Genomic DNA, 453,648 nt, shown 5'->3' with positions numbered 1-453,648 from the left:
CCCATGCAGAACGGGACGACGTACATCGTGCGGCCGCGCATGGAGCCGCGGAAGATGCCCCGCTCACCCGTGAAGCTGTTTCCTTCTTCCCCGGTGAAGATGGCCCGCATCTCGGCGGGGGCCTTCCAGTGGTTCGTCGGGCCCGCGTCCTCCTCCTTCTCGGAGCAGATGAACGTACGGTCCTCGACGCGCGCGACGTCGCTCGGGTCGGACGCGGCGTAGTAGGAGTTCGGGCGCTTGGTCTCGTCCAGCTTCGTGAACGTGCCCTTGGCCACGAGTTCCCCGCACAGGCGCTCGTACTCGGCCTCGGAGCCGTCGCACCAGACCACCTGGGCCGGCTCGGTGATGGCTGCGATCTCGTTCACCCAGGAGATGAGCTCCTGGTGATGGGTGGGGGCAGTGAGGGGAGCCGCGATGTCGCGCGCCACGATCGCTCCTTGAAGAGGGTGTCTGTTTGGTAGTTGCCCCGTGGGGGCTGCGACCCGGACGCTTCGACCCCTTCGAATCTCGTTGGCGCTCATCCGGTGCCGACCGCACTCATTTGATCATCCGACCGATTCACCCATATGTCCAGGGGAGCGCACACGTGAGCATCGCCACTCGTGGCTCGTACCTACGGTGGCGTAGGTACGATGCGGGAATGACTGCTGCCGTCGCGCCCGAGCCGGCCGGGCTGGAAACAGCCGAGTCCGACACCGTCCCGGTGAAGCCCCGAATGCGTGGCTGGCTGCACGCCGGAATGTTCCCCGCCGTGATCGTCGCGGGGATCGTGCTGGTCGCGCTGACGGACAGCGTCCGCGGCCGGATCGCCTGCGGCATCTACGTCCTGACCGCGTGCCTGCTGTTCGGTGTGAGCGCGCTCTACCACCGCGGCACCTGGGGGCCGCGCGGCGAGGCGGTGCTCCGCAGGCTCGATCACGCCAATATTTTCCTGATCATCGCGGGCACCTACACCCCGCTGACGCTGCTCCTGCTCCCCGAGGCGACCGGGACGCCGCTCCTGTGGGCGGTCTGGGCGGCGGCGGCCGCGGGCATCGCCTTCCGGGTGTTCTGGGTCGGCGCCCCGCGCTGGCTCTACACGCCCTGCTACCTGGCGATGGGCTGGGCGGCGGTCTTCTTCCTGCCGGACTTCATGCGGACCGGCGGGGTCGCGGTGCTGGTGCTGATCGTCGTCGGCGGGCTGCTCTACAGCGCCGGCGGCGTCATCTACGGCATCAAGCGGCCCAATCCGTCACCGCGGTGGTTCGGCTTCCACGAGGTCTTCCACTCGCTGACCCTGGCCGCCTTCGTCGTGCACTACGTCGGCATCTCACTGGTGGCCTACAACCACCCCTGAGCACCCTCCGCCCCCCTCTCCCGCAATGGCCGTGGCTTGAAAGCCGCAGCCATTCGTCATGCCAGGCCCCCGGCACCCCAGAAACATTGACACTCACCACCTTTTGAGAGTTACTTTCACTTGACTGTGAGTACGGCAGACGGGCAGCGCTCTCGGGATCGCGCTGCTGGGAAGCCTGCTCGCCGGTGCGTACAGCGGCCGGCTCGACACCACCGGCGTTCCTGACGAGCCTCCCCGCCCCGTCGCAGGAGCGGACGGAGATGGCCCCGGCGCCCGTCGATGGCTGACAATGGCAATCATGGCCGCCACCTCTCGTACCCCTTCCGTTTCCGCCCCCGGGACGCAGCCCCAGCTGGGGCTGCGCGAACGGAAGAAGCTCAGGACCAGGATCGCGATCCGCCGGGCGACATACCGGCTGATCTCCGAGCAGGGGTACGACGCGACGACGATCGAGCAGATCGCGGAGGCGGCCGAGGTGTCCCCGAGCACCGTCTTCCGATACTTCGCGACCAAGGAGGACATCGTCCTCACCGACGAGTACGACCCGGTCATGGAGGCCGAGCTGCGGAACCGGCCGGCCGACGAACCGCCGCTGGAGTCGCTGCGGTTCCTCATGACCAAGGCGCTGACGGCGTTTCTCGCGGCCGAGGAGGAGGAGCTGCGGCAGCGCACCCGGCTGATGGTGGAGGTCCCCGCCATCCGGGCGCGGATGACGGAGACCATGTCGGACACGGCGAAGATTCTGGCCCGGGCGCTCGCCGACCGCAGCGGCCGCAGCCCCGACGACCTGGAGATCCGGGTGTTCATCGCGGCGGTGCTGGGGGCGCTGCGCGAGGTGACGCTGTACTGGGGCGAGCACGGTCAGGAGGGCGACCTGATCGCACTGATCGGCCAGGCGCTGGACACGCTCGAAGGCGGTCTGACGCTGTAGGAGGGGGCCCTCCGCCCTCGGCCCCGCACGGCCCGTCCCTCGGCCCCGCACGGCTCGTCCCTCGGCCCCGTACGGCACCGCCCTCGGTCCCCGTACAGCTCCGTCCTCAGTCCCCGGACAGGCCCGATCCGAGACTCCGCGCCAGTTCCTGCGGATCCGTCGTCGGCGCATCGCACACGAAGTGCCTGCACACATACGCCGTCGGCGCCCCGCCCAGCATCGGCCGGTCCGCCAGCAGCGGGAACTCCGTCCCTGCCGTCTCCCCCGCAGCCACCACCGCACCGGGCGCCCGTCCCAGCAGCGCCGTACGGTGCAGTTCGCCGCCGACCGGTCCGGCGACCGCGACCTCGCGCGGCCCGTCGAGCAGTGCCTCGGCGACGGCGAGCCCCCAGCCGATGAACCGGGGAACCCGCGGGCCGAGCGCCTTCACCACGCCCAACGCCCCCTCCGCTGCGGCGCGATGGGCCTCGGAGCCGGTGTACGCGGCGTACGAGAGCAGCGCACCGGCCGCCGCCGTCCAGCCCGCCGGGGTGGCGCTGTCGGTGGGGTCCTGCGGGCGGCGGATGAGCTGCTCGGCGTCGTCCGCCGTGTCGTACAGCTGCCCGCCCTCGCCGGTGAAGTGCTGGAGCACGATGTCGAGCAGGAAGCCCGCGAACTCCAGCCAGACGCCCTCGCCGGTGACCGCGGCCAGGGTGAGAAAACCCTCCGCGACATCGCCGTAGTCCTCCAGGACCCCGGCGTGCCCGCCGGTCCGCCCGTCCTTCGACGTACGGGCCAGCCGGGCGACGTCGCCCATGTGCACCCGTACCAGCAGATCCGCCGCCTCGGTGGCGCGCTCGATCAGGTCGGGCCGGTCGAAGTACGCTCCGGTCTCGGCGAGCGCTGCGACGGCCAGGCCGTTCCAGGCGGCGACCACCTTGTCGTCCCGCCCGGGACGCGGGCGCAGCTCACGCGCGGCCAGCAGCCTGGCCCGTACATCGGCGGCCCGTTCCGCGTCCGCCGCGGTGCCCGTCCGCGCGAGCCGGAGAACCGAGGCGCCCTCCTCGAACGTGCCCTCCTCCGTCACCCCGAAGTACTCGGCGGCGAAGGCGGCGTCCCGGTCGCCGAGGACCTCCCGCAGCTGTTCGGGCGTCCATACGTAGTACGCGCCCTCGACATGCCGGCCGTCCCCGTCCTCGCTGTCGGCGTCGAGCGCGGAGGCGAAACCGCCCTCCGCCGTGCGCAGCTCGCGCACCATGAAGTCGGCGGTCTCCAGGGCGACCCGGCGGGCCGGTTCCGAGCCCGTCGACCGCCACAGGTGTGCGTACACCCGGCAGAGCAGCGCATTATCATAAAGCATCTTCTCGAAGTGCGGAACGACCCACTCCCGGTCCACCGAGTAGCGGGCGAAACCCCCGCCGAGCTGGTCGTACATCCCGCCCCTGGCCATCGCGTCGCAGGTGTCGGCGGCCATCTGGAGGGCGCCTTGCGCCCCGGTGCGGGCATGGTGACGCAGCAGGAACTCGATGGTCATGGACGGCGGGAACTTGGGCGCGCCGCCGAACCCGCCGCGTTTGTCGTCGTACTCGCGGGTGAGCCCGAGCAGCGCCTGCGCCAGCTCCGCCTCGCCGGGCAACCCCTCGCCACCGCGTGCGAGGGAGCGCTGGGTGAGGTCGTGGACGATGCCTGCGGCCACCTCGGCGACCTCGTCGGGCCGGTCGGTCCAGGCAGCCGCGACACCTTCGAGTACCTGGCGGAAGGACGGCATGCCATGGCGAGCCTCGGGCGGGAAGTAGGTGCCGAAGTAGAAGGGTTCGGCGTCGGCGGTCAGGAAGACGGTCATCGGCCAGCCGCCCTGCCCGGTGGCGGCTTGCACAGCCTCCATGTACACGGCGTCCACGTCGGGACGCTCTTCACGGTCCACCTTGACGCAGACGAAGTGCTCGTTCATGTACGCGGCGGTGTCGTCGTCCTCGAAGGACTCCTGCGCCATGACGTGGCACCAGTGGCAACTGGAGTACCCCACGCTCAGCAGTACGGGCACCCCGCGCCCCCGGGCCTCGTCGAAGGCCTCCTTCGCCCAGGGCCACCAGTGGACCGGGTTGTCGGCGTGCTGGAGGAGATAGGGGGAGGTCTCGTCGGCAAGGCGGTTCGGCATACGTCCATAGTCGCGTACTGGGGCGGTGGGATCCGCCTGCGGCACGGCACAGCCGCCCCTGGGCGGCCCGGGGAACGGGCCGCCCTGAATCCGCGGCACCGCGGAAGCTCGACCTGGCGGAGGCGATCGCCCTCTGCGACCCGGACGGGCGCCGTGGCTCGACCGGATTGTCGGCATGCCGGAGGAGGTACGGGGAAGTCTCACGGTCCAGGCGATTCGGCATACCTCCGTCCTCTCGCAGGCCCGGTTGATCGCATCGCTCTCTCGCGCTGACGCGCCGTACCCAGCACACTGGGCGGCGATGGCAGCGGGGGCAGTTGCATTCGTCGTATCCGGAGGGGGACGCATATGCGGGACAGCCATCGGGCGGAAGCCGAACGGCTGTTGGTACGCGCCGTCGAGGAAGAGGTACGGCGGTCGGGTGGCCGGGCGGATGCCGGTGCGCTGATGGCGCGCGGGCGGGCCGCGCTCGACTCCCTGGCGGCCGGCGCGGCGGACGAGTACGCCGCGTATCTCCAGGCGCTGGACGCGGCGGAGGCCGGACAGCGTCCGCTGTCACGGCGGTTCAGCCGATCGGCCATCGGAACTCCACTGCTGGTCACGGGAGTTGCCGCGGTCGCCGCCTTCGGTGCGGATGTCGCGTTCGGTACGGCGGCGGGGACGGCCCTCGGCGCGGGCGCCGTGGTCGCGGTCGCGGGGGCCGCGACGACCGTCGCCAAGGTCACCGCATCGCACTGGCCCGCCGCCCACCGGCGTGCGGGTGCGCTCGGGCAGCCCGGCGGCGCCGAACAGCTGCGGCTGCAGTGGCTGGCGGCGCTGGAGGTACGGGGCATCCGCCCGTACCTCGACCAGCAGCGGATGCTCGCAGCCTCGTCGCGCACACCGGCGAAGAAGGTCTCCGCGCAGGCGGGGACCGCCCCGTCACTGCGTGGCGGGGACCGCAGCGCAGCGGCCCGTATGCGCGCGATCCTCGATCAGTCGTTCGGTCATCTGCCCGCGTCCGATGGGCCGTTCGCCGGGCGGCGGGCCGAGCTGGCGCAGATCGCGCGGTGGGTGCGGGAGGGCCGCGCGTCGACGGAGACCGAGCCGACCGTCGTCGTCCTGCACGGTGCGCCCGGCTCCGGGCGCACCGCGCTCGCGGTACGGGCGGCGCACAGCCTGAAGGATCAGTTCCGGGGCGCCTGCGTGGTGGACCTGCGCGGCGGTGTGGCCGGGGAGGCGCCGCTGCCGACACGTGACGCGCTGCTGCATCTGCTGAACCGGCTGGGCGCGCCCCGCGAGCAGCTGCTGTTCCGGGACGGGGGCGCCGCCGGGCGTGCGGAGCCGGGGGCTCGGAGCGGCGCCCTTGCCGAGCAGCAGGCACGGCGGCTGAGCGAGCTGTACCACCGGCATCTGACCGGCACCCCCGTGACGATCGTGCTGGACGACGCCGGCGACGCGGCCCAGGTCCGCACGCTGGTCCCGGAGCGTTCCGACAGCCTCGTCCTCGTCACCGCCCGCGAGCCCCTGGAGCTGCCCGCCGACATCCCGGCCCGGGTCCATCAGCTGCCGGTCGGCGCGCTGGACGCGGCGGGCGCGGAGGAGCTGCTGCGTGAGGCGGCCGAGGCGCAGGAGCAGGGGCCGTACGACTCCCAGTCGACGGACACGGTCACCGAACTGTGCGGCGGGCTGCCGCTGGCGCTGCGTCTGGCGGGCTCCTCGCTCGGTCCACGTACCCGGAGCGCGCTCGCCGCCGATCTCGCCGCGTACGGTCCGGTCGGGCCGGTCGAGCGGGCGCTGTGGCTGCGCTACACCGACCAGTCCGAGCAGGCGCGGCGGCTGCTGCGCCGGCTCGCGCTGGCCGGGCGGGCCAGCCTGGGCGCCGCGGCGGCGGCCGCGCTGCTCTCGACCGACGAGCAGGAGGCCGAGCGGCTGCTGACGGCACTGGCCGGGGCCGGGCTCCTGGACCATGTGCGGGGCTCGCGCTACCGGCTGCACGATCTCGTACGGGGCTTCGCCCTGGCCCGGCTGCGGGACGAGGAGGAAGCGGCGGACCGTACCGCGGCCCAGGGGCGGCTGATCCAGAACTACGCGGAGCTGGCCGGTGCCGTGATCCGCATGGTGGACGGCAAGATGTCCACCCGGGCCGGGCAGTTCGGCTCACACGGGTTCGGTTCGCTGGACGCGGCGCTGCGCTGGCTGGACGACGAGTCGAGCTTCATCACGTCGGCGCTGCGGCACGCGGAGGGCGTCGACCAGGGGGCCGTGCTGGATCTCCTGGGCGCGCTGTGCGACTACTGCCTGCTGCGCGGCGATCTCTACCGGCTGGGCGAGATCAGCGAGTTGACGCAGGCCGTGGACAAGGGGCTGCTGGAGCGGTCCGTGCAGTGGCGTACCGGCATCGCGGCGCGTCAGCTCGGCGAGCTGGACAAGGCGCGCACCACGCTGTCGTCGGTCGTCGGGCTGTACCGGGAGGCGCAGCACGAGGCGGGTACGGCGCTGGCGCTGTGCTCGCTCGGCATCACCCTGCACCACCAGGGCAATCTGACCGAGGCGTCGGCGCGGCTGCGGGAGGCGATCGAGCTGCAGTCCTCCGACGAGCAGGCCGAGGACCGGGCCTGGTCGCTGCACGCCCTGGCCGCCGTCGAGCGCGACCGGGGCCATCTGGCCCGGGCGCTGGCCCTCCTGGACACCGCGCTGGCCCTGCACCGGGAGGGCGAGTCGCTGCACGGCGAGGCGTGGACGCAGTTCCAGCTGGGCCAGACCCTGCTGCGGATGGGCGATGTGGGGCGGGCAAAGGACGCGCTGCGTACGGCCCTGGAGCTGTACAGCCGCACCCGTGACGAGCGCGGCGAGGCGTGGGCACTGACCCAGCTGGCCCGCGCCCGGCTGCTGGACGGCGACCCGGCCCCGGCGGCCGAGGAGCTGAACCTGGCCCTGGCCCGCCACCGCGACAACGAGGACGCGCGCGGCGAGGCGTGGACGCTGTACTACCTGGGCCAGGCCCTGGAGGAGAGCGGTGACACCGACCAGGCGGTGCGGCAGCTGGAGCGGGCCCGCACGATGTTCTCCCGGATGCGGGACGCGTACGGGCTGGCGTGCGCCCGGCACCACTCCGGCCGGGTCACCCGTGACCAGCGGGCCGCCCAGACCGGGAACCTCCGCAACTCCGGCTTCGCCCGCCAGCTCCTGATCGACGCCCGGGCCGACTTCCGGCGCATCAAAGTCGCCCACGGCGAGGCCTGGACGTGCCTGGAGCTGGCCCTGATCGACGCGGGCAACAACCGCGCCCCGCAGGCGCTGGAGCTGTGCGGCGAGGCCGCGGAGCTGTTCGGCTCCTACGGCGACACACGGGGCGCGGACTGGGCCCGCTTCCTGCGCTGCACGCTGCTGCCGTACGCGTCACCGGGCGGCAGCGAGGTGGGCACGGTGGTGGCCCAGCAGGAACTGGCCGACCTGCTCCTGGCCGGCCACCCGACGCGCGACAGCAAGCTGGCGGACTTCGCGGAGGCGTTCACCGTGGTGCTGAACCGCGGCGTGGACCTGGAGGACGGCTGGCAGGCGTGGCGCCTGGGCATGACGCCCACACGCCACGCACGGGAGGTCATGGGCGTGCAGCTGCGGCCATGACCAGCCCGTCCGGCGATCGGGGGCGTCTTACGGCCTCACCCATGACTGGAAGGACGAGGCGGCCACCGGACGCCCCGGTACCGCCCCGCGCCTACTTCCGCTTCGTGGATCCCGCACCCGCGGCAACCGCGTCACCGGACGCCGCCTCCGGGTCCGGGGCCTCCTCGAAGTCGACCTTGCCCATGTGGCGGTTCATGGACTTCATCAGCAGCCACACGCCCCCGGCGAGCGCCGCGAAGACGAGGAAGCCGAGAACGCCGGGAGTCACCTTGTCCGGGTCGAGGTCCTCGGCGAGAGGGACGAGATGGGTCAGTGCCTGAGTCGCGTACATATCAGGCATTGTCGCGGATGCCCGCGAAGAGGTCGCTCTCGGGGAGGGAAGTAGCGACGAGAGACTTCGCCAGCTCGTACTCCTCGGTCGGCCAGACTTCCTTCTGGATGTCCATCGGGACGCGGAACCAGCCGCCGTCGGGGTCGATCTGCGTCGCGTGCGCGATCAGCGCCTTGTCGCGGATCTCGAAGAAGTCCGCGCACGGAACATGCGTGGTCAGCGTGCGTTCCTCGCGCTCGAACTCCTTCCAGCGCTTCAGCCACTCGCCGTACGGGGACTCCAGGCCACGGGCCAGCAGCGCCTCGTGGAGCGCCACCGTGCGCGGACGGTTGAAGCCCTGGTTGTAGTAGAGCTTCTGCGGCTGCCAGGCCGGACCGAACTCCGACTCGGGGAACGTCTCGGTGTCCGCCGCACCGTCGAACGCGATCATCGTGACCTTGTGGGTCATGATGTGGTCGGGGTGCGGGTACCCGCCGTTCTCGTCGTACGTCGTGACGACCTGCGGCCGGAACGCACGGATGCTGCGGACGAGACGCCCCGCGGCCTTCTCCTCGTCCTCCAGCGCGAAGCAGCCCTCGGGCAGCGGCGGCAGCGGGTCGCCCTCGGGCAGACCCGAATCGACGAAGCCGAGCCACTCCTGCTTGACGCCCAGGATCTCCCTGGCCTCGTCCATCTCCTTCTTGCGCACCTCGTGGATGTTCTCCTCGATGTACGCGTCGCCCTGGAGCTTCGGGTTGAGGATGGAGCCGCGCTCGCCTCCCGTGCAGGTCACGACCAGCACGTCCACCCCCTCGGACACATACTTGGCCATGGTGGCCGCACCCTTGCTCGACTCGTCGTCGGGGTGGGCGTGAACGGCCATCAGTCGCAGCTGCTCAGTCAAGACTCGATCCTCGTTGATTGGCCGCCGTCGAGAGGTGTCGTCCGAAGGGACGTCAGCGTGGGGTGGCGGTCGGGTGGCGGATGGCGGGCTTCTATAGTGACCGAACCGGGGGGCGGAAAATTCCTGGATCCCCGGTACGGGAGGAACGATCATGACTGCGGTGCGCGAGGCGCTTCCGGAGAACCGCTACGGCCGCTCCGCGGACCAGCGCGCCGACCGCAAGCTCAAGATCATCGGTTCGGTGCTGGGCGTCGCTTTTCTCGGCATGATCGGCTGGATCGGTTACGACTACATCGCCGGGCAGGGCATCAGGGCCGAGGTGATCAAGTTCAAGGTCGTCTCGGACGAGCGGGTCGAAGTGCACCTGGAGGTACGCAAGGACACGGACGCCAAGGGCTACTGCACGCTCCGCTCGCAGCACGAGGACGGCAGCGACGTGGCCCGCAAGGACTTCCGCTTCGACGAGCAAACGGACCGTATCGACCGCGTCCTGTCCATGCGTACGACATCCCGGGCGACCAGCGTCGAGCTGCTGGGCTGTACCGAGGACGGCGGGGCGGCACATTGACCGCCGCACGCCGGGGCTGAACCGCGCATATAGGCGCTGACCTGCCCATACGCAGTCCTGACGGCTTACCTCCTCCCCCTTTTCCTGTGGAATTGTTAGGCTCGTGGTTTCGCCCACCCGTGGAGGCACATGCTTACGGGTAGGGCGATGCTTTGTATTCCCAGTACCGACGAGGAGCACCTGTGACCCAGACCAGCGAAAACGTCACCTGGCTCACGCAGGAGGCGTACAACCAGCTCAAGGCCGAGCTGGAGTACCTGTCTGGTCCCGCGCGCACGGAAATCTCCGTAAAGATCGCGGCGGCCCGTGAGGAGGGTGACCTCCGGGAAAATGGCGGGTATCACGCGGCCAAGGAGGAGCAGGGCAAGATGGAGTTGCGGGTGCGCCAGCTCACCCAGCTCCTGGAGCACGCGAAGGTCGGCGAGTCACCTGCCGACGACGGCGTGGTCGAGCCCGGCATGGTGGTGACGATCGCCTTCGACGGCGACCCGGAGGACACGCTGACGTTCCTGCTCGCCTCGCGCGAGTACGCGAGCTCGAACATCGAGACGTACTCCCCGCAGTCGCCGCTCGGCACCGGCGTGAACGGCAAGAAGATGGGCGAGGACGCCGAGTACGAACTGCCGAACGGCAAGACGGCCACCGTGAAGATCCTCGCGGCGAAGCCCTACACGGGCTGATCCCGCACCACTGACGCGGGGAGCCTCCGGCCCGTCGGGCCGGAGGCTCCCCGCGTGTGCGGCCGCGTCGGCGAGGCTGAACCGCTCCAGAGCGCCATAACGCGATACATCGCGCAACCTGAGGGTCAGCTCATCACCAGATAGCCCGCCTCGCGCAGCGCCGCCGAGACCTCCTCGCAGTGCTCCGGCCCCTTCGTCTCCAGCTGCAGCTCCACCTCGACCTCGGTGAGCCCGAGCCGGGGATCGGTCCGCACATGGCCGATGTCAAGAACGTTGGCATCGAGCACCGAGAGGACGGCCAGCAGCGTCGCCAGCGCGCCGGGGCGGTCGGTCAGCCGCAGCCGCAGACTCAGATAGCGGCCGGCCGCCACCATGCCGTGGGTCAGGATGCGCTGCATCAGCAACGGGTCCACATTGCCGCCCGACAGCAGCGCGACCACCGGGCCGTGGAACGATTCCGGGTTGCTCAGCAGCGCCGCCACCGGGCTCGCACCGGCCGGTTCCACCACCAGCTTCGCCCGCTCCAGACAGAGCAGCAGCGCGCTGGACAGCTCGTCCTCGGAGACCGTACGAACCTCGTCGACCAGCTCTCTGACCAGCTCGAACGGCACATCGCCGGGGCGCCCCACCTTGATGCCGTCCGCCATCGTGTTCAGCGAGCCGATCGACACCGGGTGCCCCGCGGCCAGCGACGGCGGATAGCAGGCCGCGCCCGCCGCCTGCACGCCGACGATCCGCACATCGGGCCGGACCGCCTTGACCGCCACCGCGATGCCCGCGGCGAGACCGCCACCGCCGATCCCGACGACGATGGTGCGCACCTCGGGGCACTGTTCAAGGATCTCCAGGCCCACCGTGCCCTGTCCGGCGATGATGTCCGGGTGGTCGAAAGGGTGGATGAAGACCGCACCGGTCTCCTGCGCGTACTCCTGGGCGGCGGCCAGCGTCTCGTCGACGACATGGCCGTGCAGCCGGACCTGTGCCCCGTACTCGCGGGTGGCCGTCACCTTCGGCAGCGGCGCCCCGACCGGCATGAAGACCGTCGACCGCACACCGAGCAACGCAGAGGCGAGTGCCACACCCTGCGCATGGTTTCCGGCGCTCGCGGCGACGACTCCGGCCGCCCGCTCCACCGGGGACAGGCCCGCGATCCGCACATATGCGCCACGCAGTTTGAACGAACCGGTCCGCTGCAGGTTCTCGCACTTGAAGTGGACCGGCGCGCCCACCAGTTCGGTCAGGTGGCGGCTGCCTTCCATGGCGGTCACTCTGGCGACGCCGGAGAGCATCTTCTGCGCCCCGCGTATGTCGTCGAGGATCAGCAGGGGGAAACGGCCGGGCGCGCGGAAGTTCATACCGCAAGTCTCGCAGCTCGGCAGTGTACCGGGCGTTGCGGCTCGGCAGTGTGCCGGATGCTTTGTGCGGTCCCCTCCTGCGCCGTTGTCCACAGGTTTGTGCGGCACTGGTACGCGTTGCCCCGAGGCCGCGTACTCTGTCCCCCACCCACCCGACACCGTACGAAGAGAGCCCCCGGCCATGCCCCCTCAGGACATGACGACAGCTGCGTCTCCTTCCGGGGGCGCCACCCCCGAACCCACGGCTTCCGACCACGTCCTCGATGCGCTGCAGCACCAGGTCGCGGTATTCGCCCGCCGTGCCGAGCAGACCCGCCTCGGCGGCCTCGGCCAGGTGCGCAATTCCATGGACCGGGCCGCCTATCTGCTGCTCAACCGGCTGGACCGGGAAGGGCCGATGGGCGTCAAAGCACTGGCCGCGGGCATGGGGATCGACTCCTCGACCGTGACCCGGCAGGTCGCACCCCTCGTCGACACCGGTCTGGTCAAGCGCGCCTCGCACCCGGAGGACGGCCGGGCCGTCGTGCTCCAACTGTCGCCGCGCGGCCAGGCACGGCTCGAAGAGGTCCGCGAATCCCGGCGCGAACTCATGACTCAAGTGACGGACGACTGGACGGCCGAGGAGCGCGAGACGTTCTGCACGCTGCTCACCCGGTTCAATCTGGCACTGGCCGCCCGCCAGACCTCTCCCCAGGCGCCCCGGCCGGGTAACGGAAGCGGCAACGCCTGACGACGCTGCGCAGGTTGCCGGGCGCACGCCTCTTGACCAGGAGCCCCGCAACGGCTCGGATGAGGACTGTGCGAGAACGCCAGGCGGGCCGGGAGCGGCGCCGCGCCCAGGAGTTCAAGACCTTCGTGACGGGCGCGGCCGGCCGACTGCTGCACACAGCCACGCTGCTCACCGCCGAACCCATGCAGCCGCCCGGAGCGAACCCCCGGGCCCAGCGGATGCTCACGGCCGCGCTGGCACGAACGTACGCACAGTGGGGACGGCTGCGCGGCGAGGACCCGTACGACCGCACCCGGAGGGAGCTGGTCACCCGGTTCTCCCATGAGGTCTGGCGGCACCACCGGCCGCGCGGCGGGCTGCTGGACCGGCTGACACCGCAGGAGCGCCTCGTTCTCGTGCTGCGACTGTACGAGGGCGTCGCGGAGGAGCAGGCCGCGGCGCTGCTCGGGCTACCGGTGGAGCGGATCCGGGCGATCTGCAACCGTTCGGTGGCCACGATGCGCGGCACCCGCCGGCCCACGGCGCGGTGGGGGTGGCAGCGGCCCCTGGAGGTCGCGCGATGAGCCGTGGCAGCAGCCGGGAGGACGAGGTCCGGCGCATGCTGGACGGTCCGCATCCGCAGGTGCCCACCGATCTGGCACAGCAAGCGGCGGAACGCGGCGGCCGACTGCTGCGCCGGCGCCGTTTCACCCGCTGGCCGGTGATGCTGATGGCGTTCGCCGCGGTGGTGGCCTTCACGGTGTGGGCGGTGGCGGCGGAGCCGTGGCAGCTGCCTCCTGCCGAGACGACACCGCCGCTGGACGGCTGGTGAGGGCGGGCGGGCGGGCTTCAGTGATCAAGCCCGCCCGCGCGCCTTCATCCGCACCGCTCCTTCCCCCGCCCCCCGTTTGCCGGTCGGTCTCAGCCGAGCGCCTGCGTCAGATCGGCGATCAGGTCGTCGGCGGACTCGATGCCGACGGAAAGCCGGACGAGGTCGGCCGGCACCTCCAGCGGGGAGCCGGCCGCCGAGGCGTGCGTCATGCGACCCGGGTGCTCCACGAGGGACTCGACGCCGCCCAGCGACTCACCGAGCGTGAACAGCTTCGCCCGGTTGCAGACGTGGACCGCCGCGTCCTCGCCACCCTTGACACGGAAGGACACCATGCCGCCGAACGCCTTCATCTGCTTGGCGGCGACCTCGTGGCCCGGGTGCCCGGGCAGCCCCGGGTAGAGGACCTGGGTGACCTTGGGGTGCCGGGTCAGCAGATCGGCGATCTTCGTGGCGTTCTCGCAGTGCCGGTCCATGCGGACCGCGAGGGTCTTGATGCCGCGCAGTACCAGCCAGGCATCGAAGGGTCCGGCGACCGCGCCCATCGCGTTCTGGTGGTACGCCAACTCCTCAGCCAGACCAGGGTCGTTGACGATCAGCGCGCCGCCGACGACGTCCGAGTGGCCGCCCATGTACTTCGTGGTGGAGTGCACCACGACGTCCGCGCCCAGGGCGAGGGGCTGCTGGAGGTAGGGGCTGGCGAAGGTGTTGTCGACGACCAGTCGCGCACCCGCCGCGCGGGCCACATCGGCGATCGCGGCGATGTCGGTGATGCCGAGCAGCGGGTTGGACGGGGTCTCCACCCAGATCGCCTTGGTGCGCGGGGTGATCGCCGCCCGTACCGCCGCCACGTCCGAGGTGTCGGCGACCGAGAAGTCCACGCCCCACCGCGAGACGACCTTCGCGAACAGCCGGAACGTGCCGCCGTAGGCGTCGTTCGGGATGACCACATGGTCGCCGGGGGTGAGCAGCGTACGGAGCAGGCAGTCCTCGGCGGCGAGGCCGGAGGCGAAGGCGAGTCCGCGGCGGCCGCCCTCCAGAGCCGCGAGGTTGTCCTCCAGGGCGGTACGGGTCGGGTTGGCGCTGCGGCTGTACTCGTAGCCGCCGCGCAGTCCGCCCACGCCGTCCTGCTTGTACGTGGACACCTGGTAGATGGGCGGGACGACGGCGCCGGTGAGGGGATCGGCGGTGTTTCCCGCGTGGATCGCGAGGGTTTCGAAGCTGTGCTGGTCGCTCATGGGGCCAGAGCGTAGTTCGTCGCGAGGCCCCCCACCCCGCTTCCCGGCCGTCCGGTGACAATGGGGGCATGGAGATTCTCTGGTTCCTGATCGCAATGTGCATGCTCGCCGCGATCGTCGGCCCCTTCGTACTGCGCCGCCGCGGCGGTATCCGTCAGGTCGCACCCGGTTCACCGGACGCCGCCGACCCGGATGCCTATGGCTTCGCACGCCAGGAAGAGCTGGACGTCCGGCTGCCGGGCCCGGACCAGGATCTTCTCGATGTGCTCGATGTCGTGCAGCGTTCCCAGGACTGGCGGGCGGCTTCGCAGTTGCTGGCCGGTACGCCCAAGGAGGGCGAGGTGCGGTGGCAGCGGGTGCAGGCGTTCGCCGGTGCCGCCTCGCTGGAGCTGGCGCAGCAGCCCGGTGTCGGTGGTTCGTGGCTGCGCAAGTGGCGGGCGGATGCGCCGAAGGACGCGGGCGGTGCGGCGGTGCACGCCGAATTCCTGGTGCAGCAGGCATGGCGTTCGTCGACCGCGGGGACGGACGACTTCCGGATCATCCTGGAGGAGGCCCGTACGGTCTGCGGCGAGGCGGCGCTGCTGGCGCCCGGCGACCCGGTCCCGTACCTCGTCGAGCTGGCGGTCGCCCGTGGACTCGGTTACTCGCACGAGCAGTTCGACCAGCTCTGGGCCAAGGTGATCGACCGGGCCCCGGCCCACATGGGCGCGCACCTCGCCGCGCTGCACTACTGGTGCGAGAAGTGGCACGGCTCCCTCGATGACGCCGACCGCTTCGCCACCACGGCCGCCGCCCGCGCCCCGCAGGGCTCACTGCTGGCCGCGCTGCCGCTCTTCGCGGTGTACGAGCATCTGCCCGAGGTCAATCTCGTCCAGGGCTTCTACCGGAGCGCGGTGGTGACCAAGGCGGTCGAGGGCGCACTGTTCGCGGTGCACGCGGCCCGTCCCGACGACCCGATGCTCGCGCACGTCCGCCATCTGCTGGTGCTGTTCCTGGTCCGGATGGAACGCTGGTCGGAGGCGATGAACCAGCTCGTCCGCATCGACGGCCATGTGGGCGCGCTGCCGTGGACCCAGAGCCCCGACCCGGCCGCCGAGTACACGGTCTACCGGGCACTGGCGGTCGCGGGCTACGAGGCGAACGGCGGCAGCCCGGCGACGCTGCCCCGGTAGTCGCGAGCCCCGGTGGCGGACGGGTGCCCGCCAGGCAGACCGGTGACACAACCGGGACGGGATGGCGGTGACACCACCGGGGCAGCGGCCCGGCACCCGTTCCCCGGGCACTGGACCGGGCGGGTGGCGCGGAACCCGTTCCCCGGGCGATGGCCAGGGTGACGCGGCCCCGGTCCCCAGCTGCCCCGTTATCGCGTTGCCGCTATCGCGTTGCCGCGCCCGCCCACGGGACGACATACTCCGATTCCCCACGCACACCACAATTACCACCGGAACCACCACCGCCAACTCCCGTTCCCGTGGGGGAATCCGTCCGATGGCCCCAACTCTGCGCGCTTTACGCGCCGTTGCCCTGCTCGCCGGTTTCTACCTGCTGGGCATCCTCCTGCTCGCCATCCTCTCCGTCGCCAACTGGGCCGTGTTCCGTTGGGCGTGGCTTCCCGTCGCCGTGATATTCCTCGTCCGCACCTCTGTGCAGGCGCTCTCGATCGTGCGCACCATGTCCCTGCCGCACACGCCGGACCACGACGACGTACGCGGACTGCGCGTCGACAACACCCAGCAGCCCCGCCTCTGGGCCCTGGTACGCGACCTCGCCGACCAGGCCGGCACCCGCGCGCCCGACGACATCGTGCTCACCGACCAGGTGAATGCCTCGGCCGTCGAGCACACCAGACTCCTCGGCCTGGTCGCCGGTCGACGCCGGCTCTTCGTCGGGATACCACTGTTGGCCGGAATGTCCGAGGCCCAGCTGCGCTTCGTGCTCGCGTACGAGATGAGCCGCTACGCCCATTCCGACACCCGCCTCGCCGCGATCACCGCACTCGGCCAAGAACAGAGCGCCCGCGCCGTCGCCCTCTTCCGGGAACAGGCGGAGAAGGCCGTCGCCAGGGAGCGGGTACGCCAGGAGCAGAAGGCCGCGAAGGCACGTACCAAGGGCAGGAAGACCAAGAAGATCGACCCGGGCCACGCCGGTGCCTCGTACCGCTTGCTGGCAGGGCGGTACCGGAGGTACGAGCGCTTCTGCACACGCGTCACGATGTCCGACACCGACCGCGCGGAGTCCGCGGCCGATGTCGCCGCGGCGCGGATCGCGGGCCGCGACGTGAGCGCGAGCGCGCTGCGCGAGATCCAGGTCCTCGACTACACGCACGAGGGGTACATGGATGGGTACGCCCTGCTCGGTGTGAAGGCCGGAATGCTGCCCCCGCCCGGCCAGGTCCTCGGTGGTCTCCGGCATGTGCTGGCCGCGCGCAGGGGCCTGCTGGACGAGTCGCGCGACTCCCTGCCGTCCGACGTGGACGCCCCCTACGCAAGTCCGTTGTTCACGGAACGCATCGCCCGGATCGAGGCGCTGCCGGACGACGGGCGCGCGCCGGCGCCCGTGGAACCGGCCCTGGGCCTGCTCGTCGACACCGAGCGCACGCTGGCCGCTGTCGAGGAGCAGGTGCTGACACCGGAGCTGCTGCGACTGCGCAGGGTCGACTGGCCGGACCTGGTGCACGAGTCGACGACTGTGTACGAGGCGCTGGAGGCACGGTCCATGGGGAGGGTGGTCGCCGCGGTGACCGGCGGCGACGGCTCGGTGACCGACGCCCTCGACGCGATCGACGCGGGCGCACAGTGGCAGATCGCCGGCCGGCTCCACAAGACCGCCCAGGCCCGGGAGGCGACCGGTCGCGTGGCCCGCGAGTTCGCCAGGCCCGGACTCCGCTCCGGGCTGCGGAAACTGGCCGAGGCCGAGTACGTACGGCAGGGGCGCGCCCGCTGGCGGCTGCCCTGGACCGTCGACGAGGCGTCCCTGGAGCTGCCGCCGGGCCACGCGGAGTTGCTCGCGCCGGCGCTGGACGCGGCGGTGGCGGACATCCCGGACACGAAGCCGCTGCGCGCCCTGCTCAACCCTGACCCCCGCCCCCTTCCCCGCACCGAACCGGAGCCCTCCACAACGACACCTCGGCTGCTCCCGTCGGTCACCTCTCTGCGCGAGTCCCTCCAGACTCGCGAGTACCTCTGGACGAAGGTCCGGAAGAAGGCACGGAAAACGCCGCCGTGGACCGCCACCGAGACCACCCCCGGCCTGCGCGACAGAAGAATCCACGACCAGGAATTTCACGACCAGGAAATTCGCGACGAGGAGATCCGCACCGCCCTCCGCTCCGGCGACTGGCGGGCGGGCGCCGGCTTCCTCCGCAAAGCCGGCCGGGACCGGCAAGAGCGTTTCCGGCGCGCCGCCGTCCTCCAGGACGAGGCCGCGGCCGACGACACCTGGCTGCTGGCCTGGCGCGCCGAACGCCCCAGGGACGCGGGCGCGGCCCTTGTGCACGCCGGCGCGTTGATCGGTGTCGCGGCGCAGGTGCACGGTACGCGTCCGACGCAGCACCCCACATGGGAGCAGTCCTCCGTCTTCCGCCAGGTAATGGCCAGGGCCCGCGAGGCATGTCACGAGGCCCAGTCGCTGGCGGGCGACGACCCGTGCCCGTACATCGCCGAGATCCCCTGCGCCCTCGCCCTCGGCTACGACCAGGCCGACTGCCGTGCCCTGTGGGCGAAGATCGTCGTGCGGGGCGGACCCCACCTCGCGGCCCACGACACGGCGCTCCGGTACTGGTGCCACCGCTGGGCCGGCTCGTACCGGCCGGCCGGATACCTCGCACGCGAGGCGGCTCGGCGGAACAGTCCCGGCCGGCTGCTCTCGCTGCTCCCGCTGTACGCCGCGCTCAAGGAGGAGCGGAGCAACTCGAGAACGGACCCGGACGTGTACTACAAGAGCCCGGAGCTGATCGCCGCGGCCGACGTCTGCCTGGCCGACGTGGCAGCCGCCGTGGCGGCCGACCCCGGAGACCGGCGGATCGTCCGGGGCCGCCACCTGCTCGCCTGGACGCTGTACTGGCAGGACCGGTACGAGGAGGCGATGGAACAGTTCCGCGTGATCGACTGCCCCGCCGACGACAACACCCCGTACCCGTACGCCCCGTGGTCGTACTACAGGTATCCGAGGAGTTTCTTCACCAAATGCCATGAGTACAGCGAGCTGAAAGTCGCGAAGGACGACTGACCGCCGGAATCTCCGGCGCCCCCGGCGCGTTGTACGGACCGGAAACCCCAGCCCCCGGAGGAGCCCCGAATGTTCCTGCACCGCCGCACTCCGCAGCTCCCCACCCCCGAGGAGGCCTTGAAGGGCCGCCCCGAGTCCGCATTCGCCGTCCCGTCCAGCCACACGGTCCTCGGCAACCCATTGCTGGGCCCGTACCCGGAGGGCCTGGAGGTCGCGGACTTCGCGCTGGGCTGTTTCTGGGGCGCCGAGCGCAAGTTCTGGCAGACGGACGGCGTCTGGACGACGCTCGTCGGCTACCAGGGCGGCTACACGGAGAACCCCACGTACGAAGAGGTGTGCTCGGGCCTGACCGGCCACACCGAGGCCGTCCGCGTCGTCTTCGACCCGAAGACCGTCTCGTACGCCGAGTTGCTGAGGCTGTTCTGGGAGTCCCACGACCCGACCCAGGGCTTCCGCCAGGGCAATGACGTCGGTACGCAGTACCGCTCGGCGATCTACACCCACTCCCCCGAGCAGGCGGCAGCGGTGGCGGCCTCCCGCGAGGCGTACCAGAAGGTCCTCACGGGCTCCGGCTACGGCGAGATCACCACGGAGATCCTCCCGGCCGAGGGCCGCACGTTCTGGCCCGCCGAGGCGTACCACCAGCAGTACCTGGACAAGAACCCGGCGGGCTACTGCGGGATCGGCGGCACGGGCGTGGCCTGCCCGGTAGGGATCGCTCCGGCTGGAGAGTGACAGACTGCCCGCCCGCCGAGTGCCCCTGCTTGCTTTTGGCCGGCGGGCACGTCTGCACTGATTCAACCGTGCGCGTTGTGGCGTGCTCCGATGTGGCAGTCCCCACCGAGCCACCGGAACGGGATACTCCGGTTGGCTGACAGAAGCCGACTTCGACCTCGCGGCCCGGATCGACCAGATTGCCGACGCGCACGGGGCCCAGCCACTCGACGACTGACCCTCTCGCCCGCTTCCTGACCGGCCATCGGCCCGGCCCGGCGGGCGGCCGGGCCGATGGCGTCGCCGGACTGCTTGGGTCAGATGAGCCCCTGCGCCAGCATCGCGTCCGCGACCAGTTCGAAGCCGGCGATGTTGGCGCCGACCACGTAGTTGCCGGGGCTGCCGTAGCGCTCGGCGGTTTCGTAGCAGGAGTCGTGGATGTGGCGCATGATCTGTGCGAGGCGTTCCTCGGTGTGGGCGAAGGTCCAGGAGTCGCGCGAGGCGTTCTGCTGCATTTCCAGGGCGCTGGTGGCCACCCCGCCCGCGTTGGCAGCCTTGCCGGGGGCGAAGGCGACGCCCGCCTCCTGGAGGACGCGTACGGCCTCCGGTGTGGTGGGCATGTTGGCGCCCTCGGCGACCGCCTTCACACCGTTGCGGACGAGGGCCAGGGCGTCGGCCTCGTGCAGTTCGTTCTGGGTGGCGCAGGGCAGGGCCACGTCGCAGGGGACGTTCCAGACGCCGGTGCCGGGGACGTACGTGACGTGCTCGCCGCGGCGCGCGGCGTACTCGGAGATCCGGCCGCGGCCGGCCTCCTTGATCTCCTTGAGCAGGGCGAGGTCGATGCCCTTGTCGTCCACGACGTAGCCGTTGGAGTCGGAGCAGGTCACGACGGTCGCGCCGAGCTGCTGGGCCTTCTCGACGGCGTAGATCGCGACGTTGCCGGAGCCGGAGACGACGATGCGCTGTCCGTCGAGGGACTCGCCGCGGCTGCGCAGCATCTCGGCAGTGAAGAGCACGCAGCCGTAGCCGGTCGCCTCGGTGCGGGCCTGGGAGCCGCCCCAGCCGAGGCCCTTTCCGGTGAGGACTCCGGACTCGTAGCGGTTGGTGATCCGCTTGTACTGGCCGAACAGGTAGCCGATCTCACGGCCGCCGACGCCGATGTCACCTGCGGGGACATCGGTGTACTCACCGAGGTGTCGGTGGAGTTCGGTCATGAACGACTGGCAGAACCGCATGATCTCGGCGTCGGAGCGGCCCTTCGGGTCGAAGTCCGCGCCGCCCTTGCCGCCGCCGATGGGCATGCCGGTGAGCGCGTTCTTGAAGATCTGCTCGAAGCCGAGGAACTTCACGATGCCGAGGTTGACCGAGGGGTGGAAACGCAGCCCGCCCTTGTACGGGCCGAGCGAACTGTTGAACTCGACGCGGAAGCCGCGGTTGACGTGGATGTCCCCGGAGTCGTCCGACCACGGCACGCGGAAGATGAGCTGACGCTCCGGTTCGCAGACGCGCTCGATGATCCGGGCGTCCACGAACTCCGGCCGCTTGGCGAGGACGGGGCCGAGGGTCTCCAGGACCTCCCGTACCGCCTGATGGAACTCCTTCTCGCCCTGGTTGCGGCGGAGTATCTCCGCGTACAGCGGCTCGATGACGCGGCTCTCGGTGGCGTGCGGGCTTACGTGTTCAGGGGTGGTCTGCATCTGATCAAGACCTTCCATGGGTCGGCATCGCGCGCGAAGGTTGCCCCGTCGTGGAGGCACCTGCGGTCCCCCTCCCCATTGAGGTCGTCGCCCAGACATCGCACGCTCTGCGGCTCACGAAAGCGACGTACAGAACCGTTGTGGCGTGTCGATTCTCCCAGGGGCTCCGGAACATCTTCCATAGCATCCACATATTGGGCCGGTTCCCCGGGTGCGTGGCAAGGTCACCGGGCCTGCCGCTCGCCCGGTCCGCCCAAGGAATTCGGTGGATCGGACGACCGGGAGCGGCGCGCCCCGGCCGTGTCGAAGCTCACGTGTCGGCCGGGCGGCGCAGCATCCACAGCCCCGCTCCCGACGCGAGCACGACCACGCCGGAGACAACGCTCAGCACGATCTGCAGGCCGCTGTCCTTCACGCCCAGATTGAAGAAGAGGTTCGCGGCGGTCGCGGCGACGAGCACGGTCCAGAGCAGCGGTTTCATGGGGTTCCTTCATGGTTGGTGATGAATGCATTCTCTCGGCACGTATCCGCCGTCACGAGGGACCGGTCTCCCGGAAGCATGGTGTAGCCAGCTGCACCACGGTTCCGGGGCACAAGGAGTGCGCTGTGGCCGGTCCAAGCAGCGGCCGCGCCCCGGCGGATGACGAACTCTCCTCTTGCGCAAGGGAAGTCGACCCGGTCGTGCCACTGGTGCAACCGCCCTTATTTGCGTATCGACGCAATAAGCGGCTACCGGCAGCAGCTCGCAACCCCTCGCAACTGCCCTACGACGCGGCGCGCAGCCTGCTGCGCATGTTCGTCGCGCTGGCCGCCGCGACCGTCTTCACCTTCGCGTACGCCTATGCGGCGGCCAAGAGCCGCAGGCTGGAGCGGATCCTGATCCCGGCGCTGGACATCTTGCAGTCGGTGCCGGTGCTGGGCTTTCTGACCGTGGCGGTGACCGGGTTCATCGCTCCGTTTCCCGGCTCGATGCTGGGCCTGGAGTGCGCGTCGATCTTCGCGATCTTCACCTCGCAGGCGTGGAACATGACGTTCGGCTTCTATCACTCGCTGATCTCGCTGCCGCGTGAACTCGACGAGCTCTCCCGCTCGTTCCGCTTCACCCGGTGGATGCGGTTCTGGAAGGTGGAGCTGCCGTCCGGAGCGATCGGCCTGGTGTGGAACGGCATGATGAGTTTCGGCGGCGGCTGGTTCTTCCTGGTGGCGTCCGAGGCGATCAGCATCAACGACAAGGACTACGCACTGCCCGGCGTCGGGTCGTACGCCGGTGCCGCGATCGCCGACGGTGACCTGATCAGGGTCGGCTGGGCGATCGCCACCATGGCGGTCATGGTCGTCGGTGTGAACTTCCTGTTCTGGCGCCCGCTGACCGCGTGGGCCGAGCGGTTCAAGAACGAGCAGTCCGAAGCCACCGAGGTGCAGCGCTCCGTCGTACTGGACTTCCTGCGCCGTTCCAGCTGGCCGCAGTTGCTGGGGCGTGTGCTGCGCCCGGCCGGGCAGGTCATCAACCGTATGGGCCGGATCTTCGGTATGGACGACCGGCCGCTGGTCTTCGACTCGGCACGGCGGCGCACCGGCGACCTCGTCTTCACGCTGTCGGCGGGCGGACTGATCGCATGGGGCCTGTTCGATCTCGGCCGCTATATCCACGACAGGACGGGGCTGGGGGTCTTCGGTGAGCCGCTGCTGCTGGGCGTTGCCACCCTCGCCCGGGTCATCGTCCTCGTGGTGGTCGCGACGGTGATCTGGGTGCCGGTCGGGGTGCGGATCGGCTTCTCACCGAAGCTGACGCGTATCGCCCAGCCGGTCGTTCAGGTCCTGGCCAGTTTTCCCGCCAACTTCCTCTTCCCGCTCGCGGTCTGGTTCTTCCTCAGGACGGGGGGCGGAGAACCTGCGCGGCGAACTGATGGAACTGTGGGAGTCGGGCCAGTTCCCGACCCGCGCCATCGTGTTGGTCACCCACAACATCGAAGAAGCGGTCCTGATGGCCGACCGGATCGTCGTACTCGGCTCCCGCCCCTACGGCACCATCCGGGAGACCTTCGAGGTCGGCCTGGCCCGCCCGCGCGACCGCGACTCCGAGGCCTTCGACGATCTCATCGACCGCGTCTACCGCACGATGACCGGACGGCCCAAGGAGACCCGGCTGCCCGGCCGCCCCGAAGGCATCGGGCCGGACAAGCGCACGGCCGCCAACACCCCCCCTGCCCACAGCCGGCGGCAGAACCCCGACGGCACCCTGCGCGCCGGATTCTTCCGTGACGTACTCGCCCACCACTTCACCAGCGAACAGGTCACCCAGCAGCTGGAGGTGGCCACCGACTGGGGCCGCTACGCCGAGCTGTACTCCTACGACGCCGAACCGCAGGAATACCACCTCGACCAGGACACCCCGCACGCCGACGGCGTCCTCCCGTTCCGGAAGGAGTAGCCATGGACCGCATGGAACCGGCAGTCGTCTCCGCGTCCTGGCGACAGATGGCGTAGGCCGTGTCCGGACCGCCCTACCGCCCGGCCACCGGCCGGAGCCGGGCAGGCATGGGACGGACGCGGGCCGGCTGCTCCTGCGCAGTCGCGACCGTCGCCGCCTGCGAGCCCTCGGAGTCGGCCGCACGCTCGGCTTCGTCCACCACCAGCGACGCCTCCTCCAACAGCCCCCGGACGTGCGCCCCGGCCGCCCGGTAGAAGATACGGGTGCCCTCGCGCCGGGAAGTGACCAGACCGGCCGCCCGCAGCCTTGCCAGATGCTGGGAGGTCGCGGCGACGTGCGCGCCCAGCATGTTCGCGAGCGTGCTCACCGGCAGCTCCCGCTGGCTCAACGTCCACAGCAGCCGGTAGCGCGTCGGATCGGCCACCGCCTTCAGCACCGCCACCGCCCGTTCGGCTCCGGCTGCGTCCCACGGCGTAACTTGCGTTTCCATGCAAATATCGTAACCGCTGGTCCCACAGACTGCCGGACGCCTCTGCGAACGCCGAAGGCGGCGGCGCCGCGGATCCGAGGGGATCCGGGTGCCGCCGCCTTCGTGCGGAACTCGGGACTGCGGGACGGGAGGTGCGTGCGGATCAGGCCTGGGAGCCCGCCGTCCACTCCGCCCAGCTCATGTTCCAGCCGTTGAGGCCGTTGTCGGGGGTGATGGTCTTGTCCGGGGAGTTCTTGACGATGACCACGTCGCCGACCATGGAGTTGTCGTAGAACCAGGCGGCGGGCTGGTTGGGGTCGCCCGCGCCCTTCACGTCGGCGAGGCCGACGCAGCCGTGGCTGGTGTTGGCGCTGCCGAAGATCGACCGCGCGCCCCAGTAGTTGCCGTGGAGGAAGGTGCCCGAGGTGGACAGCCGCATGGCGTGCGGCACGTCCTTGATGTCGTACTCGCCCTTGCCGTCGGCGTCGGTGAAACCGACCGTCGCACCGTTCATCCGGGTCTCCTTGAACTTCTCGGAGATCACCATCTGCCCGTTGTACGTGGGGTTGTCGGGGGAGCCGGCAGATATCGGAATGGTCTTGATCGTCTTGCCGTCCCGGGTGACGGTCATCATCTTCGTGGCGGCGTCGACCGTCGAGACCTGGTTGCGGCCGACCTTGAAGTTGACCGTCTTCTGCTGCACTCCGAAGACGCCGTCCGCGCCCTCGACGCCGTCCAGCGCGAGCTTCAGCGTGACGTCGGAGCCGCTCTTCCAGTACTCCTCGGGACGCAGGTCGAGACGCTGGGAGTTGAACCAGTGGCCGACGACTTCCTGACCGCTGCTGGACGTCACGGTGATTGCGTCCTGGACGGCCTTCTTGTTCGTGATCGGCTTGTTGAAGTTGATCGAGACCGGCATGCCGACGCCGACCGTGGAGCCGTCCTCGGGCGTGAAGTTGCCTATGAAGCTGTTGGCGGGCGACACGGTGGTGAACGAGGAGTTCTCGTGCGCCTCGCGGCCCTTGGAGTCCTTGGCCGTCGCACTGATCTTGTACGTGGTCGAGCGCTCCAGCTGGACGTCCGGCTTCCAGCTCTTGCCGTCGGCGGCGAGCGTGCCCTTGACGGCCGCGCCGGCCGACGTGGTCATGGCGACCTGGGACAGCGTGCCCTTGGCGACGGTGACCTTGGCGTCGTTGTTGATGCTCGCGTTGGTCGCACCGTTCTTCGGCGAGATCGTGATCTGCGCTTCCGACGCGTCCTGGGCAGCGGCCCTGTCCGCCTCGGCCGCCTGCGACTGCTTCGAGTTCCCGGCGCTCGCGCCGCCGTCGTTGCAGGCAGTGAGCACCAGAACACCACCGAGCAGTGCGGACGCGGCCATCAGACCCTTGCGCCGCTTACTGACCGTCATCACACGCTTCTCCATCGTTGCCTAATCCCCAAAAACCCCGAACAGAGCCGCCGGCGACCGGCGTAACCCGTCAATGTTCCAAGAACCCATGGAAAGGGTCCTCCGTTCCACATCCACGAGAGATGTGGGGAACAACACTCATCGACGCATCCGCGTCGCTGGTGGTTCCCGATGCCGGTCGCGTACAGGCGACCGGTACGCACGACGGCCCCGGCCCGCCGAAAGCGGGCCGGGGCCGTGGCTCACTTGCTAGACCGGCCGCTCCGCACCGCCGCTCACGCCGCTGTGCTCGCCGCCGTCCTCACCATTGTGCGGCATGTCGCCGTCGCCTCCCTCGTCGTCCACTTCGTGCTCGTCGTCGTCGAGGTCCCAGGCGTCCAGGTCGTCCGGGTCGTAGTCGACGGTCTCACTGCTCCAGGACGCCTGGGCGAGCTCGACCCCCGGCACCTCACTGACCAGGTCGAACGGGTCGATGAGGGAGGCGAGGGCCTCCGCGTCGTCCTCCCGTACGGCCGCCTCGGCCTGCATGCGTTCCGCGGCGGACTGGCCGCCCGGCTCTCCGTACTCGGCGGCGATGGACTCCAGCGCGGTACCGCTGAGGGCGGCGGGGTCCGTGATCTCCAGCACCATTTCGACCTGAAGTCGAACAAACCGTGATGTCTCAGAAGTGCTCATGTGCCGGAGCGTAAGCTCCCCGCCCTCTCGACTTTCCTGCGACCCGCTGCTTTCACTAGCATCGGTGCACAGGCCTGACTCACGGCTGTGACAAGGGAGATCGATTCCGTGGCCGCTGCTCGCCGCCCGCTTCTGACCGCCACCGCCGCGGGCACTCTGCTGGCCGCCCTGTGGTTCGTACCGTCCGCCAACGCGACGGACGAGTCGGCCGACGCACCGGCCGCACGGAGCCAACAGATCACCACCACCGTGGACACCGCGAGCGGCCCGAGGCTCGCCGACACCGGGACCGGGGTCGACACCACCCCGTATCTGATCGGCGGCACGGCGTTCCTGGGCATCGGCGCAGCGTTCGTCACCTACTCGGTACGCCGCGCCGGCGCCCTGTCCGCCTGAACAGGCCAGGATTTTCAGTTCTAGGCCAGCGGTCCGGTCACCGGCTCGACCGCCGCGACCAGCTTGCCCGCACGTACGAACGCGTCCGCCGCGGCCAGGTCCGGTGACAGGAAGCGGTCCGGTCCCGGCCCCTCGACACCTGCCGCACGCAGCGCGTCGATGGCGGCCTGTGAGGCGGGCGCGGGGGTGAGGCCCTGGGCGGCGCGCAGTTCGATGGCACGGGTCGCAGCGTACAGCTCGACGGCGACGATCCGGGCGAGGTTGTCGACGGCCGTACGGAGCTTGCGCGCCGCCGACCAGCCCATGGAGACGTGGTCCTCCTGCATCGCGGAGGACGGGATGGAGTCGGCCGACGCAGGGGCGGCGAGCCGCTTCATCTCGCTGACCAGGGCGGCCTGGGTGTACTGGGCGATCATCAGGCCCGAGTCCACACCGGCGTCTTCGGCGAGGAACGGCGGCAGTCCGTGCGAACGGTTCTTGTCCAGCAGCCGGTCGGTACGGCGCTCGGTGATCGAACCCAGGTCGGCCGCGACGATCGCCAGGAAGTCGAGCACGTAGGCGACGGGGGCGCCGTGGAAGTTCCCGTTGGACTCGACCCGGCCGTCGGGCAGCACGACGGGGTTGTCCACGGCGGAGGCCAGCTCGCGGCCCGCGACGATCGCGGCGTAGTCGAGGGTGTCGCGTCCGGCGCCGTTGACCTGGGGCGCGCAGCGCACGGAGTAGGCGTCCTGCACTCGGGGCGCGTCGTCCTGATGGTGGCCGGTGAGGCCTGAACCGGCCAGGACCCGCAGCATGTTGTCGGCGCTGACGCCCTGGCCCGGGTGCGGGCGGATGGCGTGCAGTTCCGGGGCGAGCACCTTGTCCGTGCCGAGCAGCGCCTCCAGGGAGAGGGCGGCGGTGATGTCGGCGCAGGTGTAGAGGTTCTTCAGGTCGGCCAGGGCCATGACGAGCATGCCGAGCATGCCGTCGGTGCCGTTGAGGAGGGCAAGGCCCTCCTTCTCGCGCAGCTCGACCGGGGTGATGCCATGGGCGGCGAGCAGCTCGCCGGCGGGACGCACGGTGCCGTCGGGGCCCTCCGCGTCGCCCTCGCCCATCAGCGTCAGGGCGCAGTGGGAGAGCGGGGCCAGGTCGCCGGAGCAGCCGAGCGAGCCGTACTCGTGGACGACGGGTGTGATGCCCGCGTTGAGGACGTCGGCCATGGTCTGCGCGACCTCGGGCCGTACGCCGGTGCGCCCGGAGGCGACCGTCTTCAGCCGCAGGAACATCAGGGCGCGGACGACCTCGCGCTCGACCCGCGGGCCCATGCCGGCGGCGTGCGAGCGGACGATGTTGCGCTGGAGCTGTGCGCGGAGATCCTGGCTGATGTGCCGTGTGGCCAGCGCCCCGAAGCCGGTGGAGACGCCGTAGACCGGCTCGGGCTTGGCGGCGAGCGCGTCCACGATCTCGCGGGCGGCGGCGAGTGCGCTCACGGCGGCCGCGGAGAGCTCGACGCGAGCGTTGCCGCGGGCCACGGCGATGACGTCCTGGGCGGTGGTACCGGACGTCCCCACCACGACTGTATGCATATCCATATTCAGAAGCGTACGGATTGAATCCGTTCATGTCACTAGTGGTTGAGCGGTTGGCCCCTTACCGATTCGGTCGCACGGTCAGGGGCGGCTGCCGCGCAGGTGGCGGCGGTCGTGCGGGGACTTCGGCGGCGCGTCGGCCAGCCGGATCACCTCGCCGTCGCGCCCCGCCACCACCGGCTTCGCGGACCGGGCCGCCTTGGCCCGGTACTGGGCCGCGTCCGCCAGCCGGAACAGCCGCCGCGCCGAGACCACCGGGCCGATCGGATCACCGGTCGACGCGATCCCGCACGCCACCCCGTCACCGAGCTCCAACCCGGTCGACCGTTCGCAGAGTTCGGTGGCCACCCGGATCACGTCGTCCACCTCGGGGCCCACCGAGAGGAGGCAGAACTCGTCGCCGCCGAGCCGGGCCGCGAGCGCACCGGGCAGCATGGCACCGCAGCGGGACAGCACCGAGCCGAAACGTTCCAGCAGACGGTCGCCGACCGCATGGCCGAGGGTGTCGTTGACCCGCTTCAGACCGTTGAGGTCGCAGACGACCAGGCTGACCACCGAGCCTTCCGTCCGGTGCCGCTCCACCGCCTCGTCGAGCCGCACGTCGACGGCGCGGCGGTTGGCCAGCCCGGTAAGCGGATCGGTGAAGGCGAGCTTGCGGACCTCTTCGAGCCGCTCGGTCTGGGAGATCCCGGCGGCGACGACCGAGGCCAGCACGGTCGCGAAGTCCGCGTCCTCGCGCCCGAACACCGGCATCCCCACCGGGCGGGCCACATAGAGCTCGCCCCAGGCCCGCCCGTGCAGCACGATCGGCGCGACCACACAGCAGCCGCGCCCGCGCCGACGCAGGGCAGCCACCCGCTGCCGGTAGTACCGAGCCCCGTACCCCCGTGCCCCCGGCAACCCGTCCGCCGGGTCGTCAGCGGCCTGCACCCAGGCGTCCGGCTCACCGCCGCCGGCCCACCGTTCGTGCAGGAACTCGGTGATCTCCGGGAACTGGTGCACCGGATACGTCTCCTCATCGGGGAACTCCTCCTCCCCCTCGGCCCGTTCGCCCGCGTTCACCAGCACGCGCAGCCGCCCGCGCTCGCGCTCCCACACGGAGAGCGCGGCGAAACTGCCGCCCAACGCCTCGCACGCCCCCAGCGCAGCCGCTCGCCACGACCCCCGCGGGGTGTGCGCCGCCGCCATCGTCTGCGCAAGCGAAACCACGGCCCTCAGCCGCGCATCATCACCACCCATCGCTACAGCTTATGTAGTTTTGTGGTGATTTGATCAGCTTGAGACATCGACGATGCCCGCTGCGTGTCCCTTGGTCGCGGCACTAGGTCACTCACCGGGCCAGTTCGGCTTCCTCTTCTCGTTGAACGCGGCCACCCCCTCGGCCCGGTCACCGGAGAAGGCCACCGAACGCCAGGCGGCGTCCTCGACTTCGAGTCCGGTCCGCAGATCGACGCCCTGCCCGAGCCGCAGCGCACGCTTGGCGGCCCGCAGCCCCACCGGGGAGTTGGCGGCGATCCGGCCCGCGAGCGCCAGCGCGGCCTCGCGGTCCCGCCCCGCCTCCACCAGCTCGTCCACCAGCCCCGCATCACGGGCCTCGGCCGCCTCCACCCGCCGGGCCGTGAAGACCAGCTCGGCGGCGCGTGCCGCACCGATCCGCCGCGGCAGCAACTGCGTACCGCCGCCGCCCGGGATGACACCGACCGACACCTCGGGCAGGCCCACCACGGCCGTGCGGTCGGCGACGATCAGATCGCAGGACAGCGCCAGCTCGAATCCGCCGCCGAGCGCGAAGCCGTGCACGGCCGCGATCGTCGGCATCGGCAGTTCGAGCACGCCGGTGTAGGCGGCGCGGGCGGTGGGTCGCTGACGCAGCAGCTCGGCGTCGGTGAAGGAATTGCGCTCCTTCAGGTCCGCACCCACACAGAAGGCCCGCTCATGGCTGGAAGTGAGGACGGTGACCCGTACGCCCGGGTCGGCGGCGAGCGCGGCGCAGGCCGCGTTGATCGAGCGGGCCATGTCCGTGGACACGGCGTTCATCGCCTTGGGCCGGTCGAGGACCAGCTCGGCGACGTGTTCCTGCCCCTCGTGGACCCGTACGACGACGAATTCCCCGAACCGCTGCTCGGATGTGACGGTCATGACTTCACCCCTCCGGTTACGACCTCGCCCACGATTGTCAGCGGCGTCGCGGTGCCAGTCGCGGGGGAGGTCGTCAACGATCGTTACCGGAGGGATCCTATGGGTCGCCCCGGACAGCGGTCCCGGGTGAGTTCAGGCCTCGTGGATCAGGACGTACCCCGGCGCGCCAGCAGCCAGGGCTCCACGACGCCGAGTCCGCGCACCGGGCGCTGCCACATCGGTTGCAGCCCGTAGCGGTACCGCGGCACGGCCGCCGGCTCCACGCCCTCCCGGCGCTCCCTCTCGGCCGCCGCGGCCGCCTCCGCGGCCTGCGCCTCGGAGGCCGGGGCGTCGCCGGTACGGGTCAGCTCCTGGGCGAACGCCCCGTCCACCAGCACGGCGTCCTTCGGCGCTATCGAGGTCAGCCGGCTGGCGAGGTTCACCGTCGTACCGAAGACATCGCCCATTCGGGTGGTGACCGTGCCGAATGCGATGCCGACACGCAGCGCGGGCATGGTCTCGTCCTGGGTCATCGCCTCGATCAGGCGCAGCGCGATCTCGGCCGCGGTGCCCGCGTCGTCGGCGGCGTAGAGGACCTCGTCACCGAGGGTCTTGATGAGCCGGCCGCCGTGGGCGGCGACCAGGTCGGCGCAGGTGGTCTCGAACGCCTCGACCAGCTCGCCGAGTTCCTCCTCCTCCAGCCGCCGGGTCAGCCGGGTGAACCCGACGAGGTCGGCGAAGCCGACGGCCAGGCGCCGGTCGACCATCTCCTCGTCGTCGGCGGCCTGCACGACCCGGCCGGTGGCGGCGGCCAGCTGGCGCCGCCACACGTAGATCAGGAACTCCTCCAGCTCCGGGAGGAGCAGCTCGACCAGCGGGTACGTGACCTCGGTCCGGGTCATTCCGGGCTCGGGCGGCTCGGTCAGCCCCTCCAGGAAGGAATCGATCTGCCACTCCGCCAGCCGGGCAGTGGTCTGCCCGGTGGACCGGGCCACCTGGATCGCCATCGGCTCGCTCAGCAGCCCTGCCTCGACGAGACCGGCGAGCCGGCGCAGCGCCAGCACATCGGCCTCGGTGAGGGCCCTGGCCTGCCCGATGTCGGCGAAGCCCATGGCCCGCCAGAACCGGGAGGCCAGGTCCATCGAGACACCGGCGGTACGGGCCGCCTGGAACGGCGTGTAGCGACGGTCGGCGCCCAGGATCAGCTGTTCCAGCCGGATCGCGAGGGGATCGTCGGTCGGTTCCGCCGTATGGTCGACTTCGTGATGCGGTGTCGGGTGGACCGAGGGGTCCGACGAGGGCTCCTCGCCCGCACCGGAGGTCGTGTCGTCGACGGTCACCAGCCGCCTCCTGCCCGTTCCCTGCGCACTGCCCTGCCGATCTGTCGGTGGATCGCCTCAACGATACGGCAGGTGTGCCGTGGCTCACGTCCCTCAGTCTTCCGGGAATGTTCGCGGGGACGGTCGCGCGCACGACGCCGCCGTCTCAGACCGGGCCGCCCCCGACGCCTCGCAGGTGCACGATGTCGCCCGCCGATACGGGTTCCTGGAGGCCGTCGTCGGTGGACAGGATCAGCCGGCCGTCACCGTCGATCGCCACGGCCTCGCCGGTGAGCGTGCGGCCGCCCGGCAGCTGGGCCCGTACCCTCCGGCCGAGTGTCGCGCAGCCCGCCGCGTACGCCTCCTGCAGGCCGCTCGCCGCCGCGTCGCCGTCCGCCGCGCGCCACTGGACGTACCAGTGGTCCAGCGAGCGCAGTACACCCCGCAGCAGCGTCTCGCGGTCGGTGGAGACCGCTCCGGCCAGGGCCAGCGAGGCTGCCGTGGGTACGGGGAGCTCATCGGCGCGCAGGGAGACGTTGAGGCCGATACCCACGACGACTCCATTCCCGGCGCGCTCGGCCAGGATGCCGCCCGCCTTGCGTTCCTCGCCCAGTGGGGTCTGGCCCGGGCGGAGCTTGCCGGAGTCCTCGGGGACGGTCACGAGGAGGTCGTTGGGCCACTTCAGCGCCGTGTCCACGCCTGCCGCGCGGGCCAGGCCCGTCGCCGTCGCGACGCCCGCGAGCAGCGGCAGCCAGCCCCACCGCTGGACAGGGACGTCGCCCGGTGTCAGAAAGACGGAGAAGAACAGGCCCGAGCGGGCCGGAGCCGTCCAGGTGCGGTCGAGACGGCCGCGGCCCGCGGTCTGTTCCTCGGCGACCAGCACGGCGCCTTCGGCGAGCCCCGCCGCCGCGCGCCGGGCGAGATCGGAGTTGGTGGACCCGGTGGTCTCCACGACGTCGAGCGAGGTCCACAGTCCGCCCGGTCGCAGCAGCCCGCGGCGCAGCGCGGCGACGTTCAGGGGCGGACGGTCCAGGTCCGACCAGCGGCTGTGAAACGCATCCGAAGGTGTCATGCAAGCCAGACTAGGTGTGGCAAACGACGCACTGCCGAACCGTATGCACGCCGATACGCTACGGACCAGTAGGTGTTCAGTACCTGACCAGCAGCAAAGTCGTCCCCGTGACCAGGCAGGGAGCCGCCACCCGATGTCCGAGCCGGAAGAGATCGACATCCACACCACCGCGGGCAAGATCGCGGACCTGCAGCGCCGTATCGACGAGGCAACGCACGCGGGCTCCGAGCGTGCGGTCGAGAAGCAGCATGCAAAGGGCAAGTTGACCGCCCGCGAGCGGATCGACCTGCTGCTCGACGAGGGTTCCTTCGTGGAGCTCGACGAATTCGCCCGGCACCGCTCCACCAGCTTCGGCATCGAGAAGAACCGCCCGTACGGAGACGGCGTCGTCACCGGCTACGGCACGGTCGACGGCCGTCCCGTCTGCGTGTACTCGCAGGACTTCACCATCTTCGGCGGATCGCTCGGCGAGGTCTACGGTGAGAAGATCGTCAAGGTGATGGACTTCGCGCTGAAGACCGGCTGCCCGGTCATCGGCATCAACGACGGCGGCGGCGCCCGCATCCAGGAAGGTGTGGCCGCGCTCGGTCTGTTCGCGGAGATCTTCCGCCGCAATGTGCACGCCTCGGGCGTCGTCCCGCAGATCTCGCTGATCGTCGGACCGTGCGCGGGCGGCGCGGTCTACTCCCCCGCGATCACCGACTTCACGGTCATGGTCGACCAGACCTCGCACATGTTCATCACGGGCCCCGACGTCATCAAGACCGTCACCGGCGAGGACGTCGGCTTCGAGGAACTCGGCGGCGCCCGCACCCACAACACCACCTCCGGTGTGGCACATCACATGGCGGGCGACGAGAAGGACGTCATCGAGTACGTCAAGTCGCTGCTGTCGTACCTTCCTTCGAACAACCTTTCCGAAGCACCGGCCTTCCCGGAGGAGGCGGACCTCGCCACCACCGACGAGGACCGCGAGCTCGACACCCTCGTCCCGGACTCGGCGAACCAGCCGTACGACATGCACACCGCCATCGAGCACGTGCTGGACGACGGCGAGTTCCTGGAGACCCAGGCCCTGTTCGCGCCGAACATCATCACCGGCTTCGGGCGCGTCGAGGGCTACCCGGTCGGCATCGTCGCCAACCAGCCGATGCAGTTCGCCGGCTGTCTGGACATCAACGCGAGCGAGAAGGCGGCACGGTTCGTCCGCACCTGCGACGCCTTCAACGTGCCCGTCCTGACCTTCGTCGACGTCCCCGGCTTCCTGCCCGGCGTCGACCAGGAGTACGGCGGCATCATCCGCCGCGGCGCCAAGCTGATCTACGCCTACGCGGAAGCGACCGTCCCGCTGATCACGGTGATCACCCGCAAGGCCTTCGGCGGCGCGTACGACGTCATGGGCTCCAAGCATCTGGGCGCCGACATCAACGTCGCCTGGCCGACCGCGCAGATCGCCGTGATGGGCGCGCAGGGCGCCGTGAACATCCTGCACCGCCGCACGATCGCCGCCGTCACGGACCCCGACGAGGCGGAAGCCACCCGCGCCAGACTGATCGCCGACTACGAGGACGCGCTGCTCAACCCGTACGTGGCGGCCGAACGCGGCTACGTCGATGCCGTGATCATGCCGTCCGACACCCGCGCCCACATCGTGAAGGGGCTGCGTCAGCTGCGTACGAAGCGGGAGTCGCTGCCCCCGAAGAAGCACGGCAACATCCCCCTCTAGAAAGGGCCCTGACCATGATCAAGGTCGTACGGGGCAACCCGACCCCGGAGGAGCTGGCTGCCGCACTGGCGGTGGTCCGGGCGCGCGCCGCGGCGACGGCCGATGAGTCGTCCGGCACACCGGCGCTGCCCGGCCAGTGGTCCGACCCAGCGCGTATCGCCCGGCGCGAACGCCGTCTGCCGGGGCCGCGGGCCTGGGCGCGGACGTACTGGCCCGGGTAGTCAGGAGTTACCTGTTCGCGCACGTTTTCGGAGGTCCGGGCCGCTTCGGGGTCCGGACCTCCGGTGTATCTCGACGACAACGCGGCAGATGCGCGTGCCCAACCTTGCGACGCCGCCCCTCATTTGCCGGTCGGTCTGAGTACCTGTACTCAGGCGCGGCATCCGCCCCCCGCAGCAATATCGGTCCCATGCTGTGGTCCGACCCGGAGAACAAGCCGCCGAAGGAACTGCGCGACGCCCAGGACATGATGCGACGCGCGGGGCTGGTGCTTGCGCTCGCGATGGTGGTCGCGATGTTCGTGCTCGGGACGCGGTGAGGGGTGGGGCGGGGCGCGGGGTGGGGCGGGCCGCTGCCCCGGGCCTCGGCCTCACATGCCGGACGGGCCGATTCGTCACCCAGGACGCACTGCGTGGTCGGCCCGGAAGCGGCGATTTACGACCCGGGCGGGTCGGACACCGGCCCGGCCCTTCTACGATGGCGCGTATGACTGATCAGCGCCGTCTCGTGCTCGCCTCCGCCTCCCCCGCCCGTCTCGGCCTTCTGCGGCAGGCCGGATTCGCGCCCGAGGTGGTCGTCAGCGGGGTGGACGAGGACGCGCTGAGCGCCCCGACGCCGGCTGGGCTGGCGCTCGTTCTCGCCGAGGCCAAGGCCGCCGCTGTGGCCGGGCGGCCGGAGGTGGCGGGTGCCCTGGTCATCGGGTGCGACTCGGTACTCGAACTCGACGGCGAGGCGCTCGGCAAGCCGGCCGAAAGCGAGGAGGCCATCGCCCGCTGGAAGTCCATGCGCGGCCGGGCCGGTGTGCTGCAGACCGGCCACAGCGTGATCGACACCGCGACCGGACGTACGGCCTCGGCGACCGCCTCCACGACCGTCCGCTTCGGCGAACCGACGGACGCCGAGATCGCCGCCTACGTGGCCTCGGGCGAGCCGCTCCATGTGGCGGGCGCCTTCACGCTGGACGGCCGCTCGGCGCCGTTCGTCGACTCCATCGAGGGCGACCACGGCAATGTCATCGGGCTCTCGCTGCCGCTGCTGCGCCGGCTGCTGGGCGAGCTGGGTATCTCCGTCACCGAGCTGTGGGTCTGAGACCGGCCGGGTCGCGGGTCTGAGACCGACCGGCAGATGGGGGCGGCCCGAACCGGCCCCATCTGCGTCAGGCCGTAGCAGGAGCGCTGGGTTCGACGTCGTCCACAGGCCGGTCCGCGTCTTTCTCGGGGCCGTACGCCACCAGCGTCAGCACGATCAGCCCGAGCACCACCGTCAGAAACGCGAACGCGGCCCAGCCGACCAGCCCCACCGTCAGCGCGCCCAGCACCCCGTGCACCACGGCACAGATGATGAGGGCGATGCGGCCGACACGGCCGGGGGCCCGGTCGCGGATGCCGGCCAGCAGGAGGACCAGCCCGCACAGCGCCAGATACAGGCCGAAGACGCCGCCCATCGCCCATGTGCCGTTGAACATGGCGGCGGGTTCCAGCCCGGCCAGTGACATGTCCTGGTTCTTGACGACCGTCGCCAGGATGCCGTTGATGACCACGATGCCCACGGCCTCCACGAACAGCACGATCGCGGTCACGAACGCCACCGGTCTGCGCACCACGATGCCCACCCCCTGTTACCTGCAGTACGTGCGATAGCGCGGACCCTACAGGGGGCACCCCCTGCTCCTTAAGAGCTTGGGGGAGGGTAACGCTCCGGACAAGGGCCCGGCGATCTCCGCTCCCGTCCCGTGCCGACGACACGCGCTCGCGCGCTTTCCCCGCACCCCGGTGTCGCACCCCTCGTGCGTCGGGCAAAGAATCGTTCGCCCGTTAGTGGAAACTCCACAAAGAAACACCGGGCACGGCTGCTTGCACTAACAGAGATCTGGACCACACCTCGTGGCTACTGTGCGGTTACGAATCCCGGCGTACCGTGGTGCCACAAGGGATTTCGCGACTTGAGCAAGCCTCGAATCACACTCCGTGTGGGCAAGCTCACCAATGGGGACGGGTCGTAGGGCCGTGTCGGTAGTCCCTAAACTCAGCTTGTTTCAAGGAGGGAGCCATCGTGCGCAAGGTGCTCATCGCCAACCGTGGCGAAATCGCTGTCCGTGTTGCTCGGGCATGCCGGGATGCCGGGATCGGGAGCGTGGCCGTCTACGCCGACCCGGACCGCGACGCTCTGCATGTACGTGCGGCCGACGAGGCATTCGCCCTGGGCGGTGACACCCCGGCCGCCAGCTACCTGGACATGGCCAAGGTGCTCCAGGCTGCCAAGGACTCCGGGGCGGACGCGATCCACCCGGGATACGGCTTCCTGTCGGAGAACGCCGAATTCGCCCAGGCCGTCATCGACGCGGGTCTGACCTGGATCGGCCCGCCGCCGCAGGCCATCCGGGACCTCGGTGACAAGGTCGCCGCCCGTCACATCGCGCAGCGCGCCGGTGCCCCGCTGGTGGCCGGCACGCCCGACCCGGTCGAGGGATCCGCCGAGGTCGTGGCGTTCGCGAAGCAGCACGGGCTGCCGATCGCGATCAAGGCCGCCTTCGGTGGTGGCGGTCGCGGTCTGAAGGTGGCGCGCACGCTGGAGGAGATCCCGGAGCTGTACGACTCCGCGGTCCGTGAGGCCGTTGCGGCGTTCGGCCGCGGGGAGTGCTTCGTGGAGCGCTACCTCGACAAGCCGCGCCACGTCGAGACGCAGTGCCTGGCCGACAGCCACGGCAACGTCGTCGTCGTCTCCACCCGTGACTGCTCGCTCCAGCGCCGCCACCAGAAGCTGGTCGAGGAGGCCCCCGCGCCGTTCCTCTCCGAGGCGCAGAACGCGGAGCTGTACGCGGCGTCGAAGGCCATCCTCAAGGAGGCCGGTTACGTCGGTGCCGGCACCGTGGAGTTCCTCGTCGGCGCGGACGGCACGATCTCGTTCCTGGAGGTCAACACCCGCCTCCAGGTCGAGCACCCGGTCACCGAGGAGGTCACCGGCCTCGACCTCGTGCGCGAGATGTTCCGCATCGCCGACGGCGAGGAGCTCGGCTACGACGACCCGGCCGTGCGCGGGCACTCCTTCGAGTTCCGTATCAACGGCGAGGACCCCGGCCGCGGCTTCCTGCCCGCCCCGGGCACGGTGACCACCTTCGCCCCGCCGAGTGGCCCCGGTGTCCGCCTCGACGCGGGCGTGGAGTCCGGTTCCGTCATCGGCCCCGCCTGGGACTCGCTGCTGGCAAAGCTCATCGTCACCGGCGCGACCCGCGAGCAGGCACTGCAGCGGGCGGCACGTGCGCTGGCCGAGTTCAATGTCGAGGGCATGGCCACCGCCATTCCGTTCCACCGTGCGGTTGTCGCCGACCCGGCGTTCACCAGCGACCCGTTCCGGATCCACACCCGCTGGATCGAGACCGAGTTCGTCAATGACATCAAGCCCTTCACCGCCACCGCCGACGTGGAGGCGGAGGAAGAGGTCGGCCGCGAGACCGTGGTCGTCGAGGTCGGCGGCAAGCGTCTCGAGGTCTCGCTGCCCTCGTCGCTGGGCATGAGCCTGGCCCGTACCGGCCTCGCGGCGGGCGCCAAGCCCAAGCGCCGCGCGGCGAAGAAGAGCGGCTCGGCGGTCTCCGGCGACACCCTGGCGTCCCCGATGCAGGGCACCATCGTCAAGATCGCCGTCGAGGAGGGCCAGCAGGTCGAGGAGGGCGATCTCATCGTCGTCCTGGAGGCCATGAAGATGGAGCAGCCGCTGAACGCGCACCGGGCCGGCACCATCAAGGGACTCGCCGCCGAGGTCGGCAGCTCGGTCTCCTCCGGCGCCGTGATCTGCGAGATCAAGGACTGATAGAGCGGTACCCGACGTTCTGCCGGGGCCCCTGCGGAGTCGTACGGCTCCGCAGGGGCCTTTTGGTGCCGCGACCGGCACTGGTGACCTCCGAAACCATGCGGAGGCATGCGCAGAATGCCCAATGGCATGCTGGACCCTGGGGCGGAAAAGGGAGGACTGCGCAATGGCGATGAGCACGGCACAGACGCCGGCCCGGCCCATGCGTGCCGACGCGCGCCGCAATTACGACCGGCTGCTGAGTGAGGCCCGTACCGCCTTCGCGGAGCACGGAACCGATGCGTCCCTGGAGGACATCGCGCGACATGCGGGCGTGGGGATCGGCACGCTGTACCGGCACTTCCCGAACCGGCACGCGCTGATGAACGCCGTTTTCCAGGAGGCTCTCACCACCCTGATCACCCGTTCCCGTGAACTCGCGGGGGCGGAGCAGCCGTGCGGGAGCCTGGTGGAGTGGCTGGGCGCCATCATCACCCATGCGGGTGAGTACCGCGGAATCGCCCAGGCACTTATATCGACGTCACGGGACGAGACTTCGGCGCTTTCGCAGTGCAATGTGCCGCTGCGCGAGGCGGGGGCGGTGCTGCTGGCGCGGGCGCAAGCGAGCGGGGCCGTGCGGGCGGATGTGTCCATCGACGACCTGATGCAGCTGACGAATGCGATCGCGCTGGCCGCGGAGCAGTCGCCGGATGATCCGGAGTTGGCGGGGCGCCTGCTGATGCTGACCCTGCAGGGGCTGAAGGGGCCGAACGCGGCAGCGGGTTGAGGGAGCGGGGGTGGCCCGGGTGGGGCCACGGAGAAAGAACTTCCGCCTTCCCTACCGGCGCCGCAGATCCGCCACCCGCGCCCGGTCCCCCTGCCCCTGATCCGCCAGTGTCGCGGCGCTCCGCAGCGGCTGCGGGCCGGGCCCGCCGGGGCCACCCCCGCGCGTACGGCGCTGCGCGGGCAGTGGCATGTCCCGGCGGGTCTGGCGGCCCGGCGGGAGCGTCTCGGCCGGCGCGGGGCCGCTTCCGGCGCCCGCCACCGCGATCTGCACCCCCTGGTCGGCCAGGGCCTGCAGCTCGGTGGCGGCACGGTCGTCGTGGCCGGGCGGTTCGTCCGTCACCAGACGGGTGATGAGATCCGTCGGCACCGTCTGGAACATGGTGTCGGAGCCGAGCTTGGTGTGGTCCGCCAGGACCACCACCTCCGCCGCGGCCTGCACCAGGGCCCGGTCCACGCTCGCGGAAAGCATGTTGGACGTGGAGAGGCCGCGCTCCGCGGTGAGCCCGCTCCCGGAGAGGAACGCCCGCGAGACCCGCAGCCCCTGGAGGGACTGCTCGGCCCCGCTGCCCACCAGGGCGTAGTTGGAGCCGCGCAGGGTGCCACCGGTCATCACCACTTCCACCCGGTTGGCATGGGCCAACGCCTGGGCGACCAGCAGCGAGTTGGTGACGACGGTCAGACCGGGGATCCGCGCGAGCCGACGGGCCAGCTCCTGCGTGGTCGTACCGGCACCGACGACGATGGCCTCGCCCTCTTCGACGAGACCGGCGGCCAGGTCGGCGATGGCCGTCTTCTCGGCGGTGGCGAGATGGGATTTCTGCGGAAAGCCGGACTCCCGCGTAAAACCGCCCGGCAAAACCGCACCGCCGTGCCGGCGGTCGAGGAGTCCTTCTGCCTCCAGCGCCCGCACGTCCCGCCGTACGGTCACTTCGGAGGTCTGGACGACGCGGGCGAGCTCACGGAGCGATACAGCCCCGTTGGCACGCACCATTTCGAGGATTAACTGACGACGTTCTGCAGCGAACACGGAACTGACAGTAACGTGACCGCCCGGGTGTTTTCAGCGGTTTGCACCGAATAGCAGAAGTTGCACACACAAGGGGCCGTCAAGTGGTATAAGCGGCCCCGTTGTTGTTCCGTACTGATCGCCAGACGGTCACCCGAGTTGCCGGGAGTTGACGGGGATTGACGGATTCCCGCAGGCGCTTACGCCTCGCCGGTGAGCTTACGGGTGTGCAACTGACGGGCCACTTCCGCGATCGACCCCGACAGAGACGGATACACAGTGAACGCGTTTGCGATCTGTTCCACGGTCAGGTTGTTGTCGACCGCGATCGAGATGGGGTGGATCAGCTCGCTCGCCCGCGGCGCCACGACGCAGCCGCCGACCACGATTCCGGTGCCGGGCCGGCAGAAGATCTTGACGAAGCCGTCGCGGATGCCCTGCATCTTGGCGCGCGGGTTGCGCAGCAGCGGCAGCTTGACCACCCGGGCGTCGATCTTGCCGGAGTCGACGTCGGCCTGGCTGTAGCCGACGGTGGCGATCTCGGGGTCGGTGAAGACGTTCGAGGAGACCGTCTTCAGATTCAGCGGGGCCACCGCGTCACCGAGGAAGTGGTACATCGCTATCCGGCCCTGCATGGCGGCGACCGAGGCGAGGGCGAAGATCCCGGTGACGTCACCGGCCGCGTACACGCCGGGGGCGCTGGTGCGGGAGACCTTGTCGGTCCAGATGTGGCCGGACTCCTTGAGCCTGACTCCGGCCTCCTCCAGGCCCATGCCCGCACTGTTCGGGATCGCGCCGACCGCCATGAGGCAGTGCGAACCGGAGATGACCCGGCCGTCGGCGAGGGTGACCTCGACCCGGTCGCCGACGCGCTTCGCCGCCTGGGCGCGGGAGCGGGCCATGACGTTCATGCCGCGGCGCCGGAAGACATCCTCCAGGACGGCGGCCGCGTCCGGGTCCTCACCCGGCAGCACCCGGTCGCGGGACGAGACGAGGGTGACGCGCGAGCCGAGCGCCTGGTAGGCGCCCGCGAACTCGGCGCCCGTCACGCCGGAGCCGACCACGATGAGCTCCTCGGGAAGCTCGTCGAGGTCGTAGACCTGGGTCCAGTTCAGAATGCGCTCGCCGTCGGGGAGCGCATCCGGTATCTCCCTCGGGTGGCCACCGGTCGCTATCAGGACGGCGTCGGCGGTGAGCGTCTCCTCCGTGCCGTCGGCGGCGGTCACGACGACCGTGCGGGAGCCGTCGGCTGCCTGGAGGCCGTCGAGGCGGCCGCGGCCGCGCATCACGCGCGCCCCCGCACGGGTGACGGAGGCGGTGATGTCGTGGGACTGGGCGAGCGCCAGGCGCTTCACTCGTCGGTTGACCTTGCCGAGATCGACGCCGACGACGCGGGCCGCCTGCTCGATGTGCGGCGTGTCGTCGGCGACGATGATGCCCAATTCCTGGTACGAGGAATCGAAGGTGGTCATCACCTCTGCCGTCGCGATCAGAGTCTTCGAGGGCACGCAGTCGGTGAGCACCGACGCGCCGCCGAGGCCGTCGCAGTCGACGACGGTCACCTCCGCGCCGAGCTGGGCTCCCACCAATGCCGCCTCGTACCCGCCGGGTCCGCCGCCGATGATCACGATCCGGGTCACGAAAAGTCCGCCTCGCGTGTGTCATCCCGCGGCCGTCTGCTGCCCCGGCCGGGGGTCCGGGGGTCGCCCCGGGGAATGCAGTACGTACTTCATTGTCCCGCACGCGGCAAGGTGCTTCGCCCCGGGGCCCTCCATAGGTGCGCCGGGGCGTACCCGGCGGGTTCGCAAACGGTGAGAGGGACCCCGTACGAAACCTCGGACGCTGTTGGTATCCGAAACCTCGTAAGGGGGCTTCCTCGCAGGAATCGACGTTCCGCCCGCCACCTCCCGTACCCTCGACCCCATGTCGCTCTACGCCGCGTACGCCGGCAACCTCGACGCGCGGCTGATGACGCGCCGCGCACCGCATTCCCCGCTGCGCGGCACCGGCTGGCTCAACGGCTGGCGGCTGACCTTCGGCGGGGAGCAGATGGGCTGGGAAGGCGCGCTCGCCACGGTGGTGGAGGCCCCCCGTTCCCAGGTCTTCGTGGCGCTGTACGACCTGGCGCCGATGGATGAGGACTCCATGGACCGGTGGGAGGGCGTCGGCCTCGACGTCTACCGGCGGATGCGGGTGCGTGTGCACACCCTGGACGGCGATGAGCCGGCCTGGATGTATGTGCTGAACGGGTACGAGGGCGGGCTGCCGTCCGCCCGCTATCTGGGCGAGATCGCGGACGCCGCCGAGTCCGCGGGCGCGCCGCACGACTATGTGATGGAACTGCGCAAGCGCCCCTGCTGACCGGCGGACCAGCGCTTTTGTGTGAATGCACGAGGAAGCGTGTGGAGACTCTGCGCATGGGCATCTACGCGCGTAGGGAATCACCGGTTACCCTCATCGGCGTGAACGCATCACTTATTCCGGACAACATCCAGGGCGACCCGCACACCGCCGCCGCCGACGCCGCCGCCCGCCTGCGCGAGCTGACCGGTGCCGAGACCCACGACGTCGCGCTCGTGATGGGTTCCGGCTGGGCACCTGCGGGCGATGCGCTCGGCACTCCGGAGGCCGAGTTCCCGGTGACCGACCTGCCCGGCTTCCCGGCGCCCGCCGTGCAGGGGCACGGCGGCACGATCCGCTCGTACCGGATCGGCGAGAAGCGTGCCCTTGTCTTCCTCGGCCGCACGCACTTCTACGAGGGCCGCGGCGTCGCCGCCGTCGCGCACGGGGTCCGTACCGCCGTCGCCGCCGGCTGCAAGACCGTCGTTCTGACGAACGGCTGCGGCGGCCTGCGCGAGGGCATGCGCCCCGGGCAGCCGGTCCTGATCAGCGACCACATCAACCTGACCGCGGCGTCCCCCATCGTCGGCGCCAACTTCGTCGACCTGACCGACCTGTACTCGCCGCGGCTGCGCGCGCTGTGCAAAGAGGTCGACAAGACCCTCGAAGAGGGTGTGTACGTGCAGTTCCCCGGCCCGCACTACGAGACCCCGGCCGAGATCAACATGGTCCGTGTCATGGGCGGCGACCTGGTCGGCATGTCCACCGTGCTGGAGGCGATCGCCGCACGGGAGGCGGGGGCCGAGGTGCTGGGCATTTCGCTGGTCACGAACCTGGCGGCGGGACTGAGCGGGGAGCCGCTCAACCATGAAGAGGTGCTGCAGGCGGGGCGGGATTCCGCTACGCGGATGGGGGCATTGCTGGCGCAGGTGCTCGAGCGGATCTGAGACCGGCCGGCACATGGGGGGGTGGGATCGAGCCCGAGCGGCCCACCCGCTCGCACATGCCTGGCCCCCGGGCCCCCGCCCACACTCCACTCCCCACCCACCGCAGAAAGCCCGCAGAAAGGCGGACACCGTGCAGCAGGAGCTCATCGCGCAGGCCAGGACGTGGCTCGCGGAGGACCCCGACCCCGAGACCCGCGACGAGCTCGCCAAGCTCATCGCAGCCGAGGACCTCGACGAGCTCGCCGCCCGGTTCGCCGGCACGCTGCAGTTCGGCACGGCCGGGCTCCGCGGTGAGCTGGGGGCCGGGCCGATGCGGATGAACCGCACCGTCGTCATCCGCGCCGCCGCCGGGCTCGCCGCGTATCTCACGGCCCAGGGGCAGGCCGGCAAGCTCGTCGTCATCGGGTACGACGCCCGCTACAAGTCCGCCGACTTCGCCCGCGACACCGCGGCCGTGATGACCGGCGCGGGCCTGCGCGCCGCGGTACTCCCCCGCCCGCTCCCCACCCCTGTGCTGGCGTACGCCATAAGGCACCTGGGCGCCGTCGCGGGCGTCGAGGTGACCGCCAGCCACAATCCGCCGCGCGACAACGGCTACAAGGTCTATCTCGGCGACGGCTCGCAGATCGTCCCCCCGGCGGACGACGGGATCGCCGCCGCCATCGCCGCGGTCGGCCCGCTCGACGGCGTGGCCCGCCCCGACGACGGCTGGGAGATCCTCGGCGAGGAGGTCCTGGACGCCTACCTCGCGCGTACGGACGCCGTGCTCGCCACCGGATCGCCGCGTACCGCCCGGACCGTGTACACCGCGATGCACGGCGTCGGCACCTCCGTGCTGACCGCCGCGTTCGCGCGGGCCGGGTTCCCGGAGCCCGTGCTCGTCGCCGAGCAGGCGGAGCCCGACCCGGCGTTCCCCACCGTCGCCTTCCCCAATCCGGAAGAGCCCGGCGCGATGGATCTCGCCTTCGCCACCGCACGCCGTACGGAACCCGACCTCGTCATCGCCAACGACCCGGACGCCGACCGCTGCGCCGTCGCCGTCCCGGACCCCGCCGCCGACGGCGGCTGGCGGATGCTGAGCGGTGACGAGGTCGGCGCGCTGCTCGCCGCCCATCTGGTCGCCCGCGGTGTGAGCGGTGTCTTCGCCGAGTCGATCGTGTCGTCCTCATTGCTCGGCCGGATCGCCGGACAGGCGGGGCTCGGTCACGAGGAGACGCTGACCGGCTTCAAGTGGATCGCCCGCGTGGACGGCCTGCGCTACGGGTACGAGGAGGCGCTCGGTTACTGCGTCGACCCGGACGGCGTACGCGACAAGGACGGCATCACGGCCGCCCTGCTCGTCGCCGAGCTCGCCTCCGTGCTCAAGGAGCAGGGGCGTACGCTCCTCGATCTCCTCGACGACATCGCGGTCGAGCACGGACTGCACGCCACCGGTCAGCTGTCGGTCCGGGTGGACGACCTGTCGGTCATCGCGGACGCCATGCGGCGGTTGCGCGAGCAGCCCCCGACCGCACTCGCCGGCCTTGCCGTCATCTCGGCCGAGGACCTGTCGGAGGGCACCGAACAGCTGCCGCCCACCGACGGACTGCGCTACCGCCTGCGGGGCGCCCGGGTGATCGTCCGCCCGAGCGGCACCGAGCCGAAGCTCAAGTGCTACCTGGAGGTCGTGGTTCCGGTCGGCTCGGCGGACGAGCTGCCGGCGGCCCGAGCGAAGGGTGCGGAGCTGCTCGACGAAATCAAGCGGGACCTGGCTGCGGCGGCCGGGATCTGACCGACCGGTCGTGGGCATCGGCTTCACATGCGCGTCAGGCAGGTGAGGCCGGTGTCCGGGCTGGACTGGAGTGTCAGGCACGTGAGGCCGGTGTCCGGGAGCCGATGACCGGCACCGCCCGGCGACTGTTCGAGCAACAGCGGCATGACACTCAGTGACTCCCTGGCGGTTCCGCTATCCGGCCGCGGCCGGACGCCTCGCGGCCCAGTAACGGTGGACAGCCCAGCCGGCACCGAGCACAGCGGCCGTCCAGACCATGACCTCGGCGAGAACCATTGTCGGGGTCACGGTGAGGTGCGGTCGGGGCGGCAGCACTACCATCTGCACGGCAGCACCCACCGGAACCGTCAACGCCGCGAGCAGGCCGGTCACTCCAGGTTGCCTGATGGCTGCACCCACCGCACCCAGGATCAGCCCGAGCGGCAGACCGGCCGCCCACCACCTGACCATATCCGTTTCGGCCCCCGCGACGAAGGCGTCCGTCACGTAGTACGCCCCCGTGGCCGCGAACAGCGCCAGGGCCCCGACCAGCGCGCCTCGGACCCGTTCCCCGGCCAGCCAGCCCACCGCCACCGCCAGCGCTGCCCAAGCCCAGCCTGCGTCCAACAGCAGGCTCAGCACTTTGGCGGCACTGGCCCAGACAGTGCCCGTGAGCGGCTCACCCAGCTCCGCATACGGCGACGAAAGCGCGTTGACGAGCGAGGTCGCCGCCCCGAAGCCCACCCCAGCCGCAAGGCCCACCAGCATGATCTTCATACCGGGAGGTTACCCAGCGCGTTGCGACGCCCTTCGGTGCAGCAGACCGCGCGGCGCCGCGCGGTGCTGCGGGCCGACCCCCATGAGTTCCGGAGCGTTTTCCTGCAGCTGATGCTGATCCCCTCCGCGAACAATGTCGCCCGCCTCCTGGCCCGCTGGGACTCCGGCAGCCAGGCGGCCTTCGCCAGGAAGATGCAGCGCAATTAAGATCAAGCGAACTCAACCGAAGGGGGGGTGGGCTGGGTGATCTGTGCGTACAAGTTCCTCATGCGGCCCACCGTGGGCCAGCAGGTCGCGCTCGGAGAGATGCTGCGTGATCACTGCTCGCTCTACAACGGCGCGTTGCAGGAACGCCGTGACGCCTACAGGCACATTTCGAAGACGAGCGTCAAGTACGGGCAGCAGTCAGCGCAGCTCAAGGACATCCGGGCCTTCGACCCTGAGCGTCAGGGCCGCTGGTCCTTCTCCTCCCAGCAGGCGACGCTTCGTCGTCTCGACAAGGCGTTCGCCGCGTTCTTCCGGAGGGCCAAGGCCGGCGAGACGCCGGGCTATCCGCGCTTCCGTGGGGTCAACTGGTTCGACACGGTGGACTTTCCCAAGGACGGCGACGGATGCCGCTGGGATGCGACCCCGTACGACCCCGTCACCCGCGTCCGCTTCCAAGGTGTCGGGAACGTCAAGGTCAACCAGCACCGGCCCGTGGTCGGCAAGGTCAAGACCGTCTCCGTCAAGCGCGAGGGCAAGCGCTGGTACGTCATCCTGACCGTCGAGCAGGCGCAGCCCGAGCCGCTGCCGGCAACCGGGTCCGTGACCGGCATCGACATGGGCATCGCGTCATTCCTCACCACGTCCAACGGCGAGCACGTCCCCAGCCCGCGCCACAGCCGGAAGGCCGCCGCGAAGCTGAAGGCTGCGCAACAGGCACTTGCCCGGTTCCCCCGCGTCCGCCGGGACAAGCGCACAAAGAATCACCGCCGGGCGGTCGAGAGGGTCGCCACGCTGCATCGCAAGGTCCGACGCCAGCGGCTCGACCACGCACACAAGACAGCGCTTGACCTCGTACGCGAACACAACTTCATCGCGCATGAGGACCTCAAGATCCGCAACATGAGCAACGCTCCCGCCCCCAAGCCGGACCCCGAGCAGCCAGGCAGCTTCCTGCCCAACGGGGCCGCCGCGAAGGCCGGGCTGAACCGTTCGATCTCAGATGCCGGATGGGGGGTGTTCCTGACGATCCTCACCGCCAAGGCTGAAAGCGCCGGACGGGAAGTGATCGCCGTGGACCCCCGCAACACCTCTCGGCGGTGCCTCTACGGGCCGGGCTGGTCCGTCGCGAAGCCGCACCGGTATAGCGAGAAGCCCCCTCATCCATGAGGGGGAGGAGTCACTGCCGTACACCCGGAGTGAGAAAGAGGAGCGAGTCCCATGCGCATCGTGATCAGTGAGTTCATGAGCTTGGACGGCGTCGTACAGGCGCCGGGCGGACCCGACGAGGACATCGACGGCGGCTTTGTCCACGGTGGCTGGTCGCACGCGTTCTTCGACCCGGAGGTGGTGGGCGGCGCCCTCGACGATGCGCTGTCCAAGGCCGAGGCGCTGCTGTTCGGGCGCCGCACATGGCAGACGATGGCCGCGGCGTGGCCCGAGCGGGCCGGAAACGACCCGTTCGCCGACCGGATGAATGCCATCCCGAAGTACGTCGTGTCCGACACCCTGGGCGACTTTGAGCTGTCCTGGGACAACACCACGCGCATCCCCGGCGGCAAGGCCATGGCCCGCATCCGGGAGATGCGCGCGTCCGAGGGCGGCGATCTGCTGGTCATGGGGAGCCCCACGCTCGTACGTGCTCTGCTCGGCGAGGGCCTGGTCGACGAGCTCCGGCTCGTGATCATGCCGGTGCTCCTCGGCGGCGGTAAGTCGATCTTCCCCGACGACGGCGCGCTGCGCGCGCTCGAGCTGGTCTCGACAGTCACCAGCGGCACGGGGGTCAACGTATGCACCTACCGGCCGGTCGCCGAGGGGTAGGCGGGGGGCGGCGCCGGGGCTTCCCCTCGGACGTCCGCGGCCGCGGGCCGGTACTCCCGGCCCGCCTCAGAGACTGTCGGGTGACCTCTGATCGGGCGGTCGCCCGACAGCCTCTCAGCCGGTCGCGGACAGCACCGCCAGCAGCACCGCACCCACCACGGCCGGTGCGATCACCTCGTACGCCCAGCGCACGGAGACCGAAGATGCCGAGGACGCCGAAGTCGCCGAAGATTCGGCGGACTTCCCCGCCCCCGCCTTCGCCCGCTCCGCCAACTCCCGCAGGTCCGCCATGGTCTGGTCGGCCGTCGCCATCCGGGCCTTGGCGTCACGGACGTCCGCATGCACGGAAGTGCGGTCGTACGGGTCGTCCAGCGAACGCCGGGACTGCTGCCGGGCCGCCTTCTTCCGCTGCCGCAGCGACACCGGTACCGCCCACAGCTGGTACTTGGCGCCGCCCTCGGTGAACAGCTCGCTCGAATACCCGGCCCGCAGATCCGCGACCGCCGTCCACGGCATGGTGATCGTCCGGAACGGGTTACGGATCTCGATGCGCTGCTCATTGGCGAGGACGACGGGCCGCAGCGTGAACGCGATGACGATCGGCACCACGGTCAGCAGCCCGGCCAGCGCCAGCCACGGAACCCGGCCCTCGCCCCGGAACACGGCGTCCCCGCCGATCCAGCAGGTGAGGAGAAGCAGCAGGACACCCCCGGCGATCCCGGCGGGCGACCGGAAGGTCCGGTCGGCGTAGGTCGGCTCGGCGGGCGGTGTGGGGCTCGTCATGGGCCCGATTCTGCCTGACGTGTGCAAGGGGGCGAAGGGGTGGCGGCCCCGGTACTGTGCGACGCACGGACGGACAGGCCCCCTGTACAGGTCGCTACGCGCGTAGATATGCTCGTCTGGTGACCATGCCCACCACCACATTCTCCGACGCGACCGCGTCCGACGGTGCGCTGCGCCGCTTCCTGCACGGGCTGCCCGGCGTCGACGCCGTCGGCCTCGAAGCGCGCGCCGCATCCCTCGGAACCCGTTCGATCAAGACGACGGCCAAGGCGTACGCCATCGACCTGGCCATCTCGATGATCGACCTGACGACGCTGGAAGGCGCGGACACCCCGGGCAAGGTCCGGGCTCTCGCCGCGAAGGCCGTCAATCCCGACCCGACCGACCGCACGACCCCGCGCACCGCGGCGGTCTGCGTCTACCCCGACATGGCGGCGACCGCCGTCGCCGCGCTGGCCGGTTCCGGCGTGAAGGTGGCATCCGTCGCGACGGCCTTCCCCGCCGGCCGCGCCGCGCTCGACGTCAAGCTCGCGGATGTCCGCGACGCCGTGGCCGCCGGGGCCGATGAGATCGACATGGTGATCGACCGGGGCGCCTTCCTCTCCGGCCGGTACCTCAAGGTGTACGAGGAGATCCTCGCCGTGAAGGCGGAGTGCGGCTCCGCCCGGCTGAAGGTGATCTTCGAGACCGGCGAGCTGTCCACGTACGACAACATCCGCCGCGCCTCCTGGCTCGGCATGCTGGCGGGCGCCGACTTCATCAAGACGTCGACCGGCAAGGTCGCCACCAACGCCACACCCGCGAACACCCTGCTGATGCTGGAGGCCGTGCGCGACTTCCGGGCGCAGACCGGCGTACAGATCGGTGTGAAGCCGGCCGGCGGCATCCGTACGTCCAAGGACGCGATCAAGTTCCTGGTGCTGGTGAACGAGACCGCGGGCGAGGACTGGCTGGACAACCACTGGTTCCGCTTCGGTGCCTCCAGCCTGCTGAACGATCTGCTGATGCAGCGTCAGAAGCTCAGCACCGGCCGTTACTCCGGCCCCGATTACGTGACGGTGGACTGATCCCCATGGCATCTGCATTCGATTACGCCCCCGCCCCCGAGTCGCGCTCAGTCGTCGACATCGCACCCTCGTACGGCCTGTTCATCGACGGTGAGTTCACCGACGCGGCCGACGGCAAGGTCTTCAAGACGGTCTCTCCGAGCAGTGAAGAGGCGCTCTCCGAGGTCGCGCAGGCCGGCGCCGCGGACGTCGACCGGGCCGTGAAGGCGGCTCGCAAGGCGTTCGAGAAGTGGTCGGCGCTGCCGGGCTCCGAGCGCGCCAAGTACCTGTTCCGGATCGCCCGGATCATTCAGGAGCGCAGCCGCGAGCTCGCCGTTCTCGAAACCCTCGACAACGGCAAGCCGATCAAGGAGACACGCGACGCGGATCTCCCCCTGGTCGCGGCGCACTTCTTCTACTACGCGGGCTGGGCCGACAAGCTGGACCACGCCGGCTACGGCGCGAACCCGCGCCCCCTCGGCGTCGCGGGCCAGATCATCCCGTGGAACTTCCCGCTGCTGATGCTGGCCTGGAAGATCGCCCCGGCGCTCGCCACCGGCAACACGGTGGTCCTCAAGCCCGCCGAGACGACCCCGCTCTCCGCACTCTTCTTCGCGGACATCTGCCGCCAGGCGGGCCTGCCGAAGGGTGTCGTGAACATCCTGACCGGGTACGGGGACGCGGGCGCCGCCCTCGTCGAGCACCGGGACGTCGACAAGGTCGCCTTCACCGGCTCGACCGCGGTCGGCAAGGCCATCGCCCGCCAGGTCGCCGGTACGGACAAGAAGGTCACCCTGGAACTGGGCGGCAAGGGAGCCAACATCGTCTTCGACGACGCCCCGATCGACCAGGCCGTCGAGGGCATCGTCACCGGCATCTTCTTCAACCAGGGCCAGGTCTGCTGCGCGGGCTCGCGCCTGCTCGTACAGGAGTCGATCCAGGACGAGCTGCTGGACGCCCTGAAGCGCCGGCTGTCCACGCTCCGGCTCGGCGACCCGCTGGACAAGAACACCGACATCGGCGCGATCAACTCCGCGGAGCAGCTCGCCCGGATCACCGCGCTCGTCGAGACGGGCGAGGCGGAGGGCGCCGAACGCTGGTCCGCCCCCTGCGAACTCCCCTCCTCCGGCTACTGGTTCGCCCCGACGCTGTTCACGAACGTCACCCAGGCGCACACCATCGCCCGCGACGAGATCTTCGGCCCGGTGCTGTCGGTGCTGTCGTTCCGTACGCCCGACGAGGCCGTAGCCAAGGCCAACAACAGCCAGTACGGCCTCTCGGCAGGCATCTGGACGGAGAAGGGCTCCCGCATCCTCGCGGTGGCGAACAAGCTCCGGGCGGGCGTCGTCTGGGCCAACACGTTCAACAAGTTCGACCCGACCTCGCCGTTCGGCGGCTACAAGGAGTCGGGCTTCGGCCGCGAAGGCGGCCGTCACGGTCTGGAGGCCTACCTCGATGTCTGACAGCCGACTGACCGTCTTCAAGACCTACAAGCTGTACGTCGGGGGCAAGTTCCCCCGCTCCGAGAGCGGCCGGGTGTACGAGGTGACGGCAAAGACATCAGCCGCTGACGCGGCGGGCAAGGGCAAGTGGCTGGCGAACGCCCCCCAGTCCTCCCGCAAGGACGCGCGTGACGCGGTCGTGGCCGCCCGCAAGGCGTTCGGCGGCTGGTCGGGCGCGACAGCGTACAACCGCGGCCAGATCCTCTACCGCATCGCGGAGATGCTGGAGGGCCGCAAGAACCAGTTCGTACGGGAAGTGGCGGACGCCGAGGGCCTGTCGAAGTCGAAGGCGGCGGCCGTCGTGGACGCCGCGATCGACCGCTGGGTCTGGTACGCGGGCTGGACCGACAAGATCGGCCAGGTCGTGGGCGGGGCCAACCCGGTCGCGGGCCCCTTCTTCAACCTGTCCACGCCCGAACCGACCGGTGTGGTCGCGGTCCTGGCACCCCAGGAGTCGTCGTTCCTGGGCCTGGTCTCGGTGATCGCCCCGGTCATCGCGACCGGCAACACGGCGGTCGTCATCGCGTCCGCCGACGCCCCGCTGCCGGCGCTGTCCCTGGGCGAGGTGCTGGCCACCTCCGACCTGCCGGGCGGCGTGGTGAACATCCTGTCCGGGAGGACGGCGGAGATCGCGGCACCGCTCGCGTCCCACCAGGACGTGAATGCCATCGACCTCACGGGCGCGGACGCCGCTCTGGCGAAGGAGCTGGAGATCGCGGCGGCGGACAACCTGAAGCGGGTTCTCCGCGGCGACGGCGACGGCGCGTTCGACTGGTCGGCCGATCCCGGCACCCACCGCCTGACCGCCTTCCTGGAGACGAAGACGGTCTGGCACCCGACGGGCGCGCTGGGCGCCTCGGGGTCCTCGTACTGACCCATGTGAGGACGTACTGACCGCGTGACGACGGCTCGCCCCTCCGGAATCCCCGGAGGGGCGGGCCGTGTCCGCGTCAGCCGTGCACCGCTCCTGCCACGCACATCGAGCCGATCGAGTAATCAACCGGGTGCACAGAGTAGTTGAGGTGTGATGCTCGATACCACCACGGCCTCCGGGGGATCCCCTGTGCGGGTCGATGCCGCACACTCGTGTCCTGTGAATTCCCAACCGATCCCGACCCGCGTCGTGTTGCTCGCGGGACCTTCCGGCTCCGGCAAGTCCTCCCTCGCCGCCCGCACAGACCTGCCGGTGCTGCGCCTGGACGACTTCTACAAGGAGGGCGACGACCCCACCCTGCCGCTCGTCCCCGGCAGCACGGACATCGACTGGGACTCCGCGCAGTCCTGGGACGCCGATGCGGCGGTCGCCGCGATCGTGGAACTGTGCCGCACGGGGCGTACGGACGTCCCGGTGTACGACATCGCCACGAGCTCCCGGGTCGACCGGGAGGCCTTCCACATCGAGCGCACACCGCTGTTCGTGGCCGAGGGAATCTTCGCGGCGGACATAGTCGAACGGTGCCAGGAACTGGGCGTGCTGGCCGACGCGCTGTGCCTGCGCGGCCGTCCGACGACGACGTTCCGCCGTCGGCTGCTACGGGATCTCCGGGAGGGACGGAAGACGGTGCCGTTCCTGCTGCGGCGAGGGTGGAGGCTGATGCGGGCCGAACGACGCATCGTGGCCCGGCAGACGGCACTGGGCGCGTATCCGTGCGGCAAGGAGGAGGCACTGGGACGGCTGGCCGCGGCGGCGGCCGGGCGATACCGACGGGCGCCGGTGGGAGCGCCGGTCCCGGAGTAGGGGAATGCTGCGGGGCCGGACCGGACCCCCCGGCCCGTCCGACCCCGCAGCACCCCCCGTGCACCGCCGCCTCCCCCGAAGCAGCGGCCCTGCTCTCCCCCGTACCCCCCGTTCCCTCAGGCCACCAGCTCGCCGAAGGACTCCTCCTGGTCACGGCCGAAGCTGAGGACCTCGTCCTCGCGCAGCCGGCGGAGCGACCGCCAGATGCTGGACTTCACCGTGCCGACACTGATGTCGAGGATGGCCGCGATCTCCGGGTCGGTGCGGCCCTCGTAGTAGCGCAGGACCAGCATCGTGCGCTGGAGTTCTGGCAGCCGCGCCAGCGCCTGCCAGAGCACGGCGCGCAGTTCCGTGCCGCGCATCGCGTCCGTGTCGCCCGCCGTCTCCGGCAGCTCCTCGGTCGGGTACTCGTTGAGCTTGCGCCTGCGCCAGGCGCTGATGTGCAGATTGGTCATGGTGCGGCGCAGATAGCCACCGACCGCCGCCTTGTCGCTGATCCGGTCCCACGCCCGGTACGTCGAGAAGAGGGCGCTCTGCAGCAGATCCTCGGCCTCGAACCGGTCTCCGGTCAGGTGGTAGGCGGTTGCGTACAAGGAGGCGCGGCGCTCCCGGACGTAGGCCGTGAACGCCGTTTCGGCGTCGTCGGCCTGCGCCGGGGACTTCCGCTCCCCCATGGCCTCCCCGTACGCAACTCCCCCGTTGCTTCCCCCGCCGTTCCCCCCGTTGCTTCCCCCGTTGGCCCCCCCGAGCGCGTCAACCACCGTCATGTACGACGTGTGCTGACGCCCGGCGCCACGAACGCACCCCCGCACGATCGCGGCCCCGGACCTCTCGGTGCTCCGGCCGACATCGTGGAGACGCGTGGCAACCGCGCTAGCGGTGGTGCTGTGAGTTGCGTTCATCTCGCGCCCCCCATCGGTGGAGTCCGTCCGTTCCTTGTGCCAATGAGCTTGCCGGGGCAGTTTCATCGCACTGTCCCCCGACTGTCACAGCCCTGTCACAGGGCCTGTCGTCGGCGCGTCGCCGGTGTGCCGGATGTATGAGTCGCGCCAACTGTCGAACCGGGGCTCCACCATGGGCCAGAATGACCAGCGTGCCTTTCCTGTTGCTGATCGAGGACGACGACGCCATCCGCACGGCCCTCGAACTCTCGCTGTCACGCCAGGGCCACCGTGTGGCCACCGCGGCGACGGGAGAGGACGGCCTGAAACTGCTGCGTGAGCAGCGGCCGGATCTGATCGTGCTGGATGTGATGCTGCCCGGCATCGACGGTTTCGAGGTGTGCCGGCGCATCCGGCGCACCGACCAGCTGCCGATCATTCTGCTGACCGCGCGCAGCGACGACATCGACGTCGTGGTCGGACTTGAGTCCGGTGCCGACGACTATGTAGTGAAGCCCGTGCAGGGCCGGGTGCTCGACGCCCGTATCCGGGCGGTGCTGCGCCGCGGTGAGCGCGAGTCCACCGACTCCGCGTCCTTCGGGAACGTGGTGATCGACCGCTCCGCGATGACCGTGACCAAGAACGGCGATGATCTGCAGCTCACACCGACCGAGTTGCGGCTCCTGCTGGAGCTGAGCCGCCGGCCGGGCCAGGCCCTGTCGCGGCAGCAGCTGCTGCGACTGGTCTGGGAACACGACTACCTCGGTGACTCCCGGCTCGTGGACGCCTGTGTACAGCGGCTGCGCGCCAAGGTGGAGGACGTACCGTCCTCGCCGACCCTGATCCGCACCGTTCGAGGTGTGGGCTACCGGCTGGACTCGCCTCAGTGAGCGATACCGCCGAACGGAGCCTGCTCCACGGGCTTCGCTGGACCAGTCTGCGACTGCGTCTCGTCGTCGTGTTCGCGCTGGTGGCGCTGACCGCCGCGGTGTCCGCCTCGGGGATCGCGTACTGGCTGAACCGCGAGGCCGTACTGACACGTACCCAGGACGCCGCGCTCGGGGACTTCCGCCAGGAGATGCAGAACCGGGCCGCCTCGCTGCCACCGCGTCCCACCAAGGACGATCTGCAGAACGCCGCCGTGCAGATGGCGAGCAGCTCGCCGGGCTACAGCGTGCTGCTGGTCGACGAGCGCGACACCGGCAAGCCGATCGTCGGCAACTCCGATCTGGACATCTTCACGCTCGACAACGTGCCGCTGTCGCTGCAGAAGGCGGTCAACAAGAAGCAGCGGGTGGAGGCGGGCAACAAGTACGAGTACCACCTGTTCTGGCAGCGGGTCAGCATCCGCGGTACGCCGTATCTGGTGGGCGGCACGAAGATCATCGGCGGTGGCCCGACCGGCTACATGCTGAAGTCGCTCGAGCAGGAGCGGCAGGATCTGAACTCCCTCGCCTGGTCGCTGGGGATCGCCACCGGGCTCGCCCTGATCGGCTCGGCACTGCTCGCGCAGGCCGCCGCGACGACCGTGCTGCGGCCCGTGCAGCGGCTCGGTGACGCCGCGCGCAAGCTCGGCGAGGGCAAGCTCGACACCCGTCTCGCGGTGTCCGGAACCGATGAACTCGCCGACCTCTCCCGTACGTTCAACAGGACCGCGAGTTCACTGGAGAAGAAGGTCGCGGACATGAGCGCGCGGGAAGAGGCGAGCCGGCGGTTCGTCGCCGACATGTCCCACGAACTGCGCACCCCGCTCACCGCGTTGACCGCCGTCACCGAGGTGCTGGAGGACGAGGCGGACAGCCTGGACCCGATGATCGCGCCCGCGGTGCATCTCGTGGTGAGCGAGACCCGGCGCCTCAACAACCTGGTCGAGAACCTGATGGAGGTCACCCGCTTCGACGCGGGTACGGCCCGGCTCGTCCTCGACACGGTCGATGTCGCCGACCAGGTCACCGCCTGCATCGACGCCCGTGCCTGGCTGGACGCGGTGGATCTGGACGCCGAGCGCGGCATGATGGTCCGCCTCGACCCGCGCCGGCTCGATGTGATCCTGGCGAATCTGATCGGCAACGCGCTCAAGCACGGCGGTTCGCCGGTACGGGTCGCGGTGAGGACCGAGGGCGACGAACTCGTCATCGGGGTCCGCGACCACGGCCCCGGCATCCCCGAGGACGTCCTTCCGCATGTCTTCGACCGGTTCTACAAGGCCAGCGCCTCCCGCCCGCGCTCCGAGGGCAGTGGTCTCGGTCTGTCGATCGCCATGGAGAACGCACACATCCACGGCGGTGACATCGCGGCCACGAACTCACCGGACGGCGACGGCGCGGTGTTCGTACTGCGGCTGCCGCGCGACGCCGAGCCGCTCACCCGTTCCGCCGGAGATCGCGACGCGGAGGTCCAGAACGAGAAGGGCGACGCGACGTGATGAGCAGCAACCTCCGGGCACACCGTTCGGCCGTGGCGCTGGCCGGTGCCGTGATCACGGCCTTGCTGACCGCGGGCTGCGGGATCAGGACCACCACCGTGCCGGTGGACGCCGGGGCCGCACCGTCCCAGGTGCCGTGCTCGATGTCCGCGGAGAACGTCGCCACCCAGGCCCTCCAGGGCATCCCCGTACAGATCTATCTGGTCTGCTCCTCGCAGCTGGTCACGGTGGACCGTACGGTGCAGGTCGGCGACACGAAGTCGGACCCGGTCCGGATCGCGCAGGCGCTCCTGGACGAGCTGGAGCAGGAGCCGGACGTCGATGAGCGGCAGGCCGGGTTCTCCACGACCGTCCCGGCGAACCTGCGGATCAGCGCGGCCCGCAGCGGCGACCCGCAGGGCACGCTGCGGCTCAGCGAGCAGCCGGAGGACCTGCCGTCCGAGGCTCTGGCACAGATCGTGTGTACGTACGCGGAGAGCGAGGCGCTCGCTTCGCACGGCACGGTGATACTGGGCGGGCCGGGGAACTACGCGCCGCGTGGATATCTGTGCACCTCGGAGACGAAGGCCAGGCCGCAGGCGACGCAGACACTGGGGGCGGGGACGGGGGCCTGAACGGGGGCCGGGGCGTCCGGCTGCCGGTCCTTCTGCCTCAAGCGCCGGACGGGCCGGGTTCTTCTGTCCTCAAGCGCCGATCCGGGTCCGTCGGGCCGAGCGGAACCGATCCTGCCGCTCGACGCGTCTTGGGGGGCGTGCGTCAAGGTTCGGGCAGTCAAGCTGTCATCCACTTCCGCGCGACCGGTGTCGCCCTCCTCCTCGCGCATCTGCTGCTTGTCGGCTGGCTGACGCTGCGTCCACTCAATGTGCCGTGGGTGACCGCCTCGAATCTTCAACCGTTCGCCGGCATCAGAGCGGACCTGTCCCTCGGTCCGGTCGAGGCCGCTCGCCGGATCGGTGAGGGGCTGCTGCTGCTCGCCCCGCTCGGCGTGCTGCTGCCGATGGCCGGAGGCCGGCTGTTCGTCTCCCCATGGGCCTCACTGGCCCGTACCGTCGCGGCGGGGTCGCTGATCTCGCTGGCCATCGAACTGGCGCAGACCGGGGTGCCGGGGCAGGTCGTCGACGTCGACTCGCTGCTGCTGAACACCACCGGTGTGGCACTCGCCCATCTGCTGGTCGTACCGATGTGCCGGGCGCGGCTGCGCCGCAGGAAGCAGCAGCAGATCCGGGTGGCGCCCCGCCCCAAGGACGAGGCGGCTCAGGGGCCGACCCCGACGATTCCCAGGGTCGGTATCGCACCGTAGAGCGACGCTCACCCCCCGTTCGCCGGGCGACCATGGATCCATCGGGAGCACAACGGAGCTGCTCCCTGAGCAACGGTTCGCGAAGGAGCCCACCATGGCAGCACTTGCCCGCCCTCGTGACGGACGCATGATCGGCGGAGTGTGCGCAGCGCTGGCAAGGCGCTTCGGCACCTCCGCGGGAACCATGCGCATCATCTTCCTGGTCTCCTGTCTGCTGCCGGGGCCGCAGTTCCTGCTCTACCTGGCGCTGTGGGTGCTGTTCCCGTCCGAGAAGACGTCGTCCGTCGCCTGGTGACCCGCGTACGCAAACACGCCTGTGGGGCGGACACCCGGTTCGGGTGTCCGCCCCACAGGCGTGTGTACGGGGATCAGCCGCCGAGCGGGAGGCTGTTGGACGACAGACCGTTGGTGCTCAGGCTGCCTGCGGGCAGCCCGCCGATCAGGCCCTTGACCGGGGCGGTGGTGTTGCCGGCAAGCTCCTGCCGGTCGGTGCCGACGAGCTTGGTGGCCGTGTCCTGGACCGGCACGGACCGGGTCGCGGTCCCCAGCGCCGAGTCGGCGACCGGCAGGGGAGCGGCCGCGGCATTGGCCGGCAGCACGGAGGCGGATGCGGTCCCCGCGGCGGCGGCGAAAGCGGCACCGAGAGCGGCGACGCCGAGAATCCTGACAGCAGACTGCTTCATGGGAAATTCATCCTTGGGGAGGGGGATGTGAGCGACTCTGAAACGTAGTCAGCCCACTGCCCGTCCCGCAAACATGCCGACACACGGAAAACGGCCGGGATTTCCCTGCCCCGGCCGCTGTCCGCAGAAATGCGAATCAACCCGCGGAAGCGGAAGGCACGCTGGTCGCGGCCGTCTGCTCGAAGAGCCACTCGGACTTCAGCTCGGCATATCCGGGCTTGATCACGTCATTGATCATGGCCAGACGTTCATCAAAAGGAATGAAGGCCGACTTCATCGCATTGACGGTAAACCATTGCATGTCGTCGAGCGTGTATCCGAAAGTCTCGGCCAGCTTCTCGAATTCGCGGCTCATGCTCGTACCGCTCATCAGCCGGTTGTCCGTATTTACGGTGGCCCGGAAATGCAGCTTCCGCAGCAGCCCGATGGGGTGCTCGGCGTACGAGGCGGCGGCGCCCGTCTGGAGGTTGGAGGTCGGGCACAGCTCCAGCGGGATGCGCTTGTCCCGCACGTAGGAGGCGAGGCGGCCGAGCTTCACACCGCCGTCCTCGGCGACCTCGATGTCGTCGATGATGCGGACGCCGTGGCCGAGCCGGTCGGCGCCGCACCACTGGAGGGCCTGCCAGATCGACGGCAGGCCGAAGGCCTCGCCCGCGTGGATGGTGAAGTGGTTGTTCTCGCGCTTGAGGTACTCGAAGGCGTCGAGGTGCCGGGTTGGCGGGAAGCCCGCCTCCGCGCCCGCGATGTCGAAGCCGGCGACGCCCTGGTCGCGGTAGCGGTTGGCAAGCTCGGCGATCTCCAGGGAGCGCGCGGCGTGCCGCATCGCGGTGAGGAGGGCGCCCACACGGATGCGGTTGCCGTCCAGGCGGGCCCTCCGTTCGCCCTCACGGAAGCCCTCGTTGACCGCCTCGACGACCTCTTCGAGGGTCAGTCCGGCTTCCAGGTGCTGCTCGGGGGCGTACCGCACCTCGGCGTACACCACACCGTCCGCGGCCAGGTCCTCGGCGCATTCGGCGGCCACCCGGACCAGTGCGTCGCGGGTCTGCATGACGGCGCAGGTGTGGGCGAACGTCTCCAGGTAACGCTCCAGCGATCCGGAGTCGGCCGCCTCGCGGAACCAGACGCCGAGCTTGTCGGGCTCGGTCTCGGGAAGTCCGTCGTATCCGCTCGCGAGGGCGAGGTCGACGATCGTTCCCGGGCGCAGGCCGCCGTCGAGATGGTCATGGAGAAGAACCTTGGGGGCGCGCCGGATCTGATCCTGGGCGGGCACTTGGAGGGTCGGGCTCATCATCTGGGCACTCTAGCCCCTACGCGCGTAGATTGTCCCTTGCCGATGCATAACAGTGACCGCGAATACGGGTGGAGTACACCTGCCTTTCTGACACTGTTCTGTCATGGCACAGCGCGCACTCCCCCTGCCTGCTGCGAGGCTGGGACGGGCCGTCGGAACGGCCGGAACACCAACTGCGGTCAGCGGCGTGGTTCTGCTGCTCCCGGACGGCGAGGCCGACTCGCACCGCCGTCCCTCCCCTCTCTCGTACGCCCTCCAGCTGCCGCTGGCCCGCACCCTGGCCCGCGCGGGCCAGGAGGACGGGCTCGCCGTGCATGTCGTGCGCTACCGCTGCCGCGGCTGGAACGCGACCGACGCGCAGCTCGCGGCGGACGCCCGATGGGCGGTGGACGAGGTCGTACGACGCTACGGCGACGTCCCCGTCTGCCTGGCCGGCCACGGCATGGGCGGCCGGGCCGCACTCCGGGCGGGCGGCCACGATGCAGTCAACTCCGTTCTGGCGATGGCCCCTTGGCTGCCCGACAGCGCGACGGACGAGCCGGAACCGGTAAAACATCTACTCGGCCGCCAGGTCCTGCTCGTCCACGGCACGAACGACGCCCGCACCGACCCCGAACTCTCCTTCCGCCTCGCCGAACGCGCCAAGAAGACCAACCGCGACACCTGCCGTTTCGAGGTCCACTCCGACGGCCACAGCCTGCGTCAGCACCGGGCCGAAGTAGTGGCCCTGGCAACGGACTTCGTCCGCGGCTCACTCTTCGGCCGGGCATACGCGCGCCCGGTCGCCGACGCCCTGGCGGCACCGCCGCCGCTGGGGTTGCGGATGCCTCTGGCCGCGGGGTTCGGAAAGTCGTTGCGAGGGTGAGGGCGTTGGGCGGGGGCGCAGAGAATGTAGGCACTGGACGCGCGGGCGCAAGAAGCGGTGCCCCGGCGTATCGGCATCCCCGTCTGCCCGCAGTCCGCAAGTAGTTCAACTACAGAGCCGCGCCAGCCCCAGTGGACGACCGGCTTGAGAGTTTTGGCATGTTCGTCGCGGGCGACCATCTTCTGATACATCAGCAGAAGCACGTGGGACACTACGTCAGTTTTGCCGGGATCGGTGAAAGCTAGGGAAAACCACGTCATCCCGCGATAAAGTCCCGGGTAACTTACTCTGCTCCCCGCACGTGCGGGGATGTTCCCAGCGAACAGGGCTTCACCTTCCGGACCCACGACTGCTCCCCGCACGTGCGGGGATGGCCCCTGCGGGGTCGAAACGATGCTCGCCTCCAGGAGGTCTGCTCCCGCCCACGCGGGCTGATCCCAGCATTATCTCGTGCAGCCCCACTACCTGGACCTGGTCCCCGCAACCGCTCAGCTCGCCCGCTTCAGCAAGGCGCCGAGTGTCCAAGATTCGGGGGCAAGGCCCGCGACTGTCGAGGGAGGACGCGTCGGTGCCGGAGACGGTGGCCGCGGGGGTTCGCCGAGGTGGAGCGGGCGGCGCGGGTATTGGCAACGATCTCGGGCGGAGTTCGTGCGGACTTGGTGAGACCGTGCCTTCGGATGCAACCAGTGTGTCTTGAAGGATCATCCTTCTTCTCAGTTCGCTCTTAGATTTTTTGATGGGGGAAGAAGGAAGTTCATGCGCACTCGTGCCCGTACCCGCATAGCCGCTGCCGGCGCACTCGTTGCACTGTCCGCGCTCGCGCTCACCGGCTGCAACAGCGACGACGAGGCTGACGCCGCCGCCGGTTCGTCGGCCTCGACCGCGGCTTCGCCCGAGGCGTCGTCCGGAAGCAGCTCGAACGGTGGCAGCAGCTCGAACGGTGGCAGCAGCTCGAACGGTGGCAGCAGCTCGAACGGTGGCAGCAGCTCGTCCGGTGGCGGCGTCACCGCGGCCTGCACCACCCAGAACACCTCGGCACAGTTCCGCCAGAGCGCGAACCACGCCAGCGAGTCGCAGGCGGCCGCCGGTTCGCTCAGGATCACCAACTCCTCCGGCGCCGCCTGCACCATCGTCGGTCCCACGGTCGTGACCGTCACCGATGAGGCGAAGGGCAGCGGGCCGGTCTCCGCGGACAACTCCGAGGAAGGCTCGGATGCGGTCGACATCCCGGCGGGCGGCACGGCGACGGCCGACGTGATGTACAACGACGTGAACACCGAGGGCACCGCGCGCCTCTCCTGCAGGACGGAATCATCCACGGTCAAGGTCGCGCTGCCGAAGGACGCGGGCACCACGGTGAACGTGATGAAGGCGGACGGCTCGCCGGGCGGTGTCTTCAGCCTCTGCGCCGACTCCTTCAAGCTCGGCGCCTTCTCGGTCGGCTAGGCAGTTTCGTTTGGATCAGTTGGTCGCTGGTCCGGGTGTGCCGTTGGCTGATGCGCAGTGGGCGCGAATCGAGCCGTTGCTCCCGGACCGCACGCCGAAGCGGGGTGGCCGCTGGCGTGATCACCGGGAGGTGATCGACGCGATCGCCTTCAAGTTCCAGACCGGTACCCAGTGGGTGCACCTGTCGGAGAAGTACGGCAACTGGCGGGGCGTCTACAACCGGCTGCGGATGTGGGCCGTCGACGGCACATGGGAGCGGGTGTTCACCGCCCTGGTGGCCCAGGCCGACGCGGACGAAGACGTCAGCTGGGCCGTGTCCGTGGACTCCACCATCGTGCGCGCTCACCAGCACGCTGCCGGAGCCCGCAAAAAGGGGCCCCGGCCGGTGAGCCGGACGATCACGCCATCGGACGGTCCCGCGGCGGACTGACCACGAAGATCCACCTCGCGGCAGACGGCCGGTGCAGGCCGCTGGTGTTCGTCCTCACCGCCGGACAGGCCGGCGACGCACCCGCCTTCACGGACGTCATGGCCCGCCTGCGTGTTCCCCTCCCTTCTGGACGGCCCCGCACCAGACCGGACCTGGTCCTGGCCGACAAGGCGTACTCCTCCCGCGCGACCCGCAACCACCTGCGCAGACGCGGCATCCGCACGGTGATTCCGGAACGGGCCGACCAGCAGGCCAACCGGCGGCAGCGCGGACAGGCGGGCGGCAGACCGCTGGAACACCCCGGAAACTATCGTGGACGCCTTCCAGACCGCAGTCCGGAACGGGCAGCCGTTCAGCACCGCTCCCGGGAAGCCGAGGAAGGGATGAACCAACAAATGACGGCCAACGAGGCCCATACGCAAGCTGCGGAAATCGTCGCGGAGAAATGGAAGGCTATCCTCGACTTCGAGGACGACTTGATCAATCCTGCCATGCCCCGGGCAGCGTATGCGGACCCTCGCCTTCGAGAACTATTCCCACTGGTCAGCCACGGCGCCCTGTACCTCAGCCGATGCACCCGCTTCCCATGGGACCAGGACGTGGGCACCCTGTTTCCACGCGCCGGTGGCGGATTTATGGTGATCCGTCAGTCCGACGGCACCATCCTCGGGGAGCCCGAAACGGTGGAGGAGGCGGTGGCCCTGATTGTCGCCAACCTTCCCGAGGGGTGCGGACCCGCTATCGACGGAACGGCGGACGACCTGTGACCGTGGATGTGCGCCGCGCAATGGTGGCCTCGGATACGGTTCGCACACACGCTCTGCCGCAGCTGAGACCGTGCCGCTCGTGGTGAGTCGCCCGTAGCAGCGGAGGACGGCAGCCGGGCCGAGAGTCTCGCCGCCCCGCCCCGCTCAGTCCGGCAGCAGGTGTCCCCGCCTCGACAGCAGGAAGCGTTTGAAGGCGGCCACCGGCGGGGTGTCCGGGTGGCCGTCCAGCCAGGCGACGCCGATCTCGCGGGCTGCCCTCGGGGCTGTGACGGTGAGTTCGACGACGCCGGGGCGGGCCACCGCGGGTGGTGGCAGCAGGGCCACGCCCAGGCCGGCCGCGACCAGGCCGCGCAGGGTCTCCGCTTCCTCGCCCTCGAAGGCGACACGTGGCTTGAAGCCCGCCTGCGCGCACAGGTCGTCGGTGATCCGCCGCAGGCCGTACCCGGGTTCGAGGGTGACGAACTTTTCGTCGGCGGCCTCCGCCAGGCGGATGCGGCGGCGTGAGGCGAGGCGGTGGTCCTCGGGGACGACGAGGCGCAGCCGCTGTTCGTCGAGGCGGCGGGCGACCAGATCGGGGGCGTCCGGGACGGGTGAGGTGAGGCAGAGGTCGAGGCCGCCGGCCCGGAGGCGTTCGATCATCGCCTCGCCGTAGTTCTGCACGAGCTGGAAGCGGACCCGGGGGTGGTCGGCGCGGAAGGCGCGGAGCAGGGCGGGTACGGTCTCGGAGCCCATGGTGTGCAGAAAGCCGAAGGCGACCTTGCCGGTGGCCGGGTCGGCGTCGGCCCGTACCGAGTCGGCGGCCTTCTCGACCTCGGCGAGGGCCCGCTCGGCGGAGCCCAGGAAGGTGCGGCCCGCGGGGGTGAGGGAGACGGTTCGGCCCTTGCGGGCGAACAGGGCGACTCCCAGGTCCTGTTCGAGCCTGACCATCGACCGCGAGAGCGTCGACTGCGGGACGCCGAGTTCGTGCGCGGCGCGGGTGACGTGCTCGTGGCGGGCCACCGCCTCGAAGTGGGCCAGCCTCGGCGCGAGGACGGCGCGAATGTCTTCTTCGTAACTACTGGGTGACAGCCGGGGCTGTGAGCTGCGTTCATGCGCCATGGGATTGATTATCGCGAATGCGCGCATTGGACGCATAAAACCTGGCGGCCTACTTTCGAACCATGCCTCCTGCCAGTACCGGGGCGTCCACCCTCACCGTGGCCGCCTCGCCCCAGCCGTCCCCCGTCGCCGCCGCTGCCGCCACCGCCGACCCCGCCGAACCTGCCGAACCGGACCGTCTCGAACCGGGCCGCCCCGGCTACCGCCGGATGAGCTTCGCGCTCTTCGCCGCGGGTGTCGCGACCTTCGCTCTCCTCTACTCCACCCAGGCCCTGCTGCCCGCCGTCTCCGCCGCCTTCGGCGCCACGGCCGGACAGGCCAGCTGGACGGTCTCCGCCGCGACGGGCGCACTGGCGCTGTGTGTGCTGCCGATGAGCGCGCTCTCCGAGCGGTTCGGGCGGCGGCAGATGATGACCGCTTCGCTGACGGTCGCCGTACTGGTCGGGCTGCTCGTGCCGTTCGCGCCCTCGCTGGGCTGGCTGATCGCGCTGCGCGCCGTCCAGGGTGCGGCGCTGGCCGGACTGCCCGCCTCCGCGATGGCGTATCTGGCGGAGGAGGTGCGGCCGAAGGCGCTGGTCGGCGCCATCGGACTGTTCGTGGCGGGCAACAGCATCGGCGGCATGAGCGGTCGTATCCTCACCGGCTGGGTCGCCCAGCTGTGGGGCTGGCGGGCGGCGCTCGGCGCGGTCGGGCTGCTGGCCGTGGCCTGCGCCGTCGTCTTCCACTTCATGATCCCCAGGGCCCGGCACTTCACCCCCGGTTCGCTGAACCCGCAGGCTCTCGCGAAGACCGTGGGCGGGCACCTCGCCGATCCGTTGCTGCGCAGGCTGTACGCGATCGGTGCGCTGTTCATGACGGTGTTCGGCGCGGTCTACACCGTGATCGGCTACCGGCTGGTGGAGGAGCCGTTCAACCTCCCGCAGGGCGTCGTCGGCTCGATCTTCCTGGTCTATCTCGTCGGTACGGTCTCCTCCGCCGCGGCCGGCAAGCTGGTCGCCCGGCTCGGCCGGCGGGGCGCGCTGTACCTGGCCGTCTCCACCACGGCCGCCGGTCTGCTGCTCTCGCTCGCCGACCAGCTGGCCGCCGTACTCCTCGGCCTGGTCCTGATCACGGCCGGCTTCTTCGCCGGGCACGCGGTCGCCTCCTCGTCCGTGAGCCGTACGGCGACGAAGGGCCGCGCCCAGGCGTCGGCGCTCTACCAGTCCGCGTACTACCTGGGCTCCAGCGCGGGCGGCACGCTCGGCGCGGTCGCCTTCCACGCGGGGGGCTGGGCCGGGACCGTAGCGCTGGGGCTGCTCGCGGTCCTCGGTGTCGTCTCGGTCACGTTGTACGGCTCGCGGGCCGCTCGCGCGGAGCGGCGCAGGCTCGTACCGATGGCGTCTGTACCGAACTGAGACATACGACGCACAACCATCCACTCCCCGACGCGCGTCTAGCAGGCGGAATCACTTCACCACGCGCGAAAGGGGAGCTGGCTTACATGAAAGCCGCAGGGAACATACGGGGGGTACGGGCGCGGCGCGCACTCGCGCTGTCCGTCGCCGGTCTGACGGCGGCGCCCGCCCTGGTCCTCGGTACCGGCGGATCCGCGCAGGCGGCGTCGTCCTGCACGACGTCCACCGGGCCGTACCAGAAGCAGGTCGAGAAGTATCTGCACCGGCCGGTCGACGGCAGGCAGTCGGCCGCCGACTGCAAGGCGATCCAGTCGTTCCAGCGCACCTACGGGGTCACCCCGGACATCGGTTACGCGGGGCCGGTCACCTGGCGCACGATGAAGACGCTCACGGCCCAGAAGGCGGCCGGCAAGGACCCGAACAAGGCCAAGAAGTGCCCCACCAACAAGGGGCGCATCGCGTGTGTGGACCTGACCCGGCAGCTGAGCTGGATCCAGGACGGCAGCAAGCTGAAGTTCGGTCCCGTGCCGGTACGGACCGGGCGGGACAAGTACGAGACCCGCACCGGGTCCACGAAGATCTACATGCGGCACATCAAGCACTGGTCGACGCTCTACAAGGTGTGGATGCCGTACTCCCAGTTCTTCGACGGGGGGCAGGCGTTCCACTCGGTGGGCCTGAAGATGTGGAACCCGCCGGGGTCGCACGGTTGCGTCAACATGCGGGACGCCGACGCGAAGGCGTACTGGAATCTGCTGAGGAACGGCGACGACGTGTACGTGTACGGGCGCAAGCCCGGTACGTGACCTGGATGTGTGCCGCGTCGGCACTTCCCGCCCCTGTTGTCAGTGACCTGCTTGTCAGTGCCCTGCAGTGGCTTCCGAAGTGCCGACGTGAGCGGCGTCACAGCGCAACAGAGGTTGCGAGCTGTGACGCGGCCGGTGACGACGAGAACGATCGGGGTCATGGCTTCCACATCAGGGAGACCGGAGCGGCGGCCGAAAATCATCGCTGACCGCTTCCGCGCCTTCCCGGCGCCTTGGCCCGGTGCGCGCCCCGTACCCGCCCAGTAGCTGCTCCATCCCGCCCCTCACCCGTCCCTCGGCCACCGGGCGGCACGGGCGACAACCGATCAACTTCCGTCAACTCCAGCCTCGTGCACGGTTTCTGTGAACCCTTGCGATCAATTTCCCCTCTAGGTACGTGAACCGGTCGGCACCGGCGACCCATTCGGTGCCGACTGACCAGTGGCCCCTCAGGGGCCGCCTGATTCTCCAGGGGGAGAGTTGCGCAAACACGTGAGAAACGCGTGTGTTTCGACCATCGCCACCGCGGCCGCCGTAGCGCTCGCAGCCGGGATGACCACCCCGGCGATGGCCCAGCCCGATGTCGCCGCAGCGGCGAGCGCCGAGCCCATGGCCCAGCACCAGCTGACGCTCATCACCGGCGACCGGGTCTCGGTGGACGCCAAGGGCCGGGTGCTGGACTTCCGGCCTGCCAAGGGCCGCGAACACATACCCGTGCAGCGGCAGATACGTGACGGGCACACCCTGCTCGTCCCGGCCGACGCGAGCCGGCTCATCAGCTCCGGAAAGCTGGACAGCCGGCTGTTCGACGTCACCGAGCTGAACCGTGCGGAGAACCGCAAGGCCCAGAAGGCGGGCCTGAAGCTGATCGTCGCCTACCGGGGCGCCCATGCGGCGGCCGCGAAGGCGGAGGTCCGTGACGCGGGCGCCACTCGGGTCGACCGGACCCTGAAGTCGCTGAACGCCGAGTCGGTGAGCACGCCGGAGCGCGATGCCCAGGACATCTGGCAGGCGCTCACCAGTAGGCCCTCGCAGGGGGCCCAGCGCACCACGGCCGCCGGTATCGACCGGGTCTGGCTGAACGGCGTACGCAAGGCGAGCCTCGACAAGAGCGTGTCGCAGATCGGTACGCCGGCCGCCTGGGAGGCCGGCTACACCGGAAAGGGCGTCAAGATCGCTGTCCTGGACACCGGTGTGGACGCCACCCACCCCGACCTCCAGGGCCAGATCCTCGACACGAAGAACTTCACCTCGTCGCCCGACACCAAGGACCGGGTCGGGCACGGTACGCATGTGTCCTCGATCGCGGCCGGTACGGGCGCCAAGTCGGGCGGGAAGTTCAAGGGCGTGGCCCCGGAGGCCAAGCTGCTCGAGGGCAAGGTTCTCGACGACGACGGCTTCGGCGACGACGCCGGCATCCTGGCCGGTATGGAGTGGGCGGTCGCGCAGGGCGCCGACGTCATCAACCTGAGCCTCGGCGGTGCCGACAGCCCCGAGATCGACCCGCTCGAAGCGGCGGTCAACAAGATGTCGGCCGACACGGGCGTCCTGTTCGCCATCGCGGCGGGCAACGAGGGCGACGACGCCGGCACGGTCGGCTCCCCGGGCAGTGCGGACGCCGCACTGACCGTCGGCGCGGTCGACGACAACGACAAGTTGGCCGACTTCTCCAGCCGCGGCCCGCGCCTCGGCGACGGCGCGATCAAGCCCGATGTCACCGCCCCCGGCGTGGACATCACGGCGGCGGCCGCACCCGGCTCCGCCATCGACCAGGAGGTCGGGCAGAACCCGCCGGGATATCTGTCGATCTCCGGTACGTCGATGGCGACCCCGCACGTCGCGGGCGCCGCGGCGCTCCTCAAGCAGCAGCACCCCGAGTGGAAGTACGCCGAGCTCAAGGGCGCGCTCACGGCCTCGACCAAGCCTGGCGCGTACACGCCGTTCGAGCAGGGCTCGGGCCGGATCGCCGTCGACCGGGCGATCGAGCAGACCGTCGTCGCCGAGCCGGTCTCGATGAGCTTCGGTGTGCAGCAGTGGCCGCACACCGATGACACCCCGGTCAGCAAGAAGCTGACGTACCGCAACCTCGGTACGACGGACGTCACCCTCGACCTCTCGGTCACGGCCACCGGCCCGAAGGGCCAGCCGGCTCCGGCGGGCTTCTTCACCCTCGGCGCCGACAAGGTGACCGTCCCCGCGGGCGGCACCGCCGACGTACCGCTGACCGTGAACACCAAGCTCGGCGGCACGGCCGACGGCTCCTACTCCGCGTACGTCGTCGGGACCGGCGGCGGCCAGACCGTCCGCACCGCGGCCGCGGTCGAGCGCGAGGTCGAGTCGTACGACCTCACGATCAAGACCATCGGACGCGATGGCAAGCCCGCCAAGTTCCACGAGTCCCAGCTCTACGGCCTCTCCGGCTCGGCGAGCGGCGTGTGGCTGGCCCCGACGGCCACCGACGGAACGGCGAAGGTCCGTGTTCCCAAGGGCGGTTACGCGCTGAACTCGGCCGTCTACGTCGACCCGGAGAACGGCGCCAAGGGCACCGACTGGCTCACCCAGCCGAAGCTGGACGTCACCAAGAACGTCACCGTGACGTTCGACGCGCGCAAGACGAAGCCGGTGCAGTTCACCCTGCCGACCACTGGCGCGAAGGCCCAACTGGCCAGTACCGAAATCCAGTTCGACGGCAAGGACGGCGGCTACGGCTACGGCTGGATCCTCAACTCGTTCCAGGGGTTCCGCACTGCGCACGTCGGCCCGAAAATGCCCGCCGGCACGTTCTCCCAGCAGTGGCTCGGCAGCTGGACCAAGGGTTCCTCGACCCGGTACGACATCGCGCTCGGCGGTCCGGTGACCCAGGCGGCGACCGGTTACAGCCGGAAGTTCACCGCCGGCCAGATGGCCAAGGTCAGCACCGCTCTCGGCGCGTCCGTCAAGGGCAAGACCGGCGAGATCGCGGTATGGGGCTCGATTCCCGGTGCGAACAGCGGCTGGAGCTCCTGGTCCGGTCAGTCGCTCCCCGGGGTCAACACCGCCTATGTCTCCACCGCCGACAAGGTGAAGTGGAACTTCGACTTCACCCAGGACGACGGAGTCGACGAGGACGGCTTCCCGATCTCCGAGGCGCAGTACTCCCTCAGTGGCCCGAAGACCTTCAAGGCGGGCAAGACCTACACGCAGAAGATCAACACCGCGGTGTTCGGCCCCGCGCTCGGTTCCAAGTACGGGATCTTCCGCGAGGGCAACGAAATCGTCGGGTCGCTTCCGCTGGTGGCCGACGGAAGCGGCAACGCCGGCTTCTCCACGTACAGTTCGGCCAAGACCGTCCTGTACCGCAACGGCGTCAAGTTCGCCCAGAACACGGACCCGCTGGAGGGCTGGACCCCGTTCACCGTGCCGTCCGGTGCCGCGGACTACAAGCTGACGACCTCGATGCAGCGCAGCTCCAAGGTCTCGGCCGTCTCCACCCGGATCGACGCGAGCTGGACCTTCAAGTCCAAGAAGGTCTCTTCCGCGAAGCTCCCGGCCTCCATGGTCCGCTTCACGCCCAATGTGACGCTGGACGGCAAGGTGACGGCGGGCAAGACCGCTTCGGTGCCGGTGACGGTGCAGGGTTCGGCCGCCGGAAAGAACCTCAAGTCGCTGACGGTGTACGTCAGTTACGACGCCGGTAAGACCTGGAAGAAGTCCACGGTCAAGTCCGGCAAGATCTCCGTGAAGAACCCGGCCAAGGGCAAGTCCATCTCCTACAAGGCCGATGTCACGGACAAGCAGGGCAACAAGTCGTCGGTGACGATCTACAACGCGTACTTCGGCAAGTAGGCATTCACCGGTGAGCCGGTAGGCGCACCACTCGCACGAGAGCGGCCCGCCGGGGCGGATCACCCCTCCGTCCCGGCGGGCCGCTCGCGCCCCGACGAGACCGGCGCGGCGTCGCTTCTCAGCTGACCGGAAAGACCCCGGTGTCCAGAACCAGCGCGAATGGCTCCGGAAGCGTCAGCTTCTCCCCGTACTCGACCGCGTCCAGAACCCGGTACGTGCCCTCGGCGGGCTCCCCGTACAGGGTGGCGGTGGGGCGGCCGGAGTGCCAGGGGTCGAGGAGCAGGAAGAGCTCGACACCGGCCTTCGCATATCCGTGCGCCTTGCCGAGGCGGTCGTGGTTGGCGTTGGCCCGCGAGGTGATCTCGACGACGAGCCGGGCCTCTTCCGCCGGTACGCGGTTGCCCGGTCCGGTCGCCACGGCACGCGGCACGACCACGAGATCGGGGATGTAGAGCCCGGCCCGGCCCGGCACGGCGACACCGAGGGTCTGGAAGATCTCCCAGTCCTCCGGAATCACAGAGTAGAGCCTGCGCTGCAGCAGAGCCGCAGTGAGATTGTGGCCCTTGGACGGCGGTGGCGACACGGTGACGATCCCCTCGATGATCTCCACCTTGCAGCCCTCGGGTGCGTCCGTCTCCTCCCAGATCCGGACGAGGTCGTCCCAGTCCTGGCCGTGGCCCGGCACGGGATCGACGGTGAGTGCGCTCATGGCGGTCTCCTCTATCTGTGCGTCACCAAGTCCAGCATGCCGAACGGGACCGGCGGCAGTCCACCGGTCCCGTTCACCCGCACGGGTAAGCCGCAGGTCAGGCGATACGTTCCCGCACCACGGGGGTGGCCGTGAAGTCCGTACCGGCCGGGGCGATGTCGTACGAGGAGGGCAGGGCCTTCAGCGCGTAGTCGAACTTCTCGGGGGTGTCGGTGTGCAGCGTCAGCAGCGGCTGTCCGGCCGTGACCGTGTCACCGGGCTTGGCGTGCAGTTCGATGCCGGCGCCCGCCTGCACCGGGTCCTCCTTGCGGGCCCGGCCCGCGCCGAGGCGCCAGGCGGCGACGCCGATGTCGTACGCGTCCAGGCGGGTCAGTACGCCGGTGGACGGGGCCGTCACGACATGCTGCTCGCGGGCGACGGGGAGCGCGGCGTCCGGGTCGCCGCCCTGGGCGGAGATCATCCGGCGCCACACGTCCATCGCGGAGCCGTCGGCGAGGGCCTTCTCCGGGTCGGCGTCCTTGAGTCCGGCCGCGTCCAGCATCTCGCGGGCGAGGGCCAGGGTGAGGTCGACGACGTCCTTCGGGCCGCCGCCGGCCAGCACCTCGACCGACTCGCGTACCTCCAGGGCGTTGCCCGCGGTCAGGCCGAGCGGGGTGGTCATGTCGGTGAGCAGTGCGACGGTCCGCACTCCGCTGTCGGTGCCCAGCGCGACCATGGTGGAGGCCAGTTCGCGGGCGTCCTCGATGGTCTTCATGAAGGCGCCCGAGCCGACCTTGACGTCCAGGACGAGCGCGCCGGTGCCCTCGGCGATCTTCTTGGACATGATCGAGCTGGCGATGAGCGGGATGGCCTCGACGGTGCCGGTGACGTCGCGGAGCGCGTACAGCTTCTTGTCGGCGGGGGCGAGTCCGTCACCGGCGGCGCAGATCACCGCGCCGGTGGTGTCCAGGACGCGCAGCATCTCCTCGTTCGAGAGGTGGGCACGCCAGCCGGGGACGGACTCCAGCTTGTCGAGCGTGCCGCCGGTGTGGCCGAGCCCGCGGCCGCTGAGCTGCGGCACGGCGGCGCCGCAGGCGGCGACCAGCGGGGCGAGCGGCAGGGTGATCTTGTCGCCGACGCCGCCGGTGGAGTGCTTGTCGGTGGTGGGCCGGGAGAGCGACCGGAAGTCCATGCGCTCGCCGGAGGCGATCATCGCGGCGGTCCAGCGGGTGATCTCGGTGCGGTTCATGCCGTTCAGCAGGATCGCCATGGCCAGCGCGGACATCTGCTCGTCGGCGACCTCGCCGCGGGTGTACGCGTCGATGACCCAGTCGATCTGCTCGGGGGTCAGCTCGCCTCGGTCCCGCTTGGTGCGGATGACGGAGATGGCGTCCATGTCCTGGGAGTCCTTCCGGCCGGTACGTACGTAGGCAAGAGTCCTGAATGACTCTACGCGCATAGAGGACGGATATGGGTGTGGCCCTCCCAACGGATGGGAGGGCCACAGCAGTTCTACTTCAGATGGTCCGGTCCGAACGCCTGCGGCAGCATCTCGTCGAGCGTGCGCAGGCCGTCCGGCGTCTCCAGGATCAGCTCCGGGCCGCCGAACTCGTACAGCAGCTGCCTGCACCTGCCGCACGGCACCAGGATCTCGCCCGACCCGTCCACACAGGTGAAGTGGGTCAGCCGCCCGCCACCGGTGGCGTGGAGCTGGGAGACCAGGCCGCACTCGGCGCACAGCCCGATGCCGTACGAGGCGTTCTCGACGTTGCAGCCGGACACCGTACGGCCGTCGTCGACGCGTGCCGCGGCGCCGACCGGATAGTGCGAGTAGGGAACGTACGCACGTGTCATGACGGACCGTGCGGCGCTCCGCAGCGCCGCCCAGTCGACCTCCGCGGCGGCCGTCACTTGCCCTGGCCCTTGCGGTAGCGCATGCCGTCCGCCTTCGGCATCCGCAGCCGCTGGGCGGAGAGCGAGAGGACGAGCAGCGTGACGATGTACGGGGTGGCGCTCACGAACTCGGTGGGCACCGTGTCCGTGGCGAGGTACCAGACCAGCACCGCGGCGGCGATGACCGCACTGACCGCGCCCTGGACGAAGCTCTTGCGGTAGAGCTTCCAGGCGGCGAGCACGGCCAGCACGACCACGAGCAGCAGGAGCAGTGCGTGGACGGACTCGCCGCCGTTGCGCAGCTGGAGGGCGTCGGCGAAGCCGAACAGGCCTGCGCCGGTGGCGAGTCCGCCGGGCCGCCAGTTGCCGAAGATCATCGCGGCGAGGCCGATGTATCCGCGGCCTCCGGTCTGGCCCTCGTTGTAGATGTGCGAGGTGACGAGCGAGAGGAAGGCACCGCCGAGACCGGCCATGCCGCCGGAGACGATCACCGCGATGTACTTGTAGCGGTAGACGTTCACACCGAGCGATTCGGCGGCGATCGGGTTTTCGCCGCAGGAGCGCAGCCGCAGCCCGAACGAGGTCTTCCACAGCACGAAGAACGTGAGGACGAAGAGGAGCACGGCCAGGATCGTCAGCAGCGACACATTGGTGACCAGGCCGCCGATGACGCCGGCCAGGTCGGAGACGAAGAACCAGTGGTGCATCTCGATGGAGTGCAGCCAGTCGGACAGGCCCGGGATCGTCACCGAGGTGATGTCGTCGGACGGCGGGGACTGTTTCGGGCTGCCGCCCTTGGCCGCCGCCTCGCCCGAGTTGAACCAGAGCTTGGCGAAGTAGGTGGTGAAGCCGAGCGCCAGGATGTTGATGGCGATACCGGAGATGATGTGGTCGACGCCGAAGGTGACGGTCGCGATGGCGTGCAGCAGCCCGCCGAGCATGCCGCCGATGACACCGGCCAGTACGCCGAGCCACGGGTCTGTCTGCCAGCCGGCCCAGGCGCCGAAGAAGGTGCCCAGGATCATCATGCCTTCGAGACCGATGTTGACCACACCGGCCCGTTCGGCCCAGAGGCCGCCGAGCCCGGCGAGCCCGATAGGCACGGCCATCGCGAGCGCCGCACTGATCTGACCGGCCGAGGTGATGTCCTGGGCGCCGGTGACGGTGCGTACGGCGGACAGCGCGAGCAGGGCCCCCGCGACGATGAGCAGTACGACGGGGAGGGAGAGGCGGGTGCGGCCGCCCTTGCCGCCGGAGACCTTGGGGGCCGCGGCGGGCGGGGTGGAAGTCGCCGTGACGGTCACGCCGACACCTCCTGCTGGTCGGAGTTACGGGCGGCCTGCTGGTCGGAGCCGCGGGAGGCGGCCTGTGCGGCGAGTTCCGCGCCGACCTTGCTCTGCTGCCGCTTGAGACCGTAGCGGCGGACGACCTCGTAGGCGATGACGACGCACAGGACGATGACGCCCTGGATCACGCCGACGATCTCCTTGTCGTACCCCTCGAATTCGAGCTTGCCGGTGCCGCGCTCCAGGAAGCCCCAGAGCAGTGCGCCGAGCGCGATGCCGATGGGGTGGTTGCGGCCGAGGAGGGCGATGGCGATACCGGTGAAGCCGATGCCGACGGGGAAGTCGCCGCTGTACTCGTAGCTGTCGTTGAGGAGGGTCGGCATGCCGACCAGACCGGCCATGGCACCGGAGATCAGCATCGAGGTGACGACCATCTTCTTGACGTCGACACCGCTGGCCTCGGCCGCGGAGCCGGACTGGCCGACGGTGCGCAGGTCGAAGCCGAACCGGGTGCGCGAGAGCGCGAACCAGTAGGCGATGCCCGCGACGACCGCGACCACGATGAAGCCCCAGACGGGCGACGGGGTGGTCGGGAACTCGAAGAAGTGCGCGGACTCGGGGAGCGGCTTGGTGGAGATCTTCGTGCCGGCCTCGTCGAGGTGGCCGAGGCGGCCCTCCTGGAGCAGATAGCCGATGATCGCCGTCGCGATGGCATTCAGCATGATCGTCGAGACGACCTCGCTGACGCCCCGGGTGACCTTGAGGACACCGGCGATACCGGCCCACATCGCGCCGACGATCATCGCGGTGAGGATGATCAGCGGGATCTGCAGGGCGCCGGGCAGGGTCAGCGCGCCGCCGACCGCGGCGGCGAAGAAGGCGGCGAGGCGGTACTGGCCGTCGACGCCGATGTTGAAGAGGTTCATCCGGAAGCCGATGGCCACCGCGAGACCCGCGAGGTAGTACGTCGTCGCCTTGTTCAGGATGTAGACCTGGCTGTCCGACTTCATCCCGTAGTCGAACATGATGCCGAAGGCGCTGAACGGCTCCTTGCCGGTGGCGGCCAGCACGAGTGCGGTCACCAGGAAGGCGACCACGATCGCGAGTACGGGGGCCGCGATCCCCAGGAGCAGCCGCTCCTTGTCGATCTTCTTCATCGGTCCTCTCCCCCGTTCCGGGGGTCGGTGTCGGTGCTTTCGGCACCGGAGTCGTCCGGCGCGGGCGTCTCGTCCGCTGCTTCGAGGTGGCCGGTGACCGCGCCCGTCATCGCCGAGCCGAGCTCCTCGGGGGTGATGGTCGCCGGGTCGGCATCCGCGACCAGCCGGCCGCGGTACATGACGCGCAGCGTGTCGGAGAGCCCGATCAGCTCGTCCAGGTCGGCGGAGATCAGCAGCACCGCCAGTCCTTCGCGGCGTGCCTCGCGGATCTGGTCCCAGATCTGCGCCTGTGCGCCGACGTCCACGCCCCGGGTGGGGTGCGCGGCGATCAGCAGCTTCGGGTTGTGGCTCATCTCGCGGCCGACGATCAGCTTCTGCTGGTTGCCACCGGAGAGGGAGGCGGCGGTGACCTCGATGCCCGGGGTGCGGACGTCGTACTCGCGCACGATCCGCTCGGTGTCGGCGCGGGCGCCCTTGATGTCGAGGAACGCGCCCTTGCTGTTGGGGCGCTCGGTGACATGGCCGAGGATGCGGTTCTCCCAGAGCGGGGCCTCCAGCAGCAGTCCGTGCCGGTGGCGGTCCTCGGGGACGACGGCTATCCCGTCCTCGCGGCGCCTGCGGGTCGGCGTGCGGGAGATGTCGGCGCCGTCCAGGGTGAGTACGCCTGCGTCGAGGTGGCGCATGCCCATGATCGCGTCGACCAGTTCGGACTGGCCGTTGCCCTCGACGCCCGCGATGCCGAGGACCTCGCCCTTGTGGATGGTGAAGTCGATGCCGTCGAGCACCGATCGCACCACGCCGTCCGGGTCGGTGGCGCTCAGCCGCAGCCCCTCGACGGTCAGCATCGGGACGTCGGTGACGGTCGACTCGCGGGTCTCCGGGGACGGGAGCTCGCTGCCGACCATCAGTTCGGCGAGCTGCTTGGGCGTGGTGCTCTTCGGGTCGGCGGTGCCCACCGTCGTACCGCGCCGGATGACGGTGATGTCGTCGGCGACCGACAGGACCTCGCCCAGCTTGTGCGAGATGAAGATGACGGTCAGGCCCTCGGCCTTGAGCTCGCGCAGGTTGTCGAAGAGCGCGTCGACCTCCTGCGGCACGAGGACGGCGGTGGGCTCGTCGAGGATCAGGGTGCGGGCGCCGCGGTAGAGGACCTTGAGGATCTCCACGCGCTGCCGGTCGGCGACCCCGAGGTCCTCGACCATGGCGTCCGGGCGGACACCGAGACCGTAGGTGTCGGAGATCTCCTTGATCTTCGCGCGGGCCCGGTCACCGATCCCGTACAGCTTCTCGGAGCCGAGGACGACGTTCTCCAGGACGGTGAGGTAGTCGGCGAGCATGAAGTGCTGGTGCACCATGCCGATACCGCGTGCGATGGCGTCGCCGGGGTTGTGGAACGAGACCTGCTCGCCGTCCACCGCGATGGTGCCCTCGTCCGGCTTCTGCATGCCGTACAGGATCTTCATCAGAGTGGACTTGCCGGCACCGTTCTCGCCGACGAGAGCGTGGACGGTGCCGCGGCGCACGGTGATGTCGATGTCGTGGTTGGCCACGACCCCGGGGAACCGCTTGGTGATGCCGCGGATCTCCACGGCATGGGGACTGCTGGACGCGTTGATGGCGCACTCTCCTTGACAGGAGCGGAGGGCGGAGGCGGTGGGACGGAGACGACGGGACGGGGGCGGTGGGAGCGAGAAAAGGTACCTCGCCCGGCGGACGCTACGCGCGTAGCGTCGCCGAATCGTTGACCATCCCGCAAGAGGTGGCGGACGGTGTGCGCACGGCTACGCGGATCGCCCCGAAGCCGTACGTGCAGCGGGGCCCGCACGAGCTGCCGAAGCGGCTCGCCGGGCCCCGGTCCACGGTCCGGGTCAGAGCGTGGACTTGACCTTGATGGAGCCGTCGACGATCTTCTTCTTCGCCTCGTCGAGCTGGGGCTGGATGTCCTTGAGGTGGTCACCCGTGGTGGTCAGGCCTATTCCGCCCTTGGCCAGGGAGTACGCCTGCGTGCCGGTCAGCGGCTTGCCGTCCTTGACGGACTTGATCAGGTCGTAGACACCGCCGTCGACGTTCTTGACGACGGAGGTGAGGATCGTGTCCTTGTACTTCGCCAGCGACGGGTCGAGGGCCTGGTCGGAGTCGACGCCGATGGACCAGGCACCCTTCTTGCCCGCGACGGCCTCGATCGAACCGGCACCCGAGCCGCCCGCGGCGGCGAAGATGACGTCCGCGCCCTTGTCGAGCATGCCCTTGGCGGCGGCGGCGCCCTTGTCGGGGCTGCCGAAGCCGGACAGGTCCGAGCCGGTGGTCAGGAACTGGATCTGCACCTTGGCCTTCGGGTTGGTGTCCAGGACACCCTGCTGGAAGCCCGCGGCGAACTTCTTGATCAGCGGCAGGTCCACGCCGCCGATGAAGCCGACGTGGTCGTCCTTCGACTTCAGCGCGGCCGCGACACCGGCGAGGTACGAGCCCTCCTCCTCGGCGAAGACGATGCTGTCGACGTTCTTCGCGGTGGCGACCGAGTCGACCAGACCGAAGTTGACCTTCGGGTACTTGGGGGCGATCTTGTCGATCGCGTCCTTGTACGCGAAGCCGACCGCGATGACCGGGTTGTAGCCGCCCTCGGCGAGCGACTCCAGGCGCTGCTCACGGTCGGCGGGGGTCTCACCGGTCTTGGCGGTGAGCTCCTTCGTCTCGGCACCGAACTCGGCCTTGGCCTTGTCCAGACCGCGCGCTGCGGAGTCGTTGAACGAGTTGTCACCACGGCCGCCCACGTCGTAGGCCATGCCGACCTTCATCTTGCCCTTGTCGGAGCCGGAGCTCTCGGTGGACGACTCGCCACAGGCGGTGGCGGTGAGCGCGAGGGCCGCGGTGACAGCACACGCAGCAGTGATCTTGGATACCCGGCGCAAGGGAAGGCTCCTTCAAACCTGACCGAAGCGCCTCTTCCGGCGCTGGTTTCGCGGCGATCGTAACGCGCGTAGATGTCAGATAAAGACCTGTACGGAAGCCGTTATCGGATCGTCGCGAACGGGAGGTGAAGCGGCCGGTTACAGATGGTTGCCGCAGATCAACGCGGAGGCAGTGAAGAGCTCCACGGCGACGGCGATCGCCTCCTCGTCGGCGTCGAAATCGCCACGATGCAGGTCGAGCCGGGCGGTGTCGCCGGGGGTGCGGACCCCGAGCCGGGCCATGGCTCCGGGGACGTGCTCCAGGTACCAGGAGAAGTCCTCGCCGCCGAGGCTCTGCTCGGTGTCCTCGATCGCACACGATCCGCGGCGCGCGGTCATCGCTCCGGCGAGCAGATCGATCACGGCGGCGTCGTTCACGACGGGCGGGACGCCGCGGACGTAGTTGATCACCGTCTTGGCGCCGTGCATCCCGGCCACCTCGTCGATCGCCGCGTGCACCAGGTCCGGCGCCTCCCGCCAGGCCGCCAGGTCCAGGCAGCGGACGGTGCCCGACAGCTCGGCGCGCTGCGGGATCACATTGCAGGCGTGCCCGGTCTCCAGCCGCCCCCAGGTGACGGCAAGTCCGGCACGGGCGTCGACCCGGCGGGCCAGCAGCGCGGGCACCTCGGTGGCCACCTTGGCGGCGGCGGTGACCAGGTCGGTGGTCAGGTGCGGGCGGGCCGTGTGGCCGCCCGGCCCGTCGAGGGACACCTCCAGCCGGTCGCAGGCCGAGGTGATCGCCCCGACCCGCAGGCCGATCCGCCCCACGTCCACCTTCGGGTCGCAGTGCACCCCGATGATCCGCCCGACGCCCTCCAGCACCCCGGACGCGATCGTGTCGGGTGCCCCGCCGGGCAGCACCTCCTCGGCCGGCTGGAAGATCAGCCGCACGGGGTTCGGCAGCAGCCCCTGCCGGTCGAGGTCGGCGAGCACCAGCCCGGCACCGAGGACCGAGGTGGTGTGGATGTCGTGCCCGCAGGCGTGCGCCCGGTCGGGGACGGTGGACCGGTACGGCACACCGTCCTTGGTGTCCGGGATCGGCAGTGCGTCGATGTCCGCGCGCAGGGCGAGCATGGGCCGGGTGGAGCCGTCCCGCGTACCCACGTCACACATGAGCCCGGTTCCGGTGGAGAGCACCTCGGGCCGCAGCCCGGCCTTCTCCAGGCGGGCCTTGATGGCCGCGGTGGTACGGAACTCCTGGTTGCCCAGCTCGGGGTGCATGTGCAGGTCGCGCCGGAAGGCGATCAGCTCGGCGCGGAGGGCTTCGGGCAGCGTGCCGGGGAGCGGTTCGGTGTGGGAGGACGGCTCGGCATCGGTATCGCGGGACATCAACTGGTTCACCTGGTGAAGCGTAAGCCTCTTCCCTGTTCAACTGACCATGAAACAAGAAAAGTTCAGCCACATAGACGAATAAATGACCGCGTCGAGACGTGTGGTGCGAGGTGGAGGTGGGTAGACTCAACCATTTTTGCCATCTCGTCCGCTTTGCCGTGGCAGAGGGCGCCAGCTTCCCAAAAGAAATTTTGCAAAAACTCTTTTGGAGAACCCCCGTGCGGCCCTACGCTCCCGCCATGGTCAGCGAAGAGCGCAAGCGAGTACTCGACCCAGAACACGACGCAGCAGCCCTGAAGGCCCTCACGCATCCCTTGCGTATCCGGCTGCTCGGACTGCTGCGGCAGAACGGTCCGGCCACCGCAAGCGAACTCGCCGCCGTCACCGGGGAGTCATCCGCTTCCACCAGCTACCACCTGCGGGTTCTGGCGAAGTACGCGTTCGTCGCCGAGGCCGAGCACCGTGATGGGCGAGAGCGCCGCTGGAAGGCAGTGCACGCCGTGACTTCCTGGGACAACAAGGCCATGGAAGCCTCACCGGCCAGCCGCGCCTTCGTCAGCCTCTCGCGCAGGCGCCAGATCGAACACCTGGAGGCGTCACTCGCCCGGCACGAGGCGGACATCACCGAGGGGCGGCTGGGCCAGGAGTGGGTGGAGCCTTCCGGTATCGGCGACTTGATGCCCCGTCTGACGCCGGAGTCGCTGACCGAGCTCTGGGAGGTACTCGACCGGAAGCTGGAGGAACTGACCGCCCGTGATGCGGGGAATCCGCGTGCCGCACAGGTCGTGCTCCTCACCGCTGGACTGCCCCTGGCACCGCGTGACTTCGGTGCGGAGCCGGACACTTCCGCCCCCGGGGAGACAGCTGCCGGGGACGCATCGTGACCGGTCCGCTGGACATACGCACCGCACGCCGCCGCTACGTCACGATCTGCGTTCTCTTCTGGCTGCCGCTGGGGCTGACCATCGCGCCCCTGGTCCTGCTGTTCACCGAGCGCGGCATGGCCATGGCAGCCATCGCCGGCTTCTTCGCCGCGCACTCCCTCACCGCCGCCGTCCTGGAGCTGCCCACCGGAGGACTGTCCGATGTTCTCGGACGCCGAACCGTCCTGGCCGCCGCCGGTCTGCTGAACCTGACCGCCTTGACTCTCCAGGCCCTTGGCACCACGCCCTGGCAGCTGGGCCTCGGCACGGCACTGATGGGCGCGGCCCGCGCCCTGTCCAGCGGCCCTGCCGAAGCCTGGTACGTCGACACCGTCCAGGCACACTCCGGCCCCGGCGCCGAACTGCGCACCGGACTGGCCCGCGGCAGCTCCGCGACATCCGCTGCGCTCGCCACAGGCACCCTGCTCGGCGGCGCCCTTCCCTGGCTGCTCGGACTCGGGCCCGACATCGGCGCCCGCCTGAGCGAAGCGACCTCCGGGCTGGTGTTGCCCCTTTCTGTCCCGCCGCTGCTGGGCGCGGCCGTTGAGATCGCGTTCGTGCTGTACGTCCTGACCGCTCTGCGCGAACCGCCCCGGCCGAAAACCACCTTGCGGGAAGTGCTCCGAGGCATCCCGGTCACCGTTGCGAGCGGACTGCGGCTGGGCGGACGCGATGCGCTGGTCCGCCGCGTAATCCTCAGCGCGGGAGCCGCCGGGAGCGCCCTGGCCGCGATCGAACTGCTCGCTCCGGGTCGCGCCGCGTCCCTCACCGGCGCATCGGAGTCGGGCGCGGTGCTCTTCGCCGCCCTGGCCTGCGCCGGTTTCATCTGCGCCGGTATCGGCAGCCACCTCGCACCGTTCACCGCCCGGCTCGCTGGCAGCGGCGAGCGCGCGGTCCTGGTGAGCCTTGGCACCAGCGCGAGCGGCCTGCTCCTGCTCGGCGTCACGGCAGCGTCCGCAGGTGCGGTCTCCGTGGTCCTCGCGGCCACCGGCTACGGCCTCGTCTACCTCGGGCTGGGCGCGGCGGGGCCGAGCGAGAACGACCTCCTGCACCACCGGGTCACGAGCTCGGGCCGCGCCACCGCGCTGTCCGTGCAGTCCCTCGCCCAGCAACTGGTCGGTGCTCTCACGGGCTTGGTCGTCGGCGTCCTGCCGCCGGGCCCGCTGCCCTGGCTGCTGGGAGGCACCGTGCTGCTGGCAGGAGCCCTCCTGTGGGTGCGCAGCGGCAAGCACCCGTCGCCGGCCGTCGCCGCGGCGCCTTGCGCTGCCGTCCCGGGTCGGTCCGGGGCCGACGCGTGATCGCCCGGATGGTCGCGCGGGTACTTGGCGTGGCGGGCGCCTGTCGTCAGCAGGGCGTGCCTCCGGACCACGGGGTAAACTTAGTCAAGTGGTTAGTCCACCTATCGACCCGTCCCTGCGAGGCAGCCGTGGAAGCAGCTCGTCAGTACAACGTCCATGAGGCCAAGACCCACCTCTCGCGCATCCTGGAGCAGGTGGCCACCGGTGAGGAAGTGGTCATCTCCAAAGCGGGAGAACCGGTGGCCAAGGTTGTGCCGCTCCGTCCCCAGGTGAAGCGGACCGGGCGCGGCTCGCTCAAAGGGCAGATCCACATCAAGGACGACTTCGACGACCTGCCGGACGACCTGGCCGACGCCTTCGGGATGCACTGATGAAGATGCTGCTCGACACACACGTCGTCCTGTGGTGGCTCGACGACTCCCCCGAGCTCACCGACGAGATCAAACACCTGCTGGACACGGAGCCCTCGGTGTTCGTCAGCGCGGTCACCCCGTGGGAGATCGCAATCAAGCAATCCCTCGGAAAGCTCGAGGGTCCGGATGATCTGGCGGAAAGGGTGCGCGACAGCCAGTTCACCTCACTCCCGATCACCGCGGGACACGGAGTACGGGCGGGCAGGCTGCCTGCCCATCACCCGGACCCCTTCGACCGGATACTGATCGCGCAGGCCCAGACCGAGGGAATGACGATTCTGACCCGCGACAAGTGGATTCCCTCCTACGACGTCCAGGTCATGACCGTCTGACGGCTCTGCGCCCTTCACTTCGGCGCCGGCCAGAGCGAGGGGCGGCGACCCCGACGACCCACCCGCCGCAGCCGTCGTCCGCTGACGTTGCCGTCAGACGGCGTCTACTGCCGGGAGAGCCCAACCGGATCGATTGCAAACGGGAACGGAGCGTCCAGGTGGGTGGTCGCGCCCGCGAGTGCCGTGGTCCGCTCCACGTAGCGACCGCCATTCAGTTCGCAGACGACGAGCATGGGGGCTGGGTCGAGCTCGAGTCGCCAGAAATGCAGGATGGCGGCCTCCGCGTACATCACATCATCTGGTGACGGGCGTCGGGGCTCACCCGGACGCGGGCTCCGCCGCACCTCGCAACCGCTCCCCACGGCTCACCGCCACCCGCACGGCGTCCCGCAGCGCCTCCGTCAACCGGGCTGCGAGGTAACGGACCTGGGCCGCCTCCGCCCCCGGATCCGCGAGCAGATCCTCCGCATGCCCGATCAGTTCCACTCCCATACCGAGTTGCACGGCCTCGACCTGATCGGCGACCCGGGACACACCACCGCATGTGTCCCGATCCGTGATCAGCAGGCAGGTCCGACCATCGGGACCGGTCCAGGGCAGCAAACGGGTTACGGGGGTCGGCATGGCATGGCCTGCTTTCGTCGATACGTCCTCGTTCAGCGGTGGCGCAACATTAGGTCCGGCTCCACTACGACGACAGGGACGCCCCGTGCGAATCCGCCTCACCGGTAGGACGTGCCGTCCTAGTGCCGCGACCGGCAAGGTTTGCTCGTGCCGAGGCTCGTGCGTCGGCGATCAACCGCGGTAGAACCAGGCCGATTTCGCCCATGCGGCCCTCGCGCCGGATGCGCTCGGTGGAGCGGAGCGCCGCCCGTAACTGGGCGAGTGTGGGCGGGTCCTCGGGATCAGGTTCCTCGCCCAGGACGCTCTCGACGGGCGAGACCGCCTGCCGGAGAGCCAGCACGGACGGCTGTTCCTGCTCGGTCCGTACCTCGAACGTGGCCGGCTGCCCGACGAGCACGGACGTCTCCACGTCCAGCGCCCGGGCGAGGGAGTTGAGGGTGGTGAGCCGTGCGGTGCTCCGAACGCCCTGCTCCAGCTTGCGCACGACATCGACTGCGACTCCCGCCCGCTCGGCCAGCCCCTCCTGTGTGAGCTTTCGCCGTCGGCGCAGCCGGGCCATGCGGTCGCCGATGCCGGATTCCTCGTGGAACCGCATGGTCAGTCACCCCCAGATCAGGTCCGACTGACCACGCTACGCCCGCTTTTGGGCTGCGGCGCAACCCTCGGTGTGCGTGCCGCTCGGCAACTTCAGGCGCCGGGCGGAACCTCGGTCGGGAGACCGAACAAGGCGCCAGCGATAGAGGCGATCTGACTGCTGTTCAACGCTCCTTGAAAGACCCAGACATCGTCGATCGTTCCGGCGAAGTACTCACCCGCGGTGTCCGACATCGCACGTCCCACCTGCAGGGGCCCGTCAGCCTTGAACATCTGCACGTCGTCCGCCCAGGCAACCTCGTCCTGGCACGTGCTGTCGTCCGGCCGACCGTCTCCGTCGTCGTCGGCGCACCTGAATTCCTGGAGTATGCCGTTGACGTAGAGCCGGGCCTGTTTGGCGAGGCTGTCGTAAACCACCGCCAGGTGGTTCCAGTCACGGACGTCGTCGAATTCCGTACTGGTTACCTGCCTGGTCACAGCCCCTGCGCTGTCCGCGTCGGGCAGCGTCAACTCCCAGCGTCCAAACCCTTCGGGATCACCGGGAGCGGACTTGAAACGCAGCTCAAAGGCGCTGCGCGTGTTTCCCGCAGCATTGATCACGGTCATCGGATGGTCCGGCAGCGCGGACGCCTGAGCCCATGAGGTCACCGTGAAACTCGAACTCGTGTCGACCGGCACGGCCGGGACCTCGGCATAGGAATCGGCGCCGTTCAGCTGGAGACCGCCGTTATCGATCCACCCCGGCCCGATCTGCGCTTCCCTGTACAGGTTCATCGGCGGGGACTGCTCCGCGGCGTCCGGAGTGCTCGCGGGTGTCCCGGGAGTCGTCTCCTCGAACTGCCAGCGCCCCTTGACCGCCTGGTCCTGCTGGGCCATCTGCGGCAGGTCGGCCGTGAGGCTCGAACCGGAGGGCTTCGACGGAGCCCCCGCCGGACTCCACGGAGCGACGGCCTCTTTGGCGCCCCCGGTGTCGCTGCCGACCGGGCCCGCCGCTGTCGCCTGCGGCGTCAGCACTCCTACCGCGATAAGGCCCAACGCTGCGGCGGCCACCGCCCCGGCCCCTCTTCGACCGCACGAACGTCTCGACATAAACCCCACCCCGGCTGCGAGAAGATGAAGATTCCCCGAAGAAAGGAATCCCGCAGAACTCTATGCAGCGGTCATGCGTCCAGCCAGTGGGATTTTCTTCACCTATTACGCCTCCGTCACCGCCGTCGCCCGCCAGGGGGCCAGGCGCTGGACGTCGCGGGCTGTTTCCGTGACGCCGCTCAGGAACCCCTGGGCGCGCGGGGACGCCGTGTCGCGGAGCCATTCCGGGGCTATGTCGCAGACCGCGACCTTGACCTCGGTGCCGGCCAGGGCCAGCGGCAGGGTGTGGACGACCGTGGAGGGGAAGCTCAGGACCGTACGGCCGATGGGACCGCGCCGGGCGATGAGTTCCAGGGGGAGGTCGGGGCGGACGATCTCCAGGCCCGTGGCGGCTTCCAGGGCGTGGAGCTTGTCCGTGGACTCCCGGCGGTGGGCGAAGTAGCGGGTGGCGTGGTGGGCGCGGGCCAGGGCCGCGACGGCCTCCAGGTACTGGGCCTGGTCGACGACGCCCGTCTCGACCAGCGAGGTGCCGACGAGGTTCGCGCCCTTGGTGAGCAGCGGCGGGCCGAAGCGGGCGCGGGTCCAGGCGAAGGTGTTGGGGGTGACGGTGACGCCGGGCGGAGCCTCGACCGGCATGGCCGTGAAGACCTCGACCGTACGGGTCGCGGACGGGATGAAGCGGCTGCGGGCGCAGGCCGTGACCGGGGCCAGGACCAGTTCGCGCGGGCCCGAGCTGCCCTTGCGGTGCCAGCGCACCAGCCGTTCGCCGCGCGTGAGTTGGGCGACGAACTCCATGGTGGCCGTGCCGTCGTCGACCACCGTGAGGCGGCGGGCGCGGACCAGGGTGAGCAGCAGCTGGACGTAGCGGGAGAACGGGTCGCCGATGACGATGCGCTCCGCCCTGCGCAGAAGTCCGGTCAGTGACCGCAGGGTCTTCAGGGGCGCGCCGGCGCCGCCGCGTGCCTCCTGCCAGCGGACGTTGATGCCCTCGTCGCGGGCCAGCTCCGCCATCCGGCGCAGCTGGCCGCGCGACATCGGGTCGACCGGGGGGAGGACGACGACCGTGATGTCCGTGAGGACGTGGTCGTCGCCTCCCTCTGTGTAGGCCCACTCCAGGACGTTCAGGAGCTGGACCGGGCTCTCGACGAAGGCGAGGTTCACCGGTCGGCCCGTCAGACCGCGACCGGCTCGGCGGCCGGGGCCGCCTCGGCGCTCTCGGCGACGACGCCCGCGACCCGGCGGAGCTTCTTCATGGGGCCGAGCTCGGACTCGTACACCTTCTTGATGCCGTCGCCGAGCGAGGCCTCGATGGTGCGGATGTCGCGGACGAGGCGGGTGAGGCCCTGCGGCTCGACGGAAGCGGCCTGGTCGGAGCCCCACATGGCGCGGTCGAGGGTGATGTGGCGCTCGACGAACGCGGCGCCGAGGGCGACGGCCGCGAGGGTGGTCTGGAGGCCGGTCTCGTGGCCGCTGTAGCCGATCGGGACGTTGGGGTACTCCTGCTGGAGGGTGTTGATGACCCGCAGGTTCAGCTCCTCGGCCTTGGCCGGGTACGTCGAAGTGGCGTGGCAGAGAAGGATGTTGTCCGATCCCAGGACCTCCACCGCGTGGCGGATCTGGCGCGGGGTCGACATGCCGGTGGAGAGGATGATCGTGCGGCCGGTCGCCCTCAGTGCGCGCAGCAGTTCGTCGTCGGTGAGGGAGGCCGAGGCCACCTTGTGCGCGGGGACGTCGAACTTCTCCAGGAAGGCGACGGCCTCGGTGTCCCACGGGGAGGCGAACCAGTCGATGCCGCGCCTGGCGCAGTGGTCGGAGATGGCCTGGTACTCGGTCTCGCCGAACTCGACGCGGTGGCGGTAGTCGATGTACGTCATCCGCCCCCAGGGGGTGTCGCGCTCGATGTCCCACTGGTCGCGCGGGGTGCAGATCTCCGGGGTGCGCTTCTGGAACTTGACGGCGTCGCAGCCCGCGTCGGCCGCCACGTCGATCAGCGCGAGGGCGTTTTCGAGGTCGCCGTTGTGGTTGATGCCGATCTCGCCGGTGACGTAGACGGGCCGGCCCGGACCGGCGGTGCGGGTGCCGAGGGTGCGCAGACGGGAGGTGCTCATGAGGTGCGTTCCTTACTTGGGACTTGGGACTTGGGGGTGTGGATGGGGGTTGGGTTACTCGGGGGGCTGGGGCGGAGCTGTGGTCGTGAGGGTGGGGCCGAGCAGCCAGGCCGCGATTTCGCGGATGGCGCCGAAGCCGCCCGGCGTGGTCGTGACGGCGCGCGCCGCGGCCCGTACCGAGTCATGGGCGCTCGCGACCGCGACGGGCCAGCCGGCCAGTGCGAAGCACGGCAGGTCGTTGACGTCGTTGCCGACGTAGAGGACGCGTTCCGGAGCGATGGACTGTTCGTCGCACCACTGCTTGAGCGCCAGGTCCTTGCGGTCGATGCCGTGCAGGACCGGGATGCGGAGCTTGTGGGCGCGGGCCGCGACGACCGGGTTCTGTTCCGTGGAGAGGATCAGCAGCAGCATTCCGGCCTTGCGCAGGGCCGCGATGCCCAGGCCGTCGCCGCGGTGGACGGCGACGGTCTCGCGCCCGTCGGCGTCGATGAGGACCCGGTCGTCGGTCTGCGTGCCGTCGAAGTCGAGGACGACCGCGTCGATGTCGTCACGGGTGGGCAGCGGTGAGGGGTCCAGGAGCGGTGCGAGGGCGCGGGCGCGGGCCAGGTCGTGCGGGTCGTCGATCTCCAGGACCCGGGCGGCGTCGGTGCGCACCAGGGCCGTGTGGCCGAAGAAGCGGTGGCGGTGGGTGCGGAAGCCCGCGGCGTTCATGGCGTACGCGGTGCCGGTCTCCAGCAGGTCCTCCGGGCGGTCCTGGCGCATCTGCCGGACGGACTTGTCGTGGTTGACGCCGTGGTTGTCCTCCGACGGCGCACAGCCGTCGCGCCAGAGGAAGCCGTGGAAGGGGGCGACCGTGACCGCCGTGTCGGCGCCGTCGTGGGCGACGGCCGCGGCGACGCCGTCGATGTCCTCCCGTACGACGAAGGGGCTGGTGCACTGGACCAGCAGCACCACGTCGGCCGTCCGGTCGTGCATCGCCTCGTACGCGTCCAGGGCGTGCAGCACCGCGTCCTCGCTGCTCGCCTTGTCCCCGGCGATGGCAGCGGGGCGCTGGACGATGTGCACCCGCTCCGGGGCCCCCAGCGCCTCGCCCGCGGCGCGGGCGGCGTCGGCGATGGCCGCGTCGTCGGTCGTCACGACGACGTCCGTGACCTCGCGGGAAGCCAGGCAGGCGCGTACGGCGCGGGCGACCAGCGGTACGCCGCCGACCTGGGCGATGTTCTTGGCCGGGACGCCCTTGGATCCGCCGCGGGCGGGGATCACGGCGAGCACGGTCGGGGTCGGGGTCATCTCTGCTCCTGAAGTGGTGGTCACAGTTCGCCCATCCGTCGGATCACCGGGGCGACCCGCTGGACGCCCTGCCGGTACGCGCCCCGCGCCGCCTCCCGTACCGCGTCGCGGACCGCGCCGCGCACCCCGCCGGTCTCGCGCGGCCGGTCCGTGCCCGGCAGCGGGTGGCCGTCGGGGGCCAGGTGGTGGCGGGCGAGAATGCCGGGGAGGTAGCCGGTCGCGGTGGCCGGTGTGTAGTACGGGGCGAGGTCGGGCAGGCGGGTCGCGGCGAGCAGGGCGGCCACGCGGGCGCGGGCGTTGTCGTAGGCCGTGGCGTACGTGCCGTCGGCGGCGACGCCCTGGCCCGCCAGCCATTTCGGGTCGGGCTCCGGGCGGTGGCCGTCGTCGAGGTGGTCCCAGGAGGTGAGCAGGCCGGAGCCGATGAAGTGGTGGTTGCCGAGGGCCTCGCGGACGCCGAGGTCGGTGAGGACCGCGGTCGGGATGCGCCGGTGCAGGGACTCCAGCGCGGCGGTGGAGGAGACCGTGACCAGCAGGTCGGTGCGGTCCAGGACCTCGCCCATGTGCCCGTACACCAGACGGAAGTTGGGCGGCGGTTGGCCGGGCAGTTTCTCCGCGAGCCGCTGGTACGGGAGTTCCTCGATGTGTGTGGTGTGCTCGCCGGGCTTGGAGCGCAGCTTCAGCAGCACCTCGCGGTTCGGGTGCAGCCTGGCGTGCTCGACGAGCCTGCGCAGCAGATACGTACGGTCGGCGCGGGAGGCCGGTACGGAGGGCTGGGCGGCGAAGACGACCGTGTCGCGGCCCTGCCGCGGCTGGTGCGGCTCGCCACCGAGGAACGGCAGCGCGGCCTCCGTGACGGCCGAGGCATCGGCGCCCACTCCTTCGTACACGGCGCGGAAACGCTCCGCGTCGTGGCGGGAGTTGGCGAGGACGACGTCCGCGCCGTGCCGCAGCAGCAGCCCGTCGGCGAGCTTCTCGTAGACGACGCCGACATAGCCGGTGACGACGACCGGCCTGGCGGGCAGCCGCAGTGCGGCGAGGCCGTGCAGCATGGCCTGGACGGCTCCCCCGACGAGGGCGAGCACCACGACGTCGTATCCCTCGTTCCGCACCGTGTGCAGGAATTCGACGGCCGTCACCTCGCGCACCCGGCCGGCGTCGATACCGACGTCGCCGACCTCGGCGAGCTGGCGCGGGGTCGGGGTGGCCCTCCCGCGCAGCAGGAGTCCGCTGATCTCGACGCGCTGCGCCGGCCCCGCGAAAGCACCGGCGGTGAGGCGGCGCGCGGTGAGCGCGCCCCATTTCCACCGGGTGTCGGAATCGGCGAGTACGGCTACCCGGAGGGCGGTCGTCTTATCGGTACGTGGGGGCACGTCCCAGAACTTAGGAAGGCATTTCGATTCGCGGCCCAACGTGACGGCAACAGATGGTTAACAGCCTGCCGACGCTTGGCGAATCGCCTTCACAAAGGGGACGCATTCGCCCGTGATTCAACCCGGTTCATCATTCCGACATTCGCCGTTCACCCGACGTCCCTCTTGGGGCCAAGGCAAATGACGGGCTCCCGCCTAGCGTGAGACGGGTGGTTAAGCTCTCGGTCATCGTGCCGTTCTACAACGTGCAGACATACGCCCCCGACACCTTGAGAAGCCTGCGGGCCAACGCCCGCGAGGACTTCGAATTCATCCTCGTCGACGACTGTTCGACCGACGGGACCGCGGACATACTGCGCCGCGCCGAGGACGAGATTCCGGGGGTGGTCGTACGCAGACGCAAGCAGAACGGCGGACTGGCCACCGCCCGTAACACCGGCCTGGAGGCGGCGCGCGGCGAATACCTCGCCTTCCTGGACGGCGACGACTGGCTCTCGCCCGGGTACTTCGCCGACATCCTGGCCCGGACGCAGGCGCTGGGCTGCGACTTCGTCCGTACCGACCATGTCCAGGTCGAGGGCAGGAACCGTACGGTGCACCGCGTCCCGCACGGCAGGCGTGGCGAGGTGCTGGATCCGCGGGACGCGATACTGCCCGCCGAGCGGTCGACCTCGGTCGACTATCCGTACGCCTGGGCCGGGCTGTACCACCGGCGTCTCCTGGACCGCGGACTGCTGCATTTCACGGACGGTCTGCGCACCGCGGAGGACCGTCCGTGGATCTGGCGGCTGCACCGCGAGGCCGATTCTTTTGCGGTGCTGGGGCTTCTCGGAATCTTTTACCGGCGCGGGGTCACCACTTCGCTCACGCAGATCGGTGACGTACGCCAGCTCGATTTCATTCGCTCGTTCGACCAGGTCATCCGGGAAACAGCGAAGGATCGCGACGCACAGGCACTGCTGCCGAAAGCGGTCCGTACCTATTGCGCGATCATTTCCCACCATATGAGCTCGATCGAAAGGTTCGAACCCGCGGTGGCCCGCACACTGAAGTCGATGAGTGGAGCCGCGCTCGGGCGAATGCCGCAGCAGGTGCTCGACGACGCCCTGGACTCGATGGACGTACAGCGCGCCACACTGCTGCGCCGGCTGCGGCGCCGCCCGGCCGCCGCGGGTGCCAGGGAGGTGGCGGCCGCGTGAACGGCGCCCGGTCCCGCACCACGCAGATCTTCTTCGCCTCCACCCTCTACGGCACCGCCACGCTCGCCGCCGCGCTCGACGCGGGCTGCTTCCCGGACGCGGACCGCCGCATCCTGCTCGTCTCGAACAATGCGGCCGTCCCGGAGACGACGCCCGCCGTCGACGCGATGCCGGGGTTCGACGCGCTGCGCGGCCGTTTCGACGACGTGGTGTCGTGGAACGCGACGATCGCACCCTTCCATCCCAGCGGCTGGGCGCCTCGCCCGGACGACGTGCCGCTGTGGGAGCGGTATCTGCGCCTGGCCTGGCGGCTCGGGGACGACGACATCGAGCTCGCGGTCGAGTCGATCCAGGTCAACCCCGCGATGGCCATCGCCCAGATCTTCACCGGCGCACCGGTCGATGTGTACGCGGACGGGTTGATGAGCTACGGCCCCACTCGCAACAAGATCGATCCGCTGGTCGGTACGCGGGTGCGCCGGCTGCTCCATCTCGATCTGGTGCCGGGGCTGAAGCCGCTGCTGCTGACAGAGTTCCGGGTGGCGCCGCAGATCGTGCCGACCGAGGCGTTCCTCAAGGTGCTCGGTGAGCTGGGGGACGCGCCCGAGGTCCAGGGCGGCGTGCCGTCCGTGGAAGCGCCCGCCCTGCTGCTCGGCCAGTACCTCTCCGCGCTCGGCCTGATCAGCGCGGCCGAGGAGGAGAACCTGCATCTGCGGATGATGCGCGGCGCGGTCGCCCTCGGTCACACCCGCATCGTCTTCAAACCGCACCCCACGGCCCCGGCGCAGTGGTCGCGGGCGATGGGTACGGAGGCCGAGAAGCTCGGCGCCGAACTGACGGTGCTGGACGCGGGCGTGCTCACCGCCCCGGTCCTCGCCGAGGTGCTCTACCAGCGGATGCGGCCCGCGCTGGTCGTCGGCTGCTTCTCGACGGCGCTGCTCACCGCGTCGGCGTTCTACGGGCTGCCGGTGGCCCGGGTCGGTACGGAGACGCTGCTGGATCGGCTCACCCCGTACGAGAACAGCAACCGCGTCCCGGTCACGCTCGTCGACGCGCTGGTGCCGGAGGTGACGGACCGGGCGGCCGTCGAGAGAGCGGGAGCGGCGGATCCGGCGGACGTGGCGGATCTGACCGGCCTGGTCACGGCGGTCGGGTTCGCGATGCAGCCGAGGATCCTCCCCGGGCTGAGACCGGCCGCCGAGCAGTATCTCTCCGCGCACCTGGACGCCGGAACGTGGCGGTACTTCAAGCGCAAGCGGCTCACATCGCTGGCGCTGCCGGGGGCGGTCCCGGCACAGCTCGCGTTCCTGCCGCGCAACGCGGTGGTGCGAAGGGTGGCACGGTCGGTGCGGCGCCGCGTGGCGCGGCAGTAGTGCCGTGACCGGCGGCCGGACGGGCTTGAACTCAGGCCCGTCCGGCTGTCGAGGGCTGCTCCGTGCCCGGCGCTCTCAGATGCGCCCGGCGCTCTCAGATGCGCACGCCGCCCTGGATCACTCGCAGGTCCGCCGCGTTGGCCTCGGTGACCTTCCACAGTTCCTGCTGCCGGCCGTGCACATCGGCGACCGCCGCCGCGTGGTCGTCCAGCAGTCCGGCCGCCCGCTCGGCGAGCCGGGCGCCGAGGTGGCGGTCGTGGACCGAGATGCCCCACTCCGGACGGTCGATGTCGGCGAGGAAGTAGGCCATCTTCGGGTGCGAGATCAGGCTGATGACCGGCGTACCGCAGCCGAACGGGATCATGCCCGCGTGCCCGCGCATCCCGATGACCAGCTTCGTACGGGCATATGTGTCGCGGATCTCGTCGTTGCCGAAGTCGTACATCGGGATCACCGGCAGCGCGATCCCGTGCTCGCGCCGCAGGTCGAACGCGATCCGCTCGTCGTCCAGCGAGTGGGCGACGCAACTCACCTCGGCCCGCTTGCCGAGCTCCCGCACCGCGGTGGCCATCTCGCCCAGGAAGTGCCCGTAGTCATGGCCGAATCGGAGCCCGGCCCGGTCGTACGCGGCATTGATCAGCACGGTGTTCTCGCGCTGCGCCGGGTCCGTCCAGCCGTCCACCAGCTGCCTGGTCACCGTCGTCGGGCAGGGCTGGAAGCGCACCTTGCCGTGGAGCGAGGCGGGCAGCAGCTCACGGACCTTCTCGATGGAACCGTGGTTGCGCAGCCCGAAGAACGAGGCCCGCTCCACGAGTTTGCGCAGGCTGGAGAGGAACCGCTGCCGCCCGTGCCCGTAGGCCTGGCCGTCGAAGGCGTTGAAGCCGACCGCGTACACCATGACGGGTACGTCGATCCGGTCGAGGAGTTCGTCCGGGACATTCCACTGCCAGCCGCTGTTGCCGTTGGGTGCGGTGTCCGGGATGAAGAGGCCGCCGCCGCCGATGACCAGTCCGCGGCGCTCGTTCACCCGTTCCAGCGCGGCCTCGTCGAAGAGCCGGTGGGCGTGGATCGAGTGCCAGCGCCGGGGGCCGGTGTCCTGGCCGAAGGCCAGCCGTACGCTCTCGGGCAGCAGCTTGTCCCCGGCGTTGCCCTGCCGCTCCATGTAGAAGGCCACATGGGCGAGTTGGCCGGATGCCGGGCCCTCCACGGGTGCGGGCACGTCCGTGGTGCGCTTGTACATCAGCCGGTTCGCGCGGTGGGTGGGGTCGACTCCGAGGCCCTTGAGGGCGTACTGGGCCGCCGCGTCGTCGTCGCCATGGATCCAGGCGATCTGGGCGAGGCGCCCGAAGGCGGTCGCGGCCCTGTTGGGCGCCGCGGTGGCGAGCAGGAGCCGGGCGCGGGCCTCCTCGTAGCGGGAGACGCTCATCAGGGCGTGGCCGAACACCTCGTGCGGCCAGGCCGCGTCGACGGGTATCCGCACCCGGCCCAGCAGATCGGCCGCCTCCTGGTACTCGCCCGCCGCGATGTGGGCGGCGGCGACCTTGCGGGCAGCCTCCGGGGAGCCGGTGCGCAGCACGTGCCCGGTGCCGTAGTGGACCAGCAGGTCGTGGTGCTTGGCCCCGGGCAGCGCCAGGTACGCGGAGTGGAACTCGGCGTCGGACAGCTCGAATTCGCGCCAGCGGTCCTCGGCCTGGCCGTAGCCCGACTCGCCGCCCTGCCAGGGCTTGTGCCGCCCGGTGAAGTGCAGGATCGCGGTGGAGTCGGGGACCGGGAGGTCGCCGGAGAGCCGCCGCTTGACGAAGTTGTAGCGGGAGTCGAGCTGCACGAAGTCACCGTCGAGCACGGCGTTGAGGATGCCCTGGTCGTGCTTGTCGAGCTCGTACGTACCGGCCCGCCCGACCTCGTCGAGCTTCGCGCAGAACGCGTCGCTCAGATACTCGCGCTGGATCACCAGCAGCCCGCTGTTGAGCTTGTGCTGCCCGTAGAAGAACTGCGGTACGGCGGCCAGTCCGTCGCGCAGCTTCAGCAGTTCACCGAGATCGCCGAGGACCACCATGTCGGTGTCCAGAGTGATCACGGTGTCGTAGTCGCGCACCCGGAACACGTCGAGGATGAAGTAGGCCTTGCGCACCAGGTAGTTGTCCTGGTCGCCCTTGGCATACGAGTCGTAGTGCCCGGCGTCGACGCGGCGGAAGTCGATGCGCGGGTGCAGCGCCCGGATCTGCGCGACGGAGGCGGGGCGCAGTCCGTCGTGCAGGACGAGGAAGTCCTCGCAGACGTTCGGGTTGGAGAGGGCGAGGCTGCGCAGCAGGGCGAGGAAGCCGGGCAGGTAGTTCTCGTCGACGAAGCTCGCGAAGGCGACCCGGCGCTTGCCGGTGAGGGCGTTCGCGGGGGCGGGCGACACGGGCGGAGCCGTAGCGGCAGCGGGTATGACAGTCGTCGTCATCGCAGTCGTCGTCATCGCAGTCGGATCCTCATGTCGGTGACGCTCTGGGCGCGTTCCATGACCCACGCCTTTTCGCTGGTGTACTCGTGCACGGAGGTGATGGGCATCCGCATCGCGTCGGGCAGGCGGTAGGCGCCGCTCTCGTAGAAGTCGAAGCCGATCAGGTCGAGCCGGCTGCTGACGTCCAGGTGGTCGAGGAGCCACAGCATGTTGAACCCGGTGGTGGGGATGGCCGGCCAGACGTCGGCGCCGACGCGCCCGATGTCCCGCAGCGGCCAGCGCAGCGACTCGTCGCCCAGGTACTGCTGGGCGCCCGGGACGAGGCGGTTGCGCAGGGAGTACTTCCAGTCGCCCGAGATCCCGCCGAAGACCAGCCGGGTGTGCACCTTCTGGTCCCAGTTGAAGCCGTGCTTGTGGATGGTGGCGTGGATGTCGGTGCGCCGTCCGGTCGCCGCCGGGTCGATCCGGTACGAGTTGAAGCGGACGACCAGGTCGTAGCCGTCGATCTCGGCTCCCATCGAACTTTCCCCGACGCGCCGGGAGTTGGCGATGAGGCAGATCGACTTGCCGGCTATCCGGTTGCGGAACTCGCCGACCGTGGTCCACTCGACGCCGCCGAAGGTGGGGTCCTCGACCGGGCCCCGCATGCGGCTTCTGCGCTGCTCGGCGTAGAGCTCGATGAGTCCGGCGAGTCCGGCCATGGCGCCCGGTTCCGCTCCGGCCGTCTCCATGGCCAGGTCGAGGTACTGGGAGGTGGCGTCCTGGAGTTCCGTCACCGGGGCGCCGCCGCGCTCCTGCGCGAGCAGGGCGCCGGCCAGCCGGGGCCTCGCCCGGTCCCAGTCGCCGCGCGCCTGGAGCGCCAGGCCCTCGGCCCAGGACTCGGTGACGGGCCGGGCGGCGAACTCCGCGGCGGCCGGGCAGTCGCGCTCCAGCCTCCGCAGCAGCTCGTCCTGCCGGTCCCCGCCCAGCCGCAGGCCGACGACCTTGGCCGCGACACCGAAGCCGTCGTCGTCGGTGAACTCCAGATAGCGCTCGTAGGCCTGGATGGCGGCGTCCTCCGCGCCCATCGCCTCCAACGTCCTGGCCCGCAGCCGCCAGCCGGCCCGCGAACGTCTGCGCTGGGTCAGCACGGTGTCCCCGATGAGGACCGCGAGCTTCAGCTCGTCCTCGTAACCGCAGTCCAGCGCCTTGTTGCCGACCGCGAGCAGCGGGTCGAGCAGCTCGCCGGCAAGGGCACTCGCGGTGCCCGCCTGGGCCTTGCCGGGGCGCCGGATCAGCGCGATCGGGGACGCGGCGGGTGCGGGCTGCGCGGACTGTGCCGCGGCGTGCACGGCCAGCAGGTGCCGCAGCGCCTCCGCGAGTGCCGTACGACGCCGGTCGAGCCCTGCCACCAGCTTGGCGCTGTGCGCGGCGCAGGCGCGCAGGCACACGTCCAGGTCGGTCGGAGTGACGTCGGCGAGCTGCGTCGTGACACCCTCGGGCGGGGCCGTGTCACGCTGCCGTGGCCAACGGGTGCGGGCTTCTCTCATGGCGCTCCAAGCGTCTGGTGCCCGTGGGGGGAGGGGGCGTATCCGGGTGTGCGGTACCGGAGCACGCCGGAGGAAGTGCCCCGCCCCTCGGGGGGTGCGGATGCACGGCGCGCGCGCTCGGTTTCACGGCACGCTAAGAAACCTGTACGGCCGCCGGGTGAACTCGCCCTTTCGGAACGGGAAATTGCGCACTGCCCCCGCTGGACGTCGCCGCGGTCACACGCTGCTGAGCGAGAGCTTCGCCGCGAATCCCAGGAACAGCAGACCGGCCGCCGAAGTGGCCCCCGCCGACAGCCGGATTCTGGGGAAGCCGGGGATTGCTATTAGGCGTAGGTCCTCATGCGTAGGCCCTTACCAGGAGGGTTCCTGTGCCCTTTCCTTCTGGGGGAGAGACGATCTCGGCTTTGATGTCGGAGAATCCGGCAGAGGTTAGAGAGGTCGACCACTCCTCTGGGGTGTAGTCCCACCTGATTACCGCCTTGGCCTCCCTGAGAGTGCCTACCGGCTCCATGCCTTCGGCCGGGGGCTTGTGAGAGAAGGCCAGTACGCCACCAGGGGAAAGCCTCTTACGGATCAGGGGGAGAAGCTGTTCAGGGTCCGTGAACCAGACGGGGCCGAAGATGGACAGGGCCACGTCGAAAGGCCCGGCCATGCCGGCCAGGTAGTCGGTCACCTCTGCCGTGTGGAAGGTGACTCCGGGAAGGTGGCCCCATCGGGCTACGGCCTTCTCGTGCTGGCTGGGTGCGATATCCACGCCGGTACAGGTCGCCCCGAGAGTGGACAGGTGGGCCAGGTTGCAGCCTGTACCGCAGCCCAGTTCCAGGACGGTACGGCCCTGGAGGTCTCCGAGGATCGATTCATCAGGGCCGTGGTCGGGGTACTGAGTCCAGTTCAGCCACGTGCGAGCACCGGAAGCGTTGGTCTCTCTCCGTGGCGTCCGTCCCTGGGCGTATCGCTCCCAGGCATCAACGACCTCCATGTAGAACCTCTTCTCATGGGGACAACTCCCCTCGTTCCCGAGGGGAGTTGTCGCTGTCAGCGCTGTGCTACTTCTTCCCGCCATTGGGGCTGTCGGTGCACCCGGCGTGGCACTGGGAGCACTCGGCCGCGCCCTTCATAGTCCACAGCTCCGGGTCAATCTCGAATCCGGACGCCTGGATGGTCTTGACCGTGTCCCGCAGGGCGGGGGGCTCCTCGGCTCCCTCTCCGGGCAGGTGTGGAACGTGATGGATGTAGCGTCCCGCGTGCTCGTCGCAGAACGCCATGTAGTTGATCGAGTCGAGCACGAACGAGTGAACACCCAGGTCCACGGCCTGAGAGGGCCCCATGCGGACCTCGGAGTACTCGGCGGAGGTCACCAGGTAGGCGACGGCCTGACCGAAGATGCGCTCTGCCAGGTCACGCCCCATGGCGTGGTCCCGCATGATGAGTCGGACTTCTCGGTCCCACACCTGGGGAGAGACGCAGGCTCGGGGGTCTCGGACCTGTACCGCTGTTGCCATCAGTGGCTCCCTTCGCGTTGTCGTGCTCGGGTGATGGAACCCCGCCCCGGCCACTCGAATGTGCCTGGGTGATCAGGGCGGGGGTCTCAGTGGGTCACGCGCCGTCTCAGCTTCGCCAACGTCCGTGCCTGCTGGTGGTGACGAGCTAAGGCAGCAAGCTGGATCAGATCCCTGTCGTTGGCGTTGCGTACGGACACGGCGCGCGTCTGCCAGCGGAGACCGGAGGGGCGAATAAGGATCAGCATGGGGCCCCGGCGTGCCTGAACGACGCCGACCAACTGACTGGCGTTGTCGAACACGGCCGTACCGGGCTCGCACACGGTTCCCTGCCTCATACCTCCGCCTTTCGCTGGTGACTGCATCTAGTCAACGGCGATAGTGAGTGGGGAACTTGCACACAAGTTGCACAGGGCTCTGCACACTCCCAGTGGTGAGGAGTGAAGGAACCTGCTGCGGTTACTGATAAGGCTTGCGACGATGGCTCTAGCGACCGTCTTCCTGAGTAGGACTGAACACATGGGCAAGACCACGGAACTGGCACCGGGCGCGAACCTTGCTGCGCTGCGGAAGGAACGTGGGCTCACTCAGGGCCAGCTAGCGAGGCTGGCCAACATCAGCGTTTCCCTGCTGTCCAAGATCGAAGTGGGGGACCGAACCTTGACCCCGGCCGTTGCTGCCGACCTGGGTAAGCCCATGGGGTTGAGCATGGCTGAGGTGCTGGGCAAAGCCTCTGTTGCCAGGAACAACGAAGAGCGCTTGTCGGCTCTCCGCTCGGCCGTCCGGGACTACGACCTACCGGGACGCCAAGAGGTCCAGGAAGACGCTCTCAGGGCCTCTGTGAAGGCCGCTGGACAGCACAGGGACAAGGCGGAAGTAGACCGGCTCCTAGCGGTGCTCCCTGGTCTTCTGAGAGACGCCACGACGTATGCCCAAGCCGCCAACACGCTGGATAGTTGGATGGCCCTGTCTGAGGTCTACAGCAGCGTCTATTGGCTTGCCGCCCGGCACAGGTGGATGGACATGGCGGAACTCGCCGTGACTCGCCAGAGGTGGGCCGTCGAGCAGAAGACCAACCCCCTGGGCATGGCCATTGCTGCCAGGGACAGGGCAGGGACCTACCTGAATGGTGGGGACTTCGAAGGCGGCCTCATGGTGGTGGACCGAGCCATCAGCCAGGCACAGGCCAGCCTGTCAGGTCAGGAAAGAGCCTTTGCGGTCGGACTCCTGAACCTGCGGGGGATGACCTTGGCCGGACGCTTCAAGGACAAGAAGGAAGGTAAGAAGGAGGCGGAACGGCACATCAAATCGGCCTGGGAAGCCTCCGAGTGGTTCCAGAGGGATTGGAACCGTCACAGCATGATCTTTGGGCCCCAGAACACGACCACACACGTTCTGGCTACTCGGCTGGACCTGGGACGGCCCCGTGAGGCTCTGAGGGTGGCAGAAGACCTTGACGCGGCCCTGGAGGGCTTGCCTGCTACTCGCGTGGCTCCGTCCCGTATGAACCTGGCCAGGGCCCGGCTGGATGTGGGAGACCGTGATGGGGCCCTGGAGTCCCTGTCGGATGCGTGGGAGGCCGCCCCCCAGATGGCACGGATTCACCCCATGGCGCGGGAGGTGTTCCGGGTCCTGTCGTCTCTGCACCGCCGCAGCAACCCGGAGTTGCTACGACTGTCCAAGCTGTCTGGTATCCCCGTGTGAAGAAACCGAACTTACTGAACTAACCAGCGCTGTTGGAGCTGGTGTCTACCTTGATGGTGATGGGCCGACGCTTACGCCTGCTGGGAGTGCCGACCAGGGAAGAGAACGGGGTCACCTTGGCGGGCCCCGGGAGGCTCTCCTGGGGCCTCTCAGGCAGGCCCCAGGGCTCCTAACGCCTGTCGCTGCTCCTGCGGGCTCATGCGGGCGAACAGAGCCACTGCCTGGTGGAGGTCAGACACGGCAACCCCCTACGCGCTTGCCAGGGACAGCTTCACCGCGAACCCGAGGAACAACGCCCCGGCTACAGAGGTGGCACCAGCACTGAGCGTCTTGCGGCGACGGAAGGCCGCCGCGAGGCGGGACCCCGTGAAGATCAGCAAGCTCAGGTAGAGGAAGCTGGCGATCTGGAGCAAGGTGCCCAGCACTAGGAAGCCCAGCGCCGGGTTGGATTCCGACACGAACTGCACGAAGAACGAGATCAGGAACAGGATCGCCTTGGGGTTGAAGAGGCTGACCACCAGCGCCCGCCGGTACGGCCGCTCCATCGCCCCGGCGGCCTCGGGTCCGGCGGTCTCCTCGGTCAGCTCCGCCACCCGCCGGTGCCGCTCGCGCCACATGGCCACCGCGGCCCGCAGCATGCCGATCGCCAGCCAGGTCAGATAGCCCGCACCGGCGAACTTGACGACGGCGAACAGCACCGGCGTCGTCCGCAGCAGCGACGAGGCCCCCAGCGCGGACAACGTCATCAGCACGGTGTCCCCGGTCCACACCCCGGCCGCCGCCACATAACCGGCCCGCACACCGCGCCGGGCGGCGACGGACAGCACGTACAACGAATTCGGCCCCGGCAGAAGGACGATCAGCACCAGGCCGGCGAGATAGGTCGGAAGGTCGGTGACACCCAGCATGAAACGGAGTGTCGCACGCGGGTACGACACTCCGTTCGGGGGGTTCGGGAAAGTCCGGTCAGTCCTCGTCGCCGTCGAGGAGGCGGTCCACGGAGAGCTTCATCTCCATACCGACCACGTCCGGCACGGTGAACGACGCCCCACGCTTGTGGGGCACCTTGTTCTTGTACTCGCCGCCCCGCGGGTCACTGCAGAGCAGCACCTGGTCATGCTTGCGATCGGCCACGATGTAAACCGGAATGCCCGCCTGGGCGTAGTCCTCGACCTTGGGGCCGAGGTCGTCGGCCCAGTTGGTCGACGTCACCTCCACCACCATGCGGAAGGCGTGGGCGGCGTAGCAGTTCTTCATGACGTGGGCGTCCTTGATAGCGGCCTCGACGACCGACAGATCGGGAATCGCGTAGTCCTCCGGCCCGGAAGGCAACCACAACCCGACCCCCTGGACGAGTCTGAGCCCCACCGTGCGCGCCTGGGCGCCGAATTCCTCGCTGAGCCAGGACAGCGCCAGCGCATGCGTTCCGTCCGCCGGTGGTGTCGCAGTGAGCCTCCCCTGGAGAATCTCCACGCGATACCCAGTCAGCGAGCGTGCGAGCTGCTCGGCTGCCTCGCCGAGCGTCAACTCGGGCCGTTCCTGCTCCCGCACCTGCTCCTCGTGCTGTATTGCAGCCACGGCATCCTCCTTTCGGGGACCACTGTTCACGAGCTCATCCGTGGCCGCGGACATTCGGCGAGACATCACCCTCACGGTTAAGCGGTCGCCTCAGAACGCGTCCGAGGGCACATGAGTCCCCCACACCTCCCGCAGCGCATCGCACACCTCGCCCACCGTCGCCCGGGCCTTGAGTGCGTCCTTCATCGGGTACAGGACGTTGTCCGTGCCCTCGGCCGCCTTCCGTAGCTGTGCCAGTGCCGCGTCCACCGCGCCCTGGTCGCGCTCGGCCCGCAGTTTCGCCAGCCGGGCCGCCTGTTGGGCCTCGATCGCGGGGTCGACACGCAGGGGCTCGTACGGCTCCTCCTCGTCGAGCTGGAAGCGGTTGACGCCGACCACGACACGCTCGGCGCTGTCGGTCTCCAGGGCGATGCGGTAGGCGCTGCGCTCGATCTCGTTCTTCTGGAAGCCGCGCTCGATCGCGTTGACCGCCCCGCCCATGTCCTCGACCTTGAGCATCAGCTCCAGGGCAGCGGCTTCCACATCGTCGGTCATCTTCTCGACGACATACGAACCCGCGAACGGGTCCACGGTCGCGGTGACGTCCGTCTCGTACGCCAGGACCTGCTGGGTACGGAGGGCGAGGCGGGCGGACTTGTCGGTCGGGAGGGCGATCGCCTCGTCGAAGGAGTTGGTGTGCAGCGACTGCGTGCCGCCGAGGACCGCGGCCAGGCCCTGGACGGCGACGCGTACCAGGTTGACCTCGGGCTGCTGGGCGGTGAGCTGGACGCCCGCGGTCTGGGTGTGGAAGCGCAGCATCAGCGACTTGGGGTCCTTCGCGCCGAACTCCTCCTTCATCACCCTCGCCCAGATCCGGCGTGCGGCGCGGAACTTGGCGACCTCTTCGAGGATCGTGGTGCGGGCGACGAAGAAGAAGGAGAGGCGGGGGGCGAAGTCGTCGACGTCCATGCCGCCCGCGACTGCGGTACGGACGTACTCGATGCCGTCCGCGAGGGTGAACGCGATCTCCTGCGCGGGCGAGGCCCCGGCCTCCGCCATGTGGTAGCCGGAGATCGAGATGGTGTTCCACTTCGGGATCTCGGCCCGGCAGTACTTGAAGATGTCGGCGATCAGACGGAGCGAGGGCCCCGGCGGGAAGATGTACGTGCCGCGGGCGATGTACTCCTTGAGGACATCGTTCTGGATGGTGCCGGTGAGCTTGTCCGCCGTGACGCCCTGTTCCTCTCCGACCAGCTGGTACAGCAGGAGGAGCAGCGCGGCCGGGGCGTTGATCGTCATGGACGTGGAGACCTTGTCCAGCGGAATCCCGCCGAACAGGACCCGCATGTCGTCGATCGAGTCGATCGCCACCCCGACCTTGCCGACCTCGCCGGACGCGATCGCCGCGTCGGAGTCGTAGCCCATCTGGGTGGGCAGGTCGAAGGCGACGGAGAGGCCCATCGTGCCGTTGGCGATCAGCTGCTTGTAGCGGGCGTTGGACTCCGTGGCCGTACCGAAACCCGCGTACTGGCGCATCGTCCACGGCCGGCCGGTGTACATCGTCGGGTAGACACCGCGCGTGAAGGGGTAGGCGCCCGGCTCTCCCAGCTTGTCGTCGGGGTCCCACCCGTCGAGCGCGTCCGGCCCGTACACCGGCTCGATGGGCAGTCCCGACTCCGACTCGCGCGTCATCTGCTGTGCCTCCCGCTGAAGCTGTCCAGTAAAGCTACTCGCCGGTAACCACGGATTCCCGCGACGGACTGTAGCGGCGGGCGCGAGACCGGTGGAGGTGCACGGGCTGGGACCTTGCTCACAGCCCTTCCCCACGGCCCTCGCCGCCGCTCTCCCCATCATGCGCGGGCTTTGGCAACCGGGCAGAGCGGGAATCCGTCCCATGGGACACCGGAGAAACCTGAAGAATCAGGGGGACGAGATGATCCGCAGCATCACCGGAAGCACGTCACGACACTGGGGACGGGGCTGGGCGGGGACCACGACCACCGCGGCACTCGCCGTTCTCGCCATGACCGCCGCGACCGCAGGCTGCAAGGCGCAGCCCGCCGACAGCGCGTCCGCGGCGCAGTCGTCGCCACCCCGGGCCACGACGGCCGACGACGCCAAGCCCGCAGAGTCGCAGTCGGCATCGCCGGACACATCGCCATCCTCCCCGACGCCCACCGCGTCACCGTCCCCGAAGACCACCGCGACACCCGCGCCGAAGCCGGACCCGCAGGGCACAACGCTGATGGCGAGCGGTTCCGAGGGCAGGCAGGTACGGGAACTGCAGGCCCGGCTGCGGCAGATCGGCCACTTCGACCGCTCCCCCACCGGCTACTACGGCGCCGTCACGGTCGCCGCCGTCCAGTCCTTCCAGGGCAAGCGTGGCCTCTCCCGTACTGGCAGGACGGACACCGTCACCTGGCAGAAGCTGCTGGGCATGACGCACGAGCCGACGGCCGCCGAGCTGAATCCGCCGACCACCCTGCCCGTCACCAAGCCGGACAAGCGCTGCATGACGGGCCGGGTGCTCTGCATCAGCAAGAACAGCCGGACGCTGTCATGGATGATCGACGGCCGCGTCGTCTCGTCGATGGACGTCCGCTTCGGCTCCCAGTACACGCCGACCCGCGAAGGCGTCTTCTCCGTCTACTGGAAGTCGCGGCACCATGTGTCGACGATCTACCACTCGGCCATGCCGTACGCGATGTTCTTCAGCGGCGGCCAAGCGGTGCACTACTCGGCGGACTTCGCGGCCCGTGGTTACAACGGCGCCTCGCACGGCTGCGTCAATGTCCGCGACGAGGGAAAGATCGCCTCGCTCTTCGCCCAGGTGAGAACGGGCGACAAGGTCGTCGTCTACGGGTAGGCCTTAGGCCTGTCCGGCCGGAAGAAAAGGGGCGCGGACGGGACCGGGGGAACGTGTCCCGCCCGCGCCAGTGCGCTGAGCCGTAGGTACGGGGGGAACCCCGGCTCTGTGCGCTGCCGATGACCAGTCGGCTCACCCTGTACTGCGCCGTGGTCTCGAAAAATGTCACACCTCATGGTGAGCGGCTTGAAAAAGACTGGCGCGCACGGCTCAGCGGGCTGATCCGACCGCGCCGACGGACGCCCGGTCCGCCCCCGGCGAGAAGAGCGTGGCCAAGGGCGGGGCGGTGAGCCGGATCGCCGGGAGCGCGTGGGAGCCGCCTCTGTCCCCGTTCGAATCGCCGTCGTCGTCCTGCTCGCCGTCGCTGCCATTGCCGTGGCCCGGGCTGTTCTGACCGTTGTCGCCCTTGTCGATCAGGTGGTCGCAGAACCGGTCCAGATTGCGGGCGCCCTTCGCCAGCGCTTCGAGATACCGTCTGGTGTCCTCGTCCAGCCTGCCGTTGCGGTAGTCCTGACAGGCCTTGAGCGTCTTGGCGTACCAGCCGCCGGAGGTGCCGTTCCCGGAGCCGTCGGGCCGCTTGCCGTTCTCGGCGCCCTTGGAGGATCCGCTCGCGGTGCCGTCGGGCTTCCGGTCGCCGTCGCCCTTGCTGTCGCCCTTGTCGTCGCCCTTGTTGTTGCCCTTGCCGTCGCCCTTGTCATCGCCCTTGCCGGTTCTGTCGCTGTCCCGGTCACCGGTGGGTGCGGAGGGATCCGCCGGAGACGTGGAGCGCTCCGTCCGCGGGGATGCGGACCGCTGTGCGGACGGACTCTCGCCGGTGACCTCCCCCGAGCCGAGTTCCTCGGGCGTCGCCGCGGCCGAGACGGAGCTCGCCGGCACGGGGGTGCGCTCGCCGAACGGTCCGGGGAGCATCCCGGTGCTCGCGGCGACGGCCACCCCGCCGAGCGCGCAACCCGCGAAGGAGGCGACCAGGCCGAAGCGAATGGGCCGGCTCCAGCCCAGGGAACGGGTACGGGTACGGGTACGGCCGGAGGCCGCGGAGGAAGCGGAGCCGTCCGGGGCGAAGCCGCCGGAGGCGGGCCGCATGCGCACCGGTCCGAGTACGTCGTCCGATGCCGGTTCGCCCGTCTCGGCGTACCCCTTCTCCTGCGGGTTCGCCGCCCGCGTCCTTGCGCCCGCGGAGTGCGCGGCCGAGCGGAAGGCGGCCAGCGCCGCGGCCTCGCCCGGCAGTTCGCCGGTGGCCGGACGGACGGCCCGTGCGGCGGCGTCCAGTGCTGCCGCGAGCCTCTCCGCTTCCGTACACGAGTGGCCGGCGACGGGATCGACCGGTTCGCCGCGGAGCAATTTCTCCGCCGCGTCCTCGTCAAGCCATTCGTAGTGCTCGTCGGCCATCACATGTCCTTCTGCGTCCACAGATGCGAATGCGTCACACCGGCCGGCGCCGCCCTACCGCTTCGGGAGGGGCGCTGGGAGGGCACGGCGCCGAGTTCCGCCGTCCGGTCTGCCGCGCCTCCGTGAGGGGCCGCCAGATCCGCCGGATCGCCCGCGCGAACACGGTCCGCGGCGATGCCCGCGCCGCCTTCGACACGGCCGTCGCCACTCTTGCCGTCCCCGCCCTTGCCGTCCCCGCCCCCGGGCCGGCCGCCGGAATTGTCCCCACCGTCCGTACGCAGCAATTCGGCCAGCCGCTTCAGTCCCCGGTGCGCCGCGGTACGTACCGCCCCCGGCCGCTTGCCCAGCGTCTGGGCCGCGCTCTTCGCGTCCAGGCCGACGACCACCCGCAGCACCACGGCCTCGGCCTGGTCCTGCGGCAGCTGGGCGATGAGCGACATCGTGCGGCCGGTGGCCACGGCCTCCATCGCCTCGTCGGCGGTGTCGGACTCGGCCGCCCTCTCCGACAGCTCCGACTCGTCGCCGCCGACCGCGGGGCGCCTGCCACGCATCCGCAGATGATCCAAGGCACGGTTACGGGCTATCCGCGCCGCCCAGCCACGGAAGCGGTCGGCGTCGCCGCTGAACCGGTCGAGGTCTCGCGCTATCTGCAGCCACGACTCGGACGCCACGTCCTCGGCGTCCGGATCACCCACCAATGTCCTTATGTAGCTCAGCAGTCGCGGCTGTACAGCGCGGTACACAGTACGGAAGGCGTCTTCGTCCCCGTCCTGTGCCGCGAGCACCGCGGCAGTGAGCTCCGCGTCGTCCCCCAGCACTCCCTCAACCTGTCCTGCTGTCCCGAATCGCAGCTGGTCATCGCTGCCACGCCCCCTGCGCGACTTCGCACGCTACGTCCTTCGCGGGGGCCGCGTCCACGACTTGTACAAGCTGCAACATCCTTCGGGTACGGGGCGGTGTGACAGAAAACGCTGTGACGGCGCTGAGAAGAGTACGGGGTCGTCCTACGGCCCCGTGGAAGACGACCGGGGCCTCTCCTGTGGGGGGTGGCGGCCCCGGTCGTCCTCGTATTCCCCCGCTCCGGCCGGAGCAATACCCAGGGCGCGGAGCCCCTGCATGACCAACCCGCGACCAACGCATCCGGGCGTTCACCCGATCCTCCCCAGACCGATACGCTGCGCCGTTCCCGAGGCCGGCTTCCAGGCCCCCGCCACTCGGCGCTTACAGTATCGGGAGCTGATCGGCGCCCTGGCGTACGAGGTCGACGACCAGGTGGTCCGGGAGTACCGGCAGCTCCTCCAGGCCCGCCGTCAGCCCGTCTGAAGTTCCTTCACCACTCGCTCCGCCGTCTCCCAGGCGGCCCCCAGCCGGGGGTCGTCCGGGTCGGCGTAGGGCCCGAGGATCTTCGCGGCGACGAACAGCGTCATCAGCTTGCCGTCCCGGGTATCCAGATCGTCACGCCGCTCGCTGCGGACACGGTCGGCCAGAGCCGGGACGGCGAGAGAGGCGCCCCATAGATTCGCCGCGTCCAGGCCGCACGAGGCCATGCCCCAGTCCTCCCAGTCGAACACGCAGAACACCGGCGCCGTCATATTCGCCCAGTTGAAGTCCGCATGAGCCGAACGCCATTCGACCACGGCCGTATCGACGCCGGGGAAGACGCTGTGGATCGTTCCCGTGACGAGTTCCTGCGTGAGGGTCTCGGTATCCGGTGTCGCGATCCGGTTGGTGTTCTGCGCGGCGAGGGCATCCAGAGAGGCGTTCAGCACGGCCCACCACTCCTCGGACAGCCGCGGATCCTCCGCCACCACTGCGCTGCCCACCGGCGCCCCCGGCAGCAGCTCCGTGCCATCCCCACCCTGGACCCCGATCCGGTCGAGTCCTCGCCTCTCGATACGTACCCACGTATCACGGTCCGTCCGCGTGCCAATCGAGCGGCGCTTGCGTACTACGGTGTCCCGATTCAGGCGTGTCTGAAGCGATCGCTCCACACGATCGAGAACCTCATCAACCGGTTCAACCCGCAAATCGACGGCACGAGTTGGATAAGCCGAGAGCGTCATAGGCGTGACCGTAGCAGCGTGCCAGTCCGTAGAGGCTCATCTTGCGTCACAGCGGCGAGACTTCCCGCAGAGCTCCAGCCCGGCGGCTGATGCTGACGCTGAGTCCCAGCGTTGGGCTCGCCCTCAAGAGTCAGCTCGACCATGTAGCCGCCCAGGTCGCGGACCGCGTCGGCGTCCCACTTGGCGCGGTCCAGCAGGTGCTGCATGCCGTCCGGGGTGGCGTCCCCGGCCCATTCGGCGATGGTCCAGCAGTTCTTGCGTGGCAGGTCCGAGAGCAGTCCGAGCACCAACCGCCGTATCCGGCGACGGGGTGCGACCCGGGCGAACCGGCCTGCGATCCGGCCCATCAGGACCTCGAATACCTCCTGCCAACGGGCAGGGTCCACGCTGTGACTTGCGGCCACTGCGTGATCGTTTGTCTTCACACGTCGGTGATCAACAGTGGCCGCACCCATGTCCGCACCGGCCCCCGCCGGCGAGATCACGATCTGCCGCTGGGGTGGGCGTGCATGCCGTTGAGGTAGTGGAGCAGGTGCTCGTAGTTCAGGATACTTGGTCCTTCTTCACGATCGTGTCGCAGTTAGAGCACCTCAACTGGTTGGTGGTGTACGGCTGAAGCGTATTCTTTTCACAGTTCGGACACTTGTGACCCTTCGCCACAGTATTTCCTTTCGCTGGGTGCGCTCGCCCCAGAAGCGAGCAGCCGGCGCCTCAGGGTGGTCGAATCTTTTGATTGCGTCAATACGGTGGCTCTGACCTGCAATTTCAGACCTAATGACTGGACGGGGCGGAATCAGAGGGCCCGCCATCGACCGCCGCCGTGAGGGACGGGCCGTCCTCGGGCATGAGTTCGCCGCGCTGGCCGGGCTGCTGGCCTGCAAGGTGATCCCGCCCCCGCGACCCGGAGGCCAAGGGCCTGGTCGAGCGGGCCAACGGCTACCTGGAAACGTACGGCCTGGTCCAATACCGGCTGCCGTCGGCCACTCCCTACGCGCCCGGTTCGAAGACCGGCCGCTCTTGGAGTCAGCTGCTGTAGAGGGTGTGCAGATCGACCAGGAGAAGGTCGTCACGACGGGTGGCCAGGTCGACCAGGTCGGGGTAGAAGCCGTGCAGAGAGTACAGGGCCAGAGTGGTGGCAGTGGTGTCGTACCCCTGATCTGCGAGCAGGGCACGGATACGTTCCAGGCGCTCCAGGTCACCGGTCCCGCCGCGGGCGGCGGTCGCCTTGGCCTCGCCCAGCAGCGCGATCCTCGCGCGGGGAGCCTGCGGGCGCTCGCCGGCAGCCAGGGCGATGACATCGACCTCGTGCTTCGTCCGGGCGGCCTGGTCGGCGACCTCGGTGGTACCGACCGGGCCGGGCAGCCCACCGGGCAACAGGGTGTAGGCGTAACGACGGGTGAAGTCGCGGGCCAAGTCCTCGAAGTGAGGCCCGAGGATCTTGGAGTTGAAAGTCGGAGCGGCCTGCTGCCACACCTGCTCGGCGAAGCCCTGCTCCACGGCGGCGGCCTGCGGAAGGGTGATGAGCTGGTTGAAGCGGATAACGGGGTCGGCGAGCGTGATGACGGGATGCCTGGAGCGGAGGATGTCCTGTTCCCGCCGAATGTAGCCGGTGGATTCCAGCACTCCGAGCGGGTGAGCGACAGCGTTGCGCGGGCGCTCCAGGGCGGCACCGATCTTGCTGGGAGTGGTGGCGCCTTGCGCGATCGCGGTGAGGATGTCGTAGTACAGCGTGTGCTGCGTAATCCTCGGGTCCTCGCGAAGCAGGTACTCGGTCTCGGTACGTGAGTACACCGCCCGCCCCGGGTCGAGCAGTGTCCGGGTGAGCCAAGTGTCGAAGCCGTCGTCCGGATGCGGCCGGGCAGCCACCGGCCGGTAGCCCGGGGCCCCGCCCATGACCGCGTGCACCTTCAGCGCGGTCAGCGGGTCGGCGATCTGCCAAAAGGCCCGGCTGTCACGGTAGTCGAAGGCACCCAGCCGCAGATCGACCACGGCACGTCCCCGCAGCGGCTTGGTCCCCGACAGCAGTTCGTGCATGACGCTCATCGCGGAGCCGCACAGGATCAGCCGCGGACCCGGCCCGGCGTCGGCGCGGGCGCCCCGCTGGCGCTCGTCGTAGAGCTGTTGCAGCAGCCCCGGGATTTCAGGCGAATGTTGGAGCAGATATGGCAACTCGTCGATCACCAGGAGCGGGTGCGACGAACGGGCGGTCACATCAAGGGCACTGGACAGGACGTCACGCCAGTCGGTCAGACGCAGACTCCCTGGCCGCAGGCCGGCGTGGGCAGCGACCGCGTCACTGAACCGCTGGATCGCGGGCAGCCGCCCCTCCTCCCGGACCGCTGTGACGTACAGGCCGCCGACCTGCTCGGACAGGGCCCGCAGAAGGTACGACTTCCCATGCCGCCACCGCCCCGACACGATGCCGAGCCGCATCGCCGGATCCGGGTCGGTGAGGAACTCCGCGAGCAGATCCCACTCTCGCTCCCGATCCACCACGTCGTCCGGCTTGGCCAGCGGGCTCTTCTTCACTCGCCCTCCTACACATCGACTGCGCGGAATGCGTCTAAGTGTACTTCGACAGAATACGTCGCACTGGAATTGACCGCCGAGTCCCGACGGGCAAGCTCAGGGGCGGCTCCTCACCGGAGCGACACCGCAGAGGGCGCCAATCCGCCCGCTCCTCATGCCGTGGAGGCGGACGCCCCGCCCATCGCGGCCACGGCTGCGAAGCGTTCTCGCCACGGGAGGGGGCCGGGCTGGGCCGCGACCTCATCGCGCAAGGCGGCCCGGACGGCGTGCGTCTCCTCCCGCACACACGGCCCGCAGTGCGTCTCACCACCCACGGACCGGAACACATGCTCATCCCCCGGCCCCGCACACGGGATGAGCTCCGCCACCGGATCCGGCGGACCGAACTCCGCATACGGGGCCGCCTCGGGCAGCTTGTGTACGAGACGGTGGCGCAAGAAGCCCACCGCCGACCGCACCCCACCCTCCGGCAACCCACTCACCAACGCCCGCCGCAGATCAGCGGCCGAGACACCCCGCCGCAACCACTCAGCCGCGGCCTCCGCAAGCCCCCGAGCCTCCCGCACGCCCAAATGCAACTCCCGCCGTTCGTGCCGCAACGACAACAACACCCTTTCCCCCTGCACCACTTCGGGACTCGGCTCGCCGCCAGGCCCGGAACCCGCTCCGGCTCCGGCTCCGGTTCCCGCTCCGGCTTCGGCTTCGGCTTCGGGAGGGGGGTGGGGTGACTTCTTATCAAGTTCTTCATCTACCGGTGGTAAGCCGCCGACCGCCCGACCACTCGGCTCGCCGACCGCCGGAAACCGCGCACCCGGCGACGGCTCGCCACGCAGCCCAGCCACGTCCTCACTCGTCAGCGGAACGTTCGAGCACACCTGCACCGTGACCCACCGGCCACGCCCCACAGGCTCCTTCAGGTCATGCACGAACCCATGCGTCACCAACTGCTTCTTCGCGGTCTTGTACGCGGACCCTGTGATCCCGACCTTCCGCGCGTGATCACTCAGCGCCTTCCCGGTCTGATCCTCGGGAAGCCCCTGTACGTACAGGAGCAGAATCTTCGCGTCACTGTTCAGACGCGGATGACGCACGATGTCATGCGAGGCTTTCGTGTAGCGCCCAAGGGGCGCGATAGCATGCCGAAGCATCCCGGTGGACTCCGTATCCACTCGTGGTGAAGGTCCTCGGCTGGTGCGGCTAACACCTCCGGGGACCGCCCCATGCGCAGACGCACACAGAGCGTAATGACCCGATCACCGTACCGCACTCTGCGGGCAGCCGCACCGACGTCACGAACGAAAGCCCGGCACTTCATCGGCTTCACGTCCATCGCAGCGACGCTCATCCGCTTCCGGCACCTGAGCGTCAACACCGACCGCTAGCCTCGGCCGGATGACACACGCACGCCGACGGGAAGCTCGACCTTCCCGTTGAGCGGGCCCTGGTTCTCCTGCCGTACGCCCTGCTTGAACGTGCGCTCGCCGCCCGACAGCTCGCACCACACCGCCTTGGTGCCGCGGCCCTGCTCCACGCCCCAGCGCAGCGCCAGGGCATCGAGCAGAGTGAGGCCGCGGCCGGTCTCGCCGTCGTCGGCCGTCGTACACAGAACGGGCAGGGCCCGGGGTCAGGGTCGGCGACCTCCCCACACGGCCCACACGGCGTCTTCCGTCCGAACTCCGCCACAAGCCCGGCCAGCGTCTCGTGATATCTTCTTTTCGAAACGTATATACGCATCCTGGGGGTGGCCATGTCCCGCACCGTGATCGACTTGGACGACGAAGCCCTGCAAGAGGCTGCACGACATTTGGGTACCACCACCAAGAAGGACACCGTGAACGCGGCCCTACGCGAAATCGCCGACCGGCGGCGTCGCGCGGCAGCGGTGGAGCGGATGCGGCAGATGGTTGCCGATGGCGAGATCGACTTCTCGGTCATCGACCCCGGCCGTGAGCACCCGGACGACGGCGGACGGTCCGCCGCGTGAGCGAGCTGTTTCTGATCGACACCAGCGCCCTGGTGCGCTTCTACCGGCGTCAGGCGAGTCCCGCTTGGGACGAGCTCGTCACCGCAGGGCTGGTAGGGCTCTGCGAACCGGTAAGGCAGGAATATCTACGGGCAGTCGGCGGCCGTGCGGCGTACTACGAAGCCGACGGCCTGCTCCGCGAGACGTTCCCCTACTACTCGATACGCGACTCCGCATGGGACGACTCCGCGGATCTGCAGCAACGCCTCGCGGACAGCGGGTGGCATCAGTGCGCCAGCCCCGTTGACCTACTCGTCGCCGTCACTGCCCGACATCACAAGTTCACAGTCCTCCACCAGGATGCTGACTTCGAGACGATTGCCCGTGTCACGGGCCAGCCAGTGCGCCGCATCGGCGAGTGACAGTCGCCGAAACCAGGTAGGGCGGCACGGGAGGACCGACCTCCGACTGCCGGAACTGCGGACCCGGTCAGCGTACGCCGACGGTAAGCCCGATCTCCGCGGAGGGCTCATCAGGGGACGTGCGGTCGCCGCCCGGAAGCTCGCACCACACCGTCTTGGTACCGGGGCCCTGCTCCACGCCCCAGCGCAGCGCCAGGGCATCGAGCAGAGTGAGGCCGCGGCCGGTCTCGTCGTCGCTGGCCGCCCTGCACAGGACGGGCAGGGCCCTGGGGTCGGGATCGGTGACCTCCAATCGCGCACGGTCCTGGTCGCACGAGGCGCGGACCGTTACGGGGACGCCCTCGCCGAGGTGGCGGATGACATTGGTGATCAGCTCGGTGGCACACAACTGAAGGTCGGCACAGGGGACGCCCAGGTACGCGCGCAAGGCGCGGCGCACCTCTGGCACGGCCTCGGGAGTGGCGAGAAGCTCCAGGATCAGCGGCTGTCGCATCACGCGACTCCCTTGCACAGCGCGGCGGCCAGAGCGCGTGCGGTGGGCAGGTTGCAGTTGCCCAGCGTGATGAGGGGCGAAGTGCGGTAGCGGGCAGTGAAGGTCGGCAGGTCGATGCCGAGGGAGGGCAGCGTGACGCCGTGGGCGGCGAGGGCGGCCCGCAGGTCGTTCACGCAGTCCTGCGCATCGGCGTCCGTACCCGTGCCGTCGTGGGGGTGGTCGTTCATGGGGGTGTCACACCTTCCAGTGCGCTCTGTGACGAATCGCTCACACTCTGACGCGGCACGGCCTACCGTGAAAGACCTTCGGGCTCCCGGCCGTGAACTGCGCCTATGCCCTCGCGCGTTGGCATCGGCGCGGGAATCCCAGGGACTCGGGCGGACACGCTGCGAAACGGGCGGCAACGACACCAATGGCGGTGAACGATGGGACAGCGCAAGGACATCGACGGGTCGGCAAGTGTGCCGACCTTCTACGGCAAGGAGTTGCGCTGGAAACGGGAGGCGGCCGGGCTGACTCTCCAGCAGCTGGTGGAGGGCAGCTTCTACGGCCCCAGCCACCTCAGCGAGATCGAACGCGGGCAGCGCCGCATGCCGGCCGAACTGGCCGAGCACGTGGACCGGGCGCTGGGTACCGACGGTTTCTTCCAGCGCCGCTGCGAGGACGTACGGAAGGCGAAGAGGCGAGGCCACGCCAGCTACTTCGAGCGGGTGCTGGAGGCAGAGAAGCACGCGGAGACCATCGAGGAGTGGTGCCCGACCCTGATTCCCGGTCTGCTGCAGACGGACGCGTACGCGCGAGCGGTGGTCCGGGCGGCGATGCCGCTGGCACCCGATGACGAGGTGGAGGAAAAGGTCACCGCCCGGTTGGCGCGTGCTCGCCTCTTCGAGGACGACCACAGGACCCCGATGTACTGGGCGATCCTGTCCGAGTCGTTGCTGACCCAGCCGGTGCTTCCTCCGGAACAGGCGGCCGAACAGTTGGATCGGATCGCAGCGCTGGCAAGGCGCCGCCGGATCGTTCCACAGATCCTTCCGTGGAACTGCGGCCCGCATCCCCTCATGATGGGCATGGCCAAGATCATGGCCTTCCCTGATGCCCCACCGCTGGTCTACTTGGAGTCCCAGCACAGCGGTGACACCATCGACGATCCGGCCCTCGTGGAGGAGTACCGCAGGTCGTACGATCTGCTCAGGGCCGCCGCACTGCCTCCGGAGGCGTCCCTCTCCCTGATCGAGCAAGCGGCTGAGGATCACCGAAATGGCAAGCAACGGGATTGACTTGAGCACGGCCGTCTGGCGCAAGAGCAGCCACAGCAACGGCGACGGCGGGAACTGCGTGGAGGTCGCCGAGGCCTTTCCCGGCGCCGCCCGCTGGCGCAAGAGCAGCCACAGCAACGGCACCGGCGGGGACTGCGTGGAGGTCGCCGACGGCCTCGCGGGCATCGTCCCCGTCCGCGACTCCAAGCTCACCCACGGCCCGGTCCTCACGGTCACGGCCCCCGCCTGGACGTCGTTCGTCGCGTCCCTCAAGGACGCACCCGGCCGCCGATCTGCGTAGGGCCAGTCCGAAAACGCCCCATCGCCCCGGAGGCCCGTACCCATGACCAGCCCTGGTCGTGGGTACGGCCTCAGGAGTTCCTAGCCACATTCAGGATCTGCGGCTACCCGTTCCCACCGGTCATCAGGCACAAGATCATCCGACACACGCACGACTCTGCCGCCACAACCCCAACTGCCAAGCCTTACAAGCGAACTCATTCTGAGGTGGTCAGTTAGTCGCCGAGAACCCGCTCCCACAGCAGGCCGTCCCGCCAGCTCCCGTCGAGAAAGATCGAGGAGTGCGCGACGCCGTACGGGCTGAACCCGTTGCGGCGCAGCACCCGCTGCGACGGCAGATTCTCCAGATTGGTGGACGCCTCGGCGCGGTGCAACCCGAGTTCGTCTGTCATCACCCGGAGTACAAGCCCAACGGCGTTCCCAGCATGCCCTTGGTTCTGGGCGACGCTGGCGATCCAGTATCCGACGGAGCCGCGGCGCAGGTGCGGCTGCGGCAGGATGCCTCCGACGGTGACCTGCCCGATCACCTGGTCGTCGGCGAGCACCACGCCCGGCCAGACCGCGCCGGCCCGGTATCCGGCCAGCAGGCTGTCGATCCGCTCCGCCTGGCCCTCCGGAGTGAAGAAGTCGGCCGGCTGGGCCGGTTCCCACGGCCGGAAAGCCTCGAAGTCCCGCACCCGATGCGCGGCGATCGGGGCGGCGTCGGTGGGTTCGATCAGGCGGATCCTGGTGCTGCTGCGCATGGGCTGATCCTCGTCGCAGTGCGTCGGATGAGGCGCCCAGCCTATGCGAGGGTGCCCGCGCCTCCGCGCCCTACGCCCGCTGGGTCGTCGAGCGGACCTTCGCCTGGCTCCACCAGTTCAAGCGGCTCCAAATCCGCTACGAGATACGCGCCGACCTCCACCTGGGACTCCTCCAACTCGCCTGCAGCATCATCTGCTCGCGATGGCTCCGAACCTCATTCCGAAAGATCAGTAAGGCTGTGTGCCCAGCGGATACAGACCGAGTGCCGCCCGCTCCCCCTGCATCCGGGTCAGCTTGCGTACGAAAAGGATCGCGAGCACCGCGGCCACGATGTCGAACGCGTCGGACGCCATCATCAGGCCCGTCGTGTCGATGATCTCCTGTGTGTCCTCGGCCTTCATGTACAGCCGGAACGTGACCCAGGAGAAGACGAGCGAGCAGACCCACGCTCCCCACCACAGATTCATCGGGGTGGCCGGGACCGTGCGCCAGCTGCCGTCGGTGTTGGTCTGGGCGCTCGCGGTCCAGATGCCGCCCGCGATCCGGCGCGGCAGTACCAGGTTGGCGATGGGGACGAACCAGGCACCGACCGCCCAGCCGGGCGCCATCGGCTGCATGCTCGGGTCGAACACCTCGGCGTTCAGCCGCACCCGCCGGAACCAGATGATGAAGACGACGGCAGTGGCCAGGGCCATGACATCCTGCAGCAAGCTGGCGGACCCGTACAGATTGTCCGCCAGGGCCGCCTCCGCGTGGTCGTACGTCGCGAAGTCGTTCTCCAGCCCGTTCGCGAGCAGCCTGCGGACGTTCAGCCCCGCTGCCACGGCGAGCAGATCCGTCACGGCGACGACGGTCAGCAGGATGACGACGGCCATCGCGAGCCCGTCCGGCGAACGCAGATACTGCTGCGGAGCGACGAAGGCCGGGACCGGCGGCATCGGAGCCTGAGGCGTCGAAGCCGCCGCCCCCGCCGGCCCGGCGCAGAGAAGACAGTGCCCGTCCGCGGTGACCGGCGGTCTGAGACGGCAGGTGGAGCAGAGCATGAAGTGGAACCCCCCAGGATTCTGAGCCAGAAACGCAAGGAACGCGCGCCCTCCCGGAGCGCGCGGCTTGCGAACGTATCCCCGGCCCACCGCGCTGTCCACAGGAATCCGGCCCGCCCCCCTCAGCCCGCCCTGTCGATCCGCTCCGCCAGCGCCCGGAACTGGTCCCAGCTCAGCGCCGGTTTGCCCGGGTCCCACAGCTTCTGGGAAGTCGCCCGCAGCGGCATCCGGATGCCCTGCGCCACCTGCTGCGGAGTCTGCGCGTTCGGCAGGTCACCCCATACGGCGAACCGGCCGCCCAGGATCTGCCCGGAGTAGCTTGCCGGGACCGGCTGGGTGCCGCGCAGGACGAGCGGGGTCCATTGTTCGTAGATCCGCTTGCCCGTCGGGTAGAGGAAGTTGTTGGGCTGGCCGAGTACGTAATAGAGGAACTCGTCGTTGAGGTTCACCACGCGCCGTCCCTCGCGCAGGTACTCCTCCGGCGGCCGGGCGCCGTACTCGCGGCCCGTCCAGTACTCGACCTCGATGTCCTTGTCGGCGTGGACGACTCCGTCGCGGAAGAAGCCGTCGTTCCAGGCCTTGGGCTGCTTGCCGCGCGGGCGCACCACCGCCGCGCGGTCGTTGAGCCAGCCGGTGGCGAGGTCCTTGATGCCGGCCTGCGGTCCGTATTTCTGCTGGGCGGCGCGTTGCAGCTGCGGGTAGGAGGCGGCCGGGTCACGTGCCATCAGGGCGAGGTATTCGTCGGCACCGAGATGCCAGTACCGGCCGCCGAACAGCCCGGTGAACTCGACGAGGAGTTCGTCGATGAGCTTCGCCGCACCGGGGTTGGAGATGTCGAGCGATCCGGGCGAGCGCGCACCGGACACGTTGCGCAGCTGGAGGTCGGGGTGGGCGCGCAGGACCGCTCCGAGATGGCCGGGTGAGTCGATCTCGGGGACGACCTCGATGTGCAGCCGGGCCGCCAGGCCGAGGATCTGCCGTACCTCCGCCTTGGTGAGGTGCTGCGGCGACACCACTTCGGGGTGGGTGTCGGACTGGATACGGAACGCCTGGTCGTCGGAGAAGTGCAGGCCGAGCTGATTGAGCTTGAGGTCGGCCATCTCGCGCAGCCGGTCCTCGATCCAGGCGACGGTGTAGTACTTGCGCGCGATGTCGAGGTTGAGGCCGCGCTGCGGTCGGTCGGGGCGGTCGCGCACCTCGCCCTCGGGCATTTCGCCGTCGGCTCGCACCGACTGTTTCAGGGTGCGGGTTCCGTAGAAGACACCGGCCTGGTCGGGTCCGCTGATCGTGACCCGTCCGTCGTGCGTCTTGAGGGTGTACGACTCGGGGGTGCCCTTGCCCGGGGTGAGGGCCAGCTCCACGTCGCCCGCGCGGGCGGGGACGTCACCCCGATAGTGGATCTTCAGTTCGCTGGCGAGCAGTTGTCCCTCGTCCGCGAGCGTCCCGCTGCCGGGGGCGATGACGACCCCGGCGGCCGGGCCGGGCCGCCAGCCGGGGCCGCGGGCGGCGGTGTGCTCGCGTACGGCGGGGATGGTGCGGGGTGGAGTGGAGAGCGGGTAGCTCCGGGTCGGCGAGGGGGCGGCCGATGCCTGCGAGGGAGTGCGGGACCCCGACTCCCCCGCGGGTCCCTTGTCGGAGCTTTCCGGCCAGACCACGACGGCGATTGTCGCGGCGGCCGCCGCGGTGAGGAGCGCACCGGCCACAAGAGCGCCGCGTGAGGGCGACATCGGTCAGAAACCTCCGTAGTGAGGGAGAACCGGGCTGAAATCAGGAGATAACCGGGCAATCTTCTTGGAGTACGGTCCACCAGACGTTCCGAAACCGTCCCGTCCGGGTGAAGTTTGCGCATCCGTCGGACGACCGTTGCCCGGTCTCGCTAGGTTTGAGGCACATTCGTCTCTCCCTTCACCCTGCATCCGCCTGGTCTCACCCGTCCCGCCCCATTCAGGCTCACAGATGCCGTTGATTCGAGGAGCCCACGCTGTCCAGGTCCAGCGAGTCCCACGCCGGCCTCCCGAAGCGGCTGCGGCAACCGGCCGCCCGGACGGACGTACCCGTCCAGAACTCCGGGTCGGCACAGGGCCGGGCCGGTGCCGACGGCCTCGACCGCTTCAACACCGCGCCGCCCGCCGAGGCCGAGGCCGCCCTGCTGGAGTGCTGCGGCAGCCGGCGCTGGGCCTGGCGGGTGGCCGCCCACCGCCCGTACCCCGACCTGGACGCGCTGCTGGCCGCCGCCGACGAGGCGGGCTACGACCTGTCCCCGGTGGATCTCGCCGAGGCGCTCGCCGCCGAGGTCTCCTCCGGGCTGCACCACGCCGCGCCGCACTCCGCGCATCTGGCCCTGCGGGCCGCGCACGCGGCGTACGAGTCCCGCTTCGGCCATGTCTTCGTGATCTGTCTGGACGAATTCGAGCCCGCCGAACAGCCGGACCAGGTGCTTGCCGGAATCCGGGCCAGGCTGGGCCACGACCCCGACCAGGAGCGGGTGGTCACCGCGGACGAGATGCGGCGACTCGCCCGGGGCCGCATCATCGAGCTGGTATCGGGTTCATAACGGAACGGGAGCGGGCGGCCACGCCCTAGGGCGTGTTTCGAAAGTAGCGTCGTCCGCCCGCAGGGCGGGGCCGGGGGCGTCTGGTGCGTGCGATCGCAAGGCGGAGGGAGGAGAGCGCAGCGGGCTGCGCCGACGACCGACAACGCAGCGAACGTGCGTGCCAGACGCCCCCGGCCAGACGGGACTTTCGAAACACGCCCTAGCCCGTCCGTGGCTGTTTGATTGCCACTTTGATCACACCAGAGGCCCCCGCGCAAACGAACCGACAAAGCGTCGCTACGATGGCCGGGGCCGGTGGACCGTACCCGGCCGGGTCAGACCGACAGTCAAGCCGGCCGGCCCCAATCCCTGCTCCCGGAGGGTTCTTCCGTGCCGGCTGGAACGCTGTACCGCGGCCGGGAAGGCATGTGGTCCTGGGTGGCTCATCGAGTCACCGGTGTCCTCATTTTCTTCTTCCTGTTCGTACACGTCCTGGACACCGCTCTCGTCCGTGTGTCCCCCGAGGCCTATGACGACGTCGTGGCCACGTACAAGACGCCGATCGTCGCGCTCCTCGAATACGGCCTGGTGGCCGCCATTCTCTTCCACGCGCTGAACGGTCTCCGTATCGTCGCCGTGGACTTCTGGGCCAAGGGCCCGCGCTACCAGAAGCAGATGCTCTGGTCCGTCGTGGGTGTCTGGGTCGTGCTGATGGTCGGGGCCCTGTACCCCGTCCTCGGCCACGCCGTACGCGAAGTCTTCGGGAGCTGAGGCCAATGTCCACCGAGTCCTCCGCCGCGATCGGCTCCGTCGAGGGCGTCAGCCTCTACGACGTCGACCACCCGGCCCCGGTCATCGAGCCGCCGCGCAAGCGGACCGGCAAGACCCCCAAGGGTTCGCGCACCAACTTCGAGATGTACGCCTGGCTCTTCATGCGCCTGTCGGGCATCGTCCTGGTCGTCCTGGTCCTGGGCCACCTGCTGATCCAGCTGGTGCTGGACGGCGGCGTATCCAAGATCGGCTTCGCCTTCGTGGCGGGCCGCTGGGCCTCGCCGTTCTGGCAGGTCTGGGACCTGGCGATGCTGTGGCTGGCCATGCTGCACGGCGCCAACGGCCTCCGTACGGTCATCAACGACTACGCCGAACGGGACAACACCCGCTTCTGGCTGAAGATGCTCCTGTACACCGCCACGGTGTTCACCGTCCTGCTGGGCACGCTGGTGATCTTCACCTTCGACCCGAACATCCGCTAGGCGCCGGGCCAGAGGGACCAGAGGAAATCATGCAGATCCACAAGTACGACACCGTCATCGTCGGCGCCGGCGGCGCCGGTATGCGCGCGGCCATCGAGTCCACGAAGCGCAGCCGTACCGCCGTGCTCACGAAGCTCTACCCGACCCGCTCCCACACGGGCGCCGCGCAGGGCGGCATGGCCGCCGCGCTCGCCAACGTGGAAGAGGACAACTGGGAGTGGCACACCTTCGACACGATCAAGGGCGGCGACTACCTGGTCGACCAGGACGCCGCCGAGATCCTGGCGAAGGAGGCCATCGACTCCGTTCTCGACCTGGAGAAGATGGGCCTGCCGTTCAACCGCACGCCCGAGGGCCGTATCGACCAGCGTCGCTTCGGCGGCCACAGCCGTAACCACGGCGAGGCCCCGGTCCGCCGGTCCTGCTACGCCTCGGACCGCACCGGCCACATGATCCTCCAAACGCTGTACCAGAACTGCGTCAAGGAGGGTGTGGAGTTCTTCAACGAGTTCTACGTCCTGGACCTCCTGCTCCAGGACGTGGACGGGGTCAAGAAGTCCGCGGGCGTCGTCGCGTACGAGCTGGCGACCGGCGAGATCCACATCTTCCAGGCGAAGGCGATCATCTTCGCCTCCGGCGGCACCGGCAAGTTCTTCAAGGTGACGTCGAACGCGCACACCCTGACCGGTGACGGCCAGGCCGCCGCCTGGCGCCGCGGCCTGCCGCTGGAGGACATGGAGTTCTTCCAGTTCCACCCGACGGGCATCTGGCGCATGGGCATCCTGCTGACGGAGGGCGCCCGTGGTGAGGGCGGCATCCTCCGCAACAAGGACGGCGAGCGCTTCATGGAGAAGTACGCGCCCGTCATGAAGGACCTCGCGTCCCGTGACGTCGTGTCCCGCTCCATCTACACGGAGATCCGTGAGGGCCGCGGCTGCGGTCCCGAGGGCGACCACGTCTACCTCGACCTCACGCACCTGCCGCCGGAGCAGCTGGACGCCAAGCTCCCCGACATCACCGAGTTCGCGCGTACGTACCTCGGCATCGAGCCCTACACGGACCCGATCCCGATCCAGCCGACCGCGCACTACGCCATGGGCGGCATCCCGACCAACGTCGAGGGCGAGGTGCTGGCCGACAACACCACCGTCGTCCCGGGCCTGTACGCCGCCGGCGAGGTCGCGTGTGTCTCCGTGCACGGCGCCAACCGTCTGGGCACCAACTCGCTGCTCGACATCAACGTCTTCGGACGGCGCGCCGGCATCGGCGCCGCCGAGTACTCCGCGAAGAGCGACTTCGTCGAGCTTCCGGAGAACCCGGCGCAGATGGTCGAGGAGCAGATCGAGCGGCTGCGCAACTCGACGGGATCCGAGCGGGTCTCGGCGATCCGTCTGGAGCTGCAGGAGTGCATGGACGCCAATGTGATGGTGTTCCGCACCGAGCAGACCATCAAGACGGCCGTCGAAAAGATCGCCGAGCTGCGCAAGCGCTACCTCAACGTGTCCATCCAGGACAAGGGCAAGCGGTTCAACACGGACCTCCTGGAGGCCATCGAGCTGGGCAACCTGCTCGACCTGGCCGAGGTCATGGCGACCTCCGCGCTGGCCCGCAAGGAGTCCCGCGGCGGTCACTACCGCGAGGACTTCCCGAACCGCGACGACGTCAACTTCATGCGCCACACCATGGCGTACCGCGAGGTTGCGGCCGACGGCACCGAGTCGATCCGTCTCGACTACAAGCCGGTCGTCCAGACCCGCTACCAGCCGATGGAGCGTAAGTACTGATGGCAACCCCGACTCTGGACAAGGCGGAGACCCCCTCGGCGTCCCCTGCCTCCCCGTACATCACGGTCACCTTCCGGATCCGCCGCTTCAACCCCGAGGTCTCCGACGAGGCCCAGTGGCAGGACTTCCAGATCGAGATCGACCCGAAGGAGCGTGTGCTCGACGCCCTTCACAAGATCAAGTGGGACATCGACGGCACGCTGACGTTCCGCCGGTCCTGTGCGCACGGCATCTGCGGCTCCGACGCGATGCGGATCAACGGCAAGAACAGGCTCGCCTGCAAGACGCTGATCAAGGACATCAACCCGGAGAAGCCGGTCACGGTCGAGGCCATCAAGGGCCTCACGGTCCTCAAGGACCTCGTGGTCGACATGGACCCGTTCTTCCAGGCGTACCGCGATGTCATGCCCTTCCTCATCACCAAGGGGAACGAGCCGACCCGTGAGCGTCTGCAGTCCGCCGAGGACCGCGAGCGCTTCGACGACACCACCAAGTGCATCCTCTGCGCCGCGTGCACGTCCTCGTGCCCGGTGTTCTGGAACGACGGCCAGTACTTCGGCCCGGCGGCGATCGTCAACGCGCACCGCTTCATCTTCGACTCGCGCGACGAGGGTGGCGAGCAGCGCCTGGAGATCCTCAACGACCGTGACGGTGTGTGGCGTTGCCGCACCACCTTCAACTGCACGGACGCCTGCCCGCGTGGCATCGAGGTCACCAAGGCGATCCAGGAGGTCAAGCGGGCGCTGATCACGCGCCGCTTCTGACCGCCATTGGCGCACAGTGCCGCGACCGGCAAGGTTTGCCGGTCGCGGCACTAGTTGCATCCGAGGCCCCGTTTTCCGCACGAACACCGCGGGAAGCGGGGTCTCTTGCTGCGGCGTCCGGGGCTGGACGGTACGGTCTTGCGGAACCGGACACCGGTTGGCCGCCTCCGGCGCAGCAAGGCGCCCGGCGCACAGGTTTGATCGAAAGCGGGGAACGTTGAGCGATCAGAATCCGTACGCGGATGACTCATACCAATGGGGACCTCCCCAGAATCCGGGCCATCCGCCCACAGTCGCGGACGGCCAGGGGAAGGACCGGCCCGGCTCGGGCGCGCCGGCCTACGGCTACCCGCAGCCACTGCCCGAGTCCGCGACCCAGCCCGGCCCCGGTTACGGCTACCCCGCGGGGCAGGCGGGCCCGCCGACCATGCCCGGTTACGGCTATCCGCAGCAGCCGGGCCTGCCGCCCGGCGCCGGTGTGCCGATGCTGGCGTTCGGCGACATCACCGTCATGAACGACCAGATCGTGACACCGGCCGGCACGATGCCCCTCAAGGGTGCGGTGTGGACGGCCACGGACCTGTCGCGCACCGAGGAGAAGATCCCGACGGTCGCGATCGTGCTCGCGATCGTCTTCGCGCTGCTCTGTCTGGTCGGTCTGCTCTTCCTCCTGATGAAGGAGAAGAAGACGACCGGCTTCATCCAGGTCTCGGTGACCAGCGGTGGCAGGCACCACTCGACGTTGATCCCGGCGACCGGCCCGGAGACCTTCCAGATGGTGATGGCCCAGGTCAACACGGTCCGCGCGATGAGCGTCTGACGGTCGGCCGGGCGCCTGCCGCTTCGGCCGGTCGCCGCGTTCGCCCTGCTGCTCGCGGGCGTGCCGTCGCGGGACCTGACGACGAAGCCGGCTGTGCGCCCGGCGCCCCGCGCCTCAGTCCCACTCGGCGCCGCCCCGGTCCTCGGCGACCACCATGATGCGCCGCAGCATGTCGTTGAGCAGCATGCGTTCGTCCTTGTCGAGGATGCCGAGCAGCCGGTACTCCTCGTGGCCGAGGACGTCGATCGCGCCCAGCCAGGTCGAGCGGCCCTCATCGGTGAGTTCCACATCGACCCGTCGGCGGTCGGTGGTGGAGGGTGTACGGCGGACGAAGCCGCGCCTTTCGAGCGCATCCAGCCGGCCGGTGACGGAGGCGGGCGCGAGGTCGAGGTCGGCGGCGAGCTCGGAGGGGGCCGCCTTCCCGCCGCGTCCCGCCAGCTTGTGGAGCGTGTCGAACTCCTGGCGGTCGAGGTCGAAGTCGACCAGGGACTGTTCGCGTACCCGGCGTAGATGGACGGAGAGTTTCTTCATACGGGTCACCGCGCCCTCGACATCGGGATCGAGGTGGGGAAGGACCGGCTTCCAGCGCTCCACATGTCCGTCGGTCCAGTCGCGTCGCTGCATGGGGAAAGCGTACGCCCGGCCCCCAACTGCGTTTCGGTACAAGATATTTCGTTGACGAATAGTTCGGAACCGAAATAGGTTGCGTGCATGCCGCACCCCTTGCGCACGCGCGCCTTCCGCCTGCTCTTCATCGGACGCACTCTCTCCCTCCTCGGCGACTCCGCCATCCCCACCGCCCTCTCCCTGGCCGTCTATCTGGCCACGGGATCGACCGGAGCACTCGCCCTGGTCCTGGGATGCGCGATGATCCCCAAGCTGCTCCTGCTGCCACTGGGCGGCGTCGTGGGCGACCGCTTCAACGCGCGCACCGTCGCGCTCATCACCGATCTCTTACGGTGCGTGACCCAGCTCTTCGTCGGCGCGGAGCTGCTCGGCGGCTCCCCCGCGCTCTGGCAGATCGCCCTCGCCGAGGCGATCGGTGGCGCCGCCGGGGCGTTCGCGATGCCGACCGTGTCACCGCTGATCCGCGGAACCGTGGCGGAGTCGGGGCTGCTGCGCGCCAACTCACTGATGGCGGTGGTCAACAGCGCGACCCGACTCGGCGGTCCGGCCATCGCCGGAGCCCTGATCCTCACCGCGGGCCCGGGCTGGGCCTTCGTACTGGACGGCGCGAGCTTCGCGGTGAGCGCGGCGCTGCTGTCCGCCATGAAGGTCCGGCATGTGCCCATCCCCCGGCGTTCCCTGCTCACCGATCTCAAGGAGGGCTGGAGCGAGGTCAGGGGCCGCGACTGGTACTGGACGAGCCTGATCGCCCACACCGTCTGGAACGGCGCGGCGGCCGTCCTGATGACCGTGGGTCCGGCGCTCTTCGTCCGGGAGCTGGGCGGAAAGGGCGTCTGGATCGCCCTCCTCCAGACCGGCGCGGTCGGCCTGCTCCTCGGCTCCCTGCTGGCCGGCCGGGCCCACCCCCGCCGCCCGGTCCTGATGGCCAACCTGGGCCTCGCCACCTACGCCCTCCCGCTCGGCCTCCTCGCCGCCCACGCGCCCGTCGCCGTGACCATCGCCGCGTACGGCATCGCCCAGGCCGGCCTCGGCTTCCTCACCCCCGTCTGGGAAACCTCGGTCCAGTCCGCCGTACCCGCGCACGCCCTGGCCCGCGTGACCTCGTACGACTGGCTGCTCTCCCTCGGCGCGATGCCGCTCGGATACGCCCTGGCCCCGCTCGCCGCCTCGGCCTGGGGCGCCGAAGTCCCCCTGGCCGTCGCCGCGGTGACGGTCGGCGCCGCCTGCCTGGCGACGGCGGCGGTGCCGGGCGTACGGCGCTTCGGGGCGCCCGGCAGGCAGGAGGAGCGAGCCGTCGAGATACCTGCTTGAACATGTGGCCGACCACCCCGACGGACCGCCCGTACGCCCGAGCGACCGTGCTCGCCGCCGCGAAGTACCGGTCGCTGACCGCGACACCGTGCGGCGACAGGGACAGTGCCTGTACGGTCCCCGGATCCGGGGCCTGACCGTGGCGGATACCCTCGGGACTGTGGTGAAGGACGTGAAGGAAGTCAAGGCTCCCAAGAGCGAGCAGACCCGCACACTCATCCTCGAAACCGCGCTCCGGCTCTTCCAGGAACGCGGCTACGACAAGACGACGATGCGGGCCATCGCCCAGGAGGCCGGCGTCTCCGTCGGGAACGCCTACTACTACTTCACGAGCAAGGAACACCTCGTCCAGGGCTTCTACGACCGGCTCGCCGCCGAACACGAAGCGGCGGTCCAGCCGGTCCTGGACGGCGACAAGGACCTCGCGGTGCGGATGCGCGGGGTCCTGCTCACGTGGCTGGACGTGGCGGAGCCGTACCACCGCTTCGCCGCCCAGTTCTTCAAGAACGCCGCCGACCCGGAGAGCCCGCTCAGCCCGTTCTCGGCGGAATCGGTCGCGGCCCGCGAGGCGGCGATCTCCATCCACCGGCGGTGCCTGGCCGGCTCCGACGCCAAGACCGATCCCGAACTGGCGGCGATACTGCCGCAGTTGATGTGGTTGATACAGATGGGCCTGGTGCTGTACTGGGTGTACGACCGGACGGAGCACACCGAACGCAGCCGCCGCCTGGTCGAGCGCTCCGCCCCGATCGGAGCCCGCGCCATCGCGCTCTCCCGGTTCCGGGCGCTACGGCCGCTGGTGCGGCAGATCCACGAGGTGCTGGAGGAGTTCCTGCCCGGAGCCGCGAAGCGGCCGGCCTAGCAGCCGCCCCTCGGAACCTGTCGTACGCGCCGGGTCCGGCGCGGCGGACCGTCAGATCCGCTTCAGTTCCCACAGCCGCCAGATGCCGGTGCCGTCCGAGAGGTACTGCGAGCCGGAGACATCGGTCGTGCTGACGACGTAGTCCTTCTTCTGCCACAGCGGCACGAGCGGCACGTCCTCACCGACCAGCGCCTGGAGCTTCTTGAAGTCCTCCGCTGTACGGCTGCGGTCGCTGTACCGCAGCGTGGCGCCGATCAGGTCGTCCATCTTCTTGCTGGAGTAGCCGTTGCGGAGGATGTTGCTGTGCCCCACCAGCGGCTGGCTGAAGGTGTCGGGGTCCGGGTAGTCGGGGAGCCAGCCGAGGGTGTACGCGTCGTACTTGCCGGCCGCGTACTCCTTCTGGAACTTCTGCCATTCGACGGCCTTGAGCGAGACCTTGAACAGCCCGTCCGCCTCCAGCTGGCGGCGCAGCTCCGCGGCCTCCTTCGCGGCCGTCTTGTCGCCGGCGCCGTAGCCGAAGGTGATGTGCAGCGGCGTCTGTACTCCGGCCTCCTGCATCAGCTCCTTGGCGCGCGCGGGGTCGGGCGTGGGATAGGCGTCGAAGAACGGTGTGCTGTGCCCGATGTAGCCCTGCGGGATCAGCGAGTAGAGCGGTTCGACCGTGCCGTCGTAGACATCGGTCACCAGCGGCCCGCGGTCGATGATCGACGCGATGGCCTGCCGGACCCTCTTGTCGGCGAGCGGGGAACCGTCACGGACGTTGAAGACGAGATTGCGGATCTCGGCACTCTCCGCCTCGGTGACGCGCAGGTCGGGGTCGCCGACGTTCAGCTCGGCGAGCGTGGCGGGCGGCAGCTGGCGGTGCGTCACATCGAGCCGTCCGGCCTTCCAGTCCGCCAGGAGTGCGTCCGACTCCTTGTAGTAGCGCACGGTGACCGGGACACCGGTCTTCTTCAGCGCACCCTTGTACCGGGGGTTGGGGACCAGCTCGGCGGCGACGCCCGGTCGGTAGGACTTCAGCATGTACGGGCCCGAGCCGTCGGCCGTGTTTCCGGTCCGGAGCTTGTTCGGCGGGTACGACTCGCGGTCGACGATCGAACCGGCCCCCGTGGCGAGCTTCTGCGGGAAGGTCGCGTCGCGCGAGGAGAGGTTGAAGGTGATGGTGCGGCCCTCGGACACCACGTTCTTGAGGCTCGGGAACAGCACCGACGGACCGACATCCGTCTTGATCCTCATCATGCGCTCGATGGAGTACTCGGCGTCGGCGGCGGTCATCTTGCGACCGTTGGCGAAGAACAGGTCGTCACGCAGCGTGCACTGGTACGTCTGAAGCTTCTGGCCGATGAACCCACAGCTCTCGGCGGCGTCGGGTTCGGGGACGATCGCCCCGGGCCTGAACGTCATGAGGGACTGATAGACGTTGCTGTACATCGCCCAGGAACCGGCGTCGTACGCACCCGCCGGGTCGAGCGAGGTGACTTCGTCCGTCGTACCGACCGCGATCGGGTCCTTGTTCACCTCGTCCGAGGGAAGCAACTGCCAGACGACGACGCCTGCGATGACCAAAACCGCGAGAACCGCAAGAATCCGTAGCCGGATCGACCGCATTGCCGTGCTCTCCCTTACCAGCCCCACCTCGGTGTTGCGCTCAGACACGCCATCACCGCATGTTCGCGCTCACCCAATCACACGATTTTCACATCTGGAAGAGCAAAAGTAAGACTCATAGCCTTTTGTTCAGCACTTGAAACCTCGAGTTGATCACAAGGTCTGCAACAGGTCGGTGACGGAGAGTCAGGCCTGTCGGGAGGCAAGCTCCACGACGGTGATGTCGGAGGGTGCACCGACCCGTACGGGCGGCCCCCAGGCGCCTGCTCCGCGCGAGACGTACAGCTGGGTGTCGCCGTAGCGGTCGAGCCCGGCGACCGTGGGATTGGCCAGTTCGGCGACGAAATTGCCAGGCCAGAGCTGGCCGCCGTGGGTGTGGCCGGAGAGCTGGAGGTCCACGCCGTGGGCGACGGCATCGTGGATGACGACGGGCTGGTGAGCGAGGAGGACGGCGGCGCGGGTACGGTCCCGGTCGCCGAGCGCGCGATCGAAATCGGGCCCCTGCCCCTCCCTCTCCCCGGCAATGTCATTGACGCCCGCGAGATCGAATCCTTCGATCTCGACCCGGGCATTCTCCAAGGGATGAAGCCCCAATTCCCTTACGTGATCAATCCATTGGGCGGCGCCGGAGTAGTACTCGTGATTTCCGGTGACGAAGAAACTGCCCTGGCGGGCACTCAGCCGCGCGAGCGGCTCCGCGGCCGGACCGAGGTCGGCGACAGTTCCGTCGACGAGATCCCCGACGACGGCGACCAGATCCGGCTGGGTCCGGTTGATCGTGTCGACGATCCGCTGGGTATGGGCGCGGCCGAGGATCGGGCCGAGGTGGATGTCGCTGACGACGGCGATCCGGAAGCCGTGCGCGGAGCGGGGCAGCTTGGCGAGCGGGACGGTGATCCGCTTGACCCGCGGCCCGCGCAGTACGCCATATGTGCCGTATCCGACCGCGCCGAGCCCGGCGACGGCGGCGGCGCCCCCGACAGCGCGCGCGATGAACAGACGGCGTGTGGGGACGGCGAGGGTGTCCACGGCGGGGGCGTCGGCGACGAGGAGGTCCGCGGCAGGGGCGGTGGCGACGGCGTCGGTGTCGGCAGCCTCGGGCGTGAGCACTTTCGTCACCGACGGGCGGTTTGACCGATTTGACTCATTCGTACGACCCGCGAGCACGCGGCGCAGGACCGGCCGTACCCCCTCCCCCACCAGCAGGGCCAGCGTCAGATACAGCAGCGCGGCCAGCCACAGATACCCGGGCCAGGCCAGCACCCGCTGGAGCCAGAAGGGCGCACCCGTACGGCCGGAGACCAGGGCGCCGACACTCAGCAGCGGCAGGAGGTACGCGGCCACCGTGCCGGCTCTGCGCAGGGCGCTGCCCTCGGCCGTCGTGTCACCGACGAAGCGGCGCCACAGATAGCGGTGCACGCCGACGAGCAGCGCGAGCACCACGACCGCCGTCACCGCGAGACCGATCACTGCCACTTGCGCTCCCCCGCCCGTCGTACTGCCTGTTATGCGCCTTCGCGGCGCAGCGCCCTGACTCCGCGGAACCCGATCACACCGACGGCCGTCCCCAGGAGAAAGGACGTGATGGCGAGCAGCAAATGCACCCAGAAGTACGCAGTCGGATCACCCGCGTCGTCGAAGGCGAGTCCGCTGCCGTCCTTCCATAGGTTCTTGACGAAAGAGATCCAGATGAACCAGCTCCACACCCCGAAAGCGAGCAGGAACCAGGAGACGGGGCGGCTGAGCTTCATGGCCCCAGTATCTCCGGCGCGCTCCGGCAAAGTCGCCCGGGGTGGGCTGACCCGGCGGTACGCGCGGCGGTTCAAGCCATCCGTACCCACATTCATATCTTCGCCCTGTACGTTTCCGACCGTGCCTGCTCTGAAGAAGATCGCGCTGACGGTCACCTCTGCTGCCCTGTTGTCCACATTTGCCATCAGTCCGGCAGCGGCGGTCGACAAGGAGACCGCCGGCAAGCAGCCGAAGCCACCCGCCGGTATGTCCCGGGTCGGTGGCGAGCTGCTGGGCCGGCCCGGCACACAGGTCAAGCTGGGGGCCGGCGCCCCGGTACTGCCCAAGGACCTCACGGGCAGGTCCTGGATCGTTGCGGACGCGGAGAACGGCGAGGTCCTCGCCGCGCACAACCCGCACTGGCGGCTGCCCCCCGCCTCCACCCTGAAGATGCTCTTCGCGGACACCGTGATGCCCGGACTGCAGCCGAAGACCCGGACGTACACCGTCCAGGAAAAGGACCTCGCCGGCGTCGGCGAGGGCAGCAGCCTGGTCGGCATCAAGGAAAACCTCAGCTATACGGTCCACGACCTGTGGCTCGGGGTGTTCCTGCGCTCGGGCAATGACGCGGTGCATGTGCTGTCCTCGATGTACGGCGGCATTCCCAAGACCGTCACCGACATGCAGGCACATGCCGAGGAGTTGCAGGCGCTCGACACGAAGGTGGTGTCGCCCGACGGATACGACGCGCCCGGTCAGGTCTCCAGCGCGTACGACCTGACGCTGTTCGCCCGCAGCGGGCTGCAGAAGGCGGACTTCCGGGAGTACTGCTCGACGGCCGAGGCGGACTTCCCCGGCGCGAAGAACAAGGGCGGCAAGCGCGAGAGCTTCAAGATCCAGAACACCAACCGGCTGCTCACCGGCGCGGACGGCGTCGAGCCGTACAAGGGCATCGCGGGCGTCAAGAACGGCTACACCACACACGCGGGCAACACCTTCACCGGTGTCGCCGAACGCAACGGCAAGGTGCTGCTCGTCACCGTCATGAATCCGTCGTCCGGAGAGCCCCACGCCGTCTACAAGGAAGCCGCCAGTCTTCTCGACTGGGGCTTCGCCGCCAGCGGCAAGGTGACACCGGTCGGCGAACTGGTGCCCCCGAGGTCCGCCGACACCGGGGGCGGGAAGGGCCCCGCGGCGTCGCAGGAAAAGGGCGAGGGCAGGAACGGCTCCTCGCACACCACCGAGACCGCTGCCGCCGACGGCGGAGGCGTCGGGATCGCTCTGGGAATCGCCGGAGGCGTCCTGGTGCTGCTGACCGGCGGTGTGTTCCTGGTCAACCGGCGCTGGCCGCTGGTGCGCCGCCTTCCTCGTCGTTGACGGCCGCGGATTCCTTGTCGGTTTCCTTGCTGCTCTGCGTCGCCGTCCAGGCGGCGCAGAACAGCAGCAGCCTTGCCGTGAAGTTGATCCACAGCAGCAGTGCGACCGGCACCCCGAAGGCGCCGTACATGCTCTTCGACGCGACGCCCTTCATATAGCCGCCGAGCAGCAGCTTGAGCAGTTCGAAGCCGACCGCGCCGATCGCCGCGGCGACCAGCAGCCTGCGCCGCGGGGGCTCGACGCCGGGCAGCAGCGTCAGCAGATAGAGCAGCAGCAGGAAGTCGGCGAGGGCCGCCACGATGACGGCCGCCACCTGCAGCACCACACCGCCCGCGCCGCGGTCCGAGATGCCCAGCAGACCGGCGGTCCAGCCGACGGCGACGGAGCCGGCCGAGGAGACGGCGAGCGTCGCGAGCGCCGCCCCGCCCAGACCGAAGAGCAGCCCGACGTCCTTGATCTTGCGGATGACCGGATTGCCCAGGTCCATGTCGTCCATGCCCCACACGGCGCGCAGACAGCCCCGCATCGCGCCGATCCAGCCGACCCCCGTGAGGAGCAGCAGCGCACCCGCGACCAGCCCGACCGTGCCCGCGTTGGCCACCAGAGAGCTGATGCCGAGCTGGTCGAAGAGGCCCGGCGCCTGCTCGGCGATCTGGTTCTCGATCTTGTGGACCTGCTCGGTGGAGAGCAGCGCGGCACCGATCGCCGCACCGAGCGCGATCAACGGGAAGAGCGCCAGGAAGCTGATGAAGGTGATCGCGGCGGCGAGCCTGGCCCAGTGGGCCCGATCCAGCGTTTCGTACGAGCGCCAGGCGTGCGTCGCCATCAGCCGGGAGACGATCGGCCCGATGACAGGGAGGTTCTTCAGCCAGTCCATGTCATACGACTACCTTACCGGGCACGGAAATCCGGCACCCCTTTCACTGCCGTAAGGGCTGACACTTCTTCAATCGCCCATATCGGTGAGTGTTGTAACAAATCCGTCGAAAGGGTTTTGTCGGGCGATACGGTCACGGTCATGTCTGTCGACACCGTGTCCCTGAGCGGCTGGGGCCGTACCGCCCCGACGACCGCCCTGCGCTTTTGTCCCCGTACGTACGAGGAGGCGGCGGCGACGGTACGCGGCTGCGGACCCCGCGGCTCCATCGCCCGGGGCCTCGGCCGGGCCCACGGCGACGCCGCACAGAACGCCGGCGGCTCCGTCCTCGACATGACCGCGCTCAACCGGATCCGCAACGTCGATGCCGGGGCGGGCCTGGTGGTCTGCGACGCCGGGGTCAGCCTGCACAGGCTGATGGAAGTCCTGCTGCCGCTCGGCTGGTTCGTACCCGTCACACCGGCCACCCGCTATGTCACCGTGGGCGGCGCGATCGGCGCCGACATCCACGGCCGCAACCATCACTTCTCCGGCTCCTTCTCACGGCACGTCCAGGAGCTGAAGCTGCTGACCGCCGAGGGCGAGATCCGCACGGTCCGGTCCGGCACCGATCTCTTCGACGCGACCGCGGGCGGCCTGGGGCTGACGGGTGTGATCCTCTCCGCCACCCTCCGGTGCCACCGGGTCACCAGCTCCTGGATGTCGGTGGACACCGAACGGACCGTCGACCTGGACGACCTGCTGGCCAGGCTCTCCGCCGGAGACCACCGCTACCGCTATTCGTCCGCCTGGATCGATCTCCTCGCCCGCGGCCGGGCGACGGGGCGTTCCGTACTCACCCGCGGGGAGCACGTACCCCGGTACGCGCTCCCCGCGCGCGCCCGGCGCGCACCGCTCGCGTTCCGCCCGGGACAGCTGCCGGTCGCACCCGCTCTCGTACCGGAAGGACTGCTCGGCCGTACCTCCGTCGCGCTCTTCAACGAGTTCCGGTACCGCAGCGCCCCCAGGTACCGCATCGGCGAGCTCCAGAAGCTGTCCACGTTCTTCCACCCCCTGGACGGTCTGCCGCACTGGAACCGGATCCATGGCCGCGGCGGATCCGTGCGGTACCAGTTCGTCGTCGGGCACGGGCAGGAGGAGGCGCTGCACCGGATCGTGCGCCGGATCTCCCGGCGGCGCTGCCCGTCGTTCCTCGCCGTGCTCAAACGGTTCGGCGAAGGCGACCCCGGCTGGCTGTCGTTCCCGATGCCCGGCTGGGCGCTCGCCCTCGATCTGCCCACCGCGCTGCCGGGCCTGGCCGCCTTCCTGGACTCGCTGGACGATGAGGTGGCGGAGGCGGGCGGCCGGGTGTGCCTGGCGAAGGACTCCCGGCTGCGGCCTCAGATGCTGGCCGCGATGTATCCACGGCTGGCCCAATTCCGGTCGCTGCGCGCCGAGCTGGACCCGAACGGGGCGTTCCGCTCGGACCTGTCGCGCCGCCTGTCGCTCTGACCGCTGAGGCCTTCCGCCCTCTCGTCCCCCTCGCCTGCCTCGTCCCCCTCGTCCCCCCTCGTCTGCAAGGAGTGTTTCCGTGAAGGACGCCTTCGGTGCCCCGCAGTCCCTGCTCGTTCTCGGCGGCACGTCTCAGATCGCTCTCGCCACCGCACGCCGGCTGATCGCCCGCCGGACCCGTACGGTCTGGCTGGCCGGCCGCCCCTCCCCCGCCCTCGACTCGGCCGCCGCCGAACTGCGCACACGCGGCGCCGACGTCCGTACGGTCGACTTCGACGCTCTCGACCCCGAGTCCCACGAGACCGCCCTGGGCAAGATCTTCACCGAGGGCGACATCGACATGGTGCTCCTCGCCTTCGGTATCGCGGGCGACCAGGGGCGTGACGAGGAGGAGCCGCTCTCCGCGGTCCGGGTCGCCCGGACGAACTACGCGGGGGCCGTCTCCGCCGGGCTGGTGTGCGCCGGCGCGCTTCAGGCGCAGGGGCACGGCTCGCTGGTGGTGCTGTCCTCGGTGGCCGGCGAACGTGTCCGCCGTGCCGACTTCATCTACGGGTCCAGCAAGGCGGGCCTGGACGCGTTCACGCAGGGGCTGGGGGACGCGCTGCACGGCACGGGGGTGCATGTGATGGTCGTACGCCCCGGCGCCGTACGGCCACAAGCGGCGGCCCGACCCGCGACGCCGCGGCTCACCGCGGCACGGTTCGCCGCTGCACCACTGGAGGCATCACCTCTCGTGACGACGCCGGATGCGGTCGCGGCGGCGATCGTGACGGGTCTGCGGCGGCGTTCGGAGACGGTGTGGGTGCCGGGGTCACTGCGTGTAGTGATGTCGGCACTGCGGCATGTACCGCGCCCGTTCTTCCGGCGCCTGCCGGTCTGATCCTTGAGCGCCGGGGCGCTCAAGGAGTGAAGAGGGCCCGCCGGGGCCGCTCAGAGGCTGTCGGGTGACCCGACAGCCTCTCAGGGGTGCAGGGAGGGCTCGTCCACGGAGGAGCCGCCCTGCGCGGGCACGGCGCGCGCGCCGTCCCCGGCACCGAACGGGAACTCGTTGATCTTGCGCCAGACGCTGTCCGGGCCCTGCTCGTACAGCGCGAAGGAGTCGCAGGTCCAGGCGGCCTCGTAGTCGGAGAGCTCCGCGTACGCCCGGTCCATCGCCTGCTCGGCGATGTCGTGCGCCACCGTCACGTGCGGGTGGTAGGGGAACTGGAGCTCACGCACCAGCGGCCCGGAGGTGTCCCTGACCCGCTTCTGCAGCCACGAACAGGCCGAGGCCCCCTCGACCACCTGGACGAAGACGACCGGCGAGAGGGGACGGAAGGTCCCCGTGCCGGCCAGCCGCATCGGAAAGGGGCGGCCGCCCGTGGCGATCTGCGCGAGATGCGCCTCGATCGCGGGCAGGTCGGCCGCCTCGGCCTCGGTCGGCGGGAGGAGGGTGACGTGGGTGGGAATGCCGTAGGCGGCAGGATCCCCGAAGCTCGCGCGCCGCTCCTGGAGCAGGCTGCCGTAGGGCTCCGGGACCGCGATCGAAACGCCGAGCGTTACGGTCCCCACGTCGTTCTCCTCAATCCTCGATGGTCGATGGCCTGCTTTCGGCCATCGACCGGGTCAGTTTCCCCTCGCCAGTGTGACGCCTGCGGCTGCCGAACCGCCAGGGTCCTTGGACTCGGACCGACCGGCACATGGGGGCGGCGTCAGTGCTTCGCGGGCAGAAAACCCATCCGGTCGTACGTCCGGGCCAGGGTCTCGGCCGCGACGGAGCGGGCCTTCTCCGCGCCCTTGGCCAGGATCGAGTCCAGCGTCTCCGGGTCGTCCAGGTATTCCTGGGTGCGAGTACGGAACGGTGTGACGAACTCGACCATGACCTCGGCAAGGTCGGTCTTGAGCGCACCGTAGCCCTTGCCCTCGTATTTCTGCTCCAGATCCGCGATACCGGTGTCGGTCAGCGTGGAGTAGATCGTCAGCAGGTTGCTGACCCCGGGCTTCTCGGCCCGGTCGAAGCGGATGACCGTATCGGTGTCGGTGACCGCGCTCTTGACCTTCTTGGCGGTGGCCTTCGGCTCGTCGAGGAGGTTGATCAGGCCCTTCGGGGTGGCCGCCGACTTGCTCATCTTCGACGACGGGTCCTGAAGGTCGTAGATCTTCGCCGTCTCCTTGAGGATGTACGGGTCCGGCACGGTGAACGTGTCGCCGTAGCTGCCGTTGAACCGCTCGGCGAGGTTACGGGTCAGCTCCAGGTGCTGGCGCTGGTCCTCACCGACCGGGACCTGGTCGGCCTGGTACAGCAGGATGTCGGCGACCATCAGCATCGGGTACGTGAAGAGACCGACCGTGGTGCGGTCGGCGCCCTGCTTGGCGGACTTGTCCTTGAACTGCGTCATGCGGGACGCCTCGCCGAAGCCGGTGAGGCAGTTCATGATCCAGCCGAGCTGGGCGTGCTCGGGGACATGGCTCTGGACGAAGAGCGTGCAGCGCTCCGGGTCGAGACCGGCGGCGAGGAGCTGGGCGACGGCGAGCCGGGTGTTCGCGCGCAGCTCCGCGGGGTCCTGCGGAATGGTGATCGCATGCAGGTCCACGACCATGTAGAAGGCGTCGTGGGATTCCTGCAGCGCCACCCACTGGCGGACCGCACCGAGGTAGTTGCCGAGGTGGAACGAGCCTGCGGTGGGCTGGATTCCGGAGAGCACGCGGGGGCGTTCAGAGGCCATGGAACTCATTGTCTCAGGTACGGAACCGATCTCCGGCAGCCGGTCGGAAGCCGTGTGGACACAGGACGCGCAGCGCGGTGATCGAGACGGGAATGCAGCCGGGCCGGCGGGACGGTGGACGGGCGCGGACGGGCGCGCCGTGAATCGAAGGTTTCCTCGCCAGGGTTCCGACCGACGATACAAAGTGGGCACCACCCTCCGCCCACGCCGCACGACGAACGGAGATCCCGTGTCGACCACGGAAACTGCCATCGCCTCCGCCGAGGCGCACAGCGCGCACAACTACCATCCGCTGCCCGTCGTCGTCGCCTCGGCGGACGGAGCCTGGATGACCGATGTCGAGGGCCGGCGCTACCTCGACATGCTCGCCGGATATTCGGCGCTCAACTTCGGTCACGGCAACCGGCGCCTGCTCGACGCGGCCAAGGCGCAGCTGGAGCGGGTGACCCTCACCTCGCGCGCCTTCTACCACGACCGGTTCGCCGATTTCTGTACGCAGCTCGCCGAGTTGTGCGGCATGGAAATGGTGCTGCCGATGAACACCGGGGCGGAGGCCGTGGAGACCGCGGTGAAGACCGCCCGCAAGTGGGGCTACCGGGTGAAGGGCGTCCCGGACGGCATGGCGAAGATCATCGTCGCCGCGAACAACTTTCACGGCCGGACGACGACGATCGTCAGCTTCTCCACGGACCAGGAGGCACGCGAGGACTTCGGTCCGTACACGCCGGGGTTCGAGATCGTTCCGTACGGGGATCTGACCGCGCTCGCGGAGGCGATGACCGAGAACACCGTGGCGGTGCTGCTGGAACCGATCCAGGGCGAGGCCGGGGTGCTGGTGCCGCCGCCCGGCTATCTCCCCCGGGTGCGTGAGCTCACCCGTGAGCGGAACGTGCTGTTCATCGCGGACGAGATCCAGTCGGGCCTGGGCCGGACGGGCAGGACCTTCGCCTGTGAGCACGAGGGTGTCGTGCCGGACATGTATGTGCTCGGCAAGGCGCTGGGCGGTGGTGTGGTGCCGGTGTCGGCAGTGGTCTCGTCGAAGGATGTGCTCGGGGTGTACCGGCCCGGTGAGCACGGTTCGACGTTCGGCGGGAATCCCCTTGCCTGCGCGGTCGCGCTGGAGGTCATCGCGATGCTCCGTACCGGCGAATTCCAGCAGCGGGCCGCCGAGTTGGGCGAACATCTCCACCAGGAGCTGGGGCTGCTGGTGGGCGGGGGCGCGGTCGAGGAGGTGCGGGGGCGCGGGCTGTGGGCGGGCGTCGACATCGCCCCGCGCCACGGCACCGGCCGGGAGATCTCCGAGAAGCTGATGGGCCGCGGGGTGCTGGTCAAGGACACCCATGGCTCGACGATCCGGATCGCCCCGCCACTGGTGATCAGCAAGGAGGACCTGGACTGGGGGCTGGAGCAGCTCCGCGGTGTTCTGCGCGGCTGAAGTCCCGCCCCGGTCGTCGGCTGCGGTCGGTCCAGGGCCTGTCTGGGGTTGTGATCTGGATCAGGGAGTGGGGCGTGGTGCGTGCGATCGCAAGGCGGTTAAAAGCCCTTGTAGCGGAGCTACCTGGGCTTTTAACCAACGCCGCGAGCGTGCGTGCCACGCCCCGCGAGCCCAGATCACAACCCCAGACAGGCCCTAAAGGATGACGTGGGGCAGGAAGCGGGCGTACTCGTCCGTGACCGGCCCCGCCGATTCACGGATGCCCAGCCCGGCCGCCTCGTCCTCGACGACCCACGCCCCCAGCACCACCCGGTTGCCGTCGAAGTCCGGCAGCGGCGCCAGCTCCTGGTAGCAGCACGGCTCGTCCCGCAGCACCACGGGGCTTCCCGGCTCATGGATGGTGACCCCGGCCCCCTCACGGCCGAGCAGCGGCTTGGCGACGTATCCGGGGCCGCCTCCGTCGCCCGGTCCCGTACTCGTCGCCGCGAGTTCGCGGGGCCCGTCGAGATAGGAGGGCAGCAGATTCGGGTGCCCGGGGTGGAGCTCCCAGAGGATCGCCAGCAGCGCCTTGTTGGAGAGGAGCATCTTCCAGGCGGGCTCGATCCAGCAGGTGGTGCCGGTGCCGCCGCCGTTGTCGAGGGTGTCCAGCACATGCGGCCCGAACCGGTCGGTCGCCAGCCATTCCCACGGATACAGCTTGAAGCAGCTGCGGATGAAGCGGAGCCGTTCGTCCACGAACCGCCCGGTCAGCCGGTCCCAGCCGATCTGTTCCACGGAGAGCGCCTCCGTGTCGAGTCCGGCCTGTTCGGCGGTCTCCCGCAGATAGGCGACCGTCATCAGGTCCTCGCCGATCTCGTCGCCCTCGGAGTGCGCGAAGTGCACCGGTCCGGGCGGCAGCAGCGCGGCCTGCCGACGCCACGCCTCGACGAGGCGTTCGTGCAGCGAGTTCCACTGGTCGGCGTCCGGGAAGCGGTCCTCCATCCAGAACCACTGGGCACTCGCGGCCTCCACCAGGGAGGTGGGGGTGTCCGCGTTGTACTCCAGCATCTTCGCCGGCCCGGTCCCGTCGTAGCGCAGGTCGAACCTTCCGTAGATGGACGGGAGTTCGTCGCGGCGCCACCAGGACTCCGTGATCAGATCCACCAACCTGCAGTCGGTGATGCCGAGTTCAGCGAACCGGCCCCGCTCCACGATATGCGCGGCGGCAGCCAGACACATCGCGTGCAGTTCCTCGACGACCTCCTCCAGCGCCTCGACCTCGGGCAGCGAGAAGACGTAGTAGGCGCTCTCGTCCCAGTACGGCCGCAGCGACCCATCGGGGTAGCGGGTCAGCGGATAGACGACGCCCTGGCTCTCGACCGTCTCCTGCCAGCCGGGGCGCGGCTGTGTGGTGCGGCGTTCCATGGCGGTTCAGCCGCCTCCGGTACCCGAGCAGCCGAAGCCGCCGCGTTCGACGGCCGCCTTGTCGAAGCTGCCGCCCTCCACTCTGCCGTCCGTGCTCTTGCCGCCGTAGTAGTACGAACCGCCGCCGCTTCCAGTGCTGCTGCCGCTCCCGCTGCCACTGCCGCTCTTGCACTTGTAGCTGGGCAGTTCCTTACGGGTCAGCGGGTCGACACACCGCTTGTCCGGCTCCGAACCGCAGGAAGTGAGCACCGCGGCGAGCATCCCCATCCCGCCGAGCACCACCGTGCTCGACCTCAGCTTGCGTATGGCCATGTTTCCGTCTCCCCCGTTGCACGAATCAACCCAGCGTGGCTACTTGTCAGATTAGACGGCCACCGACTGCGGTCGAAAGCGGGTGCACCGACCGTCCTCGGAAGGCCCTAAGGCGTGTTTCGAAAGTCCCGTCCGGTCGGGGGCAGCGGGCTGGTCGCCTCGGTCAGGGCCGGAAGGATCATCGTGACGCGCATGACAGCCCGGACTCGGAAAGCAGTGCGGTCAGTTCCCGGTCACGGCGATGGGACACCACCGCCCCCGGCAGCGGCCGCTGCCGGGGGCGGTGGTGTACGCCTCGAAGGGCGCAGGGATCAGATCAGGCCGAGCTCGCGAACCGCGTCGCGCTCGTCGACGAGTTCCTGCACCGACGCGTCGATGTGCCTACGGGAGAACTCGTTGATGTCCAGGCCCTGGACGATCTCGTACTTGCCGTCCTTCGTGGTGACCGGGAAGGACGAGATGATGCCCTCGGGCACGCCGTAGGAGCCGTCCGACGGGATGCCCATGGAGGTCCAGTCGCCGGCGGCGGTGCCGTTGACCCAGGTGTAGATGTGGTCGATGGCGGCGTTGGCGGCCGAGGCGGCGGAGGACGCGCCACGGGCCTCGATGATCGCGGCGCCGCGCTTGGCAACGGTCGGGATGAAGGTGTCGGCCAGCCACGCCTCGTCGTTGACGAGCTCGGCGGCGCTCTTGCCGGCGACCTCCGCGTGGAAGATGTCCGGGTACTGGGTCGCCGAGTGGTTGCCCCAGATCGTCAGCTTCTTGATGTCGGAGACGGCGGCACCGGTCTTGGCGGCCAGCTGCGACACCGCGCGGTTGTGGTCGAGGCGGGTCATCGAGGTGAAGCGCTCGGCCGGTACGTCCGGGGCGGCGGCCTGCGCGATGAGCGCGTTGGTGTTGGCCGGGTTGCCGACGACGAGGACCTTGATGTCGTCCGCGGCGTGGTCGTTGATGGCCTTGCCCTGCGGCTTGAAGATGCCGCCGTTGGCGGAGAGCAGGTCGCCGCGCTCCATGCCCTTCGTGCGCGGGCGGGCGCCGACCAGCAGGGCGACGTTGGCGCCGGCGAAGCCGACATTGGCGTCGTCGGTGATCTCGATGTTGCGCAGCAGCGGGAAGGCGCAGTCGTCGAGTTCCATCGCGGTGCCCTCGGCGGCCTTCAGCCCCTGCGGGATCTCCAGGAGGCGCAGGTTGACCGGCACGTCCGGGCCGAGCAGGTGGCCGGAGGCGATGCGGAAGAGCAGCGCGTAGCCGATCTGGCCGGCTGCGCCGGTCACGGTGACATTCACGGGAGTGCGGGTCATGGCGATCTCCGTTAGACAGCTGGCGGTGGGGGGTCCCTGCCCCTGGTGCTGGACATCCCTGAATCTTGATGTGAAGAGATATCCATCGATCAGGCTATCCGACCCGGAACCTCCCGACCCCTCGGCCCCCTGTGGCACCGCACACAACCCGTCACACAGCGCTCGCCCGGCCGTGTCCACTCAGCCGCACAGCCGCACAGCCGGTCTCAGCGGATCGCGAAGTGGACCGCTTGCTCCAGGAATGGAAGGTCCAGCCACGGCTCGGGCTGCGCCACCAGCGCGAGCATCACGATGAGGAAGCCGAGCATCCCGTACGTCACCAGGTCGGTGAAGCGGGAACGGACCGCCAGCATGCCCACCGACGGGACCATGGCCCGCAGCACGGCGCCCCCGATGAGGGCCACACCGATCAGCATCGTGCCGATCCTGAAGGCCTCGGTGAAGGGGTCGACGGCCACGATCAGCAGCCCGGTCCCGGCCGTGCAGAGCACGGCGAGCAGCGGCCACTGCCGGGCCGGGGCGGGCGCGTCCCCGGAAGCGGCCCGGCCGCCGCCCTCGGGGCGCGCGGTGTCCCGGGTGAGCGACGGGAACCTCCGCGACGGACGCGGGCCCCTGTGCGGGGCGCCGGCCGGGGCGCCGGTGGCAGCAGTGGCAGCCTCCGGGCGGGTGCCCTCGCGCGGGTCCGTGTCGCCGGCGTCCTCACCGGCGGCCGGGTCGGCCGTCCCCTCGCGAGCGGCATCCGCACAGGGCGCAGCTTCAAGGGTCGCGGCCGCCTCGCGGAGCGCGGCCCGATCCGGCGCAGCCTCATCCGCCGCACCCGCACCACAGACGTCCGCGTCCGACGGCATCGGAGACGTCCGGTCCGCCTCGGTGGTCGGGTCGGCCGGACTCGTACCAGCACCCATGGGGCTCCTTCCGGATCGGGTCAGTCGGCTCAGACCGCGTCGGCCGCGTTGCGCTCGGCCGCCTCGACCACGTTGACGAGGAGCTGGGCGCGGGTCATCGGGCCGACACCGCCCGGGTTCGGGGAGAGCCAGGCGGCGACCTCGGCCACACCCGGGTGGACGTCCCCGACGATCTTGCCGTTCTCGTCCCGGCTGACGCCGACGTCGAGCACGGCCGCGCCCGGCTTCACGTCCTCGGGCTTGATGATGTGCGGCACCCCGGCGGCGGCGACGATGATGTCGGCCTGCTTGAGCTGGGCGGAGAGGTCACGCGTACCGGTGTGGCACTGGGTCACGGTGGCGTTCTCGGACTTACGGGTCAGCAGCAGCGGGATCGAGCGGCCGATGGTGACACCGCGGCCGACGACCACGACATGCGCCCCGTTGATCTCCACACCGTGGTGGCGGAGCAGTTGGACGACGCCCTGCGGGGTGCAGGGCAGCGGACCCGTCTCGTTCAGTACGAGCCGGCCGAGGTTCATCGGGTGCAGACCGTCGGCGTCCTTGGCCGGATCCATCAGCTCCAGGACACGGTTGGTGTCGATCCCCTTGGGAAGCGGAAGCTGCACGATGTAACCCGTGCAGTCGGGGTTGGCGTTGAGCTCCCGTACGACGTCCTCGATCTCCTCCTGGGTGGCGGTGTCGGGGAGTTCGCGCTGGATGGAGCCGATGCCGACCTGTGCGCAGTCGCGGTGCTTGCCGTTCACGTACCACCGGCTGCCCGGGTCGTCCCCGACGAGCAGGGTTCCAAGGCCAGGGGTGATGCCCTGGGCCTTGAGGGCCGCCACGCGGACGGTGAGATCGGACTTGATCGCGGCTGCGGTGGCCTTGCCATCGAGAATCTGGGCAGTCATGAACCCATACTCGCGGATGACCCCACCTGCATACCAATCCCGGTGCCGGCGGTGGACGCGAGGTTGCACTTGAGCAACATCCACCAGGCGCGGCTGGACAAACTTATATTTCGCTTATAACGATGATGGCCGCAGTGCCGTAGAAGTACCGGGGGGCGGACGCTGATGTTTTCTTTCCTCCGCGCGGCCGCAATTCGTCCCCGCACGCACGTTGGAGGAACGCCCAGATGAGCTTCGGCGACCCGAACCCGAATCCGAACAACCCCTACGGCCAGCAGCCCGGCCAGCCGCCGCAGGGCCAGCCCCAGCCCGGTTACGGATACCCGCAGGAGCAGCCGCAGGGCCAGCCCGGCTATGGCTACCCGCAGCAGCCCGGCCAGCCGCCGCAGGGCCAGCCCGGTTACGGATACCCGCAGCAGGCACCGGGCACGCTCCAGGCCAACAACGGGTACATAAACGTCCCGGTCCTGGGTACCGTCCAGGTCGCCTCGATGGGGCGCCGCCTCTGCGCCCGTCTCATCGACGGCGTCGCTATCGGCGTCATCCTCGCCATCATCATGGGGATCGGTCTGGCCGGCGCGGTGGGCCTCGCCAACGACTGCGACTCCACCTCGCCGGACTACACCTCGTGCGTGAATGACGCCAGCGCCGGCTTCATCGGCGTGATGTTCACCTGGATCATGGTCATCGCGTGCTTCACGCTGCTCTACGAGTGGCTGATGATCTCGTTCGTCGGCGCGACCGTGGGCAAGCTCGCCGTCGGCCTGCGTGTCGTGAAGGAGAACACCGGTCAGAAGCCGGGCCTCGGCTCCGGCTTCATCCGCTACATCATTCCCATCGTCGGTGTGTTCCTCTGCTACATCGGCGCCGTCCTCGTCTACCTCTCGCCGTTCTTCGACAACTCCGGGAAGCTGCAGGGCTGGCACGACCGTGCCGCCGGCACCCTGGTCATCAAGAAGTAACGCACCCGGCACGCCCGGCGTGCCGCACACACGAAGGGCCGGAACTCCTCGCGGAGTTCCGGCCCTTCGTGCTGGGGAACCGTCAGTGGAAGAAGTGCCGCGTACCCGTGAAGTACATCGTCACGCCCGCCTTCTCCGCGGCCTCGACGACCAGCTCGTCACGGACCGAACCGCCCGGCTGGGCCACGGCCCTGATGCCGGCCGCGGTCAGGATCTCCAGCCCGTCCGGGAACGGGAAGAACGCGTCGGAGGCGGCATATGCGCCGCGCGCCCGCTCCTCGCCCGCCCGCTCGACGGCCAGCTTCGCGGAGTCGACCCGGTTGACCTGCCCCATGCCGACGCCGACCGAGGCGCCGCCCTTGGCGAGCAGGATCGCGTTGGACTTGACCGCGCGGCAGGCCTTCCACGCGAAGGCGAGTTCCTTCAGCTCGTCCTCGGAGAGGGCCTCACCGGTGGCGAGGGTCCACTGGGCCGGGTCGTCGCCGTCGGCCTGGAGGCGGTCGGTGACCTGGAGCAGCGCGCCGCCGTCGATCGGCTTGACCTCGACCGGGGCGGTCGGCGCCTCGGGGCAGCGCAGCACTCGGATGTTCTTCTTGCGGGCCAGGACCTCGACCGCGCCGTCCTCGTACGCCGGGGCGACGATGACCTCGGTGAAGATCTCCGCGACCTGCTCGGCCATCTCGACGGTCACCGGACGGTTGACCGCGATGACACCGCCGAAGGCGGACAGCGGGTCGCAGGCGTGCGCGTTGCGGTGCGCCTCGGCGACGTCGTCGGCGATCGCGATGCCGCACGGGTTGGCGTGCTTGATGATCGCGACGCACGGCTCGGCGTGGTCGTACGCGGCCCGGCGCGCGGCGTCGGTGTCCGTGTAGTTGTTGTACGACATCTCCTTGCCGTGCAGCTGCTCCGCCTCGGCCAGGCCACCGGCGCCCGAGGTGTAGAGCGCGGCGGGCTGGTGCGGGTTCTCGCCGTACCGCAGGACGTTCTTCCGCTCGTACGTCGCACCGAAGAAGTCGGGGAAGCCGGAGTCGTCGGCGGCGGCGTACTCGTCGGCGAACCACGAAGCCACAGCCACGTCGTACGCGGCGGTGTGCTGGAACGCCTCGGCGGCCAGGCGCTTGCGGGCGGTCAGGTCGAAGCCGCCCGCCTTGACCGCGGCGAGGACGTCGGCGTACCGCCGGGGGCTGGTGACGACGGCCACGGACGGGTGGTTCTTCGCGGCGGCGCGGACCATGGACGGGCCGCCGATGTCGATCTGCTCCACGCATTCGTCGGCGGACGCGCCGGAGGCGACGGTCTCCTTGAACGGGTACAGGTTGACGACGACGAGGTCGAACGGCTCGACACCGAGCTCGGCGAGCTGCTCGCGGTGGGCGTCCAGGCGCAGGTCGGCGAGGATGCCGGCGTGGACGCGCGGGTGCAGCGTCTTCACGCGGCCGTCGAGGCACTCGGGGAAGCCGGTGAGCTCCTCGACCTTGGTGACCGGCACACCGGCGGCGGCGATCTTTCCTGCGGTCGAACCGGTGGAGACGAGCTCGACGCCCGCCTCGTGCAGCCCGCGGGCGAGGTCTTCGAGCCCCGTCTTGTCGTAGACACTGACCAGGGCGCGACGGATGGGCTTATTCACCGACATGACCGAGATGAACCTTTCGTCCCTCAATGCGATAGCCGTCACGGGCGAGCCGCCCCACGGCCTCGACGAGCAGCTTGCGCTCGACTTCCTTGATGCGTTCGTGGAGAGCGGCTTCGCCCTCCGCCGTGTCCGCTTCGGCCACCTCGACCACGCCCTGCGCGATGATCGGACCGGTGTCGACGCCGTCGTCGACGAAGTGGACGGTGCACCCGGTGACCTTCACGCCGTACGCGAGTGCGTCACGCACCCCATGGGCACCGGGAAAGCTGGGGAGCAGGGCGGGGTGGGTGTTGATGAACCGGCCACCGAACCGGGCGAGGAACTCCTTGCCCACGATCTTCATGAATCCCGCGGACACCACGAGGTCCGGGCGGTGCTCGGCCGTCGCCGCCGCGAGTGCCGCGTCCCACTCCTCGCGGGTGGGGTGGTCCTTGACCCTGCACACGAAGGTCGGCAGTCCGGCGCGCTCCGCCCGTTCCAGACCGGCGATGCCGGAGCGGTCGGCGCCGACCGCGACGATTTGCGCGCCGAAGCCCTCGGGGTCGTCGCCGATGGCGTCGAGCAGGGCTTGAAGGTTCGTACCGGAGCCGGAGACCAGCACGACCAGACGGGCCGGTGCGGCGGAGGGGGGCGGGGAGGCCACGGCTGGGCCCTTTCTCGCGTGGTGAAGCAGAGCAACGCTGGTTTGTATGGTCGTACGAAAGAATCGAGTCCCTTGATACGGGGAACTCTACGAACAAGCGGACCGTCAGCAACGATACCGGCACCTCGCAGGACCCCCACGGGACGGGGTAACGACCTCCTGTCGTGGGCGAGGTCGCAAGAGAGGCCGCGGGGCGACGGTGGCGAAGCGCGAGAGGGTCCGGGTCACGGGTATCGGCCACCTGCACCGCGCTCCCAGCTTTCGGCCCCTCCTGGCCGGGAGGTAGCGTCAGGGGAAAGGGAACCGTCCGCAGGGCGGAAATGACGAGATGGGGAAGACGTTCACCATATGCCGGACCGACGCCGCCGCACCGCCTTCCACCACCCGCTGCCCGAGCGGACCCCACTGATGCTTCGGGAGCGCCGGTCTCCCACGGGCTCTTCCTCTTCTTCCGGTTCTTCCGGTCCTTCCGGCTCCTCCGGTTCGCCGGGGTCTTCCGGCCCCGCGGACGACAACCCGTTCGCCGCACCGCCCGAGGACCGGCCCGACCAGCCCTGGCAGCCCCGCCACCCTTCGAACGCCGGAAACGGCGACGGGAACGGTGGCCGGGGCAACGGCGACGGGCCGGTCCGGGGCAGCCAGTGGAGCAGCCGACAGCCCGGGCGCCAGAGCGGCGGCTTCGGCGGCCGCCCCGGAGGCCAGAGCGGGCCGAACGGCCAGGGCGGCCCCGGGGGCGGCCCCGGCGGACTGCGCTGGGATCCGACCGACCCCACCCAGCGCCGCGCGCGCTACGCGCTGCTCTGCGGCATGTGGGCCTTCTTCTTCGCACTCTTCGACTTCCCGGAGATCGCCCTGCTGCTCGGCGCACTCGCCGTGTACTGGTCGATCAGCTCGCTCCGGGCGAAGCCGGAGGGCGCGTCCGCGCCGGGCGGCGCCGCCGGAACACCCGGGTCGGCCGCGGCGTCCCCTACGCCTGCCGTCGGCCCCCTTCAGGGTTCCGGTTCCGGGCGTGTTCCGGCGTCCACCGCCGGCGCCCCCGCCGCTCCGGGCTACGGCAGGCAGCAGACCACGGCTGCGGTCAGCGGCCTGGTGACGGCGCTGCTCGCGCTCTCGATCGTCGCGATGACGTTCACGATGCAGATCGTCTACCGCGACTACTACACCTGTGTGAACGACGCCCTGACCAAGTCCGGCCAGCTGGCCTGCAACGACCTGCTGCCGAAGCCGCTGGAGCCCTTCTTCGGCGTCAGGAACTGACACCTCACGGATTTAGACCAGTCGGTCTCAGGGATCCACGGACGGCCAGGCCTCCCCAGGCCGGGCCGTCCGTTCGTGCCAGGGGTCGGCCGGCAGGAAGTCGTACGGCTCGGAGTCCTGGCTCCTCTTGTCCGATGCGGACACCGGCGCAGCGCCGCCGGTGACGGGGGATGCCTTCGCAGCAGGTACGCCCGCGGAGGCGCGGACGGGTACGGAAACGGCTCCCGGACCGGGCAGCGGCTCAGCCGCCTCGTCCTCGTCCCGGCGCCCGGACCGCTTCCACCACCGCCGGCCACCGCCGCCCGGCTCCCGAGGCACCTGCCCAGGGCCCTGTGCAGCCGCCTGAGCTGCGGGCGCGCACTCCACCGCTGCCGTCTCCTTCGCCGACCCTCGCGCCGGCCATCCCCCGTCGCCGTCGCGCAGCCACCAGGGCCGGAGCAGCAGCGCCCCGGGGACGCCGAGCAACGCCGTCCACACCAGGGCCGCCGCACCCGTCTGCCACCACACCGGGCCGAACTCCGCCAGCGCCCTGGTGCCGAGCGGTCCCCCCGCGGCCGCGGCCAGCACCGCTGTGCCGACCCCGCACCCCAGTGCCCCCAGCCCGGCCGTCAGCGCGGTCTCCCGCATACTCCACACCTTCTCCCGCCCGGCGTGGGCAGGCGCGGCCCGCCGTACGGTGAACCAGGCGACCGTCACCCCGGCCGCAACCGGCACCGCCGCGGCCGCCCAGTTCAGGACCGTCGTCGGCCCCTGGGCCGGCACCGCGGCGAGCAAGGGGAAGACGGGCAGCGCCGGGCGCCCCGAGAAGGCGAGCGGGGTGACCGTGGACGCCGTGCCGAGCGCGAAGCCCGGCCCGAGTCCGTACGCGGCGCCCCACACCGCCGCATTCGGCACCAGCACCAGCGCGAGCAGCAGTACCGGGACCCGGCCCGCCCAGTCACCCGAGAGCTCGACGAACGACTGCTGAGCCGCCTGCGCATGCCACACCAGCGCCACCGCGACAAGCAGCACCCCGCCACCGAGCAGCACCGCCACCCCGGCCGCGGCCGACCGGCACGCCGTCTCCACGCACTCCCTGAACCGGGTACGCGCCAGTTTCTCGTGCAGGCGCACCGGCGCCCAGGACGGAGGCGCGATCGGGCGCCCCGATGCCGTCCAGACCCCGGCAGCCGCCGCGCTCGTCACCACAACGGCCGAAGGGCAGAGCAGCGACGGTGTGTACACGGACAGTGAGTCAGTCCGCGCATAGAACGCGACAGCGGCTCCGACCAGCAGATATCCGCCGCTGACCATGGCGAACGCGCCCGCCGCCGAGGGCACCGGGCGCCGCTCGCCGGGCTCCAGGGCATCCCGGGCCGCTCGGTGCACCAGCCACACCGGCACCACAGCAAGCAGCAGTGGGACGAGGCCGACCGGGGCGGGGGCTCCGCCGAGCGTGTCGGTTCTGATCAGCTCGGCACCGTGGGCGAGCAGCCAGAGCCCGGCCGCCGCACGAAGGGCCCCGTCGGGGCCGTTGCCGGGAGCCGGGGAGCTGATCCACAGCACCATGGCGAGCACGGCGAGCGCGCCCAGCCCCAGCCCGGCCGCAAGCGCCCCACGCAGGAAGGCGAAGGCCAGAACGGCGGACCGGCCCTGCTCTGCCGACAACGACGGGCCGCGTTCGGTCACTTGGATCACACGGCCATGCTCCCAACGACACGCACTTATTTCGTGTAACAGGCGAATGATCGCTGTGTCGCTCAATATGCGTTTATGTACTTCTTCACCCGGTGCAGACCCACGGGGGGTCCTTCATGACACGGAGCTCGTCCGATGCGGCCGGTGCCCATCCGCTCCCCTCCACCGAGGAGCGACGCAGGCCGCGTGAGGCGAAGTCACTGAGTGAAGAACAGGTCGCGACCCCGACCGAGCCGGGCATCACCCCCGAACTGCCCGACACATCCGGCGCATCAGTCACGGACAACTCATCCGCCGCCCGCGCCGCACCTGAAGCGCTGTCAGCAACTGGGGCACTGTCAGCACCTGAAGCACCGGCCGAGGCATTCGATGCCTTGTACAACAGCTGCGCCGTCGCCCTTTTCCGCCAGACGCTCTTGCTGACGGGGCGCCGGAACCTCTCCCAGGAGTCCGTCGCGCGGGCCTTCGCGCGGGCCTGGGAACGCTGGCCGGAGGTCGCGGTGGACCGGGATCCGGCGGGCTGGGTGCGGGCCGCCGCGCACGAGTACGCGCTGTCGCCCTGGCACCGGCTGCGCCGCAGACACCGCCACCCCGGCCCGCCGCCCGCCGAACCCGGTGCGCGCGCCCTGCTCGACGCGCTGCTCGGCCTGCCGCCGATGCACCGCCGCACCCTGCTGCTCTACGACGGTGTCGGCCTGGATCTTCCGGAGACCGCGGCGGAGACGGAGGCCAGCACCCCGGCGGCGGCGAACAGGCTGATGAACGCACGCGCTGCGGTCGCCGAGCGGCTGCCCGAGCTGGCGGAACCGTCGTCCCCCACCGCGCAGTCGGCGCTCCTGCATCAGCAGCTCGCCGCGATCGCCCAGGCCCAGCCCCCTGCCTCGCTCCCCTCGCCCGACGTGATCCGTACGGACAGCGAGCGCAAGGCCCGGCTGTGGACCAGAGCGGCCGTTTCCCTCACGGTGCTGCTCATCGGCCTGACGCTCTTCGCCCTGACGACGGCTCCGGCCCGGTACGAGACCCCGGAGGCACCCCCTCGGCAGGTCGTCGGAGTACCGCCGCGAGGCGGTCCGCAGCAGCTGACGCCGCAGGACCTGGAGCTGCGGAAGAAGCTCCGGGGCGAACTCGTGCAGGGTCCGGCCCGGCTGGTGCTCGAACCTGGCTGACCTGCGGGGAGGCCGGCGAAAGGACGTACAGAAACGGCGCGGGTCCGTACCCCTGACCGGGGTACGGACCCGCGCCGTCTGTGCGGGGACGCGATACTGCGGTGCTGCTCCGACGCGGTGAAGCGATCAGGCGCTGAGGATCTCGCGCGCCAGCTTGGCGGTCTCGGTCGGCGTCTTGCCGACCTTGACGCCGGCGGCCTCGAGGGCCTCCTTCTTCGCCTGCGCGGTGCCGGAGGAGCCGGAGACGATGGCGCCGGCGTGGCCCATGGTCTTGCCCTCGGGGGCGGTGAAGCCCGCGACGTAACCGACGACCGGCTTGGTGACGTTCTTCGCGATGAAGTCGGCCGCACGCTCCTCGGCGTCGCCGCCGATCTCACCGATCATGACGATCAGGTCGGTCTCGGGGTCGGCCTCGAACGCCGCGAGGGCGTCGATGTGCGTCGTACCGATGACCGGGTCGCCACCGATGCCGACGGCGGACGAGAAGCCGATGTCACGGAGCTCGTACATCATCTGGTAGGTCAGCGTGCCGGACTTGGACACGAGACCGATGCGGCCGGGCTTGGTGATGTCGCCCGGGATGATGCCGGCGTTGGACTGACCGGGGGTGATCAGGCCGGGGCAGTTCGGGCCGATGATCCGGGTCTTGTTGCCCTTCGAGCCCGCGTACGCCCAGAAGGCGGCGGAGTCGTGGACGGCAATGCCCTCGGTGATCACGACGGCGAGCGGGATCTCGGCGTCGATCGCCTCGACGACGGCGGCCTTGGCGAAGGCCGGCGGCACGAAGAGAACCGACACGTCCGCGCCGGTCTTCTCCATCGCCTCGGCGACGGTCCCGAACACGGGTACCTCGGTGCCGTCGAAGTCGACGGTCGTGCCGGCCTTGCGCGGGTTCACGCCGCCGACGATGTTCGTGCCATCGCCCAGCATGAGCTTGGTGTGCTTCATGCCGGTGGCACCGGTCATCCCCTGGACGATGACCTTGCTGTCCTTGGTGAGGAAGATAGCCATGGTATTGGAGTCCCTCGTCCTTTACTTCGCAGCCGCGGCGAGCTCGGCGGCCTTGTCGGCCGCGCCGTCCATGGTGTCCACGCGCTGAACGAGCGGGTGGTTGGCGTCGGAAAGGATCTTGCGACCCAGCTCCGCGTTGTTGCCGTCGAGGCGCACGACCAGCGGCTTGGTGACCTCTTCGCCCTTGCTCTTGAGCAGTGCGAGAGCCTGGACGATGCCGTTGGCGACCTCGTCGCACGCGGTGATGCCACCGAAGACGTTGACGAAGACGGACTTGACGTCCGGGTCGCCGAGGATGATCTCCAGGCCGTTCGCCATGACCTCGGCGGAGGCGCCGCCACCGATGTCGAGGAAGTTGGCGGGCTTCACGTTGCCGTGGTTCTCACCGGCGTACGCGACGACGTCCAGCGTCGACATGACCAGACCGGCACCGTTACCGATGATGCCGACCTCGCCGTCGAGCTTGACGTAGTTGAGGTTCTTGGCCTTGGCGGCAGCCTCGAGCGGGTTGGCTGCGGCCTTGTCCTCGAGCGCCTCGTGCTCGGGCTGACGGAAGTCGGCGTTCTCGTCGAGAGACACCTTGCCGTCCAGCGCCAGGATGTCGCCGGAGGCGACCTTGGCGAGCGGGTTGACCTCGACGAGGAGCGCGTCCTCGGCGACGAAGGTGTCCCAGAGCGTCACCATGACCTCGGCGACCTTCTCGGCCACCTCGGCCGGGAACTTCGCCTGGGCGACGATCTCGCGGGCCTTCTCGATCGTGACACCGGTGTTGGAGTCGACCGGGACCTTCGCGAGGGCCTCGGGGGTCTTCTCCGCGACCTCCTCGATGTCCATGCCGCCCTGCACCGAGGCCATGGCCAGGAAGGTGCGGTTGGTGCGGTCGAGGAGGTACGAGACGTAGTACTCCTCAAGAATCTCCGGCGCGGTCTCGGCGATCATCACCTTGTGGACCGTGTGGCCCTTGATGTCCATGCCGAGGATGTCGGTCGCGCGGGCGACCGCCTCGTCGGGGGTGGCGGCCAGCTTGACGCCACCGGCCTTGCCGCGGCCGCCGACCTTCACCTGCGCCTTGACGACGGACTTGCCGCCCAGCCGCTCGGTCGCCTCGCGGGCTGCCTCAGGCGTGTCGATGACTTCACCGGCCAGCACCGGTACACCGTGCTTGGCGAAGAGGTCCCTCGCCTGGTACTCGAACAGGTCCACGCGCGTCAGTCCCTTATCAGTGGTCTCGCGGTTCGTTTTCTGCGTGGGCGTGCCGCGAGGGGCAACGTGACTGTTCTGTCACCAGGAAGGCGCACACGGTGACCCGGGGTACGCGGCATGTCCATCTCGCAGGTTATCCCCGTGCTCCGCAGGACCCTAAATCGCAGATCGCACCTGAGCGGTGATTACGGTCACAGATCACGTCGGCGCCCGGGTCTCAGTGGACATCACGGCACTCGTGCGATGCAGCGGGGGCGGGCCCCGGACCAGGCGGATCGGGAGGTCCGGGGCCGCCGGCCCCGGATGCTCCGCGCCGGTTACTCGGCGGTACCGAAGGAGGGCGCCGAGCCTGTCGCGTCGGTCACATACGCCGAAGCGATCGACGTCAGACCCTCGGCGCCGTAGCCCGCGTTCCCGGTAGTGGTACGGACTCAGCCCCTCGGCGCCGTAGCCCGCGTTCCCGGCAGTGGGACGCACATCGTCACCGACCGTACCGACGAGACCGACGGCGAACGGCTCTCACTTCAATGCGGCAAACGGCAGCAGCCCGCAACCCCCTGTTACTGATGAGCCTCCTTTACTGATGAGCCTCCTTGTCCGGTATGGGAAGCGCCCTCTTCTCGACCGCCGCTGCCATCACTTCCGGGAAGAGATCCGGGGTGCATGCGAACGCCGGTGCACCCAGGGCGCCGAGCGCTGCCGCATGGTCACGGTCGTAGGCGGGCGTGCCCTCGTCGGACAGCGCGAGCAGCGTCACGAACTGCACGCCGGACGCCTTCATCGCGGCGACCCGATTCAGCATCTCGTCTCGTATGCCGCCCTCGTAGAGGTCGCTGATGAGGACGACGACGGTGTCCGCCGGGCGGGAGATCTTCGACTGGCAGTAGGCGAGCGCCCGATTGATATCGGTGCCGCCGCCGAGCTGGGTGCCGAAGAGTACGTCGACGGGGTCGTCGAGCTGGTCGGTGAGGTCGACCACTGCTGTGTCGAAGACGACAAGCCTGGTTTGCAAGGTGCGCATCGAGGCGAGTACTGCGCCGAAGACTGAGGCATAGACGACGGAGGCGGCCATCGAACCCGACTGGTCGATGCAGAGGATGACGTCCTTCTTCACGGACTGCGCGGCCCGCCCGTAGCCGATGAGCCGCTCGGGGACGACGGTGCCGTACTCGGGGAGGTAGTTCTTGAGGTTGGCCCGGATGGTTCGGTCCCAGTCGATGTCGTGGTGGCGGGGCCGGTTGATCTTGGCCAAGCGGTCCAGCGCGCCGGTGAGTGTGGCCCGGGTGCGGGTGGCGAGCCGCTTATCCAGGTCGTCGACGACCTTGCGCACGACGGCTCTTGCGGTCTCCTTCGTCGTCTCCGGCATGGCCTTGTTGAGCGAGAGGAGCGTTCCGACGAGATGGACGTCCGCCTCGACGGCCTCCAGCATCTCCGGTTCGAGGAGCAGTGCGGAGAGGCCGAGTCGGTCGATCGCGTCACGCTGCATGACCTGGACGACGGAACTGGGGAAGTACGTGCGGATGTCGCCGAGCCAGCGGGCCACGGAGGGGGCGGAGGCCCCGAGCCCCGCCGAGCGGTTGCTCCCGCGTCGGCCCCCGGGTCTGCCTCCGCCGCCGTACAGCGCGGTCAGTGCACCGTCCATCGCGGCGTCGCGTCCGGTGAGGGTGCAGCCGGTGCTCTCGGCGCTGTCCTCGCCCAGGACCAGCCGCCACCGACGCAGCCGCTCTTCGTTCGCCCGGCCGGACTGCGGGCCGGGGCGTGCCGAGCGGTCCACCGGGCCGGGCGGCGAGCTGTGGGCCGAGTGCGGTGCGGTTCCGGCCGTGTCGGTGGTCATCCCGTTGCCCCCAGCGGTTCCTTGACGTTCTCGGCTCTCTTGTCCGGGTCTCTGTTGTCCGGGTTTCTGTTGTCCGGGTCGACGCCGCCCGGGTCCGGATCGGTGCCGGTGTCCAGACCGAGCAGAAGGCGCAGCACCGGTACCACCGCGCCGGTCCTGGCCCCGTCGAGTCCGGGGCCGAAGCCGGGTGCCGTCGCCCCGGTGGCAGTGGCTGCCGGTCCGCCGACGGCCGGACCGCGCCGCACGAGTTCGCCCAGCGTGCGGCGTACGCCCGCTTCGTACGCCGAGAAGGTACGGCGCAGCAGGGGCAGCACATCGGCGAAGGTGTCGGCGCGAACCCCGGTGAGCCAGGCGTCGACCAGGCCGAGCAGTCGCTCGTCATGGACGAGGAGCATGCCGCCCCCGGCGGCCCCGCCGACGAACCCCTCGATCCAGGCCGCGGCATCGGCCGGGGGCGTGCCGGGCGAGAGGGCCAGGCCCATCAGCCGTGCGGCGTCGTCCTTTGCGAGCCGTCCTTCGTCGAGCAGCAGCCGGGCAGCACGGCCCCGGATGACACCCGCGACCGTGTCCCGGGCGGCGAGCTTGTGCAGTACGGCGGTCCAGCGCGCACGCAGCCCGCCCGCGCCCGTATCCGGCTGAACGGCTCCGGTGAGCAGACCGATCACGGTGTGGACCCCGTCCACCCGGCGGCGCAGTTCGGCGGCGCCGTCGGCGTCGACTCCGGTGCAGGCGGGTGGGAGTCCGACGCAGATCCGCTCGGCGAGCCCGGCCGCGACCTCGCCGAGGGCCACGGTGTCCGTTGAGCGCACGTCGCCGTAGCGCAGGGTACGGGCCAGCGCGGGCAGGGCATCGGCGAGATGGCCGACGTCGGCGTCGAGCGCGGCGCGGTCGGAGAGGGCCCGCATCACCTGGGGCAGCGCGTCGGGCAGTTCGGCCAGGAGGCAGTGCTCGGCAAGTGCGGTGACTTCGGCGAGTGCGGTCGCCGAAGCCGCCTGGGACTCGGCCTTGGCGGTCGCCGCGGAGAGCACGGTGGTGCCCCATGTCCCGGCCTCCGCGACCCTCACGTACAACTCGGGTTCCCAGCGCAGCCGCCAGCTCTCCCGGAAGGTTCCGGTGCTCGCCCGGCCTGCGGCGGGCTCGCCCCAGCCGACGGAGAGGATCCGCAGCCGGTGGAGCAGCCTGCTGCGGGCCGCGTCGGTGTCCTTGCGCAGGTCGAGCTCCAACTCCCGCTCCAGCGCATCCGGTTTGAGCCGGAGTGTGCGCTGCTGTCGGGTGAGGTCGCGCTGCAGGGGTACGGCGGGTGCGGTGTCCGGCACTTCGCCGAGTTCCTCACCGACGATCAGCCGGTCCTGCACGAGCGCGAGCGGCACATCGGAGCCTTCGCACATCACAGCCCGGATCGCATCGGTCGTCTCGCTCAGCCCCGCCAGCGGGCGGCCGCGCATGGCGGCGAGGGTCTCGGCAAGCCTGACGGCCTCGATGACATGGGCGGACGAGACGAACCGGTCCTCGTCGCGCAGGAGTCCGGCGACCTTGGTCATCCACCGCTCGATCGGGCGGTCGGCGGCCTCGAAGAGGTGTCCGTACCAGCCGGGCGAGTCGATGCCCGCCCCGTAACCGCTGTGCCGGGCGAGCCGACGGTACGACCAGGGCACCCAGGTCAGCTCGGTCTTGACCTTGGGCAGCCCCTTGAGCAGGGCCCTGTCGGCGGCGAGTGTGGTTTTCATGCCGAGCGCCGGCACATGCCAGGCGCCGCAGACGACCGCGACGTCGTCTCCGAACTCCTTTACCGAATTGCGCAGTTGGATGCGCATATACGCCTCACGCACGGTGTCACGAGGGTGGCCGGTGTCCTCGTACGCCTCGCGCAGGGCGGACATCGCCTCGGCGAGCGCGGCGAACGGTGCCAGCGGGTCGACGGCCTCGCTGCTTTGGGCTCGGTGTTCGACGACGTCCTCCCACCAACGCTCCGGGTCGTCGTAACCCGCCGTCCCGGCCAGTACACCGATGGGGTCGATCGGGGCGTGCACAGACGAGCCGCCCGCAGTCGGTTCCCCGGCTCCGTCCCCGTCCGCTCCCCCGATCCCGCCCGCTTCCCCGTCCCCGTCCCCGTCCCGGCTCGCTTGCCGTTCCGCTGCCTGTGTCATGGCCAGGGAGTTCGCCGCGGGCAGGTCGATGAAGCGGACCGGGACGTCGTGCGTCAGCGCCCAGCGGATCGCGACCCACTCGGGCGAGAACGCGGCCAGCGGCCAGAACGCCGCCTGCCCCGGGTCGTCGACAGCATGGGCAAGAAGCGCGACCGGCGGCCGCATCTGCTCGTCGGCAGCCAGCGGCAGCAGCGCGTCACCCTCAGGGGGCCCCTCGATGAGCACCGCCCGCGGGCGGGCCGCTTCCAGGGCCACACGGACGGCTCGGGCCGAGCCCGGGCCGTGGTGCCGCACCCCCAGCAGCAGCGGTCCGGCGGAACGCGCGGCCCGGGTCATGCGGATACCTCGCGGCAGGCGCGGTAGAAGTCCTTCCACCCGTCCCGCTCCCGGACCACCGTCTCCAGGTACTCCTGCCAGACCACCCGGTCGGCCGCGGGGTCGCGGACGACCGCGCCCAGGATGCCGGCCGCCACATCACCGGGGCGCAGCACCCCGTCGCCGAAGTGCGCTGCCAGCGCAAGGCCGTTGGTGACGACGGAGATCGCCTCAGCCGTCGACAGTGTCCCCGAGGGCGACTTGATCTTTGTGCGGCCGTCGGTGGTGACACCGTCGCGCAGCTCGCGGAAGACCGTCACGACGCGCCGGATCTCGGCCATGCCGTCGGGCGCGGCCGGGAGGTCGAGCGAACGTCCGATCTGGTCGACGCGCCGTGACACGATGTCGACCTCTGCATCAGGGGTGGCCGGCAGCGGCAGCACAACGGTGTTGAACCGGCGACGAAGCGCGCTGGACAGCTCGTTGACCCCGCGGTCGCGGTCGTTGGCGGTGGCGATGACGTTGAATCCGCGGACCGCCTGAACCTCCTGGCCCAGTTCGGGGACGGGGAGCGTCTTCTCCGACAGGATCGTGATCAGCGAGTCCTGCACATCGGCGGGGATACGGGTGAGTTCCTCGATCCGCGCGGTCATCCCATCGGACATGGCGCGCATGAGCGGGCTCGGCACCAGGGCGCCGCGGCTGGGCCCGTGCGCGAGCAGTTGTGCGTAGTTCCAGCCGTAGCGGACGGCTTCCTCCGGGGTGCCCGCCGTGCCCTGGACGAGCAGCGTCGAGTCACCGCTGACGGCGGCCGCGAGATGCTCGGAGACCCAGGTCTTTGCGGTGCCGGGAACGCCGAGGAGCAGCAGGGCCCGGTCGGTGGCGAGTGTGGTCACGGCGACTTCGACGAGGCGGCGCGGGCCGACGTACTTGGGCGTGATCACCGTGCCGTCCGGCAGTGTGCCGCCGAGCAGGTAGGTGGCGACGGCCCACGGGGACAACTGCCAACGGGCGGGCCGCGGGCGGTCGTCGGCCGCGACAAGTGCCTTCAGTTCATGAGCGAAGGCATCCTCGGCATGCGGTCGCAGAGCCTGTACGCCGACGGCTGCAGCGGTTTCGGACACAGTCATGGATCCCCTCCAGATCGGTCGACCCGATGTGGTTCCCACCGTGCACCATGCCACTGACAATCGCCCCCGACCGCAGGTCAGGACGATTGTCAGTGGTGCGTTCTACCGTCGTTTCCATGCTGCTATCTCACGGGGGAGAACCCTTGCGCACCGCCGACCGGGCGGCGCGCTGGACGGTGGAGCAGGTCCTGGCCCTGGCTCCTGACGCGTCATCACGCAAGGCGGGGAGCAAGCTCGGTTCGGCCGGTCCGTGGTCGGGCGGCGGGTGTGACGGTTCGGGTGCGGTGTGGGGGCTGTGCAGGGGAAGCGGAAGCAAGCCGTATCAAACGGTGGTGGACACCACTGGTCCCGCGTACCAGTGCAGTTGTCCGAGCCGGAAGTTCCCGTGCAAGCACGCGCTGGGTCTGCTGCTGGTCTGGGCGTCCGGCGAATCGGCCCTGCCCGCCGGCGAGATGCCGGACTGGGCCGGTGAGTGGCTGACGGGCCGTCGCAGGCGTGCGGCGGACAAGGGGAAGGGAAAGCCGGAGACGGACGGTGCCCCGGCCGCAGGCCCGGCCGACCCGGAGGCCGCCCGGCGGCGCGCCGAGCGCCGGGCCGAGCGTGTCACCGGCGGCGCACAGGAGCTGGAGCAGCGGCTGACGGATCTGCTGCGCGGCGGTCTGGCAGCAGCCGATCAGTCGGGATACGGGCTGTGGGAGGAGACGGCGGCCCGCATGGTCGACGCCCAGGCGCCCGGCCTGGCCGCTCGTGTAAGGGAGCTGGGCTCCATCCCTGCGTCCGGGGCGGGATGGCCGGCGCGGCTGCTGGAGGAGTGCGCGCTGCTGCATCTGCTGGACAGCGCATGGCTGGGGATCGACCGGCTGCCGGAGCCGCTGGCAGCAACGGTCCGTAGCCGCGTGGGGCTGACCGCCCCCGCCGAAGGCCCACCGGTCCGCGACCACTGGCTGGTCCTCGCCCAGTACGACACCCCGGACGGCAAGATCGTCACGCGTCGCATCTGGCTGTACGGAAGGGACTCGGGCCGCACGGCACTGCTGCTCTCATTCGGGGCGGCCGGGCGCTCCCCCGGGCTGGCGCTGCCGGTGGGCGTCACGATCGACGCCGAGATCACGCCCTGTCCGGGCGCCGGCCGGCTACGGGCGGAGCTGGGCAGGCAGTTCGGTGTCCCGTCACCGACCGGTACGCGACCACCGGGTGGTACGGCAGCGGCCGCGATCGGTGCCTACGGAGACGCCCTGCGGGACGATCCCTGGCTGGACGCCTGGCCGGTGACACTGCGCGAGGTCATACCCGTGCCGTCCGGGGACGGCTGGCAACTGGCCGACGCGGCGGGCGATGCGGCCCTGCCCATCGCCCCGGCGGCGCTGTCCCGGCCCGGATTGTGGAAACTCGTCGCACTCTCCGGCGGCTCGCCGGTCACGGTCTTCGGCGAATGCGGCCACCGCGGGTTCGACCCCCTCGCGGCCTGGTCCACAGACGCGGACGCCGACGCCGGAGCCGGAGCCTGCGGAGTCGATGCCGACAGCGTCGAAATCAGCAGCGTCGACACGACGCCCGAGACCGTGCCGCTCATCTGACGTCGAATCCGAAGGGGGACCAATGCCTCGTACCATCACACCCGCGCCGTGGGAAGAGCTCGTCACCTCGGCGCTTCTCGGCACCGACCGCCGCCCGGCTGAGGGAGGCGGCGGACCGGGCGGACTGCTGGACGCGGCGGCGCTCCAGACCGTGCAACGCAGAGCGGGACTGCTGCCCGCCTCCGCGGCCGTCCGGCCCGATCCGGCGCCCGCCGACCCGCGGCCGCCGTTGCCCCCGGCCGCGCGGCGCAGGCTCGCCCAACTGCTCGCGGACCGGTCGGCGCCGGGCGGCTCGGGCGGTCGGCGGGGTACGGCTCCTGATCTCACGGAGCTGATCCCGCAGTGGCTGGCCACCGCCAATCAGCACGGCTATCGGGCCCCGGCCGCGCTGCTCCCGCCCCTGCTGGACGCGGCCAGGTCCCGTACCGATCTGCGGCCGCAGGCCCTGGCCTTCGCCGGACCGCGCGGGCTGTGGCTGGCCGGGCTGAACCCCGAGTGGAAGTTCGCGCTGCGCGGCTCTTCCGGCGGCTCATTGCTGCCGGACGTCACGGAGCCGGTGGCGGTCACCCGGCTGTGGGAGGAGGGCCTGTTCGCCGAACGGGTCACCCTGCTCGGGGCCGTGCGGGCACACGACCCCGCTGAAGCGCTCGCGCTGCTCGCCACCACATGGACCACCGAGCGCGCCGAGGACCGGCTGATGTTCCTCGACTCACTGCGCACCGGACTGTCCGCAGTGGACGAGACCTTCCTGGAGCAGGCCCTCTCCGACCGCAGCCGCAATGTCCGTTCGACGGCTGCCGAACTTCTGTCCGCGCTACCGGAGTCGGCGTTCGGCGAACGGATGGCGGCGCGCGCGATGTCCTGTGTGAGCCCGGACCTCGCGGGTGATGAGACCTCCGTCGCCGTGGAGGCCCCGCACGAGTGCGACGCGTCGATGGAACGCGACGGTGTGGTGGCGGTGCCGCCGTCCGGACGGGGCGAACGGTCTTGGTGGCTGGGCCAGTTGGTGGAGGCCACCCCGCTCGCCGCCTGGCCGGTACGGTTCGGTGGCCGCACCGCGCAGGAGATCGTCGGCCTTCCCGTGGCGGACGGCTGGGCCGAGGAACTGCACGCGGCCTGGTGCCGGGCAGCAGCGCGGCAGCGGGATGCGGAGTGGGCCCGCGCGCTGCTCGGCTCCCCCTCCGTCCCCTCGTCGAACGGCCCGGGTACGGCGTCGCTCGCCGAGCGGTCGAAGCTCCTCGCCATACTTCCCGCAGCCGAACGGGCCGAATGGGTGGCCGACTTCATCGCGGCGCACGGGCTGTCGGAGGCCTTCCAGTTGCTGGGGGTCTGCCCGACACCCTGGGCCGAACCACTCGGCCGCTCAGTCGTCGACGCCCTGGACATCGCCCGGGACGCGGGCAGCTATCCCTGGAGTTTCAGCGGCGTGATGGGCCTCGCCGAGCGCTGCCTGAACCCGGCCGAGGCGGACCGCCTGGAGGTCCTCACCACCACCCCGGACGAACCGGAGAACGCCTCACCGGGCGCGAACGGCTACTGGTCGGAGGCATTCCAACGACTGGTTTCCACGCTGCGGCTGCGCTCGGCGATGGACCTGGAGCTGATACCGGGCTGAGGGGGATCGGCGGACTCCGGGCCGAGGGGGCATCGGCGGGTTCCGGACCTCCGGGCGCAGCTCGGAGAGTCGGTCCCAGGCAGTGGCTCCGGGCAAGCGTCTCCAGGGGCGCCGGACGCAAGCGGCCCCACCGGCCACCCCGCGCAGCCGTCCCCCGGCGCACCGCCCCGGGCAGGCGGGCCTGTCGGCCCGCTGCCTTGCGTTGGGAGGTCAGGCTTCCGCGGGGTGGCGGACGTTCGCGTTGACCCAGTCGACGATCGACGCCGTCGTCGCACCCGGGGTGAAGATCTCCGCGACACCCTGGTCCTTCAGCGGCGCAATGTCCGCCTCCGGGATGATGCCGCCACCGAAGACTTTGATGTCCTCCGCCTCGCGCTCCTTCAGCAGCTCGATCACCTTGGCGAAGAGCGTGTTGTGCGCACCGGAGAGGATCGAGAGGCCGATCGCGTCGGCGTCCTCCTGGATCGCGGTGTCCACGATCTGCTCGGGCGTCTGGTGGAGCCCGGTGTAGATGACCTCCATGCCGGCGTCACGCAGCGCCCGCGCGATCACTTTGGCCCCGCGATCATGGCCGTCCAGGCCCGGCTTGGCCACCACCACACGGATCGGACCGGTCACACCCATCACTGCCTCCACATGCGTCTCCCGTGCCTGAAGGGCCGGGGATGTGAACGAACGTTATCGACAGCATCCCGCAACCCGCCGTTTTGCGGTGGACGGGGAGGGGGAAATCACACGTGGGACATGTTCACCGGGCGCCGTTCCCGCTTGACGCAGGACACCTGCCGTGCGGGGCCGGCCGCCAGGGGAGCCGTCAGGAGGTCGCCGTACCACCGCGCCGCCAGCCGCGCGGCACGGTGGTACGGGCCGTCGGGCCCATCGCCATCCGGCCAGTCGGCCGGTCGTTCGCCGGTCACCACCAGTGAGCAACGGCCTGCGAATCGGGGCCGGACCCCGGCCGGGTGGCCGGGCGGGCCGCCCATACCTCCGCAGCGGCACCCCACGAGGGCATACGGGGACCGGAGCCGCCTCCCCGCTTGCCGAAGCAGGAGGTCGGCCATGAAGGTCCTGCCTTTCCTTCCCCTACCGCTTCGCCGGCCGTGTCTGTGCTGCACCCGGCTGTCATCCGCACTGCTCAAGGCCACGGCACTCGAACTGGTGGTCCTCGCCGGGCATGTGCTCCTCTACCCCACCGGAATCGCCGGGGAGCGGCAGCCCCCGCAACACCCGGCCGAACCGACCACCACACCCCCCACCGCCCCGGGCGGAGTCTCCGCCTCCCCCGCCGAGGGCAGCGAGCGCCCGCCCGTCGTGCTCCTGCACGGCTTCATCGACAACCGCTCGGTCTTCGTCCTGCTCCGCCGCTCCCTCGCCCGGCACGGCTGGCGCCATCTGGAGTCGCTCAACTACTCGCCGCTCACCTGCGACATCCGTACGGCGGCCGAGCTGCTCGGGCGGCACGTCGAGGAGATCTGCGCCCGCACCGGACACCACCGGATCGACATCGTCGGGCACAGCCTCGGCGGCCTGATCGCCCGCTATTACGTACAGCGGCTGGGTGGTGACCAGCGGGTCCGCACCCTGGTCACCCTCGGCACACCGCACGGGGGCACGGCCGTCGCCCCGCTGGCGAGTGCTCACCCCATAGTGCGGCAGATGCGTACGGACTCCGCACCCATCGAGGAACTGCGCAGGCCGGCTCCCGGCTGCCGCACCCGGTTCGTGAGCTTCTGGAGCGAGCTTGACCAGGTGATCGTCCCTGCCGAGGCGGCCTGCATCGACCATCCGGATCTCGACGCGCTGAACGTACGCGTCAGCGAGATCGGCCATCTCGCGCTCCCGGTGCACCCGACCGTCGCCGCCGCGGTCCGGCAGGCGCTGGAATCCCGCGAATCATTGATCGACGCCACCGGAACACCAGGAGCCACTGCAACAGCAGGAACCGCAGGAGCGCCAGGAACCACTGCAACGGCAGGAATCGCAGGATCCACAGGAGCACCAGGGACCGCTTCGGTGGCCTGACCGGACAGGGCCCGGACCGGCCCGGACCGGCCCGGCCCTACCTCACCCACCGGAGGCCCCACAAATAGAACGCGTCTCGAACGTAGAGCCAAGACTGTATGGACAGTCCGTCGAAAGACCGCCGAATGCCCGTTTCCTGAGCCACCCCGAACCTGCCGAAGATTGTCGACGTCACGTACCGCCGGGTACAGTCACGGCCACTGCTCCCCTGGGATCCCGCAGCCGGACCCCAGACCACAGGTCCTGCTGCCGAGGCGAGAGAGAAGTTGGTGAACGACCAGCACGCCCACGCCGGTTACGCCGGGTACGACAGCCAAGCCACCGGCAGCTTCGACAGCGACCCGCTCCTCGGCTCCCTGCCCGGCAGCTATGACGGCACGCACGACAGCGGCTACGACACCGGCCAGACCAGGTACGGCAGCGAGTACGGCTCCATGCAGTGGGACACGGGCGCGCACACCACCACCTCGTACGATGCCTACGCCCCGTACGCAGCGCAGCACCAGCAGCAGTACGCCACAGGTCCGACGTACGACACCACAGCCACCTGGACGCCCGCCGCCGACTACGACACGGCAGCGACCACGGCCGCCACCGCCACGGCCGCCTTCGCCGACATTCCGGCACAGGGCAGCGGGCCCGACGCCACGGGCCAGTGGGACACCAACGGCTGGTACCCGACCGGCCAGTGGCCGACGACCGACACGGCCGTGTACGACACCGGCGCGTACGACGCCACGGCCTGGAACACCGGCGACACGCCCGAGCAGGAACATCAGACCGCGCAGACCACGCAAATCGCACAGGTCTCGCACGAGGCGTCGGCGACACACGAGGCGTCGGCGACACACGAGGCATACGAAGCACAAGAGACGCACGAGACGCACGAGGCGCACGAGGCGCACAAGTCGTACGAGTCCTATGCCGGCCAGGAATCCTTCGACCCGTACGAGCCCCACCGCACCGCCGAGTTCAGCCTCCCGGAGACGGACACGGACTTCGACACCGCCGGGCACGAAGCCGAAACCGCCGCCGAGACCACCGCCGAAGACACGGCCGAGACCGCGCCCGACGCCCACCGCCCCCTCAACCGCCCCGCCACCCGCAGCAGTGGCGGCGCCAGCCGCAGTCGGCGGCGTTCCCCCGCAAAGCGTTCCGCGTTCCTCACCGTCGCCGTTCCCTCCGCCTGCGTGATGAGCGTGGCCGGTATCGCCGCGGCTTCCGTCGGCGGACTGGGCGGCGAGGACAAGAAGGACGACAAAACCACGACGATGGCGGCCGCCGACACCGGCTCCGTCAAGCCGGTCGCCGCCAACAACAAGCTGGACACCCAGCTCGCCAACCTCAGCGCCGACGCCGAGAACTTCGCCGACCGCGCCAGCCGCACCCAGGAACGCATCGACCTGAGGGAGCGACAGGCCGCCGAGAAGAAGAAACGCGAGGAAGAAGCCGCCCGCAAGGAGGCGCTGCGCCCCAAATTCCTCCTGCCGGTCGCACAGCACGGCCTCAGCGCGTACTTCGGACAGGCGGGCGCCAACTGGATGTCCGTGCACACGGGCATCGACTTCCCCGTCTCGTACGGCACGCCCGTGATGGCCGCGACCGACGGCACCGTACGCACCCAGCTGAACAGCGCCTACGGGAACATGGCCATCGTCACCATGGCCGACGGCACCGAGACCTGGTACTGCCACCTCAGCAGCACCAAGATCCGCTCCGGCCCGGTGAAAGCCGGCGATGTGATCGCGTACTCCGGGGATTCAGGGAACTCCACCGGCCCGCACCTGCACTTCGAGGTACGGCCCGGTGGCGGTGCGGCGATAGACCCGCTCCCCTGGCTCCGCAGCCACGGCGTCAACCCGACCTGATCCACCCGGCCGCCGACGCCCAGGGCAACAGCCCGGGCACCGGCGGGCCGGTGCACCAGCCTCGGCCGCCTACCCGTCCAGCCGTCCAGCCGTCCAGGCATCCAGCCGTCTACAGCTTCTCGACCGGCGCGTACCGCAGCAGCAACTTCTTCGGCCGCTCGTCCCCGAAGTCGACCGTCGCCTTCGCCTGGTCGCCGACGCCCTCGACCGCCGTCACCGTGCCGAGCCCGAACTGGTCGTGTGTGACCCGGTCCCCCACGACCAGCGTGATCGTCGGCTTGTCCGAGGTCCGCCGGGTCGCGAAGCCCGAGGGGCCGGAGCGCGAGCGCGAGGAGGACAGCGACGAGGTGATGCCCGCCGTCGGTCCGGCCGGGGCCGCCATCGGCCCGGTCCGCTTCCACTCCAGGTGCTGGTCCGGGATCTCCTCCAGGAAGCGCGACGGCGGGTTGTACGAGGGCTGCCCCCACGCGCTGCGCATCGCCGCCCGGGTCAGATAGAGCCGCTCCCGGGCCCGGGTGATACCGACGTACGCGAGCCGTCGCTCCTCCTCCAACTCCTTGACCTGGCCGAGCGCCCGCATGTGCGGGAAGACTCCGTCCTCCATACCGGTCAGGAAGACCACAGGGAATTCGAGGCCCTTCGCGGTGTGCAGCGTCATCAGCGTGATGACACCGGAGCCGTCCTCGTCCTCGTCGGGGATCTGGTCGGAGTCGGCGACGAGCGCGACCTTCTCCAGGAATTCGGCAAGCGTGCCCGCGCCTTCTTCTTCCCCCCGCTCCTGCTCGAATTCGAGGGCTACGGCGGCGAGTTCCTGAAGGTTCTCGATGCGCGTCTCGTCCTGCGGGTCGGTGGATGCCTGGAGTTCGGCGAGGTAGCCGGTGCGCTCCAGCACTGCCTCCAGGACCACCGCCGGGCCCGCGCCGGACTCGACGATCGTGCGCAGCTCCTCCATCAGCGTGTTGAACCGCTTGACGGCGTTGGCCGACCGGGCCGCCATGCCGTATGCCTCGTCGACCCGGCGCAGCGCCTGCGGGAAGGTGATCTTCTCGCGCAGGGAGAGCGCGTCGATCATCGCCTCGGCACGGTCGCCGATGCCGCGCTTGGGCACATTGAGGATGCGGCGCAGCGGGACGGTGTCCTCGGGGTTGGCCAGGACCCGGAGGTAGGCCAGGACGTCCCGTACCTCCTTGCGCTCGTAGAAGCGCACGCCGCCGACGACCTTGTAGGGCAGTCCGACGCGGATGAAGATCTCTTCGAAGACTCGGGACTGCGCGTTCGTACGGTAGAAGATCGCAACGTCGCCGGCCTTGGCGTCGCCCGTGTCGGTCAGCCGGTCGATCTCGTCTGCGACGAACTGCGCCTCGTCGTGCTCGGTGTCGGCTACATAGCCGGTGATCCGGGCGCCCGTGCCGGCGTTCGTCCAGAGGTTCTTGGGGCGGCGGCTCTCATTGCGCTCGATGACCGCGTTGGCGGCGGACAGGATCGTCTGCGTGGAGCGGTAGTTCTGCTCCAGGAGGATCGTGGTCGCGTTCGGGTAGTCCTCCTCGAACTGGAGGATGTTGCGGATGGTCGCGCCGCGGAAGGCGTAGATCGACTGGTCCGCGTCACCGACGACACACAGCTCGGCGGGGGCGTCGCCCTCGCCTGCCGGGCCGACCAGTTCGCGTACGAGGGTGTACTGGGCGTGGTTGGTGTCCTGGTATTCGTCGACCAGGACGTGCCGGAAGCGGCGGCGGTAGTGCTCGGCGACGTCGGGGAACGCCTGGAGCAGATGGACCGTCGTCATGATGATGTCGTCGAAGTCCAGCGCGTTGGCCTCGCGCAGCCGGGACTGGTACATCGCATAGGCCTGGGCGAGGGTTTTCTCGAATCCGTCCGCCGCCTGGCCGGCGAAGGTCTCCTCGTCGATCAGCTCGTTCTTCAGGTTGGAGACCTTGGCCGTGAACGCCTTCGGCGGGAAGCGCTTCGGGTCGAGGTCGAGATCGCGGCAGACCAGAGCCATCAGCCGCTTGGAGTCGGCGGCGTCGTAGATCGAGAACGATGAGGTGAAGCCGAGCTTCTTCGACTCGCGGCGCAGGATGCGTACGCACGCGCTGTGAAAGGTCATGACCCACATGGCGTTGGCGCGCGGTCCGACGAGCTGCTCGACGCGCTCCTTCATCTCGCCCGCGGCCTTGTTGGTGAAGGTGATCGCCAGGATCTGGCCGGGGTGCACCCCGCGTTCGGCGAGGAGGTGGGCGATGCGATGGGTCAGCACCCGGGTCTTGCCGGAGCCCGCCCCGGCAACGATGAGCAGCGGGGAGCCCGCGTGGACCACGGCGGCGCGCTGCTCGGTGTTCAGCCCGTCGAGGAGCGCCGCGGAGTCGATGACGGGGCGGTGCGCGCCGTCACGGTAGTACGCGTCCCTGGGCGGCGGGGGGCCGTCGAATACGCCCGCGAAGAGGTCCTCCGGCACCGCTTCGGGTGCGGAGTCCTCGGGGGGCGGCGGGGGCTCTTCCTCCGAGTGCTGGAGGCCGGCCAGGAAGCTGTCGTCAAAGAGGCTGCTCATCGCTTGTCGAGTCTAGGCTGCCGCACCGCCATGCGGCGGCCTCATGGCGGATGCACCCGAGAACCGGGTACACAAGGAGAGCGGGCAGCAACGCCGTGTAGCGGAATGCGGGCTACGCCCTCGATCGCCGGGCGGGCTTGCCCTCAAGCCCGCCCGGCGATCGAGGGCGGCACGCGCACGGGCCGACTCAGGTCCAGAGCGTGGCGATGAAGATGTTGGCGAGCGTCAGCGCGCCCACCGCCGCGAAGGCGCCCTTGTCGACCTTCTCCTCGTCCCGCTTGATGTAGACGAGCGCGAGGATGACGACCAGGAGCAGCAGCTTGACCCCGATCTTGATGTTGTTCACGTGAGAGCCGTCGGCCTCGTTGAGCCCGACCAGCGCGACACCGGTGACCAGCATCGTCAGTGCGCCGTGCAGCATCGCCGGGACGAACCGGGCGGTGCCCGCGCCCATCGCCTTCATCTGAGTCAGAAAACCGCCCAGCAGAGAAGCGATACCGATGATGTGCAGGGCGACGAAGACATGTATGAGTACGTCCATGGGCCGCAGCGTATCCCCGCCCATATCACCCCTCTACAGGCAGGTGCGGCTTCTTGCCACTTCGTTCGTGTCTGCACCAATTGCCTGACTCTGGTGTAATTTTTCCGATCAATTGGCGACAGCGCCGCGCCAAATTCAGGCAATAGGCGTCATTACGACTCTTCCCCATGCACCGGGTTTAGCGTCGCTGACCAGGTGACCGGCTTCATCGCTGCTCCGCACCCGGACGGCACACCGGTCACCCCGCCGAGAGATCCGGCGGCGGGCCGCTCTCCCTTTGGTGACCCGCCGCCGGACCTCGGGCGGGCCCGCCGGTAGTCCCCGACGGGCAGTCGCCAGGAAGGACGCACGCCCCCGTGGCAGCGCACCGGAAACCCAAGCAGCGCCCGTACACCGGCTCTGCTGCCCGCACCGCAGCCACCCTCGCCTTTGCCGGGGCCGCCGCCGCTGCCGCTCTGCCAGGCACCGCGCACGCCGATCCTCAGCTCACTCCCGCCCGGATCAGGGCGGAGGTGGACCGGCTGTACCACGACGCGGAAGTCGCCACCGAGAAGTACAACGACGCGAAGGAGAAGGCGACCGCCGCCGCCGATGCCCTCGATACCCTGCGCGACGAGGCGGCCCGCAGAAGCGAGCGCCTGAACGCCTCGCGCAACGCACTGGGCTCACTCGCCGCCGCGCAGTACCGCACCGGCGGCCTCGACCCGTCCGTACAGCTGGCACTCTCCTCCGACCCCGACCAGTACCTGGAACGCGCCTCGTACGTGGACCGGCTCGGCGACCGCCAGGCCGCCGAGGTCGACGGGGTGGAGCGCCAGGTCGCCCGGATCGCCCAGCTGCGCTCGCAGGCCAAGGGGAAGCTGGCGGAGCTGGCCTCCCGCCAGGCCGAGCTGAAGAAGCACAAGGCGACGATCAGAACCAAACTGGCCGACGCGCAGCGGCTCCTCGCCACCCTGTCCCCGGCCGAGCGCACCGCCTACAAGAACTCGGACAGTGCGCACGCAGCCGGCCGTGCCGACCGCGGCACCGCGCACGACCCCGTCCAGGCGCCCAACGCCCGTGCCGCCGAGGCCATCGCGTTCGCGTACGGGGCTCTCGGTAAACCGTACGTCTGGGGCGCGACCGGCCCGTCCTCGTTCGACTGCTCCGGACTCACCCAGGCCGCCTGGCGCTCCGCCGGTGTCTCGCTCCCCCGGACCACGTACACCCAGATCAACGCCGGCCGGCACATCTCACGCTCCGAACTGGCCCCGGGCGACCTGGTGTTCTTCTACTCCGGCATCAGTCATGTCGGGCTCTACATCGGCAACGGCCAGATGATCCACGCCCCGCGGCCCGGAGCGCCGGTCCGGGTCGCGCCGATCGACCAGATGCCCTTCGCGGGAGCGACCCGGGTGGCATAGGCTCCCGACTTCTGATCAACCGGCCGGAGGACAAACGCACGTGCCCATGGACGTCGATGTCCAGACCCATGCCCGTACGCTCGCCCTGCGCTCCCCCGACCATCTGCGGGTCGGCCCTTTCACCGTGCGGTACAACCCGAACTGGTCGATCAAGTACGCCAACTACGCGATACCCGATCAGGAAGCCGAGCCGACGGCGAAGGATCTCGACGCCCTGATCGCGGCGTTCCGCGAACGCGCGAGGCTGCCTCGGCTGGAGTATCTGCCCGGCTGGGCGCCCGCGGTCGAACCCACGCTGCTCGCCGCCGGGTTCACCGTCGAGAACCGGGTCCCGGTCCTGGCGTGTGCCCCGGGCGACCTGTTGCCGCCGAAGCCGGTGGACCGGCTCGCGATCGCCGAACCGGTCACCGACGCGGAGTTCGACGCCGCAGCGCTCGTCCAGCACCACGGATACGGGGGGGACGGGCGAGCCCGAGGGCGGCGAGGCGACCTGGCTGCGCGCGGCGGCCGGAGGCGGCGGGGTCGCGGCCCTCGCCACGGTCGACGGCGTCCCGGCGGGCGCGGGCGGCTGCTCGGTCCCCGTCGACGGCCTCACCGAACTGGCCGGCCTCGCCGTCGCCGATGCGTTCCGCCGCCGCGGAATCGGCGCCGCGCTCTCGGCCCATCTGACCGCCACCGCCTTCGAGCGCGGCTGCCGGGTGGTGTGGCTGGAGCCGGGCGACGCGGATGTGGAGCGGATCTACGCGGGGATCGGTTACCGCAGGGTCGGCGAGAAGTTGAACATCTCGCTCAACTGATCTGCGCGTCGGCACGCTCCGTGACAGTGAAATGTGGTGGGGCGTGCACGAACCGTGCTTATACGGATGCGCAGGAACTGCATCGACCACCTGTGGGGGACGTGTTGAGAGAGTTGGCCTGCGTCGCGCCAGAGGTTCGGGACCGGCTCGTCGTTCGGTTCGGCGCTGATGTGCTTGGTTGGTGTGACGAGTTGCCGACTCTCGTCCGTGAATTCGCCGCTCGTTGGAATCTGGATCTTGTTGCGGCGGGTGGCGGAGGTACCTCGCGGGTGTTCCGCTGCTTGCAGCGGAACACTGGTGCCTCGGTGTGGCTGAAGCTCACGCCGGAGCCCTTGATCGCTCGCGAGGAGGCCGAAGCCCTGCGAGCCTGGGCAGATACGCCGTCGGTTGTCACTCTGCTGGCAGTGGACCTCGCAGCCGGGGCCCTGCTGCTGGAGAACGTGGAACCTGGAGTGCCGGTGCGGCAGCTCGTTTGGAATCTGCCCGAGGTCGCGGCCCTGCTGCGAGATCTGCGGGTCTCACCTCCCGTGCCAGGGAAGCACTCGGTACTGAGGCCTCTCTCGCACCGGATCGACTTCCTGTTCGACTTGACTGAACGCAGGCTGGCGGCGGCCCGTGTGAGCGGCCTGGTTGCCCCGACGGTGCTTGGTCAGGCCCAGGAGGCGGCCCTGGAACTTGCAGCCAGTGGGCCTGTGGGACTCGTGCATGGTGATCTCCATCCGGCCAACGTGCTGTCTGGTCCGGGCGCCCGCTTGGTGGCGATCGATCCGAGGCCGACCTGGGGCGACCCGGACTTCGACGCTGTGGACTGGGTGCTTGAAGGAGTTGCAGATCCAGCCATGCTGGAGGAGAGGATCGAGGAACTGGAAGCGCTGGTTCCTGGTCTGTCTCCTCATCGTGTGCTGGATTGGTGCCGGGCCCTGGCTGCCCTCAATGCGGTTCCCAGAATGTGTGCGGGGCGGGACGATGCGGAGACGCAGTTCCTCATGGCACTGGCCAGCGGCTGATTCGCCCGGTGACTGTGACCGGATCCGATGCCTGGACCCCGCAGAGCTGCTCGACGCGCTCACCGCCGCCGTTGAACGTCGGCAGCAGTCATTCTGGGATCTACCCGGGGATGATCTTGAAGGGGGTGCCGTCGAGCGCAAGTGTCAGCCCAGGGCAAGCCATCGGATGCCGAGCAGTTCCATCTGCGCGGTCTCTGATCCATCCAGTGGCTCGCGGCCGGTGCCTTTGCGCAGAAAATGCGGCTGGCTCCAACCCAACTTGTCGGCGCCCGCCATCTGCTCTGCACCGAGAAGCAACTCCAGTACGGCGTCACCAGCCGACGAGGTGAGCCAGGGTTCGCGTCCGAGTGCATCAGCCAGGTCGAGGCCGTGCACGGCGACTTCAACGACTCGGGTGAGCAGAAACTCCGACAAGAACATGGCGTCACCATGACGCGTCCGCACGATACGGCTGGCCGGCTGGACCCGGCACAGCCGGTCGACTCTCCGCCAGATCGCGGCGAAATCGTCGGCGAAGGCGGCGCCGTCAGCCGACTCTGCTGCCCGGTCCTGAGCCAGAGCGATCCGGGCACTGTTCGTCTGGCGTGAAAAGCGGTCGTCCGGGCGGTAGTACTCCGCCGCCGAAGCCTTGGCCGTACTCGGTGCCGGCGCATCCAGCATCCCCGGAAGCCAATCGATCACGACGCACACGTGCCCGAGCAGGTCGCGTACGGTCCAGGGGGTGCAGCGTGTCGGGAGGTTCCACTCAGCCTCAGATAGTCCTGACACAGCATCGGTGAGGGCCCCGGATTCCCGACGAAACGCTTCGAGCACACGGTCTTGATTCATGCCGGTGACGCTACCAACCGGGCGCAATCAGGCACCCGGTTGGCCATGACCCCGGAGCTCAGCGCGCGGGATTCTCTACAGCGCAGACCCGTCCGCCGATATTGGCCGTCCCGTCAGGGCCGGGGGCCGCCATGATCTGCGACCCGCTGCCCTGGGTGACCTCAACAGCCCGCCCCAACCGATCGGCGAGCAGAAGCGCTGCCGCGCCGGTGGCTTCGTCCTCGTCAATGCCGTCGCCACGGCCCGGGAAACCCCGGGCCCGGACTCTGCCGGCGGCCTCGTCCTGCCAGGCCCAGGTGTACACCCACTCTCCCGGTTCGGGCACCGCCAGCGCCTCGACCTCCTGCGTGCTGCCGTACTGCCGCAGCGTGCGCGGCGGCACCCACTCCGCTCTCGCACTGATCCACGTAAAGCCGTCGACACGGCGGACAGGGATACTCCCCACAGGAAGCTCCAGCCTCTCCAGACCGAGGAGCCAGGCCACGCCGACGAGCGGGTACCCGGCGAACGGGAGCCGCGCCCCTGGCGTATAGATATCGACGACACCCCTGTGTGCGTCGTCGATGAATACCGTTTCGCTGAGCAGCCCAGCTGCCGGGCGAGGGCCTGTCTGGACTCCTCTCCGGGGAAGGCGCGGCCATCGCGCACCACGCCCAGAACATTGCCGTGGTCGCCGTTCGGGTCGCAGAAGACGCGAAGAAAGAGGATGTCAGGGGTCGCCCGGGCATTCAAGCAGGTCACCGGCCCTCGCCTCCTGGCTCACGGAGCCAGGCCGTTCTGTCATCGCCGACGGCCGCGCCAGTGGTGGCACCAGCACTTACCGCGGTGAGGCAGCTGCCCTGGCGGAGGACGAGGAAGCCGGCACCCATGTAGCGTCCCCGGTCATCTCGGTACGGCCTTCTATCCCTTATCGTCAGTGTCTTCCGGTGCGTCCGGGTCCCAGAAGGGGCGCAGTCCCTGGCCGGGGCCGCTTGCCTTGATGTTGAACAGGTAGCGGCCCAGGAAGTTGATGTGCCGGTCCTTGAGCGAGGACAGGCCCTCGTCCTTGATGTCGTGGCCCTCGGCGCGCAGCGGGGCGACGGCCACGAGGTCCGCGACGAGGACGTCGCCCGCCTGTCCCCGTTCGTACCGCACCACGTCAACATGCTGGGCCGGTACTCCTTCAAGCTCCCCGACCTGCCCGGCGGGCTCCGAGCCCTCCGTGACCCGGACGCCGCCGACGAGTAGCGAGGCGCGGCAGGCGCGTCCGGCCGCGCCCGCCGCTCATGCCGTCGTGGAAGGCTCGTGTAATTGGCTACCAACTTGGGTTGGCTTATGCGTTGGTCGTCTCGACGCGGGCGGCTCGGGCGCGGACCACGAAGGGCCGGGAGAAGACAGTGATGGCGACGGAGATTGCGGCCACAGCAGTGATGGCCGTGCCGGGGGTGAAGTGCTGGGCAACGCCGCCGGCGGTCGCGGCTCCGATACCCTGCCACGTCATCCGGCCGACGGACTCGACTCCCTGGACCTGGCCACGGACCGGATCGGGGGTCAACGCGAGAAGCTGCTCCTGGAGCGGCAGGGTGGCGGCGAACCCGGCACTGGCGATGAACACCGCGGCTGTCGCCACCAGCACGGGCGGGTGGATGGCGAACAGTAGGTAAGGGATTGCGAGCAGCAGTCGCAGGGCGAATGCGTAGCGGCGTCGCTGCTCGGCGGTGAGCAGTCGCCCGACAGTCAGGTCACCGAGGAGCATGCCTGCTGATCCGGCGGCCAGGAAGACGCCGGCGTGATGTGGGGCGTAGGAGATGAACAGAGCCTCGCAGCCGACGATCAGGCCGTTGGGGACCCACAGGTTCAACAGCAGAGTGCGCTGGCCGGAGTGGGAGAAGAGCGCGATGTTCGTTGTCCAGGTCTGGCGCAGCCCAGGGCGAGGGGTCAGACGGATCGAGCGTTCCCGGACAGTCACAGCCACAATGATCAATCCCACTCCGGTCAGGGCCGTCGCGGCGACGAAGACCTCTTGCGGGCTCAGGTACCGCAGAAGTACGGCGCCGATGGCGTAGCCGAGGATGGCCATACCGCCTGAGGTGATGTTCATCAGCGAACGTGCCAGTGCATACGTGGAGGTCGGCACCACCTCGGCGAGCAGCCCCATCCGCGTTCCGGTTCCCAGGGACTGGAAGAACCCCAGCACAAGGAGCAGACCGAACCGGGCAGCGAGCGGCAGCCCCGGAACCGCCTGTGCAGCAACGCCCACGAGCGAGACGCACTGGAGCGCGACGAGGGTTCGGCGAGGGCGGCTTCCGTCCGCGACCGACATCAGCGTCAACGCACCGAGCACCGTTGCGAGCGTGGCGCCGTACATGCTCACGGCTGTCAGGAACGGGGACTGGGTCTGATGGTTGACCAGCGTGCCGAGGGCAAAGCCCGACAAGGTGCTCGCGGCGACCGTCAGTGTGAAGCTGGCATACAACCCGGCGAACTCACGGTTGCGGAGCAGGCCACGGTAGCTGGTGGTGGGAAGCGCGCTGGACGCAGATGTGTCAGAAGGCATGAAAAAAGCCTCCGGACACACCCGTTGGGGCGCCGAAGGCCAACACGTCCATTCTAGCAGTTGGCCCAGTCCCGCCCACGGCCCGCCATTATCAGACCGTTGGCGGCATGGACGCGGATACGGGTACGCATCGGCCACGGCAGCACCGCACGCTCACCGGTGGCTGTCGCCGGGGGCGAGCAAGCTGGTGAGCTCGGCGATGGCTCCGGGGACGGTTTGAATTAGCGGTGGATGTTCTCCGGCTTCTCGTGCCGCGACTTCGCCATCAGCATCAGCAGCGACGCGGCCTGTTCGCCGAGATGGGTCAGGGCGGTGTGGTTTGTGTCCGCAGAGGCCGTGTGCAGTCGGAGTCGTGATTGGAAATGCGAGTTTTGACGCCGCGTTCGTGACGATGGGGGCAGTGCGTGTTGCATTCCGGCTTCGCTGGTGTGATGCAGTTCACTGTGTTGATCGCGGGTGAGTGGGCGGGACGCCGTTGCGGGAGCCCCGCGCCCTCGGTCAGCTCCAGATCATGCAGATCCGGCGTGCGAAGTTGACGTATCCGATGCGCTGGAAGGCGTTCGCCATGGGGGTGTTGCCGAGATCCGTGGCTGCCCGGATGCGGGGGACATCCTGCGCGCTGAGGATCCGGGTGCCTTCGGCAAGGATCTCGTCGATGTAGCCGTTGCCCCGGTGTTCGGGGAGTACGGCGAGGTAGCCGATGACGGGGTTGTAGTCGTTGCGGGCCGGGGTGACGAACCCCACCGGCTCGCCGTCCGGCAGTGTCGCGATCCGCCACCAGTCCTGCGGGCTCCGGAAGTGCGCGAGTTCCTCCTCATAGTGCCTGGCCGCCGCTTCGCGTGGGGACATCCGGGTCAGGTCGTCCCTGCTGTGCGCGTCCAGCGTTCCGTCCAGGACCCGAGTCATCAGGGCGAGGATTTCCTCGGTGTCGCGGACCGGCCGGAACGCCAGGCGCCCCCTCCGCTCGGGGAGTGGCGTCCCGGGACGCCACTCCAGAAGCAGCCGTTCGACGAACTGCCGGGCGCCGGTCCGTTCTAGGGCGAGCATGCGGTCCTCGACGATGCGCCCGGTCACTCCGCCCTCGCGCCAATCGGGTGGGACGGCCCGGTTGTACTCGGGTGGACGCGCGCCGGCTGGAACCACTGCGGCCGTGGCAGCCCGCAGCAGCCGCACGCCGATGTCCACGCGATCGCGATCCGCGCTGCTGTCGTCGATGTCGAAAATATCCAAAAGGAACGGTGTGTCGTCACCGATCCGACCCCACCATGCGACCCTGGCCAGTAGGCGCTCGCCGCGAAGGGCGACCCACATCCATTCCGGACGTCGGCGGCCGGCGGCAAGGTCGTCCGCCAATTCCCCGTTGAGGGTGTAAGGCAGTTGGGAGAAGAGGTCGAGTTCTTCGCGTCCGCTGATCGGACGCATGGTCAGGTCCTTCTGTTTCAGAGTCAAAGCACGCTCCGGTGGAGGCGCCCGTCCGCTCCGAGGTCAGATGTGGTCCGCACCCCGGGAGGACACAAGCGCGGTGATCATGGCGATCATGGGCTTATCCCTCCTTTCGCTGTCGTGGCCCCTCACCCTCATGGTGGGGATTCCGCCGTAACGTCTAGCCAATCGCCGCCCCTGTCCGCAAACCCTTTTCGATCACCCTGTCCGACCGACCAGCGCAACGGCCTTTTGTCGGTGCAGCGGCGACGTCCGCGGCACGGTGTTGTCCCCGGCGGTGGGCTTGCGATTGCCCTTCGGATACCGGCTCATTCCGGCGGCAGCGACCGGCCGCCACGACGCTTGGGCACCACCGCAGGAACCGGCGCGGCGTCGCCGACAGCAGTCTGGGTGACGTCCTCCTCGCCGGGGCGGGTCACCGTCTGCGGTTCCGGGATCAGCAGGTCGCCGATCTCGCAGTCGAGCACGACGCAGATGACGTCCAAGTCCCCCAGTTTGAGAGACCGGCTGGCCGTACCACAGCCCGGACATCTTCCCGGCCGAGACCACCAGGCCGTGCTCGGCCAGGCCGCTGGAGTTCCGGGCCGCTTCTCGGATGCTGTAGCCCTGCTCCATGAGCTGGAAGTATGCGGCCCGCTCCTGGGTCAACCTCCGGGGCCCCTGCGGCTTCCGGTTCTCACGGATCTCGAAGTCCATCGCACCCCTTGAACTGGGGTGTTGCGACAACCACTAGAATTGAAGGAAGCCGGGGGCTTTGGGGATGTTCGCGGCTATGCGTTGCGGGATGCGTCCTGCTTCACGTTCCCGAGGAAGGCGCTCCAGGCGGCGGCGGTGAAGGCGAGGGTGCCGGCCCGGCGGTCCTTGGTGTCGCGCAGGTCCAGACCGGCTTCCGACCGGCGGGCTTCGACGCACTCGCCGTTCTGTCCGCTGTAGGAACTCTTGAACCATTCGACGCGGTGAGACGGCATGAGGTGTTCTTCCTTAGGCGTTTTTCAGCTCGTTGACGATCTCAACGATCAGAGCCTCCGACTTCAGCGCGCTCAGCGCAGTTGCCCGAAGATGATCGAAGGCGCCTCCCAGCCGGACCGTGTCCTCCCGAGTCTCCAGGTAGGCATGGCTCGCGAAGTTCTCCAGCAGGACCACCTCCAGCTCCGCCGGAGGTGGAAAGCTGTAGATCAAGAAGGGGTACGGTCCGCCCTGGCAAGCTCCCGCTGTGAAGGGTAGTACCTGCAACGTTACGTTCGGAAGCTGTGCCACCTCCACGAGGTGCAGCAACTGTTCGCGCAACACCCCGACGCCACCCACCTGTTGCCGCAGCGCCGCCTCTCCCAGGACCATCCACACCTTGAGCGGTGCCGGATCCGAGCGAGTGAGCGCCTTCTGCCGCTCCAGACGCACCCGCAGCTTGGTCTCCTGAGACTCGTCCAACGTCCCCGGCGAACCGCCTTGAATGACAGCTGTCGCGTAACTCCTGGTCTGGAACAGCCCTGGAACGATGGCCGGTTGGAAGCCTCGGCACTCGTACACCTCATCCTCCAAGCCGACGAGGTCCAGGAAGTCCTGAGGAAGCCGGTCTTCGAGTACACGCCACCAGCGCTGACGCCGACTCTCACGAGCGAGGGCAAGCCAACCCTCGCGCTCCGCCGCATCTTTGACCCCGTAGAGATCGAGTAGTACGCGGAGATCGAGTTGCCGTATCCCGCTTCGACCTGACTCGATGCGGCTGACCTTCGCTGCATGGCAGCTGAGCTGTTCGGCAGCGTCCTCCAGGTACAGGCCGTTGTCCTCGCGAAGTCGCCGAAGATTTGCACCCAGGACCCGACGGCGCACGGTCGGCCTCTGTTCGACGGTCACAACCGCCCCCTCAACTCAACACGCTGCTTGCAGTGACCACAACGATACTCAGTGACACCGGAATCGCAATCGAACATTCCTGTCTCACTTGCAAGTTGACTCAACTGCGGGCACGCTACCGATAGTTACGAGTGAGGCACATTCCGCACTCGACGCGGTCGGTGAGCATCACGCCAAACCGCCATCCAGCCACGCGCCTTGAGGGGGCACCCCTGTGTCCGTATCCGGAGAATCACCCACGGCCATGTCCGTCGCCAGCGCCGAAGCCCACCAACTCTTCCCCCGCCACCGCAGAAGCGCCGGCCGGGCCAGGGCTGCCCTCAGGCAGCAACTCATCGAGTGGAAGATCGCCGAAGAGCCTGCCGAGACAGCAGTGCTGCTGCTCTCCGATCTCGTCACCAACGCCGTCGAGCACGGCCGGGTCTCGCCCGGCCGGGAGATCGGAACGCGATTCGCGCTCTACGACGGCACGTTGCGTGTGGAGGTGGCCGATGCGAACGACGACCTCCCGAAGCCGCGCCCGGCCGGAATCGACGACGAGGACGGCCGCGGCTTGGCACTGGTGATCGCCCTCGCCGATCGGTGGGGGACGTGCCCACGTAGGAACGGGATCGGAAAGGCGGTCTGGGTGGAGCTCAAACTCTCCAGCGAAGGCGCCTGCTGATCGGTCGGAAGCGGATCGCCGGCTCAGACCAGCCGTCGCGCCGTCGCCCAGCGGGTCAGCTCGTGCCGGTTGGACAGCTGGAGCTTGCGCAGCACCGCCGAGACATGCGACTCGACGGTCTTCACCGAGATGAACAGTTGCTTGGCGATTTCCTTGTACGCATAGCCGCGGGCGATCAGCCGCAGCACCTCGCGCTCACGCTGGGTGAGCCGGTCCAGGTCCTCGTCGACCGGCGGCGCGTCCGTGGAGGCGAAGGCGTCGAGGACGAAGCCGGCCAGCCGGGGCGAGAACACCGCGTCGCCGTCCTGGACCCGGAAGACCGAGTCGACCAGGTCGGTGCCGGTGATGGTCTTGGTGACATAGCCGCGGGCGCCACCGCGGATGACGCCGATGACGTCCTCGGCGGCATCCGAGACGGACAGTGCCAGGAACCGCACCGGGTTCTCGGCGCCCATCAGCGGGGTGCAGCGGCGCAGCACCTCGACGCCGCCGCCGCCGGGCAGATGGACGTCGAGGAGGACGACCTCGGGGCGGGTCGCCGTGATGACGGTGACCGCCTGGTCGACGTCGGCGGCCTCGCCGACCACCTCGACGCCCGTCTCCTCGGTGCGCCCGATCTCGGCCTGGACGCCGGTGCGGAACATCCGGTGGTCGTCGACGAGCACGACCCGCACCCGGCGCTCCGGGCCCCCGCCCGCCTCAGTGGTCTTGGTCATCGCTCGCCCTCTCCATCTCCAGCTCGACTTCCGTGCCCCCGCCGGGCACCGAACGCAGCCGCGCCGTACCTCCGTTGCGCTGCATCCGGCCGATGATTGATTCTCGTACGCCCATTCTGTCCCCCGGCACGGAATCCAGGTCGAATCCCGGCCCCCGGTCGCGCACCGAGACGAAGACCGTGCGGCCCTCGACCTCCGCGAAGACCTGCACGGCCCCGCCGTCGCCACCGTACTTGGCGGCATTGACCATCGCCTCGCGCGCGGCCTGCATCTGCGCGGCCAGCTTCTCGTCCAGCGGGCAGTCGCCGACGACGACGACCTCCAGCGGGACGCCGTGCTTGTCCTCGACCTCGGCCGCGGCGCGCTTGACCGCCTCGGCGAGGGTCTCGGGTTCGTCGTCCTCGTCCTTGCCGGTGCCCTCGGGGTTGTACAGCCAGTTGCGCAGTTCGCGTTCCTGGGCGCGGGCCAGTCTGCGGACCTCGCCCGCGTCGTCCGCGTGGCGCTGAATCAGGGTGAGGGTGTGCAGCACCGAGTCGTGGACATGGGCGGCGACCTCGGCACGCTCCTGCGCCCTGATGCGCATGGTGCGTTCCTCGGAGAGGTCCTGGGTCATGCGTACGAGGTAGGGGCCGGCCAGCAGCGCGATGCCGGTGAGGACGGCGATCGCGGCGGTCAGGACGTTGCCGAGCTGGGCCGCGGAACCGCGTACCACCATGAAGACGGCCAGGCCCAGGCCGACCAGGGCGACCCCGGCCAGCCCCCGGGCCAGATGCAGGACCCGGCGGCGGTTGCCGACCTCCATCCAGCGGGCGCGCCGGGCGTTGTCGGCCTGCCGCCACACCAGGACGGAACCTGCGCCGATCAGCAGCGTGGGCCAGATGTAGCGGTCGGCCTCGCTGCCCATGTCGACGTTGCTGATGAAGCTCACCGCGCCGATGATCAGCGCGATGAGGGCGAAGACCTGACCCTTGTCGGGTTTACGGAGCCGGCGTCTGCCGTCCGGGGCGGTCTCGAAGACGGAGCGCGGCGCCTCCACGCCGCCGACGCCGAGCGGGACCACGATCCAGAACACGGCATAGAGCAGCGCGCCGAGACCATCGGCGAAGAACAGGCCGACGAAGAGGAAACGCACCCAGACGACGGGCAGCCCGAGATGTCCGGCGAGACCGCGCGCGACGCCGCCGAGCAGCCGTCCGTCGGCGCTGCGGTACAGCTTGCGCAGCGGAGGCTCCTCCGGGTCGGTGCTGAGGGAGCTTGCGGCTCGGGGCATGGCGGCTGGCATGACCCGATCGTCACATGTCCGTACGGGCGACGGCATCAGGGTCCGCCCCCGACCGGACCCTGAGAGTCCGCGTGGGCGCCGCCCCAAGGGCCGCGGGCCCGGTACCGGCTTGCCTCCCCCAGGGGAACGCCGCGCCAATATCAGGGATCGGCCAGGGTCGGCGCGGGTCCCGGACAGGCGCTCGGCCCGTCACCATGGAGCCATGACCGTTCCCCAGGGCACCTCCCCCGGTGTCGCACCGCCCCCCGAGCCGGGACCCCAGCTGCGGCGCAGCCAGCGGCACAAGGTCGTGGCCGGGGTGTGCGGCGGGCTCGGCCGGTACTGCGACGTCGATCCGGTTATCTTCCGGATCGTGCTCGGTGTGCTGTCCGTCACCGGCGGCATCGGGCTGATCTTCTACGGCTTCGCCTGGCTGCTGATCCCCCTGGACGGCGAGGACGAGAACGAGGCGCGCAGGCTGCTGTCCGGCCGCGTCGAGGGGGCGTCGCTGATCGCGGCGCTGCTCGCGCTGATCGGCTGCGGGCTGTTCCTCTCCATGCTGGGCAACGGCGGCACGCTGGCGTTCTCCGCGATGCTGTCGCTCGCGGTCGTCGGCTTCGCCGTCTGGACGCAGAACCGCAGGACGGCGGCGCCCGCGGACCCGCTCCATCCGGCGACCGCGCAGGCGGTGGCGGACGCGCCGCCCGAGGTGAAGGCTCCGCCGTCGCCGGGCGGCCCGTCGTGGTGGCGGGATCCGATCATCAAGGACGGCACCTCGGGGCCGCTGGGTCCCGGCTATCTGTGGGGTCCGGCCGATGAGGGGCTCGACGGCTGGGCGGTACGCCCTCGGGGGGCGACGCCCCAGGACCCGTTCCGCGCGCCCCGGCAGGAGGCCGGCACCAGGGGCCCGACCTCGATCGGTGGTCTTGTGTTCCTGTTCGCGCTGATCGCGGGCGGTCTGGGCATGGGGCTGAGCTGGGACTCCCAGCCGTTCGGTACGAGTCTGCAGATCGGTCTGGCCGGTGCGCTGGCGGTGTTCGGGCTCGGGATGCTGGTCAGCGCATTCCTCGGGCGGACCGGGTTCGGCACGGTCATGCTGTCGATGATCACGGCGGCCCTGCTGGCGGGCTCGTCCGTACTGCCGAAGGACATCACCACCCAGTGGGTGCACGAGAGCTGGCAGCCGGCCTCGGTGGCGGCGGTCCGGCCGCACTACGAACTGGGGTCCGGGGTGGCACGGCTGGACCTCACCGAGATCACGGTCCCCCGGGGCGACACCGTCCGTACGGAGGTGAACGTCGGGGCGGGCCGCGCGGTCGTCGTCGTACCTGAGGCGGTGACGGTGAAGGTGGACGCACGGGCGGGCCTCGGCGACATCAGGCTGCCGGTCAGCCGGCCGAGCGATGCGCAGGCCGGCCCGCCCGGCGATGTGAACATCACCCCCTCGCAGCAGGAGCGCAGAACGCTTCCGCCGCCCCCGGGCAGCGAACCGGCCGGAACGGTCGAGCTCACTCTCGAAGTCGGCATCGGACAGGTGGAGGTCACCCGTGCTGCGTCATGAGATCCGTCCGGGGCGGGCGGTGGCGGGTGTGGTCATGCTCGTTCTGGCAGCGGGATACGCGGCGGACGCCGCGGGGGCCTGGGACGCCACGTGGGTCTTCTTCTTCCCGCTGTTCTTCGGCGGCCTCTGGCTGGCCGCCACCACGACCTGGGTGAACTACATGATCCGTCGCCGTCGTGATGCGAGAAGGGCGTCCGCGGAGAACGCCGTGGCCCCGCCGAGCAGCAGCGGCAGCCAGGCCATGAGGTAGGCCAGGCGTTGCCGTACCGCTCTTGTAGGGTCATGCCTCATGAAGCCGGTACGGGTCCTGATCGCCCTGCGGATCAGCAACGAGACAGACGCATCCACCTCCCTGGAGAGGCAGCTACAGGACTGCCGACAGCACATCGCAGAGAGGGCGCATCTGGGATGGGCGGAAGTCGGCGTTGCCAAAGACGCCCACATTTCGGCAACCAAAACACCGCCGCTCAAGAGACCTGATCTCGGAGAGTGGCTGAATAATCGAGCCCCTGAATTCGACCTAATTCTGTTCTGGAAGATGGACAGATTCGTTCGCAAGGTCGAAGACATGCAAGATATGATCCGGTGGGCAGAACAGCACGGCGGAAAGTCTCTGGCATCCGTAAAGGAACCGGTACTCGACATGGTCGGCCCTTTCCGACATGTCATCATCGATCTGTTTGCAGCCATCGCCCAGATGGAAGCTCAGAACATCAGTATCCGCGTCAAGAGCTTTCAGAAGTACGCCAAGACCAAGAATGTCTGGGCCAAGGGTAATCCTCCCTACGGGTACGAGACCTACCGGGGAGAAGACGGGGCAATGTATCTCCGCATCCGGGAGTCTCAGGCCAAGGTGATCCGGGAAATGCACCGACGAGTCATGGCCGGGCAGGCATACTCAGAGATCGCCGATAGCTTCAACAAGGAAGGTATTCCCTCCCCCGGAGCGGACCGAATGTCCGACCGGCGGAAAGAAATGGGAGCACAGCAACCCGTATGGCGACCTCGCTCCATCACTTCCATTCTCCAGTCAGAAACTATCCTCGGATGGAAGTGCGAGGAAATTAAGGTTCCCGGAAAGAAGTATGGCCGAGCACAGCCGATTCTTACGGCTGAGGGAAAAATCAGGATGGCCGACTCGATCCTGTCCGATGAAGAGTGGGGGAAGCTCCAGGAGGAAATGCAAAACCGCCCTAGCTCCGCTCGCCGCACCACAAAGAACACGACGGCCTATCGAGGAGTAGTACTGTGCGGGGGTTGCGGCCGTAACCTCTACCTCTTCAATCCGGAAAGGCAACAAGGAAAGCCGGTCTATCGCTGCAACGCTGCGGCTAACAGGAAATCCTGCGGCAAGGGCTACGCATTCCGCGCCGAGAAGGTACAGGAGATCGTAGAGACAATGATCGTCGGAGTAGTCGGAGACTTCCCCATGTTCGAGAGGATCTACGTAAAGGGCTCTAGCAACTCCCAGAGGCTCCAGGAGATCGAGACCTACGTCCAGGAGCTACAGCAGTCTGTTAGGCCGGGAGGCAGGAACTCGGCCGGTTTCGCCAAGAAGTCCACAGAAGATGAGATTGCAGCCCTCTTCGAAGAGCACGACTCTCTGTCAGCCGAGGGGGACAAGCCGGACCGTTACGAGTTCCGGGAAACCGGGGAAACATTCCGACACATGTGGGAGCGGAACAAGAACAATGAGGCCGAGAGGACACGGCATCTACTGAAAGCCGGTATCAGCATCCGGCTAAATCCTCTCGTAAAGGGAGTATCGAACACTCTCGACTTCGGCGCAGAGGCAGACCTAGGCAATCTGAGTGAACCGTTCACGGTTCACTGACGCGATCCGCCCTGCATGGGCACGGCGGGAATACAGAGATAGCCCCCGGCAGTCGAATTGCCGGGGTTTTCTCATACCTGGGGATCGTTCTAGTACACGGCAAAAGCGCCTGCTTCCCAAAAGGGCATCCCTTCAAGGGGGATGCCTCTAGAGAGGCTAGTTACTCACTGCGCTGCCTTAGCTTCTTCAAACAGAAGAAGGCCCCGGCTCTAGTGGCCGGGGCTCTCTCATGTCCTCACAGAGTAAATGCAGCTCAGCGACGATCCCGCCGTCCGGCACATGCCGGATGGTGTGTTCGATGAACTTGAAGACGGCGCGGCTAGTCATGGCGGTGGTTCCTGATTTCTCGGCTTGTCTCGTAAGCCTTGGTCATGTCTTTGCGGCTGAGTGCGGCCTTACGTTCCCTGGCCAGCGCCATGCAGATCTTGCAGCCGTTGACCGGCGTACCTTCCAACAACCATGGGTCCAAGGGGAGATCGATAGGGGGAGTCGAGTACCGGGTGGGTTCGGTCATGGCTCGACCATGGCGCCCCCTGGGGGACGTATCTCCCCACTGAGCAGGGACAGTTGGGCCGTGGGGGTCTAGGGTTTGGAGAAGGCCCAAACGTCTACGCCAGGGGGGTTGACTTGAACGCAGCTCTACGTTCGGCCATGGAGGGCGCGAACCTGTCTCCCAGGCAATTGGCATACCGAGTGGGGGTATCTCCGAAGCAGGTGGAACGATGGCTCTCGAACGGAGATCTGACACCGCACGCGAGAAACCGCACTGACGCTGCCCGCACCCTGGGAGTGAATGAAGAAATGTTGTGGCCCTCGGTCGTAAAGGAACGAATCAAGACCGGCACTGACCGGGAGATCGTTCACAGCTACCCTTACCGATCCGCATGCCCATCGACTGTGTGGGCTGACTTGGTCCAGTCGGCACAGTGTGAGATCACCCTGTGTGGCTTCACGAACTACTTTTTCTGGACTCAACTCCCCAACTTTTCAGGACTGTTGAAGGAGAAGGCTGCGGCCGGTTGCCGCATCCGGTTCCTCCTGGGCGACCCCGATGGGGAGGTGACTCGACAGCGGGAGGTCATCGAGGACGTACCCCTGACTGTCTCCACCCGCATCCGGATGACCCTGGGGGAACTAGGCAAGCTTGGCCCCCTGGAGGGCCTGGAGGCCCGCTACAGCGCCGCAGAGGACTCGGTGAACCATGTCAGCCTCTCTGTCTTCCGATTCGACTCAGAAGCCCTGGTGACGCCCCACCTGGCCCGACTGGTTGGCCATGACTCCCCGCTACTGCACCTGCGCCGACAGGGGGACGGCGGCATGTTCGACAGGTTCGCCGAGCATGCAGAGGAGCTGTGGTCCAGGGGGGTTCCTGTCTCTCTCGGGTCTTGATGCCGGTGTGACGCCGGACTAACGAAGACTCCCCCGCCTACGCCCCCTGAGCAGGGCATCTACCGAGAACATGGGTGCCCCTGCCAGCACGATCGGCACCCAGCAAAACAGGTACGCTAGGTCGTTGCCGAGGTAGTACGGCTCGACCTGCCAGCTCACGGTCAGCCACAGGCTCAGCGAGATCAGCGCCCCGCCGAGCGCGGCGAGCCGTGCCCACAGCCCGATGAGGGTGCCGATGCCGACGGCGAGTTCACCGAAGGCGATGGCGTACCCGAAGGCGACGGGGCTCCTCAGCGCGAGGTCGACGAGGGCCGGGATCGCGGACGAGTCGCGTACCGCGTGCAACGTCTCGCCGATGGAGCCGGCGCCGCTCGCGTGGAAGAAGGAACTGTCCGTCAGCTTGTCGAGCCCCGCGTAGATGAAGGTGACACCGAGAAAGAGCCGCAGGGGCAGGAGGGCATGCTCCCGCGCCAGCTCCTTGAGCCCTCTCGGCTCACCGAGACCGCGTACGTTCGTGCCGTAACCCCGAATGTCCTGCATGTGGCTGCGCCGCCTTCCGTAGACCCGTCAACAGACCATACGTACGTCGGGAACGCGCGGCTCGCCCGGTGAGGCATCCGATCGGCCGGTATCCGTCACCCCGCGGCGGGGCACGGGTTGCGGCAGTCAGTCCGTCACATCGATCTCGACACGGTTCGTCTCCACCCCGGCAGCGGTCACGACCTGCACCTCCACCAGCCCCGGTTCCACCTCCACCGGTACCGGCACGGTGAGCACGCCATCGGTCGGGTTGGCGAAGCCGCCGGGCACCGGGATCAGCGGCACATGCACATGCACCCGGCCGATCCGGACGACCATGCGGGTCAGCCGGTCCGGCGCCCCGGCACCGGGCGGCACGAAGCCCGCACCGCGGATCTCGATGTCGTCGCCGGTACGGATCGGCGCGTCCAGATCCCCGGCCTCCCGGGCCCGGACCACCGAGAGCACCACCGGACGCCCGCCCTCCGTGTACTTCCCCGCGAAGTACGCGAGCGCCGAGACAGTGACCAGCAGCGCAAGCCCCCACGGCAGGTCGGGCAGTTGCTCGGGCCTGCGGCCCAGCCGGACCGCGGCGAACAGTACGGCGACGGTGCTCACCAGCACGTACTGCACATCCGTGAAGCTGCCCCGCCCGGAGTCGTCGGTGAGCAGATCGGCGGCGCGCGGCCGGTCGGCCCGCAGCTTCTGCAGCCGCCCGGACAGGGCCCGTACGGCCACCACCCGGCGTACGACCACGGCGACGGCGCACACCAGCGCAAGCACGGTCACCATTCCCGCGCCCCTGGCCAGATCCAGCCCCTCGATCAGTTCGTCGCGCTCGGCGTGCCCCGAGGCACCCGCCAGCTGGAGGGCCAGCACGAGCACGGAGAAGACCGCCAGCAGCACCCAGGACGCGGCGACCGCCCGGGAGGTGGAGAGCCGGTTGTCCTCGCCGATCACCGGGGCGAGGAGGCCGCCGCGGGCCCGGTGGACATGGGCGGCGCAGGTGAGCAGGCCCGCGGTGACGAGTCCGGCGACCAGTCCCGCCGTACGGGCGTTGGTCCAGCCCGCGCCGATGGCGGTGGCGGTCTCGGCGACGACGAGCACGGCGAAGCTCCCCCACACCGCGATCAGGGTGCGCCGCCACACCCGGTACAGCCAGACATCGCCCGCTTCCCGGCCCCGTTCGGCGACGGTCCTTGCCGACTGGGTCAGCTCGTCCGAGACCCACTGGCGGGTCGCGGAGGCGGACCGGGCGACCCCGGGCGGCAGCCCCTGACCTGCGGCGAGTTCGTCCCGCTTGGCCAGGAAGGCGGCCACCGCGCGCCGGTGGCCCTCGCGCGCCCCGTGCGGGCAGTCGCCGCACGTGCAGCCGCCGCCGTGCTTGCTGCTCGCCCTCGCCTCGTCCAACGCCACGGAGAACGCCGCCCTTTCAAGCCCCGGTCCAGCCAACTCGACAGTGATTGCTGCGAATTGTGCCGTACGGACGGGCTCGGGACCGCATCGGGGCGGCCCGTCGGCGCGTATCGTCAGAATGTGCGACTGATCCGGCGCCACAGTGGCTGATAGTTGATCCAGGCCACCAGGTCGCTGCCGAGCTGCTCACGGGTGGTGACCGCGTCCCGGTGCTCGATCAGCACCGGCTTTCCGGCTGCCCGCGCGGCCAGCTGCACCTGGCAGGAGCGCTCAAGCGCGATGAACCACCAAGCGGCCGCGTCCACCGAGTCACCGACGGTCAGAAGCCCGTGGTTGCGCAGCACGATCGCCTTGCGCCCGCCGAGCGCGGCGGCGATCCGGCACCCCTCCTCCTCGTCCACGACGACCCCGGTGTACGCGTCGTACAGGACATGGTCCTCGTAGAAGGCGCAGGACTCCTGGGTGATCGGTTCGATGAGCTCGCCGAGCGCGGACAGAGCCCGGCCGTGCATGGAGTGGGTGTGCGCGACGGCGACGACGTCCGGGCGGGCCCGGTGCACCTGCGCATGGACGGCGAACGCCGCCTGATTGACGTGGTGCCGACCCTCGACGACCTGTCCCTCCCCGTTGACCAGGATCAGCTCGTCCGGCGCGAGCCCGTCGAACGGGGCCCCGAAGGGGTTGACCCAGAAGCAGTCGGTGAACTCCGGGTCCCGCGCGGTGATGTGGCCGGAAACGCCGTCCTCGTACCCGTACTCCCCGAACAGCCTGAGCGCCCCGGCCAGCCGCTCCTTGCGGTACGCGCGTTCCTCGTCGACCGACTGATGGACGGGCGGCATCACGAACTGCAGCTGTTCCACGGGTATCGGTGTGGGCTCGGGCATGGTGACTCCTCAGGGCTACCAGGGCATCCGGCTCGGAAGGTACCGCTGGTCACCACAGGTGGCCAGAGCGATCACATACCGATTCACGCACCGGTCCGGGTACGGGTCCGGGGGCCCTTTCAGGCGCTGAGCACGAGGTAGGCCAGGCCGAGCGTTCCCCGGTAGCCCCCGTAGTAGCCGGTGCGCCGCTCGTCGACCGCCGCGACGACACCGTCGTGCAGCGGATGCCCGGGGTTGGCCAGCGCCCACCGCTCGCCCCGTCCGATGTTGGCGTTCGCTTCGAAGAGGTCCCATTCGCGCTGGTCGGCGACGGTCACCTGGAGTGGCCGCAGCCCCGCGGCCTCGGCCTGCCAATTTTTACGGGCGGCGGCGGTTGATCGCAGTGAGGTCGATCTCGATGGGGAAGGGCACGTCCAGCTTCAGCCTGTTGTGGTGGATGCCGGTGGCCACGTAGGCCCTGAGCGCGGGATCGAGTTCGTAGACGTACACGACCGGCAGGCCCTCGTTCTGCTCCACCCGCCAGAAGTACCGCACGCCTGCGGCGGCGTACTTGCGGGGCTTGACCTCACGGTCTCTGTCTTCCGATTCCTCAGAGACGACCTCCACGGCCAGAATGACGTCCTCCGGCCGGAGCCACGTATCTTTTGGACCGGTATCGGCCCCGAGAGGCACCACGAGCACGTCCGGCTCAGGTCGGTTCCGCTTGTTCAGCCTGATGCTGAATTCCCGGAAGACATCGAGATCATCCGGGGCCTGGTCAAGAAGTGCGTTTTCCAGCAGACGCATGGTTCGCATATGAAACTTGGTCTGCGGACTCATGAAAACGAGGCTCCCGTCGATCAACTCCGTGCGCCTTGGCAGGTTCGGCAGCCGGTCGAGGTCGTCAGCCGTCCAGCCGCCGGGCGGGGGGACCGGATAGTTGTACTTCTCGTCCAACTCGAACTCGGGTGCGGCACTCATGATTGCTCCCATGCGAGTGAGTCTCGTCTCTTGAGCCAGCGTACCCAGCGGATACGGCAATGCCGCCACTCAAACGAATGAGCGGCGGCATCGGCATGGCACCTGCGGGGAGGGCTACTCCCACTCGATGGTGCCCGGCGGCTTGCTCGTCACGTCGAGCACGACGCGGTTGACGTCGGCGACCTCGTTGGTGATGCGGGTCGAGATCCTGGCGAGCGTCTCGTACGGCAGACGCGACCAGTCGGCCGTCATGGCGTCCTCGGAGGAGACCGGGCGCAGCACGATCGGGTGGCCGTAGGTACGGCCGTCGCCCTGGACGCCGACCGAGCGGACATCGGCGAGCAGGACCACCGGGCACTGCCAGATGTCGCGGTCCAGACCGGCCGCGGTCAGCTCCTCGCGGGCGATGGCGTCGGCCTCGCGCAGCAGGTCGAGCCGCTCCTTGGTGACCTCGCCGACGATACGGATGCCGAGGCCGGGGCCGGGGAACGGCTGGCGCTGGACGATCTCGTCGGGCAGGCCGAGCTCCTGGCCGACCATCCGGACCTCGTCCTTGAACAGCTGGCGCAGCGGCTCGACGAGCTGGAACTCGATGTCGTCGGGGAGACCGCCGACATTGTGGTGGGACTTGATGTTGGCGGTGCCGGTGCCGCCGCCGGACTCGACGACGTCCGGGTAGAGCGTGCCCTGGACGAGGAACGCGACGTCCTCGCCGGCCGCGCCCGCCTCGGCGACGAGCTCGGCCTGGGCCTGCTCGAAGACACGGATGAACTCGCGGCCGATGATCTTCCGCTTCTGCTCGGGGTCGGAGACCCCGGCCAGCGCGTCGAGGAAGCGCTGCTCGGCGTCGACGACCTTCAGCTGGACGCCGGTGGAGGCGACGAAGTCCTTCTCGACCTGCTCGCTCTCGCCCTTGCGCATCAGACCGTGGTCGACGTACACGCAGGTCAGCTGGGAGCCGATGGCCTTCTGCACGAGGGCTGCGGCGACTGCGGAGTCCACACCGCCGGACAGGCCGCAGATGGCGCGCTTGGTACCGACCTGCTCGCGGATCAGCGCGATCTGCTCCTCGACCACATTGGTCGTGGTCCAGGTCGGCTCGATGCCCGCGCCGCGGTAGAGGAAGTGCTCCAGGACCTGCTGACCGTGCGTGGAGTGCAGGACCTCGGGGTGGTACTGGACGCCGTAGAGCTTCTTCTCGTCGTTCTCGAAGGCGGCGACCGGTACGACGTCCGTGGACGCGGTGACGGTGAAGCCCTCGGGTGCGGCGGAGCAGGCGTCGCCGTGCGACATCCAGACCGACTGCTCGGCGGGGGTGCCCTCGAAGAGCGTGGAGCCGGTCTTGGTGACGGTGAGCGGGGTGCGGCCGTACTCACGGGCACCGTTGTCGTCGACGGTGCCGCCGAGCGTGGTGGCCATCAGCTGGAAGCCGTAGCACATGCCGAAGACGGGAACCCCGGCCTCGAAGATTGCACGGTCGAGGGAGGGCGCACCCTCTGCGTACACCGAGGAGGGGCCGCCGGAGAGGATGATCGCCCGGGGGTTCTTGGCCAGCATCTCGGTCACCGGCATCGTGGACGGGACGATCTCGCTGTAGACCCGGGCCTCACGGACGCGTCGGGCGATGAGCTGGGCGTACTGCGCCCCGAAGTCGACAACGAGGACCACGTCGGTGGCGGTGTCGGGGGCGGCGGGGGGTGCTGCTGGCACGGGCGGCCTTCCGGCGGTGAAGGGGGGTCGGTTTTGTCGATTCTACCGGGGTTGCGGAAGCGGCCGTCGTCACGCCCGGACGGGGCTGCGGGAAGCGCAGGCCCCGGGCCGGTGCCGGGTGGGCGGTGTCTCAGCATCCGGGCCCCGTGTTGGCCCGCCCTCACGGGCGGGGCCATACTGAGTTCCATGCGACAGCACACGACCTTCGTCTTTACCTATGGCATCCGGCCCGCCGGCTGCCATGGTCGTGCTGCTTGATCCACTGACAAGCAACGTTCCAGGCGCCCCGGGCCGAAAGGCCCGGGGCGTTCTGGCGTTCCGGACCGGTCGGATCGGGGGGCCGCACCCCACGAGGAGTCACCACCATGACCAGCACCAGCCCTGTGAAGAGCAGCACCACGAAGAGCGACACGGCGAAGAGCGCCGCCGAGAAGACCGGCGCGCACACCGATGAGGCCGCAGCGCTGATCGACAACGCAAGGTCTCGCATCGACGCCCTCGACGACCGGATCATCGGGCTCGTCCAGGAGCGGATGGCCATCTCTGCGGTCATCCAGGAGGCCCGGATCACCTCCGGCGGCCGCCGGATCAACCTCTCGCGCGAGATGGAGATCCTCGGCCAGTACCGGGACGCGCTCGGCAAGCCCGGCACCTCCCTCGCCATGACGTTGCTGGAGCTCTGCCGCGGCCGGGCCTGACACCTCGCGGGCAGGGGGTGTCCGGGCGTATCCCAGTTCGGGCCGACTCTCACCCGTACGGCGCGTGACCGGGTCCGCCGCGACTTCGTTGGTCCCGTTGTCCGTGCCAGCCAGGGGCGGCTTTGGGAAGAAACCACGCGTGGCTCCGCTGGAGCGTGTGGCGTACTGCAGGTACGCCGTGGGACCACGCCCCAGCGTGCGTGACCGGCCGGCAGGGGACAGCAGCCCGGTCACCCCAAGAACGGTCGGCTCCGGGGACGCCCGGAGCCGACCGTATCCGGTTGAAACGGTCCCCGCGGGACGGGGCCGTCCGGCTCGGTGCCGGGGTCCGGACAACCATTGCCGCGGGCCACGGGTCAACCATGCGGAACCACCGGACCCGCCCGTGCTCCGGCACGGCAGGTCCGTCCCGGAAGCCGTAAGCGCGGAGGGGCTGCACTCGGGGGGTGCAGCCCCTTCTGCTGTCCCGGCTCGCCACGGCGGACCGACGACGGGGCCTTGTTTCTTGGCGACCGGTCTAAAGCCCGAGCTGGGGCTTCTTCTTCGGCGGGACGGTCGGCAGTCCGAGGAACGGCAGCCTCAGCGCACCGAACGCCTCCTTCGGCACCGCCGGTGCCTGCGGCTCGACCGCAGCCAGCCGCTCGTACGCCTCCCCCTGCTCCGGACGCGGGTCCGCCTCGCCCTTGTTGGGCCAGAAGGACATCGCGCGCTCGGCCTGTGCGGTGATGGTGAGCGACGGGTTGACGCCGAGGTTCGCGGAGACCGCCGAGCCGTCGACCACCGAGATGCCGGGGTGTCCGTAGAGCCGGTGGTACGGATCGATCACCCCGTCCTCGGCACTCGCGCCGATCGGGCAGCCGCCGAGGAAGTGCGCGGTGAGCGGGGTGCCCATCAGCTCGCCGACGTTCGATCCAGCGAAGCCGTTGATCTCGTCGGCGAGCAGTGAGGCGCTGCGCGTCGCCTCCTCGATCTGCGTCGGGTTGGGCGCGCCGTGCCCCTGACGGGCGGTGAGCAGGCCCTTCCCCATGCCGCCCGGCTTGCGGTATGTCGTCAGGGAGTTGTCCAGCGACTGCATGACGAGCCCGATGATGGTCCGCTCCGACCAGCGGCGGTTGGAGAGCGACCGCACGGCGAGCACCGGGTGCTTGGCCACGTTGCCGAGCCAGCCCAGCACCCGGCGGCGGCCGTACGGCACCTGGAGGATCGACATCGCCCCCATCGCGTTGGAGCCCTTGCCGTAACGAACCGGCTCGATGTGGGTGTTCTCGTCGGGGTGGACCGAGGAGGTGATCGCGACGCCCCGGGTGAAGTCGGCTTTCACGCTGCCGTGCTTCTTGCGGTAGCGCCGGTCGCTGGTCTGCGAGCCGACGAGTGCCTCGGAGTTGGTGCGGGTCAGCTCACCGAGCCGGTCCGAGAGCCGGGGCAGCAGTCCCCGGTCCTTCATGGTGTGCAACAGGGTCTGCGTTCCGTACGTGCCCGCAGCGACGACCACCTGGCGGGCGCGCAGCCGCGTGGGTTCCGCCTTCTTGCGGCGGTCGGTCGGGACGGTGCTGACGCGGTAGCCGCCCTCCGGGTCGTCCGTGATCGCGACGACGGAGGTCATCGGGTGGATGACGGCTCCGGCCTTCTCGGCGAGGTGGAGGTAGTTCTCGTTGAGGGTGTTCTTCGCGCCGTGGCGGCAGCCCGTCATGCATTCGCCGCACTCGGTGCAGGCCTTGCGGGCGGGGCCCGCGCCGCCGAAGTACGGGTCGGCGACCGTGCCGCCGGGCTTCACCCTCTCCGTACCGTCGGCGTCCTTTCCGTCACCGAAGAAGACGCCGACCGGCGCGAGATGGAAGGTGTCGCCCACGCCCATGGCCTGCGCGGCCGCCTTCAGGTGGACGTCGGAAGGGGTCATTGTCGGGTTGAGCCGGACCCCGAGCATCCGCTTGGCCTGGTCGTAGTACGGCTTCAGCTCGTCCTGCCAGTCGGTGATGGACGCCCACTGACGGTCCTCGAAGAAGGGCGCCGGGGGTACGTACAGCGTGTTGGCGTAGTTGAGCGAGCCGCCGCCGACACCCGCACCGGCCAGCACCATCACATTGCCGAGCAGATGCACGCGCTGGATGCCGTAGAGCCCGAGTGCGGGGGCCCAGAGGTAGTTCTTGATGTCCCAGGAATTCCTGGGGAGGGTGCCGGGGCCGAAACGGCGGCCCGCCTCCAGGACCCCGACCCGGTACCCCTTCTCGGTCAGCCGCAGGGCCGACACCGCGCCGCCGAAGCCCGAGCCGACGACCAGGACGTCGTAGTCGTACGCGGCGTCGTCGTCGGTATCGCGGGCCGGTTCGGCCTGATTCTGGGCAGGGCCGCCCTGGGACATGGCTCTCCTCGGTACGAAAAGGGCAGAAGGTACTGCGGTGCCAGTGCCGGTCGGGACAGCCCTCAGGGGATTCAGCGCAGGCGGAACGCCTTCATCACCTTCAGGCTCCGGGTCATGAACGCCGCGTACTTCTCGTCGTCCATACCGAAGGAGGGAGCGATCGGAATCAGCCGCTGCTGGGCAATGGTCTGCGCCTCGGTGAACTTGAGGATGCCCTCGGAGCCGTGCCGCCGGCCGAGACCGGACTCCTTCATGCCGCCCATCGGGGACTGCACACTGCCGTACGCGGAGGCGTACCCCTCGTTGATGTTGACCGTGCCGGTCCGCAGCCGGGCGGCGACCTGGTGACCGCGCTTGGAGTCCCGGGTCCAGACGCTCGAATTCAGCCCGTACGGGGTGGCGTTGGCGAGGGCGACGGCCTCGCCCTCGTCGGCGAAGCGGTAGATGGAGACGACCGGCCCGAAGGTCTCCTCGTTGCAGACGGCCATCGGCGCCTCGACGCCGTCGAGGATGGTCGGCTCGTAGAAGAGCGGGCCGACGTCGGGACGGGCGACCCCGCCCGCGACGAGCGTCGCGCCCTTCTCGACGGCCTCCGCGACATGCCGGGTGACGGCCTCCAGCTGGCGCTCGCCGACCAGGGAGCCCATGTCGGCGCCGTACGCGAGGAAGTTGCCGAGCCGCATGGCCTTCGTACGGGCGGCGAAGCGGGCCACGAAGTCGTCGGCGACCGACTCGTGGACGTACAGCCGCTCGATGGACATGCAGAGCTGGCCGGCCGAGGAGAAGCAGGCGCGGACGGCGCCCGCCGCGGCCTTCTCCACGTCGGCGTCCTTGAGGACCAGCATGGCGTTCTTGCCGCCGAGTTCCAGCGTGACGCCGACGAGCCGGGCCGCCGCACCCTGCGCGACCTGGCGGCCGGTGCGCGTGGAGCCGGTGAACGAGACATAGTCGGCATGCTTGACGACCTCGGGGCCGACGACCGGTCCGTCGCCGAGGACCACCTGGAACACCTCGGCGGGCAGCCCGGCCTCGATCAGCAGGTCCCGGGCCCACAGAGCGGTCAGCGCGGTCTCCGTGTCGGGCTTCATCACGACGGCGTTGCCGGAGACGAACGCGGGCAGCGCGTCACCGACGGACAGCTCCAGCGGGTAGTTCCACGGCGCGATCTGACCGACGACGCCACGCGGCTGGCGCAGCTCGGTGACCTTGGTGAGGGTCGGTATGGCTCCGGCGTGCCGCTTCGGCTTCAGATAGGCGGCGGCCTTGTGCCCGAAGTGACGGGCCACGACGGCGACGGCCTGCACCTCCTCGTGGGCATGCAGTCGGGCCTTGCCGGTCTCCAGCTGGATGAGGTCGAGCACCTCGGCCTGGCGGCTGAGCACGAGGTCGTGGAAGCGGAGCAGGACGGCCGCCCTGGCGCGGACGGGGGTCGCGGCCCAGGCCGGCTGGGCGGCACGGGCCCGCTCGAAGGCCGCCGCCACGTCCTCGGGGGTGGACTCGGGCAGATCGGCCAGCTTCTCCCCGGTGAAAGGGGTGTGGTTGGCCGTACGGCCGGAACCGGCCACACCGCGGGTCAGCTGGGCGATCACCTCGGGTGTCACCACATCGGCGGCGGTGCGCGCGCCCGTGGGGGCTGCGGCCACGGGGTTGGTGCCTGCCGGGGCTGCGGGGGTGGACGTGGAGGCCTGCGAGTCCGTCATGATGGCGAGCGTACGTCCAGCCGCACGCTTTGGGTACCCGTGAGTAACGGGTTTTCACACTCCCCACAAACACGCCAGTGACTACTGGCAACAAAGCCCCTGATCAGGCCCCCTGTGGTCGCCGGCAGCCTCAGCCGGCATCACCCGGCGCACGCCACCCGCGCAGCATCGTGTCGAACTGCTCCCGGGTCGTGTCCCAGTCCGACGCCGGACCCGTCATGTACAACGCGTACTCGGGGCCGCCCGCCTCCCCGTAGTACATCTGGTCGATCGCATGGCGCGGTCCGGGGTGGGCCTTGGTCTCGGTCCAGGTGAACTCCCAGAGCGAGCCCTGCCGGTCCCGGTATGTATTGGAGTGCAGGGTCTTGCGCTGGTACCCGGGCAGTCGCTTGCTGAGCTGCTCCTCCAGGCTGAGCATGTGCATGTACGGGTTCTCGAAGTCGGGCGCCGGGTCGACGCCGATCCGGATGTAGTGCACACCGTTGTCCGGGGTGTAGTCGACCTGGTTGCCGTCCGCCCGTCGCTCCCAGCCGTCGGGCACGATCAGGCTGAAGCCCTCGGGGTCGTTCACCCGGTGCCAGCCGGCGGGTACGCCCTTGGCCGGGGGGCTGGGCTTCGGCGAGTGCGAAGGGCCGGGCTTCTCCGGGGTGCCGGTCTCATGCGTGCCCGTGCCGCCGCGCTCGACAGCACCCTGCACACGCTCGCCGTACTTCATCACGGCGACCCCCGCACCGCCACCGACCAGCGCGGCCGCGGCGATGACCAGGACCGTCGTGTGCCATCGGCCCCGGCTGCGCCGGGTCACCGGGGGCGGCACGGAGCCCGCGGCCGAACCGGCGTCCGGGTGGGACGGTTGCGACGTACCCGCTGCGGCACCGCCGTCCGGGTGGGACGGTTGGGCGGTACCCGCCGCACCCGTCCCGGACGTGCCGTCCTGGCCCAGCGTGCGCAGGGCTTCGTCGGGGACGCGCTGCGTCGGTACGTACGCCTGCGCTGCCCGGGGCTCGCGGCCCTCCATGGCGTCCAGCAGCATCCGTTCCGCCTCCACCGCCGACGGCCGGTCCTCGGGGTCCTTGCGGAGCAGCGCGGTGATGACGGGGGCCAGCGGGCCCGCCCGCCCGGGCGGCGGCGGTTCCTCGGTGACGACGGCCTGCATGGTGGAGATCGGGGACGTACGGCGGAACGGCGAGCGCCCCTCGACCGCGGTGTAGAGCGTGGCGCCGAGGGACCACAGGTCGGACGCGGGGCCCGGATCGCCACCGCGTACCCGTTCGGGCGCCAGATAGTCGATGGAGCCGACCAGTTCACCGGTCCTGGTGATGGTCGAGTCACCCTCTATCGCCGCGATCCCGAAGTCGGTGAGCAGCACCCGCCCGTCACTGGCCAGGAGTACGTTGCCGGGCTTCACGTCCCGGTGGAGGACCCCCGCGCCGTGCGCGGCGCGCAGGGCGCCCAGCACATGGAGGCCGACCCTGGCAGCCTCACGCGGCTCGATCTCGCCGGACTCCTTGGCCGCGTCGGCGAGTGACGGGCCGTCGACGTACTGCATGACGATCCACGGCCGGTTGTCGTACTCGATCACGTCATGGACCGTGACCACGCCCGGGTGCGTGATCCGGGCCGCCGCACGGGCCTCCTTCTGCGTGCGGGCGTGCAGCACGATCCGGTCGGCCTCGGCGACGTACAGCCCCGCGGTCAACTCCTTGACCGCGACCGTGCGGTGCAGCAGCTCGTCGTGGGCGCGCCAGACCTTGCCCATGCCGCCGCGCCCCAGGACTTCGCCGAGCCGGTACCTTCCGGCCAGCACCAGTCCAGCGTCCGTGCCCTGTGATCGTTCCACGTATCCCCGCCCCGTTCCTTCGGAGGCCAGATTACGGAGGGGATGCAGGCCACGGAACCTCGCATCACCCAAGAGAGCCCACTGTGATGCTTGTCGCTCGGCCACCCTTCGGGTGACGCGCAGACACTGTTCAGGACGTCACGCGGTAGGAAGCGATGGCTTGTTCGTAGATGTCCGAAACCTTGTCACGGCTGCTCTCCGGGCCGATGACCTGGAGGACGTGGTAGCGGCCGTCGACAATCATCGCGAGGTTGCGGGCGTACACCTCGCGGCCGTTGGCGTCCTGCCAGGTGAACTGGCCCTCGGCCATGGCCTGCCGGCCGACATCGATCCGGCGCAGCCCGCTCGAACCCGACCAGCTGGATTCGCGGAACGGCTGCAACTCCAGCTCCTTGTCCGCCTGGTACGCCAGCGGATCGCCGCCATGGGCCTTGACCGTGTCGCGACCGGGGACGATCAGCAGGCTGAACCCGTCACTGCCGTACCGGATCTGACGGTCCGTGTTGGCGGGGCTGCGCTGCCAGCCCTTGAGCACACCGACCTCGAAACCCTCCGGGTCCTTGCGCAGGGCGTAGCCGGGGGCGAGCGCGACGGCGGAGCGGCTGGTCTGCGGCTGCTGCGCACCGGACGGCTGCGAGGGCGAGCGCCCGCCGGACGCGCCGGCGCCGGGCTCGGGCGAACCGGACGTCGAGGACGCCGGGCCCGAGGAGCGGGTGCCGGGGTCGCTGTCCGCCTTGGGCATGAACATCACGGCGTACGCGACGGCCGCGACCAGGGCCAGCAGGATCAGCACCAGAAGCAGCCGCCCGAGCCGTCGCGGCGCCCGCTTTTCGCCCTGCAGGGGGCTGGGCGGGGTGCGCAGCGCTTTGGGGCCCTTGGGCTCGCGCGGTGCCCTGGGTGCTCTTTCCGCCCGGGGCCTGTCGTGGCGGTCGGGCCGCTGCTTCGAGTGGCGGTGGCGGCCGTGGGCCGCGCCCTGGCCCATGCGGCTTCGGCGCCTGCGGACCAGCTCGCCCCGGCGGCGTACGACGGGCAGCCGGGCGCTGTCGGGGGACGGCAGTGGCACGACGTCCAGACCGGCCTCGGGCTCGGGCGCCGATCGTACGAGGGAGCGCAGCCAGCCCTGCAGCTCCTCGGCGTCCGGCCGCTCGGTGGGGTCCTGGCGCAGCAGCGACTCGACGACGGGGCGCAGCGGACCGCACTCCTCGGCGAAGGCGGGCGGCTCCCCGCACACCATCTGGACGAGCTCGGCCGCATCCTCCTCGGGGTACGGGGCGTGTCCCTGAACGGCGCGGTAGAGCAGTGCGCCCAGCGCCCAGAGGTCGGTGGCGGGGCCGACCGGCGGCGCCAGCTGCCAGTTCTCGTGGACCGGGCCGCCCTGCTCGGGCGCCCAGCGTTCGGTGACCGCGCCGACGACGGCGATCCGGGCCTGCCGGGCGCGCTCGGCCGCGAGGGTGGTGGCGGGGCCGCGGTAGGCGGGGCCCGTGCCGCTGCTCGCGACGATCTCGTCCCAGCGGCCCGGCTGTTGCTGCGGCTCGGGCCGGTGCGCGGGCAGCGCCGGGGAGTTGCCGTGACGGCGGGCGTCGGCGCGCAGTGCGTCCTCGCCCGAGCCTCCGGCAGGAACCGGGCGCCCGGATCCCGGGCCGTCGCTCCAGGTGCCGGTGAGATGCAGCCGTCGGCCGGGCGGCGACTGGCCGTCGCCTCCGTAGCCCTCGTCGTCCTCGTCGTCGTACGGGTCGTCCTCGTACAGGTCCTCGACGGCCCGGCTCCATGAGCCGGCCGGCTGCGGGTGGCCGCGGTCCGGATCACCGGGCTCCGCGCCTTCCGGCCGCGCGGCGCGCTGGACCGGGATGCTGCGGGTGTCCTCCGCCTCGCCCGACCCGGCCCGGCGCTGGTCCTCGCCGACGCGGGCGGCGGCGAGGGCGCCCGCGCGGTAGGCGGCGATGGCTCCGGCGCGCTCGGCCCGCAATTGCGCGGTGCTGCCCGTTCCGGGGGCGGGCGCAGGGAGGGCGGGGTTCACCGGCCGCCGTACGGCCTCCGGCTCGCCCGGCACACCGTCATGGGGGTCATCGGCACACCCGTCGTCGGGGTGCGGATCGTCGGCGTACGGATCGTCGTCGCCGGGCGCAGCACCGGTCGTCCGGCCCGTTTCGACCGCCGCCGGGCCACGCGAAGCGGGCACCTCGACCGAAGTACCGGGCGGGGCCTCGGGAGGGAGGGCCGGGGGGACCGGAGGTGCGTACGGCCCGGTCGGGCCCGTCTCGTACGCCGGGCGGGCGCCGTACCCGTCGCCGTACCCGCCGTCGTCGTCGGGCTGCGGCGTCGGTACGTATCCGCAGAGCGCCTCCTCGGCCGCCCCTGCCGCCAGACCGGTCAGCACGACACGGCCGTCGTCGCAGACCATCACCGTGCGCACGGTGATGTTGCGGTGGGTCCAGCCGTGAACGTGCAGCACCCGCAGCGCCGTCAGCACGTCGGAGCCGATCTCGGCGGCCCGGAAGGGATTGAGCGGGCGCTCCGCGAGCAGGGCCGCGAGTGGTCGGGCCGTGACGAGTTCGCTCACGATCCAGAGTGAGCCGGCCTCGGCGAACACGTCGAAGACCTGGTCGAGCCTGGGGTGGTCGGGGACCTGGGCCGCCGCCTGCGCAGCCTCGATGGCGCGCCGGACCGCCGGGTCCGTGGACCGCCGCACGGCGTGCCCGGTCGCCCGGCGGGCCGCCGGGGCCGGACCGTCGGAGTCGAGCACCTCGGCGTCCACCACCTCGGGCAACGGCACCTGCCGGACCAGGACTTCCTGTCCGCTGTAGGTGTCGAACGCCCGGGTCTCGGCCAGTTCGTACTCATCGGACGGGAGCAGCGGAAGGCGGTAGCGGTCGGCGAGCACCCGACCCGCGTAGTCGTCCACGACGCCTCCCCAGAGCGCGCTGTCCCCCGGCCATGAAGACCGCACAAATCCGTTAATTGCGGTCACTTGCCGTGCAATTGACTCACCGTTCCGGCTGCGTACGGCCCTAAGGCTCTCACGATACGTGGCAAGTGACGGCGGCGCGGCAGGGTCGGCTCATCCTGGCCCTCTCACCCACGGATCAGTCGGTGGGCTCGAACGTGTCGAACGCGGTCTCGCGCAGCGTCCGGCACTCCTTGCCGTCCCACTCGCTCGCCTTGCAGCTGATCATGATCGCGTAGCCGTGGGTGGCATCGACCTTGAAGCCCCGGTTCAGCACCCGGATCCGCTGACCCTGCTGGGTGCGCTCGAACTGCCAGTCGGCGACGGTCGGGTAGCCGTTGTACTGGACCTCGTCCACCCCGAGGTGGCGGTAGTTGTTGCTGCTGGCCTCGACGCCTCCCTTCGCGGCGTTCCAGGCTGCGGCGGCGTCGTCGCCGGGCGAGGCGTTGTAGTCGACCTGGACGCGCGGGAAGCCCCCGTCGACGTTGAAGATGCCGCCGGAGTTGCGGCCGGCCGTGTCGGTGAGCCGGAAGTCCTCGGGCATCGCCATGGTGAAGTGGAACTGCTTGTTCGTGATGGCCCCGTATCCGGCGGGCAGCGCGTCACCCTTGGCGCCCGGGTCGTCCCCCTTGGAACCGTCCGACCCCTTGCCCGAGTCGTCGCCCTTGCCCTGGCCCTGGCCCTGATCCTTGCCCTGGCCCTGGCCCTGACTCTGACCCTGGACCTTGTCGCTGCCGCTGCCGCTGTCGGTGTGGGTGTCCGCGGATCCGCCGGTCGTCGAGGCCTCGGCCGAGGTGGACTTGTCGCCCTTGCCGTTGCCGCCGCTCGCGTCGTCCTTGCTGTCTCCGTCGAGCGTGAGGGCGAGGACCGTAACGACCACGGCGAGCACGATCACGACTGCGGCAAGCGCGAGGGTGCGGCGTGGCACCACGTCCGTGACGGACGCACGGGGCGGGGCGGTGGTCGGCGACGTGGCGGGACGCGGCGGCGGTACGGCGGCGGAGGCCGCGGCCGGCTTCGCCGGAGCCGAGGGCCGGGCAGGCTTCGAAGGGCGCGCCGACGGAGGTGTCGGCGAAGGGTGCGGCGCAGTGGTCGAGGCTGCGGCGGCCTTGCCGGGCAGCGACATGATCCGGGTGGCCTCGGCGGGCGGGGGCACCACCGGGTCCGCGCTCTCGGGAGCGTGAATCACGTCGTTGAGCAGGGCACGCGCGCCGGCGTCGTCGAGCCGCTGATCGGGGTCCTTGGCGAGCAGGCCGTAGATGACCTCCTCCAGCGGACCGGCGTTCTTCGGCGGGTCGAGCGGTTCGGTCATCACCGCGGTCAGGGTGGCGATGGCCGACCCCTTGTCGTACGGCGGGGAGCCCTCGACGCTGGCGTACAGCAGTCCGCCGAGCGACCACAGGTCGGCGGGCGGTCCCGGCTTGTGCCCGCGGGCGCGCTCCGGGGAGATGTACGAGGGGGCGCCGACGAGCATGCCCGTCGAGGTGACCGACGGGTCGCCCTCGACCTGCGCGATGCCGAAGTCGGTCAGCACCACCCGGCCGTCCTCGGCGATCAGCACGTTGGACGGCTTCACATCGCGGTGCAGGATGCCCTCGCGGTGCGCCGATTGCAGGACGTCGAGGATGGCGAGGCCGACCTCGGCGGCGCGCTTCGGCGTCAGCACCCCGTCCTCGCGGATGGCCTCGGCAAGGGACTTGCCCTCGATCAGTTCCATCACGATCCACGGCCGGTCGTCCTCGTCGACCACGTCGTAGACCGTCACCGCGCCGTTGTTGCGGATCCTGGCGATCGCCTTCGCCTCACGCAGCGTGCGCGTGATGAGCCGGCGCTTCTCGTCCTCGTCGATGGCCGAGGGGAACCGCAGTTCCTTGACCGCGACCGCGCGGCCCAGCGTCTCGTCGACGGCACGCCAGACCGTGCCCATACCGCCCCGGCCGAGCACCTCTCCGAGCCGGTACCGCCCCGCAAGGAGACGTCCGTCCTTGTCCCGTTGGGGCTCCCGTGCCTGCTCCGCCTCCGACATGCGTCCCCTCTGCGATCAACCCGCCCTGGCAGAGCGTTCATTGTCCCTCACCCCGGCACCGGTCATGGTGCCGGGTCCGCAGGCCCGTCATGATGTGGCCGGAGAAAGGGATTCCCTGCCATGCCGACACTCAGGGCGCTGCTCACCGCCCCGCTGCTGACAGCGCTGCTGTGCCTGGGAACAGCACCGCTGCCCAGCGAACCACACCTCACGCCCGCAGCGGCCTATCTTCCCCGGCTCGTCGCCGGGGGTGGCGCTCCCACGGCGGCACTGCTGGCCCATCGTGCCGCTTCCGCACCGTACGACACCTACCGCTCGACGGGCCCCGGTATCCGCAGGGGGGACCGGCTCCGGGCCGGCAGCATCACCAAGACCTTCGTCGCGACGGTCGTACTCCAACTCGCCCAGGAGGGACGGCTACAGCTGTCGGACACCGTCGACCAGCTGCTGCCGGGGCTGATCCAGGGCAACGGCAACGACGGCCGTCACATCACCCTGCGCGCCCTGCTCAGCCACACCAGTGGCCTCTACGACTACACCGCCGACACCTCCGCCCGCCCCGTCTCCGCCACCGCCGCGATCCGTGTCGCCCTGACGCACCGTCCGACGAGCGCCCCCGGCATCTACGCCTACTCCAACACCAATTACGTCGTACTCGGACTCGTCGTTCAACGCGTCACCGGACACGACTACGCCACCGAGATCCGCCACCGCATCATCGCCCCCCTCGGTCTCACGGGTACCTCCCTGCCCGGCGCCCGCACTTCCCTGCCCGCCCCGCACGGCCGCGGCTACACCCGCGACCCGGCCGACGGCAGCCTCCGCGATGTCACCGCGCTCGACCCACGCACGGCGGGCGCGGCCGGGGAGCTGATCTCCACGCTCACCGATCTGAACCACTTCTACGCAGCGCTGCTGGGCGGGCGCCTCCTCCCGCCCGCCCAGCTGGCGGCCCTGTTGAACACCGGTGCCACGCACGGCGTCTACGGCCTGGGCATCTATCCGCAGAAGCTCTCCTGCGGCACCACCGTCTGGGGCCACAACGGCCACATAGCGGGCAGTTACGTCCGTACCGCCGCCACGCGCGACGGCCGGCACACCCTCACGTACCGGACCGACACGGACACCCTGACCGATGCGACGACGCTCGAAACGGCACTCCTCGAAGCGGAGTTCTGCGGCAGCGCACCCCGCGCCTGAGGCCTGGAACCTGTCCTGCGGGCGGACGACGCCACTTTCGAAACACGCCCTAGAGCGGCACGATGTCCGGCGCCCCGAGCCGTGCCGCATCCGCCGTGAGATCGTCCGGCTGTCGCTGCGACTCCCGCTCCGCCTGCACCCGCTTCTCGTAGTGCTCGACCTCCCGGTCGATCTGCCCCTCGTCCCAGCCCAGGACCGGCGCCATCAGCTCCGCACATATCCGGGCGCTGAGCGTGCCCCGGTCGAAGGTCTCGATGGAGATCCGGGTCCGGCGGGTCAGTACGTCGTCGAGGTGGCGGGCGCCCTCGTGCGAGGCGGCGTAGACGATCTCGGCCTTCAGATAGTCGTCCGCCGACGGCAGCGGTTCGCCCAGCGCCGGATCGTCGGCGATCAGATCGAGGAGCTCCTCGGTCATGGAGCCGTAGCGGTTGAGCAGATGCTCCACCCGGGCGACATGGAGCCCCGTACGGGCCGCGATTCTCGCCCGGGCGTTCCACAGCGCGCGGTATCCCTCGGCCCCCAGCAGCGGAACGTCCTCGGTGACACACTCCGCCACCCGCTGATCGAGGCCGTGCACCGCCTCGTCCACGGCGTCCTTCGCCATCACCCGGTACGTCGTGTACTTGCCGCCCGCCACGACCACGAGACCCGGCAGCGGGTGCGCCACCGTGTGCTCGCGCGAGAGCTTGCTGGTCGCATCCGACTCGCCGGCCAGCAGCGGCCGCAGCCCCGCGTAGACGCCCTGGACGTCATCCCTCGTCAGGGGCGTGGCCAGGACCGAGTTGACGTGTTCGAGCAGATAGTCGATATCGGCGCTGGACGCCGCCGGGTGCGCCTTGTCCAGGTCCCAGTCGGTGTCCGTCGTCCCGACGATCCAGTGCCGTCCCCACGGGATGACGAAGAGGACGGACTTCTCGGTCCGCAGGATCAGGCCGGTCGAGGAGTGGATACGGTCCTTCGGGACGACCAGGTGGATGCCCTTGGACGCCCGGACGTGGAACTGTCCGCGCTCCCCGATCAGCGCCTGCGTGTCATCCGTCCAGACCCCGGTCGCGTTGACCACCTGCTTGGCCCTGACCTCGTACTCCCCGCCCGCCTCGACGTCCTCCACCCGGGCGCCGACGACCCGCTCGCCCTCCCGGAGGAAGCCGATCACCCGCGCCCGGTTCGCCACCTGGGCGCCGTATCCGGCGGCGGTGCGCACCAGGGTCGTCACATAGCGGGCGTCGTCCATTTGCGCGTCGTAGTACTGCAACGCCCCGGCCAGCGCGTCCTTCCTCAGCGCCGGGGCGACCTGCAGGGCGCGGCGGCGGGAGAGATGCCGGTGGACGGGCAGGCCTCGGCCGTGCCCCGAGGACACCGACATCGCGTCGTAGAGCGCCACGCCGGAACCGGCGTAGAGCCGCTCCCAGCCCTTGTGCTGCAACGGATAGAGGAACGGCACGGGCTTCACCAGATGCGGGGCCAGCCGCCCCAGGAGCAGTCCGCGCTCCTTCAGCGCCTCCCGGACGAGCGCGAAGTCGAGCATCTCCAGATACCGCAGCCCACCGTGGATCAGCTTGCTCGACCTGCTCGATGTGCCCGAGGCCCAGTCGCGCGCCTCGACGAGGCCGGTGGAGAGCCCCCTTGTCGCCGCGTCCAGCACCGTGCCTGCGCCAACCACGCCCGCCCCCACGACCAGCACGTCCAGTTCGCGCTCGGCCATCGCGGCAAGCGCCTCGGCGCGCTCCGCAGGTCCCAGTGTCGCCGTCCTCACTGCTGCCTCCCGGGAAGATCGGGGTGGTCCGACACGCGGTGCGACCCGACCGATCGACCGGGCGACCCGTGCCCACTTCTCGATTCTGTCCGCCGTCCATGACTTCGGCCACCGCCTGTGGACAACACCAGGACGACTGGAGCCCCACAATGCGACATATAGGTCATATTTACGCCTAGTCTGACATTGCGCTGTCCCCAGCGGTTGCGCTTTCTGCTCTCATGGTCTTGGGCCGACCGGCAAACGGAGGGTGGCGCCCTCCATCTGCCGGTCGGTCCAAGGGAAGGACGGCCCATCCACATGCCCGCAGACCTCGCAGTCATCGGACTCGGCCACCTCGGCCTGCCCCTCGCCCAAGCCGCCGTCGCCGCCGGCGTCCAGACCGTCGGCTACGACACCGACCCACGCACCTACACGGAACTCTCCGCGGGCCGCACCCCCGTCGAGGGATCGCTCACCGCCTCGGACGTGCGCCGGATGCTCTCGGGGGGTTTCCGGCCCACCACCGACCCGGCCGAACTGGGACGGGTCCGTACCGCGGTGATCTGCGCGCCCACCCCGCTCGGCGCCGACCGCACCCTCGACCTCACCTCCGTCGGCGACGCCGCCCGCGCGCTCGCCGCCCGGCTGCGCCCGCACACCACCGTCCTGCTGGAATCGGCCGTGCAGCCCGGCACCACCGAGAGCTATGTACTGCCCCTCCTCGAAGAGGGCTCGGGGCTGCGCGCCGGACGCGACTTCCACCTCGCCCACTCCCCCAGCCGCCTCGACCCCGGCAACAGGACCCACGTCTACGCCAACACCCCCAAGGTCATCGGCGGCCTCACCCCCGCCTGCACCGAATCGGCCGCCGCCTTCTACAGCCGGTTCACCGACAAGGTCGTCCGGGCCCGCGGGCCGCGCGAGGCCGAGATGACGAAGGTTCTGGAGACCAACTTCCGGCACGTCAACATCGCTCTGGTCAACGAGATGGCGGTGCTCTGCCACGACCTCGGCGTCGACCTCTGGGACGTCATCAGGTGCGCCGAGACCAAGCCCTTCGGCTTCCAGCCGTTCCGCCCGGGCCCGGGCGTCGGCGGCCACGGTGCCCCCGTCGACCCGGGCTACCTCCCGTACAACAGCCGCACCCCCGGCCACCCCTTGCGGATGGTCTCGCTCGCGCAGGAGATCAACGACCGGATGCCTCAGTACGTGATCCAGCGCTGCGCCACCCTCCTGAACGAGCACGGCAAGTCCGTACGCGGCGCCCGGGTGCTGCTCCTCGGCGTCACCTACAAGCCGGACCTGGCCGACCAGCAGGCCTCCCCCGCCCGGGAGATCGCGACCCGGCTGATGGACATGGGCGCCCAGATCGGCTACCACGACCCGCATGTCCTGGACTGGCGGGTACGTGAACTCCCGGTCCCGCGCGCCGACTCGCTGTACGAGGCGGCATCGAGCGCCGACCTCACCGTGCTGCTCCAGCACCACCGTACGTACGATCTCCAGGGCCTCGCCGTGAAGGCCCAGCTCCTCCTGGACACCCGGGGCGCGACTCCGGCGGGGGCCGCACACCGGTTGTGAGGAAGAGTCCCCCACGGATCTCGGTGAAGGGTTCCTCAAGGAATTCGGGTGGGCGATGTCATAGGCGACTGCTAGCCTGCGGCGTCACTTACCGCACAGTTGTGCGCATCCGTCCCAGGGGGATTCCACCATGAGTCAGCCCGTGCCTCCGGCGAACCAGCCGAATGACGCCCAGCCCGCCGGGGGCAACCCGTACGCAGGGCAGCAGCCCGGCGCCCCGACCGGTAACCCGTTCGCGGGCCAGCAGCCCGGTCAGCCCGGCGTCGCGTTCGGTGGCGCACCGTTCGCCCCGCCGGCCCCGGCTCGCAACAACCTGGGCCTCGGCCTGATCGCCGCCGTCGTCGCGGCCGTCGTCGCCGCGGGCATCTACGGCGCGATCATCGGCGCCACCAAGCACGAGATCGGCTACGCGGCCGTGGGCGTCGGCTTCCTCGTCGGCTTCGCAGCGGGCAAGGTCGGCGGCCGCAACCCCGTGCTCCCGGCCCTCAGTGCCGTGATCGCCCTGGTCTCCGTCTACTTCGGCCAGCTGCTCGGCGAGGCGATGATCGCCGCGAAGGAGTACCCGGTCACCGTCTCCGAGCTGTTCTTCGATCACTTCGGCCTCCTGAACGAGGCGTGGAAGGCCGACGCCGACCCGCTCACCTTCGTCTTCATCGCGGTTGCCGCGGTCGCCGCGTTCTCCGGGGCCAAGAAGGCCGCGGACTGATCCGGCTCATACGGGAGGGCCCGGACCGCCGAGCGGTCCGGGCCCTCCCGTATGTCCGTCACCCATCAGCGGCTGTGCTGCGAGTCAGCCACCGTCACCTCGACGCGCTGGAACTCCTTGAGGTCGCTGTACCCCGTCGTCGCCATCGCCCGGCGCAGCGCACCGAAGATGTTCATCGAACCGTCGGGCGAGTGCGAAGGACCGGTGAGGACCTCCTCCGTCGTACCGACGGAGCCCAGATCCACCAGCTTGCCGCGCGGCACGTCCTCGTGGACGGCCTCCATGCCCCAGTGGCGGCCGCGGCCCGGCGCGTCCGTCGCACGGGCCAGCGGTGAGCCCATCATCACGGCGTCCGCACCGCAGGCGATGGCCTTCGGCAGGTCGCCGGACCAGCCGACGCCGCCGTCCGCGATCACGTGCACGTACCGGCCGCCGGACTCGTCCATGTAGTCACGGCGGGCCCCGGCCACATCGGCGACCGCGGTCGCCATCGGGACCTGGATACCGAAGACGTTGCGCGTGGTGTGCGCGGCGCCGCCGCCGAAGCCGACGAGGACACCGGCCGCACCGGTACGCATCAGGTGCAGGGCGGCGGTGTACGTGGCGCAGCCGCCGACGATCACCGGGACGTCCAGCTCGTAGATGAACTGCTTGAGGTTGAGCGGCTCGGCCGCACTCGAGACGTGCTCGGCGGAGACCGTCGTGCCGCGGATGACGAAGATGTCCACACCCGCGTCGACGACGGCCTTGGAGAACTGCGCGGTCCGCTGCGGGGAGAGCGCGGCGGCGGTGACGACACCGGAGTCGCGCACCTCCTTGATGCGCTGCCCGATCAGCTCCTCCTGGATCGGAGCGGAGTAGATCTCCTGGAGGCGGCGGGTCGCCGACTCCACGGGCATCTCGGCGATCTCGTCGAGCAGCGGCTGCGGGTCGGCGTGCCGGGTCCACAGGCCCTCGAGGTTGAGGACACCGAGGCCGCCCAGCTCACCGATGCGGATCGCGGTCTGCGGGGAGACCACGGAGTCCATGGGAGCCGCCAGGAACGGCAGCTCGAAACGGTAGGCGTCGATCTGCCAGGCGATCGAGACCTCCTTCGGGTCGCGGGTACGACGGCTCGGAACGACGGCGATGTCGTCGAATGCGTACGCCCGGCGGCCGCGCTTGCCGCGCCCGATCTCGATCTCAGTCACGATGGTGTGGCCTTTCCCTCTACGTCTGCGTTGTCCAGTATCCCCGACACACGGCTGAGGGGCGGTCCCGGGAACCCCGGGCCGCCCCTCAGCTGCGCTGTTGCGTTACTTCCTGCTGTAGTTCGGCGCCTCGACCGTCATCTGGATGTCGTGCGGGTGGCTCTCCTTGAGACCCGCCGAGGTGATCCGGACGAACCGGCCGTTGGCCTGGAGCTCCGGGATGGTGCGGCCGCCGACGTAGAACATCGACTGGCGCAGACCGCCGGTGAGCTGGTGGACGACCGCGGAGAGCGGGCCGCGGTAGGGGACCTGGCCCTCGATGCCCTCGGGGACCAGCTTCTCGTCGGAGGCGACGCCCTCCTGGAAGTAGCGGTCCTTGGAGAACGACTTGCGGTCGCCGCGGGACTGCATCGCGGCGAGCGAACCCATGCCGCGGTACGACTTGAACTGCTTGCCGTTGATGAAGAGCAGCTCGCCCGGGGACTCCTCGCAGCCCGCAAGCAGCGAGCCGAGCATCACAGTGTCCGCACCGGCCACCAGGGCTTTGGCGATGTCGCCGGAGTACTGCAGGCCGCCGTCACCGATGACCGGGACACCGGCCGCCTTGGCGGCGAGCGAGGCCTCGTAGATCGCGGTGACCTGCGGGACGCCGATGCCGGCGACGACGCGGGTGGTGCAGATGGAGCCGGGGCCGACGCCGACCTTGATGCCGTCGGCGCCCGCGTCGATCAGCGCCTGGGCGCCGTCACGGGTGGCGATGTTGCCGCCGATGACATCGACCGAGGAGTTCGACTTGATCTTGGCGACCATGTCGCCGACCAGCCGGGAGTGCCCGTGGGCGGTGTCGACGACGATGAAGTCGACGCCCGCCTCGATGAGCGCCTGGGCCCGCTCGTACGCGTCGCCCGCGACACCGACGGCGGCGCCGACCAGCAGCCGGCCGTCCTTGTCCTTGGCGGCGTTCGGATACTGCTCGGCCTTGACGAAGTCCTTGACGGTGATGAGTCCCTTGAGGACCCCGGCGTCGTCGACCAGCGGAAGCTTCTCGATCTTGTGGCGGCGCAGCAGCTCCATGGCGTCCACGCCGGAGATGCCGACCTTGCCGGTGACCAGCGGCATCGGCGTCATGACCTCGCGCACCTGGCGCGTACGGTCCGACTCGAATGCCATGTCACGGTTGGTGACGATGCCGAGCAGCTTGCCCGCTCCGTCGGTGACCGGGACACCGCTGATGCGGAACTTGGCACACAGCTCGTCGGCGTCGCGCAGCGTCGCGTCCGGGTGCACCGTGATCGGGTCGGTGACCATGCCGGACTCGGAGCGCTTCACCAGGTCGACCTGGTTGGCCTGATCGGCGATGGAGAGATTGCGGTGCAGCACACCGGCGCCACCCTGCCGGGCCATGGCGATCGCCATGCGGGCCTCGGTGACCTTGTCCATCGCGGCGGAGAGCAGCGGGATGTTCACCCGCACGTTCTTGGAGATGTACGAAGAGGTATCGATCTGATCGGGCGCCATGTCGGACGCGCCGGGCAGCAGCAGCACGTCGTCGTATGTCAGCCCGAGCGTCGCGAATTTCTCGGGCACTCCGTCGACGTTTGCAGTCATGACACCTTCCCCATATGGCCTTGATCGGTGCGGATGTCCATGCTAACGGCCTCCGGGGGTGTCTCATTCCACGAGCAAGATCACCTAGGGGTTTTGGAGCTTCGTACGGAACCTGGACAGGGCCCCGCTCACTGCTCCGCGAGGGCCCGCAGCCTGCTCAGCGCCCGGTGCTGGGCGACCCGGACCGCACCCGGCGACATACCCAGCATCTGTCCGGTCTCCTCGGCGGTCAGACCGACCGCCACCCGCAGAACGAGCAGCTCACGCTGGTTGTCCGGGAGGTTGGCAAGAAGCTTCTTCGCCCAGGCCGCATCGCTGCTGAGCAGCGCCCGCTCCTCGGGCCCGAGCGAATCGTCCGGCCACTCGGGCATCTCGTCGGAGGGGACGGCCGTCGATCCCGGGTGCCGCATGGCGGCCCGCTGGAGATCGGCGACCTTGTGGCCGGCGATGGCGAAGACAAAGGCTTCGAAGGGTCTGCCGGTGTCCTTGTAGCGCGGCAGCGCCATCAGTACCGCGACACAGACCTCCTGTGCCAGATCCTCCACGAAGTGGCGAGCATCACCGGGCAGCCGGTTCAGCCGGGACCTGCAGTAGCGCAGCGCGAGAGGGTGGACATGGGCCAGCAGATCATGAGTGGCCTGCGCGTCCCCTTCGACGGCACGGTGCACCAGTGCACCGATCACCGTCGTCTCGTCGTCGCGCATCGGACCATGGTGCCTCGGAGCCGCGTCTTTCGCTTCGCCGCGTCCGTAGTTGTGCACCGAAGCGTTATGAGCGGGTGCGCCCGAAGTCATGCCCCGCGCCCTCCCCTTCCGCTCGACCGAATCCTTCCCCAGGAACTCCACATCTCAAGGATGCGGCATCGGCCGGGAAGCGTCACATGCCGTCGGCACGGAAGGCGCCACCGGTGAGGTGGAGCCGCCCCGCGCTCCTCGGCCACATCGCCCCGTCCGCCGGTGTGCGGACGGGGAATCGAACGACTGCCGGTCACGGCCGGCCCTCAGAGCCTGTCGGGTGACCTTCGATCGGAGAGCGGACGCGGCGTGGTGTGTGCGATTCCAAGGCGCCGGAATGGCATCGTCACGGGGCATTTCGGCAACGCCGGAAGCGTGCGCGCCACGCCGAGGCCGCCCGATCAGAGGTCGCCCGACAGGCTCTCAGCGAACCAGGCCCCAGCGGAAGCCGAGCGCCACGGCGTGCGCCCGGTCCGAGGCGCCGAGCTTCTTGAACAGACGCCTGGCGTGCGTCTTCACCGTGTCCTCGGAGAGGAACAACTCGCGGCCGATCTCGGCGTTCGAGCGGCCGTGGCTCATTCCTTCGAGCACCTGGATCTCACGCGCGGTGAGCGTCGGCGCCGCACCCATCTCGGCCGACCGCAGCCGACGCGGGGCGAGCCGCCACGTCGGATCGGCCAGCGCCTGGGTGACGGTGGCCCGCAACTCCGCGCGTGAGGCGTCCTTGTGCAGATAACCGCGGGCTCCGGCGGCGACCGCGAGCGCGACACCGTCCAGGTCCTCGGCGACGGTCAGCATGATGATCCTGGCGCCGGGGTCGGCGGAGAGCAGCCGCCGGACCGTCTCCACACCCCCCAGACCGGGCATGCGTACGTCCATCAGAATCAGATCCGAACGGTCGGCGCCCCAGCGGCGGAGGACTTCCTCGCCGTTGGCCGCCGTCGTCACACGCTCGACGCCGGGCACGGTCGCGACCGCGCGACGGAGCGCTTCTCGGGCAAGCGGGGAGTCGTCGCAGACGAGGACGGATGTCATGACCGTCCTCCGCAGCTGATGCGCGTCACCTTGAGCCTCCAGGCTGTTACAAGTCGTCACCTGAGCGGTTGACGCTCTCGGACATCTGCCCGATCGCTTTTTCTGTCAACCGCCTCCGCCCTCTCAACGATGGTCACTCGAAAGAGTTACGGGTCGGACGGCCGGATTCGGCACTCTACGTGAGGATGCGTGCACAGAGGAGAGCGGCGCGGGTCATCCAATCGTCAACCGAAACTTAACGCGAAGATATGCCTCATTTGGCGGGTTTTCTTCCCTTTTGCTGGTGTCTGTGGCTAGATTCGCAATCAGTCATATTTACATCTACTTACACCCACCCCACCACCCCCGTAGATGTAAATGTCATGGGCACGGTCAGCAAACGGACGACAACGACGATTCCGACTCAGCATGGTTTCGAGGAGACAAGCAATGGCAGATTTCTCCCGGCTTCCCGGACCCAACGCCGATCTGTGGGACTGGCAGCTGTTGGCGGCCTGCCGCGGGGTCGACAGCTCGCTGTTCTTCCACCCGGAGGGTGAACGCGGGGCGGCACGAAGCGCCCGCGAGAACTCGGCGAAAGAGGTCTGTATGCGATGCCCGGTACGTGCCGAGTGCGCGGCACATGCGCTGGCGGTACGAGAGCCCTACGGAGTGTGGGGCGGACTGACCGAGGACGAACGCGAGGAGCTCATGGGACGGGCCCGCAACCGGCTGATCGCGGCAGCGGCGCCGTCGGGTCTTCCGTCCCCGTCGGGGCACGGCTGATCCCGCCGCGTCCCGCACAATAAATACAAAAACGTTTCTGCACTTCACCCGGCCACTGCGGGGGGCCGGGCCACAGGCAGGCCCCGCTCAGCGGGAGGCCGCCAGGGACAGCCGGTCCAGGGTGGCCGCAACCGCCGGCACCTGGGCCAGGTCGGGCAGGGTCAGGGCGACGATCTCGCGCTCGATGGCCGGCTCGACCGTCACGGTGCGGGCCCCCTTGGGGCGTACCGACTCGATCGCCAGCTCCGGCAGTACGGCCACCCCGAGCCCGGCGCCGACCAGGCCGATCACTGCCGGGTAGTCATCGGTGGCGAAGTCGATCCGGGGCGTGAAGCCGGACTTCTCACAGACCTCCACCAGCTGGCGGCGGCAGCGCGGACAGCCCGCGATCCACGACTCGTCGGCCAGCTCGGCGATGCCGACCGCGGCCGCACCGGCAAGCCGGTGCCCCTCGGGGACCAGGCCGATCAGCCGGTCGGTGAGCAGCGGGCGTACGACCAGGTCGTCCCACTCCGTGCCGGAGGCGCCGTAACGGAACGCCAGCGCGATGTCGCAGTCACCCTCGCGCAGCATCTCGACCGAGCGGGGCGGCTCGGCCTCGACCAGGGAGACCCGGGTGCCGGGGTGGGCCGCGCGCAGCGCCGCGAGGGCGCAGGGGACCAGCGTGGAGCTGCCGCTGGGGAACGAGACGAGCCGGACCCGGCCGGCCCGGAGTCCGGCGATGGCGGCGACCTCTTCCTCGGCGGCGGTGAGCCCGGCGAGGATTCCGGAGGCGTGCCGGACGAGGGCCTCCCCCGCCTGGGTGAGCCGCATCTCGCGTCCCGTACGGATGAGCAGGGTGGTCCCCGCAGAGACTTCCAGGGCCTTCATCTGCTGGCTGACCGCCGGCTGGGTGCAGCCCAGTTCGCGGGCGGCGGCGGAGAACGAGCCGGTGGCGGCCACGGCGCGCAGGACACGGAGATGACGGGCTTCGATCACACTTCAACCATAAGCCGCTCTTGGGTCGGGTGTGAATTATCGGTATGTATCTTTGAGGACGAAGTGGTTAGCGTTCTCCGCATGAAGCCGATGATGTCGTCGAAGCCGGTGGAGCCGACGAAGCCGATGAAGCCGATGAAGCTGCTGAGCGTGAATGTGGGACAGCCCGAGGCCGTCGACTACACCGACGCCCCCGGCGGTACGACCGGGATCGACAAGCGGCCTGCCGACGGTCCCATACGCGTCACCGACCCCGGCCCCAAGGGCACCGGCGGCAGCGGCCTGGCCGGGGACGCGGTGTGCGATCTGCGGCATCACGGCGGCTCCGACCAGGCGGTGTACGCATTCGCCCGCGAGGAACTCGACGCCTGGGAGCGGGAGCTGGGCCGCCCGCTGGCCAATGGCGCGTTCGGCGAGAACCTGACGACCAGCGGTCTGGACGTGAGCGGCGCGAAGATCGGCGAGCGCTGGCGGATCGGCCCCGACCTGCTCCTGGAGGTCACGTCGAGCCGGATTCCCTGCCGTACGTTCGCCGGTCATGTCGACGAGAGGCGCTGGGTCAAGCGGTTCACGCAGGCGGCCGCCCCGGGTGCCTATCTGCGGGTGATCGAGCCGGGCGAGATCCGCGCCGGGGACTCGGTCGAGATCGCGCACCGGCCCGACCACGACGTCACCGTGGAGCTGGAGTTCCTGGCCTCGACGACGCGACGGGAGCTGCTCCCGAAGCTGCTCGCGGCCGGGGAGGCGCTGCATCCCGAGTCGCTGCGTGCCGCTTTGAAGTACGTGGAGACGGAGGCGGCGGACGACTGATCGCGGTGTGCCGGACAGGCACTAACGTGCCGCGTATGACGACTGCACTGATTACGGGCGCGACCGCAGGGATCGGAGCCGCCTTCGCTCGGCGGCTCGCGGCCGATGGGCACAACCTGGTACTGGTGGCGCGCAACACCGAGCGGCTGCGCGAGCAGGCGACCGAGCTGCACGACCGGCACGGGATCGAGGCCGAGGTGCTGACGGCCGACCTGTCCGAGGACAAGGGGATCGCCACAGTCGAGGGCCGGTTGACGGACCGTCACCATCCGGTCGATCTGCTGGTCAACAACGCCGGGTTCGGCAACAAGGGCCGCTATCTGGATGTGCCCATGGCCGATGAGCTGAAGATGCTGAAGGTGCACTGCGAGGCGGTGCTGCGGCTGACTTCGGCGGCCGCGGGCGGGATGCGGGAGCGCGGGCGGGGCGGGGTCGTCAATGTGGCCTCGGTGGCGGCGTTCGTGCCGCGCGGGACGTACGGCGCGTCCAAGTCATGGGTCGTGCAGTTCACCCAGGGCGCGGCGAAGGACCTGGCCGGTTCGGGGGTGCGGCTGATGGCGCTGTGCCCCGGCTTCGTACGGACCGAGTTCCACGAGCGGGCCGGGATGGGGACCGGCAATATCCCGGGCTGGATGTGGCTCGACGCGGACAAGCTGGTGGCGGAGGCCCTGGCCGACCTGGCGCGCGGTAGGTCGGTCTCGATCCCGGACCCGCGGTACAAGGCGTTGATGGGGCTTGTGAAGGTGACACCGCGCGGCCTGCTCGGAGGGGTCACCTCCAAGACAGGCCGCAAGTACGGGCCTCAGTGAGCGGGCGGATACCGGGTGGGCGGTTACTGTCCCGACGCTCCGCGACCGTGCCGAAGCCGACGAGCGGGCGGCTGCACGCGGTGCTGGATGTGACGGAGCCCGAACTTCCGCCTGTGCACTCGCCGTTGTACGACCTCCACGGCAGAGCCGATGGGCGGCTCCGCCGCGTGGGGGCCCGCCCCGGCCCCCTGTCCTCGGACTCCGGACAGCCCTGATCCGACAAGCCCGAGGCCCGGTACCCCGCGACGGGATACCGGGCCTCAGTGGCTGAGCGGAGCTACACGCTAGTGCGAGTGGCCGTGGCCGCCGTGGCCGGCCTCGGCCTCTTCCTCGGCCGGCTTCTCGACGACCAGCGTCTCGGTCGTGAGCAGCAGCGACGCAATGGACGCGGCGTTCTCCAGCGCGGAGCGGGTGACCTTGACCGGGTCGATGACGCCGGCCTTCACCAGGTCGCCGTACTCGCCGGTCGCGGCGTTGAAGCCCTGGCCCTTGTCGAGCTCGGCGACCTTCGAGGTGATGACGTAACCCTCGAGGCCCGCGTTCTCGGCGATCCAGCGCAGCGGCTCGACGGCGGCGCGGCGCACGACCGCGACACCGGTGGCCTCGTCGCCGGTCTTGCCGAGGTTGCCGTCGAGGACCTTGACGGCGTGGACGATGGCGGAGCCACCACCGGAGACGATGCCCTCCTCGACCGCGGCGCGGGTCGCGGAGATGGCGTCCTCCAGACGGTGCTTCTTCTCCTTGAGCTCCACCTCGGTGGCGGCACCGACACGGATCACGCACACGCCGCCGGCCAGCTTCGCGAGGCGCTCCTGGAGCTTCTCGCGGTCCCAGTCGGAGTCCGTGGCCTCGATCTCGGCCTTGATCTGGTTGACCCGGCCCTTGACGTCGCCGGGCTCGCCGCCGCCGTCCACGATCGTCGTGTCGTCCTTGGAGACGGTGACGCGGCGAGCGGTGCCCAGCACGTCCAGACCGGCCTGGTCGAGCTTGAGGCCGACCTCCTCGGCGATGACGGTCGCACCGGTGAGGGTGGCGATGTCGCCGAGCATGGCCTTGCGGCGGTCTCCGAAGCCCGGGGCCTTCACCGCGACGGCGTTGAAGGTGCCACGGATCTTGTTGACGACGAGGGTCGACAGCGCCTCGCCCTCGACGTCCTCCGCGATGATCAGAAGCGGCTTGGAGCCACCGGCCTGGATGACCTTCTCCAGCAGCGGGAGCAGCTCCTGGATCGAGCCGATCTTGCCCTGGTGGACCAGGATGTACGGGTCGTCGAGGACGGCCTCCATACGCTCCTGGTCGGTCACCATGTACGGGGACAGGTAACCCTTGTCGAAGGCCATGCCCTCGGTGAAGTCGAGGTCCAGACCGAAGGTGTTGGACTCCTCGACGGTGATGACACCGTCCTTGCCGACCTTGTCCATCGCGTCCGCGATGAGCTCGCCGACCTGCGGGTCCTGCGCGGAGAGCGCGGCCACGGCGGCGATGTCGGTCTTGTCGTCGATCGGGCGGGCGGTCGCGAGGAGCTCCTCGGACACGGCCTTGACCGCGGCGTCGATGCCCTTCTTCAGGGCGGCCGGGGAAGCACCCGCGGCAACGTTGCGCAGACCCTCGCGGACGAGCGCCTGGGCCAGCACGGTGGCGGTGGTCGTACCGTCACCCGCGACGTCGTTGGTCTTGGTCGCCACCTCCTTCACCAGCTGGGCGCCGAGGTTCTCGTACGGGTCGTCGAGCTCGACCTCGCGCGCGATGGTGACACCGTCGTTGGTGATGGTGGGAGCGCCGAACTTCTTGTCGATGACGACGTTGCGGCCCTTGGGGCCGATCGTCACCTTGACCGTGTCGGCAAGCTTGTTGACGCCGCGCTCAAGGGCGCGACGGGCGTCCTCGTCGAACTTCAGAATCTTCGCCATGGCAGCTGAGTCTTCCTCTCAAATGAACTGCGCCCCTGACCGCCCGGCTGGTTGTTCGCAGGGGGCCAGGGGCGCAGAACAGAAGCAAACGTGGGTGAATTACTTCTCGACGATCGCGAGCACGTCGCGAGCCGAGAGGACGAGGTACTCCTCGCCGTTGTACTTCACCTCGGTGCCGCCGTACTTGCTGTACAGCACGACGTCGCCGGTGTTGACGTCGAGCGGAAGGCGCTCGCCGTTCTCGAAGCGGCCCGGGCCCACGGCCAGGACGACGCCCTCCTGGGGCTTCTCCTTGGCGGTGTCCGGAATGACCAGGCCGGAGGCCGTGGTCTGCTCGGCGTCGAGCGGCTGGACCACAATGCGGTCCTCGAGCGGCTTGATCGCAACCTTGGAGCTGGCGGTCGACACGATCCGGTCTCCCCCTTCGGAGATCTCACGGGGTTAAGAGTCTTTGGGTGGCGACCAGGTGGATCCGTCGTCGCGGGTGCCGGACCTGCCAGTCGCACAGTACTGCTGGCACTCTCCAGTGGTGAGTGCCAGCACCGAGACTATGACCGGGATTAGCACTCGGTCAAGCGGAGTGCCAATTCATCCAGTCGTGGCGTCATGTCGGCCGCGCTCGCGGACTACCGCCGCTCGCACCCGGTGCCGGATTCCACTCCTTCGTACGATCCCGTTCGGTCCGGCCGCCAGTGCCTCAGCGGTGGCGACAACCGCGAGTGCCGGGGCTCCGGCAGCTGACGGCAGGCGATGACGACCGGCGACCCGGACGCCCCGTGATCTCCGCGCGGATGGGCCCGCGGGCCGGCCGCGGGTGCCGGCCGCGGGCGGGTCACCTTCTGTGCGGCCTTGCGGCCCAGCCGTTCGATCGGGTCGACCGACTGCGCGCACCCGGCGGTGGCGGTCAGCAGCGCACCGGCTGTCAGCAGTCCGGCGAGCAGCCGGTGCACCCTTCTCATACGTAGTCCTCCAGCCGGGCCACGGCGTACCCCTTGTCCGTGATGGTCTTCATTACTGCCCGGACCAGGTCGGCCATGCTGCCGCCCCAGTCCTTCCGGCCCCGGAAGTGCGTGAGGATGATGTCGCCGGGGTGCAGGTCCTGGTCCGCCTCGCGCCACTCCATGCGGTCCGGGAACGCCTCCGCGTTCCAGAGCGGCACGGCCTTGATGCCGCAGGACTTCGCGATGCGGAGCGTGTCCCCGTTGTAGCTGCCGTACGGCGGGCGGAAGAGGGTGGGCCGCGGCCCGTACTGCTCCTCGATGATGGCCTGCTGGTCGCAGATCTCGCGCTTCTGCTCGGCGTACGAGAGCCCGGGCAGGTAGCGGTGGTTGAGCGTGTGGTTGTTGAGGCCGACGCCCAGCCGCTGCATCTCCAGGAAGTACCCGTAGCTGTCGCGCACCAGGTAGTCGCTGAGGAACGCGCTGTACGGGATGTCCAGCTCGTCCATCATCTGCAGCAGTTCGGGGTCCTTCTCGGCACCGTCGTCCATCGTCAGGAAGACGATCCGGTCCTTGGTCGGGACGGTGGTGAAGACCGGCGGCAGCGAGTCGTCGCCGCCCTTGACCTCGAACCCCTCGCGGGTGGTGATGTGCGGCTTCACCGCAGGCGGCGGGGGTGCGATCAGGGGTGGTCTGCCCAGCCCCCACTTCTTGGCGAGGGCCGCCCGTACGGCCGGGCTGAACCTCGCGTTCTCACGGGCCCCGGCGGGTGCGCCGCCCTGGCCGGCCCACTGTCCGGGACCACCCGGGGGGCCGGCGGCGGGCCGGGCCCGGAGCTCGTCGCCGTCGTCGAGCCGGCCGCCGGCCCCAGAGGCGCAGCCGGAGCAGACCGCGGCGACCAGGAGTGCGGCCAGGACCGCGCAGACCGGCCGATGCCTGCCGGGGCCCTGCCCGCCCCGCGGTTCGGGCACACCCGATCTACTCCTTTTCATGATTAATTTTTCCTTTTGTCGTACTAGTTGCATGGCGTCGCATCCTGCCAGCACGTGGTGGGCGCCCCGGCCCGACACCGCCACCGGGCCCGCCGGTCAACCCGGCTGGCTCACAATGGGACAGGTGAACGCTCTCCCCCCGAACGACCCGTCCGCCGCCGACGGCCGGTCCGACGCTCCCGCCCCGCCCGGCGCCGACGACTTCCTCGCCGCTTTCACGGCCCTGCGCGCCCCCGAGGGCACGGCACTCCTGGACGGGCTGCGGTCGTACGACCCCGCCCAGGAGCTCGCCACCGCCACCCGGCTGCGCCGCACCCACCCGGCCTCGCTGGTCTCGGCGGCGCTGGGACAGGCGCGGCTTCGGCAGCGGGCGGTGGCGAAATTCGGTGCCGAGGACGCGTACCGCATGTTCTTCACGCCGAACGGCGTCGAGCAGGCGACGCGTACGTCGGTGGCCACCCACCGCGCACAGCGATTCGTGGAGGCGGGGGTGCGCAGCGTCGCCGACCTCTGCTGCGGAATCGGCGGCGACGCGATCGCGCTCGCACGGGCGGGCATCTTCGTCCTCGCTGTGGACCGCGACCCGCTCACCGCCGAGGTGGCCCGCGCCAACGCCGCCGCGCTCGGCCTGGATGGTCTGATCGAGGTGCGGTGCGCCGATGTCACCGAGATCGACACCTCGCCGTACGACGCGGTCTTCGTCGACCCGGCCCGGCGCGGCGGCAGGGGCAGGATCTTCGACCCCGAGGCGTACTCACCGCCGCTCTCCTGGGCGACCGGCGCCGCGCTCAAGGCCCCCCGTGCCGCGCTGAAGATCGCCCCCGGCATCCCGCACGAGGCGATCCCGGCGCAGGCGGAGGCCGAGTGGATCTCGGACGGCGGCGATGTGAAGGAGGCGGTGCTCTGGTTCGGCGAGGGCTTCGCGGCCGGTTCCCACCGCGCCACCGTGCTTCCGGCCCGCGCCACCCTGTGGTCCGGCGCACCGCTGCCGGCCCCGCCCGTCGGCCCGGTCGGCCGCTATCTGTACGAGCCGGACGGCGCCGTCATCCGCGCCCATCTGGTCGCCGACATCGTGGCGCGGTGCGACGGCCGGCTGGTCGACGAGACCATCGCGTACGTCACGAGCGACCAGCCGTACGACTCCCCGTACACCTCCGGGTACGAGATCACCGACCGGCTGCCGTTCAACATGAAGAAGCTCAAAGCGCTGCTGCGGGAGCGGAAGGTCGGCGTCCTGACGGTGAAGAAGCGCGGATCGGCCGTCGAACCGGAGGAGTTGCGCCGCCGGATGAAGCTACAGGGGCCGAACGCCGCGACGGTCTTCCTGACCCGGGTGGCCGGAGCCCCGACGATGCTGATCGGCCACCCGGTGACCGGCCCCGCCTGAGCGCCTGCCGGGCGGCCTCCGACCGGGCGGGTGCGGCCGTCGGGCCAGGTCGGTCAGGTCCTCGGCGTACGCCTGTGGGAGCGGCTGAGGACCCACGTACTGCCGGGAGTTGCACTGCCCCGGCGGTCCGGGGTCAGCGGTGCGTGCCGCCCCCGGCGGAGAACAGCGGCTCGGGAGCGGACGCCCCGATCAGGGTCCGCAGCACCCAACGGCGGTGGGCGAACGCCTTGGTGATGCCGATCAGTCCGATGTTCCAGCCGATCATCCCGAGCCCCATGACCAGGGCGACCAGCCCGAAACTGTCCCTGACCGCCTCGACGGTCGCCGGGACGGCGATGCACGCGTACAGCCCGAGTGCGCACAGCGCGGAGGACATCAGCAGCCAGACGAGGCTGACGCCCGGCATCCGCAACCGCGCTTCGCGCACCGGATCGCGGCCCAACTCGCCCCAGGCGGCGAGCAGTCGGCGGATGTCGAGGTCGCGGCGCAGACCGATGACGACGAAGACGACCGCGGGCACCATGCAGCAGACGCCCACGCAGGCGACGATCACACCGAGCAAGGCACTGAAGATGTCGTACGTCTCCTCCAGCGCGACCATCGCCGACCCCACCAGCGACCAGCCCACCGCGCAGAGCGCTCCCCACAGCCACAGCGCCACCAGCCGCCCCGGGGAGACATGCCTCTTCACCAACTCCCCGAGCACCACGGCCCGGTCGGTGAGCAGCGCCTCACGGTCGGGCCAGGAACGTATCTCCACAGGCGGTGGGGGCGGCGGCAGTTGCGCACGGAGAAGCATGGGCCAGACCCTACCGAGCGCGCGCCCGCCCTCGCGGGCGGCACCGTGCGCCGGGGCCTCCGCGGTGCCATGCTGGAGAGGGACACACGGAGGTGCGCGATGGGGTTCTATGTCGAGCGGATCGTGCCCCGGATCGCCGACGCAGTCGGCGGAATGAAGTCGGCCGAACCGCTGCGGCGCCGGGTCTGCGAAGGCCTGTACGGGGAGATCATCGAGATCGGGTTCGGTTCCGGGCACAACGTTCCGTTCTACCCGGATGCCGTCACCGACGTGGCCGCGGTCGAGCCGTCCGATCTCGGCTGGAAGCTGGCCCGTGACCGCATCGATGCGGGCCACACGCCGGTGCGGCGCGCCTGCATGGACAGCCAGTACCTGCCCTTCGCGGACGACACCTTCGACGGAGCCCTGTCCACGTGGACGCTGTGCACCATCCCCGACGCCGATGCGGCGCTGCGGGAGGTGCGGCGGGTCCTCAAGCCCGGTGCGACCCTTCACTTCCTGGAGCACGGGCTGGCGCCGGAGGAGGACGAGAACGTACGCCGCTGGCAGCGCCGTCTCGATCCGGTGGAGCAGCGGCTCTTCGCCGGGTGCCGTCTGACCCGGCCGATCACCGAGATGCTGACGGCCGCGGGGTTCACGATCGTCGACCTCGACGTGTTCTACGAGAAGGGCGCGCCGAGGCTGATGGGTGCCGACTCGCTGGGCGTCGCCGCGCCCTAGGGCCGGGGGCTCGGCCGGCTCTCAGCCGAGGGACTCGACGGCCCCCACGGACTCGAAGCGCCAGCGGTGCACCGGACGCGCGATCAACTCGACTGCCGGTTCGGGGAGTTCGGGCAGCTCGTCACCGTACGCCCCCTCCCACCAGGTGACGACCAGGACCCGGTCCTGCGGGGCGCGCAGCAGCTCGCGGCGCAGCGGCTCGCGGGCCAGCTCGGCCGACCGGGCGCGCGCCCACTCCAGTAGTTCGGGGCCCCTGCCGCAGACGGCGCGGGCTTCCCACATCAGCACAACGGTCGTACCGCTCATGAGTACAGGTTGTCCTTGCTGATCTCGTGCACATGGTCGTGGTCGTGCGCGTGGGCACCGGGGACGTGGGTGTCGGTCACCGGCAGCGACGAGTCCGCGGACAGTTCCAGGTCCGAGGCCGGCCTGCCCCGGGCCACCATCTCCGCGCCCAGCGCCGCGACCATCGCCCCGTTGTCCGTGCACAGCCCCGGCCGCGGCACCCGCAGCCGGACACCGGCCCGCTCGCACCGCTCCTCGGCCAGCGCCCGCAGCCGCGAGTTGGCCGCGACACCGCCGCCGATCATCAGGTGGTCGACGCCCTCGTCCTTGCAGGCCCGGACGGCCTTTCGGGTGAGCACATCCACCACGGCCTCCTGGAAGGACGCGGCCACATCCCGTACCGGCACCTCCTCGCCGGCGGCCCGCTTCGCCTCGATCCAGCGGGCGACGGACGTCTTCAGACCGGAGAAGGAGAAGTCGTACGCGGGATCACGCGAGCCGGTCAGACCGCGCGGGAACGCGATCGCCTTCGGGTCGCCCTCCTTCGCCAGCCGGTCGATGACCGGGCCGCCGGGGAAGCCGAGGTTCAGCACCCGGGCGATCTTGTCGAAGGCCTCGCCCGCCGCATCGTCGATGGTCGCGCCCAGGGGCCGTACGTCATTGGTGATGTCCGGCGCGAGCAGCAGTGAGGAGTGGCCGCCGCTGACCAGCAGCGCCATCGTCGGCTCGGGCAGCGGGCCGTGCTCCAGCTGGTCGACGCAGATGTGCGAGGCGAGGTGGTTCACCCCGTAGAGCGGCTTGTTCAGCGCGTACGCGTACGCCTTCGCCGCCGAGACGCCGACGAGCAGCGCGCCCGCCAGTCCGGGGCCCGCGGTGACGGAGATGCCGTCGAGGTCGCGGGCGCTGATCCCGGCGTCCTTCAGGGCGCGCTCGATGGTGGGGACCATCGCCTCCAGGTGCGCGCGGGAGGCGATCTCCGGGACGACGCCGCCGAAGCGGGCGTGCGTGTCGACACTGGACGCGACGGCGTCGGCGAGCAGCGTCGTACCACGGACGATGCCGACGCCGGTCTCGTCGCAGGAGGTCTCGATGCCGAGTACGAGCGGTTCGTCAGCCATCAGTCAGTCTCTGTTCCCTGTACGAGCTCTTGTACGTGATCATGGACGTCTTCGTGGACGTCTTCGTGGACGTCTTCGTGGACGTCTTCGTGGACGTGGAGGCGCATGACGAGTGCGTCGATGTTGCCCGGCTGGTAGTAGCCGCGGCGGAAGCCGATCGGTTCGAAGCCGAAGCGTTCGTACAGCTTCTGCGCCCGGGTGTTGTCGACGCGGACTTCGAGCAGCACCTCGGCGCACTCGAAGGCCGTGGCGTGCTTCAGCAGATCGGTGAGGAGTTCGGAGCCGAGGCCGCCGCCCCAGTGGCCGCGGGTGACACCGATCGTCTGTACGTCGGCGAGATCACCGGCCGCGGCGAGACCGGCATAGCCGACGATCCGTCCGGTGGCGGGGTCCTCGGCGACGACATAGCGACGGGTGGCCTGCGGGCCGCGGGAGTGCGCCAGCTCGGACCAGAACATGCCGGCCGACCAGGCGTCGTCCGGGAACAGCTCGTGTTCGAGGTCCAGCACCGGATCGATGTCCCACCAGCGCATCTCGCGCAGAACGGCAGTCGTGGTCGTCACTTCGGGGTGACCACCTTGTAGTTCTTCGGGATCTGGGCGTCGGGCCTGCGGAGGTAGAGCGGCTGCGGCGGCAGCAGTTCCGCGCCCACGGCGAGACGCTCGGCGGCGAGGGCTGCCAGCGCACCCGCGCAGACGTGCTCGGGGCCCCGGGCGTCCGGGAACGCCTCGGGGTAGAGCACCGCGCCCGCCCCGACGACGGGGAGTCCGGCGAGCTGCTCGGCGATGTCGGCGGGACGGTCGACGGCGGGCTCCGTGGCGCGCGTACGGGAGTCCTCGTACCTCGCCCAGTAGACCTCCTTGCGGCGGGCGTCCGTCGCGACGGCGAACGGACCTTCCAGGCCGTCCTGCCCAGCGGCGTACGCGAGACCGTCCAGGGTGCACAGCCCGTGCACGGGTACGGAGAGCGCGGAGCCGAAGGTCGCGGCCGTGACCAGGCCGACCCGCAGCCCGGTGTACGGTCCTGGGCCGACACCCACGACCACGTCCGTCACGGCGTCGAGTCTCGCTCCGGCCTCGGCGAGGACCCGGTCGACGGCGGGCAGCAGCAGCTCCCCGTGCCTTCGGGCGTCGACCTGACCGGACTCGGCGACGACGGAGGTCCCGTCGTGAAGGGCGACGGTGACGGCGGGGGTGGCGGTATCCACGGCGAGCAAGAGCACGCAAACAGCCTACGGCTCCTCCGACCGGGCGCGGTGTCCCGTACAGCGTCCTGGTACGACCGGTCCCGGCTGCTACCGTCACCGTGTACACGCGGGTACGACGTAAACGCTTGTACTACAAACGGAAGCGAAAGGGGCGCGCACGGTGTCTAGGGGCAGCTCGGGATTCGTGGCCGGGCTCACTGCGGCGGCTCTCGCCGTGGTCGGTTTCCTGGCCTATCAGGCATCGGCGAACGCCCCCGACTCCGTCGCCGTCCCCAAGCCGAAGACTTCCAGCAGCGCCCCCGCCACCGCCACCGGCCACGACAAGCCGAAGGAGAAGGAGCCGCCGGCCGCGCTCCCGGCCGGATCAGGCACCGGAAAGCGTGTGGTGTACGCGCTGGAGGACCGTCGGGTGTGGCTCGTCGACTCGGCCGGGCATGTGACCAGGACCTTCGAGGTCATGCCGAGCGCGCTGAGTCCGCAGCCCGGGACGTACCAGGTGGTTACGCCGCGCCAGGGGCCACCCACCAAGGGCTCGGACGGCGTGATGATCGAGCACGTGGTGCGGTTCGCGACGGTGGAGGGCGTCTCTGTCGGATTCAGCGCGGCGGTGGACGGCTCGATGAAGAGCCCGGATCCGTCACTGAAGACGGGGGGCGTGCGGATGTCCCGGGCCGACGGGAACGCGGTGTGGGACTTCGCGACAGTCAGCACGAACGTGGTCGTCGTCCCGTAACGGAACACCGCGCACGGGCTATGCCGCGTCGCGCCGGGACGGCAGCTCGTCCGTCTCTTCCTCGGCAGGCTCGGCCTGCTCGGCAGGCTCGGCAGGCTCGGCAGGCTCGGCCGGTGGCGTGGACACCGCCGTGGCGGCGGCGCACGCGGCCAGCAGGTCCTTCATCGACAGGGGGGACGGCGACTGCGGCGACGGCTGCGGCTGCGGCTGCGGCTGCGGGTCACGCTCGGGCGTCGGCATGGATGCCTCCTGAAGCTCCGGTGCGAGGTCGTGGTTAGGCAGACCTAACCAGGTCTCCCGTCCATGTGACCACGACCATCGCTCCCCACGCAACAATTTACCGACGGCTTGTCGGAAAGAGTGCCGGACGGCTGAATCCGCACTCGAATGACAGCAGCTCGCGACCCCTTACGACCTCGCCGCCTGTCCCGGCAGTTCGGTCGCCATGTCCTCGCGCAGTCCCGCCCAGCGCGCCCCGATCCCCACCAGCGTCACCGAGCGCCATTCGTCGTCCGTGTCGCCGACCGCGCGGTGGATCAGCACCTGCAGCCGGTCCTCCGACAGCTCCTCGACCTTGCCGTCGCCCCACTCCACGACCACCACCGACTCCGGCAGCGAGACATCGAGGTCCAGGTCCTCCATCTCGTCCAGCCCGCCGCCGAGGCGGTACGCGTCGACGTGGACCAGCGCGGGACCGCCGGTCAACGACGGGTGGACGCGGGCGATCACGAAGGTGGGAGAGGTGACGGCGCCGCGCACCCCGAGGCCCTCGCCGAGCCCCCGGGTCAGCGTCGTCTTTCCGGCGCCGAGCTCGCCAGTGAGCATCACGAGGTCGCCGGGGCGCAGCACACGGGCGATCCGGCGGCCGAGGGCCTGCATCTGTTCGGGGGACTCGACGGCGAGGCTCACGGTGACGGTGCCCGGCGCGGCGCCCTCGTCCGCCTCAGCCGCCAGGCTGTTGTGCGGTGCTTCCATGCTCGCCAACGTTAGCCGCTGCCGGCACCGCCCCGACGCGTACCAGCAGGTCCGCCAGCCGGTCCGTCACCGTCTCCGGGTGTTCCAGCATCACCAGATGACCGGCGTCCGGGACGATGACCAGCTCCGCTTCCGGGAGCTGGTCCGCCATGGCCTCGCTGTGCGAGCTGGGCGTCACCAGGTCCTTGTCGCCCGCCAGGATCAGCACCGGGACTTCACGGAACGCGGGCAGGACGTGGCTCTTGTCGTGTTCGGTGAAGGCCGGGTAGAACTCGGCGACCACATCGATCGGGGTGGATTCGATGAGCCGCTCGGCGAACCTCTCGACTGCCGGGTCGACGTCCCGCGAACCGAACGAGTACCGCTTGATCAGCCCGGCGAAGAGATCGGCGGTCGCCCTCCTGCCCCGTTCCACCAGCTCGGCCTGGGAACCGAGCGCTCTGAGCACCCCGGGCAGCACCCGTCGTACCGCGTTCACGCCCGCGACCGGCAGCCCGAAACTGACCTCGCCGAGCTTCCCGCTGGAAGTGCCGACGAAGGCGACGGCGGCGACCCGGTCCCGGACGAGCTGGGGGTACTGCTCGGCGAGCGCCATCATCGTCATGCCGCCCATCGAGTGCCCGACCAGCACCAGCCGCCCTTCCGGGGCGGCCGCGTCGATGACGGCCTTCAGATCACGGCCGAGCTGGTTGATGCCGACCGTCACTCCGGCCGCCTGGTCCCGGCCCCGCTCGGAGCGGCCGTGGCTGCGCTGGTCCCAGTGGACGGTGCGCACCAGACCGCGCAGTGCCGCCCGCTGGAAGTGCCAGGAGTCCTGGTTGAGGCAGTAGCCGTGGCTGAAGACGACGGTGACGGGTGCGGGCGCCTTGCGGCCGAAGAGCCGACGGCGGCGGGTACCGGCCCCGGTGGCGGTACCGGGGCCGGCGGCAGCGCTCTCGCCGCCCGCGGTGGTCACCGCAGCGCCGTCCGGTTCGACCTCGTCGATCTCGTAGTACAGCTCGGTGCCGTCGTCGGCCGTGGCCCGGCCGGGCAGTCCGCGCAGCGAGCCGTACGGTCCCGAGGCGTCCAGAGCCAGCCTGGCCCTCCTGCGCATGCCCCGGCCCACGGTCAGCCGCTCGACCGCGACACCGGCGGCGGCTCCGGCCGCGATCACGCCTATGGCGGCTCCGGCGATCCCCGCCCGGCGCCAGCCGACCGCCGTAGCGGCGTCCGTCACCGCGTCCCCCGCGCTGATCTCGCTCACCGTGCCGCGCTCCTCGTCGGTCGTATACGTCGGGTCAGGGCTGGTCTGTTCCAGTCGTGCTCAGATCGTGCCTGGTCAGGGGCGCTTGATCGGTCAGGACTCGGCCGGGGTGCCATGCAGATGGACGCGCGGTACACGGGTGCTGATCCGGGTGACGATCTCGTACGCGATCGTGTCGCAGGCCTGCGCCCAGTCCTCGGCGCTCGGCTCGCCCCGGTCCCCCGGGCCGAAGAGCACCGCCTCGCTGCCCACTTCGACCCCGTCCCCGTCGAGGTCGACGACGAACTGGTCCATGGCCACCCGGCCCGCGATCCGCCGCCGCACACCGCCGACCAGGACGGGTGCACGGCCGGAGGCATGGCGTGGGATGCCGTCCGCGTAGCCGACCGGCACCAGGCCCAGAGTGGTCTCGCCGGAGGTTGTGTAGTGGTGTCCGTAACTGACCCCGTGACCGGTCGGCACCTGCTTGACCAGGGCGACCGACGCCACGAGCGTCATGACGGGGCGCAGCCCGAAGTCGGCCGGGGTGCCCAGCTCGGGGCTGGGCGAGATGCCGTACATCGCGATCCCGGTCCGTACGAGATCGAAGTGCGCCTCGGGGATCGTCAGCGCCGCCGGGGAGTTGGCCATGTGGCGCACCTCGGGGTCGACGCCCTGCTTCTCCGCGTACGCGACCATGTCCCGGAACACGTTCAGCTGGGCGGCGACGGAGGGGTGGCCGGGCTCGTCGGCACAGGCGAAGTGGGACCAGAGGCCGGTGATCCTGATGGTGCCCGCGTCCTCGGCGGTGCGGGCGGCTGCGACCAGTTCCGGCCAGTCGGCGGGCTGGCAGCCATTGCGCCCGAGGCCGGTGTCGGCCTTGAGCTGGATACGGGCCGGAATGCCGGCCTCCGTGGCCGCGGCGAGGACCTCGCGAAGGGCCCACATCCCGCTCACCGACACATCGATGTCGGCTTCGACGGCCTCGCGCCAGGGGCCGCCCGGTGTCCACAGCCAGCACATCACCCGGCCGCCGATCCCGGCGGCCCGCAGGGCGAGCGCCTCCTGCGGCGTCGCGGTGCCCAGCCAGGTCGCCCCGGCCTCCAGCGCGGCCCGGGCGCAGGGCACTGCCCCGTGCCCGTACGCATCGGCTTTGACGACGGCCATGAGTTGCGCACCGGCCGCCCGCGCGCGCAGTGCACGCACATTGGCGCGCAGCGCGGCGAGGTCGATCTCGGCACGGGCTCTCAAGGACGCTGTCTCGTTCATCGCGCCCAGTCTCTCAGAGACGTACGACAGGGCCCTCGGGCGGCGGTACACCTCAGTGACGGCGCAGCCGGTGCTCCAGATGGTCGACGAGGACCGGGACATGGCTGTGCGGTACGTCCTTGACCGCCGTGACCAGCGTCACCGGGCCGCCCGCGCGGACCAGCTCCACCAGCTCCCCGACGGCCGCCGTGTGGGCGGGGTCGGCCAGCTCGGCGCGGTAGCGGTCGACGAAATCGTCGTAGCGGGTGCCCGAGCGGTCGTCGTGGTACCAGGCGCGCAGCTCGTTCGACGGGGTGACGTCCTTGAGCCACTTGTCGATGTGAGCCCGGTCCTTGGCCACGCCACGCGGCCAGAGCCGGTCGACGAGGACGCGGGTGCCGTCGCCGTCCTCCTGCGGGTCGTACACACGGCGCACACGCACATCGCTGCTGCTGCCCACGATCGCCCTCCTGTCGACCCCGACGGCGCCTGCCTGCCGCTGCCTGCCGCTGCCTGCGTCCAGGATCGCTCAGGCCCGTACGTCCCGCCACGCCGCCACGATCGCCTCGGCGACGTCCTGCGCGGCGACGGGAGCGCTGTTCGAGGCGTGACGGGCGGCCAGGCCGTGCAGGTACGCGCCGACGGACGCGGCATCGCGCGGGGCGAGGCCCGCGGCCAGCAGGGAGCCGGTGAGACCGGAGAGGACATCGCCGCTGCCGGCCGTGGCCAGCCAGGAGCTGCCGGTCGGGTTGACCCGTACGGGAGTGTGTCCGGTCTCGGTGGCGACCAGGGTCGTCGACCCCTTGAGCAGGACCGTGGCGCGGTAGCGGGCGGCCAGTTCCCGTACGGCGGCGAGCCGCCCCGCCTCGACCTCCTCGCGCGGGACGCCGAGCAGGGCCGCGGCCTCACCGGCGTGCGGGGTGAGGACGGTCGGTGCGGTGCGCGAGCGTACGGCGGTGGCGTCGAGCAGCCGCAGCCCGTCCGCGTCGACGAGCACCGGAACGTCCGCTGCCAGCACGCCACGGACCGCCTCGACGGCCTCCGTGCCGTCACCGAGCCCGGGCCCGACGACCCATGCCTGCACCTGACCGGCCTTCGAAGGCGGCCCCGCGTGGACCAGCGTCTCCGGATGGCGGGCGATCACCGCGTCGGCGCCCGGACCGACGTACCGCACGGCCCCGGCACCGCCCCGCAGCGCCCCGGAGACGGCCAGAACCGCCGCCCCCGGATACCGCGCCGACCCGGCGACGACGCCGACGACGCCACGCCGGTACTTGTCGCTCTCACTGCCGGGGACCGGCAGAAGTGCGGCGACGTCCGCGTACTGCAAAGCCTCCAGGTCGGGTACGTCGGGCAGCTCGGGGCCGAGCCCGATGTCGACGAGGTGCAGCGCGCCCACCCGGTCGGCGGCCGGGTCGATGAGCAGGCCGGGCTTGTACGCACCGAAGGTGACGGTCGCGTCGGCGCGTACGGCGTCGCCGAACACCTCGCCGGTGTCGGCCTCGACCCCACTGGGCAGATCGACGGCGACGAAGGCCGCACCGGTCGCCTCGAAGGCCCGCACCAGCTCGGCTGCGTCCGGACGCAGCCCGCCGCGCCCGCCGATGCCGGTGATCCCGTCCACGACGAGCTCGATGTGCCCGCCCCATTCCTCCGCCCCGCGCCCGTCCTCCGCCACGCGCCCGCCCGCGGCGAGCAACGCCGCGAGTCCGCCCTCATGGGCGCGCCCCGGCGAGGTGAGCACGGCGCGCACCCCCGCGCCGCGGCGGGCCAGCCGGGCGCCCGCGTACAGCGCGTCGCCCCCGTTGTCGCCGCTGCCGACGAGCAGGACGACCCGGGACCCGTACACCCGGCCGCGCCGCCGCAGTACATCGGCGCAGACCGCCGCGAGTCCCGCCGCGGCGCGCTGCATCAGGGCACCCTCGGGCAGCTTGGCCATCAGGGCCCGTTCCGCGGCCCGTACGGTCTGAACGCTGTACGCAGTACGCATGTGCTCAACCCTCCGCGATCACCACGGCCGACGCCACCCCCGCGTCGTGGCTGAGCGACACATGCCAGTGCCGTACGCCCAGCTCGGCCGCGCACGCGGCGACCGTGCCGCTCACCCGCAGCCGGGGCTGCCCGCTGTCCTCTACGTACACCTCGGCATCCGTCCAGAGCAGGCCGCTCGGCGCGCCGAGCGCCTTCGCGAGAGCCTCCTTCGCGGCGAACCGCGCGGCGAGCGAGGCGATGCCGCGCCGCTCGCCGCTGGGCAGCAGCAATTCGCTCTTCAGGAAGAGCCGGTCGGCCATCTGCGGCGTACGCTCCAGCGCCGCGTCGAACCGTTCGATCTCGGCCACATCGATCCCGACCCCGATGATCACGCGTGTTCCTTCACTGCTCGCTACTCCACGGTCACGGACTTCGCCAGATTGCGCGGCTGGTCCACGTCGTTGCCGCGGGCCGTCGCCAGTTCGCAGGCGAACACCTGCAGCGGCACGGTCGACACCAGCGGCTGAAGCAGCGTAGGCGTAACGGGGATCCGGATCAGATGGTCGGCGTACGGGACGACCGCCTCGTCGCCCTCCTCGGCGATGACGATGGTGCGGGCGCCGCGGGCCCGGATCTCCTGGATGTTCGACACGATCTTGTCGTGCAGCACCGACCGGCCGCGCGGCGAGGGCACGACCACGACGACCGGCAGATCGTCCTCGATGAGCGCGATCGGCCCGTGCTTGAGCTCACCGGCGGCGAAGCCCTCGGCGTGCATGTACGCGAGTTCCTTGAGCTTCAACGCGCCTTCCAGGGCTACGGGATAGCCGACATGGCGGCCCAGGAAGAGCACGGTGTCGTGGTCGGCGAGGGAGCGGGCGAGTGCGCGTACGGGTTCCATGTTGGTCAGAACCTGTTCGACCGCCCCGGAGATCGCGGAGAGCTGGCGGATGACGGTCCGGATCTCGTCGCCCCACTTCGTGCCGCAGATCTGTCCCAGGTACAGGGCGACGAGGTAGCAGGCGACGAGCTGGGTGAGGAACGCCTTGGTGGAGGCTACGGCGACTTCGGGCCCTGCGTGCGTGTAGAGCACGGCGTCGGACTCCCGCGGGATGGTGGAGCCGTTCGTGTTGCAGATGGCGAGGACCTTCGCACCTTGTTCGCGGGCGTGCCGCAGGGCCATCAGGGTGTCCATCGTCTCGCCGGACTGGGAGATCGCGACAACGAGGGTGCGGTGGTCGAGGATCGGGTCGCGGTAGCGGAACTCGCTGGCCAGCTCGGTCTCGCAGGGAATCCTGGTCCAGTGCTCGATGGCGTACTTGGCGATCATCCCGGCGTGGAACGCGGTACCGCAGGCGACGATGACGACCTTGTCGACCTCCCGGAGCTCGCGGGGCGTGATCCGTACCTCGTCGAGGTGGAGCGTGCCCGCGCCGTCGATCCGCCCGAGGAGCGTGTCGGCGACGGCCTTGGGCTGTTCCTCGATCTCCTTGAGCATGAAGGAGGCGTGGCCGCCCTTCTCGGCGGCGGAGACGTCCCAGTCCACGTGGTACTCACGGACCTCGGCGGGCCGCCCGTCGAAGTCGGTGACGGTGACACCTTCCCGGCGCAGCTCCACCACCTGGTCCTGCCCCAGCTCGATCGCGGACCGGGTGTGCGCGATGAACGCGGCCACATCGGAGGCCAGGAACGACTCGTCCTCCCCCACCCCCACCACAAGTGGCGAGTTGCGCCGGGCCCCTACCACCGTGTCGGGCGCGTCCGCGTGCACCGCGACGAGGGTGAAGGCGCCCTCCAGCCGCCGGCAGACCTGCCGCATCGCCTCCGCCAGGTCCGCACAGGACGAGAACGCCTCGGCGAGGAGATGGGCGACGACCTCGGTGTCGGTCTCGGAGGCCAGATCGTGGCCGCGCTCGGCAAGTTCGGCGCGCAGGACGGCGAAGTTCTCGATGATCCCGTTGTGCACGACGGCGACGCGGCCCGCGTTGTCGAGGTGCGGGTGGGCATTGGCGTCGGTGGGGGCGCCGTGGGTGGCCCAGCGGGTGTGCCCGATCCCGGTGGCCCCGGCCGGGAGCGGCGCCTCGGCCAGCGTCTTCTCCAGATTGACGAGCTTCCCGGCCTTCTTCGCGGCGGCCAGCCCGCCGTCCGCGAGGACGGCGATGCCCGCCGAGTCGTAGCCCCGGTATTCGAGGCGCTTGAGCCCCGCGACGACGACGTCCTGCGCCGACTGCCCACCGACGTATCCGACGATTCCGCACATACCGTTCCCTTCCTGGTCGCCCGCCCCCCCTTCTTCGTCTTCGCATCGTCGCAGAAGGTGAACGGGGCGGCAGGGGACGGCATCGCGAAGTCCGGGGCCGGTCCGCGACCGGGCAGGTGGGTGTCGGCGCTTCAGGACAGCAACAGCGGCATGCCCCGGTCCGAGGGGGCGCCCCTGGTGGAGTACGCGTAGCCCCGGGCCGTTCGGCGGGGTCAGCGCCTGAGTAACTCCAGGAGATCCTTGTTGAACTTTTCCTTGTCGCCGGGGACGAGGGCGATTCCGTGGGAGCCGCCCTCGTAGACCTTGAGGGTCGCGTCCGCAATGAGCTGGGCGGACTTGCGGCCCGTGGCGTCGATGGGGACGATCTGGTCGTCGTCGCCGTGCACGACGAGCGTGGGGATGTCGAACTTCTTCAGGTCCTCGTGGAAGTCCGTGGCCGCGAAGGCGTCGACGCAGGCGACGCCGCCCTCGATGGTCTCGGCCATGGCCATGTACCAGAAGGCGTCCTTGTTGCCCTGGGTGACCTTGTTGCCGTCGCGGTCGGCACCGAAGAAGCCGACCGCCGCGTCCTTCCAGAATTGCGAGCGTTCGGCGAGGATGCCCTTCTTGATGCCGTCGAAGACCGACTGCGGTACGCCCTCCGAGTTGCCGGGGCCCTGGAGCATCAGCGGAGGGATGGCTGAGAGGAGCACCGCGGACCTGATCCGGCCGGTGCCGTGGCGGCCGATGTAGCGGGCGAGTTCGCCGCCGCCCGTCCAGTGCGCGACCAGCGTGACGTCCCGCAGGTCCAGTTGGGTGATCAGGTCGTCGAGGTCGTCCGCGAAGGTGTCGAAGTCGTAGCCGTCCCACACCGGGGTGGAGCGGCCGTGACCGCGCCGGTCGTGGGCGATGCCACGGAACCCGTTGTCCGCTACCGCCTTGAGCTGGTCCTGCCAGGCGTCCCCGTTCAGGGGCCAGCCGTGGTGCGGGCCCCCCGACCCAGCGTGCGGCCGGACGTCCGGACTGCACGTCCGGATGCGGGGACCCGAAGCCGATGCCGTAAAGTAGGAACGGCACATACTTTGAACCGCTCCTACTTCAGGGATGCCGATGGCCTTCACCGGACGCAGTCGCGAATTGCGCATCCTCGAATCCTGGCTGGACAAGGTCAGGGCCGCTTCGGGGGGCAGCGCCGGGCAGGCGCTGGTGATCAAGGGTCGGCGACGGATCGGCAAGACCCGGCTGGTGCAGGAGTTCTGTGCACGGTCGGAACTGCCGTACGTGTTCTTCCAGGCGACCCGCGGCCAGCCCGCGCCACTGGCCCGGCAGGCGCTGTTCGACGCGGTCGTCGGAGGGCACGGCATGAGGAAACACGGCGCCGCCCTGGGGCAGGCCGCTGCTCCCGAGGACTGGGTCCGGACGCTGGCTGCGGTGGCCGCGGCGCTACCCGCGGACGAGCCGGTCGTTCTCGTCCTGGACGAGGTCCCCTGGCTGGCCGAGGCCGACGCCGGATTCGACGCGGCGCTCAAAACCGCCTGGGACATGTACTTGTCCGCGAAGCCCGTACTCCTGCTGCTCCTCGGCTCCGATCTCGCGATGATGGACCGGCTGACGTCGTACGAGCACCCCTTCTACGGGCGCGCGGGCCAGTACACCGTGGGGCCGCTCAACCCTGCGGACGTACAGGATTCCACCGCGCTCGATGCCGCGGACGCGCTGGACGCGTACCTGGTCACCGGAGGCTTCCCCGAGGTCGTGACCGACTGGCGGACCGGTGAATCGGTGGCCGACTATCTGACGCGCCAGGTGGAGGACCCTTCGTCGGTGCTGCTGACGACGGGCGAGCGTTCCCTCGCGGCCGAGTTTCCCGCGCGTTTGCAGGCCGGCAGGGTGTTGCGGGCGATCGGTTCCGGCGAACGGACCTTCTCCGGCATCGCCGCAAGCACGGGAGGCGCCGACGGACGCCCACTGGCGCACGGCACCCTGGCGCCGATACTGACCGAACTCATCGAAGCGAAGAAGATCGTGGCCGCGGACGTCCCGTTGTCCACCCGGCCCGCCCCCAAGCTCAAGCGCTACCGGATCGACGACACCTACTTGCGGTTCTGGCTGGCGCATCTGGAGAACGCCGTTGCGCAGGCGGAGAGAGGCAGGGGGGACGTATCGGCTGCACGAATTCGACGGTCGTGGCCGTCCTGGCGAGGCCGCGCGGTGGAGCCGGTGATCAGGGAGGCGCTGGCACGCCGCGTGCCCGACGGTCTGTTCCCCGAGGCAACCGAGGTGGGTGGCTGGTGGAACCGCCAGAACAACCCGGAGATCGACCTCGTCGGCGCGGACGCGCAGCCCGTGGCGCGTCGTGTCTTCTTCGTCGGATCGGTGAAGTGGCGCGACGAGACACCCTTCGGGGCAAGGGATCTGACGGAGCTCGCGTCAGCGGCACAGCAGGTGCCGGGCGCGGAAGGCGCGGCCCTGATCGCGGTCAGCCGCCGGCCACCGACGGGTGCGGCAGCGAAGGGACTGGTCGCGCACTGGGGGCCCGAAGACGTGCTCGCGGCGTGGCGGTGACGGCGGCGGCAGTCACGTCGGAGGCGCTGTCAGCACGGTGACCGCCCCGCCCCCCAGGGCGACCCGGAACGAGGCGGGCGCCGACGGGCGCGGTGGTCAGTTGCCGGAGGCGTACGTGACGAACTCCGCCCACGCACGCGGCCCGAAGCCGAGCTGGGGGCCGCCCGGCAGGTTCTTGGAGTCGCGCACGTGGATCGTGCTTGCGGTCTCCGCGACCTCGACGCAGTCAGGACCGTCATTGCTGCTGTAGCTGCCGGCGGGGTGCCTGAGGGAGTGGGGGAGGTCGCCATGTGTTGCTGCTCGTCGCCTGGGCCGACCTCGGATACCAGGAGGTCGCCGAGGCGCTCGGCATCCCTCTCGGCACCGTGCGGTCCCGGCTCAATCGCGCCCGCCGCAAGGTACGTGAAGCGCTCAGCCTGGATCCCTCGTTCACACCCGACGCCATGGAGCTGACCCCGTCATGGACGAAATGACCACGCTGCGCGAACTGCGCGCCAACGCTCCCGTCCCGGACCGTTCCGCACTCGCCGCGGGCCGGCAGCGACTCATCGAGGCCGCCGGTGGCGCAGCTGCACGACGCGGTGTCCGCCGGCTGCGGGCCGACTGGCGGGTCGCCGCGCTCGGTGCCGCAGCCGCCATCACCGTGGCGGCCGTGCTCGGCACCCAGTTCGTCGACGCCGCCGCCCCCGACCGCTCCGGCCCCGCCACGACGACCGGCACCCTGCGGCTGGACAGCCCCGCCGAGGTGCTGAACCGGGCTGCCGACGCACTGGAGAAGCAGCGGGCCGCTCCGGAGCCGCGCGACGACCAGTGGATCTACACGAAAACGCTGATGGCCCAGTCGCCCCGGAAGGGCTCGGCCGTCGGCCGCCTCGTGTACGACCCCGACAACTGGGTCCCGTACGACAACTCCGCCGCGGCCAAAATCGGGAAGGACGACGACTACCGCACGTCCCGCCAGGTCTACCGGGCCGCCAATGAGCTGCCCGACGACCCCGCACGGCTGCTGGCGAAGGTCCGCTCGTTCTACCCGACCGGCAACACCGCCGAGAGCCCGCCCGAAGCCGAGGCCCAGCACAGCTTCCGCGCAATGGGACTGATGGTCGAGGCATATCCGATCGCACCGGCCGCCCTCGCCCGGATCTACCGGGCCCTGGCCACCGTCCCCGGTGTCCATGTCACCGACCACCTGGTGAAGGACGCCGCCGGACGCGAGGTCATCGCCATCACCCGGAAGGAGGACGGCAGCCACGAACAGCGGGAGATCCTCCTCGACCCACACGACTTCAGGTACGCCGGGATGCGCTTCGTGGTCAGCGAGGACTACGAGTCCACGTCCTCCGCGGGCAAGGTGCAGTTTCTGTCGCAGAAGTTCAAGGCCGGTCAGATCATGCTGAGCGAGGCCCGGGTCGAGGCCGCCGTCGTCGACGCCAAGGGCGAGAAACCCTGACACGACCGGGAGCTCGGACCCGGCAGCCGGGCACGGGTGCGTGGGAGCGCGACCGGGAACCGGGTCCGGTGTCCGCCACAGGGGTGCGGACACCGGGCCCCCGGCCGCCCGCCGTCGCCCACGTGACCGAGCCCACCCCCCACTCCGTTCGAACTCCCGCAACAATGAGGCTGTGATCACTTCGCCGCCACGGAGCACCCACCGACGCGCCGAGCACGCGGCGACGCCGTACGTCGATCTGTCACGCGCCGAGTGGAGCGCTCTGCGCGACAAGACACCGTTGCCGCTGACCGCCGAAGAGGTGGAGCAGTTGCGCGGGCTCGGGGACGTCATCGACCTCGACGAGGTTCGGGACGTCTACCTGCCGCTCTCCCGGCTCCTCAACCTGTACGTCCAGGCCACCTCGGGCCTGCGCGGCGCACTGAACACCTTTCTCGGGGACGCGGGCAACGGGCACGGTGCGCAGCGCGGCACCCCGTTCGTCATAGGAGTCGCGGGCAGTGTCGCGGTCGGCAAATCCACCACCGCCCGCATCCTCCAGGCGCTGCTGGCCCGGTGGCCGGAACACCCGCGCGTCGAGCTGGTGACCACGGACGGGTTCCTGCTGCCGATGAAAGAGCTCCGGGCGCGCGGGCTGACGTCGCGCAAGGGGTTCCCCGAGTCGTACGACCGGCGGGCCCTGACCCGTTTCGTCGCCGACATCAAGGCCGGCAAGGACGAGGTGACGGCGCCCGTCTACTCGCATCTGATCTACGACATCGTGCCGGGCGAGCGGCTCACCGTCCGCCGTCCCGACATCCTGATCGTCGAGGGCCTGAACGTGCTGCAGCCCGCGATGCCCGGCAAGGACGGACGGACCAGGGTCGGGCTCGCCGACTACTTCGACTTCAGTGTGTACGTGGACGCGCGGACCGAGGACATCGAGACCTGGTATCTCAACCGGTTCCGGAAGCTGCGCGAGACGGCGTTCCAGAACCCGTTCTCGTACTTCCGCAAGTACACCCAGGTCTCCGAGGAAGAGGCGATGGAGTACGCGGCGACGATGTGGCGGACGATCAACAAGCCAAATCTGGTGGAGAACGTCGCGCCCACCCGGGGCCGTGCCACTCTGGTGCTGCGCAAGGGGTCGGACCACAAGGTCCAGCGGCTGTCCCTGCGCAAGCTCTGAACGCTCCGCCGCGCCTTCATCTGCCACCTTCACCGAGGAGCCCGTCGCGTGCTGCATCTGCGCCTGATCGTCCCCGCCGACCAAACGGACGAGGTGGTGCACCTGCTGGAGAGCACCATCGGTACGACGCATCTCGTGGTGATGCCCGGGGTCGCCCGCTACCCGGCGGGTGACGTGGTGCTGTGCGATGTGGCCCGCGAGGCGGGCGACGAACTGATCAGTTCACTGCGCGGGCTCGGTATCGACAAATCCGGTTCGATCACCGTCGAGAACATGGACCTGACGCTCTCCGCACACGCCGACAAGGCCGAGGAGGAGGCGCCGGGTGAGGGCGCGGACGCGGTGCTGTGGGAGGAGCTGACGGAGGCGACCCACGAGGAGTCGACGTTCACCGTCACCTATGTGGCGTTCCTCGCGGTCGCGACGATGCTCGCCGCCTGCGGTGTGATGCTCGACAACGCGATCCTGATCGTGGGCGCGATGGCCGTCGGCCCCGAGTTCGGGCCGCTGGCCGGGATCTCCACGGCCCTGGTGCAGCGCGCTCCGCGGCTGGTGTGGCGGTCGCTGGTGGCGCTGATCGGCGGCTTCGCCGTCGCGATGATGCTGACCGTCGGGTTCGCCTGGCTGATGGACGGCCTCGGGCTGTTCACCCGTTCGATGATCGAGGCCGGCCGGCTCAACACGGCGTTCATCTGGAAGCCGGACGCGATGTCGTTCGTGGTGGCGTTCCTGGCCGGGATCGCCGGGACGCTCTCGCTCACCTCGGCGAAGTCGGGGGCGCTGATCGGGGTCGCCATCTCGGTGACCACCGTGCCGGCCGCCGCCAATGCGGCGGTGGCGTTCAGCTACAGCGACTACGGCCAGATGTGGGGCTCGGTGGCCCAGCTGCTGGCGAACCTCGGCGGGATCGTGGCCGCCGGAACGCTGACGCTGCTGGTCCAGAGGGCCCTGTGGGCGGCGCACCGCCGCCGGACGGGCTATGTGACGAACCCGTCCGGCGAATAGCGCGAACAGGCCCTCGGTACCGGTGACCAACCTGTCCGTCGAGACTGCACGGGCGTCCACAAGGTGACGAGCTCAGCGGTGAACGGCAGGGCAGACCCAGGTACGAAGCTGTGCCGCCTCGTTGTCAGTGGCCTGTCCTAGTGTTCGTGCGGCTGACGGGAACTCCCCGGTCAGCGTGTCCACTTGGAAGGCGCGAGGCATGCGTTTCAGAAGTTCTGCCGTGCTCACCGCACTGGCTGTAGTCGCAGGTTCTGTCTCTTTGTTCGGCGTTGCGGCAGCGCCCGCGGTAGCGGACAGCAGTACGCAGCTGCCCGTAAGTTCGTTCGGGGACATCGTTGTTGACGGTGTACTCGACCGGGTGTTCATCAGTGACCCGGAAGGCGGCAGCATTGTCGTCACGGATTACGACGGAACGGTCGTCAAGCACATCACGGCCGAGGACGGAGCCACGGGGCTTGCGCTCTCTGCCGATTCCAGCGAGCTCTACGTTGCCCTGTCGTCGGCCGGTGCGATAGCAACGGTCAGCACCAGCACGCTGGCCGAGACCGGCAGGTACCCGACCGGTGCGGGCACCTCGCCCAGAAACCTGGCTCTGGCCGGCGGGAAGCTCTGGTTCGGCTACGCGGTGGACAGCCGCGGAGGCATCGGCTCGCTCGACCTCTCCGTCGAGGCTCCCGTCGCCACGCTCGACCCGGCCGGCGCCCCCTGGTACTACGCACCGTCACTGGCCCCGTCCCCGGCCGATCCGAACATCCTGGTAGCAGGCCAGGAAGGCGTCAGCCCCGCCACGCTCGCGGTCTACGAGGTCACACCTACCGGCCTGCAGGAACAGGCCAAGCGCCTGTTCACCCAGAACCCCGGGATCTCTTTCCTGAACGACTTCGCTGTGACAGCAGACGGCCAGAACATCGTCACCGCGGCCAACAATCCGGCCGAGCACCAGATCATCCGCATCTCCGACCTGTCGGCCAACGGCGCCTACTCCAGTTGGGCCTTTCCCAACGCCGTGGCCGTCTCCGCCGACGGCACGGTGGCCACAGCATCCTCCGACTCCACGCTGAGCACCTTCCGTGCAGGTTCGTTCTCGCGGTTGCGTGAGTACTACAGGGCCGAGCCCCAGCGCGACGGGCTTGCGTGGGCGCCGGACGACAACCGCCTCTTCGCTGTCGGCGGCGACGTCATCCCCTCCCTGCACGTCTTCCCCGACGGCGGCAAGACGGACAGCACCCTCAACCTCCAGGCACCGTCAACTGCGGTCAGGGGCAAGGAGCTGACGGTGACCGGCAGCCTGTGGGCCGACGAGCCGTACACCGCCGCTGCGACGGTCGAGGTGACCCGCACTGACTCGGAATCCCCTTCTGGTGCCGACCTCGGCCGGTTCACTGTCGCTGCGGACGGTAGCTTCCGGTTCAAGGACCGCCCGCGCACGACCGGGCAGGTCACCTACACCGTCCGGTACGCGGGCGACACCCAGCACACCGCCGCGGTCGGTGAGGCCGAGGTCACCGTCGTCAAGTAACGACATCGTCGGACCGGGGGGCGCGGCGCTTCCCCTCACCTCTCAAGGGGTCCGCCCTGGGGCGCGAGGACGACCGCCCGCGGCAAGCGGGCGCTGACCGTCGAAGCCGAGCGCGAACCCGCGACAGCCGGATCACGCGGCGTGATCCGGCTGTCGCGCTCCAGGGCGTGTTGCGAAAGTGCCGTTCGGCCGGGAGCGGGTGACGCTGCACGCCCTAGCCGAGTGCGGACTTCACCACATCGGCCAGCCGCTCGGCAACCGCCCTTGCCTGCTCGATGTCGGCCGCCTCGACCATGACCCGTACCAGCGGCTCCGTGCCCGACTGGCGCAGCAGTACGCGCCCGGTGGACCCCAGCTCGCGCTCGGCCTCGGCGACCGCCGCGGCCAGCTCCGGGGATGTGCCGACCCTTGACTTGTCGACGTCGGGGACGTTGATCAGCAGCTGGGGCAGCCGCTGCATGACCCCGGCCAGCTCGGCGAGCGTACGGCCGGTGACGGCGACCCGGGCCGCCAGCATCAGGCCGGTCAGCGTGCCGTCGCCGGTCGTGGCGTGATCCAGGACGATGACATGGCCGGACTGCTCACCGCCCAGCGCATAGCCCTCGGCCTTCATCGACTCCAGTACGTAACGGTCGCCGACAGCGGTCTGGACGAGCTGGATGCCCTCCCGCTCCATCGCGATCTTGAAGCCGAGGTTGGACATGACCGTGCCGACCACGGTGTCCTTGCGCAGCTGCCCGGCCTCGCGCATGGCGAGGGCGAGCACGGCCAGGATCTGGTCGCCGTCGACCTCCGTGCCCGTGGCGTCCACGGCGAGGCAGCGGTCGGCGTCGCCGTCGTGCGCGATGCCGAGGTCGGCTCCGTGCTCGACGACGGCGGCCTTCAGGAGCTCCAGGTGGGTGGAGCCGCAGCCGTCGTTGATGTTCAGACCGTCCGGTTCGGCACCGATCGTGATCACCTCGGCCCCGGCCCGCGCAAAGGCCTCGGGCGAGACCCTGGAGGCCGCGCCGTGTGCCTCGTCGAGGACGACCTTCAGCCCGTCGAGCCGGTTCGGGAGGACGGCGACGAGGTGGGCGACGTACCGGTCGAAACCCTCGGCGTAGTCGGTGACCCGGCCCACCCCGGCGCCTGTCGGACGCGCCCAGGGCTCACCGGTGCGGTGCTGCTCGTAGACGGTCTCGATCCGGTCCTCCAGCTCGTCGGCGAGCTTGTGACCGCCCCGGGCGAAGAACTTGACACCGTTGTCCGGCATGGCGTTGTGGCTGGCGGAGAGCATCACGCCGAGGTCGGCGCCCAGCGCGCCGGTGAGGTACGCCACCGCGGGGGTGGGCAGCACACCGACCCGCAGGACGTCCACGCCCGCGCTGGCGAGGCCTGCCACGACGGCGGCCTCCAGGAACTCTCCGGACGCACGTGGGTCACGTCCCACCACCGCTGTCGGCCGATGCCCCTCAAAGGTGCCCGCCTCGGCAAGTACATGCGCCGCAGCGACCGAGAGACCGAGCGCCAGCTCAGCCGTCAGATCCGCATTGGCGACACCGCGCACACCGTCTGTGCCGAAGAGTCGTCCCACTGGTGTCCTCCGAAAATGCTCCGAAACCGCAAACCAGACCAAAGCAAACCAACGCAGCGCAGCGCAGCGCAGCGCAGCAACGATGCGCTGCGTATGCGAGCGTATGAATGCCTTATGCCGTTATACGCCCGAGGGTGCCGATAGACGAACGCCCCGGCCAGCACAAGTGTGCCGCCGGGGCGAACGTGTAAAGCAGATGAGCAGGCGGTTTAGCGCTTGCTGTACTGCGGGGCCTTACGGGCCTTCTTGAGACCGGCCTTCTTGCGCTCGACCGCGCGGTCGTCGCGGGAGAGGAAGCCGGCCTTCTTCAGCGGGCCGCGGTTGTTGTCCACGTCCGCCTCGTTCAGCGCACGGGCCACACCGAGGCGCAGGGCGCCGGCCTGACCCGAGACGCCGCCACCCGAGATGCGGGCGATGACGTCGTAGCGGTTGTCGAGCTCGAGCACCTTGAAGGGCTCGTTGACTTCCTGCTGGTGCACCTTGTTGGGGAAGTAGTCCTCAAGGGTGCGACCGTTGATCTTCCACTTGCCGGTGCCCGGAACGATCCGGACGCGGGCGATGGCGTTCTTCCGACGGCCAAGGCCGGCGGCGGGCTGCGGGTCGCCGAAGCGGGAAGCCAGCGACTCGCTGGTGTACTCGCCCTCGACGGGAACCTCGGACTCGAAGGTGGTCACCTCGGCGAAAACCTCTTCGCCCTCGGTGCCCTCGACGGGGTTCTCAACAGTGGTCTCGGCCACGATTCTCCTCAGATCTTTCTTTTGGTCTTAGGGGGAGGCCGGAACTACTGCGCGACCTGGGTGATCTCGAACGGGACCGGCTGCTGAGCAGCGTGCGGGTGCTGGTCGCCCGCGTAGACCTTGAGCTTCGAGAGCATCTGACGGCCCAGGCTGTTCTTGGGGATCATGCCCTTGATGGCCTTCTCGACGGCCTTCTCGGGGTTCTTGTCGAGCAGCTCGTCGTAACGGATGGAGCGGAGACCACCCGGGAACCCGGAGTGGCGGTACGCCATCTTCTGGGTCTTCTTGTTGCCGGAGAGGTGGACCTTCTCGGCGTTGATGATGATGACGAAGTCGCCCATGTCCATGTGGGGGGCGTAAATCGCCTTGTGCTTGCCGCGGAGGAGGTTCGCAGCCGTGGTGGCCAGACGACCCAGGACGATGTCCTGCGCGTCAATGATGTGCCACTGGCGCGTCACATCGCCGGGCTTGGGGCTGTACGTACGCACGGTCGTAGCCTTCGCTTCTTCAGTGAGTGAGTCCTGACAAGGCCACCCGGACGATCGCACCAGCCTTGGCGGCGCTACGGGGACGCAACCCGAGTGCCTGCCGCTGGTCATCGGCCCGGTGGACCGGCGTAAGGGCCCCTCGCGTGAGAACGACCAAGCCAATACGCATAACAAACCAGAAGACTACCGTTGCTCCCCCGCACGGGTCAAAACAGCCCGCGGCGGCGTCCACATCGGTGAAGACGGAGACGTTGTGCGGCCAGAGCACCAACGGGCCGTCGACCTGTCCTGGCACGTCCCCCGCGCCCCCGCCGGGACGCGGAGCGTCACCGCGCCCTCTCCACCCTCCGCTCGTCCCACACCGGCTCCGTCGTCTCCCGTACGACCCCGTCCGAGCCGAACACCAGATACCGGTCGAAGGACTTCGCGAACCAGCGGTCGTGCGTAACGGCCATCACGGTTCCGTCGTACGCCTCCAGCCCGTCCTGCAAGGCCTCCGCCGACTCCAGGTCCAGGTTGTCCGTCGGCTCGTCCAGCAGCAGTGCCGTTGTGCCGGCCAGCTCCAGGAGCAGGATCTGGAACCGCGCCTGCTGCCCGCCGGACAGCTTCTCGAACGGCTGGTCGCCCTGCCGCTCCAGCTCGTACCGCCGCAGTACGGACATCGCCCCGCCGCGGTCCTTGGCGTGCTCGGTCCACAGGATCTCGACGAGTGTGTGGCCCAGCAGCTCGGGATGGGCGTGCGTCTGCGCGAAGTGACCCGGTACGACGCGCGCCCCGAGCTTCCACTCCCCCGTGTGTGCCACCGGCTCGCCCGCCAGCAGCCGCAGGAAGTGCGACTTCCCGGAGCCGTTCGAGCCGAGGACGGCCACCCGCTCCCCGTAGAAGATCTCCAGGTCGAAGGGTTTCATCAGCCCGGTGAGCTCCAGGCCCTTGCAGGTCACCGCCCGCACACCGGTCCGCCCGCCGCGCAGCCGCATCTTGATGTCCTGCTCGCGCGGCGGCTCCGGCGGGGGCCCGGCCTCCTCGAACTTCCGCAGCCGGGTCTGAGCCGCCTGGTAGCGCGAGGCCAGCTCGTGACTGATGGACGCCGCCTGCCGAAGGTTGAGCACCAGCTTCTTCAGCTGGGCGTGCTTCTCGTTCCAGCGCCTCAGCAGCTCCTCGAACCGGGCGAACCGGTCCTTGCGGGCCTGGTGGTACGTATCGAAACCGCCGCCGTGCACCCACACATCGCTGCCCGCCGGGCTCGGCTCGACACTGACGATCTTCTCGGCGGCCCTGGACAGCAGCTCCCGGTCGTGGGAGACGAAGAGGACCGTCTTACGGGTCTCCTTCAGCTTCCCCTCCAGCCACCGCTTCCCGGGGACGTCGAGGTAGTTGTCCGGTTCGTCGAGCAGCAGCACCTCGTCCGGTCCGCGCAGCAGCGCCTCCAGCACCAGCCGCTTCTGCTCACCGCCGGACAGCGTGCGCACCTCGCGCCACTGCGCCTTCTCGTACGGGACACCGAGTGCGGCCATGGTGCACATGTCCCACACGGTCTCGGCCTCGTACCCGCGGGCCTCCGCCCAGTCGCTCAGGGCCTGCGCGTACTTCATCTGCGCGGCCTCGTCGTCAACGGTGAGGATGAGCTCCTCGGCCTTGTCGACCGCCAGCGCCGCCTCCCGGATACGGGGCTGGGCGACGGAGACCAGCAGATCCCGGACCGTACGGTCGTCCCGCACCGAGCCCACGAACTGCTGCATCACCCCGAGACCGCCGCTCACCGACACGGACCCGCCGTGCGGCTGGAGCTCCCCGGCGAGCAGCCTCAGCAGCGTGGTTTTTCCGGCACCGTTCGCCCCCACGAGGGCGACCACGGCCCCGTCCGCGACCCGGAACGAAGCGTCGCCGAGCAGCACCCGCCCATCCGGTAGGTAGTACTCCAGATGGCCCGCTTCGAGATGTCCCATGCACAGCATTGTCACGGGTCGCGCAGCCCTGGCCCAACCGGTTTATGTTCCGTCTAGGATTCGCCGCATGAGCTTTGGGCAAGGGGGGCCCTCCTGGGGGCCCGAGGGCACACAGACTCCGGACTGGGCAGCGCTGGCCGACGAGTCCGCCGCGCGCAGCCGCCGCAAGAAGTGGCTGCTGATCGGCGGCGGCGTGCTCGCGACCGCGGCGGTCGGAGCCATCGTGGCGACGGCGGTCGTCTCGGCCAACAACGGCAACAGCCCCACCGGCTCCGGCAAGAACGCGAGCGAGCTGCCGGCGCCGGCCGACCTGCCGAGCAACACCGCCGAGCCCGAGCCGTCCTTCTCCTCGGTGGCGCCGCCGCCTCCGCCGGACCCGAAGGACTACATCTCCGACGCCCGGAAGGACAAGGCGCCGATCACCGTCGACGCGTTCTTCCCCGGCAAGAAGCTGACGATGGGCGACCGCGTCTACATCAAGGGCGCGACCCAGCAGACGGAGAACTGCGCCGCCCCCACCAAGAGCGGACTCGGTTCGGTCCTCACCACCAACGGCTGCGAGCAGATCATCCGGGCTACCTACAGCAAGGACGGCGTCGCCGTCACCGTCGGCATCGCCGTCTTCCCCACAGAGGCCCGGGCCAAGCGGGCGGCCCAGCAGTCCACCGGCGGCATCGCCGCACTCGGCGGTGCCGGCATACCGTCCTTCTGCCCCGCCGGCACGGTCTGCCGCCGCACCGCCAACTCCTACGGCCGCTACGCCTACTTCTCCATCAGCGGCTTCACCGACGGCAGGAACGTCACCACGAACGACAAGAACGTCTACGCCAACGGCAACGACCTGACGGACTTCACGTTCCGTCAGATCCACCGCCGCGGCGAACTCCAGGCGTCCGCCGCTGCCACCGCCCCGACCGGCTGAAGCAGTTCGCAGGGCGCAGAGCTCGCCGCCGCAATGCCCGTCGTAACCCGAGGACGACAAAAGCCCCCGGGCTCAGCAGCAACCTCCGTCGCCGCCGTCCGCTCCGGGGAGCGTGCGGACATTGCGCGCCTCCTCGGCCCGGGCGGCCAGCAACTCGTCGGCCGGGTAAGCGACTTCCTCCAGCGTCAGGCCATGCGGACGCACCACGTGCACCCCCGGGTTCCGCACCCGTGCCGCCAGCACCCCGGCCGGCCACTCGGGCGAGCGGCGCCCGTCCCCGACGAACAGCGCCGCGCCGATCAGCGCCCGCACCATGTTGTGGCAGAACGCGTCGGCCTGCACGGTCGCCGTCAGGATGCCCGACGCCTCGTCCCGCACCCAACTCAGCTTCTGCAGCGTGCGGATGGTCGTGGCGCCCTCACGCTTCTTGCAGTACGCCGCGAAGTCGTGCTCGCCGGTCATCCGCGCCGCCGCCTCGTTCATGGCGTCGGCATCCAACGGGCGGTCGTGCCACAGGACATGACCGCGCAACAGCGGATCCACCCCGCCGGCACGGTCGCAGACCCGGTACGCGTAACGACGCCACAGCGCCGAGAACCGGGCATTGAACCCGGCCGGAGCCTCCGCGATCCGCCAGATCCGCACATCGGGCGCCATCCGTCCGGCCATCCGCCGCAGCAGCTTGTCCGCGTGCTCGGCCCACACCTCGTCCGGCAGATCCACATGGGCGACCTGGCCCCGGGCATGCACCCCGGCATCGGTGCGCCCGGCGACGGTCAGGTCGTACGTCCGCGAGGACCGCGTCACGGTCCGCAGCGCGTCCTCGATCTCCCCCTGGACGGTCCGCCTGGAGGTCTGCTTGGCCCAGCCGGAGAAGTCCTTGCCGTCGTACGCCAGGTCCATCCGCACCCGTACGAAGCCGGGCTCTACCTCGTCACTCACCGAAGGATCCTTTTCTGCCAGTACATACGGAACGGGCCCGCACCGCCCCGAAGGGTGATGCGGACCCGTCCAGTGGTCTCAGAACGCTCAGGCGTCCTTGGCTTCCGCGGCGGGCGCGTCGGCCTCGGCCGGCTTGGCGTCCTCGACGGACTCGGCCGCGGCCTCGTCCTTCTTGAGGGCGTCTTCCTTGACCGCACGCTTCGTCGCGGCCTCGGCCTCACCGGTGGCCTGCTGGGCCACGGTCAGCGCCTCGACCAGCTCGATGACGGCCATCGGGGCGTTGTCGCCACGACGGTTGCCGATCTTGGTGATGCGGGTGTAACCACCGGGGCGGTTCTCGTACCGCGGGGCGATCTCGGTGAAGAGCGTGTGCACGACGCCCTTGTCCGTGATCGACTGCAGCACCAGACGACGGTTGTGGATGTCGCCCTTCTTCGCCTTGGTGATGAAACGCTCGGCGACCGGACGCAGGCGGCGGGCCTTGGCCTCGGTCGTGGTGATGCGGCCGTGCTCGAACAGCGACTTCGCAAGGTTGTTGAGAAGAAGCTTCTCGTGCGCGGCGCTGCCGCCCAGACGGGCACCCTTGGCGGGCTTCGGCATGGTTTTTCTCCTTGTGTGCTGCACCGGCCGTATCAGGTACCGGTGTCAGTTCCCGCGCGGCGGACGCCACACGGAAGATCAAGAGCCGAACGGGGAATCAATCCGGCAGATGAAGCCAGTCATCGGCCGGAATCAAGCCTGCCCGGCGATTGAGGACAGAGCATCCCCGGCCGGGGCGCCCGGAAGACCCGGGCGCCCCGGCCGGAGGCGCATCAGTACTGCTCGGTCTCCACGAAACCGGCGTCCGCGTCGTCGTCGGCGCCGAACGCGTCGGCCGCGGCCGTCGGGTCGAATCCGGGCGGGCTGTCCTTGAGCGCCAGGCCCATACCGGCCAGCTTCGCCTTGACCTCGTCGATCGACTTCGCACCGAAGTTGCGGATGTCGAGCAGGTCGGCCTCGGAACGAGCCACGAGCTCACCCACGGAGTGGATGCCCTCACGCTTGAGGCAGTTGTACGAACGGACCGTGAGCTCAAGCTCCTCGATCGGCAGCGCCAGATCGGCAGCGAGCGCGGCGTCCGTCGGGGACGGGCCCATGTCGATGCCCTCGGCGTCGATGTTGAGCTCGCGCGCCAGACCGAACAGCTCGACCAGGGTCTTACCGGCCGACGCCATGGCGTCACGGGGACGCATGGCCTGCTTGGTCTCGACGTCGACGATCAGCTTGTCGAAGTCGGTGCGCTGCTCGACACGGGTCGCCTCGACCTTGTACGTGACCTTGAGCACCGGCGAGTAGATGGAGTCGACCGGGATACGGCCGATCTCCTGGCCCACCTGCTTGTTCTGGACGGCGGAGACGTAGCCGCGACCGCGCTCGACGGTCAGCTCCATCTCCAGCTTGCCCTTGCCGTTCAGCGTGGCCAGGACCAGGTCCGGGTTGTGGACCTCCACACCGGCCGGCGGGGCGATGTCAGCAGCGGTGACCAGGCCGGGACCCTGCTTGCGCAGGTACATCACGACCGGCTCGTCGTGCTCCGAGGAGACGACCAGCTGCTTGATGTTGAGAATGAGGTCGGTGACGTCCTCCTTGACGCCCGGCACAGTGGTGAACTCGTGCAGGACACCGTCGATCCGGATGCTGGTGACAGCAGCGCCGGGGATCGAGGAGAGGAGCGTACGGCGAAGAGAGTTGCCGAGGGTGTAGCCGAAGCCCGGCTCCAGCGGCTCGATGACGAACCGGGAGCGGAACTCGTCAACGACCTCTTCGGTCAGCGACGGACGCTGAGCGATAAGCATGTTGCGTTCCTTCAGTCGTGGGCGCCCACTATTTGACGCCCCCAGATACTGACAAGGGTACGGGCGGTACGCCCCGAAGAGGGCCGTACCGCCCGGACCCGCGTTGTTCTACCGCGAAGACGTCAGACGCGGCGGCGCTTGGGCGGCCGGCATCCGTTGTGCGGAGTGGGGGTGACGTCCTGGATCGAGCCGACCTCCAGGCCGGTGGCCTGGAGCGAACGGATCGCGGTCTCGCGGCCGGAGCCCGGACCCTTGACAAAGACGTCAACCTTGCGCATGCCGTGCTCCTGCGCGCGGCGGGCGGCCGACTCGGCGGCCATCTGCGCGGCGAAGGGGGTGGACTTGCGCGAGCCCTTGAAGCCGACGTGGCCGGCAGAGGCCCAGGAGATCACGTTGCCCGAGGGGTCCGTGATCGAGACGATCGTGTTGTTGAACGTGCTCTTGATGTGCGCGTGGCCGTGAGCGACGTTCTTCTTTTCCTTGCGACGCACCTTCTTGGCTGCGCCCTGACGTCCCTTGGGGGGCATGTCTTGACTCCAGATGGAGAGGGGAGGTGATCGGTCCTACAGCGAAGACCGCTGGTTGCTGCGGATGACCGGTGGCCCGGACGCCCGCAGTGCGTCCGCTGAGGACTACTTCTTGCCCGGCTTCTTCTTACCGGCGATCGCGCGACGCGGGCCCTTGCGGGTACGAGCGTTCGTGCTGGTGCGCTGGCCGTGGACCGGCAGACCGCGGCGGTGACGCAGGCCCTGGTAGCAGCCGATCTCGACCTTGCGGCGGATGTCGGCCTGGATCTCGCGACGGAGGTCACCCTCGGTGCGGAGGTTGGCGTCCACGTACTCGCGGATCTTGACCAGGTCCTCTTCGGCCAGGTCACGAACGCGGGTGTTCGGGTTCACACCAGTGGTGGCGAGAATCTCCTTGGACCGGGTGCGCCCGATACCGAAGACGTAGGTGAGGGCAACCTCCACGCGCTTTTCGCGCGGGATGTCAACACCTGAAACGCGTGCCATTCAATGGCTCCAGTTGTCATTTCGGGGGTCTTCCGCAGTGCCACTCCCGACCGCCGACCTCTCGTGACAAGAGGTGGTACGTCCGGGTCCCCGGCCCCCGCCGGAGGTGTCGTCAGCCGAAGCTTGGACGGGCTCTGCGTATGTACGTATTACGTGCGTCGCGCGAAGTGCTGCGAGATGCAGGGGGTCGTGCGTCAGCCCTGGCGCTGCTTGTGGCGCAGGTTGTCGCAGATGACCATGACCCGACCGTGACGGCGGATCACCTTGCACTTGTCGCAGATCTTCTTGACGCTCGGCTTGACCTTCATGGGATGTCAGGTTCTCCGGGTCAGTGCCATCACCACGCCGAAGCGGGGTGCGGGCAAGATCTACTTGTAGCGGTAGACGATCCGGCCACGCGTCAGGTCGTACGGGGAGAGCTCCACGACGACCCGGTCATCCGGAAGGATTCGGATGTAGTGCATCCGCATCTTGCCGCTGATGTGCGCGAGGACCTTGTGACCGTTCTGGAGCTCCACCTTGAACATGGCGTTCGGGAGGGACTCGATCACGGTGCCCTCAATTTCGATGGCACCTTGCTTCTTGGCCACGCTTCGCCTTTCGAATCGGCTACCTTGATCGACTTTCGTCATCGCATGTGGACATGGGGACACACTGATGCGCGAGAGCCGACGAGTCAGTCTACGACAGCGAACCCCAAAAGACGAATCCGTCAAGTTTGCCCACCGCGAGAGATCCTTAGACCTCCACAAGGAGGTCAAATCACCCCAGGGGGTCCGGCGCCGCCTCGATCCCGTACTGGGCCAGCCTCGCCTTGCCGCAGTCGGGGGCCGTCAGGACCAGCGGGCCCTGCTCGGTGAGGGCGATCGAGTGCTCCCAGTGGGAGGACCAGGTGCCGTCCGTCGTAATCACGGTCCAGTCGTCCTGAAGCACCTCGGTCTGCGGCGTACCGAGGGAAACCATCGGCTCGATGGCCAGGCAGACACCGGGCACGAGCTTGATGCCCTTGCCCCGCTTGCGGGCGACATAGTTCAGCAGGTGCGGGTCCATGTGCATCTCGGTGCCGATGCCGTGGCCGCCGTAGTCCTCGATGATCCCGTACTTGCCGGTGGCGGGGCGGGGCTGGCGGCGGATGTAGGACTCGATCGCCTTCGAGATGTCGACGAGGCGGTTGTTCACCTTCATCGCGGCGATACCGGCCCACATGGACTCCTCGGTCACCCGCGAGAGTTCGATCAGCTCCGGAGCGTGACCGGTGCCGACGAAGGCCGTGTACGCGGCGTCGCCGTGCCAGCCGTCGACGATCGCGCCGGCGTCGATGGAGATGATGTCGCCGTCCTTGAGGACGGTCTTGTCGTCCGGGATGCCGTGGACGACGACCTCGTTGACCGAGGTGCAGATGGTCGCGGGGAAACCGCCGTAGCCGAGGAAGTTCGACTTCGCACCGTGGTCGGCGATCACCTTGCGGGCGGCCCGGTCCAGGTCCAGCGTGGTGGCGCCGGGGACCGCCGCCTCGCGGGTGGCCGCGTGAATGGCAGCGACCACCAGCCCTGCCTCGCGCATCTTCGCGATCTGCTCGGGGGTCTTGATCTGCACCATTGCGCGGCGCCTCTCTGCATCGAACTGCGTCGAACTGGATCGAACGGTGACGGGTGTGCGGCGTACTCAACGATACGGCGCAAGCAGTCGGCCGCGGCGCCCAAGGACGCCGCGGCCGACTGCACGAGTACTGCGGGTTCTGCTCTCAGCCCTTGCCGGACTTGAGGGCCTCCATCGCCCGCTCGGTCACCTCGGTGACCTGGCCGAGCGCGGAGATGGTGACCACCAGGTTCTGGGCCCTGTAGTAGTCGATGATCGGCTCGGTCTGCGTGTGGTAGACCTCCAGCCGGGTACGGACCGTTTCCTCGCTGTCGTCGTCGCGCTGGTACAGCTCGCCACCGCAGGTGTCGCAGACACCCTCGGTCTTCGGCGGGTTGTACGTCACGTGGAAGACGTGCGAGCCGTCGTTCCGGCAGATCCGGCGGCCGGCGATGCGCTTGACCACCTCGTCCTCGGGGACCTCCAGGTCCAGGACCGCGTCCAGCTTGGTGCCCTCGTCGTTGAGCATGGCGTCAAGGGCCTCGGCCTGACCCACATTGCGCGGGAAGCCGTCCAGCAGAAAGCCGTTCTCGGCGTCCGGCTGGGACATGCGGTCCTTGGCCATCCCGATGGTGACCTCGTCCGGTACCAACTGGCCTGCGTCCATGTAGGCGCGGGCCTGCTTGCCAAGGTCGGTGCCCTGGCTGATGTTGGCGCGGAAGAGATCGCCCGTGGAGATCTGCGGAATCGACAGGTTCTTGGCAAGGTACGCAGCCTGCGTTCCCTTGCCGGCACCGGGCGGCCCGACGAGGACGATTCTCATCAGCGGAGGAACCCTTCGTAATTGCGCTGCTGGAGCTGACTCTCGATCTGCTTCACGGTCTCCAGACCCACACCCACGATGATGAGGATGCTCGTCCCGCCGAACGGGAAGTTCGCGTTGGCACCACCGAAGCCTGCCAACGCCATTGTCGGCACCAGAGCGATCAGGCCCAGGTACAGCGAGCCCGGCCAAGTGATCCTGTTGAGCACGTAGCTCAGGTACTCGGCAGTAGGTCGACCAGCCCGGATACCCGGGATGAAGCCACCATACTTCTTCATGTTGTCGGCGACTTCCTCGGGGTTGAACGAAATCGCCACATAGAAGAAGGCGAAGAAGACGATCAACAGGAAGTACGCCGTGATGTAGTACGGGTGGTCGCCCTTGACGAAGTGGTCCCTGATCCAGGTCGCCCAGCCCGCGGTGGAGTTGGTGAACTGGACGATCAGGGCCGGGATGTAGAGCAGCGAAGAAGCGAAGATGACGGGAATCACACCCGCCTGATTCACCTTCAGCGGAATGTACGTCGACGTACCGCCGTACGACCTGCGGCCGATCATGCGCTTCGCGTACTGCACCGGGATGCGGCGCTGGGCCTGCTCGACGAAGACGACGAGGGCCACCATCACGAAGCCGATCAGGATGACGGTGCCGAACTCGATCCAGCCGTCGGCCAGCTTGCCGCTGGTCTTGATGGCCCACAGGGAGCCGGGGAAGCTGGCGGCGATCGAGATGAACATCAGGATCGACATGCCGTTGCCGATGCCGCGGTCGGTGATGAGCTCACCGAGCCACATGACGGCCGCGGTGCCCGCGGTCATGGTGATCACCATGACGATGGTGGTGAAGATCGACTGGTCCGGCACGATCTGGTCGGCTACCGGGCAGCCGCTGAAGAGCGCGCCGCTGGTGGCGGTGGCCACCAGGCCGGTGCCCTGGAGGATGGCGAGCGCGACGGTCAGATAACGCGTGTACTGCGTGATCTTGGCCTGGCCGGACTGCCCCTCCTTCTTGAGCGTCTCGAGTCGGGGAATCACCACGGTCAGCAGCTGAAGAATGATGCTGGCCGTGATGTACGGCATGATGCCGAGCGCGAAGATCGTGATCTGCAGCAGTGCACCACCGCTGAACATGTTCACCAGGCCGAAGAGGCTGTTGTTGCCCTTACTGGCCTGATCAACACAGATCTGGACGTTCTCGTAGCTCACTCCCGGTACCGGGACGTGCGCCCCGAGCCGGTAGATCACGATGATGCCGAGCGTGAAGAGCAGCTTCTTGCGCAGGTCGGGCGTCTTGAACGCCCGGGCGAACGCGGTGAGCACGGTGCCTCCTGCGACCCCCGCGCAAAGCGTAGAGGTGACGGTCTTGAGGATCGACGAATACGTAACAGTCAAAGAAACCCGGGCGGGTGCCCGGGGGGTTACCACACAACAACGCACGCCACCTTACCGGCGACCGGGCCGCCTAGGAACGACCAACCGGGGATGCCCCATATGAGAGGCATCCCCGGTCGGATGTTCAGGCCATCGAGTTGTCTCAGACGAGCTCGGTGACGGTGCCGCCGGCGGCGGCAATCTTCTCCTTGGCGGAGCCGGAGACGGCGTCAACCGAAACCTGCAGTGCCACGGAGATCTCGCCCTGTCCGAGGACCTTGACGAGGTGGTTGTTGCGCACCGCACCCTTGGCGACCAGGTCGGCCACGGTGACCTCTCCACCCTCGGGGTAGAGCGTCGCGAGCTTGTCCAGGTTCACGACCTGGTACTCGGTGCGGAACGGGTTCTTGAAGCCCTTGAGCTTCGGGAGACGCATGTGGAGGGGCATCTGCCCACCCTCGAAGCGCTCCGGAACCTGGTAACGGGCCTTGGTGCCCTTGGTGCCACGACCGGCGGTCTTACCCTTGGACGCCTCACCACGACCCACACGGGTCTTGGCGGTCTTGGCGCCCGGGGCGGGCCGGAGGTCATGGGCCTTCAGCGGCTTGTTCTCCGCCATGTCAGTCGACCTCCTCAACCGTCACGAGGTGGCGGACGGTGTGAGCCATGCCGCGGAACTCGGGACGGTCCTCCTTGACGACCACGTCGTTCAGGCGCTTGAGCCCGAGCGAACGCAGGGTGTCGCGGTGGTTCTGCTTGCTGCCGATGTACGACTTCGTCTGCGTGATCTTGAGGCGAGCCATTACGCACCCGCTCCCGCACGTGCACGAAGCAGAGCCGCGGGGGCGACGTCCTCGAGGGGCAGACCACGGCGAGCCGCGATCTCCTCGGGGCGCTGCAGGCCCTTGAGGGCCTCCACGGTCGCGTGCACGATGTTGATCGCGTTGTCGGAGCCGAGCGACTTCGACAGGATGTCGTGAACGCCGGCGCACTCCAGAACGGCGCGCACCGGGCCACCGGCGATAACACCGGTACCGGGGGAAGCAGGCTTCAGCAGGACGACGCCCGCAGCCTTCTCGCCCTGGATCGGGTGAGGAATGGTGCCCTGGATGCGCGGAACCTTGAAGAAGTTCTTCTTGGCTTCTTCCACGCCCTTGGCAATGGCCGCGGGAACTTCCTTGGCCTTGCCGTAGCCGACACCGACGGTGCCGTCACCGTCGCCCACCACGACCAGCGCGGTGAAGCTGAAGCGACGACCACCCTTCACAACCTTGGCGACGCGGTTGATCGCGACAACGCGCTCAACGTACGCGGTCTTCTCGGCGGCAGCTGCGCCGCCGTCACGGCCCTTCCGGTCCCGCCGCTCGCCGCCACCGGCACCGCTTCCGCGGCGCTGGGGTCCAGCCATTGGATTTACCTCTCTCTGTTACGTCCGCTGTGCGTAGGAACCGGGGCTTAGAACTTCAGCCCGGCTTCACGGGCGGCGTCAGCCAGAGCGGCAATCCGCCCGGCGTACTGGTTACCACCGCGGTCAAACACGACGGCCTCGACGCCTGCGGCCTTGGCGCGCTCAGCGACCAGGGCGCCGACCTGCTTGGCCTGGGTGCTCTTGTCGCCCTCGCCACCACGGATGGAAACGTCCAGGGTCGACGCCGACGCGAGCGTGTGGCCCGCGATGTCGTCGATGACCTGAGCGACCATGTGGCGGTTGGACCGCGTCACGACCAAGCGGGGACGCTCCGGCGAACCGGAGATGTGCTTGCGGACGCGGATGTGGCGACGCTTGCGGGCGGCACGCTTGTAGGCGTCGCCCTTGGCGATCTTCACGCCGTATGCCATGGCTACTTACCAGCCTTTCCGACCTTGCGGCGGATGACCTCGCCGGCGTACTTGACGCCCTTGGCCTTGTACGGGTCAGGCTTCCGCAGCTTGCGGATCTTGGCCGCGGTCTCGCCGACCTTCTGCTTGTCGATGCCCTCGACGGAGAACTTCGTGGGGGACTCCACCTTGAAGGTGATGCCCTCCGGGGCCTCGATCAGGATCGGGTGGCTGTAGCCCAGGGCGAACTCCAGGTTGGAGCCCTTCGCCTGGACGCGGTAACCGACACCGCTGATCTCGAGCGCCTTGGTGTATCCCTGGGTCACACCGGTGATCATGTTCGCCACCAGCGTGCGGGACAGGCCGTGCAGGGCCTTGTTCTGACGCTCGTCGTTCGGGCGGGTGACGCTGAGGAAGCCGTCCTCACCCTTGGTGACCTCGATCGGCGACGCGACGGTGTGCGTGAGGGTGCCCTTGGGGCCCTTCACTGCGACCGTACGGCCATCGATGGTGACGTCCACACCGGCGGGAACCTGGATGGGGAGCTTGCCGATTCGCGACATGAGCTATTCCTCCGTTCCCGACTACCAGACGTAGGCGAGGACTTCCCCACCTACGCCCTTCTTCTGAGCCTGCTGGCCGGTCAGGAGACCGTGGGACGTGGAGATGATCGCCACGCCCAGGCCGCCGAGGACCTTCGGCAGGTTGGTGGACTTTGCGTATACACGCAGACCCGGCTTCGAGATTCGCTTGATGCCGGCGATCGAACGCTCGCGGTTCGGGCCGAACTTCAGCTCGAGGACGAGGTTCTTGCCGACCTCGGCGTCCTCGACCTTCCAGCCGGTGATGAAGCCCTCCTGCTGGAGGATCTCCGCGATGTGCGACTTGATCTTGCTGTGCGGCATCACGACGGAGTCGTGGTACGCCGAGTTCGCGTTACGCAGACGCGTGAGCATGTCTGCGATGGGATCAGTCATGGTCATGAATTGGCCTTCGGCCTCTCTCGCCGGGGTTTCCTGTATGCGCCATCCCTCTCCCCACTCAGAGGCAGGACGGGTGCGGTGCGGGGACCTACGGCGTAGTAAGTCGGTCTTGGGCGGCAGGCGCCCAACCCCACAAGCCTACGACATGTGAGGGCGGGCTCCTGCCGACCAGATGCTTACCGAGAGCTTCCGTCAATTCCCAACGCCCGGAGGGCGAAGGAGAATTACCAGGAGCTCTTGGTCACGCCCGGCAGCTCGCCACGGTGAGCCATCTCACGAAGGCACACGCGGCACAGGCCGAACTTGCGGTAGACGGAGTGGGGCCGGCCGCAGCGCTGGCAGCGGGTGTACCCGCGAACGCCGAACTTCGGCTTACGGGCGGCCTTAGCGATCAGAGCCTTCTTCGCCACGGTCAGTTCTCCTTGAACGGGAAGCCGAGGTGACGAAGGAGGGCACGACCCTCGTCGTCGTTGGTCGCCGTGGTGACCACGGTGATGTCCATGCCCCGGACCCGGTCGATCTTGTCCTGGTCGATCTCGTGGAACATGACCTGCTCCGTGAGACCGAAGGTGTAGTTGCCACGGCCGTCGAACTGCTTCGGCGACAGGCCACGGAAGTCACGGATACGCGGCAGCGCGAGCGACAGCGTACGGTCCAGGAACTCCCACATCCGGTCACCACGGAGGGTGACGTGGCAGCCGATCGGCTGACCCTCACGCAGCTTGAACTGCGCGATGGACTTGCGGGCCTTGGTGACAGCCGGCTTCTGGCCGGTGATCGTGGTGAGGTCGCGCACGGCGCCATCGATCAGCTTGGAGTCGCGGGCGGCGTCGCCCACACCCATGTTGACCACGATCTTGACCAGGCCGGGAATCTGCATGACGTTCTCGTACGAGAACTCCTCACGCAGCTTGCCGGCGATTTCCTCGCGGTAGCGCGTCTTGAGACGCGGCGCAGTGGTGGCAGTCATCAGATGTCCTCACCGGTCCGCTTGGCAACGCGGATCTTGTTGCCCTCGTCGTCAAAGCGGTAGCCGACGCGGGTGACGACCTTCTTGCCGTCCTTCTCCACAACCAGCTGAACGTTGCTGACGTGAATCGGGGCCTCAGTGGTGACGATGCCGCCGGTCTGCGAACCGCGAGCCGTCTGACCGGCCTTGGTGTGCTTCTTGACCCGGTTGACACCCTCGACGAGGACGCGGTCCTGAGCGGGGTAGGCCACGATGACCTTGCCCTGCTTGCCCTTGTCCTTACCGGTGATGACCTGAACCAGGTCGCCCTTCTTGATCTTCATGCTTACAGCACCTCCGGCGCGAGCGAGATGATCTTCATGAACTTCTTCTCGCGCAGCTCACGGCCCACCGGGCCGAAGATACGGGTGCCGCGGGGGTCGCCGTCGTTCTTCAGAATGACGGCGGCGTTCTCGTCGAAGCGGATGTACGAGCCATCCTGACGACGACGCTCCTTGACGGTGCGAACGATGACGGCCTTGACGACGTCACCCTTCTTCACGTTGCCACCGGGGATCGCGTCCTTGACGGTGGCGACGATGACGTCACCGATGCCCGCGTAGCGGCGACCCGAACCACCGAGAACACGGATGGTGAGGATTTCCTTCGCACCCGTGTTGTCGGCGACGCGAAGTCGCGACTCCTGCTGGATCACGTCTATCTCCTGATCGTCTGCCGGTTCCCGGTGGGGGCTCCTTGACCGGAGCCCCCACCGAGCCTGGCGGAACTTGCCTGAGGGGAATGCCCCTCAGGAATTACTTGGCCTTCTCGAGGATCTCGACGACGCGCCACCGCTTCGTGGCGGACAGCGGCCGGGTCTCCATCAGGAGGACGCGGTCGCCGACGCCTGCGGCGTTCTGCTCGTCGTGCGCCTTGAGCTTGTTCGTACGGCGGATGACCTTGCCGTACAGCGCGTGCTTGACGCGGTCCTCGACAGCGACGACGACGGTCTTGTCCATCTTGTCGCTGACGACCAGACCCTCACGGGTCTTGCGGAAACCGCGGTCGGTGTTGGTCTCAGTCACAGTCTTCTCGCTCATCAGACGCTCTCCACCGTCTCGATGCCCAGCTCGCGCTCGCGCATCAGGGTGTAGATCCGGGCGATGTCCTTACGGACGGACTTGAGCCGACCGTGGTTCTCGAGCTGTCCGGTCGCCGCCTGGAAGCGGAGGTTGAACAGCTCTTCCTTGGCCTCGCGGAGCTTGTTGAGCAGCTCCTCGTTGCCCAGCTCGCGCAGCTCGGTCGCCTTGGTTCCGGCCGACATCACGCCTCACCTGCCTCGCGCCGAACGATGCGGCACTTCATCGGAAGCTTGTGAGCAGCGCGGGTAAGCGCCTCACGAGCAATCTTCTCGTTCGGGTAGGACAGCTCGAACATCACCCGACCCGGCTTGACGTTCGCGATCCACCACTCGGGAGAACCCTTACCGGAACCCATGCGGGTCTCGGCGGGCTTCTTCGTCAGGGGACGGTCCGGGTAGATGTTGATCCAGACCTTGCCGCCACGCTTGATGTGGCGGGTCATCGCGATACGAGCTGCCTCGATCTGGCGGTTCGTCACGTACGCCGGGGTCAGCGCCTGGATGCCGTACTCGCCGAACGCAACCTGCGTGCCACCCTTGGACATACCGCTGCGCTTCGGGTGGTGCTGCTTGCGGTGCTTGACCCTACGGGGGATCAGCATTTCGGTCAGGCCTCCGTTCCGGTGCTCTCGGCAGCCGGAGCGGCAGCGGCGGGAGCCTCGGCCTTGGGGGCCTCGGCAGCCGGAGCCGACTGCTGCTGCGGCTTGCGACCGCGACCGCCACGCTCGCCACCGCGGCCACCACGGCCGGCCGGGCGGTCGGCGCCGCCACGGGCCGGGCGGTTGCCGGCGCGGGCAGCGGCGTTCTCGGCGCGGACCTCGGCGATGTTCTTGACGTCGCCCTTGTAGATCCAGACCTTCACACCGATGCGGCCGAAGGTCGTCTTGGCCTCGAAGAAGCCGTAGTCGACGTTCGCGCGGAGCGTGTGCAGGGGCACACGGCCCTCGCGGTAGAACTCCGAGCGGGACATCTCGGCGCCGCCGAGGCGGCCACCGCACTGGATCTTGATGCCCTTGGCGCCGGCCTTCATCGAGCTCTGCATGCTCTTGCGCATGGCACGACGGAAGGAGACGCGGGAGGAGAGCTGCTCGGCGACGGCCTGGGCCACCAGCTGAGCGTCCACCTCGGGGTTCTTGACCTCGAGGATGTTCAGCTGGACCTGCTTGCCGGTCAGCTTCTCCAGCTCGCCACGGATGCGGTCGGCCTCGGCGCCACGGCGGCCGATGACGATGCCCGGGCGGGCGGTGTGGATGTCAACGCGGACGCGGTCGCGGGTGCGCTCGATCTCGACCTTCGAGATGCCGGCCCGCTCCATGCCCTTCGTCATCATGCGACGAATGGCGACGTCTTCCTTGACGTAGTCCTTGTAAAGCTTGTCGGCGTACCAACGGGACTTGAAGTCCGTGGTAATGCCGAGCCGGAACCCGTGCGGGTTTACCTTCTGGCCCATTACCGGGTTCCTTCCTTGCTGCTGACGACCACGGTGATGTGGCTGGTCCGCTTACGGATCCGGTAGGCACGGCCCTGAGCACGCGGACGGAACCGCTTCAGGGTCGGGCCCTCGTCCACGTACGCCTCGCTGATGACCAGCGAAGAGGCGTCGGTGTGGTCGTAGTTGTGTGCGGCGTTGGCAATGGCGCTGTCCAGCACCTTGCCAACCGGCACGCTCGCGGCCTGCGGGGCGAAACGCAGGACCGCCTGAGCCTCCGTGGCATCCATGCCACGGATGAGGTCCACCACGCGGCGGGCCTTCATGGGCGTGACGCGGATGTACCGCGCCTGGGCCCTGGCTTCCATGGTTGTCCCTTCGGTGTAAGTCATGAGTCGTTCCACTCCGCGATTAGCGGCGCTTCGACTTCCGGTCGTCCTTGACGTGGCCGCGGAAGGTGCGAGTCGGCGAGAACTCGCCGAGCTTGTGGCCGACCATCGACTCGGTGACGAACACCGGGACGTGGATCTTGCCGTTGTGCACCGCGATGGTGTGACCCAGCATGGCCGGGACGATCATCGAGCGACGGGACCAGGTCTTGATGACGTTCTTGGTGCCTGCCTCGTTCTGTGCGTCCACCTTCTTGATGAGGTGGCCGTCGACGAAGGGCCCCTTCTTGAGACTGCGCGGCATCTAAACCCGCTCCTAGCGCTTCTTGTTCGTCTTGCGGCGGCGGACGATGTACTTGCTCGATGCCTTCTTCGGCGAGCGAGTACGACCCTCCTTCTGACCCCACGGCGAGACCGGGTGGCGACCACCGGAGGTCTTGCCCTCACCACCACCGTGCGGGTGGTCAACCGGGTTCATCGCGACACCGCGGACGGTCGGGCGGACGCCCTTCCAGCGCATGCGGCCGGCCTTGCCCCAGTTGATGTTCGACTGCTCGGCGTTGCCGACCTCGCCGATGGTGGCGCGGCAGCGGGCGTCGACCAGGCGGATTTCACCCGACGGCATACGAAGGTGGGCCATGGTGCCCTCCTTCGCCAGCAGCTGCACGGAGGCACCCGCGGAACGGGCGAACTTCGCGCCGCCGCCGGGCCGCAGCTCGATGGCGTGGATGGTCGTACCGACCGGGATGTTGCGCAGCGCCAGGTTGTTGCCGGGCTTGATGTCGGCGGCCGGGCCGTTCTCGACACGGTCGCCCTGCGTCAGGCCACGCGGCGCGATGATGTAGCGCTTCTCGCCGTCCGCGTAGTGCAGGAGCGCGATGCGCGCGGTGCGGTTGGGGTCGTACTCGATGTGCGCGACCTTGGCCGGCACGCCGTCCTTGTCGTGACGACGGAAGTCGATCACTCGGTAGGCGCGCTTGTGGCCACCGCCCTGGTGGCGAACGGTCACACGACCGGTGTTGTTACGGCCGCCCTTGTTGTGCAGGGGGCGGACCAGCGACTTCTCCGGCGTGGACCGCGTGATCTCGACAAAGTCGGCGACGCTGGAGCCACGACGGCCCGGGGTCGTCGGCTTGTACTTGCGGATACCCATTTCTCAGTCCTCGTCCGATTCCGGACGATCCAGACCGCCCTTAGGCGGTCGGACCGCCGAAGATGTCGATACGGTCGCCCTCGGCGAGGGTCACGATGGCGCGCTTGGTGTCAGCACGCTTGCCGAAACCGGTGCGGGTGCGCTTGCGCTTGCCCTGCCGGTTGATCGTGTTGACCCCGGTGACCTTGACCGAGAAGACCGCTTCCACGGCCTGCTTGATCTGGGTCTTGTTGGAGCCGGGCGCGACGATGAACGTGTACTTGTTCTCGTCGAGCAGCGCGTAGCTCTTCTCGGAAACAACCGGCTTGACGAGAACGTCGCGCGGGTCCGAGTAGGTCTTGCTGGTAACGGTCGCCTCACTCATCAGGCGTCGCTCCCTTCGGTCTCAGCGGTCTGGGGGCCAGACACGAAGGACTCGAAGGCGGCCTGGGTGAAGACCACGTCGTCAGAGACGATCACGTCGTACGTGTTCAGCTGGCCCGGCTCCAGGATGTGCACCTGGGGCAGGTTGCGGGCGGACAGCCACGCGGCCTCGTCGGCGCGGTCGACGACCAGGAGCAGGTTCTTGCGCTCCGAGATCTTGCCGAACAGCGTCTTGGCGGCCTTGGTGGAGACGGCACCCTCGACCACGCCGGTGACGACGTGGATGCGGGAGTGACGGGCCCGGTCCGAGAGGGCACCGCGCAGGGCGGCGGCCTTCATCTTCTTCGGGGTCCGCTGCGAGTAGTCACGCGGCTGCGGGCCGTGGACGACGCCACCGCCGGCGAACTGCGGCGCACGGGTCGAACCCTGGCGGGCGCGGCCGGTGCCCTTCTGGCGGTACGGCTTGCGGCCACCGCCACGGACTTCGCCGCGGGTCTTGGTCTTGTGCGTGCCCTGGCGGGCAGCTGCCAGCTGTGCGACAACGACCTGGTGGATCAGCGGAACGCTGGTCTTCGCGTCGAAGATCTCCGCGGGGAGCTCGACGGTACCGGCCTTGTCGCCTGCCGGCGAAAGGATGTCAATGGTGCTCATTACCTCAAGCCCCCTTGGCCGCGGTACGGACCAGGACGAGGCCGCCGTTCGGACCGGGGACTGCGCCCTTGATGAGGAGCAGACCCTTCTCCGCGTCAACCGCGTGGATGGTCAGGTTCTGGGTGGTGACACGCTCGTTGCCCATGCGACCCGCCATGCGCATGCCCTTGAAGACACGGCCGGGGGTGGCGCAGCCACCGATGGAGCCGGGCATGCGGTGCACACGGTGGGCACCGTGGGACGCCTTGCCACCCTTGAAGTTGTGACGCTTCATCACACCGGCGAAGCCCTTGCCCTTGCTCTTGCCCGTGACGTCAACCTTGACGCCGGACTCGAACACCTCGGCAGTGACTTCCTGGCCCAGCGTGTACTCGCTGGCGTCCGCGGTGCGGAGCTCCACCAGGTGGCGGCGCGGGGTCACGTCGGCCTTGGCGAAGTGACCCTTGAGGGGCTTGTTCACCTTGCGGGGGTCGATCTCGCCGAAGGCGATCTGGACTGCCTCGTAGCCGTCGTTGTCGTTGGTACGAACCTGGGTGACGACACAGGGCCCGGCCTTGACGACGGTCACCGGGACGACCCGGTTGTTCTCGTCCCAGACCTGGGTCATGCCGAGCTTCTCGCCCAGGACGCCCTTAATGTTCTTAGCCATCTCGCGCGTCACCTCAGAGCTTGATCTCGATGTCGACGCCCGCCGGCAGGTCGAGACGCATCAGCGAGTCAACCGTCTTCGGCGTGGGGTCGAGGATGTCGATGAGGCGCTTGTGCGTGCGCATCTCGAAGTGCTCGCGCGAGTCCTTGTACTTGTGCGGCGACTTGATGACGCAGTACACGTTCTTCTCAGTGGGCAGCGGCACCGGGCCCGCGACCGACGCACCAGTGCGGGTCACCGTCTCGACGATCTTCTTCGCCGAGGAGTCGATGACCTCGTGGTCGTAGGCCTTGAGCCGGATGCGGATCTTCTGTCCCGCCATGGCTACTAGTAGTCCTGTCTCTCATAACGCTCTGGAACCCGGGAGCTCTAAGGACTCCGTCTCCGACCCACGCGGTCGGGCGTGTCGCATCCCCTCTACGTAGATATCCCGAAGGATTTCCCAACCAAGGGGGTGCGGGCCCTGGGACCGCGCTGTGCTCAATCAAGAGCGTCGGGGGCGGAACACCCACCGGGTGCCTGGCCGGTGCCCCACTGACGCTTCCCGGAAGATTCCCGTACTTCCGACCCGCAGGGGGTCGACGAGTACTGTGGGACTCGCTTCCGGTCCTCCCGGCGGGAGGCGCGCAGCATTGACACTCAACCGAGCAACCTGAGCAGTGTGCCATACGGGGCACTGGCCTGGCCAATCGGGCCGAGGATCTTACCCCGCGTGACCGCTCGGTCAAACGTGGGCGCGCAGTGGGAGCAGTGCCGGGCACCTCGTCGCGTGCGGCAACGGGTGTGCGAAGGGCCCCGACCGGAAGCGGTCGGGGCCCTTCAGTGCAGTGCGTGGATCAGCGGACGTCCACGTAGTCGCCCGCGGCTGTGGCCGCCGGGGTCGTTGTGCTGCCTGCGAAGGTGTAGCGCCAGTACCCGTCGACCGATGCGGTCACCGTGGCCTTGAGGTTGCCGGTGCTGTCCGTCGTCACCGTCTTCACCGTGGTGTACGCCGTCGTCCCGTGCTTGCGGAACTGGAGCTTCACCGGCTGGGCGGTGTATCCGTGGTAGCCGCCGGTCTCCCAGTTGGCGCGCGCGAGCTTGCCCGTGATGGTGAGCGTCTTGCCCTTGGTCACGGGTTCGGGGGAGGCATTGACCGTCTGGGTCGAGTCGCGCTGCACGAGGGCCGATGCGGCGGCGTGCAGATCGGTGTAGCTCCTGCCGTCCGCCGACTCCGCCCAGGCCGCGAGCTTCCAGGTGCCCGCCAGTGCGTTGCGGCCGAGGGTCCAGCGGGGGGCGATGTACGCGAAGTGTGCCTCGCATGTGGACTTTGTCGCGTCAACCTTCGTGCAGGTCGCGGGCCATGTCCCGTAGAGGACCCCGTCCGGGGCGTCGTACGAGCCGTGGTAGAGGTACATGTCACCGCCCGCGATGCCGGCCGGGTCGGTCGCGGTGAACTTCGCCTTGAACTCCTGCAGCGGTTCGTTCGTCAGCTCCACACCCTTGCCGCCGTTGACGACAACGTTGGAGATCCGGGTGGAGCCGGCCTTCTCGTCGCCCTGCGGACGCGGTCCGGCGAAGGCGCGCTCGATGGTGCGGCGCACGCTGCCCCCCTGGTCGTCGGTGGCGGTCACGCGCAGCGAGACGAAGGACGCGGTGGCCGGAACCGAGAGGGCCGCCGTGTTGCCGGTGAGCGGCAGACCGGTCCACGTGGTGCCGTCGTCGACGGAGTACTCGATGCCGGTGACAGTCTCCACGGCGTTGGAGTTGCGGGTGGCGGCGGTGGCTGTGATGCCCACCGGGGCGTCGGTACCGGCGCGGTTGGAGGCGTCGAGCCCCGTGAGTTCCACCTGGGCGTCGATCAGCGGCAGTTCGGTCGCTGCCGACACGCGGGCGGAGGTGAAGGACCACTCGCTGCGCACCGTTGTGGACAGCCGCCGGTAGGGCACGCGGTGGCTGATGGTCTGTTCCAGGGCGTACGTCCCGGAATCGGTCGGCACGGTGGCCGACAGTTGCTCGTAAGGCGTCATGCCGGTGGACTCGGCGTAGGTGACGCCGTCGCGCGTCAGGCGGTACGAGACCACGGACCGGCCGTCCGTGCCCGCGTGCCCGGCCGCGTCGCCGAAGCCGTGCGGTTCGTACAGCGAGATCTTGTCGCCCCGCCGCTGCGACCCTCCCCACTCGCGACGGGTCGGCTGCAGCGGAGCCTCACCGACGGTCTCGGCGGCCGCGGGTCCGGCAGCCAGGGAACGTTCCGGCAGCGCGAGGCTGTAGTCACCGGTCCCATAGGAAAGGAACCGGCTGTAGGAGATGCCAGGGGTGACGTACTCGGTGACCGAACCGGCCACCGGCACGGCCGAGGCCACGTAGACACCGGTCCACTCGCCGAGATTCGGTACCGTCTGCAACTGCGCGGTGGTCCGCGTGCCCGGGGCGCGCACGTGGGTGACCGTCTTCGCGAGCGCGGCGCGCTTCACCGATGCGATCGGAGAGGCGGGCACGGTGTCCTGGAACGTATGCGTGAGGTCGTACCGGTAGGGGCTGGGCGTGCTCGCCGTGGCGCCTTGCAGGGTGAGGACGTCATGGATCCGCAATGCTGCACCCGGCTGAGAAAACGGCGTGACGTACACCTTGTCCGCACCCGACCCCGCGAAGCCCGCGAGGCCGCCTCCGGGTACCGAGATCCACACGGCTGAACCGCTGCGGGTGGCCGTCGTGTCGTCGACCCGGATCGCGGTCTCCTTGGCGGCCCGCTCGTCGAAGGACACGGTCGTGGCAGCCGTACCGACCTTGAAGGTGCGGGTCAGGAGATAGCCCGGCCGCTGCCAGTCGCTGTGCAGCGCCACCGAGAAGTAGTCGCCCGGCGGCAGCTTCACGGTCGAGGACGGGCCGATGGCGTCGCTGTCGACGGCGTATCCCGCCCAGGTCTTGCGGTCCCAGACGTAGAAGGACTTGCTCGTGACGGAGGCGTTGGTGATGGTCAGTTTCACGGAGTACGTGGTGGCCTCGGCCGCCCGCGTCAGCGCCGTCGCCCCTGTCCCCGTCGGCAGGGCCACCCGGGTGGCCGGCACCGGCTCCGGCAGCGCGGTCGGCTGTACATCCAGCGCGCCGTTCGTCGAGCCGATGGCGTACCGCTTGCCGCGGGCCCCGCCCCCATCCGTAATGCGTACGTCACCGTCGACGATCTCGAGGCGCTCGCCGTTTCCAAGACTGGCGCCCTGGGACACGCCCGCGGCCGTGCCCTTCACTTCGGAGATCCGGCCCGCAGTCCCCGGGTCCGCCTCCGAAGCGCCGGCTGCCGGCGCCATCAGCACCCCCGCCAGAACCGCCGCGCACACGCCCGCCCCTGCGGATCTTCGTGCGTTCCACTTCCATATGCCGGACATCAGCCCGACCTCCCCAAAGATTCGACCGCCGACAACTCCCGGCACCCCGGCCGATGAGTCGATCAGCGACACCCTACTGCGGAGAGATCAGGCGGATGATCATGGTACCGCCGGCCTGCGGCGCGGCCGTGAGCCTGGACGGGGTGGACCGGGACCCGATGGCCGTGGAGCTGGCGAAGCTGTCGCTGTGGCTGGTCACGCTGGCGAAGGGCCGGCCGTTCTCCTTCCTGGACCACGCGCTGCGGTGCGCGGACTCGCTGGCCGGCGTCATCGACGTCGAACAGATCAAGGCGTTCCATCTGGAGTCGGGCGCACGGCAGTTGAGCCAGGAGGTGTCGCGGGCCCTGGACGTGACGGAGACCCTGCTTTCGAAGGCGGCGGACCTGCGCCGCGAGATCGAGGCAACCCCGGTCCACGACATCCGCAGCGTCCACGCCAAGACAGAGAAGCTGCGCGAGGCGGAGGCCCTGTCGGAGCGGTTGCGCCTGGCGGCGGATGCGGTGGTGGGTGCGGCGCTGGCGGCGGAGGGCATCTCCGACGAGGAGGCCTCCGACCTCACGGGCAAGGGCTGGTCGCCACGGCGTTGGAGGAGGAGCGGGCCGAGGGCAGCCCCGGGGTCGGTTGGTCGTACGAGGGGCAGCAGGCGCGGGGCCTCCGATTCACCATCGCCCCCGCCGCCCAGACCGAGATCCTGGACCGCCTCCTGGAGCTGAACCACGCTCGCTACAAGGAGGAGCAGGAAGCCGGGCTTCACGTGCCAGGCGCGAAGAAGAAGGCCGCCCCGAAACGGGCGCCGAAGCCGAAGGCAGAGCCCAAGCCGGGGGACGGCATCCAGGACGGGTTCTTCTGACAACAGTGCGCCCCCGGTCCGGCACCAACCGGGCCCGGGGGGCGCGATTACGCGCAGGGTCAGCGCCTAGCGGCGTACGAGACGAAGCCCGCCCACGCACCTTGCGCGAAGGCGAGGCGAGGGCCTTCAGCGTCCTTGGAGTCACGGACATGCACTGTTCCTGGGGCGGCTGCAACCTCAACGCAGTCGTTCCCGCTGCTGCTGTCGCTGTAGCTGCTCTTGAACCACTCCAGCCCAGAAGCATCCCCGGCAGAGGGCTTGTGGATCATGTTTCTCCCATAAGTTGCTCAATGACGGCCAGCGACTCACGAGGGGTGAGGGCCTGAGCCCGGATGATGCCATACCGCAGCTCCAAGATTCGGAGCTGCTTCGGGTCGGAGACCGGACGACCGCCGAAGGCGCCTCCCGAGCGCCCCACGGCCGTTCCGTCTCCGAACTTCAGCACCTCGATCTCACCGCCCATCCCAGGGTGAGTCTCGCAATCGAGCGGCATCACCTGCAGCGAGACGTTCCGCAACTGACCCACCTCCAAAAGACGTTCGAGCTGGCGACGCAACTCCATTCTGCCTCCGATGGGCCGTCGCAGCGCAGCTTCTTCCTGGACGAAGCTGAGTGCTGGCGCCGGAGAGCGGTCAAAGATCGAGCGGCGAGCCATGCGTGCGGCCACGCCTCGCTCCACCTCGTCCTGGGAGTACGCAGACTGCCGCGCCTCCAGCAGCACCCGCGCGTGCCCCTCCGTCTGCAAAAGGCCGTGGATACCGTGGTTGGCGTACACCCCAACCTCGACCGCCTTGGCCTCCATCTTCGCCAGATCCCGGATCTTTTTCGGGTACCGGACCTCCGCCACGTCCTGTTTCATCGCGGCGAGTTTTCCGTCCGCGCCCAGTACTTCGTCCGCCTTGTCGAGGAGTTCCGGCCTGGGGATGCGACGGCCGCCCTCCACCTTGTAGACGAGGTCCTCCCCGTACCCGATCGCAGTCCCGAACTCGCCGGCCCGCAGCCCCGCTGCCTCCCGCCACGCCTTGATCTGGCGGCCCACCGCCGCGACCACAGCCGCCCCCGACTCGTCATCGGGATCGACGTCCCAACCCGGCTCGTCCGCCCCGGCGTCCCCACGCTCCGTACCGGCCTCATCCACGCTCATCCGTGCCCCACTTCCGACGCGCTTACCGTTCTTGACCCAACCCCTGGCGTCCCTCCACGTCACCCCGGACAGCCGGGACAACACCGGACAAGCCCTGGACAACACCCGTACACACAGGGCTCATCGCTCTTCACGGTACGCAGCTACGGCCACGCTGAGCGGCGCCATCCAACACATCACCCGAACCGGACATTCCGCTCCCGCCCGGCACCGCTCCCGCCACCCCGAACTCGCCCCGCGCAACGCGATCCGTGCAACGCGATCCGTGCAACGCGATCCGTGCAACGCGATCCGTGCAACGCGATCCGTGCCGAACTCAACCTGGTGCCAAGCCGGTTCCACCGAGTCGCGGAAACCCACGACCCGGTGAGCCACGTCCTCGCATTCCACGACGCATAAAGCTTTAAAGGACTTGGGGAAATTACCCTCCCCACCCAAACCCGACCCCGCCCCGCTCTCGTCACTCACTCGGGTGACACCGGCCAACTGAGATGGATTTCATGCGGGTTGGCTGGCATATGCTCGCCGCGACACCTCCAGACATGCGACGGCCCCCGACGAGATTCGCACTCTCAACCGGGGGCCTGACCAACGAGGAAGAAGAGAGCTTCCCGATGGGTACCTCGCAGGTTACCGCGCCCTTATGCGCCCCGTCCCCCGTACCCGGAGACACCACACCGTCATCCGGTGTCATCCACATCAACTCCCGCCATGCCGCAGGCTTCACCGTCATCGGCAACCACCTCGCCCAGCACCGCGGACTCTCCCTCACCGCGATCGGACTCGCCGCCCACATCCAGTCGCTCCCCGCCGGAGCCAGGATCGGCATCAAGCACCTCGCCGAACGCTTCCCCGAGAGCGAGACCCGCATCGCCGCCGCCCTGCGCGAGCTGGAAGCCCACGGCTACCTCCATCGCAGCCGCGTACGCCTTGCCGACGGCCGCATCGTCACCCGCACCGTCTCGTACAACCAGCCCGGCACGGTCGCGCCCATCACCCCAACGCCCCGGCCCCAGGCCAGGCACAGCAAACCGGCAGCCCCGCTCCCCACTCCACCCACACCCGCACCGCCCCCGACGCCTGTCGAGGCACCGCAGCCGCCCGCCCCTCAACGAACCCCCACCCCGGCACCGGAACCCACACCGCCGCCCTCGTACGTCTCCGTACCGCCGCTCACGGCCCCCAGGACACCGCCCCCACCGCTACCTCAGCCGTACGCGCCCACCGAGGAACTGCGCCGGACGGCCGCCGCACTCCTCGCCGACCTTCGCCGCCACGCACCCGGGCTCACGCTCTCCGAAGGCGATGTCGCCGCCCTCACTCCCGGCGTCGCCGCCTGGCTCGAACGCGACGCCCACCCCGACACCATCCGCCACACCCTCACCACCGACCTCCCCGTCCCCCTCAAGCACCCGGCAAAGCTCCTCCGGCACCGGATCACCACGCTCCTGCCGCCCCCGCTCCCCGGCACCGCGGGCCTCACCCCGCCCCGCCGCAAGGTCGTCGCCACCCCGCTCCAGAACTGCGACACCTGCGACCGCGCCTTCCGCGCCGCCGACCCCGGACACTGCCGCGACTGCCGCGCAGACCTCCGCACAGCCGCCTGACCGAAACTCCACCTGAAAACCCTGTCCGCCGCACTGCGGGACACACCGGAAGCAATCGCCGACCCCATCGTCGAACTCACCGCACAGGGCCTGGGCAACCGCCCGGCCGCACAACAGTGGAGGAACCTGGTGGCCGTGGACCTCTCTTTCTACAAGTCCTTCATGTCGGAAGAAATCCGGGACGAAGGCCGAGCGCAAGGCCGAGCGCAAGGCCGAGCGCAAGGCCGGGCACAAGGCCGGGCCGAGGACATCCTGCTCGTACTGGAACAGCGCGGCCTGACCGTTCCCGACAGGATGCGCGAGCGGATCACCGATTGCGGCGACCCCGAGACTCTGCGCCAGTGGCTCGTGAGAGCCCTCACCGCCGCCTCTGCCGAGGAGATCTTCGCCGAGGAGTAGCCGTACCCGATGCGCCGGAGTCGCCTCCCAGAGAGCCCTCCCCTGGGAGGCGACGCGTTGAGGGCCCGCCCTGCCACTGGGTACTCCGCCCTCGACTGAGGCCTTGGGGCCGGGGAAGGTTTGGGTGTTTGGCTGCCGGGGACGGGATGGTGCTTCTACGGTGGCCGTGTTGATATGACGGATGGTCGGATCGGGGTGGGCGTGGTGGACATTCCTCTGGTGGACGCGGTGGCGGCGGTACGGGACGAGCTGATCGCGGCGGCCGCGCAGGGCGGGGAACATCCGGAAGTGGTGTTCGCGGTGGGGCCGGTGGAGATGGAGTTCGAGGTCGAGCTGCGGGCAGACGCGAAGGCGAAGGCCGGGTTCAGGCTGTGGGCGGTGAGCGCGCAGACGGAGGCCGGGGTATCGCGTGGCCGCACGCACCGGGTGTCGTTCACGCTCACGCCGAGGAGCGTGCGTGGTGGGGATCTGCTGGTCAGTGGTGCGCACGACCGTCCAGTCGGCCCCGGGAACACTGCCGGTCGTATCCCGGACTGACCGGACGCGGGCCGGGGCACGTGGTTGCCGTATTTCTCCGGGGAGGGGCTGAATGGAGCGGGCACGTTTAGTGGGGGTGACCGGTCCGGGTGGTCTGGGGTCGGGGTATGTGGTGGGTGGGCGGCTGGTGCTGACGTCCGCACATGTCGTCGCCCGCACCGCCGCGCGGGTGGAGGTGTTCCAGCCCGGCGGCATCCACACATGGGCAGGGGTGGTGGTGTGGTGCGGCACGCCCGGTGGGCGGGACGACGCCGCGTTGGTCCTCCTTGACGACGATCCGCACCGGCAGGCTTTGGCGCCGGCGGTGCGCTGGGGCCGGCTGGTGACGGACCGGCCCGGCACCGGATGCGAGATCTGGGGTCTGCCGGACGTGGCCCAGCAGCCAGGCGCCGGGGCGGAGGCCGTACAGCTGCAAGGGCGTATGAACGCAGGCAGCGGGTTCGTGGGCAACCGGCACGTGATCGACCTGCTCCAGCACCCCCCTCGGTGGGGGCAGGACGGTACGTCGCCGTGGGGCGGCCTGTCGGGCGCGGCGGTGTTCTGCGGACGCCTGCTCACCGGTGTGGTGGCCTCTGACCGGGCGCACTCCGGGCATGGCCAGCTGAACGCCGTACCGGCATACGTCCTGCACCACGACCCCGCTTTCCGGGCCGTCCTGGCCGAGCACGGCGAGGGTGCGGCGGGGCTGGAGGCGGTGGAGTTCCAGCATCTCGCCGATTCCACGGCCTTTGCGCGGCGGGCACAGCTGTCCTCGCCGGCGGCGTTGTTGCAGGCGGGACGGCAGACGGTGCCCTTCCACGGCCGTGAGGAACTGCTGGAGCGGCTGCGTGGGTGGTGTGCGCTGGGTGGGTTCGGGGCGTGGCTGCTGCACGGGCCCGGCGGGCAGGGCAAGACCCGCCTCGCCTACCACCTTGCCGGTCTGCTGGCGGCCGACGGGTGGGCCGTGCTGTGGCCGGGGGCCGGAGTGGACGATGACCATTTACGGGAGGTGCGGGATGCGGCGAGGCCTTTACTGGTGGTCCTCGACTACGCGGAGATCCGCACCGCGCAGCTGACCGCGCTCGTCGAGGCCGCAGCCGACCACCCGGGCACCTCCGCGCTGAAGGTCCTGCTGCTCGCCCGTACAGGCGGCGACTGGTGGACCCATGCGAAGACCGCCACCAGTCTTACCGAGGACTACCTCGACAACACCCCCTCGGTCCGGCTGACTCCGCTGGAGGACGCCCCAGGCCTGCGGCCCGCGGCCTACCGCACCGCCGCCCGCGCGCTCGCCGCCGCCCTCCCCAGCGTCCAAGGCCTGGCCGGGCACGACTGGCACACCGCCACCGACTCCCTGCCCGTGCCCAATCTCAACGCCGACGGGTACGCCAACGTGCTGACCCTTCAGATGACCGCCCTGGCCAACCTCCTCGACACCATCGCCCCGGCCGGCCGAACAGGGACGGGAGAAGAGGAGACGGAGGAGGTGGAGGACCGGCTGCTCGGGCACGAACGCCGCTACTGGAAGCAGAGCGCCACCGCCCGCGGCCTCACCTCGCAGCTGAGCATCAACACGCTGGAGACGGCGCTCGCCGCCGCCCACCTGACCGGCGCCGCCGACCGCGACCAGGCCGACCACACCTGGCGCAGGCTCCCCGCACTGGCCGACCAGGAACGTGACCGCCGCAACGCGGTCACCACCTGGATCGCCTCCCTCTACCCCACTACCAGTCCAGGCCTGCCATGGGGCGCACTGCAGCCCGACCGCCTCGCCGAACGCCACATCGGACGCGTCCTGGACACCGACCCGCTCCTCGCCGAACACCTCCTCGACGGCGCCGACGACACCCAGACAGCCCAGCTACTGACCGTCTACAGCCGCGCCGCCGCCCACCCCGTCTTCCAGGGCCGCCTGGACACCCGCCTGACCGGCCTGTGCACGCGCCACCACCACCAAATCGCCGCCCAGATCATCACCACCGCCATCCAGGCCGACCGCCCCGCCCCACTGATCACCGCCCTCGACACACTCACCACCGACCCCACCATCCCCCACGACACCCTCACCGCCCTGCACGACAGGTTCCCGCAATCCAGCCAGCGCCTCGTCCGCACTGCCGTACGCCTGTCCCAGACCATCACCGGCCACTACCGCACGCTCGCCGAGACAAGCGCGGACGCCTACCTGCCCGACCTCGCCAGGGCCTTGAACAACCTCTCCGTCGACTTGGGGGAGGCCGGGCGGCGGGAGGAGGGCCTGGCCGCGATCCAGGAAGCCACCGGCCACTACCGCACGCTCGCCGAGGCGGACCCGGACGCCTACCTGCCCGACCTCGCCATGTCCTTAAACAACCTCTCCGTCCGGTTGGGGGAGGTCGGGCGGCGGGAGGAGGGTCTGGCCGCGAGCCAGGAAGCCGTGCGCATCCGCCGCACACTCGCCGAGACAAACCCGGACGCCTACCTGCCCGACCTCGCCGCGTCCTTGAACAACCTCTCCGTCGACTTGGGGGCGGTCGGGCGGCGGAAGGAGGGCCTGGCCGCGAGCCAGGAAGCCACCGGCCACTACCGCACACTCGCCGAGACAAACCCGGACGCCTACCTGCCCGACCTCGCCATGTCCTTGAACAACCTCTCCGTCGACTTGGGGGAGGCCGGGCGGCGGGAGGAGGGCCTGGACGCGATCCAGGAAGCCACCGGCCACTACCGCACACTCGCCAAGGCAAACCCCGACGCCTACCTGCCCGACCTCGCCACGTCCTTGAACAACCTCTCCGCCGACTTGGGGGAGGCCGGGCGGCGGAAGGAGGGCCTGGACGCGATCCAGGAAGCCGTACGCATCCGCCGCACGCTCGCCAAGGCGAACCCGGAGCGGTTTCAGGAGAACCTGAGAAAATCGCTGGAAGTTGCCGCTTGGCTTGAATCCCTGCCCCAGTAGGCAGCCAGCACCAGCACCTCGCCGGACCGAGGTCTCTCAACCGGATACCAGGGAGTGCCGGGTGGGGGGTTGTACTCCTTGAAGAAGTCACCGGACACCACCGATCCGCTTCTCTCGCACCGCCCCGCTGAGCGGGACCGCCGGGGACCAGCTCCACCAGAGGCGCGGTGCCGGACGGTCCCGGCGGTGTGAGCCGGAGGAACTTCCAGTCGGCGGAAGGAAGCGCCATCTCACGCAGTACGTCGGCGGACCGGCGGGCCTCCACCACGGACAGCGTCTCCACCAGATCGGCGACGCGGTCCGCGTAGTCACGGGGGCCGCGGTCCAGCGGCACCATCACCTCGTACGGTTCGCCGGAGTCACCCGGGACCCGACAAGCCCGGCGATCGCGATTCGTCTGACGAGCGGTATTGCCGTCGACGTCATACGTTCCGCACGCGAATCCCTGCTCATAGCAAGCTTCGCGGCCTATGACATCACTGAGATCGTGGCGGAACTCCGCGCAGCCGCCGAGCGAAACGTCCGCATTGATCTGTTCCTGGAAGAATCGACTGCGGCAGCACGCGCCTTCGGTCCGCTCGGAGAAAAAGTCCGGATCTGGCACCGTGCGGACGGCGCCGACCACACGAGTCTTCACGCCAAGGTCATCGCCGCAGACCGCCATACCGCACTTTTGGGCAGCGCGAACCTCACGGGTCGCGGCCTCAGCCGCAACGTCGAGATCGGCGTCATCCTGCACGACTCACGGACGGTCGGCAGGCTGGTCGACCACCTGCGCTGGCTGACCGGCCCCGACGGCCTTCTCCGCAGAGCCTGAGCCTGCCCGCGAAGCCGCCCCTCCCGGGCTCGGCAGCGCCGCCCGCGCACTCTACGAACGGCACGGATTCACCGTGGAACGACAGGACCCCGTCGACGTGTTCATGGTGCGTACTCCCGCCGGTCGATACGGTTAGCCCGTTCGGGTACTTCGGCCCACACCCGCAGAAACCCAGGCAACCCACCTCCGGGAATCTCCGTCTATCCCCCCGCAGCAGCGGCTCACGCACTGTCGCCGCCTGCACGGAATCGGCACGCAGCACAGGGCCGCACAGCCGCCCGCTGCGGGGGAAGCGAACGGAGCACGGTGTGGCGGATCGGCCTGCGTTGCACGCATCTCATTCGGGAGTGTCACGGCGCACTCTGATGACGGCGGCGGCCGGTGTGACCGGCCTGGCAGCCCTCAGCGCCTGCACCGTGCCCCCGTCTCCCCGCCGCCAGGACACCGCTGCGGACCCGGCGCCCGGACTGCCGATCAGCACATCGCACCCGGCCCTGATGATGCAGATCCTCGCCCACCCGGACGACGACCTGTACTTCATGAACCCGGACACCCAGCAGGCCTTCGCCGCCGGAACACCGCTGGTCTGCGTCTATCTGACCGCCGGTGAGGCCACCGGTATCAATCGCATGCCCGGCCGGCCGCTACCCGTCCCCGACAAGAGCGCGTACTCCTCCTCACGCCACCAGGGGCTCCGCCAGGCGTACGCGACGCTGCTCGGAGTCGGCCGGTTCACGGAATGGCAGAAGTCCGTCATCGACCTCGCCGACAACCACCGAGCCGAGATCAACAGCCTTTCGCACAACGGCCGCAGGGTCGAGCTGATCTTCATCAACACCGCGATGCACACCACTTACGGCCGTCTCGGCCTGCCCAGTCTCTGGCAGGACCGGCGGCTCGTCCTGCCCACGGTCGTCGCCGACAACTCGCCGCTGAAACGGGTGGGGTCGTACACGTACGACGGGCTGATCGATGTTCTGGTCGGGCTGTTCGACCGGTACCGGCCCAGCATCGTGCACACCATGGATCCGGACCCCGACATCCAGCACAGCAGCGAGGCCGTCCGCCGCCGGGACAGCGAGCAGCCGGGCTACTCCGACCACCCCGACCACACCGCGACCGCGTCGTTCACCTGGACTGCGCTGATCCGGTGGGTGGCGCGGTCCACCCAGAACGGCGGAAAGGTACCGAGCTTCGCCACCACGGCGTTCCGCGGGTACTACAACCGGCACTGGCCGAAGAATCTGCCGCCCGCCGTGCTGGCGGAGAAGGCATCGCTCCTGGTGCCCTACGGCGGTTCGGCCGACTGGAACTGCGGCAACCCCGCCGGCTGTGGCGACTACGGCGTCGGCGGCAACCGGCCGCTGACCAACCGGAAGGGCTGGGTACGGTCCACCCACTACCGCTACCCCGGCCCCCGGCCGGTTGTCGCCGCCGGCCCGGACGGCCGGCTCGTCGCGTACGGGGTGTTGGGGCTGCGGGCGGTCCGCTGGCGCGAGAGCGCGCCGGGCAGCGGGGTGTGGGACGCGCCGGACGACCTCGGCGGCGGCCCGCTCGCCCCGATTCTGGGCAGCGCGACGCTGCCGGACGGGCGCCAGTTGCACTTCGGACTGCGGTTCGCGGCGCTCAGCGGGCACGGGGCGGACAACGAACGCGAGATCGTCGCGCTGGAGCAGCATTCCCCCGGCGGCGGCTTCCGGGCCTGGCGTGGGCTGGGAAACCCGGAGCGGAACCATGACAACGGGCGCCGGATCGGCGTCCCGGTCGCGGTGACCGCACCCGACGGGCGGGTCCATCTCTTCGTACGGAACGCGGAGAAGGGGATCAGTACACGGGTGCGGGACACGGCCGGCCGGTGGAGCGGGTGGCGGGACACGGGCGGGGGCGAGGTCCAGGACGGGCTGAGCACCGTGGTGGACAGCGCGGGGCGCGTCCATGTCTTCGCGGCGGGGCGTTACGCGGTGCATCACTGGACGCAGGACGCGCCCGGGGACCCGGTCACCGCACGCACCCAGATCAGCGGGGTGCCGGTGCCGGGTGACGGTCCGGGTGCGCTGGCGGCATCGGACGGGTCCATCGACCTGTTCTACCGGGCGGCGGCGAAGGCCGCGATGACGACCGTACGGACCGGGGAGACGGCCGGCGAGACCGGCATCGACGGGTACGGGCGGATCATCGAGGACCGGGCAGGCTTCGACGGGTACGGGCCGGTGGTCGCGGCCGGTTCGTCGCACGCCGCGGTGCTGCTGGGCCGCACCGAGAAGGGCCTGGTCCAACTGCGTACGGACAAGGGGCTCTCCGTACGGAAGCGGGGCCCGGTAGCACTGGACGGGCCGGCGCTGCACATCGGCGAGAACGGGCGGCCGGCGGTGGTGGCCCTGGGCCCCGACACCCTGCCGTGGCTCTGGCGCCCCTGATAGAAGTCGGCGCACATGCCGAAGGGCCCCGGTCCACCGCTTGCGCGGCGGGCCGGGGCCCTTCTTGGTGCTCTGTGCGGAGCAACCAGGTCAGACAGTCAGGTAATTACTTGACGATCTTGGTGACCTGGCCGGCGCCCACGGTCCGGCCACCCTCACGGATGGCGAACTTCAGGCCCTCTTCCATGGCGACCGGCTGGATCAGCGCGACGTTCATGACGGTGTTGTCGCCCGGCATGACCATCTCGGTGCCCTCGGGAAGGGTCACAACGCCCGTCACGTCCGTGGTACGGAAGTAGAACTGCGGGCGGTAGTTGTTGAAGAACGGGGTGTGGCGGCCACCCTCGTCCTTCGACAGGATGTAGGCCTGGGCCTCGAACTCGGTGTGCGGCGTGACCGAACCGGGCTTGATGATGACCTGGCCGCGCTCGACGTCCTCGCGCTTGATGCCACGGAGGAGCAGACCGACGTTCTCACCGGCCTGGCCCTCGTCGAGCAGCTTGCGGAACATCTCGATGCCGGTGACCGTGGTGGTGGTCTTCTCCTGCTTGATACCGACGATGTCGACGGTCTCGTTGACCTTCAGGACACCACGCTCGATACGACCGGTGACGACGGTGCCACGACCGGTGATCGTGAAGACGTCCTCGATCGGCATCAGGAACGGCTTGTCGACGTCACGCTCGGGCTGCGGGATCGCCTCGTCGACGGCCTTCATCAGGTCGAGGACGGACTGGCCCCACTCCTTGTCGCCCTCGAGCGCCTTGAGCGCCGAGACCTTGACGACCGGAACGTCGTCGCCCGGGAACTCGTACTCGGAGAGGAGCTCACGGACCTCGAGCTCGACGAGCTCCAGGATCTCCTCGTCGTCCACCATGTCGGCCTTGTTCAGGGCGACGACGATGTACGGAACGCCGACCTGGCGGGCCAGGAGCACGTGCTCCTTGGTCTGCGGCATCGGGCCGTCGGTGGCGGCGACCACGAGGATGGCGCCGTCCATCTGCGCGGCACCCGTGATCATGTTCTTGATGTAGTCCGCGTGACCCGGGCAGTCGACGTGCGCGTAGTGACGCGACTCCGTCTGGTACTCGACGTGCGCGATCGAGATGGTGATACCGCGCTGGCGCTCCTCGGGAGCCTTGTCGATCTGGTCGAAGGCCGAGGCCTCGTTCAGGTCCGGGTACGCGTCGTGCAGCACCTTGGTAATGGCGGCCGTGAGGGTCGTCTTACCGTGGTCAATGTGACCGATGGTGCCGATGTTGACGTGCGGCTTAGTCCGCTCGAACTTCGCCTTCGCCACTGGGTCCTCCTGTGGAGTGGTTCTGTACGCCTTGCTTCATCGGCGCCAGGTGATCTTTGCTGGGATGCCGGGGCCGGGGGCACTCACCGCAAAGCTTCCGCTCTGCGACGAATGCCCCACCAGGCTCCGGTGACAAGCCTAAAGCGTGAGCTCGGGAGAGTTACTCGCCCTTGGCCTTCGCGATGATCTCCTCGGCGACGTTCCGCGGAACCTCGGCGTAGGAGTCGAACTGCATCGAGTAGCTTGCGCGACCCGAGGTCTTGCTGCGGAGGTCTCCGACGTAGCCGAACATCTCCGAGAGGGGCACGAGGCCCTTCACGACGCGAGCGCCGCTGCGCTCCTCCATGGCCTGGATCTGGCCACGGCGGGAGTTGAGGTCACCGATGACATCGCCCATGTAGTCCTCGGGCGTGGTGACCTCGACGGCCATCATCGGCTCAAGGAGCACGGGGGACGCCTTGCGGGCACCCTCCTTGAACGCCTGCGAACCGGCGATCTTGAAGGCGAGCTCGGAGGAGTCGACCTCGTGGTAACCACCGTCGAGAAGGGTGACGCGGACGCCGACCATCTCGTAGCCGGCCAGGATGCCGAACTGCATGGCTTCCTGAGCACCCGCGTCCACCGAGGGGATGTACTCACGGGGGATGCGGCCACCGGTGACCTTGTTGACGAACTCGTAGGACGCGTCGCCACCCTCGAGGGGCTCAAGGGCGATCTGCACCTTCGCGAACTGGCCGGTACCACCAGTCTGCTTCTTGTGCGTGTAGTCGATGCGCTCGACGGCCTTGCGGATCGTCTCGCGGTACGCGACCTGCGGCTTGCCGACGTTCGCCTCGACGCGGAACTCGCGCTTCATGCGGTCGACGAGCACCTCGAGGTGAAGCTCGCCCATACCACCGATGATGGTCTGGCCGGTCTCCTCGTCGGAGTGCACCTGGAAGGACGGGTCCTCCTCGGAGAGGCGCTGGATGGCGACACCCAGCTTCTCCTGGTCACCCTTGGACTTGGGCTCGATGGCGACCTGAATGACCGGCGCCGGGAAGTCCATGGACTCCAGGATGACCGGGTTCTTGTCGTCACACAGCGTCTCACCGGTGGTGGTCTGCTTCAGGCCCATGACGGCGATGATGTCGCCGGCGCCCACCGACGCGATCTCCTCACGCTTGTTCGCGTGCATGCGGTAGATCTTGCCGATGCGCTCCTTCTTGCCCTTGACCGAGTTCAGCACCGCGGTGCCGGCGTCGAGGCGACCGGAGTAGATCCGGACGAAGGTGAGCTTGCCGAGGTGCGGGTCGCTCGCGATCTTGAACGCCAGGCCGGAGAACGGCTCGTCGTCCGAGGGCTTGCGCTTGACGACAACCTCGGGGTCCTTGACGTCGTGGCCCTCGATGGCCTCGACGTCCAGGGGGGAAGGCAGGTAACGGACGACCGCGTCGAGCAGGGGCTGGACGCCCTTGTTCTTGAACGCCGTGCCACAGAACACCGGGGTGACGGTGACGGAGTCGGCGCCGCCCTTCGATGCGAGGGTGATCCGACGGATCGCCTCGTGCAGCTGCTCCTCGGTGGGCTCGACGCCCTCCAGGTACAGCTCCATCATCTGGTCGTCGTTCTCGGAGACGGCCTCGAGCAGCTTGCCGCGCCACTCCTGAGCCGCCTCGATGTGGGTGTCCGGGATGTCGACCGTGTCGTACATCTCACCCTTGGGCGCGTCCTCCGACCAGACGAAGGCCTTCATCGACACGAGGTCGACGACGCCCGTGAAGTCGGACTCGGCTCCGATGGGGAGCTGCATGACCAGCGGAACCGCGCCGAGGCGATCGACGATCATGCCGACGCAACGCAGGAAGTCGGCACCGGTGCGGTCGAGCTTGTTGACGAAGCAGATGCGCGGCACGCCGTACCGGTCCGCCTGACGCCAGACGGTCTCGGACTGCGGCTCGACGCCGGCCACACCGTCGAACACGGTGACGGCACCGTCGAGGACGCGGAGCGAACGCTCCACCTCGACGGTGAAGTCGACGTGACCCGGGGTGTCGATGATGTTGATGGTGTGGTCAACATCGTTGAGCGGCCAGTGGCAGGTCGTCGCGGCGGACGTGATCGTGATGCCGCGCTCCTGCTCCTGCTCCATCCAGTCCATCGTGGCGGAACCCTCGTGGGTCTCACCGATCTTGTAGCTCACACCGGTGTAAAAGAGGATCCGCTCGGTGGTGGTCGTCTTCCCCGCGTCGATGTGGGCCATGATCCCGATGTTGCGGACCCTGGCCAGGTCAAGCGAAGTGGTGGCCATAAGGCTCAATCTTCTCTCGGTCTCGATGTGGGTAGCGACTACCAGCGGTAGTGCGCGAAGGCCTTGTTGGACTCGGCCATCTTGTGGGTGTCCTCGCGCTTCTTGACGGCAGCGCCAAGACCGTTGGAGGCGTCGAGCAGCTCGTTCATGAGGCGCTCGGTCATGGTCTTCTCGCGGCGGGCGCGGGAGTAACCCACGAGCCAGCGGAGCGCGAGGGTGGAGGCGCGACCGGGCTTGACCTCGATCGGCACCTGGTAGGTGGCGCCACCGACACGGCGGGACTTGACCTCGAGCGAGGGCTTGACGTTCTCAAGCGCGCGCTTCAGCGTGATGACCGGGTCGTTGCCGGTCTTCTCGCGGAGGCCTTCCATGGCGCCGTACACGATCCGCTCGGCAGTGGAACGCTTGCCGTTGAGCAGGATCTTGTTGATCAGCGAGGTGACAAGAGGAGAACCGTAGACCGGGTCGATGATGACCGGGCGCTTCGGGGCGGGGCCCTTACGAGGCATTCTTACTTCTCCTTCTTGGCGCCGTAGCGGCTGCGGGCCTGCTTGCGGTTCTTGACACCCTGGGTGTCAAGGGAGCCGCGGATGATCTTGTAACGAACACCCGGCAGGTCCTTCACACGGCCACCACGCACGAGCACGATGGAGTGCTCCTGCAGGTTGTGTCCCTCACCCGGGATGTAGGCCGTGACCTCGATACCGGAGGTCAGACGCACACGCGCGACCTTACGGAGTGCCGAGTTCGGCTTCTTCGGGGTGGTCGTGAACACACGCGTGCAGACGCCGCGGCGCTGGGGCGAACCCTCGAGTGCGGGCGTCTTGTTCTTCTCGACCTTGTCCTGCCGGCCCTTCCGGACCAGCTGCTGGATCGTAGGCACTACTTCTCCGGTTTCTGTGTGCCGTTCGTGAAACTAACCTGGAACGTCACCGACCCACGCGGTCGGGTGTGTCGAATGCTGCAGGCTCCTGCCGCAAGACAGAAAGAGCGCAGATTGCGGTGGCCACTGACGGACTCGCCACGCGGTTGAGGACACGCACGACGAGCCCAGGCACACCCCAGGCACAAGGTCTGAGCGTACCTACCTCATCGACTTGGGTCAAAACAAATGCTGTCCACCGGACACGCCGGGGTCTTTCTCCTTGCGCAGTCAGGCCCAAAGGCCCTCCTCGTGGAGGACGGGCAGCCCGACCTCGGAGCTAGAGCCATGCCCCCCATGTTCCGCCGTCAAGCCTCGTGGCCAAGGGCGGATTCTACCTGGGCGGCCCCACGCCCACCGGGGCTTCACCGAACCGGTGCGTATGCCGGAGGGCGGCCACCCCGTGCATCACGGGATGACCGCCCTCCGGTCGATCAAGCGACTCGCTTACTGGTTGTACGGACCGTAGTCGTAGTCCTCCAGCGGAACGGCCTGGCCGGAGCCCGTGCCGAACGGCGAGTAGTCGATGTCGTCGTAGCCGACGGCCGAGTACATCGCGGCCTTGGCCTCCTCGGTGGGCTCGACCCGGATGTTGCGGTAGCGGGACAGACCCGTACCGGCCGGGATGAGCTTACCGATGATGACGTTCTCCTTGAGGCCGATCAGGGAGTCCGACTTGGCGTTGATCGCCGCGTCGGTCAGGACCCTGGTCGTCTCCTGGAAGGACGCCGCCGACAGCCACGACTCGGTGGCGAGCGAGGCCTTGGTGATACCCATCAGCTGCGGACGGCCGGAGGCGGGGTGACCGCCCTCGGTGACCACACGACGGTTCTCGGTCTCGAACTTCGAGCGCTCGACGAGCTCGCCGGGCAGCAGTTCCGCGTCGCCGGACTCGATGATCGTCACACGGCGCAGCATCTGCCGGATGATGATCTCGATGTGCTTGTCGTGGATCGACACACCCTGCGAGTTGTAGACCTTCTGGACCTCGCCGACCAGGTGGACCTGGACCGCGCGCTGACCAAGGATCCGCAGCACGTCGTGCGGGTTGGTGGCACCCACGGTGAGCTTCTGGCCCACCTCGACGTGGTCGCCCTCGCCCACCAGCAGACGGGCACGCTTCGAGATCGGGAACGCCGTCTCGTCGCTGCCGTCGTCCGGGGTGACGACGATCTTCTTGGTCTTCTCGGTCTCCTCGATACGGACGCGGCCGGCCGCCTCCGAGATCGGGGCGACACCCTTGGGCGTACGGGCTTCGAAGAGCTCGACGACTCGGGGCAGACCCTGGGTGATGTCGTCACCGGCCACACCACCGGTGTGGAAGGTACGCATCGTCAGCTGGGTACCGGGCTCACCGATGGACTGGGCGGCGATGATGCCGACCGCCTCACCGATGTCGACCAGCTTGCCGGTGGCGAGCGAGCGTCCGTAGCAGAAGGCACAGGTGCCGACCGCGGACTCACAGGTCAGGACCGAACGGGTCTTGACCTCCTCGACGCCGGCGCCCACCAGGGCGTCGATCAGGACGTCACCGAGGTCGACGTTGGCAGGCGCGATGACCTTGCCGTCGACGACGACGTCCTCGGCGAGCATGCGGGCGTAGACCGAGGTCTCGACGTCCTCCGTCTTGCGGAGCACACCGTCCTCACCCTTGACGGCGATCTTCAGCTTGAGGCCGCGGTCGGTGCCGCAGTCCTCCTCGCGAATGATCACGTCCTGCGAGACGTCCACCAGACGACGGGTCAGGTAACCCGAGTCGGCGGTACGCAGGGCGGTGTCCGCCAGACCCTTACGGGCACCGTGCGTGGAGATGAAGTACTCCAGAACGGTGAGGCCCTCACGGAAGGACGCCTTGATGGGACGCGGGATCGTCTCGTTCTTGGCGTTGGACACCAGACCACGCATACCGGCGATCTGACGCATCTGCATCATGTTTCCTCGGGCACCCGAGTCAACCATCATGAAGATGGGGTTCGTCTTGGGGAAGTTCGCGTTCATCGCCTCGGCAACCTCGTTGGTCGCCTTGGTCCAGATCGCGATGAGTTCCTGCGTGCGCTCGTCCTTGGTGATCAGACCGCGCTCGTACTGCTTCTGGACCTTCTCGTCCTGCGCCTCGTAGCCGGCGACGATCGCCTTCTTGGCCTCGGGGACCACGACGTCGGAGATGGCCACGGTGACACCGGAACGGGTCGCCCAGTAGAAGCCCGCCGCCTTCAGGTTGTCGAGCGTCGCCGCCACGATGACCTTGGGGTAGCGCTCGGCGAGGTCGTTGACGATCTCGGAGAGCTGCTTCTTGCCGACCGAGTAGTCGACGAACGGGTAGTCCTCGGGCAGCAGCTCGTTGAAGAGCGCGCGGCCCAGGGACGTACGCAGCCGGAACGTGTCGCCCTGCTGGTACTCCTGCTCACCCTCCTCGGCGACCGGCGGCACCCAGCCACGCGGCGGAATGGTGCCCACCGGGAAGCGGATGTCGACCTTCGCCTGGAGCGACAGCTCCCGGGCGTCGAAGGCCATGATCGCCTCGGCCGTGGAACCGAAGGAACGACCCTGGCCGACGACCTTGCGCTCCTCCTCGTCCGTGGTGAGGAAGAAGAGGCCCAGCACCATGTCCTGGGTCGGCATGGTGACGGGACGACCGTCGGCCGGCTTCAGGATGTTGTTCGAGGACAGCATCAGGATGCGGGCCTCGGCCTGCGCCTCCGCGGAGAGCGGCAGGTGGACGGCCATCTGGTCACCGTCGAAGTCCGCGTTGAACGCGGTGCAGACGAGCGGGTGGATCTGGATGGCCTTGCCCTCGACCAGCTGCGGCTCGAAGGCCTGGATGCCGAGGCGGTGCAGCGTGGGCGCACGGTTCAGCAGCACCGGGTGCTCGGCGATGACCTCTTCGAGGACGTCGTACACCACGGTGCGGCCACGCTCGACCATGCGCTTGGCCGACTTGATGTTCTGCGCGTGGTTCAGGTCGACCAGGCGCTTCATCACGAACGGCTTGAAGAGCTCCAGCGCCATGGCCTTCGGCAGACCGCACTGGTGCAGCTTGAGCTGCGGGCCGACGACGATCACGGAACGCGCGGAGTAGTCCACACGCTTACCGAGAAGGTTCTGACGGAATCGACCCTGCTTGCCCTTCAGCATGTCGCTGAGGGACTTGAGCGGGCGGTTACCGGGACCGGTGACCGGGCGACCGCGGCGGCCGTTGTCGAACAGCGCGTCGACGGCCTCCTGCAGCATCCGCTTCTCGTTGTTCACGATGATCTCGGGGGCACCGAGGTCAAGGAGACGCTTGAGGCGGTTGTTGCGGTTGATCACACGGCGGTACAGGTCGTTCAGGTCGGAGGTCGCGAAGCGGCCACCGTCCAGCTGCACCATCGGACGCAGGTCCGGCGGGATGACCGGCACGCAGTCGAGCACCATGCCCTTGGGCTTGTTGCTGGTCTGCAGGAACGCGGAGACGACCTTGAGGCGCTTGAGCGCGCGGGTCTTCTTCTGGCCCTTGCCGGTACGGATGATCTCGCGGAGGCGCTCGGCCTCCTCGTCGAGGTCGAACGACTCCAGGCGCTTCTGCAGAGCAGCGGCACCCATGCAGCCGTCGAAGTACGTGCCGAAGCGGTCACGCAGCTCGCGGTAGAGCAGCTCGTCGCCCTCCAGGTCCTGGACCTTGAGGTTCTTGAAGCGGCTCCACACCTCGTCGAGACGGTCGATCTCGCGCTGCGCACGGTCGCGCAGCTGCTTCATCTCGCGCTCGGCACCTTCGCGCACCTTGCGGCGCACGTCGGCCTTGGCGCCCTCGGCCTCCAGCTCGGCCAGGTCGGTCTCGAGCTTCTTGGCGCGGGCCTCCAGGTCGGCGTCGCGGCGGTTCTCGATCTGCTGACGCTCGACGGAGACGTGCGCCTCCAGGGACGGCAGGTCGCGCGTACGGCGCTCCTCGTCCACGAACGTGATCATGTACGCGGCGAAGTAGATGACCTTTTCCAGGTCCTTCGGCGCGAGGTCCAGCAGGTAGCCGAGGCGCGACGGGACGCCCTTGAAGTACCAGATATGGGTGACGGGAGCGGCAAGCTCGATGTGGCCCATGCGCTCACGGCGCACCTTGGCGCGCGTGACCTCGACGCCACAGCGCTCACAGATGATGCCCTTGAAGCGGACACGCTTGTACTTGCCGCAGTAGCACTCCCAGTCCCGGGTAGGACCGAAGATCTTCTCGCAGAAGAGTCCGTCCTTTTCGGGCTTGAGCGTGCGGTAGTTGATGGTCTCCGGCTTCTTCACTTCGCCGTGGGACCAGGTCCGGATGTCGTCCGCGGTGGCAAGGCCGATCCGCAGCTCGTCGAAGAAGTTGACGTCGAGCACTTGTCGTCAATCCCTCTTTCGGGGGTTCGAGCCCCCTCGCGTCACGCGAGAAATCGGGGCACTTCAGCAATGGTCTGAACGGGTCCGGGGAGAGCCGGCCGGATCACTGGGATCCGGCCGGCCAACCCGTCAGACCTCTTCGACGCTGCTCGGCTCGCGCCGGGACAGGTCGATACCGAGCTCCTCCGCCGCGCGGAAGACGTCCTCGTCCGTGTCGCGCATCTCGATGGACATGCCGTCCGAGGACAGCACCTCCACATTGAGGCAGAGCGACTGCATTTCCTTGATGAGCACCTTGAAGGACTCGGGAATGCCGGGCTCGGGGATGTTCTCGCCCTTGACGATCGCCTCGTAGACCTTCACTCGGCCGGTGACGTCGTCGGACTTGATCGTCAGCAGTTCCTGGAGGGCGTATGCGGCGCCGTAAGCCTCAAGGGCCCACACCTCCATCTCACCGAAGCGCTGTCCACCGAACTGGGCCTTACCACCCAGCGGCTGCTGGGTGATCATGGAGTACGGGCCCGTCGAACGCGCGTGCAGCTTGTCGTCGACGAGGTGGTGCAGCTTGAGGATGTACATGTACCCGACCGAGACCGGGTCCGGGAACGGCTCGCCGGAGCGGCCGTCGAACAGCTTCGCCTTGCCGGAGGGCTGCACCAGGCGGTCGCCGTCGCGGTTCGGGATCGTGGCCTCGAAGAGACCGGAGATCTCGTCCTCGCGCGCACCGTCGAAGACGGGGGTGGCGACGTTGGTGCCGGGGGCGACCTGGTCGGCGCCGATGGTCTGCAGGCGCTTGGCCCACTCGTCACCGAGGCCGGAGACGTCCCAGCCGCGGCTGGCGAGCCAGCCGAGGTGGATCTCCAGGACCTGTCCCGGGTTCATTCGGGACGGGACACCCAGCGGGTTGAGGATGATGTCGACCGGGGTGCCGTCCTCCAGGAACGGCATGTCCTCGATCGGGAGGATCTTCGAGATGACGCCCTTGTTGCCGTGACGGCCAGCGAGCTTGTCACCGTCGGTGATCTTACGCTTCTGCGCGACGTAGACGCGGACCAGCTGGTTCACGCCCGGCGGCAGCTCGTCGCCCTCTTCGCGGTCGAAGACGCGGACGCCGATGACCTTGCCGATCTCACCGTGCGGCACCTTCAGCGAGGTGTCACGCACCTCGCGCGCCTTCTCGCCGAAGATCGCGCGGAGCAGACGCTCCTCGGGGGTCAGCTCGGTCTCACCCTTGGGCGTGACCTTGCCGACGAGGATGTCACCGGCGACGACCTCGGCACCGATCCGGATGATGCCGCGCTCGTCGAGGTCGGCGAGGACCTCTTCGGAGACGTTCGGGATGTCCCGGGTGATCTCCTCCGGGCCGAGCTTGGTGTCACGGGCGTCGACCTCGTGCTCCTCGATGTGGATCGAGGAGAGGACGTCGTCCTGCACGAGGCGCTGCGACAGGATGATCGCGTCCTCGTAGTTGTGGCCCTCCCACGGCATGAACGCCACGAGCAGGTTCTTGCCCAGGGCCATCTCACCGTTCTCGGTGGCCGGACCGTCGGCGAGCACCTGGCCCTCGACGACCCGGTCGCCCTCGGAGACGACGACCTTCTGGTTGACCGAGGTGCCCTGGTTGGAGCGCATGAACTTCGCGATGCGGTACGTGGTGTACGTACCGTCGTCGTTGGTCACGGTGATGTAGTCCGCGGAGACCTCCTGGACCACACCGTCCTTCTCGGCCTTGAGCACGTCACCGGCGTCGGTGGCGCAGCGGTACTCCATGCCGGTGCCGACGAGCGGGGCCTCCGACTTGATCAGCGGCACCGCCTGACGCATCATGTTCGCCCCCATGAGGGCGCGGTTGGCGTCGTCGTGCTCCAGGAACGGGATCATGGCGGTGGCGACGGACACCATCTGGCGCGGCGAGACGTCCATGAAGTCGACCTCGGACGCCGACACGTAGTCGACCTCACCGCCACGGCGGCGGACCAGGACGCGGGGCTCGGTGAAGCGCAGTTCCTCGGAGAGGGGCGCGTTCGCCTGCGCGATGACGTACCGGTCCTCCTCGTCGGCGGTCAGGTAGTCGACCTCGTCGGTGACCTGGCCCTCGACGACCTTGCGGTACGGCGTCTCGATGAAGCCGAACGCGTTGATGCGGCCGTACGAGGCCAGCGAACCGATCAGACCGATGTTCGGGCCTTCGGGCGTCTCGATCGGGCACATGCGGCCGTAGTGGGACGGGTGCACGTCTCGGACCTCGAAGCCGGCCCGCTCACGGGAGAGACCACCCGGGCCGAGGGCGTTGAGACGACGCTTGTGCGTCAGGCCCGACAGCGGGTTGTTCTGGTCCATGAACTGGGACAGCTGGCTGGTGCCGAAGAACTCCTTGATGGAGGCGACGACCGGCCGGATGTTGATCAGGGTCTGCGGCGTGATCGCCTCGACGTCCTGGGTGGTCATGCGCTCGCGCACGACGCGCTCCATACGGGCGAGACCCGTACGGACCTGGTTCTGGATCAGCTCGCCGACGTTGCGGATACGACGGTTGCCGAAGTGGTCGATGTCGTCGGTCTCGACCATGATCGAGCGACCGGACTCGCCGACCGTCTCGGTCTCACCGGCGTGCAGCTTCACCAGGTACTTGATGGTGGCGATGATGTCGTCGGTGGTGAGCACACCGGCGTCCAGCGGCTCGTCCGCGCCGAGCTTCTTGTTCACCTTGTAGCGGCCGACCTTCGCCAGGTCGTAACGCTTCGGGTTGAAGTAGAGGTTCTCCAGCAGCGTCTGCGCGGCCTCACGGGTCGGGGGCTCGCCCGGACGCAGCTTGCGGTAGATGTCGAGCAGCGCGTCGTCCTGGCCCTGGGTGTGGTCCTTCTCCAGGGTGGCACGCATGGACTCGTACTCGCCGAACTCCTCCAGGATCTGCTCGGTCGTCCAACCGAGAGCCTTGAGCAGGACGGTGACGGACTGCTTGCGCTTGCGGTCGATGCGCACACCGACCATGTCGCGCTTGTCGATCTCCATCTCCAGCCAGGCACCCCGGGACGGAATCACCTTGGCGGAGAAGATGTCCTTGTCGGACGTCTTGTCGATGGAGGAGTCGAAGTAGACACCCGGCGAACGGACCAGCTGCGACACCACGACACGCTCGGTGCCGTTGATGACGAAGGTGCCCTTGTTGGTCATGAGCGGGAAATCGCCCATGAAGACCGTCTGGGACTTGATCTCGCCGGTCTCGTTGTTGGTGAACTCGGCCGTGACGAAGAGCGGGGCGGCGAACGTGAAGTCGCGCTCCTTGCACTCGTCGATCGAGTTCTTCGGGGGCTCGAAGCGGTGATCGCGGAACGTGAGCGACATCGACCCGGAGAAGTCCTCGATCGGTGAAATCTCCTCGAAGATTTCCTCCAGACCGGACTTGGTGGGGACGTCTTGTCCACTGTCCAGAGCAGCCTCGACGCGAGCCTTCCAGGCGGCATTGCCGAGGAGCCAGTCAAAGCTCTCGGTCTGCAGCGCGAGGAGGTTCGGAACCTCGAGGGGCTCCTTGATCTTTGCAAAGGAGATGCGCAGCGGGGCAGTGCTGGCACCGTTGTTCGTATTCGCGGTCGAGGCGTTGCGCGAGGCGGCCAAGAGGGGGTCCTTCCGAGGGCTCGGACTCACTACGCGCGTACCGGTCCCAAGCTGGACACGGAGACAGAAATCCCAGGTCAGAGACGTTCGGTCATCGATGCTCAAGCGTGGGCATGCCCCTGGTGACGGGCAGGAGGCAGCTAACAGGCAGCGCAAAGGGTCAGTGTAGCCAAATGGCACACTGATGTCCAGTCGGGGTTCTCAGAGACCCACGTTGCTCTCAACAGCTGTTCTCAACACCTATGACTAGCCTTTGCGCGCGGTGCGCTCTTCTTTACTGCCCTCTTCGCTCACGATCCATGCCTCGGATTCGGATCGATCTGACGACGCGTCCTGAGAATTGCGCGCCTCGTGCGGTTCGTCAAGGTCCCCCGGCCGGGACAGAGCCCCGAAGTCCTCACCGGACCGCCTCCCGGCCCCGAGAGGCAACGGCGAAGATCACCATACTCGTCGCCGCCGGAAGAGCAAGGCAGCCGCCTCGGGTACGCCGAAGGGCGACCACCCGGATGGGTGATCGCCCTTCGTGATGTGACGCCCGCGCCGCGCGGCGCGGGCGGTCAGAAGGAGTCAGCGGACTCCCTGAGTCACTTGACCTCGACGGAAGCGCCGGCGGCCTTGAGGGACTCGGCAGCCTTCTCGGCGGCCTCCTTGGCGACCTTCTCGAGGACCGGCTTCGGGGTGCCGTCGACGAGGTCCTTGGCCTCCTTCAGACCCAGCGAGGTCAGCTCACGCACGACCTTGATGACCTGGATCTTCTTCTCGCCGGCGCCGGTGAGGATGACGTCGAACTCGTCCTGCTCCTCGACGGCCTCAGCGGGGGCACCGGGGGCACCCGGGGCGGCAACGGCGACCGCGGCGGCGGCGGTGACGTCGAACTTCTCCTCGAAGGCCTTCACGAACTCGGAGAGCTCGATGAGGGTCATCTCTTCGAACTGCGCAAGCAGGTCGTCCTGGGACAGCTTCGCCATGATGGCGTCCTTCCACTAATTCGGCTGGTGCCGGATGTACATGTAGGCGGGCGTACGTTCGGCCCGCTGCGACCGTCGCCCTGGCGGGCGACGATCAATGCGCGAGCCGAATTACTCGGCACCGCCCTGCTCGGCGAGCTTGACGCGAAGCGCTTCCGCGGTGCGGACGAACTTCGACGGCAGCGCCTGGAAGAGCTGAGCAGCCTGGGACTGCTTGCCCTTGAAGGCACCGGCCAGCTTGCTGAGCAGAACCTCGCGGGACTCGAGGTCCGCAAGCTTCTTGATCTCATCGGCGGACAGCGCCTTGCCATCAAGGACACCGCCCTTGATGATCAGGTTCGGGTTCTCCTTGGCGAAGTCACGAAGACCCTTCGCCGACTCCACCGGGTCACCGGTGATGAAGGCAACCGCCGTCGGACCAGTGAAGTGGTCGTCCAGCGAAGTGATCCCGGCCTCGTTGGCCGCAATCTTGGTCAGCGTGTTCTTCACCACGGCGTACTGGGCGTTCTCACCGAGCGAACGACGCAGCGTCTTGAGCTGCGCCACGGTGAGACCCCGGTACTCGGTCAGCACGGCGGCGTTCGAGCTGCGGAACTGGTCCGCGAGCTCGGCTACCGCGGCAGCCTTGTCGGGCCTTGCCATGAGCGTCGGCCTCCTTCCGGGTGATGAGGACCGCTCAGAAGGGGCCGGGAAAGACGAAACGCCCCGGCGCGGGCGCCAGGGCGTAGCTCGACCGAAAAATTCCGGGAGCTTTCCACAGTCACCTGCGCAGGTCGCCCGCACTCAACGGAACCTTCGGTCGCTGTTCCCTCTTGCGAGAGCCCAGCAACGACCAGCGGTCTTTGGCTTCTGTGGGAGAGTACGCGACCGGGGTCGCGCAGAGCAAATCCGTCCCTCTTCGGGCGGTGAGGGAGGCTTACGACCTCACCCACGACGGGGAGGGGCCGGTCTCAGTTCGTGCCCGAACCGGCCCCCTGCTGCTGCTTCACGAGGTCAGTGAAGTCGACCGTGTCGCCGGCCGGGGGCTTCTCGACCGAGACCTTGGTGCCGTAGTCGCTGTAGTACAGCGTCGAGTTCAGCTCGCCGGTCTTCATCTTGCCGCGCTCGGTCTTCTTGACCAGCAGGTCGTTCTTGTCGACCCAGATGTCGATCTTCTCCGTGGTGATCCCGACATCGCTCAGCTGCTTCTTCAGCTGAGCGACCTGGTCGGCGTCGAGCTCGGAGTTCTTCGCGGTCAGTTCGGCGACGTCGACGGTGCCGGAGTAGTGCGTGGTGGCGACTCCGCGTACGTCCTCCTGGCCGACCTTCTTCACATCACCGGAGGCCAGCAGGGACTTCACACCCTGGTCGGGGGTGGTGTTCTGCATCTGCTGCTTCATCGCCTCGCCGGAGGCGCCCGCGAGCTTGGCGAGGTCGGCGTAGCCGTAGTTGATCCAGTGCTTGCCGCCGGCCTGCTTGGCGAAGGCTTCGCCCATGTTGACGGCGTAGCCGTCCTTGAAATAGCGGGCCTGCATCGTGCCGCTGCCACCGGTCTGCTTCATGGCGTCCGCCATGCTGCCGCCGGTGTACGTGATCTCCATGGCGCCGGTGAGACCGTCGGTCCAGTCGATGGTGCCGCTCTGCTTCATGGACATGGTGGTGCCCATCTGGGTGGTGCCCTCGACCTTCGCCGAACGCTCCCCACCGGTCTTCTTCTGTACGTCGCGCAACGCGGCGATGGGGTCGGCCTTCACCACGGCACTGCCCTGGTTGTCGCTCTTGTCGTCCGATCCGCCGCAGGCCGCGACCGACGTCAGCGCCGCCGCTACCGCTACCGACAGGCTCACACGTCGCACGGTACTGGTCCTCATGTCCGCTTCCACCCCTCGTTCGGCTTTTGAAGGCTCACGCTAACGCACACCTCTGACACAGCCGCCTGTCAGGTACGGATACGAGGACGGGCCCCGCACCTCGAAAGGTTGCGGAGCCCGTCAATGTCACACGTGACACGGCGTACGGCCGAGCGCTGGGGCTCAGACGGCGGCCGGGTCCTCCTCGACGAGGAGGTTACGGGTGCGGTTGGCGTCCAGCGGGATGCCGGGACCCATCGTCGTGGCCAGAGCGGCCTTCTTGATGTAGCGGCCCTTGGCGGCGGAGGGCTTCAGCCGGAGGACCTCCTCCAGCGCCGCTGCGTAGTTCTCCACCAGCTTCGTCTCGTCGAAGGAGACCTTGCCGATGATGAAGTGCAGGTTCGAGTGCTTGTCGACGCGGAACTCGATCTTGCCGCCCTTGATGTCGTTGACAGCCTTCGCGACATCGGGGGTGACGGTGCCGGTCTTCGGGTTCGGCATCAGACCACGCGGACCGAGCACCCGGCCGAGGCGGCCGACCTTGCCCATGAGGTCCGGGGTGGCGACGACGGCGTCGAAGTCCAGACGGCCCTTCGCCACCTCGTCGATGAGCTCGTCGGCGCCGACGATGTCGGCGCCCGCGGCTTCCGCGGCCGCAGCACGGTCACCGGTCGCGAAGACCAGGACCCGGGCGGTCTTGCCGGTGCCGTGCGGGAGGTTCACGGTGCCACGGACCATCTGGTCGGCCTTGCGCGGGTCGACACCCAGACGGAAGGCGACCTCGACAGTGCCGTCGAACTTGGTGGTCGCGGTCTCCTTGGCGAGACGGACGGCCTCGAGCGGGGCGTAGACGCGCTCCCGGTCGATCTTGGCGTCCGCAGCGCGGAGGTTCTTGCTGCGCTTCACTTCTGCTCCTGTGGTTTCAGGGTGTGGAGTCGTGGTGCGGGCCAGCGCTTGGCCCTACCACTGAGGACGTGAGGGGCTGAATCAGCCTTCGACCGTGATGCCCATGGAACGGGCGGTGCCAGCGATGATCTTCGACGCGGCGTCGAGGTCGTTGGCGTTCAGGTCGGGGAGCTTCGTCGTGGCGATCTCACGGACCTGGGCAGCCGTCAGCTTGGCGACCTTGGTCTTGTGCGGCTCGCCGGAGCCCTTCTCCACGCCCGCGGCCTTGAGGATCAGCTTCGCGGCCGGCGGAGTCTTGGTGACGAAGGTGAAGGAGCGGTCCTCGTAGACCGTGATCTCCACCGGCACGACCATGCCACGCTGCGACTCGGTCGCGGCGTTGTAGGCCTTGCAGAACTCCATGATGTTGACACCGTGCTGGCCGAGCGCGGGGCCGACCGGCGGGGCCGGGTTGGCCGCACCGGCGTTGATCTGGAGCTTGATAAGCCCCGTGACCTTCTTCTTCTTGGGAGGCATTGCTCTCTCCGGGTCCTAGTGAGAGTGTTTCGCCGCCGTCCGGTCATCCGGATGGAGGCATACCGCGCAACGATAACGGGTATAGCTGCGCGACCAAAAACCGAGCAGGTCAGACCGGCTGTGGAGCCGGTCTGACCTGCTGGGTAGGCATATGCCCAGAAACTGGCGGGAAACCGCTAGTTCTTCTGGATCTGGTCGAAGCTGAGCTCGACAGGGGTCTCGCGGCCGAAGATCTCGACGAGGCCCTTGACCTTCTTCGAGTCGGCGTTGATCTCGTTGATCGTCGCCTGCAGCGTCGCGAACGGGCCGTCGGTGACGGTGACCGAGTCGCCGACCTCGAAGTCGAGCACCTGCACCTCGACCTTGCGGGCCGGAGCCGGCTTGCCCTCGGCCTCGGCGGCCTCACGGGCGGCCTTCTCCTCGGCCTCCGGGGCGAGCATCTTGACGATCTCGTCCAGGGTCAGCGGGTACGGGTCGTAGGCGTTGCCCACGAAGCCGGTGACGCCGGGCGTGTTACGGACGACGCCCCAGGACTCGTTCGTCAGATCCATGCGCACCAGGACGTAGCCCGGGAGCTTGTTCTGGCGGACGTTCTTGCGCTCGCCGTTCTTGATCTGGACGATCTCTTCCTCGGGCACCTCGGCCTGGTAGATGAACTCCTCGACGTTGAGCGAGACGGCGCGCTGCTCCAGGTTGGCCTTCACGCGCTTCTCGTAACCGGCGTACGTGTGGATGACGTACCACTCGCCGGGAAGGCCGCGCAGCTCTTCACGCAGGGCCGTGACGGCGTCGACGGGGGCGGCCGGCTCGGCCTCCTCCCCGGCTTCCTCGTCGGCCTCGGCGGCCTCGTCGTCGTTCTCGTCGTCCTCGGAACCGGCCTCTGCGGCCTCGTCGTCCTCGGTGTGCACGGCGGCCTGCTCGGCGGGCTCACCTGCGGCGGCGTCGGCAGCTTCAGCCTGGTCCGGCTCCTCGGCGTCCGCCGCCTCGACGATATCGAGCTCGTCCTCGGCGGACTCGAAGGCGCCCGCCGTCGGCTCGACGGCGTCGTTCAGGTTCGGGTCAGACACGGTGGCTGCTTCTTCCTGGATACAAATTGGGTGGAACATGCGAAAGGGGCGCCCATGAGGCGCCCTCCGCGGGATCAGCCGAAGACGTACTTGATGACCCGCTGGAATCCGAAGTCAATCACGGTCACCAGACCGATCATGACGACGACGAAGACGATCACCACTGTGGTGTACGTCGTCAGCTGATTTCGAGTCGGCCAGACAACCTTGCGCAACTCGGCGACGATCTGGCGGTAGAACAGCGCGAGGCGGCCCAGAGGACCCTTCTTACCGCGCTTGCCGCCCTTCCGGGTCTTCTTCGACTCGGGTACTTCATCCTCAGCATCAGGCATGTCGATGGAGCCCACGGCGTCCGTCACGCTACTCACCTGATTCCGGGTCATGGCCGTGCCGCGCCCGGTGGAGCCGCACGGCGGTGCATTGAAGTACGTACATGCGCACACATCCTGGCGAAGGAGTGTGTAGCAGGGCCGGAGGGACTTGAACCCCCAACCGCTGGTTTTGGAGACCAGTGCTCTACCAATTGAGCTACGACCCTTTGTGGTTTCCACCAACCTACCGCATCTTCCCCGATGTCTGGGGTGCGAGAACGGTGCGGCTGGTGAAGGCCAACGACAGGTGAGTGTACGTGTTCAGCGGCCCGGCGTCGAACAGATAGCTCCCGACAACTCCTGGTCGCATGTTGTCCGCATGCTGTCCGAGTCCTGTCCGGTCCCTGAAACCCCTGTGCCGACAGGGATCCCGGTCTGGGACCATGGGGGTCATGAGCGCTGCAACTTCTCCCTCCGAGCGCCGGGTATCCGCCCGCATCGGTGCGATCTCCGAGTCCGCCACCCTCGCCGTCGACGCCAAGGCCAAGGCCCTCAAGGCCGCCGGCCGTCCGGTGATCGGCTTCGGTGCCGGTGAGCCCGACTTCCCGACCCCCGGCTACATCGTCGAGGCCGCGGTCGAGGCCTGCCGCAACCCCAAGTACCACCGCTACACCCCGGCGGGAGGGCTCCCGGAGCTCAAGGCCGCCATTGCGGAGAAGACGCTGCGCGACTCCGGCTACGAGGTCGACGCCTCGCAGATCCTGGTGACCAACGGCGGCAAGCAGGCGATCTACGAGGCGTTCGCCGCGATCCTCGACCCGGGCGACGAGGTCATCGTCCCGGCTCCGTACTGGACCACCTACCCCGAGTCGATCCGGCTGGCCGGCGGTGTCCCGGTGGAGGTCGTGGCCGACGAGACCACCGGTTACCGGGTCTCCGTGGAACAGCTGGAGGCTGCGCGCACCGAGCGCACCAAGGTCGTCCTGTTCGTCTCCCCGTCGAACCCGACCGGTGCGGTGTACAGCGAGGCCGACGCGAAGGCGATCGGCGAGTGGGCCGTCGAGCACGGCCTGTGGGTGCTGACCGACGAGATCTACGAGCACCTGGTCTACGGCGACGCAAAGTTCACCTCGCTGCCCGCGATCGTGCCCGAGCTGCGTGACAAGTGCATCGTGGTCAACGGTGTCGCCAAGACCTACGCGATGACCGGCTGGCGGGTGGGCTGGATCGTCGGCCCGAAGGACGTCGTCAAGGCCGCGACGAACCTGCAGTCGCACGCCACGTCCAACGTCTCCAACGTCGCTCAGGTCGCCGCGCTGGCCGCCGTTTCCGGGAACCTGGACGCGGTCGCCGAGATGCGGACCGCCTTCGACCGCCGCCGGCAGACCATCGTGCGGATGCTGAACGAGATCGACGGCGTGCTGTGCCCGGAGCCCGAGGGCGCGTTCTACGCGTATCCGTCGGTGAAGGCGCTGCTCGGCAAGGAGATCCGCGGCAGGCGCCCGGCCACCTCTGTCGAGCTGGCGGCGCTCATTCTGGACGAGGCCGAAGTCGCGGTCGTTCCGGGCGAGGCCTTCGGCACGCCGGGCTACCTGCGGCTCTCGTACGCCCTGGGCGACGACGACCTCGTCGAGGGCGTCTCCCGGCTCCAGAAGCTGTTGGGCGAGGCCAAGGCCTGACGTTCCATGCCACGCATAAGCGGGCCCCCGGCTGAACCGGGGGCCCGCTTATGCGTTCAGGCAAGCGCTCGTTCGATGGATCCGGCTGCCTGGACCGAGATCCTTGCGGCAGGATCCTGGAGTGACTCCTCCCCCCTTTGACAGGGGGCTTCTCATCCGGCCTGATGATTGGCCTCATGACGGACAAGCCCTGCCCGACGCCTTTCGGCACAGTGCGGAGCGTAACAGCTACAGAAGGTGATCGGATATGGATCGTGACGTCCGTCTGCTGCCCAAGGCCCATGTGCACTTGCATTTCACCGGGTCGATGCGGCCCACGACCCTGCTCGAACTCGCCGACAAGTACGGCGTGCATCTGCCGGAGGCCCTGACCGGCGGCGAGCCGCCCAGGCTGCGGGCCACGGACGAGCGCGGTTGGTTCCGCTTCCAGCGGCTCTACGACATCGCCCGGTCCTGCCTGAGGGCCCCAGAGGACATTCAGCGGCTCGTGCGCGAGACGGCTCAGGAAGACGTCGCGGACGGCTCCGGCTGGCTGGAGATCCAGGTCGACCCCACGTCGTACGCCCCGCTGCTCGGCGGGCTGATTCCGGCGATCGAGATCATCCTGGACGCGGTGGACAGCGCGTCGCGCGAGACCGGTCTGCCGATCCGGGTGGTGATCGCGGCGAACCGGATGAAGCATCCACTGGACGCCCGGACGCTGGCCCGGCTCGCGGTGCGGTACATGGACCGGGGCGTCGTCGGATTCGGGCTCTCCAACGACGAGCGCCGCGGGATGGCCCGGGATTTCGACCGGGCCTTCGCCATCGCCCGCGAGGGCGGTCTGCTGGCGGTCCCGCACGGCGGCGAGCTCGCCGGCCCTTCGAGCGTGCGGGACTGTCTGGACGATCTGGATGCGGCCCGGATCGGGCACGGCGTACGGGCCGCCGAGGACCCACGGCTGCTGCGCAGGCTGGCGGAGCGTGGGGTGACCTGCGAGGTGTGCCCGGCGTCGAACGTGGCGCTCGGCGTCTACGAGAAGCCTGCCGACGTCCCCCTGCGCAAACTGTTCGAAGCCGGGGTGCCGATGGCGCTGGGTGCGGACGATCCGCTGCTCTTCGGCTCCCGGCTGGCCGCGCAGTACGACCTCGTACGGCGCCATCACGCGTTCACGGACGAGGAGCTGGCGGAACTGGCCAGGCAGTCCGTACGCGGCTCAGCAGCGCCGGCCACGGTACGGACGGGGCTCCTGGCAGGCATCGACGGGTGGCTGTCGAAGCCGGGCGGCTGAGACCGACCGGCAGATGGGCGGGCGGAGGGCCTGCTACAGGCTCACGCCGACCGTCACGGGCTCATTGACGAGCGTGACGCCGAATGCCTCATGAACCCCGGCGACGACCTCACGGGCGAGCGCGAGGAGGTCCTCGGTGGTCGCGCCGCCGCGGTTGGTGAGCGCGAGGGTGTGCTTGGTGGAGATACGGGCCGGTCCCGTGCCGTATCCCTTGGTGAAACCGGCCTTGTCGATGAGCCAGGCCGCGGAGGTCTTGGTGCGTCCCCCGCCCGCGGGGAAGGCGGGAGGCGTCACCTCGGGGCCGAGCCGGTCCTTGGCACGGACGAGAAACGCCTCGTACTCCGCCTCCTCCAGGATCGGGTTGGTGAAGAAGGAGCCGGCCGACCAGGAGTCGTGGTCCTCCGGGTCCAGCACCATGCCCTTTCCGGCACGGAGCCTGAGCACCGTTTCGCGGGCGGCCGCGGCGGGCACGCGCTCGCCCTGTTGGACGCCCATGGCGCGGGCCGTTTCGGGGTACTTCAGGGGCGCGGACAGGCCGCCCGCCGCTTCCAGCTCGAAGCGGACGCGCAGCACCACGAAGCGGTCGGGCCGGGCCTTGAAGCAACTGTGACGGTACGAGAACGCGCACTCGGCGTTCGGGATGGTGACCGTTTCGCGTGTGTAACGGTCGTAGGCGACGACCTCCGTGATGGTGGAGGACACTTCCTGGCCGTAGGCGCCGACGTTCTGGATCGGCGTCGCGCCCGCGGAGCCCGGAATTCCGGCCAGGCACTCGATGCCTGCGAGACCGGCTTCGACGGTACGGGCGACGGCGTCCGTCCAGACCTCTCCGGCGGCGAGTTCCAGCGTCGTACCGTCCAGGGCGAAGCCCTTGGTCGCGATGCGCAGGGCGGTGCCGTCGAAGCCCTTGTCGCCGATGACCAGGTTGCTGCCGCCGCCGATGACGAGGAGCGGGGTGCCGCTCTCGTCGGCCTCGCGGACGGCTTCGATCACCTCGGCGTCGGTCGTCGCTGTGAGGAGGCGGGCGGCTGGGCCGCCGAGCCGGAAGGTGGTCAGGGGGGCGAGGGGGGCGTCGTGGAGTTCCTGCACGGGGACAAGAGTACGGTCCGTGGCTCCGCCGCTCGGGCGGGGCCACGGACCGTGCCCGTACTCGACGGCCTCAGCCGAGCTGCACCACTGCGCGGGACATGCCCAGCACCTTCTTGCCCTCGCTCATGACCGTCAGGTCGACCCGCACCTGCCGGTCGTCCAGCAGGGCGGCCACCTTGGCACCGACCTCGATCAGAGCGCCCTTGTCGTCGTTCGGCACGACGACCGGCTTCGTGAACCGCACCCCGTACTCGACGACGGCGCCCGGGTCGCCGACCCAGTCCGTGACCACTCGGATCGCCTCGGCCATGGTGAACATGCCGTGCGCGATCACATCAGGCAGTCCGACCTCGCGGGCGAACTTCTCGTTCCAGTGGATCGGGTTGAAGTCACCGGAAGCGCCCGCGTACTGCACCAACGTCGCCCGGGTCACCGGGAAGGACCGTGCCGGCAGCTCCGTACCGACCTCGACCGACTCGTAAGCAACCTTCGCCGTCATCACGCCTCCTCGGCGGCGCGCGCCACCAGCTTCGTCCACGCGGTCACGACGTGCTCACCGGATTCGTCGTGGACCTCGCCACGGATGTCCAGGATGTCGTTGCCCGCCAGGGACTTGATGCCCTCGATCGTCGAGGTGACCGTCAGCCGGTCCCCCGCCCGCACGGGGCGCACGTAAGTGAACTTCTGGTCACCGTGCACCACGCGGCTGTAGTCGAGGCCCAGCTGCGGGTCCTGCACCACCTGCCCCGCGGCCTTGAAGGTGATCGAGAAGACGAACGTCGGCGGCGCGATCACATCGCTGTGGCCGAGCGCCTTGGCAGCCTCGGGGTCGACGTACACCGGATTCGTGTCGCCCACCGCCTCGGCGAACTCGCGGATCTTCTCCCGGCCGACCTCGTACGGCGGGGTGGGCGGATAGATCCGCCCCACGAAGGACTGGTCGAGCGCCATGAGCTCGCTACCTCCTGATGAAAGATGAAAAGGCCGAACAACAGCCCCCATACAACGACACGAGGCCGCCCCCAGTGGGGACGGCCTCGTGTACGAGCCTGTTTCAGCGCGTTTCGCGGTGCGCAGTGTGCGAGTTGCAGCGCGGGCAGTGCTTCTTCATCTCAAGACGGTCCGGGTTGTTGCGCCGGTTCTTCTTGGTGATGTAGTTCCGCTCCTTGCACTCCACGCAGGCCAGCGTGATCTTCGGGCGGACGTCGGTGGCAGCCACGTGAGTGCTCCTTGGACGGACGGATGAACGGATGAACGCAAAAAAGAGTAGCCGATCGAAGGACCGACCCCACAATCGGCTACCGTGAGTAGCGGTGACCGGACTTGAACCGGTGACACAGCGATTATGAGCCGCTTGCTCTACCGACTGAGCTACACCGCTTTGATAATCGGTCCCCCCGCCGAAGCGAGGTTTCCCGACCACCAGAGCCCCAATGCGGAATCGAACCGCAGACCTTCTCCTTACCATGGAGACGCTCTACCGACTGAGCTATTGGGGCGAGCGATGAAGACATTACACGGTTGGTCGCCGATCACCCAAATCCGTTTCGAAGCCCCGACCTGCGCCCTTGATCGAGACCCTGCCGATGCCTCGGCCGGCGGCCCTCCGGCCCGCCCACCAGTCGCTTGAACAGCGCCTCGGTCACCGCATGAGCCACCACAGCCCCGGCCGTACGCGCGTTCCCCGGACACCCCGCAGGGCCACACCGGTACGACTATTTCGCTCCTCCTCGAACCGGACCGAACACGCCCCTAGGCTCGACTCACTCTGCGTGATCTTGTCCCCCTTCCCAGGAGCGCGATGCCCGACAGCCAGCCGCGGCAGCCGGACGACGACGCCGCCGACGCGGCCGATGCGACCAGCAGCCCCGACACCACCGAGACCGGCACCCTGGTGCTCTGCGGCGCCCGTCTCACCGACGGCCGCATCGTCGACGTACGGCTCGGCGGCAGCCGCATCGAGGCCGTCGGTACCGCGGGCAGCCTGACCGCACCAGGGCCGCGGGTGGACCTGCGCGGCTATCTGCTGCTCCCCGCCCCCGCCGAACCTCACGCCCACAGCGACACCGCACTCACCGCCCACGGTGCGGGCCCCGACAGCCCCGGGCCCGTGTCGCACCGCCCGGAGGACATTCAGCGCCGCGCCACCGAGGCCGCGCTGCTGCAGCTCGGCCACGGCGCCACCGCACTGCGCGCACACGTACGGATCGGGGACGTCCAGGGCGTCACCTCCCTCGAAGCCGTATTGCAGGCACGCCGCTCGCTGCGCGGACTCGCCGAGCTGACCTCCGTCGCCGTACCCCGACTGCTCACCGGCGTCGCGGGCGCCGACAACCTGGCCATGCTGCGTGACGCCGTGAAGATGGGTGCCGACGCGGTCGGCGGCTGCCCCGACCTCGATCCGGATCCGGCCGGGTACGCAGAAGCCGTCCTGGGGATCGCCGCCGAACAGGGCTGCCCCGTCGATCTGCACACGGACGGTGCCGATCCGGCCCGGCTCGGCCGATTGGCCGCCATGGCAGGCGGGCTGCGACCCGGTGTCTCCATCGGCCCGTGCGCCGGCCTCTCCCGGCTTCCCCCTCAGGCCGCAGGCCTCGCGGCCGACCAACTCGCCGCAGCCGGGGTGACGGTGATCTGCCTCCCCCAGGGCGGCTGCTGCGGGACGGAAGGCCGCGGCACCGCCCCCGTACGGCTGCTGCGTGCCGCCGGAGTACGGGTCGCGGCGGGCAGCGGAGCGCTGCGGGACGTCGCAAACCCTGTGGGACGCGGGGATCCGCTGGAAGCCGCCTACCTCCTGGCCTCGCAGAGCGGAATGCGGGCCGATGAGGCGTACGAGGCAATCTCCTCGGCCGCGAGGAAGGCAATGGGGCTGCCCGAGGTCAGGGTCGAGGCCGGCTTCCCGGCCGAGTTGCTTGCCGTACGCGGGGAGCAGCTCTCGGGCGTGCTGTCGCTCGCCTACAGCCGGGTCGTGGTGCATCGCGGGCGGGTCGTGACGCGGACGAGCGCGGTGCGCGAGTACTGCGACTCGGAGACCGTTGTCGCCCTCGGCCTGCCCCGTCAGAGCCGGCCGGATTCCGGTCCTTGCGGCGGGCCCTGAGCGCCGCGGCCCGCTGCGGCGTACGGTCGTGAACATGCGCATTGTCATCGCAGGTGGACATGGTCAGATCGCGCTGCGGCTGGAGCGGTTGCTCACCGCGAGCGGGTATGAAGCCGTGGGTGTCATCCGGAATCCGGAACAGAGCGCGGACCTCCGGGCGGCAGGCGCCGAACCGGTCGTCCTGGATCTCGAATCGGCCTCCGTGGAGGAGGTCGCACAGGTGCTGCGCGGTGCCGACGCGGCGGTATTCGCAGCCGGTGCGGGCCCGAACAGCGGCTCGGAACGCAAGGACACGGTGGACCGCGGCGCGGCGGTGCTGTTCGCGGACGCGGCGGAACGGGCAGGCGTACGGCGCTACGTAGTGGTCTCGTCGATGGGCGCCGACCCCGACCACCCGGGCGACGAGGTCTTCGACGCCTACCTGCGGGCGAAGGGCGCCGCGGACGCGTACGTGCGCTCCAGGACCGCACTCGACTGGACGATCCTGCGCCCCGGACTGCTGACGAACGACGCGGGCACCGGGATGGTCCTCCTGGCCGCCTCGGCCGGCCGCGGACCTGTGCCGCGCGACGATGTGGCGGCGGCGCTGCTGGAGCTGCTGGAGACCCCGGCGACGGCGGGGCTGACCCTGGAACTCGTCTCGGGGAAGATGCCGGTGGCGGTCGCCGTGAAGGACGTGGCGGGGAACTGAGCCGCTGAACCGGGACGCCGATCCGGCATTCCGACGACTGCACGCCCGGTCCCGGCCGACGGCCTGCCGCCTCGGTTCAGAGCCTGTCGGGTGACCTTCGATCGGAGAGCGGACGCGGCATGGTACGTGCGATTCCAAGGCGCCGGGATGTCCTCGGATGGGGTCTCCCCTGCTCCTTGAGAGCTTGGGGAAGGAGCTACTAGGGCATTTCGGCAACGCCGGAAGCGTGCGTGCCATGCCGCGTCCGCCCGATCAGAGGTCGCCCGACAGGCTCTCAGCCGCCCGGCGCCTGGCGGACCGTGATGCCGTGGCGCTCCAGCAGGGCAGCGGTGACGCCGTCGCCCTCGCGGAGCTCGCCCGTGAACGTACCGTCATACACCGCGCCGCGTCCGCAGGAAGGGCTGCGCGCCATCAGCAGCGCCTCGGTGCATCCGGCCCTGCGCGCGGCCTCCAGCGCCCGCCGGGCGCCGTCCACGAACTCCTCCGTCACATCGTGCCCGGTGTCGTCGACGACGCGGGCGCGACCGTCCAGCACGTCGTGGCCGTCGCCGCCGACGATCTCGGCGGGGCGGCGCGGGGTGGGGAGTCCGGCGGCGACCTCGGGGCAGAAGGCGACGGGACGGCGGTCTCCGATCGCCTCGACCACAACGGCAGAGGCCTTGCCGCGGCCGTCGAAGCGGCAGGGCACACCGTGCAGACAGGCGCTGACCAGCACAGGTTCCATGTTCACGACCCTCGTAACAGAAACAAAGAAGGCCCCTGTCCTGAGACAGGGGCCTTACCATGTGGCGGCGCCAGGGTTCGAACCTGGGTAGGCTGAGCCGGCAGATTTACAGTCTGCTCCCTTTGGCCACTCGGGCACACCGCCGGGAATTGCTGCTGCGAGAACCGCTTTTCGGCGGTGCTCCCTGGCAACGACGTAAACGATACCCGATGCCCGGGGGTGCTACGCCACTGGATTGATCAGCGGCCCGATCGGACGCCGGTGGCCAAGGGCTGTCCCGTAATCCGTGGTGGATCAGCGCGCGGCGTCGGATGTGGTGCATCACAAGGCGGAAGGGCGTCCGCACGGTGGACGTATTCGGGTGTTCCGGCAACGCGGCGGGGTGCCGTAGCTGTCGCCGTGCGCCCACCAGGGATCACGGGACAGCCCTTAGGCTTTGATCAGGGGCGCGGGGCCGGCAGGCCCGCAGCCGCCCGTACACACCCCGTTTCCCAGCACCCCGATACAAGGAGCCACACGTCATGGCCGACTCCAGTTTCGACATCGTCTCGAAGGTCGAGCGGCAGGAGGTCGACAACGCCCTCAACCAGGCCGCCAAGGAGATCTCGCAGCGTTACGACTTCAAGGGCACCGGCGCCTCGATCTCCTGGTCCGGCGAGAAGATCCTGATGGAGGCGAACGGCGAGGAGCGGGTCAAGGCGATCCTCGACATCTTCCAGTCCAAGCTGATCAAGCGCGGCATCTCGCTGAAGTCGCTGGACGCGGGCGAGCCGCAGCTGTCCGGCAAGGAGTACAAGATCTTCGCCACGATCGAGGAAGGCATCTCCCAGGAGAACGCCAAGAAGGTCGCGAAGATCATTCGCGACGAGGGCCCGAAGGGCGTCAAGGCGCAGGTCCAGGGCGATGAGCTGCGGGTCAGCTCGAAGAGCCGGGACGATCTGCAGGCCGTGCAGGCGCTGCTGAAGGGGCAGGACTTCGACTTCGCCGTGCAGTTCGTGAACTACCGGTAGGTCTCTGGCAGGTCTCGCACCTTCCGGGCGCGGGGTGGTGCGGAGCGGGATGCGCCGCTCCGCCCCGCACCCGGGATGCGATGTCCGAATACCGCCGGTCGCGGCGGAGCGGGGGACGCAGACTTGTCCATGTCGGACGACGATCCTGTCGATTTCCGGCATGCCGGGCGAGGAGAGGGACGAGTCATGACCATGTACGCAACGGTCGACAGCCCGTTGGGTGAGCTGCTGCTGGTCGGCGAGGAGGCCACCGGCGCGAACGGCCCGGTCGCGCTCGCCTCGCTCTCGCTGCCCGGCCAGAAGGGCGCCGCAGTTGTCCAGAACGGGTGGGTCCACGCGCCGGAAGCCTTCGTGGGGATCGCCGCACAGCTGCGGGCGTACTTCGAGGGGCGGCTGACCCGCTTCGACATCGTGTACGCGGACGGCCTGGGCACCGACTTCCAGCGCCGGGTCTGGGCGGCGCTGGACACCGTCCCGTACGGGGAGACCGTGTCGTACGGACAGATCGCCGAACGGATCGGTACGCCCGGGGCGGGCGTACGGGCCGTGGGGACGGCGATCGGGCGCAATCCGCTGCTGGTCGTGCGGCCGTGCCACCGGGTGATCGGCGCGGACGGAGCCTTGCGGGGGTACGCGGGTGGCCTGGAGCGCAAGGAACAGCTTCTGGGGCTGGAAGGCGCCCTGGCGGTGCGCTGACATGTCCGGGCTCTTCCCGAGGCCGCGGGCCGTCGTCGCGCCGGGGGCCGTGCATGTTCCCGAGTGGCTGTCACCGGAGCGCCAGCGGGAGTTGGCTGCGGCCTGCCGGGAGTGGGCGCGCGGGCCCGTGCCCTTGCGTCACACCGTGCTGCCGGGTGGCGGGGTGATGTCCGTGCAGACGGTCTGTCTTGGGTGGCACTGGCAGCCGTACCGGTATTCGCTTACGGCCGACGATGTGAACGGTGCACGGGTCGCCGAATTCCCCGGCTGGCTGGCGGATTTGGGACGAGAGGCACTGATGGAGGCGTACGGGGACGAGAGCCCGGCCCGGACGTACGCGCCGGACACCGCCCTCATCAACTTCTATGACGGCGCGGCACGGATGGGCATGCACCAGGACAAGGAGGAGCGGTCCGGTGCTCCGGTGGTGTCGCTCAGCATCGGCGACACGTGCGTCTTCCGCTTCGGTAACACGGAGAACCGCGGAAAGCCCTACACGGATGTGGAGTTGGCCTCCGGCGACCTCTTCGTCTTCGGCGGACCTTCACGCTTCGCGTTCCACGGTGTGCCGAAGGTCTACCCCAGAACGGCCGGCCCTGCGACGGGGATGGGCCGTGGCCGGATCAATCTGACTCTGCGCGAGACCGGGTTGGGCACCCCGGACGCTGACTGGCGTCAGCGGCGTTCGCGGGAGTTCCCGAAGAGCAGCCGGTAGACGATCAGCAGGACCAGCGAACCGCCGATGGCCGCGAGCCAAGTGGCCGTGTCGTAGAAGTCGTTGGAGATCGGGCGGTCGAGGTAGCGCGAAGATATCCAGCCGCCGAGGAGGGCACCAACGATCCCGATGAGGGTCGTGCCGACCAGGCCGCCCGGGTCGCGACCCGGGAGCAGGACCTTGGCAATGGCCCCGGCCAGCAATCCGAGAATGATCCAACCAATGATGCTCATGCGTGCGAACCTACCCGTCACTCGGTCTTGAAATCCAAGACGTTCATGCCGGTCGGGCGGTTGCCTGCGCCGTCAGAGGACGGGCTCTGCCCGCTCGGTCATGGGTCATACGCGGGCGCTGAAATCCGGCCAGGGCTCCATGTCGGCCCCTTCGTCCTCGGGCTCCTCGGAGTACCACGCGGTGCCGTCCAGCCAGCGGCGGAGCCACTGGGCGAGGTCGGGCTGATCCACGTACCAGGCGTGCTCCGGCTCGTCGGCGTTCGGCTCGAAGAGCAACACCGTGGTTTGTTCGCTGCGGCAGTCCACGCAGGAGTACATCCCGCAGCCCAGGCTGCATATCGGCAGCACGCCCTCCGGCCACGGCCACTCGCCCTCCTCGGTCGCGCTCCGGCGGTGGGCGAGATACTGCGCGACGGCGGACTCCTCCCCGTCCGGGGCCCGGTCGCCGATCAGCGGTATCAGACCGTACTCCGGCCCGAAGCCGCCGTTGGCGATCCGGGTGTACAGGGCGGTGAGCAGCGGCGGCAGGGCAAAGCCGAGGGCGGCTTCGGCACGCTTGACGCCCTCGGCGGGCAGAGGTGCCGGGAGAGTGTACTTCTCCCGGCGCGGGGTGGTCCGTGCGGTCTTCTCCACGGCTGCCAGCAACTGCTCGGTGTCGTTCATGGGTTCATGGTGGACGACGGCACTGACAATCAGGCGAGCCCTCTTCGGCCCCGGGCCCGATACTGGCTTTGAACGGCCCTGCCGGCAGGCGAGACTTAGGGAAGGCTAGTGATCATGAAGCTCGTACAGCTGATCCTGAACGTCTTGTGGGTGGTGTTCTGCGGGATCTGGATGGCCCTCGGGTACCTGATCGCCGCGATCATCTGTTTCGTTCTGATCGTGACGATTCCATTCGGCATCGCATCCCTGAGGATCGCCGGCTACGTGCTGTGGCCGTTCGGGCGGACCACCGTGGAACGGCCCGACGCGGGGGCGCCTTCCTGCGTCGGCAATGTGATCTGGCTCGTCTTCGCCGGGTGGTGGCTCGCGCTGGGGCACCTGATCACAAGCATTCCGCTGTTCGTGTCGATCATCGGAATCCCCTTCGGCTGGGCAAACCTGAAGATGATCCCCATCTCGCTCATGCCGCTGGGTCGAGAGGTGGTCGCGACCGACGAAGCGTTCGGGGCGCGGCACTAGGGGTTGTCGTCCGCCCCTGGCAGGGGCGGCGGTTCACCTCTGATCAAGACCGGGTCGGCCCAAGGGGCATCCGCAAGGATCGTCTCTCACGGGCGACGACCGGCCATCTGCTCCAGGCGGGCGATGCGCTCCGCCATCGGCGGGTGTGTCGAGAACATCTTGGACATGCCCTGGCCGGGGCGGAAGGGGTTCGCGATCATCATGTGGCTCGCGGTCTCGATCCTGGGCTCGGGGGGCAGAGGGAGCTGTTTCGTACCGGCGTCGAGCTTCCGCAGCGCGCTGGCGAGAGCCAGCGGGTCGCCGGTCAGCTGGGCGCCCGAGGCGTCCGCCTCGTATTCGCGGGAGCGGCTCACGGCCAGCTGGATGACGGAGGCTGCCAGCGGACCAAGGATCATGATCAGCAGCATGCCGAGGAAGCCGGGGCCCTCGTCGTCGTTGGACCGGCCCGCCGGGATCAGCCAGGCGAAGTTGACCAGGAACATGACAACAGAGGCGAGCGCTCCGGCGACGGAGGAGATCAGGATGTCGCGGTTGTAGACATGGCTCAGCTCGTGGCCGAGCACGCCGCGCAGCTCTCTCTCGTCCAGGATCTGCAGAATGCCCTCGGTGCAGCAGACCGCCGCATTGCGCGGATTGCGGCCGGTGGCAAAGGCGTTGGGGGCCTGTGTCGGGGAGATGTAGAGCCGGGGCATGGGCTGGCGGGCGGCCGTTGACAGCTCGCGGACCATGCGGTAGAGCTGTGGCGCCTCGAATTCGCTGACGGGACGGGCGCGCATGGCCCTGAGCGCCAGCTTGTCGCTGTTCCAGTACGCGTAGGCGTTGGTGCCGACGGCTACGAAAAGCCCGACGATCAGGCCTGTACGTCCGAAGAAGCTTCCAATGACGATGATGAGTGCGGACAGGCCCCCGAGGAGTACGGCGGTTTTCAGCCCGTTGTGCCGGCGGTGCACGGTACGCCCTCCAAGTGGTGCGGCAGGGGAACCCTTTACTTGTGGTCTCCACTACCTCAGTGGAGCCTCTCGTACTGGTCAACGCCAGGCGAGGAGAGCTAGTTCCCTTGTGCACGCGGCCGCAGGAACAGGGCCTGTCCGGTACTTGCGGCCGGATCGGGCTCTGGGCCGTACGGGTGGAGGGATGGGCGTGTGCCCGTCGGCGCCGGACGGCTCAGCGCTGGGCGGGGAGGCCGGCGAGTGCGAGGGCCTCGGGGTCCGGCTTGATCTCGCTGGTGCAGTGGGCGCAGCGGGAGGCGATGGCCGGGATCTCGGTGTAGCAGCGGGGACAGTCGCGCACGGCGGCCTTGATGTCGACCTTGTCGTCCGCCTTGGAGAAACGGTTCTGGACCTTCGTCATGGGAACGACGACGCCGAAGTAGAGCACCGCCGCGGTGATCAGGAAGGCGATGGCGGCGGCCAGGAACTTCCCGTACGGGAAGATGGTGCCCTCGATCGAGAACTGCGCCGAGCTGAAGTCGCCGACGGAACCGGTTGCGAGGCCGATGAGCGGGGTGATGAAGGCGGTGCTGAAGCCGGTGACGACTGCGGTGAACGCAGCTCCGACGGCCAGCCCGATGGCCATGGAGATGACGTTCCCTCGCAGGATGAAGTCCTTGAACCCGTTCAGCACTGCTCTCGCTCCTCTGGGATATGCGTACGCGTGTGGGGACGTGCGGGCATGACCTTGCCCTGTGCGGGCTGTCCCGGGCAAACCGATCTTGCGTACATCAGAAGAGATTGACCGCGGCGAACCTGAGGACCGTCTGCGGAGCACCGGAGAGCAGGACGCCTGCGACGGCGGTGAGGGCGATCGCGGCGGTGAGGGAGGCCGGGGCGCGGTGCCTGAGGGATACGTGTGTGGCCGCGTCCGTGGGCGCGGCGTCGGCCGGGGCCCCTTCCGCCGGGACCTCTTCCGGGGCGCGGAAGAGCACCGCGGTCCACTGCAGGTAGTAGTAGAGCGCGATCACGACGTTGACGGCCATGACCACGGCGAGCCAGCCGAGTCCCGCGTCGACGGCCGCCGAGAAGACCGTCACCTTGGCGAAGAGGCCGACGATACCGGGCGGCAGACCGGCCAGGCAGAGCAGGAAGAAGGCCATCGCGGCGGCTGCGAGGGGGCGGGTGGCGTACAGGCCGCGGTAGTCGGAGATCCGGTTTCCGGGATTCGTACGGGCGACGAGGGCGGCGACCGCGAATGCGCCGAGGTTCACGACGGCGTACATGAGGGCGTACGCGACGGTGGAGCCGATGTGTTCGTCGCTGGAGTACGCGGCGGCGGCGATCGGTACCAGGAGGTAGCCGGCCTGGGCGACGGACGACCAGGCGAGCAGGCGCACGGCGCTACGGACGCGGGTGGCGTTCTGGCGCAGGGCGGCCACGTTGCCGATCGTCATGGTGAGCGCGGCGAGGACGGCGAGGGCCGGTCCCCAGACGTCGGCGTACGCCGGGAACGCGATCACGGTGACGAGGATGAGGCCGGAGAAACCGACCGCCTTGCCGACGACCGAGAGGTAGGCGGCGATCGGCAGGGGGGCGCCGATGTAGGTGTCGGGAACCCAGAAGTGGAAAGGCGCGGCGGCCGTCTTGAAGGCGAAGCCGACCAGGGTGAGGACGACACCCGCCTTGGCGACGGTGCCCAGCTGACCGGGTACGTCGTCGAGCCGGGCGGCGATCTCCGTGAGGTGCAGGGTGCCGGTGGAGGCGTACACGAAGCTGATGCCGAACAGCATGACGGCGGTCGCGACGACGGAGGAGAGGAAGAACTTCAGTGCGGCCTCGGAGGACCGCCGGTCGCCGCGCTTGATGCCGACGAGGGCGAAGGCGGGCAGCGAGGCGACTTCGAGGGCGACGACGAGGGTGGCGAGGTCGCGGGCGGCGGGCAGGAGCGCGGCGCCCGACGCGGAGGACAGCAGGAGGAACCAGAACTCGCCCGCCGGGAGTTTGCGGGTGTCGCCGAGGGAGAGCAGCGCGGTCAGCAGGGCGCCGCCGAGCACGAGGGCCTGGATGACGAGGGCGAAGTGGTCGGCGGTGTAGCTGCAGGCCCCGGTGCCACTGGTGCCGGTGGCTGCCGCGGTGAGGCAGAAGGTGGAGCGGTCGCCGTCGCGCAGCGGGACGAGGAAGGCGAGTGCGGCCACGAGTCCGGCCATGGTGACCCAGCCGAGGAGCGCCTTGCGTTCCTCGGGCAGGAAGAGGTCGGCGACCAGGACGATCAGGGCGGCGGCCGCGACGACGGCCGGGGGCGCGATCGCGAGCCAGTCGACGGACTGGACGAGGCTGGTGGTGCTCTCGGCCGCTGTGGTGACGACGCCCGGGGTGACGACGGCTGCGGTCACGACTTGCCTCCTGCGAGGAGCTTCTGCACGGCCGGGTCGGTGAGGCCGAGGAGGACGGCGGGCCACAGGCCGGCGAGGACGGTGAGGGCGACGAGCGGAGTCCAGGCAGCGAATTCGTATGGCTGGACGTCGGCGAGCTGTTGCGGCTCTTCCCGCTTCTCACCCATGCAGACGCGGCGTACGACGATCAGCATGTACGCGGCGGTGAGCAGAGTGCCGAACGCGGCGATCGACATGAAGGTGAGAAAGGCGGGGCGGCTGAGGCCGTCGGCGGGGTCGAAGGAGCCGAACAGGGCGAGCATCTCGCCCCAGAACCCGGCGAGCCCGGGCAGGCCGAGGGAGGCGACGGCGGCGAAGGCGAGGAGGCCGCCGAGGCGGGGTGCCCGGCCGTAGAGTGCGGCCCCGGTGGCGCCGGAGAGGGTGTCGAGGTCGGCTGTGCCGCAGCGGTCCTTGACCGCGCCGACCAGGAAGAAGAGCAGGCCGGTGATGAGGCCGTGGGCGATGTTGGCGAAGAGCGCGCCGTTGACTCCTGTGGGGGTCATGCTCGCGATGCCGAGAAGCACGAAGCCCATGTGTCCGACGGAGGAGTAAGCGATCAGCCGCTTGAGGTCGCCCTTGGAGCCGGGACGGGCCAGCGCCAGGCAGGCGAGCGATCCGTAGACGATGCCGACGCTCGCGAAGGCGGCGAGGTAGGGCGCGAAGGTGTGCATCCCGTCGGGGGCGATGGGAAGCAGGATGCGGACGAATCCGTATGTACCCATCTTGAGCAGGACGCCCGCGAGCAGGACCGAGCCGACGGTCGGGGCGGCGGTGTGGGCGTCCGGGAGCCAGCTGTGCAGCGGCCACATCGGGGTCTTCACGGCGAGCCCGATACCGATCGCCAGAACCGCGATGACCTGCACGGACGAGGTGAGCCCACGGCCGTTGTCAGTGGCGAGTGCCACCATGTCGAAGGTGCCGCTCTTCAGTCCGATCAGGAGCAGGCCCAGCAGCATGATCACCGAGCCGAGCAGCGTGTAGAGGATGAACTTCCAGGCGGCGGCCTGCTTCTGCGCACCGCCCCAGCGGGCGATGAGGAAGTACATCGGGATGAGCACCATCTCGAACGCCAGGAAGAACAGCAGCAGATCGAGAACGGCGAAGGTCGCGAGGGTGCCGGACTCCAGGACGAGGACGAGTGCGACGAAGGCCTTCGGGGAGGGGCCCTTGGGCATTTTGAAGTAGCTGTAGAGCGCGCAGAGGAAGGTCAGCAGCGCGGTCAGTACGAGAAGGGGGAGCGAGATGCCGTCGATGCCGAGGTGGATGCGGACGCCGAGCGCCGGGATCCAGCTGATGTCGGTGGTGGCCTGCATCTTCGACGGGTGGTCGAGGTCGAAGCCGAGGGCGAGCACGATCGTGGCGATGAGGATCGCACCGGTGACGGTCACACCGTGGCGGAGCACGGCCTGGTCGGGGCTGGTTCCCTTCAGTCCGGGCGGGGCCGGCAGAAGGGCGGCCACAGCGCCGATGAGCGGGCCGACGACGATGAACGCGAGAAGGAACTGCATCACGGATTCGCTGATATCGATCACGGCTCACGACCCGGCGTTGACGTTGGCAAAAACGACGGCGGCGATCGCCAGGACTAGGGAACCGGCGAGCAGTGCGCTGAGGTAGGTCTGCACATTGCCGGTCTGCGCGCGGCGGACGGCGGTGCCGAGCCAGCGTGCGCCGGTGCCGGAGCCGCGTACGTAGGTGTCGACGACCTCACGGTCCAGGAAGCGGACGAGGCTCGCCGCGGCCCGGACGGGGCGGACGAACAGGGTCGCGTACAGGGCGTCGAGGTGGAAGCCGGCGGCGGCGTGCCGGTGAAGCGGGCCGAGCAGCAGGCGGCCGGGGTCGGCCGGGTCGGGGACGTCCCCGTCGGTGCCGTAGGCGGCGGCGTGTGCCGACAGGGCCTGGGCCTCGACGAGGGCGGGTTCGGCGTCGGGATGGGCGACGACGACGCCGACGGGGGTGCGGGCGGCGAGTGCCGATGTGTGGCGCCAGGCGCCGTAGGTGACGAGGCCGCCGACAAGGCCGACGCCTGTGGAGAGGACGGCGGTGGTCACGGACGGGGTGAGGCTGTGGCCGTCGAACCAGTCGGTGATCGCGCCGACGGTCAGTCCGAAGGCGATGGTGGGGACGGCGAGGACCCAGAGGACGGCGGTCATCGCGACGGGCTGCCTGCCGTGGTCCGGGGCCCCGGCGCCGCGGCCCCGGAAGGCGAGGAGCCAGAGGCGGGTGGCGTACGCGGCGGTGAGGGCGGCGGCGAGCAGTCCGGCGACGAGGACGGTCCAGCCGGCAGCGGCCGGGGCGACGTGCTGCTCCCCGAGTGCGGTGTGCTCGGCGGCGACGAGGATGGCTTCCTTGGAGAAGAAGCCGGCGAACGGCGGGATGGCGGCGAGCGCGAGGAGGGCGACAGTCATCGTCCAGTAGGCGTCCGGGATGCGCTTCGCCAGGCCGCCCATGCGGGACATGGCGGCCAGCGAGTTGGTCCCGGCGGCGTGGATGACGACGCCCGCCGCGAGGAAGAGGACGGCCTTGAACGCACCGTGGGAGAGGAGGTGGAAGACGGCGGCACCGCGGTCGCCGACGGCCAGGGCGCCGGCCATGTAGCCGAGCTGGCCGATCGTCGAGTAGGCGAGGACGCGTTTGATGTCGTCCTGGGCGAGGGCGGCGAGTCCCGAGCCGATCATCGTGATCGCCGCCATCACGGCGAGGACGACGAGGGCCGCGCCGGACTGGGTGAAGACGGGGAGGAGCCGGGCCACGAAGTAGATACCGGCGGCGACCATCGTCGCGGCGTGGATCAGCGCGGAGACGGGGGTGGGGCCGGCCATCGCGTCGGGCAGCCAGGTGTGCAGGGGGAACTGCGCGGACTTTCCCGCGACGCCCGCGAGGAGCAGCAGGGCGATGACGGTGGCCTGGTCCAGGCCGCCGTTGGCGACGGCGTCCAGGATGCCGGTGATGCGGAACGTTCCGGTGTCGGCGGCGAGCGCGAAAAGACCGATCAGAAAGGGGACGTCGCCAAGTTTGGTGACCAGGAAGGCCTTGAGGGAGGCGGCGCGGGCTTCGGGCGTCTCCCAGTAGTGGCCGACGAGGAAGTACGAGCAGATGCCCATGATCTCCCAGCCGACCAGGAGCACCATCAGGTCGCCGGAGTAGACGACGAGCAGCATCGCGGAGGTGAAGAGGGAGACGAGAGCCGCGTACGAGGGGTAACGGGGGTCGTCGCGCAGATAGGCGGTCGAGTAGATCTGCACACAGGTCGCGACGAGCCCGACCAGGACGGCGACGAGGACCGCGAAGCCGTCGAGGTGCAGGGCGAGGTCGATCGGGACCGAGCCGGTGGGAGTGAGCCGGGTCGCCGCGTCGATGGGCCGGCCGCCGCCCTGGTCCGAGGCGACGACGACGGCGAGCACGAAGGAGGCGAAGGTGGGGAGTACGGCGAGGGGACGTACGTATCCGGGGGCGAAGAAAAGCGCGCGAAGCCCCGTCTCGGGGCGGTGGCGGGAGACGGGTGGGCCGAGCAGGAGACCGGCCGCGGCACCCAGGAACGGAAGGAGGGGGACGAGGACGGCGAGGGTCGTGGTGGTCACGCGGTGGCCTCTGCCTTCTTTGCCATCCCTGCCGGAGCAGTGGCCTGTTCTTCGGTGCCGTGGGGCTCGTCGTCGGGGAGAGTTTCGGCGGCGGCGGTCTCGGCGGTGTCGCGGAGGCGGTCGACGTCCGAGCTGCCGCGGTTGCGGTGGACGGCGAGGACGATCGCCAGACCGATGCCGGTCTCCGCCGCCGCGATGGCGATGGTGAAGAGGGTGAGGGCCTGGCCGGAGTGCAGGGTGTCGCGGAGCCAGACGTCGAAGGCGACCAGGTTGAGATTGACGGCGTTGAGCATCAGCTCGACGGACATCAGGACCAGGATCGCGTTGCGGCGGGCGAGCACTCCGTACAGCCCGGTGCAGAAGAGGAGGGCGGCGAGCACGGCGGGATAGGCGAGGTGCATCAGCTCTGCTCCTTACTGCGCTTGCGGGACAGGACGATCGCGCCGACGAGGGCGGCGAGCAGCAGAACGGAGAGTGCTTCGAAGGGCAGTACCCAGTGCCGGAAGAGGAAGGCACCGGTGACCTCGGTGGAGCCCTGGGCCGGTCCGTCCAGGTCGATCCAGGTGGTGCGGAAGGCGTCGACGACGACCCAGACGAGCACACCGGCGGCGGCTACCGCCACGCCGAGGGCCGCCCAGCGGTTGCCCGAGTCGGCGTCCGGGGAGCGGCCGATGGGGGCCTTGGTGAGCATCAGCCCGAAGAGAAGGAGTACGACCACGGAACCGACGTAGATCAGTACCTGCAGCCAGGCGATGAACTCCGCGGTGAGCAGGAGGTACTCGACGGCGAGACCACCGAGCGCCACGACCAGCCAGAGGGCGGCATGGACCAGCTGCTTGGTCGTGACGGTGACGAGGGCTGCGCCGAGGGTGGCGATGCCGACGAGGACGAAGGCGATCTCGATGCCGGTCGGGGAGAGGAAGCCGGAGTGGGCGGAGTGGGCCGCGGCGGCTGCGAGTGTCACTCCTGCCCCTCTTCTTCCTTCTGGGCCTGCTGGGCTTCCTGTGCCTCCTTGGCGCGCTGCGCTTCGAGTTTCTCCGCCGTCTTGCGGGCGGCGGCGATCTCCTTCGGTTCCTCGGCGCCCGGGTCGAGCGCGGGCGGTTCCGGCACCGTCCACATCCATTCGCGGAGCTTGTCGCGCTCATGGGTGAGTTCGAGGATGTCCGTCTCCGCGTACTCGAACTCCGGCGACCAGAACAGTGCGTCGAAGGGACACACCTCGATACAGATACCGCAGTACATACAGAGCGAGAAGTCGATCGCGAAGCGGTCGAGGACGTTGCGGCTGCGCTCGCGTCCGCCTGGGGCGGCGGCGGGCACCGTCTCCTTGTGGGAGTCGATGTAGATGCACCAGTCCGGGCACTCACGGGCGCAGAGCATGCAGACCGTGCAGTTCTCCTCGAAGAGTGCGATGACACCGCGGGAGCGGGGCGGGAGCTCGGGCTGGACGTCCGGGTACTGTGCGGTGACCGTCTTCCTCGTCATCGTCCGCAGGGTGACCGCCAAGCCTTTGGCCAGGCCTGAGCCGGGGATGCGGGGCCGGGAGGGCGGGAGCGATGCAGCCATCAGTTGATCGCCACCTTCACGATGCCGGTGAGCGCGATCTGCGCGAGAGCGAGCGGGATGAGGGTGGTCCAGGCGAGCTTCTGCAGCTGGTCCTCGCGGAGCCGGGGGTAGCTCACGCGCAGCCAGATGACGACGAAGGCGAGAACCGCGGTCTTGAGGAGCGTCCAGACCCAGCCGAGTCCGTCGGCGCCGAACGGGCCGTGCCAGCCGCCGAGGAAGAGGACGGTGGTGAGTGCGCTCAGGACGACGATGCCCGCGTACTCGGCGAGCAGGAACAGTGCGAAGCGGAGGCCGGTGTACTCGGTGTACGCGCCGAAGATGATCTCCGAGTCGGCGACCGGCATGTCGAACGGCGGGCGCTGCAGTTCGGCGAGTCCGGCCACGAAGAAGACCAGGGCGCCGACGATCTGCCAGGGCAGCCACCACCACTCGAAGGCATTGAGGATGCCAGGGAGGGAGACGGTGCCTGCCGCCATCGCGACGGAGGCGGCGGCGAGCAGCATCGGCAGTTCGTACGCGAGCAGCTGGGCGGCGGTGCGCAGGCCCCCGAGGAGGGAGAACTTGTTGGCCGACGCCCACCCCGCCATCAGCGAGCCGAGCACACCGACGCCCATCACGGCGAGCACGAAGAAGATGCCCGCGTCGACGATCTGTCCGACCGCGCCCTCGCTGGGGCCGATCGGGATGGCGACGAGCACGAGGAGGTACGGGAGCAGCGCGACGGCCGGCGCGAGCTGGAAGACACGGCGGTCGGCCTCGGCCGGGACGATGTCTTCCTTCTGCGCGAACTTCACGCCGTCCGCGACGAGCTGGGCCCAGCCGTGGAAGCCGCCCGCGTACATGGGGCCGAGACGGCCCTGCATATGAGCCATCACCTTGTGTTCGGTCTGCCCCACCACGAGGGGGAGGACCATGAACACGGCGAAGACGATGACGAGCCGGAGGGCGACGTCCAGTGCGTCGTTCACGCGGTATCGCCTCCGGCGGGGCGGTCGGGGGCCGGCTCGGGGGTGGGGTCCTGGGCCGGGGGCTCGGGCTGGTCGGGGGTGTCCACGGGTGCGGTGTCGTCGGGGGTGGTCTCGGGGGTGGGGGTGCCGCTGCGCGGGGCCTCTCCCCCGGCCTCCGGGCCCCCTCTCCTCAAACGCCGGGGGGACTGGGGGGCACCCGAGTCCGGGGGCGTGTCGAAGGCCGGGCGGGCATGGTGCCAGGGAGCGTCGCTGCTTGCGGGGCTCGGCGCCGGGTTCGTCCGCGACGGCTCCGAGGCACCCTCGGCCGGGGCTGCCCGGTCCTGGGCCGCCCGGTGCTCGGTTGCCCGCTGTTCGGTTGCCCGGTGCTCAGTTGCCCGGTCCTGGGCTGCCTGGTCCGTGGCCGACCCCGTCGGTGTCGTCCCCGGGGCGTTCGGTCCTGCCTGTTCCGGTGTCCCGGGCCCCGTCCCGGCCGTACCGGGCTTCGCCGCCTCGCGCTGCTGGCTGGCCGAGCCCTGGGATGCGCTGCGGGTGCGACGCGGGGGTGCGGCAGGCGCGGTCCCGGCGGCCGGGGCTGCCGCCTTTGACTGCTGGGTGGCCGATCCCTCGGTCACGCTGCGGGTGCGGCGTACCGGGCGGTCGCCTGCCGCGCGCGGGGTGCGGGCCGGGCGGGACGGGGCGGGTGGGAGCTGGCCCTTCAGGGGGCCCCATTCATTCGGGTCGGGGACGCCGGGCGGCAGCATCGTGCGCCGCTTCGGGCCACCGTGCTCCGACTCGCCCGGCTCCTTCGCGCCCGGCCAGGCCTTCGCAACGCGCGCCGCCAGCACGAAGTCCTTGCGCAGCGGGTGCCCCTCGAAGCCCTCCGGCAGCAGCAGCGGCACCAGATGCGGGTGGCCCTCGAAGCCGATGCCGAACATCTCGTGTGTCTCGCGCTCGTGCCAGGCGGCGCCCGCGTAGATGTCGATGGCGGTGGGAAGGACTGCCGCCTCGTGCGGAACGGTCGTACGGATCAAGAGCCGACGGACCTTGCCCTCGGCCAGGGAGGCGACATGGGCGCAGACCCGGAGCCCCGTGCCCGGTTCGTCGACCGCGCTCAGCCAGTCGAAATAGGTGCAGCCCAGTCGGTCGCGGGCCGTTTCGAGCGCGGCGATCCAGGAGGCCGCCGGTACGTCGACGGTCAGCAGGTCGTACGCGTACTCGGCCGTCGCGTCCTCACCGAAGAGCTCGGCGGCGGCGTCCGGCAGCCGGTCGTAGCTTTCCCGGTCATGGCTTTCGGTACCGGTCACTTCGGCTCCTCCCCCGGTGTCGGCGGGGCGGCGACCAGGCCGCTGCGCAGTGCGGCGGTGGAAGGACGGCTGCCGCCGCCCGTCGCGTACCGCTCACCCAGCGACTCGCGGGCGATCTTCTCCTGCAGCTTGAGGATGCCCTGGAGGAGCGCCTCCGGCCGGGGCGGGCAGCCGGGGACGTAGACATCGACCGGAATGATCTGGTCGACGCCCTTCGTCACGGAGTACGAGTCCCAGTACGGGCCGCCGCAGTTGGAGCAGGCTCCGAAGGAGATGACGTACTTGGGCTCGGGCATCTGCTCGTACAGCCGCTTCACGGCCGGAGCCATCTTGTCCGTCACCGTGCCGGAAACGATCATGAGGTCGGCCTGGCGCGGGCCGGGTGCGAACGGGATCACGCCGAGCCGGATGAAGTCGTGCCGGGCCATGGAGGCGGCGATGAATTCGATCGCGCAGCAGGCGAGCCCGAAGTTGAAGACCCAGAGGCTGTAGCGGCGGCCCCAGTTAAGGACCACCTTCATCGGCTCGGGAGCCAGACGCGACAGGACGCCGAGCCGCTTGGGCTCCGGCAGGAATGTCGGAACGGGCTGCGGTTCGGATCCCGCCCCGGGCTGCGGGCTCGTCACGTCCATTCGAGGACGCCCTTCTTCCATGCGTAGAGCAGTCCTACGGCCAGGAAACCGAGGAAGATGAACATTTCCACCAGAGTCGTCGCCCCGTATCCGGGTGCGGCGAATACGGTCGCCCACGGAAACAGGAAGATCGAGTCGACGGCGAAGATCACATACAGGAAGGCATACACGTAATAACGGACCTGGGTATGTGCCCATCCTTCACCCACGGGGTCCACGCCGCACTCGTACGTCAGGAGCTTCTCCGGCGTGGGAACCACAGGACGCAGCAGTCGGCCTGCCCCGAAGGCGACGGCGACGAACAGCACGCCGATCACAGCGAGCAGTCCGACCACTGAATAGCTGTGGAAGTAGTCCGACGCGAGAACGGTCGATTCCGGCAGGTCCGCCACGTCCGCCCCTCGCTCCCTCAAACCTGTTCGACGATCTGTACGCACGGGAGTCTAGGCCCTGTTAAAGGGAGAGTAAGCAGTCGCATCGGACAACGGGTGGGGTTATCCCTACTTCACCCCACCCACGAGCCCCATGGCGTGGGCGGGCCCCGCCCGGCAGGCTGGGGCGTATGACCACGAGTCCCCTGGTGCCCGACAACGACCGGCCGCCGCCCGCCCGCTTCGCCCTCGATCGGTGGACATGGAAGGAGATCGCCTATCTCCTGGCCAACCTCCCCATGGCCATTGCCGGGTTTGCTTACGCAGTGATCATGATCGGCATCGGTGTGGGGCTTGCGGTCACGGTGATCGGACTGCCCCTGCTCGCCGCCGGGATGTACGGGGCGCGGCTGATCGGCAGGGCCGAGCGGAGCCGGGCGCGGGCGATGCTCGGGGTACGGATCGACGAGCCGAGCCCGATGGTTCTGTCCCGTCGGGAACAGGGGTTCTTCCCCTGGCTGTGGTCGAGCCTCTCGGACACGGTGGGCTGGCGGGCGGTGCTGTACTCCTTCGTCCGGTTGCCCTGGGGCGTACTCACCTTCGCCGTGACGTCCGTGAGCCTCGTCGTGTTGTGGCCGGTGCTCCCCTACATCGCGCGGCTCCTCGCCGCTGCCGACCGGGCGATGGCTCGCGGACTGCTCTCGCCCTCCGACGAGCTGGAGCGCAGGATCGCCGAGCTGGAGTCGGACCGCGGGGTGGTCGTCGACACGGCCGCCGCCGACCTGCGCCGCATCGAACGCGACCTGCACGACGGCGCACAGGCCCGGCTCGTCGCCCTCGCCATGGACCTGGGCCTGGCGAAGGAGAAGCTCGACAACGACCCCGAAGCCGCCGCCCGCATGGTCGACGAAGCCCACGGCGAGGTCAAGATCGCCCTCCAGGAACTCCGCGACCTCGCCCGCGGCATCCACCCCGCCGTCCTCACCGACCGAGGACTCGACGCCGCACTCTCCGCCATCGCCTCCCGCTGCACCGTCCCCGTGACGGTGGGGGTGGATCTGCCGGCGCGCCCCGCGGAGGCGATCGAGGGAATCGCCTATTTCACGGTCTCGGAGCTGTTGCAGAACGTGAGCAAGCACAGCGCGGCACGGTCAGCGTCCGTCGAGGTGTGGCGGTCGGCGAACCGGCTGCTGATCCAGGTCACGGACGACGGGCGGGGCGGGGCCCGGATGGACGGCGGTACGGGCATGGCCGGGCTGGCCGAACGACTGGGCGCCGTCGACGGGCTGTTCGTCCTCGACTCGCCGGCCGGCGGCCCTACGACAGTCACCGCGGAGCTGCCCTGGCGGGACCGGGACCAGGACCGGAACCGGGACCGGGAGAGAGAACCGAACCGTACGAGAGCGGCCAGGCGTCCCTAGGCCAGGCGCCCCTGGGCCAGCCGGCCCCTGGGCCAAGCCTCTGAGCCCCCTGCCCCCCTGAGCCTCCGCGCAGAGTAGGGAAAACCCCCGGCCGAAGAGGGATACCGCCCCCATGGTGCGCCGGCCCGCGACTCAGCACCCTTGATGTACCGGCCGGAACCCCGAAACCACCGGCGAAACCGGCTCCATGAGAAGAAACGGACTGCACCCATGGCCACGGCATACGGACCGGACACTCGGGACCACCAGCGGTCCGGAGCCGGTTTCGGGGACCATCCCCCGGTGAAGCACTTCTTCCCTGCTGCACTGCGCGCGCCCTTCGAGGCCAGGACCTGGCACGAGTTCGGCTATCTGCTGCTGAGCCTGCCGATCAGCACGGTCCTGTTCAGCCTCTCGATCGCCCTGACAACCATGGGCATAGGCATGCTGATCACCTTCCTCGGGGTTCCGATCCTGGCCGGCGCACTGACCATGTGCCGCGGCTTCGGCGCGATGGAGCGGGCCCGGGCGCGCGGGCTGCTGAAGCTGGACGTGGCGGCCCCGGCACCGGTGCGCGGCAGGACCGACGGCCTGATGTCCTGGATGGGTGCGGCCCTCAAGAGCGGGGCGTCCTGGCGGCATCTGCTCTACACGCTGCTGCACCTGCCGTGGGCGGTGTTCGCCTTCACCGTCTCGGTGACGTTCTGGGCGTGCGGGTGGGCCACCTTCGCCTACCCTCTGTGGCGGTGGGTCTTCCCGGCGTACGCGGGGACCGCCGGCATCCAGCTGTACGGCGACGACGGCCGCCGAATCCATCTCGACTCCTCTCTCGAGGTGGCCGCGACCGGTGTGTGCGGTCTGGTACTCGTCCTCATCACGCCGTGGATCATCCGCGGTCTGGCGAGCGTGGACCGGGTGATGGTGGCCGGGCTGCTCGGGCCGTCCCGGCTGGCGACGCGCGTCTCGGAGCTGGAGTCGGACCGCGGGGTGGTCGTCGACACGGCCGCCGCCGACCTGCGCCGCATCGAACGCGACCTGCACGACGGCGCACAGGCCCGGCTCGTCGCCCTCGCCATGGACCTGGGCCTGGCGAAGGAGAAGCTCGACAACGACCCCGAAGCCGCCGCCCGCATGGTCGACGAAGCCCACGGCGAGGTCAAGATCGCCCTCCAGGAACTCCGCGACCTCGCCCGCGGCATCCACCCCGCCGTCCTCACCGACCGAGGACTCGACGCCGCACTCTCCGCCATCGCCTCCCGCTGCACCGTCCCCGTGACGGTCGAGGTGGACCTGGCGTCCAGGCCCGCCCAGGCCATCGAGGGAATCGCCTACTTCACCGCCTCCGAGCTGTTGCAGAACGTGAGCAAGCATGCACACGCGACCCGCGCATCGGTCGAGGTGTGGCGAACGGCGGACCGGCTGCTGCTCCAGGTCACCGACAACGGGCGCGGCGGCGCCGATGTGTCCTCGGGCAGCGGGCTGGCCGGGCTGACGGAGCGGCTGGACGCGGTGGACGGCCTGCTCGTCGTGGATTCCCCGCAGGGCGGCCCGACGCGGATCACGGCCGAGTTGCCGTGGCGCGGCTGAACGCACCCGCACACACCCGGAGCCGTGGCGAAACCCCACCCCACGGCTCCGGTTCCCTTCGCCCTCGGCCGCCGTACCGGCTTGAAATCAAGCCGGTACGGCGGCCGAGGACACGGCACTGCCGATACTGGGATGCTGGACGTCGTACGGACGGGACCAGCGAGCAGTGGGGGACACGGCGTCATGGTGGAGGACAGGGTGCGGGTAGTCATCGCCGAGGATTCGGTACTGCTTCGGGAGGGGCTCACCCGGCTGCTGACCGATCTCGGGCATGACGTCGTCGCCGGGGTGGGGGACGCCGAGGCGCTGATCAAGACGGTGCGCGATCTCGCCGGGCAGGATGCGCTGCCCGATGTGGTGGTCGCCGATGTGCGGATGCCGCCCACCCACACCGATGAGGGCGTGCGGGCGGCGGTGCGGCTGCGCAAGGACTATCCCGGGATCGGGGTACTGGTCCTTTCGCAGTACGTCGAGGAGCGGTACGCGACCGAGCTGCTGGCCGGATCCAGCCGAGGCGTGGGGTATCTGCTGAAGGACCGGGTCGCCGAGGTCCGGGAGTTCGTGGACGCGGTGGTCCGGGTGGCGCAGGGCGGGACGGCGCTGGACCCGGAGGTGGTGGCGCAGCTGCTGGGGCGGAGCCGTAAGCAGGACGTCCTGGCCGGGCTGACGCCACGCGAGCGCGAGGTGCTCGGCCTGATGGCGGAGGGGCGGACGAACTCCGCGGTGGCCAGGCAGCTGGTGGTGAGCGACGGGGCCGTGGAGAAGCACGTCAGCAATATCTTCGTGAAGCTGGGCCTGTCCCCCAGTGACGGGGATCACCGCCGGGTGCTGGCGGTGCTGACCTACCTGAACTCCTGACGAGCTGCCACTCTGTCAGGTACCCGTGAGTGTCACCGCGGGCCGGCGGCGGTCCCCATGGTGACCCGGGCCCGAAACACGCCCTAGGACCAAAGAATGAGTGCACAGCGTCTTCACCGAACCATTGGGGGGCTTGCAAAGCATGACAAACCGGTATCAAATCGCGTCTCAGAATGACGTCCACCATATGACCGGTCCAGGGAAGGCGACCCTTACCGACGTAGGGTGGGCCTTGGGACCGCCGGTGGGCCGGCCGGTCCCGAGCCGCCGCCCCGAGGGAGGTCCAGTTCAGTGACCAGCCAGGTCAGTAGCCCAGCCGAGCAGGCCGATGAGGCCGGCGAGGCGCTCGTCGGGGGGCAGCGTGCCCCCCATTCCGATCACACGGGCGCCGGCGAGAAGGAGATCCGCCGCCTGGACCGGGTGATCATCCGCTTTGCGGGTGACTCCGGAGACGGTATGCAGCTCACCGGTGACCGGTTCACCTCGGAGACGGCTTCCTTCGGGAACGACCTCTCCACGCTGCCGAACTTCCCTGCCGAGATCCGCGCCCCCGCAGGCACCCTGCCGGGGGTCTCGTCGTTCCAGCTGCATTTCGCCGACCACGACATCCTGACGCCGGGCGACGCCCCGAACGTCCTGGTCGCGATGAATCCGGCCGCTCTGAGGGCCAACATCGATGATGTGCCGCGCGGCGCCGAAATCATCGTCAACACCGATGAGTTCACCAAGCGCCCGATGGCGAAGGTCGGCTACGAGACCAGTCCCCTGGAGGACGGCTCGCTGGAGGCGTACAACGTCCACCCGGTGCCGCTGACCACGCTCACGATCGAGGCGCTGAAGGAGTTCGGGCTCTCCCGCAAGGAGGCCGAGCGCTCGAAGAACATGTTCGCGCTCGGGCTGCTCTCCTGGATGTACCACCGGCCGACCGAGGGAACCGAGGCTTTCCTTCGCGCCAAGTTCGCGAAGAAGCCGCAGATCGCCGAGGCGAACGTGACCGCGTTCCGCGCCGGGTGGAACTTCGGGGAGACGACGGAGGACTTCGCGGTCAGCTACGAGGTGGCACCCGCCTCGCAGGCCTTCCCGACGGGTACGTACCGCAACATCTCCGGGAACCTGGCGTTGTCCTACGGGCTGATCGCCGCGGGCCGGCAGGCGGATCTGCCGCTCTACCTGGGCTCGTACCCGATCACCCCGGCGTCCGACATCCTGCACGAGCTCAGCAAGCACAAGAACTTCGGTGTACGCACCTTCCAGGCCGAGGACGAGATCGCGGGTATCGGTGCCGCGCTGGGCGCCGCGTTCGGCGGATCACTTGCGGTGACGACGACGTCCGGGCCCGGGGTGGCCCTGAAGTCGGAGACCATCGGGCTCGCCGTCTCCCTCGAACTGCCGCTGATCGTCATCGACATCCAGCGTGGCGGCCCGTCCACCGGTCTGCCCACCAAGACCGAGCAGGCCGACCTGCTCCAGGCGATGTACGGGCGCAACGGCGAGGCCCCGGTCCCGATCGTGGCCCCGAAGACCCCGGCGGACTGCTTCGACGCCGCGCTCGACGCCGCCCGGATCGCGCTGACGTACCGGACCCCGGTGTTCCTGCTCTCGGACGGCTATCTCGCCAACGGCTCCGAGCCGTGGAAGATCCCTGAGATCGACGAACTCCCCGACCTGCGCGTCCAGTTCGCCACCGGCACGAACCATGAACTGGCCGACGGCACCGAGGTCTTCTGGCCGTACAAGCGCGACCCGCGGACTCTGGCCCGCCCGTGGGCCGTCCCCGGCACCCCTGGTCTCGAACACCGCATCGGCGGCATCGAGAAGCAGGACGGCAGCGGCAACATCTCCTACGACCCCGCGAACCACGACTTCATGGTCCGCACCCGTCAGGCCAAGGTCGACGGCATCGAGGTCCCCGATCTCGGAGTCGACGATCCGGGCGAGGCACGGACGCTCGTCCTCGGCTGGGGCTCCACCTACGGCCCCATCACCGCCGCCGTCCGCCGGCTGCGCGCCGCCGGACAGCCCATCGCCCAGGCCCATCTGCGCAACCTCAACCCCTTCCCGAGGAATCTCGGCGAGGTGCTGAAGCGCTACGAGAAGGTGGTCGTGCCGGAGATGAACCTCGGCCAGTTGGCCACGCTCCTGCGGGCCAGGTATCTGGTCGACGCGCGCAGTTACAACCAGGTCAACGGTATGCCGTTCAAGGCCGAGCAGCTTGCGACGGCTCTCAAGGAGGCCATCGATGCCTGACACCAATGAACTCCTGCAGCTGGTGCCCAAGGCCGAGGCCAAGCAGTCCATGAAGGACTTCAAGTCCGACCAGGAAGTGCGCTGGTGCCCCGGCTGCGGCGACTACGCGGTCCTCGCGGCCGTACAGGGCTTCATGCCCGAGCTCGGGCTGGCGAAGGAGAACATCGTCTTCGTCTCCGGCATCGGCTGCAGCTCCCGCTTCCCGTACTACATGAACACCTACGGGATGCACTCGATCCACGGCCGCGCCCCGGCCATCGCCACCGGTCTCGCCTCGTCCCGCCGCGACCTGTCCGTCTGGGTCGTCACGGGCGACGGCGACGCCCTGTCCATCGGCGGCAACCACCTCATCCACGCGCTGCGCCGCAATGTGAACCTCAAGATCCTGCTCTTCAACAACCGGATCTACGGGCTCACCAAGGGGCAGTACTCCCCCACCTCCGAGGTCGGCAAGATCACCAAGTCGACGCCGATGGGCTCGCTCGACGCCCCCTTCAACCCGGTGTCCCTGGCCATCGGTGCGGAGGCGTCCTTCGTCGCCCGCACGATCGACTCCGACCGCAAGCACCTCACGAGCGTGCTGCGCGCGGCGGCCGACCACCCGGGCACGGCGCTGGTGGAGATCTACCAGAACTGCAACATCTTCAATGACGGCGCCTTCGAGGTCCTCAAGGACAAGGACCAGGCGCAGAACGCGGTCATCCGGCTGGAGCACGGGCAGCCGATCCTCTTCGGGGCGGACAACGACAAGGGGGTCGTGCGCGACCCGGCCACGGGTGACCTCGAGGTCGTCGCGGTCACCGAGGAGAACCGGTCGCAGATCCTCGTCCACGACGCCCACGCCGCCAGCCCCACCACAGCCTTCGCGCTGTCCCGGCTCGCCGACCCCGACACCCTGCACCAGACCCCCATCGGGGTACTGCGCAGTGTCGACCGGCCGGTCTACGACACGCAGATGGCCGAGCAGCTCGACACCGCCGTCGAGAGAGACGGCAAGGGCGACCTGGCCGCACTGCTCGCAGGCAACGACAACTGGACGGTCGTCGGCTAACGACCTGGGGGCTGATAGGGAGTGGATTAGGGAGCGTCGTCGTGCGGCTTCGATTGCAAGGCGGAGGAGAGAGTCGGATGGGGTCTCCCCTGGTCGAGCGAAGCCGAGAGCTCGGGGAAGGCGCATCGATGACCGACGACAACGCGGCAAGCGGAGTCGCAGGGCGGCGCGAGCCCGCTCCCTATCGGCCCCCAGGTCGTAAAGGCTGACACCACCGGGGATACATCGGCCGGCGGCACCTCAGGGGTGCATCGAATCGCCGGACGGGCTGAATTTCGGCCCGTCCGGCGATTGCGGTCGGGGGTGCGGCCGGCCACCGCGCACCATGTGGCCATGACCCTGGACCGCCCCGCGTACCGCATCAAGCGGCGTCTGCTCGGCAGAGCGCTCACCACCGAGCGCATCAGCGAGGAGAAGCTGAACAACCGGACGGCGCTCGGGGTGCTCGCCTCCGACTGCATCAGTTCGTCCGCGTACGGCTCCGAGGAGATGCTCCGGGTCCTCGTACCCGTCGTCGGCGCCGCCGCGTTCACGCTGCTCATGCCGGTGACCGGCGCGATCCTGCTCGTACTGCTGCTTCTCACGCTCTGCTACAGCGATGTCGTGATGATCTATACCCGGGCGGGCGGATCGTACGTCGTCGCCCGGGAGAACTTCGGGCCGAACATCGCGCAGATCGCCGCCGTGGCGCTGCTCGTCGACTACATCGTCACCGTCGCCGTACAGGTCTCGGCCGGTACCAACGCCCTGATCTCGCTCGCCCATCTGGCCGGCAACGGCTTCACCGGCCTGGACCATCTCCAGCTGCCGGTCTCCGTCGCCGTCATCGCGCTGCTCGCGTACGGAAATCTGCGCGGGGTGCGCGAGGCGGGCCGGGCCTTCGCACTGCCCGCCTATCTCTTCATGGCCGCCGTCGGCCTCGTCCTTCTCGTCGCCGCGCTGCGCGGGCTCACGGGCGAGCTGCCGCGCGCCGATCTGCACGCCGCCGGGGCCGTGCCGCTCGGCACTCCCGGCAACGGCTGGCTCTACGGCGCCTCGCTCTTCATCGTGCTGCGCTCGTTCGCCAACGGCGGCTCGTCCCTCACCGGGCTCGAAGCGATCTCCAACGGCATCTCCGCGTTCCGTGAACCCCAGGGCCGCAATGCCCGCCGCACCCTCATCGCCATGAGCACGGTGCTGGGCATCCTCGTGCTCGGCGTCTCCACGCTGGCGCACTTCACACATGCCGTCCCGTACACCGACGGCACACCCACCGTCATCGCGCAGGAGGCCCATTTCGCGTTCGGCGGCGGGCCGCTCGGTACGGTCGGGCTGGTATTCGTACAGCTGGCGACCGCGCTGGTCCTCTACACCGGCGCCAACACCCCGTTCACCGGCTTTCCGTATCTCGCCAGCTTCGTCGCCGAGGACCGGTTCCTGCCCCGGGTGCTGACCCGGCGCGGGCACCGGCTGGCGTTCTCCAACGGCATCATCTCGCTGACCGTCGTCTCCCTGGCGCTGCTGCTGGTGACCGGCGCCAGCGTGGACAGGCTGGTGGCGCTGTACGCGATCGGCGTTTTCACCGCCTTCACCATGGCCGGAGCCGGCCTCACCGCGTACCACCTGCGGCGCCGGGAGCCGTACCGCAGGCTCAAGATCACGGTCAATGGGCTCGCCGCGGTCATCTCGGCCGCCGTGGTGCTGATCTTCGCCGTCACCAAGTTCACCGAGGGCGCCTGGCTGGTCGTGGTGGTCTTCCCGCTCGGAGTCTGGGCGCTGACGCGGATCAACCGCGAGTACCGGCACGAGGCGGCCGCGCTGCAGAGCATTCACGCTCCGGGCGCCGACCGCGCGCGGTTCCGCCGCCATCTGGTCTTCGTCCTCGTCGAGACGCTCGACCTGGCGGCGCTGAAGGCCCTGCAGTACGCGCATGAGCTGCGCCCGGACGAGATCCGGGCGGTGCACTTCGCGATCGACGAGGCGTACGGCCGACGGCTGGCCGCCCGGTGGGAGGCGACGGCCGCCACCTCCGTCTCCCTGGAGCTGGTGCAGTGCCCGGACCGGCGCCTGCGCCATGCGATGAAGGAGCTCGCGTCCCGCACCACGGAGGGCGGGGACACCTGGCTGACGGTGCTGGTGCCCCGGCGGACGTACAGCAACGTGCTCGGGAAGCTGCTGCACCGAGGCACGGGTGAGCAGATGGCGAGGACCCTTGCACAGCTGCCGCATGTGGCGGTGACGATCCTGCCGTTCGACGTCTCGCGGGCGCTGCGGGCGCTGGAGGAGGGGCGATCGCCTCAGCCCGACTGAGAGCGTCCGGCACATGGGCCGACCGGCAAATGGGGGGCGGCACATCCGCTCCCCCGCGCCTCACGGGCCCCATGTCATGACCGTATGGCGATACGGCTATGACATGCGGCCCTTGCGGCGCTACCGTCGTGCAGTTGGCGGATCAGCCGACACAGACATGCCGGGAGGGCCCGTGAAGGGGACAAATGAACAACGGGCCGGACTGCTGTCCGGCATCGGCGCATACGGCCTGTGGGGCCTGGTCCCGCTGTTCTGGCCGCTGCTGAAGCCCTCCGGCGCGATCGAGATCCTCGCCCACCGCATGGTCTGGTCCCTCGGGGTCGTCGGCATCGCACTGCTGGTGCTGCGGCGCTGGTCCTGGATCGGTGAGCTGATACGGCAGCCGAAGAAGCTCGGCCTGATATCGGTCGCGGCGGCCGTGATCACGGTCAACTGGGGTCTGTACATCTGGGCCGTGAACAACGGCCAGGTCGTCGAGGCATCGCTCGGCTATTTCATCAATCCACTGGTCACCATCGCCATGGGCGTCCTGCTCCTCGGTGAACGGCTGCGCCCCGTGCAGTGGGTGGCGGTCGGCACCGGTGTCGCGGCGGTGCTCGTGCTGGCGATCGGCTACGGACGGCCGCCGTGGATCTCGTTGACGCTGGCGTTCTCCTTCGCGACGTACGGCCTGGTGAAGAAGAAGGTCAACATGGGCGGCCTGGAGTCGCTCGCCGCCGAGACCGCCGTACTGTTCGTGCCCGCGCTCGGCTATCTGCTGTGGCTGGGGGCGCAGGGCGATGCGACGTTCGCTTCCGAGGGACTCGGTCATTCGGCGCTGCTGGCAGCGACGGGTGTCGTCACGGCCGCGCCGCTCGTCCTTTTCGGGGCGGCGGCGATCCGTGTACCGCTCTCCACACTGGGCCTGTTGCAGTATCTGGCGCCGGTCTTCCAGTTCGTCCTCGGCATCCTCTACTTCCACGAGGAGATGCCGCCGGAGCGGTGGGCCGGGTTCGCCCTCGTGTGGCTGGCGCTCACCCTGCTGACGTGGGACGCGTTCCGGGCGGCGCGGCGGACGAGGGCGCGGGCGCAGGCTGGTGCGGCACAGCCGGCGACGCAGCAGACACCGACGGCCGGGGATTCCGATTCGCCTTCCGCCGTCGCGACCCGGGCGAAGTGACCAGCACCCGCGCCCCCCGCGACGCCCGCGAGGCCGCAGACGCACAACTTAAGTAACTGGGTTGCCTTTTTAACTTGGTTACGTTTACCTGGAGGTCCACGGAACCGCGACCGAGGAGCCTCCATGACCGCGTCCGCGCCCACCACCCAGGTACTGATCGTCGGCTCGGGTCCGACCGGCCTGACCCTGGCCTGCGATCTGGCCCGGCGCTCCATCGATGTACGGATCATCGACAAGTCCGCCGAATTTCCGCGCAGTTCACGGGCCAAGGGCCCCAACCCCCGTTCCCTGGAGGTCCTGGAGGACCTCGGCGTGGCCGACAGGGTCCTGGCCGCGGGCTCGGCACCGCTGCCCATGCGCAAGTACCGCAACGGGCTGGCGATCGCCGACACCGACCCGTTCGGGGCGTCGCACCCGACGCCTGACGCCCCGTACGACCGGCCGTGGCTGATCGCCCAGTGGCAGCTGGAGGAGATCCTGCGGGACCGCCTGGCGGAGTACGGCGTACGCGTCGAACTCGGCGCGGAAGCAACTCGGTTGACGGCGGGATCCGACTCGGTGACCGTCGGGCTCGCGGACGGCCGGAGCATCGGGGCGCGGTACGTGGTGGGCTGCGACGGCGGCCACAGCCCGGTGCGGAGGCTGCTCGGCGTGCGCTTCGAGGGGAAGACGAACGAGGAGCAGATGATGGTCTGCGGGGACGTGGAGGCGGACGGCCTCGACCGCGACTACTGGCACCAGTGGTTCGACGAGGACGGCGCCGTGATGCTGTGCCCGATCCCGGGTACGCGGTCGGGCTGGTGGTTCCAGGCAGGGCCGGAGCGGGACCGGGCGGGAGCCCCCGTACCGCCCTCGCTGGAGAGCTTCCGACGGCTCTTCGCCAAGCACACCGGACTGCCGGGCACCCGCCTGACGCAGGCCACCCTGTTGTCCACGTACCGGGTCAACGAGCGCATGGCCGACCGCTACCGGGTCGGCCGCGTACTGCTGGCCGGGGACGCCGCACATGTGCACTCCGTCGCGGGCGGGCTGGGCATGAACACCGGGATCCAGGACGCGTTCAACCTGGGCTGGAAGCTCGCCCGGGTCGTCACCGGCCAGGCCGGTCCCGGCCTGCTGGACACGTACGAGGAGGAGCGGCTGCCCGTGGCCTCCTGGACTCTGGACATGAGCTCCGAGCGGCTGCGGGTCACGCTCGACGCGATCAGGGAGCCGGGCGGCGGCCTGGACGCGGCGGTCACCGGGGAGACCACGGGCCTCGGCCTGGGCTACCACTGGAGCTCACTCTCCGCCGCGGGCTCCACCGCCCGCCTGCGAGCGGGCGACCGCGCCCCGGACGCCCCCTGCCTCGACGCCGGAACGGGCGCGCCGACCCGCCTCTTCGAGGCGTTCGCCGGACCGCACTTCACCCTGCTGGGCTTCGGTCCGGGCACGGCGGACGCGCTGCGGGCGGCGGAGGCAGCGTACGGCGACGCGGTGCGGGCGTACGGGGTGGGGGCGGGCGGCCCCTCCGGCCTGACCGACGAGGCAGGCCACGCCCGTACGGCGTACGGCATCGAGCCGGGCACCGACATCCTTGCCCTGGTCCGCCCGGACAACTACGTGGGACTGATCGCTCCGACGGCGGGCAGCCGGGCCGTCGGGGCTTACATGGACCACCTGAGCGGTACGGCATTCAGGCGGCCCTGAGCGCGTCGCGCCGGGCAATCCCGGAACTATCACAGGCTTATATTTTCCTGATATTTATGACCCGATCCACGCACATGTCCGGGAATTCCCGCGTGCTCCTGCGCACCGCCACCGCGGCCCTGTCCACGCTGTCCTTCCTCTTCTACGGAGCCTCACCCACCGCCCACGCGAATGGCGGAGCGGACCGGGCCCGCCCGGCCGGCTCCGATTCCCCGCCCCTCGTCCACGCCGTCGAGGCGTACCCGCAGAAACACTTCCCCGGCCTCAACCGTTCCTAATCAGTGAGCAGGAGTGAGTCTTGGACCCATTCCTGGTCACTGCGGACATCCCGAACGGTTTTGGATGTCCTGGTCGCCCGCGTTCGCTCCGCGTCCGGCGGCACGGATCGTGTCCGTGGTCCGGGGATGCGGGGGCGGGTCTCCTCACGCCCAAGAGCACGTCGGTCGGCCTGGACGGTCCGATGCCCCTGTTCATCACTCCGGTGAGCAGGGGGCGGTGTCGTCCGTCGCCGGATCGAGTGCCCTTGGGCGCGTCGTCCGATCGCGATGCCCGCGGCATCGTGACGGGTGGTCTTACGGTTCTTGCTGGTGAGGGGCTTTTGCCAGTGCTGGGCGCCCCACCGGCTGGTGTAGGCCGGGTCGACGGCGATGATGCTGATGCCGGTGGCATCGGCCATCGAGGTCAGGCGGGCGCGGAGTTTGCCGGTGGGCATGGCGGAAATCAGTTGCCGGAACCGCTTCTTACGGCCGTGTTTCTCGCGGGTCTTTTCTGCACCGAAGTCCAGGTCTTCGATCGCGATGGCGGCGACGCCGCAGGTCTTGGCCCAGTTCAGCAGCCGGGACAGGGCATGCCGGACTTGGGCGTCGCGAAGAGCCGCCGATCCGCTGAGGCCGTAGGAGAAGCGGCGGGGCTGCCCGATCGGGTTGCCGTGCACGTCCAGCCGCCACGCGGCGAGGTGATCAGCGTTGGTGTCCACACCGATCACACCGTGGGCGAGCGCGACCTGGATCGGGACCGTCTTCGAAGGCGTGCGCTGCCAGGAAGCTGTCAGATACCAGCGCCCACGGGCCACGTCGTAGTGGATGCGGTAGGCGACGGCCCGGTTGGCTTCGATCCGGTCGACCCACTCGGTGCCCCGGTGCGGGAATCGCACCTTTGCGGCGAGGACGTACCGACCATGCCTGGCGTTGGCCAGCCCGGCGAGGGGAGCGGGGAGCTTGATACTGATCTCGCCGTCGGGAGTGATACGGATCGTCTCGTTGCCGTATCGCTTCTGGGACTCGCCGTCAGCGGCGAGGAACCAGCGTTCCGCCTCCCAGCGTTCACGCCACTCAGCCTCGGTCAGCTGAGTGTTCTCCAGATTGTGCCGGTTGCGTGCGAGGCGTTTCCCGCCCCTCACCACATGCACACGCCCGGCCTCACGATCAGCGCGAACAGCGGTGAGCCGCTCTTCCAGCAGGTGCAGTCGGCGGCTCTTGGCGAACCATTCCCGCTTGCTGCGGTAGCCGCCCGGAGCCCGCTTTCTTCCCTTCTCCCCGATCGGGAGGGACAGCCGGTGCCTGATCGTCCTGATGCCCGCTTCGAGACTCTGGAGATGCGCCACCTGCCCGCGACGGGCCAGAGCCCACTGATCATGTGACGCTTTGGTGATCGCACCGGCCCACCGCGACGACGACACCGCCGTCAGCTCCCGCTTCCGCACCGACCACGTGTCGGCGGAATGCTCCAAGCCCTGCGCGCACCGCGTCTTGAGATCCTTCGACGCGAGCGAGCCCAGACGTGCGCCGACCAGACACAACACCCTTTCGTCCCCGGGCAGGAGGCCCTTGAGACGATCACGGATCGCCACACCCGAAGGCCCGAGAGCGACGAACGGCGCATCGATGGTGCGCAGCCTGGAGTCAGCCATGCTCGGCGGCCTCAAGCGCCTTGCGAGCACGGTTCTTCGCCGAGCGGCGCCCGTACAAGCGAGCGCAGAAAGAGGTCAGAACCTCCACCATGTCGCCCACGACGTCGTCTTCGACCTCGCCATCGTCCAGCACTACCAGACGTCGGCCGCCGGCGGACAGTGCGGCCTCAACGAGTTCGACGTTCACGCGGCCGAGTCGGTCTCTGTGCTCCACCACCAGGCAAGTCACGGCAGGATCGGCCAGCAACCGCTGCGCCTTCGACCGGGAACCGTTCATGCCCGAGCCGATCTCCGACTCCACACGGACAACGCGGTGACCGGCCGTTGCAGCCCAACGGGTCAGCCGGGCGACCTGACGCTCCAGATCAGCCTCCTGATCACGGGAAGAGACGCGGGCATACAGACCGATCCCACCGGCCACCTCCGGTGCAGCACTGGCCTCGATATTCACCAGGATCGTGCGTGGACCGACCCGCTGAGCCGGTACCGGCAGCGTCCCCTCACGGAACCAGCGATACGCGGTCTGCGGATGCACGCCCTGCGTCTTCGCCCACTCCGTCAGATTCACACTCCGACAACGACACTCACTCATACATGGTTACGCTCACTTACCCGACTTCGAGGGCCAGCAGTTGAAGACCCCTGAATGAAACGCGGCACGTCACGGACCGACCATCAGTCGGTCGTGGTGTGCCGGGCGCGGTGGGCCCGCACCTTGTGGAGGTTTCCGCAGTGCTCCATCGCGCACCAACGCCGTCTGCCCGGCCGCGAGGTGTCGACGAAGAGCAACTTGCAGTTGTCGGAGCCGCATTCGCGGATGCGGTCGGCGTATGGGCCGGTGAACAACTCCACCGCGTCACGGGCGACGGTCGACAGAAGGGCTGTTCCGGTGGCGTCCGTGGCCCATGCGAGGGCGCCGGAATCGACGTCGACACGAGGGACGAGCGGTGGCTCGGCCGCCGCGGCGTTCACCGCGGCGAGGTCCGCCGGGGCGAGGGGGCGGCCGTGCGCGCGGGCGGCGGCCAGGTTCCAGAGGGCGGCCCGCAGCTCGTGGGCCCGCCGCAGCTCCTGGGCGCTCACCGAAAGGGACAGGCCGTCCGGCAGCCGGCTCTCGCCCGCCCATCGCACCAGGTCGGCAGGGGTGTGCAGCACCTCGTACGACGTGTACCGCGCGTACCCGCCGGTGGGCAGCAACTCCAGGCACAGAGCGCCGGGATCGAAGCGATAGGGGCGGCCTTCCCCTGTACGAAGGATCAGTCCCGGCGCGCCCGTTGCCGATTCGGTCATGTAACCACCATAAACGGTTTCCGTGACACCCGACCGGACGTCATCGGCTCGTCCGACCCGCACCGGCACCCGGAGCTCACCGGCGACGTCAGCCGTTCCCGCCCTACGGCGGGTGCGGCTCCGGTGCCCCCAGCGCCCGCAGCACATGCGCGACCAGTGCCGTGATCGACTCCTCGTCCTGCATCGGCTCGCGCAGCACATGGTGGTAGTACACGGACCCGTACAGCTGACGCCCGCTCTGGCCGCGATGGCCTCGACCGCGACGCGGCCGTACCCCTTCTCCGTACAGTTCGAGGGCGGCTTCCGGGGTCGCCCGTCGTGATCTCTCGCTGCGACGCAGTGAACTCGGCGCTGTGATCATTCGGTGAGCACAGGTGCATTTGAGTCAATCCTTGTTGACAGTCCGTCGCCAGAAGTCGAACAATGCTGACGCGGAAACGGAACGTGCCGTGTCGCGTCGTTCCTGCCGTTCGCACCGTTCGTGCCGTTCGTGCCGCGACGAGCCGATCGGGGGACGGCTCGCACGGCCGACGGCACGAGTGCGATGCGCCGGACGTCAGACGGTGATGTCCTTCGCCGTGAAGCGGGCCCAGGCCGCCGAGCCGAACACTGCCGCGTACAAGCCGCGCAGTCCCAGGTCCTTGACCCACCTCGTCCCAGTACACGGGGTCGCGCAGCAGGTCCGCGTAGGACATCCAGTAGTGCGGGCCCGACAGGCTCCCAGCGGACCGCCCCGCCGTACGGAGGGTACGGCGGGGCGGTCGGCCGCCGGCAGGAAGCGCGACGCGCCCCGGCGTCAGGCAGCGTTGTCGGCCGCCTTGACCAGCGCGTCCGGTGTGACCGCGCCGACGTACACCTTGCCGTCGTCCGTCATCAGCGCGTTGACCAGGCGGGTCTTGAAGACCGTGCCCGAGCCGAACTTGCCGGAGACCTTGTCACCCAGCGAGTCCAGGAACTGCTGCGCCTCGGCCGGTACATCACCCGACGTCTTCGTGGGGAGCCCGGTGCCGCCCGGGATGCCGATCTCGGCGATCGCGTTCCAGCCCTCGCCGATGACCTTCGTGTCCTTGGAGCCCTGGCCCCCGGCGCCCAGGCCCTCGGCGCCCGGGAACATGCCCAGGCCCCCTGCCCCGTCGGCCTTCTGCTGGGCCTCCACGTCGTCGGCCTCGGTCACCTCGGCGCCCTTGGGCGGGGTGAACGTGAACGAGGAGGCGGCCGGCTTCGCGAAGTCGACCTTGGTGAATCCGGCGTCGACGACGGCCTTGCCACCGCTGCTCGGAAGCAGCGTGAACTTCAACGGCACACCGTTCTTCGCGTCGACCGCGACCGTGACCGAGCCGATCGTGGAGCCGCTCTGCTTGGGCTTGATGAGCAGCTTGTACGCGTCACGTCCGGCGACCTGCGCCGTGCCGTCGACCGTCACCGAGGTGGTGGGGCCCGCGGCCTTCAGGACCTGGTCGGCGAGCGCCTTCGGCGTGGTCGGCGCGCCCTCGGGAGCCGGGGTCGAGTGCCCGGACTCCTTCCCGCTCCGGTCCTCGGTGGCGTGGTAGGCCTGGTTGGTCTTGCTGTCGTAGGCCCAGACCTGACCGCCGTTTCGGATCAGGCTGTACTCTGCCGCGTCTTCCAGGATCGACACCCGCTGCTTGTCGGGGCCGTCGACGGCCACCCGCAGCGTGTGCGTGCCGGACGCCAGCTCCGTCATCTTCGACTGCGGGTCGGCGGTCGAATCGCCCTTGCCGCTGCCGGTGTCGCCGGTGCTGTCGCCCGGGGCGAAGGAGCCGGCCAGACCGCCGAGCGACGGGATACCGAGGTCCGTGCTGATCTTCACCGTGCCGGAGAACTGCTCGGTGTCCGACGCGGCGATCTTCTCGATGAGCTGCTGTGCGGTGATCTTCGGCAGATCGGGGTCACCCGTGCTCGCGAGCGCCGGGACAAGCCCTACCGTCGCGGCCGCCACCCCCGCCACCGCGACCGGGACGATGTAGCGCGCCGCCTTTCGACGGCCGGCGGCTGTGCCCCTGGTGCCGCCGTTGGTCTCTACGCTGTCGTTCGGTGCCATGTGTGCACTACCTCCGTGGTCGGCGGCTTCCGTCCGGATACACTCGCCCACTCCGTGCCGCCGTTCTCACCGATTCGTTCAGGAGTGGTTGTTCTCCATCTGACCAAAACGGCGGCGCGGAATCGTCAGCCCCGGGGAGCAACTCCGCCTACCTCTCCGGTATGACGCCACAGAGCCGAGTGTCCACCGTCCCGTAGGGGGCCACCCGGCAGGCTCTCAGCCCGCCCGGTGCACCACCGCGTCGCACAGCTCCTCCAGCGCGGCCTTCGCGTAGCCCTCGGGCAGCGGCGCCAGCGTCGCGCGGGCCTCCTGCGCGTACCGGACGGTGTCCCGTCGGGCCTGCTCCAGCGCCGGGTGGGCGCGCAGCCTGCGCAGCGCCTCGGCGTGCCGGGCGTCGTCGCTCAGGTCGCCGGCCAGCAGCTCGACGAGCTCCAGGTCGTCCGGCTTCCCGTCGGCCGCCGCCTGGGCCCGCAGATGCAGCACGGGGAGTGTCGGGATACCTTCGCGCAGGTCGGTGCCCGGGGTCTTGCCGGACTCGTGGGAGTCGGAGGCGATGTCGAGCACGTCGTCGGCGAGCTGGAAGGCGACGCCGAGCCGCTCCCCGTACTGGGTGAGGATGTCGATGGCCGACTCGTCAGCACCGGCCATCATCGCGCCGAACCGGCAGGCCACGGCGATCAGCGAGCCGGTCTTGCCGCGCATCACTTCGAGGTAGTGCTCGACCGGGTCGCGCCCCTCGCCCGGGCCCGCGGTCTCCAGGATCTGGCCGGTGACCAGCCGCTCGAACGCCTCTGCCTGGATGCGTACGGCCTCCGGACCGAGGTCGGCCAGTATGTGCGAGGCGCGGGCGAAGAGGAAGTCGCCGGTCAGGACGGCCACGGAGTTGCCCCAGCGGGTGTTGGCGCTGTCGACACCGCGGCGTACGTCCGCCTCGTCCATCACATCGTCGTGGTAGAGCGTCGCGAGATGGGTCAGCTCGACGACGACCGCGGCGGGCACGATGCCCGGCGCGTCGGGGTCGCCGAACTGGGCGGCCAGCATGGCCAGCAGCGGCCGGAATCGCTTGCCCCCCGCGCGTACGAGATGCTGCGCGGCCTCCGTGATGAAGGGCACGCCGCTCTTGGTGGCATCGAGCAGCCCCGACTCGACAGCAGCCAAGCCGGCCTGGACATCGGCCTCAAGAGCGTGGTCCCGCACGCTCAGTCCGAACGGCCCGACGACGGTCACGAGGGGATCTCCTGTCTGCTGACGATCACACGGAATGTCGATGTGTCGCTGTCATCACTCAACTCAGCGTATCCGGTCCCCTTTGGATCACCATGGGCGCCTTCCCGCCACCGCCGGTATGTTCGAGATCAGCTCATACGATCAGGAGTCATCCCTTTGTCCCACATAGCCACCGACACTGAACCGACTCGGCAGCCGGACCGTGACGACCATGCCTTTTTCGGCCAGCCACGAGGCCTGATGACCCTGTCCGGCCTGGAGGTCTGGGAACGGTTCTCGTTCCTCGGCATGCAGGCGATCCTGGTCCTCTACTTCGCCGACACCGTCGCCCGCGGCGGCATGGGCATGGACGCGGGCACCGCGGCGTCCGTCTCCGCCGCCTACGGCACCCTGGTCTACCTGGTCTCCGTGGCCGGCGGCTGGCTGGCCGACCGGATCCTCGGCTCGTACCGCGCCGTGCTGTACGGCGGAATTCTGATCGCGTGCGGGCATTACGCCATGGCGGTGCCCACGGACGCCATGACGTGGACCGGCCTCGGTCTGATCAGCGCCGGAACCGGTCTGCTCAAGCCCAATGTGGCGACCATGGTCGGCAAGCTCTACCGGACCGACGACGAGCGCCGTGACGCCGGGTTCGCGCTCTACTACATGGGCATCAACATCGGGGCGTTCCTCGGCCCGCTGGTCACCGGCTGGCTCGGGGACCACGCGAGCTGGCACTGGGGCTTCTCGGCCGCCGCCGTCGGTATGACGCTCGGTCTGATCCAGTACGTACTGGGCGGGCGTCATCTGGCAGGCCGAAAGCACGGCGCCGAATTCAAGCTGGAGCCGCAGCCGATGCGCCGCGCCGTCCGGCTGATCGTGGCCGGCGCCGTCGTGGTCGCCGCCGTCGCCACCGCGCTGGCACTGGCGGGGTGGCTGACCATGGACCGCTTCGTCAACCTGCTCACCCTCGTCTCGGTGATCGCCCCGGTCGTGTACTTCGTGGTGATGTTCCGCAGCCCGCGCGTCACCGGCGAGGAACGCGGCAGACTGCGCCCGTACGTGGTGCTGTTCCTGGCCTCCGTCGTCTTCAACTTCATCCTCTTCCAGGCGTACTCGACGATGATGCTGCTCGCGTCGACCAACGCCCGTACCGAGATCTTCGGCTTCGACTTCCCGGCCGGCTGGTACGCCTCCGCGCTCGGCGCCTTCGAGGTCGCGCTCGCCCCCGTGGTCGCCGCCGTCTGGGCCCGGATGGGCTCCCGCCAGCCGCATGCCTCCAACAAGATCGCAATCGGGGTGATCCTCGGCGGACTGTCGTTCCTGCTGATGGTGCTGCCGACCTCCGGGCACTCGGGCGACACCTACACGATGGCCGCCTGGTGGATCGTCGGCTCGTATCTGCTGCTCGGCCTCGGCGACATCCTGCTGGAGACCTCCGGCATGTCCGCGACCACCAAGCTCGCGCCCAAGGCGTTCGCCGGCCAGACGATGGCGCTCTGGTTCCTCTCGCTGGCCCTCGCCAACGGCATCCAGGCCCAGGTCGTGAAGGTGTACGGCGAGGTCTCCAACCCCGTCTACTTCGGCATCAACGGCGCAATCGCGGTGGTGGCCGGTGTGGCCGTCATCGCCGCCGCGCCCTGGCTCAAGCGCACCATGCACCCCGTCCACTGAGGTACCGCCATGCACATCCGCACCACGTATCCGTATGACACCACTCATGAGGACGTCTACATTCCGCTGCCGGACGGCACCCGGCTGTACGCCCGGATCTGGCGGCCGGTCACCGACGAACCCGTCCCCGCGCTCCTCGAATATCTGCCGTACCGGCTGAGCGACTGGACGGCGCCGCGCGACTGGCAGCGCCACCCCTGGTACGCGGGCCACGGCTACGCGTCCGTCCGGGTGGACGTACGCGGACACGGCAACAGCGAGGGAATGCCGGGCGACGAGTACGACGCGACGGAGCTGGCCGACGGAGTCGCCGTCATCCACTGGCTGGCCGAGCAGGAGTGGTGCTCGGGCCGGGTCGGCATGTTCGGCATCTCCTGGGGCGGCTTCAACTCGCTCCAGATCGCGGCGCTGGCCCCCGAGCCGCTGAAGGCGGTCGTCACCGTCTGTTCGACCGACGACCGCTACGACAACGACGTCCACTACATGGGCGGCTCCGTCCTCGCCGTCGACATGCACGCCTGGGCGGCCACCATGCTGGCCTTCGTCTCCCGACCGCCGGACCCGGCGCAGGTCGGCGAGGGCTGGAAGGACATGTGGCTGGAGCGGCTGGAAACGGTCGACCCATTCATCCACACCTGGCTGGCGCACCAGACCCGCGACGACTACTGGAGGCACGGCAGCGTCTGCGAGGACTACTCCGCGATCACGGCGAACGTCCTCGCGGTCGGCGGCTGGCACGACCCGTACCGCGACACCGTCCTGCGGCTCGTCGAACACCTCGGCCCGGACAAGGTCCGCGGGCTGATCGGGCCCTGGTCGCACCAGTATCCGGACCGGGGGCTGCCGCCCGGTCCGGCGATCGGCTTCCTCCAGGAGACGCTGCGCTGGTGGGACCAGCATCTGAAGGACAAGAACACCGGCATCATGGCCGAGCCGCTGCTGCGGTCCTGGATCAGCGAGTCGCACCGGCCCGCCACGGTGTACGAGACACTGCCCGGCCGCTGGGTGGGGGACACCAGCTGGCCCTCGGCGAACGTCGCGCCGGTCACGTACGCCCTGCAGGGCGGACCGCAGATCGTCGACTCGCCGCAGCAGACCGGTCTGGACGCCGGACGTTTCTTCCCGTTCGGCAATGACGCCGACCTGCCGCCCGACCAGCGCGACGAGGACGCCAAGTCGGTCTGCTTCGAGTTCCCGGTGGAGGACGCCCCGATCGAGATCCTGGGCCGCCCGCGGGTGAAGCTGCGCATCCGGATGGACGTGCCACGCGGCCAGGCGATCGCCCGGCTCTGCGACGTCGCACCGGACGGCTCCTCCACCCTGGTGACCCGCGGCGCGCTCAACCTCTCCGCCCGGAACGGCCGCGACCGCGCGGACGACTGGCCGGTGGGCGGGACCGAGGACGTGACCTTCGATCTGAACGGCATCGGGCACACCTTCCCGCCCGGCCACCGGATCAGGCTCGCGGTCTCCTCCTCGTACTGGCCGTGGATCTGGCCGCAGGCCGGGTCGGCCGGCTTCACCCTGGACGCCGACGGCAGCTTCGTCGAGCTGCCGGTGCGCCGGCACACCGAGGACCCCGCGATCCGGTTCGAGGAGCCGGAGCAGTCGGAGCCGCTCGGCGTCGTCCACCCGGTGACGCTCGACGATCAGCGCCCCGAGCGCCTGGTGGTCCGCGATGTCGCCAAGGGCGAATGGCGCCTGGAGGTCGACCCGCGCTACGGCGGCACCCGTGTCTACCCTGACGGCCTGGAATTCACCGAGGACGCCGTGGAGACGTACACGATCCAGGAGAACGACCCGCTCTCCGCACGCACCCGCTCCGAATGGGCGATCCGGCTGCACCGGCCGGAGATGGCGTGGGACGTACGGATCGAGACCCGGTCCGAAATCAGTGCGGACGACACCGACTTCATCACGTCCGACGAGGTGGTGTGCAAGGACGGCAGCGAGGTCGTCTTCCACCGGACCTGGGAGAAGCGGATCCCGCGCACGGCCGGATGAACCACCGCCGTGCCCCCTGTGCACCAGGGCCTGTCTGGGGTTGTGATCTGGACGAGCCCAGATCACAACCCCAGACAGGCCCTAAGGGGCACGGCGGAACTTTCCGGGCATCAGGAGCAGTTGGGACACTCCCGCGAGGTGGCAACACCGACGTAACGTGTCCCCAAGCGACCTGGAAAGCGAGGCAGCAACACATGTCCGAGCAGAGCAGTCCGCTCGATCTGGCCGAGGGCGACCCCTTCGGTCCGCACAACCTTCCGTACGGTGTGTTCTCCACCCCCGACCACCCCGAGGACCGCCGGGTCGGCGTCCGCATCGGCAACCACGTACTGGACGCCGGAGCCGCGGCACACGCACTCGGCTCGCCCTACGCGCAGCTTCTCGCCCAGCCGGACCTGACCGCGCTGCTGGCCGCGGGACGCACCGCCTGGCGGGACGTCCGGCGGGCCCTGACCGCATGGGTGACGGTCCCGGCACACCGCTCGGACATCGAACCGCTGCTGCGTCCGATCGAATCCGTGACACTCCATCTGCCGTATCAGGTGGCGGACTACGTCGACTTCTACGCGAGCGAGCACCACGCCACCAACGTCGGAAAGATCTTCCGGCCGAACGGTGACGCGCTGACGCCCAACTGGAAGCACCTCCCGATCGGCTACCACGGCAGGTCCGGCACCGTCGTCGTCTCCGGCACGGACGTGGTGCGCCCGTCCGGCCAGCGCAAGACACCGGCCGACGCGGCCCCCGTCTTCGGCCCCTCCGTCAAGCTCGACATCGAGGCCGAGGTCGGCTTCGTCGTCGGAGTGGGCTCCGAGCAGGGCCGGCCGGTACCGCTCGGCGACTTCCGCGACCACGTCTTCGGGCTCTGCCTGCTCAACGACTGGTCGGCGCGGGACATCCAGGCCTGGGAGTACGTCCCGCTGGGCCCATTCCTCGGCAAGTCCTTCGCCACATCCGTATCGGCGTGGGTGACGCCGCTCGAAGCCCTGGAGGCTGCCCGGATCGCACCCCCGGCCCGCGACCTCCCGCTGCTCCCCTATCTGGAGGACGCGGGCGATGAGGAGGCCGGCGGCCTCGACCTGCGGATCTCCGTCGCGATCAACGGACAGCTGGTCGCCGAGCCGCCGTTCGCCACCATGTACTGGACGGCGGCCCAGATGCTGGCCCATATGACGGTGAACGGCGCGTCGCTGCGCACCGGCGATCTGTACGGCTCCGGCACGGTCAGCGGCGCCGAGCCCGGACAGCGCGGCTCACTCCTGGAGCTGACCTGGAACGGCCGCGACCCGCTGGACCTCCCGGACGGCAAGCGCACCTTCCTGGAGGACGGCGACACCGTGACGATGACGGCCTGGGCCCCGGGTCCGGACGGCACCCGGGTCGGCCTCGGCGAGGTCACGGGAAGGATCGTGCCCGCGTCGTGAACCCCGCTCTCCCGGAGCCCACGCTCCCCGAGGAACTGCTCCTGCTCGCCCTGGACCCGCGGCGCGGCAGGCCGTACTGCCGAAGCCGTTTCCTGGAGTACGGGGTGGCGGGCGCGGTCCTCGCGGAGCTGGAGCTCCACGGCCGGATCGCCGAACAGCGCGGCCGGATAAGGGTGATCAGCCCGCAGTCTCCCCAGGACCCGCTCCTCGCGCAGGTCCTGGGGAGCCTGCCGGCCCCGGACAGGAGCGGGCTCGCGGGCGACGTCGGCGCGAAGCGGTGGATCCGGCGGACCGGCCGGTACGTCGAGGAGCTGTGCCTGGAGCATCTGGTGGGCCGCGCGGTCCTGCGCAGGGAGACCCACCGGCTCCTCGGGCTGCTCCCCTGCCACCGTCACCCGACGGCGGACCCGGCCCTGCCGGCCGCGGTCCGGGAACGCTTCACGGCCGCCGAGGCAGCCGGCTTCCCGGACCGGCGCAGCCGCACCCTGGCCGCGCTGGTCTCGGCGACCGGCCTGTCGGGCGCCGTGGCACAAGGCGGCTGGAGAAGCCGTTCGACGATGCGCGACCTGGTGCGCGACGAGTGGACCGCGTACGCGGTGCGCCAGAACGTGCGCCAGGACAAGGCCAACCGGAGCGGCGGAGGCGTGGGAGGCGGCCGTGACGGCGGAGGTGGGGACGACTGACCCGGGCGGCATGGCCGCGGGCAGCGACCGACCGGGGGTGACTTACCCGGTCAGCGGTGCGCAGGGTGTTCACACGTTCGGGGGAGCCATATCCCATTTCCGGCGGATACGCTGGAAAGTCCCGCGAGACTCCGTGCATGGGAGCACTGATGAGCGTCGAACCCGAGGCCAACGAGCCGCGGTGGGCGGTTCCGCCCGTGGGCGGCTGGACCGCCGATGACCTGGACACACTCCCGAATCTGCCTCCGCACACGGAGCTGATCGACGGGAGCCTTGTTTTCGTGAGTCCGCAGACCCTGTTCCATTCACGGGCAGTCAGCTTCTTCGAATGGCAACTGCAGTCGCTGGTGCCACACGATCTGGAGGTCGTGCGTGAGTTCACCATCGACATCGACCGCTACAACCGGCCCGAGCCCGATGTGATCGTCGTGGACGGCGAGATCATCCAGGACCCGAACCAGACTCGCTTCCCCGCCGAGTCCGTACGGCTGGCGATCGAGGTCGTCTCCCCGGAGTCCCTGACCCGGGACCGGGAGACCAAGCCCGTGAAGTACGCGCGGGCCCGGATCCCGCACTACTGGCGAGTGGAGAACCACGACGGCAGGGCGGTGGTCTATGTCTTCGAGTTGGAACCGTCGACCGGGGCCTACACATCCACCGGCATCTTCCACGACCGTATGAAGGTCTCCGTCCCCTTCCCGGTCGATCTCGACCTCACCGCGATCACCCCGCGCCGCCGGGCAGCGGCCCCGGAGTAGCTCCGGCGCCGCCACCGGCCCCCGCCCTCACTCGTACTCGGGCGGTTCCTCGTCCCAGCCGAACTCCGGATCGGCGTCAAAGGCCGCCGACGTGCCCCGGCCCGGATCCGCGGAGGCCGCCGGGGCCGGTGCGGCGGGGACCACCGCAGGACCGGCTGCCGGGGCCGTCTCCGCCTCCCCGAACGACGCGAGCACCTCCAGCACCCCCGCCCCGTACGTCGCCAGCTTCTTCTCGCCCAGGCCGCTGATTCCGCCCAGCGCGGAGACCGAGTCCGGCCGCACGGTGGCGATCTCGCGCAGCGTCGCGTCGTGGAAGATGACGTACGCCGGAACGCCCTGCTCCTTTGCCTGGGCGCCGCGCCAGGCCCGTAGCGCTTCGAAGACCGGGACGGCCTCGGGAGCCAGTTCGGCGGCGGCCGCCTGGGGCTTCGCCTTGCGTTCGCCCTTCGTGGAGAGCGATGCGGGCTTCGGCGCCTCCTTGCGCAGCAGCACCTCGCGCTCCCGGCCGAGCACCGCGCCGCTCTCCTCCGTCAGCACCAGCGTGCCGTACTCGCCCTCGATCGCGATCAGCCCCTGGGCGAGCAACTGCCGTACGACTCCGCGCCATTCGGCTTCGGACAGCTCGCCGCCGATACCGAAGACCGAGAGCTGGTCGTGGTCGAACTGGATGACCTTCGCGGTCTTGCGGCCGAGCAGGATGTCGGTGATCTGGCCCGCGCCGAACTTCTGCCCGCGCTCCCGCTTCAGCCGTACCACGGTCGACAGCAGCTTCTGCGCGGCCACCGTGCCGTCCCAGGTCTCGGGCGGGGTGAGGCAGGTGTCGCAGTTGCCGCAGGCCGATGCGGTGGGCTCCTGGCCGAAGTACGTCAGGAGTTGGGCGCGGCGGCACTGGACCGTCTCGCACAGGGCCAGCATCGCGTCGAGGTGGGAGGCGGCGCGACGGCGGAACGCCTCATCGCCCTCACCACCCTGGATGAGCTTGCGCTGCTGGACGACGTCCTGGAGTCCGTACGCCATCCACGCCGTGGACGAGAGCCCGTCACGGCCCGCACGGCCGGTCTCCTGGTAGTAGCCCTCGACCGATTTCGGCAGGTCCAGATGGGCGACGAAGCGCACATCCGGCTTGTCGATGCCCATGCCGAACGCGATGGTCGCGACGACGACCAGGCCCTCCTCGCGCAGGAAGCGAGACTGGTGGACGGCGCGCGTGCCCGCGTCCAGACCGGCGTGGTACGGCACGGCCTCGATGCCGTTGCGGCAGAGGTACTCGGCGGTCTTCTCGGTCGAGTTGCGCGACAGGCAGTAGACGATGCCCGCGTCCCCCGTGTGTTCCTCCTTGAGGAAGGAGAGCAACTGCTTCTTCGGGTCGGCCTTCGGCACGATCCGGTACTGGATGTTGGGCCGGTCGAAACTGGCGACGAAGTGCTTCGCGTCGGGCATGCCCAGACGCCGGGTGATCTCCTCGTGCGTGGCGTTCGTCGCGGTCGCCGTCAGGGCGATGCGCGGTACGTCGGGCCAGCGCTCGCCGAGGACGGAGAGGGCCAGGTAGTCCGGGCGGAAGTCGTGACCCCACTGGGCCACGCAGTGCGCCTCGTCGATCGCGAAGACGGAGATCTCGCCACGGGAGAGCAGACCGAGCGTGGTGTCCAGGCGGAGCCGCTCCGGGGCCAGATAGAGCACGTCGAGTTCGCCGGCGACGAACTGGGCCTCCATCGAGCGACGCTCGTCGAAGTCCTGCGTGGAGTTGATGAATCCGGCCCGCACACCGAGGGACCGCAGCGCGTCCACCTGGTCCTGCATCAGGGCGATCAGGGGTGAGATGACGATGCCCGTACCAGCTCTGACCAGGGCCGGGATCTGGTAGCAGAGGGACTTTCCGCCACCGGTCGGCATGAGCACGACGGCGTCCCCGCCCGCCACCACGTGGTCGACGATCGCTTCCTGCTCGCCGCGGAAGGCCTCGTAGCCGAACACCCGGTGCAGCGTCTGCCGCGCCTCGCTCTCGGTCACATCCATGGTCACGCCCGTCACACTCATCGCTTCGTCCCCTGAGATCCCGGGTCCGTCCCGTTCCGTCCTGCCGCCGTCCCCTGCCACGATAGGCGCCGCCTACGACAACGCCGGACGGGCTTGACTTCTCAGGCCCGTCCGGCGTCGTTCCGGCTGTGTGCGTGTGCGCTACCTCACGAACACTCCCGCCTGGCTCGCCAGGTCCAGGAAGTACTGCGGGGCCAGGCCCAGCACCAGCGTGACCGCGACACCGACCGCGATCGTCGTCATCGTCAGCGGGGACGGGACGGCGACCGTCGGGCCGTCCGCCTTCGGCTCGCTGAAGAACATCAGCACGATGACCCGGATGTAGAAGAACGCGGCGATCGCCGACGCGATCACACCGACCACGACCAGGCCGCCCGCACCGCCGTCCGCCGCAGCCTTGAAGACGGCGAACTTCCCGGAGAACCCGGAGGTGAGCGGGATGCCCGCGAAGGCCAGCAGGAACACCGCGAAGACCGCGGCGACCAGCGGCGAGCGCCGGCCGAGCCCGGCCCACTTCGACAGATGCGTCGCCTCGCCGCCCGCGTCGCGCACCAGGGTGACGACGGCGAACGCGCCGACCGTCACGAAGGAGTACGCGCCCAGGTAGAAGAGGACCGACGAGATACCGTCCGGGGTGGTCGCGATGACACCGGCGAGGATGAAGCCGGCGTGTGCGATCGAGGAGTAGGCGAGCAGCCGCTTGATGTCGGTCTGGGTGACGGCGACGATCGCACCGCCCAGCATCGTGACGATCGCGACGGCCCACATGACCGGGCGCCAGTCCCAGGCGAGGCCCGGCAGCACCACGTACAGCAGACGCAGCAGCGCGCCGAACGCGGCGACCTTGGTGGCCGCGGCCATGAAGCCGGTGACCGGGGTCGGGGCGCCCTGGTAGACGTCCGGAGTCCACATGTGGAACGGGACGGCGCCGACCTTGAAGAGCAGACCGGTCAGGATCATCGCCCCGCCGATCAGGAGCAGCGCGTCGTTGCCCATGGTGTCGGCGAGCGCCGGGTCGATCCGGATGACGGAGCCGTCGACCACGTTCGCGATGGTGGCGTACGAGACGGAGCCCGCGTACCCGTACAGCAGGGCGATCCCGAAGAGCAGGAACGCCGACGAGAAGGCGCCGAGCAGGAAGTACTTCACCGCGGCCTCCTGCGACATCAGCCGCTTGCGGCGGGCGACGGCGCACAGGAGGTAGAGCGGGAGGGAGAAGACCTCCAGGGCCACGAAGAGTGTCAGCAGATCGTTGGCCGCCGGGAAGACCAGCATGCCGGCCACCGAGAAGAGGAGCAGCGGGAAGACCTCGGTGGTGGTGAACCCGGCCCTGACCGCGGCCTTCTCGCTGTCGCTGCCGGGGACCGACGCGGCCTGTGCGGCGAACGAGTCGACATGGTTTCCGTGCGCGGCGGGGTCGAGCCGCCGCTCGGCGAAGGTGAAGACGGCGACCAGCGAGGTCAGCAGGATGGTGCCCTGCAGGAAGAGCGTCGGCCCGTCGATCGCGATGGCGCCCATCGCGGCGATGTGCGCCTTCGTCGTGCCGTACCCCCCGGCCGCCAGGCCGACGACCGCGGCGAACGCGGCGGCGAGGGCGACGACCGTCAGGAAGACCTGCGTGTAGTACCGGAGCCGGCGCGGCACGAAGGCTTCGACGAGTACGCCCACGACGGCGACGCCGATCACAATGAGGACCGGGGCCAGCTGGGCGTACTCGATGACCGGCGCCTTGAACCTCTCGGCCGGGGCGGCCGATGTCACTCCGCCCGCCATTGTCCACAGGCTGTGGACAGCTGTTGCGCTCACTTGGCGGCCTCCACCTCAGGCTGGGGGTCCTTCTTCTGGACGTCCGACATGGTGTGCTGCACCGCCGGGTTGACGATCTGCGTCAGCGGCTTCGGATAGACCCCCAGGAAGAGCAGCAGGCCGATCAGCGGAAGCACCACCACCAGCTCCCGGACCTTGAGGTCCGCCATGCCCTGGACCTCGGCCTTCACCGGACCCGTCATCGTCCGCTGGTAGAGGACGAGGACGTACAGCGCGGCGAGCACGATGCCGGTCGTGGCGATGATGCCCGCCGCCGGATACGCGCTGAACGCGCCGACCAGGACCAGGAATTCACTGACGAACGGGGCGAGCCCGGGCAGCGACAGGGTGGCCAGACCGCCGACCAGGAAGGTGCCGGCCAGGACCGGCGCCACCTTCTGCACTCCGCCGTAGTCGGCGATGAGCCGTGAACCGCGCCGGCTGATCAGGAAGCCCGCCACCAGCATCAGCGCGGCGGTCGAGATCCCGTGGTTGACCATGTACAGCGTGGCGCCCGACTGGCCCTGGCTGGTCATCGCGAAGATGCCCAGGACGATGAAGCCGAAGTGCGAGATCGACGCATAGGCGATCAGCCGCTTGATGTCGCGCTGGCCGACGGCGAGCAGCGCCCCGTACACGATGCTGATCAGCGCCAGGACGACGATCACCGGCGTCGCCCACTTGCTGGCCTCCGGGAAGAGCTGAAGGCAGAAGCGGAGCATCGCGAAGGTGCCGACCTTGTCGACGACCGCGGTGATCAGGACAGCGACCGGGGAGGTCGCCTCGCCCATGGCGTTGGGCAACCAGGTGTGCAGCGGCCACAGCGGGGCCTTCACCGCGAAGGCGAAGAAGAACCCGAGGAAGAGCCAGCGCTCCGTGCTGGTCGCCATCGAGAGCGAGCCGTTGGCCCGGGCCTCGGCGATCTCGGAGAGCGAGAACGTCCCCGCGACCACGTACAGCCCGATCACGGCGGCCAGCATGATCAGGCCGCCGACCAGGTTGTAGAGGAGGAACTTGACCGCGGCGTACGAGCGTTGCGCCGCCGCGTTCTCGTCGCTGCCGTTCGCCGCGGCAGCGGCAGATCGAGAAGACGTCGCCCGGTCCCCGAAGCCGCCGATGAGGAAGTACATCGGGATGAGCATGGCTTCGAAGAGGATGTAGAAGAGGAAGACGTCGGTGGCCTCGAACGAGAGGATCACCATCGCTTCGACCATCAGGATCAGAGCGAAGAAGCCCTGGGTCGGGCGCCAGCGGCGACTCTGGTTCTCCAGAGGATCGGCATCATGCCAACCCGCCAGAATGATGAACGGGATCAGCAGGGCGGTGAGCGCCATGAGCGCCAGCCCGATGCCGTCGACGCCCAGTTCGTACCGGACGCCGAAGTCCTTGATCCAGGCGTGTGATTCGGTGAGCTGGTAGCGGGCGCCGCCGGGCTCGAAGCGGGCGAGCGCGATGCCCGCCAGCACGAGCGTGGCCAGCGAGAAGAGCAGCGCCAGCCATTTGGCGACGGTGCGCCGGGCGGCCGGGACGGCGGCGGTGGCGATCGCACCGATCGCCGGGAGCGCCGCCGTCGCTGTCAGGAGGGGAAAGGACATGTGATCAGACCGCCCTCATCAGCAGGGTCGCGGCGATGACGATCGCCGTACCGCCGAACATCGAGACCGCGTAGGAGCGGGCGTAGCCGTTCTGCAGCTTGCGCAGCCGGCCGGAGAGCCCGCCCATCGAGGCGGCCGTGCCGTTGACGACGCCGTCGACCAGGGTGTGGTCGACGTACACCAGGGAGCGGGTGAGGTGCTCGCCGCCGCGGACCAGGACCACATGGTTGAAGTCGTCCTGGAGGAGATCGCGGCGGGCGGCCCGGGTGAGCAGCGAGCCGCGCGGGGCGACGACCGGAACCGGCCCCCGTCCGTACATCGCCCAGGCGATGGCGACGCCGATGACGAGGACCACCATGGTGGCCGCCGTGACGGTCGCGGCGCTGACCGGGGCGTGGCCGTGGCTGTGTTCGGTGACCGGCTCCAGCCAGTTCAGGAAGCGGTCACCGAAGGAGAAGAGGAACCCGGCGAAGACCGAACCGAACGCCAGGACGATCATGGGGATGGTCATCGACTTCGGGGACTCGTGCGGATGCGGCTCGCGCCCGTCCGCGTCGGGCTGCCAGCGCTTCTCCCCGAAGAACGTCAGCAGCATCACGCGCGTCATGTAGAACGCGGTGATCCCGGCGCCCAGCAGGGCCACCGAGCCGAGGATCCAGCCCTCGGTGCCGCCCTTGGCGAAGGCCGCCTCGATGATCTTGTCCTTGGAGAAGAAGCCGGACAGACCGGGGAAGCCGATGATCGCCAGATAGCCGAGGCCGAAGGTGATGAAGGTGACCGGCATGTACGTCCTGAGGCCGCCGAACTTCCGCATGTCGACCTCGTCGTTCATGCCGTGCATGACCGAACCGGCGCCGAGGAAGAGCCCGGCCTTGAAGAAGCCGTGCGTCACCAGGTGCATGATCGCGAAGACGTAGCCGATCGGGCCGAGCCCGGCGGCCAGGATCATGTAGCCGATCTGCGACATCGTCGACCCCGCGAGGGCCTTCTTGATGTCGTCCTTCGCACAACCGACGATCGCACCGAAGAGCAGCGTGACCGCACCGACGACCACGACGGCCAGCTGTGCGTCCGGCGCGGCGTTGAAGATCGCGCCGGACCGGACGATGAGGTAGACACCCGCGGTCACCATGGTCGCGGCGTGGATGAGGGCCGAGACCGGGGTCGGGCCCTCCATCGCGTCACCGAGCCAGGACTGCAACGGCACCTGGGCCGACTTGCCGCAGGCCGCGAGCAGCAGCATCAGGCCGATCGCCGTCAGCTTGCCCTCGCTTGTCTCCCCGGTCGCCCCCAGGACGGGACCGAAGGCGAAGGTGCCGAACGTGGTGAACATCAGCATGATCGCGATCGACAGCCCCATGTCGCCGACCCGGTTGACCAGGAATGCCTTCTTGGCGGCCGTGGCCGCGCTGGGCTTGTGCTGCCAGAAGCCGATCAGCAGGTACGACGCCAGACCGACGCCCTCCCACCCGACGTACAGCAGCAGGTAGTTGTCGGCGAGGACCAGGATCAGCATTGCCGCGAGGAACAGGTTCAGATAGCCGAAGAATCGGCGCCGGCGCTCGTCGTGCTCCATGTAGCCGATCGAGTAGATGTGGATCAGCGTGCCCACACCGGTGATCAGCAGCACGAACGTCATCGACAACTGGTCGAGCTGGAAGGCCACATCGGCCTGGAAACGCTCGACCGGAATCCAGCTGAACAGCTTCTGGTGCAGCGCCCGGTCCTCCGCGCTCTTCCCCAGCATGTCGAGGAAGAGCACGACACCGATGACGAACGACACGGCGGCGAGCAGGGTGCCGACCCAGTGTCCGGCGCGGTCCAGCCGTCGGCCGCCGCAGAGCAGGACCGCAGCTCCGAGCAGAGGCGCTGCGACGAGCAGCGCAATAAGGTTCTCCACGATTCAACGTCCCCTTACAGCTTCATCAGGCTGGCGTCGTCGACCGAGGCCGAGTGGCGGGAACGGAACACCGACACGATGATCGCGAGCCCGACCACGACCTCGGCGGCGGCGACAACCATCGTGAAGAACGCGATGATCTGCCCGTCGAGATTGCCGTGCATCCGCGAGAAGGTCACGAACGCGAGGTTGCAGGCGTTGAGCATCAGCTCCACGCACATGAACACCACGATCGCGTTCCGCCGGATCAGCACCCCGGCCGCACCGATGGTGAACAACAAGGCGGCGAGATAGAGGTAGTTGACCGGATTCACTTGGCGACCTCCTCGTCTTCGTTGTCACGGCCGAGCCGCTTCTCGGAGCGCTGCTCCAGCGCCTTGAGCTGGTCCAGGGACTCCTTCGACACATCGCGGATCTGTCCGCGGCTGCGCAGCGTCTGCATGACGGTGAGCCCGGACGGTGTGCCGTCCGGCAGCAGACCCGGGATGTCGACGGCGTTGTGCCGGGCGTAGACACCGGGGGCGGGCAGCGGCGGCACCTGCTTGCTGCGCACGCGCTGCTCGGACATCTCCCGCTGGGTCCTGGCCCGTTCGGTGCGCTCCCGGTGGGTGAGCACCATCGCGCCGACCGTCGCCGTGATCAGCAGGGCGCCGGTGATCTCGAAGGCGAAGACGTACTTGGTGAAGATGAGGCTGGCCAGTCCCTCGACGTTCCCGCCGTGCTCGGCGTTGGCGGCGCCGAGCCCGTTGAAGGTCTTCAGCGAGGCGTTGCCGATGCCCGCGATCATCAGGATGCCGAAGCCGAGCCCGCAGCCCGCGGCCAGCCAGCGCTGGCCCTTGAGCGTCTCCTTCAGCGAGTCGGCCGCCGTGACCCCGACGAGCATGACCACGAAGAGGAACAGCATCATGATCGCGCCGGTGTAGACGACGATCTGGACGACGCCCAGGAAGTAGGCACCGTTGACGAGGTAGAAGACCGCCAAAACGATCATGGTCCCGGCGAGGCTCAGCGCACTGTGCACGGCCTTTTTCATCAGTACGGTGGACAGCGCGCCGATCACGGCGACGGTGCCCAGCACCCAGAACTGGAAGGCCTCACCGGTCGAGGTCTGGGAGGCCGCTGCGGCCAGGCCGGTCATGCGTCCACCTCCTGTGCCGAGCCGCATCCGTGCCCGTTGTCCTGCTTGGACTCGCCCTTGGAGACCGCGGCCTGGCGCTCCGTACCGGGCGCGGCCTCGGTGACCAGCCCCCGGTAGTAGTCCTGCTCGTCCATCCCGGGGTAGATCGCGTGCGGGGTGTCGACCATGCCCTCCTGCAGGCCCGCGAGCAGCTCGTCCTTGGTGTAGATGAGGCTCTCGCGGCTGGTGTTGGCGAGCTCGAACTCATTGGTCATCGTCAGCGCCCGGGTCGGGCATGCCTCGATGCACAGTCCGCAGAGAATGCAGCGCGCGTAGTTGATCTGGTAGACGCGGCCGTAGCGCTCGCCCGGGGAGTAGCGCTCCTCGTCGGTGTTGTCCGCGCCCTCCACATAGATCGCGTCCGCCGGACAGGCCCAGGCGCACAGCTCGCAGCCGACGCACTTCTCCAGACCGTCCGGGTGACGGTTGAGCTGATGCCGGCCGTGGAAGCGCGGCGCCGTCACCTTCTGCGTTTCCGGATACTGCTCGGTCAGCCGCTTCTTGAACATGGCCTTGAAGGTCACGCCGAAGCCGGCGACAGGGTTCTGGAACTTCTCGCCCGAGGGCTCTGATGACTCAGACACCGTCAGCCTCCTTTCCGTCACTCGAATTTCCGTCACTCTCAGTGTCCGACCCGCCACTGACAACGAGCTTCCGCTCGTTCCGCGGCCTGCGGCGCGGCACCGGCGGCAGGGTCTGCCCAGGCAGCGGCGGCACCGGGAATCCGCCCGCCATCGGGTCGAACCCCGGCTCCGGTCCCGCGGGCGCCTCGGCGGCCCGGCCCCTCTTGTCGCGGAAGATGTCGGCGGCGAAGGAGATCAGCAGGATCGCGATCACGGCCCCGGCCACGTACAGCACGATCTTCGAGAAGTCGTACCCCTCGTTGCGCATCGCCCGCACCGTCGCGACCAGCATCAGCCAGACCACGGAGACCGGGATCAGGACCTTCCAGCCGAGCTTCATCAGCTGGTCGTAGCGGACCCGGGGCAGCGTGCCGCGCAGCCAGATGAAGAAGAACAGCAGCAGCTGGACCTTGATGACGAACCAGAGCATCGGCCACCAGCCGTGGTTCGCGCCCTCCCAGAAGGTGCTGATCGGCCACGGGGCCCGCCAGCCGCCCAGGAACAGGGTCGTGGAGACCGCGGCAACGGTGACCATGTTGACGTACTCGGCGAGCATGAACATCGCGAACTTGATCGACGAGTACTCGGTGTTGAAACCGCCGACCAGGTCGCCCTCGGACTCCGGCATGTCGAACGGGGCCCGGTTGGTCTCGCCGACCATCGTGACGATGTAGATGACGAAGGAGACCGGCAGCAGGATGATGAACCAGCGGTCCTGCTGCGCCTCCACGATCTTCGAGGTCGACATCGACCCGGAGTAGAGGAAGACCGAGGCGAACGCGGCGCCCATCGCAATCTCGTAACTGATCATCTGCGCGCACGAGCGCAGACCGCCGAGGAGCGGGTACGTCGATCCGGACGACCAGCCCGCCAGCACGATGCCGTAGATCCCGACCGAGGCGACCGCGAGGATGTAGAGCATCGCGATCGGCAGGTCGGTGAGCTGCATCGCCGTACGGTGCCCGAAGATCGAGACCTCGTTTCCGGACGGGCCGAACGGGATGACCGCGATCGCCATGAACGCCGGTACGGCGGCGACGATCGGCGCGAGCACGTACACGACCTTGTCGGCGCGCTTGACGACGACGTCTTCCTTCAGCATCAGCTTGATGCCGTCGGCGAGCGACTGGAGCATGCCCCAGGGGCCGTGCCGGTTGGGGCCGATGCGCAGCTGCATCCAGGCGACGACCTTGCGCTCCCAGACGATGGAGAAGAGCACGGTCACCATCAGGAACGCGAAGCAGAACACCGCCTTGATGACGATGAGCCACCACGGGTCGGTGCCGAACATCGACAGATCCTCGGCGGCGAGTACGGCACTGTGCGGTGCCGCGGCCAGTTGAGCGAAGACAGTCACGCCCCCACCTCCGGTGTGATGTCGGGAGTGCCCGGTGCGGCGGGGCCGATCCGGACCAGACCGCCGGGCCGGGCACCGGTGTCGGCCGGGACGCCCCGCCCGACGGAGTTCAGCGGCACCCAGACCACCCGGTCCGGCATGTCGGTGACCTTCAGCGGGAGTTCGACGCTGCCCGCCGGGCCGGTGACGGCCAGCAGGTCGCCGTCCTTCACGCCCGTATCGGCCGCGGTGACGGCGGAGAGCCGGGCGACCGAGGCGTGCCGGGTGCCGGCCAGGGCGTCGTCGCCCTCCTGGAGCCGGCCCAGGTCGAGCAGCATCCGGTGGCCCGCGAGGACCGCCTCGCCGTCGCCGGGCCTGGGCAGCGGCAGCGCCGGCTCGTTCGGGTCGGTGGCATGCGTACCGGTCCAGCCGCCGAGCCGGTCCAGCTCACGGCGTACGGACTTCAGATCCGGCAGCGCGAAGCGACTGGGTTCATCAGCGCCTTCGGCATGAGCGATCGCGTCGGCCAGCATGTGCAGCACCCGGGCATCGGTCGGCGCGAGCGTCCGCGTCATCTGCTCGGGCTTCAGCGCCGCCTCGAACATCCGGGCCCTGCCCTCCCAGTTGAGGAAGGTGCCGGCCTTCTCGGCCACCGCGGCGACCGGGAAGACCACATCGGCCCGCTCGGTCACCTCGCTGGGCCGCAGCTCCAGCGAGACCAGGAAGCCGACCCGGTCCAGAGCCTCCAGGGCCCGTGCCGGGTCCGGCAGATCCACGGTCCCCACCCCGGCGACGACCAGTGCGCCCAGTTCGCCGGTGGCCGCCGCCTCCACGATCTGACCGGTGTCGCGGCCGAAGCGGGACGGGAGTTCGGCGACGCCCCAGACGGCCGCCACCTCGTCCCTGGCCCTCGGGTCGGTCGCCGGACGGCCGCCGGGCAGCAGCGACCCAAGCGCGCCCGCCTCCACCGCACCGCGCTCGCCGGCCCGCCGCGGGATCCACACCAGCGTGGCCCCGGTCGCGGTGGCGGTCCGTACCGCGGCGGTCAGAGCGCCCGGCACCGCGGCCAGTCGCTCACCGACCACGATCACGGCTCCCTCGGCGCGCAGCGCCTCGGCCGCCGCGGCTCCGTCGCCGTCGAGTCCGACGCCGCCCGCGATCGCGTCCAGCCACTCGGTCTCGGTGCCGGGGGCGGCGGGAAGCAGCGTGCCGCCCGCCTTCGTGAGGCCACGCGTGGCGTGCGAGGCGACGGCGAACGTGCGCTGTCCGTGCTTGCGGTTCGCCTTGCGCAGCCGCAGGAAGACGCCGGGCGCCTCCTCCTCCGACTCGAACCCGGCCAGCAGCACCGCCGGGGCCTTCTCCAGCGAGGTGTACGTGATCCCGCTGCCGTCCAGGTCACGGCCGCGCCCGGCCACGCGGGCAGCCAGGAAGTCGGCCTCCTCGCCGCTGTGCACCCGGGCCCGGAAGTCGATGTCGTTCGTGTCCAGCGCGACCCGGGCGAACTTGCTGTACGCGTAGGCGTCCTCGACGGTCAGCCGGCCGCCCGTGAGGACACCCGTCCTGCCGTGCGCGGCCGAGAGACCGGCAGCCGCGGCGGCCAGCGCCTCGGGCCAGCTCGCCGGTTCCAGGACACCGTCCGCGTTGCGCACCATCGGAGTGGTGAGCCGGTCCCGTTGCTGCGCGTAACGGAAACCGAAGCGGCCCTTGTCGCAGAGCCACTCCTCGTTGACCTCGGGGTCGTTGGCGGCGAGCCGCCGCATGACCTTGCCGCGCCGGTGGTCGGTACGGGTCGCGCAGCCGCCCGCGCAGTGCTCGCACACCGACGGCGACGACACCAGGTCGAAGGGCCGGGAGCGGAACCGGTACGCCGCCGAGGTCAGCGCCCCGACCGGGCAGATCTGGATGGTGTTCCCGGAGAAGTACGACTCGAACGGGTCGCCCTCGCCGGTACCGACCTGCTGGAGTGCACCGCGCTCCAGCAGCTCGATCATCGGGTCGCCCGCCACCTGGTTGGAGAACCGGGTGCAGCGTGCGCAGAGCACACACCGCTCGCGGTCCAGCAGCACCTGGGTGGAGATCGGGACGGGCTTCTCGAACGTGCGCTTCTTGCCGTCGAAACGGGAGTCGGCGCCGCCGTGCGACATCGCCTGGTTCTGCAGCGGGCATTCACCGCCCTTGTCGCAGACCGGGCAGTCCAGCGGGTGGTTGATGAGCAGCAGCTCCATCACACCCTTCTGCGCCTTCTCGGCGACGGGCGAGGTGAGCTGCGATTTCACCACCATGCCGTCGGTGCAGGTGATGGTGCAGGACGCCATCGGCTTGCGCTGGCCCTCGACCTCGACGATGCACTGGCGGCAGGCGCCGGCCGGGTCGAGGAGCGGGTGGTCGCAGAAGCGCGGGATCTCGATGCCGAGGAGTTCGGCGGCCCGGATGACCAGGGTGCCCTTGGGCACGCTGATCTCGATGCCGTCGATCGTCAGCGTGACAAGGTCCTCGGGCGGAAGGGCCGCCTCGCCGCCCCCGGAGGGCGCACTCGTGGTGACTGTCATGCGTTCACCCCCTGGTGAGCGTTCTTGTCGTCGGCCCAGGCGGTCGACCTGGCGGGATCGAAGGGGCAGCCCCTGCCCGTGATGTGCTGCTCGTACTCCTCTCGGAAGTACTTCAGCGAGGAGAAGATCGGCGAGGCGGCGCCGTCGCCGAGGGCGCAGAAGGACTTGCCGTTGATGTTGTCGGCGATGTCGTTCAGCTTGTCGAGATCGCCCATCTGCCCCTTGCCCGCCTCGATGTCACGGAGCAACTGGACCAGCCAGTAGGTGCCTTCACGGCACGGCGTGCACTTGCCGCAGGACTCGTGGGCATAGAACTCGGTCCAGCGGGTGACGGCCCGTACGACGCAGGTCGTCTCGTCGAAGCACTGGAGCGCCTTGGTGCCGAGCATGGAACCGGCGGCGCCGACACCCTCGTAGTCGAGCGGCACATCGAGGTGCTCGTCGGTGAACATCGGGGTCGAGGAGCCGCCGGGGGTCCAGAACTTCAGCCGGTGCCCTGCGCGCATGCCGCCGCTCATGTCGAGCAGCTGGCGCAGCGTGATGCCGAGCGGGGCCTCGTACTGGCCGGGGCTCGCGACATGCCCGCTGAGCGAATACAGCGTGAAGCCCGGGGACTTCTCGCTGCCCATGGACTTGAACCACTCCTTGCCCCGGTTCAGGATCGCGGGAACCGACGCGATGGACTCGACGTTGTTCACCACAGTGGGGCAGGCGTACAGACCGGCGACCGCGGGGAAGGGGGGTCGCAGCCGGGGCTGGCCGCGTCGCCCTTCGAGCGAGTCGAGCAGTGCGGTCTCCTCACCACAGATGTAAGCGCCCGCTCCCGCGTGCACGGTGAGTTCCAGGTCGAGCCCCGAGCCCAGGATGTCCGTCCCGAGGAAGCCCGCCTCGTACGCCTCGCGCACGGCCTCGTGCAACCGCCGCAGTACGGGGACGACTTCACCACGCAGATAGATGAACGCATGCGAGGAACGGATCGCGTAGCAGGCAATCACGATGCCCTCGATGAGGGAGTGCGGATTGGCGAAGAGGAGCGGGATGTCCTTGCAGGTCCCGGGCTCCGACTCGTCGGCGTTGACCACCAGATAGTGCGGTTTGCCATCACCCTGCGGGATGAACTGCCACTTCATCCCGGTGGGGAAGCCCGCGCCGCCGCGGCCGCGCAGACCGGAGTCCTTGACGTATGCGATGAGCTCGTCGGGCGACATGGCGAGGGCCTTGCGCAGCCCCTCGTATCCCTCGTGACGCCGGTAGGTCTCCAGGGTCCAGGATTCCGGCTCGTCCCAGAAGGCGGACAGGACGGGGGCGAGCAGCTTCTCGGGGCTGCCACCGTTCCCGTTCTCGTTGATCTCGGCTGCCAACGTCATCACTCACCCTCCTCAGCGACGGGACCGGCCGGGTGGGCCGGGTCGGAAGCCGAGGTCTGCTGCGAGATGTCCGGCGTCCCGGAGGGACTCGTTGAGGGGCGGTGGTCGGGTGACGGGTGGGCGTGCGAGCCGAGGTGCTCGGACGGCGACGGGTCGTGGGCCCGGCCGCTGCGGGCCGCCTCGCCGCGCGGGGAGACGACCCGTGGGGGCGGTTCCTCGCCCTTGGCGAGCCGGAGGCCGATCAGCGAGGCGGGGCCCGCGCCGCCGGACGCCTCGACGGCGCCGGGGCGCTCGTCGGGGAAGCCGGCCAGGATCCGGGACGTCTCCTTGTACGAGCACAGGGGCGCGCCGCGGGTGGGTTCGACGGTGCGCCCGGCGATCAGGTCGTCGACCAGACGCGTCGCGCTCTCGGGTGTCTGGTTGTCGAAGAATTCCCAGTTGACCATCACCACGGGAGCGAAGTCGCAGGCCGCGTTGCACTCGATGTGCTCGAGGGTGACCTTGCCGTCCTTGGTGGTCTCGTCGTTGCCTACGCCGAGGTGTTCCTTCAGCCGGTCGAGGATCGCGTCGCCGCCCATCACCGCGCACAGGGTGTTGGTACAGACCCCGACCTGGTAGTCGCCGCCGGGCTTGCGCCGGTACATCGTGTAGAAGGTGGCGACCGCGGTGACCTCCGCGGTGGTGAGGCCAAGCAGCTCGGCGCAGAACGCCATGCCCGTACGGGAGACGTACCCCTCCTCCGACTGCACCAGGTGCAGCAGCGGAAGCAGTGCGGAGCGGCTGTCGGGGTAGCGGGCGATCACCTCCTTCGCGTCCGCTTCGAGCCTGGCGCGCACCTCGGCCGGGTAGGCGGGGGCGGGGAGCTGCGGCATCCCCAGACTGACTTCCTGACGTGTTTCGGTCACCGGTCGACGCCTCCCATCACGGGGTCGATGGACGCGACGGCGACGATGACGTCGGCGACCTGGCCGCCCTCGCACATCGCCGCCATGGCCTGCAGATTGGTGAAGGACGGGTCGCGGAAGTGGACCCGGTAGGGGCGGGTGCCGCCGTCCGAGACGACATGGACGCCGAGCTCGCCCTTGGGCGACTCGACCGCGGTGTACGTCTGCCCGGCCGGGACGCGGAAGCCCTCGGTCACCAGCTTGAAGTGATGGATCAGGGCCTCCATGGAGGTGCCCATGATCTTCTTGATGTGGTCGAGCGAATTGCCGAGCCCGTCCGGACCGAGTGCGAGCTGCGCCGGCCAGGCGATCTTCTTGTCGGCGACCATCACCGGTCCGGGAGCGAGCCGGTCGATGCACTGCTCGACAATCCTGAGCGACTGGCGCATCTCCTCCAGGCGGATGAGGAAGCGGCCGTAGGCGTCGCAGCTGTCGGCGGTGGGAACGTCGAACTCGTACGTCTCGTATCCGCAGTACGGGTCCGTCTTGCGCAGGTCGTGCGGGAGTCCGGCGGAGCGCAGCATCGGGCCGGTGACGCCGAGTGCCATGCAGCCGGTCAGGTCGAGATAGCCGACATCCTGCATGCGGGCCTTGAAGATCGGGTTGCCGGTGGCGAGCTTGTCGTACTCCGGCAGGTTCTTCTTCATGGTCTTCACGAACTCGCGGAGCTGGTCGATCGCGCCGGGCGGCAGGTCCTGGGCGAGTCCGCCGGGCCGGATGAACGCGTGGTTCATCCGCAGGCCGGTGATCAGCTCGAAGAGATCGAGAACGAGTTCACGATCGCGGAAGCCGTAGATCATGATCGTGGTGGCGCCGAGCTCCATGCCGCCGGTGGCGATGCACACCAGATGCGAGGAGATCCGGTTGAGCTCCATCAGGAGCACGCGCAGTACGCGGGCCCGGTCGGGGATCTGGTCCTCGATGCCGAGGAGCTTCTCGACGCCCAGGCAGTACGCCGCCTCGTTGAAGAACGGCGTCAGATAATCCATGCGCGTCACGAAGGTGGTGCCCTGGGTCCAGTTCCGGAATTCGAGGTTCTTCTCGATGCCGGTGTGGAGGTAGCCGATGCCGCAGCGGGCCTCGGTGACGGTCTCGCCGTCGATCTCCAGGATCAGCCGCAGCACCCCGTGCGTGGACGGGTGCTGGGGGCCCATGTTGACGATGATGCGCTCGTCGTCGGACTTGACCGCGGACTCGACGACCTCGTCCCAGTCGCCGCCGGTGACTGTATATACAGTCCCCTCGGTCGTGGCGCGAGGCGTTGCATGGGGAGTAGTCATCAGGAGTACGACCTCCGCTGGTCCGGAGCCGGGATCTGGGCGCCCTTGTACTCGACGGCGATGCCGCCGAGCGGATAGTCCTTGCGCTGCGGGAAGCCCTGCCAGTCGTCCGGCATCATGATCCGGGTGAGGGCGGGGTGCCCGTCGAAGATGAGCCCGAAGAAGTCGTAGGTCTCGCGCTCGTGCCAGTCGTTGGTCGGGTAGACCTCGACGAGGGACGGGATGTGCGGATCGCTGTCCGGGGCCGACACCTCCAGGCGGATCAGCCGGCCGTGGGTGATCGAGCGCAGGTGGTAGACGGCGTGCAGCTCCCGGCCCTTGTCACCGAGGAAGTGGACGCCGCTCACCCCCGTACAGAGCTCGAAGCGCAGCGCCGGGTCGTCGCGCAGGGTCCGGGCGACCCGGACGAGGTGTTCGCGGGCGATGTGGAAGGTGAGCTCGCCGCGGTCGACGACGGTCTTCTCGATGGCGTTGGCGGGAAGCAGGTCCTGTTCCTCCAGGGCCCCTTCGAGCTCGTCGGCCACTTCGTCGAACCAGCCGCCGTACGGTCGGGACGTGGCGCCCGGCAGCGTGACCGTGCGGACGAGGCCGCCGTAGCCGGAGGTGTCGCCGCCGTTGTTGGCGCCGAACATGCCCTTGCGTACGCCGATGACCTCGCCGGTCTCGTCGCGCGGCGCGGGCACGCCGTTGTTGTTCTGCTCGTCGTGCTTCTGGTTCTCACTCACCGCAGGAGCCCCTTCATCTCGATCAGGGGCAGTGCCTTGAGCGCCGCGTCCTCCGCCTCGCGGGCGGCCTCCTCCGCGTTGACCCCGAGCTTGGAGCTCTGGATCTTCTGGTGGAGCTTGAGGATCGCGTCCATCAGCATCTCGGGCCGCGGCGGGCAGCCCGGCAAATAGATATCGACCGGAACAATATGATCAACACCCTGAACAATGGCGTAATTATTGAACATTCCGCCCGATGATGCGCAAACCCCCATGGAGATAACCCACTTGGGATTCGGCATCTGGTCGTAGACCTGCCGCAGGACGGGCGCCATCTTCTGGCTGACCCGCCCTGCCACGATCATCAGATCCGCCTGCCGCGGCGATCCGCGGAAGACCTCCATACCGAAACGGGCCAGGTCGTAGCGCCCGGCCCCGGTCGTCATCATCTCGATGGCGCAGCAGGCGAGGCCGAAGGTGGCGGGGAAGACGGAGGACTTCCGCACCCAGCCGGCGGCCTGTTCGACAGTGGTCAGCATGAAGCCGCTGGGCAGCTTCTCTTCGAGTCCCATGGTGTGCCCCTCAGCCCCTCAGTCCCATTCCAGGCCGCCGCGGCGCCATACATACGCGTAGGCGACGAAGACAGTGAGCACGAAGAGCAGCATCTCCACGAGCCCGAAGATCCCCAGGGCGTCGAAGGTGACCGCCCAGGGATAGAGGAAGACGATCTCGATGTCGAAGACGATGAAGAGCATCGCCGTCAGGTAGTACTTGATAGGGAAACGGCCGCCTCCGGCTGGAGTGGGGGTGGGTTCGATACCGCACTCGTACGCTTCGAGCTTTGCCCGGTTGTACCGCTTTGGGCCGATAAGCGTGGCCATGACCACGGAGAAGATCGCAAACCCTGCCCCGAGGGCGCCGAGCACGAGGATGGGCGCGTAGGCATTCACGCTCCTCGCTCCTTCCAGTCGTCCTTGACCGTTGGACCGCATCGGGCGATTCGGCTCACCACCCCACCAAGATCGTGTACATGTGAGGCAGTTCACAAGCCCGACTGCCCCGCATCCTATGCCCGCCATCCTGTGATCTGCGACACGGGGTACTACACCGAGTTTGTGATCTCTGCCACCAGGCGAATGATCATGAAGCCGGATGAGGGCTGACCTTCACACGCAAAGAGGTCGCATGATCACGAGCCGTGACATCTGATGCTGTTGTCGCTGGTCAAAGCAGCTTTCCACTAACAATCAGACGCCTCTGCACGCAAATTCGCAATGGACGTGAATGCGTGATAAGGGGATCCACCCCATTCCGGACTCACCCGCGCGAGGGGCCCTCGTCGAGCGAAGTGGACACGTACTCGCAACCGCGATCTTCCGGGCGAAAGACCGACCCGCCGGCGATCCACCCCGGCCTCGCGAGCCTCACACCCGAGTACACCCGCGCGCCCGTCGCACGGGGGCCATAATGTGACCTGCGTCACACTGTCGAGGCTCCAGCAAAAGCGGGCTTGGCCATCAGTGCAAGCGGATGGTAAGCGACGGGCAATTCGGGCGAATTGCCGAAAGCCCGTGATCACAGCGGTGGTCATGCATGCCCGGTTTGTCCGTTACGGCGTCAATAAGGGCCGCCAGGAAGCGGATTCACAGATTCCGGACGTAACTGTGTCGCAACACACGTTTCTTGATGGGAGCCCCGCGGCCCTGATAGCGCTAGTACCTATGTCCCACACCGCTCACATACCCAGCCACCGGAAGCCCCGCCGAAACGCGCCGACGTCGGCGCTGCGGGCCGGAGTTGCCGGTGGCGTCCTCAGCACCATCGCGGTCGCAGGCGCTGCCGGTCCGGCCCTGGCCGCCGAGCCGGTGACCCAGACCATCGAGATGCCCACCATCACCGCCGGGCTCTCCACCGCCGTCGCCGAGTCCGCTCAGGCCACGCAGCAGGTCGCCCAGGACCTGCAGACGCAGGCCCAGGAGGACGCCGCAGCCGCCACCGCGGCCAAGGCCGCCAAGAAGGCCAAGGCCGAGGCGGTCCGCAAGGAAGAGGCCAAGAAGAAGGCGGAGGCGGCAGCCAAGGCCAAGGCGGAGGCCGCCGAGCGCGCTTCCCGCACCGAGGCCCGTACGGCGCTCAGCACGACGTCCGGCTCCGCCAGCACCGTGGCCACGACGTCGGCCTCGACGTCCTCGTCGTCCTCCTCCTCTTCCTCGTCGAGCGCGACCGGCTCCGTCGCATCCGTCATCGCCTTCGTGAAGGCCCAGGTCGGCGACGCGTACGTGTCCGGCGGCACCGGCCCCAACTCGTGGGACTGCTCCGGCCTCGTCCAGGCGGCCTTCCGCTCGGTCGGCGTCGACCTGCCGCGCGTCTCGCAGGCCCAGTCCACCGCGGGCACCCAGGTCTCCCTGAGCAACCTCCAGCCGGGCGACATCCTGTACTGGGGCGGCGCGGGCAGCGCGTACCACGTCGGGGTCTACGTGGGCGGCGGCGAGTTCGTCGGTGCGCAGAACTCCAGCACCGGTGTGGTGCAGCGTCCGCTGTCCTACGACCCGCCGTCGGGCGCGGTCCGCGTTCTCTGATTCGGCGCAACCTCTGGGTTCACAGATTCACAAGCGCATGCGAAGACGGCGAAGGCCGTCGCTCCCCCGCTCGGGAGCGACGGCCTTCGCCGTTCCCTGCGGTGGTCTTCCGAGGACATCGTGTAAATCCGGCACTCAGGCAGCCATGGCTGCCCACATCCGTCGGCTGTCCGCGATCGGCTCGTAGACGACTGGCGGTTGAGGTCCACTCAGCATCAACGCCCCGACGCTGGTGCAGTCGTGGTCAAGCGCGAGTTCGGCGCCCGGTTCGGCCGTGAGGCGGGCGCCTTGGCCAATTAGATGCCCTCGGGAAGCGGCAGCGGTAGCCGGCCCCAGTACCTCCGGGTTCACCGAGGCCCGGGGCCAGTCAGCCGGTCAGCGATCGCGCGTCAGGAGGCGAGTCCGGTGATCTTCTGGACGGTCGCTTGGGTATCACACCAGACCGTCGAAGTCCCTCCCTGCTCCACTCGGTTTCCGTAGTGGATGTAGGTGCCGTAGCCCACCTTGTAGCAGACGGCTTTCGCCACGAACGCACCGCCGGTGCACCGGATGGACCCGCCCTCGTTCTGGCTGGTCGAGAAGTACTGCGGGGTCCCACACGTCAGCGCCGACGCAGTCGCGGGCGCGGGCGCGGGTGTGGCTTCGGCAACCCCACCGATGCCGAGGCCCATGGCCATCGTGAGTGCCGTGGCCGTGGCAGTGCTTCGAAGTGTCAGCTTCAACGGATTTCCTCTCCGCGAGGGGTTATGCCCAAGCCGATGTGGTCAGCCAAGTACGAGTGGCGTTGCCCTTGAGCCCGGTGGCTCAGTTGCCGGCTGGGGCGGGGAGCCCTCATCGTGCCGTCGGCCCGATGGATCGGCTTGTGGGCGCGTGCACAGTGGCTTGTGATCCCGTGCGGATTGTTGAAGACGGGCTGCCTCCGCGCGGTACTCACCCGGGCTCATTCCGTATGCGGCCTTGAAAGCCCGGCTGAACTCGGCTGGTAAGAGCAGCCCCCAGCGGGCTGCAAGAGCGGCAATCGGCTGTTCACGCATTCCGGGGTCAGCGAGGTCGGCGCGGCAGCGCTCCAGGCGCAGGCGTCGGATCGTCGCTGCGACCGTGGCCGGTTCCTGCTGGAACAGGGAGTGGAGGGACCGGAGCGAAATGTGGTGGTGGGCGGCGATGGCCGCCGGCCGGAGTTCGGGGTCGCCGAGATGATGGTTGATGAAGGTGTTGATCTGGGCACGCAGCACTGTGGTGCGGGCCTCCGGCGGCACGAGTTCTGCCTTGTCGAGCCGGTCGGCGACGAAGCAGGCGACGAGGTCGGCGGTGATGGTGCCCAGGCGGTGAACTTCTGCCGGCCCGAGCCCGGAGGCATGTGCGACCAGGGTGTCCACGTGCTGGCGCAGCAGGGAACCGCTCACCCCGTCAGGGGCGAGCCGCCGTGCGAGGAGACGGTCGGCCTGCGCGGACGGCAGGGACAAGGCGCTCCTTGGGACACGGAGCACAGTCACCTCGGCCATGACATCCTCACCCCGCACGTCGGCTTCCAGGGGGTGGGACGTGCCGAAGAGGACCATGTCGTCCGTGCCGATGAATGCATCGTTGCGGAGTTGAGTGACCCCCATGCCCCCGCGGCGTATCCACCCCAGCTGGTAGCTCTCGGGGTCGAGGTGGCGTATATGCCGTGCCGTCCGCGCTGCCTGCAACGGAGGAAACGTGAAGTGCGCGACCTGTACCACGCCGAGCCGGAGTGCTGACACCTCGGAACGGAAGTCCGCGGTGTACGGGGTGGAGAGCGTGATGGGGAAGATGTACTGCCGGACCTGATCGGAGTACCACGCGAAACGGTCCACTGCCTGCACGGCCTTGCTTGACATGGTGATGAGTGGCCCGTGGCCGCCGGCACGCTTCTGGTCGAGGGCCCGGCCGGAAGGCTTCTTGGGATTCGCCTTAGACACGCACTTATCGTGGGGAATGCTCAAGAGAGCCGGACAGCACGTTTCCAGTCAATACGGTGTGGGATCCGGGGCGCCGACGTGTGGCGCGTCGTCGATGTCGACGGCGATCGCCGTTCCGTCGGTGCCGATGCCGATGAGCGCTGCCGAGGCGGGCGGTACCTCCAACTGCTCAGGCAGGCCGACCCCCTGGCAGGGGCGGGCTGCGGCCCGCCCCGTCGCCGACTCCGAAAGCCCCGGGGCGTCAGTCGAAGCAGCCGGTCTTCGCCCCGTCCGTCTCGGAGCCGACCTCTATCTCGAATCCGGAGCCCGAGTCGAACTCCGGCCCGGCCTCGTAGTCGTGCTCGATCTTCAGCTGGCGGGCGTTGGTGAACTGCACGGTCAGCAGGAGGGCGTCGCCGTCCCCGCCTTTGGTGAAGCACAGTCCCGCCGTTGTTTCGGGAGTGCTCAGGCCTGGAGGTGCGGACTGCAGGCGCCAGCCGTCCGCCTTGGCGGTGGTGCGGTAGAAGTCCACGACCTTCTGTCGGGAGCCAGGGAAGGCATAGATGCGTTCGGCGTACAGCCAGGCGTCGCCGCTGTCGTCGAGGCAGCCCGAGTGCACCGAGGCCAGGTCCTTCGGGACGGTCGCCCCCTCCGGAACGGATTCCAGGATCGACTGGGAGCGCAGTTCCTTCACGCGTGTCGCCGTGTCGTCACATGTGTTGAACGGGGAGAGCGCGGAGCAGCCGGTCAGACCGACGGCAAGCAGGGCGGTGGCCAGGAGCAGTGCGCCGGGCAGGGCGAGCGGCCGGGTGGGGTGCGTCCGGGGCGGCATGGGGTCTCCCGAGGGTCGTGGGTGGGCGGGCTTCACAGTCTGGTAGGGGTAGCAGCGAGAAGAGGGGGTACAACGGTGCCGGCTCAACCTGTCACGGGACGCGAGCGTCCCGTGACAGGCCCGGGATCAACTGGCCAGGTACCCGTGGCTGTAGAGCCAGTTGCCAGCGGAGTACAGGTACTGGAACAGGCAGCCGCGGCTGTTGTAGTAGCGCGCATCCTCCTCGTACTTCTTGCGCCAGGCCGAGACGCGGCCGTCCAGGCCGAATTGGTTGACCGGGTCGGCGTTGGCGTAGTCGTAGGCGTTGGCGCTGCCGCCCCGGACCGGGTCGAAGGACAGGAAGCGTCCGGCGGCCGGGTCGTACAGGCGGGCGTCCATGAGCTTCAGACCGGCGACGGTCTCCGACGAGCGCTGGTGCGAGCCGAGCCAGTTTTGACATGCTCCTCGGGCTGAAGCCCGAGGATTCTGGCCGTCCCTACCTGTCGCCGCACCGCTACGCGGCACGATTGATGGGTGCCGCACGCGGGACACGTCCACTCCCGCACATCCAGGGGTTTGGGTCCGTCCCGGTGGCCGCAGGTGGAGCAGATCTGGCTGGTGGGCTCGAACCGGTCGATCTTCACGAACGTCCGCCCGAACCGTGCCGATCGCGGCATCGGGTGCCGGCCCCTCCCAGCGCTCCCGGTCCGTGTCAGGACCGGTCTCGACGACGAAGGACGCGAAGTACCGGCCCGCCGTCGGGCGCGGTCCGCGTTCTCTGATTCGGCGCAACCTCTGGGTTCACAGATTCACAAGCGCATGCGAAGACGGCGAAGGCCGTCGCTCCCCCGCTCGGGAGCGACGGCCTTCGCCGTTCCCTGCGGCGGTCTTCCGAGGACGTCATTCGACGAGGGTGAACCAGACGGATTTCGCGTCCGGCCCGTGCGGCCCGCCGCTGATCGTCGATCCCCAGCGGGCGCCGACGGCGTCCACGAGGACGAGCCCGCGCCCGTGTTCACCCTTGTCCGGGTGCACGGCGTTCCGGGGACCGGGCGGAGAGCCGGAATCGTCGTCCGTCACATACACGGTCACCTGCCTGCGGTTGACCGTGACGTCCACCCGGATCAGCGGCGAGCGCGTGTGGCAGTGCGCGTTGGTGACGATCTCGCTCACGCAGAGGCGTGCGTCGTCCGCGAGGGCAGGGTGTTCGGTGACGTACAGCAGTGTCCCGATGAAGTCGCGTACAAGTCTGGGCGCGGTGGGGGTGTTCGGCGCGACGAGGCGGTAGCGCTCGCCGCGCTGGGGGAGGCAGGGGGCGGGTGCTGGAGGAGCGGTTACTGGGGTCATGGCGCGATCTCCCTGCGTGATGCGGTCTCCGGGGCGTTGCGCGGTGGGCGTGGTCCGTGGCATCGGCCGGTCCCGTCAAACAATCAACTTGCTTGTGAGGGGCTGCACTTCGAACGGTGACGCCTCGGAACGTCAACCCAGTGGGACCATAGGGGGCAAGAAAGCGCCGTAGCAAGGTTGCCCCTGACACTTCACGCGATCGGGTGGACCGGAACGGCCGCACCACGCAAGACTGCGCCGAAGCGAAGGATGGTGACATGCCACCGAGGGACAACCCAACCGCACGCCAGGCACGCCTTGGCTGCGAGCTGAGGAAGCTGCGCGAGCAGGCCGGCCGGACCGCTCGCGAGGCAGCCGGACTCATCTCGACCGATCAGGCGAAGATCAGCCACATGGAAGCGGGCCGCATCGGCATCAGCGAGGAGCGGATCCGCCGCCTGGCCAGCTTCTACGCCTGTGACGACGCCGCATTGATCGAGGCGTTGTGCGCCATATCGCGGGAGCATCGGGGCCAGTTCTGGTGGGACGAGTACCGAGGCGTACTCGCACCGGGTTTCCTGAACATCGCGGAGCTGGAACACCACGCGAGTCATATGCGCTGCCTCCAGTCCGTGACGCTGCCAGGGCTGATCCAGACGCCGCAGTACGCGCGGGCGCTGTTCGAGGGAGTGCTGCCCAAACTGCCCGAGGACGAGGTGGAGGCGAGGGTCGAGCACCGCATGCGCAGGCAGGCCGTACTCGACCGCGTGAAGCCACCGAAGTTCGACGTCATCGTCCACGAGGCCGGTCTCCGCATGCGGGTCGGCGGCCGCGAGGTCGCGCGCGGCCAACTGGTGCGCCTCCTGGAGGCAGCCGAGAGGCCGGACGTGTCCGTGCGTGTGATCCCCTTCGCCAGCGAAAAGTTCGTCGAAGTGACGCAGACCGTGCTGTACGCGGGCGGGGTCGCGCCCCAGCTGGACACCGTCCACATCGACGCCCCGTTCGGAGGCGTTCACCTGGACGCGGTGGCCGATCTGAACCGGTATCGCATGCAACTCGACTTCGCCCAAAGGGTCAGCCTCGCCCCCGAGGAGTCGCGGAGCTTCATTCACCACATCGCGCGAGACCTGTGATAATCCGCAGCATGAACGCAGACATCGAGTGGCAGAAGTCGTCGTTCTCCGGTGGCGGCGGAGAACAGTGCGTCGAGGTGGCACGGCACGCCGAGGAGATCCTGGTGCGCGAGAGCGATGACCCGCGCGTGGTGACCAGGACGAGCCGCAGCAAGTTTGCCGCGTTCATCCAGGGCATCAAGGCAGGCGAATTCGACCACTTCGTTCAGTAGCGCCTTCCGGCCTTCCTCAGGAGAGCCTCCGCCCGGTCCGGGCGGAGGCTCTCCTGCTTCGGCGCAACAATGCCCCGGGGCATTGTTGCGCCGCATACTCCCGTGACGCTACCGTCACTACACGTCGCGAGGGCGGCGGAGCGTCGTTCCTTGCCGCGCCGCACGACGCACAACTCCCCCTGCCCGCATCCAACTTGGCGTGCGCACTCCACAACGCTGCGATCGGAAGGTCGACGATGCGTACCCCCTCCTCTCCGTTACGGCCGGTCGTCGAGCGCGGCTACCGGTTCGAGGCCCTCCGCTACGGCCCCGCCACCGGCTTCGTCCCCGAGCCGATCGTCCTGCGCATCGTGGACACGCCCCAAGAGGCCATCCGCGCCATCCGGATCCAGCTCCGGGCGAACCATGTCTTCGGCCTCACACCGCGCGAGCTCACCCGCGCCCTCCACTGGTCCGACCAGGGCGGCTGGGTGCAGGCCCTGGCGGCGCTCCATCGCGGCGAACCCTGCGGGTTCACGCTCATGCTGCATGGTGGTCGGCACGTCGAGTGGCACGTCCGCCCGCTGACGTACGTATCGCTCGGCGCCCACCCCTGTCCGGGCCCCGCGCCGCTCCCCACCGCACAGAAATCCCTGTGAGCTGGACGCCGACCACCGGGACAGCTGACGGCCCCGACTGCGGCGCGGAATGACGGGTGGCGGCAGCCGCTCAGGCCTTGGGGGCCACCTTCGATTCACCGAGCCAGACGATTCATTCCGAAGTGATCGTGATGAGGCTTATCGATGCCCCCAGGGGCCAGTCGATGGCTCCGGGGCGTCCTGGTCTGCTTGTATGCGGCCATGAGCACTGATCTCCCAGTCGGCTACGGCATATCCGCTGACGCGGCCCGTCTTGACCGTGCAGCCATCCACCAGTGGCTTTCCGAAGATTCGTACTGGGCCCTGGGCCGGTCCCGGGAGAAACAGGACGCAGCCATGGCCAACTCACTGAACTTCGGGGTGTACGAGAGTGCCACCGGCATTCAGGTCGGTTACGCCCGCGTGGTCACCGACAAGGCCACGTTCGCGTGGCTGTGCGACGTCTACATCGCTCGCGGCAGCCGGGGGAAAGGCCTGGGGAACGCCCTGGTCACTGCTGTCTGCGAGCATCTCGCGCCCTATGGACTGCGCCGCGTACTGCTGGCCACCGCGGACGCGCACGCGATCTATGCCAAGGTGGGCTTCGCGTCACTGGAGAAGCCGGAGAAGTGGATGACACTCGGCGAACAGTAGGAACCGTCACCGGTTCTGCCCGTCTGGTACCCCTCACCGTGCAGGCGGTCCGGCGCTGCAGACAGGGCGTCCAAGATCGTTCTGCGACGAATGATCTGGACGCCCTGCTCACCGCGCTGACGTCCTCGCACCAGTTCTGCCGGGAAGGGGTCCCAGTAGTTCTTGCGGAAAAAACAACGCTAACTGAGTCGCAGGTCAGTGTTCTGTCCGGGGAGGTCGGCGACGGCCGACGCGGGACGGCCGGGCAGCGGAGCGTCTCAGAAGGTGCCTCTCCGGTTGACCGAAGAGGCACCGCCACCCCATGTCGGGCCACGGACAAACACCCGCCAGGGCTGGTCATAAGCAGCCGGACTGGCTTCTGGCTAGAACGCCGTTGAGGACTCGCACGCCGAATCGGAGATGAGGTATGTCTTCCCGCCGGTGTAGTACTTTCCGCTCACTATGGTGCACCACCTCTGATTCCCGGACCGGTTCGGTGCGGCTGCAGTGTCGGAGATATGCGGCGCTGGGATCACGCCGGTCTCCGTGTCCCCCTCGAAGGCGCCGTCAGCCGTAATCGTCACCGTGATCTCTACGTCGGCCCACGGCGAGCAATAGGCATGGCCTGTCGCATAGACAGTGCCGTTCTTGTAGAACGGCGTGGCGGCCTGGGCATAGCAGGTGGTGGCCGCCGCGCTTGAGGTGCCCGCGTACGCGACACCAGGAGTGACTAAACCAGTGACAGCCGCGGCACACAGTAGTCCTGCGGCTACTTTTTTCCTCATGGGTTCCTCCTATGAGAGTCGGGAAGAGACTGCACGCCAGGTGGCATGGCTGGCTTAGGGCGCTTTTCTGCCAGTGCACATGAGGCAGAGTCCGAGCCATTGGGTGGGATGCATTCGCCCGCCGACCGCATGACGCGGGCGTTCTTGGGCCTGTTGGACCCAACAGGCCCAACCAGCTGGGGCGTCAGCGCGGGCTTCGTTCGATCACCGAAGTTCGTGGTCTGGCAACAAGTCAGCGGGCTCCAGGTGGGGCGAACAGCAGGACAGCGAGCCGGGACTCGGCGTCCGTACGGCTGTCAGTCGGCGGCCCGCCGCCGCACCATCAGCTTCCTTGCTGGTGTAATCAGCAAGGAATCGTGGAACCGCCGCCGCGCAGGTAGATGTTGGCAACCCAGCCTTGCTTCGTTGACTCCGTACGCAGGTACGTAAACCCATCGGCCGAGCACCAGTAGTCGGCCTTGCTGGTCACGCCGGCGGTGTTGAGGATCTTGCATTCCCACGCCGGACCGTTGCGAAGGTTCACGTCCTGCTTGAAGAACTGCTCGTATGGGCGGTAGTCACGGTTGGTCGGAGTGACACCACAGACGGCGGCGGCCTCCGGGGCCTGCAGGCTGGATGCCGATGCCGGCGAAGCCATCGCGAAGACTGCCGCAGTCACAGCCACGGCCGCTCCGAGTCTCTTGGACAGACGCAAGATCTTCCTCCTTCGTAGTCATGCTCAGCAGACTCTGCGCACACACCGTGGCCGATCAGCCTTGTGAGGAACCTTGAGGAAACCTTGAATCCGGCTCCGGAACTGGGGGAATCTCGCAGACCGGCTCGACACGCAGTGCCACGAGACTCGGCCTTTCCCTCCGGCACACAGCCAGACCGTCCGCGATTCGCGGACAAGACCCGTCCTTCGCCGACCTCGATGCGCTGGATGCCGCGCTCGGAGAACTGCGTGCGGCTGGGTGGCCGGCCCCGGAAGACCCGGGCGGCAGTGACGACGAGGAATTGTCAGAGCGCTTGTACGTCGCGTGACGGCAAAGGTTCGCCCGCCGCGGCGTCGCGGTCGGCGAACCTTTGCCGTCACTCACCTTGCATGATCAAGCTTTTGGGGCCACCTTCGACAGACCGTTGATGATCCGGTCCATCGCGTCGCCGCCCGTGGGGTCGGTCAGGTTGGCGAGCATCTTCAGCGTGAACTTCATCAGCAGCGGGTGGGTCAGACCGCGCTGGGTGGCGACCTTCATGACCTTCGGGTTGCCGATCAGCTTCACGAAGGCGCGGCCCATCGTGTAGTAGCCGCCGTAGGTCTCCTTGAGCACCTTCGGGTAATTGGTCAGGGCCCGTTCACGCTGGAGCGGGGTCGCGCGGGCATGGGCCTGGACGATGACGTCCGCGGCGATCTGGCCCGACTCCATGGCGTACGCGATGCCTTCGCCGTTGAACGGGTTGACCATGCCGCCCGCGTCACCGACGAGCAGCAGGCCCTTGGTGTAGTGCGGCTGGCGGTTGAAGGCCATGGGGAGGGCGGCGCCGCGGATCGGCTGCGTCATGTTCTCCGGCGTGTAGCCCCAGTCCTCCGGCATGGACGCGCACCATGCCTTGAGGACCTCGCGCCAGTCCAACTCCTTGAAGGCGGATGAGGAGTTGAGGATGCCGAGGCCGACGTTGGACGTGCCGTCGCCCATGCCGAAGATCCAGCCGTAGCCGGGCAGGAGCCGGTCCTGGGGGCCGCGCCGGTCCCACAGCTCCAGCCAGGACTCCAGGTAGTCGTCGTCGTGGCGGGGCGAGGTGAAGTACGTACGCACGGCCACGCCCATCGGGCGGTCCTCGCGGCGGTGCAGACCCATCGCGAGCGACAGCCGGGTGGAGTTGCCGTCGGCGGCGACGACGAGCGGGGCGTGGAAGGTGACCGGGGTCTTCTCCTCGCCGAGCTTGGCGTTGACGCCGGTGATGCGGCCGGTGCGGTCGTCGATGATCGGGGCACCGACATTGCAGCGCTCGTACAGCCGCGCACCGGCCTTCTGCGCCTGGCGGGCCAGCTGCTCGTCGAAGTCGTCGCGCTTGCGGACCAGCCCGTAGTCCGGGTACGAGGCCAGATCCGGCCAGTCCAGCTGGAGGCGGACGCCGCCGCCGATGATGCGCAGACCCTTGTTGCGCAGCCAGCCGGCCTCTTCGGAGATGTCGATGCCCATGGAGACGAGCTGCTTGGTGGCGCGCGGGGTGAGGCCGTCGCCGCAGACCTTCTCCCGGGGGAAGGCCGTCTTCTCCAGGAGCAGGACGTCCAGTCCGGCCTTGGCGAGGTAGTACGCGGTCGTGGAGCCGGCCGGGCCTGCCCCGACGACGATCACATCCGCGCTGTGTTCGGAGAGGGGCTCGGTCACGGTCGGATCTCCCGAAGACTCGAAATCGCGTGCCGCGCGGCACCTGTCCTGATGCAGTCTATGGGGGTCTGCTGATCAACTTTTCGAAGGGCTCCTCGATGTCGACCGTGCCTCCCGCTGCTCCTTCCGTACAGCTGCGTGTCCCGACCGACGAGGATGCGCTCTCCTGGCACCGTGCGTTCGACGACCCCGAGGTGATGGAGTTCTTCGGCGGTACGTCGGAGGAGCTCTCCATGTACGAGGAGTGGACCGCCCGTCAGCGCAGACTCGACGCCGAGCTGGGCTACTGCCTGTGGACCGTGCTCGGTGAGGACGGCGAGGTCGTCGGCTTCACCGGCGCCCAGCCCTGGCCGCAGACCGCGTACGGCCCGGTGGGCGAGATCGAGATCGGCTGGCGGCTGGCCCGGTCGGCCTGGGGCCGGGGTTATGCCACCGCCGCCGCGCGCCTCACTCTGGAGCGGCTGCGCGCGGCGGGGCTGGAGCGGGTGGTGGCGACGATCGACGCGCGCAACGAGCGGTCGATCGCCCTGGCCCGGCGGCTGGGGATGGAGCGGGCGGAGAGCTTCACGACGGAGCGGACGGGGCAGGAAGTGCAGTGCTTCCGGTTGCGGCTGGCCCCGTGATGACCGGCGTCAGTCGATGTCGTTGAGCATCCAGGTGGACAGGGCGGTGTCGAAGATCTGCCGGGCGTTCGGCCAGTAGGCGTCGCGATCGGTGGTGTAGATGGCGTACTCCGTACCGTCGTCCGCGATATAGCTCTGGTCGATCGCGTGGATCGTCTCGCCGGTGTCCCGGTCCTCGTACGTGTACTCCCAGATCGCACCCGGCATTCCCTGGAAGGTGTTGGACGACAGCTGCAGCCGTTGGTAGTTCTTCTGGTTGGCGTCGGCGGTCCGCTCCATCGTCCGGAAGTTCTCGTACGAGGTGTACGGGGCGTTGCGGATGACGCCGACCTTGAGTTCGGCCCGTCCGGTGGGGCCCGCGTAGGTGATCTGGTGGTTCTTCTCGCTCTGCCGGTCCCAGGCCGTGGGGACGGCGAAGGAGAAGCCCGCGGTGTCGGAGACGAGCCGGAAGCCCTCGGGGACGGTGGGAGCGGACGGAGGGGCCGAGGGGGACGCGCTGTCGGAGGGGGTCGGGTTGTCGGAGGGGACCTGTTCCTGCGACACGTCGGCTGCCGGGGGCCGGCTGCTCATGGTCGCGGCGGGCTTGTCGTCCGTGGCCGCGTCGTCACTTCCGCGGTCTGTCAGGGCCAGTACGCCGGCGGTCGCGCCGCCGCCGACGAGGAGCGCCGCGATGAGGGTGCCGGTCCAGATGAAGGCGGTGCGCTTGCGGGTGCCGGCCGGGGGTGCGGGTGCGGCGACGGGTGCGGGCGCGGGTGCGGGAATGGGCGCGGGCGCGGCGCCCAGTCGCACGGTGTGCGGGTCGTACGGAGGCGGGGGCGTCGGGGCGGTCGGGGTCATCGGGGTGGCCGGGGCCGCCGGGGCCACGCCGGGCTGCGTCGGAGTCGGTGTCCGCCGCCCCAGGAGCCGCAGCAGATACGGCGCCACCAGCACCGCACCGCCCACCCACAGCAGCCCGAACAGCAGCGCGTCCGGCATGCTCGGTGCGAGTTCCGCCGTGCCCTGGCCGCCCACCTCCGCGATGCTGCCCGAGAGTTGTGCGGAGACCCCGCTGAAGGCGCACAGCACCAGGAACATCGCCAGGAACAGCCCGCCCACGGTGGCCTGTTCACGCCGGTCCGTCGAGCGCCGCGCGGCAAGGACTCCCACCGTCAGCGCGCAGACGACACCGGTCGCCAGCGCTCCGGCCGTTGCCCAGCCGCCCAGCTCGCTGCCCAGTTCGGACAGTCCGAAGCTGCCGTGCTCCAGACCGGAGCCTAGGTAGCTGATCTGCCCCCGCACGTCGTACTCGACAGGAACGCCCCAGCCCAGCCCGAGCACCATCAGGCCTGTGTTCGGCAGCAACGGCAGCAGGATCAGCATGGCTTCGCCGTCCACGCCGTCAGCATTGGCGTACGCGATGAAGCCGATCATGGTGCAGAGCAGCAGTACGACGCCGAGCGCCCGTACCGCCGTCCCCGCCGCCCGTACCGCGGTACGCGCGACCGGCCGCGCGGCCAGCCACTGGGCCGACGCGTCGCGCTGCAGTACGCCGCCGGTGACCAGCGACGAGATCACCAGCGCTCCGAGCGCGGCGAGCAGCGGTGCGGACGAGACCGAGACACCCGCGACCTCGGGCTGGGCGAACAGCCCGAGGACCAGTACCGCGGCGGTGGACACCAGGCTGATCCGTACCGCCGCCTCCATGCCTTCGCCCCGCTTACGGACCGCTCGGGGACCCAGGTAGAGCGCACCCACCCACAGCAGCGTGACCGTCAGCGGGACCAGGGAGAGCGTGGCTCCGCCCTGCGAAAAATCGCTGCCGGAGCCGTACTCGCTGTCGCCGTACCAGCCGCCGTCCAGGCCATCGGCCGGACCGGTGGACCGCACCTCGAAGCCGCCGCCGAAGGCCTGGAGCAGCATCGCCAGCGCGATCCGCAGCCGGTCGCTCCAGCCGACGACGACGTCGTCGTCCTGGCCGTACGAGGGGATGGCGAGCGCCACGGCGAGGGCGAGGATCAGCCCGGTGGGCCACACCGCCGCCTTCACCGAACCCGCCCAGTCGCCGCGGAAGGCCCGGCCGAGGAACGCGCCGAAGGGCGACGGCCCGACCGGACCCGGCATCGGCGGGGCGACCTGCATCGGCGCATGGCCGGGAGGCGGTGGCTGAAGCGGCGCGGGCTGGTGCGGCGGCGGCTGAGGCGGCCGGGGCGGCGCGCTCGGCATCGTCGGTGGGGCGGCGGGCACTGCTTGCGCGGTCGGCCGTTCGCGCCCGCACTTCATGCAGATGCGCACCTCCTCCGGGGCCGGTGTTCCACAGAAGGGGCAGTACGAGGGCATGCGAGCTCCGGCGGCAGGAACGGGGAAGAGGAAGAGCCGTATCAGAAGACGCGTGACGCACCAGAAGGCACGTGACGTATCAACGGACGCATCTTCCCCACCGTCCGGTTCCCGTCAAGTCACCGTTGCTTCAGTGACGTACGCCCCGGTGCAGCGCCACCACACCGCCGGTGAGATTGCGCCAGGCGACCTTCGACCAGCCGGCCTGCTGAAGCTTCGCCGCCAGTCCGGCCTGGTCGGGCCAGGCACGGATGGACTCGGCGAGGTAGACGTACGCCTCGGGGTTGGACGACACCGCGCGCGCGACCGGCGGCAGCGCCCGCATCAGGTACTCGGTGTAGACCGTGCGGAACGGCGTCCAGGTCGGCTGCGAGAACTCGCAGATCACCACGCGGCCTCCCGGCTTGGTCACCCGGTACAGCTCGCGCAGCGCCGCATCCGTGTCCTGGACGTTGCGCAGCCCGAAGGAGATCGTCACCGCGTCGAAGGTCTCGTCGCGGAACGGCAGCCGGGTTGCGTCGCCCGCGGTGAAGGGCAGCCAGGAGTGGCGCTTCTTGCCCTCCTGAAGCATGCCGATGGAGAAGTCGCAGGGCACGACGTACGCGCCCGTCGCCGCGAACGGCAGCGAGGACGTCGCCGTGCCCGCGGCCAGGTCGAGGACCTTCTCCGCGGGTCGGGCATGCACCGCCTTCGCGACCTCCTTGCGCCACAGCCGGGCCTGGCCGAGCGACAGCACATCGTTGGTGAGGTCGTAGTTCGCCGCCACGTCGTCGAACATCGAGGCGACTTCGTGCGGCTGTTTGTCCAGGGATGCTCGCGTCACCCGTCCATTCAAGCAGCCCGGTCGGCGCCGTCTCGCGCCGGTCGTGCGTCGGCGCCGGAACATTTCCGAACTCGTGTTCAACCTTTTGGCCGCGGCACCACTCAGTACAGGGGTGAGAGACCACCGAGACCCCGGAGAGGGGGACAGATGACCGCGGACGGCAGTCGGGATTCCAACGGATTCGAGGAGTTCGCCCGGGCGAACCAACGGCGTCTGTACCGGACCGCATATCTGCTGTGCGGCGATGCTGAGAGCGCCCGGGATCTGACCCAGACGACGCTGGCCAAGCTCTTCCAGTACTGGCACCGGGCGAGCAAGGCCGACGATCCCGCCGCCTATGCGCGCACCGTCCTCACCCGGACGTATCTCGCCGAGCGCCGGCGCCGGCTCCGCGACTTCCTGGCCCACAGCCATGTCGATGCCCCGACCTCCTCGGTGGGCCCCGAGCTGACGGTGACGCTGCTGACCGCGCTCGCCGAACTGCCGCCCCGCGCCCGGGCGATGGTCGTCCTGCGCTACTGGGAGGACCTGGCCGTGCAGACGGTCGCCGAGCTGCTGCGCTGCAGCGAGTCCACCGTCAAGAGCCAGTGCTCACGCTCGCTCGCCACGCTGCGTACGCGGCTGGGCGACCCGCGCCTCTACACCACCCGTTGCTGAGGAGAACGTCATGGACATCTTTCCGGAAAACGTGCCGCAGGAGAGCGAGGACCGATTGATCAGGGAGGCCATGGCGGAGGCGGCCGAGGGAGCGCCGCCGCTGCCGGACCTGGTGCCGGTCGCCCTGGCCGCGGGCCGCAGGCGCCGCACCAGGGCGCGGGCGGCGATCGGTGGCGGGGTGGTGGGAGTGGTGGCGCTCGGGGTGTTCGGCGCGACGCTGCCGTCCTGGGGCACGGGCGCCGGTACGGGCGAGAGCATCGCACAGGTCGGGGCGTCCTCGCCCGTACCGAGCACGGGTCCCGGGACCCCGTCCCCCGCAGCCACCGCGCCCACGCCCGGCTCCCCGGTGCCGGCCCCCTCGCCCACCGGGCCGCCACGTGAGCCCGTCCACAACACACCCACTCCGGGCGAGTCGTCCATGGCCGACCTGCCCGCGCCCGAGCGCGGACGGCAGGAGAAGTTCCAGCAGCAGGCGGCGGCCGTGCTGGACGAGCTGTTGCCCCCGGCGTTCGGCACGGTACGCCCGGTCGACCTGGCCGTCAGCCAGTACCAGGGCGGGTCCGGGGGCCATGTCTTCCCCGTCGTCTTCTCCGTACGTCCCAGCGGCGGCCCGTCGGGCGCCCCGTCCGGCAGCTCGGTGCAGGAGCCGCCTTGCCAGGACGCCCCGGAGATGAAGTACCAGTGCGAGCGGGTCACCCTGCCGGACGGGATCGTGGCCCGCGTCGTCACCGCGATCGGGAGCTCGAAGAACGGGAAGGACATCGTCGGCGTCAGCGTCGGCTTCACGTTCAAGGACAGCGCCGTCGTCCTCTCGGTCGACGGCGACGACTCCGCCATGGTCTCCGCGCCGGTCACCGCCGACCAGCTGCTCCACGTCGCCCGGGACGCCCGCTTCCTGCGCCTGGTGCGTTATGCCGAAGCGTTCCCGATGGAGCCGAAGCAGGAGTCCGTCCATGGTGGGTGAGGAGCGGGGCCGCCGGGCGCGTGGCCGCGGGCAAGGTCGTGGTGCGGTCCGGCGGGCCCGACGCCGGAAGACCCGGATACGGGTGACGGGCGCCGTGCTGGTGCCGGGTGCGCTGCTGCTCTGCGGGGCGCTCGTGTGGGGGCCGTGGGGTGGCGGTGAAGGGGCGTCGGCGTCGGCCCCCGGCTCCCGTTCCACGCCCGGCAGTCCGCGCCCCTCCGCCTCGGCCGACGACGCCAAGGCCGATACCGGCACCGGCGCCGGGAAGGGGCGCACGGCGGAGAAGAAGCCCGAGTCGGGAAAGCGTGTGGACTTGTCCCGGACCCCGTCCACGTCCGTGCCCGTGCACGGCTCCGGTACGTTCGTCACCGCTGCCCCGGTGCACACCGGCAGCCAGGGCACCGGCACCGTCCACCGCTACCGCGTCGAGGTGGAGCGGGGCACCGGTCTGGCCACGCGTCCCGCCGCGGCAGCGGTCTCCGAGATGTTCGCCGACCCGCGCGGCTGGACCCGTACGGGGCGCGACGCGTTCCAGCAGGTCGACTCGGGCCAGGCCGGTCTGGTGATCCGGATCGCGACACCGGACACCGTCGACCGGCTCTGCGGGGCGGCCGGGCTGAACACCCGCGGCGAGGTCAACTGCCGCGTCGGCACCACGGTCGTGGTGAACCTGAAGCGGTGGATGACGGGGTCGCCGCAGTTCGACGGCCCGCTGGCCGAGTACCGGGCGCTGATCATCAACCATGAGGTCGGTCACTGGCTGGGCCACGGCCATGAGACCTGCCCGGGGCCCGGCCGCCCCGCGCCCGCGATGATGCAGCAGATCAAGGGGCTGAAGGGGTGCGTCGCCAACGCGTGGCCTTACACGTCCGAGGGAACGTACCTGCGCGGCCCGTCCGTCCCGTGACGGCGCGGACGCCCCGTCCATGCCGGGGCCGGACACACGTCCTAACGACGCCGGTACACCAGCCGCCCGCCCAGCACCGTGGCGACGCACGGTCCGGCCCCCGACTCGTTCAGCGCGTCCTCGTCCGGGACATCGAAGACGGCGAGGTCGGCGCGGGAGCCGACGGTGATCGGGCCGTGCACGGAACCGGGCAGGTCGCGCCCCTCCATGAACGGGTCCAGGTCGGGTTCGCCGAGCAGGATGCCGGGGGCGCCGACGACCGAGACCTCCGTCAGACCCGAGCGGGCCACGGCGGTACGGACGGCCGGGTCGGGGAAGCGGCCGGCGAGGTGCGTCGTGCCGTACCGCAGCATCTGCTGCAGCCCGCGCCGTACGCTGCCCGCCCACCGCGTCGCGTCCATCCCGGCGGCCAGCCGCTCGAATTCCTCGCCCCTCAGCGGCTGGTCGCCGAGCGCGTCCGCCTCCCGCGGGTCGGGGTGGTAGCAGCGGGTGAGCAGCCACCGGCCGTGCCACTGCCGCAGTCCCGGTGTGATGACGCCCGGCCAGGTGCGGACCCGGGCCGCCGGGTGGGCGGCGACGACCTCGTCGTACGGTCCGAGGGCGACGATTCGGTCGCTCTCCACGGCGACCGCGCCCCGCGCGATGGGCGCCGCGCCGACCGGAAGGACCAGCGGCGCGGTGTGAACGGTCAGCAAAGCGGCCTCAGGCCGACCGGCACACGGGGGGCGGCGTCGCAGAGCTGGGCACGCACATCTGCCGCGTTGTCGTCAATCACCATGGCTCCGCCATGCCTCAATCCTCCGCCTTGCAGCTGCACGCACCCAGCCCCGCTCCTACTCCCACCCCCCATGTGCCGGTCGGCCTCAGTTGGCGTTGAGGAGCTTCAGCTCCGGGTGGGCCGTGCCCCCCTCGATCGCCGTGGACGAGATGTGCGAGACGACGCGCTCGTCGACCGGGTCGTTCGCCGGGTCGTCGTGGACGACGAGGTGCTCGTACGTCGTGGCGCGCTGGGCCGGTACACGGTCCGCCTTGCGGATCAGGTCGATGATTTCGAGCCGGTTGGAGCGGTGCCTGGCACCGGCGGAGGAGACGACGTTCTCCTCCAGCATGATCGAGCCGAGGTCGTCGGCGCCGTAGTGCAGCGACAGCTGGCCGACCTCCTTGCCGGTGGTCAGCCAGGAGCCCTGGATGTGCGCGACGTTGTCGAGGAAGATCCGGGCGATGGCGATCATCCGCAGATACTCGAAGAGCGTGGCCTGCGTCCGGCCCTTCAGGTGGTTGTTCTCCGGCTGGTACGTGTACGGGATGAACGCCCGGAAGCCGCCCGTCCGGTCCTGTACGTCGCGGATCATCCGCAGGTGCTCGATGCGCTCGGCGTTGGTCTCGCCGGTGCCCATCAGCATGGTGGAGGTGGACTCCACGCCGAGACGGTGCGCGGCCTCCATGATCTCCAGCCAGCGCTCGCCGGACTCCTTGAGCGGGGCGATCGCCTTGCGCGGCCTGGCCGGCAGCAGCTCGGCTCCCGCTCCCGCGAAGGAGTCGAGACCGGCGGCGTGGATGCGCTGGATGGCCTCCTCGACGGAGACCTTGGAGATCCGGGCCATGTGCTCGACCTCGGAGGCGCCCAGCGAGTGGATGACCAGTTGCGGGAACGCCTTCTTGATGGCGGAGAAGTGCTCCTCGTAGTACTCGACGCCGTAGTCCGGGTGGTGCCCGCCCTGGAACATGATCTGCGTGCCGCCGAGTTCGACGGTCTCCGCGCAGCGGCGCAGGATGTCGTCGAGGTCGCGGGACCAGCCCTTGGCGGTGTCCTTGGGCGCGGCGTAGAACGCGCAGAACTTGCAGGCCGTGACGCATACGTTGGTGTAGTTGATGTTGCGCTCGATGATGTACGTCGCGATGTGCTCCGTACCGGCGTAACGGCGTCGGCGTACGGCGTCGGCGGCCGCCCCGAGTGCGTGCAGCGGCGCGGACCGGTAGAGGTCGAGAGCCTCCTCCGGGGTGATCCGACCGCCCTCGGCGGCTCGGTCGAGGATGGGCTGAAGGTCGGCCTTCTCGGTCACCGGGCTGTCACCTTTCGGCGGTTTCTCAACGGATCTACGAACCGGTTCAGCCTACGCCAGCCCCTGTCGGCGTCAGCTGCCGGACCGGGTGAGCGTGCCGTACGGAAGGCCCGCGCCCCGCTCCTCGGACCGGAAGCGGAGGGTGCCGTCGGCGGCGCGCGTGAAGTGGATGTCGGAGGTGGTGGATGTGCACAGGGCCTTGTCGCTGGGGCGCTCCGGATCGGCGCGCTCCCGGAGCGTCAGTTCCCTGTCGGTGCCGGACGAGAGGCTTGCGATGCTGCTGCAGCGGACGGTCAGTCCGAGAGCGCTGACCTCCGTGGTCATACGGACCACGTCCGTGCCCTTCTTCCCCGCGGTGAACACGGCAGTGAGCGTGCCGTGCGGCTGCCCGGAGGTCTTCTCGGTGATCGAGCCCTTCCATGTGCCGATGAACGCCTTCGGAAGTCCGCTGACCTGCTCCGAGCCACCCGTACCCGAGTCCGATGGCTGTGGCGGCCGCCCGGAGGACATGGCGGCCGGCGGGGTGTGGCCGACATCGCCGTGCTCGGCGGCTTCCCGGTCGCCGCCGCCCGGCATCAGATCGAAGATGTACGCGCTGCCCACGGTCACAGCGGCGAGCGCACCCGCCACGGCCAGGGCGACGGTGCAGCTCAGCCTCCGGCCGCGGTTCGCATCGGGGCGGGGCGGCCCGGAGTCCGCGCCGACGGTGACGGAGAAACCGGGGTCGGACGTACGTTGCCCAGGCAGCCCGGATGATCCGGTCGGCCCGTCCGACCCGGCCATACCGGCGGTCATGGGCCATGAGGACGGCCCGTTCGGCCGGGTCGGTCCATGCGACGGGGGCGGCCCGGCCGGCGGGCCGAACCCACCGCCCGCACCACCTCCACCGTTCGCACCGGCGACACCGTTCGCGTCCCACGACGCACTGCTGAACGGCACCGGCCCCGACTGCACCGGTGCGTCCTGCGGCTCCAGGTCCAGCAGCGCGACCGCCGCCCGGCTGACCTCGCGCACCAGAGAACCGGGCAGCCAGCCCGACGCCACCAGCGCCGCCGCCCCGCCCGGCGCCAGCTGCCGGGCCAGCTCCATGGGGGTCGGCCGGTCCTCCGGGTCCTTCTCCAGACACCCGGCGACGACGTCCCGCAGCTCTCCCTCCAGCTCCCCCAGCTCGGGCTCCTCGTGCACCACCTTGTAGAGCAGTACGGCCGATGAGTCGCCGAGGAAGGGGGTGGTGCCGGTCGCCGCGTACGCGAGCACCGCGCCGAGCGAGAAGACATCGGCCGCGCCCGAGATGTTCACGCCCCGGATCTGCTCCGGTGCCATGTAGCCGGGCGAGCCGACCGAGACCCCGCTGGAGGTGAGCGAGGCGGTGGCACCGATGGCGTGGGCGATCCCGAAGTCGATCAGCCGCGGGCCGTCAAGGGCGAGCAGCACGTTGGACGGCTTCACATCGCGGTGGATGAGGCCCTGATCGTGCACCACGGCCAGCGCCTCCCCGAGTCCGGCGCCCAGCGTCCGCACCGCGTGCTCGGGCAGTGGCCCGTGCTCGGCGACCGCGGTGGACAGCGGGGGCCCGGCCACATAGCCGGTGGCGACCCACGGAATGGGAGCATCCGGGTCGGCGTCCAGGACGGGCGCCGTCCACTGCGCGCCGATGCGCCGCGCCGCGTCCACCTCCCGGCGGAAACGGGCCCGGAACTGCTCGTCGAAAGCGAAGTGGGGGTGCACGACCTTGACCGCGACGGTACGTCCGCCCGCGCTGCGCCCCAGATATACCCGGCCCATGCCGCCCGCACCGAGCCTGCCGAGCAATCGGTAGGCACCGATGGTCAGCGGTTCGCCGGCTTCCAGCGGCTGCATATCGACTCCCCCCTTCGGACCGGCCTGACCTCCGACCGAAGCCTAGGGGCGAAGGTCATCGGGTCACAGAGGAAACCATCCGCCGATTTCACCCCTAAGGGAACGAACAACGGCTTTCGACACAACAAAAGGCGTGAATGCGTCGTTCACCCGAGCGATTCCGGCACATGACCGGGACTCTCCCCGGACACCATCCATGAATCGACTATTCGACTCGTATTAACCCGAATCGATAGCCGGGCCGGGAGAAGGGGTGAGGGCGGGGGGCGGGAAGAGATATCCGAGCCAGAGGTACAGGATTCATCCATATCCCGGGCCATTCCCCGCACACGGCCTCCTCGGCGCCCGCCCGGCGCGCGCCCGGCGCTCCGCCCCGCCCCGCTCTGCCGCCCCCGTCCGCCGTCCGGTCAGCCGCCGAGCAGCTCGACCTTCACGTCCGCCTGGAAGCCGGTCGTCGGGCCGACCCGGCGCGCGAACTCCTGCACGCCCGCCAGCTGGTCCGGGCCGAAGCGGAAGTCCAGGGTGGTGAAGTACCGCTCCAGCACCTCCGCGTCGAAGGCCTCCCACCGCGCCGCCTGCTCCGCGACCTTGGTGACCTCTTCCAGGGAGACGTCCCGCGAGGCCAGGAAGGCCTCGTGCACCTTGCTCACGTGGTGGGGCTCGGCCGCCAGATAGTCCTTGCGGGCCGCCCAGACCGCGAAGACGAACGGCAGCCCGGTCCAGTCCTTCCACATCCGGCCCAGGTCGTGGACCTGGAGACCGAGCCGGGGCGCGTCGTGCAGGTTGGCGCGCAGCGCGGCGTCGCCGATCAGCACGGCGGCGTCCGCCTCCTGCATCATCACTCCGAGGTCCGGCGGGCAGGTGTAGTAGTCCGGGCTGACCCCGTACCGCTCGGCGAGCAGCAGTTGGGCCAGACGCACGGAGGTGCGCGAGGTCGAACCGAGCGCCACCCGGGCACGGTCCAGCCGGTCCAGCGGCACCTGCGACACGATCACGCACGACATGACGGGCCCGTCGCAGCCCACCGCGATGTCCGGGAAGGCGACCAGGTCGTCGGCGTTGCGGAGGAACTCCACCAGTGTGACGGGGCCGATGTCCAGATCGCCCCTGATCAGCTGCTCACTGAGCTTCTCCGGGGTGTCCTTCGAAAGCTCCAGGTCGAGCAGGGTCCCGGTCCTTGCCAGTCCCCAGTACAGGGGGAGACAGTTCAGGAACTGGATGTGGCCGACGCGCGGCCGGCTGCGACGGTCGTCGTCCGCGAGGGTTGAGACGGTTGAATTGTCCACATCGCGAGGCTAGACCCGTGGCATCACCCGGACGGCACCGGGTGCGCGGGGCGGGCACCTGATCCCACTCCCGGGTCGCACCGGCACCCACCCTCCCGGGGACGCCCGGAAGTCCTCTCCCGAACCCTCTGAAGGCGCCTCGATGACACCCTCCGGGAACTTCACTTCGTCATCCCATCAGCCCGGCAATCAGACATCCGGGTGAAGTGATCTCTCCCTCTACCCTTCCGTACACGCTGCGTGCTAGGCTCGACGCAAGTTGCAGTTTGGTTTCCCTTGCAGTACAGAGCCTGCGGAGCATGTAACCCGCAGGCTTTTGTAGTTTTCAGACTTCTTTGCAGGTTCTGGAGCAGGGCAACCCTTTGGCCCAAGGAGGGCTTATGGCTACCGGAACCGTCAAGTGGTTCAACGCTGAAAAGGGCTTCGGCTTCATCGCCCAGGACGGCGGCGGCCCGGATGTCTTCGTTCACTACTCCGCGATCAACGCGTCCGGGTTCCGCTCCCTCGAGGAGAACCAGGTCGTGAACTTCGACGTCACTCAGGGACCCAAGGGTCCGCAGGCTGAGAACGTCACCCCGGCCTAGTTGCCCGGGTCGGCCGATCGCGGCCGGCTAGCAGTACCCAAGGAGCCCCGCTCCTCCGCCTCGGCGGGGGAACGGGGCTCCTGCCTTTTCCGGGAGGCGGGCACGGCGCCGCTTGACCTTGACACCGTGTGAGGCCGTGCACTGGGAGACATCATGTTCACCATCGGAGACTTCGCCCGATACGGACGGGTGTCGGCCCGGATGCTGCGCCACTACGACGCCATCGGGCTCCTGCGCCCCGACCGCACCGACCCCGCCACCGGCTACCGGTTCTACGGGGCCGCCCAGCTCACACGCCTCAACCGCATCATCGCCCTCAAGGATCTCGGCTTCACGCTCCAGCAGGTGCAGGCCGTCCTCGACGAGCAGGTGGGGCCGGAGGAACTGCACGGGATGCTGCGGCTGCGGCGGGCGGAGCTGGAGGAGGCCATGGCGGCGGCGGCCGCACGGCTGGCACGGGTCGAGGCGAGGCTCCGGTCGATCGAGAGCGAGGGACGCATGTCTGCGGACGATGTGGTGGTCAAGAGTGTTGCCGCGGTACGGGTGGCCGAGCTGACCGGCACTGCGGCGGGCTACGGACCGGAGGACATCACTCCGGTGATCGGCCCGTTGTACGACCGGCTCTTCCCGCTGCTGGGCACGGTGGGCGTCAGCCCGAGCGGCCCCGGGATCGCGCGCTACGAGGACGCTCCGGAAGGCGGCGGCGCGGTCGTCGTCCACGCCGGGGTGACGGTCTCCGCCCCGGTGGGCCCGCTCGGCGACACCGGGATCACGGTGGTCGAGCTGCCGCCGTTCGAGGCGGCGACCATTGTTCACCGGGGTTCGATGGACGGCGTACTGCCGACGACCCAGACCCTGGCCCGCTGGATCGACGCCAACGGCTACCGGTCCGCGGGATACGCCCGCGAGATCAACCTGGAGTGCCCCGAGGACCAGGACAAGTGGGTGACGGAGCTCCAGGAGCCGGTCACCAAGGCCTGACGGCCCTCCGGAGGCACCCGGGTCGGACGGAACGTGACACCCCGCACCCCGGGTGTCACGTTCCTTTGCGCCTCCTACCGTCCTCCGGGCCCCGCCCACAGCCCGTCGTCCGTCAGCCCCAGCAGGTCGATCGCGTTGCGGCGTACGATCCGGTCCACGACATCGGCGGCCAGATGCCCCATCTGCGCCTCGCCGACCTCGCGCGACTTGGGCCAGGTGGAGTCGGAGTGCGGGTAGTCCGTCTCGTACAGGACGTTTCCGACGCCGATCGAGTCCAGGTTCTTCAGCCCGAAGGCATCGTCGAAGAAACAGCCGTAGACGTGCTCGGCGAACAGCTCCGACGGCGGGCGGTGGACCTTGTCGGCGACGCCGCCCCAGGCCCGGTTCTCCTCCCAGACCACGTCGGCGCGTTCCAGGATGTACGGAATCCAGCCGATCTGGCCCTCCGCGTACATGATCCGGAGGTTCGGGAACCGGTCGAACTTGCCGCTCATCAGCCAGTCGACCATCGAGAAGCAGCAGTTGGCGAAGGTGATGGTGGAACCGACTGCGGGCGGGGCGTCGGGCGAGGTGGACGGCATCTTCGAGGACGAGCCGATATGCATCGCGATCACCGTCCCCGTCTCGTCACAGGCCCGCAGGAACGGATCCCACTCGTCCGTATGAATGGACGGCAGCCCGAGATGCGGAGGTATTTCGGAGAACGCCACCGCGCGCACACCGCGCGCCGCGTTCCGTCGGACCTCGTCCGCGGCCAGCTGCGCGTCCCAGAGGGGGATCAGGGTGAGCGGGATGAGCCGGCCCCTCGCCTCGGGGCCGCACCACTCCTCCACCATCCAGTCGTTGTACGCCCGCACCCCGAGCAGCCCCAGCTCGCGGTCCTTCGCTTCGGTGAAGGTCTGGCCGCAGAAGCGGGGGAAGGTGGGGAAGCAGAGGGCGGACTGGACATGGTTGACGTCCATGTCGGCGAGCCGGTCGGGGACCGAGAACGAACCGGGACGCATCTGCTCGTACGTGATGACCTCGAGCCTGATCTCATCCCGGTCGTAGCCGACCGCGGTGTCGAGCCGGGTGAGCGGGCGGTGCAGATCCTCGTACACCCACCAGTCGCCGATCGGCCCTTCGTCGCCCTTCGCGCCCATCACGGGCGCGAACTTGCCGCCCATGAAGGTCATTTCCTTGAGCGGTGCGCGAACGATACGCGGACCGCGGTCGAGGTACTTGGACGGGAGCCGGTCCCGCCAGACATGAGCGGGCTCCACCGTGTGGTCGTCCACCGAGATGATCTTCGGGAAGGTCTCCATGCCTTCCACGGTAGCGTCGATCTGACGAACCGTCAGCTATCTGTACCGGCCCCCGTTCCGCAATCGTTGTCGAGGGCTTGTGCAGACAGTCACTCACTGCTGACGTGTCCGCCCAAAACAAGGCAGACTGTTGAGCGCGATACCAGCGGTACGGAGCAATCCGGATCAACCCGCACCGGACCGGCACTTGGCGGGCCATCCGCAACAGACAGCATCGGCACGATCGGCAGGACCGGCGGGGCGAGCAGGGCAGGGGGAGCAATGGACCGCGACAACGGGCCGCGCACGCATGTTCCGAAGCAACGCGCTCCGAAACGGCAGTCGACCGACGGCGCCGATCTGCGCTTTTCCGTGCTCGGACCGGTACGGGCATGGCGAGGCGGAGAAGCGCTGCCCTCCGGTTCGCCGCAGCAGCGCGCCCTGTTGACCGCACTGCTCCTGCGCGGCGGGCGCACAGCCACGGCCTCCGAACTCATCGACGCCATCTGGGGCGAGGAACCGCCCTCGCAGGCGCTCGCCGCCGTACGCACGTACGCCTCCCGGCTCCGTAAGATCCTCGACTCGCAGACGCTGGTCAGCGACGCCGGCGGATACGCGATCCGGACCAGGCGCGACGCCCTCGACCTGACTGTGGCCCAGGAATTGGCGGCCGAGGCGGAGAAGGCCCGGGCCGACGGCGACCGCGGCCAGGCCCGCACCCTCGTCAACAAGGCGCTCGGCCTGTGGGACGGCGAGACCCTGGCCTCCGTGCCCGGCCCGTACGCCGAGAATCAGCGCACCCGTCTGGAGGAATGGCGGCTCCAGCTCACCGAGACCCGCCTCGATCTCGACCTGGAGGTCGGCTGCCACGCGGAGGCGGTCTCCGAACTGACCGCGCTGACCGCCGCGCACCCGCTGCGCGAGCGACTGCGCGAGCTCCTCATGGTCGCCCTGTACCGCAGCGGCCGCCAGGCGGAGGCGCTCGCGGTGTACGCGGACACCCGACGGCTGCTCGCCGACGAGCTGGGCGTCGACCCGTGCCCCGAGCTGTCCCAGCTCCAGCAGCGCATTCTGCGGGCCGACGACGAGCTGGCCCGCCCGGCCGGCGAACCGGCCCCGGCTCCCGCACCGGTGCGTCCCGCCCAGCTCCCGGCCACCGTCCCGGACTTCACCGGCCGCGCCTCCTTCGTACGCGAGCTGGGCGACCGGCTGGCCACCGCCGAGGGTTCGGTCATGGCCGTATCGGCACTGGCCGGCATCGGGGGCGTCGGCAAGACGACCCTCGCCGTGCACGTCGCCCACCAGGCGCGACAGCATTTCCCCGACGGCCAGCTGTACGTGGACCTTCAGGGCGCCGGCGCACGGGCGGCGGAGACGGAGACGGTGCTCGGCGCGTTCCTGCGCGCCCTGGGCACGGCGGACTCCGCGATCCCCGACTCGCTGGACGAACGCGCCGCGCTCTACCGCTCCACGCTCGACGGCCGCCGCGTCCTGGTCCTCCTCGACAACGCCCACGACGCGGCCCAGATCCGCCCCCTCCTCCCCGGCACCGCGGGCTGCGCGGCCCTGGTCACCAGCCGCGTCCGCATGGTCGACCTGGCCGGCGCCCATCTGGTCGACCTGGACGTGATGTCCCCGGAGGAGGCGCTCCAGCTCTTCACCCGCATCGCGGGCGAGGAACGCATCAACTCCGAGCGCGACGCCGCCCTGGACGTGGTCGCCGCCTGCGGCTTCCTCCCCCTGGCCATCCGCATCGCCGCCTCCCGCCTGGCCGCCCGCCGCACCTGGACGGTCTCCGTCCTGGCCGCCAAACTCGCCGACGAACGCCGCCGCCTGGACGAACTCCAGGCCGGCGACCTCGCGGTGAAGGCCACCTTCGAACTCGGCTACGGCCAGCTGGAACCCGCCCAGGCCCGCGCCTTCCGCCTCCTGGGCCTGGCCGACGGCCCCGACATCTCCCTGGCCGCGGCGGCGGCGCTGCTCAACCTGGAGACCCACGCGGCGGAAGACCTGCTGGAGGTTCTGGTCGACACCAGCCTCCTGGAGTCCGCGGCTGCGGGCCGCTACCGCTACCACGACCTGGTGCGTCTCTACGCACGTTCCTGCGCGGAACGGGACGAGCAGGATCCGAAGGAGCGGGAGTCGGCGCTGTCGCGACTGCTGGACTTCTATCTGGCGACGGCGGCAGGGGTGTACGCGCTGGAGCGGCCGGGGGACCGGCTGGTGGATCACCTGGAGCCGACGGGCCACGCGGGGCTGGTCTTCGACGGCAGGCACACGGCACGCGACTGGCTCTACACGGAGGCCGGTCCTCTGCTCTCCTGCGTGCGCCAGTCGTCCCGCCCCTCGACACTGCCGCGCGCCGTCGATCTGCTCTGGTGCGCGCTCGACCTGGGCGAGTCCGGAGCGAACTCGAAGCAGTACGAGACCACCGCTTTCGCCGTCCTGGATGCCGCCCGCGCAGGGGGCGATCGACGCACGGAAGTGCGGGCCCTGATGACGCTGGCCGACGTGCACCACACGTCGGGGCGCTTCGACCAGGCCGAGGACGAGGCGGAGAAGGTCATGCGGCTCGTCGAAACCGCGTGCGATCCGCTCCCGGGCTGCTGGGCTCCGAACGCCCTCGGAATCATGGCGCTCTATCAGAACCGTCACGATGACGGCGAGAAGTACCTCACCATGGCCATCGACCGTTTCCGTGAGATCCAGGACCGCCCCGGTGAGGCGAGTGCGTTGTGCAACTTGTCCCGCATACATCTGGCCACCGGCCGTACCGACAGCGCGGTTTCGCTGGCCCAGCAGGGCATAGACATCTACGACGGCATGGGGCATGCCCTACGGAGCGCGAACGGACGCTACGCACTGGGAATGGCTCTCACCCAGAGCGGCCAGTTCGTCACCGCGGCGGAACGCCTTCTGGAGGCGTTGGACGTCTTCCGGGACAGCCGCCAGCGACTGTGGGAGGGAATGACCCTCTTCCGCCTCTCCGAGGTCGACCTCGCGTCCGGAAGCCCGGCCGACGCGGCGACCAAGGCCGAACAGGCCCTGACCTCCCTGCGTGGCATCGGCGGCGAATGGCGTCGGGGCAACGTGCTCACCGTGCTCGGCCGCGCTCTCGACGACATCGGCCAGTTCGGGCGCGCACAGGTGTGCTGGCGCGAAGCACTGATCATTTACGACCGGCTCGGCTCTCACGAGGCCGCCGAGGTACGCGACTTGCTGGCACGGACGGCGCCCTCGGCAACCACGTGACGCGGATCCGAGCGGCGTTCATCGTTCGTTTATCGCGGCCGGGCACTCTCATGGATGTCGACCCGCCGCGTCGGGGGGCAGACGGATTGACACCAAGGCCGTAGCACTAGTGTGAACGGCCCTGAGAGGCCCGCCCGGCAGTCCACGGGGGAACAGCCGGGCGGGCCTCGCCGAACACAGACTGAGACGCCTAGGAAGCAGACGAACATGGCTGACGCGAAGAAGGACACGGAGATCAAGCCGCAGGACATGCACGCCACCAGTGCGGACGCTGGGCAGATCACCACCAAGGACATGCACGCCACCGGCGGGACCGTGAAGCCGCAGGACATGCACGCAACGGGCGGCGGCGTCACGACCAATGACATGCACGCGACGAGCGAGCCGGCCAACTAAACCTAATCGACGGGGTACGGGGGAGCGGCCGCGGCGGCGCGGAGGGGGAGCCGCCGCGGCCGCTGCATGTCTGCGTGCGGCACGGTCGACGACATCGCCTACCCCCGCTCCCGCAGCTCCCCCTTCACCACCTTGCCGCTCGCATTGCGCGGCAGCTCGTTCACGAACTCCACCGCCCTCGGGACCTTGTAGTTCGCCATCTCGCGCCTCGACCAGGCGATCAGGTCGTCCGCCGTCAGCGTCGCGCCCGCCCGGCGGACCACGTACGCCTTGCCCACTTCGCCCAGTCGGGGGTCGGGGACACCGATCACCGCCGCGTCGGCCACGTCCGGGTGGAGACCGAGGAGCTGTTCGATCTCGGCGGGGTACGCGTTGAAGCCGCCGACGATGAACATGTCCTTGATCCGGTCGGTGATCCGGAGGTTGCCGTCCTCGTCGAGGACGCCCACGTCGCCCGTGCGGAGCCAGCCGTCGGAGGTGATCACGGCGGCCGTGGTGTCCGGGTCCTCGAAATAGCCCTGCATCACGTTGAATCCGCGGACCAGGACCTCGCCGGGGGTTCCGGGGTCGGCCAGGACGCGGAGCTCCGTGCCCGGGATCGCCCGGCCGGAGGTCGAGGCGATCGTCCGCGCCGGGTCGCCGCGCCGGCACATCGTGACGATGCCGCTCGCCTCGGAGAGGCCGTACGCGGTGAGGACCGTCGCCGTGCCGAGCTCCGTGCGCAGTCGTTCCACCAGTTGCAGCGGGACCACCGCCGCGCCCGTCACCACCAGGCGGAGGGCGGAGAGGTCGTGGGCGTCCCGGGCCGGGTGGTCCAGGAGGGACTGGTGGAGGGTGGGCGGGCCCGGCAGGACCGAGATGCGTTCGGCGGCGATGTTGGCCAGGACCGTGTCCACGTTGAACACCGGCTGCGGGACCATCGTCGCGCCCCGCATCAGGCACGCGATGATGCCCGCCTTGTAGCCGAAGGTGTGGAAGAAGGGGTTCACGATCAGATAGCGGTCGCCCTCGCGCAGATCCGCCAGCTCGCTCCAGATCGCGTAGCAGCGCAGGGTCTGGGCGTGGGTGATGACCGCGCCCTTGGGCCGGCCCGTGGTGCCCGAGGTGTAGATGATGTCGGAGGGGGCCGAGGGGGCGATCGCGTCGGCTCGGGTTCGTACCGCCGCACCGGACACCCCCTCCCCCGCAGCCAGGAAGTCCTTCCAGGTGACGTAGTCGTCCGGGGCGCTGTCCGCCAGCACCACCACCTGTTCCAGGTGCGGGAGCCGTACGTCGGCCCGGCGCAGGGACGCCACGTACGACGTGCCGAGGAAGGTGCCCGTGACGAAGAGCAGTTTCGCCCGGCTGCGTTGCAGGATGTACGCCGCCTCCGTGCCCTTGAAGCGGGTGTTGAGGGGGACGAGGACCGCCCCGGCCGTGACGGCGCCGAGCGCGGAGACGATCCAGTCCAGGGTGTTCGGCGCCCAGATGGCGACCCGGTCCCCCGGCTCGACGCCCGAGGCCATGCAGGCGGCGGCGGCCCGTTCGACGCGGTCGCCGAGTTCGGCGTACGAGATCCGGGTCCGGCCCTCGACGACCGCCTCCCGGTCCCCGTACCGCTGCGCCGCTGCCCGTATCAGTTTGGGGATGCTGCTCCACTCCTCGTCGCCGCGCATCGTTCGCCCTCTCTGACGCAGTAGCTGACTATCCGTCAGATTAGCTGTAGCCTCAGCCGCTGTCAGCAGTCATGACGGTCTCGGAGGTGGCGGTGGCGGCGCTCAAGGACGTGACAGCGATAGCCGGCATAGGGCAGACGGCCTTCGCGAAACAACTCCCCGAATCCGAGAAGACCCTGGCCTGCCGGGCCATCGTCGCGGCGCTCGACGACGCGGGCATCGCCGCCTCGGAAGTGGACGCCTTCGCCTCGTACACGATGGAGGAGACCGACGAGGTCGAGATCGCCAAGGCCATCGGGGCGGGCGATGTCACTTTCTTCAGCAAGGTGGGGTACGGGGGCGGCGGCTCGTGCGCGACGGTCGCACATCTCGCCGCCGCCGTGGCGACCGGACAGGCGAGTGTCGGTGTCGCCTGGCGGTCGCGGAAGCGGGGGTCGGGGCCCCGCCCCTGGAAGAACACCGCCGTGCAACTGCCCACCCCCGCCCAGTGGACCCGCCCGTACGGGCTGCTGCGGCCGGCCGACGAGATCGGGATGCTGGCGCGGCGGTACATGCACGAGTACGGAGCGACCCGCGACCATCTCTTCAACGTCGCCCTCGCCTGCCGCAACCGCGCCAACCAGAACCCGGACGCGGTGATGTACGAGCGGCCGCTGACCCGCGACATGTATATGACCTCGCGCTGGATCAGCGAGCCGCTCTGCCTCTTCGACAACTGCCTGGAGACGGACGGCGCACTGGCCTGCGTCATCGTCTCCGCCGAGCGGGCCCGCGACTGCCGGCAGAAACCCGTCTACATCCACTCCGTCGCCCAGGGGCTGCCCGCCCAGCACCACGGCATGGTCAACTACTGGAACGACGACCCGCTCACCGGACCCGCCTGGACGGCCGCCCGGCAGCTCTGGAAGCAGGCCGACTTCGGCCCCGGCGACGTGGACGTCGCGCAGATCTACGACGCGTTCACCCCGCTCATCCCGCTCTCCCTGGAGGGGTACGGCTTCTGCGGGCGCGGCGAGGGCGCGGCGTTCACCGAGGGCGGGGCACTGGAGAGCGGCGGGCGGCTGCCCATCAACACCGGGGGCGGCGGGCTCAGTGAGGCGTATGTGCACGGCTTCAACCTCATCAACGAGGGCGTGAAGCAGTTGCGCGGCGCCTCCACCGCACAGGTCCCGGACGCCGGGACCTGTCTGGTCACCGCCGGCGAGGGCGTGCCCACATCTGCCATACTGCTGAGGAGTTGACCGGGATGGATGCCATGCTGCTGCCCGTCGTGGACGAGGACGGCGCCCCCTTCTGGGAGTACGCGGCCCGCGGCGAACTCCGCGTCCAGGCGTGCGCCGCCCCGGAGTGCGGAAGGCTACGCTTCCCGCCCCGGCCGTGCTGCCCGCACTGCCAGTCCTTCGAGAGCGAGTGGCGGCCCCTCAGCGGGCGCGGCCGCATCTGGTCGTACGTGCTGCCGCATCCGCCGCTGCTGCCCGCGTACGCCGCGCAGGCCCCGTACAACGCCGTCGTGGTCGAGCCGGCCGATGCCCCGGGCATCCGGCTGGTCGGGAACGTGGTGAGCGGGCCGGATGCCCCGCTGGACTCCGTCGATCCGGGGCGGCTGCGGATCGGGGCCCCGGTGAAGGCGGTCTTCTGCCCGGTCGCTCCCGAAGTGACCCTGGTGCGCTGGCTGCTGGAGAGGTGATCGGCGATGGCGCTGCGGACGGAGACGGACAAGGAGACCGGGGTCGCGCTCGTCACCCTCGACCGGCCCGAGAAGCTCAATGCGATCGACCTGGCGACCGCCGCCGAACTGACCGCGGTCTGGCAGGCGTTCCGCTTCGACGACGGGGTACGGGCCGTGGTCGTCACCGGTGCGGGCGGCCGGGCCTTCTGCACGGGGATCGACCGGGGCGTGGAGGTTCCGCAGCCTTCGTCCCCGTACACGATCGACGATCCGCTGATCGCGATCGGGCCGAAGGCGAACGACCTGTGGAAGCCGGTGATCGCGGCCGTGGAGGGGATGGCCTGCGGCGGGGCTTTCTATCTGCTGGGCGAGGCGGAGTTCGTCATCGCGTCCGAGGAGGCGACGTTCTTCGACCCGCACACGACGTACGGCATGGTCAGCGCGTACGAGGCGATCTCCATGGCGCAGCGGATGCCGTTCGGCGAGGTGGCCCGGATGTCCCTGATGGGTACGGCCGAACGCGTCACGGCACGTCGGGCGTACGAGACCGGGCTGGTCAGTGAGTTGACGGCACCCGGCGGCGCGGTGGCAGCGGCGCTGCGGGCGGCGGAGGTGATCGCCTCGTACCCGGCCCGGGCGGTGCAGGGGACGGTACGGGCGGTGTGGTCCGCGAAGGAGGCGGCCAGGGCACAGGCCATGGCCCATGCCCCGCACCTGATCGCACTCGGGAACCTGCCGCCGGAGCGGCAGGGCGAGTTGTTCCGGGCGCGGGGCGGCAACGAGTTCCGGATGCGTTGAGGTCAGTGGCTCAGCTCGGCCTCGACCCGGCACTTCTTCACTCGGGATACCTTGCGCGGGCTGTCCATCCGCACGGAGACGGTCCTGGTCTCGCCGCCCTCGACGTCCACGCTCGCCTCACCCGTGTCAACGGTGTTGCCCACCGCGTCGAGGAAGGTCACATCGACTTCGTAGGTGTGCGAGCCGACGGCGTTCGCCGTGAGCCGGACGGTGGAGGTGGTGACTGCCTTGCGCTTGCCCTTGCGGGGCTGGGCGCAGCGCAGGACGTGGACCTGCGGCTCGTCCGAAGCGGTGACATCCGGGGCCGGCGTCTCGTAGCCCGAGCCGCCGGAAGAGCTGCTCGACGAGTCGTCGTAGTCGTCGTTGTCGTCGTAGTCGTTGCGGTGGTAGCTGCCGTTGCTCTTCCCGGAGTTGGAGCAACCGCCGCCGCCGCTGCTCGATCCCTTGCTCTTGCCGCCTCGACCGGAGGCCGAGAAGCCGGTGAGTGCGAGTACCACCACAACCAGTACCGCGGAAAGCTTTATGTGCTGCCGCATCATCGATGCAGCCCCCCTTGTGTTGTTGTCCGTGTCGCTGTCCGTGCTGTTGCTGTTGCTGTTGTCGAACGACCGCGCGACACGGTAGCGCAAGGTGCGGGAGGCAGGGGCCGGGCGTAGCGTCGACGCCGAGAGCGGTGCTGATCCGTGACGCCGGTCCGCGCACACGCAGGAGGCCGATGATGGTCCGCAACGTCCTCGGCTCGGTCCTCGCTCTCGCAGGAGCGGCGGCCGCCGTGCTGAGCCCCTTCCGTGACTGGTACGACGGCCGTCTCGGCCGCCATTACCGGATCGACGAGCTGTTCACGGGTGTCACCGGCAGCCGGCCCGGACCGCTGGGCTCGATCTTCCTGGCCTTTCTCTTCGCCGCCCTGCTGACGGTGGCCGGTGTGGTGCTGCGGTCGCGGCTGCTGGTGGCTTCCGCGGGTGTGGTGGTGCTCGGGTTCACCGTGCTGTGGATGGTGCGCCAGGGGGAGGCGCTGGGCAGTCTGACGGTCGCGGGCGACGGTTCCGGGCTGCAGTGGGGGGTGGCGTACGCGATGGGCGGCGGGGTGCTGCTGCTGTCGGGGGCGGTGGTGATGCCGGGGCGGCACGGTGGTGGGCGCCGGACTGCCCGCCGGGGCCGTGTCCAGCCGTATGCGGCCCCCGGGTCGGAGAACCCGGATACATGGCCGCCCACGCAGGAGCCGGGGCCGTCCGTGCAGACGAGTACATTGCCGGAGCCCGAGCCGGACCCGTACACGGGGCCCTCTCCGACGGCCCGCCGCCCGGGCCCGGAGGGGCAGGACACGGCGCCGCACACGGTGACCGGCCCGGAGGGGCAGGACACGGTGCCGTACCCCGTCGTACCGGACGAGGGGCCCGATCCGCGGCGGCCTCCGCACTCCTGAGGCCCTTAGGTCCGGGGGCGGCTGCCCGTGCCCGTTCCCTTCAGCGCATCCAGCGCGTACACGCAGCGGTCCTTGCTGCACGCGTACACGACACCGCCCCGCGCCACCGGCGAACCCGTGATCTCGCCGCCCGTCGCCAGCTTCCAGCGGAGTTGGCCGCCCGCCGCGTCCAGGGTGTACAGGACGTGGTCGGCGGAGCCGAAGTGGACCCGGCCGTCGGCTACCACCGGGGCCCCCACCACCTCGCCGCCCGCCGCGAACCGCCACTTCGGGGTGCCGGTGACCGCGTCGAGCGTGTACAGCGCGCTGCCGCTGCCGACATGGACGTTCCCGGCCGTGACCAGGACCGGTTCGATCGACTGGCGGGACTCCGTGGCGATGCGCCAGCGGTCCTTGCCGGTCGAGGCGTCGAGCGCGTACACCGTGCCGAGGTAGTCGGCGAGGTACACACCGCCTCCGGTGACGGCGGGGCCGGGCGCGAACGCGGGCGGGGAGAGGAAGACCGCGGGCGACTCGAAGTGCCAGCGGACATGACCGGACACGGTGTCGACGGCCAGGACCCGGGCCCCCGCGACGGCGTACACGGAGCCGTCCGGCGCCGCGGTCACCCGGACCGGCACACCGCCGCAGGAGGCCGCGTCGCCAATGGGGTACGACCAGCGTTCGATGCCGGTACGGGCGTCGACGGCGCGCAGCCGGGCGTCCTGCCAGAGGTAGACCGTGCCGTCGTGGATCGTGGGCCCGGCCTCCGCCGTCTCGAAGTCGGTCTGTACGCCGCTGCTCTCCCACAGCTTCTCGCCCGTGGACGCCTCCCACGCCTGGACGCCGCCGCCCCTGGTGCCGGTGACGACGGTGTTGCGGTCGGCCTTGAGGGAGTACACCCAGGCATCGGTCTGCAGTCGCCACCGCTCGGCGCCGGTCGCCGCGTCCAGGGCGTACAGCGACGGCCCGTCGGAGGCGTGAATACGGCCGCCTTCGACGGCCATCACCCAGGCGACGTCCCGGGTCTTGAACTGGCGTCGTCCGTTGCCGATGTCCAGGGCGTGCACTTCGAACGACGTGACGTAGAGGAGATCCCCCGCGACGACGGGCGTCCCCCAGACGTCGTTGGACATCCGGAACCGCCAGGGCCGCCAGCGGTCCGGGCCGGGGGGCGCGGTCTCGGGGGCGTGCGCGGGCGTGGGCAGGGGGGCGGGCGGGGCCGCGGGGGCCGTGCCGTTCACCCCGGTGGGCGGGCGCACCCAGCCGGTCGCGGGGCCGACGTCCGCGGTGGCCGTGGCGGTGGCCCGTACGTCCTGGGCGCGCGGGCCGGGGCCGATCGGCACCTTCGCACCGGGCAGCCGGACGGGGCCGCCCTCGTCGGGCAGCTGCGCGGAGACGGCGGCCGGGGAGTGCGCGCCGGCGCCGCTGCGCCAGGCGGCGGCACGGTCGGCGCCGGGCGGCTGCTGGGGCGGCGGCGGCACGGGGGGCGGAGGGGGTGCGGGAGCCGCGGTCCTGCGGCCTCCGCCGCGACGCTGCTCGATCATCGCGGTGGCGGAGGCCGGCAGCCATGCCGAGGCCGTACCGCTGTCGTCGCTGCCGGAGGCGAAGAGGTGCGGGGCGAGCTGGGCCTGCAGATCGGCGGGGGTGGGCCGCAGCCCGGCGTCCATCTGCATACAGGACTCGATCAGCGGCCTCAGTTCGTCGGGCAGGCCCTCCAGATCGGGTCCCTCACGCAGCAGCATGAAGACGGTCTCGACGGGGTTGACGCCGTGGAACGGCGCATGGCCGGTGGCGGCGAAGACCAGCGTCGAGCCGAGCGAGAAGACATCGCTGGCGCCGGTGACGCTGCGCGAGTCCCGCGCCTGCTCGGGTGACATGTAGGCGGGTGTGCCGACGGCGACATTCGTCATGGTCAGCCGGGTGTTGGAGACCCCGGACGCGATCCCGAAGTCGATCACCCGCGGGCCGTCCTCGACGACGAGCACGTTCGACGGCTTCAGGTCGCGGTGGACGAGCCCCGCGCCGTGGATCGACTGGAGCGCCTCGGCGATACCGGCGGCCAGCCAGCGCACCGCCTGGACCGGCATGGGCCCGCACTCACTCACTATCTCCTCGAGCGACGGGGCGGGCACATAGGCGGTGGCCAGCCACGGCACGGCGGCCCGCGAGTCGGCGTCCACCACCGCGGCCGTGTAGAAGCCGCTGACTGCGCGGGCGGCCTCCACCTCGCGCGTGAAGCGGACCCGGAACAGCTGGTCCTCGGCGAGCTCGGTACGCACCGTCTTGATCGCCACCCGCCGGCCCGAAGCCGAGCGGGCGAGATAGACCAGCCCCATGCCACCGGCCCCTAGCCGTCCCAGCACCTCGAACGGGCCGATCCGCCTCGGGTCGTGCTGCGTCAGCTGCTCCACCACTTGCCCTGCCACCTCCCCGTACGGGCCTCAGGAAACAGAAGCCCGCGAAAACCCGCCCTGTACGGCGTCTCACCACTGGGCACCACCCGGCGGTGCGCACCCCGATTGTTCCTGGCTGTGGTCCTGGTTGCGAACCCGGGGGCGGACCGGGGTGTCACACCTCACTCTGCCCTCTTCTCGGGCACAGGGGGCTGAAGTACGGCGAACACGGCACCTTGGTCGTCCTGGAGGACCGCCGTCCTCCCGTACGGGATGTCGAAGGGCGGCGCGGAGATGCGGCCGCCGAGGCGTACGGCGTGTCCGGCGGCGGCGTTGCAGTCCTCGACGGCGAAGTAGTTGAGGAAGTAGCTGGGCATCTCGGCCGGGAAGGCGTCGGTGATGACGCTGCGCCCGCCGACCGCGGTGTCCGGCCCGGGTTCCGTGCCCTCCGGGGACCACATACGGAAGTCGGCGGCGGGCTCGGCCGTGCCGGATCCACCTGCGCCAAAGGCGTCGACATCGGTGCCCTGGAAGCCGAAGACCTCCTCGTAGAAGGCGTCGACGCGATCCTTCTGCCGGGTGTGGACCTCGGTCCAGCAGAAGGAACCCGGTTCGTTCTGCTTCTGGAAGCCTTCGCGGTCACCGGCCTGCCAGAGCCCGAAGACCGCTCCGCCGGGGTCGGCCGCCTGGGCGAGCACTCCGGCCCGGCCGGCCCGCACGGGGTCGGTGATCACCTGACCGCCCGCCTCCCTGATGCGGGCGACGGACTCGACGATGTCGTCGGTGGCGAAGTAGATGCCCCAGGCGGTCGGCATCCGGCCGTCCTGCTTGGCGGCGAGTGCGGCGACGAGCTTCCCGTCGCTGAGGGCATCCGCGTACGGCCCGTCGCCGGTCCGGAAGGTCCAGCCGAACAGCTCACCGTAGAAGCGCTTGCCCGCTTCGAGGTCGGGGAGCTGCGCATCCACCCAGCACGGCGCGGATTGCGCGAATGCGGCCATGGGCCCGGTCCTTCCGTCGCGGTCGTTCGCGGTCGTTCGCAGTCGGTCACGGTTCGTTCGCATTTGCCCGCGGCCGGTCGCGGCCGTTCACCGTGCATGGCGGTGACGCTCGTCACACCCAACGTAACCGTGGACGGCACGCGTCGCGCCCCGACCCGTCCACATCGAACTCATTTTCGACAGAGGAGTTCCTTGCTCATGGCGTCACACAAAGTTATCCACGGAAGTTATCCACAGGCTGTTGATAAGACTTATCGCCGCTCAGGACTCATCCGTCGATATCCGGCCACTTCCCCCACCCCACCTGCGGTGCTCCCCATTTGCAGTCGGCCGAATCGCGCTCCGATCCCCCCTCGGTAAGCTGACGGCATGACAGGACAAGTGCGCACCGTCGACGGCCGCGTGGCCGGTCGACGCGGACAGGCGACGCGGCAGAAGCTGCTCGACTGCCTCAGCGAGATGCTCAGTTCCTCGCCGTACCGGGACGTCAAAGTCATCGACGTCGCCCGGAAGGCGGGGACTTCACCCGCGACCTTCTATCAATACTTCCCCGACGTCGAAGGCGCCGTCCTCGAAATCGCCGAAGAAATGGCCAAGGAAGGCGCCGGATTGACCGAACTGGTCGCCGGCCGCTCCTGGGTCGGCAAGGCCGGCTGGCAGACCGCCGAAGAACTCGTCGAGGGATTTCTCGACTTCTGGCGACATCACGACGCGATCCTGCGCGTGGTCGACCTCGGAGCGGCCGAGGGCGACAAGCGGTTCTACAAGATCCGCATGAAGATCCTGAATTCGATCACCAACTCCCTTACGGATTCGGTGAAGGAGCTCCAGGCCAAGGGCAAGGTCGACAAGGACGTCAGCGCCGCCGCGATGGCGGGCTCGCTCGTCGCGATGCTGGCCTCGGTCGCCTCGCACCAGAAGGGCTTCACGACCTGGGGCGTGAAGCAGGCCGAACTCAAACCGAATCTCGCACTGTTGGTGCATCTGGGCATCACCGGCAGAAAGCCGACCAGGTAGCGCCGCGCCGGGCCCCTTCCCCCACTGGGCACCGCGCGGCCATTCCGGGCGCCCCAGGTCCTGTCTTGCCGACGGCGGACCACGCATGTGGTCCGCCGTCGGTGCACCCGGACCGTTCCACTGATCGCTCCGGCGCACAGTTTCCGCGCATCGCCAACGCCCACGGTCTGCGCGCACCGCTTCCGCGTCAGGTCGCGGCGTCACTCCGCCGTTCCAGCCTGAAGAGCCGGATCTCCCGCTCGACCCGCGCCTGGTACGTCGCATAGGGCGGCCAGAACTTCAGCGCCGTCTGCCACACCGCATCCCGTTCCGCGCCCTGCAGCAGTGTGGCGCGCACCGGAATGTCCCGGCCTTCCCAGTTGACGACGGCCTTGCCGGGACCCGCCAGCAGATTCGCGGTCCAGGCCGGGTGCCCCGTACGGCCGAAGTTGCTGCCGACCAGGATCCAGCTCTGCTCCGTCCCCTTCTCCGGCATGCAGGCCAGCGGAGTGGTCCTGAGCCGCCCGCTCCTCGCGCCCGGCACCGTCAGGATCAGCCCCGGCAGCATCCGGGCGCTGAGCAGCACCTTGCCGCGCGTGAGCCGGTGCACCGTACGGTCCATGGCGGGGATGACATGCGGGGCGACCCTCGCGAACGTGCGGGTCGAGGACACCTTCTGGATCAGCCGGACGCCGGGCGCCATCAGACCGCCACCTTCCCGGCCGATCCCCGGGCGGCCGATGCCGAGGCCATGGACGACTGCCCGTGCGACGGCGCGAACAGCCCGGCCTGCTGCGCCGCATGGTCGCGGAGCCGGTGGACGGGACCGAAGAGCAGTTCGTCGGCAGCGGCCCGCTTGAAGTACAGATGCGCCTCGTGTTCCCAGGTGAAGCCGATCCCGCCGTGCAGCTGGACGGCCTCGGCCGTGGTGATGCGCAGCGCCTCCAGGGCCTGGGCGAGGGCGAGGCCCCCGGCCGCCGGGTCCCAGGCCGCGTAGTACGCGGCGGAACGGGCCGCCTGCACCTGTACGTACAGATCCGCGAGGCGGTGCTTCACGGCCTGGAAGGAGCCGATCGCCCGGCCGAACTGTTCGCGCGCCTTGACGTATTCGACGGTCCGCTCCAGTGCGCTCGCCGCCGCCCCCACCGCCTGCGCGGCGAGCAGTGCGGCGAGGCCTCGTCCGGCCGGGGCGAGCGCGCCGGCGACGTCCACGGCGTCGTCCGCGCCGAGGAGTTCGGCCTCGGTGTCACGGAGTTCGATGCGGGCCAGCGGGCGGGTCTCGTCCAGCGAGGTCCGGCGGGTGCGGACGATTCCGGCCGCCGTGTCCGGGCGGACCAGGAAGAGAAGCGTACGGCTGCGCGGGAAGCCGCCGGCATGGGCGGCGACCAGGAGGAGACCCGCGCTGTGCCCGTCGAGGACCTGCGCGGCCTCCCCGTACAGCCGCCAGCCCTCCGCGCCGCCGACCGGCCTGGCCTGTATACCGCCGGCCCGGCCGCCACCCGCCCAGGCACCGCCGGTGGGGTCACCGGTGAGGCCGAGTGCGGTGGCGAGCGAGCCGCCGGGGACGGCCAGGGTCGCGGTCAGTGCGCCGGCTGCGATGCGCGGCAGCAGGGCGGTGCGCTGGGCCTCGGTGCCGAGGGCGGCGATCAGGGGCGCGGCAAGCGCGGCGGTGGCGATCAGGGGCGACGGCAGCAGGGCGCGGCCGGTCTCCTCGCAGGCGACGGCGAGCTCGGCGAGGCCGCAGCCGACGCCTCCGTACTCCTCCGGGAGGGCGAGGCCGGGCAGCCCGAGGTCCTGGGCGAGCTGTCGCCACAGGGTCTCGTCGTACCCGCCGGACGTCCGTACGGCACTCCTGACGCCGTCGGGTCCGCTGCGTTTGGCCAGCAGTTCGCGCAGGGTGCGGCGGATCTCGTCCTGTTCCGCGGTGAAGGCGGCATCCATCGTCGGACTCCTTCCCCTCAGGGGCCTTCGGCCTCCGATCTGACGGGGCGTCATATTAGGGGTGAATCCAGCAGATGCACAGGGCCACGCACAGGGATACGGGAAGATCCCTGCCTCGCCAGGCGGTCCGTCCGGCATGGATCTGATGTACCGTCAGATCCATGCCTTCTTCCCACCGCAAGGTCGCTGTCGTCGGCATATCCCTCGCCGACTGCGGACGCGTCGACGAGGCCACGCCGTACGCCCTGCACGCCCAGGCCGCGCGCCGGGCACTGGCCGATTCGGGTCTGGACCGGTCCGTGGTCGACGGTTTCGCCTCCGCCGGACTCGGCACGCTCGCCCCGGTCGAGGTCGCCGAGTATCTGGGGCTGAAGCCCACCTGGGTGGACTCCACCGCGGTCGGCGGCTCGACCTGGGAGGTGATGGCGGCCCATGCGGCGGACGCCATCGCGGCGGGTCACGCCAATGCCGTGCTGCTGGTGTACGGGTCGACGGCCCGCGCGGACATCAGGGCGGGCCGCCGGACGTCCAATCTCTCCTTCGGGGCGCGCGGCCCGCTCCAGTTCGAGGTGCCGTACGGGCACTCACTGATCGCCAAGTACGCGATGGCCGCCCGCCGCCACATGCACGAGTACGGGACGACCCTGGAGCAGCTCGCCGAGGTGGCGGTCCAGGCGCGGGCGAACGCGGCGGCCAACCCGGACGCCATGTTCCGTGACCCGATCACCGTGGACGACGTGCTGTCGGGACCGATGATCGCGGACCCGTTCACCAAGCTGCACTGCTGCATCCGCAGCGACGGCGGCTGCGCGGTGCTGCTGGCCGCCGAGGAGTATGTACCGGACACGGCGAAGGATCCGGTGTGGATCCTCGGTACGGGTGAGCACATCTCGCACTCCACCATGTCCGAGTGGGACGACTTCACGGTCTCCCCCGCGGCGGTCTCCGGCCGCCTGGCGTTCGAACGGGCCGGGGTGCGGCCCGCGGACATCGATCTCGCCGAGATCTATGACGCGTTCACCTATATGACGCTGGTGACGCTGGAGGACCTGGGTTTCTGCGCGAAGGGCGAGGGCGGCCCGTTCCTGGAGAAGGGCCGGACAGGCCTGACGGGCGAGCTGCCGGTCAACACGGACGGCGGCGGCCTGTCCGCCTGCCACCCCGGGATGCGCGGACTGTTCCTGCTGGTGGAGGCGGTACGGCAGCTGCGCGGCGAGGCGGGAGACCGCCAGGTGCGCAGGGCGGGCGGGCGGCTCCCGGAGCTGGCGGTGGCATCGGGGACGGGCGGCTGGTTCTGCTCATCGGGGACGGTGGTGCTGGGGCGGGGGTGAGGGGGCGGGCCGTCGGCCGGCCGGTCACACCGGGACGACGGTGAGGGCCCCCTCCAGCCCCTTGAAGTCGGCCGCATTGCGCGTATAGAGCGGCAGCCCCCTGACCGAGGCGATGGACGCGATCATCAGGTCCATGCGCCGGGGGCGGGGATCGCGCCGGGCAGCGATCACCAGCGCCACCAGGCTCCCGTAGCGGGCCGCGGCGTCCCCGTCGAAGGGAAGCGGCTCGAAGTCGGCGACTGCGGCACCGAGTTTCTCCATCCGGGCCACCCGCACGCCGGGATCCCGGGCCATCGCCACACCCTGCTGGAGCTCGGCCATCGTCACGGCGGTGAGCGCCGGGAGGACGGGCAGATCCTCTGCACGCAGCAGATCGAGATCGATGTACGTGCAGGTGTCGAGCACCCCCACGGCATGCCGCTCAGCCACGCTCGCGCTCCCACGGGTCGTCGTCGCCGACCCGGTCCTCGGCCCCGAAGAAGGCATCGGCCTCGCGGCGCATCAGCACGCTGTCCACACGGGGCAGCCGACGGTGCCTGGCCACCAGCTCTTCGGAGCTCAGCTGCCGTTTCCGGGTGAGCGGCCGCAGTTCGGCGACCTCTATTCCGTTGCGGGTGATGTGAAAGACCTCGCCCGCCTCCACGGCGTTCATGACTTCGGCGGAGTTGTTCCGGAACTCGCGCTGGGTGATGGTCTTCATGCATACCAGAGTAGCCCTGTGTGTCCCGCTGCGCTACAGCGATGGCCTCGCCCGCCCCGTACCGGGCATGCGCTGCAATGGGGGCATGACCGACGCACACCAGAGCTTCCTGGACCTGCTCCATGCCCAGCGTGTCTGGGACGTGGAGCTTCCCGGCTTCGATCCGGCCGCCGCGCCGCCGGCCCCGCTCGCCCTCTTCCACCGCTGGTTCGCCGAGGCGGTGGCCGCCGGGCAGGTGGAGCCGCACACCATGTCGCTGGCCACCGCCGACGCCGAGGGGCACCCCGATGTGCGGACGCTGATGCTGCACGACGCGGACGAGCGCGGCTGGCACTTCGCCACCCACCGCACCAGTGCGAAGGGCCGTCAGCTCACCGCCCGGCCGTACGCGGCGCTCGGCTTCTACTGGCCTGCGCAGGCCAGGCAAGTGCGGGTGCGGGGTCCGGTGACCGCGTGCGCACCCGAGGAGAGCCTGGCCGATCTGCACGCCCGCTCGACCGGCGCGCTCGCCTCGGCGCTGACCGGCTCGCAGAGCGAGGTGCTGGGCTCCCGGGAGGAGCTGGTCCGCACCGCCGACGCCGCCTGGGAGCGGGCGCGGAACGAACCGGACGCACAGGTCGCGAGCTGGACCCGGTACGTGGTCGAGGCGCGGGAGGTCGAGTTCTTCCAGGGCGACGGGGCGCGCAGGCACGTACGGCTGCGCTACCGCAGGCAGGACGCGAACTGGTCCCGGGAACTCCTCTGGCCGTAGGGCCTCCGGCCCGGCCGTGCCCGCGCGGCCCCCGCCGTACGGGCACGGCCGGGGACGGCCCGTCAGCCGAGGGTGATCGCCTGCACCGGACAGACCCGGACGGCTTCCTTCACCGTGGCGCCGTCGAGCGCCTCCTCGTAGCCGGGCAGCAGTTCGCTGAACCCGTCGTCGTCCTGCGTGAACACCTTCGGCGCGGTGAGCGCGCACTGGCCCGCGCCGATGCACCGGTCCTTGTCGATACTGATCCGCATTCCGGCAGAGCCTTCCGGTCGCATTTCGATCACCATGTTCCGATCACCATGTCACGGGTAATTCGAGCAGCCCCTGGATGGTGTCACCAGGTTTGAACGGGACTTCTTCGGCGGGTACTGCGAGCCGCAGACCGGGAAAGCGGTCGAAAAGCGCGGGCAGCGCGATCTCCAGCTCGGCCCGTGCCAGATTCTGGCCCAGGCACTGATGGATTCCGAACCCGAAAGCGACGTGATTGCGCGCATTCCGGCCGAGGTCCAGCTCGTCCGGTGACGGATAAACGGTCTCGTCCCGGTTGATCACCGACGTGGTCAGGATGACGCCGTCCCCCGCACGGATGGTCACCCCGCCCACTTCGATGTCCTCGACGGCCACCCGGGAAATTCCGTCGGCGATGGACAGGAAGCGGAGCAGTTCCTCGACCGCCGAACCCATCAGGCCCTCGGACTCACGCATCCGGGCCAGCCGACCGGGATGCTGGAGCAGCGTGAACGTACCGAGCGAGATCATGTTCGCGGTCGTCTCGTGCCCGGCGACGAGCAGGATCTGGGCCAGCCGCACCAGCTCCTCGTGGTCCACTCCCCCGGTCTCCAGCTGCTTGACGATGAGCTCGTCCAGCAGCCCTTCGCCGGGGGCGGCCCGCTTCTGCTCGATCAGCACGCGGAAGTAGTCGCCCAGCTTGTCCCGCGCTGCCTCGACATCCGCGGCCGCCGGACCGCGGAGCAGTTTGCGTGACTGCGCCTCGAAGAACTCGTGGTCCTCGTAGGGCACCCCGAGCAGGGCACAGATGACCATGGACGGTACGGGCAGGGCGAAGGCGTCGACCAGATCGGCCGGCGGGCCCTGCTCGGCCATCGCGTCGAGCAGCCGGTTCACGGTCTTCTGGATCTGCGGCCGGAGCGCGGTCGTCCGCTTGACCGTGAAGCTCGGGATCAGCATCCGGCGCTGGGCGTTGTGCTCCGGGTCGTCGACGCCGAGCAGTTCGACGCGTCGCAGTTTGATCGCGGCCAGCCGCTCGGCGAAGAACGGGAACGCGGGGTTCTCCCGGTCGGACGAGAGCCGCTGGTCCACCAGGAGCGAACGTGCCTCGGCGTGCCCGGTCACCAGCCACACCGTGCGGCCGTCGAAGAGCTTGGCCAGGGACACGGGCCGCTGCCCCCGGTGCTCGCGATATCCCGTCGGCGGGTGGTAGGGACAGGTGCGGTTCTGCGGAAAGGAGACGGTCTCGGCGTCTGCCATGGCGGACCTCGCAAAGAGATGGGGAGTCCTAACCGATCTCCAGCCCACTAGATGCCTCGGGCACCTAATGCGTCCAGGTGTTGTTCGGCCAAATCTCCTCGGGAAGATCCATTTTCCGCCCGCCGGGCCGAGCGGGCATTTCGAGCCATCCGGTTGCCTCCGCGTTCCTTGTGAAAGGGGCAAGATGGAAGGCATCAGGGTGACTGGAGGCGAAAATGAGCCGAATCCGTTCCCGCAGCCACGCCAGCACGCGTTCCCGTTACGCCCAGGACAGCGGACTGACCACACGCATGGTCGGCACCATGTTCCTGATCGGCCTGTTGTACGTGGTCCTGGTCGGCGTACTGCTCGCCGTGCTGCGCGGCGCCTGGCCGATCATTCTGATCCTCGTGGGCGGCATGTTCATCGCCCAGTTCTGGTTCAGCGACCGCATCGCGGCCTTCAGCATGGGTGCCCGGGAGGTCACCCCCGAGGAAGCGCCGGAACTGCACGGCACCGTCGACCGGATCTGCGCCCTGGCCGACATGCCCAAGCCTCGGGTGGCGATCGCCCAGAGCGATGTGCCGAACGCCTTCGCCACCGGCCGGAGCGAGAAAACCGCCCTCGTCTGCGCCACCACCGGACTGCTGCGCAGACTGGAACCGCAGGAACTGGAGGGCGTGCTCGCGCACGAGATGTCGCACGTCGCGCACCGTGATGTCGCCGTCATGACGATCGCCTCCTTCCTCGGTGTACTCGCCGGCATCGTCACCCGTGTCGCCCTGTGGGGCGGCCTCTCCCGCAACAGCCGGAGCAATGACCCCGTCGGTATCGCGATCATGCTGATCCCGCTGGTCAGCGCGGTCGTGTACTGCCTGAGTTTCCTGCTCACCCGGCTGCTCTCGCGCTACCGCGAGCTCTCCGCCGACCGCACCGCCGCCCTGCTGACCGGCCGCCCTTCGACGCTCGCCTCCGCCCTTACGAAGGTGAGCGGCCAGATGGCCCGCATACCGACCGAGGACCTGCGGAAGGCGGAGCCGTACAACGCCTTCTACTTCGTTCCCGCGTTCTCCTCCAAGGAGAGCCTGAGCCGGCTGCTCTCCTCCCACCCGACCCTCGAACAGCGTCTGGACCAGCTCGCCCGTATCTCCGCCGACCTCGCCCGTCCGTAAGGAACGAACGTTCATGGGTCTTCTCGACGCCATTCTGGGCCGCAGCAAACCGGTCCGCCCCGACCTCGACCAACTCTTCGCCGTGCCCTCCGCCGCCCTCACCCTCCAGGCCGGCGCCGGGTTCACGCCCACCGGCCTCGGCTCGGTCTGCTTCGCAGGCGTCGAGGGCGGCACGTTCGCCCGTATTCAGCAGGACGTACGCGAACTGCTCGACGCCGACACCGACCGGGGCGGCATTCCGGTGGAGTTCAGCCAGGACACGTACGGCTACACCTGGCTGCTCGCCCGTCAGTCCCCCGACGACGTCGCCACCCTGGTCAACGACCTGCACGCGGTCAACACCCTGCTCCAGGACGGCGGCTTCGGGCCGCAGCTACTCTGCTCCCTGATCGGCTTCCGGGACGCGCGGGACCGTCCGCTGGCCCTGGTCTACCTCTACAAACGCGGCACGTTCTATCCGTTCGCGCCATTGCCGGGCGGCGTCGAGAAGCGTGACAACCAGCTGGAGTTGCAGGTCCGGGCGGTACTCGGGGACGACCTGCGGATGGAGAAGGACCTGGCCCGGTGGTTCCCGGTATGGGGGGCGCCGGGGCTGTAGCCGGTCAGCCGGTACCGGAGGGCCCGGGCCGGAAGACCGGGACGGCCTCCTCGCCCGCCTCCCGCCGGAAGGCGACCTGGAGCCGCATGCCGATCGCCAGGCCCGACTCCGCGCACTCGACGATCTCCGTCATCATCCGCGGCCCCTCGGCCAGGTCGACGACGGCGGCGGTGTACGGGACGCGGGCACCGAACGGCGGCAGGTCGTTGCGGTGGACGACGGACCAGGTGTAGAGCGTGGCGCGCCCGCTCGCCCGCTCCCAGACGACGTCCTCGCTCCAGCAGTACGGGCAGAACTCGCGCGGGTAGTGGTGGGCGCGCCCGCAGGCACCGCAGCGGCGGATCAGCAACTGCCCCTGGGCGGCGGCGTCCCAGTAGGGGCGGGTGAAGGCGTCGGGCTCCGGCAGGTCGAAACGTACGGCGGTCGCGGTCACAGGAAGAGTCCGATCGCGTTGTCGAGGGACCAGGTCTGCCAGGACATCGCGAACAGCGCCACGAGCGAGATGAGCGCCATCATCGCGTTCTGCCCCTGCTCGGCCCAGTCGTGGATCATCAGCACGAGGTAGAGGAGATTGAGGAGGAGTCCGGCGACGAGCGCGACGGGGGTGAGGAATCCGGTGATCAGGCCGAGTCCCAGGGCGAGTTCGGCGTACACGACGAGGTAGGCCATGGCCTTGGGGCGCGGGGCGACGATGCGGCGGAAGCCACTGCGTACGGCCGACCATCGGTGTTTTTCCGCCACGTCGGCAGCCCAGGCTATGCCCGTACCGCGCTCGAACCAGCCCTTCTTGTCCTTGTGCCGCCAGCTCTCCAGCCACCACAGGCCGAGGCCTATCCGGAGAACGGCGAGCCACTCGGCCCCGCCGAGCCAGATCGTCTGCATGCGGCCTCCCTCTCACTGGATCTGACGGTACGTCAGTTCACCTGATGGCGACGGCTCGCGCAAGAGGCGTGCGAGAAGCGCCCACAAGCCGCACGCCCGTGATGAATTCGCAATCGATTCCGGTCTTGGCCGAGACCCACCGAAAGAGTGCGCGATTACGCTCCGAACCATGCCTGACAACGCGCTTACCGCCGGTAGCCCCGCCCGGGCCCTCACCGAGGACCGGCCCGTGTACGTCATCGGCGGCGGCCCGGGCGGTCTCGCCGCCGCCGCGGCCCTGCGCGAACAGGGGGTACGAACGGTGGTGCTGGAGAAGTCCGGGAACGTGGGCGCGTCCTGGCGCCGCCACTACGACCGGCTGCACCTCCACACGACCCGGCGGTGGTCGGCGCTGCCCGGACTTGCGATGCCGCGCCGGTTCGGACGCTGGGTGGCCAGGGACGATGTGGTGCGTTATCTGGAGAAGTACGTCGAGCACCACGGGCTGGAAGTGGTGACGGGCGTCGAGGTGTCCCGGATCGACCGGGCCCCGGACGGGGCCGGCTGGCAACTGACCGCGACCGGCGGCCGGGTGCTCACCAGCCGGGCCGTCGTGGTCGCCACCGGCTACAACCACACCCCGCGCATCCCTGACTGGCCCGGCCGCGACACCTTCACCGGCGATCTGGTACACGCCTGCGACTACCGCAATCCCGCCCCGTACGCGGGCAGGGACGTCCTCGTCGTCGGCATCGGCAACACGGGCGCGGAGATCGCCGTCGACCTGGTGGAGGGCGGTGCGTCCCGGGTGCGGATCGCCGTGCGCACCGTGCCGCACATCGTGCGCCGCTCCACGGCCGGCTGGCCCGCCCAGGCGACCGGCATCCTGGCACGCAGGCTGCCGGTCCGACTGGTCGACCGGGCCGGGGGCCTGATGGCACGGATGGCCGTGCCCGACCTCGCTGAGCGGGGGCTCCCGCGTCCGGACACCGGCCTGTACTCACGGGCCAGGGACGGCGCCGTTCCGGTGCAGGACGTGGGGCTGATCGACGCGGTGAAGAGCGGCCGGGTGGTGCCGGTGGCGGCCGTCGAGTCGTTCGACGAGGACGCGGTGGTGCTGACCGACGGGAACCGGATCACCCCGGACGCGGTGATCGCGGCGACCGGCTACCGCCGGGCCCTGGAGGACCTGGTCGGCCACCTCGGCGTACTGGACGCCCGGGGTCGGCCGGTGGTACGCGGCGGCCGTACACCCAGGCAGGCACCCGGCCTGTACTTCACCGGGTTCACCAACCCGATCAGCGGAATGCTCCGCGAAATGGCCCTGGACGCACGGAAGATCGCCAAGAGGCTGGCCCGCACCCGCTGACCGGCCGGCCCCGCCCTGCGAACGTGCACGCCGCGCGACCGGAAGGGCCGTCCGCACCCCACGCCGCGAAGGCCCGGGGCAGGCCGTGGGCGTGGCGTTCACCACGACCTTCGCCACGCCGCTCCCGGGATCCGGGCCGAACGTGCGAAGCGAGGGCCACCCGCGCCCGGATCATCCTTTGCCTGCAAGCCCATTCCTGACGGGCCGTCAGTTCAGTAACCTGACAGAGTGTCAGCTTCAGGCTGGCCGCGAGCACTGGTGCCGCGACCGGCACTAGCACCTGACGGACTTCGAGCAGAAGTGGGCGGAACGATGCTTGGATCGACTCACGGCACCTTCACCACCGACTTCCGCGCCAGGGTGGTGGCCTGCGGCGAAGAACCGTATGCCATCGTCCACAGCATGGCGGCCGCCGCCACGGAGGGCGATCTCGATGTCAGCGGCCGCCCGCTGCACGCGCCCGTGCCGGATCTGGACCGGTTCTTCCGGCCCGAGTCCGTGGCCGTCATCGGCGCGTCCGACACCGAGGGGCGCCCCAATACCGGAATCACCCGACAACTGATCGACTGGGCCGAGCGGGTAGGGGCGCGGCTGCATCCGGTGCATCCCAGCCGGGAGTCCGTGTTCGGGCGTGCCTGCTGTCCTTCCGTCGCGGACCTGCCGGAGCAGGTCGATCTGGCTGTGCTTCTGGTCGGCGATCCGCTGCCGGTGATCGAGGAACTCGCTCAGGCCAAGGTGAAGTTCGCCGTCGCCTTCGCCTCCGGGTTCGCCGAGACCGGGGAGGAGGGCGCAGCCGCCCAGGCGCGGCTGGCCGCAGCCGTGGAGCGGTCCGGGCTGCGGCTGCTCGGGCCGAACACCAACCTCAACGCCTTCGAGAAGTTCCGGGACGATCTGGACGGGCCGGCGATCGCGCTGATCACTCAGTCCGGTCACCAGGGGCGCCCCGTCTACACCCTTCAGGAGCTGGGCGTGCGGCTCTCGCACTGGGCTCCCACGGGCAACGAGGCCGACCTGGAGACCGCCGACTTCATCTCGTACTTCTCGCAGCGCCCCGAGGTCGGGGCCATCGCCTGTTACGTGGAAGGGCTCAAGAAAGGGCGCTCCTTTCTCCTTGCCGCCGACCGGGCGGCGCGGGCCGGGGTCCCGGTCGTGGCGGTCAAGGTGGGGCGTACGGAGACGGGGGCCAGGATGGCCGCGTCACACACGGGCAAGCTGACCGGTGCCGACCAGGTGGTGGACGCGGCGATGCGGCAGTTCGGCGTGATCCGGGTGGACGGCCTCGACGAACTCCAGGACACCGCCACCCTGCTGGCCCGGGCACGGAAGCCGGTGGCCGACGGGGTCGTCGTGTATTCGATCTCGGGCGGCACGGGGGCGCACTTCTCGGACCTGGCGACCGGGGCCGGGCTGAAGCTTCCCACCCTGTCCGAAGAGAAGCAGCGCGAGCTGCACGAGTGGATCCCGGGCTATCTGAACGTGGCGAACCCGGTCGACAACGGCGGCCATCCGGTCGGCGACTGGCGCGGCCGGAAGATCATTGACGCGATCCTCGCCGACCCCGCCGTCGGGGTGCTGATCTGTCCGATCACCGGGCCCTTCCCCCCGATGAGCGACAAACTCGCGCAGGACCTGGTGGACGCCGCGGAGACCACGGACAAGCTGGTGTGCGTGATCTGGGGCTCGCCGGTCGGTACGGAGGACGCGTACCGTACGACGCTGCTCGGCTCGTCCCGCGTCGCCACCTTCCGCACCTTCGGCAACTGCATCACCGCCGTGAAGGCCTACCTGGACCACCACCAATTCACCGCCTCCTACCGCTCCCCCTTCGACGAGGCGCCGCGCACGCCGTCGCCCTCGTTCCGCAAGGCGCAGGCACTGATGCGCCCGGGCCAGCAGCTGAGCGAGCACGCGGCGAAACAGCTGCTGCGGGCGTACGGAATCCGCGTCCCGCGCGAGCAGTTGGTGACGAGCGCCGCGGCGTCCGTCCGGGCGGCGGGACTGGTCGGCTACCCGGTGGTCATGAAGGCATCGGGCGCCCGGCTCGCGCACAAGACCGAGCTGGGTCTGGTCAAGGTCGGGCTCACTTCCGCCAGCCAGGTGCGCGACGCGTACCGCGAGCTGACCGACATCGCACGGTACGAGGGCGTCGAACTGGACGGAATCCTGGTCTGCCAGATGGTCGAGCGGGGCGTCGAGATGATGGTGGGTGTCACGCAGGACGCGTTGTTCGGACCGACGGTGACGGTCGGGCTCGGCGGTGTGCTGGTCGAGGTACTGCACGATGCGGCGGTACGGGTACCGCCGTTCGGCGAGGACCAGGCGCGGTCGATGCTCGGCGAACTGCGCGGCCGCGCCCTGCTGGAAGGCGTACGCGGAGGCCCCCCGGTGGATGTGGACGCGCTCGTCGAGGTCGTGCTGCGGGTGCAGCGGATGGCGCTGGAACTGGGCGACGACCTCGCCGAGCTGGACATCAACCCGCTGATGGTGCTGGGGCGGGGACAGGGCGCGGTGGCACTGGACGCGCTGGCCGTCTGCCGCTGACCGGTCACCGGGCCTCCCCTCCCGCCGCCCGTCACCCCACCACCTGCCAAGGAGCTGCCTCATGCCGTCCTCCCCCGAAGACACCGCCGAGCACACCGAACACACCGGGCCCGCCGCGCCGGCCGACCCGCTCGACTCATTGATACTCCACACCACTGACAACGGCGTCTCGTGGATCACGCTCAACCGCCCCGAGGCGATGAACGCCGTCACCTGGGACCAGCGGGAACGCGTCATCGCGCTCCTCGCCGAGGCCTCCGCCGACCCGACGGTCCGGGCCGTGGTCCTCACCGCCACCGGTCGCGGCTTCTGCGCGGGCGCAGACCTGCGCGGCGCCCCGTCGACGGGCGACCGGGTACCGGGCGATGTGGCCCGTACCATCCGGCTCGGCGCTCAGCGCCTGATCGGCGCGGTCCTGGACTGCGAGAAACCGGTCATCGCGGCCGTCAACGGCACGGCGGCCGGTATCGGCGCACACCTCGCGTTCGCCTGCGACCTCGTGCTGGCCGCCGAGTCGGCGAAGTTCATCGAGGTCTTCGTACGCCGCGGCCTCGTACCGGACGGCGGCGGCGCGTATCTGCTGCCGCGCCTGATCGGCCCTCAGCGCGCCAAGGAGCTGATGTTCTTCGGCGACTCGCTCCCGGCGGCGGCGGCGGAACGTCTGGGGCTGGTCAACCGGGTGGTCCCGGACGAGGAGCTGGAAGCGGCGTCCCGCGCGTGGGCCCAGCGGCTGGCCGACGGCCCGACCCGGGCGATCGCCCTCACCAAGCAGCTCGTGAACGCTTCCCTGGACTCCGACCGGGCGACGGCCTTTGCGGCGGAGGCGATGGCCCAGGAGATCAATATGACGACGCAGGACGCCAACGAGGGCGTGGCGAGCTTCGTTGAGCGGCGCACGCCGAAGTACCGGGGGCTTTGAGGGCTCTGGAGGCGCTCACGTCAGTCGCCGTCACTACGGGGGAACTGCCCGGGGTCCGCAGCCACCGGGTTCCTCCCCTGGTGTGCGGCCGGGACTCATCCGTTGGCGTAGGCCACCGGCGGGTCCCGGCCGCAGTCTGCCTACTTCTCGGCGAAGACGTCCTCAACGGACACGGCGGTGGCGGCCCGCAGGAGCCAGCGGCTCAGGATGTCGAGATCGGCGCAGCCCGTGATGCGCTCACGCGCCTCGTCGGGTACGTCGGTGCCGGCCTGGGCGAGGAGGAGCAGGATGCTTCTCGCGATGCCCTCCGTACAACCTTCTGCCCGACCTTCTGCGCGGCCTTGTGCCCGACCTTCTGCGCGGCCTTCGTCCCGGATTTCTTCCGAAATGGCTGACGTATAGAAAGAAAGGTCCACGGCCACCAGGTTCCTCCACTGTTGTGCGGCCGGGCGGTTGCCCAGGCCCTGTGCGATGAGTTCGACGATGGGATCGGCGATGGTTTCCGGCACGTCCCGCAGTGTGGCGGACAGGGTTTTCAGTATGGCACCGACGTCCGGATTGTCAGCGTGTGTGATCGCGGCCAGTGTGGCCAGCGCCAGGTCCTTGCGGGCCTCGGCCACGTCCTTGATCACCGGCATGTTGTGCGGGCCGGCGACGAGGGCTTGCAGGGTGAGCACGGGCGATTGCGGGTGCCCGAAGGTGAAAGGGCGTGCGGCCCATTCGGCGGTGGCCCGGTCCTGGCAGACGACCAGCAGCATGGGCGGCAGCTTGTACTTCGCCTGGAGGTACGACAGGTAGTACATCCAGCTCGCCGGCTTCTCCGGGTCCTTCTTCCCCTGGGCCTCGATCGCCAGAAGGTAGGACCGGTCGTCCTCCATGTCGATGCGCAGCAGGGTGTCGACACGGCGTTCGAGGGGCCGGTTTTCGGTGAGGTCGGTGGGCATGACGGTGGCTGAGGCAGGCGGACCGATCTCGACCCCTAATACCTCGGAGACGCGGGAGAACAGTCCCGGGTACTCCTGGAAGATGCGATGCATCGCCTCGTGGGACGAACTGACCATATGAATTTCCTAGAGTTCTTGAGCGGTCGGATGGGAGTTGTCACTCCGGCAGACGGAGCACATTCCTGGCTCCGCCGCGCGGAATGCCCGGTCGCAGCCGTCGCAGTTCTGCAGCGGGATCGGCCGGGGCGGGAGCGTGGCCGGGGCCCGGAACGGGGGCGGTGGCGGAAGCCGGGCGGTAAGTCGGTGGGCGAGGAGACCGACGGGGCGACTCACTCCTTCGGGCGGGAGGTCGCTGGTCAGGGCGTGCTGTACAGCGGCGGGGCCGACCTCGCGCTCCAGCCATGCGGCGACCCCCGGAGCCAGGACGTCCACGTCCTTCAGGGAGAGCAGCAGGCGCGGGTCCTGGCGGTGCAGCCCGGCGAGAAGCTCGGTGGCGGTCCGGAGGAGGGACGCGGCGGGGAAGGCCGGCTGCGGTACGAGCAGCGGCGCGGGCTCACGACGGGGCACGGGCTTGGCATGGGTCCGGGACCTGGCCGGATGCGCGTCGTCGGCTTCGGACTCCCGGCAGGGCCGGACGGGCGTCGACGGCCGGACCGTACGCTGCGGGCGCGGCGGACACTCACGGCCCGGCAGAGCGTCTGCGGGCCGCCGGTCGGCAGGCTGGTTGCAGGAGACGGTACGGGTGACGATCCGGCCGTTGGCCAGGCGTGTGCGGGTGCGTCGCAGGTAGCCGTGGGCTTCGAGTTCGCGTAACGCTGCGGCGATCCGGGCCTCGCTCTCCGGGAAGCGTCCGGCGAGGTCCTTGATGCCGATCCTGGCCCCGGCGGGCAGCGACTGGATGTGTGCGGCGAGCCCGATCGCGGTGAGGGAGAGCTCGCGGTGCTGGGTGAGGTGGTTGCCCACGACCGTGAATCGGCTGGTGTGCCGGGAGTTGTCGTGCACGACACCGGACGAGGAGCGTGAAGACGCGCTAATCTGCTGGGTATCCATCGGGAAGCTGTTCTCTTCCTCGTTGGTCAGGCCCTCGATCGGGATTGTGAGTCCCGGCCGGGGGCCGACGCATCTCTGGGGTTGCTTTTCGCGGCGAGCATATGCCAGCCAACCGGCATGAACTCCAGCTCAGTTGGTGAACCTCACCCGTGTGGGTGACGGGAGGCCGGGTGGGGCTGGGAAGGGTAATTGCCACGTCCTTTGAGGCTTTTGATGTCGTGCGCCGCCACGTCGCGGGCCACCGAATCGTGGAAATCCGCGACCCGGTGGCGGCGGTCACGGTGCGAGGTCGAGCTCTGCCCAGACCGTCTTGCGGGGCACGGGACCGGGGCTGACGCCCCAACGGTCGGCGAGCGCCTCGACGATCAGCAGACCGCGCCCGGACTCGCAGTCGCCATCCGGGACGGCCATGCCCTTCGGACCGGGCGGAAGGCACCCGCCACGGGTGTCGCACACCTCGATCCGCAGGAACGCGCCGACACCGGCACCGCCGCCGTGGACCGTGAGGCCCAGCCGGAAGTCCCTGCCCGGTACGCGGCCGTGGACCACGGCGTTGGTCGCCAGTTCGGCGACGATCTGCGCGGCCGACTCCGAGGGCAGCCCCGTTCCATCTTCGACCGGTCACCGGCACCGGATCTCAGTTTTGTCCTGGAAGAAGTGACGCTGCGCCGCCCGATCGGAGGGACAATGGTGCGACGCCAGCAGCTTGAGCACCTGTTGGAAGTGGGGCAGATACGGAACGTCGAGATTCAGGTAATGCCGACCCACCGCTGGGACCACCCTGGAACAGGCGGAAAGATCCAAGTGCTGAAGTTCGACGACGGCTCCGGGGTGGGGCGTACAGATGGCGTGCACGGTGGGCGCCCGGTCTCTGATCCGCGGCAGCTCCGGGTCCTTGAGCTGCGGTATGGCATCATCCGAGCCGAGGCTCTCACTCCACGGGAGTCGCTGGCCTTCATCGAGCAAGCGCTGGGAGAGACATGATCCGCAAGACCTCCGCCGAGGATGCTCCCGAGCTGGCGTGGTTCAAGAGCAGTTACAGCGACAGCAGTGACGGCAACGACTGCGTCGAGGTCGCGACCACTCCCAGCTCGATCCACGTCCGCGACTCGAAGAACGCGCGGGGCCCCCGGTTCGCTGTGACCCCCGAGGCCTGGACCGACTTCGTGATGTACGCAGCCGGGAGCTGACCGCCAGCACTCGCCCCGGTCCCGGCCCCTGCTCTGGCGGGTTCGGGGCTCCTCACCGGCTGAGCGTGTACCAGTCCGGTGAATCCGGGTCCCGTACTCATAGTTGAGTTCGGGCCAGTCCGGCGTGCCGCCGATCCGCCAGTCGCGGGTTCCGTCGTACGCAGGGCAGCCCTCGTTGATTGCCTCGCCCACGGCACCGTTGCATCGTCTGCACGTCGACGGCTGACACAGGGCGCTCGCGGATATCCCGGGAATCACACCGCTGACAGGGCCACTGCATCGCCTAGGGCCCGGCTGTACGCCGCCTCAGTGGTGGACGTGCCGGCAAAGGACCAGCGCCAGTAGCCGTCGACCAAGGCCGTCGCGGTGCGCGGTGGAGGTCCCAGCCGGCGGGGCGGGAGGCGAGCAGCAGAGTATCCGCCTCGCCCTCATGCGCCCCGTTCGCGCATCTCATGCCTGCTTGTCACCGCCGCTCAGGGCCGTTAGTGTCACCACGCCTTGGTGAACGGGAAATCCGGTGAGAAACCGGTGCGGCCCTCGCCACTGTGATCGGGAAGTCCGGCTCCGGCCCTTGCGGGCAGCCACTGGGTCTCAGGACCCGGGAAGGCGGAGTACGGGCGGTGGTACCCGTCAGCCAGGAGACCGGCCAGGGCATGTCAACCATCCACGAGGTGCTGGAGAGGGTTCGCTGAGCCATGCACATAGCCGAGGGTTTCCTTCCTCCGGCGCACGCGGTCGCCTGGGGCGTCGCGTCCGCGCCGTTCGTCGTCCACGGAGTACGGTCACTCACCCGTGAAGTCAAGGCGCATCCGGAGAGTACATTGCTCCTCGGTGCATCGGGCGCCTTCACCTTCGTCCTGTCCGCCCTGAAGCTGCCTTCCGTCACCGGAAGTTGCTCGCACCCCACCGGCACCGGCCTCGGTGCCATCCTGTTCCGGCCGCCGGTCATGGCGGTCCTCGGCACCATCACCCTGCTCTTCCAGGCGCTCCTGCTCGCGCACGGCGGTCTGACCACGCTCGGTGCCAATGTCTTCTCGATGGCGATTGTGGGGCCCTGGGCGGGATACGGCATGTACCGGCTCCTTCGCCGGTGTGACGTGCCGCTGATGGTCACGGTCTTCTTCGGCGCGTTCGTCGCCGATCTGTCGACCTACTGCGTGACCAGTGTGCAGCTGGCGCTCGCCTTCCCGGACCCGAGCAGCGGATTCACGGGCGCGCTCGCCAAGTTCGGCTCCATCTTCGCCGTCACGCAGATCCCGCTGGCAGTAAGCGAGGGGCTGCTGACGGTTCTCGTAATGCGTCTGCTGGTGCAGTCCAGCAAGGGCGAACTCACCCGGCTCGGCGTGCTCGTGACCGGTGGCAGGCGTGAGCAGGCCGGTTCGGAGGCGGTGGCCCGATGAGCCGTAACACGAAGATCAACACCCTGCTGCTGCTCGTCGTCGCGGCCCTCGCCGTCCTCCCCCTGGCCCTCGGCCTCGGCGACCACAAGGAGGAGCCGTTCGCCGGTGCCGACGCCGAGGCGGAGACGGCGATCACGGAGCTCGAGCCGGATTACAAGCCCTGGTTCTCCCCGCTGTACGAGCCGCCGTCCGGTGAGATCGAGTCGGCGCTGTTCGCCCTGCAGGCCGCCCTCGGCGCGGGCGTCCTCGCCTACTACTTCGGCCTGCGCAAGGGACGACGGCAGGGCGAGGAGCGCGCGCGTTCCCAGAACGAGGCAACGCCGGCAGCCCCGGAGGGCTCCTGCGACAGCGCCCCGTCGGTTCCGCCGGCCGGGCAGTCCTGACCCGCCGTGCTGCCGATCGACGCGGCGGCGCACAGCAATCGCTGGCGCCGCCGCCATCCCGCGGACAAGGCCGTACTCGGACTCGGCCTCACCGTCCTCGCCATCTGTCTGCCTCCATGGCCGGGCGCGGCCTTCGTCCTCGTAGCGGCCCTCGTCGTGCTGCTCGGCCCGGCGGGCGTGCCCGCCCGCCGACTGTGGCGCTCGTACAAGGTGCCGCTGGGCTTCTGCGTGACGGGGGCCGCCCCCCTGCTCGTCCAGGTCGGCGGCCCCGAGGGCTTCGTCGCCCTCGCTCCGGACGGGCCCGTGCGGGCAGCGGAGTTGCTGCTCCGCACCTCGGCCGCCTCACTCGGCGTGCTGCTGTTCGCGTTCACCACACCGTTGTCCGACCTGTTGCCGCGGCTGGTGCGCGCTGGTGTTCCCGCGCCGGTCGTGGACGTCGCCCTCGTGACGTACCGGATGAGCTTCCTGCTCCTGGACTCGGTCCGCCGCATCCGCGAGGCGCAGGCCGCCCGGCTCGGACACACCACACGGGCCGCCACCTGGCGCTCCCTGGCCGGGCTCGGCGCCACCGCGTTCGCCCGGGCCTTCGACCGGGCGGCCCGGCTCCAGGACGGCCTCTCCGGGCGTGGTTACGACGGCGCGCTGCGGGTCCTGCTGCCCGAGGCCCGGATCTCCGGCCACTTCGTCGCGGCGAGCCTCGCCCTGCTCGCCGCCCTGGTCGCCCTCACCTTCGTACTCGAAAGGCCGCTGACATGAGCGAGCTTCCCCTCGTCGCCCTGCGGGACGCGTCCTTCGCCTACGAGGACGGACCCACCGTCCTCAGCGGCCTCGACTTCGACATCCAGGAGGGCCGCGCCCTCGCCCTGCTCGGCCGCAACGGCAGCGGCAAGACCACGCTGATGCGGCTGCTCAGCGGCGGGCTCCAACCGCGCACGGGCCGGTTGACGGTCCAGGGACAGCCGGTCGCGTACGACCGCAAGGGACTGACCCGGCTGCGCACGACCGTGCAGCTGGTGGTCCAGGACCCGGACGACCAGCTGTTCGCCGCGTCCGTGGCCCAGGACGTGTCCTTCGGACCGCTCAACCTCGGCCTGCCCGACACCAAAGTCCGGGCACGCGTCGACGAGGCCCTCGCCGCCCTCGACATCACCGCCCTCGCCGACCGCCCCACCCACCTGCTCTCGTTCGGGCAGCGCAAGCGGACGGCGATCGCCGGCGCCGTCGCCATGCGTCCCCGTGTGCTCATCCTCGACGAGCCGACTGCCGGTCTCGACCCGGACGGCCAGGAACTCCTCCTCGCCACCCTCGACGGGCTGCGCGCGAGCGGCACGACAGTGGTGATGGCCACCCACGACGTGGACCTCGCGCTGCGCTGGGCCGACGACGCGGCCCTGCTCACCCCGTCCGGCGCGCACGTCGGCCCCGCCGGAACGACCCTGGCCCGCAGCGAACTCCTGGAGCAGGCCGGGCTGCGGCTTCCCTGGGGAATCGCGGCGGCCCGGCTGCTGCGCGCCCAGGGCCTGCTGCCCACCTCCGAACCGGGACCGCGCACCCCGGACGAACTCGCCGCCCTGATCCCCTCGCACACCGGACCGCCGATGCCCACCGACAGGTAACTGCGCCGGTGGCGACGGACAAGCCCAGCAGCGGAGTGGCCTGGCTGGCCTTGCGCCACGACCAGTAGGGGAACCCCTCGCAGAGGCTGCGGCAACTCGGCCTCGGCCAGATCCCGCTGACCCACGACGCCTTCCATGAACTCCAGCCCTGGCGATCACAGCCGGTCACCAGCGGGCTGGGTTCCTCGGAGAACCGACGACAGTTGAATACGAGTGCCCACCATTGACGTGCTCCCTGGCCTAAAGTCCAGGGATTCCGGCCTGGGTCGTGTGACCCTTCCGGGGGCTTCCTGCTTCAACGCGCTGTGCCGGGACTTTCGTCCCGGTCCTACCGGCGCTCTGCGAGGCGTTTAGCGTCTCCGCCCGTCCGGCGGCGACGATACGACGTCCTTCGAACAGGACGTTGCGGGCTGCGTTGTGGTCACGGTCGTGCACGGTGCCACACGCGCCGCACGTCCACTCCCTCACATGCAGGGGCTTGGGACCGTCCCGAAATCCGCAGGCCGAACAGACCTGAGAAGACGGGAAAGCACGGCCCACCTTGACGAACATGCGGCCGTGCTTGACCGCCTTGTACTCCAGCATGCCCACGAACGCGGACCACCCCGCGTCATACACGGACTTGGCGAGCCGGGTGCGGCCGAGACCGGACACCGCGAGATCTTCCACATACACCGCTTGGTTGTCGCGAATGATCTGCGTGGACACCTTGTGATGCCAGTCCCGGCGCCGGTCCACGACCTTGGCATGCTGGCGCGCAACCTTGATACGAGCCTTGGCCCGGTTCTTCGATCCCTTGGCCTTGCGGGACAGCTCCCGCTGAAGACGCCTGAGCTTCTTCTCCGCCCTGCGCAGGAAGCGCGGACTGTCGATCTTCTCGCCATTGGACAGGACCGCGAAGGCGGACAGACCGAGATCGATACCCGACTCCGCCTCCACCCCGGGAAGGATGTCCGGCTCGGTGTCCACCACGAAGCTGAGGAAGTACCGCCCCGAACTGTCCTTGGCAACGGTCAGGGACGTAGGCGCGGCCGGAAGCCGACGCGACCATTTCACCTTGAGATCGCCGACCTTGGCCACATACACCATGCCGTTCTCCTTCACGGAGAAGGCGTTGGCGTTGAGGCGGATCGACTGCCGTGTGTCCTTCTTCGACTTGTACCGGGGCGCCCCGACCTTCCGGCCCTGCCGCTTTCCCTTGAGACTGCCGAAGAAGTTCCTGTAGGCGGTGTCGAGATCCCGAAGAGACTGCTGCAGAACGACCGCCGACACATCGGCAAGCCAAGCCCGTTCCCCGGTGCGCTTGGCCTCGGTGATACGAAGCCGGGACAACTGGGCCGACGTCACATACGGCAGCCCCGCCGCGTGCGCTTCCTTCCGGTCGCGCAAGCAGTCGTTCCACACCACCCGCGCGCACCCGAACGCCCGGTCCAGCGCACGGCACTGGGCCGCATCCGGATAAGCCCGGAAGTTGTAGCGAAGCTGCACAACCAAGACCCTACGACGATTGATCTCGTGAATCAGGAGAACGACTACAGGCATGGCAGGCACGTTGTTTCGGCGATGCACGTCCACGTGGTCTTCGTGACGAAGTACCGGCGCGGAGTCTTCAACGACGAGATGCTGACACGCTGCGAAGAGATCACGCGCAAGGTGCGCGAGGACTTCGAGGCGGAACCGAAGGAGTTCAACGGCGAACGCGATCACGTCCACATCCTGATCAACTATCCACCCAACGTCGCCGTCTCCAAACTGGTCAACAGCCTCAAGGGCGCCTCCGCCCGCCGGATACGCCAAGAGTTCACAGGCCACACCAACCACGCCATCATGCACAGACACCTGTGGTCGCCCTCGTACTTCTCGGCATCCTGCGGCGGAGCACCGCCGGCGATCGTCCGTGAGTACATCGAGCAGCAGAAACGCCCGCGCTGAAGTGCGGGTCAGAGCAGTCCTGAGATGCATTCATCCCCGGCGTGAACACCGGGGCCTTCTGCAAGAGTCCCGGTAAACCGAGGGCCAGGCCCGGCCGCGCCTGGCAGCCGGGTCTGCTGACGCGGCAGCGGTGCGGGCTCTCTTACGGTCGTGTCTGCGTGGGCAGGGTGAGAATTTCGGCTCCGTTGTCGGTGATGGCGATGGTGTGCTCGCTGTGCGCGGTCCGGCAGCCCGTCGCACTGCGCAGCGTCCAACCGTCGGCGTCGGTGACGAGTGTGGCGGTGTCGGCCATGACCCAGGGCTCCAGGGCGAGCAGCAGTCCGGGGCGCAGCTTGTATCCGCGGCCGGGCCGTCCGGTGTTCGCGACGTGTGGGTCCTGGTGCATGGTCGAGCCGATGCCGTGGCCTCCGAAATCGGTGTTGATCGGGTAGCCCGCCTTGCTGAGGACCGTGCCGATGGCGTGGGAGAGGTCGCCGATGCGCGCCCCAGGCTTGGCGGCGGCGATGCCGGCGGCGAGTGCACGTTCGGTCGTCTCGATCATCGCGACGCTCTCCGCTGGCCTGGCCTTGCCCACCAGAAAGCTGATCGCGGCGTCCGCGGCCACCCCGCCCCTGGCTACGGCGAGGTCGAGAGTCAGCAGATCCCCGTCTGCCAGCGTGTAGTTGTGAGGCCGCCCATGGAGCACTCCGTCGTTGACGGCCGTGCAGATGTAGTGCCCGAACGGGCCGCGCCCGAAGGAAGGCGCGTAGTCGACGTAACAGGACTGCGCTCCCGCCTCGGTGATCATCTCCTTGGCCCACTGGTCGATGTCCAGCAGGTTCGCCCCGACCGTGCTGCGCTGCTCCAGCGTGTGCAGGATGTCTCCGACCAGGGCGCCGGTGTCCCTCGCCCGCTCAAGCCGCGCTGAGTTCAAGATCTCAATCATGGGGGACCTCTCACGTGCGTCCAATAACTATACCGGTACAACTGTACCGGTATTAGAATGGGGTCGCGGTCAGGTTGCCGCTCACCCCCGCCGAGGTAGAACGCGGACAGCGCATTGGCGCCCTGCTCCGCCGAGCCCGGGGCTGCCGCTCGATGCTGGACGTGGCGCTCGCTTCGCACATCTCGCCAGAAACTCTGCGGAAGATCGAATCCGGCCGTGTGGCTACCCCCGCATTCCCGACCATCGCAGCGATGGCGAACGGTCGTTGACATACAGGTCGGCGCCGCTGCGGTCGGTGATGGTGATGCGCTGCACGGCCGGGCTCGCCTCAGCGGCCGCGATCGTCTCCGGCATCATCCGGTACGCCAGGTCATGTCGGTCCGGCAGAGTCCAGCGGCCACCTTCCAGGAACCGGTACAGGCTGTCCAAGCGGCTGTGCTCGGCGCGCACCCCCAGGCCGACGACTTCGACGCGGCGGCCCAGCCCGGCGAATTCCTCCGCTGTGGCCAGGGTCATGGCCGGATCCCTGAAGTCGCCTTCAAGCATCAGGCTGTAGCCGTTGTCGCGCGCGTACTCGATGCTCATCCGCACCCAGGCGCCGGAGGCCTGCCCGGTGGCCTTGGGGAACAGCCACGGCTCGTTGTCCAGGAGCTCCTGGTGCCGGGGGTGGAACGAACGCAACTCATCGCCGGTCAGGGGCACGAGATGCTGGTTGGCGTGCCGCTGTCCGGTGGCCGCCATGGCCTGGCTCTTGCCTGCGGCGGGCTGCCCGCTCAACAGGACCAGCACGGGCTGGTCCTGCGGGATGCAGTTCTGCCTCCAGTCCTGGATGCGGGCGATCAGCCGGGTGCGGCCGTCGGCCGGCACCGCACGCTTGGCAATGCGCAGATCCAGGACCTACTGCCACCACTGTGCGCGCTCGCGCTCCTCGGGCGTAGAGGCGGTCTCGGACAGGCGCGTGCAGCAGGCCGGCGGGCGCCTCCTCGCCGCAGGCCGTTCCGCCTTCGGGCTGAAGGGAGGTTCGGCTCGGTCGGCCGCACCGCTTCCGGTGCGGGGTCGGTACCGCCCTCGCGCCCGGAGGCCTCTCCCGGCCCTTCCCATCTGATGCCGCGTCAGTTTCAATGGGAATCGTGATGGGACACGCAGGCATGGCCGCCACCGCCGTCCGGTACCTCAGGTCCGTCGGCGCCTCCACCACCGCAGGGCCGGCGCCGGTCGATCCGCTGCCGCGTCCGGATCTGCGGGCTGTCGCCGAAGACGAGCGGCTGCCGGTCGATCCAGCCGAATTCCGCCGCGTACTGGGCCATTTCGCCAGCGGCGTCACCATCGTCACCGCTCGCGACCCGGACGACGCGGAGGGACCGGCCGGCTTCGCCTGCCAGTCGTTCGCCTCGCTCTCCCTGGACCCGCCGCTGGTCACGTTCATGGTCGCCCGTACGTCGACGACCTGGCCACGCATCGCCCGCGCCGGGGCCTTCTGCGTCAACATCCTGGGCGCGGACCAGGGCGCGCTGTGCCGGAGCTTCGCGGTGAGCGGGGCCGACAAGTTCGCGGGGGTGTCGTACGAGGCGGCTCCGGCGACCGGGTCGCCGCTGCTGGACTCCGTACCGGCCTGGATCGACTGCCGTATCCAGACCGTCCACACCGGCGGCGACCACCTGATCGTCGTCGGCCGGGTGGAGGCGCTGGGAGCGGCGGACGGGAGTGATCCGCTGCTGTTCCACCGGGGAAGGTTCGGACGGTTCAGCGAGTAGACGGGCGTCGGCTGCCGCGCGAGGTAGACGCGGAACCTGGTGCCTGGTGATCTCGCGGCGTGACCCCGCTTGACCTTGACACGGTGACAAGGCCTTCACTGTGGCCAAGGAGGTGTCCCGATGCCCATACCGAAACAGGACACGGACACAGTTCGCGCTCTCCAGGGGCTGGAGAACAGGAGCTCGTCGGTGCGGCTGCAGGCAGCGCTGGCGGTCGGCACGACTCCTGACCCGCGGTTCATCGACAAGCTCATCGAACGATGCGCGATCGAGCCCGAGTTCTACGTGCGTGAGATGCTCACGTGGGCACTCACCCGCCACTCGGCATCAATGACGGTCCCGGAGCTTCTCATTGAAGTCCGCTCGGAGCGTGCGCAGGCACGAAGCCAGGCGTTGCACACGCTGTCCAAGATCGGGGATCGGCAAGCGTGGCCTGCGATCACACGGGCGCTTCTGACCGACGCCGACGACGAGGTGGCGCGGAGCGCCTGGCGAGCAGCGGTCGTACTCGTGCCCGAAGGCGAAGAACCCGAGTTGGCCGAAGTGTTGACGACACAGCTCGGGCGCGGCGAGCGTGAGACGCAGTTGAGCCTCAGCCGGGCGCTGATCGCGCTCGGTGAGGTGATCACGCCGACCCTGCGCGCCGCGATGACGGATCTCGACCCTCTCGTGCGTCAGCACGCGATCGCCACGGAACGGCTGTTGCGCACCCCGGATGCCGGATTCGAGTTCGCGATCGAGGAGGCGAAGCGCACCATGACCCTCGGCACGACCAGCCAGGAGGGGCGATAGGCGGTGTTGATCGGTGATGTGGCACGACGGTCCGGGGTCAGCGCCCGCATGCTCAGGCATTACGACTCGCTCGGCCTGGTGCGGCCGACGGGTCGTACCGAGGCCGGCTATCGCCAGTACTCCAGCGAGGACATCCGGCGAATCTTCCAGATCGAGAGCCTGCGGTCATTGGGGCTGTCGCTGCGTGAAGTCGGGTGCGCGCTGGATGATCCCGGCTTCAAGCCCTCGGAGCTCGTCGACGACCTCATACGCCAGACGCGAGAACGCATTGCGGGTGAGACAGCGCTGCTCACGCGACTCCGCCGGATCGATGCCGCGGAACCCGCCGGCTGGGAGGACGTCCTCCAGATCACCGCACTTCTCCAGGCCTTGGGGTCGGAGAGCGCTGGGAAGCGCCAGCGCGCGGCCTTGTCCTCGGCTGAAGAGGTTTCGGTGCCAGTGGAAGCTCTGGTCGAGGCAGCGCTGAGTGAGACGGACCCGAACGTCGCCGGAGCCCTTCGATGGGCTTTGGCGCAATCGGGCGACGGCGGATTGGCGCTGCTGGCGGAGGGCCTTGGCTCACCGGTTGCCGAGGTGCGGAAACGTGCCGTCCAGTCCATCGCCGAGATTCCGAACGGTGAGGCGACCGCACTGCTGCGGGACGCCCTCACGAACTCCGACATCGTGGTCCGCAGGTGTGCGGCTCTGGCGCTCGGGACACGTGGAGTGGCCGACGCGGTCCCGACGCTCATCGACGTGATCGTCGAGGGGACGAACGACACCGATGCAGCCGATGCGCTGAGCGCGCTCGCGAGTGATCCCGCGCTGGCGGATCAGATCGCTACCGGGCTCGTTGATTGCCTCGCCCACGGCACCGTTGCATCGTCTGCGCGTGGACGGCTGACACAGGCGCTCGCGGATATCCCGGGAATCACGGCGTCACGCGCCCTCGCGGATCTGTCACATGACGAAGACCGTGCTGTTGCGCTGACTGCGACCTACATTCTCGGGCTACGCAACGCACGGTAACGGATCTCTCCTGGGGGTCTGTGTGCGCGGGGCCCAATTGTTGCTGGTCACCGCTGACAGGGCCACTGCATCGCCGAGGCGCCGCACCCGCCAGAGCGGGCGACCGCCCACGCTCCCGCCCGCCTCACATCGCACCACTCGATGGTGTACATCCCAGGTGATCTCCGGGTGAACCGGCTAAGCTGTTCATAACGTCACTGTTATGACGTGGGGTGCAGCAGAACTGGAGCCGGAGGTGGAGCGGTGGTTCCTCGGGCTGAACGACAGACATCGCGGTACGGTCGCGTTCTACGTGGACCTGCTGGTCGCGCGTGGCCCATTGCTCGGAGACCCGTATACACGACAGCTGGACGGCAAGCTCCGGGAGCTCCGGTTCCACTTGGGCACCGACGCGGTTCGGATCACCTACTGGATCGCCTCGGGGCGCCGGATCATCTTGCTGACAGTGTTCCGCAAGCAGCGCATGCGGGAGACCGGAGAGATCGAGCGGGCCAGGCAGGCCATGGTGCGATGCGCAGACGAACAGCACACGGCGGACGAGGAGTGAAGCCATGACCGAGCGCAGAAGGTGGAACGATCTGCGGGCCGAGGCACTTGCATCGCCGTCGGCCCGTGAGGCTTACGAAGCCGCCCGTATCCGCTTCGAACTGGGCAGCGCGGTGCGCGAGCGACGCGAGGCCCTGGGCATGACGCAGGCACAGCTCGGGCAGGCGGCCGGGCTGCACCAGTCGGCCGTGGCGCGCTTCGAAGCTGGTGGAACCATGCCCACCCTCCCCTTGCTCGAACGCCTCGCCGACGCGCTCGGTCTGCGCCTGCAGGTCGGGTTCGAACCTCTTGACCGGGCGGGCTGAGTCCGTCACCGGGCGGCCGCCTCGGGCCGGAGCCGGATCACCAGCGCCATCAGCGCCGCGTGCGCGCCGCGTCGAGCACCCCAGGCACAGATCACCGACGCGGTCTGCCACACGCACAACCAGTCCGGTATCCGCCTCGTCCTCATACGCGCCGTTCGCGCATCTCATGCCTGCTTGTCACCGCCGCTACTGCCACCGCTGTGCGCGCTCGCGCTCCTCGGGCATAGAGGCGGTCTCGGGCAGGCGCGCGCAGCAGGCGGTGAGCTGGTTGGCCGTCTCGGCCCCACAGACGCGAGCGCGAAAGACTGCGGCAACAGGGCCCCGTGACTGCCCCTTGCCTCCCACAACCCCGAGCTACCAAGAGGCCCTGCTGCTGCGCCCCAAGCACCGCGGGATCACCCGACCAGGAGCGTTGTTCGACTGAACTACCCTGCTGAACGGTAAGCGGAAGACTCCTGAGGGGCGGCGCAGCCCAACCGAGCGGCAGGTACAGACACGATGCGTCTTCCGACGTTTCGTGATCTGCCGGGGAGTTGGCATCAGGAGTCCGGTTCACGCCTGATCACTCTTGGTGTGTCTGTGGCAGCCTTGGCATGGACAAGCGCTTGTGCTCGTGCAATGCGGCAGCCGGATGGGGGACGGACATGGTGTCGTGGGAAGGGCGGCCTGCCCGTCCTGCCGCCGTCCGGTGAGAAGCGGCAGGGCCCGAGCGCGGCCCGCGTTGTCACCCCCGGCTCCGGCCCCGGTGCGGGGCCCGGGCCAGGTCAGAACACCAGCACCCCCCGTGCCACCCGGCCGTGGTGTGCGTCGTCCGCCGCCTTGGCGAAGTCCTCCACCGCATAGGTCTCGGTGACGAGTTCGTCCAGGAGCAGCCTGCCTTCCCGGTACAGGTCCGCATAGAGCGCGATGTCCCGCTGCGGGCGGGAGGAGCCGTACCGGCAGCCCAGGATCGACTTGTCCAGGAACAGCGACGACACGAGGAACGAGGCCTCCGCCGTCGCCGCCGGGACACCCAGCAGGACTGCCTGGCCGTGCCGGTCCAGCAGGTCGATCGCGGTACGTACCAGCTCCGTACGGCCCACGCACTCGAAGACGTGGTCGGCGCCGCTCGGCAGGATCTCCCGTACGCCCTCGGCCGACGCCAGGAAGTGCGTCGCGCCGAACTGCCGTGCCACCGCCTCTTTCGCCGGGTTGGCGTCGACGGCGACGATCGTCAGCGCGCCCGCGATCCGGGCGCCCTGGATCACATTGAGCCCGATGCCGCCCGTGCCGATCACCACGACCGTGTCGCCCCGGTCGACCTTCGCCCGGTTGAGTACGGCTCCGACTCCGGTCAGCACCCCGCAGCCGATCAGGGCCGCCGAGGTGAGCGGCAGGTCCGCGGGGATCTTCACCGCCTGCACGGCCTTGACCAGGGTGCGTTCGGCGAAGGCCGAGTTGGACGCGAACTGGTAGAGCGGCTTGCCTCGCCGCGAGAACGGCTGCCCCGGCATCCCGATCGCCTTGCGGCACATCGTCGGCCGGCCCCGGTCGCACTGGGCGCACGCCCCGCAGTTGGCCAGCGTGGACAGCGACACATGGTCGCCCCGCGCCACATGGGTGACGCCCGCGCCGACCGCCTCCACCACGCCCGCGCCCTCGTGCCCGAGCACCACCGGCGACGGGAACGGGATCGTGCCGTCGATCACCGACAGGTCGCTGTGGCAGAGTCCGGCCGCTGCCACCGCCACCAGCACCTCGCCGGGGCCCGGATCACGTATCTCCAGATCGTCGACGACCTCGGTCCGCTTGCCGTCGAAGACGACGCCTCTCATCTCGGCTCCCTCGGTAGGCCGAGCACCCGCTCGGCGATGATGTTCCGCTGGATCTCGTCCGAGCCGCCGTAGATGGTGTCGGACCGGGTGAACAGAAACAGGCGCTGTGCCTCGTCGAGTTCGTACGGTGTCTGCGCCGACCACTCGCCCGGGCCGACGGCACCCGCCGCGCCCCTGATCTCCACGGCCAGTTCGCCCAGACGTTTGTGCCAGCCGCCCCAGAGCAGTTTCGCCACGCTGGGTGCGCCCGGGTCGCCTGTGGAGCCCAGGGTGCGCAGGGCGTTCCAGCGCATGGTCTTCAGCTCCGCCCACTGCCTCACGAGGCGGTCGCGCAGTACCGGGTCGGTGACGGCTCCGCCGTCGACGGCGGCCCGGACCACCCGGTCGAGTTCGGCGGCGAAACCGATCTGCTGGACGAGTGTGGAGACGCCGCGTTCCAGGGCCAGCAGTCCCATGGCGACCGCCCAGCCGTTGCCCTCGCCGCCGACGCACTCCTCCGCGTGCGCCCCGTCGAAGAAGACCTCGTTGAACTCGCTGGTCCCTGACATCTGACGGATCGGCCGCACCTCGATCCTGCCCGGCTGGTCCATCGGCACCAGCAGGAACGACAGGCCGTGGTGGCGGCTGGAGCCTGGCTCCGTACGGGCCAGGACGAAGCACCAGTCGGCGTCCCGGGCCAGCGACGTCCAGATCTTCTGCCCGGTCACGCGGTGGCCGCCGCTGCCCTTGTCGAGTACGGCGGCCGTCCGTACCCCGGCGAGGTCCGATCCGGCGCCCGGCTCGCTGTATCCCTGGCACCACAGCTCGTCACCGCGGGCGACGGGGGGCAGGAAGCGCTGCTTCTGGGCCTGTGTGCCGTAGGCGATCAGGGTCGGGGCGAGGAGGTTCTCGCCGATGTGGCCGACCCGGGCGGGAGCGTCGACGCGGGCGTACTCCTCGGCCCAGACGACCTGCTGGGTGAGGCTCGCGTGCCGGTTGCCGTGGCCGGCGCCGTGGTTGTCCCAGCCGAGGCCGATCCAGCCGCCGCGGCCGAGTTCGCGCTCCCATTCGCGGCGGATCGTGACGCCCTCGTGCTCGCTGCCGGGGCCGCCGGTGCCGACGGCCGCCGCGTACTCCCCGACGAGGTGCGCTTCCAGCCAGGCGCGGGCTTCGTCGCGGAACGCGGCGTCGTCCGGGCCGAAGGTGAAGTCCACGTTGCCTCCTGTTGCAGGATCAAGCGCGTCCGGCGATTGGGGACCGGGGTCCGGGGCGAAGGACGGATTCCGGGCGAAGGGCCGGGGGCCATGGCAGAGGGCCAGGGTCCGAGGCCAGAAGGCCAGAAAGGCCAGGGTCCGGGGCAGGGCCCCGGGGCGCCCCCGTCACGCGTTCGGCCGCGCCCTTGCCGCAGCCGCCGCGGCCATCTCCTCCAGCTGCGCCAGCATCGGCATCGGGTCCGTGCCCACCGTCCCCGGCAGGAAGTCCGCGATCCGTTCCGGGGTCCAGGCCCCCTCCGCGTACCCCGCCCGCAGCTCCCTCGGCTGGGCCCAGACCGCGATCTTCGGGCCTGCGATCGTGTACACCTGGCCGGTGATCTTCTCCTTGCGGGCCCGTTCGCTGAGCAGGTAGACGACGAGCGCCGCCACATCCTCCGGCTCGCCGATCTCCTTCAGTTCCATCGGCACATTGGCGGACATCCGGGTACGGGCGACCGGGGCGACGGCGTTCGCCGTGACACCGTACTTGTGCAGGCCGAGCGCCGCGCTCCGTACCAGCGAGATGATCCCGCCCTTGGCGGCGCTGTAGTTGGCCTGGGCAACGCTGCCCTGATGGTTGCCGCTGGTGAAGCCGATCAGTGTGCCGCCGCCCTCCTGCTTCCGCATCACCGCCGAAGCGGCCCGGAAGACGGTGAAGGTGCCCTTCAGGTGCGTGGCGACGACGGGGTCCCACTCCTCCTCGGACATGTTGAACAGCATCCGCTCCCGCAGGATCCCGGCCACGCACACGACCCCGTCGATCCGCCCGTACTGCGCCAGCGCCGTGTCCACGATCCGCTGCCCGCCCGCCATCGTGGAGATGTCGTCGGCGACGGCCACCGCCTGGCCGCCCGCCGCCTCGATCTCCTTGACGACGGCCTCGGCTATCTCGCTGCTCGGCTCGCCGCCATCGATGGAGACGCCGTAGTCGTTGACGACGACTCTCGCCCCCTCGGCCGCCGCCGCGAGCGCGACCGCCCTCCCGATGCCGCGCCCGGCACCCGTCACCGCCACCACTTTGCCTGCCAAGAAGTTCCCCATGCCCGGCCCCTTCCCGCTATTTCTGACGGACCGTTAGATTTTATGGGCCATCAGGTCCACGAGCACAAGCCCCGGGAGGTCCCGTGTCACTGCCCGCCGAGTTCCACGACATCGCCAAGCGGGTCAACAACTGGGGCCGCTGGGGCGCCGACGACGAGATCGGCACACTCAACCTGATCACCGACGCGGTCGTACGCGAGGCGGTCGCCGGCGTCCGCACCGGGCTGCGCATCCCTCTCGCACTCCCCCTCCAGCAGGACGGCGTCCAGAGCGGGCTGATCCCGGGGCGGATCAATCCGCTGCACACCATGGTCCAGATCAACCAGGAACTCTTCGGCCCCGGCACCGTCGCCACCAGCGACGACACAGCCGTCCTGAGCCTGCAGACGGCCACGCACTGGGACGCCCTCACCCACGCCTCGCACTCGGGGAAGATCTACAACGGCCGCCCGGCCGCCACGATCACCGCCCACGGCGGCGCGCAGTTCAGCGGGATCGACAAGGCACCGCACATCGTCTCGCGCGGAGTCCTGCTCGATGTGGCACGCGCACACGGCACGGACAGGCTGCCCGGTGACCATGCCGTCACCCCCGAGGACCTGGACGCGGCCGAGGAACTGGCGGGGGTCAGGGTCCGGGCCGGTGACATCGTGCTCGTACGGACGGGGCAGGTGCAGGTCTATCTGGCGGGCGACAAGCATGCGTACGCCTATCCGTCGCCCGGTCTCTCGATCCGGACGCCCGAGTGGTTCCGTGCGCGCGATGTCGCGGCAGTCGCCAATGACACCCTGACCTTCGAGATCTTCCCGCCCGAGATCGAGGATCTGTGGCTGGGGGTGCATGCACTGGACCTGGTCGAGATGGGCATGCTGCAGGGCCAGAACTGGCACCTGGAAAAGTTGTCCACAGCCTGTGCGGAAGAGAGGCGGTACAGCTTCTTGCTCTCCGCGATGCCGGAACCGTTCATCGGCGCGACCGGCACCCCGGTCGCCCCGGTCGCCGTCCTGTGAAGGAACGCGGGCCGGCGCCGCCCCTCATGTGCCGGTCTGTCTCAACTTTTATATGCGATTCGTGAAGGTTCGTGATGGCTTGTACGCCTCGCGGTCCGCAGCCGCCGTATCCGGTGCGCCCGGTGCGCCATGAACACCCTGTGCGCCCGGGTGCACCGGCTGGATCAGCGGGACGCCCCGGTCGACCTCGCACCAGATGCGCTTCCCAGCGCCCTCCGGCTGCCAGCCCCAGCGGTCCGCGAGGCCGTCGACGAGCTCCAGGCCCCGGCCGCCGGTGTCCTCGCCCGCCGCGTGGCGCTGCTGCGGCGGACGACAGCTGGAGTCGGCCACCTCGACCCGTACGGTCCCGGCCGCACCGGCCGCGCCCGTCGAGCCGAACAGCATGCGCAGCACGGCCGGACACCCGGTGTGGACCACCGCGTTGGTGACCAGCTCCGAGATCAGCAGGATGAGCGTCTCGGCCAGCGGCTCGTCGTCCCCTATTCCGGACCCGACCAGTCTCGATCGCGCCCATCTACGGGCTCTCCCGACCTCCGCGGGATCCGGCCCGACTTCCAGCTGAACCTGAAGCACCTGCACCGCTCACACCATCCGAACCGGCGGACACATCGCCTCGCGCCTCCTCAGGGTCACGGAACGTGATTCCCTTACAAGCCAGCATGGTTGACGTACAGTCACCGCAACAAGCGCTTCGGGCATATTCCAGCGCGAAGGAGTACGCGTGGTGCATACTGTGCGACGCGCGCTGCGGGAAGTCGAACAGAGGCGCATCGAGGCTGCGGGAGTCGTTCCCCGGGCAGGCTCGCCGCTTCTGCGTGAAATGCGAGCAGGGCACCTCTTCCGGACCGGAGTCACCGCACGGGCAACATCCGGACTATCCGGTTCCAGAACCTCTCGCACCCAACGGAGCGTACCCGAGCCCGGCGTCGACTCCGCCCCGTGACGAATTACGCAAAGGACGCAAGCCGGCATCGGAGTCCGCCGACTGCGCTGAGTGACTGCGCAGCGTGAGACTTGACGGTCTGCCTGTCATATTCCTGCATCGCACATCGGCCCCCTGCCGCGCGGCCGGAGCCTCCACGGAACCCGTGCTCGATCAGCACAGGTCGGCCGCAAGTGCCTCCTCGGCCGCCGCCGCCGCCAGCCACTGCCCGGACCGCAGCCAGGCCCGCTTGAGGTGCAGATGAACGTCCGCCTCCCAGGTGAAGCCCATTCCGCCGTGCACCTGGAGGCAGTCGCGCGCATTGCGGACCGCCGCGTCGTCGGCGAGCAGTTTGGCGCCCGCGATCTCGACCCGGTCCGCGGTCACGGCCGCCGCGTAGACGGCGCTGCGGGCCAGCTCGGCGCGGACCAGCATCCCGGCGCACAGATGTTTGACCGCCTGGAATGACCCGATCGGTGAACCGAACTGTTCACGTTCACCGGCGTGTTGGACGGCCATCTCGGTCGTACGGGCGGCGCTTCCGAGCTGTTCGGCGGCGGCGAGCAGGGCGCCTTCGTCGCGCAGCCGCGCCCCTCCGGACAGGAGATCGCCGGGCCCGACGGGGCCCGTGACCCGCCACAGTGGCGTGAACGGGTCGAGCGACCGTACCGGCCTGGCGGCCTCCCGTACGACATCCCGCAGCGCCCCGCCGGTCACGGCCCGCGCTTCCGCCGGCTCCGGACCCGGCCCCGGGGCCCGCGCCTCTCCCGGCCCGAGTACGAGCAGGCCGTCCGCATCCCCCAGATGCCCCACCGGCTGCCCCGCGTCCAGCACCGTCACCACCGTCTCGCCCTCCGCCGCCCCCTTCACCGCACCGGCGGTGAGGTGGGTGGCGATCAGCGGTCCGGGGAGCAGCGACCGCCCCGCCTCCTCGAAAAGAAGGACCGCTTCGGGCAGGCCGAGTCCGACGCCGCCCTCCGTCTCCGGCAGCCGCAGCGCGAAGAACCCGGCCTCGCCGAGCTCCCGCCACAGGGCCCGGTCGACGCCCCTGCCGCCGTCGAGAGCCGCCCGCATCCGGTCCCTGCCGAAACGCCCGGCGAGGAGTTCCCGTACCCCCGCCCGCAGGGCCCGCTGGTCGTCCGAGAGCTGGAAGTCCATAGCTGCGTCAGCGCCCCTTCGGCAGGCCGAGAATCCGCTCGGCGACGATGTTCCGCTGGATCTGCGAGGTGCCCGCGGCAATGGTGTACGAGAGCGAGGAGAGCCGGTCCAGGGCCCACTCCCGGTCCAGGTCGGCCGCGTCCGCGCCGAGCACCTCGGCGGCCGCCTCGTACAGCTCCTGGCGGGCCTGCGAGTAGCGCAGCTTGAAGACCGAGCCACCTGTGCCGGGCACGCCACCGCTGCTCTGCGCCTCGCTGACGTTCCACTGGGTGAGCCGCCACAGCGCCCGGAATTCGGCGTTCAGCCTGCCCAGCCTGCGGCGCAGGACGGGGTCGTCCCAGCGGCCGTTCGTCCGCGCCTCGGCGGCCAGGGCGTCCAGGGTGCGGCGGCAGGCGACGACCTCGCCGACGAACGCCGTACCGCGCTCGAAGGAGAGGGTGACCATCGTGACCCGCCAGCCGTCGTTCTCCGCGCCGACGCGGTGCGAGACCGGCACCCGCACCTCGTCGAGGAACATCTCGGCGAACTCGGTGGACCCGGCGAGGGTGCGCAGCGGACGGACGGTGACGCCGGGGGCGTCCATCTCCATCGCGAGCCAGCTGATCCCGCGGTGCTTGGGCGCCGCCGGGTCCGTACGCACCAGCAGTTCGCACCAGTCGGCGACCTCCGCGTGCGAGGTCCAGATCTTCTGCCCGCTCACCACGTAGTGGTCGCCGTCGCGCACCGCCCTGGTCCGCAGCGAGGCGAGGTCCGAGCCGGCGTCGGGCTCGCTGAACCCCTGGCACCAGATCTCGTCGCCGCGCAGCACCGGCGGCAGCCAGCGCGCCCGCTGTCCGGCCGTTCCCTCGGCCGCGATCGTCGGCCCGGCATGCAGCAGCCCGACGAAGTTCGCGCCGACGTACGGGGCTCCGGCCTTCTCCGTCTCCTCCAGGAAGATCAGATGCTGGGTCGGGGTGGCGCCCCGCCCGCCCGCGTCGACAGGCCAGTGCAGGCCCGCGTAACCGGCGTCGTACAGCATCCGCTGCCAGGCGGTGTCGTACGCGCGGCGCCCCGGCCAGTCGTCGGGGCCGGGCTTCGCGGGCAGGGTGGGCAGCACGGCGGCCAGCCACTCGCGCAGCCGTGCCCGGAACTCCTCCTCGGCCTCCGTGTACGCGAGATCCACCGCGCGCCTACTTGTCCAGGTCCAGATCGAGCATCCGGATCGCGTTTCCGCGCATCAGTTTGTAGACGGTCTCGTCGTCCAGTCCCTTGACGTGGTCGAGGGCGACCTCCTTGGTGTGCGGGAAGGTCGAGTCGACGTGCGGGTAGTCGGTCTCGAAGGTGGCGTTGTCCCGCCCGACGACATCGAGCGACGCGACGCCGTGCTTGTCGCGGAAGAAGCAGCAGAACATCTGCCGGTAGTAGTACGTGGACGGCGGCTCGGGAATCAGATCGCGCACCCCGCCCCAGGCCCGGTGCTCCTCCCAGACGTCGTCGGCGCGCTCCAGGGCGTACGGGATCCAGCCCATCTGGCCCTCGCTGTAGGCGAGCTTCAGCCGGGGGAACCTCACCAGCACGCCGCTGAACAGGAAGTCCATCATCGAAGCCATGGCGTTGTTGAAGGAGAGACTGGCCTGTACGGCGGGCGGGGCGTCGGGCGAGGCGGCGGGCATCTGCGAACTGGACCCGATGTGCATGTTGACGACCGTGCCGGTCTCCTGGCAGGCCGCGAAGAACGGGTCCCAGTAGCCGGTGTGGATCGACGGCAGCCCGAGATACGTGGGGATCTCGGAGAAGGTCACCGCCCGCACCCCGCGCGCCGCGTTCCGCTCGATCTCCGCGACCGCCAGGTCGATGTCCCAGAGAGGGATGATGCAGAGCGGGATGAGCCGGCCGCCGCTGTCGCCGCACCACTCCTCCACCATCCAGTCGTTGTAGGCGCGCACGCAGGCGAGGGCGACCTCCTTGTCGTGGGCCTCGGCGAAGGTCTGGCCGCAGAAGCGCGGGAAGGTGGGGAAGCAGAGGCTCGCCTCGACATGGTTGAGGTCCATGTCCTTGAGGCGCTCGGCCGGGTCCCAGCAGCCCGGCCGCATCTCGGCCCGGGTGATCCCCTCCAGCGTCATGTCGTCGCGGTCGAAGCCGACGGCGGCGATGTTCCGCTTGTACGGGAACTTCAGGTCCTCGTAGATCCACCAGTCGGTCGGCGGCCCGTCCGGGTCCATCGTGATGACGTACTTGCCCCCCGTGTACACCAGCTCGCCGATGCCCGCGGTGAGCGGCTGCGGGCCGCGCTCGCGGTACTTGGCGGGCAGCCAGGCCGAGAAGAGGTGCGGCGGCTCGATCACATGGTCGTCGACGCTGACGATCCGAGGCAGTTCCGTCATGGTGTCCCCTTCGGCGCACACTGCACGCATCTGATGGTTCGTCAGATTTGGTTTCGGCAATCAGGCTAGCCCCGCACCCCTGGACCGACAAGGCGCGGCGCCCTACGCTCTCGACACGATCTGACTACCCGTCAGTTACAAGGGAGCGGGGAACGCAGTGAACGAGACCGCACACGCCCTGGGCGCATCGGGCACCTTCTGGGAACTCATCGAACGCCGGGCCGCGCTGACCCCGGACCTCCCCGTCCTGATCCAGGACGACCGCACCCTCACCTTCGGCGAGCTGCGCAGCCGCTGCGAGCGGGTCGCGGCCGGGCTGTGGGGGATGGGCGTGCGCCCCGGCAGCGTCGTCGCCTGGCAGCTGCCGACCCGTCTCGAGACGGCGCTGCTCTCCTTCGCCCTCACCCGCATCGGAGCAGTACAGACACCCGTCATCCCGTTCTACCGGGACCGCGAGGTGGGGTTCGCGCTGCGCGAGTCGAAAGCCGGCTTCTTCGCCGTGCCCGGTGTCTGGCGCGGCTTCGACCACACGGCGATGGCACACCGGCTGGCCGCGGAGGCGGAGCACCCGCCACTGGTCTTCGAGGCGTACGAGTCACTGCCGGACGGCGACCCGTCCGTGCTGCCTCCGCCGCCCGCCGACGGGACGGCGGTGCGCTGGATCTACTGGACCTCGGGCACCACCTCCGATCCGAAGGGGGTTCTCCACACCGACCGCAGCCTGATCGCGGGGGGCTCCTGCCTGGCCCACGCGCTGCATCTGTCGGCCGACGACATCGGCTCGATGGCGTTCCCCTTCGCCCATATCGCCGGGCCCGACTACACGGTGATGCTGCTGTTGTACGGCTTCCCGGCGGTCCTCTTCGAGCACTTCGCGATGCCGGACGCGCTGGAGGGCTACCGGCGCCACGGGGTGACGGTCGCGGGCGGGTCCACGGCGTTCTACTCGATGTTCCTGACCGAGCAGCGCAAGACCCCGGAGCGGAAGCTGATCCCCACCCTGCGGCTGCTGGCGGGCGGCGGGGCGCCGAAACCGCCGGAGGTCTACCACGCGGTGGTACGGGAGATGGGCGTCCAGCTCACCCACGGGTACGGCATGACCGAGGTCCCCATGATCACGATGGGTGCCCCCGACGACACGGCGGAGCACCTCGCCGGGACGGAGGGGCGCCCGCCCGAGGGCATGGAGATACGGATCACCGACGAGGGCGGCAAGCCGCTGCCGCACGGCACGGACGGCGAGGTACGGCTCCGCGGGGAGGCCGTCTGCAAGGGCTATCTGAACCCGGAGGCGTCGGCCGCGGCCTTCGACGCGGACGGGTTCCTGATCACCGGCGATGTCGGCCATCTCGAGGCGAGCGGTCATCTGGTGCTCACCGGGCGGCTGAAGGACATCATCATCCGCAAGGGCGAGAACATCTCCGCCAAGGAGATAGAGGATCTGCTGCACCGGCACCCGGGCGTCGGGGACGTGGCGGTGATCGGGCTCCTGGACCCGGAGCGCGGCGAACGCGTCTGCGCGGTCGTGGAACAGCCGGCGGGCGCCGCCCCCCTGACCCTGCCGGACATCACCGGCTACCTGCGGGCGGAGGGCCTCTCCGTGCACAAGCTGCCGGAACAGCTGGAGGTGGTGGCGGCGCTGCCGCGCAACGAGACGCTGCGGAAGGTACTCAAGTACAAACTGCGCGAACAGTTCTCCTGAAACGGGAACACGGCGGCGAGCGCCGTGCGGCACCTGACAGAATCTCCCGTCATGACCGACGCAGTGCCCCGTCCGCTCCTCCGTTTCCGGCGCGCCGGAAAGAGCGACGTGGGCGAGCTCGCACGCCTGCGGGACGCAGCCGCCCGCTGGCAGGCCGGTCGGGGCATCGATCAGTGGCAGCCGGGCGAGCTCGGGCGGTCGCACTTCCTGGCCCGCCTCGACGACTGCGAGACATGGCTGGCCGCCTCGGGCGCGGATGCGCCGGTCGTCGGTGCCTGGGAGGTGTGGTGGGAGGATCCGGCGGCCTGGGGAGAGCAACCGCCCGTCGCCGGTTACGTCCACCGGCTGGTGACCGACCGGGCGGCCGCACCGCCCGGCACCGGACGCATCATGCTGACCGAGGCCGAACGGCGTATCGCGTCCTTCGGCCGGGACCTCTGCCGCCTGGACTGTCTGGCGGACAACCCGCGCCTGCGCAGGTACTACGAGGACGCGGGCTACACGGTGACGGGAACGCTCCCCGCCAAGAACGGTGACGGCGGCCGGAGGTACGGCGTCACCCTGCTGGAGAAGCGCCTGCGGACGGCATGAACCGGGACGGCCACACTGCCGGGCGGCCCGGCCCCGTTCCGGCCGCCCGCGTCCCGGCTATGCGTCCGGCTCGATCACCGTGAAATAGGCGGCGAATGCCGCCACCGCCTCGTTCTCGGCGACCTTGCCGTCCTGGTCCGCGTCCAGGTTCCGCGCCGCGAACGCGGCCGCGTCCGCGCTCGCACCCAGCACCTTCAGCGCCCGCTCCACGGCGGTTACGGAGGCCGCGCCCTCGTCGTCCTGGTCCGCCACGGCGATCGCGGCGCGCAGGAAGGGGCGGGCGATCTCCGCGAAGCGCTCCGGGTTGTCGCGCAGCCGTTTCACGGCCCCGCCCACGAACTCCTCCCGGGTGACGCGCTGGTCCCCGTCGACATCGGCGATGCCCGCCATGCCCTGCCAGAATGCCTCGGCCCCGGTGTAGAGCGCCTGGCCCTTGTCGCTGCGGGCCGTCGTGCCGAATTCGGCGAGCAGACGGGCCGCGGTGGCACTGAAATCCGCGCGATCGATGTATCCGTTGCCGTCCTGGTCGAAGGCGGCGAAGCGGAAGGCGATCTTGCGCTCATACTCTGCGCTGTCCATGCGGGGAGCGTACGACGCCGACAGGCGTCCCATGTCATTTTCGACCTCGCCCACCACCGGTGTTAAAACCTGGTCGTGGACCGCCCTCGCGCCGGGAGCGGCCGGGCCTCGTCGTCGACGGCCGCGTACCGGTCGGGGTAGACGTCGAAGAGACGGCGTACGCCGAGGGCGGCGAGCACCCGGTTGACGTGGGACCCCTCTTCCGCACCGCGGGCCGGCAGGATCAGCCGCAGCCGGCCCCCGCAGGAGCGCAGCAGACGGCGGGCCGCGATCAGTACGCCGACGCCGCTGGAATCGCAGAACAGGACCTCGGAGAGGTCCAGCACCACATCGTGGCGGCCGATGGCGACCGTGTCATGAACGGACTGGCGCACGGTGGGTGACGTCACGAGATCCAGTTGTCCCCGTATGCGCAGCACGGTCCATTCGCCCTGCACGGTTTCGGCCACTTTCAGTGGCCTGCGGGAGCGTTCCTGGGTGACCAAGGGGGCGCGGGTGGCTGCAGCCGGTGGGTGGTTTCCAGGAGGACGAGAACTCCTCATGGGGCTGGGCCTCTCGTTGCGGGGACTCCGACGTTCCGGAAGTTTCGGTTCCCTCTCGCGGCTGCCCCCGCCGCGGCCCCTTGAAACACCGGCCCGCCCGGCAGGACACAACCGGAACCGTCGCCGTCGGATGGCGCATTCCCTGTCGTCCCGGGCCTCATCAGGGGCGGACTTGCCGTAAAGGCCATGCATCGTCTGTGCCGCCGACTACATTCGACGTGACGAGGGGAACAGGGTTGGGGGGTCGTATGCCGAGGAACGCACCACCCCGCTGGGACCGCATGATGCAGCAGCGGCTGACGCGCGGCGAGGCGGCTGCTCTCGGCGAGCTCTACGACCGGTTCGCCTCGCTCGTGCACAGCCAGGCACACCGGATGCTCGACGACGAGACCGCCGCCGATCTGGTGACCCGCGAGGTCTTCGGCTATGTGTGGGAGAACCCGGACGCGTACGACCCGAAGCAGGGCTCGATGCGGTCCTGGGTGGCCCGGCTCGCGCACCGCCAGTCCGTACGGCGCCTGCGCGAGGAGGACAGCCTCCCGGGCGGTGCGGACGAGGAGACCGGGACTGCGGCCCGGGCCGATCTGGAGGAGCGGGTGCGCCGGGCCACGGCCGCGGCCCGCGCCGACTACATCGTGGCGGCCATGCCCGCCCCGCTGCGGGCCGCGCTGGAGCTCGCGTACGTCCAGCGCCGGGACTACCGGCAGACGGCAGCCGACCTCGGGGTCACCGAGGACGAGGCCCGCCGTCGGCTGCGGCTCGGTCTGCAGCTGCTTTCCACCGCGCACACCCGTCCGCTGGAGGGGGCGCCGCCGCCCGGATACGGACGGCCGTTGTGACCGGTGACGAGCACGCGAACGGACGCGAGGGCGACGGACGCGACGACGAGGTGCAGGACGCGCGGCGCATTCCGGGACCGCGGGCCGCCGCGGACGACTTCGACCTCGATGCCGTCCCCCTACCACTGCCCGTGCCCCAGGAGCCGCAGCCGGCCCCGAAGCCGACGGCGCCGGAACCTGCCGTGGCACCACCGGACCCGTCGGCCGCACCGGCGCTGATGCTGTCCCATCGCGTCCTCAAGGCCCTCCTCGGTGCCTGGGCCCTGGCCACCTGCTCGGCACAGGAGACCGAGGCCGTCGAGGCGCACCTGACCGTGTGCGCCGCGTGTGCGGACGAGGCCCTGCGGCTGCGCGACGCGGTCGGCCTGCTGCAGACCGACCGCAGCCTGGATCTTGATCCGACGCTGCGTTCCCGCGTGATCGACACCTGTCTGAGCCGCCGCCCGGCGGACATCCCGGTGCCCGACTGGGCCGCCCCGTACGACGCGGAGACCGCGCGGCTCGACGCGCTGCTGCGTGACATCGGCCGCTCGGAGTGGCACGCCCCGGTGCGGCTGAAGTGGTTCGAGGGCGAGCAGGCGGTCAATCGCAAGACGACGGTCGCGGGCGTCATCGGCCACCTCATGACCGTCGACGGACTGGTCGGCACCGCTCTCGGCCTCGACGTACCGCTCGGCGACGGCACCATGGGCCGGGGAGCCGACTGGCCGCTTCCGCCCGGGGCACGCACGGAGAAGTACTGGTCGGGAGCCCGGCGGCCACTCACCCGTGCGATCCGCGAGCCGTGGCGCGAGCAGAGCCACACCCTCATCCGTACGGTGTCCTTCGCCGGTCGCAAAGTCGCCGGCCTCTCCGTCTCGTACGGGGACTTCGCCCTTCCGATGCACGACTCGCTGCTGGACCGGTCCTTCGAATGCTGGGTGCACGGCGGCGACATCGCGCATGCCGTGGACTATCCGTACGAGGCGCCGTCGGCCGCCCATCTCAACCGGATGATCGACCTGGCGGCCCGGCTCCTCCCGGCGGCCCTTGCCGAGCGCCGCAGGTCGGGGCTGGCCGGGCCCGCCCGCCATCTGGTGACGGCCGGTTCGCCGGGCCGTTCGCTGCATCTGGAGGTCGAAGGCGCGGGCGGCGGCGACTGGTACATCCCGCTGGACTCCCCGGCCGCGATCGGCTCGCCCGCACACGCCGTGGCGCAGATCGCGCTGGACAGCGTCGAGTTCTGTCAGCTGGTGGCCGGGCACGTGCCGCCGGCGGAGGCTGCGGCAGGTCAGGAGGGCAACCGCGAGGCGATCCGCGACGTACTGTTCGCGGCCGCGTCGCTGAGCCGGCTCTAAGGGCTGTCCCGGGCGCTACGAGAAGATCACCGTGCGGCGGCCGTTGAGCAGAATGCGGCGCTCCGCGTGCCACTTCACCGCCCGCGCCAGCGCCTGGCACTCCACATCGCGACCGACGGCGACCAGCTGGTCCGGTGTGACGCCGTGGCCCACCCGCTCGACCTCCTGCTCGATGATCGGCCCCTCGTCGAGGTCGGCCGTCACATAGTGCGCCGTCGCACCGATCAGCTTCACACCGCGGGCGTGCGCCTGGTGGTACGGCTTCGCGCCCTTGAAGCTCGGCAGGAAGGAGTGGTGGATGTTGATGATCCGGCCGCTCAGCTGCTTGCACAGATCGTCCGAGAGGACCTGCATGTAGCGGGCGAGGACGACCAGCTCGACCTTCTCCTCACGGACCAGCTCCAGCAGCTCCGCCTCCGCGGCGGCCTTGTTCTCCCTGGTCACCGGGATGTGCCGGAAGGGGACGTCGTACGAGGCGACGAGTTCGGCGAAGTCCGTGTGGTTGGAGACGACGGCGGCGATCTCGATCGGCAGCGCCCCGATCCGGGAGCGGAACAGCAGGTCGTTGAGGCAGTGCCCGAACTTGCTGACCATCAGCACGACCCGCATCCGCTCCGAGGAGCGGTGGATCTGCCAGTCCATCTGGAAGGAGTCGCCGACCGCGGCGAAGCTGGCCCGCAGCTTCTCCACGGTCACCGGGCTGTCCGCCGAGAAGTGGACACGCATGAAGAACAGACCTGTGTCGTGGTCGCCGAACTGCTGGCTGTCCTCGATATTGCAGCCGGTCATGAAGAGATAACTCGACACGGCGTGCACGATGCCCTTTTTGTCCGGGCAGGAGAGTGTGAGGACGTACTGCTCTGGGGTGGTCTCAGCAGGCTGCGGCGCGGTCATTCCCGTAGCGTGCCACACCGGAGCGGGATCAGGCCGAACTGGTCATGATGCGGAGCACGTCCAGGGAGCTCGGCGGCGCGTCCGGGTCGTCGCCGTCGTTGGTGGCGAGCAGCACATGGGCCTCGCGGGCGGCCCGTACGGCCTCCGGCCAGCCGTGATGTTCCAGATACGCCGACACGGGTGCGTCCGCGCCGACCTGGTGCATGATGCGCAGCACCCGGAGCACGGCGACGTCGACGAGAGCGGACTCGGCGGAGTCGCGGAAGATCGTCCCGACGTATTTCTCGGCGGACCAGTTGTCCAGCCAGGTGTCCTCGACCAGGCGGTACACGGCGTCGGTGACGTCGCCGTACCCTTCCCGGCCGGCCAGCCAGCACTCGTGATGGAAGACGGGGTCGGAGAGCATGTGCAGCGCCGAGCGCACGTTGCTGCGCCAGCGCCACCACGGCATGTCATTCAGCGGCATGCCGCCCATGGTGGAGGAGCGACGGCCGCGACGGGAAGTGTTCTCCGAACCTTGCTGCACGGTTGTCGATCGTACGTTCCCTTCTCGGCTCCCCGCACAGACCCCTGCAATTCACCCGGATGTCACCGAGTGTTGTGCGGAGCACACAGCAGCGTTACCCCACGGGCGGAAATGTTCGTGCCCATGACCGGACGGCAACACCCCACCTCCCCCCGCCGCTACAGGCTCCTCACGAGCATGGCGGCGGTCGGGGCGTTGCTGGTCACCGGCTGCGGTGCGCTCCCTGGGGCTTCGGGGGGCTCCAGGGAGCCCCTCACCGTCGTGACGTGGGCTCCGGGCGGCGCGGCGAATCCGGACGCCTCGCACACGGTGAACATGGCGGGCATGACCGCCATGGCCCGCACATACGCCCGCTGGGCCAACAGCAACGGCGGGCTCGACGGACACAAGCTGCGCGTCGTCACCTGCGACGAGGCGGACACCTCGGTCGGCGCGGCAAACTGCGCCCGGCTGGCCGTCAAGGAGAAGGCGGTGGCGGTCGTCGGCTCGTACAGCCGGCACGGTTCGTCGTTCATGGCGCCGCTGGAGACCGCCGGAATCCCCTACATCGGCGGTTACGGGGCCTCCGACGAGGAGTTCACCAGCTACAACTCCTACCCCGTCAACGGCGGCCAGGCCGCGCTGCTCGCGGGCAACGCCCAGCAGCTCGCCCGCAGCTGCGAGCGGGTGTCCGTGGTGCGGCCCGACACCCTGAGCGGCGACGGCCAGGCCTGGCTCCTCAGAACCGGTCTCACCGAGGCCCATCGGCCCGAGCCCGCCGACATCCGGGCCAAGGAGTCGGCCACTTCGTACGACAAGGCCGCCGAGCAGGCGCTCCAGGCGGCGGGGACGAGCGGCGGCTGTGTGACGGCCGTGCTCGGGGACCGTACGGAGACCTTCTTCGACTCCTTCCGCCGGCTCGAACCGTCGTACGGGAACGTACGGATCTCGTCCGTCCTCGGCAGTGTCGGGCAGCCGCTGATCGACAGCACCGGCGGCCGGAACAGCCCGTTCGAGGGGGCGTACATCACCGGCTGGTACCCGGACTCGGGCGACGCCCGCTGGGAGCCGATGCGGGAAGTGATCCGTAAGCACGCCTTCGGCGACAACCGGATCGACCCGGACGACACGGGTGTGCAGACCACGTGGATCGCGTACACCGTGCTGAACGAACTCGTGAAGTCGATCGACGCCCCGCAGATCACCGCCGGGAAACTCGCCTCCGCCCTCCGCCACGGCACCCCGGTCGACACCGGCGGCCTCACACCGGTGCTGCGCTGGCGCTACGAGGACATGCTCGGCTCGTCCGCCTATCCGCGCATCGTGAACACCCAGGTGACGTTTCAGGTGGCGCGAGACGGGCGGCTCGTCGCGGACAAGAAGGGGTTCGTGGACGTCACGAAGACGCTGTCGGATGCAAGCGCGAAGGGGTGAGGTACCGGGGCCGATCCCCCGGTACCTCCGCTCCTCGATCGCCGAAGAAGCTTGATTTCAGAGCTCGGTCGCCGACCGCTGGGTCAGCCCGTACTTCGACGCGATCGAGTTCCACAAACCCGACGCCTCCTGCTTCGCCTTGGTCGCCTCACCGCTCTGCACGGTGGCCTGCTGCGTCTCGGAGGTCGTGCGGGCCTTGCCGTGCTTGCAGACCTTCTTGCCGTGCTTGGCCTGGCTCGCCCACGCGGCGTAGTGCTCGTCGGCGGATGCGGACGCCTGCCAGGCCTTGGTGAGGGAGGCGGTCAGCTGGGCATGGTTCGGCAACTTGTCGACGCTCAGCCCCTGGAGCCGGGTCACCAGATCACGGCGTTGCTTGGCGGCGCCCTTCAGATCGGCCTCGGCCCGGTCCAGATCGGTGCAGTTCTTGGTCTTCTCGACGGCCCCGATGACCGCGGAACGGCTGTTGTTGCTGTCCGCCAGCAGCTCGTCCAGCGCCTCGGCCTGCGACTTCGCCGGATCGGCCGCGGCCTGTGCGGAGGGCTGGTCGTCGGGTGATCCGGCGGCGGCCACCGGCTGCTTGTCGTCCACGCCCTTGTCGTCGCCGCCACCGCTCATCAACGCACCCGCGCCGAGGCCGACGACGGCGCAGCAGGCGACGACCGCGGCGATGAGCGTGACGTGCGGCCGCTTCTTGCGCTGCCCGGTGGGCCCCTGCGGCCCCTCGTCCACGGACTGGTACTGGGGCTGCGGGGGCTGACGGGCGCTCTGGTGCTGCTGCGTGGGATCGAGCCGGGGCATCTGCTGGGTGGCGCCCGCGGGCCCGTTGTTGCGGAACAGGTTGTCGAACTCGGCGGGCGGCTGCCGGTCGTCGGGGGCTCCGGGCCTGATGCCGTACGGGGCGCCACCGGGGACCGGCTGGATGAACTGGGTCGCCTCGGCTTCGCCGCCGTGCGCAGGCGCCTGGGGCTGCTGGTACATCTGCGGCTGCGGCGCTCCGTGGTCGAGGAACTGGGTGGCCTCGGCGGGGCTCTCGGGCGGCAGCCCGCCCGGCGCGGGCCCGGCAGGCACCGGCGCGATGTACTGCGTCGCATCCGCGTCCCCGCCCATGCCCATGCCAGGCACGGCCTCGGGCGGCAACGGCTGCGCGTACGACTGCGGGGGCTGCGGGGGCTGTACGGGAGGAAGCGGCTGGGCCTGCGGCTGTCCGTACGCCTGCGCCGGCTGCCCCTGACCGTACTGCCCTTGCCCGTACTGTCCCTGCGCGTACGCCCCCTGCCCCTGAGCGTGTGGCTGTGGCTGCGACGAGGCGTCCTGGTGCGCCGCCTGCGGCCCCCAGGGCTGCCCCCACGGCTGGCCGCCCGCCGGGGCGCCCTGATCCGCGGGCCCCCCTGCTATCCAGGGCTCGCCGCCACCCGCGGGCAGCACGACACCTTCGTGCGCGGGCCGTACAGCAGGAAGCTGCTGCTCGTCACCCTGTCCGCTCTGCGTCACCGGGACTCCTACGTGTATACCTACGGAATCGTCGGCTCACGCTATCGGGTGGCTGCCGCCCTTCGCCAAGCGCCTGATGTCACTCACCGCCCCTTCACAAGCGTGGTAACACCCGGCGCCCATGTGCCGGCCGGCCCAGGACTCGGTCAAGGGGGCAACCCGCTCCGCCCGGCCGGGCCCGGTCACGCCGCCTGGAGCTCCAGCCGCGCCCCGAACTCCCGTACCGCCGGCTCGTCCCCGTACGGCATCAGGCGCTGCTGCAGATCGTCCAGATACTCCGCTCCCCGGGTGGAGCGCACCGGCCCCAGGAGCTCCATCGCCCGCGTGCCCGTGTGGCAGGCCTGCTCCACCTCGCGCAGCTGGACCTGGGCCGTGGCGAGGAGCACCAGGCCGATGCCGCGGCGGCGGGCCCGGGACTCCGGGTGGCCGTCCAGGGACTCCTTCGCCCGGCGTGCGGCCGCCTCCGCCTGGCCGAGGTCGCGGTGGCAGTGCGCCAACTCATCGGCGAGATAGGCGTGGTCGAAGTGGGCGATCCAGTCGGGATCGTCCCCGGTGTCCGGTTCGGCGTGCTCCATGGCCGTCAGTGCCCTGCCCGTCACCGCCTGGCAGGTCCGGGCGTCGCCGAGCAGAGCGTGTCCGCGCGCCTCCGCCGCGTAGAACATCGCCTCCGCCCTCGGGGTGACCCGCCCGCGCGCGCCCTCCTGCGCGGCCCGTGCCAGCTGGGCGATCTCCCGCGGATTGCCGAGCTGCGCGGCGAGGTGGCTCATCGACGCGGCCAGTACGTAACCCCCGTACGCCCGGTCGCCCGCCGCCTGCGCCAGACGCAACGCCTGGATGTAGTAGCGCTGGGCGAGCCCCGGCTGGCCCGTGTCGACCGCCATGTACCCGGCGAGTTCGGTGAGCCGCGCGACCGCCGCGAACAGCTGCCGCCCGACCGGTTCGCGGTACGCCCCCGAGAGCAGCCCGGAGACCACGCTGTTCAGGTAGTGCACCAGGACCGGCCGCACATGTCCGCTGCCGAACCGGTGGTCGAGGTCGACGAGCGCGGCCGTCATCGCCCGTACCGCCTCCACGTCCGACATCCCGACGCGGGTTCCGGCAGCCCGGGCCACCTGCGGGTCGGCGCCGCTGATCAGCCAGTCGCGGCTGGGTTCGACCAGCGCCGACGATGCGATCGTCGAACCGGACAGGAAGTCGCGTCGGCCGACATCGCTGCGCCACAGCTCACAGACCTGCTCGATCGCCCCGATCACGGTCGGGGCGAACTGCAGGCCGACGCCGGACGCCAGGTTCTTGCCGTTGGCCATGCCGATCTCGTCGATCGTGACCGTCCGGCCGATCTTGCGGCCGAGCGCCTCGGCGATGATTCCCGCTGCCCTGCCGCGTGGTTGCTGCCCACGCAGCCAACGGGCCACGGAGGTCTTGTCGTAACGCAGATCGAGCCCGCGCTCCGCGCCGACCATGTTGACGCGGCGGGCGAGACCGGCGTTGGAGCTGCCGGCTTCCTGAATGAGCGCCTGGAGCCGTTCGTTCGGCTGGCGGGCGACGAGAGGCCTGGCTGCCATGTTTCCCCCTGAGGCCGCAGTGATCGATGAGCGGATCACTGCCCGGCAAGTACACGGAAAATGCACACATTCATCGTGTTCGTCATGTCCGACGCATTTCTTGCCATTCGTGTCGGCGCATGACAGAGGCCGACCGTTCCGGAGTTGCCCGCATATGGCTACCCGCCCGATCGGGCGCCGCCTCACACGCGCCCCCACCCATGCATCCATGCGCCCCGCATGCCGGATCGATGAGCCCTGACCACGCCCAGCACGCCCGTACCCCCATGCAGTGGCGGAAGTTGCGCTGCGCACGGAAGAGCTCATCGGGGTCGCCACCCGTAGAGTGCCCTTTCGTAAGCTGTCCCCAAATACGGGGACACCGAAAGGCAACACACCATGCTGGACCGGACAGAAAAAGACAGAGCGGTACGGACGGGGGAAACGGGAGAGGCGAGCGGAGCCCGCACGGCGCCGCCCGCCGTTCGCGTACAGGGGCTCTGGAAGCGGTTCGGGGAGCAGACCGCAGTCGCCGGGATCGATCTGGAGCTGCCCGCAGGCAAGTTCATCGGTCTGGTGGGACCCAACGGCGCCGGCAAGACCACCACGCTGTCGATGGTCACCGGACTGCTCCGCCCCGACCAGGGGCTGATCGAGGTCGGCGGCCATGACGTGTGGCGCGACCCGGTCGAGGTGAAGTCCAGGATCGGCGTGCTCCCGGAGGGGCTGCGGCTCTTCGAACGCCTCTCGGGGCGCGAACTCCTCGCCTACACCGGCAGATTGCGCGGGCTGCCGGGCGCCGAGGTCGACAAGCGGGCCACCCAGCTCCTCGACGTGCTCGATCTGGCGGGTGCTCAGCACAAGCTGGTCGTCGACTACTCGACCGGCATGCGGAAGAAGATCGGGCTCGCCGCCGCACTGCTGCACAACCCCGAAGTACTCTTCCTGGACGAGCCTTTCGAGGGCGTCGACCCGGTGTCCGCGCAGACCATCCGCGAGGTTCTGGAGCGGTACACCCGCTCGGGGGCGACCGTCGTCTTCTCCAGCCATGTGATGGAGCTCGTGGAGTCCCTCTGCGACTGGGTGGCCGTCATGGCCGCCGGCAGGATTCGGGCCCAGGGCACCCTGGCCCAGGTGCGCGGCGATGCCTCCTCGCTGCAGAACGCCTTCCTCGAACTCGTCGGTGCGGGCTCCCGGGCCGCCGGCGACTCCCTGGACTGGCTGGGCGGCGACCGATGAGCGTGCTCGACACCCCCGTGGGGACCGCCCGCGGCAGGGACGGTACGAGCGGGCGCGAGGGTCTCGTCACCGTCTTCGTACGGCTCAAGCTGACCCTGTTGCGCAACGGTCTGCGGCAGTCGGCCGGCCGGAGGGCCGCGTACATCACCTCCGTCGTCTTCGCCCTGCTGATCGCCGCGAGCCAGCTGCTCGGGCTGATCCTGATGCGCGGACACGCCCATGTCGATGCCCTCGTCGTCCTGCTGACCGGCGTGCTGGCGGTCGGCTGGGCCGTGATGCCGCTGTTCTTCCCCAGCGGTGACGAGACCCTCGACCCGAGCCGTCTGGTGATGCTGCCGCTGCGGCCGCGCCCGCTGATCGCCGCGCTGCTGGCGGCGTCACTGGTCGGGATCGGCCCACTGTTCACGCTCTGCCTGGCGGTCGGCTCGGTGTTCGCGGTGGCGCACGGTACGGCCGGTGCGGTGTTCGCGGTGGTGTCAGCGCCGCTCACGCTGCTGCTGTGCGTGGCGCTGACACGTGCCGTGGCCACGGCCAACACCCGGCTGCTGACATCACGCAAGGGCCGCGATCTCGCGGTGCTCAGCGGGCTCGTGATCGCGGTCGGCCTCCAGGTCGTCAACTTCGGTGCGCAGCGGCTCGGACAGGCCGGCGGCCTCTCCGCGCTCGAACCGGCCGCGGACGTGGTGCGCTGGCTGCCGCCCGCCTCGGCGGTCGGAGCCGTGGACTCGGCGTCGCGAGGCTTGTACGGGCAGGCCGCCGTACAGCTGCTGCTGTCCGTGGCAGCGCTGTTCGCGCTGTTGTGGCTGTGGCGGCGGAGTCTGGTGAAGCTGATGACGGCCCCGGACGGGTCGACCCTCGCCGCTGCCGGACCGGTCCGCGAGAAGAGCGACAGGAGCGGCTCCAGGCTCTCCGCGCTGCTGCCCGCGGGGCGTACGGGTCCGGTGATGGAGCGCAGTCTGCGGTATGTCGCACGCGACCCGAAGACCAAGGCCGCCTGGGTGACGGCGCTGGCGATCGGGTTGATCGTGCCGCTGCTCAACGCGCTGCAGGGCGTCGGCTCGGTCTACTTCTCCTGCTTCGCCGCCGGGATGCTCGGCATCCAGATGTACAACCAGTTCGGGCAGGACACCTCCGCGTTCTGGATGGTGGCGCTGACCATCTCCTCCACCCGGGACGCGTACCTCGAACTGCGGGCAAGGGCACTGGCGCTGTTGCTGATCACACTGCCGTACACGATCCTGGTCACGGTGCTGACAGCGGCGATGCTCGGCGACTGGGGCACCCTGCCGGACGCCTTGGGGCTGTCGCTCGCCCTGCTGGGCGCGATGCTGGCGACGGGTGCGGTGGCGTCGGCGAACTTCCCGTACTCGATCCCGCAGGACGGGGCGTTCAAGAACGTGGCGCCCGGACAGGCCGGGCTCGCCTGGATCTCGCTCGTCGGCGGCATGGTCTCGGCGGCGGTGCTCTGCGCACCCGTGATCACGGCGACGATCTGGCTGCACGCCGCCGATCTGGAGCAGTGGCTGTGGCTCCTGCTGCCCGCGGGTGCGGTGTACGGGGCGCTGATCTCCTGGGCGGGGCTGCGGCTCGCCGCTCCCCGTACGGCGAACCGGCTCCCGGAGATCCTGGCGGCGGTCAGCAAGGGCTGAGGGCTTCCTCCGCAGGGCCTGTCTCTCTTACGGGAGACAGGCCCTACTTACGGGGACTCTTGCAGAAGGCCCCGGTGTTCACGCCGGGGATGAATGCATCTGAGGGCTGCTCTGACCCGCACTTCAGAGCGGGCGTTTCTGCTGCTCGATGTACTGACGGACGATCGCCGGCGGTGCTCCG

The 453,648-nt window shown here is 69.4% G+C and carries 431 protein-coding genes, 4 tRNA genes, 15 pseudogenes and 1 riboswitch (1 of these 451 only partly in view); of the genes and pseudogenes, 178 read left to right on the top strand and 272 right to left on the bottom strand.

The genetic code is table 11. The annotated features are described in order from the left end of the window. Positions 1-428: the 5' end (the start) of a phosphoenolpyruvate carboxykinase (GTP) gene (locus tag ACH4EW_RS02250; RefSeq protein ID WP_398250199.1), read on the bottom strand. Its footprint begins 1,423 nt before the window's first position; 428 of the gene's 1,851 nt are visible here — the first part of the coding sequence; its start codon is at positions 426-428; its stop codon lies beyond the left edge, outside the window. A gap of 212 nt (positions 429-640) precedes the next feature. Between ACH4EW_RS02250 and ACH4EW_RS02245 the strand changes: the two genes are divergently transcribed. Beyond that, positions 641-1,336 (top strand): hemolysin III family protein, encoded by a 696-nt coding sequence (locus ACH4EW_RS02245; RefSeq protein WP_398250197.1) that lies wholly within the window; start codon positions 641-643, stop codon positions 1,334-1,336. 298 nt (positions 1,337-1,634) lie between these two features. Beyond that, positions 1,635-2,267, top strand: coding sequence for a TetR/AcrR family transcriptional regulator (locus ACH4EW_RS02240; protein ID WP_398250195.1), 633 nt, complete (start codon positions 1,635-1,637; stop codon positions 2,265-2,267). A gap of 106 nt (positions 2,268-2,373) precedes the next feature. On the opposite strand, the gene ACH4EW_RS02235 is transcribed toward ACH4EW_RS02240, so the two are convergent. Continuing rightward, positions 2,374-4,404 carry a thioredoxin domain-containing protein gene (locus tag ACH4EW_RS02235; protein ID WP_398250193.1) on the bottom strand — a complete coding sequence of 677 codons (2,031 nt, stop codon included), beginning with the start codon at positions 4,402-4,404 and terminating at the stop codon, positions 2,374-2,376. 348 nt (positions 4,405-4,752) lie between these two features. On the opposite strand from ACH4EW_RS02235, the gene ACH4EW_RS02230 reads away from it, so the two are divergent. Then, entirely contained in the window at positions 4,753-8,013 is a 3,261-nt protein-coding gene (locus ACH4EW_RS02230; RefSeq protein WP_398250191.1) for a tetratricopeptide repeat protein, read from the top strand. A 91-nt stretch (positions 8,014-8,104) separates the two neighbouring features. Here the strand turns inward: ACH4EW_RS02230 and ACH4EW_RS02225 are convergent, their stop codons facing one another. Next, positions 8,105-8,344: a hypothetical protein gene (locus ACH4EW_RS02225; RefSeq protein ID WP_398250189.1), complete on the bottom strand. Its 240-nt coding sequence runs from the start codon at positions 8,342-8,344 to the stop codon at positions 8,105-8,107. A gap of 1 nt (position 8,345) precedes the next feature. Further along, entirely contained in the window at positions 8,346-9,227 is an 882-nt protein-coding gene (gene mca, locus ACH4EW_RS02220; protein ID WP_398250188.1) for a mycothiol conjugate amidase Mca, read from the bottom strand. A 151-nt stretch (positions 9,228-9,378) separates the two neighbouring features. Here mca and ACH4EW_RS02215 point away from each other — a divergent pair, with 151 nt between their 5' ends. After that, complete coding sequence (locus tag ACH4EW_RS02215; RefSeq protein WP_398250186.1) at positions 9,379-9,795, top strand: DUF4307 domain-containing protein; 417 nt, start codon at positions 9,379-9,381, stop codon at positions 9,793-9,795. Positions 9,796-9,977: 182 nt separating this feature from the next. Continuing rightward, entirely contained in the window at positions 9,978-10,475 is a 498-nt protein-coding gene (greA, locus tag ACH4EW_RS02210) for a transcription elongation factor GreA (protein ID WP_398250184.1), read from the top strand. 125 nt (positions 10,476-10,600) lie between these two features. Here greA and ilvA read toward each other — a convergent pair whose 3' ends face one another. Further along, on the bottom strand, positions 10,601-11,830 hold the full coding sequence (gene ilvA / locus ACH4EW_RS02205) for a threonine ammonia-lyase (RefSeq protein WP_398250182.1): 1,230 nt from the start codon (positions 11,828-11,830) through the stop codon (positions 10,601-10,603). A gap of 181 nt (positions 11,831-12,011) precedes the next feature. On the opposite strand from ilvA, the gene ACH4EW_RS02200 reads away from it, so the two are divergent. The 3 genes from ACH4EW_RS02200 (at position 12,012) to ACH4EW_RS02190 (ending at position 13,371) form a co-directional block, all read left to right on the top strand. Continuing rightward, complete coding sequence (locus tag ACH4EW_RS02200; RefSeq protein ID WP_398250180.1) at positions 12,012-12,560, top strand: MarR family winged helix-turn-helix transcriptional regulator; 549 nt, start codon at positions 12,012-12,014, stop codon at positions 12,558-12,560. Positions 12,561-12,628: 68 nt separating this feature from the next. Then, positions 12,629-13,123, top strand: a complete 495-nt coding sequence (locus tag ACH4EW_RS02195; protein ID WP_398250179.1) for a sigma factor-like helix-turn-helix DNA-binding protein — start codon at positions 12,629-12,631, stop codon at positions 13,121-13,123. Continuing rightward, a complete protein-coding gene (locus ACH4EW_RS02190) occupies positions 13,120-13,371 on the top strand; it encodes a hypothetical protein (RefSeq protein ID WP_398250177.1) in 252 nt (83 codons plus the stop codon). The genes ACH4EW_RS02195 and ACH4EW_RS02190 overlap by 4 nt, the downstream gene beginning before the upstream one ends. 89 nt (positions 13,372-13,460) lie before the next feature. Here the strand turns inward: ACH4EW_RS02190 and ACH4EW_RS02185 are convergent, their stop codons facing one another. Continuing rightward, the gene (locus tag ACH4EW_RS02185; RefSeq protein WP_398250175.1) at positions 13,461-14,606 is read right to left on the bottom strand and encodes a cystathionine gamma-synthase; all 1,146 of its coding nucleotides are present in this window, start codon (positions 14,604-14,606) and stop codon (positions 13,461-13,463) included. A 68-nt stretch (positions 14,607-14,674) separates the two neighbouring features. On the opposite strand from ACH4EW_RS02185, the gene ACH4EW_RS02180 reads away from it, so the two are divergent. The 3 genes from ACH4EW_RS02180 to msrA all read left to right on the top strand — a co-directional run bounded on the left by ACH4EW_RS02180 (position 14,675) and on the right by msrA (position 19,568). Beyond that, positions 14,675-15,778, top strand: coding sequence for a hypothetical protein (locus tag ACH4EW_RS02180; protein ID WP_398250173.1), 1,104 nt, complete (start codon positions 14,675-14,677; stop codon positions 15,776-15,778). A gap of 316 nt (positions 15,779-16,094) precedes the next feature. Then, entirely contained in the window at positions 16,095-18,833 is a 2,739-nt protein-coding gene (locus ACH4EW_RS02175; RefSeq protein ID WP_398250171.1) for a M48 family metallopeptidase, read from the top strand. Between the two features lie 69 nt (positions 18,834-18,902). Next, positions 18,903-19,568 (top strand): peptide-methionine (S)-S-oxide reductase MsrA, encoded by a 666-nt coding sequence (msrA, locus tag ACH4EW_RS02170; RefSeq protein WP_398250170.1) that lies wholly within the window; start codon positions 18,903-18,905, stop codon positions 19,566-19,568. 296 nt (positions 19,569-19,864) lie between these two features. Here the strand turns inward: msrA and gdhA are convergent, their stop codons facing one another. Then, positions 19,865-21,244, bottom strand: coding sequence for an NADP-specific glutamate dehydrogenase (gdhA, locus tag ACH4EW_RS02165; protein ID WP_398250168.1), 1,380 nt, complete (start codon positions 21,242-21,244; stop codon positions 19,865-19,867). A gap of 310 nt (positions 21,245-21,554) precedes the next feature. Beyond that, complete coding sequence (locus ACH4EW_RS02160) at positions 21,555-21,725, bottom strand: hypothetical protein (protein WP_398250166.1); 171 nt, start codon at positions 21,723-21,725, stop codon at positions 21,555-21,557. 125 nt (positions 21,726-21,850) lie between these two features. Between ACH4EW_RS02160 and ACH4EW_RS02155 the strand changes: the two genes are divergently transcribed. After that, positions 21,851-23,506 carry an ABC transporter permease subunit gene (locus ACH4EW_RS02155; RefSeq protein ID WP_398250164.1) on the top strand — a complete coding sequence of 552 codons (1,656 nt, stop codon included), beginning with the start codon at positions 21,851-21,853 and terminating at the stop codon, positions 23,504-23,506. Beyond that, positions 23,484-23,540 (top strand): annotated as a pseudogene (locus ACH4EW_RS02150) (hypothetical protein); the annotation flags it as partial. The gene ACH4EW_RS02155 and the pseudogene ACH4EW_RS02150, both read left to right, overlap by 23 nt. 208 nt (positions 23,541-23,748) lie before the next feature. Here ACH4EW_RS02150 and ACH4EW_RS02145 read toward each other — a convergent pair. The 3 genes from ACH4EW_RS02145 to ACH4EW_RS02135 form a co-directional block, all read right to left on the bottom strand. Continuing rightward, positions 23,749-24,165, bottom strand: coding sequence for an ArsR/SmtB family transcription factor (locus ACH4EW_RS02145; protein WP_398250162.1), 417 nt, complete (start codon positions 24,163-24,165; stop codon positions 23,749-23,751). A 142-nt stretch (positions 24,166-24,307) separates the two neighbouring features. Further along, entirely contained in the window at positions 24,308-25,567 is a 1,260-nt protein-coding gene (locus ACH4EW_RS02140; RefSeq protein WP_398250160.1) for an Ig-like domain-containing protein, read from the bottom strand. A 234-nt stretch (positions 25,568-25,801) separates the two neighbouring features. Then, entirely contained in the window at positions 25,802-26,227 is a 426-nt protein-coding gene (locus ACH4EW_RS02135) for a hypothetical protein (protein WP_398250158.1), read from the bottom strand. Positions 26,228-26,335: 108 nt separating this feature from the next. Here ACH4EW_RS02135 and ACH4EW_RS02130 point away from each other — a divergent pair, with 108 nt between their 5' ends. Further along, positions 26,336-26,623, top strand: a complete 288-nt coding sequence (locus ACH4EW_RS02130; protein WP_398250156.1) for a hypothetical protein — start codon at positions 26,336-26,338, stop codon at positions 26,621-26,623. Positions 26,624-26,643: 20 nt separating this feature from the next. Here ACH4EW_RS02130 and hutH read toward each other — a convergent pair whose 3' ends face one another. The 5 genes from hutH to ACH4EW_RS02105 all read right to left on the bottom strand — a co-directional run bounded on the left by hutH (position 26,644) and on the right by ACH4EW_RS02105 (position 32,700). Further along, positions 26,644-28,194 carry a histidine ammonia-lyase gene (gene hutH / locus ACH4EW_RS02125; protein WP_398250154.1) on the bottom strand — a complete coding sequence of 517 codons (1,551 nt, stop codon included), beginning with the start codon at positions 28,192-28,194 and terminating at the stop codon, positions 26,644-26,646. Between the two features lie 78 nt (positions 28,195-28,272). Continuing rightward, entirely contained in the window at positions 28,273-29,430 is a 1,158-nt protein-coding gene (locus ACH4EW_RS02120; RefSeq protein WP_398250152.1) for a diguanylate cyclase domain-containing protein, read from the bottom strand. Between the two features lie 87 nt (positions 29,431-29,517). Continuing rightward, entirely contained in the window at positions 29,518-30,330 is an 813-nt protein-coding gene (locus ACH4EW_RS02115) for an enoyl-CoA hydratase/isomerase family protein (RefSeq protein WP_398250150.1), read from the bottom strand. Positions 30,331-30,476: 146 nt separating this feature from the next. Continuing rightward, positions 30,477-31,649, bottom strand: coding sequence for an adenylate/guanylate cyclase domain-containing protein (locus tag ACH4EW_RS02110; protein WP_398250148.1), 1,173 nt, complete (start codon positions 31,647-31,649; stop codon positions 30,477-30,479). A 145-nt stretch (positions 31,650-31,794) separates the two neighbouring features. Then, positions 31,795-32,700 (bottom strand): biotin--[acetyl-CoA-carboxylase] ligase, encoded by a 906-nt coding sequence (locus ACH4EW_RS02105; protein ID WP_398250146.1) that lies wholly within the window; start codon positions 32,698-32,700, stop codon positions 31,795-31,797. Between the two features lie 133 nt (positions 32,701-32,833). Here ACH4EW_RS02105 and ACH4EW_RS02100 point away from each other — a divergent pair, with 133 nt between their 5' ends. From ACH4EW_RS02100 to ACH4EW_RS02085, 4 genes are all read left to right on the top strand, one after another. Continuing rightward, positions 32,834-34,426, top strand: coding sequence for an acyl-CoA carboxylase subunit beta (locus tag ACH4EW_RS02100; protein ID WP_398250144.1), 1,593 nt, complete (start codon positions 32,834-32,836; stop codon positions 34,424-34,426). A 14-nt stretch (positions 34,427-34,440) separates the two neighbouring features. Continuing rightward, complete coding sequence (locus ACH4EW_RS02095; RefSeq protein WP_398250142.1) at positions 34,441-34,647, top strand: acyl-CoA carboxylase epsilon subunit; 207 nt, start codon at positions 34,441-34,443, stop codon at positions 34,645-34,647. Positions 34,648-34,835: 188 nt separating this feature from the next. Continuing rightward, complete coding sequence (mmpB, locus tag ACH4EW_RS02090) at positions 34,836-34,964, top strand: morphogenic membrane protein MmpB (protein ID WP_093900106.1); 129 nt, start codon at positions 34,836-34,838, stop codon at positions 34,962-34,964. A gap of 158 nt (positions 34,965-35,122) precedes the next feature. Beyond that, on the top strand, positions 35,123-35,734 hold the full coding sequence (locus ACH4EW_RS02085) for a Maf family protein (protein WP_398250140.1): 612 nt from the start codon (positions 35,123-35,125) through the stop codon (positions 35,732-35,734). Between the two features lie 67 nt (positions 35,735-35,801). Here ACH4EW_RS02085 and ACH4EW_RS02080 read toward each other — a convergent pair whose 3' ends face one another. Continuing rightward, positions 35,802-36,245, bottom strand: coding sequence for a hypothetical protein (locus tag ACH4EW_RS02080; protein ID WP_398251233.1), 444 nt, complete (start codon positions 36,243-36,245; stop codon positions 35,802-35,804). 452 nt (positions 36,246-36,697) lie between these two features. Here ACH4EW_RS02080 and ACH4EW_RS02075 point away from each other — a divergent pair, with 452 nt between their 5' ends. Continuing rightward, the gene (locus tag ACH4EW_RS02075) at positions 36,698-38,452 is read left to right on the top strand and encodes an acetyl/propionyl/methylcrotonyl-CoA carboxylase subunit alpha (RefSeq protein WP_398250139.1); all 1,755 of its coding nucleotides are present in this window, start codon (positions 36,698-36,700) and stop codon (positions 38,450-38,452) included. A 166-nt stretch (positions 38,453-38,618) separates the two neighbouring features. Then, the gene (locus tag ACH4EW_RS02070) at positions 38,619-39,218 is read left to right on the top strand and encodes a TetR/AcrR family transcriptional regulator (RefSeq protein ID WP_398250137.1); all 600 of its coding nucleotides are present in this window, start codon (positions 38,619-38,621) and stop codon (positions 39,216-39,218) included. A 51-nt stretch (positions 39,219-39,269) separates the two neighbouring features. Here the strand turns inward: ACH4EW_RS02070 and ACH4EW_RS02065 are convergent, their stop codons facing one another. Continuing rightward, positions 39,270-40,244, bottom strand: a complete 975-nt coding sequence (locus ACH4EW_RS02065) for a DeoR/GlpR family DNA-binding transcription regulator (protein WP_398250136.1) — start codon at positions 40,242-40,244, stop codon at positions 39,270-39,272. Between the two features lie 179 nt (positions 40,245-40,423). Beyond that, the gene (locus ACH4EW_RS02060) at positions 40,424-41,863 is read right to left on the bottom strand and encodes an NAD(P)H-quinone dehydrogenase (protein WP_398250134.1); all 1,440 of its coding nucleotides are present in this window, start codon (positions 41,861-41,863) and stop codon (positions 40,424-40,426) included. 283 nt (positions 41,864-42,146) lie between these two features. Here ACH4EW_RS02060 and ACH4EW_RS02055 point away from each other — a divergent pair, with 283 nt between their 5' ends. The 3 genes from ACH4EW_RS02055 to ACH4EW_RS02045 all read left to right on the top strand — a co-directional run bounded on the left by ACH4EW_RS02055 (position 42,147) and on the right by ACH4EW_RS02045 (position 45,281). Beyond that, on the top strand, positions 42,147-42,584 hold the full coding sequence (locus ACH4EW_RS02055; RefSeq protein WP_398250132.1) for a gamma-glutamylcyclotransferase: 438 nt from the start codon (positions 42,147-42,149) through the stop codon (positions 42,582-42,584). A gap of 101 nt (positions 42,585-42,685) precedes the next feature. Next, positions 42,686-43,510, top strand: coding sequence for a purine-nucleoside phosphorylase (locus tag ACH4EW_RS02050; protein WP_398250130.1), 825 nt, complete (start codon positions 42,686-42,688; stop codon positions 43,508-43,510). A 130-nt stretch (positions 43,511-43,640) separates the two neighbouring features. Continuing rightward, the gene (locus ACH4EW_RS02045) at positions 43,641-45,281 is read left to right on the top strand and encodes a phospho-sugar mutase (protein WP_398250128.1); all 1,641 of its coding nucleotides are present in this window, start codon (positions 43,641-43,643) and stop codon (positions 45,279-45,281) included. Between the two features lie 174 nt (positions 45,282-45,455). Here ACH4EW_RS02045 and ACH4EW_RS02040 read toward each other — a convergent pair whose 3' ends face one another. Beyond that, complete coding sequence (locus ACH4EW_RS02040; RefSeq protein ID WP_398250126.1) at positions 45,456-46,037, bottom strand: hypothetical protein; 582 nt, start codon at positions 46,035-46,037, stop codon at positions 45,456-45,458. 21 nt (positions 46,038-46,058) lie between these two features. Here ACH4EW_RS02040 and ACH4EW_RS02035 point away from each other — a divergent pair, with 21 nt between their 5' ends. Genes ACH4EW_RS02035 through ACH4EW_RS02025 form a run of 3 tightly spaced genes read left to right on the top strand, consistent with a single transcriptional unit; the run spans position 46,059 to position 48,062 of the window. Continuing rightward, a complete protein-coding gene (locus tag ACH4EW_RS02035) occupies positions 46,059-46,244 on the top strand; it encodes a hypothetical protein (protein WP_398250124.1) in 186 nt (61 codons plus the stop codon). Positions 46,245-46,280: 36 nt separating this feature from the next. Beyond that, the gene (locus ACH4EW_RS02030) at positions 46,281-47,411 is read left to right on the top strand and encodes an RNA-guided endonuclease InsQ/TnpB family protein (protein WP_398250122.1); all 1,131 of its coding nucleotides are present in this window, start codon (positions 46,281-46,283) and stop codon (positions 47,409-47,411) included. 51 nt (positions 47,412-47,462) lie between these two features. Next, complete coding sequence (locus tag ACH4EW_RS02025) at positions 47,463-48,062, top strand: dihydrofolate reductase family protein (protein ID WP_398250121.1); 600 nt, start codon at positions 47,463-47,465, stop codon at positions 48,060-48,062. Positions 48,063-48,176: 114 nt separating this feature from the next. On the opposite strand, the gene ACH4EW_RS02020 is transcribed toward ACH4EW_RS02025, so the two are convergent. After that, positions 48,177-48,845, bottom strand: coding sequence for a PH domain-containing protein (locus tag ACH4EW_RS02020; protein WP_398250119.1), 669 nt, complete (start codon positions 48,843-48,845; stop codon positions 48,177-48,179). Between the two features lie 125 nt (positions 48,846-48,970). Here ACH4EW_RS02020 and deoC point away from each other — a divergent pair, with 125 nt between their 5' ends. The 4 genes from deoC to ACH4EW_RS02000 all read left to right on the top strand — a co-directional run bounded on the left by deoC (position 48,971) and on the right by ACH4EW_RS02000 (position 53,131). Next, positions 48,971-49,912: a deoxyribose-phosphate aldolase gene (gene deoC / locus ACH4EW_RS02015; protein WP_398250117.1), complete on the top strand. Its 942-nt coding sequence runs from the start codon at positions 48,971-48,973 to the stop codon at positions 49,910-49,912. A 5-nt stretch (positions 49,913-49,917) separates the two neighbouring features. Continuing rightward, on the top strand, positions 49,918-51,354 hold the full coding sequence (locus ACH4EW_RS02010) for an aldehyde dehydrogenase family protein (protein WP_398250115.1): 1,437 nt from the start codon (positions 49,918-49,920) through the stop codon (positions 51,352-51,354). Further along, the gene (locus ACH4EW_RS02005; RefSeq protein ID WP_398250113.1) at positions 51,347-52,267 is read left to right on the top strand and encodes an aldehyde dehydrogenase family protein; all 921 of its coding nucleotides are present in this window, start codon (positions 51,347-51,349) and stop codon (positions 52,265-52,267) included. Before ACH4EW_RS02010 ends, ACH4EW_RS02005 begins: the two co-directional genes overlap by 8 nt. A gap of 153 nt (positions 52,268-52,420) precedes the next feature. Then, positions 52,421-53,131: a uridine kinase gene (locus ACH4EW_RS02000; RefSeq protein WP_398250111.1), complete on the top strand. Its 711-nt coding sequence runs from the start codon at positions 52,421-52,423 to the stop codon at positions 53,129-53,131. Between the two features lie 116 nt (positions 53,132-53,247). On the opposite strand, the gene ACH4EW_RS01995 is transcribed toward ACH4EW_RS02000, so the two are convergent. Next, a complete protein-coding gene (locus ACH4EW_RS01995; RefSeq protein ID WP_398250109.1) occupies positions 53,248-54,033 on the bottom strand; it encodes a SigE family RNA polymerase sigma factor in 786 nt (261 codons plus the stop codon). A gap of 191 nt (positions 54,034-54,224) precedes the next feature. Between ACH4EW_RS01995 and afsQ1 the strand changes: the two genes are divergently transcribed. The 5 genes from afsQ1 (at position 54,225) to ACH4EW_RS01970 (ending at position 58,032) form a co-directional block, all read left to right on the top strand. Beyond that, positions 54,225-54,902, top strand: coding sequence for a two-component system response regulator AfsQ1 (gene afsQ1 / locus ACH4EW_RS01990; protein ID WP_398251230.1), 678 nt, complete (start codon positions 54,225-54,227; stop codon positions 54,900-54,902). After that, positions 54,899-56,437 carry an ATP-binding protein gene (locus ACH4EW_RS01985; protein ID WP_398250107.1) on the top strand — a complete coding sequence of 513 codons (1,539 nt, stop codon included), beginning with the start codon at positions 54,899-54,901 and terminating at the stop codon, positions 56,435-56,437. Before afsQ1 ends, ACH4EW_RS01985 begins: the two co-directional genes overlap by 4 nt. Beyond that, positions 56,437-57,051, top strand: a complete 615-nt coding sequence (locus ACH4EW_RS01980) for a hypothetical protein (RefSeq protein WP_398250105.1) — start codon at positions 56,437-56,439, stop codon at positions 57,049-57,051. Before ACH4EW_RS01985 ends, ACH4EW_RS01980 begins: the two co-directional genes overlap by 1 nt. 137 nt (positions 57,052-57,188) lie before the next feature. Further along, positions 57,189-57,737 (top strand): VanZ family protein, encoded by a 549-nt coding sequence (locus tag ACH4EW_RS01975; protein ID WP_398250103.1) that lies wholly within the window; start codon positions 57,189-57,191, stop codon positions 57,735-57,737. Between the two features lie 94 nt (positions 57,738-57,831). Then, positions 57,832-58,032, top strand: a complete 201-nt coding sequence (locus ACH4EW_RS01970) for a PspC domain-containing protein (protein ID WP_351207464.1) — start codon at positions 57,832-57,834, stop codon at positions 58,030-58,032. Positions 58,033-58,105: 73 nt separating this feature from the next. Here ACH4EW_RS01970 and ACH4EW_RS01965 read toward each other — a convergent pair whose 3' ends face one another. Then, positions 58,106-58,420, bottom strand: coding sequence for a hypothetical protein (locus ACH4EW_RS01965; RefSeq protein WP_398250101.1), 315 nt, complete (start codon positions 58,418-58,420; stop codon positions 58,106-58,108). Positions 58,421-58,556: 136 nt separating this feature from the next. Further along, entirely contained in the window at positions 58,557-59,711 is a 1,155-nt protein-coding gene (locus ACH4EW_RS01960) for an adenosine deaminase (protein WP_398250099.1), read from the bottom strand. A 103-nt stretch (positions 59,712-59,814) separates the two neighbouring features. Here ACH4EW_RS01960 and ACH4EW_RS01955 point away from each other — a divergent pair, with 103 nt between their 5' ends. From ACH4EW_RS01955 to ACH4EW_RS01940, 4 genes and pseudogenes are all read left to right on the top strand, one after another. Then, a complete protein-coding gene (locus ACH4EW_RS01955) occupies positions 59,815-60,576 on the top strand; it encodes an alpha/beta hydrolase (protein WP_398250097.1) in 762 nt (253 codons plus the stop codon). Positions 60,577-61,332: 756 nt separating this feature from the next. Next, positions 61,333-62,022, top strand: a complete 690-nt coding sequence (locus ACH4EW_RS01950) for a DUF4232 domain-containing protein (RefSeq protein WP_398250095.1) — start codon at positions 61,333-61,335, stop codon at positions 62,020-62,022. Between the two features lie 37 nt (positions 62,023-62,059). Then, positions 62,060-62,742 (top strand): annotated as a pseudogene (locus ACH4EW_RS01945) (IS5 family transposase); the annotation flags it as partial. 93 nt (positions 62,743-62,835) lie between these two features. Next, the gene (locus tag ACH4EW_RS01940) at positions 62,836-63,219 is read left to right on the top strand and encodes a DUF6193 family natural product biosynthesis protein (protein ID WP_398251227.1); all 384 of its coding nucleotides are present in this window, start codon (positions 62,836-62,838) and stop codon (positions 63,217-63,219) included. Positions 63,220-63,363: 144 nt separating this feature from the next. Here the strand turns inward: ACH4EW_RS01940 and ACH4EW_RS01935 are convergent, their stop codons facing one another. After that, a complete protein-coding gene (locus ACH4EW_RS01935; protein ID WP_398250093.1) occupies positions 63,364-64,317 on the bottom strand; it encodes a LysR family transcriptional regulator in 954 nt (317 codons plus the stop codon). 62 nt (positions 64,318-64,379) lie between these two features. Between ACH4EW_RS01935 and ACH4EW_RS01930 the strand changes: the two genes are divergently transcribed. From ACH4EW_RS01930 to ACH4EW_RS01920, 3 genes are all read left to right on the top strand, one after another. Further along, positions 64,380-65,711 (top strand): MFS transporter, encoded by a 1,332-nt coding sequence (locus ACH4EW_RS01930; protein ID WP_398250091.1) that lies wholly within the window; start codon positions 64,380-64,382, stop codon positions 65,709-65,711. A gap of 86 nt (positions 65,712-65,797) precedes the next feature. Continuing rightward, positions 65,798-66,517, top strand: coding sequence for a L,D-transpeptidase family protein (locus ACH4EW_RS01925; protein ID WP_398250089.1), 720 nt, complete (start codon positions 65,798-65,800; stop codon positions 66,515-66,517). Positions 66,518-67,069: 552 nt separating this feature from the next. Next, on the top strand, positions 67,070-70,342 hold the full coding sequence (locus ACH4EW_RS01920) for a S8 family peptidase (protein ID WP_398251224.1): 3,273 nt from the start codon (positions 67,070-67,072) through the stop codon (positions 70,340-70,342). 118 nt (positions 70,343-70,460) lie between these two features. Here the strand turns inward: ACH4EW_RS01920 and ACH4EW_RS01915 are convergent, their stop codons facing one another. The 8 genes from ACH4EW_RS01915 to ACH4EW_RS01880 form a co-directional block, all read right to left on the bottom strand. Continuing rightward, positions 70,461-71,051, bottom strand: coding sequence for a Uma2 family endonuclease (locus ACH4EW_RS01915; protein ID WP_398250087.1), 591 nt, complete (start codon positions 71,049-71,051; stop codon positions 70,461-70,463). Between the two features lie 97 nt (positions 71,052-71,148). Continuing rightward, a complete protein-coding gene (locus ACH4EW_RS01910) occupies positions 71,149-72,426 on the bottom strand; it encodes a thymidine phosphorylase (protein ID WP_398250085.1) in 1,278 nt (425 codons plus the stop codon). Between the two features lie 116 nt (positions 72,427-72,542). Beyond that, entirely contained in the window at positions 72,543-72,941 is a 399-nt protein-coding gene (locus tag ACH4EW_RS01905) for a cytidine deaminase (RefSeq protein WP_398250083.1), read from the bottom strand. Next, positions 72,938-74,227: an ABC transporter permease gene (locus ACH4EW_RS01900; protein WP_398250081.1), complete on the bottom strand. Its 1,290-nt coding sequence runs from the start codon at positions 74,225-74,227 to the stop codon at positions 72,938-72,940. The genes ACH4EW_RS01905 and ACH4EW_RS01900 overlap by 4 nt, the downstream gene beginning before the upstream one ends. Next, complete coding sequence (locus ACH4EW_RS01895; protein ID WP_398250079.1) at positions 74,224-75,366, bottom strand: ABC transporter permease; 1,143 nt, start codon at positions 75,364-75,366, stop codon at positions 74,224-74,226. The genes ACH4EW_RS01900 and ACH4EW_RS01895 overlap by 4 nt, the downstream gene beginning before the upstream one ends. Next, a complete protein-coding gene (locus ACH4EW_RS01890) occupies positions 75,363-76,955 on the bottom strand; it encodes an ABC transporter ATP-binding protein (RefSeq protein WP_398250077.1) in 1,593 nt (530 codons plus the stop codon). The genes ACH4EW_RS01895 and ACH4EW_RS01890 overlap by 4 nt, the downstream gene beginning before the upstream one ends. 279 nt (positions 76,956-77,234) lie before the next feature. After that, positions 77,235-78,275, bottom strand: coding sequence for a BMP family protein (locus ACH4EW_RS01885; RefSeq protein ID WP_398250075.1), 1,041 nt, complete (start codon positions 78,273-78,275; stop codon positions 77,235-77,237). Positions 78,276-78,413: 138 nt separating this feature from the next. Further along, on the bottom strand, positions 78,414-79,643 hold the full coding sequence (locus tag ACH4EW_RS01880; RefSeq protein WP_398251221.1) for an amidohydrolase: 1,230 nt from the start codon (positions 79,641-79,643) through the stop codon (positions 78,414-78,416). Positions 79,644-79,885: 242 nt separating this feature from the next. Here ACH4EW_RS01880 and ACH4EW_RS01875 point away from each other — a divergent pair, with 242 nt between their 5' ends. From ACH4EW_RS01875 to ACH4EW_RS01860, 4 genes are all read left to right on the top strand, one after another. Beyond that, complete coding sequence (locus tag ACH4EW_RS01875) at positions 79,886-80,530, top strand: helix-turn-helix domain-containing protein (RefSeq protein ID WP_398250073.1); 645 nt, start codon at positions 79,886-79,888, stop codon at positions 80,528-80,530. Continuing rightward, positions 80,527-81,867 carry an MFS transporter gene (locus ACH4EW_RS01870; RefSeq protein WP_398250071.1) on the top strand — a complete coding sequence of 447 codons (1,341 nt, stop codon included), beginning with the start codon at positions 80,527-80,529 and terminating at the stop codon, positions 81,865-81,867. Before ACH4EW_RS01875 ends, ACH4EW_RS01870 begins: the two co-directional genes overlap by 4 nt. Before the next feature lie 128 nt (positions 81,868-81,995). Further along, the gene (locus ACH4EW_RS01865) at positions 81,996-82,238 is read left to right on the top strand and encodes a type II toxin-antitoxin system Phd/YefM family antitoxin (protein WP_398250070.1); all 243 of its coding nucleotides are present in this window, start codon (positions 81,996-81,998) and stop codon (positions 82,236-82,238) included. Next, complete coding sequence (locus ACH4EW_RS01860) at positions 82,238-82,612, top strand: type II toxin-antitoxin system VapC family toxin (RefSeq protein WP_398250068.1); 375 nt, start codon at positions 82,238-82,240, stop codon at positions 82,610-82,612. Before ACH4EW_RS01865 ends, ACH4EW_RS01860 begins: the two co-directional genes overlap by 1 nt. 318 nt (positions 82,613-82,930) lie before the next feature. Here the strand turns inward: ACH4EW_RS01860 and ACH4EW_RS01855 are convergent, their stop codons facing one another. The 7 genes from ACH4EW_RS01855 to ACH4EW_RS01825 all read right to left on the bottom strand — a co-directional run bounded on the left by ACH4EW_RS01855 (position 82,931) and on the right by ACH4EW_RS01825 (position 89,687). Beyond that, complete coding sequence (locus tag ACH4EW_RS01855) at positions 82,931-83,236, bottom strand: hypothetical protein (protein WP_398250066.1); 306 nt, start codon at positions 83,234-83,236, stop codon at positions 82,931-82,933. 64 nt (positions 83,237-83,300) lie between these two features. Next, positions 83,301-83,831, bottom strand: a complete 531-nt coding sequence (locus tag ACH4EW_RS01850; protein WP_398250064.1) for a helix-turn-helix domain-containing protein — start codon at positions 83,829-83,831, stop codon at positions 83,301-83,303. A gap of 92 nt (positions 83,832-83,923) precedes the next feature. Next, entirely contained in the window at positions 83,924-84,880 is a 957-nt protein-coding gene (locus tag ACH4EW_RS01845; protein WP_398250062.1) for a LamG domain-containing protein, read from the bottom strand. Between the two features lie 144 nt (positions 84,881-85,024). After that, positions 85,025-86,080: a hypothetical protein gene (locus ACH4EW_RS01840; RefSeq protein ID WP_398250060.1), complete on the bottom strand. Its 1,056-nt coding sequence runs from the start codon at positions 86,078-86,080 to the stop codon at positions 85,025-85,027. 11 nt (positions 86,081-86,091) lie between these two features. Continuing rightward, a complete protein-coding gene (locus ACH4EW_RS01835) occupies positions 86,092-87,027 on the bottom strand; it encodes an N-acetylneuraminate synthase family protein (RefSeq protein ID WP_398250058.1) in 936 nt (311 codons plus the stop codon). 54 nt (positions 87,028-87,081) lie between these two features. Continuing rightward, entirely contained in the window at positions 87,082-88,317 is a 1,236-nt protein-coding gene (locus ACH4EW_RS01830; RefSeq protein ID WP_398250056.1) for a cytidylyltransferase domain-containing protein, read from the bottom strand. A 20-nt stretch (positions 88,318-88,337) separates the two neighbouring features. Beyond that, positions 88,338-89,687: a DUF6716 putative glycosyltransferase gene (locus ACH4EW_RS01825; protein WP_398250055.1), complete on the bottom strand. Its 1,350-nt coding sequence runs from the start codon at positions 89,685-89,687 to the stop codon at positions 88,338-88,340. Positions 89,688-89,896: 209 nt separating this feature from the next. Here ACH4EW_RS01825 and ACH4EW_RS01820 point away from each other — a divergent pair, with 209 nt between their 5' ends. Together ACH4EW_RS01820 and ACH4EW_RS01815 are read left to right on the top strand one after the other, a co-directional pair. Next, entirely contained in the window at positions 89,897-90,886 is a 990-nt protein-coding gene (locus ACH4EW_RS01820; RefSeq protein WP_398250053.1) for a glycosyltransferase family 2 protein, read from the top strand. Then, entirely contained in the window at positions 90,883-92,259 is a 1,377-nt protein-coding gene (locus ACH4EW_RS01815) for a polysialyltransferase family glycosyltransferase (RefSeq protein ID WP_398250051.1), read from the top strand. Before ACH4EW_RS01820 ends, ACH4EW_RS01815 begins: the two co-directional genes overlap by 4 nt. Positions 92,260-92,353: 94 nt before the next feature. Here the strand turns inward: ACH4EW_RS01815 and ACH4EW_RS01810 are convergent, their stop codons facing one another. The 4 genes from ACH4EW_RS01810 to ACH4EW_RS01795 all read right to left on the bottom strand — a co-directional run bounded on the left by ACH4EW_RS01810 (position 92,354) and on the right by ACH4EW_RS01795 (position 97,658). Beyond that, a complete protein-coding gene (locus ACH4EW_RS01810) occupies positions 92,354-94,720 on the bottom strand; it encodes a glycosyltransferase (RefSeq protein ID WP_398250049.1) in 2,367 nt (788 codons plus the stop codon). Beyond that, positions 94,717-96,234 carry a hypothetical protein gene (locus ACH4EW_RS01805; RefSeq protein WP_398250047.1) on the bottom strand — a complete coding sequence of 506 codons (1,518 nt, stop codon included), beginning with the start codon at positions 96,232-96,234 and terminating at the stop codon, positions 94,717-94,719. Before ACH4EW_RS01805 ends, ACH4EW_RS01810 begins: the two co-directional genes overlap by 4 nt. A 337-nt stretch (positions 96,235-96,571) precedes the next feature. Further along, positions 96,572-97,213, bottom strand: a complete 642-nt coding sequence (locus tag ACH4EW_RS01800) for a class I SAM-dependent methyltransferase (RefSeq protein WP_398250045.1) — start codon at positions 97,211-97,213, stop codon at positions 96,572-96,574. A gap of 67 nt (positions 97,214-97,280) precedes the next feature. Further along, complete coding sequence (locus ACH4EW_RS01795; RefSeq protein WP_398250043.1) at positions 97,281-97,658, bottom strand: glycine-rich domain-containing protein; 378 nt, start codon at positions 97,656-97,658, stop codon at positions 97,281-97,283. A gap of 594 nt (positions 97,659-98,252) precedes the next feature. Here ACH4EW_RS01795 and ACH4EW_RS01790 point away from each other — a divergent pair. Then, positions 98,253-99,437: a helix-turn-helix domain-containing protein gene (locus ACH4EW_RS01790; RefSeq protein WP_398250041.1), complete on the top strand. Its 1,185-nt coding sequence runs from the start codon at positions 98,253-98,255 to the stop codon at positions 99,435-99,437. A gap of 248 nt (positions 99,438-99,685) precedes the next feature. Here ACH4EW_RS01790 and leuE read toward each other — a convergent pair whose 3' ends face one another. The 3 genes from leuE to ACH4EW_RS01775 form a co-directional block, all read right to left on the bottom strand. Beyond that, positions 99,686-100,345, bottom strand: coding sequence for a leucine efflux protein LeuE (gene leuE / locus ACH4EW_RS01785; protein WP_398250039.1), 660 nt, complete (start codon positions 100,343-100,345; stop codon positions 99,686-99,688). 58 nt (positions 100,346-100,403) lie between these two features. Further along, on the bottom strand, positions 100,404-101,015 hold the full coding sequence (locus ACH4EW_RS01780; RefSeq protein ID WP_398250037.1) for a Uma2 family endonuclease: 612 nt from the start codon (positions 101,013-101,015) through the stop codon (positions 100,404-100,406). Positions 101,016-101,105: 90 nt separating this feature from the next. Continuing rightward, entirely contained in the window at positions 101,106-102,686 is a 1,581-nt protein-coding gene (locus ACH4EW_RS01775; protein ID WP_398250036.1) for a methylmalonyl-CoA mutase, read from the bottom strand. Between the two features lie 241 nt (positions 102,687-102,927). Here ACH4EW_RS01775 and ACH4EW_RS01770 point away from each other — a divergent pair, with 241 nt between their 5' ends. Continuing rightward, positions 102,928-103,860, top strand: a complete 933-nt coding sequence (locus tag ACH4EW_RS01770; RefSeq protein WP_398250034.1) for a L,D-transpeptidase family protein — start codon at positions 102,928-102,930, stop codon at positions 103,858-103,860. Positions 103,861-104,070: 210 nt separating this feature from the next. Here the strand turns inward: ACH4EW_RS01770 and ACH4EW_RS01765 are convergent, their stop codons facing one another. Then, positions 104,071-105,249, bottom strand: coding sequence for a hypothetical protein (locus ACH4EW_RS01765; RefSeq protein WP_398250032.1), 1,179 nt, complete (start codon positions 105,247-105,249; stop codon positions 104,071-104,073). Continuing rightward, entirely contained in the window at positions 105,249-106,067 is an 819-nt protein-coding gene (locus tag ACH4EW_RS01760; protein WP_398250030.1) for an RNA polymerase sigma factor, read from the bottom strand. The genes ACH4EW_RS01765 and ACH4EW_RS01760 overlap by 1 nt, the downstream gene beginning before the upstream one ends. A gap of 298 nt (positions 106,068-106,365) precedes the next feature. On the opposite strand from ACH4EW_RS01760, the gene ACH4EW_RS01755 reads away from it, so the two are divergent. Beyond that, complete coding sequence (locus ACH4EW_RS01755) at positions 106,366-106,572, top strand: hypothetical protein (protein WP_398250028.1); 207 nt, start codon at positions 106,366-106,368, stop codon at positions 106,570-106,572. On the opposite strand, the gene ACH4EW_RS01750 is transcribed toward ACH4EW_RS01755, so the two are convergent. The 3 genes and pseudogenes from ACH4EW_RS01750 to ACH4EW_RS01740 all read right to left on the bottom strand — a co-directional run bounded on the left by ACH4EW_RS01750 (position 106,560) and on the right by ACH4EW_RS01740 (position 109,841). Next, positions 106,560-107,312 (bottom strand): hypothetical protein, encoded by a 753-nt coding sequence (locus tag ACH4EW_RS01750; protein WP_398250026.1) that lies wholly within the window; start codon positions 107,310-107,312, stop codon positions 106,560-106,562. The two genes, ACH4EW_RS01755 and ACH4EW_RS01750, sit on opposite strands and share 13 nt — an antisense overlap. Positions 107,313-107,446: 134 nt before the next feature. After that, positions 107,447-107,659: pseudogene (locus ACH4EW_RS01745) on the bottom strand (transposase); the annotation flags it as partial. A 676-nt stretch (positions 107,660-108,335) separates the two neighbouring features. Further along, entirely contained in the window at positions 108,336-109,841 is a 1,506-nt protein-coding gene (locus tag ACH4EW_RS01740; protein ID WP_398250024.1) for an ATP-binding protein, read from the bottom strand. 1,244 nt (positions 109,842-111,085) lie between these two features. On the opposite strand from ACH4EW_RS01740, the gene ACH4EW_RS01735 reads away from it, so the two are divergent. Further along, positions 111,086-111,223 (top strand): hypothetical protein, encoded by a 138-nt coding sequence (locus tag ACH4EW_RS01735; RefSeq protein WP_398250022.1) that lies wholly within the window; start codon positions 111,086-111,088, stop codon positions 111,221-111,223. On the opposite strand, the gene ACH4EW_RS01730 is transcribed toward ACH4EW_RS01735, so the two are convergent. Continuing rightward, positions 111,220-111,372, bottom strand: coding sequence for a hypothetical protein (locus tag ACH4EW_RS01730; protein WP_398250020.1), 153 nt, complete (start codon positions 111,370-111,372; stop codon positions 111,220-111,222). The genes ACH4EW_RS01735 and ACH4EW_RS01730 overlap by 4 nt on opposite strands. Positions 111,373-111,588: 216 nt before the next feature. Here ACH4EW_RS01730 and ACH4EW_RS01725 point away from each other — a divergent pair, with 216 nt between their 5' ends. Both ACH4EW_RS01725 and ACH4EW_RS01720 read left to right on the top strand, forming a co-directional pair. Beyond that, complete coding sequence (locus tag ACH4EW_RS01725) at positions 111,589-111,825, top strand: type II toxin-antitoxin system VapB family antitoxin (RefSeq protein WP_398250018.1); 237 nt, start codon at positions 111,589-111,591, stop codon at positions 111,823-111,825. Next, positions 111,822-112,226 (top strand): PIN domain nuclease, encoded by a 405-nt coding sequence (locus tag ACH4EW_RS01720; protein ID WP_398250016.1) that lies wholly within the window; start codon positions 111,822-111,824, stop codon positions 112,224-112,226. Before ACH4EW_RS01725 ends, ACH4EW_RS01720 begins: the two co-directional genes overlap by 4 nt. 67 nt (positions 112,227-112,293) lie before the next feature. Here ACH4EW_RS01720 and ACH4EW_RS01715 read toward each other — a convergent pair whose 3' ends face one another. Together ACH4EW_RS01715 and ACH4EW_RS01710 are read right to left on the bottom strand one after the other, a co-directional pair. Continuing rightward, positions 112,294-112,719, bottom strand: coding sequence for an ATP-binding protein (locus ACH4EW_RS01715; RefSeq protein WP_398250014.1), 426 nt, complete (start codon positions 112,717-112,719; stop codon positions 112,294-112,296). Continuing rightward, positions 112,719-112,946, bottom strand: a complete 228-nt coding sequence (locus ACH4EW_RS01710; protein ID WP_398250012.1) for a hypothetical protein — start codon at positions 112,944-112,946, stop codon at positions 112,719-112,721. Before ACH4EW_RS01710 ends, ACH4EW_RS01715 begins: the two co-directional genes overlap by 1 nt. Before the next feature lie 198 nt (positions 112,947-113,144). Between ACH4EW_RS01710 and ACH4EW_RS01705 the strand changes: the two genes are divergently transcribed. Together ACH4EW_RS01705 and ACH4EW_RS01700 are read left to right on the top strand one after the other, a co-directional pair. Continuing rightward, positions 113,145-113,999, top strand: coding sequence for a helix-turn-helix domain-containing protein (locus tag ACH4EW_RS01705; protein WP_398250010.1), 855 nt, complete (start codon positions 113,145-113,147; stop codon positions 113,997-113,999). Beyond that, positions 113,980-114,279, top strand: coding sequence for a DUF397 domain-containing protein (locus tag ACH4EW_RS01700; RefSeq protein ID WP_398250008.1), 300 nt, complete (start codon positions 113,980-113,982; stop codon positions 114,277-114,279). The genes ACH4EW_RS01705 and ACH4EW_RS01700 overlap by 20 nt, the downstream gene beginning before the upstream one ends. Positions 114,280-114,493: 214 nt before the next feature. Here ACH4EW_RS01700 and ACH4EW_RS01695 read toward each other — a convergent pair whose 3' ends face one another. Further along, positions 114,494-115,021 (bottom strand): GNAT family N-acetyltransferase, encoded by a 528-nt coding sequence (locus ACH4EW_RS01695; protein WP_398250007.1) that lies wholly within the window; start codon positions 115,019-115,021, stop codon positions 114,494-114,496. A gap of 77 nt (positions 115,022-115,098) precedes the next feature. On the opposite strand from ACH4EW_RS01695, the pseudogene ACH4EW_RS01690 reads away from it, so the two are divergent. Continuing rightward, a pseudogene (locus ACH4EW_RS01690) lies at positions 115,099-115,236 on the top strand (transposase); the annotation flags it as partial. 13 nt (positions 115,237-115,249) lie between these two features. Here the strand turns inward: ACH4EW_RS01690 and ACH4EW_RS01685 are convergent. Then, positions 115,250-115,960, bottom strand: a complete 711-nt coding sequence (locus ACH4EW_RS01685; RefSeq protein ID WP_398250005.1) for a DUF4328 domain-containing protein — start codon at positions 115,958-115,960, stop codon at positions 115,250-115,252. 227 nt (positions 115,961-116,187) lie between these two features. Beyond that, complete coding sequence (locus ACH4EW_RS01680) at positions 116,188-117,792, bottom strand: glycoside hydrolase family 20 protein (RefSeq protein WP_398250003.1); 1,605 nt, start codon at positions 117,790-117,792, stop codon at positions 116,188-116,190. 296 nt (positions 117,793-118,088) lie between these two features. Here ACH4EW_RS01680 and ACH4EW_RS01675 point away from each other — a divergent pair, with 296 nt between their 5' ends. The 6 genes from ACH4EW_RS01675 (at position 118,089) to ACH4EW_RS01650 (ending at position 123,219) form a co-directional block, all read left to right on the top strand. Continuing rightward, a complete protein-coding gene (locus ACH4EW_RS01675; protein ID WP_398251218.1) occupies positions 118,089-118,619 on the top strand; it encodes a 2-oxo-4-hydroxy-4-carboxy-5-ureidoimidazoline decarboxylase in 531 nt (176 codons plus the stop codon). A 369-nt stretch (positions 118,620-118,988) separates the two neighbouring features. Further along, complete coding sequence (gene sdhC, locus ACH4EW_RS01670; RefSeq protein WP_093900148.1) at positions 118,989-119,369, top strand: succinate dehydrogenase, cytochrome b556 subunit; 381 nt, start codon at positions 118,989-118,991, stop codon at positions 119,367-119,369. A gap of 5 nt (positions 119,370-119,374) precedes the next feature. Next, entirely contained in the window at positions 119,375-119,851 is a 477-nt protein-coding gene (locus ACH4EW_RS01665; protein ID WP_114246213.1) for a succinate dehydrogenase hydrophobic membrane anchor subunit, read from the top strand. Positions 119,852-119,880: 29 nt separating this feature from the next. After that, on the top strand, positions 119,881-121,635 hold the full coding sequence (gene sdhA / locus ACH4EW_RS01660) for a succinate dehydrogenase flavoprotein subunit (RefSeq protein ID WP_398250000.1): 1,755 nt from the start codon (positions 119,881-119,883) through the stop codon (positions 121,633-121,635). Further along, positions 121,635-122,399 carry a succinate dehydrogenase iron-sulfur subunit gene (locus ACH4EW_RS01655; protein ID WP_398249998.1) on the top strand — a complete coding sequence of 255 codons (765 nt, stop codon included), beginning with the start codon at positions 121,635-121,637 and terminating at the stop codon, positions 122,397-122,399. Before sdhA ends, ACH4EW_RS01655 begins: the two co-directional genes overlap by 1 nt. A 217-nt stretch (positions 122,400-122,616) precedes the next feature. Continuing rightward, positions 122,617-123,219 (top strand): hypothetical protein, encoded by a 603-nt coding sequence (locus ACH4EW_RS01650; protein WP_398249996.1) that lies wholly within the window; start codon positions 122,617-122,619, stop codon positions 123,217-123,219. Between the two features lie 114 nt (positions 123,220-123,333). Here ACH4EW_RS01650 and ACH4EW_RS01645 read toward each other — a convergent pair whose 3' ends face one another. After that, positions 123,334-123,843, bottom strand: coding sequence for a MarR family winged helix-turn-helix transcriptional regulator (locus ACH4EW_RS01645; RefSeq protein WP_398249994.1), 510 nt, complete (start codon positions 123,841-123,843; stop codon positions 123,334-123,336). An 87-nt stretch (positions 123,844-123,930) separates the two neighbouring features. Here ACH4EW_RS01645 and ACH4EW_RS01640 point away from each other — a divergent pair, with 87 nt between their 5' ends. Then, positions 123,931-125,157, top strand: a complete 1,227-nt coding sequence (locus ACH4EW_RS01640) for an MFS transporter (protein ID WP_398249992.1) — start codon at positions 123,931-123,933, stop codon at positions 125,155-125,157. Positions 125,158-125,320: 163 nt separating this feature from the next. Then, positions 125,321-126,019: a TetR family transcriptional regulator gene (locus ACH4EW_RS01635; protein WP_398251215.1), complete on the top strand. Its 699-nt coding sequence runs from the start codon at positions 125,321-125,323 to the stop codon at positions 126,017-126,019. Positions 126,020-126,070: 51 nt separating this feature from the next. Here ACH4EW_RS01635 and ACH4EW_RS01630 read toward each other — a convergent pair whose 3' ends face one another. From ACH4EW_RS01630 to ACH4EW_RS01620, 3 genes are all read right to left on the bottom strand, one after another. After that, positions 126,071-127,627, bottom strand: coding sequence for an ABC transporter substrate-binding protein (locus ACH4EW_RS01630; protein WP_398251212.1), 1,557 nt, complete (start codon positions 127,625-127,627; stop codon positions 126,071-126,073). 186 nt (positions 127,628-127,813) lie between these two features. Then, positions 127,814-129,103: a metallophosphoesterase gene (locus tag ACH4EW_RS01625; RefSeq protein WP_398249990.1), complete on the bottom strand. Its 1,290-nt coding sequence runs from the start codon at positions 129,101-129,103 to the stop codon at positions 127,814-127,816. A gap of 29 nt (positions 129,104-129,132) precedes the next feature. Next, the gene (locus tag ACH4EW_RS01620; RefSeq protein WP_398249988.1) at positions 129,133-129,378 is read right to left on the bottom strand and encodes an SCO4848 family membrane protein; all 246 of its coding nucleotides are present in this window, start codon (positions 129,376-129,378) and stop codon (positions 129,133-129,135) included. A 121-nt stretch (positions 129,379-129,499) separates the two neighbouring features. Between ACH4EW_RS01620 and ACH4EW_RS01615 the strand changes: the two genes are divergently transcribed. Then, on the top strand, positions 129,500-130,735 hold the full coding sequence (locus tag ACH4EW_RS01615; protein ID WP_398249986.1) for a D-alanyl-D-alanine carboxypeptidase family protein: 1,236 nt from the start codon (positions 129,500-129,502) through the stop codon (positions 130,733-130,735). Here ACH4EW_RS01615 and ACH4EW_RS01610 read toward each other — a convergent pair. Then, entirely contained in the window at positions 130,692-131,612 is a 921-nt protein-coding gene (locus ACH4EW_RS01610) for a YihY/virulence factor BrkB family protein (protein ID WP_398249984.1), read from the bottom strand. The two genes, ACH4EW_RS01615 and ACH4EW_RS01610, sit on opposite strands and share 44 nt — an antisense overlap. Before the next feature lie 141 nt (positions 131,613-131,753). Here ACH4EW_RS01610 and ACH4EW_RS01605 point away from each other — a divergent pair, with 141 nt between their 5' ends. Next, entirely contained in the window at positions 131,754-133,103 is a 1,350-nt protein-coding gene (locus tag ACH4EW_RS01605; protein ID WP_398249982.1) for an FAD-binding protein, read from the top strand. Positions 133,104-133,182: 79 nt separating this feature from the next. Next, entirely contained in the window at positions 133,183-133,983 is an 801-nt protein-coding gene (locus ACH4EW_RS01600) for a decaprenylphospho-beta-D-erythro-pentofuranosid-2-ulose 2-reductase (RefSeq protein WP_398249980.1), read from the top strand. A gap of 80 nt (positions 133,984-134,063) precedes the next feature. Here ACH4EW_RS01600 and ACH4EW_RS01595 read toward each other — a convergent pair whose 3' ends face one another. Further along, on the bottom strand, positions 134,064-134,654 hold the full coding sequence (locus tag ACH4EW_RS01595; protein WP_398249978.1) for a 2'-5' RNA ligase family protein: 591 nt from the start codon (positions 134,652-134,654) through the stop codon (positions 134,064-134,066). A 140-nt stretch (positions 134,655-134,794) separates the two neighbouring features. Further along, positions 134,795-135,808, bottom strand: coding sequence for a tryptophan--tRNA ligase (trpS, locus tag ACH4EW_RS01590; protein ID WP_351202781.1), 1,014 nt, complete (start codon positions 135,806-135,808; stop codon positions 134,795-134,797). A gap of 229 nt (positions 135,809-136,037) precedes the next feature. On the opposite strand from trpS, the gene rocD reads away from it, so the two are divergent. Beyond that, complete coding sequence (gene rocD, locus ACH4EW_RS01585) at positions 136,038-137,243, top strand: ornithine--oxo-acid transaminase (RefSeq protein ID WP_398249976.1); 1,206 nt, start codon at positions 136,038-136,040, stop codon at positions 137,241-137,243. 195 nt (positions 137,244-137,438) lie between these two features. Here the strand turns inward: rocD and ACH4EW_RS01580 are convergent, their stop codons facing one another. The 5 genes from ACH4EW_RS01580 to ACH4EW_RS01560 all read right to left on the bottom strand — a co-directional run bounded on the left by ACH4EW_RS01580 (position 137,439) and on the right by ACH4EW_RS01560 (position 142,058). Next, complete coding sequence (locus tag ACH4EW_RS01580) at positions 137,439-138,647, bottom strand: glutathionylspermidine synthase family protein (RefSeq protein ID WP_398249975.1); 1,209 nt, start codon at positions 138,645-138,647, stop codon at positions 137,439-137,441. Positions 138,648-138,653: 6 nt separating this feature from the next. Then, positions 138,654-138,959, bottom strand: a complete 306-nt coding sequence (locus ACH4EW_RS01575) for a hypothetical protein (RefSeq protein ID WP_398249973.1) — start codon at positions 138,957-138,959, stop codon at positions 138,654-138,656. A gap of 311 nt (positions 138,960-139,270) precedes the next feature. Beyond that, complete coding sequence (locus ACH4EW_RS01570; protein ID WP_398249971.1) at positions 139,271-140,260, bottom strand: malate dehydrogenase; 990 nt, start codon at positions 140,258-140,260, stop codon at positions 139,271-139,273. A 206-nt stretch (positions 140,261-140,466) separates the two neighbouring features. Continuing rightward, the gene (locus ACH4EW_RS01565; protein WP_398249969.1) at positions 140,467-141,165 is read right to left on the bottom strand and encodes a DUF3017 domain-containing protein; all 699 of its coding nucleotides are present in this window, start codon (positions 141,163-141,165) and stop codon (positions 140,467-140,469) included. Positions 141,166-141,194: 29 nt separating this feature from the next. Beyond that, positions 141,195-142,058: a bifunctional methylenetetrahydrofolate dehydrogenase/methenyltetrahydrofolate cyclohydrolase gene (locus ACH4EW_RS01560; protein ID WP_398249967.1), complete on the bottom strand. Its 864-nt coding sequence runs from the start codon at positions 142,056-142,058 to the stop codon at positions 141,195-141,197. Positions 142,059-142,285: 227 nt separating this feature from the next. Here ACH4EW_RS01560 and ACH4EW_RS01555 point away from each other — a divergent pair, with 227 nt between their 5' ends. Beyond that, a complete protein-coding gene (locus ACH4EW_RS01555) occupies positions 142,286-143,020 on the top strand; it encodes an RDD family protein (protein ID WP_398249965.1) in 735 nt (244 codons plus the stop codon). Between the two features lie 82 nt (positions 143,021-143,102). On the opposite strand, the gene purH is transcribed toward ACH4EW_RS01555, so the two are convergent. Together purH and purN are read right to left on the bottom strand one after the other, a co-directional pair. Next, the gene (gene purH, locus ACH4EW_RS01550; protein ID WP_398249963.1) at positions 143,103-144,656 is read right to left on the bottom strand and encodes a bifunctional phosphoribosylaminoimidazolecarboxamide formyltransferase/IMP cyclohydrolase; all 1,554 of its coding nucleotides are present in this window, start codon (positions 144,654-144,656) and stop codon (positions 143,103-143,105) included. Beyond that, complete coding sequence (gene purN, locus ACH4EW_RS01545) at positions 144,643-145,299, bottom strand: phosphoribosylglycinamide formyltransferase (RefSeq protein ID WP_398249961.1); 657 nt, start codon at positions 145,297-145,299, stop codon at positions 144,643-144,645. Before purN ends, purH begins: the two co-directional genes overlap by 14 nt. 348 nt (positions 145,300-145,647) lie before the next feature. On the opposite strand from purN, the gene ACH4EW_RS01540 reads away from it, so the two are divergent. Then, positions 145,648-146,556 (top strand): hypothetical protein, encoded by a 909-nt coding sequence (locus tag ACH4EW_RS01540; RefSeq protein ID WP_398249960.1) that lies wholly within the window; start codon positions 145,648-145,650, stop codon positions 146,554-146,556. 27 nt (positions 146,557-146,583) lie between these two features. Here ACH4EW_RS01540 and ACH4EW_RS01535 read toward each other — a convergent pair whose 3' ends face one another. Further along, positions 146,584-148,233 carry a DUF6350 family protein gene (locus ACH4EW_RS01535; protein WP_398249958.1) on the bottom strand — a complete coding sequence of 550 codons (1,650 nt, stop codon included), beginning with the start codon at positions 148,231-148,233 and terminating at the stop codon, positions 146,584-146,586. Between the two features lie 116 nt (positions 148,234-148,349). Between ACH4EW_RS01535 and ACH4EW_RS01530 the strand changes: the two genes are divergently transcribed. Further along, positions 148,350-149,399, top strand: a complete 1,050-nt coding sequence (locus tag ACH4EW_RS01530; RefSeq protein ID WP_398249956.1) for an RNA polymerase sigma factor — start codon at positions 148,350-148,352, stop codon at positions 149,397-149,399. A gap of 126 nt (positions 149,400-149,525) precedes the next feature. On the opposite strand, the gene sucD is transcribed toward ACH4EW_RS01530, so the two are convergent. From sucD to ACH4EW_RS01505, 5 genes are all read right to left on the bottom strand, one after another. Beyond that, positions 149,526-150,410 (bottom strand): succinate--CoA ligase subunit alpha, encoded by an 885-nt coding sequence (sucD, locus tag ACH4EW_RS01525; protein ID WP_398249954.1) that lies wholly within the window; start codon positions 150,408-150,410, stop codon positions 149,526-149,528. A 21-nt stretch (positions 150,411-150,431) separates the two neighbouring features. Continuing rightward, positions 150,432-151,613: an ADP-forming succinate--CoA ligase subunit beta gene (sucC, locus tag ACH4EW_RS01520; protein WP_398249952.1), complete on the bottom strand. Its 1,182-nt coding sequence runs from the start codon at positions 151,611-151,613 to the stop codon at positions 150,432-150,434. A gap of 577 nt (positions 151,614-152,190) precedes the next feature. Next, positions 152,191-153,447 carry a VWA domain-containing protein gene (locus ACH4EW_RS01515; RefSeq protein ID WP_398249950.1) on the bottom strand — a complete coding sequence of 419 codons (1,257 nt, stop codon included), beginning with the start codon at positions 153,445-153,447 and terminating at the stop codon, positions 152,191-152,193. Then, on the bottom strand, positions 153,444-155,930 hold the full coding sequence (locus ACH4EW_RS01510) for a DUF5682 family protein (protein ID WP_398249948.1): 2,487 nt from the start codon (positions 155,928-155,930) through the stop codon (positions 153,444-153,446). Before ACH4EW_RS01510 ends, ACH4EW_RS01515 begins: the two co-directional genes overlap by 4 nt. Next, a complete protein-coding gene (locus tag ACH4EW_RS01505; RefSeq protein ID WP_398249946.1) occupies positions 155,927-157,039 on the bottom strand; it encodes an AAA family ATPase in 1,113 nt (370 codons plus the stop codon). The genes ACH4EW_RS01510 and ACH4EW_RS01505 overlap by 4 nt, the downstream gene beginning before the upstream one ends. Before the next feature lie 116 nt (positions 157,040-157,155). Here ACH4EW_RS01505 and ACH4EW_RS01500 point away from each other — a divergent pair, with 116 nt between their 5' ends. Together ACH4EW_RS01500 and ACH4EW_RS01495 are read left to right on the top strand one after the other, a co-directional pair. Further along, entirely contained in the window at positions 157,156-158,616 is a 1,461-nt protein-coding gene (locus tag ACH4EW_RS01500; RefSeq protein ID WP_398249944.1) for an SWIM zinc finger family protein, read from the top strand. A 22-nt stretch (positions 158,617-158,638) separates the two neighbouring features. Continuing rightward, a complete protein-coding gene (locus tag ACH4EW_RS01495; protein WP_398249942.1) occupies positions 158,639-160,231 on the top strand; it encodes a DUF5691 domain-containing protein in 1,593 nt (530 codons plus the stop codon). A gap of 210 nt (positions 160,232-160,441) precedes the next feature. Here ACH4EW_RS01495 and ACH4EW_RS01490 read toward each other — a convergent pair whose 3' ends face one another. Then, positions 160,442-160,855, bottom strand: a complete 414-nt coding sequence (locus ACH4EW_RS01490; RefSeq protein ID WP_266415302.1) for a cobalamin B12-binding domain-containing protein — start codon at positions 160,853-160,855, stop codon at positions 160,442-160,444. Positions 160,856-161,290: 435 nt separating this feature from the next. On the opposite strand from ACH4EW_RS01490, the gene ACH4EW_RS01485 reads away from it, so the two are divergent. Both ACH4EW_RS01485 and ACH4EW_RS01480 read left to right on the top strand, forming a co-directional pair. Further along, positions 161,291-162,253 (top strand): esterase/lipase family protein, encoded by a 963-nt coding sequence (locus ACH4EW_RS01485; protein WP_398249940.1) that lies wholly within the window; start codon positions 161,291-161,293, stop codon positions 162,251-162,253. Between the two features lie 269 nt (positions 162,254-162,522). Continuing rightward, positions 162,523-164,121 carry a M23 family metallopeptidase gene (locus ACH4EW_RS01480; protein WP_398249938.1) on the top strand — a complete coding sequence of 533 codons (1,599 nt, stop codon included), beginning with the start codon at positions 162,523-162,525 and terminating at the stop codon, positions 164,119-164,121. 109 nt (positions 164,122-164,230) lie between these two features. Here ACH4EW_RS01480 and pcrA read toward each other — a convergent pair whose 3' ends face one another. Beyond that, positions 164,231-166,669 (bottom strand): DNA helicase PcrA, encoded by a 2,439-nt coding sequence (gene pcrA / locus ACH4EW_RS01475; RefSeq protein WP_398249936.1) that lies wholly within the window; start codon positions 166,667-166,669, stop codon positions 164,231-164,233. Between the two features lie 187 nt (positions 166,670-166,856). Beyond that, positions 166,857-167,210, bottom strand: coding sequence for a hypothetical protein (locus ACH4EW_RS01470; RefSeq protein ID WP_398249934.1), 354 nt, complete (start codon positions 167,208-167,210; stop codon positions 166,857-166,859). A gap of 356 nt (positions 167,211-167,566) precedes the next feature. Here ACH4EW_RS01470 and ACH4EW_RS01465 point away from each other — a divergent pair, with 356 nt between their 5' ends. The 3 genes and pseudogenes from ACH4EW_RS01465 to ACH4EW_RS01455 all read left to right on the top strand — a co-directional run bounded on the left by ACH4EW_RS01465 (position 167,567) and on the right by ACH4EW_RS01455 (position 170,417). Then, entirely contained in the window at positions 167,567-168,613 is a 1,047-nt protein-coding gene (locus tag ACH4EW_RS01465) for an NlpC/P60 family protein (protein ID WP_398249932.1), read from the top strand. A 46-nt stretch (positions 168,614-168,659) separates the two neighbouring features. Next, positions 168,660-169,410 (top strand): annotated as a pseudogene (locus tag ACH4EW_RS01460) (GNAT family N-acetyltransferase). Between the two features lie 92 nt (positions 169,411-169,502). Next, positions 169,503-170,417 carry an aminoglycoside phosphotransferase family protein gene (locus ACH4EW_RS01455; RefSeq protein WP_398249930.1) on the top strand — a complete coding sequence of 305 codons (915 nt, stop codon included), beginning with the start codon at positions 169,503-169,505 and terminating at the stop codon, positions 170,415-170,417. Positions 170,418-170,561: 144 nt separating this feature from the next. On the opposite strand, the gene ACH4EW_RS01450 is transcribed toward ACH4EW_RS01455, so the two are convergent. From ACH4EW_RS01450 to ACH4EW_RS01410, 9 genes and pseudogenes are all read right to left on the bottom strand, one after another. Continuing rightward, positions 170,562-171,245, bottom strand: coding sequence for a maleylpyruvate isomerase family mycothiol-dependent enzyme (locus ACH4EW_RS01450; protein WP_398249929.1), 684 nt, complete (start codon positions 171,243-171,245; stop codon positions 170,562-170,564). 58 nt (positions 171,246-171,303) lie between these two features. Beyond that, a pseudogene (locus tag ACH4EW_RS01445) lies at positions 171,304-171,977 on the bottom strand (PhzF family phenazine biosynthesis protein). Positions 171,978-172,145: 168 nt separating this feature from the next. Continuing rightward, entirely contained in the window at positions 172,146-172,382 is a 237-nt protein-coding gene (locus ACH4EW_RS01440) for a hypothetical protein (RefSeq protein ID WP_398251295.1), read from the bottom strand. Between the two features lie 175 nt (positions 172,383-172,557). Further along, positions 172,558-173,781 (bottom strand): MFS transporter, encoded by a 1,224-nt coding sequence (locus ACH4EW_RS01435; RefSeq protein ID WP_398249927.1) that lies wholly within the window; start codon positions 173,779-173,781, stop codon positions 172,558-172,560. Positions 173,782-173,934: 153 nt separating this feature from the next. After that, positions 173,935-174,098: pseudogene (locus tag ACH4EW_RS01430) on the bottom strand (site-specific integrase); the annotation flags it as partial. Between the two features lie 181 nt (positions 174,099-174,279). Next, complete coding sequence (locus ACH4EW_RS01425) at positions 174,280-175,203, bottom strand: GNAT family N-acetyltransferase (protein WP_398249925.1); 924 nt, start codon at positions 175,201-175,203, stop codon at positions 174,280-174,282. 329 nt (positions 175,204-175,532) lie between these two features. Next, the gene (locus ACH4EW_RS01420) at positions 175,533-175,709 is read right to left on the bottom strand and encodes a helix-turn-helix domain-containing protein (protein WP_398249923.1); all 177 of its coding nucleotides are present in this window, start codon (positions 175,707-175,709) and stop codon (positions 175,533-175,535) included. A 285-nt stretch (positions 175,710-175,994) separates the two neighbouring features. Next, entirely contained in the window at positions 175,995-176,192 is a 198-nt protein-coding gene (locus ACH4EW_RS01415; RefSeq protein ID WP_398249922.1) for a DUF397 domain-containing protein, read from the bottom strand. A gap of 13 nt (positions 176,193-176,205) precedes the next feature. After that, entirely contained in the window at positions 176,206-177,078 is an 873-nt protein-coding gene (locus ACH4EW_RS01410; protein WP_398249920.1) for a helix-turn-helix domain-containing protein, read from the bottom strand. 244 nt (positions 177,079-177,322) lie between these two features. Here ACH4EW_RS01410 and ACH4EW_RS01405 point away from each other — a divergent pair, with 244 nt between their 5' ends. Further along, positions 177,323-177,742 carry an ATP-binding protein gene (locus ACH4EW_RS01405; RefSeq protein ID WP_398249918.1) on the top strand — a complete coding sequence of 140 codons (420 nt, stop codon included), beginning with the start codon at positions 177,323-177,325 and terminating at the stop codon, positions 177,740-177,742. A 23-nt stretch (positions 177,743-177,765) separates the two neighbouring features. On the opposite strand, the gene ACH4EW_RS01400 is transcribed toward ACH4EW_RS01405, so the two are convergent. Together ACH4EW_RS01400 and ACH4EW_RS01395 are read right to left on the bottom strand one after the other, a co-directional pair. After that, a complete protein-coding gene (locus ACH4EW_RS01400) occupies positions 177,766-178,458 on the bottom strand; it encodes a LuxR C-terminal-related transcriptional regulator (RefSeq protein WP_398249916.1) in 693 nt (230 codons plus the stop codon). Then, positions 178,442-179,740: a PspC domain-containing protein gene (locus ACH4EW_RS01395; RefSeq protein WP_398249914.1), complete on the bottom strand. Its 1,299-nt coding sequence runs from the start codon at positions 179,738-179,740 to the stop codon at positions 178,442-178,444. The genes ACH4EW_RS01400 and ACH4EW_RS01395 overlap by 17 nt, the downstream gene beginning before the upstream one ends. Positions 179,741-179,942: 202 nt before the next feature. On the opposite strand from ACH4EW_RS01395, the gene ACH4EW_RS01390 reads away from it, so the two are divergent. The 3 genes from ACH4EW_RS01390 to ACH4EW_RS01380 are packed head-to-tail and all read left to right on the top strand — an operon-like array spanning position 179,943 to position 183,114. After that, positions 179,943-181,280 (top strand): PspC domain-containing protein, encoded by a 1,338-nt coding sequence (locus tag ACH4EW_RS01390; RefSeq protein WP_398249912.1) that lies wholly within the window; start codon positions 179,943-179,945, stop codon positions 181,278-181,280. Then, positions 181,267-181,530 (top strand): hypothetical protein, encoded by a 264-nt coding sequence (locus ACH4EW_RS01385; RefSeq protein ID WP_398249910.1) that lies wholly within the window; start codon positions 181,267-181,269, stop codon positions 181,528-181,530. The genes ACH4EW_RS01390 and ACH4EW_RS01385 overlap by 14 nt, the downstream gene beginning before the upstream one ends. A gap of 39 nt (positions 181,531-181,569) precedes the next feature. Beyond that, on the top strand, positions 181,570-183,114 hold the full coding sequence (locus ACH4EW_RS01380; RefSeq protein WP_398249908.1) for a recombinase family protein: 1,545 nt from the start codon (positions 181,570-181,572) through the stop codon (positions 183,112-183,114). A gap of 319 nt (positions 183,115-183,433) precedes the next feature. Here the strand turns inward: ACH4EW_RS01380 and ACH4EW_RS01375 are convergent, their stop codons facing one another. Beyond that, positions 183,434-183,628 (bottom strand): hypothetical protein, encoded by a 195-nt coding sequence (locus ACH4EW_RS01375; RefSeq protein WP_398249906.1) that lies wholly within the window; start codon positions 183,626-183,628, stop codon positions 183,434-183,436. A gap of 287 nt (positions 183,629-183,915) precedes the next feature. Here ACH4EW_RS01375 and ACH4EW_RS01370 point away from each other — a divergent pair, with 287 nt between their 5' ends. Beyond that, positions 183,916-184,503: an XRE family transcriptional regulator gene (locus ACH4EW_RS01370; RefSeq protein WP_398249904.1), complete on the top strand. Its 588-nt coding sequence runs from the start codon at positions 183,916-183,918 to the stop codon at positions 184,501-184,503. Positions 184,504-184,521: 18 nt separating this feature from the next. Here ACH4EW_RS01370 and ACH4EW_RS01365 read toward each other — a convergent pair whose 3' ends face one another. From ACH4EW_RS01365 to guaA, 6 genes and pseudogenes are all read right to left on the bottom strand, one after another. Next, entirely contained in the window at positions 184,522-185,034 is a 513-nt protein-coding gene (locus tag ACH4EW_RS01365) for a DoxX family protein (RefSeq protein ID WP_398251209.1), read from the bottom strand. 135 nt (positions 185,035-185,169) lie between these two features. After that, a complete protein-coding gene (locus tag ACH4EW_RS01360; RefSeq protein ID WP_398249902.1) occupies positions 185,170-186,438 on the bottom strand; it encodes a hypothetical protein in 1,269 nt (422 codons plus the stop codon). A gap of 113 nt (positions 186,439-186,551) precedes the next feature. After that, entirely contained in the window at positions 186,552-187,322 is a 771-nt protein-coding gene (locus ACH4EW_RS01355; protein ID WP_398249900.1) for a class II aldolase/adducin family protein, read from the bottom strand. A gap of 119 nt (positions 187,323-187,441) precedes the next feature. Continuing rightward, positions 187,442-187,672, bottom strand: a pseudogene (locus ACH4EW_RS01350) (SAM-dependent methyltransferase); the annotation flags it as partial. A gap of 7 nt (positions 187,673-187,679) precedes the next feature. After that, a complete protein-coding gene (locus tag ACH4EW_RS01345; protein WP_398249898.1) occupies positions 187,680-188,282 on the bottom strand; it encodes a Uma2 family endonuclease in 603 nt (200 codons plus the stop codon). Between the two features lie 114 nt (positions 188,283-188,396). Then, entirely contained in the window at positions 188,397-189,992 is a 1,596-nt protein-coding gene (gene guaA / locus ACH4EW_RS01340; RefSeq protein WP_398249896.1) for a glutamine-hydrolyzing GMP synthase, read from the bottom strand. Positions 189,993-190,357: 365 nt separating this feature from the next. Between guaA and ACH4EW_RS01335 the strand changes: the two genes are divergently transcribed. Beyond that, positions 190,358-190,690, top strand: coding sequence for a chorismate mutase (locus ACH4EW_RS01335; protein ID WP_398249894.1), 333 nt, complete (start codon positions 190,358-190,360; stop codon positions 190,688-190,690). A 517-nt stretch (positions 190,691-191,207) separates the two neighbouring features. On the opposite strand, the gene ACH4EW_RS01330 is transcribed toward ACH4EW_RS01335, so the two are convergent. The 5 genes from ACH4EW_RS01330 to ACH4EW_RS01310 all read right to left on the bottom strand — a co-directional run bounded on the left by ACH4EW_RS01330 (position 191,208) and on the right by ACH4EW_RS01310 (position 201,559). Further along, the gene (locus tag ACH4EW_RS01330) at positions 191,208-193,049 is read right to left on the bottom strand and encodes a GMC oxidoreductase (RefSeq protein WP_398249892.1); all 1,842 of its coding nucleotides are present in this window, start codon (positions 193,047-193,049) and stop codon (positions 191,208-191,210) included. 71 nt (positions 193,050-193,120) lie between these two features. Then, the gene (locus ACH4EW_RS01325) at positions 193,121-194,749 is read right to left on the bottom strand and encodes a succinic semialdehyde dehydrogenase (protein WP_398249890.1); all 1,629 of its coding nucleotides are present in this window, start codon (positions 194,747-194,749) and stop codon (positions 193,121-193,123) included. Positions 194,750-194,879: 130 nt separating this feature from the next. Beyond that, positions 194,880-196,589, bottom strand: a complete 1,710-nt coding sequence (locus ACH4EW_RS01320; protein WP_398249888.1) for a serine/threonine-protein kinase — start codon at positions 196,587-196,589, stop codon at positions 194,880-194,882. A 130-nt stretch (positions 196,590-196,719) separates the two neighbouring features. Continuing rightward, positions 196,720-199,491: a serine/threonine protein kinase gene (locus tag ACH4EW_RS01315; RefSeq protein WP_398249887.1), complete on the bottom strand. Its 2,772-nt coding sequence runs from the start codon at positions 199,489-199,491 to the stop codon at positions 196,720-196,722. Positions 199,492-199,672: 181 nt separating this feature from the next. Beyond that, positions 199,673-201,559 carry a protein kinase gene (locus ACH4EW_RS01310; protein ID WP_398249885.1) on the bottom strand — a complete coding sequence of 629 codons (1,887 nt, stop codon included), beginning with the start codon at positions 201,557-201,559 and terminating at the stop codon, positions 199,673-199,675. Positions 201,560-201,679: 120 nt separating this feature from the next. Between ACH4EW_RS01310 and ACH4EW_RS01305 the strand changes: the two genes are divergently transcribed. After that, entirely contained in the window at positions 201,680-202,759 is a 1,080-nt protein-coding gene (locus ACH4EW_RS01305; RefSeq protein ID WP_398249883.1) for a serine hydrolase domain-containing protein, read from the top strand. Positions 202,760-202,808: 49 nt separating this feature from the next. Here the strand turns inward: ACH4EW_RS01305 and ACH4EW_RS01300 are convergent, their stop codons facing one another. After that, positions 202,809-204,515 (bottom strand): glycerol-3-phosphate dehydrogenase/oxidase, encoded by a 1,707-nt coding sequence (locus tag ACH4EW_RS01300; RefSeq protein ID WP_398249881.1) that lies wholly within the window; start codon positions 204,513-204,515, stop codon positions 202,809-202,811. Positions 204,516-204,815: 300 nt separating this feature from the next. Here ACH4EW_RS01300 and ACH4EW_RS01295 point away from each other — a divergent pair, with 300 nt between their 5' ends. After that, positions 204,816-206,078, top strand: a complete 1,263-nt coding sequence (locus ACH4EW_RS01295) for a nucleotide sugar dehydrogenase (protein ID WP_398249879.1) — start codon at positions 204,816-204,818, stop codon at positions 206,076-206,078. Between the two features lie 130 nt (positions 206,079-206,208). After that, the gene (locus tag ACH4EW_RS01290) at positions 206,209-206,784 is read left to right on the top strand and encodes a hypothetical protein (RefSeq protein WP_398249877.1); all 576 of its coding nucleotides are present in this window, start codon (positions 206,209-206,211) and stop codon (positions 206,782-206,784) included. A 65-nt stretch (positions 206,785-206,849) separates the two neighbouring features. Here the strand turns inward: ACH4EW_RS01290 and ACH4EW_RS01285 are convergent, their stop codons facing one another. From ACH4EW_RS01285 to ACH4EW_RS01270, 4 genes are all read right to left on the bottom strand, one after another. After that, positions 206,850-207,974: a GuaB3 family IMP dehydrogenase-related protein gene (locus ACH4EW_RS01285; protein WP_398249875.1), complete on the bottom strand. Its 1,125-nt coding sequence runs from the start codon at positions 207,972-207,974 to the stop codon at positions 206,850-206,852. A gap of 105 nt (positions 207,975-208,079) precedes the next feature. Then, complete coding sequence (gene guaB / locus ACH4EW_RS01280; RefSeq protein WP_398249873.1) at positions 208,080-209,582, bottom strand: IMP dehydrogenase; 1,503 nt, start codon at positions 209,580-209,582, stop codon at positions 208,080-208,082. A 128-nt stretch (positions 209,583-209,710) separates the two neighbouring features. Next, the gene (locus ACH4EW_RS01275; protein WP_398249871.1) at positions 209,711-210,286 is read right to left on the bottom strand and encodes a sigma-70 family RNA polymerase sigma factor; all 576 of its coding nucleotides are present in this window, start codon (positions 210,284-210,286) and stop codon (positions 209,711-209,713) included. Between the two features lie 453 nt (positions 210,287-210,739). After that, positions 210,740-211,351 (bottom strand): response regulator transcription factor, encoded by a 612-nt coding sequence (locus ACH4EW_RS01270; protein WP_003948568.1) that lies wholly within the window; start codon positions 211,349-211,351, stop codon positions 210,740-210,742. Positions 211,352-211,780: 429 nt separating this feature from the next. Between ACH4EW_RS01270 and ACH4EW_RS01265 the strand changes: the two genes are divergently transcribed. Then, positions 211,781-212,116, top strand: a complete 336-nt coding sequence (locus ACH4EW_RS01265) for a WhiB family transcriptional regulator (RefSeq protein ID WP_093893461.1) — start codon at positions 211,781-211,783, stop codon at positions 212,114-212,116. An 87-nt stretch (positions 212,117-212,203) separates the two neighbouring features. Here ACH4EW_RS01265 and ACH4EW_RS01260 read toward each other — a convergent pair whose 3' ends face one another. Then, positions 212,204-213,094: a LysR family transcriptional regulator gene (locus tag ACH4EW_RS01260; RefSeq protein ID WP_398249869.1), complete on the bottom strand. Its 891-nt coding sequence runs from the start codon at positions 213,092-213,094 to the stop codon at positions 212,204-212,206. Between the two features lie 135 nt (positions 213,095-213,229). Here ACH4EW_RS01260 and ACH4EW_RS01255 point away from each other — a divergent pair, with 135 nt between their 5' ends. The 3 genes from ACH4EW_RS01255 to ACH4EW_RS01245 are packed head-to-tail and all read left to right on the top strand — an operon-like array spanning position 213,230 to position 214,928. Then, the gene (locus ACH4EW_RS01255; RefSeq protein WP_398251206.1) at positions 213,230-213,904 is read left to right on the top strand and encodes an MOSC domain-containing protein; all 675 of its coding nucleotides are present in this window, start codon (positions 213,230-213,232) and stop codon (positions 213,902-213,904) included. Between the two features lie 35 nt (positions 213,905-213,939). After that, positions 213,940-214,713, top strand: coding sequence for an SDR family NAD(P)-dependent oxidoreductase (locus ACH4EW_RS01250; RefSeq protein WP_398249867.1), 774 nt, complete (start codon positions 213,940-213,942; stop codon positions 214,711-214,713). Between the two features lie 47 nt (positions 214,714-214,760). Then, on the top strand, positions 214,761-214,928 hold the full coding sequence (locus ACH4EW_RS01245) for a hypothetical protein (RefSeq protein ID WP_398251292.1): 168 nt from the start codon (positions 214,761-214,763) through the stop codon (positions 214,926-214,928). A 69-nt stretch (positions 214,929-214,997) separates the two neighbouring features. Here the strand turns inward: ACH4EW_RS01245 and groL are convergent, their stop codons facing one another. From groL to ACH4EW_RS01225, 4 genes are all read right to left on the bottom strand, one after another. Next, positions 214,998-216,623 carry a chaperonin GroEL gene (gene groL / locus ACH4EW_RS01240; protein ID WP_398249865.1) on the bottom strand — a complete coding sequence of 542 codons (1,626 nt, stop codon included), beginning with the start codon at positions 216,621-216,623 and terminating at the stop codon, positions 214,998-215,000. 99 nt (positions 216,624-216,722) lie between these two features. After that, entirely contained in the window at positions 216,723-217,031 is a 309-nt protein-coding gene (groES, locus tag ACH4EW_RS01235) for a co-chaperone GroES (protein WP_351785952.1), read from the bottom strand. A 218-nt stretch (positions 217,032-217,249) separates the two neighbouring features. Next, positions 217,250-217,582 carry a hypothetical protein gene (locus ACH4EW_RS01230; RefSeq protein ID WP_398249864.1) on the bottom strand — a complete coding sequence of 111 codons (333 nt, stop codon included), beginning with the start codon at positions 217,580-217,582 and terminating at the stop codon, positions 217,250-217,252. Then, a complete protein-coding gene (locus tag ACH4EW_RS01225; protein WP_398249862.1) occupies positions 217,579-218,586 on the bottom strand; it encodes a polysaccharide deacetylase family protein in 1,008 nt (335 codons plus the stop codon). The genes ACH4EW_RS01230 and ACH4EW_RS01225 overlap by 4 nt, the downstream gene beginning before the upstream one ends. 82 nt (positions 218,587-218,668) lie before the next feature. Here ACH4EW_RS01225 and ACH4EW_RS01220 point away from each other — a divergent pair, with 82 nt between their 5' ends. After that, on the top strand, positions 218,669-219,940 hold the full coding sequence (locus tag ACH4EW_RS01220; protein WP_398249860.1) for a methyltransferase domain-containing protein: 1,272 nt from the start codon (positions 218,669-218,671) through the stop codon (positions 219,938-219,940). Between the two features lie 133 nt (positions 219,941-220,073). Here the strand turns inward: ACH4EW_RS01220 and ACH4EW_RS01215 are convergent, their stop codons facing one another. After that, on the bottom strand, positions 220,074-220,739 hold the full coding sequence (locus ACH4EW_RS01215) for a hypothetical protein (protein WP_398249858.1): 666 nt from the start codon (positions 220,737-220,739) through the stop codon (positions 220,074-220,076). 99 nt (positions 220,740-220,838) lie between these two features. On the opposite strand from ACH4EW_RS01215, the gene ACH4EW_RS01210 reads away from it, so the two are divergent. Continuing rightward, positions 220,839-221,459 carry a class I SAM-dependent methyltransferase gene (locus ACH4EW_RS01210; protein ID WP_398249857.1) on the top strand — a complete coding sequence of 207 codons (621 nt, stop codon included), beginning with the start codon at positions 220,839-220,841 and terminating at the stop codon, positions 221,457-221,459. Between the two features lie 21 nt (positions 221,460-221,480). On the opposite strand, the gene ACH4EW_RS01205 is transcribed toward ACH4EW_RS01210, so the two are convergent. The 4 genes from ACH4EW_RS01205 to tsaB are packed head-to-tail and all read right to left on the bottom strand — an operon-like array spanning position 221,481 to position 224,084. Continuing rightward, positions 221,481-221,765: a hypothetical protein gene (locus ACH4EW_RS01205; protein ID WP_398249855.1), complete on the bottom strand. Its 285-nt coding sequence runs from the start codon at positions 221,763-221,765 to the stop codon at positions 221,481-221,483. Beyond that, on the bottom strand, positions 221,762-222,862 hold the full coding sequence (tsaD, locus tag ACH4EW_RS01200; protein WP_398249853.1) for a tRNA (adenosine(37)-N6)-threonylcarbamoyltransferase complex transferase subunit TsaD: 1,101 nt from the start codon (positions 222,860-222,862) through the stop codon (positions 221,762-221,764). The genes ACH4EW_RS01205 and tsaD overlap by 4 nt, the downstream gene beginning before the upstream one ends. Next, positions 222,862-223,425, bottom strand: a complete 564-nt coding sequence (gene rimI / locus ACH4EW_RS01195) for a ribosomal protein S18-alanine N-acetyltransferase (protein WP_398249852.1) — start codon at positions 223,423-223,425, stop codon at positions 222,862-222,864. The genes tsaD and rimI overlap by 1 nt, the downstream gene beginning before the upstream one ends. Then, positions 223,422-224,084, bottom strand: coding sequence for a tRNA (adenosine(37)-N6)-threonylcarbamoyltransferase complex dimerization subunit type 1 TsaB (gene tsaB, locus ACH4EW_RS01190; protein WP_398249851.1), 663 nt, complete (start codon positions 224,082-224,084; stop codon positions 223,422-223,424). Before tsaB ends, rimI begins: the two co-directional genes overlap by 4 nt. A gap of 145 nt (positions 224,085-224,229) precedes the next feature. Here tsaB and ACH4EW_RS01185 point away from each other — a divergent pair, with 145 nt between their 5' ends. Further along, positions 224,230-224,802: a hypothetical protein gene (locus tag ACH4EW_RS01185; protein WP_398249850.1), complete on the top strand. Its 573-nt coding sequence runs from the start codon at positions 224,230-224,232 to the stop codon at positions 224,800-224,802. Positions 224,803-224,820: 18 nt separating this feature from the next. Here ACH4EW_RS01185 and ACH4EW_RS01180 read toward each other — a convergent pair whose 3' ends face one another. From ACH4EW_RS01180 to ACH4EW_RS01140, 9 genes are all read right to left on the bottom strand, one after another. Next, on the bottom strand, positions 224,821-225,042 hold the full coding sequence (locus tag ACH4EW_RS01180; RefSeq protein ID WP_398249849.1) for a hypothetical protein: 222 nt from the start codon (positions 225,040-225,042) through the stop codon (positions 224,821-224,823). Between the two features lie 168 nt (positions 225,043-225,210). Beyond that, positions 225,211-225,777 (bottom strand): tRNA (adenosine(37)-N6)-threonylcarbamoyltransferase complex ATPase subunit type 1 TsaE, encoded by a 567-nt coding sequence (gene tsaE, locus ACH4EW_RS01175; RefSeq protein ID WP_398249848.1) that lies wholly within the window; start codon positions 225,775-225,777, stop codon positions 225,211-225,213. Then, a complete protein-coding gene (locus ACH4EW_RS01170; protein WP_398249847.1) occupies positions 225,746-227,020 on the bottom strand; it encodes an alpha/beta fold hydrolase in 1,275 nt (424 codons plus the stop codon). The genes tsaE and ACH4EW_RS01170 overlap by 32 nt, the downstream gene beginning before the upstream one ends. A 93-nt stretch (positions 227,021-227,113) precedes the next feature. Then, a complete protein-coding gene (gene alr, locus ACH4EW_RS01165) occupies positions 227,114-228,268 on the bottom strand; it encodes an alanine racemase (protein WP_398249845.1) in 1,155 nt (384 codons plus the stop codon). 52 nt (positions 228,269-228,320) lie between these two features. Beyond that, the gene (locus tag ACH4EW_RS01160; RefSeq protein WP_398249843.1) at positions 228,321-228,707 is read right to left on the bottom strand and encodes a DUF488 domain-containing protein; all 387 of its coding nucleotides are present in this window, start codon (positions 228,705-228,707) and stop codon (positions 228,321-228,323) included. 69 nt (positions 228,708-228,776) lie between these two features. Beyond that, on the bottom strand, positions 228,777-230,237 hold the full coding sequence (locus tag ACH4EW_RS01155) for an NAD(P)H-hydrate dehydratase (RefSeq protein WP_398249841.1): 1,461 nt from the start codon (positions 230,235-230,237) through the stop codon (positions 228,777-228,779). A 4-nt stretch (positions 230,238-230,241) separates the two neighbouring features. Next, entirely contained in the window at positions 230,242-230,610 is a 369-nt protein-coding gene (locus tag ACH4EW_RS01150) for a holo-ACP synthase (protein WP_398249839.1), read from the bottom strand. 20 nt (positions 230,611-230,630) lie between these two features. Beyond that, complete coding sequence (gene glmS / locus ACH4EW_RS01145) at positions 230,631-232,478, bottom strand: glutamine--fructose-6-phosphate transaminase (isomerizing) (protein ID WP_398249837.1); 1,848 nt, start codon at positions 232,476-232,478, stop codon at positions 230,631-230,633. 212 nt (positions 232,479-232,690) lie between these two features. Beyond that, entirely contained in the window at positions 232,691-233,536 is an 846-nt protein-coding gene (locus ACH4EW_RS01140; RefSeq protein WP_398249836.1) for an alpha/beta fold hydrolase, read from the bottom strand. 31 nt (positions 233,537-233,567) lie between these two features. Between ACH4EW_RS01140 and ACH4EW_RS01135 the strand changes: the two genes are divergently transcribed. Beyond that, positions 233,568-235,022: an ATP-binding protein gene (locus ACH4EW_RS01135; protein WP_398249834.1), complete on the top strand. Its 1,455-nt coding sequence runs from the start codon at positions 233,568-233,570 to the stop codon at positions 235,020-235,022. 96 nt (positions 235,023-235,118) lie between these two features. On the opposite strand, the gene ACH4EW_RS01130 is transcribed toward ACH4EW_RS01135, so the two are convergent. Further along, complete coding sequence (locus ACH4EW_RS01130; protein ID WP_398251203.1) at positions 235,119-235,346, bottom strand: DUF397 domain-containing protein; 228 nt, start codon at positions 235,344-235,346, stop codon at positions 235,119-235,121. Here ACH4EW_RS01130 and ACH4EW_RS01125 point away from each other — a divergent pair. From ACH4EW_RS01125 to ACH4EW_RS01105, 5 genes and pseudogenes are all read left to right on the top strand, one after another. Next, positions 235,295-235,495 (top strand): annotated as a pseudogene (locus ACH4EW_RS01125) (RNA polymerase sigma factor); the annotation flags it as partial. The gene ACH4EW_RS01130 and the pseudogene ACH4EW_RS01125 sit on opposite strands and share 52 nt — an antisense overlap. After that, positions 235,483-236,472, top strand: a complete 990-nt coding sequence (locus ACH4EW_RS01120; RefSeq protein WP_398249832.1) for a CU044_5270 family protein — start codon at positions 235,483-235,485, stop codon at positions 236,470-236,472. The pseudogene ACH4EW_RS01125 and the gene ACH4EW_RS01120, both read left to right, overlap by 13 nt. 172 nt (positions 236,473-236,644) lie before the next feature. Continuing rightward, the gene (coaA, locus tag ACH4EW_RS01115) at positions 236,645-237,640 is read left to right on the top strand and encodes a type I pantothenate kinase (RefSeq protein ID WP_398249830.1); all 996 of its coding nucleotides are present in this window, start codon (positions 236,645-236,647) and stop codon (positions 237,638-237,640) included. A gap of 48 nt (positions 237,641-237,688) precedes the next feature. Then, entirely contained in the window at positions 237,689-238,645 is a 957-nt protein-coding gene (locus ACH4EW_RS01110; RefSeq protein WP_398249828.1) for a DUF389 domain-containing protein, read from the top strand. Positions 238,646-238,844: 199 nt separating this feature from the next. Then, a complete protein-coding gene (locus tag ACH4EW_RS01105) occupies positions 238,845-240,164 on the top strand; it encodes a YncE family protein (protein ID WP_398249826.1) in 1,320 nt (439 codons plus the stop codon). Between the two features lie 214 nt (positions 240,165-240,378). On the opposite strand, the gene glmM is transcribed toward ACH4EW_RS01105, so the two are convergent. The 4 genes from glmM to ACH4EW_RS01085 all read right to left on the bottom strand — a co-directional run bounded on the left by glmM (position 240,379) and on the right by ACH4EW_RS01085 (position 244,917). Next, a complete protein-coding gene (glmM, locus tag ACH4EW_RS01100; protein WP_398249824.1) occupies positions 240,379-241,737 on the bottom strand; it encodes a phosphoglucosamine mutase in 1,359 nt (452 codons plus the stop codon). A 209-nt stretch (positions 241,738-241,946) separates the two neighbouring features. Continuing rightward, positions 241,947-242,474: a 30S ribosomal protein S9 gene (gene rpsI, locus ACH4EW_RS01095; protein WP_398249822.1), complete on the bottom strand. Its 528-nt coding sequence runs from the start codon at positions 242,472-242,474 to the stop codon at positions 241,947-241,949. Between the two features lie 44 nt (positions 242,475-242,518). After that, the gene (gene rplM / locus ACH4EW_RS01090; RefSeq protein ID WP_398249820.1) at positions 242,519-242,962 is read right to left on the bottom strand and encodes a 50S ribosomal protein L13; all 444 of its coding nucleotides are present in this window, start codon (positions 242,960-242,962) and stop codon (positions 242,519-242,521) included. A gap of 326 nt (positions 242,963-243,288) precedes the next feature. Further along, positions 243,289-244,917, bottom strand: coding sequence for an ABC-F family ATP-binding cassette domain-containing protein (locus ACH4EW_RS01085; protein ID WP_398251200.1), 1,629 nt, complete (start codon positions 244,915-244,917; stop codon positions 243,289-243,291). Positions 244,918-244,975: 58 nt separating this feature from the next. Here ACH4EW_RS01085 and ACH4EW_RS01080 point away from each other — a divergent pair, with 58 nt between their 5' ends. After that, entirely contained in the window at positions 244,976-245,830 is an 855-nt protein-coding gene (locus ACH4EW_RS01080) for a hypothetical protein (RefSeq protein ID WP_398249818.1), read from the top strand. A gap of 72 nt (positions 245,831-245,902) precedes the next feature. Here the strand turns inward: ACH4EW_RS01080 and truA are convergent, their stop codons facing one another. The 32 genes from truA to ACH4EW_RS00920 form a co-directional block, all read right to left on the bottom strand. Then, the gene (truA, locus tag ACH4EW_RS01075) at positions 245,903-246,772 is read right to left on the bottom strand and encodes a tRNA pseudouridine(38-40) synthase TruA (RefSeq protein ID WP_398249816.1); all 870 of its coding nucleotides are present in this window, start codon (positions 246,770-246,772) and stop codon (positions 245,903-245,905) included. Positions 246,773-246,859: 87 nt separating this feature from the next. Beyond that, the gene (rplQ, locus tag ACH4EW_RS01070) at positions 246,860-247,372 is read right to left on the bottom strand and encodes a 50S ribosomal protein L17 (protein ID WP_398249814.1); all 513 of its coding nucleotides are present in this window, start codon (positions 247,370-247,372) and stop codon (positions 246,860-246,862) included. A 212-nt stretch (positions 247,373-247,584) separates the two neighbouring features. Next, a complete protein-coding gene (locus ACH4EW_RS01065) occupies positions 247,585-248,607 on the bottom strand; it encodes a DNA-directed RNA polymerase subunit alpha (protein ID WP_003966937.1) in 1,023 nt (340 codons plus the stop codon). A 122-nt stretch (positions 248,608-248,729) separates the two neighbouring features. Beyond that, positions 248,730-249,134, bottom strand: coding sequence for a 30S ribosomal protein S11 (rpsK, locus tag ACH4EW_RS01060; RefSeq protein ID WP_003956432.1), 405 nt, complete (start codon positions 249,132-249,134; stop codon positions 248,730-248,732). Positions 249,135-249,239: 105 nt separating this feature from the next. After that, on the bottom strand, positions 249,240-249,620 hold the full coding sequence (rpsM, locus tag ACH4EW_RS01055) for a 30S ribosomal protein S13 (RefSeq protein ID WP_018519286.1): 381 nt from the start codon (positions 249,618-249,620) through the stop codon (positions 249,240-249,242). 194 nt (positions 249,621-249,814) lie between these two features. Next, on the bottom strand, positions 249,815-249,928 hold the full coding sequence (gene rpmJ, locus ACH4EW_RS01050; protein ID WP_003956441.1) for a 50S ribosomal protein L36: 114 nt from the start codon (positions 249,926-249,928) through the stop codon (positions 249,815-249,817). 60 nt (positions 249,929-249,988) lie between these two features. Further along, entirely contained in the window at positions 249,989-250,210 is a 222-nt protein-coding gene (infA, locus tag ACH4EW_RS01045; RefSeq protein ID WP_003956442.1) for a translation initiation factor IF-1, read from the bottom strand. A gap of 172 nt (positions 250,211-250,382) precedes the next feature. Continuing rightward, entirely contained in the window at positions 250,383-251,219 is an 837-nt protein-coding gene (map, locus tag ACH4EW_RS01040) for a type I methionyl aminopeptidase (protein WP_398249812.1), read from the bottom strand. A 145-nt stretch (positions 251,220-251,364) separates the two neighbouring features. Next, complete coding sequence (locus ACH4EW_RS01035) at positions 251,365-252,021, bottom strand: adenylate kinase (RefSeq protein WP_398249810.1); 657 nt, start codon at positions 252,019-252,021, stop codon at positions 251,365-251,367. Next, on the bottom strand, positions 252,021-253,340 hold the full coding sequence (secY, locus tag ACH4EW_RS01030) for a preprotein translocase subunit SecY (RefSeq protein WP_398249808.1): 1,320 nt from the start codon (positions 253,338-253,340) through the stop codon (positions 252,021-252,023). The genes ACH4EW_RS01035 and secY overlap by 1 nt, the downstream gene beginning before the upstream one ends. Positions 253,341-253,554: 214 nt before the next feature. Further along, positions 253,555-254,010: a 50S ribosomal protein L15 gene (gene rplO, locus ACH4EW_RS01025; RefSeq protein ID WP_018550610.1), complete on the bottom strand. Its 456-nt coding sequence runs from the start codon at positions 254,008-254,010 to the stop codon at positions 253,555-253,557. A 1-nt stretch (position 254,011) separates the two neighbouring features. Then, on the bottom strand, positions 254,012-254,194 hold the full coding sequence (rpmD, locus tag ACH4EW_RS01020; protein WP_030914154.1) for a 50S ribosomal protein L30: 183 nt from the start codon (positions 254,192-254,194) through the stop codon (positions 254,012-254,014). Further along, entirely contained in the window at positions 254,194-254,799 is a 606-nt protein-coding gene (gene rpsE / locus ACH4EW_RS01015; protein WP_072485533.1) for a 30S ribosomal protein S5, read from the bottom strand. Before rpsE ends, rpmD begins: the two co-directional genes overlap by 1 nt. Positions 254,800-254,846: 47 nt before the next feature. Continuing rightward, positions 254,847-255,230 (bottom strand): 50S ribosomal protein L18, encoded by a 384-nt coding sequence (gene rplR, locus ACH4EW_RS01010; protein WP_398249805.1) that lies wholly within the window; start codon positions 255,228-255,230, stop codon positions 254,847-254,849. 2 nt (positions 255,231-255,232) lie between these two features. Beyond that, a complete protein-coding gene (gene rplF / locus ACH4EW_RS01005) occupies positions 255,233-255,772 on the bottom strand; it encodes a 50S ribosomal protein L6 (protein ID WP_266747962.1) in 540 nt (179 codons plus the stop codon). A gap of 21 nt (positions 255,773-255,793) precedes the next feature. Beyond that, entirely contained in the window at positions 255,794-256,192 is a 399-nt protein-coding gene (gene rpsH, locus ACH4EW_RS01000; protein ID WP_005313538.1) for a 30S ribosomal protein S8, read from the bottom strand. Positions 256,193-256,416: 224 nt separating this feature from the next. After that, a complete protein-coding gene (locus ACH4EW_RS00995; RefSeq protein ID WP_003948630.1) occupies positions 256,417-256,602 on the bottom strand; it encodes a type Z 30S ribosomal protein S14 in 186 nt (61 codons plus the stop codon). A gap of 2 nt (positions 256,603-256,604) precedes the next feature. Further along, entirely contained in the window at positions 256,605-257,162 is a 558-nt protein-coding gene (rplE, locus tag ACH4EW_RS00990) for a 50S ribosomal protein L5 (protein WP_037688009.1), read from the bottom strand. Continuing rightward, positions 257,162-257,485, bottom strand: coding sequence for a 50S ribosomal protein L24 (gene rplX / locus ACH4EW_RS00985; RefSeq protein ID WP_073786786.1), 324 nt, complete (start codon positions 257,483-257,485; stop codon positions 257,162-257,164). The genes rplE and rplX overlap by 1 nt, the downstream gene beginning before the upstream one ends. 2 nt (positions 257,486-257,487) lie before the next feature. Beyond that, entirely contained in the window at positions 257,488-257,856 is a 369-nt protein-coding gene (gene rplN, locus ACH4EW_RS00980; RefSeq protein ID WP_003966950.1) for a 50S ribosomal protein L14, read from the bottom strand. 100 nt (positions 257,857-257,956) lie between these two features. Next, positions 257,957-258,241 carry a 30S ribosomal protein S17 gene (gene rpsQ, locus ACH4EW_RS00975; protein ID WP_030977953.1) on the bottom strand — a complete coding sequence of 95 codons (285 nt, stop codon included), beginning with the start codon at positions 258,239-258,241 and terminating at the stop codon, positions 257,957-257,959. Continuing rightward, complete coding sequence (gene rpmC / locus ACH4EW_RS00970; protein ID WP_398249801.1) at positions 258,241-258,465, bottom strand: 50S ribosomal protein L29; 225 nt, start codon at positions 258,463-258,465, stop codon at positions 258,241-258,243. The genes rpsQ and rpmC overlap by 1 nt, the downstream gene beginning before the upstream one ends. Then, the gene (rplP, locus tag ACH4EW_RS00965) at positions 258,465-258,884 is read right to left on the bottom strand and encodes a 50S ribosomal protein L16 (protein WP_072485538.1); all 420 of its coding nucleotides are present in this window, start codon (positions 258,882-258,884) and stop codon (positions 258,465-258,467) included. The genes rpmC and rplP overlap by 1 nt, the downstream gene beginning before the upstream one ends. Before the next feature lie 5 nt (positions 258,885-258,889). After that, a complete protein-coding gene (gene rpsC / locus ACH4EW_RS00960; protein WP_093540760.1) occupies positions 258,890-259,732 on the bottom strand; it encodes a 30S ribosomal protein S3 in 843 nt (280 codons plus the stop codon). After that, complete coding sequence (gene rplV / locus ACH4EW_RS00955) at positions 259,732-260,079, bottom strand: 50S ribosomal protein L22 (RefSeq protein ID WP_004571827.1); 348 nt, start codon at positions 260,077-260,079, stop codon at positions 259,732-259,734. The genes rpsC and rplV overlap by 1 nt, the downstream gene beginning before the upstream one ends. Positions 260,080-260,122: 43 nt before the next feature. After that, a complete protein-coding gene (gene rpsS, locus ACH4EW_RS00950) occupies positions 260,123-260,404 on the bottom strand; it encodes a 30S ribosomal protein S19 (protein ID WP_283853425.1) in 282 nt (93 codons plus the stop codon). A 12-nt stretch (positions 260,405-260,416) separates the two neighbouring features. Then, the gene (rplB, locus tag ACH4EW_RS00945) at positions 260,417-261,253 is read right to left on the bottom strand and encodes a 50S ribosomal protein L2 (protein WP_398249798.1); all 837 of its coding nucleotides are present in this window, start codon (positions 261,251-261,253) and stop codon (positions 260,417-260,419) included. A gap of 40 nt (positions 261,254-261,293) precedes the next feature. Continuing rightward, positions 261,294-261,617, bottom strand: a complete 324-nt coding sequence (rplW, locus tag ACH4EW_RS00940; RefSeq protein WP_189544130.1) for a 50S ribosomal protein L23 — start codon at positions 261,615-261,617, stop codon at positions 261,294-261,296. Continuing rightward, complete coding sequence (gene rplD, locus ACH4EW_RS00935; RefSeq protein ID WP_327369309.1) at positions 261,617-262,267, bottom strand: 50S ribosomal protein L4; 651 nt, start codon at positions 262,265-262,267, stop codon at positions 261,617-261,619. Before rplD ends, rplW begins: the two co-directional genes overlap by 1 nt. 4 nt (positions 262,268-262,271) lie before the next feature. Continuing rightward, entirely contained in the window at positions 262,272-262,916 is a 645-nt protein-coding gene (gene rplC, locus ACH4EW_RS00930; RefSeq protein ID WP_351078032.1) for a 50S ribosomal protein L3, read from the bottom strand. A gap of 13 nt (positions 262,917-262,929) precedes the next feature. Beyond that, positions 262,930-263,238: a 30S ribosomal protein S10 gene (gene rpsJ, locus ACH4EW_RS00925; RefSeq protein WP_003948644.1), complete on the bottom strand. Its 309-nt coding sequence runs from the start codon at positions 263,236-263,238 to the stop codon at positions 262,930-262,932. Between the two features lie 514 nt (positions 263,239-263,752). Then, a complete protein-coding gene (locus tag ACH4EW_RS00920) occupies positions 263,753-266,281 on the bottom strand; it encodes a hypothetical protein (RefSeq protein WP_398249796.1) in 2,529 nt (842 codons plus the stop codon). Positions 266,282-266,376: 95 nt separating this feature from the next. Here ACH4EW_RS00920 and ACH4EW_RS00915 point away from each other — a divergent pair, with 95 nt between their 5' ends. After that, the gene (locus tag ACH4EW_RS00915) at positions 266,377-266,994 is read left to right on the top strand and encodes a hypothetical protein (protein ID WP_398249794.1); all 618 of its coding nucleotides are present in this window, start codon (positions 266,377-266,379) and stop codon (positions 266,992-266,994) included. A 196-nt stretch (positions 266,995-267,190) separates the two neighbouring features. Here ACH4EW_RS00915 and ACH4EW_RS00910 read toward each other — a convergent pair whose 3' ends face one another. Beyond that, positions 267,191-267,400, bottom strand: coding sequence for a DUF397 domain-containing protein (locus ACH4EW_RS00910; protein ID WP_398249792.1), 210 nt, complete (start codon positions 267,398-267,400; stop codon positions 267,191-267,193). Then, entirely contained in the window at positions 267,397-268,275 is an 879-nt protein-coding gene (locus ACH4EW_RS00905; protein WP_398249790.1) for a helix-turn-helix domain-containing protein, read from the bottom strand. The genes ACH4EW_RS00910 and ACH4EW_RS00905 overlap by 4 nt, the downstream gene beginning before the upstream one ends. A 614-nt stretch (positions 268,276-268,889) precedes the next feature. On the opposite strand from ACH4EW_RS00905, the gene ACH4EW_RS00900 reads away from it, so the two are divergent. The 7 genes and pseudogenes from ACH4EW_RS00900 (at position 268,890) to ACH4EW_RS00870 (ending at position 276,966) form a co-directional block, all read left to right on the top strand. Then, complete coding sequence (locus tag ACH4EW_RS00900; protein ID WP_398249788.1) at positions 268,890-269,882, top strand: helix-turn-helix domain-containing protein; 993 nt, start codon at positions 268,890-268,892, stop codon at positions 269,880-269,882. A gap of 129 nt (positions 269,883-270,011) precedes the next feature. Beyond that, positions 270,012-270,281, top strand: coding sequence for a hypothetical protein (locus ACH4EW_RS00895; protein WP_398249786.1), 270 nt, complete (start codon positions 270,012-270,014; stop codon positions 270,279-270,281). 174 nt (positions 270,282-270,455) lie between these two features. Continuing rightward, on the top strand, positions 270,456-270,818 hold the full coding sequence (locus ACH4EW_RS00890) for a trypco2 family protein (RefSeq protein ID WP_398249784.1): 363 nt from the start codon (positions 270,456-270,458) through the stop codon (positions 270,816-270,818). Positions 270,819-270,894: 76 nt separating this feature from the next. After that, a complete protein-coding gene (locus tag ACH4EW_RS00885) occupies positions 270,895-273,732 on the top strand; it encodes a tetratricopeptide repeat protein (protein ID WP_398249782.1) in 2,838 nt (945 codons plus the stop codon). Between the two features lie 103 nt (positions 273,733-273,835). Next, a complete protein-coding gene (locus tag ACH4EW_RS00880) occupies positions 273,836-274,549 on the top strand; it encodes a phospholipase D-like domain-containing protein (RefSeq protein ID WP_398251196.1) in 714 nt (237 codons plus the stop codon). A gap of 31 nt (positions 274,550-274,580) precedes the next feature. After that, positions 274,581-274,685 (top strand): annotated as a pseudogene (locus tag ACH4EW_RS00875) (GNAT family N-acetyltransferase); the annotation flags it as partial. Positions 274,686-274,896: 211 nt separating this feature from the next. Beyond that, a complete protein-coding gene (locus tag ACH4EW_RS00870) occupies positions 274,897-276,966 on the top strand; it encodes a PIG-L family deacetylase (protein ID WP_398249780.1) in 2,070 nt (689 codons plus the stop codon). 106 nt (positions 276,967-277,072) lie between these two features. Here ACH4EW_RS00870 and tuf read toward each other — a convergent pair whose 3' ends face one another. From tuf to ACH4EW_RS00800, 14 genes are all read right to left on the bottom strand, one after another. Beyond that, the gene (tuf, locus tag ACH4EW_RS00865; protein WP_398249778.1) at positions 277,073-278,266 is read right to left on the bottom strand and encodes an elongation factor Tu; all 1,194 of its coding nucleotides are present in this window, start codon (positions 278,264-278,266) and stop codon (positions 277,073-277,075) included. A gap of 160 nt (positions 278,267-278,426) precedes the next feature. Beyond that, positions 278,427-280,556: an elongation factor G gene (gene fusA, locus ACH4EW_RS00860; RefSeq protein WP_398249776.1), complete on the bottom strand. Its 2,130-nt coding sequence runs from the start codon at positions 280,554-280,556 to the stop codon at positions 278,427-278,429. A gap of 38 nt (positions 280,557-280,594) precedes the next feature. Further along, entirely contained in the window at positions 280,595-281,065 is a 471-nt protein-coding gene (gene rpsG / locus ACH4EW_RS00855) for a 30S ribosomal protein S7 (RefSeq protein ID WP_093897234.1), read from the bottom strand. 2 nt (positions 281,066-281,067) lie between these two features. Then, complete coding sequence (gene rpsL / locus ACH4EW_RS00850; protein ID WP_003948652.1) at positions 281,068-281,439, bottom strand: 30S ribosomal protein S12; 372 nt, start codon at positions 281,437-281,439, stop codon at positions 281,068-281,070. Between the two features lie 486 nt (positions 281,440-281,925). Continuing rightward, positions 281,926-285,825 carry a DNA-directed RNA polymerase subunit beta' gene (locus ACH4EW_RS00845; protein WP_398249774.1) on the bottom strand — a complete coding sequence of 1,300 codons (3,900 nt, stop codon included), beginning with the start codon at positions 285,823-285,825 and terminating at the stop codon, positions 281,926-281,928. Between the two features lie 129 nt (positions 285,826-285,954). Beyond that, complete coding sequence (rpoB, locus tag ACH4EW_RS00840; RefSeq protein ID WP_398249772.1) at positions 285,955-289,440, bottom strand: DNA-directed RNA polymerase subunit beta; 3,486 nt, start codon at positions 289,438-289,440, stop codon at positions 285,955-285,957. A 584-nt stretch (positions 289,441-290,024) separates the two neighbouring features. Beyond that, complete coding sequence (gene rplL / locus ACH4EW_RS00835; protein ID WP_398249770.1) at positions 290,025-290,408, bottom strand: 50S ribosomal protein L7/L12; 384 nt, start codon at positions 290,406-290,408, stop codon at positions 290,025-290,027. A 111-nt stretch (positions 290,409-290,519) separates the two neighbouring features. Continuing rightward, positions 290,520-291,050: a 50S ribosomal protein L10 gene (gene rplJ, locus ACH4EW_RS00830; RefSeq protein WP_398249768.1), complete on the bottom strand. Its 531-nt coding sequence runs from the start codon at positions 291,048-291,050 to the stop codon at positions 290,520-290,522. A 308-nt stretch (positions 291,051-291,358) separates the two neighbouring features. After that, positions 291,359-292,258 (bottom strand): hypothetical protein, encoded by a 900-nt coding sequence (locus ACH4EW_RS00825; protein ID WP_398249766.1) that lies wholly within the window; start codon positions 292,256-292,258, stop codon positions 291,359-291,361. A gap of 162 nt (positions 292,259-292,420) precedes the next feature. Beyond that, positions 292,421-293,143 carry a 50S ribosomal protein L1 gene (gene rplA, locus ACH4EW_RS00820; RefSeq protein ID WP_019765122.1) on the bottom strand — a complete coding sequence of 241 codons (723 nt, stop codon included), beginning with the start codon at positions 293,141-293,143 and terminating at the stop codon, positions 292,421-292,423. 81 nt (positions 293,144-293,224) lie between these two features. Beyond that, complete coding sequence (gene rplK, locus ACH4EW_RS00815) at positions 293,225-293,659, bottom strand: 50S ribosomal protein L11 (protein WP_006126872.1); 435 nt, start codon at positions 293,657-293,659, stop codon at positions 293,225-293,227. A 176-nt stretch (positions 293,660-293,835) separates the two neighbouring features. Continuing rightward, the gene (gene nusG / locus ACH4EW_RS00810; RefSeq protein WP_398249764.1) at positions 293,836-294,726 is read right to left on the bottom strand and encodes a transcription termination/antitermination protein NusG; all 891 of its coding nucleotides are present in this window, start codon (positions 294,724-294,726) and stop codon (positions 293,836-293,838) included. Positions 294,727-294,800: 74 nt separating this feature from the next. Continuing rightward, positions 294,801-295,085: a preprotein translocase subunit SecE gene (gene secE, locus ACH4EW_RS00805; RefSeq protein WP_398249762.1), complete on the bottom strand. Its 285-nt coding sequence runs from the start codon at positions 295,083-295,085 to the stop codon at positions 294,801-294,803. Positions 295,086-295,191: 106 nt separating this feature from the next. After that, positions 295,192-295,264: transfer RNA gene (locus tag ACH4EW_RS00800), tRNA-Trp, on the bottom strand. 225 nt (positions 295,265-295,489) lie between these two features. Between ACH4EW_RS00800 and ACH4EW_RS00795 the strand changes: the two genes are divergently transcribed. Together ACH4EW_RS00795 and ACH4EW_RS00790 are read left to right on the top strand one after the other, a co-directional pair. Continuing rightward, positions 295,490-296,716: a pyridoxal phosphate-dependent aminotransferase gene (locus ACH4EW_RS00795; RefSeq protein WP_398249760.1), complete on the top strand. Its 1,227-nt coding sequence runs from the start codon at positions 295,490-295,492 to the stop codon at positions 296,714-296,716. A 247-nt stretch (positions 296,717-296,963) separates the two neighbouring features. After that, positions 296,964-297,986, top strand: coding sequence for an adenosine deaminase (locus tag ACH4EW_RS00790; protein ID WP_398249758.1), 1,023 nt, complete (start codon positions 296,964-296,966; stop codon positions 297,984-297,986). 33 nt (positions 297,987-298,019) lie between these two features. On the opposite strand, the gene ACH4EW_RS00785 is transcribed toward ACH4EW_RS00790, so the two are convergent. From ACH4EW_RS00785 to ACH4EW_RS00760, 6 genes are all read right to left on the bottom strand, one after another. Continuing rightward, positions 298,020-299,075 carry a UDP-N-acetylmuramate dehydrogenase gene (locus tag ACH4EW_RS00785; protein ID WP_398249756.1) on the bottom strand — a complete coding sequence of 352 codons (1,056 nt, stop codon included), beginning with the start codon at positions 299,073-299,075 and terminating at the stop codon, positions 298,020-298,022. Positions 299,076-299,145: 70 nt separating this feature from the next. After that, complete coding sequence (locus ACH4EW_RS00780) at positions 299,146-299,574, bottom strand: MaoC family dehydratase (protein WP_398249754.1); 429 nt, start codon at positions 299,572-299,574, stop codon at positions 299,146-299,148. Then, on the bottom strand, positions 299,574-300,026 hold the full coding sequence (locus tag ACH4EW_RS00775; protein ID WP_351197524.1) for a MaoC family dehydratase N-terminal domain-containing protein: 453 nt from the start codon (positions 300,024-300,026) through the stop codon (positions 299,574-299,576). Before ACH4EW_RS00775 ends, ACH4EW_RS00780 begins: the two co-directional genes overlap by 1 nt. Before the next feature lie 103 nt (positions 300,027-300,129). Next, complete coding sequence (rpmG, locus tag ACH4EW_RS00770; RefSeq protein ID WP_003956487.1) at positions 300,130-300,294, bottom strand: 50S ribosomal protein L33; 165 nt, start codon at positions 300,292-300,294, stop codon at positions 300,130-300,132. An 89-nt stretch (positions 300,295-300,383) separates the two neighbouring features. Beyond that, a tRNA-Met gene (locus ACH4EW_RS00765) sits at positions 300,384-300,456 on the bottom strand. Between the two features lie 45 nt (positions 300,457-300,501). Continuing rightward, positions 300,502-300,574, bottom strand: a tRNA-Thr gene (locus ACH4EW_RS00760). 302 nt (positions 300,575-300,876) lie between these two features. Between ACH4EW_RS00760 and ACH4EW_RS00755 the strand changes: the two genes are divergently transcribed. Together ACH4EW_RS00755 and ACH4EW_RS00750 are read left to right on the top strand one after the other, a co-directional pair. Then, positions 300,877-302,172, top strand: coding sequence for an amidohydrolase family protein (locus ACH4EW_RS00755; protein WP_398249752.1), 1,296 nt, complete (start codon positions 300,877-300,879; stop codon positions 302,170-302,172). A 34-nt stretch (positions 302,173-302,206) separates the two neighbouring features. Then, positions 302,207-302,863 carry an SDR family oxidoreductase gene (locus tag ACH4EW_RS00750; protein WP_398249750.1) on the top strand — a complete coding sequence of 219 codons (657 nt, stop codon included), beginning with the start codon at positions 302,207-302,209 and terminating at the stop codon, positions 302,861-302,863. 274 nt (positions 302,864-303,137) lie between these two features. On the opposite strand, the gene ACH4EW_RS00745 is transcribed toward ACH4EW_RS00750, so the two are convergent. Next, entirely contained in the window at positions 303,138-303,587 is a 450-nt protein-coding gene (locus ACH4EW_RS00745; RefSeq protein WP_398249748.1) for a DUF523 domain-containing protein, read from the bottom strand. Positions 303,588-303,649: 62 nt separating this feature from the next. Next, positions 303,650-303,731, bottom strand: a tRNA-Tyr gene (locus ACH4EW_RS00740). A gap of 377 nt (positions 303,732-304,108) precedes the next feature. Between ACH4EW_RS00740 and ACH4EW_RS00735 the strand changes: the two genes are divergently transcribed. From ACH4EW_RS00735 to ACH4EW_RS00725, 3 genes are all read left to right on the top strand, one after another. Beyond that, positions 304,109-304,597, top strand: coding sequence for a YajQ family cyclic di-GMP-binding protein (locus ACH4EW_RS00735; RefSeq protein WP_030926258.1), 489 nt, complete (start codon positions 304,109-304,111; stop codon positions 304,595-304,597). A 186-nt stretch (positions 304,598-304,783) separates the two neighbouring features. Continuing rightward, on the top strand, positions 304,784-305,293 hold the full coding sequence (locus tag ACH4EW_RS00730; RefSeq protein ID WP_398249746.1) for a methylated-DNA--[protein]-cysteine S-methyltransferase: 510 nt from the start codon (positions 304,784-304,786) through the stop codon (positions 305,291-305,293). A 1-nt stretch (position 305,294) separates the two neighbouring features. Further along, complete coding sequence (locus ACH4EW_RS00725) at positions 305,295-306,008, top strand: alpha-ketoglutarate-dependent dioxygenase AlkB family protein (RefSeq protein ID WP_398249744.1); 714 nt, start codon at positions 305,295-305,297, stop codon at positions 306,006-306,008. Here the strand turns inward: ACH4EW_RS00725 and ACH4EW_RS00720 are convergent. Next, a complete protein-coding gene (locus ACH4EW_RS00720) occupies positions 305,969-306,241 on the bottom strand; it encodes a GlsB/YeaQ/YmgE family stress response membrane protein (RefSeq protein WP_398249742.1) in 273 nt (90 codons plus the stop codon). The two genes, ACH4EW_RS00725 and ACH4EW_RS00720, sit on opposite strands and share 40 nt — an antisense overlap. Positions 306,242-306,346: 105 nt before the next feature. Then, positions 306,347-306,904 (bottom strand): SMI1/KNR4 family protein, encoded by a 558-nt coding sequence (locus tag ACH4EW_RS00715; RefSeq protein WP_398249740.1) that lies wholly within the window; start codon positions 306,902-306,904, stop codon positions 306,347-306,349. A gap of 114 nt (positions 306,905-307,018) precedes the next feature. Between ACH4EW_RS00715 and ACH4EW_RS00710 the strand changes: the two genes are divergently transcribed. After that, the gene (locus ACH4EW_RS00710; protein WP_398251193.1) at positions 307,019-307,423 is read left to right on the top strand and encodes a YccF domain-containing protein; all 405 of its coding nucleotides are present in this window, start codon (positions 307,019-307,021) and stop codon (positions 307,421-307,423) included. An 86-nt stretch (positions 307,424-307,509) separates the two neighbouring features. Here ACH4EW_RS00710 and htpX (ACH4EW_RS00705) read toward each other — a convergent pair whose 3' ends face one another. From htpX (ACH4EW_RS00705) to ACH4EW_RS00650, 12 genes are all read right to left on the bottom strand, one after another. After that, positions 307,510-308,373 (bottom strand): zinc metalloprotease HtpX, encoded by an 864-nt coding sequence (gene htpX, locus ACH4EW_RS00705; protein WP_398249738.1) that lies wholly within the window; start codon positions 308,371-308,373, stop codon positions 307,510-307,512. A 214-nt stretch (positions 308,374-308,587) separates the two neighbouring features. Then, a complete protein-coding gene (locus tag ACH4EW_RS00700; protein ID WP_398249736.1) occupies positions 308,588-309,046 on the bottom strand; it encodes an MscL family protein in 459 nt (152 codons plus the stop codon). A 97-nt stretch (positions 309,047-309,143) separates the two neighbouring features. After that, positions 309,144-310,748, bottom strand: a complete 1,605-nt coding sequence (locus ACH4EW_RS00695; protein WP_398249734.1) for an NADH-quinone oxidoreductase subunit N — start codon at positions 310,746-310,748, stop codon at positions 309,144-309,146. Further along, entirely contained in the window at positions 310,745-312,319 is a 1,575-nt protein-coding gene (locus tag ACH4EW_RS00690) for a NuoM family protein (protein ID WP_398249732.1), read from the bottom strand. The genes ACH4EW_RS00695 and ACH4EW_RS00690 overlap by 4 nt, the downstream gene beginning before the upstream one ends. A 3-nt stretch (positions 312,320-312,322) precedes the next feature. Further along, positions 312,323-314,368 carry an NADH-quinone oxidoreductase subunit L gene (locus tag ACH4EW_RS00685; RefSeq protein WP_398249730.1) on the bottom strand — a complete coding sequence of 682 codons (2,046 nt, stop codon included), beginning with the start codon at positions 314,366-314,368 and terminating at the stop codon, positions 312,323-312,325. Next, complete coding sequence (gene nuoK, locus ACH4EW_RS00680; protein WP_398249728.1) at positions 314,365-314,769, bottom strand: NADH-quinone oxidoreductase subunit NuoK; 405 nt, start codon at positions 314,767-314,769, stop codon at positions 314,365-314,367. Before nuoK (ACH4EW_RS00680) ends, ACH4EW_RS00685 begins: the two co-directional genes overlap by 4 nt. Beyond that, positions 314,769-315,332, bottom strand: a complete 564-nt coding sequence (locus ACH4EW_RS00675; RefSeq protein WP_398249726.1) for an NADH-quinone oxidoreductase subunit J — start codon at positions 315,330-315,332, stop codon at positions 314,769-314,771. The genes nuoK (ACH4EW_RS00680) and ACH4EW_RS00675 overlap by 1 nt, the downstream gene beginning before the upstream one ends. Next, a complete protein-coding gene (locus ACH4EW_RS00670) occupies positions 315,329-315,853 on the bottom strand; it encodes a 4Fe-4S binding protein (protein WP_398249724.1) in 525 nt (174 codons plus the stop codon). Before ACH4EW_RS00670 ends, ACH4EW_RS00675 begins: the two co-directional genes overlap by 4 nt. 80 nt (positions 315,854-315,933) lie before the next feature. Further along, the gene (locus ACH4EW_RS00665; RefSeq protein WP_398249722.1) at positions 315,934-316,902 is read right to left on the bottom strand and encodes an NADH-quinone oxidoreductase subunit H; all 969 of its coding nucleotides are present in this window, start codon (positions 316,900-316,902) and stop codon (positions 315,934-315,936) included. Continuing rightward, on the bottom strand, positions 316,899-318,185 hold the full coding sequence (locus tag ACH4EW_RS00660; RefSeq protein ID WP_398249721.1) for an NADH-quinone oxidoreductase subunit C: 1,287 nt from the start codon (positions 318,183-318,185) through the stop codon (positions 316,899-316,901). The genes ACH4EW_RS00665 and ACH4EW_RS00660 overlap by 4 nt, the downstream gene beginning before the upstream one ends. Beyond that, positions 318,182-318,817: an NADH-quinone oxidoreductase subunit B gene (locus ACH4EW_RS00655; protein WP_398249719.1), complete on the bottom strand. Its 636-nt coding sequence runs from the start codon at positions 318,815-318,817 to the stop codon at positions 318,182-318,184. Before ACH4EW_RS00655 ends, ACH4EW_RS00660 begins: the two co-directional genes overlap by 4 nt. Next, complete coding sequence (locus ACH4EW_RS00650) at positions 318,808-319,209, bottom strand: NADH-quinone oxidoreductase subunit A (protein ID WP_037689408.1); 402 nt, start codon at positions 319,207-319,209, stop codon at positions 318,808-318,810. The genes ACH4EW_RS00655 and ACH4EW_RS00650 overlap by 10 nt, the downstream gene beginning before the upstream one ends. 170 nt (positions 319,210-319,379) lie before the next feature. Between ACH4EW_RS00650 and ACH4EW_RS00645 the strand changes: the two genes are divergently transcribed. The 9 genes from ACH4EW_RS00645 to ACH4EW_RS00605 all read left to right on the top strand — a co-directional run bounded on the left by ACH4EW_RS00645 (position 319,380) and on the right by ACH4EW_RS00605 (position 331,746). Beyond that, a complete protein-coding gene (locus ACH4EW_RS00645; protein ID WP_398249717.1) occupies positions 319,380-320,609 on the top strand; it encodes a sensor histidine kinase in 1,230 nt (409 codons plus the stop codon). A gap of 210 nt (positions 320,610-320,819) precedes the next feature. Further along, positions 320,820-322,175, top strand: a complete 1,356-nt coding sequence (locus ACH4EW_RS00640) for a sensor histidine kinase (protein ID WP_398249715.1) — start codon at positions 320,820-320,822, stop codon at positions 322,173-322,175. A gap of 183 nt (positions 322,176-322,358) precedes the next feature. Further along, entirely contained in the window at positions 322,359-323,033 is a 675-nt protein-coding gene (locus ACH4EW_RS00635; RefSeq protein WP_398249713.1) for a LuxR C-terminal-related transcriptional regulator, read from the top strand. 291 nt (positions 323,034-323,324) lie between these two features. Next, entirely contained in the window at positions 323,325-325,280 is a 1,956-nt protein-coding gene (locus ACH4EW_RS00630) for a 2-oxoacid:acceptor oxidoreductase subunit alpha (protein WP_398249712.1), read from the top strand. Beyond that, positions 325,273-326,331: a 2-oxoacid:ferredoxin oxidoreductase subunit beta gene (locus ACH4EW_RS00625; protein ID WP_398249710.1), complete on the top strand. Its 1,059-nt coding sequence runs from the start codon at positions 325,273-325,275 to the stop codon at positions 326,329-326,331. The genes ACH4EW_RS00630 and ACH4EW_RS00625 overlap by 8 nt, the downstream gene beginning before the upstream one ends. 333 nt (positions 326,332-326,664) lie before the next feature. After that, a complete protein-coding gene (locus tag ACH4EW_RS00620) occupies positions 326,665-328,620 on the top strand; it encodes an APC family permease (RefSeq protein WP_398249708.1) in 1,956 nt (651 codons plus the stop codon). A gap of 172 nt (positions 328,621-328,792) precedes the next feature. Then, a complete protein-coding gene (gene rarD / locus ACH4EW_RS00615) occupies positions 328,793-329,779 on the top strand; it encodes an EamA family transporter RarD (protein ID WP_398249706.1) in 987 nt (328 codons plus the stop codon). Positions 329,780-329,902: 123 nt separating this feature from the next. Continuing rightward, complete coding sequence (locus ACH4EW_RS00610; protein ID WP_398249704.1) at positions 329,903-331,468, top strand: FAD-dependent monooxygenase; 1,566 nt, start codon at positions 329,903-329,905, stop codon at positions 331,466-331,468. Positions 331,469-331,524: 56 nt separating this feature from the next. Then, entirely contained in the window at positions 331,525-331,746 is a 222-nt protein-coding gene (locus tag ACH4EW_RS00605; RefSeq protein WP_398249703.1) for a hypothetical protein, read from the top strand. Here ACH4EW_RS00605 and ACH4EW_RS00600 read toward each other — a convergent pair. The 7 genes and pseudogenes from ACH4EW_RS00600 to ACH4EW_RS00570 all read right to left on the bottom strand — a co-directional run bounded on the left by ACH4EW_RS00600 (position 331,743) and on the right by ACH4EW_RS00570 (position 337,950). Continuing rightward, on the bottom strand, positions 331,743-333,377 hold the full coding sequence (locus ACH4EW_RS00600) for an IS200/IS605 family accessory protein TnpB-related protein (RefSeq protein ID WP_398249701.1): 1,635 nt from the start codon (positions 333,375-333,377) through the stop codon (positions 331,743-331,745). The two genes, ACH4EW_RS00605 and ACH4EW_RS00600, sit on opposite strands and share 4 nt — an antisense overlap. Then, positions 333,370-333,945, bottom strand: a complete 576-nt coding sequence (locus ACH4EW_RS00595; protein WP_398249699.1) for an IS607 family transposase — start codon at positions 333,943-333,945, stop codon at positions 333,370-333,372. Before ACH4EW_RS00595 ends, ACH4EW_RS00600 begins: the two co-directional genes overlap by 8 nt. 107 nt (positions 333,946-334,052) lie before the next feature. Next, entirely contained in the window at positions 334,053-334,664 is a 612-nt protein-coding gene (locus ACH4EW_RS00590; RefSeq protein ID WP_398251190.1) for a CGNR zinc finger domain-containing protein, read from the bottom strand. A gap of 225 nt (positions 334,665-334,889) precedes the next feature. Beyond that, a pseudogene (locus ACH4EW_RS00585) lies at positions 334,890-335,025 on the bottom strand (TetR family transcriptional regulator); the annotation flags it as partial. Positions 335,026-335,220: 195 nt separating this feature from the next. Further along, a pseudogene (locus ACH4EW_RS00580) lies at positions 335,221-335,371 on the bottom strand (ABC transporter permease); the annotation flags it as partial. A gap of 89 nt (positions 335,372-335,460) precedes the next feature. Further along, positions 335,461-336,723 (bottom strand): outer membrane lipoprotein carrier protein LolA, encoded by a 1,263-nt coding sequence (locus ACH4EW_RS00575; protein ID WP_398249697.1) that lies wholly within the window; start codon positions 336,721-336,723, stop codon positions 335,461-335,463. Positions 336,724-336,939: 216 nt separating this feature from the next. After that, positions 336,940-337,950 carry a polyprenyl synthetase family protein gene (locus tag ACH4EW_RS00570; protein ID WP_398249695.1) on the bottom strand — a complete coding sequence of 337 codons (1,011 nt, stop codon included), beginning with the start codon at positions 337,948-337,950 and terminating at the stop codon, positions 336,940-336,942. 156 nt (positions 337,951-338,106) lie between these two features. Between ACH4EW_RS00570 and ACH4EW_RS00565 the strand changes: the two genes are divergently transcribed. From ACH4EW_RS00565 to ACH4EW_RS00545, 5 genes are all read left to right on the top strand, one after another. Beyond that, complete coding sequence (locus tag ACH4EW_RS00565) at positions 338,107-339,606, top strand: peptide MFS transporter (protein ID WP_398249693.1); 1,500 nt, start codon at positions 338,107-338,109, stop codon at positions 339,604-339,606. Positions 339,607-339,615: 9 nt separating this feature from the next. Beyond that, complete coding sequence (locus ACH4EW_RS00560) at positions 339,616-341,610, top strand: CocE/NonD family hydrolase (protein WP_398249692.1); 1,995 nt, start codon at positions 339,616-339,618, stop codon at positions 341,608-341,610. A 194-nt stretch (positions 341,611-341,804) separates the two neighbouring features. Then, positions 341,805-343,034: a fumarylacetoacetase gene (fahA, locus tag ACH4EW_RS00555; RefSeq protein WP_398249690.1), complete on the top strand. Its 1,230-nt coding sequence runs from the start codon at positions 341,805-341,807 to the stop codon at positions 343,032-343,034. After that, positions 343,031-343,717 carry a GPP34 family phosphoprotein gene (locus ACH4EW_RS00550; RefSeq protein WP_398249688.1) on the top strand — a complete coding sequence of 229 codons (687 nt, stop codon included), beginning with the start codon at positions 343,031-343,033 and terminating at the stop codon, positions 343,715-343,717. The genes fahA and ACH4EW_RS00550 overlap by 4 nt, the downstream gene beginning before the upstream one ends. A 149-nt stretch (positions 343,718-343,866) precedes the next feature. Then, positions 343,867-344,475 carry a Uma2 family endonuclease gene (locus tag ACH4EW_RS00545; RefSeq protein WP_398249686.1) on the top strand — a complete coding sequence of 203 codons (609 nt, stop codon included), beginning with the start codon at positions 343,867-343,869 and terminating at the stop codon, positions 344,473-344,475. Positions 344,476-344,502: 27 nt separating this feature from the next. On the opposite strand, the gene recQ is transcribed toward ACH4EW_RS00545, so the two are convergent. The 15 genes from recQ to ACH4EW_RS00470 form a co-directional block, all read right to left on the bottom strand. After that, complete coding sequence (gene recQ / locus ACH4EW_RS00540; RefSeq protein WP_398249684.1) at positions 344,503-346,512, bottom strand: DNA helicase RecQ; 2,010 nt, start codon at positions 346,510-346,512, stop codon at positions 344,503-344,505. Positions 346,513-346,653: 141 nt separating this feature from the next. Beyond that, entirely contained in the window at positions 346,654-348,318 is a 1,665-nt protein-coding gene (nuoN, locus tag ACH4EW_RS00535; RefSeq protein ID WP_398249682.1) for an NADH-quinone oxidoreductase subunit NuoN, read from the bottom strand. Further along, a complete protein-coding gene (locus tag ACH4EW_RS00530) occupies positions 348,315-349,913 on the bottom strand; it encodes an NADH-quinone oxidoreductase subunit M (protein ID WP_398249680.1) in 1,599 nt (532 codons plus the stop codon). Before ACH4EW_RS00530 ends, nuoN begins: the two co-directional genes overlap by 4 nt. A gap of 4 nt (positions 349,914-349,917) precedes the next feature. Next, positions 349,918-351,813, bottom strand: a complete 1,896-nt coding sequence (gene nuoL, locus ACH4EW_RS00525; RefSeq protein WP_398249678.1) for an NADH-quinone oxidoreductase subunit L — start codon at positions 351,811-351,813, stop codon at positions 349,918-349,920. 14 nt (positions 351,814-351,827) lie between these two features. Next, on the bottom strand, positions 351,828-352,127 hold the full coding sequence (nuoK, locus tag ACH4EW_RS00520) for an NADH-quinone oxidoreductase subunit NuoK (RefSeq protein ID WP_093543641.1): 300 nt from the start codon (positions 352,125-352,127) through the stop codon (positions 351,828-351,830). Continuing rightward, positions 352,124-352,951 (bottom strand): NADH-quinone oxidoreductase subunit J, encoded by an 828-nt coding sequence (locus ACH4EW_RS00515; RefSeq protein ID WP_398249676.1) that lies wholly within the window; start codon positions 352,949-352,951, stop codon positions 352,124-352,126. Before ACH4EW_RS00515 ends, nuoK (ACH4EW_RS00520) begins: the two co-directional genes overlap by 4 nt. After that, complete coding sequence (gene nuoI, locus ACH4EW_RS00510; protein WP_398249674.1) at positions 352,948-353,574, bottom strand: NADH-quinone oxidoreductase subunit NuoI; 627 nt, start codon at positions 353,572-353,574, stop codon at positions 352,948-352,950. The genes ACH4EW_RS00515 and nuoI overlap by 4 nt, the downstream gene beginning before the upstream one ends. Beyond that, positions 353,567-354,970, bottom strand: a complete 1,404-nt coding sequence (gene nuoH / locus ACH4EW_RS00505; RefSeq protein ID WP_398249672.1) for an NADH-quinone oxidoreductase subunit NuoH — start codon at positions 354,968-354,970, stop codon at positions 353,567-353,569. Before nuoH ends, nuoI begins: the two co-directional genes overlap by 8 nt. Next, positions 354,967-357,498, bottom strand: a complete 2,532-nt coding sequence (locus ACH4EW_RS00500) for an NADH-quinone oxidoreductase subunit G (RefSeq protein ID WP_398249670.1) — start codon at positions 357,496-357,498, stop codon at positions 354,967-354,969. Before ACH4EW_RS00500 ends, nuoH begins: the two co-directional genes overlap by 4 nt. Next, entirely contained in the window at positions 357,495-358,868 is a 1,374-nt protein-coding gene (gene nuoF, locus ACH4EW_RS00495) for an NADH-quinone oxidoreductase subunit NuoF (protein WP_398249668.1), read from the bottom strand. Before nuoF ends, ACH4EW_RS00500 begins: the two co-directional genes overlap by 4 nt. Beyond that, positions 358,865-359,737, bottom strand: coding sequence for an NADH-quinone oxidoreductase subunit NuoE (nuoE, locus tag ACH4EW_RS00490; RefSeq protein ID WP_398251188.1), 873 nt, complete (start codon positions 359,735-359,737; stop codon positions 358,865-358,867). The genes nuoF and nuoE overlap by 4 nt, the downstream gene beginning before the upstream one ends. Before the next feature lie 29 nt (positions 359,738-359,766). Further along, complete coding sequence (locus ACH4EW_RS00485) at positions 359,767-361,089, bottom strand: NADH-quinone oxidoreductase subunit D (RefSeq protein WP_398249666.1); 1,323 nt, start codon at positions 361,087-361,089, stop codon at positions 359,767-359,769. Continuing rightward, positions 361,089-361,814 (bottom strand): NADH-quinone oxidoreductase subunit C, encoded by a 726-nt coding sequence (locus ACH4EW_RS00480; RefSeq protein ID WP_398249664.1) that lies wholly within the window; start codon positions 361,812-361,814, stop codon positions 361,089-361,091. Before ACH4EW_RS00480 ends, ACH4EW_RS00485 begins: the two co-directional genes overlap by 1 nt. After that, complete coding sequence (locus tag ACH4EW_RS00475) at positions 361,811-362,365, bottom strand: NuoB/complex I 20 kDa subunit family protein (RefSeq protein ID WP_398249662.1); 555 nt, start codon at positions 362,363-362,365, stop codon at positions 361,811-361,813. Before ACH4EW_RS00475 ends, ACH4EW_RS00480 begins: the two co-directional genes overlap by 4 nt. Before the next feature lie 18 nt (positions 362,366-362,383). Continuing rightward, complete coding sequence (locus tag ACH4EW_RS00470) at positions 362,384-362,743, bottom strand: NADH-quinone oxidoreductase subunit A (protein WP_003992243.1); 360 nt, start codon at positions 362,741-362,743, stop codon at positions 362,384-362,386. Between the two features lie 771 nt (positions 362,744-363,514). On the opposite strand from ACH4EW_RS00470, the gene ACH4EW_RS00465 reads away from it, so the two are divergent. Beyond that, positions 363,515-364,369, top strand: a complete 855-nt coding sequence (locus tag ACH4EW_RS00465) for a C40 family peptidase (protein WP_398249660.1) — start codon at positions 363,515-363,517, stop codon at positions 364,367-364,369. Between the two features lie 389 nt (positions 364,370-364,758). On the opposite strand, the gene ACH4EW_RS00460 is transcribed toward ACH4EW_RS00465, so the two are convergent. From ACH4EW_RS00460 to ACH4EW_RS00435, 6 genes and pseudogenes are all read right to left on the bottom strand, one after another. Continuing rightward, positions 364,759-365,091: a hypothetical protein gene (locus ACH4EW_RS00460; protein ID WP_398249658.1), complete on the bottom strand. Its 333-nt coding sequence runs from the start codon at positions 365,089-365,091 to the stop codon at positions 364,759-364,761. Positions 365,092-365,133: 42 nt separating this feature from the next. After that, positions 365,134-366,309, bottom strand: a complete 1,176-nt coding sequence (locus ACH4EW_RS00455; protein WP_398249656.1) for a helix-turn-helix domain-containing protein — start codon at positions 366,307-366,309, stop codon at positions 365,134-365,136. 241 nt (positions 366,310-366,550) lie between these two features. Beyond that, on the bottom strand, positions 366,551-367,120 hold the full coding sequence (locus ACH4EW_RS00450; protein WP_398249654.1) for a hypothetical protein: 570 nt from the start codon (positions 367,118-367,120) through the stop codon (positions 366,551-366,553). Positions 367,121-367,246: 126 nt separating this feature from the next. Next, entirely contained in the window at positions 367,247-367,498 is a 252-nt protein-coding gene (locus tag ACH4EW_RS00445) for an RHS repeat-associated core domain-containing protein (RefSeq protein ID WP_398249652.1), read from the bottom strand. Positions 367,499-367,632: 134 nt separating this feature from the next. Next, a pseudogene (locus ACH4EW_RS00440) lies at positions 367,633-367,770 on the bottom strand (zinc ribbon domain-containing protein); the annotation flags it as partial. 229 nt (positions 367,771-367,999) lie between these two features. Further along, a complete protein-coding gene (locus ACH4EW_RS00435; RefSeq protein ID WP_398249650.1) occupies positions 368,000-368,446 on the bottom strand; it encodes an ATP-binding protein in 447 nt (148 codons plus the stop codon). A gap of 257 nt (positions 368,447-368,703) precedes the next feature. Between ACH4EW_RS00435 and ACH4EW_RS00430 the strand changes: the two genes are divergently transcribed. The 4 genes from ACH4EW_RS00430 to ACH4EW_RS00415 all read left to right on the top strand — a co-directional run bounded on the left by ACH4EW_RS00430 (position 368,704) and on the right by ACH4EW_RS00415 (position 371,041). After that, positions 368,704-369,558: a helix-turn-helix domain-containing protein gene (locus ACH4EW_RS00430; RefSeq protein WP_398249648.1), complete on the top strand. Its 855-nt coding sequence runs from the start codon at positions 368,704-368,706 to the stop codon at positions 369,556-369,558. A gap of 11 nt (positions 369,559-369,569) precedes the next feature. Continuing rightward, complete coding sequence (locus ACH4EW_RS00425) at positions 369,570-369,770, top strand: DUF397 domain-containing protein (protein WP_398249646.1); 201 nt, start codon at positions 369,570-369,572, stop codon at positions 369,768-369,770. A gap of 236 nt (positions 369,771-370,006) precedes the next feature. Then, positions 370,007-370,408, top strand: coding sequence for a hypothetical protein (locus ACH4EW_RS00420; RefSeq protein WP_398249644.1), 402 nt, complete (start codon positions 370,007-370,009; stop codon positions 370,406-370,408). 201 nt (positions 370,409-370,609) lie between these two features. Next, positions 370,610-371,041 carry a GNAT family N-acetyltransferase gene (locus ACH4EW_RS00415; RefSeq protein ID WP_398249642.1) on the top strand — a complete coding sequence of 144 codons (432 nt, stop codon included), beginning with the start codon at positions 370,610-370,612 and terminating at the stop codon, positions 371,039-371,041. 362 nt (positions 371,042-371,403) lie between these two features. On the opposite strand, the gene ACH4EW_RS00410 is transcribed toward ACH4EW_RS00415, so the two are convergent. The 3 genes from ACH4EW_RS00410 to ACH4EW_RS00400 all read right to left on the bottom strand — a co-directional run bounded on the left by ACH4EW_RS00410 (position 371,404) and on the right by ACH4EW_RS00400 (position 374,177). Further along, positions 371,404-371,805 (bottom strand): hypothetical protein, encoded by a 402-nt coding sequence (locus ACH4EW_RS00410; protein ID WP_398249640.1) that lies wholly within the window; start codon positions 371,803-371,805, stop codon positions 371,404-371,406. A 343-nt stretch (positions 371,806-372,148) separates the two neighbouring features. Next, on the bottom strand, positions 372,149-372,499 hold the full coding sequence (locus ACH4EW_RS00405; protein WP_398249638.1) for a hypothetical protein: 351 nt from the start codon (positions 372,497-372,499) through the stop codon (positions 372,149-372,151). A 394-nt stretch (positions 372,500-372,893) separates the two neighbouring features. After that, positions 372,894-374,177, bottom strand: a complete 1,284-nt coding sequence (locus ACH4EW_RS00400) for a geranylgeranyl reductase family protein (RefSeq protein WP_398249636.1) — start codon at positions 374,175-374,177, stop codon at positions 372,894-372,896. 98 nt (positions 374,178-374,275) lie between these two features. Between ACH4EW_RS00400 and ACH4EW_RS00395 the strand changes: the two genes are divergently transcribed. Continuing rightward, positions 374,276-374,800 carry a GNAT family N-acetyltransferase gene (locus ACH4EW_RS00395; protein WP_398249634.1) on the top strand — a complete coding sequence of 175 codons (525 nt, stop codon included), beginning with the start codon at positions 374,276-374,278 and terminating at the stop codon, positions 374,798-374,800. Between the two features lie 9 nt (positions 374,801-374,809). Here ACH4EW_RS00395 and ACH4EW_RS00390 read toward each other — a convergent pair whose 3' ends face one another. Together ACH4EW_RS00390 and ACH4EW_RS00385 are read right to left on the bottom strand one after the other, a co-directional pair. Next, positions 374,810-376,918, bottom strand: a complete 2,109-nt coding sequence (locus ACH4EW_RS00390) for a DUF6350 family protein (RefSeq protein WP_398249631.1) — start codon at positions 376,916-376,918, stop codon at positions 374,810-374,812. Positions 376,919-377,246: 328 nt separating this feature from the next. Then, the gene (locus ACH4EW_RS00385) at positions 377,247-377,939 is read right to left on the bottom strand and encodes a demethylmenaquinone methyltransferase (RefSeq protein ID WP_398249629.1); all 693 of its coding nucleotides are present in this window, start codon (positions 377,937-377,939) and stop codon (positions 377,247-377,249) included. A 147-nt stretch (positions 377,940-378,086) separates the two neighbouring features. On the opposite strand from ACH4EW_RS00385, the gene ACH4EW_RS00380 reads away from it, so the two are divergent. The 3 genes from ACH4EW_RS00380 to ACH4EW_RS00370 are packed head-to-tail and all read left to right on the top strand — an operon-like array spanning position 378,087 to position 380,464. Then, positions 378,087-378,596 carry a SigE family RNA polymerase sigma factor gene (locus ACH4EW_RS00380; protein ID WP_398249627.1) on the top strand — a complete coding sequence of 170 codons (510 nt, stop codon included), beginning with the start codon at positions 378,087-378,089 and terminating at the stop codon, positions 378,594-378,596. Positions 378,597-378,606: 10 nt separating this feature from the next. Beyond that, positions 378,607-379,560: a hypothetical protein gene (locus ACH4EW_RS00375; protein WP_398249625.1), complete on the top strand. Its 954-nt coding sequence runs from the start codon at positions 378,607-378,609 to the stop codon at positions 379,558-379,560. Continuing rightward, on the top strand, positions 379,550-380,464 hold the full coding sequence (locus ACH4EW_RS00370) for a DUF3152 domain-containing protein (protein WP_398249623.1): 915 nt from the start codon (positions 379,550-379,552) through the stop codon (positions 380,462-380,464). Before ACH4EW_RS00375 ends, ACH4EW_RS00370 begins: the two co-directional genes overlap by 11 nt. Before the next feature lie 41 nt (positions 380,465-380,505). On the opposite strand, the gene ACH4EW_RS00365 is transcribed toward ACH4EW_RS00370, so the two are convergent. From ACH4EW_RS00365 to ACH4EW_RS00350, 4 genes are all read right to left on the bottom strand, one after another. Further along, entirely contained in the window at positions 380,506-381,159 is a 654-nt protein-coding gene (locus ACH4EW_RS00365) for an imidazolonepropionase-like domain-containing protein (protein WP_398249622.1), read from the bottom strand. A 168-nt stretch (positions 381,160-381,327) separates the two neighbouring features. Beyond that, on the bottom strand, positions 381,328-382,527 hold the full coding sequence (mqnC, locus tag ACH4EW_RS00360) for a cyclic dehypoxanthinyl futalosine synthase (RefSeq protein ID WP_398249620.1): 1,200 nt from the start codon (positions 382,525-382,527) through the stop codon (positions 381,328-381,330). Between the two features lie 72 nt (positions 382,528-382,599). Continuing rightward, a complete protein-coding gene (locus tag ACH4EW_RS00355; protein WP_398249618.1) occupies positions 382,600-384,387 on the bottom strand; it encodes a serine/threonine-protein kinase in 1,788 nt (595 codons plus the stop codon). A gap of 407 nt (positions 384,388-384,794) precedes the next feature. Further along, positions 384,795-385,673, bottom strand: a complete 879-nt coding sequence (locus tag ACH4EW_RS00350) for a menaquinone biosynthetic enzyme MqnA/MqnD family protein (protein WP_398249616.1) — start codon at positions 385,671-385,673, stop codon at positions 384,795-384,797. 380 nt (positions 385,674-386,053) lie between these two features. Between ACH4EW_RS00350 and ACH4EW_RS00345 the strand changes: the two genes are divergently transcribed. Further along, positions 386,054-386,257 carry a cold-shock protein gene (locus tag ACH4EW_RS00345; protein ID WP_003967102.1) on the top strand — a complete coding sequence of 68 codons (204 nt, stop codon included), beginning with the start codon at positions 386,054-386,056 and terminating at the stop codon, positions 386,255-386,257. Between the two features lie 153 nt (positions 386,258-386,410). Beyond that, positions 386,411-387,238, top strand: coding sequence for a MerR family transcriptional regulator (locus tag ACH4EW_RS00340; protein WP_398249614.1), 828 nt, complete (start codon positions 386,411-386,413; stop codon positions 387,236-387,238). Positions 387,239-387,312: 74 nt separating this feature from the next. On the opposite strand, the gene ACH4EW_RS00335 is transcribed toward ACH4EW_RS00340, so the two are convergent. After that, positions 387,313-388,542: an amidohydrolase family protein gene (locus ACH4EW_RS00335; protein ID WP_398249612.1), complete on the bottom strand. Its 1,230-nt coding sequence runs from the start codon at positions 388,540-388,542 to the stop codon at positions 387,313-387,315. Positions 388,543-388,803: 261 nt separating this feature from the next. On the opposite strand from ACH4EW_RS00335, the gene ACH4EW_RS00330 reads away from it, so the two are divergent. Both ACH4EW_RS00330 and ACH4EW_RS00325 read left to right on the top strand, forming a co-directional pair. Next, positions 388,804-391,773 (top strand): AfsR/SARP family transcriptional regulator, encoded by a 2,970-nt coding sequence (locus ACH4EW_RS00330; protein WP_398249610.1) that lies wholly within the window; start codon positions 388,804-388,806, stop codon positions 391,771-391,773. Between the two features lie 207 nt (positions 391,774-391,980). Continuing rightward, on the top strand, positions 391,981-392,169 hold the full coding sequence (locus ACH4EW_RS00325) for a hypothetical protein (RefSeq protein ID WP_398249608.1): 189 nt from the start codon (positions 391,981-391,983) through the stop codon (positions 392,167-392,169). 98 nt (positions 392,170-392,267) lie between these two features. Here ACH4EW_RS00325 and ACH4EW_RS00320 read toward each other — a convergent pair whose 3' ends face one another. Beyond that, positions 392,268-393,824 (bottom strand): FadD3 family acyl-CoA ligase, encoded by a 1,557-nt coding sequence (locus ACH4EW_RS00320; protein WP_398249606.1) that lies wholly within the window; start codon positions 393,822-393,824, stop codon positions 392,268-392,270. 92 nt (positions 393,825-393,916) lie between these two features. Here ACH4EW_RS00320 and ACH4EW_RS00315 point away from each other — a divergent pair, with 92 nt between their 5' ends. From ACH4EW_RS00315 to ACH4EW_RS00305, 3 genes are read left to right on the top strand one after another with little or no spacing between them, the layout of a single operon-like run. Continuing rightward, positions 393,917-395,065, top strand: a complete 1,149-nt coding sequence (locus ACH4EW_RS00315) for a lipid-transfer protein (protein ID WP_398251185.1) — start codon at positions 393,917-393,919, stop codon at positions 395,063-395,065. Positions 395,066-395,070: 5 nt separating this feature from the next. Then, entirely contained in the window at positions 395,071-395,511 is a 441-nt protein-coding gene (locus tag ACH4EW_RS00310) for a Zn-ribbon domain-containing OB-fold protein (protein ID WP_398249604.1), read from the top strand. A 6-nt stretch (positions 395,512-395,517) separates the two neighbouring features. Then, positions 395,518-396,291 carry an enoyl-CoA hydratase/isomerase family protein gene (locus ACH4EW_RS00305; protein ID WP_398249602.1) on the top strand — a complete coding sequence of 258 codons (774 nt, stop codon included), beginning with the start codon at positions 395,518-395,520 and terminating at the stop codon, positions 396,289-396,291. A 2-nt stretch (positions 396,292-396,293) separates the two neighbouring features. On the opposite strand, the gene ACH4EW_RS00300 is transcribed toward ACH4EW_RS00305, so the two are convergent. Further along, complete coding sequence (locus ACH4EW_RS00300) at positions 396,294-396,830, bottom strand: hypothetical protein (RefSeq protein WP_398249600.1); 537 nt, start codon at positions 396,828-396,830, stop codon at positions 396,294-396,296. A 179-nt stretch (positions 396,831-397,009) separates the two neighbouring features. Here ACH4EW_RS00300 and ACH4EW_RS00295 point away from each other — a divergent pair, with 179 nt between their 5' ends. Next, positions 397,010-397,717: a hypothetical protein gene (locus ACH4EW_RS00295; protein WP_398251182.1), complete on the top strand. Its 708-nt coding sequence runs from the start codon at positions 397,010-397,012 to the stop codon at positions 397,715-397,717. 5 nt (positions 397,718-397,722) lie between these two features. Here ACH4EW_RS00295 and ACH4EW_RS00290 read toward each other — a convergent pair whose 3' ends face one another. Beyond that, the gene (locus tag ACH4EW_RS00290; RefSeq protein ID WP_398249598.1) at positions 397,723-400,113 is read right to left on the bottom strand and encodes a serine/threonine-protein kinase; all 2,391 of its coding nucleotides are present in this window, start codon (positions 400,111-400,113) and stop codon (positions 397,723-397,725) included. A gap of 161 nt (positions 400,114-400,274) precedes the next feature. Further along, on the bottom strand, positions 400,275-401,090 hold the full coding sequence (locus tag ACH4EW_RS00285; RefSeq protein WP_398249596.1) for a VOC family protein: 816 nt from the start codon (positions 401,088-401,090) through the stop codon (positions 400,275-400,277). Positions 401,091-401,459: 369 nt separating this feature from the next. On the opposite strand from ACH4EW_RS00285, the gene ACH4EW_RS00280 reads away from it, so the two are divergent. Further along, on the top strand, positions 401,460-402,107 hold the full coding sequence (locus ACH4EW_RS00280) for a TetR family transcriptional regulator (RefSeq protein WP_398249594.1): 648 nt from the start codon (positions 401,460-401,462) through the stop codon (positions 402,105-402,107). A 187-nt stretch (positions 402,108-402,294) separates the two neighbouring features. Here ACH4EW_RS00280 and ACH4EW_RS00275 read toward each other — a convergent pair whose 3' ends face one another. Together ACH4EW_RS00275 and ACH4EW_RS00270 are read right to left on the bottom strand one after the other, a co-directional pair. Beyond that, positions 402,295-402,789 carry a nitroreductase family deazaflavin-dependent oxidoreductase gene (locus ACH4EW_RS00275; RefSeq protein ID WP_398249592.1) on the bottom strand — a complete coding sequence of 165 codons (495 nt, stop codon included), beginning with the start codon at positions 402,787-402,789 and terminating at the stop codon, positions 402,295-402,297. Then, positions 402,789-404,027 (bottom strand): acyl-CoA dehydrogenase family protein, encoded by a 1,239-nt coding sequence (locus ACH4EW_RS00270; RefSeq protein ID WP_398249590.1) that lies wholly within the window; start codon positions 404,025-404,027, stop codon positions 402,789-402,791. The genes ACH4EW_RS00275 and ACH4EW_RS00270 overlap by 1 nt, the downstream gene beginning before the upstream one ends. A 161-nt stretch (positions 404,028-404,188) precedes the next feature. On the opposite strand from ACH4EW_RS00270, the gene ACH4EW_RS00265 reads away from it, so the two are divergent. Next, positions 404,189-405,358, top strand: a complete 1,170-nt coding sequence (locus tag ACH4EW_RS00265; protein ID WP_398249588.1) for a thiolase C-terminal domain-containing protein — start codon at positions 404,189-404,191, stop codon at positions 405,356-405,358. 24 nt (positions 405,359-405,382) lie between these two features. On the opposite strand, the gene ACH4EW_RS00260 is transcribed toward ACH4EW_RS00265, so the two are convergent. Together ACH4EW_RS00260 and ACH4EW_RS00255 are read right to left on the bottom strand one after the other, a co-directional pair. Further along, a complete protein-coding gene (locus tag ACH4EW_RS00260) occupies positions 405,383-405,787 on the bottom strand; it encodes a type II toxin-antitoxin system VapC family toxin (protein ID WP_388661434.1) in 405 nt (134 codons plus the stop codon). Further along, the gene (locus tag ACH4EW_RS00255; RefSeq protein WP_398249586.1) at positions 405,780-406,058 is read right to left on the bottom strand and encodes a type II toxin-antitoxin system Phd/YefM family antitoxin; all 279 of its coding nucleotides are present in this window, start codon (positions 406,056-406,058) and stop codon (positions 405,780-405,782) included. The genes ACH4EW_RS00260 and ACH4EW_RS00255 overlap by 8 nt, the downstream gene beginning before the upstream one ends. Positions 406,059-406,143: 85 nt before the next feature. Between ACH4EW_RS00255 and ACH4EW_RS00250 the strand changes: the two genes are divergently transcribed. Beyond that, the gene (locus ACH4EW_RS00250; protein WP_398251179.1) at positions 406,144-406,809 is read left to right on the top strand and encodes a pyridoxal 5'-phosphate synthase; all 666 of its coding nucleotides are present in this window, start codon (positions 406,144-406,146) and stop codon (positions 406,807-406,809) included. A 62-nt stretch (positions 406,810-406,871) separates the two neighbouring features. On the opposite strand, the gene ACH4EW_RS00245 is transcribed toward ACH4EW_RS00250, so the two are convergent. Both ACH4EW_RS00245 and ACH4EW_RS00240 read right to left on the bottom strand, forming a co-directional pair. Beyond that, the gene (locus ACH4EW_RS00245; protein WP_329818499.1) at positions 406,872-407,060 is read right to left on the bottom strand and encodes a ferredoxin; all 189 of its coding nucleotides are present in this window, start codon (positions 407,058-407,060) and stop codon (positions 406,872-406,874) included. A gap of 43 nt (positions 407,061-407,103) precedes the next feature. After that, positions 407,104-408,297, bottom strand: coding sequence for a cytochrome P450 (locus ACH4EW_RS00240; protein WP_398249584.1), 1,194 nt, complete (start codon positions 408,295-408,297; stop codon positions 407,104-407,106). Between the two features lie 215 nt (positions 408,298-408,512). On the opposite strand from ACH4EW_RS00240, the gene htpX (ACH4EW_RS00235) reads away from it, so the two are divergent. Together htpX (ACH4EW_RS00235) and ACH4EW_RS00230 are read left to right on the top strand one after the other, a co-directional pair. Further along, the gene (gene htpX / locus ACH4EW_RS00235; protein ID WP_398249582.1) at positions 408,513-409,448 is read left to right on the top strand and encodes a zinc metalloprotease HtpX; all 936 of its coding nucleotides are present in this window, start codon (positions 408,513-408,515) and stop codon (positions 409,446-409,448) included. 13 nt (positions 409,449-409,461) lie between these two features. Beyond that, positions 409,462-410,046 (top strand): hypothetical protein, encoded by a 585-nt coding sequence (locus ACH4EW_RS00230; RefSeq protein WP_398249580.1) that lies wholly within the window; start codon positions 409,462-409,464, stop codon positions 410,044-410,046. Between the two features lie 4 nt (positions 410,047-410,050). On the opposite strand, the gene ACH4EW_RS00225 is transcribed toward ACH4EW_RS00230, so the two are convergent. Together ACH4EW_RS00225 and ACH4EW_RS00220 are read right to left on the bottom strand one after the other, a co-directional pair. After that, entirely contained in the window at positions 410,051-410,479 is a 429-nt protein-coding gene (locus ACH4EW_RS00225) for a Zn-ribbon domain-containing OB-fold protein (RefSeq protein ID WP_398249578.1), read from the bottom strand. Continuing rightward, positions 410,476-410,928 carry a DoxX family protein gene (locus ACH4EW_RS00220; protein ID WP_398249576.1) on the bottom strand — a complete coding sequence of 151 codons (453 nt, stop codon included), beginning with the start codon at positions 410,926-410,928 and terminating at the stop codon, positions 410,476-410,478. Before ACH4EW_RS00220 ends, ACH4EW_RS00225 begins: the two co-directional genes overlap by 4 nt. A 169-nt stretch (positions 410,929-411,097) precedes the next feature. Here ACH4EW_RS00220 and ACH4EW_RS00215 point away from each other — a divergent pair, with 169 nt between their 5' ends. The 3 genes from ACH4EW_RS00215 (at position 411,098) to ACH4EW_RS00205 (ending at position 415,736) form a co-directional block, all read left to right on the top strand. Continuing rightward, positions 411,098-412,276, top strand: coding sequence for a flavin-containing monooxygenase (locus ACH4EW_RS00215; protein WP_398249575.1), 1,179 nt, complete (start codon positions 411,098-411,100; stop codon positions 412,274-412,276). A gap of 312 nt (positions 412,277-412,588) precedes the next feature. After that, positions 412,589-414,817, top strand: a complete 2,229-nt coding sequence (locus tag ACH4EW_RS00210) for an acetate--CoA ligase family protein (RefSeq protein WP_398249573.1) — start codon at positions 412,589-412,591, stop codon at positions 414,815-414,817. Positions 414,818-414,878: 61 nt separating this feature from the next. Beyond that, the gene (locus tag ACH4EW_RS00205; protein ID WP_398249571.1) at positions 414,879-415,736 is read left to right on the top strand and encodes an enoyl-CoA hydratase/isomerase family protein; all 858 of its coding nucleotides are present in this window, start codon (positions 414,879-414,881) and stop codon (positions 415,734-415,736) included. A 140-nt stretch (positions 415,737-415,876) separates the two neighbouring features. Here ACH4EW_RS00205 and ACH4EW_RS00200 read toward each other — a convergent pair whose 3' ends face one another. From ACH4EW_RS00200 to ACH4EW_RS00190, 3 genes and pseudogenes are all read right to left on the bottom strand, one after another. Beyond that, positions 415,877-416,797, bottom strand: a complete 921-nt coding sequence (locus ACH4EW_RS00200; protein ID WP_398249569.1) for a hypothetical protein — start codon at positions 416,795-416,797, stop codon at positions 415,877-415,879. 9 nt (positions 416,798-416,806) lie between these two features. After that, on the bottom strand, positions 416,807-417,730 hold the full coding sequence (locus tag ACH4EW_RS00195; protein WP_398249567.1) for a helix-turn-helix domain-containing protein: 924 nt from the start codon (positions 417,728-417,730) through the stop codon (positions 416,807-416,809). Between the two features lie 276 nt (positions 417,731-418,006). After that, a pseudogene (locus tag ACH4EW_RS00190) lies at positions 418,007-418,333 on the bottom strand (ATP-binding protein); the annotation flags it as partial. Here ACH4EW_RS00190 and ACH4EW_RS00185 point away from each other — a divergent pair. From ACH4EW_RS00185 to ACH4EW_RS00160, 6 genes and pseudogenes are all read left to right on the top strand, one after another. After that, positions 418,334-418,714, top strand: a pseudogene (locus tag ACH4EW_RS00185) (DUF5753 domain-containing protein); the annotation flags it as partial. After that, positions 418,711-418,920, top strand: a complete 210-nt coding sequence (locus ACH4EW_RS00180) for a DUF397 domain-containing protein (protein WP_398249565.1) — start codon at positions 418,711-418,713, stop codon at positions 418,918-418,920. The pseudogene ACH4EW_RS00185 and the gene ACH4EW_RS00180, both read left to right, overlap by 4 nt. 482 nt (positions 418,921-419,402) lie before the next feature. Then, positions 419,403-419,586, top strand: a riboswitch (cobalamin riboswitch). A gap of 29 nt (positions 419,587-419,615) precedes the next feature. Continuing rightward, positions 419,616-420,320: an energy-coupling factor ABC transporter permease gene (locus tag ACH4EW_RS00175; RefSeq protein WP_398249563.1), complete on the top strand. Its 705-nt coding sequence runs from the start codon at positions 419,616-419,618 to the stop codon at positions 420,318-420,320. Then, positions 420,317-420,703, top strand: a complete 387-nt coding sequence (locus ACH4EW_RS00170; protein ID WP_398249561.1) for an energy-coupling factor ABC transporter substrate-binding protein — start codon at positions 420,317-420,319, stop codon at positions 420,701-420,703. The genes ACH4EW_RS00175 and ACH4EW_RS00170 overlap by 4 nt, the downstream gene beginning before the upstream one ends. Positions 420,704-420,709: 6 nt before the next feature. Beyond that, positions 420,710-421,459 (top strand): cobalt ECF transporter T component CbiQ, encoded by a 750-nt coding sequence (gene cbiQ, locus ACH4EW_RS00165; RefSeq protein ID WP_398249560.1) that lies wholly within the window; start codon positions 420,710-420,712, stop codon positions 421,457-421,459. Then, positions 421,456-422,319: an energy-coupling factor ABC transporter ATP-binding protein gene (locus ACH4EW_RS00160; protein WP_398249558.1), complete on the top strand. Its 864-nt coding sequence runs from the start codon at positions 421,456-421,458 to the stop codon at positions 422,317-422,319. Before cbiQ ends, ACH4EW_RS00160 begins: the two co-directional genes overlap by 4 nt. Before the next feature lie 240 nt (positions 422,320-422,559). Here ACH4EW_RS00160 and ACH4EW_RS00155 read toward each other — a convergent pair whose 3' ends face one another. Further along, a complete protein-coding gene (locus tag ACH4EW_RS00155) occupies positions 422,560-423,807 on the bottom strand; it encodes an RNA-guided endonuclease InsQ/TnpB family protein (RefSeq protein ID WP_398249556.1) in 1,248 nt (415 codons plus the stop codon). A gap of 27 nt (positions 423,808-423,834) precedes the next feature. Here ACH4EW_RS00155 and tnpA point away from each other — a divergent pair, with 27 nt between their 5' ends. Further along, positions 423,835-424,251, top strand: coding sequence for an IS200/IS605 family transposase (tnpA, locus tag ACH4EW_RS00150; RefSeq protein WP_398249554.1), 417 nt, complete (start codon positions 423,835-423,837; stop codon positions 424,249-424,251). Between the two features lie 142 nt (positions 424,252-424,393). On the opposite strand, the gene map (ACH4EW_RS00145) is transcribed toward tnpA, so the two are convergent. Beyond that, the gene (gene map / locus ACH4EW_RS00145; protein WP_398249552.1) at positions 424,394-425,176 is read right to left on the bottom strand and encodes a type I methionyl aminopeptidase; all 783 of its coding nucleotides are present in this window, start codon (positions 425,174-425,176) and stop codon (positions 424,394-424,396) included. A gap of 74 nt (positions 425,177-425,250) precedes the next feature. On the opposite strand from map (ACH4EW_RS00145), the gene ACH4EW_RS00140 reads away from it, so the two are divergent. Continuing rightward, on the top strand, positions 425,251-425,445 hold the full coding sequence (locus ACH4EW_RS00140) for an XRE family transcriptional regulator (RefSeq protein ID WP_398249550.1): 195 nt from the start codon (positions 425,251-425,253) through the stop codon (positions 425,443-425,445). Here ACH4EW_RS00140 and ACH4EW_RS00135 read toward each other — a convergent pair. Beyond that, entirely contained in the window at positions 425,399-426,043 is a 645-nt protein-coding gene (locus ACH4EW_RS00135; RefSeq protein ID WP_398249548.1) for a zeta toxin family protein, read from the bottom strand. The genes ACH4EW_RS00140 and ACH4EW_RS00135 overlap by 47 nt on opposite strands. A 281-nt stretch (positions 426,044-426,324) precedes the next feature. Between ACH4EW_RS00135 and ACH4EW_RS00130 the strand changes: the two genes are divergently transcribed. The 5 genes from ACH4EW_RS00130 to ACH4EW_RS00110 all read left to right on the top strand — a co-directional run bounded on the left by ACH4EW_RS00130 (position 426,325) and on the right by ACH4EW_RS00110 (position 429,581). Next, positions 426,325-426,930 carry a flavin reductase family protein gene (locus tag ACH4EW_RS00130; protein ID WP_398251177.1) on the top strand — a complete coding sequence of 202 codons (606 nt, stop codon included), beginning with the start codon at positions 426,325-426,327 and terminating at the stop codon, positions 426,928-426,930. A 120-nt stretch (positions 426,931-427,050) separates the two neighbouring features. Then, entirely contained in the window at positions 427,051-427,722 is a 672-nt protein-coding gene (locus tag ACH4EW_RS00125) for a HEAT repeat domain-containing protein (RefSeq protein ID WP_398249546.1), read from the top strand. 3 nt (positions 427,723-427,725) lie between these two features. Beyond that, a complete protein-coding gene (locus ACH4EW_RS00120) occupies positions 427,726-428,730 on the top strand; it encodes a HEAT repeat domain-containing protein (protein ID WP_398249544.1) in 1,005 nt (334 codons plus the stop codon). 202 nt (positions 428,731-428,932) lie between these two features. Continuing rightward, complete coding sequence (locus ACH4EW_RS00115) at positions 428,933-429,277, top strand: type II toxin-antitoxin system RelE/ParE family toxin (protein ID WP_398249542.1); 345 nt, start codon at positions 428,933-428,935, stop codon at positions 429,275-429,277. Between the two features lie 4 nt (positions 429,278-429,281). Further along, entirely contained in the window at positions 429,282-429,581 is a 300-nt protein-coding gene (locus tag ACH4EW_RS00110; RefSeq protein ID WP_398249540.1) for a helix-turn-helix domain-containing protein, read from the top strand. Between the two features lie 764 nt (positions 429,582-430,345). Here ACH4EW_RS00110 and ACH4EW_RS00105 read toward each other — a convergent pair. The 3 genes from ACH4EW_RS00105 to ACH4EW_RS00095 all read right to left on the bottom strand — a co-directional run bounded on the left by ACH4EW_RS00105 (position 430,346) and on the right by ACH4EW_RS00095 (position 433,668). Next, positions 430,346-431,395 carry a Zn-dependent alcohol dehydrogenase gene (locus ACH4EW_RS00105; protein WP_398249539.1) on the bottom strand — a complete coding sequence of 350 codons (1,050 nt, stop codon included), beginning with the start codon at positions 431,393-431,395 and terminating at the stop codon, positions 430,346-430,348. Continuing rightward, entirely contained in the window at positions 431,392-432,588 is a 1,197-nt protein-coding gene (locus ACH4EW_RS00100) for an acyl-CoA dehydrogenase family protein (RefSeq protein ID WP_398249537.1), read from the bottom strand. The genes ACH4EW_RS00105 and ACH4EW_RS00100 overlap by 4 nt, the downstream gene beginning before the upstream one ends. Before the next feature lie 165 nt (positions 432,589-432,753). Further along, positions 432,754-433,668, bottom strand: coding sequence for an SDR family oxidoreductase (locus tag ACH4EW_RS00095; RefSeq protein ID WP_398249535.1), 915 nt, complete (start codon positions 433,666-433,668; stop codon positions 432,754-432,756). A gap of 83 nt (positions 433,669-433,751) precedes the next feature. On the opposite strand from ACH4EW_RS00095, the gene ACH4EW_RS00090 reads away from it, so the two are divergent. Continuing rightward, entirely contained in the window at positions 433,752-434,678 is a 927-nt protein-coding gene (locus ACH4EW_RS00090; protein WP_398249533.1) for a cyclase family protein, read from the top strand. Positions 434,679-434,726: 48 nt separating this feature from the next. On the opposite strand, the gene ACH4EW_RS00085 is transcribed toward ACH4EW_RS00090, so the two are convergent. From ACH4EW_RS00085 to ACH4EW_RS00070, 4 genes are all read right to left on the bottom strand, one after another. Next, positions 434,727-435,257 (bottom strand): ATP-binding protein, encoded by a 531-nt coding sequence (locus ACH4EW_RS00085; RefSeq protein ID WP_398249531.1) that lies wholly within the window; start codon positions 435,255-435,257, stop codon positions 434,727-434,729. A gap of 517 nt (positions 435,258-435,774) precedes the next feature. Further along, entirely contained in the window at positions 435,775-436,758 is a 984-nt protein-coding gene (locus tag ACH4EW_RS00080; protein WP_398249529.1) for an acyl-CoA dehydrogenase family protein, read from the bottom strand. 7 nt (positions 436,759-436,765) lie between these two features. Continuing rightward, positions 436,766-437,920: an acyl-CoA dehydrogenase gene (locus ACH4EW_RS00075; protein WP_398249527.1), complete on the bottom strand. Its 1,155-nt coding sequence runs from the start codon at positions 437,918-437,920 to the stop codon at positions 436,766-436,768. Between the two features lie 7 nt (positions 437,921-437,927). After that, positions 437,928-439,121, bottom strand: coding sequence for an amidohydrolase family protein (locus ACH4EW_RS00070; protein ID WP_398249525.1), 1,194 nt, complete (start codon positions 439,119-439,121; stop codon positions 437,928-437,930). Between the two features lie 157 nt (positions 439,122-439,278). Here ACH4EW_RS00070 and ACH4EW_RS00065 point away from each other — a divergent pair, with 157 nt between their 5' ends. Together ACH4EW_RS00065 and ACH4EW_RS00060 are read left to right on the top strand one after the other, a co-directional pair. Beyond that, positions 439,279-440,823 (top strand): class I adenylate-forming enzyme family protein, encoded by a 1,545-nt coding sequence (locus ACH4EW_RS00065; RefSeq protein ID WP_398249523.1) that lies wholly within the window; start codon positions 439,279-439,281, stop codon positions 440,821-440,823. Positions 440,824-440,874: 51 nt separating this feature from the next. Further along, positions 440,875-441,414, top strand: a complete 540-nt coding sequence (locus ACH4EW_RS00060) for a GNAT family N-acetyltransferase (protein WP_398249521.1) — start codon at positions 440,875-440,877, stop codon at positions 441,412-441,414. 57 nt (positions 441,415-441,471) lie between these two features. Here the strand turns inward: ACH4EW_RS00060 and ACH4EW_RS00055 are convergent, their stop codons facing one another. Together ACH4EW_RS00055 and ACH4EW_RS00050 are read right to left on the bottom strand one after the other, a co-directional pair. Beyond that, positions 441,472-441,993, bottom strand: a complete 522-nt coding sequence (locus ACH4EW_RS00055) for an EF-hand domain-containing protein (protein ID WP_398249519.1) — start codon at positions 441,991-441,993, stop codon at positions 441,472-441,474. A gap of 62 nt (positions 441,994-442,055) precedes the next feature. Continuing rightward, positions 442,056-442,442, bottom strand: a complete 387-nt coding sequence (locus tag ACH4EW_RS00050; RefSeq protein ID WP_398249517.1) for an STAS domain-containing protein — start codon at positions 442,440-442,442, stop codon at positions 442,056-442,058. 341 nt (positions 442,443-442,783) lie between these two features. Between ACH4EW_RS00050 and ACH4EW_RS00045 the strand changes: the two genes are divergently transcribed. Together ACH4EW_RS00045 and ACH4EW_RS00040 are read left to right on the top strand one after the other, a co-directional pair. Beyond that, complete coding sequence (locus ACH4EW_RS00045; protein ID WP_398249515.1) at positions 442,784-443,374, top strand: RNA polymerase sigma factor; 591 nt, start codon at positions 442,784-442,786, stop codon at positions 443,372-443,374. Beyond that, positions 443,371-444,711, top strand: coding sequence for a zf-HC2 domain-containing protein (locus ACH4EW_RS00040; protein ID WP_398249513.1), 1,341 nt, complete (start codon positions 443,371-443,373; stop codon positions 444,709-444,711). The genes ACH4EW_RS00045 and ACH4EW_RS00040 overlap by 4 nt, the downstream gene beginning before the upstream one ends. Before the next feature lie 15 nt (positions 444,712-444,726). Here ACH4EW_RS00040 and purU read toward each other — a convergent pair whose 3' ends face one another. Both purU and ACH4EW_RS00030 read right to left on the bottom strand, forming a co-directional pair. Beyond that, positions 444,727-445,605: a formyltetrahydrofolate deformylase gene (purU, locus tag ACH4EW_RS00035; RefSeq protein ID WP_398249511.1), complete on the bottom strand. Its 879-nt coding sequence runs from the start codon at positions 445,603-445,605 to the stop codon at positions 444,727-444,729. Between the two features lie 28 nt (positions 445,606-445,633). Beyond that, complete coding sequence (locus ACH4EW_RS00030; protein WP_398251174.1) at positions 445,634-446,080, bottom strand: hypothetical protein; 447 nt, start codon at positions 446,078-446,080, stop codon at positions 445,634-445,636. A 174-nt stretch (positions 446,081-446,254) separates the two neighbouring features. On the opposite strand from ACH4EW_RS00030, the gene ACH4EW_RS00025 reads away from it, so the two are divergent. Beyond that, positions 446,255-447,544 carry an ABC transporter substrate-binding protein gene (locus ACH4EW_RS00025; protein ID WP_398249509.1) on the top strand — a complete coding sequence of 430 codons (1,290 nt, stop codon included), beginning with the start codon at positions 446,255-446,257 and terminating at the stop codon, positions 447,542-447,544. Positions 447,545-447,601: 57 nt separating this feature from the next. Here ACH4EW_RS00025 and ACH4EW_RS00020 read toward each other — a convergent pair whose 3' ends face one another. Both ACH4EW_RS00020 and ACH4EW_RS00015 read right to left on the bottom strand, forming a co-directional pair. After that, positions 447,602-449,035: a hypothetical protein gene (locus ACH4EW_RS00020; RefSeq protein ID WP_398249507.1), complete on the bottom strand. Its 1,434-nt coding sequence runs from the start codon at positions 449,033-449,035 to the stop codon at positions 447,602-447,604. 182 nt (positions 449,036-449,217) lie between these two features. Then, on the bottom strand, positions 449,218-450,600 hold the full coding sequence (locus tag ACH4EW_RS00015; RefSeq protein ID WP_398249505.1) for a transcriptional regulator: 1,383 nt from the start codon (positions 450,598-450,600) through the stop codon (positions 449,218-449,220). A 378-nt stretch (positions 450,601-450,978) separates the two neighbouring features. Here ACH4EW_RS00015 and ACH4EW_RS00010 point away from each other — a divergent pair, with 378 nt between their 5' ends. Further along, the gene (locus ACH4EW_RS00010; RefSeq protein ID WP_398249503.1) at positions 450,979-451,818 is read left to right on the top strand and encodes an ABC transporter ATP-binding protein; all 840 of its coding nucleotides are present in this window, start codon (positions 450,979-450,981) and stop codon (positions 451,816-451,818) included. Continuing rightward, a complete protein-coding gene (locus ACH4EW_RS00005) occupies positions 451,815-453,467 on the top strand; it encodes a transporter (protein WP_398249501.1) in 1,653 nt (550 codons plus the stop codon). Before ACH4EW_RS00010 ends, ACH4EW_RS00005 begins: the two co-directional genes overlap by 4 nt. Positions 453,468-453,648 lie beyond the last annotated feature (181 nt).

The organism is Streptomyces sp. NPDC018000, assembly GCF_044328025.1.
In the GTDB taxonomy this organism is placed as follows: domain Bacteria; phylum Actinomycetota; class Actinomycetes; order Streptomycetales; family Streptomycetaceae; genus Streptomyces.
Note: the sequence above shows the minus strand (reverse complement) of the source record. Positions and strands in the feature narration are given on the sequence as shown.

Coding starts and splice junctions, on each gene's coding strand:
- ACH4EW_RS01795 (WP_398250043.1), bottom strand. CDS start 97,658: ATGCGGGACCACGCCATGGGGCGTGACCTGGCAGAGCGCATCTTCGGT.
- ACH4EW_RS01180 (WP_398249849.1), bottom strand. CDS start 225,042: ATGCCGACGCCCGAGCGTGACCCGCAGCCGCAGCCGCAGCCGCAGCCG.
- ACH4EW_RS00335 (WP_398249612.1), bottom strand. CDS start 388,542: ATGGAGACCTTCCCGAAGATCATCTCGGTGGACGACCACACGGTGGAG.
- ACH4EW_RS00910 (WP_398249792.1), bottom strand. CDS start 267,400: ATGATCCACAAGCCCTCTGCCGGGGATGCTTCTGGGCTGGAGTGGTTC.
- trpS (WP_351202781.1), bottom strand. CDS start 135,808: ATGGCCTCTGAACGCCCCCGCGTGCTCTCCGGAATCCAGCCCACCGCA.
- ACH4EW_RS00005 (WP_398249501.1), top strand. CDS start 451,815: ATGAGCGTGCTCGACACCCCCGTGGGGACCGCCCGCGGCAGGGACGGT.
- htpX (WP_398249582.1), top strand. CDS start 408,513: ATGAGCCGAATCCGTTCCCGCAGCCACGCCAGCACGCGTTCCCGTTAC.
- ACH4EW_RS00915 (WP_398249794.1), top strand. CDS start 266,377: ATGATCATGGTACCGCCGGCCTGCGGCGCGGCCGTGAGCCTGGACGGG.
- ACH4EW_RS01765 (WP_398250032.1), bottom strand. CDS start 105,249: ATGGCCGACGAGCACTACGAATGGCTTGACGAGGACGCGGCGGAGAAA.
- ACH4EW_RS00105 (WP_398249539.1), bottom strand. CDS start 431,395: ATGAGAGGCGTCGTCTTCGACGGCAAGCGGACCGAGGTCGTCGACGAT.
- ACH4EW_RS00720 (WP_398249742.1), bottom strand. CDS start 306,241: ATGAGCATCATTGGTTGGATCATTCTCGGATTGCTGGCCGGGGCCATT.
- ACH4EW_RS00275 (WP_398249592.1), bottom strand. CDS start 402,789: ATGGCGCCCGGCGTCCGGCTGATCCAGAAGGTGTCCTCGACCCGCACG.
- purU (WP_398249511.1), bottom strand. CDS start 445,605: ATGACCGCGCCGCAGCCTGCTGAGACCACCCCAGAGCAGTACGTCCTC.
- ACH4EW_RS00010 (WP_398249503.1), top strand. CDS start 450,979: ATGCTGGACCGGACAGAAAAAGACAGAGCGGTACGGACGGGGGAAACG.
- ACH4EW_RS02240 (WP_398250195.1), top strand. CDS start 1,635: ATGGCCGCCACCTCTCGTACCCCTTCCGTTTCCGCCCCCGGGACGCAG.
- ACH4EW_RS01220 (WP_398249860.1), top strand. CDS start 218,669: ATGGGACAGGTGAACGCTCTCCCCCCGAACGACCCGTCCGCCGCCGAC.
- ACH4EW_RS01930 (WP_398250091.1), top strand. CDS start 64,380: ATGCCTCCTGCCAGTACCGGGGCGTCCACCCTCACCGTGGCCGCCTCG.
- ACH4EW_RS01470 (WP_398249934.1), bottom strand. CDS start 167,210: ATGGACGTACTCATACATGTCTTCGTCGCCCTGCACATCATCGGTATC.
- ACH4EW_RS00215 (WP_398249575.1), top strand. CDS start 411,098: ATGCCTGACAACGCGCTTACCGCCGGTAGCCCCGCCCGGGCCCTCACC.
- ACH4EW_RS01835 (WP_398250058.1), bottom strand. CDS start 87,027: ATGAGCACCTCCCGTCTGCGCACCCTCGGCACCCGCACCGCCGGTCCG.
- ACH4EW_RS01540 (WP_398249960.1), top strand. CDS start 145,648: ATGCCGGACCGACGCCGCCGCACCGCCTTCCACCACCCGCTGCCCGAG.
- ACH4EW_RS01515 (WP_398249950.1), bottom strand. CDS start 153,447: ATGACCACCGACACGGCCGGAACCGCACCGCACTCGGCCCACAGCTCG.
- ACH4EW_RS00890 (WP_398249784.1), top strand. CDS start 270,456: ATGACGGATGGTCGGATCGGGGTGGGCGTGGTGGACATTCCTCTGGTG.
- ACH4EW_RS00080 (WP_398249529.1), bottom strand. CDS start 436,758: ATGGACTTCCAGCTCTCGGACGACCAGCGGGCCCTGCGGGCGGGGGTA.
- ACH4EW_RS00735 (WP_030926258.1), top strand. CDS start 304,109: ATGGCCGACTCCAGTTTCGACATCGTCTCGAAGGTCGAGCGGCAGGAG.
- fusA (WP_398249776.1), bottom strand. CDS start 280,556: ATGGCCACCACTTCGCTTGACCTGGCCAGGGTCCGCAACATCGGGATC.
- ACH4EW_RS01330 (WP_398249892.1), bottom strand. CDS start 193,049: ATGTCCCAGGGCGGCCCTGCCCAGAATCAGGCCGAACCGGCCCGCGAT.
- ACH4EW_RS01250 (WP_398249867.1), top strand. CDS start 213,940: ATGACGACTGCACTGATTACGGGCGCGACCGCAGGGATCGGAGCCGCC.
- ACH4EW_RS00250 (WP_398251179.1), top strand. CDS start 406,144: ATGACCGACGCACACCAGAGCTTCCTGGACCTGCTCCATGCCCAGCGT.
- ACH4EW_RS01395 (WP_398249914.1), bottom strand. CDS start 179,740: ATGCCAGCCGCCATGCCCCGAGCCGCAAGCTCCCTCAGCACCGACCCG.
- ACH4EW_RS00430 (WP_398249648.1), top strand. CDS start 368,704: ATGCCACCGAGGGACAACCCAACCGCACGCCAGGCACGCCTTGGCTGC.
- ACH4EW_RS00025 (WP_398249509.1), top strand. CDS start 446,255: ATGACCGGACGGCAACACCCCACCTCCCCCCGCCGCTACAGGCTCCTC.
- ACH4EW_RS00920 (WP_398249796.1), bottom strand. CDS start 266,281: ATGTCCGGCATATGGAAGTGGAACGCACGAAGATCCGCAGGGGCGGGC.
- rpsE (WP_072485533.1), bottom strand. CDS start 254,799: ATGGCTGGACCCCAGCGCCGCGGAAGCGGTGCCGGTGGCGGCGAGCGG.
- ACH4EW_RS00610 (WP_398249704.1), top strand. CDS start 329,903: ATGACCGCGTCCGCGCCCACCACCCAGGTACTGATCGTCGGCTCGGGT.
- ACH4EW_RS00110 (WP_398249540.1), top strand. CDS start 429,282: ATGACCGAGCGCAGAAGGTGGAACGATCTGCGGGCCGAGGCACTTGCA.
- ACH4EW_RS01485 (WP_398249940.1), top strand. CDS start 161,291: ATGAAGGTCCTGCCTTTCCTTCCCCTACCGCTTCGCCGGCCGTGTCTG.
- ACH4EW_RS00635 (WP_398249713.1), top strand. CDS start 322,359: ATGGTGGAGGACAGGGTGCGGGTAGTCATCGCCGAGGATTCGGTACTG.
- ACH4EW_RS01230 (WP_398249864.1), bottom strand. CDS start 217,582: ATGAGAAGGGTGCACCGGCTGCTCGCCGGACTGCTGACAGCCGGTGCG.
- sucD (WP_398249954.1), bottom strand. CDS start 150,410: ATGGCTATCTTCCTCACCAAGGACAGCAAGGTCATCGTCCAGGGGATG.
- ACH4EW_RS00370 (WP_398249623.1), top strand. CDS start 379,550: ATGGTGGGTGAGGAGCGGGGCCGCCGGGCGCGTGGCCGCGGGCAAGGT.
- ACH4EW_RS01605 (WP_398249982.1), top strand. CDS start 131,754: ATGTCTGTCGACACCGTGTCCCTGAGCGGCTGGGGCCGTACCGCCCCG.
- sdhA (WP_398250000.1), top strand. CDS start 119,881: ATGCAGATCCACAAGTACGACACCGTCATCGTCGGCGCCGGCGGCGCC.
- ACH4EW_RS01915 (WP_398250087.1), bottom strand. CDS start 71,051: ATGAGCGCACTCACCGTCGATCCCGTGCCGGGCCACGGCCAGGACTGG.
- rpsJ (WP_003948644.1), bottom strand. CDS start 263,238: ATGGCGGGACAGAAGATCCGCATCCGGCTCAAGGCCTACGACCACGAG.
- rpsQ (WP_030977953.1), bottom strand. CDS start 258,241: ATGAGCGAGAAGACTGTGACTGAGACCAACACCGACCGCGGTTTCCGC.
- ACH4EW_RS02235 (WP_398250193.1), bottom strand. CDS start 4,404: ATGCCGAACCGCCTTGCCGACGAGACCTCCCCCTATCTCCTCCAGCAC.
- ACH4EW_RS00030 (WP_398251174.1), bottom strand. CDS start 446,080: ATGGGCGGCATGCCGCTGAATGACATGCCGTGGTGGCGCTGGCGCAGC.
- ACH4EW_RS02055 (WP_398250132.1), top strand. CDS start 42,147: ATGTCGCTCTACGCCGCGTACGCCGGCAACCTCGACGCGCGGCTGATG.
- rpsK (WP_003956432.1), bottom strand. CDS start 249,134: ATGCCCCCCAAGGGACGTCAGGGCGCAGCCAAGAAGGTGCGTCGCAAG.
- ACH4EW_RS02135 (WP_398250158.1), bottom strand. CDS start 26,227: ATGAGCACTTCTGAGACATCACGGTTTGTTCGACTTCAGGTCGAAATG.
- ACH4EW_RS01205 (WP_398249855.1), bottom strand. CDS start 221,765: ATGAGCGGTACGACCGTTGTGCTGATGTGGGAAGCCCGCGCCGTCTGC.
- ACH4EW_RS01215 (WP_398249858.1), bottom strand. CDS start 220,739: ATGCTTCTCCGTGCGCAACTGCCGCCGCCCCCACCGCCTGTGGAGATA.
- ACH4EW_RS00320 (WP_398249606.1), bottom strand. CDS start 393,824: ATGCGCGGCGACGAGGAGTGGAGCAGCATCCCCAAACTGATACGGGCA.
- ACH4EW_RS00445 (WP_398249652.1), bottom strand. CDS start 367,498: ATGGACGCCCGCCTGTACGACCCGGCCGCCGGACGCTTCCTGTCCTTC.
- ACH4EW_RS01695 (WP_398250007.1), bottom strand. CDS start 115,021: ATGCGCAGCAGCACCAGGATCCGCCTGATCGAACCCACCGACGCCGCC.
- ACH4EW_RS01955 (WP_398250097.1), top strand. CDS start 59,815: ATGGCACAGCGCGCACTCCCCCTGCCTGCTGCGAGGCTGGGACGGGCC.
- ACH4EW_RS01120 (WP_398249832.1), top strand. CDS start 235,483: ATGGACGAAATGACCACGCTGCGCGAACTGCGCGCCAACGCTCCCGTC.
- ACH4EW_RS01355 (WP_398249900.1), bottom strand. CDS start 187,322: ATGCCCGAGCCCACACCGATACCCGTGGAACAGCTGCAGTTCGTGATG.
- ACH4EW_RS01140 (WP_398249836.1), bottom strand. CDS start 233,536: ATGTGCCGTTCCTACTTTACGGCATCGGCTTCGGGTCCCCGCATCCGG.
- ACH4EW_RS01345 (WP_398249898.1), bottom strand. CDS start 188,282: ATGAGTGCCGCACCCGAGTTCGAGTTGGACGAGAAGTACAACTATCCG.
- ACH4EW_RS01155 (WP_398249841.1), bottom strand. CDS start 230,237: ATGCGTACTGCGTACAGCGTTCAGACCGTACGGGCCGCGGAACGGGCC.
- ACH4EW_RS02095 (WP_398250142.1), top strand. CDS start 34,441: ATGATCAAGGTCGTACGGGGCAACCCGACCCCGGAGGAGCTGGCTGCC.
- ACH4EW_RS00670 (WP_398249724.1), bottom strand. CDS start 315,853: ATGACGAGGAAGACGGTCACCGCACAGTACCCGGACGTCCAGCCCGAG.
- ACH4EW_RS02145 (WP_398250162.1), bottom strand. CDS start 24,165: ATGGAAACGCAAGTTACGCCGTGGGACGCAGCCGGAGCCGAACGGGCG.
- ACH4EW_RS00060 (WP_398249521.1), top strand. CDS start 440,875: ATGACCGACGCAGTGCCCCGTCCGCTCCTCCGTTTCCGGCGCGCCGGA.
- ACH4EW_RS02215 (WP_398250186.1), top strand. CDS start 9,379: ATGACTGCGGTGCGCGAGGCGCTTCCGGAGAACCGCTACGGCCGCTCC.
- ACH4EW_RS01805 (WP_398250047.1), bottom strand. CDS start 96,234: ATGAGAGAAGCCCGCACCCGTTGGCCACGGCAGCGTGACACGGCCCCG.
- ACH4EW_RS01850 (WP_398250064.1), bottom strand. CDS start 83,831: ATGCGGTTCCACGAGGAATCCGGCATCGGCGACCGCATGGCCCGGCTG.
- rplP (WP_072485538.1), bottom strand. CDS start 258,884: ATGCTGATCCCCCGTAGGGTCAAGCACCGCAAGCAGCACCACCCGAAG.
- ACH4EW_RS01965 (WP_398250101.1), bottom strand. CDS start 58,420: ATGAAGCAGTCTGCTGTCAGGATTCTCGGCGTCGCCGCTCTCGGTGCC.
- ACH4EW_RS00790 (WP_398249758.1), top strand. CDS start 296,964: ATGGATCGTGACGTCCGTCTGCTGCCCAAGGCCCATGTGCACTTGCAT.
- rplW (WP_189544130.1), bottom strand. CDS start 261,617: ATGAGTGAGGCGACCGTTACCAGCAAGACCTACTCGGACCCGCGCGAC.
- ACH4EW_RS00655 (WP_398249719.1), bottom strand. CDS start 318,817: ATGGACGTGACGAGCCCGCAGCCCGGGGCGGGATCCGAACCGCAGCCC.
- ACH4EW_RS01855 (WP_398250066.1), bottom strand. CDS start 83,236: ATGCCGACCCCCGTAACCCGTTTGCTGCCCTGGACCGGTCCCGATGGT.
- ACH4EW_RS00380 (WP_398249627.1), top strand. CDS start 378,087: ATGACCGCGGACGGCAGTCGGGATTCCAACGGATTCGAGGAGTTCGCC.
- ACH4EW_RS01415 (WP_398249922.1), bottom strand. CDS start 176,192: ATGCCGTCTCACCGCGTCGAATGGTTCAAGAGTTCCTACAGCGGACAG.
- map (WP_398249552.1), bottom strand. CDS start 425,176: ATGATTGAGATCTTGAACTCAGCGCGGCTTGAGCGGGCGAGGGACACC.
- ACH4EW_RS00435 (WP_398249650.1), bottom strand. CDS start 368,446: ATGACCCCAGTAACCGCTCCTCCAGCACCCGCCCCCTGCCTCCCCCAG.
- ACH4EW_RS00375 (WP_398249625.1), top strand. CDS start 378,607: ATGGACATCTTTCCGGAAAACGTGCCGCAGGAGAGCGAGGACCGATTG.
- ACH4EW_RS01310 (WP_398249885.1), bottom strand. CDS start 201,559: ATGTCGGAGGCGGAGCAGGCACGGGAGCCCCAACGGGACAAGGACGGA.
- ACH4EW_RS01980 (WP_398250105.1), top strand. CDS start 56,437: ATGAGCAGCAACCTCCGGGCACACCGTTCGGCCGTGGCGCTGGCCGGT.
- ACH4EW_RS01370 (WP_398249904.1), top strand. CDS start 183,916: ATGTTGTGGCCCTCGGTCGTAAAGGAACGAATCAAGACCGGCACTGAC.
- ACH4EW_RS02175 (WP_398250171.1), top strand. CDS start 16,095: ATGGCCCCAACTCTGCGCGCTTTACGCGCCGTTGCCCTGCTCGCCGGT.
- ACH4EW_RS00245 (WP_329818499.1), bottom strand. CDS start 407,060: ATGCGGATCAGTATCGACAAGGACCGGTGCATCGGCGCGGGCCAGTGC.
- ACH4EW_RS02225 (WP_398250189.1), bottom strand. CDS start 8,344: ATGTACGCGACTCAGGCACTGACCCATCTCGTCCCTCTCGCCGAGGAC.
- ACH4EW_RS00045 (WP_398249515.1), top strand. CDS start 442,784: ATGCCGAGGAACGCACCACCCCGCTGGGACCGCATGATGCAGCAGCGG.
- ACH4EW_RS01565 (WP_398249969.1), bottom strand. CDS start 141,165: ATGGGTGCTGGTACGAGTCCGGCCGACCCGACCACCGAGGCGGACCGG.
- rpsG (WP_093897234.1), bottom strand. CDS start 281,065: ATGCCTCGTAAGGGCCCCGCCCCGAAGCGCCCGGTCATCATCGACCCG.
- ACH4EW_RS00825 (WP_398249766.1), bottom strand. CDS start 292,258: ATGAGGACCAGTACCGTGCGACGTGTGAGCCTGTCGGTAGCGGTAGCG.
- ACH4EW_RS00560 (WP_398249692.1), top strand. CDS start 339,616: ATGCACATCCGCACCACGTATCCGTATGACACCACTCATGAGGACGTC.
- ACH4EW_RS02245 (WP_398250197.1), top strand. CDS start 641: ATGACTGCTGCCGTCGCGCCCGAGCCGGCCGGGCTGGAAACAGCCGAG.
- ACH4EW_RS01875 (WP_398250073.1), top strand. CDS start 79,886: ATGGTCAGCGAAGAGCGCAAGCGAGTACTCGACCCAGAACACGACGCA.
- ACH4EW_RS01435 (WP_398249927.1), bottom strand. CDS start 173,781: ATGCCTTCTGACACATCTGCGTCCAGCGCGCTTCCCACCACCAGCTAC.
- ACH4EW_RS02120 (WP_398250152.1), bottom strand. CDS start 29,430: ATGGGTGGTGATGATGCGCGGCTGAGGGCCGTGGTTTCGCTTGCGCAG.
- ACH4EW_RS01490 (WP_266415302.1), bottom strand. CDS start 160,855: ATGGGTGTGACCGGTCCGATCCGTGTGGTGGTGGCCAAGCCGGGCCTG.
- ACH4EW_RS00330 (WP_398249610.1), top strand. CDS start 388,804: ATGGACCGCGACAACGGGCCGCGCACGCATGTTCCGAAGCAACGCGCT.
- ACH4EW_RS01335 (WP_398249894.1), top strand. CDS start 190,358: ATGACCAGCACCAGCCCTGTGAAGAGCAGCACCACGAAGAGCGACACG.
- ACH4EW_RS01725 (WP_398250018.1), top strand. CDS start 111,589: ATGTCCCGCACCGTGATCGACTTGGACGACGAAGCCCTGCAAGAGGCT.
- ACH4EW_RS01265 (WP_093893461.1), top strand. CDS start 211,781: ATGGCAGATTTCTCCCGGCTTCCCGGACCCAACGCCGATCTGTGGGAC.
- rplK (WP_006126872.1), bottom strand. CDS start 293,659: ATGCCTCCCAAGAAGAAGAAGGTCACGGGGCTTATCAAGCTCCAGATC.
- ACH4EW_RS00575 (WP_398249697.1), bottom strand. CDS start 336,723: ATGGCACCGAACGACAGCGTAGAGACCAACGGCGGCACCAGGGGCACA.
- ACH4EW_RS00745 (WP_398249748.1), bottom strand. CDS start 303,587: ATGGAACCTGTGCTGGTCAGCGCCTGTCTGCACGGTGTGCCCTGCCGC.
- ACH4EW_RS00280 (WP_398249594.1), top strand. CDS start 401,460: ATGACAGGACAAGTGCGCACCGTCGACGGCCGCGTGGCCGGTCGACGC.
- ACH4EW_RS02180 (WP_398250173.1), top strand. CDS start 14,675: ATGGAGATTCTCTGGTTCCTGATCGCAATGTGCATGCTCGCCGCGATC.
- ACH4EW_RS00285 (WP_398249596.1), bottom strand. CDS start 401,090: ATGGCCGCATTCGCGCAATCCGCGCCGTGCTGGGTGGATGCGCAGCTC.
- ACH4EW_RS00125 (WP_398249546.1), top strand. CDS start 427,051: ATGCCCATACCGAAACAGGACACGGACACAGTTCGCGCTCTCCAGGGG.
- ACH4EW_RS00310 (WP_398249604.1), top strand. CDS start 395,071: ATGGATGCCATGCTGCTGCCCGTCGTGGACGAGGACGGCGCCCCCTTC.
- ACH4EW_RS00475 (WP_398249662.1), bottom strand. CDS start 362,365: ATGGGACTCGAAGAGAAGCTGCCCAGCGGCTTCATGCTGACCACTGTC.
- ACH4EW_RS01400 (WP_398249916.1), bottom strand. CDS start 178,458: ATGACCAAGACCACTGAGGCGGGCGGGGGCCCGGAGCGCCGGGTGCGG.
- rplR (WP_398249805.1), bottom strand. CDS start 255,230: ATGGCATACGGCGTGAAGATCGCCAAGGGCGACGCCTACAAGCGTGCC.
- ACH4EW_RS00450 (WP_398249654.1), bottom strand. CDS start 367,120: ATGCCGCCCCGGACGCACCCCACCCGGCCGCTCGCCCTGCCCGGCGCA.
- ACH4EW_RS00265 (WP_398249588.1), top strand. CDS start 404,189: ATGCCTTCTTCCCACCGCAAGGTCGCTGTCGTCGGCATATCCCTCGCC.
- ACH4EW_RS00240 (WP_398249584.1), bottom strand. CDS start 408,297: ATGGCAGACGCCGAGACCGTCTCCTTTCCGCAGAACCGCACCTGTCCC.
- ACH4EW_RS01080 (WP_398249818.1), top strand. CDS start 244,976: ATGAGCTTTGGGCAAGGGGGGCCCTCCTGGGGGCCCGAGGGCACACAG.
- ilvA (WP_398250182.1), bottom strand. CDS start 11,830: ATGAACTTCCGCGCGCCCGGCCGTTTCCCCCTGCTGATCCTCGACGAC.
- ACH4EW_RS00905 (WP_398249790.1), bottom strand. CDS start 268,275: ATGAGCGTGGATGAGGCCGGTACGGAGCGTGGGGACGCCGGGGCGGAC.
- ACH4EW_RS01375 (WP_398249906.1), bottom strand. CDS start 183,628: ATGACCGAACCCACCCGGTACTCGACTCCCCCTATCGATCTCCCCTTG.
- ACH4EW_RS02185 (WP_398250175.1), bottom strand. CDS start 14,606: ATGAGCGACCAGCACAGCTTCGAAACCCTCGCGATCCACGCGGGAAAC.
- ACH4EW_RS00730 (WP_398249746.1), top strand. CDS start 304,784: ATGACCATGTACGCAACGGTCGACAGCCCGTTGGGTGAGCTGCTGCTG.
- ACH4EW_RS01935 (WP_398250093.1), bottom strand. CDS start 64,317: ATGGCGCATGAACGCAGCTCACAGCCCCGGCTGTCACCCAGTAGTTAC.
- rplE (WP_037688009.1), bottom strand. CDS start 257,162: ATGACTGCCACCACTGCGCCGCGTCTCAAGACGCGCTACCGCGAGGAA.
- ACH4EW_RS00645 (WP_398249717.1), top strand. CDS start 319,380: ATGACCACGAGTCCCCTGGTGCCCGACAACGACCGGCCGCCGCCCGCC.
- ACH4EW_RS01295 (WP_398249879.1), top strand. CDS start 204,816: ATGCCCGCAGACCTCGCAGTCATCGGACTCGGCCACCTCGGCCTGCCC.
- ACH4EW_RS01390 (WP_398249912.1), top strand. CDS start 179,943: ATGACCGTTCCCCAGGGCACCTCCCCCGGTGTCGCACCGCCCCCCGAG.
- ACH4EW_RS00620 (WP_398249708.1), top strand. CDS start 326,665: ATGACCCTGGACCGCCCCGCGTACCGCATCAAGCGGCGTCTGCTCGGC.
- ACH4EW_RS00500 (WP_398249670.1), bottom strand. CDS start 357,498: ATGACAGTCACCACGAGTGCGCCCTCCGGGGGCGGCGAGGCGGCCCTT.
- recQ (WP_398249684.1), bottom strand. CDS start 346,512: ATGAGTGTGACGGGCGTGACCATGGATGTGACCGAGAGCGAGGCGCGG.
- rplB (WP_398249798.1), bottom strand. CDS start 261,253: ATGGGTATCCGCAAGTACAAGCCGACGACCCCGGGCCGTCGTGGCTCC.
- ACH4EW_RS00345 (WP_003967102.1), top strand. CDS start 386,054: ATGGCTACCGGAACCGTCAAGTGGTTCAACGCTGAAAAGGGCTTCGGC.
- rpsH (WP_005313538.1), bottom strand. CDS start 256,192: ATGACCATGACTGATCCCATCGCAGACATGCTCACGCGTCTGCGTAAC.
- rplF (WP_266747962.1), bottom strand. CDS start 255,772: ATGTCGCGAATCGGCAAGCTCCCCATCCAGGTTCCCGCCGGTGTGGAC.
- ACH4EW_RS01710 (WP_398250012.1), bottom strand. CDS start 112,946: ATGAACGACCACCCCCACGACGGCACGGGTACGGACGCCGATGCGCAG.
- ACH4EW_RS01750 (WP_398250026.1), bottom strand. CDS start 107,312: ATGACGCTCTCGGCTTATCCAACTCGTGCCGTCGATTTGCGGGTTGAA.
- ACH4EW_RS01530 (WP_398249956.1), top strand. CDS start 148,350: ATGACACGGAGCTCGTCCGATGCGGCCGGTGCCCATCCGCTCCCCTCC.
- gdhA (WP_398250168.1), bottom strand. CDS start 21,244: ATGCAGACCACCCCTGAACACGTAAGCCCGCACGCCACCGAGAGCCGC.
- ACH4EW_RS01065 (WP_003966937.1), bottom strand. CDS start 248,607: ATGCTTATCGCTCAGCGTCCGTCGCTGACCGAAGAGGTCGTTGACGAG.
- ACH4EW_RS02200 (WP_398250180.1), top strand. CDS start 12,012: ATGCCCCCTCAGGACATGACGACAGCTGCGTCTCCTTCCGGGGGCGCC.
- rplC (WP_351078032.1), bottom strand. CDS start 262,916: ATGGCTAAGAACATTAAGGGCGTCCTGGGCGAGAAGCTCGGCATGACC.
- ACH4EW_RS00325 (WP_398249608.1), top strand. CDS start 391,981: ATGGCTGACGCGAAGAAGGACACGGAGATCAAGCCGCAGGACATGCAC.
- ACH4EW_RS00715 (WP_398249740.1), bottom strand. CDS start 306,904: ATGAACGACACCGAGCAGTTGCTGGCAGCCGTGGAGAAGACCGCACGG.
- ACH4EW_RS00530 (WP_398249680.1), bottom strand. CDS start 349,913: ATGTCCTTTCCCCTCCTGACAGCGACGGCGGCGCTCCCGGCGATCGGT.
- ACH4EW_RS01705 (WP_398250010.1), top strand. CDS start 113,145: ATGGGACAGCGCAAGGACATCGACGGGTCGGCAAGTGTGCCGACCTTC.
- ACH4EW_RS00545 (WP_398249686.1), top strand. CDS start 343,867: ATGAGCGTCGAACCCGAGGCCAACGAGCCGCGGTGGGCGGTTCCGCCC.
- ACH4EW_RS01495 (WP_398249942.1), top strand. CDS start 158,639: ATGCCTCGTACCATCACACCCGCGCCGTGGGAAGAGCTCGTCACCTCG.
- ACH4EW_RS01035 (WP_398249810.1), bottom strand. CDS start 252,021: ATGAGAATCGTCCTCGTCGGGCCGCCCGGTGCCGGCAAGGGAACGCAG.
- ACH4EW_RS01135 (WP_398249834.1), top strand. CDS start 233,568: ATGGCCTTCACCGGACGCAGTCGCGAATTGCGCATCCTCGAATCCTGG.
- rpsC (WP_093540760.1), bottom strand. CDS start 259,732: ATGGGCCAGAAGGTAAACCCGCACGGGTTCCGGCTCGGCATTACCACG.
- ACH4EW_RS01275 (WP_398249871.1), bottom strand. CDS start 210,286: ATGCGCGACGACGAGACGACGGTGATCGGTGCACTGGTGCACCGTGCC.
- ACH4EW_RS01790 (WP_398250041.1), top strand. CDS start 98,253: ATGGGCAAGACCACGGAACTGGCACCGGGCGCGAACCTTGCTGCGCTG.
- ACH4EW_RS01575 (WP_398249973.1), bottom strand. CDS start 138,959: ATGGCCATACGCAAGCTGAGGTCGAGCACGGTGGTGCTCGGCGGGATG.
- ACH4EW_RS00415 (WP_398249642.1), top strand. CDS start 370,610: ATGAGCACTGATCTCCCAGTCGGCTACGGCATATCCGCTGACGCGGCC.
- ACH4EW_RS01810 (WP_398250049.1), bottom strand. CDS start 94,720: ATGACGACGACTGCGATGACGACGACTGTCATACCCGCTGCCGCTACG.
- ACH4EW_RS01970 (WP_351207464.1), top strand. CDS start 57,832: ATGGCAGCACTTGCCCGCCCTCGTGACGGACGCATGATCGGCGGAGTG.
- rpmC (WP_398249801.1), bottom strand. CDS start 258,465: ATGTCGGCCGGAACCAAGGCGACCGAGCTGCGCGAGCTGGGCAACGAG.
- ACH4EW_RS02115 (WP_398250150.1), bottom strand. CDS start 30,330: ATGACCGTCACATCCGAGCAGCGGTTCGGGGAATTCGTCGTCGTACGG.
- ACH4EW_RS01580 (WP_398249975.1), bottom strand. CDS start 138,647: ATGGAACGCCGCACCACACAGCCGCGCCCCGGCTGGCAGGAGACGGTC.
- ACH4EW_RS00425 (WP_398249646.1), top strand. CDS start 369,570: ATGAACGCAGACATCGAGTGGCAGAAGTCGTCGTTCTCCGGTGGCGGC.
- ACH4EW_RS02020 (WP_398250119.1), bottom strand. CDS start 48,845: ATGACGAGCCCCACACCGCCCGCCGAGCCGACCTACGCCGACCGGACC.
- alr (WP_398249845.1), bottom strand. CDS start 228,268: ATGAACGAGACAGCGTCCTTGAGAGCCCGTGCCGAGATCGACCTCGCC.
- ACH4EW_RS01680 (WP_398250003.1), bottom strand. CDS start 117,792: ATGTCGCCCTCACGCGGCGCTCTTGTGGCCGGTGCGCTCCTCACCGCG.
- ACH4EW_RS00070 (WP_398249525.1), bottom strand. CDS start 439,121: ATGACGGAACTGCCTCGGATCGTCAGCGTCGACGACCATGTGATCGAG.
- ACH4EW_RS01325 (WP_398249890.1), bottom strand. CDS start 194,749: ATGACGGACTCGCAGGCCTCCACGTCCACCCCCGCAGCCCCGGCAGGC.
- fahA (WP_398249690.1), top strand. CDS start 341,805: ATGTCCGAGCAGAGCAGTCCGCTCGATCTGGCCGAGGGCGACCCCTTC.
- ACH4EW_RS01755 (WP_398250028.1), top strand. CDS start 106,366: ATGACCAACCCGCGACCAACGCATCCGGGCGTTCACCCGATCCTCCCC.
- ACH4EW_RS01685 (WP_398250005.1), bottom strand. CDS start 115,960: ATGCCGCCGGTCCCGGCCTTCGTCGCTCCGCAGCAGTATCTGCGTTCG.
- ACH4EW_RS00590 (WP_398251190.1), bottom strand. CDS start 334,664: ATGACCGAATCGGCAACGGGCGCGCCGGGACTGATCCTTCGTACAGGG.
- ACH4EW_RS01610 (WP_398249984.1), bottom strand. CDS start 131,612: ATGGACTGGCTGAAGAACCTCCCTGTCATCGGGCCGATCGTCTCCCGG.
- ACH4EW_RS01775 (WP_398250036.1), bottom strand. CDS start 102,686: ATGACGCGCGAGTCGGAGTCGGGACTGCCCATCGAGCCGGTGTACGGG.
- ACH4EW_RS01925 (WP_398250089.1), top strand. CDS start 65,798: ATGAAAGCCGCAGGGAACATACGGGGGGTACGGGCGCGGCGCGCACTC.
- ACH4EW_RS00900 (WP_398249788.1), top strand. CDS start 268,890: ATGGGTACCTCGCAGGTTACCGCGCCCTTATGCGCCCCGTCCCCCGTA.
- ACH4EW_RS00465 (WP_398249660.1), top strand. CDS start 363,515: ATGTCCCACACCGCTCACATACCCAGCCACCGGAAGCCCCGCCGAAAC.
- ACH4EW_RS01735 (WP_398250022.1), top strand. CDS start 111,086: ATGACCCGATCACCGTACCGCACTCTGCGGGCAGCCGCACCGACGTCA.
- ACH4EW_RS01425 (WP_398249925.1), bottom strand. CDS start 175,203: ATGCGTCCGATCAGCGGACGCGAAGAACTCGACCTCTTCTCCCAACTG.
- ACH4EW_RS00600 (WP_398249701.1), bottom strand. CDS start 333,377: ATGGCTGACTCCAGGCTGCGCACCATCGATGCGCCGTTCGTCGCTCTC.
- ACH4EW_RS01255 (WP_398251206.1), top strand. CDS start 213,230: ATGAAGCTGCTGAGCGTGAATGTGGGACAGCCCGAGGCCGTCGACTAC.
- ACH4EW_RS00175 (WP_398249563.1), top strand. CDS start 419,616: ATGCACATAGCCGAGGGTTTCCTTCCTCCGGCGCACGCGGTCGCCTGG.
- ACH4EW_RS01620 (WP_398249988.1), bottom strand. CDS start 129,378: ATGAAGCTCAGCCGCCCCGTCTCCTGGTTCCTGCTCGCTTTCGGGGTG.
- ACH4EW_RS00160 (WP_398249558.1), top strand. CDS start 421,456: ATGAGCGAGCTTCCCCTCGTCGCCCTGCGGGACGCGTCCTTCGCCTAC.
- ACH4EW_RS01910 (WP_398250085.1), bottom strand. CDS start 72,426: ATGGACGCCATCTCCGTCATCCGCACCAAGCGGGACCGAGGCGAGCTG.
- ACH4EW_RS00355 (WP_398249618.1), bottom strand. CDS start 384,387: ATGCAGCCGCTGGAAGCCGGCGAACCGCTGACCATCGGTGCCTACCGA.
- ACH4EW_RS02190 (WP_398250177.1), top strand. CDS start 13,120: ATGAGCCGTGGCAGCAGCCGGGAGGACGAGGTCCGGCGCATGCTGGAC.
- ACH4EW_RS02070 (WP_398250137.1), top strand. CDS start 38,619: ATGGCGATGAGCACGGCACAGACGCCGGCCCGGCCCATGCGTGCCGAC.
- ACH4EW_RS00205 (WP_398249571.1), top strand. CDS start 414,879: ATGCCGTCCTCCCCCGAAGACACCGCCGAGCACACCGAACACACCGGG.
- ACH4EW_RS01655 (WP_398249998.1), top strand. CDS start 121,635: ATGGCAACCCCGACTCTGGACAAGGCGGAGACCCCCTCGGCGTCCCCT.
- map (WP_398249812.1), bottom strand. CDS start 251,219: ATGGTGCAGATCAAGACCCCCGAGCAGATCGCGAAGATGCGCGAGGCA.
- ACH4EW_RS00390 (WP_398249631.1), bottom strand. CDS start 376,918: ATGCAGGTCGCCCCGCCGATGCCGGGTCCGGTCGGGCCGTCGCCCTTC.
- rpmD (WP_030914154.1), bottom strand. CDS start 254,194: ATGGCTCGCCTCAAGATCACGCAGACGAAGTCGTACATCGGCAGCAAG.
- msrA (WP_398250170.1), top strand. CDS start 18,903: ATGTTCCTGCACCGCCGCACTCCGCAGCTCCCCACCCCCGAGGAGGCC.
- ACH4EW_RS00295 (WP_398251182.1), top strand. CDS start 397,010: ATGGTCCGCAACGTCCTCGGCTCGGTCCTCGCTCTCGCAGGAGCGGCG.
- ACH4EW_RS01880 (WP_398251221.1), bottom strand. CDS start 79,643: ATGTCCCGCGATACCGATGCCGAGCCGTCCTCCCACACCGAACCGCTC.
- ACH4EW_RS02085 (WP_398250140.1), top strand. CDS start 35,123: ATGGCGCGTATGACTGATCAGCGCCGTCTCGTGCTCGCCTCCGCCTCC.
- ACH4EW_RS00055 (WP_398249519.1), bottom strand. CDS start 441,993: ATGGACAGCGCAGAGTATGAGCGCAAGATCGCCTTCCGCTTCGCCGCC.
- ACH4EW_RS00625 (WP_398249710.1), top strand. CDS start 325,273: ATGCCTGACACCAATGAACTCCTGCAGCTGGTGCCCAAGGCCGAGGCC.
- rpsS (WP_283853425.1), bottom strand. CDS start 260,404: ATGCCGCGCAGTCTCAAGAAGGGGCCCTTCGTCGACGGCCACCTCATC.
- rplQ (WP_398249814.1), bottom strand. CDS start 247,372: ATGCCGAAGCCCGCCAAGGGTGCCCGTCTGGGCGGCAGCGCCGCGCAC.
- ACH4EW_RS00750 (WP_398249750.1), top strand. CDS start 302,207: ATGCGCATTGTCATCGCAGGTGGACATGGTCAGATCGCGCTGCGGCTG.
- ACH4EW_RS02105 (WP_398250146.1), bottom strand. CDS start 32,700: ATGACACCTTCGGATGCGTTTCACAGCCGCTGGTCGGACCTGGACCGT.
- ACH4EW_RS01570 (WP_398249971.1), bottom strand. CDS start 140,260: ATGACCCGCACTCCCGTGAATGTCACCGTGACCGGCGCAGCCGGCCAG.
- ACH4EW_RS00780 (WP_398249754.1), bottom strand. CDS start 299,574: ATGACGGCGAAGGTTGCTTACGAGTCGGTCGAGGTCGGTACGGAGCTG.
- ACH4EW_RS02160 (WP_398250166.1), bottom strand. CDS start 21,725: ATGAAACCGCTGCTCTGGACCGTGCTCGTCGCCGCGACCGCCGCGAAC.
- rplL (WP_398249770.1), bottom strand. CDS start 290,408: ATGGCGAAGCTGTCCCAGGACGACCTGCTTGCGCAGTTCGAAGAGATG.
- ACH4EW_RS00255 (WP_398249586.1), bottom strand. CDS start 406,058: ATGAAGACCATCACCCAGCGCGAGTTCCGGAACAACTCCGCCGAAGTC.
- ACH4EW_RS01665 (WP_114246213.1), top strand. CDS start 119,375: ATGTCCACCGAGTCCTCCGCCGCGATCGGCTCCGTCGAGGGCGTCAGC.
- ACH4EW_RS02040 (WP_398250126.1), bottom strand. CDS start 46,037: ATGAAGATCATGCTGGTGGGCCTTGCGGCTGGGGTGGGCTTCGGGGCG.
- ACH4EW_RS00710 (WP_398251193.1), top strand. CDS start 307,019: ATGAAGCTCGTACAGCTGATCCTGAACGTCTTGTGGGTGGTGTTCTGC.
- ACH4EW_RS00395 (WP_398249634.1), top strand. CDS start 374,276: ATGTCGACCGTGCCTCCCGCTGCTCCTTCCGTACAGCTGCGTGTCCCG.
- ACH4EW_RS01380 (WP_398249908.1), top strand. CDS start 181,570: ATGAAGCCGGTACGGGTCCTGATCGCCCTGCGGATCAGCAACGAGACA.
- ACH4EW_RS00170 (WP_398249561.1), top strand. CDS start 420,317: ATGAGCCGTAACACGAAGATCAACACCCTGCTGCTGCTCGTCGTCGCG.
- ACH4EW_RS01640 (WP_398249992.1), top strand. CDS start 123,931: ATGCCGCACCCCTTGCGCACGCGCGCCTTCCGCCTGCTCTTCATCGGA.
- ACH4EW_RS00515 (WP_398249676.1), bottom strand. CDS start 352,951: ATGACCGGCCTGGCCGCAGCGGCCTCCCAGACCTCGACCGGTGAGGCC.
- ACH4EW_RS01510 (WP_398249948.1), bottom strand. CDS start 155,930: ATGACCCGGGCCGCGCGTTCCGCCGGACCGCTGCTGCTGGGGGTGCGG.
- ACH4EW_RS01630 (WP_398251212.1), bottom strand. CDS start 127,627: ATGCGGTCGATCCGGCTACGGATTCTTGCGGTTCTCGCGGTTTTGGTC.
- ACH4EW_RS01405 (WP_398249918.1), top strand. CDS start 177,323: ATGTCCGTCGCCAGCGCCGAAGCCCACCAACTCTTCCCCCGCCACCGC.
- rplD (WP_327369309.1), bottom strand. CDS start 262,267: ATGAGCACCATTGACATCCTTTCGCCGGCAGGCGACAAGGCCGGTACC.
- ACH4EW_RS00485 (WP_398249666.1), bottom strand. CDS start 361,089: ATGACTACTCCCCATGCAACGCCTCGCGCCACGACCGAGGGGACTGTA.
- ACH4EW_RS01715 (WP_398250014.1), bottom strand. CDS start 112,719: ATGCGACAGCCGCTGATCCTGGAGCTTCTCGCCACTCCCGAGGCCGTG.
- ACH4EW_RS00305 (WP_398249602.1), top strand. CDS start 395,518: ATGGCGCTGCGGACGGAGACGGACAAGGAGACCGGGGTCGCGCTCGTC.
- ACH4EW_RS01450 (WP_398249929.1), bottom strand. CDS start 171,245: ATGAATCAAGACCGTGTGCTCGAAGCGTTTCGTCGGGAATCCGGGGCC.
- ACH4EW_RS00775 (WP_351197524.1), bottom strand. CDS start 300,026: ATGGCGCTCGACCAGTCCTTCGTGGGGCGGATCTATCCGCCCACCCCG.
- ACH4EW_RS01290 (WP_398249877.1), top strand. CDS start 206,209: ATGAGTCAGCCCGTGCCTCCGGCGAACCAGCCGAATGACGCCCAGCCC.
- ACH4EW_RS01560 (WP_398249967.1), bottom strand. CDS start 142,058: ATGACTGCCCAGATTCTCGATGGCAAGGCCACCGCAGCCGCGATCAAG.
- ACH4EW_RS02010 (WP_398250115.1), top strand. CDS start 49,918: ATGGCATCTGCATTCGATTACGCCCCCGCCCCCGAGTCGCGCTCAGTC.
- ACH4EW_RS01225 (WP_398249862.1), bottom strand. CDS start 218,586: ATGCAACTAGTACGACAAAAGGAAAAATTAATCATGAAAAGGAGTAGA.
- ACH4EW_RS00130 (WP_398251177.1), top strand. CDS start 426,325: ATGGCCGCCACCGCCGTCCGGTACCTCAGGTCCGTCGGCGCCTCCACC.
- purH (WP_398249963.1), bottom strand. CDS start 144,656: ATGTCGGTGAATAAGCCCATCCGTCGCGCCCTGGTCAGTGTCTACGAC.
- rplX (WP_073786786.1), bottom strand. CDS start 257,485: ATGAAGATCAAGAAGGGCGACCTGGTTCAGGTCATCACCGGTAAGGAC.
- ACH4EW_RS01830 (WP_398250056.1), bottom strand. CDS start 88,317: ATGACCCCGACCCCGACCGTGCTCGCCGTGATCCCCGCCCGCGGCGGA.
- rplO (WP_018550610.1), bottom strand. CDS start 254,010: ATGGCGGAGAACAAGCCGCTGAAGGCCCATGACCTCCGGCCCGCCCCG.
- groL (WP_398249865.1), bottom strand. CDS start 216,623: ATGGCGAAGATTCTGAAGTTCGACGAGGACGCCCGTCGCGCCCTTGAG.
- ACH4EW_RS01770 (WP_398250034.1), top strand. CDS start 102,928: ATGATCCGCAGCATCACCGGAAGCACGTCACGACACTGGGGACGGGGC.
- hutH (WP_398250154.1), bottom strand. CDS start 28,194: ATGGATATGCATACAGTCGTGGTGGGGACGTCCGGTACCACCGCCCAG.
- leuE (WP_398250039.1), bottom strand. CDS start 100,345: ATGCTGGGTGTCACCGACCTTCCGACCTATCTCGCCGGCCTGGTGCTG.
- ACH4EW_RS01305 (WP_398249883.1), top strand. CDS start 201,680: ATGCCGACACTCAGGGCGCTGCTCACCGCCCCGCTGCTGACAGCGCTG.
- ACH4EW_RS00270 (WP_398249590.1), bottom strand. CDS start 404,027: ATGGATGCCGCCTTCACCGCGGAACAGGACGAGATCCGCCGCACCCTG.
- ACH4EW_RS02000 (WP_398250111.1), top strand. CDS start 52,421: ATGCTCGATACCACCACGGCCTCCGGGGGATCCCCTGTGCGGGTCGAT.
- ACH4EW_RS00725 (WP_398249744.1), top strand. CDS start 305,295: ATGTCCGGGCTCTTCCCGAGGCCGCGGGCCGTCGTCGCGCCGGGGGCC.
- ACH4EW_RS00230 (WP_398249580.1), top strand. CDS start 409,462: ATGGGTCTTCTCGACGCCATTCTGGGCCGCAGCAAACCGGTCCGCCCC.
- nuoK (WP_398249728.1), bottom strand. CDS start 314,769: ATGCACCTCGCCTATCCCGCCGTGCTCGCCGCCCTCCTCTTCTGCACC.
- ACH4EW_RS01085 (WP_398251200.1), bottom strand. CDS start 244,917: ATGCTGTGCATGGGACATCTCGAAGCGGGCCATCTGGAGTACTACCTA.
- ACH4EW_RS00200 (WP_398249569.1), bottom strand. CDS start 416,797: ATGGTCAGTTCGTCCCACGAGGCGATGCATCGCATCTTCCAGGAGTAC.
- ACH4EW_RS01860 (WP_398250068.1), top strand. CDS start 82,238: ATGAAGATGCTGCTCGACACACACGTCGTCCTGTGGTGGCTCGACGAC.
- ACH4EW_RS02140 (WP_398250160.1), bottom strand. CDS start 25,567: ATGGAGAAGCGTGTGATGACGGTCAGTAAGCGGCGCAAGGGTCTGATG.
- ACH4EW_RS00420 (WP_398249644.1), top strand. CDS start 370,007: ATGCGTACCCCCTCCTCTCCGTTACGGCCGGTCGTCGAGCGCGGCTAC.
- ACH4EW_RS01700 (WP_398250008.1), top strand. CDS start 113,980: ATGGCAAGCAACGGGATTGACTTGAGCACGGCCGTCTGGCGCAAGAGC.
- ACH4EW_RS01950 (WP_398250095.1), top strand. CDS start 61,333: ATGCGCACTCGTGCCCGTACCCGCATAGCCGCTGCCGGCGCACTCGTT.
- ACH4EW_RS01800 (WP_398250045.1), bottom strand. CDS start 97,213: ATGGAGGTCGTTGATGCCTGGGAGCGATACGCCCAGGGACGGACGCCA.
- rplJ (WP_398249768.1), bottom strand. CDS start 291,050: ATGGCAAGGCCCGACAAGGCTGCCGCGGTAGCCGAGCTCGCGGACCAG.
- ACH4EW_RS00410 (WP_398249640.1), bottom strand. CDS start 371,805: ATGAGGAAAAAAGTAGCCGCAGGACTACTGTGTGCCGCGGCTGTCACT.
- ACH4EW_RS01500 (WP_398249944.1), top strand. CDS start 157,156: ATGCTGCTATCTCACGGGGGAGAACCCTTGCGCACCGCCGACCGGGCG.
- mmpB (WP_093900106.1), top strand. CDS start 34,836: ATGCTGTGGTCCGACCCGGAGAACAAGCCGCCGAAGGAACTGCGCGAC.
- tsaE (WP_398249848.1), bottom strand. CDS start 225,777: ATGGAAGCACCGCACAACAGCCTGGCGGCTGAGGCGGACGAGGGCGCC.
- ACH4EW_RS00210 (WP_398249573.1), top strand. CDS start 412,589: ATGCTTGGATCGACTCACGGCACCTTCACCACCGACTTCCGCGCCAGG.
- ACH4EW_RS01505 (WP_398249946.1), bottom strand. CDS start 157,039: ATGACTGTGTCCGAAACCGCTGCAGCCGTCGGCGTACAGGCTCTGCGA.
- ACH4EW_RS00340 (WP_398249614.1), top strand. CDS start 386,411: ATGTTCACCATCGGAGACTTCGCCCGATACGGACGGGTGTCGGCCCGG.
- rpsM (WP_018519286.1), bottom strand. CDS start 249,620: ATGGCACGCGTTTCAGGTGTTGACATCCCGCGCGAAAAGCGCGTGGAG.
- ACH4EW_RS01105 (WP_398249826.1), top strand. CDS start 238,845: ATGCGTTTCAGAAGTTCTGCCGTGCTCACCGCACTGGCTGTAGTCGCA.
- ACH4EW_RS02230 (WP_398250191.1), top strand. CDS start 4,753: ATGCGGGACAGCCATCGGGCGGAAGCCGAACGGCTGTTGGTACGCGCC.
- ACH4EW_RS00220 (WP_398249576.1), bottom strand. CDS start 410,928: ATGCAGACGATCTGGCTCGGCGGGGCCGAGTGGCTCGCCGTTCTCCGG.
- pcrA (WP_398249936.1), bottom strand. CDS start 166,669: ATGAGCAGCCTCTTTGACGACAGCTTCCTGGCCGGCCTCCAGCACTCG.
- glmS (WP_398249837.1), bottom strand. CDS start 232,478: ATGTGCGGAATCGTCGGATACGTCGGTGGGCAGTCGGCGCAGGACGTC.
- ACH4EW_RS01960 (WP_398250099.1), bottom strand. CDS start 59,711: ATGATGAGCCCGACCCTCCAAGTGCCCGCCCAGGATCAGATCCGGCGC.
- ACH4EW_RS01995 (WP_398250109.1), bottom strand. CDS start 54,033: ATGAACGCAACTCACAGCACCACCGCTAGCGCGGTTGCCACGCGTCTC.
- ACH4EW_RS00115 (WP_398249542.1), top strand. CDS start 428,933: ATGACGTGGGGTGCAGCAGAACTGGAGCCGGAGGTGGAGCGGTGGTTC.
- ACH4EW_RS00180 (WP_398249565.1), top strand. CDS start 418,711: ATGATCCGCAAGACCTCCGCCGAGGATGCTCCCGAGCTGGCGTGGTTC.
- deoC (WP_398250117.1), top strand. CDS start 48,971: ATGCCCACCACCACATTCTCCGACGCGACCGCGTCCGACGGTGCGCTG.
- ACH4EW_RS00015 (WP_398249505.1), bottom strand. CDS start 450,600: ATGGCAGCCAGGCCTCTCGTCGCCCGCCAGCCGAACGAACGGCTCCAG.
- ACH4EW_RS02005 (WP_398250113.1), top strand. CDS start 51,347: ATGTCTGACAGCCGACTGACCGTCTTCAAGACCTACAAGCTGTACGTC.
- rplV (WP_004571827.1), bottom strand. CDS start 260,079: ATGGAAGCCAGGGCCCAGGCGCGGTACATCCGCGTCACGCCCATGAAG.
- rpmJ (WP_003956441.1), bottom strand. CDS start 249,928: ATGAAGGTCAAGCCGAGCGTCAAGAAGATCTGCGACAAGTGCAAGGTG.
- ACH4EW_RS02100 (WP_398250144.1), top strand. CDS start 32,834: ATGTCCGAGCCGGAAGAGATCGACATCCACACCACCGCGGGCAAGATC.
- ACH4EW_RS00195 (WP_398249567.1), bottom strand. CDS start 417,730: ATGGATACCCAGCAGATTAGCGCGTCTTCACGCTCCTCGTCCGGTGTC.
- ACH4EW_RS01895 (WP_398250079.1), bottom strand. CDS start 75,366: ATGAAGAAGATCGACAAGGAGCGGCTGCTCCTGGGGATCGCGGCCCCC.
- ACH4EW_RS01270 (WP_003948568.1), bottom strand. CDS start 211,351: ATGACATCCGTCCTCGTCTGCGACGACTCCCCGCTTGCCCGAGAAGCG.
- ACH4EW_RS02025 (WP_398250121.1), top strand. CDS start 47,463: ATGCGCATCGTGATCAGTGAGTTCATGAGCTTGGACGGCGTCGTACAG.
- ACH4EW_RS00605 (WP_398249703.1), top strand. CDS start 331,525: ATGACCCGATCCACGCACATGTCCGGGAATTCCCGCGTGCTCCTGCGC.
- ACH4EW_RS00755 (WP_398249752.1), top strand. CDS start 300,877: ATGCCCGACAGCCAGCCGCGGCAGCCGGACGACGACGCCGCCGACGCG.
- ACH4EW_RS00640 (WP_398249715.1), top strand. CDS start 320,820: ATGGCCACGGCATACGGACCGGACACTCGGGACCACCAGCGGTCCGGA.
- ACH4EW_RS00095 (WP_398249535.1), bottom strand. CDS start 433,668: ATGGGGAACTTCTTGGCAGGCAAAGTGGTGGCGGTGACGGGTGCCGGG.
- ACH4EW_RS00300 (WP_398249600.1), bottom strand. CDS start 396,830: ATGATGCGGCAGCACATAAAGCTTTCCGCGGTACTGGTTGTGGTGGTA.
- ACH4EW_RS01940 (WP_398251227.1), top strand. CDS start 62,836: ATGAACCAACAAATGACGGCCAACGAGGCCCATACGCAAGCTGCGGAA.
- ACH4EW_RS01210 (WP_398249857.1), top strand. CDS start 220,839: ATGGGGTTCTATGTCGAGCGGATCGTGCCCCGGATCGCCGACGCAGTC.
- guaB (WP_398249873.1), bottom strand. CDS start 209,582: ATGACTGCAAACGTCGACGGAGTGCCCGAGAAATTCGCGACGCTCGGG.
- ACH4EW_RS01555 (WP_398249965.1), top strand. CDS start 142,286: ATGAGCTTCGGCGACCCGAACCCGAATCCGAACAACCCCTACGGCCAG.
- ACH4EW_RS00795 (WP_398249760.1), top strand. CDS start 295,490: ATGAGCGCTGCAACTTCTCCCTCCGAGCGCCGGGTATCCGCCCGCATC.
- nuoE (WP_398251188.1), bottom strand. CDS start 359,737: ATGCCGCAGCTCCCCGCCCCCGCCTACCCGGCCGAGGTGCGCGCCAGG.
- ACH4EW_RS01645 (WP_398249994.1), bottom strand. CDS start 123,843: ATGCAGCGACGCGACTGGACCGACGGACATGTGGAGCGCTGGAAGCCG.
- ACH4EW_RS01920 (WP_398251224.1), top strand. CDS start 67,070: ATGACCACCCCGGCGATGGCCCAGCCCGATGTCGCCGCAGCGGCGAGC.
- tsaD (WP_398249853.1), bottom strand. CDS start 222,862: ATGGCTGACGAACCGCTCGTACTCGGCATCGAGACCTCCTGCGACGAG.